This window comes from Pseudomonas sp. ADAK2 TE3594 (assembly GCF_053628675.1).
In genome coordinates, this window is the sequence record NZ_JBRJGV010000001.1 from 1,628,675 (window position 1) to 2,090,047 (window position 461,373).

General features: G+C 58.7%; 421 protein-coding genes and 8 pseudogenes (2 of these 429 only partly in view). 213 read left to right on the plus strand and 216 right to left on the minus strand.

Going from position 1 to position 461,373, the window contains the following annotated elements:
- The 16 genes from AB7M22_RS07495 to AB7M22_RS07570 form a co-directional block, all read left to right on the plus strand.
- On the plus strand, positions 1-94 hold the final stretch of the coding sequence (locus tag AB7M22_RS07495) for a glycoside hydrolase family 5 protein (RefSeq protein ID WP_454185748.1). The gene continues 965 nt to the left of window position 1, outside the view; 94 of the gene's 1,059 nt are visible here — the last part of the coding sequence; its start codon lies off the left edge, out of view; its stop codon occupies positions 92-94.
- A 20-nt stretch (positions 95-114) separates the two neighbouring features.
- Positions 115-1,290 carry an oligosaccharide flippase family protein gene (locus AB7M22_RS07500; RefSeq protein ID WP_454185749.1) on the plus strand — a complete coding sequence of 392 codons (1,176 nt, stop codon included), beginning with the start codon at positions 115-117 and terminating at the stop codon, positions 1,288-1,290.
- A complete protein-coding gene (locus AB7M22_RS07505) occupies positions 1,287-2,348 on the plus strand; it encodes a polysaccharide pyruvyl transferase family protein (protein WP_454185750.1) in 1,062 nt (353 codons plus the stop codon). The genes AB7M22_RS07500 and AB7M22_RS07505 overlap by 4 nt, the downstream gene beginning before the upstream one ends.
- Before the next feature lie 20 nt (positions 2,349-2,368).
- Positions 2,369-3,514 carry a glycosyltransferase family 4 protein gene (locus AB7M22_RS07510; RefSeq protein ID WP_454185751.1) on the plus strand — a complete coding sequence of 382 codons (1,146 nt, stop codon included), beginning with the start codon at positions 2,369-2,371 and terminating at the stop codon, positions 3,512-3,514.
- Positions 3,507-4,613 (plus strand): DUF1972 domain-containing protein, encoded by a 1,107-nt coding sequence (locus tag AB7M22_RS07515; protein ID WP_454185752.1) that lies wholly within the window; start codon positions 3,507-3,509, stop codon positions 4,611-4,613. Before AB7M22_RS07510 ends, AB7M22_RS07515 begins: the two co-directional genes overlap by 8 nt.
- Positions 4,614-4,666: 53 nt before the next feature.
- Entirely contained in the window at positions 4,667-6,070 is a 1,404-nt protein-coding gene (locus AB7M22_RS07520; protein WP_454185753.1) for a mannose-1-phosphate guanylyltransferase/mannose-6-phosphate isomerase, read from the plus strand.
- Positions 6,071-6,149: 79 nt separating this feature from the next.
- Positions 6,150-7,220, plus strand: coding sequence for a dTDP-glucose 4,6-dehydratase (gene rfbB, locus AB7M22_RS07525; protein ID WP_454185754.1), 1,071 nt, complete (start codon positions 6,150-6,152; stop codon positions 7,218-7,220).
- 44 nt (positions 7,221-7,264) lie between these two features.
- Positions 7,265-8,143, plus strand: coding sequence for a glucose-1-phosphate thymidylyltransferase RfbA (gene rfbA, locus AB7M22_RS07530; protein ID WP_454185755.1), 879 nt, complete (start codon positions 7,265-7,267; stop codon positions 8,141-8,143).
- Complete coding sequence (gene rfbC, locus AB7M22_RS07535; protein WP_454185756.1) at positions 8,140-8,679, plus strand: dTDP-4-dehydrorhamnose 3,5-epimerase; 540 nt, start codon at positions 8,140-8,142, stop codon at positions 8,677-8,679. The genes rfbA and rfbC overlap by 4 nt, the downstream gene beginning before the upstream one ends.
- A 2-nt stretch (positions 8,680-8,681) precedes the next feature.
- Positions 8,682-9,575: a dTDP-4-dehydrorhamnose reductase gene (gene rfbD / locus AB7M22_RS07540; RefSeq protein WP_454185757.1), complete on the plus strand. Its 894-nt coding sequence runs from the start codon at positions 8,682-8,684 to the stop codon at positions 9,573-9,575.
- A 452-nt stretch (positions 9,576-10,027) separates the two neighbouring features.
- Positions 10,028-10,300 (plus strand): hypothetical protein, encoded by a 273-nt coding sequence (locus tag AB7M22_RS07545; protein ID WP_454185758.1) that lies wholly within the window; start codon positions 10,028-10,030, stop codon positions 10,298-10,300.
- An 87-nt stretch (positions 10,301-10,387) separates the two neighbouring features.
- Entirely contained in the window at positions 10,388-11,500 is a 1,113-nt protein-coding gene (locus tag AB7M22_RS07550) for a polysaccharide biosynthesis/export family protein (protein ID WP_454185759.1), read from the plus strand.
- Between the two features lie 14 nt (positions 11,501-11,514).
- Positions 11,515-12,174: a YjbF family lipoprotein gene (locus tag AB7M22_RS07555; protein ID WP_454185760.1), complete on the plus strand. Its 660-nt coding sequence runs from the start codon at positions 11,515-11,517 to the stop codon at positions 12,172-12,174.
- Positions 12,171-12,938: a capsule biosynthesis GfcC family protein gene (locus AB7M22_RS07560; protein ID WP_454185761.1), complete on the plus strand. Its 768-nt coding sequence runs from the start codon at positions 12,171-12,173 to the stop codon at positions 12,936-12,938. The genes AB7M22_RS07555 and AB7M22_RS07560 overlap by 4 nt, the downstream gene beginning before the upstream one ends.
- Positions 12,939-12,946: 8 nt before the next feature.
- On the plus strand, positions 12,947-15,037 hold the full coding sequence (locus AB7M22_RS07565; RefSeq protein WP_454185762.1) for a YjbH domain-containing protein: 2,091 nt from the start codon (positions 12,947-12,949) through the stop codon (positions 15,035-15,037).
- Positions 15,034-15,393, plus strand: a complete 360-nt coding sequence (locus tag AB7M22_RS07570) for a VanZ family protein (protein ID WP_008013095.1) — start codon at positions 15,034-15,036, stop codon at positions 15,391-15,393. Before AB7M22_RS07565 ends, AB7M22_RS07570 begins: the two co-directional genes overlap by 4 nt.
- 25 nt (positions 15,394-15,418) lie before the next feature.
- Here AB7M22_RS07570 and AB7M22_RS07575 read toward each other — a convergent pair whose 3' ends face one another.
- The 7 genes from AB7M22_RS07575 to AB7M22_RS07605 form a co-directional block, all read right to left on the minus strand.
- Positions 15,419-16,312, minus strand: a complete 894-nt coding sequence (locus tag AB7M22_RS07575; RefSeq protein WP_454185763.1) for a hypothetical protein — start codon at positions 16,310-16,312, stop codon at positions 15,419-15,421.
- Positions 16,249-16,869 carry a hypothetical protein gene (locus AB7M22_RS07580; RefSeq protein ID WP_454185764.1) on the minus strand — a complete coding sequence of 207 codons (621 nt, stop codon included), beginning with the start codon at positions 16,867-16,869 and terminating at the stop codon, positions 16,249-16,251. The genes AB7M22_RS07575 and AB7M22_RS07580 overlap by 64 nt, the downstream gene beginning before the upstream one ends.
- A gap of 146 nt (positions 16,870-17,015) precedes the next feature.
- On the minus strand, positions 17,016-18,410 hold the full coding sequence (locus AB7M22_RS07585) for an undecaprenyl-phosphate glucose phosphotransferase (protein ID WP_454185765.1): 1,395 nt from the start codon (positions 18,408-18,410) through the stop codon (positions 17,016-17,018).
- Positions 18,411-18,901: 491 nt separating this feature from the next.
- Entirely contained in the window at positions 18,902-19,570 is a 669-nt protein-coding gene (locus AB7M22_RS07590) for a winged helix-turn-helix domain-containing protein (RefSeq protein ID WP_007900813.1), read from the minus strand.
- 38 nt (positions 19,571-19,608) lie between these two features.
- Complete coding sequence (locus AB7M22_RS07595) at positions 19,609-20,361, minus strand: EAL domain-containing protein (protein WP_454185766.1); 753 nt, start codon at positions 20,359-20,361, stop codon at positions 19,609-19,611.
- An 11-nt stretch (positions 20,362-20,372) separates the two neighbouring features.
- Positions 20,373-21,104 carry a winged helix-turn-helix domain-containing protein gene (locus AB7M22_RS07600; RefSeq protein ID WP_454185767.1) on the minus strand — a complete coding sequence of 244 codons (732 nt, stop codon included), beginning with the start codon at positions 21,102-21,104 and terminating at the stop codon, positions 20,373-20,375.
- Positions 21,105-21,699: 595 nt separating this feature from the next.
- Positions 21,700-22,113 (minus strand): VOC family protein, encoded by a 414-nt coding sequence (locus AB7M22_RS07605; RefSeq protein ID WP_454185768.1) that lies wholly within the window; start codon positions 22,111-22,113, stop codon positions 21,700-21,702.
- Between the two features lie 244 nt (positions 22,114-22,357).
- Between AB7M22_RS07605 and AB7M22_RS07610 the strand changes: the two genes are divergently transcribed.
- The 4 genes and pseudogenes from AB7M22_RS07610 to AB7M22_RS07625 form a co-directional block, all read left to right on the plus strand.
- Positions 22,358-24,169: an ABC transporter ATP-binding protein gene (locus AB7M22_RS07610; RefSeq protein ID WP_454185769.1), complete on the plus strand. Its 1,812-nt coding sequence runs from the start codon at positions 22,358-22,360 to the stop codon at positions 24,167-24,169.
- Positions 24,170-24,183: 14 nt separating this feature from the next.
- A pseudogene (locus tag AB7M22_RS07615) lies at positions 24,184-24,273 on the plus strand (metal ABC transporter ATP-binding protein); the annotation flags it as partial.
- A gap of 130 nt (positions 24,274-24,403) precedes the next feature.
- The gene (locus tag AB7M22_RS07620) at positions 24,404-25,168 is read left to right on the plus strand and encodes a hypothetical protein (protein WP_454185770.1); all 765 of its coding nucleotides are present in this window, start codon (positions 24,404-24,406) and stop codon (positions 25,166-25,168) included.
- A gap of 50 nt (positions 25,169-25,218) precedes the next feature.
- A pseudogene (locus tag AB7M22_RS07625) lies at positions 25,219-25,410 on the plus strand (DUF6124 family protein); the annotation flags it as partial.
- Between the two features lie 46 nt (positions 25,411-25,456).
- On the opposite strand, the gene AB7M22_RS07630 reads toward AB7M22_RS07625, so the two are convergent.
- Entirely contained in the window at positions 25,457-26,179 is a 723-nt protein-coding gene (locus AB7M22_RS07630; protein WP_454185771.1) for a pirin family protein, read from the minus strand.
- Between the two features lie 214 nt (positions 26,180-26,393).
- Between AB7M22_RS07630 and AB7M22_RS07635 the strand changes: the two genes are divergently transcribed.
- Complete coding sequence (locus tag AB7M22_RS07635) at positions 26,394-27,344, plus strand: GlxA family transcriptional regulator (protein WP_454185772.1); 951 nt, start codon at positions 26,394-26,396, stop codon at positions 27,342-27,344.
- 187 nt (positions 27,345-27,531) lie between these two features.
- Entirely contained in the window at positions 27,532-29,010 is a 1,479-nt protein-coding gene (locus AB7M22_RS07640) for an ATP-binding protein (protein ID WP_454185773.1), read from the plus strand.
- On the opposite strand, the gene AB7M22_RS07645 is transcribed toward AB7M22_RS07640, so the two are convergent.
- Positions 28,975-31,779, minus strand: coding sequence for an ATP-binding protein (locus tag AB7M22_RS07645; RefSeq protein WP_454185774.1), 2,805 nt, complete (start codon positions 31,777-31,779; stop codon positions 28,975-28,977). The genes AB7M22_RS07640 and AB7M22_RS07645 overlap by 36 nt on opposite strands.
- Before the next feature lie 323 nt (positions 31,780-32,102).
- Here AB7M22_RS07645 and AB7M22_RS07650 point away from each other — a divergent pair, with 323 nt between their 5' ends.
- Positions 32,103-32,678 carry a flavodoxin family protein gene (locus AB7M22_RS07650; RefSeq protein ID WP_454185775.1) on the plus strand — a complete coding sequence of 192 codons (576 nt, stop codon included), beginning with the start codon at positions 32,103-32,105 and terminating at the stop codon, positions 32,676-32,678.
- Positions 32,679-32,712: 34 nt separating this feature from the next.
- Entirely contained in the window at positions 32,713-33,537 is an 825-nt protein-coding gene (locus AB7M22_RS07655; protein WP_454185776.1) for an alpha/beta fold hydrolase, read from the plus strand.
- Positions 33,538-33,570: 33 nt separating this feature from the next.
- On the opposite strand, the gene AB7M22_RS07660 is transcribed toward AB7M22_RS07655, so the two are convergent.
- A complete protein-coding gene (locus AB7M22_RS07660) occupies positions 33,571-34,035 on the minus strand; it encodes a helix-turn-helix domain-containing protein (RefSeq protein WP_454185777.1) in 465 nt (154 codons plus the stop codon).
- 229 nt (positions 34,036-34,264) lie between these two features.
- On the opposite strand from AB7M22_RS07660, the pseudogene AB7M22_RS07665 reads away from it, so the two are divergent.
- The 9 genes and pseudogenes from AB7M22_RS07665 (at position 34,265) to AB7M22_RS07705 (ending at position 43,314) form a co-directional block, all read left to right on the plus strand.
- Positions 34,265-35,187 (plus strand): annotated as a pseudogene (locus AB7M22_RS07665) (LysR family transcriptional regulator).
- A gap of 500 nt (positions 35,188-35,687) precedes the next feature.
- Complete coding sequence (locus AB7M22_RS07670) at positions 35,688-36,068, plus strand: DUF6124 family protein (protein WP_454185778.1); 381 nt, start codon at positions 35,688-35,690, stop codon at positions 36,066-36,068.
- A gap of 493 nt (positions 36,069-36,561) precedes the next feature.
- The gene (locus AB7M22_RS07675) at positions 36,562-37,488 is read left to right on the plus strand and encodes a hypothetical protein (RefSeq protein ID WP_454185779.1); all 927 of its coding nucleotides are present in this window, start codon (positions 36,562-36,564) and stop codon (positions 37,486-37,488) included.
- Positions 37,489-37,735: 247 nt separating this feature from the next.
- Positions 37,736-38,152 (plus strand): DoxX family protein, encoded by a 417-nt coding sequence (locus AB7M22_RS07680; protein ID WP_454185780.1) that lies wholly within the window; start codon positions 37,736-37,738, stop codon positions 38,150-38,152.
- The gene (locus tag AB7M22_RS07685) at positions 38,145-38,747 is read left to right on the plus strand and encodes an antibiotic biosynthesis monooxygenase (protein WP_454185781.1); all 603 of its coding nucleotides are present in this window, start codon (positions 38,145-38,147) and stop codon (positions 38,745-38,747) included. Before AB7M22_RS07680 ends, AB7M22_RS07685 begins: the two co-directional genes overlap by 8 nt.
- Positions 38,744-40,582 carry an amidohydrolase gene (locus tag AB7M22_RS07690; RefSeq protein WP_454185782.1) on the plus strand — a complete coding sequence of 613 codons (1,839 nt, stop codon included), beginning with the start codon at positions 38,744-38,746 and terminating at the stop codon, positions 40,580-40,582. The genes AB7M22_RS07685 and AB7M22_RS07690 overlap by 4 nt, the downstream gene beginning before the upstream one ends.
- 69 nt (positions 40,583-40,651) lie before the next feature.
- On the plus strand, positions 40,652-41,278 hold the full coding sequence (gene ycaC / locus AB7M22_RS07695; protein WP_218399263.1) for an isochorismate family cysteine hydrolase YcaC: 627 nt from the start codon (positions 40,652-40,654) through the stop codon (positions 41,276-41,278).
- A 197-nt stretch (positions 41,279-41,475) separates the two neighbouring features.
- A complete protein-coding gene (locus tag AB7M22_RS07700) occupies positions 41,476-42,381 on the plus strand; it encodes a LysR family transcriptional regulator (RefSeq protein ID WP_454185783.1) in 906 nt (301 codons plus the stop codon).
- A gap of 93 nt (positions 42,382-42,474) precedes the next feature.
- Positions 42,475-43,314, plus strand: coding sequence for a class I SAM-dependent methyltransferase (locus tag AB7M22_RS07705; protein ID WP_454185784.1), 840 nt, complete (start codon positions 42,475-42,477; stop codon positions 43,312-43,314).
- Here AB7M22_RS07705 and AB7M22_RS07710 read toward each other — a convergent pair.
- From AB7M22_RS07710 to AB7M22_RS07795, 18 genes are all read right to left on the minus strand, one after another.
- Positions 43,303-43,611 (minus strand): addiction module antidote protein, encoded by a 309-nt coding sequence (locus tag AB7M22_RS07710; protein WP_454185785.1) that lies wholly within the window; start codon positions 43,609-43,611, stop codon positions 43,303-43,305. The genes AB7M22_RS07705 and AB7M22_RS07710 overlap by 12 nt on opposite strands.
- 221 nt (positions 43,612-43,832) lie before the next feature.
- Positions 43,833-44,522: an N-acetyltransferase gene (locus AB7M22_RS07715; protein WP_454185786.1), complete on the minus strand. Its 690-nt coding sequence runs from the start codon at positions 44,520-44,522 to the stop codon at positions 43,833-43,835.
- Positions 44,523-44,579: 57 nt separating this feature from the next.
- The gene (locus tag AB7M22_RS07720) at positions 44,580-45,392 is read right to left on the minus strand and encodes a ChbG/HpnK family deacetylase (RefSeq protein WP_454185787.1); all 813 of its coding nucleotides are present in this window, start codon (positions 45,390-45,392) and stop codon (positions 44,580-44,582) included.
- On the minus strand, positions 45,364-46,584 hold the full coding sequence (locus tag AB7M22_RS07725; protein ID WP_454185788.1) for a GNAT family N-acetyltransferase: 1,221 nt from the start codon (positions 46,582-46,584) through the stop codon (positions 45,364-45,366). Before AB7M22_RS07725 ends, AB7M22_RS07720 begins: the two co-directional genes overlap by 29 nt.
- Before the next feature lie 4 nt (positions 46,585-46,588).
- Positions 46,589-46,756: a hypothetical protein gene (locus AB7M22_RS07730; protein WP_454185789.1), complete on the minus strand. Its 168-nt coding sequence runs from the start codon at positions 46,754-46,756 to the stop codon at positions 46,589-46,591.
- The gene (locus tag AB7M22_RS07735) at positions 46,753-48,672 is read right to left on the minus strand and encodes a hypothetical protein (RefSeq protein ID WP_454185790.1); all 1,920 of its coding nucleotides are present in this window, start codon (positions 48,670-48,672) and stop codon (positions 46,753-46,755) included. The genes AB7M22_RS07730 and AB7M22_RS07735 overlap by 4 nt, the downstream gene beginning before the upstream one ends.
- Positions 48,669-49,973: a lipopolysaccharide biosynthesis protein gene (locus AB7M22_RS07740; protein WP_454185791.1), complete on the minus strand. Its 1,305-nt coding sequence runs from the start codon at positions 49,971-49,973 to the stop codon at positions 48,669-48,671. The genes AB7M22_RS07735 and AB7M22_RS07740 overlap by 4 nt, the downstream gene beginning before the upstream one ends.
- The gene (locus AB7M22_RS07745; RefSeq protein WP_454185792.1) at positions 49,970-50,971 is read right to left on the minus strand and encodes a polysaccharide deacetylase family protein; all 1,002 of its coding nucleotides are present in this window, start codon (positions 50,969-50,971) and stop codon (positions 49,970-49,972) included. Before AB7M22_RS07745 ends, AB7M22_RS07740 begins: the two co-directional genes overlap by 4 nt.
- Before the next feature lie 12 nt (positions 50,972-50,983).
- Positions 50,984-52,120, minus strand: coding sequence for a glycosyltransferase family 2 protein (locus AB7M22_RS07750; RefSeq protein WP_454185793.1), 1,137 nt, complete (start codon positions 52,118-52,120; stop codon positions 50,984-50,986).
- Positions 52,113-53,081: a glycosyltransferase gene (locus AB7M22_RS07755; protein ID WP_454185794.1), complete on the minus strand. Its 969-nt coding sequence runs from the start codon at positions 53,079-53,081 to the stop codon at positions 52,113-52,115. The genes AB7M22_RS07750 and AB7M22_RS07755 overlap by 8 nt, the downstream gene beginning before the upstream one ends.
- Positions 53,078-54,445 (minus strand): O-antigen ligase family protein, encoded by a 1,368-nt coding sequence (locus AB7M22_RS07760; RefSeq protein ID WP_454185795.1) that lies wholly within the window; start codon positions 54,443-54,445, stop codon positions 53,078-53,080. The genes AB7M22_RS07755 and AB7M22_RS07760 overlap by 4 nt, the downstream gene beginning before the upstream one ends.
- Positions 54,442-55,497: a glycosyltransferase family 4 protein gene (locus tag AB7M22_RS07765; RefSeq protein WP_454188768.1), complete on the minus strand. Its 1,056-nt coding sequence runs from the start codon at positions 55,495-55,497 to the stop codon at positions 54,442-54,444. The genes AB7M22_RS07760 and AB7M22_RS07765 overlap by 4 nt, the downstream gene beginning before the upstream one ends.
- A 32-nt stretch (positions 55,498-55,529) precedes the next feature.
- Entirely contained in the window at positions 55,530-57,125 is a 1,596-nt protein-coding gene (locus AB7M22_RS07770; RefSeq protein WP_454185796.1) for a GumC family protein, read from the minus strand.
- Between the two features lie 17 nt (positions 57,126-57,142).
- Complete coding sequence (locus AB7M22_RS07775) at positions 57,143-58,165, minus strand: polysaccharide biosynthesis/export family protein (protein ID WP_454185797.1); 1,023 nt, start codon at positions 58,163-58,165, stop codon at positions 57,143-57,145.
- Positions 58,166-58,188: 23 nt separating this feature from the next.
- Entirely contained in the window at positions 58,189-58,833 is a 645-nt protein-coding gene (locus AB7M22_RS07780) for a CpsD/CapB family tyrosine-protein kinase (protein WP_454185798.1), read from the minus strand.
- Positions 58,834-59,580 (minus strand): sugar transferase, encoded by a 747-nt coding sequence (locus AB7M22_RS07785; protein ID WP_454185799.1) that lies wholly within the window; start codon positions 59,578-59,580, stop codon positions 58,834-58,836.
- A complete protein-coding gene (locus tag AB7M22_RS07790; protein ID WP_454185800.1) occupies positions 59,577-60,635 on the minus strand; it encodes an NAD-dependent epimerase in 1,059 nt (352 codons plus the stop codon). Before AB7M22_RS07790 ends, AB7M22_RS07785 begins: the two co-directional genes overlap by 4 nt.
- On the minus strand, positions 60,632-61,984 hold the full coding sequence (locus AB7M22_RS07795; protein WP_454185801.1) for a UDP-glucose dehydrogenase family protein: 1,353 nt from the start codon (positions 61,982-61,984) through the stop codon (positions 60,632-60,634). Before AB7M22_RS07795 ends, AB7M22_RS07790 begins: the two co-directional genes overlap by 4 nt.
- Before the next feature lie 390 nt (positions 61,985-62,374).
- Here AB7M22_RS07795 and AB7M22_RS07800 point away from each other — a divergent pair, with 390 nt between their 5' ends.
- The 4 genes from AB7M22_RS07800 (at position 62,375) to AB7M22_RS07815 (ending at position 68,460) form a co-directional block, all read left to right on the plus strand.
- Entirely contained in the window at positions 62,375-64,072 is a 1,698-nt protein-coding gene (locus AB7M22_RS07800) for a sulfatase-like hydrolase/transferase (protein WP_454185802.1), read from the plus strand.
- A 183-nt stretch (positions 64,073-64,255) separates the two neighbouring features.
- Positions 64,256-64,924 carry an ABC transporter ATP-binding protein gene (locus AB7M22_RS07805; protein WP_454185803.1) on the plus strand — a complete coding sequence of 223 codons (669 nt, stop codon included), beginning with the start codon at positions 64,256-64,258 and terminating at the stop codon, positions 64,922-64,924.
- 1 nt (position 64,925) lies between these two features.
- Positions 64,926-67,397 (plus strand): ABC transporter permease, encoded by a 2,472-nt coding sequence (locus AB7M22_RS07810; protein WP_454188769.1) that lies wholly within the window; start codon positions 64,926-64,928, stop codon positions 67,395-67,397.
- On the plus strand, positions 67,387-68,460 hold the full coding sequence (locus AB7M22_RS07815) for a lipocalin-like domain-containing protein (protein ID WP_454185804.1): 1,074 nt from the start codon (positions 67,387-67,389) through the stop codon (positions 68,458-68,460). The genes AB7M22_RS07810 and AB7M22_RS07815 overlap by 11 nt, the downstream gene beginning before the upstream one ends.
- Before the next feature lie 542 nt (positions 68,461-69,002).
- Here the strand turns inward: AB7M22_RS07815 and AB7M22_RS07820 are convergent.
- From AB7M22_RS07820 to AB7M22_RS07875, 12 genes are all read right to left on the minus strand, one after another.
- Positions 69,003-70,871: an ATP-binding protein gene (locus AB7M22_RS07820; RefSeq protein WP_454185805.1), complete on the minus strand. Its 1,869-nt coding sequence runs from the start codon at positions 70,869-70,871 to the stop codon at positions 69,003-69,005.
- A gap of 286 nt (positions 70,872-71,157) precedes the next feature.
- Entirely contained in the window at positions 71,158-71,424 is a 267-nt protein-coding gene (locus tag AB7M22_RS07825) for a hypothetical protein (protein WP_454185806.1), read from the minus strand.
- Positions 71,421-71,768, minus strand: coding sequence for a DUF6124 family protein (locus AB7M22_RS07830; protein ID WP_454185807.1), 348 nt, complete (start codon positions 71,766-71,768; stop codon positions 71,421-71,423). Before AB7M22_RS07830 ends, AB7M22_RS07825 begins: the two co-directional genes overlap by 4 nt.
- A gap of 217 nt (positions 71,769-71,985) precedes the next feature.
- Positions 71,986-72,390 carry an Imm50 family immunity protein gene (locus AB7M22_RS07835; RefSeq protein ID WP_454185808.1) on the minus strand — a complete coding sequence of 135 codons (405 nt, stop codon included), beginning with the start codon at positions 72,388-72,390 and terminating at the stop codon, positions 71,986-71,988.
- 258 nt (positions 72,391-72,648) lie between these two features.
- Positions 72,649-73,038, minus strand: coding sequence for a hypothetical protein (locus AB7M22_RS07840; protein WP_454185809.1), 390 nt, complete (start codon positions 73,036-73,038; stop codon positions 72,649-72,651).
- A gap of 71 nt (positions 73,039-73,109) precedes the next feature.
- Complete coding sequence (locus tag AB7M22_RS07845; RefSeq protein WP_032836013.1) at positions 73,110-74,108, minus strand: hypothetical protein; 999 nt, start codon at positions 74,106-74,108, stop codon at positions 73,110-73,112.
- Positions 74,109-74,232: 124 nt separating this feature from the next.
- Complete coding sequence (locus AB7M22_RS07850) at positions 74,233-74,589, minus strand: hypothetical protein (protein WP_454185810.1); 357 nt, start codon at positions 74,587-74,589, stop codon at positions 74,233-74,235.
- A 3-nt stretch (positions 74,590-74,592) separates the two neighbouring features.
- Positions 74,593-79,527, minus strand: a complete 4,935-nt coding sequence (locus tag AB7M22_RS07855) for an RHS repeat-associated core domain-containing protein (RefSeq protein WP_454185811.1) — start codon at positions 79,525-79,527, stop codon at positions 74,593-74,595.
- Positions 79,524-80,267, minus strand: coding sequence for a DUF4123 domain-containing protein (locus AB7M22_RS07860; protein WP_454185812.1), 744 nt, complete (start codon positions 80,265-80,267; stop codon positions 79,524-79,526). Before AB7M22_RS07860 ends, AB7M22_RS07855 begins: the two co-directional genes overlap by 4 nt.
- Positions 80,257-82,299: a type VI secretion system tip protein TssI/VgrG gene (gene tssI / locus AB7M22_RS07865; RefSeq protein ID WP_454185813.1), complete on the minus strand. Its 2,043-nt coding sequence runs from the start codon at positions 82,297-82,299 to the stop codon at positions 80,257-80,259. The genes AB7M22_RS07860 and tssI (AB7M22_RS07865) overlap by 11 nt, the downstream gene beginning before the upstream one ends.
- Before the next feature lie 130 nt (positions 82,300-82,429).
- Entirely contained in the window at positions 82,430-82,945 is a 516-nt protein-coding gene (locus AB7M22_RS07870) for an Hcp family type VI secretion system effector (protein ID WP_007900657.1), read from the minus strand.
- Between the two features lie 105 nt (positions 82,946-83,050).
- Positions 83,051-83,245, minus strand: coding sequence for a hypothetical protein (locus AB7M22_RS07875; RefSeq protein ID WP_454185814.1), 195 nt, complete (start codon positions 83,243-83,245; stop codon positions 83,051-83,053).
- A 101-nt stretch (positions 83,246-83,346) separates the two neighbouring features.
- On the opposite strand from AB7M22_RS07875, the gene AB7M22_RS07880 reads away from it, so the two are divergent.
- Positions 83,347-84,024 carry a type 1 glutamine amidotransferase domain-containing protein gene (locus tag AB7M22_RS07880; protein ID WP_454185815.1) on the plus strand — a complete coding sequence of 226 codons (678 nt, stop codon included), beginning with the start codon at positions 83,347-83,349 and terminating at the stop codon, positions 84,022-84,024.
- 256 nt (positions 84,025-84,280) lie between these two features.
- Here the strand turns inward: AB7M22_RS07880 and hglS are convergent, their stop codons facing one another.
- The 5 genes from hglS to AB7M22_RS07905 all read right to left on the minus strand — a co-directional run bounded on the left by hglS (position 84,281) and on the right by AB7M22_RS07905 (position 90,817).
- Positions 84,281-85,672, minus strand: a complete 1,392-nt coding sequence (hglS, locus tag AB7M22_RS07885; RefSeq protein ID WP_454185816.1) for a 2-oxoadipate dioxygenase/decarboxylase HglS — start codon at positions 85,670-85,672, stop codon at positions 84,281-84,283.
- A gap of 129 nt (positions 85,673-85,801) precedes the next feature.
- Entirely contained in the window at positions 85,802-87,019 is a 1,218-nt protein-coding gene (gene glcF, locus AB7M22_RS07890) for a glycolate oxidase subunit GlcF (protein WP_454185817.1), read from the minus strand.
- A gap of 266 nt (positions 87,020-87,285) precedes the next feature.
- Positions 87,286-88,335, minus strand: a complete 1,050-nt coding sequence (gene glcE / locus AB7M22_RS07895) for a glycolate oxidase subunit GlcE (protein ID WP_454185818.1) — start codon at positions 88,333-88,335, stop codon at positions 87,286-87,288.
- Positions 88,335-89,834 (minus strand): glycolate oxidase subunit GlcD, encoded by a 1,500-nt coding sequence (gene glcD / locus AB7M22_RS07900; RefSeq protein ID WP_454185819.1) that lies wholly within the window; start codon positions 89,832-89,834, stop codon positions 88,335-88,337. Before glcD ends, glcE begins: the two co-directional genes overlap by 1 nt.
- Before the next feature lie 53 nt (positions 89,835-89,887).
- The gene (locus tag AB7M22_RS07905; RefSeq protein WP_454185820.1) at positions 89,888-90,817 is read right to left on the minus strand and encodes an alpha/beta fold hydrolase; all 930 of its coding nucleotides are present in this window, start codon (positions 90,815-90,817) and stop codon (positions 89,888-89,890) included.
- A 208-nt stretch (positions 90,818-91,025) separates the two neighbouring features.
- On the opposite strand from AB7M22_RS07905, the gene AB7M22_RS07910 reads away from it, so the two are divergent.
- Both AB7M22_RS07910 and AB7M22_RS07915 read left to right on the plus strand, forming a co-directional pair.
- Complete coding sequence (locus AB7M22_RS07910; protein WP_454185821.1) at positions 91,026-92,099, plus strand: diguanylate cyclase; 1,074 nt, start codon at positions 91,026-91,028, stop codon at positions 92,097-92,099.
- Between the two features lie 209 nt (positions 92,100-92,308).
- Positions 92,309-93,550: a M20/M25/M40 family metallo-hydrolase gene (locus AB7M22_RS07915; RefSeq protein WP_454185822.1), complete on the plus strand. Its 1,242-nt coding sequence runs from the start codon at positions 92,309-92,311 to the stop codon at positions 93,548-93,550.
- Between the two features lie 235 nt (positions 93,551-93,785).
- Here AB7M22_RS07915 and AB7M22_RS07920 read toward each other — a convergent pair whose 3' ends face one another.
- From AB7M22_RS07920 to AB7M22_RS07955, 8 genes are all read right to left on the minus strand, one after another.
- A complete protein-coding gene (locus AB7M22_RS07920) occupies positions 93,786-94,655 on the minus strand; it encodes an isocitrate lyase/PEP mutase family protein (RefSeq protein ID WP_123499689.1) in 870 nt (289 codons plus the stop codon).
- Positions 94,656-94,883: 228 nt separating this feature from the next.
- Entirely contained in the window at positions 94,884-95,918 is a 1,035-nt protein-coding gene (gene astA / locus AB7M22_RS07925; protein WP_007896054.1) for an arginine N-succinyltransferase, read from the minus strand.
- 61 nt (positions 95,919-95,979) lie between these two features.
- Complete coding sequence (locus tag AB7M22_RS07930) at positions 95,980-96,996, minus strand: arginine N-succinyltransferase (protein ID WP_454185823.1); 1,017 nt, start codon at positions 96,994-96,996, stop codon at positions 95,980-95,982.
- A 119-nt stretch (positions 96,997-97,115) separates the two neighbouring features.
- Complete coding sequence (locus AB7M22_RS07935; RefSeq protein ID WP_454185824.1) at positions 97,116-98,465, minus strand: APC family permease; 1,350 nt, start codon at positions 98,463-98,465, stop codon at positions 97,116-97,118.
- 57 nt (positions 98,466-98,522) lie between these two features.
- Entirely contained in the window at positions 98,523-99,275 is a 753-nt protein-coding gene (locus AB7M22_RS07940; RefSeq protein WP_454185825.1) for an N-formylglutamate amidohydrolase, read from the minus strand.
- Positions 99,259-100,590: a glutamine synthetase gene (locus AB7M22_RS07945; RefSeq protein WP_454185826.1), complete on the minus strand. Its 1,332-nt coding sequence runs from the start codon at positions 100,588-100,590 to the stop codon at positions 99,259-99,261. The genes AB7M22_RS07940 and AB7M22_RS07945 overlap by 17 nt, the downstream gene beginning before the upstream one ends.
- Complete coding sequence (locus AB7M22_RS07950; protein ID WP_007896044.1) at positions 100,587-101,231, minus strand: isochorismatase family cysteine hydrolase; 645 nt, start codon at positions 101,229-101,231, stop codon at positions 100,587-100,589. The genes AB7M22_RS07945 and AB7M22_RS07950 overlap by 4 nt, the downstream gene beginning before the upstream one ends.
- Before the next feature lie 2 nt (positions 101,232-101,233).
- The gene (locus tag AB7M22_RS07955) at positions 101,234-102,088 is read right to left on the minus strand and encodes a MurR/RpiR family transcriptional regulator (RefSeq protein WP_454185827.1); all 855 of its coding nucleotides are present in this window, start codon (positions 102,086-102,088) and stop codon (positions 101,234-101,236) included.
- Between the two features lie 333 nt (positions 102,089-102,421).
- Between AB7M22_RS07955 and AB7M22_RS07960 the strand changes: the two genes are divergently transcribed.
- Together AB7M22_RS07960 and cobF are read left to right on the plus strand one after the other, a co-directional pair.
- On the plus strand, positions 102,422-102,994 hold the full coding sequence (locus AB7M22_RS07960) for a histidine phosphatase family protein (protein ID WP_454185828.1): 573 nt from the start codon (positions 102,422-102,424) through the stop codon (positions 102,992-102,994).
- A complete protein-coding gene (gene cobF / locus AB7M22_RS07965) occupies positions 102,994-103,749 on the plus strand; it encodes a precorrin-6A synthase (deacetylating) (protein WP_454185829.1) in 756 nt (251 codons plus the stop codon). Before AB7M22_RS07960 ends, cobF begins: the two co-directional genes overlap by 1 nt.
- Positions 103,750-103,882: 133 nt before the next feature.
- Here cobF and ftrA read toward each other — a convergent pair whose 3' ends face one another.
- Complete coding sequence (gene ftrA, locus AB7M22_RS07970) at positions 103,883-104,857, minus strand: transcriptional regulator FtrA (protein WP_454185830.1); 975 nt, start codon at positions 104,855-104,857, stop codon at positions 103,883-103,885.
- 101 nt (positions 104,858-104,958) lie between these two features.
- On the opposite strand from ftrA, the gene AB7M22_RS07975 reads away from it, so the two are divergent.
- Positions 104,959-105,393 (plus strand): rhodanese-like domain-containing protein, encoded by a 435-nt coding sequence (locus AB7M22_RS07975; RefSeq protein ID WP_454185831.1) that lies wholly within the window; start codon positions 104,959-104,961, stop codon positions 105,391-105,393.
- Between the two features lie 117 nt (positions 105,394-105,510).
- Here AB7M22_RS07975 and AB7M22_RS07980 read toward each other — a convergent pair whose 3' ends face one another.
- Positions 105,511-106,152 carry a type 1 glutamine amidotransferase gene (locus tag AB7M22_RS07980; RefSeq protein ID WP_454185832.1) on the minus strand — a complete coding sequence of 214 codons (642 nt, stop codon included), beginning with the start codon at positions 106,150-106,152 and terminating at the stop codon, positions 105,511-105,513.
- 308 nt (positions 106,153-106,460) lie between these two features.
- Here AB7M22_RS07980 and AB7M22_RS07985 point away from each other — a divergent pair, with 308 nt between their 5' ends.
- The 3 genes from AB7M22_RS07985 to AB7M22_RS07995 all read left to right on the plus strand — a co-directional run bounded on the left by AB7M22_RS07985 (position 106,461) and on the right by AB7M22_RS07995 (position 109,379).
- The gene (locus AB7M22_RS07985) at positions 106,461-107,240 is read left to right on the plus strand and encodes an ABC transporter substrate-binding protein (protein WP_454185833.1); all 780 of its coding nucleotides are present in this window, start codon (positions 106,461-106,463) and stop codon (positions 107,238-107,240) included.
- A gap of 110 nt (positions 107,241-107,350) precedes the next feature.
- Positions 107,351-108,463, plus strand: coding sequence for a succinylglutamate desuccinylase/aspartoacylase family protein (locus AB7M22_RS07990; RefSeq protein ID WP_454185834.1), 1,113 nt, complete (start codon positions 107,351-107,353; stop codon positions 108,461-108,463).
- 199 nt (positions 108,464-108,662) lie between these two features.
- The gene (locus AB7M22_RS07995; protein ID WP_454185835.1) at positions 108,663-109,379 is read left to right on the plus strand and encodes an alpha/beta hydrolase; all 717 of its coding nucleotides are present in this window, start codon (positions 108,663-108,665) and stop codon (positions 109,377-109,379) included.
- A gap of 11 nt (positions 109,380-109,390) precedes the next feature.
- Here AB7M22_RS07995 and AB7M22_RS08000 read toward each other — a convergent pair whose 3' ends face one another.
- Positions 109,391-109,978: a hypothetical protein gene (locus tag AB7M22_RS08000; protein ID WP_454185836.1), complete on the minus strand. Its 588-nt coding sequence runs from the start codon at positions 109,976-109,978 to the stop codon at positions 109,391-109,393.
- Positions 109,979-110,179: 201 nt separating this feature from the next.
- Between AB7M22_RS08000 and AB7M22_RS08005 the strand changes: the two genes are divergently transcribed.
- Complete coding sequence (locus AB7M22_RS08005; RefSeq protein ID WP_454185837.1) at positions 110,180-110,443, plus strand: hypothetical protein; 264 nt, start codon at positions 110,180-110,182, stop codon at positions 110,441-110,443.
- Between the two features lie 101 nt (positions 110,444-110,544).
- On the opposite strand, the gene AB7M22_RS08010 is transcribed toward AB7M22_RS08005, so the two are convergent.
- Complete coding sequence (locus AB7M22_RS08010) at positions 110,545-111,342, minus strand: hypothetical protein (protein ID WP_454185838.1); 798 nt, start codon at positions 111,340-111,342, stop codon at positions 110,545-110,547.
- A gap of 148 nt (positions 111,343-111,490) precedes the next feature.
- Here AB7M22_RS08010 and AB7M22_RS08015 point away from each other — a divergent pair, with 148 nt between their 5' ends.
- A complete protein-coding gene (locus AB7M22_RS08015) occupies positions 111,491-112,810 on the plus strand; it encodes an Nramp family divalent metal transporter (protein WP_454185839.1) in 1,320 nt (439 codons plus the stop codon).
- A gap of 136 nt (positions 112,811-112,946) precedes the next feature.
- Here AB7M22_RS08015 and AB7M22_RS08020 read toward each other — a convergent pair whose 3' ends face one another.
- Entirely contained in the window at positions 112,947-113,840 is an 894-nt protein-coding gene (locus AB7M22_RS08020) for a LysR substrate-binding domain-containing protein (protein ID WP_454185840.1), read from the minus strand.
- A gap of 110 nt (positions 113,841-113,950) precedes the next feature.
- On the opposite strand from AB7M22_RS08020, the gene AB7M22_RS08025 reads away from it, so the two are divergent.
- Positions 113,951-114,553 (plus strand): NADPH-dependent F420 reductase, encoded by a 603-nt coding sequence (locus AB7M22_RS08025; RefSeq protein ID WP_454185841.1) that lies wholly within the window; start codon positions 113,951-113,953, stop codon positions 114,551-114,553.
- Positions 114,554-114,668: 115 nt separating this feature from the next.
- On the opposite strand, the gene AB7M22_RS08030 is transcribed toward AB7M22_RS08025, so the two are convergent.
- From AB7M22_RS08030 to AB7M22_RS08040, 3 genes are read right to left on the minus strand one after another with little or no spacing between them, the layout of a single operon-like run.
- Complete coding sequence (locus AB7M22_RS08030) at positions 114,669-115,847, minus strand: acetyl-CoA C-acetyltransferase (protein ID WP_454185842.1); 1,179 nt, start codon at positions 115,845-115,847, stop codon at positions 114,669-114,671.
- Positions 115,848-115,858: 11 nt separating this feature from the next.
- A complete protein-coding gene (locus AB7M22_RS08035) occupies positions 115,859-116,524 on the minus strand; it encodes a CoA transferase subunit B (protein WP_007896015.1) in 666 nt (221 codons plus the stop codon).
- Positions 116,525-116,560: 36 nt separating this feature from the next.
- On the minus strand, positions 116,561-117,259 hold the full coding sequence (locus tag AB7M22_RS08040; protein ID WP_007896014.1) for a CoA transferase subunit A: 699 nt from the start codon (positions 117,257-117,259) through the stop codon (positions 116,561-116,563).
- Positions 117,260-117,501: 242 nt separating this feature from the next.
- Between AB7M22_RS08040 and AB7M22_RS08045 the strand changes: the two genes are divergently transcribed.
- Positions 117,502-118,398, plus strand: coding sequence for a LysR substrate-binding domain-containing protein (locus AB7M22_RS08045; RefSeq protein ID WP_454185843.1), 897 nt, complete (start codon positions 117,502-117,504; stop codon positions 118,396-118,398).
- A 129-nt stretch (positions 118,399-118,527) separates the two neighbouring features.
- Here AB7M22_RS08045 and AB7M22_RS08050 read toward each other — a convergent pair whose 3' ends face one another.
- Positions 118,528-119,574: a class I SAM-dependent methyltransferase gene (locus AB7M22_RS08050; RefSeq protein ID WP_454185844.1), complete on the minus strand. Its 1,047-nt coding sequence runs from the start codon at positions 119,572-119,574 to the stop codon at positions 118,528-118,530.
- Positions 119,575-119,872: 298 nt separating this feature from the next.
- Between AB7M22_RS08050 and AB7M22_RS08055 the strand changes: the two genes are divergently transcribed.
- Both AB7M22_RS08055 and AB7M22_RS08060 read left to right on the plus strand, forming a co-directional pair.
- Positions 119,873-120,712 (plus strand): HvfB family MNIO-type RiPP peptide maturase, encoded by an 840-nt coding sequence (locus tag AB7M22_RS08055; protein ID WP_454185845.1) that lies wholly within the window; start codon positions 119,873-119,875, stop codon positions 120,710-120,712.
- Positions 120,705-121,463: an HvfC family RiPP maturation protein gene (locus AB7M22_RS08060; protein WP_454185846.1), complete on the plus strand. Its 759-nt coding sequence runs from the start codon at positions 120,705-120,707 to the stop codon at positions 121,461-121,463. Before AB7M22_RS08055 ends, AB7M22_RS08060 begins: the two co-directional genes overlap by 8 nt.
- Before the next feature lie 629 nt (positions 121,464-122,092).
- Here the strand turns inward: AB7M22_RS08060 and AB7M22_RS08065 are convergent.
- Both AB7M22_RS08065 and AB7M22_RS08070 read right to left on the minus strand, forming a co-directional pair.
- The gene (locus AB7M22_RS08065) at positions 122,093-123,403 is read right to left on the minus strand and encodes an ATP-binding protein (protein ID WP_454185847.1); all 1,311 of its coding nucleotides are present in this window, start codon (positions 123,401-123,403) and stop codon (positions 122,093-122,095) included.
- Entirely contained in the window at positions 123,400-124,140 is a 741-nt protein-coding gene (locus AB7M22_RS08070) for a response regulator (RefSeq protein ID WP_008011892.1), read from the minus strand. Before AB7M22_RS08070 ends, AB7M22_RS08065 begins: the two co-directional genes overlap by 4 nt.
- 305 nt (positions 124,141-124,445) lie before the next feature.
- On the opposite strand from AB7M22_RS08070, the gene AB7M22_RS08075 reads away from it, so the two are divergent.
- The 4 genes from AB7M22_RS08075 to AB7M22_RS08090 all read left to right on the plus strand — a co-directional run bounded on the left by AB7M22_RS08075 (position 124,446) and on the right by AB7M22_RS08090 (position 127,374).
- The gene (locus AB7M22_RS08075; RefSeq protein ID WP_454185848.1) at positions 124,446-124,709 is read left to right on the plus strand and encodes a DUF2790 domain-containing protein; all 264 of its coding nucleotides are present in this window, start codon (positions 124,446-124,448) and stop codon (positions 124,707-124,709) included.
- Positions 124,710-124,851: 142 nt separating this feature from the next.
- Positions 124,852-126,063, plus strand: a complete 1,212-nt coding sequence (locus tag AB7M22_RS08080; protein ID WP_454185849.1) for a cytochrome c biogenesis protein DipZ — start codon at positions 124,852-124,854, stop codon at positions 126,061-126,063.
- 188 nt (positions 126,064-126,251) lie between these two features.
- A complete protein-coding gene (locus AB7M22_RS08085; protein WP_007896003.1) occupies positions 126,252-126,524 on the plus strand; it encodes a DUF4242 domain-containing protein in 273 nt (90 codons plus the stop codon).
- A 37-nt stretch (positions 126,525-126,561) separates the two neighbouring features.
- Positions 126,562-127,374, plus strand: coding sequence for a class I SAM-dependent methyltransferase (locus tag AB7M22_RS08090; protein ID WP_454185850.1), 813 nt, complete (start codon positions 126,562-126,564; stop codon positions 127,372-127,374).
- A gap of 116 nt (positions 127,375-127,490) precedes the next feature.
- Here the strand turns inward: AB7M22_RS08090 and AB7M22_RS08095 are convergent, their stop codons facing one another.
- From AB7M22_RS08095 to AB7M22_RS08110, 4 genes are all read right to left on the minus strand, one after another.
- On the minus strand, positions 127,491-128,417 hold the full coding sequence (locus AB7M22_RS08095) for a universal stress protein (RefSeq protein WP_454185851.1): 927 nt from the start codon (positions 128,415-128,417) through the stop codon (positions 127,491-127,493).
- Positions 128,418-128,733: 316 nt separating this feature from the next.
- On the minus strand, positions 128,734-129,120 hold the full coding sequence (locus AB7M22_RS08100; RefSeq protein ID WP_007896000.1) for a DUF488 domain-containing protein: 387 nt from the start codon (positions 129,118-129,120) through the stop codon (positions 128,734-128,736).
- An 11-nt stretch (positions 129,121-129,131) separates the two neighbouring features.
- Entirely contained in the window at positions 129,132-129,854 is a 723-nt protein-coding gene (gene pcsA / locus AB7M22_RS08105) for a phosphatidylcholine synthase (protein ID WP_007895999.1), read from the minus strand.
- A 213-nt stretch (positions 129,855-130,067) separates the two neighbouring features.
- A complete protein-coding gene (locus AB7M22_RS08110) occupies positions 130,068-130,439 on the minus strand; it encodes a VOC family protein (protein WP_454185852.1) in 372 nt (123 codons plus the stop codon).
- A gap of 244 nt (positions 130,440-130,683) precedes the next feature.
- Here AB7M22_RS08110 and AB7M22_RS08115 point away from each other — a divergent pair, with 244 nt between their 5' ends.
- On the plus strand, positions 130,684-131,001 hold the full coding sequence (locus AB7M22_RS08115) for a hypothetical protein (RefSeq protein WP_454185853.1): 318 nt from the start codon (positions 130,684-130,686) through the stop codon (positions 130,999-131,001).
- Between the two features lie 223 nt (positions 131,002-131,224).
- Here the strand turns inward: AB7M22_RS08115 and AB7M22_RS08120 are convergent, their stop codons facing one another.
- On the minus strand, positions 131,225-131,635 hold the full coding sequence (locus AB7M22_RS08120; RefSeq protein ID WP_454185854.1) for a hypothetical protein: 411 nt from the start codon (positions 131,633-131,635) through the stop codon (positions 131,225-131,227).
- Between the two features lie 236 nt (positions 131,636-131,871).
- Here AB7M22_RS08120 and AB7M22_RS08125 point away from each other — a divergent pair, with 236 nt between their 5' ends.
- Positions 131,872-132,594 carry a tellurite resistance TerB family protein gene (locus AB7M22_RS08125; protein ID WP_454185855.1) on the plus strand — a complete coding sequence of 241 codons (723 nt, stop codon included), beginning with the start codon at positions 131,872-131,874 and terminating at the stop codon, positions 132,592-132,594.
- A gap of 8 nt (positions 132,595-132,602) precedes the next feature.
- On the opposite strand, the gene AB7M22_RS08130 is transcribed toward AB7M22_RS08125, so the two are convergent.
- Positions 132,603-133,055, minus strand: coding sequence for a cupin domain-containing protein (locus tag AB7M22_RS08130; protein WP_454185856.1), 453 nt, complete (start codon positions 133,053-133,055; stop codon positions 132,603-132,605).
- A 625-nt stretch (positions 133,056-133,680) separates the two neighbouring features.
- Between AB7M22_RS08130 and AB7M22_RS08135 the strand changes: the two genes are divergently transcribed.
- The 9 genes from AB7M22_RS08135 (at position 133,681) to ligD (ending at position 146,615) form a co-directional block, all read left to right on the plus strand.
- A complete protein-coding gene (locus AB7M22_RS08135; protein WP_454185857.1) occupies positions 133,681-134,730 on the plus strand; it encodes a hypothetical protein in 1,050 nt (349 codons plus the stop codon).
- A gap of 111 nt (positions 134,731-134,841) precedes the next feature.
- Positions 134,842-136,953: an iron-containing redox enzyme family protein gene (locus tag AB7M22_RS08140; protein WP_454185858.1), complete on the plus strand. Its 2,112-nt coding sequence runs from the start codon at positions 134,842-134,844 to the stop codon at positions 136,951-136,953.
- Positions 136,950-138,791 (plus strand): carbamoyltransferase family protein, encoded by a 1,842-nt coding sequence (locus tag AB7M22_RS08145; protein WP_454185859.1) that lies wholly within the window; start codon positions 136,950-136,952, stop codon positions 138,789-138,791. The genes AB7M22_RS08140 and AB7M22_RS08145 overlap by 4 nt, the downstream gene beginning before the upstream one ends.
- A 141-nt stretch (positions 138,792-138,932) precedes the next feature.
- Complete coding sequence (locus AB7M22_RS08150) at positions 138,933-139,889, plus strand: TauD/TfdA family dioxygenase (protein WP_454185860.1); 957 nt, start codon at positions 138,933-138,935, stop codon at positions 139,887-139,889.
- 57 nt (positions 139,890-139,946) lie between these two features.
- Positions 139,947-141,203 carry an ATP-grasp domain-containing protein gene (locus AB7M22_RS08155; protein WP_454185861.1) on the plus strand — a complete coding sequence of 419 codons (1,257 nt, stop codon included), beginning with the start codon at positions 139,947-139,949 and terminating at the stop codon, positions 141,201-141,203.
- Positions 141,200-142,396, plus strand: coding sequence for an ATP-grasp domain-containing protein (locus AB7M22_RS08160; RefSeq protein WP_454185862.1), 1,197 nt, complete (start codon positions 141,200-141,202; stop codon positions 142,394-142,396). Before AB7M22_RS08155 ends, AB7M22_RS08160 begins: the two co-directional genes overlap by 4 nt.
- Positions 142,393-143,175: an SDR family NAD(P)-dependent oxidoreductase gene (locus AB7M22_RS08165; RefSeq protein ID WP_454185863.1), complete on the plus strand. Its 783-nt coding sequence runs from the start codon at positions 142,393-142,395 to the stop codon at positions 143,173-143,175. The genes AB7M22_RS08160 and AB7M22_RS08165 overlap by 4 nt, the downstream gene beginning before the upstream one ends.
- The gene (locus AB7M22_RS08170; protein ID WP_454185864.1) at positions 143,175-143,810 is read left to right on the plus strand and encodes a LysE family translocator; all 636 of its coding nucleotides are present in this window, start codon (positions 143,175-143,177) and stop codon (positions 143,808-143,810) included. The genes AB7M22_RS08165 and AB7M22_RS08170 overlap by 1 nt, the downstream gene beginning before the upstream one ends.
- A gap of 174 nt (positions 143,811-143,984) precedes the next feature.
- Entirely contained in the window at positions 143,985-146,615 is a 2,631-nt protein-coding gene (gene ligD, locus AB7M22_RS08175) for a DNA ligase D (protein ID WP_454185865.1), read from the plus strand.
- A 164-nt stretch (positions 146,616-146,779) separates the two neighbouring features.
- Here the strand turns inward: ligD and AB7M22_RS08180 are convergent, their stop codons facing one another.
- Complete coding sequence (locus tag AB7M22_RS08180; RefSeq protein ID WP_454185866.1) at positions 146,780-147,061, minus strand: DUF3303 domain-containing protein; 282 nt, start codon at positions 147,059-147,061, stop codon at positions 146,780-146,782.
- Positions 147,062-147,272: 211 nt separating this feature from the next.
- Complete coding sequence (locus AB7M22_RS08185; RefSeq protein WP_008073195.1) at positions 147,273-147,674, minus strand: hypothetical protein; 402 nt, start codon at positions 147,672-147,674, stop codon at positions 147,273-147,275.
- Positions 147,675-148,012: 338 nt separating this feature from the next.
- On the opposite strand from AB7M22_RS08185, the gene AB7M22_RS08190 reads away from it, so the two are divergent.
- Entirely contained in the window at positions 148,013-148,885 is an 873-nt protein-coding gene (locus AB7M22_RS08190) for a DNA/RNA non-specific endonuclease (protein ID WP_454185867.1), read from the plus strand.
- Between the two features lie 111 nt (positions 148,886-148,996).
- A complete protein-coding gene (locus AB7M22_RS08195) occupies positions 148,997-149,158 on the plus strand; it encodes a DUF2986 domain-containing protein (protein ID WP_008011847.1) in 162 nt (53 codons plus the stop codon).
- Positions 149,159-149,329: 171 nt separating this feature from the next.
- On the opposite strand, the gene AB7M22_RS08200 is transcribed toward AB7M22_RS08195, so the two are convergent.
- From AB7M22_RS08200 to AB7M22_RS08220, 5 genes are all read right to left on the minus strand, one after another.
- On the minus strand, positions 149,330-152,425 hold the full coding sequence (locus tag AB7M22_RS08200; RefSeq protein WP_454185868.1) for an efflux RND transporter permease subunit: 3,096 nt from the start codon (positions 152,423-152,425) through the stop codon (positions 149,330-149,332).
- Positions 152,422-153,534: an efflux RND transporter periplasmic adaptor subunit gene (locus AB7M22_RS08205; RefSeq protein WP_454185869.1), complete on the minus strand. Its 1,113-nt coding sequence runs from the start codon at positions 153,532-153,534 to the stop codon at positions 152,422-152,424. The genes AB7M22_RS08200 and AB7M22_RS08205 overlap by 4 nt, the downstream gene beginning before the upstream one ends.
- 30 nt (positions 153,535-153,564) lie before the next feature.
- Positions 153,565-155,079 (minus strand): efflux transporter outer membrane subunit, encoded by a 1,515-nt coding sequence (locus AB7M22_RS08210; RefSeq protein ID WP_454185870.1) that lies wholly within the window; start codon positions 155,077-155,079, stop codon positions 153,565-153,567.
- A gap of 117 nt (positions 155,080-155,196) precedes the next feature.
- Positions 155,197-155,412, minus strand: a complete 216-nt coding sequence (locus tag AB7M22_RS08215; protein ID WP_123721185.1) for a hypothetical protein — start codon at positions 155,410-155,412, stop codon at positions 155,197-155,199.
- Between the two features lie 783 nt (positions 155,413-156,195).
- Positions 156,196-159,090, minus strand: coding sequence for an ATP-binding protein (locus tag AB7M22_RS08220; RefSeq protein WP_454185871.1), 2,895 nt, complete (start codon positions 159,088-159,090; stop codon positions 156,196-156,198).
- A 276-nt stretch (positions 159,091-159,366) separates the two neighbouring features.
- Here AB7M22_RS08220 and mhpA point away from each other — a divergent pair, with 276 nt between their 5' ends.
- The 7 genes from mhpA to AB7M22_RS08255 all read left to right on the plus strand — a co-directional run bounded on the left by mhpA (position 159,367) and on the right by AB7M22_RS08255 (position 168,307).
- Entirely contained in the window at positions 159,367-161,025 is a 1,659-nt protein-coding gene (mhpA, locus tag AB7M22_RS08225) for a bifunctional 3-(3-hydroxy-phenyl)propionate/3-hydroxycinnamic acid hydroxylase MhpA (protein ID WP_454185872.1), read from the plus strand.
- A gap of 2 nt (positions 161,026-161,027) precedes the next feature.
- Positions 161,028-161,672: a TetR/AcrR family transcriptional regulator gene (locus tag AB7M22_RS08230; RefSeq protein WP_454185873.1), complete on the plus strand. Its 645-nt coding sequence runs from the start codon at positions 161,028-161,030 to the stop codon at positions 161,670-161,672.
- Positions 161,673-162,001: 329 nt separating this feature from the next.
- Positions 162,002-162,616, plus strand: coding sequence for a TetR/AcrR family transcriptional regulator (locus AB7M22_RS08235; protein ID WP_454185874.1), 615 nt, complete (start codon positions 162,002-162,004; stop codon positions 162,614-162,616).
- 84 nt (positions 162,617-162,700) lie between these two features.
- Positions 162,701-163,792 (plus strand): VOC family protein, encoded by a 1,092-nt coding sequence (locus tag AB7M22_RS08240; RefSeq protein WP_454185875.1) that lies wholly within the window; start codon positions 162,701-162,703, stop codon positions 163,790-163,792.
- 175 nt (positions 163,793-163,967) lie between these two features.
- Complete coding sequence (locus AB7M22_RS08245; RefSeq protein WP_454185876.1) at positions 163,968-164,924, plus strand: fumarylacetoacetate hydrolase family protein; 957 nt, start codon at positions 163,968-163,970, stop codon at positions 164,922-164,924.
- Positions 164,924-166,825: an acyl-CoA synthetase gene (locus AB7M22_RS08250; RefSeq protein ID WP_454185877.1), complete on the plus strand. Its 1,902-nt coding sequence runs from the start codon at positions 164,924-164,926 to the stop codon at positions 166,823-166,825. Before AB7M22_RS08245 ends, AB7M22_RS08250 begins: the two co-directional genes overlap by 1 nt.
- Before the next feature lie 162 nt (positions 166,826-166,987).
- Positions 166,988-168,307 carry an outer membrane protein transport protein gene (locus tag AB7M22_RS08255; protein WP_454185878.1) on the plus strand — a complete coding sequence of 440 codons (1,320 nt, stop codon included), beginning with the start codon at positions 166,988-166,990 and terminating at the stop codon, positions 168,305-168,307.
- Between the two features lie 136 nt (positions 168,308-168,443).
- Here AB7M22_RS08255 and AB7M22_RS08260 read toward each other — a convergent pair whose 3' ends face one another.
- From AB7M22_RS08260 to AB7M22_RS08295, 8 genes are all read right to left on the minus strand, one after another.
- Positions 168,444-169,184: a Mut7-C RNAse domain-containing protein gene (locus AB7M22_RS08260; protein ID WP_454185879.1), complete on the minus strand. Its 741-nt coding sequence runs from the start codon at positions 169,182-169,184 to the stop codon at positions 168,444-168,446.
- Between the two features lie 150 nt (positions 169,185-169,334).
- Positions 169,335-170,075 (minus strand): NAD-dependent epimerase/dehydratase family protein, encoded by a 741-nt coding sequence (locus AB7M22_RS08265; RefSeq protein ID WP_008047277.1) that lies wholly within the window; start codon positions 170,073-170,075, stop codon positions 169,335-169,337.
- 248 nt (positions 170,076-170,323) lie between these two features.
- Positions 170,324-171,550, minus strand: coding sequence for a hypothetical protein (locus AB7M22_RS08270; protein ID WP_454185880.1), 1,227 nt, complete (start codon positions 171,548-171,550; stop codon positions 170,324-170,326).
- A gap of 573 nt (positions 171,551-172,123) precedes the next feature.
- Positions 172,124-172,891 (minus strand): phosphonate ABC transporter, permease protein PhnE, encoded by a 768-nt coding sequence (gene phnE / locus AB7M22_RS08275; RefSeq protein WP_454185881.1) that lies wholly within the window; start codon positions 172,889-172,891, stop codon positions 172,124-172,126.
- Entirely contained in the window at positions 172,888-173,715 is an 828-nt protein-coding gene (gene phnE, locus AB7M22_RS08280) for a phosphonate ABC transporter, permease protein PhnE (RefSeq protein ID WP_008011828.1), read from the minus strand. The genes phnE (AB7M22_RS08275) and phnE (AB7M22_RS08280) overlap by 4 nt, the downstream gene beginning before the upstream one ends.
- Complete coding sequence (locus AB7M22_RS08285) at positions 173,709-174,509, minus strand: phosphonate ABC transporter ATP-binding protein (protein ID WP_454185882.1); 801 nt, start codon at positions 174,507-174,509, stop codon at positions 173,709-173,711. Before AB7M22_RS08285 ends, phnE (AB7M22_RS08280) begins: the two co-directional genes overlap by 7 nt.
- The gene (locus tag AB7M22_RS08290) at positions 174,506-175,357 is read right to left on the minus strand and encodes a putative selenate ABC transporter substrate-binding protein (RefSeq protein WP_454185883.1); all 852 of its coding nucleotides are present in this window, start codon (positions 175,355-175,357) and stop codon (positions 174,506-174,508) included. The genes AB7M22_RS08285 and AB7M22_RS08290 overlap by 4 nt, the downstream gene beginning before the upstream one ends.
- Positions 175,358-175,515: 158 nt before the next feature.
- Positions 175,516-176,382 (minus strand): LysR family transcriptional regulator, encoded by an 867-nt coding sequence (locus tag AB7M22_RS08295; protein ID WP_454185884.1) that lies wholly within the window; start codon positions 176,380-176,382, stop codon positions 175,516-175,518.
- 134 nt (positions 176,383-176,516) lie between these two features.
- On the opposite strand from AB7M22_RS08295, the gene AB7M22_RS08300 reads away from it, so the two are divergent.
- The 4 genes and pseudogenes from AB7M22_RS08300 to AB7M22_RS08315 all read left to right on the plus strand — a co-directional run bounded on the left by AB7M22_RS08300 (position 176,517) and on the right by AB7M22_RS08315 (position 179,267).
- Complete coding sequence (locus AB7M22_RS08300) at positions 176,517-177,569, plus strand: agmatine deiminase family protein (RefSeq protein WP_454185885.1); 1,053 nt, start codon at positions 176,517-176,519, stop codon at positions 177,567-177,569.
- Positions 177,570-177,573: 4 nt separating this feature from the next.
- A pseudogene (locus AB7M22_RS08305) lies at positions 177,574-177,744 on the plus strand (nitrilase-related carbon-nitrogen hydrolase); the annotation flags it as partial.
- A pseudogene (locus AB7M22_RS08310) lies at positions 177,741-178,115 on the plus strand (extracellular solute-binding protein); the annotation flags it as partial. The pseudogenes AB7M22_RS08305 and AB7M22_RS08310, both read left to right, overlap by 4 nt.
- A 26-nt stretch (positions 178,116-178,141) precedes the next feature.
- Positions 178,142-179,267 (plus strand): annotated as a pseudogene (locus tag AB7M22_RS08315) (agmatine deiminase family protein).
- Between the two features lie 44 nt (positions 179,268-179,311).
- Here the strand turns inward: AB7M22_RS08315 and AB7M22_RS08320 are convergent.
- The 4 genes from AB7M22_RS08320 to AB7M22_RS08335 form a co-directional block, all read right to left on the minus strand.
- Positions 179,312-179,791 (minus strand): VOC family protein, encoded by a 480-nt coding sequence (locus AB7M22_RS08320; RefSeq protein WP_454185886.1) that lies wholly within the window; start codon positions 179,789-179,791, stop codon positions 179,312-179,314.
- Between the two features lie 1,000 nt (positions 179,792-180,791).
- Complete coding sequence (locus AB7M22_RS08325; protein WP_454185887.1) at positions 180,792-181,355, minus strand: NADAR family protein; 564 nt, start codon at positions 181,353-181,355, stop codon at positions 180,792-180,794.
- 352 nt (positions 181,356-181,707) lie between these two features.
- Positions 181,708-183,144 (minus strand): IS1182 family transposase, encoded by a 1,437-nt coding sequence (locus AB7M22_RS08330; protein ID WP_454185888.1) that lies wholly within the window; start codon positions 183,142-183,144, stop codon positions 181,708-181,710.
- Between the two features lie 138 nt (positions 183,145-183,282).
- Positions 183,283-183,594 carry a hypothetical protein gene (locus tag AB7M22_RS08335; RefSeq protein WP_454185889.1) on the minus strand — a complete coding sequence of 104 codons (312 nt, stop codon included), beginning with the start codon at positions 183,592-183,594 and terminating at the stop codon, positions 183,283-183,285.
- Between the two features lie 266 nt (positions 183,595-183,860).
- On the opposite strand from AB7M22_RS08335, the gene AB7M22_RS08340 reads away from it, so the two are divergent.
- Entirely contained in the window at positions 183,861-184,403 is a 543-nt protein-coding gene (locus AB7M22_RS08340; protein ID WP_454185890.1) for a 3-demethoxyubiquinol 3-hydroxylase, read from the plus strand.
- Positions 184,404-184,547: 144 nt separating this feature from the next.
- On the opposite strand, the gene AB7M22_RS08345 is transcribed toward AB7M22_RS08340, so the two are convergent.
- A complete protein-coding gene (locus tag AB7M22_RS08345) occupies positions 184,548-185,036 on the minus strand; it encodes a MaoC family dehydratase (protein ID WP_454188770.1) in 489 nt (162 codons plus the stop codon).
- A 53-nt stretch (positions 185,037-185,089) separates the two neighbouring features.
- Positions 185,090-185,311, minus strand: a complete 222-nt coding sequence (locus tag AB7M22_RS08350) for a hypothetical protein (protein ID WP_008011806.1) — start codon at positions 185,309-185,311, stop codon at positions 185,090-185,092.
- Between the two features lie 306 nt (positions 185,312-185,617).
- On the opposite strand from AB7M22_RS08350, the gene AB7M22_RS08355 reads away from it, so the two are divergent.
- Positions 185,618-186,631 (plus strand): GlxA family transcriptional regulator, encoded by a 1,014-nt coding sequence (locus tag AB7M22_RS08355; RefSeq protein WP_454185891.1) that lies wholly within the window; start codon positions 185,618-185,620, stop codon positions 186,629-186,631.
- 108 nt (positions 186,632-186,739) lie between these two features.
- Here AB7M22_RS08355 and AB7M22_RS08360 read toward each other — a convergent pair whose 3' ends face one another.
- Both AB7M22_RS08360 and AB7M22_RS08365 read right to left on the minus strand, forming a co-directional pair.
- A complete protein-coding gene (locus tag AB7M22_RS08360; RefSeq protein ID WP_008011788.1) occupies positions 186,740-187,120 on the minus strand; it encodes a RidA family protein in 381 nt (126 codons plus the stop codon).
- Between the two features lie 88 nt (positions 187,121-187,208).
- Positions 187,209-187,850 (minus strand): FMN-dependent NADH-azoreductase, encoded by a 642-nt coding sequence (locus AB7M22_RS08365; RefSeq protein ID WP_454185892.1) that lies wholly within the window; start codon positions 187,848-187,850, stop codon positions 187,209-187,211.
- Positions 187,851-187,944: 94 nt separating this feature from the next.
- On the opposite strand from AB7M22_RS08365, the gene AB7M22_RS08370 reads away from it, so the two are divergent.
- The 4 genes from AB7M22_RS08370 (at position 187,945) to AB7M22_RS08385 (ending at position 191,668) form a co-directional block, all read left to right on the plus strand.
- The gene (locus AB7M22_RS08370) at positions 187,945-188,799 is read left to right on the plus strand and encodes a LysR family transcriptional regulator (protein ID WP_454185893.1); all 855 of its coding nucleotides are present in this window, start codon (positions 187,945-187,947) and stop codon (positions 188,797-188,799) included.
- A gap of 154 nt (positions 188,800-188,953) precedes the next feature.
- Positions 188,954-190,174 (plus strand): helix-turn-helix domain-containing protein, encoded by a 1,221-nt coding sequence (locus AB7M22_RS08375; RefSeq protein WP_454185894.1) that lies wholly within the window; start codon positions 188,954-188,956, stop codon positions 190,172-190,174.
- Between the two features lie 50 nt (positions 190,175-190,224).
- Positions 190,225-190,854, plus strand: coding sequence for a Vgb family protein (locus AB7M22_RS08380; RefSeq protein WP_007895912.1), 630 nt, complete (start codon positions 190,225-190,227; stop codon positions 190,852-190,854).
- A gap of 103 nt (positions 190,855-190,957) precedes the next feature.
- Positions 190,958-191,668 (plus strand): DUF2238 domain-containing protein, encoded by a 711-nt coding sequence (locus AB7M22_RS08385; protein ID WP_454185895.1) that lies wholly within the window; start codon positions 190,958-190,960, stop codon positions 191,666-191,668.
- A gap of 116 nt (positions 191,669-191,784) precedes the next feature.
- On the opposite strand, the gene AB7M22_RS08390 is transcribed toward AB7M22_RS08385, so the two are convergent.
- Entirely contained in the window at positions 191,785-192,054 is a 270-nt protein-coding gene (locus AB7M22_RS08390) for a hypothetical protein (protein WP_008068154.1), read from the minus strand.
- A gap of 525 nt (positions 192,055-192,579) precedes the next feature.
- On the opposite strand from AB7M22_RS08390, the gene AB7M22_RS08395 reads away from it, so the two are divergent.
- Both AB7M22_RS08395 and AB7M22_RS08400 read left to right on the plus strand, forming a co-directional pair.
- On the plus strand, positions 192,580-193,641 hold the full coding sequence (locus AB7M22_RS08395; protein WP_454185896.1) for a hypothetical protein: 1,062 nt from the start codon (positions 192,580-192,582) through the stop codon (positions 193,639-193,641).
- A 16-nt stretch (positions 193,642-193,657) separates the two neighbouring features.
- Positions 193,658-194,011, plus strand: coding sequence for a DUF1428 domain-containing protein (locus AB7M22_RS08400; protein WP_008011747.1), 354 nt, complete (start codon positions 193,658-193,660; stop codon positions 194,009-194,011).
- A 14-nt stretch (positions 194,012-194,025) separates the two neighbouring features.
- Here AB7M22_RS08400 and AB7M22_RS08405 read toward each other — a convergent pair whose 3' ends face one another.
- Positions 194,026-194,220 (minus strand): hypothetical protein, encoded by a 195-nt coding sequence (locus AB7M22_RS08405; RefSeq protein WP_008011745.1) that lies wholly within the window; start codon positions 194,218-194,220, stop codon positions 194,026-194,028.
- 126 nt (positions 194,221-194,346) lie between these two features.
- Between AB7M22_RS08405 and thpR the strand changes: the two genes are divergently transcribed.
- A complete protein-coding gene (gene thpR, locus AB7M22_RS08410) occupies positions 194,347-194,886 on the plus strand; it encodes an RNA 2',3'-cyclic phosphodiesterase (protein ID WP_454185897.1) in 540 nt (179 codons plus the stop codon).
- Positions 194,887-195,136: 250 nt separating this feature from the next.
- Here thpR and AB7M22_RS08415 read toward each other — a convergent pair whose 3' ends face one another.
- From AB7M22_RS08415 to AB7M22_RS08445, 7 genes are all read right to left on the minus strand, one after another.
- Positions 195,137-195,394 (minus strand): immunity protein, encoded by a 258-nt coding sequence (locus tag AB7M22_RS08415; protein ID WP_454185898.1) that lies wholly within the window; start codon positions 195,392-195,394, stop codon positions 195,137-195,139.
- Positions 195,391-197,385, minus strand: a complete 1,995-nt coding sequence (locus AB7M22_RS08420) for an S-type pyocin domain-containing protein (RefSeq protein WP_454185899.1) — start codon at positions 197,383-197,385, stop codon at positions 195,391-195,393. The genes AB7M22_RS08415 and AB7M22_RS08420 overlap by 4 nt, the downstream gene beginning before the upstream one ends.
- A gap of 656 nt (positions 197,386-198,041) precedes the next feature.
- Positions 198,042-199,139, minus strand: a complete 1,098-nt coding sequence (locus AB7M22_RS08425) for a polyamine ABC transporter substrate-binding protein (RefSeq protein WP_454185900.1) — start codon at positions 199,137-199,139, stop codon at positions 198,042-198,044.
- A 262-nt stretch (positions 199,140-199,401) separates the two neighbouring features.
- A complete protein-coding gene (locus tag AB7M22_RS08430) occupies positions 199,402-200,286 on the minus strand; it encodes an ABC transporter permease subunit (RefSeq protein WP_454185901.1) in 885 nt (294 codons plus the stop codon).
- The gene (locus tag AB7M22_RS08435) at positions 200,283-201,164 is read right to left on the minus strand and encodes an ABC transporter permease subunit (protein ID WP_454188771.1); all 882 of its coding nucleotides are present in this window, start codon (positions 201,162-201,164) and stop codon (positions 200,283-200,285) included. The genes AB7M22_RS08430 and AB7M22_RS08435 overlap by 4 nt, the downstream gene beginning before the upstream one ends.
- 29 nt (positions 201,165-201,193) lie before the next feature.
- Complete coding sequence (potA, locus tag AB7M22_RS08440; protein WP_123499561.1) at positions 201,194-202,336, minus strand: polyamine ABC transporter ATP-binding protein; 1,143 nt, start codon at positions 202,334-202,336, stop codon at positions 201,194-201,196.
- 348 nt (positions 202,337-202,684) lie between these two features.
- Positions 202,685-203,446, minus strand: coding sequence for a gamma-glutamyl-gamma-aminobutyrate hydrolase family protein (locus AB7M22_RS08445; protein WP_454185902.1), 762 nt, complete (start codon positions 203,444-203,446; stop codon positions 202,685-202,687).
- Positions 203,447-203,726: 280 nt separating this feature from the next.
- Here AB7M22_RS08445 and AB7M22_RS08450 point away from each other — a divergent pair, with 280 nt between their 5' ends.
- The 9 genes from AB7M22_RS08450 (at position 203,727) to AB7M22_RS08490 (ending at position 214,456) form a co-directional block, all read left to right on the plus strand.
- Positions 203,727-205,103, plus strand: coding sequence for a glutamine synthetase family protein (locus AB7M22_RS08450; protein ID WP_454185903.1), 1,377 nt, complete (start codon positions 203,727-203,729; stop codon positions 205,101-205,103).
- 234 nt (positions 205,104-205,337) lie between these two features.
- Entirely contained in the window at positions 205,338-206,828 is a 1,491-nt protein-coding gene (locus tag AB7M22_RS08455) for an aldehyde dehydrogenase (protein ID WP_454185904.1), read from the plus strand.
- A gap of 52 nt (positions 206,829-206,880) precedes the next feature.
- The gene (locus AB7M22_RS08460) at positions 206,881-208,179 is read left to right on the plus strand and encodes an NAD(P)/FAD-dependent oxidoreductase (protein ID WP_454185905.1); all 1,299 of its coding nucleotides are present in this window, start codon (positions 206,881-206,883) and stop codon (positions 208,177-208,179) included.
- Between the two features lie 769 nt (positions 208,180-208,948).
- The gene (locus AB7M22_RS08465; RefSeq protein WP_008068184.1) at positions 208,949-209,497 is read left to right on the plus strand and encodes a cupin domain-containing protein; all 549 of its coding nucleotides are present in this window, start codon (positions 208,949-208,951) and stop codon (positions 209,495-209,497) included.
- A gap of 115 nt (positions 209,498-209,612) precedes the next feature.
- Positions 209,613-210,059 (plus strand): NUDIX hydrolase, encoded by a 447-nt coding sequence (locus AB7M22_RS08470; protein ID WP_454185906.1) that lies wholly within the window; start codon positions 209,613-209,615, stop codon positions 210,057-210,059.
- 251 nt (positions 210,060-210,310) lie between these two features.
- A complete protein-coding gene (locus AB7M22_RS08475) occupies positions 210,311-210,778 on the plus strand; it encodes a GNAT family N-acetyltransferase (RefSeq protein ID WP_454185907.1) in 468 nt (155 codons plus the stop codon).
- 181 nt (positions 210,779-210,959) lie between these two features.
- Positions 210,960-211,955, plus strand: a complete 996-nt coding sequence (locus AB7M22_RS08480) for an L-tyrosine/L-tryptophan isonitrile synthase family protein (protein WP_454185908.1) — start codon at positions 210,960-210,962, stop codon at positions 211,953-211,955.
- Positions 211,955-212,668 carry an HAD family hydrolase gene (locus tag AB7M22_RS08485; RefSeq protein ID WP_454185909.1) on the plus strand — a complete coding sequence of 238 codons (714 nt, stop codon included), beginning with the start codon at positions 211,955-211,957 and terminating at the stop codon, positions 212,666-212,668. Before AB7M22_RS08480 ends, AB7M22_RS08485 begins: the two co-directional genes overlap by 1 nt.
- A gap of 27 nt (positions 212,669-212,695) precedes the next feature.
- Positions 212,696-214,456, plus strand: a complete 1,761-nt coding sequence (locus tag AB7M22_RS08490) for an isocyanide synthase family protein (protein ID WP_454185910.1) — start codon at positions 212,696-212,698, stop codon at positions 214,454-214,456.
- A gap of 164 nt (positions 214,457-214,620) precedes the next feature.
- Here AB7M22_RS08490 and AB7M22_RS08495 read toward each other — a convergent pair whose 3' ends face one another.
- The gene (locus tag AB7M22_RS08495) at positions 214,621-214,902 is read right to left on the minus strand and encodes a fructose-bisphosphate aldolase (RefSeq protein ID WP_454185911.1); all 282 of its coding nucleotides are present in this window, start codon (positions 214,900-214,902) and stop codon (positions 214,621-214,623) included.
- A gap of 603 nt (positions 214,903-215,505) precedes the next feature.
- Between AB7M22_RS08495 and AB7M22_RS08500 the strand changes: the two genes are divergently transcribed.
- Complete coding sequence (locus AB7M22_RS08500; RefSeq protein WP_454185912.1) at positions 215,506-215,856, plus strand: hypothetical protein; 351 nt, start codon at positions 215,506-215,508, stop codon at positions 215,854-215,856.
- A gap of 15 nt (positions 215,857-215,871) precedes the next feature.
- Complete coding sequence (locus AB7M22_RS08505) at positions 215,872-216,294, plus strand: HD domain-containing protein (RefSeq protein WP_007895876.1); 423 nt, start codon at positions 215,872-215,874, stop codon at positions 216,292-216,294.
- 162 nt (positions 216,295-216,456) lie between these two features.
- On the opposite strand, the gene AB7M22_RS08510 is transcribed toward AB7M22_RS08505, so the two are convergent.
- The 4 genes from AB7M22_RS08510 to AB7M22_RS08525 form a co-directional block, all read right to left on the minus strand.
- Positions 216,457-216,963, minus strand: coding sequence for a hypothetical protein (locus tag AB7M22_RS08510; protein ID WP_454185913.1), 507 nt, complete (start codon positions 216,961-216,963; stop codon positions 216,457-216,459).
- Positions 216,964-217,175: 212 nt separating this feature from the next.
- The gene (locus tag AB7M22_RS08515; RefSeq protein ID WP_454185914.1) at positions 217,176-217,877 is read right to left on the minus strand and encodes a hypothetical protein; all 702 of its coding nucleotides are present in this window, start codon (positions 217,875-217,877) and stop codon (positions 217,176-217,178) included.
- A gap of 76 nt (positions 217,878-217,953) precedes the next feature.
- A complete protein-coding gene (locus AB7M22_RS08520) occupies positions 217,954-218,787 on the minus strand; it encodes a suppressor of fused domain protein (RefSeq protein ID WP_454185915.1) in 834 nt (277 codons plus the stop codon).
- Between the two features lie 96 nt (positions 218,788-218,883).
- Entirely contained in the window at positions 218,884-220,356 is a 1,473-nt protein-coding gene (locus AB7M22_RS08525) for a hypothetical protein (RefSeq protein WP_454185916.1), read from the minus strand.
- Positions 220,357-220,516: 160 nt separating this feature from the next.
- Between AB7M22_RS08525 and AB7M22_RS08530 the strand changes: the two genes are divergently transcribed.
- Positions 220,517-220,939 carry a hypothetical protein gene (locus AB7M22_RS08530; protein WP_454185917.1) on the plus strand — a complete coding sequence of 141 codons (423 nt, stop codon included), beginning with the start codon at positions 220,517-220,519 and terminating at the stop codon, positions 220,937-220,939.
- Between the two features lie 53 nt (positions 220,940-220,992).
- Here AB7M22_RS08530 and AB7M22_RS08535 read toward each other — a convergent pair whose 3' ends face one another.
- The 5 genes from AB7M22_RS08535 to AB7M22_RS08555 form a co-directional block, all read right to left on the minus strand.
- Complete coding sequence (locus AB7M22_RS08535; protein WP_454185918.1) at positions 220,993-221,286, minus strand: fructose-bisphosphate aldolase; 294 nt, start codon at positions 221,284-221,286, stop codon at positions 220,993-220,995.
- Between the two features lie 566 nt (positions 221,287-221,852).
- Positions 221,853-222,071: a PLD nuclease N-terminal domain-containing protein gene (locus tag AB7M22_RS08540; protein WP_454185919.1), complete on the minus strand. Its 219-nt coding sequence runs from the start codon at positions 222,069-222,071 to the stop codon at positions 221,853-221,855.
- A 50-nt stretch (positions 222,072-222,121) separates the two neighbouring features.
- The gene (locus tag AB7M22_RS08545) at positions 222,122-222,511 is read right to left on the minus strand and encodes a VOC family protein (protein WP_454185920.1); all 390 of its coding nucleotides are present in this window, start codon (positions 222,509-222,511) and stop codon (positions 222,122-222,124) included.
- 211 nt (positions 222,512-222,722) lie between these two features.
- Positions 222,723-223,244 carry a hypothetical protein gene (locus AB7M22_RS08550; RefSeq protein ID WP_454185921.1) on the minus strand — a complete coding sequence of 174 codons (522 nt, stop codon included), beginning with the start codon at positions 223,242-223,244 and terminating at the stop codon, positions 222,723-222,725.
- 187 nt (positions 223,245-223,431) lie between these two features.
- Positions 223,432-224,847 (minus strand): purine-cytosine permease family protein, encoded by a 1,416-nt coding sequence (locus AB7M22_RS08555; protein WP_454185922.1) that lies wholly within the window; start codon positions 224,845-224,847, stop codon positions 223,432-223,434.
- Positions 224,848-225,199: 352 nt separating this feature from the next.
- On the opposite strand from AB7M22_RS08555, the gene AB7M22_RS08560 reads away from it, so the two are divergent.
- Positions 225,200-226,111, plus strand: a complete 912-nt coding sequence (locus tag AB7M22_RS08560; protein WP_454185923.1) for a LysR family transcriptional regulator — start codon at positions 225,200-225,202, stop codon at positions 226,109-226,111.
- Positions 226,112-226,126: 15 nt separating this feature from the next.
- On the opposite strand, the gene argE is transcribed toward AB7M22_RS08560, so the two are convergent.
- The 4 genes from argE to AB7M22_RS08580 form a co-directional block, all read right to left on the minus strand.
- Positions 226,127-227,278: an acetylornithine deacetylase gene (gene argE / locus AB7M22_RS08565; protein WP_454185924.1), complete on the minus strand. Its 1,152-nt coding sequence runs from the start codon at positions 227,276-227,278 to the stop codon at positions 226,127-226,129.
- Positions 227,275-227,952: a DUF1028 domain-containing protein gene (locus AB7M22_RS08570; RefSeq protein ID WP_454185925.1), complete on the minus strand. Its 678-nt coding sequence runs from the start codon at positions 227,950-227,952 to the stop codon at positions 227,275-227,277. Before AB7M22_RS08570 ends, argE begins: the two co-directional genes overlap by 4 nt.
- A gap of 161 nt (positions 227,953-228,113) precedes the next feature.
- Positions 228,114-228,530, minus strand: coding sequence for a RidA family protein (locus AB7M22_RS08575; protein ID WP_071554911.1), 417 nt, complete (start codon positions 228,528-228,530; stop codon positions 228,114-228,116).
- A gap of 24 nt (positions 228,531-228,554) precedes the next feature.
- A complete protein-coding gene (locus tag AB7M22_RS08580) occupies positions 228,555-229,901 on the minus strand; it encodes a flavin-containing monooxygenase (RefSeq protein ID WP_454188772.1) in 1,347 nt (448 codons plus the stop codon).
- 187 nt (positions 229,902-230,088) lie between these two features.
- Here AB7M22_RS08580 and AB7M22_RS08585 point away from each other — a divergent pair, with 187 nt between their 5' ends.
- The 3 genes from AB7M22_RS08585 to AB7M22_RS08595 all read left to right on the plus strand — a co-directional run bounded on the left by AB7M22_RS08585 (position 230,089) and on the right by AB7M22_RS08595 (position 241,072).
- Positions 230,089-231,417 (plus strand): alkaline phosphatase D family protein, encoded by a 1,329-nt coding sequence (locus AB7M22_RS08585; protein WP_454185926.1) that lies wholly within the window; start codon positions 230,089-230,091, stop codon positions 231,415-231,417.
- 423 nt (positions 231,418-231,840) lie between these two features.
- The gene (locus AB7M22_RS08590) at positions 231,841-240,822 is read left to right on the plus strand and encodes a two-partner secretion domain-containing protein (RefSeq protein ID WP_454185927.1); all 8,982 of its coding nucleotides are present in this window, start codon (positions 231,841-231,843) and stop codon (positions 240,820-240,822) included.
- On the plus strand, positions 240,803-241,072 hold the full coding sequence (locus AB7M22_RS08595; RefSeq protein ID WP_111455433.1) for a hypothetical protein: 270 nt from the start codon (positions 240,803-240,805) through the stop codon (positions 241,070-241,072). Before AB7M22_RS08590 ends, AB7M22_RS08595 begins: the two co-directional genes overlap by 20 nt.
- Positions 241,073-241,225: 153 nt before the next feature.
- Here AB7M22_RS08595 and AB7M22_RS08600 read toward each other — a convergent pair whose 3' ends face one another.
- The gene (locus AB7M22_RS08600; RefSeq protein WP_454185928.1) at positions 241,226-241,498 is read right to left on the minus strand and encodes a hypothetical protein; all 273 of its coding nucleotides are present in this window, start codon (positions 241,496-241,498) and stop codon (positions 241,226-241,228) included.
- Between the two features lie 66 nt (positions 241,499-241,564).
- On the opposite strand from AB7M22_RS08600, the gene AB7M22_RS08605 reads away from it, so the two are divergent.
- From AB7M22_RS08605 to AB7M22_RS08635, 7 genes are all read left to right on the plus strand, one after another.
- Positions 241,565-242,005 (plus strand): hypothetical protein, encoded by a 441-nt coding sequence (locus AB7M22_RS08605; RefSeq protein WP_454185929.1) that lies wholly within the window; start codon positions 241,565-241,567, stop codon positions 242,003-242,005.
- 8 nt (positions 242,006-242,013) lie between these two features.
- On the plus strand, positions 242,014-242,382 hold the full coding sequence (locus AB7M22_RS08610; protein ID WP_454185930.1) for a hypothetical protein: 369 nt from the start codon (positions 242,014-242,016) through the stop codon (positions 242,380-242,382).
- A gap of 110 nt (positions 242,383-242,492) precedes the next feature.
- Positions 242,493-243,047 carry a hypothetical protein gene (locus AB7M22_RS08615; RefSeq protein WP_454185931.1) on the plus strand — a complete coding sequence of 185 codons (555 nt, stop codon included), beginning with the start codon at positions 242,493-242,495 and terminating at the stop codon, positions 243,045-243,047.
- Positions 243,048-243,398: 351 nt separating this feature from the next.
- Positions 243,399-244,193 (plus strand): PoNe immunity protein domain-containing protein, encoded by a 795-nt coding sequence (locus tag AB7M22_RS08620; protein WP_454185932.1) that lies wholly within the window; start codon positions 243,399-243,401, stop codon positions 244,191-244,193.
- 326 nt (positions 244,194-244,519) lie between these two features.
- Positions 244,520-244,762, plus strand: a complete 243-nt coding sequence (locus tag AB7M22_RS08625; RefSeq protein WP_454185933.1) for a TNT domain-containing protein — start codon at positions 244,520-244,522, stop codon at positions 244,760-244,762.
- Positions 244,763-245,000: 238 nt separating this feature from the next.
- Entirely contained in the window at positions 245,001-245,237 is a 237-nt protein-coding gene (locus AB7M22_RS08630; RefSeq protein ID WP_454185934.1) for a hypothetical protein, read from the plus strand.
- A gap of 172 nt (positions 245,238-245,409) precedes the next feature.
- A complete protein-coding gene (locus tag AB7M22_RS08635) occupies positions 245,410-245,817 on the plus strand; it encodes a hypothetical protein (RefSeq protein ID WP_033036779.1) in 408 nt (135 codons plus the stop codon).
- 478 nt (positions 245,818-246,295) lie between these two features.
- Here the strand turns inward: AB7M22_RS08635 and AB7M22_RS08640 are convergent, their stop codons facing one another.
- Positions 246,296-247,129: an NAD(P)H-dependent oxidoreductase gene (locus AB7M22_RS08640; protein ID WP_454185935.1), complete on the minus strand. Its 834-nt coding sequence runs from the start codon at positions 247,127-247,129 to the stop codon at positions 246,296-246,298.
- A gap of 85 nt (positions 247,130-247,214) precedes the next feature.
- Here AB7M22_RS08640 and AB7M22_RS08645 point away from each other — a divergent pair, with 85 nt between their 5' ends.
- From AB7M22_RS08645 to AB7M22_RS08665, 5 genes are all read left to right on the plus strand, one after another.
- Positions 247,215-248,108: a LysR family transcriptional regulator gene (locus tag AB7M22_RS08645; RefSeq protein WP_454185936.1), complete on the plus strand. Its 894-nt coding sequence runs from the start codon at positions 247,215-247,217 to the stop codon at positions 248,106-248,108.
- 192 nt (positions 248,109-248,300) lie between these two features.
- Positions 248,301-249,089, plus strand: coding sequence for a DeoR/GlpR family DNA-binding transcription regulator (locus tag AB7M22_RS08650; RefSeq protein WP_454185937.1), 789 nt, complete (start codon positions 248,301-248,303; stop codon positions 249,087-249,089).
- A 61-nt stretch (positions 249,090-249,150) separates the two neighbouring features.
- Positions 249,151-249,387 carry a hypothetical protein gene (locus AB7M22_RS08655; protein WP_007904583.1) on the plus strand — a complete coding sequence of 79 codons (237 nt, stop codon included), beginning with the start codon at positions 249,151-249,153 and terminating at the stop codon, positions 249,385-249,387.
- A gap of 124 nt (positions 249,388-249,511) precedes the next feature.
- Positions 249,512-249,748: a hypothetical protein gene (locus AB7M22_RS08660; RefSeq protein ID WP_008006269.1), complete on the plus strand. Its 237-nt coding sequence runs from the start codon at positions 249,512-249,514 to the stop codon at positions 249,746-249,748.
- Between the two features lie 69 nt (positions 249,749-249,817).
- A complete protein-coding gene (locus tag AB7M22_RS08665) occupies positions 249,818-250,216 on the plus strand; it encodes a DUF5329 domain-containing protein (protein ID WP_454185938.1) in 399 nt (132 codons plus the stop codon).
- A 15-nt stretch (positions 250,217-250,231) separates the two neighbouring features.
- On the opposite strand, the gene chrA is transcribed toward AB7M22_RS08665, so the two are convergent.
- A complete protein-coding gene (gene chrA, locus AB7M22_RS08670; RefSeq protein ID WP_454185939.1) occupies positions 250,232-251,590 on the minus strand; it encodes a chromate efflux transporter in 1,359 nt (452 codons plus the stop codon).
- A 35-nt stretch (positions 251,591-251,625) separates the two neighbouring features.
- Positions 251,626-252,477: a CAP domain-containing protein gene (locus AB7M22_RS08675; protein ID WP_427623484.1), complete on the minus strand. Its 852-nt coding sequence runs from the start codon at positions 252,475-252,477 to the stop codon at positions 251,626-251,628.
- A gap of 190 nt (positions 252,478-252,667) precedes the next feature.
- On the opposite strand from AB7M22_RS08675, the gene AB7M22_RS08680 reads away from it, so the two are divergent.
- Both AB7M22_RS08680 and AB7M22_RS08685 read left to right on the plus strand, forming a co-directional pair.
- Entirely contained in the window at positions 252,668-253,288 is a 621-nt protein-coding gene (locus tag AB7M22_RS08680) for a cell wall hydrolase (RefSeq protein WP_454185940.1), read from the plus strand.
- Positions 253,289-253,440: 152 nt separating this feature from the next.
- Positions 253,441-255,342: a potassium transporter Kup gene (locus AB7M22_RS08685; protein WP_454185941.1), complete on the plus strand. Its 1,902-nt coding sequence runs from the start codon at positions 253,441-253,443 to the stop codon at positions 255,340-255,342.
- 147 nt (positions 255,343-255,489) lie between these two features.
- On the opposite strand, the gene AB7M22_RS08690 is transcribed toward AB7M22_RS08685, so the two are convergent.
- Positions 255,490-256,074, minus strand: a complete 585-nt coding sequence (locus AB7M22_RS08690) for an isochorismatase family protein (RefSeq protein WP_454185942.1) — start codon at positions 256,072-256,074, stop codon at positions 255,490-255,492.
- 51 nt (positions 256,075-256,125) lie between these two features.
- The gene (locus AB7M22_RS08695) at positions 256,126-257,196 is read right to left on the minus strand and encodes an alkene reductase (protein WP_454185943.1); all 1,071 of its coding nucleotides are present in this window, start codon (positions 257,194-257,196) and stop codon (positions 256,126-256,128) included.
- Between the two features lie 102 nt (positions 257,197-257,298).
- Between AB7M22_RS08695 and AB7M22_RS08700 the strand changes: the two genes are divergently transcribed.
- The 7 genes from AB7M22_RS08700 to AB7M22_RS08730 all read left to right on the plus strand — a co-directional run bounded on the left by AB7M22_RS08700 (position 257,299) and on the right by AB7M22_RS08730 (position 263,455).
- The gene (locus tag AB7M22_RS08700) at positions 257,299-258,186 is read left to right on the plus strand and encodes a LysR family transcriptional regulator (protein ID WP_454185944.1); all 888 of its coding nucleotides are present in this window, start codon (positions 257,299-257,301) and stop codon (positions 258,184-258,186) included.
- 218 nt (positions 258,187-258,404) lie between these two features.
- Positions 258,405-260,120, plus strand: coding sequence for an amidase (locus AB7M22_RS08705; protein ID WP_454185945.1), 1,716 nt, complete (start codon positions 258,405-258,407; stop codon positions 260,118-260,120).
- Positions 260,121-260,193: 73 nt separating this feature from the next.
- Positions 260,194-260,682: a GNAT family N-acetyltransferase gene (locus AB7M22_RS08710; protein WP_454185946.1), complete on the plus strand. Its 489-nt coding sequence runs from the start codon at positions 260,194-260,196 to the stop codon at positions 260,680-260,682.
- A gap of 93 nt (positions 260,683-260,775) precedes the next feature.
- Positions 260,776-261,234 (plus strand): metallophosphoesterase family protein, encoded by a 459-nt coding sequence (locus AB7M22_RS08715; RefSeq protein ID WP_454185947.1) that lies wholly within the window; start codon positions 260,776-260,778, stop codon positions 261,232-261,234.
- A 73-nt stretch (positions 261,235-261,307) separates the two neighbouring features.
- Positions 261,308-261,979 (plus strand): hypothetical protein, encoded by a 672-nt coding sequence (locus AB7M22_RS08720; protein ID WP_454185948.1) that lies wholly within the window; start codon positions 261,308-261,310, stop codon positions 261,977-261,979.
- A 14-nt stretch (positions 261,980-261,993) separates the two neighbouring features.
- Positions 261,994-262,680, plus strand: a complete 687-nt coding sequence (locus tag AB7M22_RS08725) for a tetratricopeptide repeat protein (RefSeq protein ID WP_454185949.1) — start codon at positions 261,994-261,996, stop codon at positions 262,678-262,680.
- Between the two features lie 292 nt (positions 262,681-262,972).
- On the plus strand, positions 262,973-263,455 hold the full coding sequence (locus AB7M22_RS08730) for a GNAT family N-acetyltransferase (protein WP_454188773.1): 483 nt from the start codon (positions 262,973-262,975) through the stop codon (positions 263,453-263,455).
- Between the two features lie 156 nt (positions 263,456-263,611).
- Here the strand turns inward: AB7M22_RS08730 and AB7M22_RS08735 are convergent, their stop codons facing one another.
- Positions 263,612-263,989, minus strand: coding sequence for a c-type cytochrome (locus AB7M22_RS08735; RefSeq protein ID WP_454185950.1), 378 nt, complete (start codon positions 263,987-263,989; stop codon positions 263,612-263,614).
- Between the two features lie 353 nt (positions 263,990-264,342).
- Here AB7M22_RS08735 and AB7M22_RS08740 point away from each other — a divergent pair, with 353 nt between their 5' ends.
- A complete protein-coding gene (locus AB7M22_RS08740) occupies positions 264,343-265,107 on the plus strand; it encodes a tetratricopeptide repeat protein (RefSeq protein WP_454188774.1) in 765 nt (254 codons plus the stop codon).
- A 61-nt stretch (positions 265,108-265,168) separates the two neighbouring features.
- On the opposite strand, the gene AB7M22_RS08745 is transcribed toward AB7M22_RS08740, so the two are convergent.
- Together AB7M22_RS08745 and AB7M22_RS08750 are read right to left on the minus strand one after the other, a co-directional pair.
- The gene (locus AB7M22_RS08745; RefSeq protein WP_454185951.1) at positions 265,169-266,038 is read right to left on the minus strand and encodes an AraC family transcriptional regulator; all 870 of its coding nucleotides are present in this window, start codon (positions 266,036-266,038) and stop codon (positions 265,169-265,171) included.
- 198 nt (positions 266,039-266,236) lie between these two features.
- On the minus strand, positions 266,237-267,064 hold the full coding sequence (locus AB7M22_RS08750) for a helix-turn-helix transcriptional regulator (protein ID WP_454188775.1): 828 nt from the start codon (positions 267,062-267,064) through the stop codon (positions 266,237-266,239).
- Positions 267,065-267,160: 96 nt separating this feature from the next.
- Between AB7M22_RS08750 and AB7M22_RS08755 the strand changes: the two genes are divergently transcribed.
- Together AB7M22_RS08755 and AB7M22_RS08760 are read left to right on the plus strand one after the other, a co-directional pair.
- Entirely contained in the window at positions 267,161-268,117 is a 957-nt protein-coding gene (locus AB7M22_RS08755; RefSeq protein ID WP_454185952.1) for a threonine dehydratase, read from the plus strand.
- 176 nt (positions 268,118-268,293) lie between these two features.
- On the plus strand, positions 268,294-268,590 hold the full coding sequence (locus AB7M22_RS08760; RefSeq protein ID WP_454185953.1) for a hypothetical protein: 297 nt from the start codon (positions 268,294-268,296) through the stop codon (positions 268,588-268,590).
- Between the two features lie 77 nt (positions 268,591-268,667).
- On the opposite strand, the gene AB7M22_RS08765 is transcribed toward AB7M22_RS08760, so the two are convergent.
- Positions 268,668-269,735, minus strand: coding sequence for an alpha/beta fold hydrolase (locus AB7M22_RS08765; protein ID WP_454185954.1), 1,068 nt, complete (start codon positions 269,733-269,735; stop codon positions 268,668-268,670).
- 233 nt (positions 269,736-269,968) lie between these two features.
- On the opposite strand from AB7M22_RS08765, the gene AB7M22_RS08770 reads away from it, so the two are divergent.
- Positions 269,969-270,313: a cupin domain-containing protein gene (locus AB7M22_RS08770; RefSeq protein WP_454185955.1), complete on the plus strand. Its 345-nt coding sequence runs from the start codon at positions 269,969-269,971 to the stop codon at positions 270,311-270,313.
- A gap of 108 nt (positions 270,314-270,421) precedes the next feature.
- Here AB7M22_RS08770 and AB7M22_RS08775 read toward each other — a convergent pair whose 3' ends face one another.
- The gene (locus AB7M22_RS08775) at positions 270,422-270,940 is read right to left on the minus strand and encodes a cysteine hydrolase family protein (RefSeq protein WP_007904547.1); all 519 of its coding nucleotides are present in this window, start codon (positions 270,938-270,940) and stop codon (positions 270,422-270,424) included.
- Between the two features lie 234 nt (positions 270,941-271,174).
- The gene (locus AB7M22_RS08780) at positions 271,175-271,735 is read right to left on the minus strand and encodes a lipid-binding SYLF domain-containing protein (RefSeq protein WP_454185956.1); all 561 of its coding nucleotides are present in this window, start codon (positions 271,733-271,735) and stop codon (positions 271,175-271,177) included.
- Positions 271,736-272,042: 307 nt separating this feature from the next.
- Between AB7M22_RS08780 and AB7M22_RS08785 the strand changes: the two are divergent.
- A pseudogene (locus AB7M22_RS08785) lies at positions 272,043-272,366 on the plus strand (methyl-accepting chemotaxis protein); the annotation flags it as partial.
- A 108-nt stretch (positions 272,367-272,474) separates the two neighbouring features.
- Here AB7M22_RS08785 and AB7M22_RS08790 read toward each other — a convergent pair.
- Positions 272,475-276,866, minus strand: a complete 4,392-nt coding sequence (locus AB7M22_RS08790; protein WP_454185957.1) for a response regulator — start codon at positions 276,864-276,866, stop codon at positions 272,475-272,477.
- Between the two features lie 42 nt (positions 276,867-276,908).
- The gene (locus tag AB7M22_RS08795) at positions 276,909-278,066 is read right to left on the minus strand and encodes an HD-GYP domain-containing protein (protein ID WP_454185958.1); all 1,158 of its coding nucleotides are present in this window, start codon (positions 278,064-278,066) and stop codon (positions 276,909-276,911) included.
- A gap of 276 nt (positions 278,067-278,342) precedes the next feature.
- On the opposite strand from AB7M22_RS08795, the pseudogene AB7M22_RS08800 reads away from it, so the two are divergent.
- Positions 278,343-278,432, plus strand: a pseudogene (locus AB7M22_RS08800) (tetratricopeptide repeat protein); the annotation flags it as partial.
- Between the two features lie 284 nt (positions 278,433-278,716).
- On the opposite strand, the gene AB7M22_RS08805 reads toward AB7M22_RS08800, so the two are convergent.
- The 3 genes from AB7M22_RS08805 to AB7M22_RS08815 form a co-directional block, all read right to left on the minus strand.
- Positions 278,717-279,643 (minus strand): sugar ABC transporter substrate-binding protein, encoded by a 927-nt coding sequence (locus AB7M22_RS08805; protein ID WP_048394758.1) that lies wholly within the window; start codon positions 279,641-279,643, stop codon positions 278,717-278,719.
- A 100-nt stretch (positions 279,644-279,743) separates the two neighbouring features.
- Positions 279,744-280,532 (minus strand): TIM barrel protein, encoded by a 789-nt coding sequence (locus AB7M22_RS08810; RefSeq protein WP_454185959.1) that lies wholly within the window; start codon positions 280,530-280,532, stop codon positions 279,744-279,746.
- Complete coding sequence (locus AB7M22_RS08815) at positions 280,529-281,551, minus strand: Gfo/Idh/MocA family oxidoreductase (RefSeq protein WP_454185960.1); 1,023 nt, start codon at positions 281,549-281,551, stop codon at positions 280,529-280,531. The genes AB7M22_RS08810 and AB7M22_RS08815 overlap by 4 nt, the downstream gene beginning before the upstream one ends.
- 200 nt (positions 281,552-281,751) lie before the next feature.
- Between AB7M22_RS08815 and AB7M22_RS08820 the strand changes: the two genes are divergently transcribed.
- Complete coding sequence (locus AB7M22_RS08820; protein ID WP_454188776.1) at positions 281,752-283,797, plus strand: sigma-54 interaction domain-containing protein; 2,046 nt, start codon at positions 281,752-281,754, stop codon at positions 283,795-283,797.
- Here AB7M22_RS08820 and AB7M22_RS08825 read toward each other — a convergent pair.
- Positions 283,777-284,826, minus strand: a complete 1,050-nt coding sequence (locus AB7M22_RS08825) for a LacI family DNA-binding transcriptional regulator (RefSeq protein ID WP_454185961.1) — start codon at positions 284,824-284,826, stop codon at positions 283,777-283,779. The two genes, AB7M22_RS08820 and AB7M22_RS08825, sit on opposite strands and share 21 nt — an antisense overlap.
- Positions 284,827-285,006: 180 nt before the next feature.
- Here AB7M22_RS08825 and AB7M22_RS08830 point away from each other — a divergent pair, with 180 nt between their 5' ends.
- The 4 genes from AB7M22_RS08830 to AB7M22_RS08845 are packed head-to-tail and all read left to right on the plus strand — an operon-like array spanning position 285,007 to position 288,586.
- Positions 285,007-286,119: a fatty acid desaturase family protein gene (locus tag AB7M22_RS08830; RefSeq protein WP_454185962.1), complete on the plus strand. Its 1,113-nt coding sequence runs from the start codon at positions 285,007-285,009 to the stop codon at positions 286,117-286,119.
- A gap of 36 nt (positions 286,120-286,155) precedes the next feature.
- Positions 286,156-286,476, plus strand: a complete 321-nt coding sequence (locus AB7M22_RS08835) for a MocE family 2Fe-2S type ferredoxin (RefSeq protein WP_007904516.1) — start codon at positions 286,156-286,158, stop codon at positions 286,474-286,476.
- A gap of 18 nt (positions 286,477-286,494) precedes the next feature.
- On the plus strand, positions 286,495-287,736 hold the full coding sequence (locus AB7M22_RS08840) for an NAD(P)/FAD-dependent oxidoreductase (protein WP_454185963.1): 1,242 nt from the start codon (positions 286,495-286,497) through the stop codon (positions 287,734-287,736).
- A gap of 1 nt (position 287,737) precedes the next feature.
- Positions 287,738-288,586, plus strand: a complete 849-nt coding sequence (locus tag AB7M22_RS08845; RefSeq protein ID WP_454185964.1) for a sugar phosphate isomerase/epimerase family protein — start codon at positions 287,738-287,740, stop codon at positions 288,584-288,586.
- 261 nt (positions 288,587-288,847) lie between these two features.
- On the opposite strand, the gene AB7M22_RS08850 is transcribed toward AB7M22_RS08845, so the two are convergent.
- Both AB7M22_RS08850 and AB7M22_RS08855 read right to left on the minus strand, forming a co-directional pair.
- A complete protein-coding gene (locus AB7M22_RS08850) occupies positions 288,848-289,309 on the minus strand; it encodes a hypothetical protein (protein WP_454185965.1) in 462 nt (153 codons plus the stop codon).
- 243 nt (positions 289,310-289,552) lie between these two features.
- The gene (locus AB7M22_RS08855; protein WP_454185966.1) at positions 289,553-290,815 is read right to left on the minus strand and encodes a hypothetical protein; all 1,263 of its coding nucleotides are present in this window, start codon (positions 290,813-290,815) and stop codon (positions 289,553-289,555) included.
- A gap of 212 nt (positions 290,816-291,027) precedes the next feature.
- On the opposite strand from AB7M22_RS08855, the gene AB7M22_RS08860 reads away from it, so the two are divergent.
- Positions 291,028-292,155 (plus strand): saccharopine dehydrogenase NADP-binding domain-containing protein, encoded by a 1,128-nt coding sequence (locus AB7M22_RS08860; RefSeq protein WP_454185967.1) that lies wholly within the window; start codon positions 291,028-291,030, stop codon positions 292,153-292,155.
- 1 nt (position 292,156) lies between these two features.
- Positions 292,157-292,648, plus strand: a complete 492-nt coding sequence (locus tag AB7M22_RS08865) for a DUF2269 family protein (RefSeq protein ID WP_007904497.1) — start codon at positions 292,157-292,159, stop codon at positions 292,646-292,648.
- A gap of 14 nt (positions 292,649-292,662) precedes the next feature.
- Here AB7M22_RS08865 and AB7M22_RS08870 read toward each other — a convergent pair whose 3' ends face one another.
- The 12 genes from AB7M22_RS08870 to AB7M22_RS08925 form a co-directional block, all read right to left on the minus strand.
- Entirely contained in the window at positions 292,663-293,031 is a 369-nt protein-coding gene (locus AB7M22_RS08870) for a DoxX-like family protein (protein WP_454185968.1), read from the minus strand.
- Positions 293,028-293,480, minus strand: a complete 453-nt coding sequence (locus AB7M22_RS08875; RefSeq protein WP_454185969.1) for a thiol-disulfide oxidoreductase DCC family protein — start codon at positions 293,478-293,480, stop codon at positions 293,028-293,030. Before AB7M22_RS08875 ends, AB7M22_RS08870 begins: the two co-directional genes overlap by 4 nt.
- Before the next feature lie 154 nt (positions 293,481-293,634).
- The gene (locus AB7M22_RS08880; RefSeq protein ID WP_454185970.1) at positions 293,635-294,543 is read right to left on the minus strand and encodes a MurR/RpiR family transcriptional regulator; all 909 of its coding nucleotides are present in this window, start codon (positions 294,541-294,543) and stop codon (positions 293,635-293,637) included.
- A 132-nt stretch (positions 294,544-294,675) separates the two neighbouring features.
- Positions 294,676-295,440: an ABC transporter ATP-binding protein gene (locus AB7M22_RS08885; RefSeq protein WP_007904480.1), complete on the minus strand. Its 765-nt coding sequence runs from the start codon at positions 295,438-295,440 to the stop codon at positions 294,676-294,678.
- A gap of 18 nt (positions 295,441-295,458) precedes the next feature.
- Positions 295,459-296,571, minus strand: a complete 1,113-nt coding sequence (locus AB7M22_RS08890; RefSeq protein ID WP_454185971.1) for a succinylglutamate desuccinylase/aspartoacylase family protein — start codon at positions 296,569-296,571, stop codon at positions 295,459-295,461.
- Between the two features lie 9 nt (positions 296,572-296,580).
- Positions 296,581-297,279 (minus strand): ABC transporter permease, encoded by a 699-nt coding sequence (locus AB7M22_RS08895; protein ID WP_007904476.1) that lies wholly within the window; start codon positions 297,277-297,279, stop codon positions 296,581-296,583.
- A 12-nt stretch (positions 297,280-297,291) separates the two neighbouring features.
- Positions 297,292-297,981 (minus strand): ABC transporter permease, encoded by a 690-nt coding sequence (locus AB7M22_RS08900; RefSeq protein WP_032830789.1) that lies wholly within the window; start codon positions 297,979-297,981, stop codon positions 297,292-297,294.
- A 107-nt stretch (positions 297,982-298,088) separates the two neighbouring features.
- Positions 298,089-298,865, minus strand: coding sequence for an ABC transporter substrate-binding protein (locus AB7M22_RS08905; RefSeq protein ID WP_454185972.1), 777 nt, complete (start codon positions 298,863-298,865; stop codon positions 298,089-298,091).
- 381 nt (positions 298,866-299,246) lie between these two features.
- Positions 299,247-300,077 carry an alpha/beta fold hydrolase gene (locus tag AB7M22_RS08910; protein WP_008011081.1) on the minus strand — a complete coding sequence of 277 codons (831 nt, stop codon included), beginning with the start codon at positions 300,075-300,077 and terminating at the stop codon, positions 299,247-299,249.
- A 248-nt stretch (positions 300,078-300,325) separates the two neighbouring features.
- Positions 300,326-301,294: an MBL fold metallo-hydrolase gene (locus AB7M22_RS08915; RefSeq protein WP_454185973.1), complete on the minus strand. Its 969-nt coding sequence runs from the start codon at positions 301,292-301,294 to the stop codon at positions 300,326-300,328.
- A 50-nt stretch (positions 301,295-301,344) separates the two neighbouring features.
- On the minus strand, positions 301,345-302,547 hold the full coding sequence (locus tag AB7M22_RS08920; RefSeq protein WP_454185974.1) for an NAD(P)/FAD-dependent oxidoreductase: 1,203 nt from the start codon (positions 302,545-302,547) through the stop codon (positions 301,345-301,347).
- A 245-nt stretch (positions 302,548-302,792) separates the two neighbouring features.
- The gene (locus AB7M22_RS08925; protein ID WP_454185975.1) at positions 302,793-303,185 is read right to left on the minus strand and encodes a response regulator transcription factor; all 393 of its coding nucleotides are present in this window, start codon (positions 303,183-303,185) and stop codon (positions 302,793-302,795) included.
- Positions 303,186-303,480: 295 nt separating this feature from the next.
- Between AB7M22_RS08925 and AB7M22_RS08930 the strand changes: the two genes are divergently transcribed.
- The 4 genes from AB7M22_RS08930 (at position 303,481) to AB7M22_RS08945 (ending at position 311,636) form a co-directional block, all read left to right on the plus strand.
- Positions 303,481-304,416, plus strand: coding sequence for a LysR family transcriptional regulator (locus tag AB7M22_RS08930; RefSeq protein ID WP_454185976.1), 936 nt, complete (start codon positions 303,481-303,483; stop codon positions 304,414-304,416).
- A gap of 223 nt (positions 304,417-304,639) precedes the next feature.
- Positions 304,640-310,111 (plus strand): trifunctional serine/threonine-protein kinase/ATP-binding protein/sensor histidine kinase, encoded by a 5,472-nt coding sequence (locus AB7M22_RS08935; protein WP_454185977.1) that lies wholly within the window; start codon positions 304,640-304,642, stop codon positions 310,109-310,111.
- A 158-nt stretch (positions 310,112-310,269) separates the two neighbouring features.
- Complete coding sequence (locus tag AB7M22_RS08940) at positions 310,270-310,878, plus strand: lecithin retinol acyltransferase family protein (protein WP_454185978.1); 609 nt, start codon at positions 310,270-310,272, stop codon at positions 310,876-310,878.
- Between the two features lie 107 nt (positions 310,879-310,985).
- The gene (locus tag AB7M22_RS08945; RefSeq protein WP_454185979.1) at positions 310,986-311,636 is read left to right on the plus strand and encodes a response regulator transcription factor; all 651 of its coding nucleotides are present in this window, start codon (positions 310,986-310,988) and stop codon (positions 311,634-311,636) included.
- Positions 311,637-311,740: 104 nt separating this feature from the next.
- Here AB7M22_RS08945 and AB7M22_RS08950 read toward each other — a convergent pair whose 3' ends face one another.
- Both AB7M22_RS08950 and AB7M22_RS08955 read right to left on the minus strand, forming a co-directional pair.
- The gene (locus AB7M22_RS08950; RefSeq protein ID WP_454185980.1) at positions 311,741-312,793 is read right to left on the minus strand and encodes a YopT-type cysteine protease domain-containing protein; all 1,053 of its coding nucleotides are present in this window, start codon (positions 312,791-312,793) and stop codon (positions 311,741-311,743) included.
- Between the two features lie 9 nt (positions 312,794-312,802).
- Positions 312,803-313,294 carry a CesT family type III secretion system chaperone gene (locus AB7M22_RS08955; RefSeq protein ID WP_454185981.1) on the minus strand — a complete coding sequence of 164 codons (492 nt, stop codon included), beginning with the start codon at positions 313,292-313,294 and terminating at the stop codon, positions 312,803-312,805.
- 198 nt (positions 313,295-313,492) lie between these two features.
- Here AB7M22_RS08955 and AB7M22_RS08960 point away from each other — a divergent pair, with 198 nt between their 5' ends.
- The 3 genes from AB7M22_RS08960 to AB7M22_RS08970 all read left to right on the plus strand — a co-directional run bounded on the left by AB7M22_RS08960 (position 313,493) and on the right by AB7M22_RS08970 (position 315,779).
- The gene (locus AB7M22_RS08960) at positions 313,493-313,891 is read left to right on the plus strand and encodes a DUF1801 domain-containing protein (protein ID WP_454185982.1); all 399 of its coding nucleotides are present in this window, start codon (positions 313,493-313,495) and stop codon (positions 313,889-313,891) included.
- Between the two features lie 162 nt (positions 313,892-314,053).
- The gene (locus AB7M22_RS08965; RefSeq protein WP_454188777.1) at positions 314,054-314,965 is read left to right on the plus strand and encodes a bifunctional helix-turn-helix transcriptional regulator/GNAT family N-acetyltransferase; all 912 of its coding nucleotides are present in this window, start codon (positions 314,054-314,056) and stop codon (positions 314,963-314,965) included.
- Between the two features lie 286 nt (positions 314,966-315,251).
- Positions 315,252-315,779 (plus strand): hypothetical protein, encoded by a 528-nt coding sequence (locus AB7M22_RS08970; RefSeq protein ID WP_454185983.1) that lies wholly within the window; start codon positions 315,252-315,254, stop codon positions 315,777-315,779.
- Between the two features lie 1,392 nt (positions 315,780-317,171).
- Here the strand turns inward: AB7M22_RS08970 and AB7M22_RS08975 are convergent.
- On the minus strand, positions 317,172-317,819 hold the full coding sequence (locus tag AB7M22_RS08975) for a helix-turn-helix domain-containing protein (protein WP_007904465.1): 648 nt from the start codon (positions 317,817-317,819) through the stop codon (positions 317,172-317,174).
- Entirely contained in the window at positions 317,816-317,977 is a 162-nt protein-coding gene (locus tag AB7M22_RS08980; protein WP_008011108.1) for a hypothetical protein, read from the minus strand. The genes AB7M22_RS08975 and AB7M22_RS08980 overlap by 4 nt, the downstream gene beginning before the upstream one ends.
- A 232-nt stretch (positions 317,978-318,209) precedes the next feature.
- Here AB7M22_RS08980 and AB7M22_RS08985 point away from each other — a divergent pair, with 232 nt between their 5' ends.
- Positions 318,210-318,425, plus strand: coding sequence for a TOBE domain-containing protein (locus AB7M22_RS08985; protein ID WP_007904463.1), 216 nt, complete (start codon positions 318,210-318,212; stop codon positions 318,423-318,425).
- A gap of 153 nt (positions 318,426-318,578) precedes the next feature.
- A complete protein-coding gene (locus AB7M22_RS08990) occupies positions 318,579-319,598 on the plus strand; it encodes an ABC transporter substrate-binding protein (RefSeq protein ID WP_454185984.1) in 1,020 nt (339 codons plus the stop codon).
- A 5-nt stretch (positions 319,599-319,603) separates the two neighbouring features.
- On the opposite strand, the gene AB7M22_RS08995 is transcribed toward AB7M22_RS08990, so the two are convergent.
- Entirely contained in the window at positions 319,604-320,464 is an 861-nt protein-coding gene (locus AB7M22_RS08995) for a LysR substrate-binding domain-containing protein (protein ID WP_008011114.1), read from the minus strand.
- A 252-nt stretch (positions 320,465-320,716) separates the two neighbouring features.
- On the opposite strand from AB7M22_RS08995, the gene AB7M22_RS09000 reads away from it, so the two are divergent.
- The 9 genes from AB7M22_RS09000 to metC all read left to right on the plus strand — a co-directional run bounded on the left by AB7M22_RS09000 (position 320,717) and on the right by metC (position 330,818).
- Entirely contained in the window at positions 320,717-321,559 is an 843-nt protein-coding gene (locus AB7M22_RS09000) for a transporter substrate-binding domain-containing protein (RefSeq protein ID WP_454185985.1), read from the plus strand.
- A gap of 64 nt (positions 321,560-321,623) precedes the next feature.
- Positions 321,624-322,475, plus strand: coding sequence for a transporter substrate-binding domain-containing protein (locus tag AB7M22_RS09005; protein WP_454185986.1), 852 nt, complete (start codon positions 321,624-321,626; stop codon positions 322,473-322,475).
- Positions 322,472-323,896 carry an FAD-binding oxidoreductase gene (locus AB7M22_RS09010; RefSeq protein WP_454185987.1) on the plus strand — a complete coding sequence of 475 codons (1,425 nt, stop codon included), beginning with the start codon at positions 322,472-322,474 and terminating at the stop codon, positions 323,894-323,896. The genes AB7M22_RS09005 and AB7M22_RS09010 overlap by 4 nt, the downstream gene beginning before the upstream one ends.
- On the plus strand, positions 323,893-325,104 hold the full coding sequence (locus tag AB7M22_RS09015; protein WP_454185988.1) for an aminotransferase class I/II-fold pyridoxal phosphate-dependent enzyme: 1,212 nt from the start codon (positions 323,893-323,895) through the stop codon (positions 325,102-325,104). The genes AB7M22_RS09010 and AB7M22_RS09015 overlap by 4 nt, the downstream gene beginning before the upstream one ends.
- Positions 325,101-325,835, plus strand: a complete 735-nt coding sequence (locus AB7M22_RS09020) for an amino acid ABC transporter permease (RefSeq protein WP_454185989.1) — start codon at positions 325,101-325,103, stop codon at positions 325,833-325,835. The genes AB7M22_RS09015 and AB7M22_RS09020 overlap by 4 nt, the downstream gene beginning before the upstream one ends.
- Positions 325,825-326,613, plus strand: coding sequence for an amino acid ABC transporter permease (locus AB7M22_RS09025; RefSeq protein WP_454185990.1), 789 nt, complete (start codon positions 325,825-325,827; stop codon positions 326,611-326,613). Before AB7M22_RS09020 ends, AB7M22_RS09025 begins: the two co-directional genes overlap by 11 nt.
- Positions 326,600-327,436 (plus strand): amino acid ABC transporter ATP-binding protein, encoded by an 837-nt coding sequence (locus AB7M22_RS09030; protein ID WP_007904450.1) that lies wholly within the window; start codon positions 326,600-326,602, stop codon positions 327,434-327,436. The genes AB7M22_RS09025 and AB7M22_RS09030 overlap by 14 nt, the downstream gene beginning before the upstream one ends.
- A 17-nt stretch (positions 327,437-327,453) precedes the next feature.
- Positions 327,454-328,050 (plus strand): cysteine dioxygenase, encoded by a 597-nt coding sequence (locus tag AB7M22_RS09035; RefSeq protein ID WP_454185991.1) that lies wholly within the window; start codon positions 327,454-327,456, stop codon positions 328,048-328,050.
- Complete coding sequence (gene metC / locus AB7M22_RS09040; protein ID WP_454185992.1) at positions 328,047-330,818, plus strand: cystathionine beta-lyase; 2,772 nt, start codon at positions 328,047-328,049, stop codon at positions 330,816-330,818. Before AB7M22_RS09035 ends, metC begins: the two co-directional genes overlap by 4 nt.
- Here the strand turns inward: metC and AB7M22_RS09045 are convergent.
- From AB7M22_RS09045 to AB7M22_RS09060, 4 genes are all read right to left on the minus strand, one after another.
- Positions 330,815-332,002, minus strand: a complete 1,188-nt coding sequence (locus tag AB7M22_RS09045) for an MFS transporter (protein ID WP_454185993.1) — start codon at positions 332,000-332,002, stop codon at positions 330,815-330,817. The genes metC and AB7M22_RS09045 overlap by 4 nt on opposite strands.
- Before the next feature lie 61 nt (positions 332,003-332,063).
- A complete protein-coding gene (locus AB7M22_RS09050; RefSeq protein WP_454185994.1) occupies positions 332,064-332,762 on the minus strand; it encodes a dienelactone hydrolase family protein in 699 nt (232 codons plus the stop codon).
- A gap of 50 nt (positions 332,763-332,812) precedes the next feature.
- Positions 332,813-333,328, minus strand: a complete 516-nt coding sequence (locus tag AB7M22_RS09055) for an HvfX family Cu-binding RiPP maturation protein (protein WP_454185995.1) — start codon at positions 333,326-333,328, stop codon at positions 332,813-332,815.
- A 117-nt stretch (positions 333,329-333,445) separates the two neighbouring features.
- Positions 333,446-334,135: a ferric reductase-like transmembrane domain-containing protein gene (locus AB7M22_RS09060; RefSeq protein ID WP_454185996.1), complete on the minus strand. Its 690-nt coding sequence runs from the start codon at positions 334,133-334,135 to the stop codon at positions 333,446-333,448.
- Between the two features lie 231 nt (positions 334,136-334,366).
- On the opposite strand from AB7M22_RS09060, the gene glsB reads away from it, so the two are divergent.
- The 4 genes from glsB (at position 334,367) to AB7M22_RS09080 (ending at position 338,626) form a co-directional block, all read left to right on the plus strand.
- Entirely contained in the window at positions 334,367-335,275 is a 909-nt protein-coding gene (gene glsB, locus AB7M22_RS09065; protein WP_454185997.1) for a glutaminase B, read from the plus strand.
- A gap of 75 nt (positions 335,276-335,350) precedes the next feature.
- On the plus strand, positions 335,351-336,469 hold the full coding sequence (locus AB7M22_RS09070) for a DUF3616 domain-containing protein (RefSeq protein ID WP_454185998.1): 1,119 nt from the start codon (positions 335,351-335,353) through the stop codon (positions 336,467-336,469).
- An 83-nt stretch (positions 336,470-336,552) separates the two neighbouring features.
- A complete protein-coding gene (locus AB7M22_RS09075) occupies positions 336,553-338,055 on the plus strand; it encodes an aldehyde dehydrogenase family protein (RefSeq protein ID WP_454185999.1) in 1,503 nt (500 codons plus the stop codon).
- A gap of 229 nt (positions 338,056-338,284) precedes the next feature.
- Positions 338,285-338,626, plus strand: coding sequence for a BON domain-containing protein (locus tag AB7M22_RS09080; protein WP_454186000.1), 342 nt, complete (start codon positions 338,285-338,287; stop codon positions 338,624-338,626).
- A 90-nt stretch (positions 338,627-338,716) separates the two neighbouring features.
- Here the strand turns inward: AB7M22_RS09080 and AB7M22_RS09085 are convergent, their stop codons facing one another.
- Positions 338,717-339,376, minus strand: a complete 660-nt coding sequence (locus AB7M22_RS09085; protein WP_008006778.1) for a carbonic anhydrase — start codon at positions 339,374-339,376, stop codon at positions 338,717-338,719.
- Positions 339,377-339,516: 140 nt separating this feature from the next.
- A complete protein-coding gene (gene cynS / locus AB7M22_RS09090) occupies positions 339,517-339,984 on the minus strand; it encodes a cyanase (protein ID WP_030130783.1) in 468 nt (155 codons plus the stop codon).
- Between the two features lie 118 nt (positions 339,985-340,102).
- On the opposite strand from cynS, the gene cynR reads away from it, so the two are divergent.
- Positions 340,103-341,008: a transcriptional regulator CynR gene (cynR, locus tag AB7M22_RS09095; protein ID WP_454186001.1), complete on the plus strand. Its 906-nt coding sequence runs from the start codon at positions 340,103-340,105 to the stop codon at positions 341,006-341,008.
- Here the strand turns inward: cynR and AB7M22_RS09100 are convergent.
- The 5 genes from AB7M22_RS09100 to AB7M22_RS09120 form a co-directional block, all read right to left on the minus strand.
- Entirely contained in the window at positions 340,994-341,293 is a 300-nt protein-coding gene (locus AB7M22_RS09100; RefSeq protein WP_007904424.1) for a hypothetical protein, read from the minus strand. The genes cynR and AB7M22_RS09100 overlap by 15 nt on opposite strands.
- A gap of 125 nt (positions 341,294-341,418) precedes the next feature.
- Positions 341,419-341,748, minus strand: coding sequence for a hypothetical protein (locus AB7M22_RS09105; protein ID WP_007904423.1), 330 nt, complete (start codon positions 341,746-341,748; stop codon positions 341,419-341,421).
- Positions 341,749-342,344: 596 nt separating this feature from the next.
- On the minus strand, positions 342,345-342,884 hold the full coding sequence (locus AB7M22_RS09110; RefSeq protein WP_454188778.1) for a GNAT family N-acetyltransferase: 540 nt from the start codon (positions 342,882-342,884) through the stop codon (positions 342,345-342,347).
- Between the two features lie 164 nt (positions 342,885-343,048).
- Positions 343,049-344,998 carry a DNA topoisomerase III gene (locus AB7M22_RS09115; protein WP_454186002.1) on the minus strand — a complete coding sequence of 650 codons (1,950 nt, stop codon included), beginning with the start codon at positions 344,996-344,998 and terminating at the stop codon, positions 343,049-343,051.
- 115 nt (positions 344,999-345,113) lie between these two features.
- A complete protein-coding gene (locus tag AB7M22_RS09120) occupies positions 345,114-345,443 on the minus strand; it encodes a DHCW motif cupin fold protein (RefSeq protein ID WP_454186003.1) in 330 nt (109 codons plus the stop codon).
- Positions 345,444-345,594: 151 nt separating this feature from the next.
- On the opposite strand from AB7M22_RS09120, the gene AB7M22_RS09125 reads away from it, so the two are divergent.
- A complete protein-coding gene (locus AB7M22_RS09125; RefSeq protein WP_454186004.1) occupies positions 345,595-345,957 on the plus strand; it encodes a DUF427 domain-containing protein in 363 nt (120 codons plus the stop codon).
- Between the two features lie 138 nt (positions 345,958-346,095).
- Here AB7M22_RS09125 and AB7M22_RS09130 read toward each other — a convergent pair whose 3' ends face one another.
- Together AB7M22_RS09130 and AB7M22_RS09135 are read right to left on the minus strand one after the other, a co-directional pair.
- Complete coding sequence (locus tag AB7M22_RS09130; RefSeq protein WP_454186005.1) at positions 346,096-347,718, minus strand: MFS transporter; 1,623 nt, start codon at positions 347,716-347,718, stop codon at positions 346,096-346,098.
- Positions 347,719-347,868: 150 nt separating this feature from the next.
- On the minus strand, positions 347,869-349,548 hold the full coding sequence (locus tag AB7M22_RS09135) for a GMC family oxidoreductase (RefSeq protein WP_454186006.1): 1,680 nt from the start codon (positions 349,546-349,548) through the stop codon (positions 347,869-347,871).
- 133 nt (positions 349,549-349,681) lie between these two features.
- Between AB7M22_RS09135 and AB7M22_RS09140 the strand changes: the two genes are divergently transcribed.
- Complete coding sequence (locus AB7M22_RS09140; protein WP_454186007.1) at positions 349,682-350,566, plus strand: LysR family transcriptional regulator; 885 nt, start codon at positions 349,682-349,684, stop codon at positions 350,564-350,566.
- Between the two features lie 120 nt (positions 350,567-350,686).
- Here the strand turns inward: AB7M22_RS09140 and AB7M22_RS09145 are convergent, their stop codons facing one another.
- Positions 350,687-351,085 (minus strand): carbohydrate-binding module family 20 domain-containing protein, encoded by a 399-nt coding sequence (locus tag AB7M22_RS09145; protein ID WP_454186008.1) that lies wholly within the window; start codon positions 351,083-351,085, stop codon positions 350,687-350,689.
- A gap of 227 nt (positions 351,086-351,312) precedes the next feature.
- Between AB7M22_RS09145 and AB7M22_RS09150 the strand changes: the two genes are divergently transcribed.
- Both AB7M22_RS09150 and AB7M22_RS09155 read left to right on the plus strand, forming a co-directional pair.
- The gene (locus tag AB7M22_RS09150) at positions 351,313-351,528 is read left to right on the plus strand and encodes a DUF4287 domain-containing protein (RefSeq protein ID WP_454186009.1); all 216 of its coding nucleotides are present in this window, start codon (positions 351,313-351,315) and stop codon (positions 351,526-351,528) included.
- 453 nt (positions 351,529-351,981) lie between these two features.
- Positions 351,982-352,338, plus strand: coding sequence for a DUF6124 family protein (locus tag AB7M22_RS09155; protein ID WP_454186010.1), 357 nt, complete (start codon positions 351,982-351,984; stop codon positions 352,336-352,338).
- 143 nt (positions 352,339-352,481) lie between these two features.
- On the opposite strand, the gene AB7M22_RS09160 is transcribed toward AB7M22_RS09155, so the two are convergent.
- Both AB7M22_RS09160 and AB7M22_RS09165 read right to left on the minus strand, forming a co-directional pair.
- Positions 352,482-353,579 carry a DNA alkylation repair protein gene (locus AB7M22_RS09160; protein WP_454186011.1) on the minus strand — a complete coding sequence of 366 codons (1,098 nt, stop codon included), beginning with the start codon at positions 353,577-353,579 and terminating at the stop codon, positions 352,482-352,484.
- Positions 353,580-353,738: 159 nt separating this feature from the next.
- Positions 353,739-355,547 carry a monovalent cation:proton antiporter-2 (CPA2) family protein gene (locus AB7M22_RS09165; protein WP_454186012.1) on the minus strand — a complete coding sequence of 603 codons (1,809 nt, stop codon included), beginning with the start codon at positions 355,545-355,547 and terminating at the stop codon, positions 353,739-353,741.
- Positions 355,548-355,856: 309 nt separating this feature from the next.
- Here AB7M22_RS09165 and AB7M22_RS09170 point away from each other — a divergent pair, with 309 nt between their 5' ends.
- The 6 genes from AB7M22_RS09170 to AB7M22_RS09195 all read left to right on the plus strand — a co-directional run bounded on the left by AB7M22_RS09170 (position 355,857) and on the right by AB7M22_RS09195 (position 363,163).
- Positions 355,857-356,321 (plus strand): hypothetical protein, encoded by a 465-nt coding sequence (locus AB7M22_RS09170; RefSeq protein WP_454186013.1) that lies wholly within the window; start codon positions 355,857-355,859, stop codon positions 356,319-356,321.
- 162 nt (positions 356,322-356,483) lie between these two features.
- A complete protein-coding gene (locus tag AB7M22_RS09175) occupies positions 356,484-356,822 on the plus strand; it encodes an FKBP-type peptidyl-prolyl cis-trans isomerase (protein WP_007895103.1) in 339 nt (112 codons plus the stop codon).
- Positions 356,823-357,520: 698 nt separating this feature from the next.
- A complete protein-coding gene (locus AB7M22_RS09180) occupies positions 357,521-359,023 on the plus strand; it encodes an N-6 DNA methylase (protein WP_454186014.1) in 1,503 nt (500 codons plus the stop codon).
- Positions 359,020-360,690, plus strand: coding sequence for a restriction endonuclease subunit S (locus tag AB7M22_RS09185; RefSeq protein ID WP_454186015.1), 1,671 nt, complete (start codon positions 359,020-359,022; stop codon positions 360,688-360,690). Before AB7M22_RS09180 ends, AB7M22_RS09185 begins: the two co-directional genes overlap by 4 nt.
- Positions 360,687-362,285: an AAA family ATPase gene (locus AB7M22_RS09190; protein ID WP_454186016.1), complete on the plus strand. Its 1,599-nt coding sequence runs from the start codon at positions 360,687-360,689 to the stop codon at positions 362,283-362,285. The genes AB7M22_RS09185 and AB7M22_RS09190 overlap by 4 nt, the downstream gene beginning before the upstream one ends.
- A complete protein-coding gene (locus AB7M22_RS09195; RefSeq protein ID WP_454186017.1) occupies positions 362,285-363,163 on the plus strand; it encodes a hypothetical protein in 879 nt (292 codons plus the stop codon). The genes AB7M22_RS09190 and AB7M22_RS09195 overlap by 1 nt, the downstream gene beginning before the upstream one ends.
- Positions 363,164-363,824: 661 nt before the next feature.
- Here AB7M22_RS09195 and AB7M22_RS09200 read toward each other — a convergent pair.
- Positions 363,825-364,109 carry a DUF6124 family protein gene (locus AB7M22_RS09200; protein ID WP_454186018.1) on the minus strand — a complete coding sequence of 95 codons (285 nt, stop codon included), beginning with the start codon at positions 364,107-364,109 and terminating at the stop codon, positions 363,825-363,827.
- A gap of 465 nt (positions 364,110-364,574) precedes the next feature.
- Positions 364,575-365,696, minus strand: coding sequence for a cytochrome P450 (locus AB7M22_RS09205; RefSeq protein ID WP_454186019.1), 1,122 nt, complete (start codon positions 365,694-365,696; stop codon positions 364,575-364,577).
- An 81-nt stretch (positions 365,697-365,777) separates the two neighbouring features.
- Here AB7M22_RS09205 and AB7M22_RS09210 point away from each other — a divergent pair, with 81 nt between their 5' ends.
- On the plus strand, positions 365,778-366,542 hold the full coding sequence (locus AB7M22_RS09210; RefSeq protein WP_454186020.1) for an ArsR/SmtB family transcription factor: 765 nt from the start codon (positions 365,778-365,780) through the stop codon (positions 366,540-366,542).
- On the opposite strand, the gene AB7M22_RS09215 is transcribed toward AB7M22_RS09210, so the two are convergent.
- Complete coding sequence (locus AB7M22_RS09215; RefSeq protein ID WP_454186021.1) at positions 366,539-367,147, minus strand: LysE family translocator; 609 nt, start codon at positions 367,145-367,147, stop codon at positions 366,539-366,541. The two genes, AB7M22_RS09210 and AB7M22_RS09215, sit on opposite strands and share 4 nt — an antisense overlap.
- 104 nt (positions 367,148-367,251) lie before the next feature.
- On the opposite strand from AB7M22_RS09215, the gene AB7M22_RS09220 reads away from it, so the two are divergent.
- Positions 367,252-368,178: a LysR substrate-binding domain-containing protein gene (locus AB7M22_RS09220; RefSeq protein WP_454186022.1), complete on the plus strand. Its 927-nt coding sequence runs from the start codon at positions 367,252-367,254 to the stop codon at positions 368,176-368,178.
- Here AB7M22_RS09220 and AB7M22_RS09225 read toward each other — a convergent pair.
- The 6 genes from AB7M22_RS09225 to AB7M22_RS09250 all read right to left on the minus strand — a co-directional run bounded on the left by AB7M22_RS09225 (position 368,168) and on the right by AB7M22_RS09250 (position 374,872).
- On the minus strand, positions 368,168-368,509 hold the full coding sequence (locus AB7M22_RS09225; RefSeq protein ID WP_454186023.1) for a hypothetical protein: 342 nt from the start codon (positions 368,507-368,509) through the stop codon (positions 368,168-368,170). The two genes, AB7M22_RS09220 and AB7M22_RS09225, sit on opposite strands and share 11 nt — an antisense overlap.
- A gap of 135 nt (positions 368,510-368,644) precedes the next feature.
- Entirely contained in the window at positions 368,645-369,664 is a 1,020-nt protein-coding gene (locus tag AB7M22_RS09230) for a branched-chain amino acid aminotransferase (RefSeq protein ID WP_454186024.1), read from the minus strand.
- Between the two features lie 236 nt (positions 369,665-369,900).
- Positions 369,901-371,286 (minus strand): dihydrolipoyl dehydrogenase, encoded by a 1,386-nt coding sequence (lpdA, locus tag AB7M22_RS09235; protein ID WP_454186025.1) that lies wholly within the window; start codon positions 371,284-371,286, stop codon positions 369,901-369,903.
- A gap of 18 nt (positions 371,287-371,304) precedes the next feature.
- Positions 371,305-372,576: a dihydrolipoamide acetyltransferase family protein gene (locus AB7M22_RS09240; RefSeq protein ID WP_454186026.1), complete on the minus strand. Its 1,272-nt coding sequence runs from the start codon at positions 372,574-372,576 to the stop codon at positions 371,305-371,307.
- Positions 372,577-373,635 (minus strand): alpha-ketoacid dehydrogenase subunit beta, encoded by a 1,059-nt coding sequence (locus AB7M22_RS09245; RefSeq protein ID WP_007895121.1) that lies wholly within the window; start codon positions 373,633-373,635, stop codon positions 372,577-372,579.
- A 1-nt stretch (position 373,636) separates the two neighbouring features.
- On the minus strand, positions 373,637-374,872 hold the full coding sequence (locus AB7M22_RS09250) for a 3-methyl-2-oxobutanoate dehydrogenase (2-methylpropanoyl-transferring) subunit alpha (protein WP_008005369.1): 1,236 nt from the start codon (positions 374,870-374,872) through the stop codon (positions 373,637-373,639).
- A gap of 185 nt (positions 374,873-375,057) precedes the next feature.
- On the opposite strand from AB7M22_RS09250, the gene bkdR reads away from it, so the two are divergent.
- Positions 375,058-375,546 (plus strand): Bkd operon transcriptional regulator BkdR, encoded by a 489-nt coding sequence (bkdR, locus tag AB7M22_RS09255; RefSeq protein ID WP_007895124.1) that lies wholly within the window; start codon positions 375,058-375,060, stop codon positions 375,544-375,546.
- Between the two features lie 114 nt (positions 375,547-375,660).
- Here the strand turns inward: bkdR and AB7M22_RS09260 are convergent, their stop codons facing one another.
- The gene (locus tag AB7M22_RS09260; protein WP_454186027.1) at positions 375,661-376,524 is read right to left on the minus strand and encodes an MBL fold metallo-hydrolase; all 864 of its coding nucleotides are present in this window, start codon (positions 376,522-376,524) and stop codon (positions 375,661-375,663) included.
- A gap of 104 nt (positions 376,525-376,628) precedes the next feature.
- On the opposite strand from AB7M22_RS09260, the gene AB7M22_RS09265 reads away from it, so the two are divergent.
- From AB7M22_RS09265 to nahK, 6 genes are all read left to right on the plus strand, one after another.
- Entirely contained in the window at positions 376,629-376,964 is a 336-nt protein-coding gene (locus AB7M22_RS09265) for an ArsR/SmtB family transcription factor (RefSeq protein ID WP_032830345.1), read from the plus strand.
- A 132-nt stretch (positions 376,965-377,096) separates the two neighbouring features.
- Complete coding sequence (locus AB7M22_RS09270) at positions 377,097-378,341, plus strand: FAD-dependent oxidoreductase (RefSeq protein WP_454186028.1); 1,245 nt, start codon at positions 377,097-377,099, stop codon at positions 378,339-378,341.
- Positions 378,342-378,350: 9 nt separating this feature from the next.
- Positions 378,351-379,157, plus strand: a complete 807-nt coding sequence (locus tag AB7M22_RS09275; RefSeq protein WP_454186029.1) for a sulfite exporter TauE/SafE family protein — start codon at positions 378,351-378,353, stop codon at positions 379,155-379,157.
- A gap of 265 nt (positions 379,158-379,422) precedes the next feature.
- The gene (locus AB7M22_RS09280; protein WP_008005357.1) at positions 379,423-380,607 is read left to right on the plus strand and encodes a porin; all 1,185 of its coding nucleotides are present in this window, start codon (positions 379,423-379,425) and stop codon (positions 380,605-380,607) included.
- A gap of 241 nt (positions 380,608-380,848) precedes the next feature.
- Complete coding sequence (gene nosP, locus AB7M22_RS09285) at positions 380,849-382,012, plus strand: nitric oxide-sensing protein NosP (protein ID WP_454186030.1); 1,164 nt, start codon at positions 380,849-380,851, stop codon at positions 382,010-382,012.
- The gene (gene nahK / locus AB7M22_RS09290) at positions 381,942-384,575 is read left to right on the plus strand and encodes a hybrid sensor histidine kinase/response regulator NahK/ErcS' (RefSeq protein WP_454186031.1); all 2,634 of its coding nucleotides are present in this window, start codon (positions 381,942-381,944) and stop codon (positions 384,573-384,575) included. Before nosP ends, nahK begins: the two co-directional genes overlap by 71 nt.
- Positions 384,576-384,696: 121 nt before the next feature.
- Here nahK and AB7M22_RS09295 read toward each other — a convergent pair whose 3' ends face one another.
- The 6 genes from AB7M22_RS09295 to AB7M22_RS09320 form a co-directional block, all read right to left on the minus strand.
- On the minus strand, positions 384,697-385,362 hold the full coding sequence (locus tag AB7M22_RS09295; RefSeq protein WP_454186032.1) for a response regulator: 666 nt from the start codon (positions 385,360-385,362) through the stop codon (positions 384,697-384,699).
- Between the two features lie 59 nt (positions 385,363-385,421).
- Positions 385,422-385,979 (minus strand): PQQ-dependent catabolism-associated CXXCW motif protein, encoded by a 558-nt coding sequence (locus AB7M22_RS09300; RefSeq protein ID WP_454186033.1) that lies wholly within the window; start codon positions 385,977-385,979, stop codon positions 385,422-385,424.
- 948 nt (positions 385,980-386,927) lie between these two features.
- A complete protein-coding gene (locus AB7M22_RS09305) occupies positions 386,928-387,719 on the minus strand; it encodes an ABC transporter permease (RefSeq protein ID WP_454186034.1) in 792 nt (263 codons plus the stop codon).
- Entirely contained in the window at positions 387,716-388,447 is a 732-nt protein-coding gene (locus AB7M22_RS09310) for an ATP-binding cassette domain-containing protein (RefSeq protein WP_454186035.1), read from the minus strand. Before AB7M22_RS09310 ends, AB7M22_RS09305 begins: the two co-directional genes overlap by 4 nt.
- Positions 388,444-389,418 (minus strand): YVTN family beta-propeller repeat protein, encoded by a 975-nt coding sequence (locus AB7M22_RS09315; protein ID WP_454186036.1) that lies wholly within the window; start codon positions 389,416-389,418, stop codon positions 388,444-388,446. Before AB7M22_RS09315 ends, AB7M22_RS09310 begins: the two co-directional genes overlap by 4 nt.
- A 38-nt stretch (positions 389,419-389,456) precedes the next feature.
- A complete protein-coding gene (locus tag AB7M22_RS09320; RefSeq protein WP_454186037.1) occupies positions 389,457-390,641 on the minus strand; it encodes an ABC transporter substrate-binding protein in 1,185 nt (394 codons plus the stop codon).
- Positions 390,642-390,802: 161 nt separating this feature from the next.
- On the opposite strand from AB7M22_RS09320, the gene AB7M22_RS09325 reads away from it, so the two are divergent.
- The 13 genes from AB7M22_RS09325 (at position 390,803) to AB7M22_RS09385 (ending at position 404,264) form a co-directional block, all read left to right on the plus strand.
- Positions 390,803-390,931 (plus strand): hypothetical protein, encoded by a 129-nt coding sequence (locus AB7M22_RS09325; RefSeq protein WP_256348746.1) that lies wholly within the window; start codon positions 390,803-390,805, stop codon positions 390,929-390,931.
- A gap of 103 nt (positions 390,932-391,034) precedes the next feature.
- Positions 391,035-391,496: a cytochrome c-550 PedF gene (gene pedF / locus AB7M22_RS09330; RefSeq protein WP_454186038.1), complete on the plus strand. Its 462-nt coding sequence runs from the start codon at positions 391,035-391,037 to the stop codon at positions 391,494-391,496.
- A gap of 3 nt (positions 391,497-391,499) precedes the next feature.
- Positions 391,500-392,375: a substrate-binding periplasmic protein gene (locus tag AB7M22_RS09335; protein ID WP_454186039.1), complete on the plus strand. Its 876-nt coding sequence runs from the start codon at positions 391,500-391,502 to the stop codon at positions 392,373-392,375.
- Positions 392,375-393,124, plus strand: a complete 750-nt coding sequence (locus tag AB7M22_RS09340; protein WP_454186040.1) for a quinoprotein dehydrogenase-associated SoxYZ-like carrier — start codon at positions 392,375-392,377, stop codon at positions 393,122-393,124. Before AB7M22_RS09335 ends, AB7M22_RS09340 begins: the two co-directional genes overlap by 1 nt.
- A 15-nt stretch (positions 393,125-393,139) precedes the next feature.
- The gene (locus tag AB7M22_RS09345; RefSeq protein WP_454186041.1) at positions 393,140-394,078 is read left to right on the plus strand and encodes a quinoprotein relay system zinc metallohydrolase 1; all 939 of its coding nucleotides are present in this window, start codon (positions 393,140-393,142) and stop codon (positions 394,076-394,078) included.
- 263 nt (positions 394,079-394,341) lie between these two features.
- Positions 394,342-396,117, plus strand: coding sequence for a PQQ-dependent methanol/ethanol family dehydrogenase (locus AB7M22_RS09350; protein ID WP_454186042.1), 1,776 nt, complete (start codon positions 394,342-394,344; stop codon positions 396,115-396,117).
- A 250-nt stretch (positions 396,118-396,367) separates the two neighbouring features.
- Entirely contained in the window at positions 396,368-397,888 is a 1,521-nt protein-coding gene (gene exaC, locus AB7M22_RS09355) for an acetaldehyde dehydrogenase ExaC (RefSeq protein WP_454186043.1), read from the plus strand.
- A 256-nt stretch (positions 397,889-398,144) separates the two neighbouring features.
- A complete protein-coding gene (pqqA, locus tag AB7M22_RS09360; protein WP_010455123.1) occupies positions 398,145-398,216 on the plus strand; it encodes a pyrroloquinoline quinone precursor peptide PqqA in 72 nt (23 codons plus the stop codon).
- A gap of 54 nt (positions 398,217-398,270) precedes the next feature.
- Entirely contained in the window at positions 398,271-399,185 is a 915-nt protein-coding gene (gene pqqB, locus AB7M22_RS09365) for a pyrroloquinoline quinone biosynthesis protein PqqB (protein WP_454186044.1), read from the plus strand.
- A 125-nt stretch (positions 399,186-399,310) separates the two neighbouring features.
- On the plus strand, positions 399,311-400,063 hold the full coding sequence (pqqC, locus tag AB7M22_RS09370) for a pyrroloquinoline-quinone synthase PqqC (RefSeq protein WP_454186045.1): 753 nt from the start codon (positions 399,311-399,313) through the stop codon (positions 400,061-400,063).
- Positions 400,060-401,193, plus strand: coding sequence for a pyrroloquinoline quinone biosynthesis protein PqqE (gene pqqE, locus AB7M22_RS09375; RefSeq protein WP_454186046.1), 1,134 nt, complete (start codon positions 400,060-400,062; stop codon positions 401,191-401,193). The genes pqqC and pqqE overlap by 4 nt, the downstream gene beginning before the upstream one ends.
- 238 nt (positions 401,194-401,431) lie before the next feature.
- On the plus strand, positions 401,432-402,595 hold the full coding sequence (gene ercA, locus AB7M22_RS09380; protein WP_454186047.1) for an alcohol dehydrogenase-like regulatory protein ErcA: 1,164 nt from the start codon (positions 401,432-401,434) through the stop codon (positions 402,593-402,595).
- Entirely contained in the window at positions 402,579-404,264 is a 1,686-nt protein-coding gene (locus AB7M22_RS09385) for a PAS domain-containing hybrid sensor histidine kinase/response regulator (protein ID WP_454186048.1), read from the plus strand. The genes ercA and AB7M22_RS09385 overlap by 17 nt, the downstream gene beginning before the upstream one ends.
- Here AB7M22_RS09385 and AB7M22_RS09390 read toward each other — a convergent pair.
- The 7 genes from AB7M22_RS09390 to AB7M22_RS09420 all read right to left on the minus strand — a co-directional run bounded on the left by AB7M22_RS09390 (position 404,249) and on the right by AB7M22_RS09420 (position 410,500).
- A complete protein-coding gene (locus AB7M22_RS09390; protein ID WP_454186049.1) occupies positions 404,249-405,124 on the minus strand; it encodes an aldose 1-epimerase in 876 nt (291 codons plus the stop codon). The genes AB7M22_RS09385 and AB7M22_RS09390 overlap by 16 nt on opposite strands.
- A gap of 134 nt (positions 405,125-405,258) precedes the next feature.
- The gene (locus tag AB7M22_RS09395; protein WP_454186050.1) at positions 405,259-406,539 is read right to left on the minus strand and encodes a TRAP transporter large permease; all 1,281 of its coding nucleotides are present in this window, start codon (positions 406,537-406,539) and stop codon (positions 405,259-405,261) included.
- Entirely contained in the window at positions 406,540-407,067 is a 528-nt protein-coding gene (locus AB7M22_RS09400; protein ID WP_454186051.1) for a TRAP transporter small permease, read from the minus strand.
- Positions 407,068-407,143: 76 nt separating this feature from the next.
- Positions 407,144-408,133 (minus strand): TRAP transporter substrate-binding protein, encoded by a 990-nt coding sequence (locus AB7M22_RS09405; protein WP_454186052.1) that lies wholly within the window; start codon positions 408,131-408,133, stop codon positions 407,144-407,146.
- Positions 408,134-408,192: 59 nt separating this feature from the next.
- Entirely contained in the window at positions 408,193-409,086 is an 894-nt protein-coding gene (locus AB7M22_RS09410; protein ID WP_454186053.1) for an SMP-30/gluconolactonase/LRE family protein, read from the minus strand.
- A 45-nt stretch (positions 409,087-409,131) separates the two neighbouring features.
- Positions 409,132-409,956, minus strand: coding sequence for an NAD-dependent epimerase/dehydratase family protein (locus tag AB7M22_RS09415; protein WP_454186054.1), 825 nt, complete (start codon positions 409,954-409,956; stop codon positions 409,132-409,134).
- A gap of 316 nt (positions 409,957-410,272) precedes the next feature.
- Entirely contained in the window at positions 410,273-410,500 is a 228-nt protein-coding gene (locus AB7M22_RS09420) for a hypothetical protein (protein WP_454186055.1), read from the minus strand.
- A gap of 32 nt (positions 410,501-410,532) precedes the next feature.
- Here AB7M22_RS09420 and AB7M22_RS09425 point away from each other — a divergent pair, with 32 nt between their 5' ends.
- Positions 410,533-412,191, plus strand: coding sequence for an MFS transporter (locus AB7M22_RS09425; protein ID WP_454186056.1), 1,659 nt, complete (start codon positions 410,533-410,535; stop codon positions 412,189-412,191).
- On the plus strand, positions 412,188-413,324 hold the full coding sequence (locus AB7M22_RS09430; protein WP_454186057.1) for an HlyD family secretion protein: 1,137 nt from the start codon (positions 412,188-412,190) through the stop codon (positions 413,322-413,324). The genes AB7M22_RS09425 and AB7M22_RS09430 overlap by 4 nt, the downstream gene beginning before the upstream one ends.
- Before the next feature lie 114 nt (positions 413,325-413,438).
- Here AB7M22_RS09430 and copD read toward each other — a convergent pair whose 3' ends face one another.
- Together copD and copC are read right to left on the minus strand one after the other, a co-directional pair.
- On the minus strand, positions 413,439-414,299 hold the full coding sequence (copD, locus tag AB7M22_RS09435; RefSeq protein ID WP_454186058.1) for a copper homeostasis membrane protein CopD: 861 nt from the start codon (positions 414,297-414,299) through the stop codon (positions 413,439-413,441).
- Between the two features lie 3 nt (positions 414,300-414,302).
- A complete protein-coding gene (gene copC / locus AB7M22_RS09440; protein WP_454186059.1) occupies positions 414,303-414,668 on the minus strand; it encodes a copper homeostasis periplasmic binding protein CopC in 366 nt (121 codons plus the stop codon).
- A gap of 139 nt (positions 414,669-414,807) precedes the next feature.
- Between copC and AB7M22_RS09445 the strand changes: the two genes are divergently transcribed.
- Positions 414,808-415,428, plus strand: coding sequence for a TetR/AcrR family transcriptional regulator (locus AB7M22_RS09445; protein ID WP_007899508.1), 621 nt, complete (start codon positions 414,808-414,810; stop codon positions 415,426-415,428).
- Between the two features lie 139 nt (positions 415,429-415,567).
- Here the strand turns inward: AB7M22_RS09445 and preA are convergent, their stop codons facing one another.
- From preA to hydA, 3 genes are all read right to left on the minus strand, one after another.
- Positions 415,568-416,842, minus strand: a complete 1,275-nt coding sequence (gene preA / locus AB7M22_RS09450; RefSeq protein WP_454186060.1) for an NAD-dependent dihydropyrimidine dehydrogenase subunit PreA — start codon at positions 416,840-416,842, stop codon at positions 415,568-415,570.
- Complete coding sequence (locus AB7M22_RS09455; RefSeq protein ID WP_454188779.1) at positions 416,843-418,210, minus strand: NAD(P)-dependent oxidoreductase; 1,368 nt, start codon at positions 418,208-418,210, stop codon at positions 416,843-416,845.
- Positions 418,211-418,367: 157 nt separating this feature from the next.
- Positions 418,368-419,807 (minus strand): dihydropyrimidinase, encoded by a 1,440-nt coding sequence (gene hydA / locus AB7M22_RS09460; RefSeq protein WP_454186061.1) that lies wholly within the window; start codon positions 419,805-419,807, stop codon positions 418,368-418,370.
- A 622-nt stretch (positions 419,808-420,429) separates the two neighbouring features.
- On the opposite strand from hydA, the gene AB7M22_RS09465 reads away from it, so the two are divergent.
- The 6 genes from AB7M22_RS09465 (at position 420,430) to AB7M22_RS09490 (ending at position 426,909) form a co-directional block, all read left to right on the plus strand.
- Positions 420,430-421,914 (plus strand): NCS1 family nucleobase:cation symporter-1, encoded by a 1,485-nt coding sequence (locus AB7M22_RS09465; RefSeq protein WP_454186062.1) that lies wholly within the window; start codon positions 420,430-420,432, stop codon positions 421,912-421,914.
- Between the two features lie 129 nt (positions 421,915-422,043).
- Positions 422,044-423,327 (plus strand): Zn-dependent hydrolase, encoded by a 1,284-nt coding sequence (locus AB7M22_RS09470; protein WP_454186063.1) that lies wholly within the window; start codon positions 422,044-422,046, stop codon positions 423,325-423,327.
- A gap of 160 nt (positions 423,328-423,487) precedes the next feature.
- Entirely contained in the window at positions 423,488-423,922 is a 435-nt protein-coding gene (locus tag AB7M22_RS09475) for a carboxymuconolactone decarboxylase family protein (protein WP_063343432.1), read from the plus strand.
- A 3-nt stretch (positions 423,923-423,925) separates the two neighbouring features.
- Positions 423,926-424,819: an RNA polymerase sigma factor SigJ gene (gene sigJ, locus AB7M22_RS09480; protein WP_454186064.1), complete on the plus strand. Its 894-nt coding sequence runs from the start codon at positions 423,926-423,928 to the stop codon at positions 424,817-424,819.
- 215 nt (positions 424,820-425,034) lie between these two features.
- Complete coding sequence (locus AB7M22_RS09485) at positions 425,035-426,531, plus strand: PAS domain S-box protein (RefSeq protein WP_454186065.1); 1,497 nt, start codon at positions 425,035-425,037, stop codon at positions 426,529-426,531.
- A gap of 129 nt (positions 426,532-426,660) precedes the next feature.
- The gene (locus AB7M22_RS09490) at positions 426,661-426,909 is read left to right on the plus strand and encodes a DUF1652 domain-containing protein (protein WP_454186066.1); all 249 of its coding nucleotides are present in this window, start codon (positions 426,661-426,663) and stop codon (positions 426,907-426,909) included.
- Between the two features lie 415 nt (positions 426,910-427,324).
- Here AB7M22_RS09490 and AB7M22_RS09495 read toward each other — a convergent pair whose 3' ends face one another.
- The 3 genes from AB7M22_RS09495 to AB7M22_RS09505 all read right to left on the minus strand — a co-directional run bounded on the left by AB7M22_RS09495 (position 427,325) and on the right by AB7M22_RS09505 (position 430,677).
- The gene (locus AB7M22_RS09495; RefSeq protein ID WP_454186067.1) at positions 427,325-428,440 is read right to left on the minus strand and encodes a Gfo/Idh/MocA family protein; all 1,116 of its coding nucleotides are present in this window, start codon (positions 428,438-428,440) and stop codon (positions 427,325-427,327) included.
- Positions 428,441-428,817: 377 nt separating this feature from the next.
- Positions 428,818-429,585 (minus strand): SDR family oxidoreductase, encoded by a 768-nt coding sequence (locus AB7M22_RS09500; RefSeq protein ID WP_454186068.1) that lies wholly within the window; start codon positions 429,583-429,585, stop codon positions 428,818-428,820.
- A gap of 24 nt (positions 429,586-429,609) precedes the next feature.
- Positions 429,610-430,677, minus strand: a complete 1,068-nt coding sequence (locus tag AB7M22_RS09505; protein WP_454186069.1) for a phosphotransferase family protein — start codon at positions 430,675-430,677, stop codon at positions 429,610-429,612.
- Positions 430,678-430,867: 190 nt separating this feature from the next.
- On the opposite strand from AB7M22_RS09505, the gene AB7M22_RS09510 reads away from it, so the two are divergent.
- On the plus strand, positions 430,868-431,263 hold the full coding sequence (locus AB7M22_RS09510; RefSeq protein ID WP_007899527.1) for a DUF4280 domain-containing protein: 396 nt from the start codon (positions 430,868-430,870) through the stop codon (positions 431,261-431,263).
- 239 nt (positions 431,264-431,502) lie between these two features.
- Here AB7M22_RS09510 and AB7M22_RS09515 read toward each other — a convergent pair whose 3' ends face one another.
- From AB7M22_RS09515 to tssB, 13 genes are all read right to left on the minus strand, one after another.
- On the minus strand, positions 431,503-432,045 hold the full coding sequence (locus tag AB7M22_RS09515; protein WP_454186070.1) for a toxin-antitoxin system YwqK family antitoxin: 543 nt from the start codon (positions 432,043-432,045) through the stop codon (positions 431,503-431,505).
- A gap of 12 nt (positions 432,046-432,057) precedes the next feature.
- Complete coding sequence (gene tssI, locus AB7M22_RS09520) at positions 432,058-434,067, minus strand: type VI secretion system tip protein TssI/VgrG (RefSeq protein ID WP_454186071.1); 2,010 nt, start codon at positions 434,065-434,067, stop codon at positions 432,058-432,060.
- Positions 434,068-434,078: 11 nt separating this feature from the next.
- A complete protein-coding gene (locus tag AB7M22_RS09525; protein WP_454186072.1) occupies positions 434,079-434,645 on the minus strand; it encodes a hypothetical protein in 567 nt (188 codons plus the stop codon).
- A 32-nt stretch (positions 434,646-434,677) separates the two neighbouring features.
- Entirely contained in the window at positions 434,678-435,274 is a 597-nt protein-coding gene (locus AB7M22_RS09530; RefSeq protein WP_454186073.1) for a hypothetical protein, read from the minus strand.
- A gap of 132 nt (positions 435,275-435,406) precedes the next feature.
- Positions 435,407-435,928 carry a hypothetical protein gene (locus AB7M22_RS09535; protein ID WP_454186074.1) on the minus strand — a complete coding sequence of 174 codons (522 nt, stop codon included), beginning with the start codon at positions 435,926-435,928 and terminating at the stop codon, positions 435,407-435,409.
- A 62-nt stretch (positions 435,929-435,990) separates the two neighbouring features.
- Entirely contained in the window at positions 435,991-436,629 is a 639-nt protein-coding gene (locus AB7M22_RS09540; RefSeq protein ID WP_454186075.1) for a YopT-type cysteine protease domain-containing protein, read from the minus strand.
- Positions 436,630-436,686: 57 nt separating this feature from the next.
- On the minus strand, positions 436,687-439,230 hold the full coding sequence (tssH, locus tag AB7M22_RS09545; RefSeq protein ID WP_454186076.1) for a type VI secretion system ATPase TssH: 2,544 nt from the start codon (positions 439,228-439,230) through the stop codon (positions 436,687-436,689).
- 2 nt (positions 439,231-439,232) lie between these two features.
- On the minus strand, positions 439,233-440,258 hold the full coding sequence (gene tssG, locus AB7M22_RS09550; RefSeq protein ID WP_454186077.1) for a type VI secretion system baseplate subunit TssG: 1,026 nt from the start codon (positions 440,256-440,258) through the stop codon (positions 439,233-439,235).
- The gene (tssF, locus tag AB7M22_RS09555) at positions 440,222-442,015 is read right to left on the minus strand and encodes a type VI secretion system baseplate subunit TssF (protein WP_454186078.1); all 1,794 of its coding nucleotides are present in this window, start codon (positions 442,013-442,015) and stop codon (positions 440,222-440,224) included. Before tssF ends, tssG begins: the two co-directional genes overlap by 37 nt.
- Positions 441,999-442,442, minus strand: coding sequence for a type VI secretion system baseplate subunit TssE (gene tssE, locus AB7M22_RS09560; RefSeq protein WP_454186079.1), 444 nt, complete (start codon positions 442,440-442,442; stop codon positions 441,999-442,001). The genes tssF and tssE overlap by 17 nt, the downstream gene beginning before the upstream one ends.
- Before the next feature lie 15 nt (positions 442,443-442,457).
- On the minus strand, positions 442,458-442,961 hold the full coding sequence (locus tag AB7M22_RS09565) for an Hcp family type VI secretion system effector (RefSeq protein ID WP_038984147.1): 504 nt from the start codon (positions 442,959-442,961) through the stop codon (positions 442,458-442,460).
- A gap of 142 nt (positions 442,962-443,103) precedes the next feature.
- The gene (tssC, locus tag AB7M22_RS09570) at positions 443,104-444,591 is read right to left on the minus strand and encodes a type VI secretion system contractile sheath large subunit (protein ID WP_008067879.1); all 1,488 of its coding nucleotides are present in this window, start codon (positions 444,589-444,591) and stop codon (positions 443,104-443,106) included.
- A 28-nt stretch (positions 444,592-444,619) separates the two neighbouring features.
- Complete coding sequence (gene tssB / locus AB7M22_RS09575) at positions 444,620-445,162, minus strand: type VI secretion system contractile sheath small subunit (protein WP_401172153.1); 543 nt, start codon at positions 445,160-445,162, stop codon at positions 444,620-444,622.
- Positions 445,163-445,390: 228 nt separating this feature from the next.
- Between tssB and AB7M22_RS09580 the strand changes: the two genes are divergently transcribed.
- The 5 genes from AB7M22_RS09580 (at position 445,391) to tssA (ending at position 453,073) form a co-directional block, all read left to right on the plus strand.
- The gene (locus AB7M22_RS09580) at positions 445,391-445,840 is read left to right on the plus strand and encodes a type VI secretion protein (protein WP_454186080.1); all 450 of its coding nucleotides are present in this window, start codon (positions 445,391-445,393) and stop codon (positions 445,838-445,840) included.
- Positions 445,841-446,037: 197 nt separating this feature from the next.
- Positions 446,038-447,369: a type VI secretion system baseplate subunit TssK gene (gene tssK / locus AB7M22_RS09585; protein ID WP_454186081.1), complete on the plus strand. Its 1,332-nt coding sequence runs from the start codon at positions 446,038-446,040 to the stop codon at positions 447,367-447,369.
- An 18-nt stretch (positions 447,370-447,387) separates the two neighbouring features.
- Entirely contained in the window at positions 447,388-448,155 is a 768-nt protein-coding gene (locus AB7M22_RS09590; RefSeq protein ID WP_454186082.1) for a DotU family type IV/VI secretion system protein, read from the plus strand.
- A complete protein-coding gene (locus tag AB7M22_RS09595; protein WP_454186083.1) occupies positions 448,152-451,988 on the plus strand; it encodes a type VI secretion system protein in 3,837 nt (1,278 codons plus the stop codon). Before AB7M22_RS09590 ends, AB7M22_RS09595 begins: the two co-directional genes overlap by 4 nt.
- Complete coding sequence (gene tssA, locus AB7M22_RS09600) at positions 451,985-453,073, plus strand: type VI secretion system protein TssA (RefSeq protein ID WP_454186084.1); 1,089 nt, start codon at positions 451,985-451,987, stop codon at positions 453,071-453,073. Before AB7M22_RS09595 ends, tssA begins: the two co-directional genes overlap by 4 nt.
- On the opposite strand, the gene AB7M22_RS09605 is transcribed toward tssA, so the two are convergent.
- On the minus strand, positions 453,070-454,041 hold the full coding sequence (locus AB7M22_RS09605; RefSeq protein ID WP_454186085.1) for a 2-hydroxyacid dehydrogenase: 972 nt from the start codon (positions 454,039-454,041) through the stop codon (positions 453,070-453,072). The two genes, tssA and AB7M22_RS09605, sit on opposite strands and share 4 nt — an antisense overlap.
- A gap of 430 nt (positions 454,042-454,471) precedes the next feature.
- On the opposite strand from AB7M22_RS09605, the gene AB7M22_RS09610 reads away from it, so the two are divergent.
- Positions 454,472-455,752 (plus strand): serine/threonine transporter, encoded by a 1,281-nt coding sequence (locus tag AB7M22_RS09610; protein WP_008009659.1) that lies wholly within the window; start codon positions 454,472-454,474, stop codon positions 455,750-455,752.
- Positions 455,753-455,920: 168 nt separating this feature from the next.
- Here the strand turns inward: AB7M22_RS09610 and acnB are convergent, their stop codons facing one another.
- Entirely contained in the window at positions 455,921-458,521 is a 2,601-nt protein-coding gene (gene acnB / locus AB7M22_RS09615) for a bifunctional aconitate hydratase 2/2-methylisocitrate dehydratase (protein ID WP_032835413.1), read from the minus strand.
- A 407-nt stretch (positions 458,522-458,928) separates the two neighbouring features.
- Between acnB and AB7M22_RS09620 the strand changes: the two genes are divergently transcribed.
- The gene (locus tag AB7M22_RS09620; RefSeq protein WP_048394589.1) at positions 458,929-459,399 is read left to right on the plus strand and encodes a DUF1289 domain-containing protein; all 471 of its coding nucleotides are present in this window, start codon (positions 458,929-458,931) and stop codon (positions 459,397-459,399) included.
- A gap of 121 nt (positions 459,400-459,520) precedes the next feature.
- Here AB7M22_RS09620 and AB7M22_RS09625 read toward each other — a convergent pair whose 3' ends face one another.
- Positions 459,521-460,384, minus strand: a complete 864-nt coding sequence (locus AB7M22_RS09625; RefSeq protein WP_454186086.1) for a universal stress protein — start codon at positions 460,382-460,384, stop codon at positions 459,521-459,523.
- 161 nt (positions 460,385-460,545) lie between these two features.
- Here AB7M22_RS09625 and miaE point away from each other — a divergent pair, with 161 nt between their 5' ends.
- Both miaE and AB7M22_RS09635 read left to right on the plus strand, forming a co-directional pair.
- Entirely contained in the window at positions 460,546-461,154 is a 609-nt protein-coding gene (miaE, locus tag AB7M22_RS09630) for a tRNA-(ms[2]io[6]A)-hydroxylase (protein WP_007906324.1), read from the plus strand.
- A 212-nt stretch (positions 461,155-461,366) separates the two neighbouring features.
- A protein-coding gene (locus AB7M22_RS09635) for a winged helix-turn-helix domain-containing protein (RefSeq protein ID WP_454188780.1) crosses the window boundary here: on the plus strand, positions 461,367-461,373 show its 5' portion. 701 nt of this gene lie beyond the right edge of the window; the window shows 7 of its 708 coding nt (coding positions 1-7); its start codon is at positions 461,367-461,369; its stop codon lies off the right edge, out of view.

Genomic DNA, 461,373 nt, shown 5'->3' on the forward strand with positions numbered 1-461,373 from the left:
AAAAAGAGGTTTGGCTCCTGATACCGCGTCTAAAAAATACTTGTTGTTGAAGGCGCATTTTAAATTGAACGATCGATTTCAGGCCGCTGACTGACCGCGAGCAGGACATTTTCCTTGAAAGCAATTCAACTGTTGATCTCATCGTTTGGTGCCGCGGGTGCGACTTTTTTACTTCAAGTCATACTCAGCAGAACCTTGGACGCCGCCAGCTTTGGCCTTATATCATTTTCCAATGCAATCACGATAACGCTAGGAGCGTTGGCGTTCAGTGGCATAAACAGTTTGTTGTTGAGGCGTGTCAGCCGGTCTCCGTCGGAATATACCGAATACATGCAAGTCGCTTATGTTTGCCTTTTGCTCAATACGCTGGGTGCCTATGTCGTCAGCGCAATGCTGTTGTATGGAGCAGGAATAGATCTTTTGGAGTCGGTCTTGCTGGCGACAGGCGTTGTCGCACTGTCTTCTCAGGCGATTGTAATCACTCAGGGTCAACTCAGGAGCAGTCCTCTACGAATTTCGTTTGGCCAAGTGGTAGTGCCGCTTTCAAGGATACTATGGGTTGCGGCAGTTTTCTATTTGATGGTCGCAAACTTTACGACCGCCGCAGTAGCCTTGGGTGCAGCTAATATTATTTGCCTGGTGCTGTGTGTTGCCTTAATAACACGGCATGGAAAGAAAGCAGGTTTAAAGATTCGAGATTTTTTGAAAGATTCCATCAAGTACTCGTTGAATGGCGCCTTGAACATAGCTCAGTTGCAAATTCCCATTTCCTTGTTAGGCGTTATCTATGGCTCTACCTATTCTGGCTATCTGGCGATTTGTAATACATTGCTCACGGCGCTGTATATAGCCCCTAATACCGTATTTAATACCTATTTGATAAAAAAATACCATGCGCTTTCAAGGGCGGAAAAATTTCTACCTGTAAAGCATTCGTTGTATTCATTTGCGGTGGGAGTTGTTTTTGCTGGAGGCTTGAGCTTCTACGCCAGAGAGCTTATTCATCTGCTTTTTGGCGATGAATATGATTACGCGGCACAGGTGTTGCAAGTAGCGGCTTTGTCTATTCCCTTCCGGTTTTTTGCAACACCTTTGGGTGCTGCGTTGTTGAGCGAGGAGTGGGTGAGTAAAAAAATACTGGTCGCCAGTATCGGGATGGCCTTGCAGGTCGGTTTATTTGTTTTGTTAATGCGGTTTGAAGCAAAAGGTATTGGTGCAAGCATTTTGGCTAGTGAGTTCTTCATAGCCGTTTCGTACTATATTCTTTATCGAAAGAGCGTGCGTGTATGAATGTTTCTATTATCGGGTATTACGGAGATAACTTCGGTGATCTTCTGATGCTGAAGTCGCTCTTGTCCTTGAAAAAGCCAGGCTTGGTATTCACCGTTTTGACTTACGGGGATGCTGGGTCACTCAGGAAACAAAGTTTCATTAGCGATAATGCCGTGGGTGTGGTGGAGCTTAATAAAGCTAATACCATGGCCGCTTATAAAAATGTAATGAGCAGTTCCGCAATCATTTGGGGGGGGGGGACTTGCTTCATGGATGAAGGAGGGACCGGTGGGATCAAGTACATGGCGCTGGGTCGTCTGTTCGGTTCGAGTGTTATCTATGCAGGCATTGGGATAGATAATCATAAAAAAATTAAAACTCGGCTTATTTTGTTTCTTGCAACCTTAATAGCTAAGGCACTTTATATTAGAGATGCGACCTCGCTGCAGGCGATAAAAAAAATAAATCCCTGGATGCGCTCCGGAAAAATAAAGCAGTCTGTGGACCTGGCATATGCGCTGGATACAGGCGGAATAAAAGGGGCCGATGACATGGATGGCGATGATTACATCATCGTATGTTTGCGTGATCTTGAGGGTTATGGCGAACAATCCAGTAGCGATATATACAGGCAGCTATTAGGTGTTTCGATCAAGGTGTGCAGGGCCTTGGGTGTTAATAAGATTGGCGTACTGAATGCGGATGCCGAGGTTGATGCCGGCGTATCGTTGTACGCAGAGCGCGAGTTGGAAGACTGCGGATTTTCAGTATTTAAAATACCAGGCAGTGATATTGACCGATCCATAGATTGTATAAAGAAAGCCAGACATGTGGTCAGTGCCCGACTGCACCCAGCAGTGGTCGCCTACTCAGTAGACACTCCGTTCTCTTTATATAACTATTCGGATAAGAATAAAAAGTTCACTGCTGAGACGCACACTGATGAATGTTTGATTCACAGAGGGGCGATAAACAGATTTGTGCCTCAATACAAGGTCTGGTCTGTTGGTGAAAAAAGCAGGCATAGAGAATTGGCGCAATCGACTGTTAACGAAATATATCAGTTGTTAAATTGAGCTGAATAAGGAATTTTTTCATGGGACACTTGAATTATTTCATCATTGAACCGGTAGGAGGGCACGGTGGGATGAATTATTACAACACCGGCCTCGGACAAGGATTGGTTCAAAATAATACCAGTGTGCATCTCTATACTTGCCCTGAATCGCAGGAGCAAAGCTCAAAAAATTTTACGATCAATAAGTTTTTCAAAGGGGTCTACGGTAAGTCTAATAAAATTGTCCGTCTTGCCAGATTCGTCGTGGCGCTGACAAGGTCCATTATTGATATAAAGAAAAAAGGCGGAAAAATTTGCCATTTGCATTTTTTTCAGTACTCATTGCTTGAGTTGATAACATGCAGTCTGTTGAAGTTTAGCGGGATAAAGATAGTCGCAACGGTTCATGATGTTGAATCATTTTCGGGGGCCTCTTTGACCAGAACTCATACCTCCATATTGCGAGCGCCGGAGGAGTTTATTGTTCATAACGAGTTTTCTCGGCAAGAGTTGCAGGCGGTAATTTCTGCACAAGGTATCGATAAAAAAATCGCGATCATTCCTCACGGCAATTACCTTCCCTTTGTGAAAAGGCGGGAAACTATTTTGTCTCGCCAACACCTGTCATTGCCAGTCGATAAAAAGCTCATACTTTTTTTTGGTCAGATAAAAAAGGTCAAGGGGCTGGATGTTCTTTTGAATGCGATGGAGATTGTATCGAAACTCGAGCCTGATGCCATGTTGTTGGTCGCAGGCAAGGTATGGAAGGACTCTTTTCAGCATTATGAAGAATTAATAAAATCAAAAAACATATCCAGTGTGGTCATTCCACACATTCGTTATATCAATGATGAGGACGTCGATTTTTATTATTCGTCTGCCGATATCGTTGTTCTGCCCTATAAAAAGATCTATCAAAGTGGCGTGCTGCTGATGGCGATGTCATATGGCTGTATTACGGTGTCTTCACGTCTGCCCGCCATGGTAGAGGTCGTGGACGAACGCAAAAACGGCTTTTTGTTTGAAACGGATAATCCACAGGATTTGGCCAGACAAATATTGGCGGCCCTGGGCTCAAATGTTGCAGAGAGTATTTCGCATAACGCTCGTGCTGCGATGATAGAAAAACATGATTGGAAGCGCGTAGCGCGTCTGCACATAAAGGTATTTGAAACTTATGAATAGGCACTTATTGATTCTAGGGATAAGAGGCATTCCGGCACAACATGGCGGCTTCGAGACATTTGCCGAAAAATTGGCGGTCTATCTGAAAGAGAAAGGCTGGAGAATTACCGTTTACTGCCAGGAAAGCGGCAGTGGCGCAATAACGGAAACCGATTGGCGGGGTATTCGTCGTGTTCACATACCGGTTTCCAGAGAGGGCGCACTGGGCACTGTTATTTTTGATTTCAAGGCTGTGCGCCATGCGCTACGTGAGAAGGGTTTGTTTTTAACGTTGGGGTACAACACCGCCATTTTTAATCTTCTGCAACGTGCGAAAGGCCAAACCAATATAATCAATATGGACGGCATCGAATGGCGTAGAGAAAAGTGGGGGCCGATTGCTAAGACTTGGTTTTGGATGAATGAGCGACTGGGTTGCTGGATAGGCAATCATTTGGTCGCCGACCACCCGAAGATAAAAGACCACCTGGCAACACGTGTCAGTGCCGATAAGATCACCATGATTCCCTACGGTGGTGATGAGGTGAAGTCGGCGTCAGTCGAGGTATTGGCCGGTTTTTCTCTAGAACCTAAAAATTTCTCTATTATTATTGCAAGGCCGGAACCAGAGAACTCTTTTTTTGAGATGGTCGACGCATTTAGTTCATCCGTCAGGAATCATAAACTTGTGGTGCTTGGGAACTTTACACCAAACACGAATGAATACCATAAGAAGGTGATGGACGCGGCAAGTGACGAGGTGATATTTCCAGGTGCCATCTACGATGCGAACGTCGTTCAGGCACTTAGATATTTCAGTTGTTTCTATCTCCATGGTCATCGTGTTGGCGGAACTAACCCATCGTTGGTCGAAGCGCTTGGCGCTGGCTGCGCAATTATTGCTCATGATAACCCCTTTAACCGTTGGGTCGTGGGTGAGGGCGCAGCTTATTTTTCGGACAAGCAATCTCTTTCGCGTCTACTGGATGAATTACTGGTGGATGAAGAAAGAATTGCGGATATGAAGGAAGTAGGTGCGGCGAGGTTTGTTGAGCGTTTCAAGTGGGAAAAAGTGTTGAGTGCGTATGAGCAGCTTTTCCTTGAATGGCGACCTTCATAAGTCATCCATCACTTCGATCTAAACCAGGTTTTTATTTTTTGATGAGGTGCTAAATGATTCCGGTTATTTTATCTGGAGGCTCTGGTTCGCGCCTATGGCCGCTTTCGCGGCAACTGAACCCCAAGCAGTTTCTGTCGTTGATAGATGCCAATCTCTCTTTGCTACAGGCCACCATTCAGAGACTTGAAGGGCTGGATATACAGTCTCCCAGGCTCATCTGCAATGAAGAACACCGGTTTCTGGCCGCGGAGCAGTTGCGAAAACTGGGCATGGAAAGTGCCAATATCCTGCTTGAACCCATAGGTCGCAACACCGCGCCTGCGGTCGCATTGGCGGCGCTGCAGGCGACTGCCGAAGGTCAGGATCCGATGTTGCTGATTTTGCCAGCGGATCATTCCATCAAAGATACCGACGCTTTTCAGGAGAGCATCAGAGTTGCTATTCCTCTCGCGATGGAAGGGAAGTTAGTCACCTTCGCTATAGCGCCCACCTATCCTGAAACAGGATATGGCTATATCGAGAAGGGCGATGATATCGGCGGTGGTTTTAGAGTGAACCGTTTCGTCGAGAAACCCGACCTGGCGACAGCTAAAGAATACTTACTTACGAACAATTTTTTCTGGAATAGCGGGATGTTTTTGTTCCGTGCGAGCCGGTATCTGGAGGAGTTGCAAAAATTTCGGCCAGACATTTTGTCAGTTTGCGTTGAAGCCTTGAGCAATGGCTCGCAGGATTTGAATTTTACTCGGGTTGACCGGACTTTATTTTCCGCATGCCCCGAGGACTCTATCGATTATGCGGTAATGGAAAGGACCACTGATGCGGTAATGGTCGCCATGAGTGCCGGCTGGAGTGACATAGGCTCTTGGTCTGCACTCGCCGATACATTTGCAAAAGATGCAGACGGTAATGTGCTCAAGGGTGATGTTCTCGCTGAAAACACCTTCAATACCTATGTTCATGCAAGCAGCCGTTTGATTGCGACGATAGGCGTCGAAGGGTTGGTTATCGTTGAAACCAACGACGCCATTCTGGTTGCCCGCAAGGATCAAGTGCAAGACGTCAAGAAAGTGGTGGAACGACTCAAGCAATCCGATCGCCATGAACACTCGAACCACAGAGAAGTTTATCGTCCGTGGGGCATGTATGACTCGATAGATAAAGGCGCTCGGTATCAAGTGAAGCGAATCACGGTGCAACCGGGAGCGAAGTTGTCCGTGCAGATGCATCACCACCGCGCCGAGCATTGGATCGTTGTTAGCGGTACGGCCAAAGTGACCAACGGTGAACAGACTTATTTGGTCTCCGAGAATCAGTCTACTTACATTCCTATCGGTCAAGTGCATGCACTTGAGAACCCGGGTGTCATCCCTCTGGAACTGATTGAGGTTCAGTCGGGCTCCTATTTGGGCGAGAACGACATCGTGCGGTTTGAAGATAAATACGGCAGGGCGTGAACCGCAGCATCCATAGGGTCAGCCAACAGCGGTGCGGGCACCGATTTAATCTTTTATCTTGCCGTCAGGATTTCCACTCATGTTTAAAAAAATCCTCGTTACCGGTGGGTCCGGTTTCATAGGATCAGCCGTGGTGCGCCATCTGATAAGTGAAACCACCTGTAGGGTCGCGAACGTTGACAAACTGACGTACGCGGGCAATTCCGATTCCCTGTCCAGCATTGCCGAGTCGCCGCGTTATCACTTCTTCAACGTTGATATCTGTGACGCTCAGGCGCTGGACCAAGTATTCAAGATGTTCCAACCGGATGCAGTCATGCACCTGGCTGCGGAGTCCCATGTCGATCGTTCCATCGACGGTCCCGCGGATTTTATCCAGACCAATATTGTCGGAACCTATACCTTGCTTGAGGCGACCCGGCGTTATTGGAACGGGCTGGCAGAAGAGGCCAAACAGGCTTTTCGCTTCCACCATATCTCTACGGACGAGGTGTATGGCGACCTGGAGGGCACCGATAGCCTGTTCAGCGAAACCACACCTTATGCGCCAAGCTCGCCTTATTCGGCGTCCAAGGCCAGTTCGGATCACTTGGTTCGAGCCTGGCAACGCACTTACGGTCTACCGGTGTTGGTGACCAATTGTTCGAATAATTACGGTCCTTATCACTTCCCCGAGAAGTTGATTCCCCATGTGATTCTGAATGCAATCCACGGGCGGCCTTTGCCGGTCTACGGCGACGGCTTACAGATTCGCGACTGGCTGTTTGTGGAAGATCATGCACGCGCCTTATGCGAGGTCGTGTGCCGGGGCAAGGTCGGCGAAACCTACAACATCGGCGGCCATAACGAGAAAACCAATCTTGAGGTCGTGGAAACCTTGTGTGATCTGCTCGAAGAGTTGGCGCCCAACAAGCCCGCGGGTGTTGATCGTTATCGCGAGTTGATTACCTTCGTCAAGGATCGGCCGGGGCATGATCTTCGTTACGCCATCGATGCGGGCAAGATCGAGCGCGAACTCGGTTGGCGACCGCAGGAAACCTTTGAGAGCGGTATACGCAAAACGGTTCGGTGGTATCTGGACCATCAAGAGTGGTGGCAACGAGTCCTTAACGGTGAGTACCGCCCGGAGCGTCTAGGCCATATCGGTTGAACCATTAAAACTCTGCCTCTATTAAACTTTGAAGGAATCCTCATATGAAAGGCATCATTCTGGCGGGAGGCTCCGGCACTCGCTTGCATCCCATTACTCGCGGTGTATCCAAACAACTGCTGCCGGTCTATGACAAGCCGATGATTTATTATCCGCTGTCGGTATTAATGCTGGCGGGCATTCGCGAGATATTGATTATTTCCACGCCGCAGGACTTGCCCAACTTCCAGAACCTGTTGGGGGATGGTTCTTCTTTCGGCATTGAACTCAGTTATGCCGAACAACCTTCTCCCGATGGTCTGGCCCAGGCCTTTCTGATCGGCGAGGATTTTATCGGCGACAGTAATGTGGCGCTGATTCTGGGCGATAACATCTTCTATGGTTATGGCTTCAGCGCCTTGTTGCGCGAAGCGTCACAACGACAAGCCGGTGCCACCGTCTTTGGTTATCGAGTCAGCGATCCAGAGCGTTTTGGCGTTGTCGAGTTCGACAGTAACGGCAAAGCGATCTCGATCGAAGAGAAGCCTAAACATCCGAAGTCCGACTATGCCGTCACCGGCTTGTATTTCTACGACAAAGACGTGGTGCGCATTGCGAAGCAAGTCAAACCTTCGATCCGCGGCGAGCTTGAAATCACTGACGTGAACAACGCTTATCTGGAGCGCGGTGACCTGCACGTCAGCGTGCTCGGGCGTGGTTTTGCCTGGCTGGACACCGGGACCCATGATTCATTGATGGAGGCCGGGCATTTCGTCCAGACCATCGAAGCGCGGCAGGGCCTGAAAGTGGCCTGTCTGGAAGAGGTGGCGTACCACCAGGGTTGGTTGTCGGCTGCGCAATTGGATAAACAAGCCACCGCGCTATACAAAACCGGTTACGGGCAATACCTGGCACGGGTGCTGACAACGGAGCCTGCGAAATGAATGTCATCAACACCCGGTTGCCTGGTGTACTGATCATCGAGCCTAAAATCTTCGGCGATGCCCGCGGGTTCTTTCTCGAGAGCTATCACCAGCAGCGTTATCGCGACGCCGGTATCGAATTGCCTTTCGTCCAGGACAATCACTCGCGCTCGCAGTATGGCGTGTTGCGTGGTTTGCACTTCCAGCGGACCCGGCCGCAGGGCAAGTTGGTGCGGGTCACCCAAGGTGCGGTATATGACGTGGTAGTGGACATCAATCCCCAATCCCCCACTTGTGGTGAACATGTGGGCGTCAAGTTGACCGCTGACAACCATCTTCAGCTATGGGTGCCGCCGGGTTACGCCCACGGTTTCTGTGTGCTCAGCGATACCGCCGATTTTCAATACAAATGCACCGATCTGTATTACCCCGAGGACGAGGGTGGTTTGCTCTGGAATGACCCGGAGTTGGACATTGCCTGGCCGTTGGAGTCGCCTCTACTCTCGGAAAAAGACTTGCGCAACCCGCGCTTGCGCGCGGTGTTGAATGGAGAATGACCATGCGAGTTCTAGTGATCGGGGCACAAGGGCAGGTCGGATATGAGTTGCTGCAGAGGGTTCCGCGCGGGTTTAACGTCATAGGCTACAACTCGAGGGAGCTGGATATCAGCGACCGGGCACAGGTCCAGGAAGTCTTGGCCCGGGTCAAGCCGCAGTTGTTGATCAACGCGGCAGCTTATACCGCAGTAGACAAGGCTGAAAGCGAAGTAGAGCGCGCTTATAAGGTAAATCGCGACGGTGTTACGCACCTGGCCCTGGCGGCCGAGGCGTTGGGGATTCCTCTGCTGCATATATCTACTGACTATGTGTTCAGTGGCGACAATGACAGCGCTTATAAAACCGATGATGCGACTGCACCTTCTGGTGTGTATGGGTTGAGCAAACTGGCTGGCGAGCAGCAACTGCAACAACATTGTTCGCGCCATGTGATTTTGCGAACGAGTTGGGTTTTTGGTGCCCATGGCAATAACTTCGTTAAAACCATGCTTCGCCTTGGACGTGATCGGGACGAACTGGCTGTGGTGGCGGATCAGCGCGGTTGTCCGACTTCCGCCAGCAGTATTGCCGATGCCCTGTGGACCCTCGCGGCGATTTTTCAGCGCGACGGCGTGCTCAAGTGGGGTCTGTACCATTACTGCGGCGCTCCAGCCAGCACTTGGCACGACTTCGCCGATGAGATTTTCAGCCGGGCACTGGCGTTGGGCTTGCTGGAAAAACGTCCACGCTTGAAGGCCATCACCACCGCTGAGTATCCAACTCCAGCCAAGCGCCCGGCCTCGTCAGTGCTGGATTGCCAAACCCTTGAGCAGGCTCACGGATTGGTGCCGCGAAGCTGGGCAGAGGAGTTGCAACGGGTGCTTAAACAACTGGATAAAATAGCCTCTGATGCCTGACTCCTCGCGGCCCCGATACTTATGCCGCTACTCTGTATTTATTTATTAGTGGTCTATACTTAATATTGAAATACTGTCTGCGGTCGTTTTGGCTGGAACTTCCAATCACAATAAAACCGCCAAGACTCCAAGGCTTGGAGAATCCTGACTAATAATAACAATAAGCCTGTTCGGCGAATGATTCACGCTCGAAATTCTGCGTTGAAAATGCCTTGTTATGCGGCGAAAGTCGTAAAAAACGTCTACAACCTCTCGTCCAGTGCAAATGCTTTGTCCAAGGTGTGGAGAAGGAGAGGTCTATGGCGTGCAACACCTATAAGTGACATGCTCCAAAGGAGGCAGTGCGCATGAATTGGCTGGTTCAATCGGTCAGTTTCATTCGTTCTGCTGTTCCATTCCTGGTCCCTTAGTATCAAATCTTGTAGAGAGTTGATGTCGAGAAGGAGTCTGATATGAAGAAACTACTTACGGCCGGCTTGCTGGCTGTCATGAGTACCGCGGCGTTGGCAGCGGATGAACCGGTGAGCGATACGGTGAGCACAAGCGAACCACTGTCGTTGAACACCCCGCTGGTCGGGGAGGTGACTGTCGCCGAAACCGTGGTGATCGGCGCGGCTATCGCTGGCGCTGCAGTGGCTGCTTCAAACTCTGGGGGTAGTTCCAATGGCGGTACCTCTGGAACGGGCGGCACCACCGGTACGGGTGGTACTACTGGTACCAACTAATACCCCGCGAAGTGTGTTGTACAAGATCACTCAGAACTTTCTGGGTGATCTTGTTTTAGACTTGCCCTCGACTAGCGTAGTGCCATTATGATCCGTAGGTTTTCTGTTGTTATGCTGGCAAGTATCAGCTTGTCCGGCTGTATGTTTTCGCCTGGTCAACACATGGACACCAGTCAAATGGTGAGTGACGGCTCTCCGGAGAGTAGCCGGGTGGAACTTATTCCCATCACTCCTAAATTGATTGCCATGGATGCCGCCACGCAAGTTCGCGAATCGGTCCCCTCGGCGTTGTTGTCCTATGTTCCGGGCGGTTATCGCGTGGGCGCCAATGACTTGTTGTTTATCACGGTCTGGGATCACCCGGAGTTGACGGCGCCTTCCGGGCCACAACAGCAAATCGATGCCAACGGTCGTCTGGTGCGCCCGGACGGCACGCTGTTTTATCCCTATATCGGTAATATTCCGGCCGCTGGTAAAACCATCGAAGAGTTGCGAGCCTTTATCGCCGAGCGTTTGTCGCAATTCGTCGAAAGCCCTCAGGTCGACGTCAGCGTATTGCGCTTCGCCAGCCAGACCGTGGTGATTTCCGGTGCGGTGATCAAAGCCGGCCAGCAGCCGATCACTACCACCCCGTTGAGTGTGGTGGAGGCCATTGGCGCGGCCGGTGTGGACCCGACGAATGCAGACCTGTCAGGCCTGACGCTGACCCGCGACGGGCGCGAGTACAGGCTGGACCTGGACACCCTCAATCGCCAGGACTCACAGCTGCAGGGTGTCTACCTCAAGGGCGGCGATCGGCTGTACTTGCCTTATAACGATCTCAAGCGGATCTATGTCATGGGTGAGGTCAATCAGCCCCGCGCTCTGAGCTTCAAGAGCAAATCGATCAACCTGACCGATGCCTTGGGCACTGTAGGCGGTTTGAACCAGACCACCTCAAATGGCAACGCGGTGTACGTCATTCGCGGCGCGGACCACCTGGAAACCGAACCGGCCAAGGTGTACCAGCTTGATGCCGAATCCCCTTCGGCGTTGGTGTTGGCCACCCGTTTCGACTTGCAGCCGCAAGACATCGTCTATGTCGGCCCAGCCGGCGTGACGCGCTGGAACCGTCTGATCAGCCAGCTTCTGCCTACCGCCACTGTCCTCGGGACCGGTGCCAGCTCCCTCAATGACCTCAGCGAAGCCAACAGCAGATAAGGCTCTATCCCTCCGTGAAAATTTTGCCTACCTGCGCCGGTCTGACGATGGCGCTCTTGCTGTGCGGGTGTAACCCGTTGATGAGGGCTTCCTGGGACACTCTCGAATCCTCGGTCGCAGGACCTGCCTCCATCAACTTGACCCGCGCGCAGGTCGACGCCGTGCCGTATCCGCAGATCCTGGTCACCACCACCTCCAGCGAGGGGGTGATGGCCTTGGCTCGCTGGCGGGGCGACCTGCAATTCTGGGTCGCTTCTGGCAAGCAAGTACTGATGATGCGCGACGGTCTGGTGGTACGCACCGTCGGGCTCGGCGTTTCACTGGATGGCACTCGCTTCAATGATGAGTCGCCGTTCAAGCGCGGCCTTCAGCATTTACCCAACGGCTATACCAGCACGCGCTGGATCGACATCTATGACGGCAACCGTATCGGTATCGCCGTCAACAGCCGTTTCAGCACCCATGACATCGAGACCATTCGCATTCTGGACAAGGATTACGCCTTGCTGCGCATCGACGAGCAGGTGGATGTACCCACCCTGAATTTCCGCGCCACCAACCGCTACTGGGTCGACCCCCAGGACGGTTTCATCCTGCGTAGCGAGCAGCACCTGACGCCGCAGCTGTTCCTGAAAATCGTGCAGGTACGCCCTGATCGGGGGGCTGCCCGGTGAAGTGTTCGAACCTTGTGTTGCTGGGCTTGTTCTTGATGGGGCCGGGCGTGAGCCAGGCAGCCGTGACAGTCAGCGGTGATGTGCGCAGCCCCGGTCCCATCGACGTCAAGCCCGGTGCACGTTTGCTGGACGTCATTGGAGGCGCTCAACCCAACGCCGAAAGTTACTGGCTGGGTGCAGCGTGGCTGCACCGCTCATTGGAGGATAAGCAAGCGCGTTTGAAGGCAGGCGTCCTGTTCGATCTGAAACTGCTGCAACGGGGTGCCTTGCTGGATGGCAAGGGCACGCGAGCAGATTTGAGTGCGCGCCTGTATGAACAGATCGAGCGACTGCCGGTCACTGGGCGCCAGGTTGCAGTGCTCGACCCGATCGCCGTGGAAGTGGGCTTCGCCCGCAACGCATTGCTGGATGATGGTGACCGTCTTGTTTATCCCGCGCGGCCGTCCACCGTGGAAGTCCTCGGGGCAGTCGCGCAGCCCTGTCATGTGCCTTACCGCGCCCTGCAGGAAGTTCGTGCCTACGCGCGAGACTGCGCCATCCTCGACGACGCCGAGCGCGATTATTTGTGGCTGATCCAGCCCGACGGCCAGGTCAGGCGCGTAGGTGTGGCGGCATGGAATCGTGAGGATGGCATCGTGGCTGCTCCTGGCAGCAGGATCCTGGTGCCGATCAGGAACGACGACCTCGAGACGCCGACCCCAGAGCTCAATCAACAACTGGCCGAGTTTCTCGCCACTCAACCCTTGGCTGAGGTGGCCCCTTGAAGTGCCCGTTGACGTTACGTTTTGCTGCTGTATTGATCCTGCCCTGCGGAATGGTTCACGGTGAACCGCGTTATACCCAAAGTGATTTTGGTGGCGTCGGTCTGTTACAGACCCCCACCGCGCGCATGGCCCCCGCGGGGGAGTTGAGCGCCACGGCCAGTCGTACCGATCCTTACACCCGCTATGGTTTTTCCCTGCAGCCGCTCGATTGGCTAGAAGGCTCGTTTCGTTACACCGCGATCACCAACCGCAAGTACGGCACCGAAGAGTTGAGCGGCGATCAGAGCTTCAAAGACAAAGCCATCGATATCAAGGCGCGGCTTTGGGAAGAAAGTCACTGGGCACCGCAGGTCGCCGTCGGTGCACGGGACATCGGCGGTACCGGACTGTTTTCCAGCGAGTATTTCGTCGCCAACAAACGCTATGGCGACCTGGATTTCAGTCTCGGTATTGCTTGGGGGTATCTGGGTAATCGAGGAGACTTCAGTAACCCGCTCGCGGTCTTCGGCAGCGAGTTCAACGACCGGCCAGAGAGCACGGCGGCTATCGCCAGGGCAGGGGACGTGAACACCAACGCGTATTTCAGAGGCCATCCTTCATTGTTTGGCGGGGTTGCCTACCAAACGCCGTGGGCACCGCTGAGCCTGAAGATCGAGTACGAAGGCAACGATTACAAAAATGAGCCACTGGACAACTCGATCAAGCAAGACCTGCCGATCAACATCGGCGTGGTCTACAAGCTCGCGGACAGTGTCGATTTGAGTGCTGGCTGGGAGCGTGGCAATACGGCGATGTTCGGCATCACCCTGCACACCAACTTTATCAGCCGCAAGGCACCGGCCAAGACGTACGACCCTCCCGCCGAGCCGTTGCCGGTGCAGGAGCCGTCGACCCCGGCCGACCAGGTCAACTGGGCCGATGTCTCTGATCGGCTACAGCAAAATGCCGGCTACAAGGTGAAACGCATCGCCCAGCGCGGTTCGGAGCTGATGGTGTATGGCGAGCAGTCTCGCTATTTTTATTCGGCCAAGTCCGTCGGGCGAGCCAGTCGCATTCTCGATAACAGCGTCAATCAGGACATCGACTGGTTCACTCTGGTGAACCAGCGCTATGACATGTCCATCGAGGAAACCAGCGTACCGCGCGAAACGTTCCGCGCGGTCGTGAACAATGACCAGCCGCTTAAGGATCTGCACCGTACGACCGAGGTTAATCCAGCGACTGCGCACCGCGAAACCACGCTTTATACCCAGGCGCTGGAACCGTTCAGTTACGGCCTCGGCCTGGGCTACAAACAGAACATCGGCGGCCCCGACGGACTGATCTATCAGTTCACCGCCGATGCCGACGCGGAGTACCGTTTCACCCGCAATACCTGGTGGAGCGGCTTGCTCAGTGCCAACCTGCTGAACAACTACGACAAGTTCACCTACGACGCGCCGAGCGGGTTGCCGCGAGTGCGCACTGATCTGCGCCAATACATGACCACCTCCGATGTGATGATGCCGACGTTCCAGTTCAACCATGCGGTGCAGCTGGATCGGGATTGGTACGGCATGGCCTACGGCGGCTATCTGGAATCCATGTTCGCCGGCGTCGGCAGTGAAGTGTTGTATCGACCCACGGGGAAACGCTGGTCGGTGGGCGCAGACCTGAACTTCGTGCGTCAGCGGGACTATGATCAGGGTTTCGGCCTGCGTGACTACAAGACCGTGACGGGCCATGTCACCAGCTATACTGAACTGCCCAATGACATGCTTGCAGCGGTCAGTGTCGGGCGTTATCTGGCGCGGGACTGGGGCACCACCGTCGACTTGTCGCGGGAGTTCAAGAACGGCGTGAAGTTTGGCGCCTGGGTCACTCTGACCAGCGCGTCGAAGGAGGAGTATGGCGAGGGCAGCTTCGACAAAGGGATCTATATTTCCATCCCGTTCGACGAGTTGATGAGCACCTCCACCATGCGCCGGGCCAATATCGTCTGGGCGCCACTGACCCGCGATGGTGGTGCACGCCTGAGCCGCGCCTACTCGCTGCAGACCATGACCGACGGGCGTAACAGCGACCTGTTCTACAACAACTTCGAGAAAATTACCGAATGATCACGTGGTTCAAAGGCCTGGTCGAGTTGCCATTCTGGCTCCGGGGCCTGGTCTTTGCCACGGTGACCGTGATTCTGCTGTTCGCCGGATTGCGCCCCCAACCGATCCCGGAGCTGTTCGCCGAAGAGGACAAGCTCCATCACTGGATCGGCTTTCTGGTATTTGCGTGCAGCTGCCGCCTGGCCTTTCCCAATGTGAAATTCCGCTGGATAGCCTTGGGGTGTTTGCTCACCGGCGTGCTCATCGAAGCCGCGCAAGGTTTGATGCCGCTGCGTACGGCGTCGCCCTACGACATGCTGGCAAATACTATCGGCGTGTTGATGGGCCTGCTGGTTGCGAGGTACTGGTTGCGCTAGACGTCAGCGGACCGGATCTGCTACGTCACACCAGCCCGATGCATTGCCAGGCCGCGGCGCCGGGGGCGTCTGTTCGAATGAAGGTAATGCTGCTACCAGGAGCCAATATTTTATAAGGCCCCTGACTCCCGAGTGCGAGGTTGCCTCCCGTGGCGAATCTTACCGGGTTGGAACTGACCAGCAGGGTCAAGGTTTCGCCGGGCATGTGGTAGCCGTTGATCGTTTCTATCGTCAGCCCCGGGCCAAACTCGACGTTGACCAAGGCATGAGCTTTGACCTCAAGCCGGCGTCCGGCATTGAACGAAACAGTGGAATGAACACCACGAGTCTCGACGCCGTCCTTGGAGGGGGAGTCGAGCTGTACACCGGCATGGTCGCTACCGACTACCAGGTTTGACATTCTCCCCGCGACGATGGGGGAGCGAATCGATGCCCTGCAGTTCTTGCCGCAATCCAGGCCAGTGACGACATTGGCGAAGCGTGGCGCGATCAACTCCAGCCCGGCGGATGAGTTTTTTTGCACGATCGCGGTTTTAACCGTTTCAAACCAGGGGGCCATCATCACGATGTTTTCGCAACGGTCGATTTCGATGCCGATGTCTGCGCGCTGAAAACTGGGGTTGGTGAAAGTGATGTTGTTGGGCCTGATGTCGTAGGATGGATCGAACCTGCCGATAAAAGAGCCCGTGCCCACAGGTCCCAGGCCATACACGCCATCGAATCGGCACTCGTCAAATTCGATATGTTCGCACTGCCCCAGCAACACTAGGCTGCGTGCCGTGGCCACAGGTCGTTCAACGAGCACATGAGCGACATGGCCGAACTGCACGGGAGCCTGATAATCCTTATAGCCCCCTACCAGCCGCAAGCCGTCGCCGGCAAACCCTTTGATGAACAGGCGACGCAGCTCGAATCCCACAAGCCGCCGTCACGGCCCGACACCACTCCCTCCAGGCAGATGCCGTCCTGCAACGGGTTTTGCAGATGGTCACCGGCCAGCGTAAACCCCTCCAGCAAAACCCCCCTGATTTTGCCCGCGGGCATGCGGATGAGTTTTCGTTCGCTGGAGGGCAAGGCTCTGATAACTGTGCCGCTCCAGTTCTTGGTATCCATGCGACCGGCGATATGCCCCTTGCCGATGGCGCGAGTACCGTCGACCAGGTCGATGTATTGGGCATTGAGCACCCCGTCCGGTAGCTCGATTTCATACCCCGAGGCAAAAGCTCGATTGATCGCGGTTGTGTGGTCGAGCAGCGCGGCTCCCGAGGTCACATCGTCTCGCTGAGCTTGGCTCATGAAGTCGAGCAGGCTGTGACGTTCCTTGAGTTTGTCGCCGACAGTGCGCAATTCGGTGCCCGTTCCTGATTGCAGAAACCCCACCATGTTCGGATCCACATCCGGATCGGCGGCATTGGCCAGGCCGGCAGCCCCGCAGGCAGTGGCGGCGAGTAGCTGACGTCGGGTAATCGGGCGCATGGTTCAACCTGGAAAAAATGAGATGGGATGAAATGAGTCGGTGGGGGCGGGGTGTTCCGGGCAGTCAGAGGCCTGACTGCCCGGCTGCAGCCCTGTTTGCAATGAGCTGAAGAATAGACAGGTTATGAGCGCGAATATCTCAGCAGTTAATAGATGTCCTTGGAAAAGAGCGTGAAGGGGGTCTTGATCAGGATCTTGATGTCGAGCCACAACGACCAATTGTTGATGTAGTTGAGGTCGATCTCCACGCGCTTTTGCATCTTGTCGAGGGTCTCGGTTTCGCCGCGGCAGCCGCTGATCTGGGCCAGCCCGGTGATGCCCGGTTTGATTCGATGGCGGGCCATGTAAGCCTGAATCTTTCCGGTGTAGTAATCGTTATGGGCGATCGCATGGGGCCGCGGTCCGACCAGCGCCATATGACCTTGCAGCACGTTGAAGAACTGCGGCAGTTCATCGATGGAGGTGCGTCGTATGAAACGGCCGACCGAAGTAATGCGCGGGTCTTCACGACCGGCCTGGCGGACCTGATGATCGTCGTGCAGGCGCATGGAGCGGAACTTCCAGACCTTGATGATCTTGCCGTTCCAGCCATGGCGCTCTTGTTTGAAGATAATCGGACCCGGGGAGGAGATCTTCACCGCGACAGCGATTATCAGAAGTAGCGGACTGAAGCCGATCAGCGCCAGGGCGGCGAGGCTGCGGTCGAGCAGGGTCTTGCTCAGCGCCGCTGTCGGGTAACTGGTCAGCGGGCTTTCATTGAGGTGGATGGCGGGCAGGCCATCCAGTTCGCTGACGGAATGATTGAGCAAGGTCATGCTGCCCAGGTCGGGAACCCAGACCACATCGACATTGGAGTCGAGAAGGTCGATGTACAGCGCTTCGACCTGTTTGGCTTCGCTCAAGGGCAGTGCGATGTACAACCGCCGGACATCGTGCACCCGGATCAGCTCGCGCAGTTCCTGCAACTGACCCACGATTCTGTGGGCATTGACGTTGGTAGACAGTTCGTTGGGTTTTGAGCTGATCAGGCCGACCAGCGGTGGAAACTCGGTTTTGGCCAGTTTGTCCGCCAGATTCACCGCCAGTTGGTCGGTGCCGATAATCAGGGTGTTGTTTTGGCTGTGCAATTGCCGATGGTAGTACCTGGAAAAGCTGTGCAAAGGCAGGTACAGCAAGGCCTGTACGCAATAACCGGCCACAGCCCATACCAGGATGATCTCCCGGGAGAACAATTCGCTGGTTTTGCTGATAAAACCGATGCTAGTCAGTCCGGTCAGCGTCAGCAGCCACCCCAGTAGCAGTCGACCCAGGCCACTGAGGTAGCCATGCTGTTTGTGATAAACCAGCAGCAGGGAGTAGGAGGGGACCGAACCCAGGAGAGTCAGCACCGCTAACACACGATAATGGGCCTCTATTTCTCCTGTCTGATAGAGCGCCAGAGCAAATAACAGCGCGTTGACCGAAGTGATGGCAATTATCCATTGCCCCCAGAAAGTCAGTCCTTTGGATATGCTGTTTCGATTAATACGATTATGTACCATCGCGGTGTCCCTCGGGCCTGCGCCACGTTGTGTATCAGTCGACGGTTAATAAATGGCAGCCACGCACAAAGGCTGAGCGAACGCGGTTCAGTCAGAAGTTATTTTTATTATTAGAAGGGAATAACGCGGGCTTATGGCTGGCCATCCTGGCGTTGTTTTAAAGTCAGCTGATACGGTTGTCTCAGTGTCAGGTTTTTATACTAGTACCTAAATCTTCGTGTGTGTCTGACGAATTATAACGGCCACTCTTTCAGAGGCCTTGTTATAAAAGGTCGTGCTCTTTTGTTAGGAGGATATCGCTCAATCGTCTATATAATTGCAGCATTCGATAAACGTTTGTCGGGTAGGCGAGGGGTGAAGCGGAGCGAGCGCCATAGAAGAGTTTATGGCGATAGTCGAGATAGGCAGTGCAAGGAGGCAGGTGATGGGTGTGGGTATATCAAGTGGGGCGGAGAATCGCGTTTATTGTTATTGTTTTTGCGATTTCTCGCTCAGTAAGCGACTCTTATCCTTTGTGCAAGGCAGTAACCCCGGTTTCTAACCGAGCGGACCAGCCGTTCTCCATTGGCTGCCGTCTTGAACTTTTTCTGCAGTCGGCTCAGGCACATTTCAAGGCCGCTATATTGTTCCGGGTCTTTATCAATGCGTAGAATAAGATCGTTTTTGCTGAGTACCCGCCGATCGCTGAGGACCAGTTGTGTGAGCATTAACGATTCGGTACCGGTCAATGGGATAGTGATATCTTCTTTGACCAATGTTCGATCGTCAGCATTGAACCACCAGATATCAGGGTTGCCCTGAGACTCTTTAACCCGACTGACTGCCGAGATGAACTCTTCGTCAGCCACTGGTTTCTTGAGAAAGCCATCAACACCGAAGTGCGAAAAGTGATGGAGTTCCGAAGGTTCAGAGTTAGGTGTTATGAGGATGATTTCCGCATCTTTTTGATTTTTACGGATGAAACTGACATCGCTCAGCGATATGTCCGCCTGGTCGAGCAGGATGTGCGTGAATCGACTCTTTCGGATGCGTTCGCTACTGAGTTTACCTGACTCGATTTCAAAAGATAAATACAGGCGTTGTGCGAGAAGCGACTCTATCGCTTGTCGTGCCAGTTGGTCTCGGGTGAAAATCAGAAAGCTGTTATTCGGCGTATTCACAATAAGGTTCCTTCCTAGTCTGGTGAAATTTTCAAAACTTAAATAAGCTCGGTGGGTGAGTAGTACCTCCCCTGGAAAAAGTCGAAGGGCATGCTGCGGGCCAGTGTGTGTAGTGCTTTGTGCTCCACGCGGTCCGCCACGAATTTGATCTTGCTGTCATGGATCATGCCGCTCAGGCAGTCGTAAGATCTGTTGAAAAAGTCCTGGCTGTTTTCGACCATGATGTCGAAATTGGATTTGGTCAGGTCCACTTTTATGTAATCGAACAGCGCCAGGCTGATCAGTTTTTCGGTGCTGTCGTCGCTTAAATCATAGCCATCGAACGCGATCTCGATCCCATTGTCTTTTAATAGGTGAATGTGATTGATAATGGTTCTTTTTTCTTTCAGGTTAAACGACAGAAACGAACTGCTGTTAATGCTGGGAATAAGCTGTTGCTCATGCTTTTTGAGTATCGCTTGAGCATCGTTCATTTCCTTGATAAGCGCTTTATCCAATAAAGCGGATTGATTCATGGTCACGAACAGTTTGTTTGGCACCGGCGCATGGGAAGGCATGGCCTCAATCTGCGAGAGGGCATTCAATTGGATCCGAGTCAGGACTTCGTAATAAGTCGCCAGTGGATGATCGGAATGCAGTTGTTGATACCCCTTGTTCAGGGGTGTCTCCTGCTTGGTCGCCTTGGCATAAATTTCGCTGCCGAACAGTTCATCGTTTCGTTTCAGAATCGATTGCCTGAAGAATACCAATGCGAAGTTTTCGTGCACTATAGCTTGCCTGCTGGGCTCCATTGCCTAGTCCTTTAAGAGTGAAAATTTGTTTGATTGACTGATACGACTCCTCGAAGCAGTCGATAGCCATAACCACGAACACTGTGGATGATGTTAATGCCAAAGTGTTTTTTGATTTTATTTCGAAGCCGGCTTATGGACTTCTCCAGGACGCGTGAGTCGTAGAGTTTTATATTCAATCCCATGGATTCGGCCATGCTGTCATGGTGCAGGATATTGCCTTCTGCGTTAATAAGCGCATCCAGGGCTTTCATTTCCTGATAGGCCAGATCCAGTTTGTATTCATCGTTGTATAAGTGCAGGCATGTTTGGTCCAAGGTCAACTTTACACTGGGCTGCCATTCAGGAGTTTCGAGCAACTCTGAGAGTAACCTGGCTTTTTCATCCTGATCGTTAGGTACATTGATGCAGTGATCGGCTCCGGCCAGGTAGCATTCGATTTTAGCGTGCGGAGAGCGATAGTTGATTGCAACGATAATGGCCAGTTCTGTCGGATTCGTACGTAACTTCTTGATCAGCGCCAGGCAGTCATTGAGTATGGAGGGGCTTTCAATATCGATCAGTACAGTATCGAGTGTTTGCGTTTCGATATCCAGCCTTGGCGGATCTGGATAATCTAATGTATAAACATGTGTAAGATTCGGTACAAACAGTTGTCGAAGTTTCTCTGTTGAGCGCCAAGTGCGCCCAATAGCGAGAATACCCCTCTGGCTATTTTCGGTTTTGCTCTCAGGACTCATCATGTAAATTACTCATATGTGCTGGCGTTGCAATCTTAATACACAAAATACTGACGTTATCTGACTTTTTATAACATTTCCTGTCGCGAGCACACGTCACTCCATGCTCAGTAGTTTTAGCGGATTCAATGACATAGGCAAATGACGAGGCTTAAGCCCATTTGTTTTTGTGATATCGGGCTTAGTTGGTACGCCCCTTTCTGTCGGACTAGGCTCTTTAGGTTGACTTTTCTATGAGCAATACAGATGCGATGGCTAATTGCCCATCTGGCTGCAGAACGAAGCACAACTGAGGAGTCTTGCGTATGAACTGTGCGGGTGCCCGCATTCTTGAAAATTGGATTTGATTTATAAGGATATTCCACGGTGTTCTAGGGTGATGTAGGTGCACGTTGGGAGGCGATCAGTACAGCGACCGCCTCTTTTTAGGGCGAATGAGAGGGAAGACTATGTTAATTGAGTATTTTGGCATTATATCCGTAATATTTTTCTCAGGGGGTGGAATTTGTGAACGTTATTCTGTTTGGCTATTGAAAAAAAATCCAAGGTTGATATTAAAGCGCCAGCAACCTTTATGTACTAACCGGGGGGAGCCCGGTCACTGATCCTTTTCGCAATTAACCATCCACGCCACGCCAAACTGATCGACCAGCATCCCGAAACGTGCCGCCCAGAACGTCGCCTCCAGCGGCATTTGAATATTGCCGCCTTCCGCCAATGCAGAAAACACCCGCTCTGCCTCCGCCACACTGTCGACATTCAACGAAACCGAGCAACCGCTCATGCCTGTGGTGGGGCGATCAGGGGTGGTGTCCGATCCCATGATTGCCTGGTCTGCGACCAGCAGGCGCGTGTGAATGATCAGGTTATGGCAGTCCGTTGGAACATGGTCGCGAGCCGGAGTTTCGCCGAAGGTCATCATTACTTCTATCTGGCCTGGCAGGCTTTTGGCGTAGAACGTGAAAGCGGCCTTGCAGTCACCGTTGAAGATCAAGTACGGATTGATTTTCATGTTTTGCTCCCGGTTATGGAGAGGAGACATCGGCTGGACGTTCGGGTTTGTCCTCGATTCGCGATGGGCATTGACTCCACATAGCAAAGCGCTAAAACGTAGCGAGTGGTGGGGTTTTTTTAGATGTTTTTACTATCGGCGTGGTCAGCTTTATCGCGTCCTGTCCCGTAGAGTGGATGGCTCATTCCACGTACTGTAGAACCTGCCGCGCTCCTCTGACGTCCGCCACCGAGTCCATCGTCCTATGCCTGTCCTGACCCGTTTTGCCTCTTTGCTCGACCAGGCGAGACGAGCTTTGTTGCTGGTCTGGGGAACGTCCCGTGGGCTGTTTCTGGGGCTGGTACTGGCGACCCTGATTGCCGGTATGTTGCCAGCGCTCGCGGCCTGGTTGGGGCAGCGGATTGTCGATGCCGTAGTCACCGCCATGCAGTTGCACACCCAACAGGGCAGTGCGCCGTTATGGCCGGTTGTGCGGTATGTGTTGTTCGAAGCGGGCGTGCTCGCGTTGCTGTCTGGCACACAGCGCGCACTGTCGGTTCAGCAATCGCTGTTGCGGGTGCAGTTGGGGCAGAAGGTTAACACGATGATTCTGGAGAAGGCCCAGACGTTATCGTTGGTTCAGTTCGAGAATTCGGAGTTCTACGACAAGCTGGTGCGGGTGCGGCGCGAGGCATCGACCCGGCCGTTGGCGCTGGTGATGAAGTCGCTGGGGCTGATCCAGAACCTGATCGTGTTGATCAGCTTCGGTGTGTTGCTGGTGCATTTTTCGCCTTGGGCCCTGGTGTTGCTGGTAGTTGGGGCGTTGCCGGTGTTCTTTGCCGAGGCGCACTTTTCCGGGGATGCCTTTCGGCTGTTTACGCGCCGGGCGCCGGAGAGTCGGCAGCAGAATTACATCGAGACGCTGCTCTCCCATGAGGGCTACATCAAAGAGGTGAAACTGTTCGGTTTCGCGCCGCTGCTGTTGCAGCGTTATCGGGACACGTTTGCTCGTCTCTATGCCGAAGACCGGCGCCTGACGTTGCGTCGCGATGGTTGGGGTTTTGTATTGGGACTGCTGGGCACCGCTGCGTTTTATCTGGCCTATGCCTGGGTCGTGGTCGATACCGTTCACGGCAATATCAGCCTCGGGCAAATGACCATGTACCTGGTGCTGTTCAAGCAGGGGCAGACGGCCGTGAGCAGCAGCTTGAGCGCGATCAGCGGTCTCTACGAGGATGGCCTTTATCTGTCGAGCCTCTACGAGTATTTGGCCGAACCGGTTATTGCCGATAGCGGAAACCTTACCGTGGGCGCGGTGCCCGGCGATGGTTTGCGTTTCGAGAACGTCGGTTTCCGTTATCCGGGAGCGAGCCACGCCGCTTTGCAGGGCATCGATTTGCACCTGTTGCCCGGCCGCAGCGTCGCCCTGGTAGGGGAAAACGGTTCAGGCAAAACCACGCTGATCAAGTTGCTGACTCGGCTGTATCGCCCCGATCAGGGCCGTATTTTGCTGGATGGCAGCGATTTACAGTCCTGGAACGAAGAGACGCTGAGACGGCGCATTGGCGTGATCTTCCAGGATTACATTCGCTACCAGTTCTCCGTGGGCGAGAACATTGGCGTCGGCGATACCTTGGCGTTCAATGATGAAACGCGTTGGCAGCAAGCGGCCGCCGAGGGCATGGCCGCGCCCTTCATCGAGCGCCTGGATCGCGGCTACTCCACGCAGTTGGGCCGGTGGTTTGCCGGTGGGCAGGAATTGTCCGGTGGGCAATGGCAAAAAATCGCTTTGTCTCGCGCTTACATGCGCCGCGACGCCGATATTCTGATTCTGGATGAGCCGACCTCGGCCCTGGATCCGGCGGCGGAAGCGGCGGTGTTCGAGCATTTCAGTCAACACACCGAAGGCCGCATGACGTTGCTGATTTCTCACCGCTTTTCCAGCGTGCGCAATGCCGACCATATCATCGTGCTGGACCAGGGTTCGATCCTTGAGCGAGGCGATCACGACAGCCTGGTCGCGGCGGACGGACGCTATGCGCAGTTGTTCAATGTGCAGGCTCGTGGTTACCGGTAGCGCCTCAATTCCCTGTGGGAGCGGGCTTGCTCGCGAAGGCGTCGAGTCAGTCGGCATCAATGTTGAATGACACACCGCTTTCGCGAGCAAGCCCGCTTGCGCAAGGAAAACCTCACCACTCGTCGCTACTGTCAGATCTGACAGTAGCTCACTCATCAAATTTTGCTGTTCGATAGTGCCTGTCGAAGGGTTCATTCGAATCCGGGGTGGCGCACCTACGAAGGAGCGATTTTCATGAGTAAAGAAACAGCCAGCAATGACGCAGCGAGTAGTTTGACACTCCGTATCAGCGATGTCACAACCGCCGGTGGAACGCCAATTCCGCAAAACACCCAAACCACCTCTCGAGATATATGGGTGAGCGGTTACGGTCAACCCGGAGCTCTCCAGTTGCTTGTTAACGGTGTGTTTAAGCAAAACCTGACAGTTAATGCCAGTGGGGCCTTTATCGAGCAAGTGAACGGTTTACCCGTGGGCGCAATCAGTCTGACGGTTCGAGTCAATGCCAGTACATCCCCATCACAACCCTGGCGATTTACGATTACCGAGGCAGGGGGCGGGGTGATAAAAGAGGGTTTTGATAGTGTGCCTGTGTCAGCCGTACTTCCAAGTATTGACTCTAAAAAAACCATTGATCTTCCAACCATGGTGATTAGTCATGTCAGTGGCGGGATGACCTCTCCTAGCCAGTTCGGAGTTCACCGTAGCGGTACCATGGATGGGCAAAACCTTATGGCGCATGTGACGTTGCGTGAGTCAATGCGTTTCAGGCTGGCCCTCAAGTTTGTGGCTTCTTCCATGCGTTTCCAGTATGGACTGGATTATAAGGCGACAGTCTATGTTTATAACTCAGCCGGCCAGCTCGTTGAACAGCGGGACATTACCGGTCGGCAGACCTATCAGTCGGCTGCGACCAATATTGCTCGCATCGAGTTCCTGATGCATGTCCCAACGGTTGTTTTCAATTTGGTTGCGGATAACTTTGAATTTGGGACGTGACAGCGGGCGGATTGAGTGAACAACGGGGACTGATTTATTTATCGCCCATTACCGAAACCCTGCTGGCCAACGCCTGCGAGTCCCTGGCCATGGCAAGCGTGCTGGCCAGCGATTTCGCCGGTTTCCTCGGCGGTCCGCAGCGCAATACCATACTGGCGATTCAGCAAACGATCCTGCTGGGAGAGCTGGCGGTGAATCGAGCGCTGGATAATCTTGAGGTGGGAGACTCGGCGGCGGAATGAAAACGGTCTTTTTCAAGGCCGTTTTTTTCGCATTGAAACACCGGTTTCATGGCATCTGCGGCAATTCCTGAGGCCGTAAATCAAACACCAGCACCTCGGCATCCACGCCGTTGCTCAAGGTCAGCAGCTGTTCTGCCCGAACCCGCACACCGTCGCCTTCCTGCAACTGCATGCCGTTGAGCTCGACACTGCCGCGCGCCACATGCACATAGGCATAACGATCGGCGGCCAGTTCCAGGGTGGCGCTTTCCTTGCCGTCGATCAGGCCGGCATATACCCGCGCATCCTGCCTTACTTTCAGCGAACCGTTGGTGCCGTCCGGGGAGATGATCAGCTGCAAGCGCCCGCGTTTTTTCTGCGTGCTGAAGTGTTCTTGCTGGTAACGCGGTTTGGCGCCGCTAACCTCGGGCACGATCCAGATTTGCAGAAAGTGCACCGGTTTGTTCGTCGAATGGTTGAACTCGCTGTGAGCCACGCCGCTGCCGGCGCTCATCAATTGCACATCACCGGGGCGGATCACCGAACCGGTGCCCAACGTATCCTTGTGTTCCAGGGCACCTTCAAGCACATAGGAAAAAATCTCCATGTCGCGGTGAGGGTGCTGGCCAAAGCCTTTGCCGGCCGCCACGCGGTCGTCGTTGATCACCAACAGGTCGGAAAAACCTTGCTCCCGTGGGTTGCGGTAGTTGGCGAAAGAAAAGGTATGGAACGACTTCAACCAACCGTGATTGGCCGCGCCGCGATCCGAAGCTTTACGAAGGGTCAGCATGATGAAATCTCCTGTCAGGACGTGAATTCGTCCGAGTGAGGAGAAGGTTAATGTTTACCGATTGGTGCAATAAGTAGATGAAAATTGAAATACTGTCTCTTTCAAGTTGACAGTATTTGGTGCTGGTTCACGTATCCTTGTTGTTACATTTGGCCATAATGCTCGGTGCTGAGCCTATGTTCCCTCTTCCTCTGATATCAGTGATGTCCAATCCATGAAAACCGTGGCAATGGTGCTGTTCCCCGACTTTCTTCTGCTCGACATGGCAGGTCCCATGGAAGTGTTTTCCATCGCCAATCGCTATCTGGAACCGGCGGACCGTTATGAGCTGTCGACCATCGGCACTGAGCACGGCGCGTTGCGGGCCTCCAACGGTGTCAGCCTGCAAGCCGATCTGCACATCGATCAGGCGAACGAGTCCTATGACTTGTTGCTGGTGCCCGGTGGCCCGGGTGCCTACAACGAAAAACATCCACCGTTGCTCGCCTGGCTCCAGGGTGCTGTCAGCCGGGCGAACCGTTATGGGGCGATCTGCACCGGCGCGTTCGTGCTCGGGCATGCCGGGCTGCTGGATGGTTATCGCGTGACCACTCACTGGCATTACACCGAACGCCTGATCAAAGGCTTCCCCAAGGCCACCGTCGAGACCGATCAGATTTACGTGCAAGACCGCAATCTCATCACCTCTGGCGGTGTCACCGCTGGCATCGACCTGGCGCTCGCGGTGGTTGCCGAGGACCATGGCAAGAAGGTCGCTCAGGACGTTGCCAAGGTGTTGCTGGTGGTGATGAAACGCCAGGGCGGGCAGGCGCAGTTCAGTCCGTTGATGGCAGCGGTGGCCCCCCATGAAACGCCGATCACCCGGGTGCAGAACTACGTGCTCGAACATCTCGATGAGGCGTTCAGCATCGAACGCATGGCCAGTCTGGCGACCATGAGTGCGCGGCACTTCGCCAGGGTTTTCGCCCGGGAAGTGAACATGACGCCCATGGAGTTTCTGCAAAATGCGCGCATCGATTGCGCCAGGAACCTGCTGGAAACCAGTGACGTGCCACTCAAGACCGTGGCCTTCAAAAGTGGTTTCGGCAGCGTGCGGCACATGCGTTTTCTGTTCAGTGAAAAGCTCGGCCTGACACCCACCCAGTACCGCGAACAGTTCAGTTAGGGGGGGCGTTGTCCGTCACGCGCACCGTGATGGCCGTGATGCTCCTCCCGTGGCCGTTGTACCGTCACCCATGCCTGCCAAGATACCCATGAACTCTTTGCCATGGAGGTGCGGGAGCCTGGATGGACTGGTGCGATGGATTTTGCAGTACCTTGAGCCGAGCCAGGTTTTCAGCGCGTGAACGTGCATGAACAGCCTCAGAGATATAAACAGCGATGCGGTGCTGCGGTTCGGGCCCTACGCCTTTCACCTGCGTCAGCGATTGATCCTGGAGGGAGATCGCCCCCTGCGCATGGGCGGGCGAGCGCTGGATATTTTGCAGGTGCTGGTCGAACGCGCCGGCTCAGTGGTGAGCAAGGATGCCCTGATTGCCCACGTCTGGCCGACCTCGGTGGTTGAGGAAATCAACCTGCGCGTGCACATCGCCGCCCTGCGTCGGGCACTCGGCGACGGCCAGAACGAGCAGCGCTACATCGTCAATATTCCCCAGCGCGGCTACAGCTTCATCGCCCCGGTGCAGTGCGACCGGGCAGGCACGCCGGTGCCCGTCGAGACGGAGCACAAGCCTCAACACAATCTGCCTGCGCGGCTCACCCCGGTGACCGGTCGCGACTCGATCATCGGGAGTGTGGTCCGGCAGTTGCCGGTTCGACGCCTCATGACCCTGATTGGTCCCGCCGGCATTGGCAAATCTACCGTGGCGTTGCGCGTGGCCGAGCTGCTGTTGCAGCACTATCGCGACGGCGTCTGGAGGGTTGATCTTGCGGCTATCGATGACCCGGCGCAACTCGTCGAGCATCTGTCGCACACGCTGGAACTGGACATCGGCGGGGCGGTGCTGGAGCAGCGGCATGCCTTGGTGGTGCTCGACAATTGCGATCACCTGCTCGAATGCTGTCGGGCAGTGGTGGACAATCTGCTGGCCTCGGCGCCACGGCTGTCGATCCTGGCCACCAGCCGCGAACCCTTGCGAGCGGCGGGAGAAACGCTGCTGCATATACCGGCCCTGGCGGTGCCGCCGGCCTCAGCGATATACAACGTGGCCGAGGCCATGGGTTACTCGGCGGTGCAGCTGTTGGTCAGTCGCGCCCGAGCCCGTCAGCAAGGGTTTGTCCTGCGCCAACAGGACCTCAAGGCCGTGCGTGAAATCTGTCGGCGGCTCGACGGCCTGCCCTTGGCCATTGAACTGGCGGTGGCGCAGATCGATGCGTTGGCGCTGGTGGGGTTGCAAGCGCAACTCGGCAACTGCTTGCAGTTGTTGACTCAAGGCCGGCGCACCGCTCTGCCACGGCATCAGAGTCTGAAAGCCGCACTGAACTGGAGCTATGAACAGCTGAGCCCGATGGAGCAAACCGTATTGCAGCGGCTGGCGGTGTTCAAGATGGCGTTCACGCTGGACTCGGCGATTGGCGTGATCAGTTGCGCGGTGCTGCGGCCCAGCTGCCTGGTCGAAATCGTAGAGCGGCTGGCGAGCAAATCACTGCTGTCGGTGGAGCAGGGCAGCGGTGTGACCCGTTACCGTTTCCTCAACACCACCCGTATCTACGCCTTGGAGAAACTCGAACACAGCGGTCATTTGCGTGCCTTTGAACTGCGTCATGCCCGCTACATTAGCCGAGCACGCTGGACGTCAGCCGGGCAGGTGTCGCTGCAGCTCGTCGAGTAGCCGACGGACTTTCGTCAAGTCCGGTGTAGCAAAGCCTTCGGTGAAGCGCTGGTAAATCGGCGCCAGCAACTCATGGGCCTGTCGGCAGCGTCCCTGACGTTGCCACAGTTGGGCCAGTGACGTGGCGCTACGCAGTTCCCAGGCCAGCGCTCCCTGGGTTTTTGCCACGGCTAACGCCTTGAGCAGCACGGCCTCGGCTGCGTCGACCTGTGCCGGGCAATCCTCTGCCAGCAACGCATCGGCCCGGGCTCGCAGAATTTCCGCGGTGCTCCAGCCCGCCGCGCCGTTTTCGGCCCGTTCCAGCAGCGCGTCATCAATGAAGCGGCTGTCCAGCGTGACCATGATTTCCTTGATCAACCCGGTGTTCGCTCGCGATGACGAGGGCGCATCGGCCCCCTCGATCACCTGCGCGTAATGTTTGGCCCAGCTGTAGAACAGCAGCACCGAGTGTTTCTTCGCCTGTTCAAGCAGCAGCTTCAGGAGCTCGCGGGCGACCGGGGTGTCGCCGTTGTAGTGAGCGATCAGGCAACCGGCCAGCGCCAGGGTGTAGCAGATGGACGTGCCATGATTGATCTGCATCGCGATGTCGAGCGCCTGTCGTGCGGTGCGCCAGGCTTTTTCCGGGTGCCCTTGTAACCAGAGAATGCGCGCCAGAATCGTCAGGGCTGCGACGCTCTGATCGTAATGCACACCAAAACAGTAGGTGAAGCGGTTGAGGTGACCGCTCTGGGCCAGGCATTGAATGACCTGTTCGACATCCTCCCGTGCCAGAGCCTGATCCCCGGCAAAGTGCAGGGCCAGCACCCGCAAGCGTTGGGTGCTGAGGGCCAACACCGCATCACCGTGCAGCCCCAACCGCTCGAATTGTCGGCTCTGCTCCAGGGCCTGTTGGTAGTGGCCGCAACTGAGATCAACCGCCAAGTGCCCGGAAATCGCCTTGAGCTGACCGGCCACATCGTTGCAATGTTCGGCCAGGTATTTGGCGCTGACGAATGCTTCGACAGCTTCCGCGCTACTGCCCAACGTGTGGTAGCACGAACTGCCGAGGGCAAGCTTGAGGGTCATGGTCAAACGCGGGCAGGGCTGATGCGTTGCTTCGAGCAATGCCAAAGCTTTGCGCACATACACGCCGTGCTCCTTGAGCAGCGACAGTTCCTGCCACAGCGGCGTCGAGGTCGCGGCGAGGCGGATCGCCAAGGCCTGTGGCCCTTGAGCATTCAAGCCCCAGTCAAGTGCAGAACGGATGTCTTCCAGATTGCGGGCGTAACGCTCGGTCCAGCGATCGCTCGAGATCTGCTCCCAGTCGTTCTGGGCTTGCTGCATCAAGGCCAGGCAGCGTTCGGCGTGGCGCTCGCGGGTGTCCGGCAGTTCTTGGGCCTGGGCGAGTTTTTCCAGTGCATAGCCGCGCGTGGTGTCGAGCAAACGGTAGAACACTTCTTCGTCACCGACTTCCACGTTCAGCAATGACTTGGCGACCAATTGAGTGATCGAGGCGAACACCACGCCGGGCTCGAGGTGTTCACCGACGATCACTGCGGCCGCCGACTCCAGGGTGAAACCACCCCGGAATACGCCCAATCGGCGCAGGCAGGTTTGCTCGCAGGCATCGAGCAGTTCGAAGCTCCAGTCCAGTGTCGCGCGCAGGGTCTGATGGCGGCCCAAGGTTGTCTGGCAGCCCTGGGTGAGCAGACGAAAACTGCCTTGCAGTTGCGACAGCAACCCACTCAATCCCAGGCTGCCCACCTGCGCTGCCGCCAGTTCGATGGCCAGCGGTATGCCGTCAAGGCGCTGACAGATTTCAATCGCCAGCGGCAGTTCGGCTTCGCTCAGTTCAAAACTGTCGTGGCTGGCCATCGCCCGTTCGACAAACAATTGCAGCGCCGAAAATGTCAGGGCCTGAGCGCGATCGAGCACGGCGATGGGCGGCGGGCAGTCCAGCGATTCCAGGCGCTGCACGAACTCGCCTTCGGCCCGCAGGCTCTCGCGGCTGGTGGCCAGAATATGCACTTGGGGCGCCGCGCGCAGGATGCTTTCGCTGAGTAACGCAATGGCGTCGATCAGGTGTTCGCAGTTGTCGATGACCAGCAGCATCTGCCGTTCGCGCAGGAGCGTGGCAAGACCGTTCATGGGTTCGGCGTCGTGCAAGGACAAATTTAGCAGCGCTGCCAGGTGCGCGGTGATCATCAAAGGGTCGTTGATCGGTGCCAGGTCCAGCAGGCGAATGCCATCTCGGTAGCGGCCGATCAATTGCTCGGCGACGCGCAGCGCCACGGTCGTCTTGCCGATCCCGCCGGGGCCCACCAGGGTGATGAAACGCTGCCGCGCCAGTTGTGTCACCAAGCTGTCGACCAGAGCCTGACGACCGATCATGCGGGTCCGACGGATTGGCAGGTTATGCCGGCTCGGTTCATTCCCGTCGCTTTTCGGGCTTTGCTCGACTTTCTCCACAGAGAACGGCGCGACAAAACTGTAGCCGCGCTGGGCGACGGTGATGATGTAGCGCTGGCCGGCCTGACCGTCGCCGAGGGCTTTGCGCAGCGCCGCCATGTGCACCCGCAGGTTGATGTCTTCCACCACGCTTTTGGGCCAGACCCGGGCAATCAGTTGTTGCTTGCTCACCACCTGTCCGGCGTGTTCCAGCAGCATCAGCAGAATGTCCATGGCCCGTCGACCCAGGCGCAGGGGCTGGTCGGCCTCCATCACCAGGCGTTGTCCGGGGTAGATCCGGTAAGGGCCGAAATGGATGGCCTGTTCGGGGGAAAGGGTCAACGGGTCACTCCTGCTTGCATCCGCCTATCGCACGGTATCGGGGCATATTCCTCAGGTTTTTTCGGCAGTGCAATGCTCTGTCGAGCGCTTCGGCAGTGTGTGCATCGGCTGCTGGATTCCCGCCAGCGCTTGTCGATCCCGTATTTATTGGGTGCGGCGCTGGCCGGGTTCGTGGGTGCACCGTTGAAAATTAACAACGTTTAACTCGTCCTGTGTCCGGCCTACGCTCAAAAATCCATCCCTTCAAGTTCAACCGAAGGCACCGGCCTTCTTGCAACAAAAAGTATGCCGCAAAAAGGATGAACCCCTCTGGAGGAACCGGAATGAGCAACGTGGTGGTGGTCTATCACAGTGGCTACGGGCACACCCGGGTCATGGCCGAGGCCGTGGGCCAGGGTGTGGAACGGCACCTGGGTAGCACCTGTAGGCTGATTCCGGTCGAAGAAGTGGAGGATCACTGGGAACGTTTGCACCGTGCTGATGCAATCATCTTTGGCGCCCCGACCTACATGGGCAGTGCTTCGGCAGCCTTCAAGGGCTTCATGGACGCTACCGCCTCGTTCTACCTGGCCCAGCCCTGGCGCGACAAACTCGCCGCCGGCTTCACCAACTCCGGCTGCCTGTGCGGCGACAAACTCAACACCTTGCTGCAGATGGCAGTGTTCGCCGCCCAGCACTCGATGATCTGGGTCGGCCTCGACCTGCTGCCAGCACGCAGCAGCACGGGCCTGTTCGATGGGCAATTGAACCGACTCGGCAGTTCGCTGGGGGCGATGGCGCAGTCGAATGTCGAACAGTCCCCCGAGCTTGCACCACCCCTCGAAGACCGCCGCACCGCCGCGCATTTGGGCGAGCGGGTGGCGCGCCTGGCTGAACGAATGGTCCGCACCTCTTATTAACCGCCACAAAAACCATGCATGAGGAGACATCACCATGAGCACCTTTACCACCCGAGACGGCACCGAGATTTACTACAAGGACTGGGGCACCGGTCAGCCGATCGTCTTCAGCCACGGCTGGCCGTTGAACGCCGACAGCTGGGAGTCGCAGATGATCTTCCTGGCCTCCCAAGGCTATCGGGTCATCGCCCATGACCGCCGTGGTCACGGGCGTTCGAGCCAGCCGTGGTTCGGCAATGACATGGACACCTACGCCGATGACCTGGCGCAACTGATCGAACATCTGGATTTGCAGAACGCCGTGTTGTTCGGCTTCTCCACCGGTGGCGGCGAAGTGGCGCGCTACATCGGTCGCCACGGCACCGGCCGGGTGGCCAAGGCCGGGCTGATTTCCTCGGTGCCGCCGCAGATGCTCAAGACCGAGGCCAACCCAGGTGGCCTGCCGCTGGAGGTGTTCGACGGTATTCGTCAGGCGTCCCTGGTCGACCGTTCGCAGCTGTACAAGGATCTGGCCAGCGGTCCGTTCTTTGGCTTCAATCGCCCGGGTGCCAAACCGTCCCAAGGCATGATCGACTGGTTCTGGCTGCAGGGCATGATGTCCGGCCACAAGAACGCGTATGACTGCATCAAGGCGTTCTCTGAAACTGACTTTACCGAAGACCTGAAGAAGTTCGACGTGCCGACCCTGGTGGTGCATGGCGACGACGACCAGGTGGTGCCGATCGAAGCCGCCGGCATCGCCGCGGCGAATCTGGTCAAGGGCTCTACGTTGAAAGTCTATCCGGGAGCGCCCCACGGCCTGACCGACACCCATAAGGATCAACTCAACGAAGATCTGCTGGCGTTCATCAAGGGCTGATCAAGATTAAAAGATCGCAGCCTTCGGCAGCTCCTACGCGGTGATGTGAACACCTGTAGGCGCTGGCGCAGGCTGCGATCTTTTGATTGTGAGAGAGAGAAGAGAACGCACCGTTCGACAGCGCCAGGCAAACGGTGAAACGCCTTCGCTGCGGGTGAAAATATGAGAGAAATGCGCCTGGTCGCAGAAGCCGCATTCCAGGCTGATTTGTGTGAGGGTCAGGTCGGTGTCCTGGATCAACTGCTTGGCCCGGGCAATGCGTTGCTGACGAATCCAGTCTTGCGGCGAGAGGCCGGTGCTGCACTTGAACGCACGGGAAAAATGACTGCGCGACAGGGCGCACGCCCGTGCCAGTTCGGTCACTTCCAGGGTTTCACCGAGGTGGTCGAGGATCAACTGCTTGGCCAGGGTTTCACGCCAGGGGCTGAGCCCGCCCGTGGGTTTTTTCCGCGTTTCAGTGGAGGACGCGCTGATCGCGTTTTGCTGAAAGTGAGCCATGGCCAATGTCCGTGTCGGTGGGAGCGCGCTGGTGCACTGCACGGTGGGTCAGCACGTTCCCTTTTCTGAAAAAAACAGGTCTGCGCAGAGGGCTTCATTCTTGGTCGTGGGGGCTTTGGCTTGCGAGTTAAACGTTGTTAATTCCTCGATCCGGGCGGGCCGTCTCGAGTAAAGTCAGATGCGCTCATCAACCTTCGTGCCTGGCCGAAAACACCATGGGATTGTGCTTATGAACCGTAACGATCTGCGCCGCGTCGACATGAACCTGCTGGTGATTTTCGAGGCGTTGATGTTCGAAAAAAACCTGACCCGGGTCGCCGAAAAACTCTTCATGGGCCAACCGGCGGTGAGCGCTGCGTTGGCACGGCTGCGTGATTTGTTCGACGATCCGTTGTTGCTGCGCAACGGTCGCGGCATGGAACCGACGGCGCGGGCGCTGGCGATTCTCAAGGAGTTGCAACCGGCGATGGACACCATTTCCGGGGCGGTCAGCCGGGCCAAGGAGTTCGATCCGGCGAGCAGTTGCGATGTGTTTCGCATCGGCCTGTCGGACGATGCCGAGTTCGGACTGTTTCCGCCGTTGTTGCGCAAACTGCAAGAAGAAGCGCCGGGGATCGTGGTCGTGGTGCGTCGCGCCAACTATCTGCTGATGCCGGCGTTGCTCGCGTCCGGCGAGATTTCGGTGGGGTGAGTTACACCACTGACTTGCCGGCCAATGCCAAGCGCAAACGCCTGCGCGACATTCCCTGCAAAGTGCTGCGCGGTGACGATCGTCCAGGGCCGCTGACCCTCGACGAATATTGCGCACGGCCGCACGCGATGGTGTCGTTCTCCGGTGACCTGAGCGGCAACATCGACCTCGACCTGGCCAAGGTCGGCCGCTCTCGCCGCGTGGTGCTGGGCGTGCCGCAATTCAGTGGCTTGCGGGCGTTGTTGGCCGGTACCGAGATGATCGCCACGGTGCCGGATTACGCTGCGTGTGCGCTGGTCGAGGGATGTACCTTGCGCGCCGAAGATCCGCCGTTTCCTATCGACGCCGCGCAGTTGTCGATGGCGTGGAGCGGGGTGCATGACAACGATCCTGCCGAAAAATGGCTGCGATCGCGGATCAGTCAGTTCATGTCGGTGGCGCTGGATATTCCGGTGGTTTAAGGCTGCAAATACAGGTCTTCAAAACTCCTCAAAACCTGTGGGAGCGGGCTTGCCCGCGATGAGGTCGGCACATCCTGCATTGATGTCGACTGGCAGACCGCTATCGCGGGCAAGCCCGCTCCCACAAGAATCTGTGTCTGTCTGACAGATTTGTTGAATAGTGTTGAAGATGATTTCTGGGAAGCTACAGATCCTTGCGCCGTTGCCTACGACTGCGCCAGAATCCGCCGGCTTGTGTGCCTAATGGCCGGGCTCTATTGTTTCCCGGTCGCTGACGAATCAGCGATCGGGTTTAGCGACCCGAACCTTTGTAGGCGCAACAGCGCTCCAAACTCTCTTGCAGATTGTTCATGTCTGCGATTGATGTCATGGCGGCTGTGCGCGGGAGACCTTCGGGTCTGCCGGGCGCCTACACCCGGTTCGCTAACCTGCGTGCAGCCGCCACCCTTACCTGTTTAGCGACAGGTCTTGGTGGCTCCATTTCTTGTAGGAGATTCACCATGTTCAAAGCCACACCTAACCCGCCAGAAACCGACGACGTTTCCCCCTACGACCCCCTCGATCCCAAAAAACTCAACGAAGCCGCCGAGCGTGCTCTCGATCACTACCTCAAACCGTCCGACCCCGACTGCGCCAATCAGCCCCCGCGCAAACCGAGCACGATTTATACCGTCGCCCCCAACATCGACATCGAAGAGCTGCTGGCCAATGCCTGCGAATCCTTTGCCTCGGCCAGGGTGATCGCCAGTGACTGTGCCGGGTTTCTGGAGGGGGCGCAGCGCAATACGATACTGGGCGTCGCGCAGCTCATCATGTTCGGTGAGCTGGCGGTGAATCGGGCGTTGGATAGTCTGGAATTGAAAGCAGCCCCGGCCATCTGACCGGATTCAATACGAAACGGCCTTCGGGCCGTTTTTTGTGCCTGAGCAGTAGTGAGCACACACAAAACCCTGTGGGAGCGGGCTTGCTCGCGAAGGCGGCCTGACGGCCAACCAATCTCTCGCCCACCCCTTCAAGTCTAAACATACAAACAAGCTCGCTCCCGCAGCGCAACACGATGCTGGTGCTTCAGCAGATCATCATGCTCGGTGGAGCTGGTGGTGAATCGGGCGCTGGATAATTTCGATACGCAGGAATAATCGAAGTCACAACCGATCCCTCCCATGCAGGAGCGATGGAACGATCAGTGATTTAACGCCCTGCGGGATGTTTTTTGGAGGCGAGAAAACTGTTTGGACAACATGATGCTCGCCCATCCACTCGTCACTACTATCAGATCTGACAGTAGTCAGCTCAGTGTATTTTGCTGTTCGATAGTGCTTGCCGACTGGCTCATCCAGAGTCTGTGCGTCTATCTGCGAAGGAGTGTTTTTCATGAACATGCAAAGCTACGTCGATCAAGGTGACCATACTAGTACAACGACTAGTATCAGCGATGTGACAACTTTCGGTGGAACGTCTATCCCTCCCGGCAGCCAAACTCCATCCAGGGACGTGCAGGTAAGTGGTTATGGTCTGTCCGGGATGACCATCGAGTTGCTCGATAACAATGCTCTGTTGCGTAGAGTACTCGTGAATTCCAGTGGGGGCTTTATCGAGCGAATTGAGGGCTTATCAGTGGGCTACCACAGCTTAACTGTCAGAGAACATGCGAGTGCACCCATTTCGCCTCCGTGGAACTTTGAGGTGACTCAGGCGAGTTCGGAGCTCATTGTTGACACCTCCGATCTGTATTTGGGTGGGCGTAACTACTATCCTGTGCCCTCTTTAACTTGGACTCGTAAAGCATATTATCCTGGCAGCACCGGTCTGCGTTCAGTTAGCGGAGGACATGCACCCTACAGATTCATATCCTCGGCTCCTCACATTGCAACCGTCGACGGCGCGGGAAACGTAACGAGCACCGGGAACGGAACCGCGATCATTACCGTCACAGACTCATCCAGCCCAGCGCAGTCAAAGTCTTTTACGGTAAGAGCATCCAACGTATATGAGTTCCTTTTTAATCCCAACTTGTTAACTGCCGTGGAGGCAATTAACTGGGCAATTAGCGTTGGTGGAGGGCAACCGGTTTATCAGGATGTAATCGACAGGACATACGTCGGTCCGAGTGGACGTGTCTATTGGACGGGTGAAGAACAAAAAACAAACCAGGAATCATCGCAAGAGCAAAATCAACAACCGCGCTTCAGAATCGGAATCGCGTTCTCTTACGAAGCATCATTAAGTCGATGGAGGTTTATAGCTCAAGGGGATGATAATTCCCTCAGGTACCCGGCAGTTAGTCTCAAGCTTAAGTGAGGAAGGCGATTTGATTTAATCACTGGCGGACTCGGCGACTTGATCCGATCACTTTTGAAAACGGCCTGCGGGCCGTTTTTTGTGGCTGCTGAAATCCTTGTGTCAGGCGTTGATCCCTATGGTGTCGGTCACATTCAGAATTGACGTTGGCTGACCCAGCGCCCTCGCAAAGAGAGCACGTACATTCAATTTTTCCCTACCCCGTCGCTGCACTATTCAGGGCAATGATTGATCAAGGGTAGGGGCCATGAACGCTTCGCAACGGAATGAACGGGCTCAACATCTCGGGCTGCTGTTTCTACGGGTCAGTGGCGCACTGTTTCTGCTGGGCGTGCATGGCTTGCCGAAGCTGCTGAACTTCAGCGCCGAGTTGCAACGCATCGAAGACCCGTTCCACCTCGGCGCTCACCTCACATTAATCCTGGCGATCTTCGCCGAAGTGCTGTGCCCATTGCTGATCGTCGCCGGCGTATTTGTGCGTCTGGCGTGCCTGCCCATTTTGTTTGTGCTGCTGGTGGCGCTGTTGATCGTGCATCCGCAATGGAGTGTGGCCGAGGGGCAGTTCGGTTGGCTGCTGTTGATCCTCTTCACCAGCATTTTCATCGCCGGGCCGGGACGGCTGGCGCTCAATGTTCGTCTCACCGGAGCCCTCCGTTATGCCTGATTCCAATCGTATCGATGAGATCGTGACGCTGATCGTCAAACACCGGGTCAAGGCCGGTTTTGAAGCGGCCTATGAAGCCTGGCTGCGCAACATCGTCAGTGTGGCCGGGCAACGCGAAGGGCACTTGGGCGTGGATGTGATTCGCGGCAAGAGCGGTGGCCTCGCCCTGTTCACCTGCGTGCTGCGTTTTTGCTCGACCGAGGCGATGCAGCGCTGGCTCGATTCGCCGCAGCGCCAGACGCTGGTCGATGAAGCCGCGCCGATGCTGGCCGACGGCGATCAGACCGAGGTCAATCCGCTTAATGAATTCTGGTTCTCGCCGCTGGCTGACGCCGGTTCGCCACCGCCGCGCTGGAAGCAGGCCGTGGTGACGTTGCTGGTGATTCTGCCGCACACCTTGCTGGTGCCGCTGCTTTGGGGGCCGTTGCTGCAGCTCAATGCCTTTCTGTCCAACTACGTGGTCGCCACTTTCCTGATCACCCTGACCATCGTGCTGTCGGTGGTGTACGTCTTTATGCCGCTGGCCACGCGCCTGTTCGCACCGTGGCTGGAAGCCGGCCAGTCTCATTCCACTTTGCCTGAGGAAACGCGATGAACGCCGACCTGATTCTGTTCAATGGCCAGTTCCATACCGTTGACCGTGAGAAGCCCCTCGCCAGTGCCGTGGCGATCAGCGATGGTCGCTTCGTCGCGGTCGGCACCGATGCCGAAGCCATGGCCTCGCGCGGCTCGGGCACGCAGGTCATCGATCTTAAGGGCCGGTGCGTCATCCCCGGCCTCAACGACTCGCACTTGCACCTGATCCGCGGCGGCCTTAACTACAACCTCGAACTGCGCTGGGAAGGCGTGCCGTCCCTGGCCGATGCGTTGCGCATGCTCAAGGATCAAGCCGACCGCACGCCCACGCCGCAGTGGGTGCGGGTGGTCGGTGGCTGGAACGAATTCCAGTTCGCCGAAAAACGCATGCCGACGCTGGAGGAGCTCAACCAGGCCGCGCCCGATACACCGGTGTTCGTGCTGCACTTGTACGACCGCGCCTTGCTCAACCGCGCCGCGTTGCGAGTTGCCGGTTACACCCGCAACACGCCGAACCCGCCGGGTGGCGAGATTGTGCGTGATGCCAACGGCGAGCCGACCGGCATGCTGGTGGCGCGGCCCAACGCGATGATTCTTTACTCGACCCTGGCCAAGGGGCCGAAGCTGCCATTGGAATATCAGGTCAACTCGACCCGCCAGTTCATGCGTGAACTCAATCGCCTTGGCTTGACCAGTGCCATCGACGCCGGTGGTGGTTTCCAGAATTATCCGGACGACTATGCGGTGATCGAGCAGCTGGCCAAGGACCAGCAACTGACCGTGCGCATCGCCTACAACCTGTTCACGCAGAAGCCCAAGGAAGAACTGACCGACTTCAAGAACTGGACCGGCAGCGTCAAGTTGCATCAGGGCGACGACTTCCTGCGACACAACGGCGCCGGGGAAATGTTGGTGTTCTCGGCGGCGGATTTCGAGGACTTCCTCGAGCCGCGTCCGGATCTGCCGCAAACCATGGAAGACGAGCTGGAGCCAGTGGTCCGGCATTTGGTGGAGCAGCGCTGGCCGTTCCGTCTGCACGCCACTTACAACGAATCCATCAGCCGCATGCTCGACGTGTTCGAGAAGGTCAACCGCGACATTCCCTTCAATGGCTTGCCATGGTTCTTCGACCACGCCGAAACCATCACCCCACAGAACATCGAGCGGGTGAGGGCGCTGGGCGGCGGCATCGCGATCCAGGATCGCATGGCGTTTCAGGGCGAATATTTTGTCGAGCGTTACGGCGCCAAGGCCGCCGAAAACACGCCACCGATCAAACGCATGCTGGCTGAAGGTGTACCCGTCGGCGCCGGCACCGATGCGACGCGGGTGTCCAGCTACAACCCCTGGACTTCGTTGTACTGGATGGTCAGCGGTCGCACGGTGGGGGGGCTGGAATTGCACAGTGAAGGGTTGACCCGCCAGACCGCGCTGGAGCTGTTCACCCACGGCAGTGCCTGGTTCTCGTCGGAGCAGGGCAAGAAAGGCCAGATCAAAGTCGGGCAACTGGCCGACGTCGCCGCCCTGAGCGCCGACTTCTTCAGCGTCGAGGAAGAAGCGATCAAGTGGATCGAGTCGGTGTTGACCGTGGTTGGCGGCAAGGTGGTGTACGCCGCCGGGGATTTCGAAAAACTCGGGCCGGCCAGCGTGCCGGTGCTGCCGGACTGGTCGCCGGTGGTCAAGGTGCCGGGGCACTGGCGTCCGGCTTCGCCGCTGCAGGCGCAGGTCCATCACTGCAGCGGACCGTGCGCGGTGCATTCCCACAGCCATGAGCGGGCGCGTTTGTCGAACGCGCCGGTCAGCGATTTCCAGGGATTCTGGGGTGCCTTTGGCTGTTCGTGTTTTGCTTTCTAGTGATTAAAAAAAAACGCCGACCTGGTGTGTCGGCGGCCTGAGCAACGTCCATCCTCCGAGGAGTTTCACATGAGCAATGTTCCTTACAAACGACTGAACAAAGACGACGCCGTTGTGCTATTGGTCGACCACCAGACGGGGCTGATCTCGCTGGTGCAGGATTTCTCGCCTAACGAATTCAAGAACAACGTGCTGGCTCTGGGCGACATCGCCAAGTTCTTTAACCTGCCGACCGTCCTCACCACCAGCTTCGACAGCGGCCCGAACGGCCCGATCGTGCCGGAGCTCAAAGAGCAGTTCCCGGACGCTCCGTTCATTGCACGCCCGGGCCAGATCAACGCCTGGGACAACGAAGATTTCGTTAGAGCTGTGAAGGCCACCGGCCGCAAGCAGCTGATCATTGCCGGTGTTGTGACTGACGTATGTGTGGCGTTCCCGACGCTGTCGGCGCTGGCTGAAGGTTTTGAAGTGTTCGTGGTAACCGACGCTTCCGGCACCTTCAACACTACGGTGCAACAAGCGGCGTGGGCTCGCATGTCGGCTGCCGGTGCGCAACTGCTGAACTGGTTCTCCGTGGCCTGCGAGTTGCAGGGCGACTGGCGCAACGACATGGAAGGCCTGGCCAACCTGTTGTCCCAGCGCATCCCGAACTACCGCAACCTGATCAACAGCTACACGACGTTCACCGCGAAGTAAGTGGTATGGCTGCCGGCCTCGGCCGGCCGCTTGAAAAGATCGCAGGCTTCGCCAGCTCCTACATGATTGGGTACACCCGCCTGTCCTCAATTCCCGTAGGAGCTGGCGAAGCCTGCGATCTTTTGATCTTTAGATTTGGGGAGTCAGAAACGAAAAAAACGGCTATAAAGCGTTTGGCTGTCAACCAGGGCGCGACAATGAACCCGTTCGAAGATATGCGTATGTTTTGCCAGGTCATGGACTCCGGCAGCTTCACTGCGGCAGCCGATCAATTAGGGTTGTCCAAGCAGTTCGTCAGCCGCCGCCTGATGCAACTGGAAGAGCGCCTCGGCGTGCGCCTGCTCAACCGTTCGACCCGGCGGTTGGACGTTACGCCGCTGGGGCAGAGTTATTACGAATCAGCCCTGCGCCTGCTCAGCGAAGTCGAGCAAGTGGAGCAGGGCATCGCCGGCCAGACCACCGAACCTCGCGGCACTATTCGCTTGAGTGCGCCGTTGTCGTTTGCCGTGGCGCATCTGGGTTGTCTGTTACCGGAGTTTTTGCAGCGTTATCGCGATGTCACCGTGGAAGTCGACCTGAGTGATCGACCCGTGGATTTGCTCGGTGAGGGTTACGATTTGGCATTGCGCATCGGCGTGCTGGAAGACTCGACGCTGATTGCCCGACGCCTCGCCTCCATCGAGCGGCTGTACTGTGCCAGCCCGATGTATCTGGCCGAGCGTGGCACGCCGCTTAAACCTGAGGATTTGCACACCCACGATTGCCTGCCTTACGGCCACGGTCGTCAGGTGCAATGGCATTTTAACGGGCGGGGCAAACCGCAGAACGTCAACGTCACTGGGCGGATGCGGGTCAACAATGGTGAGTTACTCAAGGACGCGGCTATCGCCGGCATGGGCATCACGTACTTGCCGACCTTCATCGTCGGTTCGGCCCTGGAGGACGGCCGACTCGTGCCGGTGCTGGATGATTTGCGCCCCGAGCCGCTGACCTTGTCGGCGGTCTACCCGCAACATCGCCAGAGATCACGACCGGTGCAGGCGCTGATCGAGTTCTTGCGTGAGCGGTTGAGTCAACGCGAAAAGTTTTCGCCCCACCGGTGATTACAAGATCGCAACAAAGCTCGAATGGTAGTTTTGCTGATGCTGATCCAGACTCGTGCCGGCCAATCAAAGGCCCGAATTCTGGAGCGTGCAATGGAAATGCCGACAAAAGAAAAAGCCATCGCCAGCAATCGCGATGCGTGGAATGACTCCGCCCAACACCACAAAGACGCCCCTGAGTGGCAGGCCTGTTTGAGTGCCGTGAGCCATGGCGATTTTTCCTGCCTGGATGACACCCTCAGCGGGTTGCTTCAACAGGTTGGCGTCGACGGCAAGGAGGTGGTGCAACTGGGCTGCAACAACGGACGCGAAAGTCTTTCGCTGTTTGCGCTGGGAGCCCGCCGTGTGGAGGGAGTCGACCAGTCCGAGGCCTTTCTCGATCAGGCCCGGGAGCTGGCATCCCGTTCACCCCATGAGCCTGCATTCATCGAGGCGGACATCCATCACCTGCCGACTGAACTTCACCAGCGCTTCGACGTGGCGTTGATCACCATCGGCGTCTTGAACTGGATGCCCGACATCGCCGAATTCTTGCGCCATGCCGCGCAAACCCTCAAGCCCGGCGGTGCTCTGGTGGTGTACGAAACCCACCCGTTCCTGGAGATGTTCGACCCCGAGTCAGCCGATCCCTATCGCCCGGACAGCTCGTATTTTCGCAGCGAGCCTTTCGTCCAGAACCAGCCGATCGTCTACGAAGGCAAAGTCGAACAGCCGGCCTCAGCGTCCTACTGGTTCGTCCACACCCTGGGCGCCATCTTCACCGGTGTCGTCGGGGCGGGGTTGCAGATCAGCCACTTCAAGGAGTACCCGCATTCCAACCGCGAAGAACTCTATGATCGGTATCAGCAGCAAAAGGCGCAGTTGCCGTTGTGTTACACGTTGGTGGCGGTGAAGGCGAACAACATAGTGCCAAGGACACTCTCAGAGAGTTGAGTGATTTGCCGCATGTCCCGGTTGTGCGCAGAGATCAATGCCAAGGGCATGAATGACCTTTAGAACCGTATCAAAACGTGGTTTCGCGCCTGGCGCGAAGGCTTTGTACAGGCTTTCGCGGCCCATTCCGGAGTCTTTGGCAATTTGTGTCATGCCACGGGCCTTTACCACGTAGCCAATAGCCCGAAGAAATTCTTCGTTGTCGCCGTCTGCCAGTACCTGAGAGAGGTACTCGCTGATGGCTTCGTCACTGTCGAGCAGTGCTGTTATATCGAAATATGTGAGTTTGTGGCTCATGGTTTTGACTCCTCATTCCTGTTCGAATGTATAGGTTCGCGCAGGTATGAGAAGTCAGTCGGTTCCTTGAGTTTGGTGTATTTTTCGCTGAACTGTGTAGGCAACATGACGTCATCGCGGGCAAGCCCGCTCCCACAGGGAAATGCGGTCATGTGGGAGCGGGCTTGCCCGCGATGACGGCGATACTGTCTTCAGTCAAGCAACAACAATCGCTCCCCCCATCACGCCTGCGCCGCAGTCGCTGTCTGCTGTTCCGGTTTGCGCAGCGCAGTCAGCCGCGAGCCGCTGTAGTGGGTTTCGCGGAAGAAGCGAAAGCGGCCGAACAGGTCGTAGATGTGGGTGATGCGCCCTTGCTCCTGGTAGTCCATGCGCAGGTGCATTTTCATGGCCTGGATGTTGCGGGTATCGCAGACGTCCACGATCTTGTTGCAGCCTTTGGCCCGCATTGCATCCCAGAGTTTGAACTGGGCATCAACTGACAAGCTGGTGCCAAAGTATTGGGGGATCATTTCACCGCCGAACTCGAAGAATTCACCGGGATTGACCCGGAACCAGCAGCCGTAATAGTGCCGGTCAAAGTAGTCCCTGGCGCTGCCCCAGATAAATCCGATGGCATCACCTTGCTCGTCCACGTACATGTGCCCGGTATGGCCCTCGGCGGCGATTTCGGCCATGGCCTTGACGCGGTTACCGTAATACTTGGTGAAAGCCGTGGCGTTTTCCGGGGTGATGGTCACCAGACGCAAGCCCGTGTAGGGCCGCAGATTGTGCGGTGCCACCGGGGTAACCAGATCGCGCCCCAGCCATAACAGCTCCCGATGGAAAAACACATAACGCTTCCAGAGCGTCTGGAGCGTGTGGAGCAGGCCTTTTTGTTTGATGCGTTCGTGAAGCTTGTCGATGGCGCTCATGAAGTCCTCCGAGGCTGAAGCCAGGGTTGGGTGGGTAAGGTTTTAAATGGCGATAAATCAAGATTGCACGGTGTGAAGCTCAGTCGAGTACTGCGGTCCCTCTTTGAACGCCTTTGGCACAACGGCATAGGACACTCTCGGAATGCCCGGAAGACGCAGTTCCAGCATGTGAGCCAGAGACTCTCCGGGGTTTAAATAAATATCGCCAAAATCGGCGCCGATATGGGTCGGGTGGACGACGATTTCCAATAGGCCGTCGATCGGCATCGCCACGTTGCGCAGGTCCACCGGGGTGCACACGTACTGGGCAGTCGCTCCGGCCAGGCGGTTCAATCGATGATTGAGCAATGTCTTGAACACCCGCTTGGGCACACTCAGGTTGTTTCCCAGGTGGCGGGCCAGTCGCACGGGCACCCCTTGGTAGGCGGCAAAGCGCGCGACGATTTCGCCGATGGGCCAGATGTTGTGCACGTGCTGATGGGAATCGATGTGGCTTGGGAGAAGGCCGTTATCCAGGCAGCGTTGCCATTGAGCCTGGAGTTCCTCCAGCACCGCTTCGCGATCCAGGCGGTTGAGCCAGAGACTGTGGCGGGGCAGGTCGAGGTCGAACATGCCCTGGCTGTCACAGAACGTCGAACGCGCGAGAATCGACGGGCTCAGCGGCCGGCCATAGGTGAGGTTGAAGTGCAAGCCGATTCGCCCCTGGAGCAACGGCTGCTGGGCCAGGGCGCAGGCCTCCTCGAAGGCCGGCATGTTGGCCATGGCGGTTGCAGAACTGATGACCCCGGCCTGGAAGGCACCGAGGATCACCGCGTTTTCGCTCAGGCTGAGGCCGAAATCGTCAGCGTTGACTATGACTTGGCGAGGCATGTTCACCCTTCTTGTTTTTTTCAATGGGCGCAAGGCCTTTGTCGGCGGGCGCGGGAGTAGGAGTGGTAACAGGAACAACCAGCGCCGCTGCACGCCAGTCGCGCCATTTTTTCAGCCAGGGTTTTACCCGGTGCCAGAGCCGCATGGCCAACCCCAGAGCGAGGCCACTGGGGCGCCAGGAGTAGAAGCTCCAGCGCCAGTGCTCCAGTTGCCCGGTCATGCGCTCCTGGAGTTGATGGCTGGAGTTCATCAGGCTGACCCGCGAAGCGTCGATCCAGTGCCAGTTGTCGTCCAGCCCCCAGCGAATCCACTCTTCGAGCAGCACACGACCGCTGCCCAGATCGGCGTATTTGGGCAGGAACGCCAGGTTGTAGTCGTACAGCCGGCCCTCTTCCAGCAAGCCGAGCCGGTAGCTGATGCAGCGCCCGTCCACTTCCAGCAGCACCACCCGCAGCAGTCCCTGTTCGGCGAGGGCGGTGAAGGCCAGGTTGATCCATTGTCGGCTACTGTTGCTGGTGAAAATCCCGACGCCTTCGACACCTTTCCAGCTCTGCGCTTCGACTTCGCTGAGGGCCTGCAACAAAGGCCCGATGGTGGCCGCGTCAGGGGTTACGCGTCGGACCTGCGCACCATAGGCCAACATGCGTTTACGCGCCCGACGCAGTTTGTAGCGCGGGTCGCCGGAGACTTCCTGGCGGTCGGCCTCGCTGATCAAATGCACCGGCACCCGGCAACTGAGGCGACGCTCGCCGGTCGAGCTGTGGGCCATCCATGCGGTCAGCGCGCTTTCTTCGCCGATGGGTTCGGACAATTCATTGAGTTGCAGCATCGCATGGGGCACGCGACGGCGGATGATCACCAGCGCCTTGCGCATGCTGTCGGCATCGAGGCAGGTGAGCAGGGCCAGGCGATCGGTGAGGGGATAACCGAGGTGACGCAGGACCCGAAATGGCAGCTTTCCAAAGCGCTCCACGGACGCCACCAGCGGCAGGCACAAGGCTAATTCATCGCCTTGCCAGCCGAGTAGAACGTGCAAGTGTTCCTTGGCCGTCAGTGCCTGTTCCGCTGCGCGCAGCCAGGCGAGGGTGTTGAACGGCGTATGGTCCGTCACGCGCCCGCACAACCCCTCATAAGCGGCTGTCGGAAAGTCCGGGGCGCACAACGACGTGCGCCATTCGAATCGTGCCACCATAAGTTCAGCCCACCGCCTCAGGAACAGGTGAATGGGACGGTTTGTGTAGCTGGCTAAGTCTCCTCATGGCATTCATGTCAGTGCCTCCTGACAGGGACCGGTCGCGGATGATGTGCTGCAATGCGCAGTCGAGCGCGGCGCGGTCGTGGTGATGCAAGTTGATGGTGTTCATGAGGCGCTCCAGCTCAAGGCGAACAGGGTTTCGCCCGGCAGGTCGAAGCTGACGCGACCGTCGTGACAGTTGAATTGAGCGCTACGGCTGCGGCTGTCGGCACCGAAATACACCAGCGCGCCCTTGACCAGCGGGCACGTTGCCCCGGCCAGATCGACACGCTGCAAGCGCACTCCCTTGTTGACCCCCAGTAAACTTCGCTGGCGTTCGGTGGCCATGGCCAGCACGTCGACTTCGAAGGCGTCGTTGTCCAGGCGCATGACGTTTTTCAGCCAGTGTTGCTGGATGAATTGCTGGGCCAGGCCCACCGGTTTGAGTTCGAAACGATCACCGCCCAGCACCCGCACCATGCCTTTGGGGTAAGTCGGCTCGTCGGCGGCCTGGAACCAGTTGAGCATGTCCAGCAACCCGTCCTGGGCCGAGTTGATGACCACCGAGGTCCACCACAGCGAAGCGAAATGGGTTTCCTGATCGTAGGGGCTCAGGCTTGAGCCGCTGGACAGGTTGGTCTGATCCAGCAGCAAGGCCTTGCGTGGCCGGCCCTTGGCATCGAGGCCCACCAACTCGGCGGCACGGCGCACACTGTCGCGATAGACCCGAGTCGCCAGCAGGTCGCGAATCATCCATTCGTGCCAGGCGAGGGCGTCGATCTGCTCGCCGGATTCGGCCAGCAGGCGCCGCGCCCAATCGATACCGCGCTTGTCGACGGCGTTGTCGGCGAACGGGCCGTTGACGAAGCGCGAAGTGGCGGGCATGGCGATGCGCACACCGGCCTTGGCGTTGGCCGGATCGCTGCGCACTTGCCGGGCCATGCTGTTGAAGATCGCCTGGTAGTCGGCGTAGCTCGGGTAATTGAGGTTCGGCTCGTCGGCAAACGCGATGTAATGAGTACCGGTGCCGCCGAGGGCGCGAGTGGCGGCGAGCCACGCGTCGAGGCCGGCGTTGCTTTGGGTGTCGGCCCGCAGATCGGCCTGGCGCTGGCTGCCGGCCAACAGCGTGAGGTCCTGGGTGATGCCGAAGCGGTTCAGATAGAGCTGGCGGAACGCATCTTCGTGGTGCGGATTTTGCGCGGTGACGTCAACGAAACTGTAATAGGTGCCCGCCTGGGGCTTGAGGGCGTCGAGCGCTGCGAAGCTGGATTGAGGGGGCAGCACGTAGGGCAAGTAAATGCCCAGGTTCGGGGTTGGGCCGAGCATCTCTTGGTGCAGGGTCAAGCGGGTCTGACCATCGTCCTCGCGCAGCGGCTTGAGTTGCTGCGGGTTCTGGGCGAACAGGTTCGCCGTGCCATCGAGCCAGAACGCGACCTTGCCGCTGCCTTGCAGACGCAGGCGCCAGACCTGTTCGTCCGAAGTGACGGGCAATGCCAGCTGATCGAACTGCCAATAGGCGCGATAGGGTTTCAGCGCCAGGGACAGCTGTTTGTTGTCGCCCACGCGCTGGGCCAGCAGGGCGTTGATCCCACCGTGAAACTTGCCGGCCAGTACAGCGTGTTCCCCGGGTGCGACCTTGAAATACAGCTCATCGCCGCCACGGGTTTCGGCGCTGAAATGCACCTTGGCCGGGGCGAACAACGCCACGGTGTGTTCGTCGTGTTCAATCGTGTAGCGGCGGAAACTGTAGCCCGGAATTTCCAGTCGATAACTGGCGGCACTCGGTGCCAGCGGCCAGCTCTGCTTGCCTCGGGTTTCACTGGCGCCGATCAGGCGCTCGCCCTTCAGGTTGCCGTTGCCATCGAGCAGGTACAGGTGTTCTTCGTTGGCATCCGCCTGCCAGGCAGGGACCCAGCGAATAGTCAGCGTGTCGGGGCGATCCGTTTGCAGGTACAGGCTGCCGTCGCGAATATCAGCCCAGCGCATGGGCGCCGCCTGGGCGCTCAAACCGAGGCCCAGGCTCAACAGCAGCATGAGGCGTTTCATGCCGATTTCCGTTGCAGCATTTGCAGCATCGGGGCCACATCGCTGGGCAGGATGATCAGGGTTTGCCAGGCCGGTACGCCACTCAACCGGCAATACATCACCAGCAGCGCGAGGGTTACCGCCAGGTAGGCGATGGACGATGCCGTCGCGGCGCCGACGATGCCGTAAATCGGGATCAGCAACAGGTTCAGGGCCAGGTTCAGCAACGCGCCGAGCCCCATCAACAGCGAAATCGTGCCGGGGCGATTTTTGCCCAGCAAATCCAGGCGCAGGATGCTCGCATAACAAAGACCGAGCAGCCCCGGCAGCAGCGCCAGCAACGCCGGGTAAGCCGGCTGATAGGCAACGCCGAACAGCGTGACGATCAGCCATTCACCGATCACCGCCATGGTCAGGCAGGCACCGAGCATCACCGTGGCGGTCAGGCGCAGCGCCAACGGCGTCAGGCGATCCATGCCTTCGTCCTGTTGCAGCAGGCGTTTCATCAGCGGCGTAGTCACCGCTTCCGGGACGATCAGCAGCAATTCGGCGGCGGCGCTGGCCATGGCGTAATGCCCCAACGCCGTGCTGCCGAGCAGGGCGCCGATGAACAGGAAATCAGAGCGCAGAATCACTTGCTGGAACAACAGGTCCGGATGGCTGCGAGCGCTGTAGCGCAGCAGTTCATTCTGGCTGGCGCGGTCCCACTGCAACGCCAGGGGCTGAGCGCGCTTGAGCCAGAACCAACCGGCCAACACCACCAGGCTGAGGCCGGCCAGCCAACTGATCAGCGCCGCTTCCAGGGCTGCGTCTTTCCACATCCAGAACAACGCCAGAAACAGCAGCAATGGTGCCAGGGATTCCACCAGCCGCAAGGCGTTGAATGCCACCACACCGCCCGATGCATTGTGCAAGGTCAGCAGACCGCTCTTGAGCACGGTCAGCGGCACCGCCAGCAGTAACAGCCAGGCGAGCAATCCCAGTTGCGTGGTGATGTCGAGTTCATTGCCGAACTCTCGCACCAGTGCCACCACCAGCAACGTCAGCAAACCCGCCAGCAGGCAACCAAACACCAGCACCTGGCTCAGCAACAATCCCATGGGCCGTTGCTTGGCCGCCTGATACCCCACCGCCGAATTAAGCCCGCCGCTGGTGGCGGCGCTGATCAAATCGGGAAGGGTACTGAGCAACGCAAACAGGCCGCGCTCGCTGGGACCCAGAATTCGTGCCAGCAATACGTTGCGCAGCAGCCGCAGGCCGATCATCGCCAGTTTGGTGCCCATGCTCAGGGCCAGGTGTTTGAGATAGTGGCTGCGACTCATGGCCGGGCTCCGCGATAGATGCGCCAGGACAGCAACTCTGGATTACGCGCCGTGCGCTGGCTGATGCCGATGCGTGGCAAGGCCAATGGATCGCTGATACCACGATAAATCCCGGCGGCGGTGCCCAGGGCAAACGGGAAGTCGTGGTCTGCCACGTGTTCACGCACCCGCGCATCATGGTTGCCATTGGGGTAGCAGTAGACCGGCAGTGGCCGATTGCAACCGTTCAGCAGGGCATTGCGGCTGCGGCTCAGTTCCTCATCCAGACGTTGATCGTCCAGGTCGGTGAGGATCGCGTGGCTGGCGCCATGGGGGCCGAAGCGGATCAACCCGCTGGCTTCCAGCGCGCGTACCTGATGCCAGTCCAGAGCCTGGGGCAACGATTCCTCCGGGCATTGATCGGTAAGCCGGTTCAGTTCGCCCGCAGGCAAGGTTTTCAGACTTTGCAGAAAATGCAAAAGCGCCAGGCTACGGCGCTGCACATCCAGGTCATCGAGCAGCACCGGTAACGGTCGCCCTAGCTGTTGCAGGCACTCAATCAAATGCGTCCGGGCTTTTTCACCGTGGCTGTGCCACAGGGTTTCCCCCAGGCTTTCCCACCAGAAACGTTGCCGGCTGCCAATGAAATCGGTGGAGAGAAAAATGCTTGCCGGCACCTGATGCTTCTTTAGCAACGGGAAGGCATTCAGCGCGTTGTCGCGCCAGCCGTCGTCGAAGGTCAGCGTAACTTTTGGCCGATCGGTTCTGATGGCGCCGGGTTGCAAGATCTCCATCAGTGGCACGCAGTCGAAGTGTTTTTTCAACCAGAGCAGCAGATGTGCAAAGGCCTTAGGCCCGACGCACAATTCATTGCGATGGGGCAGCTCGGCGGCGCGGTCATTGGCCAGCACCCGGTGCAACATCAGGATCACCCCGGCACCGTGCAATTGGTGACGGCCTACCGGCGAGTTGAGATAGAGCCAGCCACTGGTGCGTTTTAATAATTGTTTGATCGCCATGGCGCGGTCCTTTCAACGATTTTGCTCGGGGTTCCATTGCGCGTACCGCTGGCCGCGCAAGAACTGCCAAAGACCGATACTCATCCCGGCAAGGGTCACCAGAACAAACGCGGCGAGGCGAAAGGGTTTGGGCAAACGGTGTTGCACATCCAGCAGGCCGACGATGGCCATCGCGTAACCGAGCAGTTGCGCGATCAGGCTCAGGCGATAGAAGCCATGTACATTCCACAGCCAGAGATTGCTCAGCAGCAATGGCAGCAACAGGATCGGTGCCAGGCGTCGAATCAGCTTGTGGCTGATCAGTGCAATCGCATACAGGCCATACTTCCAAGGGTTCAGCAGCTCCCGGCGCTGGGCCAGGCTTTGCAGGCCGCCGACGGTGACGCGCTGGCGACGACGCCATTGCTTGGCGATTTCGTCGACGCCCTGGTCGCTCACGTGTGCTTCGGGCACATAGACGATGCGCTTGAACGCCACCGGCGCGCAGGTGCTGATAAAAAAGTCGTCGTTGACCTCCGCCGGCACGTGCTGGAACAACTCGCGGCGCAGGGCAAGCAGGGCACCGTCGGCGGAGACCATGCAGCCGGTGCGGTTTTCCACCTTGCGCAACCAGCCTTCGTAATGCCGATAAAGGCTGTCGCCCAGGCTCAGGCCGTTGCCCGGCATCGGGATCCGCATGTGCCCGGCGCAAGCCCCGACCTCAGGGTCGGCCAGGGGCGCGAGCAACTGGCCGAGGGTGTCGGTCGCCCATTGGTTGTCGGCATCGGTGAACACCAGAATCTCGCCCGTGCTCAGGGCGACGCCGGCATTCAAGGTGGCCGCTTTGCCCTGGCGGGGCAGGTCGAGCACGCTGATGCGCGGGTCGATGACCTTGTGGGCGCAGGCCACGGTGTCGTCGGTGGAGCCGTCGCTAGCCAGAATGATGTGTAGCGAGCGTGCCTGATAATCCTGGGCGAGCAGGGTGCGCAACTTCTCTTCGATATGCGGGGCCTCGTTGTGCGCGGCGATGATGATGCTGACATTCATGGGGGGGGCTGGCGCATGACGCCGCGCACGGAACAACGGCGCGATCAGCGTCAGCAGCAGCGGGTAGCCGAGCCAGGCATACACCGGCAATAACAGGCACAACCAGAAAATGAATTCAGCCACGGGCCGGCCTCCTGGCATTCCAATGACACAGGCTCAAAATGAGCGCGGCACCGGCCAGGTGCAGACGCACCCAATGCAGGCCCCACAGTTGCAGCATCAGGCCAACGTCATGGTGTTTCAGGCTCTGGCGCAGGCTCTGGGCGAGCGCTGGCAGGCTGGTTATGAACAGCATCAATAGCGCCAGCAGGGGGGAACCGTTGAGCAGGGCGGACAGCGCCATGAAATCCAACACCCAGGCGATGATCGACAGCATCGGGAAACGCAGTAAACGCATATTCATGCCGTGGCTGCGCAGTAATTGCAGGTGACTTCCCTGACGCCAGAACTCCTTGCCCATCCATTCGCGCCAACTGCTCTCGTAACCCCAATGCAGGGCAACGCTCTGGTTGACGGACAGCAGGCGTGCGCCAGAGTGGGAAAGGCGCATGGTGAAATCTTTGTCTTCGCCGGTGCGCAGGTTTTCGTTGAAGCCGCGGACCTTGTCGAACCATGGACGACGCATCAACAGGTTGGAACTGGGCAGCCATCGCACTGTTTTCAACGTTTCATCGTTCGGGCGCAACGTGCGGCGTTGCCAGGCATTGGCATACCACGGGGCTTCGGCCGGGGTGTGCAGGTCCAGTCCCAGGACGTCGACCTGAACCGCAGGTTGGATGCTCAACAACAGCGTGAGCCAGTCCTCGGGCATTTCGATGTCGGCATCAATGAAGGCCAGCCATTCGCCTGTGGCAACGGCGGCGCCGCGATTGCGCAGCGCACCTATCAGCAGGCCCGGCAGAACCAGCACCTGCGCGCCCATTTGCCGCGCAATGTGCGGCCCTTGATCATTGGAACCGTTGTCGGCCACGATCAACTCGCATTCCAGCCCTGCGGCATTGGCGGCGCGTTGCGCAGCGAGCAGGGTCCGGCCGATGTGCCGGGCTTCGTTGTACATCGGAATGACGAGGCTGATGCGGCTCATGCCTTGGCCTCCGTCAGCGGACGTTCTTCAGCCTTGAGGCGTAGCACCCAGGACAGGGCGAGCATGATCCACAGGTACTTGTGATTCGGTGCGCTGAGGAACATCAAAAACAGTGTCAACGACAGATAACTTATGCCCAGGTGCGTGATCAGGTCGGCCTGCTCCCAATCCCGTCGCAGCAACCAGGCGTGACGGGCGCGGATCAGGTTGTACATCCCAAGGCCCAGCATGCCGACGAACAACAGCCCGGCGGGAATCCCCAGTTCACTGAAGATTTCCATGTAAGTGTTGTGAGCGCGACGGTACAGGTCGCCGGGCTTGCGGTTGGCGGAAAACACCTTGGCGTAACCGGAGGTGGCGTAGTGCAGCGGGAAAGTGCCAGGGCCAGAACCGAGCAACGGGTCCTCACGAATGATCTGGCTGCCGACCACAAGGTATGACGCACGGCGACCGAGGGACTCGTCCTGGCTTTTGGCGCCTTCTTTCAAGACGCTCAAGGACTGGATGCGCTTGAGGTAACCGGCCGGCATCGAATAAATCCCCACCGGGATCACGATCGCAAGGCCGAGCATGGCAAAACCCAAGTGGCGCGGCCGGATGCGTGGCAACTGCGCGCGGTAGTGCCAGGCGCCGATCATCAAGCTCAGGAACAGGACCACCAGCCCGGAACGGGAATCGGTTTTGGTCATGCCGCCCAGCAGCAAAATGCAGCAGCCGCCCCAGAACAATCGGTGCAACAGGTTCGGGCTGCGGATCACCAGCAACAGGGCCAACGGCACGGCGAAGGCGATCAGCAGGGCAAACGAGTTCGCGTCGTCCAGCAGCCCGGCGGCGCGGCCCTGGTCCTGATACTTGGTGGAGAACATGGCCAGGGCGCTGGTCGTGCTGACGCTGAGGGTCACCAGCCGGGCGAACAGATCGAGGTTCAACTCACGGCCGATCAGCAAGGTGATCACAAACAGAACCAGGCCGACGCTCAGATCCCGCAGATGGCTCTGGGACATGTCCAGGTTGTCGGTATTGATCATGCTCAACCCGTACAACACCATGAACCAGATCAGGTAGCGCCAGATGTTGCTGCGCAGGCGTTCGGATGGAATCTGGTGAAGGGCCAGCTGCAACATCAGGATCAGTGCCAGTGACGCACCGATGAATTTGGTGCCCGACAGTGCGTTGCCCTTGAAGAAACCTTCGAACGGCACCAGTGCCGCGATGCCCAACAAACCCCAGGCCGGTTTTCGGTAGAGCACCGCGACCGCCACCAGGCCCAGCACCGCGCCGGGCGCCAGATACGGATAAGGGCTGGCCAGCAAACCGAGGCAGACCAGGGCGAGCAGGCTGACGATCGAGAGCGGAAAGATCACGCGCGTGCCTCCCGTGCAGTACGGATATAAAGTTGCGACCAGCGTTCGGCCAAGGCCTTCAGGTCGTAACGGTCCAATTGCGTACGTCTAGCGTTGTCGATCAATTCGCGAGCCAGTGCCGGCTCACGGAGCAGCGTGTCGATCTGCCGGGCGAGGGCGGCGCTGTCGGTGGGTGTCGCCAGCAGGCCGTTGTGCCGGTCCTCCAGTACATCGGGAATCCCGCCGACGCTGAACGCCACCACCGGCACACCGGCCTGCATCGCTTCCAGCAAAATCATCGGCGTGCCCTCGGTGCGTGAACTGATCACCAGTGCATCGAGTTGCTGCCACCATCGGTTCATGTCGGTCTGGTAACCCGGCAAGGTGATGCGTTTGTGCAAGCCGGCAGCGGCAATCCGCGCCAGCAGGGGTTCCTGTTCCGGGCCGTCGCCGAGCATCACGGCGTCCAGTTGCGGGTGTTGCTGACAGAGCGGAATCAGCGCATCGAGAAACAGGTCCGGGCCTTTTTCATTGCTCAGCCGACCGACGTAACCCGCCAGCCAGCGCAGGTGTTTGGCAGGTGGGGGCAGCAGATCGCTAGCGGTTGGCAGACCATTGGGAATCACTTGCACTTTCTCCGTCCGGACACTGGCCTTGCGGTGCAGCACGGCGATGCTTTCGGCCACGCAAACCACGCGATGCACTGACGCCGTGCGACACAGTTGCAAACTCAGCCAGCCGTAGAGGCGTTGCTTGCGACTGCGTGGGGTGAAACCGTGTTGAGTAATCACCAACGGCAAGTCCAACAACGTCGCACTCACCCAACCAAATAACAGAGCCTTGAAATTGTGCGTGTTGATCAGCGGCTGTTCAGCCCGCCGCTGACGTAAATGACGCAGCAATTCCCTGAGTCCCGCACAATTACGGCAGTCAATCCCGGCCTCGCGAAATCGCGCGATCAGTGCTGGCGGCGCATCGAGAAACAGCACTTGGTGCCGCCCCGGCGTCGCCAGGCAATGGTCCAGCAGCATCCGCTCAGCCCCATAGAAGCCGCCGCTGCTGATCAAATGCATGATCGGCAGAGCGCTGGCGCTGAGCGGCCCGTTCAATGGCGCACCCAATGCACGAAGCTAGGCACGGTCCAGTTTTTGTGCGGGTTGTTCGGCAGGGCGTCCTGATCGTTGATCACCAACAGCACCGGCAAGCCCAGTTCATGGGTGATTTGCGCTGGGTGTTTGAAGCGGTGATCGAAGAACTCACGCACGTAGACGAAGGCAATCGCCAGCAGCAAACCTGTCAGCATTCCGAACGGAATGATCAGCAGCGGTTTGGGAAACGCCGCATCGGTCGGTTCGAACGGCGGGCTGAGTACCCGGGCGTTGGACAAATCGTTGTCCAACGCCCGGGAGGTGCTGCTTTCGGCAAAGCGCTGGGCGTAGGTGGAGAACGCCGCGTGCATCGCAGTGATCTCGGTGTCCATCTGCTGCAACTTGCTCTGAGCCACTTGCAACTGGTGGATGCGGTTTTTGAACTCGGCGATGCGCGCGGTTTTCAGGTTGATCACCGAGGTGATAATCGCCAGGTCGTTGGTCCGCTCCTGGATCCGGTTGCTGACGACTTTCAGGAATTGCTGACGGGTGCGGGAAATCTGCTCGCGGGTCAACAGCATCGGTTCACTGCCCGGCTGAAAGACCGCCAGGTCGTTCATGTAGCGGCTGACCTGAGTCGTCAGTTGCTCACCGAGCTGTCTGATCTCGCGGTCTTCGAAGGCAACGTTGTCCACCGTGGTGGTGAAAGTGAAGGGGAAGGTGTAATCGCTGAGCCGGGACGTATTGGTGGCTGACGTCAGGGCGGTTTTCAGGTAGTCGAGCCAGCGCTGGCTTTGCAGCAGGCGATCCTGATACAGGCTCAGGGCCTGTTCCTCGGTGTTGATGGCGTTGAGGCGGAAGGTGATTTCTTCCTTCGGATCGGATGAACCCACCCCTTCAAGCAACTTCAGTCGAGTGCCTTCCAGACCATCGAGACGCACTTGATATTGCTTTTTCTTGGTTTCGTAGAAGCTCTGCGGCAGGTCGATCGATTGCAGTTCCTGACGGCTGATCAGGTAGTTTTGCAGCAGCGCCGCGACAAACCGGGTGCCCTGGGCGGGATCGCCAAAGCTGTAGACAATGGAGATCACGTTGGAACCCGGCAGGGTATCGATTTTCAGGTTTTCGGTGGCCTGCTGGGTGAAGACATCCAGGTCGGTATCCCGCACGGGATCGGTCTCAAGCCCGAACGCATCGCGCACCGGATTGACCACGTATTCACGCAAGGGGTTGGTCACGAAACGCTGGAGCGGTTCGGTCACAAATTTGCTGATCACCCCGGTGTTGGGCGTGTACTCGTTTTTGGCCAGCAGGTCGCTGATGGTCTGACGGATCAGCGCTGGCGAGCGCAGGATATTGCTCTCGGTTTCCATGTCCGCCAGTGACGGTGGAATGAAAGAGGCGTCGCCCTGGGTCAGGGACGTGGTGGCATCTCCCTGAGAGAGTTTTTTGGACTGCACGATCACCTGGGCGGTGATGTCGAAGCTCTGTTTGAGCATCAGCGGCAACACCAGGGCAATGACTGCAAAGACCAGGAAGACTCGTTTCACCAGCTTTTTGTTGGCGAAGAAGATCCTGAAGAACTCATGCAGGTAGTTTTCCTTTGGGTTCATGGCCGGTCACCTGAGCGTTAGTTGTTACTGCCTTTGTTGTCGACGCGGTAGCCGAAGCTGAAGCCGACCCCCTGAAACAACACCACATCCGCCAGTTGCCGCGCGAGCTCACCGGCGCTGGCCAGTTTGGTCTTGGGCACGTAGAGCATGTCGTCAGGTTGCAGGTAAGCAATCTGCGACGCGTCACCGGACAAGGCTTTTTCCACGTCGTAGTGCACGGCATGCACCTGGTTGCCGGTGCGGCGCATGATCACCACCGAATCGAGTCGCGCCTTGACGCTAGTGCCACGAGCCAGGGTCAGCGCTTCAAGCACCGAGACCGGTCGGCGAATCGGGTAGGAGCCCGGTTGCGCGACTTCACCCAGCACATAGATTTCGTTGCCCGAGGTGGATTTGAGCATGACGTCGACGGTCATCCGTCCCGGCAATTGCGCGTAGCGTTGATTGAGGTACGTTTCCAGTTGGCTGACGGTCATGCCTTGCAGCGGTACGGAGCCGACTTCCGGGAAACTGGCATAGCCGTCGTTGCCCACGGTGATCTCCCGGCTCATGCCGGTGGCGGGGTGGTTCAGGGTGCTCTTGAGGTTCTGCTCGTTGCTCAGCGGGCTGGTGACCAGCACGGTCAGCTGGTTGCGATTGGGCTGGAACAGGGCTTTACGGTTATAGACACGCTGGATTTCCTCCCGGGCTTCGACCGACGTCATCCCGCCGATTTTCACCGCGGTGTTGGCTCCCGGCAGTTCGATGGTGCCGTCGGGCAGCACCAGTTGAGTGCCGTTGAGCTGGCTGGCCGCAGTGAAGTTCAGGGCGACCTGGTCACCGGGTTGAATCCGATAAGCCTGCGAACCGCTGGTGCTGATGTGGAATATCACGTCCAGCACATCCTTGGGCCGCAAGGTCTGTTCGACCTTGGGCATGTCGGTGGCCTGGGCATTGGCCGGCTCGGCCGTGAGGATTTGCACCGGCATACTCTGGGTTTCACTGGTGCTGGAGCAACCTGCAAGCGGCAGCAACAGCAGGACAAGCATTTTGGCGTTCATGGCGTCATCCTTTTTGCGGTTGCTTACAGGTTTTTGTAGAGCCATTTGGGCATGTAGTACTTGCGTCGGTTGAAGACGCTGCCCACCAGTTTTGCGCCAGCCTGGGTCAGGCGCTGGACCGCGGCCTGGGACACTTCCCAGCGCGTGTCTTCGGCGCGCACCACCATGATCACACCGTCCGCCAAGGTGCTGATGACCAGGGTGTCGGCGGCCGAATACACCGCGTCGCCGTCGATCACCACGAAGCGATACCGATCGCCCAATTGGTTGAGCAACGGGGCCAGCTGTTCGGTCGTCAGGTGCTCGGCGCCGCGGATGTGCCGTCCGTTCGGCAGGATGTGGAAGGGCAGGCTGGAGACGTTCACCAGGCAGTCCTGCAGCAGCGGCGGCGAGTCGTTGAACAGCAGGTCGCGAAAGCCGCGCTCTTTGCTCAGCCCCAGCTGTTGCGTGAGGTTGTCCTCCGACTGGCTGGCGTCGACCAGCAGCACTTGGCCGCTGCTCATTGACGCCAGTTGGCTGGCCAGCGCCAGGGCGCTGGTGGTGGTGCCGGCGCCTGGATTGGCAGCGGTCAGGAACAGGATCCGCAGATCCAGGTCGAGCACGGTCGAGGTCAGGTTGGACTCGCTCGGGCTGGCGATGGTCAGGCTTTTATTCGATGAACCGTCCATTTAACTCGCTCCGTGGCCGCTGAATACTTTGAAGGGGGTTTTCAACAGAATCTTCAGATCAAGCAACAGGCTCTGCTCGGCGATATAGCTGAGGTCCAACTCAACGCGCTGGTCGAAGTCGATATTGCTGCGTCCGGAGATCTGCCACAGGCCGGTCATGCCGGGGTAGATGCTCAGGCGTGCAAGGTGGCTGTCCTTGTAGCGATAGGCGTTGAACGAGGTCGGTCGCGGACCGACCAAGCGCATGTCGCCGCTGACTACATTGATCAGGTTGGGCAACTCATCGAGGCTGCTGCGCCGCAGGAAGCCGCCAATGGGGGTAATTCGCGGGTCGTCGTCGATCTTGAAATCGATGGCGTCGGCGCCGTGCTTGTTCAGGTGCCGCAGGGACTCCTTGAGCTCCTCGGCGTTGGCCACCATGGTGCGGAACTTGTACATGCCGAACAGGCGGCCGCGGTAGCCGGTGCGTTGTTGCACGAACATCACCGGCCCCGGGCTGCTGAACTTGATCACCAGCGCCAGGCCCAGCAGCACAGGGGAGAGCAGCAGCAGAATCACCAGCGCGCCAAGGCATGCAACCACCCGGTTGGTTCGCGACAGCGTCCAGGGCCGGCCACCGTCGCGGCCGGTCATCCAGCCGCGGCCCTGCATGTGAATTGCTGAGTCCAGGCGCATTCGGTGTTCGGGGTCCAGGCGTTTGTCACGCTGCATGTGATTGAGCAACACGCCTTTTTCATGTCCAGTCATAGAGTCCTCCGCTGAAGCCCTTCCGCGAGTGGCGAGTGGGCGTTGCGCAGTGGGTAGTAGTCACGGAACCAGGCGATGAATCGTCCGAGTCCTTCATCCAGCTCGATCCGTGGCTGGAAACCGGTGGCCTGGGCCAGATCGCTGGCATCGGCGCAGGTGTTGAGCACGTCGCCCGGTTGCAGGGGCAGCAACTCGACGAGGGCTTTTTGTCCGAGGTGTTTTTCCAGCAGCGCCAGGTAGTCCTTGAGCTCCACTGGCTGTTGTCCGCCAATGTTGTAAATGCGCCATGGCGCCATGCTGCTGGCCGGGTCCGGTTGTTCGCGGTTCCACTGCGGTGCTGCTTGGGGGGCGCGCTCGATCAGACGGGCGATGCTTTCGATGATGTCGTCGATGTAGGTGAAATCACGTTGGTGCTGGCCGTAGTTGAACAGCTTCAGCGGCTGACCTTCGGTAATCGCCCGGGCGAACTGGATCGGCGACATGTCCGGCCGGCCCCAAGGCCCGTACACGGTGAAAAAACGCAAACCGGTGCAGGGAATACCGAACAGATGGCTGTAGCTGTGGGCCATCAGCTCATTGGCTTTTTTGGTCGCGGCGTACAGCGACAACGGGTGATCGACGCAGTCCTTGACCGAGTAAGGCGTGTGCTGGTTGGCGCCATACACTGAACTGGACGAGGCATAGATCAAGTGTTTGACCGGGTGGTGGCGGCAGCTTTCGAGGATGTTCAGGAACCCGCTCAGATTGCTGTCGACGTAGGCCCGGGGATTTTCCAGGGAGTAACGCACCCCGGCCTGGGCCGCGAGGTGAATCACCGCCTCCGGTTGTTCACGAACAAACAATGCGTCGAGGGCCGTGGCGTCGGCCACATCGACTTTCGCGAGCTGGAAGTCGCCGACTTGTTTACGCACCCAATCCACGCGGTCGTGTTTGAGTTGCGGGTCGTAGAAATCGTTGAAATTATCCAGCCCGAAAACCTCATGCCCGTCGCGCAACAACCGCGACATGCAATGGGCTCCAATGAAACCGGCCGCTCCAGTGACGAGTATCTTCATGGCCGTGGCGCCTCGGGAGCGATGCGCCGAAGCCCGATGCCGCTGTAGTGCAAACCGGCCGCCGCTACGTGCTCCGGGTTGTAAAGATTGCGCCCGTCGACGATCACCCGTGCGCGCAATTTGCTCGCCAGCAGGTCGAAATCGACCACACGGAAATTCTTCCACTCGGTGCAGATCACCAGCGCGTCGGCATCTTCCAGGGTGTCGTCGCGGGTGGCGCACAGGTGCAGGTCATCGCGGTAGCCGTAAATGCGTCGGCACTCGGACATGGCTTCCGGATCATAAGCCTGCACGCTCGCACCTTCGGCCCACAGCGCCTCCATCAGATAACGGCTGGGGGCTTCGCGCATGTCATCGGTATTGGGCTTGAAGGCCAGGCCCCAAATCGCGATGGATTTGCCAGCCAGGCCATCGGGAAACAGCGCCTGCAGTTTGCTGAACAGAATGTGCCGCTGGCTGTCGTTCACTTCGGTGACGCTGCGCAGCAGACGCAATGGCATGCCGTTGTGTTCGGCGGTGTGCAACAGGGCACGCAGGTCTTTGGGAAAGCACGAGCCGCCGAAGCCACAGCCGGGGTAAATGAAGTGGTAACCGATGCGCGGGTCCGAGCCGATGCCTTTGCGCACCGCTTCGATGTCGGCCCCCAGCAACTCGGTGAGGTTGGCCAGTTCGTTCATGAAACTGATTCGGGTGGCGAGCATTGCGTTGGCGGCGTACTTGGTCAGCTCGGCGCTGCGGTTGTCCATGAACATGAGCTTTTCGCGGTTGCGGCAGAACGGCGCATAGAGTTCGCTCAATTGGTTGCGCGCTTCATCGTCATTGGTGCCGACGATGATCCGGTCCGGGCGCATGCAATCGGCCAGGGCGCTGCCTTCCTTGAGAAACTCCGGGTTGGACACCACCCGCACGTTCAACGCCTTTTTGCCACGGCGTTGCAGTTCTTCGTTGGCGGTGTTTGCCACCTGGTCCGCGGTGCCCACCGGCACGGTGGACTTGATGATCAGGGTGCGATCGGACTCCATGAAACTGGCGATCTGCCGAGCCACATTCAGCACATGGCTGAGGTCGGCGGAACCGTCTTCATCGGCGGGTGTACCCACCGCGATGAAAATCAGTTCGGCGTGTTCGACCGCGTCACTGGCCTGTGTGGAGAAGAGCAGTCGACCGGCCTTGATGTTGTCTTCCAGTGTGCTGGACAGTCCCGGTTCGCTGATCGGGGGCACGGCTTGCTGCAGTTGCCTGATCTTGTTGGGGTCGATATCGACGCACAAGACGCGATGTCCGACATCGGCCAATGCTGCTGCTTGAATGAGGCCTACATAGCCCGTACCAAATACGCTCACGTCCACATTGGCGTGCCTCGTAAGACGGTGGATGTAACTGAAATGAGACTGTCAAAAGGGGTATAGCCCAGCCATGGGAAAGAGAGTCAGCAAAATGACGGGTAACGCGACCGGGAAAACCCCGATTTCACGGGCTCTTTGCCATCAAGTGCTTGCCGCTGCTGGATTTGCCGCGGTTTTGAGGGGTTTCTGAGGATTTGAAGAAAACGATAAACGGTCGTAAGGCTTGAAACACAAGGGTTACAGACGTTTTGGAGTGTCAGATTTGAGGCAACGTTTTTTTGACGCTTTTGGCAAAAAACCGGCATTTCTTGCGCTTCGAGGGCTCGGTGCTAGTGTCAGAAAGTGGCCGACAAACTATTGGCCAACGCTGTTCGCGGAGTGATTCCAACTGCCATGATCCGATACCTCAAGGAACTGTTGCTGGTTCTGTATTTACTCAAAAACTACGACGACTACCTTGATCGCCTCACTGCACTGGGCATCGGTTACCCGGTGTTGCTGTATGGCGGGATGTTTGTTGCACTGACGGTAGCGCTGTTCATGACCGCGTACATCCGTCAGACGCTGATCCGTCATCTGTTCGCGTTGGCGATGTTTGGCTCGGCGGTGTTCTTTGACGTCTATACGCAAGTGACTGCCGGTTACATGACTTACAGCAGTTTTGTGTCGCTGGTGTATTCCGGTGGGTTCATTCAAGAGGCGGCGTACCAGTACCGCGATGCAATCATCAGCGCGATGGTCAGTGGTTTGTTGCTGCTGTTCGGTATCGGGCTCAAGCCGCGTCGACGAGCGCCATTAGCGGGTGCGCTGTTGGTGGCGGCGCCGGTGCTCGGGATACTACTGCTCAGCACCGTGCTGTTCGTGCGGGCCGGCGAGGGCGCCCGTGGCTTGCCGATCATGTACACACCGTTGGCCTATTTGAATCTGTTCACCTATGAAGCGCTGCACAACACCGTAGGCCCGCGTGAGCCGGTGAGCCTGGCACGCATCGATCAGCCGGTGGGGCACGACATCGTGCTGATCATCGACGAGAGCATTTCCGGCAACTACCTGGACATCAACACGCCGTTCGGTGTGCACAGCAACCTCAAGGAACCGCGCCCGGGCGTGGACATTTTCAATTACGGCTACGCGGCGTCCATCGCCAATTGCAGCGCCGACACCAATGTTACCCTGCGCTACGGCGGCACCCGCGCCGACTACACGCGGATCAACAGCACGCTGCCGTCGATTTGGCAGTACGCGAAAAAGGCCGGGCTGCGCACCGTTTACATCGACTCCCAGCGCACCGGCGGCAACTTGCAGAACCTGATGAATGCTGCCGAGAAAAAGGACATCGACGAGTTCGTGCAATTCGACCAGACCAGCGTGCGTGACCGCGACATGGCAGCCGCGGCCAAGCTGATCGATCTGCTCAATGACGGTAAGCCGCAGCTGGTAGTGATCAACAAGGTCGGCGCGCATTTCCCGGTGCACGACAAGTACCCGGACGCGTTTATGGCTTACCGCCCGACATTGCCCCGTGGGCAGTTCGTCGAAGTGGCGGACACGGGCACACGCGATGGTTTCAACGGTCAGCCGGATGATTGGTTGCTGTACCGCAACGCCTACAAAAATACTGTGTTGTGGAATGTCGGCGAGTTCTTCGCACGGGTGTTTGCTCAGGCGGATTTGAGCCATGCGCTGCTGATTTACACCTCGGATCACGGGCAGGATCTGCACGAGCGCGGTAACCCGGGGCTCAATACTCACTGCGGTGGTGATCCGGTGGAGGAGGAGGGCTTGGTGCCGTTGGTGGTGATCCAGGGCAGCGATTTGAAGACCCTGGACTGGCAGGCGCAGTTGCCGGCCAACAAGGATCGCTCCAGTCACTACAACATCTTCCCGACGTTGCTGCAGGTGATGGGTTATGACCTGGCGGAGATTGAGTCGGTATACGGCAAACCCTTGAGTGTGCCGACGGTGGACGATTTCACCTTTAACTATCGTTTCAATGCGCGGTTGGGGGCCAAGCCGGAGTGGAAGCACATTGACCTGAACAGCATTGTGACGCCGGGACAGGTGGTGCCGAGTGTGGCGGTGGGGCAGTGAGGTTTTCGATGGAATGACCCGGCCTCATCGCGGGCAAGCCCGCTCCCACATTTGATGGGTGTGAACACAGATTCTGCGAACACCGACGATCCCTGTGGGAGCGGGCTTGCCCGCGATTAACGATAACGCGGTCTCCCTGCCGTCCGCTATCCTAGGCCCACTGCCTTCAACGAGTCTCCCCTCATGCTTTCGGTCCAGGGCGTCTTCAAAAGCTACGCCACCCCCCAAGGCCCACTGCCGGTATTGCAAGGCGTCGACCTCACGTTGAAACCCGGCAGCAGCCTGGCGCTGATGGGTGAGTCGGGCAGTGGCAAGAGCACCTTGCTGCACCTGATCGCCGGGCTGGACAAGGTCGATCGCGGCAGCATCCGCAGCGGCGAGCATCGGCTGGAGCAGATGAACGAAAGCCAATTGGCGAACTGGCGGCGAACCGAAATCGGTCTGGTGTTTCAGCAGTTCAACCTGATCGGCAGTTTGCGCGTCGAGGATAATCTGGCGTTTCAGGCGCGCCTGGCCGGGCGCCACGATCCACGTTGGCAGGCGCATCTGGTGCAACGTCTTGGGTTGGGAGATTTGCTGCGGCGCTATCCGGAGCAACTGTCCGGCGGTCAACAGCAACGGGTCGCATTAGGTCGCGCCCTGGCATCGCAACCCAAACTGCTGCTGGCCGACGAGCCCACCGGCAGCCTCGATGAAGCCACCAGCGATGAGGTGTTGAAGTTGTTGCTGGAGCTGCTCGACGACAGCCCGACGACTTTGCTGATGGTCACTCACAGCCCAAGAGTCGCCGCGCGGTTGGCGGAAAAAGTGGTGCTGCACGGTGGCCGCCTGGCTGGCGCGGACGAGCGCTGAGGTGCGGGTTTTCCGCGAGACGCTGCGGGCGCTGCTCAGCCATTGGCGACAGCACCCGGTGCAATTTTTCAGTGTGCTGACCGGGCTCTGGCTCGCCACCAGCCTGCTGACCGGCGTGCAAGCGCTGAACAGCCAGGCGCGAGAAAGCTACGCCCGGGCCAGTCAACTGATCGGCGGCGAACCACAAGCCAGTCTCCGTGCGCCCGGCGGTGGGGTGTTTTCCCAGCAATTGTTTGTTGACCTGCGTCGTGTGGGTTGGCCGGTTTCACCCGTGTTGCGAGGCCGAGTGACGCTCAAGGGCCATGAAGACCAGAGCTTGCAGTTAATGGGGATTGAACCGGTATCGCTGCCGGCCGGTTCCGCAGTGGCCGGGCGGTCGTTGGCGATCGAGCAGGTTGTCGAGTTTTTCACCCCGCCGGGCAGCACCTGGATTTCGCCGCAGACCTTGCAGGCGTTGGGCTTGCACGAAGGTGAAACCCCGATAGCCCAGAGCGGCATCACCTTGCCGCCGCTACGGGCCCAGACCGACATGGCGCCCGGTGTGTTGCTGGTGGACATCGGCTTCGCCCAACAGATTCTGCAATTGCCGGATCAATTGTCACGGCTGCTGCTGCCCAAGGATTTCACCGCGACCCTGCCTGATGAGCTCAAGGGCCAACTCCAGTTCAAAAGCAGCGGCGAAGAAAACAATCTCGCGCGCCTGACCGAGAGCTTCCACCTGAACCTCGATGCCTTGGGCTTTCTGTCGTTCGTGGTCGGCCTGTTCATCGTTCACGCGGCGATCGGGTTGGCGCTGGAGCAACGCCGAGGCTTGCTCAGAACCCTGCGCGCCTGTGGGGTCAGTGCCCGCATGTTGATTGCCTGCCTTGCTGTGGAGCTAGGTGCTCTGGCGCTGATCGGTGGTATCGCCGGCGTCGTCAGCGGCTACCTGTTGGCCGGCGTGCTGTTGCCGGACGTCGCCGCCAGCCTGCGCGGCTTGTACGGTGCTGAAGTGCCTGGGCAGCTGAACCTCAGTCCGCTGTGGTGGTTCAGCGGTATCGGCTTGAGCCTGTTCGGCGCCTTGCTGGCCGGCGCCAACAGTTTGCTGCGGGCGGCGCGGTTGCCGTTGCTGGCGTTGGCCAATCCGCAAGCCTGGCATCAGGCCCACGCGCGCTGGTTGCGGCGCCAGGGTTGGGTCGCCGCCATGGCTGCGGTGATCGCGTTATTGGCATTAAGCTTCGGCGACAGCCTGAGCAGTGGCTTCGTGTTGATGGGCGCGTTATTGATCGGCGCTGCACTGGCCTTGCCGGTGGTGTTGAACAGCGTGCTCAACTGGGTGCTTGGGCGCAGTCGTTCGGTGCTCGGCCAATGGTTTCTCGCCGACTGCCGCCAGCAACTGCCGGCCCTGAGCCTGGCCTTGATGGCGCTGTTGTTGGCGCTGGCGGCGAACATCGGCGCCGGCAGCATGACCGCCGGTTTCCGTCAGACCTTCAGCAACTGGCTCGAACAACGCCTGACCGCCGAGCTTTACCTCAATCCGCAAAATCCCGCCCAGGCTCGAGAGCTGCACACCTGGCTTGACCAACAACCCCAAGTCAGCGCAGTGCTACCGAACTGGCAAGTGTCGATCCAGTTGCAGGGCTGGCCGGCGGAGGTTTTTGGCGTGATCGATCACCCGACTTATCGTCAGCATTGGCCGCTGCTGGAAGCCTTGGGTGACAACCCTTGGGAGCGACTGGCCAAGGACGACGCGCTGATGCTCAGCGAACAACTGGCTCGGCGGTTGAAGGTACGGCTCGGTGATCACCTGACAATCCCGACGCCGAATGGCCCATGGTCGCCGCGGATCGTCGGGATCTACGCCGACTACGGCAATCCCAAGGGTCACCTGCTGGTCAACATTAATCATCTGCTGCGCGGCTGGCCGCAGTTGACGCCCAACCGTTTCAACCTGCGCATCGAACCGGCATCGATCCCTGGGTTCCTGACCGCGCTGCAAGCACGCTTCGCCCTGGACGATAGCCGCATCGTCGATCAGGCTCGCCTCAAGGGTTGGTCCACACAAGTGTTCGAACACACCTTCGCCGCCACCGCGGCGCTCAACAGCCTGACGCTTTTTGTCGCGGGCGTGGCGCTGTTCATCAGCCTGCTGACCCAGAGCCAAAGCCGCCTCGGGCAACTTGCGCCACTGTGGGCGCTGGGTGTAACCCGTCGACAACTGATGCTGCTGAACCTCGGGCAAACCTGGCTGCTGGCGGTACTGACGCTGGTGCTGGCGTTGCCCTTGGGCATCGCATTGGCGTGGTGCCTGGACACGGTGATCAACGTTCAGGCCTTCGGCTGGCGTTTGCCGTTGCGGGTGTTTCCGCTGCAACTGTTGCAGTTGATGGGCCTGGCGTTGCTCGCGACATTGCTTGCGTCGGCGTGGCCGTTGTACTCGCTGTATCGCACGCAACCGGCGGATCTGCTGAGGACGTTTGCTCATGAAGATTAAGGTCGGTGTGTTGTTATTGGCCACGCTGTTGAACGGCTGCGACAACACGCCTGCGCCGGAAAAAGGCTTCGCCGGCCTCGGCCATCAGGCCGCCGCATTTACCCCAGTGGTGCCCGGGCGAGTATTCAGCTTCCCGGCGGATCACGGCCCCCACGATGGCTTTCGTATCGAATGGTGGTACGTCACCGCCAATCTCAAGGACGATCAAGGCCAGGAATTCGGCGCGCAATGGACGCTGTTTCGCAGCGCCTTGAAAGCGTCCCCCGAGCAACCCGGCTGGAGCAATCAGACCATCTGGCTGGGCCATGCGGCCGTGACTTCCGCCACGGCGCACCATGCCGCCGAACGCTACGCCCGAGGCGGCGTCGGCCAGGCCGGAGTGAGCCTGACGCCGTTCAATGCATGGATCGACGACTGGCGTTTCAGCAGTCAGGCAACCAATGCCGATGCCCTGTCGGACCTGCAACTCAGCGCTCGCGACAAGGCTTTCAGCTATCAGTTGCGACTGACTTCTACGAGGCCATTGGTGCTTCAAGGCGACAAAGGCTTCAGCCAGAAATCTGAACAGGGCCAGGCCTCGTACTACTACAGCCAGCCGTTTTTCCAGGCCAGCGGCACATTGGAAATCGATGGCAAAACCTACACCGTCAGCGGCCCGGCCTGGCTCGACCGCGAGTGGAGCAGCCAACCGCTGACTGCCAACCAGACCGGTTGGGACTGGTTCTCCCTGCACCTGGACAGCGGCGAACAGGTCATGCTCTACCGCATGCGGCAAAAGGACGGCGCGCCATACCTCACCGGCACCTGGATCGATGCACAAGGGCAGACGCAGTTATTGCATGCCGACGACATCAGCCTCACTCCTCAGGAGAAGGCCAAAATCGCTGGCCGTTCGATGCCGGTGAGCTGGTCGATCAAGATACCCGCCAAGTACCTCGATATCACCATCAGCGCCCTCAACCCCAAGGCCTGGATGGACTTGCGCATTCCTTATTGGGAAGGACCGGTGCGGCTGAGCGGCAGCCATGGCGGGCAGGGTTATCTGGAGATGACCGGGTACTAAGCGTATGCCGAAACCCGGCCGGCCAATCCAAAACCATCAACGTCGAAAAGCGAGTCCAGGCGAAATTGAAAGATCTGAAAGTGGGGCAGAGCGTTGTGGTGAGCTATACCGATGTGCTGAAAGTGACCAGCCAGCACCCAAGCTGATCATTACTTGTACAGATTAATTGTTCTTCTGCGGATAGTTGTATAAGAACAGTCAGTTTTAATGGTCGAACTGGTGAGTTTTAGAAGTTTGTATCCGGTTTTTTAGCAAAGACTTACGAAATGTTACGTGCATAAATTTCATGTTTATACCGAGGACATATCGGCCAAATTCTATTAAAATCCTTCCCGTTCGCCCGGTGTCAGGGCTCTTTACCGGTGCATGGATTGCCAGGCCATTACACTGGGCGAACACCTTCTTTGGGAGGTGCTGTTTAAAAGTTTCGGATATAAAAAATGGGCGACCCTGGGGTCGCCCATTTTTATTGGCTGGGTTAAAGCGGCGGCGCCGGACACCCTACCCGGGGGCTGTAATGGCGTTTGTAGCCGGAGTCCATTTCAACCCGAAACTGTATCCATTATCGGAGTGCTGGCCTGGAGCTGCTGCCGGTAGTTGGTTGCACGCTGTAGCACGCGGGTCAAGGCCTGAAAATTTGCCGGTTTGGTCAAAATATCATTGGCACCGGCGGCCCTGAAACGTTCTATCTCGCTCGAAAAAGCACTCGCGGTGAAAGCGACGATGTAGCAAGTATCGCCCAGTGCCAGTTTGCGGATTTTATGGATGGCCTCCAGCCCATCCATGACAGGCATGTTGATATCCATAAAAATGATATCTGGAGTCGAAGTCATGCACTGATTGACCGCCTCCAAGCCATTTGACGCAAGGTCGGGCGCATAACCCAACTCTTGCAACATCGCCATGGCAACTTTCTGACTCACGGGATGGTTTTCCACCAGCAGAATATCGAGCGGGTAATCCTCGGCAAAAGATGAGTCGAAACCAACCGATGCATGATCATCCCGGATGGGTAATTCCGAGACTGAAAAAAGCTCCATGGGGAGTGAGAAGGAGAACGTCGATCCGACGCCAGGCTGACTGGTAAAGGATAAAGTCCCCTGCTGCGCCTCGACCAGATTTTTGCAGATGGAAAGACCGAGCCCACTCCCGGTAAAGCGTTGACTGGCCGGTCCTTTAAACTGAGCAAAGGGCTTGAACAGGCTGTCTTGCCGTTCCATGGGGATACCTATGCCGGTATCGCGTATGGAGAACTCGAGTCGGGCTCGAGTGCCGTAACCACTAGTCGTGACCATGAGCGATACCTTTCCGGCCTCGGTGAATTTAACCGCATTGCCCAGCAAGTTGATCAATATCTGGCGCAGGCAATTGGTATCGGTTTTGACCAAGGGAGGTACGTCTGGTGAGACCTGGGCCTCAAGTACAATTGGCTTGTCCTGAATGTTTTGCCGGATCATTTCAATACTGGATGAAACCAGAGCTCTGACTTCGAAGACACGAGGCTTCAATTCAAGTTTGCCTGCTTCGATTTTTGCAAGATCGAGAATGTTGTCGATAAGAGACAGCAGGGTTCGTCCGCTTGTATTAATTGTTTGTAGCAGACTGCTTTGCTCGCGGTTCAGGGCGGACCTCGCCAGCAACTCGGTCGCGCCGATAACACCGTACATGGGCGTGCGAATTTCATGACTCATGGTGGCCAAAAACCTGGTTTTTGAACGATCAGCGTCCTCGGCGGCATTTTTTGCCTGATTCAATACCTCTTCGTTTATTTGCAATTGCTGGAGATGAGCGCGCATGCGTATAAGGCTGAAGACGAGAAATACCAGAATGGCCAGGATGATATGCTGCAGGGAGTCTTGATTAAGTTGCTGGTAGTAATCCGCCAACGTCATCTCCGCACCCGCAATATAAATCGTACCGTCCTGCGATTTCATCGGGACGAAGACGGCGCGAAAATCTCCCCAGTGATCCGAGTAGTCGATCCAGGTGGGTTCGGTGCGTTCAAAACTGTCGAGCAAAGCCTGACTGGCATCCGGGTAGGGATCGAAAAAGCGTACGAAATTCTTCTCCTGGATCTCCTTTTTCGATGCGCTGGAGCTGACCAGAAAAGCCTCGCCCGAGCGTTTGACCACACTGTAGACAAAAGCAGTCCCCATGGAATCATTGAAGCTGGAGAGCCGTTGAATGGCATTCCAGTCTTCCGTCTCGGATTTGGACTGTTTGTCGATCAGATTGTCATGGTAGCGATCGCCAAGGATGGCCGACGCCCCCAGCGCGGCATGCAGCAGCTTGTTATTAATATTCTCAGTGAGGATTCCTTGAGTCTCGACGTAGAGGTAGTAGATATAGCCACTGACACCTACTATGTAGACCAAGAGAAAAATCCACGTTTTCCGTTTGAGCTTGAACATAAATCACAGCCTCCATACTGTAGGCCCAAGCATAATTTGAAGGCTGGCTGAAAACCATTGTTTTGTTTTTTTGCTGTTTTCAGGTGAGGCGTTACTTGACCGAAGCGCCAGTTTTTTGGTTTTTTTGCTCACGATGTTGAGTCGAATTTTGGAATGATCAGAAATTTAAAGACAGTTTTTAACAAACTCTTGCGAAGTGCCGCGTGTATAAGTCTGTGCGGCGATGTTTAAATGTTTCGGGCATAAAAATGGGCGACCTTGAAGTCGCCCATTTTTATTGGGAAATTTAAAGCTGCGCCCGTAACCGCCGTCCGACCACATCCAGCAAATCGCAGCCATCGCGCAACGGGATGGCCAACACCCGCGCAAACTCTTGCAACAGCGCAGCATCACCACCAATCGCTTCGCCCAGGGAAAGCGTTTCCAACAGTTGAGTGACGCTGCGAATGCGATACGCCGCCGTGTCTTGCAACACGTCGACAGGCGCTTCGGTGTCGATCAGCAGGGAAGGGATCGTGCAGTCGATGCCGGTAATCGGCATGTATCGAGTCATGGCTGCACCTCCTGAGCATCGGACGTCCCACCGGGTGGATCGAGATTGTCCAGCGCCCGGTTTACCAATAACTCGCCCAGTACGGCCAATTGCTGAATCGATAGCGCCAGGCTGCGGTGCGAGCCTTCGAGCTCGCAGGCAAAGTCAGTGGTCAGCACGTTGAGCGAGGCGAGGGTTTCGCAGGCGTGGCTTAACAGGGTTTCGGTGTCGATGTTGGGGAGGAGGGTGAAAACGTGGCTGATGGGGTCGGGATTTTTTGGATCGCGGAGGCGGGCGCTGATGGTGCGTTGGGTTGCTTGGCTGAGTTGGAGGGGGTCGAGGGAATCGGGTGGAAATTTTTTCATGGTGAAGCTCCTGAACTAATGGAGCCGCAAAGCGGCATTTGCATGCCTTGATCGTGTTCGGTCTGTCAAAACCGGTCGCTGAGGTTGCAACGACTGGGGGAGGTTATCTGGGGAGGAGGGGGTGTACAAGTTCATGGATGGCGATAGAAGTTGCGGGAAATGTCCGATGCTTTTGTCAGACGTCCCGGTGGGTTGAAAAATTGAGTCAGATTTGGTTTTAAGTGAACTCGGGTTTTTTATCGTTCATATAAACCGAGGGACCACAAAGTAGTGGATGTTTCGTTGTGAATTCAATTATCGAGCTGTTGTTCGAAGCGTGAATCATGAAGAGATTTTCGCTCTGAGTGATTCTTATGCTAAGTTTTTCTTTTGTAGGTATATTTTTGATCGTCAGGTTGCTGATTTCGCTGCAGTTTAAACCGATGCGACATGTGTTGAATTCAGCCCTTTTCCATTTTGAGGGAGGGGCGTCAGGGAGTTCTTCGATGTCAAATTCCAGTATTATCGTTGGTCTGTTGTGGTCGATATTTATTGTGAAAAGTTCAATGAGTCCAATCGCTATGGGAGTTTTGAAAACCTGGTTGAAGAAGATGCTGCCATCGATATCGTTCCAGAACTTCATTCCTGCTCCTTGAAACCTAACTGAGGGGAGGGTAGACGCAGACAAAAGAGCAGTCAAAAGGGGGCAGATTGTCTGCGGGAATAAATTGTTGATACTCGACGGCGATGATGTGCTTACGGTCGTATCGCAAGAGCAGGGCGCGACCGGCGCCATTGTCGAGGCGTTTGATCCTGCCGTGGAGGTGCGTTCACCCGGTAGCAGTGGGGTTTCGGATAACCAGCCCCGTGGATTGATGTTCAGTCGTCCTTGATGGTGAAGCTAAAAACTCATATCCACTTCAATATTTTCTTCGTACGTCGAGAGCAACTTCACAATGCTTTCGTTTTCGGAGTATTTCTTTTTCAACTGCTTCAGTTTTTGATCTGTGCCCTTGCAGTATTTATTGATATCGCTGATGACACGGCTGAGGTTGTCCGGGGCGGCGGGGTCCGGCCCAGGAATATCTCCGCGCAGAGAGTCACAGTTGTCTCTGCTTGTTATGTAATCGGAGACATCGCCAGGTACTGAGCCATCGCTTTCGGCTGCACAAGAAAGCAGTGGGAGGGCCAGCGCGATAAGCAGGAAATAACGCATGATTGTGTACATTTTCATGCCTGTCATTTGGCCGGTGAGGTTTGAAAGACCATTGTTGATTTCGACATTGGGCAAAGGGCAGATTACCCGTCACGAAGATTTGAATAAGTCTGCCGAATTGCGTTCGATCATTTAGTTAAAGTGATTCAAACTTCTTTTCTCCACGCGGAAAAAGTGATGGCCGTTCCTTCTTCCTCATTATCCTTGATCTCGATTTTGTAGGTGCCGCCACCTGCAACACCTTCAATCAGTGCCTTTTCATCGTTCGCACTTAACTCGGCACCTTTAGCTCTCTGTTTGTAAAACTCGACGACATCAGAGAACTCTGTATAGGTTTTCAACATGACCTCGAAATCATGTCGTGGCCGGCCTGCCAATTCGTCGAAGTCACCGTAAATCGGTGCGCCTCTCATGCCGGGTGTGGTGTACACACCATCGACGCCAGCGCCCGCCAGATGGGCGTTCTTTGGAAGCAACGGGAGCATCGCCTTCGGGAAGTCGGAAGGTAATTGCGAGGCGTTCCAGGAGTCTTTTTTCGGGTCAGTAATGATGTATTCGACCGTGGCAATTTTTTGCGCTCGAGCACGTGTTTCGGGATCTTCACTTTCGGCCCAATAGGCAATCAATGGCGGCAACTGTTTGCTCCAGACAATGATTGGGTCAGCATCGCTCTTCTTGGCGCCTTTCGCCTGGAAGATAGTCAGCACGGTTTCGGGGCCGGGATTGCAGGACAACGACTCTGTGCGTGATTTGACGGTACAGTGCCCATTGACCAACCCAACGGCGATCAACTGACCCTTGTCGTCCAACAAAAGTGCGGCGCGCTCGTCGCCGTGGTTACCATCATCCATGGCCGTCAGCATTTTGCGTTCGGCAGGTACACCTTCCTCAAACGTCGAGAACTCTGAGTCGAGGGCGTCCAGTACTTGCGTGACGATCAACGAGCCATCGTTGGTGTAGCTGCCTGTCGCATAACCGATGAAGTCAATCAAGGCGGCGCGTATCGCCGGATCTTCGTTGAGCTGTGGTGGTCGTGCAGGGGCGGGGTCATTGGTGAGCAGCAACACAGTTGTACCGTCTGCGCGTTTTTCTGATCGAAGTGACAGCGCGGCAGCGTCAAGAGAAAGGGTCAATGCCAAAAGCATGGCGAATGGTCGTGCGATGGTAAACAAGGGTTCATTCCTTTGTTGAGTGGTGATCCGGTTTTTTTCAGAGCTAAAGGCTGTCCCCTTTGTCAATTTGTCCTTTTAGCCTGATTTACTTTGCTCGTTATTGGTTTTGAATGTTGCTCTCATATTTTGTTAGGCATTCTAGAAGTACTGTCATAAAGTGTTGGTGGTCTTCGATTTCATCGTCGAAATATGTACTTAGTTTGTCGAAGATTGCGTCGAAATTCTCATCTTTTTCCAAATAGAATTCTAAGGTTTTTATAAAGCGGTCACGTGCGCTCTTGGGGTAGGCGATGAACTCCGGTTGTAATATTTGATCAAACAGCTCTGATAATTCATTCCTGTTGTTCACATCTTTTGAAGCTATTATTTGCTCGCGTTCGTCATCGTCTGTGTAGTCAATGTCGAAGATGAAAAGTAAGTTGCGCAAGCTTGATAGTTCAGGGGTAGGCTTCATTGTTTAATAGTCCGGGTACGATGTAATAAGCTTTCCGTTAGCGTCTAGATGTGTCACTGCTTTGGTTTGTGTTCCATATTTAAGGGTTCCTTTTTTGTACCCTTCACCAATTTTTCGGCCCATTTCGATTGGTTTGCTCGCCAAGTCGGCATCGCCAGTTCTGTTGAAGATTTGTAGCGCTCGATTTATCGCGTTGAGCTGATCACGATGACTTGTGTAGCGTGTTGCAGCGCTAGGTAATTTTGCTTGCCCTGCTTTTTTACCTTTATTGTAGGTTTCAATAACTCCGGTCGTTGGGTTTCTGCCGGTGCTTGCTCTTTCGTATTGAGATTGTAGAGTCGTCTGCGCACCATGCTTTTCAAGGAAGTGAGCTCCAGGTGTAGCAGCTTCCATTTTTTGCAGTTCTTTGTGTGCATTCGCTTCCGCTAGCTCATTGATTCGAGCTTGCCTCTCTGCTCGCGTCATCTGTGGTAAAGGAGGCTCTCCCTCATCCACCGCTGCTTTGGCAGCCGGATTATCAACTCCCATCGAGGGAGTCCTGCCCCCGCTGCCAGGACACCCATTCAACCCCAACGGATCCACCCACCCCGTAGGGTTAGGCACGTACTGGTAGTTATTCAACCCACCCGCAAGCTTAATCGGATCCTGCGTCAGAAACCGTCCAGTCCCCGGATTGTAGTAGCGATGCCGGTTGTAATGTAACCCTGTCTCGGCATCGAAATATTGGCCCTGAAAGCGCAGCGGGTTGTCGATTTCGGCGACGTCCAGCGCAGCGAGGTTGCCATAGGCGCGGTACTTGGCCGACCACATGATCTCGCCGCTGTAGTCGGTGAGTTCCTGCGGTGTACCGAGGTGGTCGAGTTGGTAGTAGAACGGCGCGGCCTTCAGCGGGCCTTCGCCGTCGAGCATGGCCAACGGGCGGAAGCTGCCGGGTTCGTAGATGTAGCTGCGATAGCGGTTGTCGCCGCTTTCGGCGATGAGGCGTTCGCCTTGCCAGAGGAATTCGGTGGTATGGCTGTCGACGGTCTTTTCGATGCGACGGCCGAAGGCGTCGTATTTGTAGCTCGCGATGCTGCCACCGGGCAGGCTGACGCCGATCAAACGGTGCTGGCAGTCGTAGCGGTATTCGGTAACCAGTTTCTGCCCGGCGCCGCGGCGTTCGCGGATCAGGTTGCCGTAGGCGTCGTAGTCGTAATGACGGTCGCCCTGCATCAGCAGGCGGTTGCCCTTGACGTTGGCCAGGTTCGCGGTCGGCTCGTTGTTTTGGCCGAGGAGGTTGCCCGCCGGGTCGTGGGCGAAGCTTTCAGGCGTAGCGCCGCGTACGTTGATCAGGCGGTCAAGCGGGTCATAGTGATAGCTGCGGTGGCCTTTGCGGCTGTCGTCGATGCCAGCAAGGTTGCCGTTGGCGTCGTAGGTGTAGCGGCGCTGGAACAGATTCTTTTCGCGTTGGCTGACGCTATGGGCTTGCAACCGACCCTGTTCGTCGTACTGGTATTGGCTGAGCAGCAGGCCTTGTTGGCGCTGTTGTTCGCGACCTGCGCTGAACTGGTGGCTGGTCAGGCGCGAGCCGTTGAGGTCGATACTGCTCAGCTCGCCGCCAGGCTGGTGGCGGTAGTCGAGCTTGCTGCCGTCCGGCAGGCGGCAGTGTTTCAGTTGGCCGACGCTGTCGTACTCGTAACGCAGCGTGCCCCAGCCCTGGTGTTCGGTGATCAGGCGATCTTGCAGATCGTATTCGTAGGCGAGGGGCCAGTGGCTGTCGTCAACGTTAACGAGGCGACCGAGGGCGTCATAGCTGTAGTGAATTTCTTCACCGTCGGCCAGGGTTTTCACCAGCAGACGGCCAGCAGCGTCGCGCTGGTACTCGGTGATCAGCTCGCTGCCGTCGTCGCCGAATTCGGTTTTCTTCAGCAGTTGGCCATTGAGATCGTACTCGTAGGCGGTACGGCGACCGTCAAAACCGGTTTCCTGTTGGATCAGGCCGTTCGGGTAATAGTCAAGGTGGTAGTGCTCGCCACGTTCGTTTTCGATCTCGGTGAGCAGCAGTCGCGAGTTGTCGTAGCGGTAGCGTAATTGGCTGCCATCCGGATTGATGCGGCGGCTGACCAAGTGCAGGCCATCGGCGTATTCGTAGCGGGTGATGCGCCCGAGTTCATCCCGTTCGGCGGTGACGCGACCATACGGGTTATAGGTGAAGGCGCGGGTGGCACCGCCGGGCAGGGTGATTTGTGTCAGGCGATCAACGGCATCCCATTGGTAATGAGTGATGGCGCCGGTTTCATCCTGACGTGTGATTTGCCTACCTAGCGCGTCGTAGCGGTACTTGCGTTGGCCGCCGTCGGGCAGGCGTTCTTCCAACAGTTGACCGAGGTTGTTCCAACCCAGTTGATGACGACTACCATCGGGGTGACGAATCTCCAGCAGGCGACCCTGGCGGTCGTAGTTGTAGTGGGTTTCGGCGCCGTGAGGGTCTGTTTGCTGGGTGATATCGCCCTGGCGGTTGCGCTCGTATTGCCAGCGAGCTCTGCCACGTTTGACCTCAATGAGTTGACCATCGAAGTAGTTGTAATGTGTAGCCTCATCTTCGGCAGGCACAACGGACATCAAGCGTCCGGCGTCGTTGTAGTGGTACTCGGTGACGGCGCCGAGTGCGTCTTTTTCTGCGATCAGGCGACCTTCGTCGTTGTAGGCTTTTTGCGTTTCCGCGCCATCAGGGGTGGTCTCGCTGATCAGTCGTGCATTTTCATCATGCACGTACACCTGTTCGCTACCGTCGGCGTTGAGGACGGTAACCGTACCTTTGTCGTCCCAAACATAACGGGCTTCAAGTTGCGAGTAGCTTGCCCAGTGACGGACGCAACGGGAAAGCTTGCCTTCACGCTCCCATTCCCAGAAGAAGCTGGCGCCCCCGGCCAGTTGCCGTTCCAGAATGACATGCTGATCGTTGTAGCGGTAATACTCGGTTTCACCTGCTGCATTGGTCGAGGATACGAGCTGATTACGCGTGTTGTAGCGGTAGGAGACCAAGGTCTGAATGGTTAACCATGGATCCTGGCGCTCACCGCGATCGTTGTACTCGGAACGTTGTTGCTGATGATCCACCGCCGCAATATGGCGATCGTCGTAGCGCAAGAGCAAGGCACGGCCTGCGCCGTTGTCGATGCGCTGAATGCGGCCGACCAGGTCATAGCTGATGTGTATCCGGTTGTCATAGGCATCGCTGATGGTGATCAGACGCCCGGCGCGGAAGTGGTAAAAACGGTCGCCTTGCCCAGCCTGGTTGATGATCAGCTCACCGGGTGCGTCGCCCAGGTAGATTGCCGACTGCGCCAGACTGTTGATGATGGCCGGACGCTGTTCGCTCGGCATAGGAAAGCGGGTCTGTCGGTTTTCATTGTCGGTCCACAGCACGCCTTCATCGTCCAGTTGCAGATGATGGGACAGTGAATGGCTCCAGCCTTGGCCGAGACGACTGTCTATCTCGACCGCACTGCTGCGGTACAGACGTGTCCACTCCAGCCGTAACAATCCGCCTAATTCGCCGTCGGTAAGGGTCAGCAACTCCTCACCAGTTACCATCGAAACGGGTTCACCGTTGGTACAGGTGTTGTTAGCGCACTGTGCGGGTTGATCGGCTGGGTTCTTGGATTGGGCAGGTGCGTTATCGACTTTTTCCTGCTGTTCGATACGCGTGGTGTTTTCTTTCTTGCCGCGCGTATGGATCTGCGCGTCTGTTTCCACCTTTGCGCCTGTAACCGGTGGTTTTTTCTTCGGTGCTGTTGCCGTTACCGCGGGCTTGGGTGTGGCTATTTCAATGCTGGCCTTACGTGCCTGATTGACCGCCGAATTGCCGTTGAGCAGCAACGGCTGGGCTGCTTCGGTGTGGGCCTTAGCGTTCTTCTTGCTGATTTTCATCAGCATGGAGGTGAAGTCTTGGATCAGCTTCAGCACCTTGCCACCGTTTTGCGTAGCGCTGAGTGCCTTGGTACCGACACGTACTGCCAAGCCGAGGCCACCGGTCAAAACAACACCGACCAGGATATTCAGCAGCACTTCTGTGGTCAGTTCGGAAAGCACTTCCGTACAGGTCTGCGGTGGCAGCATCTTGACCCAGGCCATGATCGCAGCGACGTAGATCCACATCAACGGCTCGTCGCTGGCGATCAGCAGGGCGGTGTGAATTGCTTCCGCCGAGGCGTCGTAGATGCGTTTGATTTCTTCCTCGGTGAAGAACTTCTTGAGCTTTTCGTAGTTCTCCCGAGGATGCGCGACCAGGTTGTAGAGGCTTTTGATATCGCCCCACAAACCCATGATGGCCTTTAGAAAACCTTTCCAGGCAGCTTCCAGCTCTTGCAAGGCACGGCCAGGCATGGACGCGCTGTTATGCGCCTGCCAGAGTGGTAAAAAGTCAGTACTCCACTGAGTCTGCAGCCAGCCGCTCAGATCACCGATCACGCCCTGATAGGAATTGAACAGGGTGTCGATTTGCGCGGGTGTGGGGTTCGGGAAAAACGTGATTTTGTATTGCTGGTTAGGCGTAAGACCTTCGACTTCCAGAATCCCGCTGGGGCCTATGGTCTTGGTGATGGCTTGGCCTGCTTCATTTTTTCCGTACAGTTTGCCGTCAGTCACGGGCACCAAGCGAACTGGCGTATTGCCAATCGGGACAAAACGCGCAGATTCGAAGCTGTGAACCAGTTTGAGCTTGCCGTTGGCGGGACAGTTTGCGTAAAGGTCGACTTTTTCTTTGCTGTCTTTGTCCTGAGTACCGACTTCGTCACCGACCTGAAATTGTTGTTCCGCATCCAGCGCACCGCCATACCAGGCTTCGGCGTGGGCGCGGTAGTCAACAATACACTTCTTGAAATCACTGATGATGACCTGAGCGTCTGGTTGTTTTGCTGTCAGATTCCCAACAATCGAACCCATCAAAATACTCATACGGCCACCTCATTTTCCAAGTGGGCTTTCAGCAGCCCTGTGTAGTTTTCTTCCGTAAGTGGCGTGCGTTTTACGAAGCGCGCCACTTTTGTTCGCAGGTTGGATTCGGGGAACGAGAAGTAAAGTTCGGCGTGATCCTCCTTCAACCACTGCATCATGTTGCCGACTACGGTCGATGGGTTTTGCTTGGTCAGGCCATCAAGCAACGCCTTCGGCACCTCCCACCACGGCCAATCCTTAGCCGGCGGCACCACTCTCGGCCCCACCTCCAGGCTCTTGCCATTAATCAAATACCGATCAAACACCGGCAGCACTTCACCAGCGGCATCGCCGAGTCCTTCCAGAATCGGGTAGATATGCCGCCCATCCCAGAGCCGGAAAAACACTTCAGTCCCGTCCGGCATCCGAACCTGCGTGAGGCTACGCAGATGTTCGAACACCACGTTCGGTTCGCTGCTGGAAACGGCCAGCCACCCCCAATCGAGGGCGTCCGTTTCGGCAATCCATGACAGGAAGCTTGAGTTGGGTTTCAACTCGGTGAGGTAGGGCATCACCGGCTGCCAAGCCGCGTAGGGTGTACCGCCCCAGATCGGGATCGCCTGGGTTGTGGGTTCATTTTGGTAAAGTGTCTTGAGCGCTTCGGCATCGCTGGCCGCGCTAACGATCAAGTACAAACGCTCACCCGTTTGCAGCGGCCGTCCTGCAAGCCAAGCCTGCGGAGTCAACAGATCAGATCGCACAAGCACCTGCCTTGCATTTCTCGCACTCTTCACAGAATGGCGCGTTGCGCTTGAGAGTATTGATTTGCGCCGGACTCAGAACCGCGCCAGCCTTATCCGCATCAGCCTGTTTCAACGCCCCAGGCATCAACGGCGCCGCCCCGGTTCCGCTGCCCGGGCTACCTCCAGAGTTCATGTTGATCACCGGCCCGCTCAGCGTCACGCCGCTGGCGTCGATCTTGATGAAGCTGCCGCCGCCTTTGAGGGTGAGTTCGCTGCCGGCTTCGAGCACGACTTTCATGCCGCTGCTCAGGTGGATTTCCTGGCCGGCTTCGATGAACTGGCCGGTGCCGACTTTGATGTGCTGGTTCACGCCCACGGTCAGGTGGTCGTTGGCGCGGGCTTCGACTTTGCGGTCGGCATAGACGGTGTGGTGTTCTTCGGCCTTGAATTCGCTGTAGCTGTTTTTCTCCACGGTGTCGTGGCGTTCGTTGCCGACGCGGATTTTCTGGTCGTGCTCGACGTTTTCGTCCCAGTCGCGCTGGGCGTGCAGGAAGATTTGTTCCTGGCCTTTCTTGTCTTCGATGCGCAGTTCGTTGAATCCGCCGCCGCCCGGAGAGCTCAGGGTTTTGAAGGTGCTGCGGGTTTTGTTCGCCGGCAGGGCGTACGGGACGACGTTTTCCTTGTGGTACAGGCAGCCGCTGATCAGCGGTTGGTCGGGGTCGCCTTCGAGGAAGCTGACCAGCACTTCCATGCCGATGCGCGGGATGGCGATGCCACCGTAATGGGCGCCGGCCCAGGCGGAAGAGACGCGCAGCCAGCAGCTGGTTTTGTCGTCGGCCTGGCCTTCGCGGTCCCAGTGGAATTGCACTTTGACGCGGCCGTATTGGTCGCAGTGGATCTCTTCACCTTTGGGCCCGGTGACCACGGCGCTTTGGCTGCCGAGGATCCGTGGTTTGGGGTGGTTCAGCGGCGGGCGATTTGGCACGTCCCAGGGGGTGGCCTGGAAGCGGTTGCGGTAGCCCTGATGGAAATCGTCCTTGAGCTGGGTCGTGTTGCTGGTCACCGACTCTTCCAGCACTTGCGGCTGTTTGCCTTCGTGGAGGATTTCGGTCAGCAGCCACAGGTCGTTCCACTTGGCTTTCGGGTGTTGGGTCAGGGCCAGGAAGTGGCCGCTGACCAGCAACGGCTGATCGCTTTTGCCTTCGACGAGCTGGAAATCGCTACGGTGACGTTCGAGGGCGCGTTTGGCCAGGTGCTTGCCGCGTTCGCGGTCGATGAAGCGGCCGGGGTAGTCGTAGTCTTCGAGGTCGGGCAGGGCGTCGCCACGGTGTTCGCTTTCCAGGGTCAGGCGCGGCTTTTCGAAGTCGTAGTCGCGGCGGGTGGTGCGGCTGGTGCGGGTTTCCAGGCGCAGGTCGAAGCGCTTGATCACCGGGTCGTTGGCGACCATGCCGGAGTCTTGCTGGTAGGCCACGGGCGCGAGTTTCGGGAACACCGTCTGGTCATCGCCGAACACCAGTTTGTGGGCCGTGGCGCTGTGCTGGAAGTGGTAATGAATACCTTCTTCCTCGCACAGGCGCTGGATGAACTGCAGGTCCGATTCATCGTACTGAACGCAGTAAATGCGCTCGGGATAAATCGCCCCGACTTTGAATTGGTAGGCATTGCTCTGGATGCCGTGCTCTTCGAGGACCATGCCGATGATTTTCGGCACGCTGAGGTTCTGGAAGATGCGTTGGTTGATACGGTGCGCCAGGTAGGACAGCTGCGGACGCAGCGTCACGGCATAGCGGGTCAGGCGTTTGCCGGAATCGCCTTGGGCGGCGCGGTAGATCTGGCCATGGATGCCGCTGCCGTCAGGCGAGAGCTGCAAAAAGGCCGGTTTGTGCAATAGCGTTTCGAGGTCCAGGGACGGCTGTTCACTGACCAGCTCCACCTCAAACACAAAAGGCTGGCTGATGGCTTCCCGACCTTGCAGGGAAAGGACCTGGAGATCGTTTTCCAGACCTTCGATAGTCAGGGCAAAGTGAGTCTGATTGGCCGGCGCGAACATCCCTTGTTCCTCGTGCAGTGCTGCGGCGCACGCCGGCACCCAAACGGGCGCTGCGGACGCGAAAATTCCTGGAAGGCGCAAATGACATCGACCAGCAGAGCTGGCCGATGTTTGGAACCGTCAGCCGCGATTAAGCGACCGGAACGCGCCAGTCATCGGAACCCGAAGTACCGGATACTTCGTGGGTCCAGGTGATTTTGCGGTAGGTGAATTGCACTTCTTCCAGGTGCGTGAAGTGCGAGTTCGACGGATCCTGGCAGTTGTGCATTTTGTTGTTGATGGCGACGATGATCGCGTCTTCCAGTTTGGTGGTGTAGTAATGCTCTTGGGTACCTTGAGCCGAAGTGCGGTACCACTGGATAACGATTTCGCTCATGCGCTCGCCGGAGGTCAGCGCCGCTTGCAGCAGTGGCGAGGACTTGTCGTAGACCTTGGTGATCACGACTGGCTTGTGTACGCGCTGACCGGTTGGTTGGCCGGACTGTGGGTCACGCGGGATGATCACGTCGTGGCTGAAAGCCTGAACCATGACCTGGTCTTCGTGACCTTCCTGGTAGGTGTTGCCAACGGAGTCGGCGGTGAACGCGCCGGCAGTGATCAGGCCTTGTTTCTCGCCAGTAACGGACATGTACGCTGGTGTAGCCATGGATGTGCTCCTTGCTAAAAGTTAGGGTGCCCGGGAGGCGGTATCGCCCGGTGGGTGCCTGACTGTTATCAAGGTCCGTGCCAGAAATGATTAATGCTATATAAATCAGGTGGTTGAGGTTGTTTTTTCAGCGCCGAAGAGGTTTTTGGCAAGGATCCGCTGAAAAAGTGCGCAAGAAGTTGCGCACCACTGCGCAACTTCTTGCGCACTTGGCTGGAGGGCTTGATAAACCTGACGTCCAGCCTCGTTCGAGGACTTTTCACCGACACAGTTGCGCAACTTCTTGCGCATCAAGGCCATGAGCCGTCACCCCCGACAATGGGCGCAACGAACAACGCTGTCCGATGGTCAAACCCAGCGCCGAGATCATTGAATAACCCTGACATCGACTGGAGAACGACATGAAAATCCTGATGGTTTTAACGTCCCACGATCAATTGGGTAACACCGGTAAGAAAACCGGCTTCTGGCTCGAAGAATTTGCCGCACCGTATTACACCTTCAAGGACGCTGGCGCGCAGCTGACCCTGGTCTCACCCAAGGGCGGCCAGCCACCGCTGGACCCTAAAAGTGATGAGCCGGACGCGCAAACCGCGGCCACCGATCGCTTTCACAAGGATTCCGCTGCCCAGTCCGCATTGGCGTCTACCGGGGTGCTGAGCACCGTGAGGGCCGAAGACTATGACGCTGTTTTCTATCCAGGCGGGCATGGCCCGTTGTGGGATCTGGCTGAAGACACCTTTTCAATTGCGCTGATCGAGGCGTTCTACAACGCGGGCAAACCGGTGGCGGCGGTCTGTCATGCGCCAGGGGTATTGCGTCACGTCAAGGATGAGGATGGCCAGCCATTGGTCAAAGGCAAGCGGGTGACAGGCTTCACCAACTCCGAAGAGGCCGCTGTGCAGTTGACAGATGTCGTGCCGTTTCTGGTGGAGGATATGCTCAAGGCCAACGGTGGCCTTTACTCCAAGGCCGATGACTGGGCGAGTTACGTGATCGCGGATGGTCTGTTGCTGACTGGTCAGAACCCGGCGTCTTCGGAAGAGACCGCCAAGGTGTTGTTGGCGAAGCTGCAATAAGATCAAAAGATCGCAGCCTGCGGCAGCTCCTACCTCGACCGCGTGAAACCGCAATACAACGGGTGCACCCAACCCCCGTAGGAGCTGGCGAAGCCTGCGATCTTTTGATCTTGATTTGGTTGGTGGCCCGAACACAGCCAAAAGATCGCAGCCTGCGGCAGCTCCTACCTCGACCGCGTGCAACCGCAATGCAACGGGTGTACTCGATCCCCGTAGGAGCTGGCGAAGCCTGCGATCTTTTTTGCGGCCATCACGCCTATTCGGAAACGTTCAAACCCAGTGCCGCAAAACACTCCTCAACCGACCGCCGCTGCGTCTCGGCATACAGCCCCAATTCATCAATCGTCGACCTTCCCAGAGCTTTTTCGAACGCTTGCTGGTTCGAATGCACGCCATAGTGGGTTTGCGCGGCATCCCCCAGGTTCGACTGAAAAATCCCCGCCGCACTGACTGGCAGAAAGTCTTCGTACACCAGCGGTTCAACCCGCACATAACCGTCGCGAAGCAAATCCTCCAACGACAAACCTTTCAGCTCATCCGCCGCCAAGCCTTTTTCTGTCACGAAGTAGCGAAAGTACGCCAGTTCCTGTCGGCGCATGTCCTCGACGGTGTCAGGAAATTCGCCAAAGTGCTGCGCCATTAGCGCGTTGTAGCGTGCGGCGTTGGCTTCGTTGGGGAAGTCCTTCAGTTCATCCCGGGCAGCATTGAGCAAGCGGTCGTAAAGCGCCCGGCCTTTGGGGGTGAGCGCCGCGCCGCGTTGCTCGATTTCACCGAAACGGGCGCTGTGGCTGCCACGGGTTTCGGCCTGATCGGTAAAAGCAATCGGCTCATCCAGCGCCTTGAAGCTGGTTTGACGCAGCAGGATCGGGCATTGCCGGCGGGGTGGGCCTTCGATCACCGCTTTGGGGGTGATGCCATGGGCGGGCATTTGCGCCTGCACGATGTCGATGTCCAGGGTGCGTGGCGTCAGGTGGTTGATGTGCGGGCCTTTGAAGGCCACCACGTCGGCGATCAATCGATGCTGGGCGCTGAGTTGCTGGTATTGCGCGGCGGTGACGGTGGCGCTGTGGTGCCAGCGGAAGGTCTCCAGGGCTTGTGCGACGAAGTCCTGCGCCTCGTATTCGGTCAGGCCGCCCTGGGTTTCAGCGCGTTCAATGAGGGCCAATGCCGCTAGGGTGAAGATCGAGCGCGTATCCAGCACCGACTGGGCAAAGGTTCGCAGTTCGGTGTCTTCGATCAGTTCCAGGCGCAGCAGCGAGGTGAACACCCGGAATGGGCTGACCTGCAACGCCGACTCATGCACGGCACGGAACGCGGTGGAATGCACCGGCACGCCGGCCGGGGTCAGGTCGTAATAGCCCACCGGTTGCATGCCCATCACCGCAAACAGGCGGGCGAGGGTCGCCAGTTCCGCGGCGGTGCCCACGCGGATCGCACCATGGCGTTCCAGGTCCAGCCGCTGGATTTCGCGGGTGCTGTGCAGCTGTCGGGCGATCTGCGGGTCGCTGTCCAGCACGTGGCGGTTGGTCTGTTCCACCAGCTCCATCAGCGCGCCGTACAGCGGCACTTCTTCGCGGTACATGTCGGACATCGCTTTGGAGAAGCGTTGGCGGATCAGGTCAGGGCTGACGAAGTTCGGATGGCTCATGAAAAGTTTCCTGGCGCAGTGACGTAACGGATGCCGGAAAAGATCGCAGCCTTCGGCGGTGCCGACAAACGAAGTTTCTGACGAACTTCATTCTGCCAAGGACTGTTCTTGCAGCGCGGGAGTGTTCGGTTATCGCAGAACTTGGTCGACCAATTCGATCCAGTGCCTGACTGGCGTTCGTCCGGCGCTGTTGAGGTGGCTCTGACAGCCGATGTTGGCGGTGGCGATGACCTCGGGGTGGCCGCTTTCCAGGGCGTTGAGTTTGTTGTCGCGCAGTTGCCGGGCGAGTTCCGGTTGGGTGATCGAATAGGTGCCCGCCGAGCCGCAACACAAATGACTGTCGGGCACCGCCGTGAGATTGAAGCCCAACCGCGTCAGCACTGCTTCTACCGCTCCGCCTAGTTTTTGAGCGTGCTGCAAAGTGCAGGGGCAATGGAAGGCGATCCGCTGGTCAGTGGCGGTGCAGACCCGTTCCAAAGGTTCATCGGCCAGCACTTGCACCAAGTCCAGGGCCAGTTCGCTGACCCGCTGGGCTTTGGCCGCATAGACCGGGTCGCGCTCCAGCAGATGCCCGTAATCCTTGATGAACGCGCCGCAGCCGCTGGCGGTTTGCACGATGGCTTCGGCGCCGTTTTCCAGGTGCGGCCACCAGGCGTCGATGTTGCGTCGGGCGCGCTCCAGGCCCATGGCTTGGGCGTCGAGGTGATAGTCCAGCGCGCCACAACAGCCGGCATCTGGCGCCGGGATCACGCTGATCCCCAGTCGATCCAGCACCCGCGCCGTCGCAGCATTGGTGTTCGGCGACAGACCGGGCTGCACGCAGCCTTCGAGCATCAACACCCGACGCGCATGCCGAGGGGCAGGGCGCTCGCCTGCGGCGGGTAGGTCGAGGGGCAGCTTCGCCTCGATGCCCCGTGGCAGCAATGGCCGGAATGTGGCGCCGATTTGCAGCAAAGTCCTGAACAGATTCGGATTCGGCGCCAGTGCCCGCAACCCTTGGCGCAACAGCCGCTGACTGGCCGGGCGCGGCACCGCTTGATCGATCACGGCACGGCCAATGTCCAGCAGGTTGTGATAATCCACCCCGGACGGGCAGGTGGTTTCGCAATTGCGGCAGGTCAGGCAGCGATCCAGGTGCAACTGGGTTTTGGCCGTGGCGGGGGCGCCTTCGAGCACTTGCTTGATCAGGTAGATGCGCCCACGCGGCCCGTCCAGTTCATCGCCCAGCAGTTGATAGGTCGGGCACGTCGCGTTGCAGAACCCGCAATGCACGCAGGTGCGCAGAATCTTGTCTGCTTCTTCGGCGCGGGGCAGTAGTTTGGACTGTTCGCTGAGGTTGGTTTGCATAGGGGGCGCTCTCCATTAGTTTCCCCGCCGCGCCGGGTCTGCTGTTGTGCAGGGCAAGGCGCGAGAAGCGTGGTTTGGTCATTCCAAATAAGCTTCGAGCAACGCAGCCCTGCACAACAGCAGGCCCGGCCCTTCGGGTTGTGCCTTAAAGCGGGCCAGGCTGCGTTGCAGGCCTTGGAAAGGGAACAACCATTACCAGCGGCCTCCGCCTTGCCTGGCCCGCTTTAAGGCGACAACGCGGAGGGGAAACTAATGGAGAGCGCCCCCTAGAGTTCCGCGTACATCCGCCCAGGGTTGAACAGCCCTTGCGGGTCCAGTTGCGCCTTGAGTTGCCGGTGATAGCGCAGCAGCGCCGGGTTCAGCGGCTGGAATGGCGTTTCGCTGACGCCATGGCTGAAACAGGTGGCGTGGCCGCCGAGTTCAAGGGCTCGCGACTGAATGTTGTCGGCTGCGGATTTCAACCAGCGTTGTGCGCCGCCCCAGTCGATCAGTTGCTCACCGGGCAAGTCCAGAGTCCCGAGGTTGTTGGGCAATGACAAGCGCCACAGCGGCAGGCCCTCATTGAAAAAGTCTAGTCGTTGTTCGTTCAGGTCGGCCCAATAACCGGAGTCCAATGGTTCGCCGCCGAGTCGTTGATGGGCGGCCGTCACCGAACCTTCGCCGCCTTCGAGCCGCAGATACAGACGCTGACCATCGTGGCTGGCAGCGCTGATGGGCAGTGGTTGCTGACCCCATTGCGCCAGATTGGCCAAGGCGTGGGCGCAGTCGATGTCCAGGCTGATGCTCAAGCATTGCCGGGGTTTGGGCAGCACTTTGAGCGAGACTTCGGTCAGCACGCCGAGGCAGCCGTAACTGCCCACCATCAGGCGCGAGAGGTCGTAGCCGGCGACGTTTTTCATCACTTCGCCGCCGAAACGCAGGTGGGTGCCGAGGCCACTGATCACCCGCGTACCGAGGACAAAATCGCGCACCGAACCGGACCACGGGCGCCGAGGTCCAGACAGCCCCGCCGCGATCATCCCGCCGACGGTGGCGCCTTCACCGAACGACGGCGGCTCGCAGGGCAGCATTTGCCCCTTTGCATCCAGTGCGGCAAGCAGTTCGCTCAGCGGCGTGCCGGCGCGAACGCTGATCACCAGCTCCGTCGGGTCGTAGCTGACGATGCCGCGATGGGCGCGGGTATCGAGTATTTCTCCGGCCACTTCACGGCCAAGAAACGCCTTGGTATTGCCGCCCTGAATGCGCAGCGGCGTGGCGTTCTCCCGCGCCTGCCTGACCTGCTCCAGCAGGGTTTCACTGGCATCGAAGTCCGGCATCAGAAGCGCTCCAGCTCAGGAAACGGCAGTTGCCCGGCATGGATGTGCATCGCGCCGAATTCCGCGCAGCGGTGCAGGGTCGGGATGTTCTTGCCGGGGTTGAGCAGGCCCTTTGGATCGAACGCGGCTTTGACGGCGTGAAACAGCGTTAACTCGTCACTGTTGAACTGCGCGCACATCTGATTGATTTTCTCGCGGCCGACGCCGTGCTCGCCGGTGATGCTGCCGCCGACCCTCACGCACAGTTCGAGGATCTTGCCGCCGAGGGCTTCGGCCCGTTCCAGTTCACCGGGCTGGTTGGCGTCGAACAGGATCAACGGGTGCATGTTGCCGTCACCGGCATGGAACACGTTGGCCACGCGCAAGCCATATTCTTGCGCCAGGCTGGCGATGCCCTTGAGCACACCGGGCAGTTCGCAGCGGGGGATGGTGCCGTCCATGCAGTAGTAATCCGGCGAGAGGCGGCCAATTGCCGGGAAGGCGTTCTTGCGCCCGGCCCAGAACCGCACGCGTTCGGCTTCATCCCGAGCCAGGCGCACCTCACTGGCCCCGGCCTGTTGCAAGACCTCGCGGACCCGCTCGCAATCGTCGTGGACATCAGCTTCGACGCCGTCCAGTTCGCACAGCAGGATCGCTTCGGCGTCCACCGGGTAGCCGGCATGGATGAAATCCTCGGCGGCACGGATCGCCAGGTTGTCCATCATCTCCAGGCCTCCGGGGATGATCCCGGCGGCGATGATCTCAGCCACTGCGCGACCGGCCTTTTCCACGGAATCGAAACTCGCCAGCAGGACTTTGGCGACCTGGGGTTTGGGCAACAGTTTGACCGTGACTTCGGTGATGATCCCGAGCAAGCCTTCGGAGCCGGTGAACAGGGCCAGCAAGTCGAAGCCCGGTGCGTCCAGCGAATCGGCGCCGAGGGTCAGGTGTTCGCCTTCAAGGGTCAATACTTCGAGTTTCAGCAGATTGTGCACGGTCAGGCCGTATTTGAGGCAATGCACGCCACCGGCGTTCTCCGCGACGTTGCCGCCGATGGAGCAGGCGATTTGCGAGGACGGGTCCGGCGCGTAATACAAACCGAAGGGCGCCGCCGCCTGGGAAATCGCCAGGTTACGCACCCCCGGCTGGACCCGTGCGGTGCGGGCGGCGGGGTCGATGTGCAGGATGTTGTTGAACCGCACCATTACCAGCAGCACGCCTTTGTCCAACGGCAGGGCACCGCCGGACAACCCGGTGCCGGCCCCGCGCGCCACCACCGGCACGTTGCGGGCATGGCAGAGCTTGAGCAGCGCCTGCACCTGTTCCAGCTGCCGGGGCAGGGCGACCAGCATCGGCGTGGTGCGATAGGCCGAGAGACCGTCGCATTCGTAGGGTTTGAGTTCTTCTTCGCGCCAGAGAATGTCCAGGTCCGGCACCTCCTGCTGCAAGGCCTTGAGTAACGCGGCCTTGTCCACGTTCGGCAGAACACCGTCGATGCGTTCGTCGTAAAGAATGTTCATGATCGCGCCTCATATGAATCGCTGAACATCACCCCCGAATTATCCGCCGAATATCATGAGCGATGTGTCTCCAAAAACTCCCGGTACAACCGCGCCGTATGGGTCGGTTGCTCAACCATCGGCATATGACCGACACCGTCCCAGATTTCCACCCGCAAATCGGCGATGCCCTTGCTCCAGACCGGTACGCTGCTGACATCGATCAAACGGTCCTTGCGCCCCCACAGGAGCAGCGCCGGGCATTTGATGTCGGGCAGTTTTGGCTCCATCGGCGGGCTGGCGTGAAAATCCCTGAAGATTTCTTCCAGATCATCGCGCTGCTGTTCATAGCGCTGGGCGACGGCGTCCAGCACGATCCCCGGCACCCACGGCGGCGAGACCATGGTCATGGCGTAGAAATACTGGAATTCTTCCCGGGAATGAATCAAAAACGGGTTGTGGCCGCGGGCCAGGTGTCGCTCCATGTCACTGGGCTCCGGGGCGGTGACGCCGGCCGGGTCGAGCAGCGCCAGCGAGATAATGCGCTCCGGGTAGTTGGCCGCCAGCCATGCCGCGATGTAGCCGCCCATGGAGTTGCCGATCACGTGCACCTTTTCGACCCCACAGATATCGAGCAACTGGATCAACCGTTTGGCCTGGACTGGAATGTCATAGCCGCCGCCAGCCTTGAAGCCGGTTTCACCATGACCGGCGAGGTCAGGAATAATCACCCGGTAGTCATCGACAAAATGCCGGGCGAAGCGCAGCCAGATGTTCTTGTCGGCGCTGTAGCCGTGCAGCATCAGCACACTGCTGGAGGCTTCGTAAGGCCCGCCTTGCCAGGTCGAGACGGTCATTTCGGTGATCGGCACGACGATCTTGTGCAACCGATACAGCCGGGCCTCCAGCGCCATGTTCAAGTCATAGAGCCAGTAACCGATGGCCGGGTAGCTCAACCAGCTCCAAGCCACGAAGACGGCGATAGTGACAACCAACAAAAGCATCAGGCTATTCCTTTGCAGTGATCAGGGCAGGTTGTTTATCGATCCTTCCCTTCATGTATAGACCAAACATTGGGCACTCAGCTCATGGCGAGGTCATGCTATTGATACCGCCAACCGGTGATGGCTATTTGCCGTTGCCCTGATAGACTTCAAACACACTTTCAATCCCGTGTGTTGTCAGGCTCCGTTCAGTGGTACAGAGGCCGATATGGAAAATAAGGGAGGAAAGGGACTTTCACTGGCCAGGAGGCTTTACGCGTCGCGAATCCTGGGTTTGGCCCTGGGATTATTGTGCGTCGGCGCAGGGATGTATCCACTCGACCCGGCGCCTTGGGTCTGGGGGGTGATGCTGATCAACGGGCTGCTCTGGCCCCATGTGGCTTATCAATGGGCACGCCGGGCGAAAATTCCTTTTCACGCCGAACACCGCAATATCCTGATAGACGCGTTTCTCGGCGGTTTCTGGGTCGCCGCCATGCAGTTCAATCCGCTGCCCAGCGCAGCCACACTGTCCATGATGGCGATGCACAACGTGGCCATCGGCGGTTTGCGTTTTCTGTTGATGGGCGCCGTCGCGCAGGTGCTTGGGATAGGCCTCGGGCTGCTGGTGTTCATGCCGGCTTTTGTCCCGCAAACCAGTACGTTTCAGCTGTACGCCTGCTTGCCTTTGCTGTCGATTTATCCGCTGTCCTTTGGCTGGATCTGCTTCCGTCAGGCCGACACCCTCGGCCGACACAAGCGCGAACTATTGGCCCTGAGCCGCACCGACAGCCTGACCGGCCTGCTGAATCACGGTGCCTGGAAAGATCAGCTGGAAATCGAGTTTCAGCGCTGCCAACGCCAGCAGCAGGGCGGGGCGATTGCGCTGATCGACATCGACCATTTCAAAATCATCAACGACACCTACGGCCATGTCGCCGGGGACATCGTCCTGCGTCAGCTGAGCAAAATGCTCAAGCAGAACCTGCGCGCAGCGGATGTCGCCGGGCGCTATGGCGGCGACGAATTCTGCGTGCTGCTGCCGGACCTGCCTCTGGACCGCGCGGCCGTGGCGATGGATGCGCTACGTGATCGTTTCGCCACATTGGGGTACGAGCAGAACCCGGCGCTGAAAGTCAGTTTGAGCATCGGCCTGGCGGCCTTCAACCCGGCCCACGACGACGCGACCCTGTGGCTCAACGACGCCGACCAGGCGCTCTACGAAGCCAAGACCACCGGCCGCAACCGCGTCATTTGCCACAGTGATGGCAAACCGCATAAGGCGATGCTCGATTCGGTCTGACCGAATCAAATCCCTGTGGGAGCGGGCTTGCCCGCGATGACGGCGGCACATTCAACATCTCCGTGATTGTCAGACCGCTATCGCGGGCAAGCCCGCTCCCACAGGGGATGTGTGGTCAATCGGGTTTGTATGTGTCGCATCCGGTGTAGAGCCTTGCGTCGTAGTCAGGTAGGGTATTTTCGACCCCGACACGAAACAAGGATCGATTCATGACGTTCAAACTCTCTCGCTCCCTCCTGGCCACCAGCCTCGGCCTGACCCTGGCCCTCGGCGCCTTCACCCCCGCAGCCTTCGCCGAACCCCATAAACAAGTCCTCGCCGATGCCGAACAGTACAAGGGTGAAGCCCTGAAACTGCTGGAACGGTTGGTGAACATCGACTCCGGCTCCGGTTATGAGCCGGGCCTGACCCAGGTGAGTGACATCGCCATCGAGGAGTTGAAGAAGCTCGGTGCCACCATCGAACTCGTGCCCAACACCCCGGACAAGAGCAACCATGTGTTGGCCACCCTCAAAGGCACCGGCAAGGCGAAAATCCTGCTGATGGCGCACATGGACACCGTGTTCAAGGAAGGCTCCGCTGCTGCGCGCCCGTTCCAGATCAAGGACGGCCGCGCTTACGGGCCGGGTGTGATGGACGACAAGGGCGGCATCGTCGCCGGGATCTATGCGCTGAAAGTCCTGAAAAACCTCGATTTCAAGGACTATGCGCAGATCACTTTCTTGCTCGACGCCAGTGAAGAAACCGGCTCGAACGTCGCCACCGACCTGATCAAGAAAACCGCCAAGGCCCACGACGTGACCCTCAACCTCGAACCGGGTCGCCCGGCGGATGGTTTGGTTGTATGGCGCAAAGGCAGCGCCACCGCCGTGGTCGAGGTCAAAGGCAAGGCATCTCACGCCGGCGTCGCGCCGGAGCTGGGGCGTAATGCGGCCATGGAAGCCGCACACCAGATTCTGCAACTCGGCAAACTGGGGGATGCAGAGAAGAAAACCACCATCAACTTCACCGTGCTTAACGCTGGCGACCGCACCAACGTGATTCCGGATCAGGCCACCGCCAAGGCTGACGTGCGGGCAGCGGTGCCGGAAGAGTTCGACCGGATCGAAAAGGACCTGGCGCGGGTTTCCAAGGACAAGCTGATTTCCGAGACTGAAGTGACCACTACCCTTAAACGCGGCTTGCCACCGATGCCGCAAACGGCGGAGTCGGATCGCTTGATGGCCATGGCCCAGGGGATTTACGGCGAAATTGGCCGCAAGCTGACGGAAGAAGGCAGCGGCGGGGCGGCGGATGCCAGCCTCTCGGCCGGGGTGGGTACACCGACGCTGGATGGTTTCGGGATTGTCGGCGGCAATATCCATACTCCCGAGGAATACGCCGAGGTCGAGAGCGTGGCACCACGGATTTATCTGCTGTCGCGGATGATTATGGAATTGACCAAGAAGTAATCGGCCAGATCATTCCTTGATGTGGGGCAGGTTCTGTTGTGAGGGGGGAGTTGGCCCTGAGGAGGGAGGTTCAAGGTTGCGATTTTGTGGTGTCTCATCTGGCCCCTTCGCGAGCAAGCCCGCTCCCACATTTGATTGCGGGTGTGCACAAATAATGTGTCCACAGAAAATCCAGTGTGGGAGCGGGCTTGCTCGCGAAGGGGCCAGACGTCACACCATCATTTGCGCCGAACCCTCACTCCTTGACGCTCATATATTCCTTCGCCCAAACGATGTATTCCTCAGGCTGCGTGTACGTGTGCGTCAGTTCAGTCGCGCTCAGATCCGATGCCTGGGTGAAGATCTGGCGTTGTTCGCGCAGGCTGTCATAAGTCGCCTTGATCGCCGCGAAGTACGCACCATGCCCGTCGATGGTGACGCGCACACCCAGTTCGGCCAGGCGATCGTCGTCGCGCAGCAACGGGTTGCCATAGGTGACCAGCATCAGCGGTACGCTCAGGTGCTCGGCGATTTGTTCGAGGTGATCGAAGTCCCGCACGCCCACCATGCAAATCCCGTCCGCCCCGGCCTGTTGGTATTGCTTGGTGCGGCTGATGATCTCCTGAACCGGCAGGATCCCGGCATTGGTCCGCGCAATGATCGCCATTTCCGAGTCGACCCGGGCTTCCAGAGCCGCGCGAATCTTGCCGACGCCTTCCGCGACCCCGATCAGGTCGGTGGACTTGCGGCCGAATTGCGCCGGCAACAGGGTGTCTTCAATGGTCAGCGCGGCCACGCCGGCGCGTTCGAGTTCGACGATGGTGCGCATGACGTTGAGCGCGTTGCCATAGCCGTGGTCAGCGTCGGCGATGACCGGCAATTGGGCCACGCGGCCGATGCGGGTAGCCTGCTCGGCGAACTCGCTCAGGGTGATCAACGCAAAGTCCGGGGCGCCCAGCACCTGCAACGACGCGACCGAACCACCCAGGATCCCCACCTCGAAACCCAGATCGGCGGCAATGCGTGCCGACATGGGGTCGAAGACCGACGCCGTGTGGTAGCAGGCGTTGGAGGCGAACAGTTGGCGGAAATTACGGCGCAAATCTTGATGAGACAGCCTGGACATATGAGTTCCACCAATACAAAGGAATGGAAGGGCTTGAGCAAAAGTGTCAACGCCGAAGGAACAAAAGGCTATCACGGGGAAGGGTAAAGAATGATGACGAATTTGCTGGCCTTGGGATGCAAGATCAAAAGATCGCAGTCTGCGGCAGCTCCTACAGGATGTTCAACGATCGATGTGGACGGGTAAGGAATGATGTAGGAGCTGCCGAAGGCTGCGATTTTTTTCCGATCACGCCGCCACCGCCTGCTGCTGTTGATTGCGCAGCGGCACGGCGCGGACCGAGTTGCCGGGTTGCAGTTGCAGGCGTTTGGCGGTGAGCCGGTCGACGATCAGGCTGTTGCCGACCAGCCGCGCCTGGGCGGTGGTGATGCGGCAGTTTTCCAGGCGTCGATTGTGGATCAGCCACACTGGCGCCTGGTCGTCGGGCGTGCCAATGGCCAGCTCCAATCGTTGGCTGTCACGCACCGTGCGGATTCTCGACACCGGGGCTTCGATCACCGGGCCGGCGTCGAAGATGTCGATGTAACCCTTATGGGCAAACCCCTCGGCGGTGAGGATCTTCAGCGCAGGTTCGCTATTCGGGTGCGGCTTGCCGATTACCGCCTGGGCCTGTTCGGTGAGCAGGCAGGTGTAGAGCGGCTGGCGCGGCATCAGTTCGGCGATGAACGCTTTGCTGCCTAGCCCCGACAAGTGATCGGCATGGCTGAAGTCCATCTTGAAAAAGTGTCGGCCCAGGCTGTCCCAGAACGGTGAGCAGCCTTGTTCGTCGGCACTGCCGCGCAGTTCGGCAATGAGCTTGTCGCCGAACAGATGGGGAAATTCGGCAACGAACAGCAGGCGCCCCAGCGACAGCAGTCGACCATTATTGCCGTGACGTTGATCGTGTCGCAGAAACAGCGAACAGATTTCCGATTGGCCGGTCATTTCGTTGTTCAGGAACAACGTAGGAATCTGGCGCGCAATACCCAGGTCCGGCGACGAGCTGACCGTCAGTCCGACCCGGTAGTTGTACCAGGGCTCCCGCAGGCCGACAGCCCCCACCAGGGCACTGACGCCGACCACTTGTTGATCGTCGTCCTCGAGCACGAACAGGTAATCGGCATCCGCACGCTCGACTTGTTCGGCAAAGGTGCGCTGAGACCACCGCACTCGGTGGGTCAGGCGTTCTTCACTGGCCGGCAGGGTGGTGACCCCGGGGGCGGCCCGTTGCACCAAATCCAGCAGGGCGGGCAGGTCGGTGACTTGAACCGGGCGGACAATCATGATGCAGCTCCTTCTTCGCGCTTGTTCGAGCGCTGTCGTTGGGCACGGGGCCGGTGGCGGCTCACAGGGCGATCAACCGGATCGTGCTGGCGTCGGTCACATTCAGGGCCGCGCACATCTCGGCGCTCAAGGCCACGGGTTGCCCGGCGTGGTAGTCCAGCTCGGCAACAATTGCGCGGTAGTCCTTCAACGAATCGTTGCTCACCAAGTAGTTGCCGCGCGCATCGATGGCTGAGCCAGGGTGTACCGTGCCGGTCTGGCTTCGGGCGATAGAGCGAATGTTCGAGGTGCGTGCGTACAACGTCGGACCACCGTCGAACAGGTCGATGTAGCTGTTGGTCTCGAAGCCTTCGCGTTCAAGAATGTCGAAGGCCTCCTGACCGTCGGGATGAATCCGGCCGATACAGGCCTGTGCCTCCTTCGGCAGCATCGGCACGTAGATCGGGTAATGCGGCATCAATTCGGCGAGAAATGTCCGGCTCTGCAGACCGCAAAGCCGCTCGGCCTCGACGTACGGCAGGTCGAAGAAATGCTTGCCCAGCGCATCCCAGAACGGTGACTGGCCCTGTTCGTCGCTGTAGCCAACGATTTCGGTGATCACCGCTTCGGCAAAGCGCGCCGTGTGGGCGGCGATGAACAGCAGCCGCGCCCGGGACAGCAACTCGGAAAACCGCGTGCGTTCCAGTGCCGCGTCGATATGGAAACCGCGCAGCAACGTATGACCACTGAGGTCGTGGCACAACGACAGCGCCGGCACCCCGTGCTCGATGTTCAGCTCCCGTGAGGCGCTGGTGAAATGGCGGTTGCGCAAACTGTAGAACGGCTCGTTGAACCCTGCGGTGGCGAGGATTTCCGAGCAGCCCGCCAGACGACGGGTCGTCAGATTTTCCAGCACGAAGAAATAATTCTCCGGACCAGGACCCTGCACGGCTTTTTCGAACGAAGCGCAGGAATCGAGAATCTTCTCGCGCAGGCGTTCGGTGTCGTCCGGCAAGGACGTGACCCCCACCAGACTGTCGCGCGCCAGTTGCTGCAACTGGGGCAGGTCGGTTAACTCCACCGGGCGTAAGACCAGCATGGATGTACTCCTGTATCAAAGGGTTCGGCGATTTGCACCGAACCTGACTATCACTGTCGGTTTCCACGCTTGAAATCGGCAGTCGCCTGAATTCATGTCAGACGCTGCCCTTTTTCTTGTCAGCCATTGCTTGGGTCGAGCAGTGCTGTGCTGGCACCCAGTTTGTTGAGGAAGAATAGATAGACCAGCCCCAGGGCAATCCAGATCAGGCCGAGTTTCTGTGCATCGACGCCCATGTTGTACATGATGGCCGCGACGATGATGAAGCCGATCACCGGGCAGATCAGGTGACGTATCACCTGGCCGGACTTCTGCCGACGCCAGTAATAGTTGATGACGGTCAGGTGCAGCAACATGAAGCCGCTCAGGGCGCCGAAGTTCACCAGGGAGGTGAGGGTGTCCACCGAGTTGATGAACAGGTAGCAAATCACCAGCGACAGCACCGCCACCAGATAGATGCTCAAGTACGGCGTGTTGTGTTTCGGGTGCACCTTGGCCAGCACTTTCGGCAGTTTGCCGTCCCGGGCCATACCGAACAGCAGGCGCGAAACCGCCGCTTGCGAGGTGATCGCGACGGCGACGCCCCAGGCCAGGGCGGTGGCGACGGCGGTCAGGGTTGCCAGCCAGCTGCCGGCGGCGATTTCGGCGATTTCATAGAACGCAGTGTCGGCGGACTTGAAGCCCAGGCCGGCGGCCAGATCCGTGGCAATCCAGGTCTGCACGACGAAGATCACGCCCATCACCAGCAATGTGATCAGCGCAGCTTTGCCGACGCTGCGGCCGGGGTCGCCCTTGATTTCTTCGGCGAGGGTGGAAATGGCATCAAAGCCGAGGAACGACAACACCGCAATCGACACCGCTTGCATCAGCAGGGCGAAGTTGAACGTCTCGGCGTTGTACAGCGGCGCCAGGGTGAGTTGACCGTTACCGCCGCCGCTGTGCAGGGCATTCCAGGCATAGAACAGGAAGATCCCCAGCACCACCAGTTGCGCCAGTAGAAAAACGATGTTCATCCGCGCGGTGAAGGTGATACCCCGCAGGTTGACGAAGGTGGCGCTGACCAGAAAGGCCAGGATGAAGCCGACTTTCGGGATGTCCGGGTACAAATGATTCAGCGCCATCGCCGCGTAGACGTAGAGCAGAGGCGGAATCAGCAAATAATCGAGCAGCATCAGCCAACCGGCGATAAACCCGACATGCGGGTTGAGGCCGCGTTGTGCGTAGGAATACACGGAACCCGCAATCGGAAAGGCCCGGGCCATGCTGCCGTAACTGAGGGCAGTGAACAGCATCGCCACCATGCCGATGATGTAGGCCAGCGGCACCATCCCCGGCGCTTCGGCGTTGACGTAACCATATACGCCGAACGGGGCGATGGGGATCATGAAGATCATCCCGTACACCACCAGGTCCGTCAGTGACAGGCTACGTTTCAACTCTTGCTTGTAGCCGAATTCTTCTATTTCCATGAAGCCCTTCTCCTTGATTTGAAAGCAGCTGCACGCTGCGAGTTTGAAGCGATTGCTCTACAGCAGTGGCGCCAGATAATCGGTCCAGCGACCGACGTCCTCGGGCGTGCGCAGCAGATCGTTGCGTACCTCGATCAGTACCGAGTCCAGTCCTCGTGCATCGCCGTGAACCGGCACGGTCATGTCACCCAGCGGATCGACGTTGTACGGCTGATTACCTGCGACTTTCAAGGGGTGCCGACTCAACCCGTCAATCACTCGCTGGGCGTACTCCTCGGCCTGTCCGTACAACACGCCGACTTCCAGTGCTCGTGGCTGGCCGTAATATATCGGCGTGAAACTGTGAATCCCCACCACGCGAACCGATCGACCTTGCGCCACACGGGCGTCGATCAAGGTTTGCAGGCGTGTATGAAACGGCTTGAACAGGCAGTGTCGGCGGTATTCCCGAGTGGCCTCGTCCAGGTCCCGATTGCCTGGCACCTGATAAATCTCACTCTGCAACGCAATGCTGTCCGGCGCATGGCGCGGGCGGTTGAGATCGATCAACAGCCGTGAATAGTTGGCCGTCAACAGGGTGGCGCCCAGTGCTTGGGACAAGCCCTCGGCCAGCGCCAGGGCACCAATGTCCCAGGCGATGTGTTCGCGGGCGGCTTCATGGCTCAAGCCTAGGTCATTCAACCCGGCCGGGATAAAACGACTGGCGTGTTCACACACCAGAATCAGCGGGTGCCCGGAGGCTTCCCGGCTCAGGGTGTACGCAGGCTGGGTGTAGAACCCCAGTTCGGCGGACTCAGTACAGGCGCGCATAGTGCTCACAAAGATCGGCGGGCGAGAGCTGTTCCGTCAGCGTCAGTTCCTCGGTTTTAAGGGCGAAGTAGGTGTCCAGCAACGCGCTCGGCAGGGCTTCGATCAGCGCCTCGCTGTTGCGCAGGCATTCCAGGGCCCGGGACAGGGACGCGGGCAGGGCGACGATGCCGCGCGCCTGGCGTTGTTCTTCGTTCAGTGAATCGGGGACTTCATCGGTGATCGCGTTCAGGGCCAGGCGCTGCTCGATGCCCAGGCGTCCGGCGATCAGCAACACGGCCATGGCCAGATGCGGTGAGGCGGTGGCGTCCATGGCGCGAAATTCCAGGTTGTACTGCGCTGCCACGGCTTTGCCGCCCAGGCTCATGGTCGGGCAAATCCGCAGCGCCGCTTCGCGGTTGCGTTGGCCGAGGCAGGCGTAGGAAGCGCTCCAGTGATGGGGCTGCAAGCGCTCGTAGGAAACCGGTGTCGGCGCGGTAAAGGCGCAGAGCGCCGGCAAATAGTGCAGAACGCCGGCGGCCCAATGCTGGCCGAGGGTCGACAGGCCATTGACCGTGCCGGCGTCGTACATCACCGGGTGACCGGCCAGATCCTGCAGGCTCACGTGCAGATGCACGCCATTGCACACCGCCTGCTCGGAGGTCTTGGGCGCGAAACTCAGCTCCAGGCCCATTTGCCGGGCGATCTCACGGGTGATCTCACGCACGTTCACCGCACGGTCGGCGGCGGCGACGCCGAGGGCTGGGCGGCAGGTGATTTCGTATTGGTGCTTGCCGTATTCCGGCAGGAACATCTCCGGCTCCACACCGCCGGCACGCAGTGCGCTGAGCAACCAGCCGCCGAACTCGGCGCCCTGGCGTTGAGCCTCAAGAGAGAACGCCAGATGCTCAGCCGCGCCGCTGCCGAGGTTGAATTCATGTTCGAACGCGGCGTTGATCTGCAGTCCCAATTCGCTGCAATAACGCTCCACTTCGTTGCGCAACAGCGTGCGCGGGCAGGCGCCCCACGGGCGGCCATCGGTTTCGCGAATATCGCTGTGAATGAAGTCCAGCGCCGGGGCATTGGCGTCCGGGCCGTTGTTGACGGTCACACGGCTGCTCAAGTCGGGGATCAGGCGCAAGTCTCCATAAGCCCCCCATGGGTTGCTGGCGGCGATGATGTCTTGCGGGGTCAGGGCGCTGTTGGCCGGCACCCAGCCGCAACCCGCCGCTTGATAGGCATCGAGTTCGTCGGTAGGAAAGGAACGGCCGCGTGTCACGCCGATCAGGTCGGTGGTGACAATCGTGGTCATCGGCAGTGGTGACAGGCGAGCGCTCATGGCTGCATCTCCTGTAACCGTCCGAGCACGGTCTGGGTGTCGGTGATCCAGCAGTAGCCCTTGATGGCGTTCAGGCAGGCGTAATGCCGTTGTTCGGTGTAAGTGGCGCAGGCATCTTCGACCAGCGTCACCAGGTAACCGCGGTCGGCGGCGTCCCGCACGGCCATGTCGACGCACTGGTCGGTGACGATGCCGGCGATGATCAGGTGTCGGGTTTCAAGGTTGCGCAGCACGTAATCGATGTTGGTGGAATTGAATACCCCGGAAGAGGTCTTGGGCAGCACGATTTCGTTTTCGATTGGCGTCAGGTCATCGATGATTCGCGCTTGCGGGCTGCCCTTGGGCAGGTGCATGTCCGAGAGTTTGTGGTCCAGCGAGCGATCGCGACCATCGGCGGTGAGGCTTTCGATGAGCGTGTGCAGCACGTTTTGTCGTGCATTACGAAAGGCACTGAGCAACCGGCGTTGATTGGGCACCACTTGCATGTGGGCGCGGGTCAGAAAGTATTCGGCATCCGGCCCGTTGAGGTGCGCGTCGAACTGCGGCTCGAGCCAGGCACGCTGCATGTCCACCAGCAACAGCGCGGTGTGGTCGGCGGCAAACGGCAAATCCCGGGGCGAGTGGTGGGGGAGCGTGAACATCCTTATTTATCCTCCAGCAGGTGAGTGTCGAAGTCGGTCCGCAGGGCATCGATGCCTTCCAGGCGATCGGCCAGATCGGGGCTGCGCAAGGACAGGCAGGCTACCAGTGCTTCAACCTGGGCCAGCGACGGCACCATCGAGTCGAAGGCCGACGCCGATTCCACCGGTGCGCTGATGATCAGGTCAGCTAATTCCCTCAGTGGTGATGCGTAGATATCGGTGAACAGCACGACCCGCGCATGTCGACTCTTCGCGGCATTGGCGACCCGCAGAGCCTGGGACTGGTAGCGGCGATAATCGAACACCAGCACCACGTCCTGACGCTGCACGTCGAACAGCCGGTCCGGTAATTGCGCGTTGTCTTCCAGGGCAAAACAGCCGGGCCGCAACAGGCGCAGATGGTTGAGTAAATAGTTGGCGAGGAAACTGCTGAAGCGCCCGCCAAAGCAATGGACCTGATGGCGGGTGTCGAGCAGCCATTCCACCAGAATTCGTACATCTTCGGGTTGGGTCAGCGCCTGGGTGTCGACCAATGCCCGATGGCTGCTCGCCAGATAGTGGCTCCAGGGATCATCTTTTTTGAGATGGGCGCGGGGTTGCAACAGGGTACTGGGAGAGCGCAGGCGGTCATCCATGTCGCTGAGCAACGCTTCCTGAAAATCGGCATAACCGCCGAAACCAAGCTTTTTTACCAGCCGCACGATGGTCGGATCGCTGACACCGGCGTGTTCGGCCAGACGTGACATCGGGCCCAGTCCGTTACGCGGGTACTGATCCAGTAACGCACGTATGACTTTGCGTTCCGACGGCGTGAGTTCCAGGCCGGGATCGGTGATCAGGTCTCTGAGAGAGGGCATCCGGGCTCCTGCTGGATGAATGTGTCGGTTTCATTTCATAATTCGCTAAAACAGTATTTATGTAACGGGTGCTACATGTCTAGCGAATTTTTCCACGGATTTTCCAAGCTCCAAAATGGGGCGAAAACCCCGTGCGCCGTGGGCTACGCGGATGTCGACTGACTTTGTAGGACATCGCCCATGGTTGTGTGAGACATCGCCATTTCTTGGGGGGAATTGGAGACTGTAGGAGCTGTCGAGGAATGCGTTCAGAGTGCGCGCTTCTTGCGGCACAATGACCCGATTGTTCGCGGCGTCGTGCCGTTTTCCATCCTATCGACAGAGTGATCTTCCGTGCAGGCGACCCGCTTGACCCTGATGTGCCACGCTCGAACCGTCGCACAAAAATTGGCGCGTTTTCCTACGAATGAGCCGTTGGAAATGGATTGGCAATCGGCGAAGGGTTCGCGTTGCCGCCAGTTCAAGGGCACCCCCCGTTTGCTCTGTGGCCCGGAACTGCGGACCCGCCAAACCGCTGAGCTGTTTGGCGACGATGCGGAGATTGTCGCGGCACTGGCAGATTGCGATTTCGGACGCTGGAAAGGCACATCGATCGACGACCTGCAAACATCCGAACCCGAGACGCTCCAGGCCTGGCTCAATGACCCGACGTCGGCACCCCACGGTGGAGAATCGGTGGCACAACTCGGTGAACGGGTGGCTGCGTGGTTGAATACCCTTGAGGCGACGCCGGGTCATGTCGTTGCCATCACCCATCCTTTTGTCATCCGCGCCGCACTGATGCAGGTGCTGCAGGGCGCGGCGTTCAACCAGATCGACGTCGAACCGTTGTCGGCCATCGAATTGCGGTTCAACGGTCGCTGGCGACTACGCTTGATGGGCACGGACCCTGAGGGAACACATTGATGAAAAAACTTCTGGTCATCGGTGTCGGCGCCGGCAACCCCGACTACATCACGATGCAGGCGGTGAACGCGTTGAACCGCGTCGATGTGTTTTTCCTCATGGACAAGGGCCAGAGTAAAGACAAACTGATCGACCTGCGCCGCGAGATCTGTGAGCGCTACATTACCGATCGCGACTACCGCTTCGTTGAAGCCCACAGCCCGGAGCGGGAGCGCGGGGATGTGGACTACAAGGCCAGCGTCGAAGATCTGAACCGCGCCAAGCAGCAGACCTTCGAGCGGCTGATCAACGAGGAAATGACTGACGACCAGTGTGGCGGTTTTCTGGTGTGGGGCGATCCTGCGCTGTACGACAGCACCCTTCGGATTCTGCAGGCGATTCTGGCGTCAGGCCGGTGTGTGTTCGAGTTCGAGGTAATCCCCGGAATCACCAGCGTGCAGGCGTTGGCGGCGCAACATAAGGTGCCGCTGAATCGCATCGGTCGCTCGATTGAAATCACCACCGGCCGGCGGTTGGCGGCGGGGCAGGTGAGTGATGCCGACAGCCTGGTGGTGATGCTGGATGCGCAAGATGCCTACCATCAGGTGGCCGATCAGGAGACGGAGATTTACTGGGGGGCTTACCTGGGGACGCCGGATGAAATATTGATCAGCGGCAAACTCAAGGATGTCGCCGATGAGATTGAGCGAGTGCGCAAGGCGGCGCGGCTGGCGCATGGGTGGATCATGGATACCTATCTGTTGCGCAAGCCTTGAAATAATGGGTGTCTGGGGTGACGCCTTCGCGGGCAAGCCCGCTCCCACAGTGGATCTCTATTGAGCACAAAACTTGTGTACGACGCAGACTTTGTGGGAGCGGGCTTGCCCGCGATGAGGTCCTCAAACACACTCAAAGAATCGCCTTTACCTCACGCCCAAACCGCTCCCGATACACCGACGGCGGCACGCCGACCACGCTGCGAAACGCCACCCGGAAACTCTCCACCGAACGATAACCACAGTGCTGGGCAATCTGCTCAGTGCTCTGGCGGGTGCTCTCCAACAATTCGCGAGCACGGGCCAGGCGCTCATGCTGCAACCATGCTTTGGGCGACAGGCCGCTGGCTTCGGTGAACCGCCGCAGGAACGTGCGCTCACTCATGGCCGCCTCGCTGGCGAGGTCGCGAACTTCCAGCGGTTGGTGCAGGCGTTCCCGTGCCCATTGCATGACCCGCGACAGATCGCTGCGCGGCGTCGGGCTGACCGGTGACGGAATGAACTGCGCCTGGCCGCCGGTGCGTTGCGGCGACATCACCAACCGCCGCGCCACCGAGTTAGCCACCTGAGTGCCGAAATCCCGCGCGACCAGGTGCAGGCAGGCATCAATGCCCGCGGCACTGCCGGCCGAGGTGATCAACTGGCCCGAATCGACATAGAGCACGTCCGGGTCCACCTGAATGTTCGGAAAACGTTCGGCCAGTTCCGCGGTGTAGCGCCAATGCGTCGTGGCGCCGTGACCGTCCAGCAAACCGGTGGCCGCCAGTACGAACACCCCGGAACAGATCGACAGCAATCGCGCCCCCCGGGCATGGGCCTGGCGCAGGGCGGCGAGCAAAGGTTCAGGCACCGCCGCGCTGCGGGCGCGCCAGCCGGGGATGATAATGGTCCGGGCTTCTTCAAGCAGTTCCATCCCGCCGTCGGCCAGCACCTGAATGCCGCCCATGGCGCGCATCGGCCCTTGGTCGACGGCGACGATACGATGCTCATACCAAGGGAAATCGAACTCCGGCCGCGCCAGGCCGAAGATCTCCACGGCAATGCCGAATTCGAAAGTGCAGAGGCCGTCGTAGGCCAGAATCGCGACCAATCCAGGGGTGGGCTGCATTTGGCGGAAAATTCCCGGTGAGTGTCTTGTGCGCCACTGTAGCGACAAGCGTAGGGCAGATAAAGTCTTCCCACACCCACCGAGACTTTGGAGTACAGCCCATGCCCAGCCTGGTTCGCGAAATTTCCGCCGCCCCATCTGCCATTGCCCTGATGCATTTCAGCAACCGTCTGACCTTCGAGACCGATTGTTCCGACGTCTTTGGTAGCCAACAGGCCGGCGAGGTGGATTTTGTCCTGGTCGACGTGCGCGGACCGTTGGCGTTCGAACGCGGACATGTGCCGGGCGCGATCAACATCCCGGGGCGACTGATCACGGCTGACGGCCTGGCGGCTTATTCGAAATCCACGCTGTTCGTGGTTTATTGCGCAGGGCCCCACTGCAATGGCGCCAACAAGGCTGCGGTGAAACTGGCGGCGCTGGGTTACCCGGTCAAGGAGATGATTGGCGGGGTGACTGGGTGGCTGGATGAGGGGTTTGAATTGGGTGTTGCGGTGCAACGGCCGGTCAGTACCGTGATCGGCTGCGAATGTTGATGTAGCCGAAAAGATCGCAGGCTTCGCCAGCTCCTACATTGACCGAGTACACCGGCGAAATTACGGCAGTACGTCCTCTGTAGGAGCTGCCGAAGGCTGCGATCTTTTGATCTTGATTCAAACCGCTGTCCGCGCCGCCCACCATTGGTCGAGCGTCCCCTGCAACCAGTCATTGACGGCTGCATAGGCAGCACTGTCCTGTGGCCCCCGAGGCAACGGCGATTCCTCGGCAAAGTGCTCATTGAGGGTCGCCACCGATTCAGCATTCCACTCCGGGTGGAACTGCAACCCCACCCGCGTCGCCCCGACGCGGTACATCTGCTGCTCACACACGTCACTGCTGGCCAGCAATTGCGCATCCTCTGGCAGATCGATCGCGTCTTCGTGCCATTCCAGCACCTTCAGCGTCTGGCCATCCGCAAAGGTCACGGTCGTCCAGCCAGTTTCGGGGCGAGACATCCGCCGCACATTCCCACCCAGGCTCAACGCCAGCAGTTGCGCGCCCAGACAAATCGCAAACACCGCCGCGCCCTGATCCAGACTGCCCGCCAGCCACTGACGCTCCGCTTCCAGCCACGTCGGCCCGGCGTTGGATTCATAAGGCCCACCCAACAGGATCGCAGGTGCCGCGCTTACCGGCGGCAACTGGCCGAGGTCGGCGCGAAACACGTTCAGCGTAATGCCACGGGCCCGGGCCCATTCGGCAATGGCGCCAGGACCTTCGGCAGGATGGTGCTGGATCAGGTTCAATGCGGGCATCACGCTTCTCTTCCGGGGATGGGTTGGCGGGGGCAATGTGCCGCAAAAAAAGCTTCATCGCCAGCGCGACTGTTCAATCGGATCACGCCCGAAATCTTGTAGGTTTTGTCTGAAACAAAGAATTGTCCTACAGCCCCTGCACCACCTTGGCGCACGCTTCAAGTGCCTTGAATCCCGCGGCTGTTTTTCTATAAGTATTTGTCGCTTAAACACAATTTGCCCTCCTGAAGCCGCTCTAGACTGCCGGCCACTTCGGTCTTCACTAACCGAAAGTTGCCAATAAAAGCCTCCGCACACAGGAGTTATAAATGAAGAAGCGAGTGATGTTCGGTGCCCTGGCACTGTCGATGTTGTCCCTGACCGCCGTGGCCGATGACGCCAAGCCGATTCGCCTCGGTATCGAAGCCGGTTACCCGCCATTTTCGATGAAAACCCCTGACGGCAAACTCACCGGTTTCGACGTGGACATCGGCGATGCGTTGTGTGAGCAGATGAAAGTGAAGTGCACCTGGGTCGAGCAAGAGTTCGATGGTTTGATCCCGGCCCTGAAGGTCAAGAAAATCGACGCGATCCTGTCGTCCATGACCATCACTGACGATCGCAAGAAGAACGTCGATTTCACCATCAAGTACTACCACACCCCGGCGCGCTTCGTGATGAAGGAAGGCACCGACGTCAAGGACCCGCTGACCGAGCTCAAAGGCAAGAAAGTTGGTGTGCTGCGCGCCAGTACCCACGACCGCTTCGCCACTGAAGTGCTGGTGCCGGCCGGCATCAACTTGGTGCGTTACGGTTCCCAGCAGGAAGCCAACCTGGACATGGTCGCCGGTCGCCTCGACGCGATGCTGGCCGACTCGGTCAACCTGGACGACGGTTTCCTGAAAACCGACGCCGGTAAAGGCTTCGCCTTCGTAGGCCCGACCTATGAAGACGCCAAGTACTTCGGCGGCGGTGCCGGCATCGCTGTGCGCAAGGGCGATAAAGAACTGGCGGACAAATTCAATACCGCTATCACCGAAATCCGCGCCAACGGCAAGTACAAGCAAGTGCAGGACAAGTACTTCAATTTTGACGTTTACGGCCATTAATACGCCGTAGAAAAAAGTGGCCACTGTTGACGCGGTGGCCACTTTTTTATTACTTGAGAAACACACATTTCCCTACAAAAGCCCGGCGATCCGAGCCTACAGGAGTCCCCATGCAACGAATCGACCATCCATTGCCCTGGAGCCATCTGGGGACTGAACGCACGCTCAGCGTATTTCGTTATGGCGCGGGTACTCGCAAGGTTTACATCCAGGCCAGCCTGCACGCTGACGAGCTGCCGGGCATGCGTACCGCCTGGGAATTGAAGAAGCGTCTGAGCGAACTCGAAACTTCAGGCCAGCTTCAGGGCGTGATCGAACTGGTGCCGGTGGCCAATCCCATCGGCCTCGATCAGCACCTGCAAGGCAGCCACATGGGCCGCTTCGAACTGGGCAGCGGCAAGAACTTCAACCGGTCGTTCGTTGAACTCAGCGCGCCGGTGGCCGAGTTGATTGGCGACCAATTGGGTGATGACGCCCAGGCGAACATCGCGTTGATCCGCCAGACCATGGGCCAAGTGCTCGACGGTTTGCCGGCTGCGGCTTCTCAGCTGGAAGCGATGCACCGCTTGCTGTTGCGTCACGCTTGCGAGGCCGACATCACCCTCGATCTGCATTGCGATTTCGACGCGGTGATTCACCTTTACGCGTTGCCGCAGCACTGGCCGCAATGGCGCCCCCTGGCGGCTCGCTTGAAGGCCGGGGTGGCGTTGCTGTGTGAGGATTCCGGTGGCAGCTCTTTCGACGAGTCATGTTCTACGCCGTGGTTGCGTCTGGCGCGGGCCTTTCCTGACGCGGCGATTCCACCGGCCAACCTGGCGACGACGCTGGAGTTGGGCAGCATGGGCGATACCCGGGTCGATCAGGCTCAGGCCAATTGCGAGGCGATCCTGGGGTTCCTCGCCGAGCAGGGTTTCATCACCGGCACCTGGCCGGACGCGCCGAGCGAATGCTGTGAAGGCATGCCGTTCGAAGGCACTGAATACCTGTTTGCACCGCATCACGGGGTGGTCAGTTTCCTGCGTGATTCGGGTGAATGGGTGGAGCGCGGTGATGCGTTGTTTGAAGTGGTCGACCCGTTGAACGATCGCGTCACCACCGTGTGTGCCGGGACCAGCGGCGTGCTGTTTGCCATCGATCGCGGGCGTTACACGCAGCCGGGGACCTGGCAGGCGAAAGTCGCCGGGCGCGAGCCGATTCGGGTTGGGAAACTGGTTAACGACTGAAGTTTTGGCAGGAAAGTCTTCAGGGGAATTCAGGGCCTCATCGCGAGCAGGCTCGCTCCCACAGTTGATCGGCGTCGACTCGGTTAAATGTGGGAGCGAGCCTGCTCGCGATGGCGGCTTCAGCAACACCTGAAATGCCCCAGCATGCTTCACAGTGTTAGGCTTTGCCCCGAATCCTGCGCTCTGTGAAGGAAGGCTTATGTTGAAGTTGCTCGCTCTGCTCACGCTCTTGGCGTCCACCGCCGTCCACGCTCAAGCCCCGCTGCACACCGATCTGCCGCTCAAGTACCTGGAGCAGGCCGACTCTGAATCCCGCAACCAGCCCTTGGTGATTTTCCTGCACGGTTACGGCAGTAACGAGCAGGACCTGTTCGACATCAAGGATGAATTGCCGCCGCAGTACAACTACCTGTCGGTGCGGGCGCCGATGACGATGGAAGAGGGCAGTTACCAGTGGTTTCGCCAGAAGGGCGAGGGCGCCTATAACGGTGAGACGGATGACCTGAAGGCCAGCGGCCAGGTGCTGAGGGATTTTGTCGCACAAGCGGCGAAGAAATATCACACCGAAGCGGACAAGGTATTCCTGGTGGGTTTCAGCCAGGGCGCGATGATGTCCTACGAGGTCGCGTTGCGTCATCCCGACGCAGTGGGTGGAATTGCGGCACTGAGCGGGCGAATTCTGCCGGTGCTCGAATCCGAGCTCAAACCGGATGAAAAACGCCAGCAGCTGGCGATTTTCATCGGTCATGGCACTGCCGACAAACTCCTGCCCTACAACGACGGCACTGAGGCCAACAGCCTGTTGCAGCGCCTGTCACTCAAACCCGAGTTTCATGCTTATCCGGGCGTCGGTCACAGCATCAGCGCCACCGAGATGCAGGATTTGAGCGCCTGGTTGCAGCGCCTCAATCCTTGAAACGTTCGGGTTTATTTGCCGCTGACGATTTGTTTCACCAGCGTTTCGTGGCCGGTTTTGTCGTTGGGGCGGGAGATGATCTGAACAATGGCCATGCGCGTGCCGGAAGCGGCCATCAACGTGCTGTCCAGCGTCATGCCACCGCCCTGAGTGGCGGTGCTGTCGAGCTGCCGAAGGCCCAGGCCCGTGCCTTTCTGGGTCAGGCTTTTTTCGCTGGTTTTGTTGAAATCCGGCAAGGCGTTGCGTTGCTCGGTGGCAAACGCGGACACGGTGGCGTCAAGGAACTCACCGTCGTTGTCCTTGACGTTGGCGCCGCCAGGGATGGTGTTTTCAGCGGCGATCACCACGGTTTTGGTGGTCTGGTTGGTGTACATCGTGCCCGTCGCCCCGGCAGTGCCGGTGGCCGCATCGCCGGCTGGCAGCGGGTTGGCGATGAAACCCTTGGGCAGGGTGAAGGTGAACTTGCCGCCGAGCATCGAGACCTTCTGGGCCGGCGCTTTATCGCTGGCAGCGACCTTGGCCGCCTGCGCATTCATGGCGCCCAGGCTGGCAACCGCCGTCAGCAGCAGGACAACGGCTTTTTTACTCAACAATGACATTCAAACTCTCCAGGGGATGATCCGCGCTTTGACGGCGATCATCCCATGGATTGCGATTTGTAGCAGCTGCCGCCGGAAGGGCTCGATTTCGATAGCCGTTCGTCAGAACTGTTATTTCTAACAGCTTGGCGTGAGGCATATAGAACTGAAGAATCGCTCTGCACCTTATCGATTGTCGATAAGGCCAAGGAGGAGATGAATATGAAGATCATAATATTCAACAGTACCTATGAACGACCTGTGCTCAGGTTGACATTATCGATCGGGGAGTACGTACCCGATAACGAAGTCGTTGCCTACTACATGAAAGACGGCAAACCGTTAGAACTTGGCAGAGTTTCATATACTCCTTGGGATAATCCACCCTACCATGAGGATATTGTGGTGAGAGACCCGCCCAAGGAGATTCTGGACGATCCGAAAAAGATCCTGTTTGCGGGTGTTAACGATTACCCGCCAAAGTAATGAGGGTGCCACAGCACTTTCCCCGTTCAAGTTGTGCCTCACGTTGTTCGAAGTTGTTCTTCGGGCAACGTTTTGTTCTGCGTCAACCTGTTGAACGGCGATTAGCCATTCATTTTCTGCAACGTTGGTGAGTCTGTCTCGTTACTTTTATCCTGAGCAAGCAAGCGTTTCGTAACCAGCAACATCCCCAGCGACACCCCGACGCCCATCACAAACCCCCACCAACCCCACGCAGGCAACGCCAACGCCAGCACCAGACAAAACGCCGCAAACGAATACATCCCCGTCGCCGTAGCCCTGAGCAACGCCGCAGTAAACGCCGGCCCGCGAGTTTGCTGGGAGAACACCGCCATCACACTGCCCAGCACCGGGAATACCGCGAGCAGACCGCTCCAGCGTTCGCCCACAGTGCTGGCCAGCAGCGTCACCGCCAACGTGAGCAGGGCGCCGGCGATCATGCGCAGCAGCAGTTTGTCGGACTTCGGCACCGGGTCTGAAGCGATGGGCTGCACCGCGGGAAACAGGTACGGCGCGGACAGCAATGCGGTGGTGGCCGCGATTACCGAGAACACCAGCGACGGCGGGATCAGTGACAGCACAATTGCCGCCAGGGCCCAGACCAGCAGCGAAATCGTCAGCGTCCACGGCCAGCTCAAACGTTGTGCAACCTGGGCGTAGGTCACGCAGAAAGCAATCATTGCGAACATTGCCGATAACGCTGCCGTCGCCGCCTGAGCGGCGAACATCACGCCTTGCTCGATGGCGAGAAAAAACAGAATCGGCCCGACCACCACCGGCAACCCCGACAGCCAACCGGCCACGCTTGGCCCCCAGCGTTTACCGGCCAGGGAAATCAGCAACAGAAACCCCGGAATTACCAGCAGTTTGAGCATCAGCACGCACGCGTCTCCGATCGGTGTGAGCCGGCCACGTTAGCATTGCGGGCGATGGATTGCTCAGCGTGGTCTCTGCGCAAGCGCTGAGCGTCTACACCGCAATGCCCGAAACGTCTAAGCTGCGCGCTCCCACCTGTTAACGGATGCTTGCGTGAAATTCAGTTTGCCCAAAGTCGGCACTGCGCCGTTTTGCCCTCCGGAAGTGGCCGGCACTGTGGCCGTTGACCCGAGTGCATCCTTCTTCAAACGCGTCCTGCGCTTTGCCGGCCCCGGTTTGCTGGTGTCCATCGGCTACATGGACCCGGGCAACTGGGCCACGGCCATCGAAGCCGGTTCGCGGTTTGGCTACAGCCTGTTGTTCGTGGTGTTGCTGGCGAGCCTGGCGGGAATGGTGGTGCAGTGTTTGTGTTCGCGTCTGGGTATCGCCACCGGGCGTGACCTGGCGCAACTGTGCCGGCAACGCTACAGCACGCGGACCGCACGGACCCAGTGGCTGCTGGCGGAAGTTTCGATCATCGCCACCGACCTGGCCGAAGTGCTCGGCTGTGCGCTGGCGTTCCACTTGCTGCTGGGCTGTTCGCTGACGTTTGGCATCGCACTCACGGCATTCGACACGCTGCTGGTGTTGGCGCTGCAAAACCGCGGTTTTCGCCGGCTGGAGGCGATCATGCTGGTGCTGGTGGGCACCATCGGCGCGTGTTTCTTTGTCGAACTGTGGCTGATCAAACCCTTCTGGCCAGACGTCGCTCGCGGTTTTACACCGTCACTTTCAGCCATCGGCGATGCTGCGCCGTTGTACCTGGCCATTGGCATACTCGGGGCCACGGTGATGCCCCATAACTTGTACCTGCACACCTCAATTGTGCAGACCCGGATGATCGGCAAGGACCTGGCCAGCAAGCAGGACGCGGTGAAACTGGCGCGCATCGACACCATCGGCTCTCTGGCCTTGGCGCTGCTGGTCAACGCGGCGATCCTGATTCTCGCGGCGGCGGCCTTCCACAAGACCGGGTACACCGACGTGGTGGACATTCAGGATGCCTATCACTTGCTCGATCCATTGGTGGGCGGCGCGTTGGCCAGTGCGCTGTTCGGCGTGGCGTTGCTGGCATCAGGGCAGAGCTCGACCTTCACCGGCACCATTGCGGGCCAGGTGATCATGGAAGGCTATCTGAACTTGCGGCTGCCCTGCTGGCAACGGCGGTTGATCACTCGTGGGTTGGCGCTGATCCCGGCGTTCATCGGTGTCTGGCTGATGGGCGATGGGGCGATTGGCAAACTGCTGGTGTTAAGTCAGGTGGTGCTCAGCCTGCAACTGCCATTCGCGTTGTATCCGTTGATTCGCATGACCAACGATCGGAAGCTCATGGGGCCGTTTGTGAATCGACTGCCGACGCGGGTACTGGCGTGGGGATTGTTTGTCGTGATCAGTACGGCCAACAGCTGGTTGATTCTGCAGTTTGTGGTCTGACTCGGGAGGGAGGTTGCCTGAGTGGACCTCATCGCGAGCAGGCTCGCTCCCACAGTTGATCTGCGGTGAACACCAGACCTGAGTGGCCCCCAATCCAATGTGGGAGCGAGCCTGCTCGCGATGAACGATTACGCGGTTAGCGCTCAAACGCCTCGACCAGATAATCGATAAACACCCGGGTCTTGGCCGGCATCAACGTGCGGCTCGGGTAATACAACGAGATTGGCCCCGCGTCGGCATGCCAGTCAGGCAACAAGCGCACCAGTTCACCGCGCTGGATATTGGCGACGACATCGGGCAACACCAGCAATGTCACACCGAGGCCGAGCAAGGCCGCTTCGCGCATGGCGGCCGGGTCATTGAGCACGATGTTTTCACTCAGCTCGGCACTTGCTTCATTGCCCGCGCCATCCTGCATGACCCAATGACGCAACCGCCCGGTGCGGACGCCGCGCATCACAATCCCGTTGTATCGAGCCAGGTCCGCCGGGCTGTCGGGCGATGTGCGTCCGGCCATGTACGCCGGTGAGGCCACTGCCACCACATGCGCCGCCGCCAACGTCCGCGAGATGACCCCGGGCGTCAATTCAAAACCACCGCCGATGGCCGCGTCATACCCTTCGGCGATCAGGTCCACCTGGCGGTTTTCGAAGTGCCACTCGGGGCGAATCAGCGGATAGCGCGCCAGAAAATCCGGTAACAATGGCAACACATGGCCGATGCCAAAAGTCGGCGCCAGGCTGACCTTGAGCACGCCCGCCGGCTCCCCGCGATCACTGGACACCGCACTGATCGCCGCCTGCAACCCTTGCAGATTGCCGCTGATACTCGCCAGAAAACGCTCCCCGGCTTCGGTCAGCGACAACTTGCGGGTCGAGCGCTGGAATAGCCGCACTCCGATGTTGCGTTCGAGCATCGCCACGTTGCGGCTGACGGCGGCGGGTGTCAGTGCGAGCAGCCGCGCGGCGGCGGAGAAGCTGCCAGTTTCGGCGCTGCGCACGAAAGATTCGAGGTTGGCGAGGGTTTCCATCTCAGACACCTGATAGTAATGCTTGAAGATAATTCAAGTTATTACCGTCTAATCAAGTCGTAATGGCAAGTGCAGTATTCACTCCATCAACCCACCACGGAGTGAACACCATGAGCACAATCGGAATCATCGGCGCCGGCGCCATCGGCACAGCCTTCGCCAAAGCACTGTCCCGTCAGGGCATCGAAGTCGTTATCGCCAACAGCCGCGGCCCGCAAACCCTGGCCGCGCTGGTAGAAGAACTCGGGCCGACAGCGCGGGCCGGCACCCGTGAAGAGGCGGCTGCGCAGCCGATCGTTTTGGTCGCGGTAAATTGGTCGAAGTTACCGTCGGCACTGGCCGGGCTGCCAGATTTCGATGGGCGAATTGTGATCGATGCGAACAATTCGATCGAGGTGCCATCGTTCCAGGCGGTGGATTTGCAGGGGCGTCCGTCCAGCGAAGTGTTTGCCGAATGGGTGCCCGGTGCGCGGGTGGTGAAAGCGTTCAATCACCTACAGGCGCATCTGCTTGAGAGCGATCCGGCGGCGGAGGGGGGCCAGCGAGTGCTGTTTCTCTCTGGTGATGATGCCGAAGCCAAGGCGCAGGTGGCAGCGCTGATCGAGCGGCTGGGGTTCTTCGGGATTGATCTTGGAGAATTGAGCGTCGGGGCGCGGTTGACGCAGTTCCCGGGCGGACCGTTGCCGATCTGGAACCTTGTGAAATTTGCCTGAGGGCAGACCATAACCTGTAGGAGCGAGGCTTGCCCGCGAAGAACGATAACTCGGTGCAACAGATAAACTGCGTCATCGTTCTTCGCGGGCAAGCCTCGCTCCTACAAGGATGTGATTAGCGCTCGACCGCCAGTGCTACGCCTTGGCCGCCGCCGATGCATAACGTCGCCAGACCTTTCTTGGCATCGCGCTTGATCATTTCATGCAGCAAGGTCACCAGCACCCGGCAACCTGACGCACCGATCGGGTGGCCCAAGGCAATGGCGCCGCCGTTGACATTGACTTTGTTCAGGTCCCATTCCAGGTCCTTGGCCACGGCCAGAGATTGTGCGGCGAAGGCTTCGTTGGCTTCGATCAGGTCCAGTTGATCGATGGACCAGCCTGTCTTGTCCAGGCAGCGGCGAGTGGCCGACACAGGGCCGATGCCCATGATCGCCGGGTCGACGCCCGCGTTGGCATAAGCGGCGATTTTCGCCAGCACTGGCAGGCCGAGGGCCTTGGCTTTCTCGGCGCTCATCAGAATCACCGCAGCGGCGCCGTCGTTCAGCGAAGACGCGTTGCCGGCAGTCACCGAGCCGTCCTTCTTGAAGGCCGCTTTCAGTTTGCCCAGGGAATCGGCGGTGGTGCCGGCCCGAGGCTGTTCATCGGTGGCGAAGGACAGCGGATCGCCCTTGCGCTGCGGGATCAGGATCGGTGTGATTTCATCAACGAAACGTCCGGCCTCGATGGCGGCCACGGCTTTCTGCTGCGAGGCGGCAGCGAAGGCGTCCTGCTGCTCACGGGTCAGGCTGTATTTCTCCGCCAGATTCTCGGCGGTGATGCCCATGTGGTAATCGTTGAACGCATCCCACAAACCGTCGCTGATCATCGTGTCGACGATCTGTGCGTGACCCATGCGCAAACCGGTGCGGGCGCCCGGCATGACGTAATTGGCCAGGCTCATGTTTTCCTGGCCACCGGCGATGATCACTTCCGCATCGCCGCAGCGAATCGCCTGAGCCGCCAGATGCAGTGCTTTCAGACCCGAGCCGCAGACCTTGTTCAAGGTCATGGCCGGCACGGCGAAGGGCAGGCCGGCCTTGATCGCGGCCTGACGCGCAGGGTTCTGCCCGGCTCCGGCGGTCAATACCTGGCCCATGATCACTTCATCGACCTGCGCCGGGTCCAGCCCGGTTTGCGCCAGCAACTGGCGGATTACCGCAGCACCGAGATCAACCGCGGACACATTGGCCAACGAGCCCTGGAAGCTGCCGATGGCAGTGCGAGTGGCGGCAACAATCACGACTTCTTGCATGGAAAAATTCCTCACTGGGCAGCGAACTGCATTTCCGGGACGTGGTCAGGCACGATCAGTTTACCAGCGGTCTTGGCGACGATTTCCTCGACGCTGACGCCCGGCGCGCGCTCTTTGAGAATGAACGCACCGTCCTTGATTTCCAGGTAGGCCAGGTCGGTCAGCACGCGTTTGATGCAACCGGCGCCGGTCAGCGGCAGGCTGCAACGCGACAGCAGCTTCGACTCGCCGTCCTTGGAGGCGTGGGTCATGGTGACAATGATGTTGTCCGCGCCGGCCACCAGGTCCATCGCGCCGCCCATGCCCTTGACCAGTTTGCCGGGGATCATCCACGAGGCGATGTTGCCTTCGACGTCCACTTCAAACGCGCCCAGCACGGTCAGGTCGATGTGGCCACCGCGAATCATCGCGAACGATTCGGCGGACGAGAAAATCGAGGCGCCGATACGCGCGGTCACGGTTTGCTTGCCGGCGTTGATCATGTCGGCGTCGACTTCGGCGTCGGTCGGAAAGGCGCCCATGCCGAGCAGGCCGTTTTCCGATTGCAGCATGACTTCCATGCCTTCAGGGATGTAGTTGGCGACCAGGGTCGGGATGCCGATGCCGAGGTTCACGTAGTAGCCGTCCTGCATTTCGCGGGCGACGCGTTGAGCCATTTGTTCGCGGGAAAGTGCCATTGTTGTTATTCCTTCATTCGGTCCGGGGGCAGGGGATCACTTACGCACGGTGCGCTGTTCGATGCGCTTCTCGAACGTGCCGCAAATGACCCGGTCGACGTAGATGCCAGGGGTGTGGATCTGCGACGGGTCCAGCTCGCCGGGTTCGACGATTTCTTCGACTTCGACCACGGTGATCTTGCCGGCGGTGGCGGCCAGCGGGTTGAAGTTCTGGGCGGTGTGGCGATAGACCACGTTACCGAAATGGTCGGCTTTCCAGCCTTTGACGATGGCGAAGTCACCGGTGATGGATTCTTCCATCAGGTACTGGCGGCCCTTGAATTCACGCACTTCCTTGCCGTCGGCCACTGGAGTGCCGACGCCAGTCGCGGTGAAGAACGCCGGGATGCCGGCACCGCCTGCGCGCATTTTCTCGGCGAGGGTGCCTTGAGGGGTCAGGACGACTTCGATTTCGCCGCTCAGCAGCTGCTTCTCGAACAGCGCGTTTTCGCCGACGTAGGAGGCCACCACTTTGCGGATCTGCCGGTCCACCAGCAGCACACCGAGGCCGAAACCGTCGACGCCGCAGTTGTTGGAGACCACGGTGAGATCACGCGTGCCGCGGTGCTGGATCTCGGCGATGAGGTTTTCCGGAATCCCGCACAGGCCGAAGCCGCCGGAGATCACGGTCATGCCGTCTTCAAGACCTGCCATCGCTTCCTCGTAGGAATACACGCGCTTGTCGAACCCTGCCATATGCACCTCTTTTATTCTTTGTGGGCGGCTGGCTAGCCGGATGGGGAGGGAGTGTCTCGCTGGAGGATTTATTTGTTAAGTTGATTTTTAAGGTTGATTGATAGATAAAACTCACCAATCGGTAGGAGCTGCCGCAGGCTGCGATCTTTTGCTCTTCAGCATCTTCAAGGGCGCCGAAAATCAAAAGATCGCAGCCTTCGGCAGCTCCTACATTGAATGTGCTTACCGTGGAGACCGTGGCCATGACCGTCAAACAGATCCGCGCATTCCTGGCCGTGGCCCAGAGTTTGAGTTTTGCCGTGGCGTGCGAGCGGCTGCACCTGTCCCAGTCGGCGTTGAGCCTGACCATCAAGGCGCTGGAGGAAGGTTTGGGCGGGCGCTTGTTCACGCGCAATACCCGCAACGTCGCACTGACCGCCGAAGGCGAATCGCTGCTGCCACTGGCCCGTCGGTTGATCGCGGATTGGGACAACGCCGAGGATGAACTGCGTCAACGCTTCATCCTCCAGCGCGGTCGCGTGACCTTGGCGGCGATGCCGTCGTTTGCCGGCAACTTGCTGCCGCCGATCCTCAAGACCTTTCGCGCGCGCTACCCCAAGGTCAACGTCACGGTGAACGACGTGATCAACGAGCAGGTGCTGGAAATGGTTCGCGACCGTCAGGTGGAATTGGGCGTGGCGTTTGAACCGACCCAGAGCTCGTCGCTGGAATTTACCCCGTTGTACATCGACCGGTTTGTGGCGGTGGTGCCCCTCGACTCACCGCTGGCGGAGCTGGCCGACATCGATTGGCAGACCTTGCTCAAGGAACCGTTCATTACCTTGCAGCGACCATCGACGGTACGGGTGATGCTCGAAGAGCACTTGCAGGCGCGGGGCATGAAGTTGCCGGTGGAGTTTGAAAGTCATCAGTTGGCGACGGTCGGGCGGATGGTGGCCAGCGGATTGGGCGTCAGTGCGGTGCCGGCCTTGTGCGCCGGGCAGATGCGCGAGCTGGGCGCCCGTTGCATTACCCTGCGCGACCCGGTGGTGGAACGGGCGATCGGGGTGCTGACGACGGGGCATGAACTGTCGGCGGCGGCGCAGGCGTTGTTCGATATTCTCAAGGCCGAAAACCTTGGCGAACAACTTTCCCTCTGAAATCCAACACGGTCCCGTAGGAGCTGCCGAAGGCTGCGATCTTTTGATCTTCAGCGATTCCAACATCGCCAAATCAAGATCAAAAGATCGCAGCCTTCGGCAGCTCCTACGATGAGCAGTCAGCGGTGTTTATTTACGCGCCTCCAGTATCAGGTTGAACGGCGTTTCCGTGGCACGCCGGAACTGCGTGAACCCCGCCTCGGTGAAGACCTTGCGCAACCGTGCCTCGCCCGCCTGGGCGCCGAGCCCGAGGCCGACTTCCTGGGACAGTGAGTTGGGCGTGCAGATAAAGGTCGAGGCCGCGTAGAACAGTCGTCCCACCGGGGTGGTGTTGGCGTCGAGCGTGTCGTTGGCGAAGGGCTCTACCAGCAGCACCGAGCCGTCGGGTTTGAGCGATTCATAGGCATGCTTTGCAGCGCCGACCGGGTCACCCATATCGTGCAAACAGTCGAAGTAGCAGACCAGGTCATAGTCGTCGCCCGGATAACTCTTGGCGGTGCCCTGGAAGAACCGCGCCCGGCCGGACACGCCACCTTCTTCGGCGCGTTGGGTGGCGACGGTGACCGAAGGCGCGTGGTAATCGAAACCGACGAACCGTGAATTTGGATACGCCTGGGCCATGATCACGGTCGAGGCGCCGTGGCCGCAGCCGATGTCCGCTACCTTGGCGCCGGCCTCCAGTTTGGCGACCACTCCATCAAGGGCCGGCAGCCATTCGCTGACCAGATGCGCCTTGTACCCAGGGCGGAAAAACCGTTCGGTGCCGCTGAACATGCACGGATGGTGATCGCCCCAGGGCAGGGCGCCGTTGCCGCGCATGGCATTGACCAGTTTGTCCTTGTCATGGAAAAACGACGCGACCACTCCGATACCGCCGGCCACATAGACCGGTGAGTCTTCGATCGCCAGCGCCAGGGCTTGCTCTTCGGGCAGGCGGAACTGACCGTCGCGGTGTTCCATGTAACCAGAGGCGGCGTGGGCGCTGAGCCATTCACGCAGCAGGCGGGTGTTGCAGCCGGTCTTTTCGGCGAGTGCTTCGGGGGTGACTGGCTGACTGTCGGCCATGGCCCGGTACAGACCGAGCTCTTCGCCGAGGATGACGTTGGCGAGCATCGCCGCGCCGCCCATGTCGCTTACCAGTTTGCCCATGAAATCATTGAGTCTGGCCTCGTCCATCATGTGTGCTCCTTCAGCAGGATCACGGTCCAGAGGCATTGTTTGTCGAGGCATGCACCTTTGGGCGGTGATCGTGGGAATGAACAGGACGATAACCGCGTCCTGGCTCCCCTACGGGGGTAATCAATAAGTCTAGTTGGTGTATCCCACTGTATCTGACTGCCTGTCCGATACAGTGGCCTGAGAAGAGCGGCGTTGGTGAACACACACCCGACACACCACGGCGCTTGACTGGGCCTGCCGGCCGGCACTGAGTTTTCAGACGCTGGAGACCGGATCCCAGGATGAGATCGACACCATGCACACTCCCCTCATATCAGCGAAGGCGACCGTCGGGCTAGGCTTGCGTCGCGGTTTAATGAAGGACCTTCAAGCGGCCCCGCCGGGTGCTTTCGACTTCCTGGAAGTCGCGCCGGAAAACTGGATCGGCATCGGTGGCGCTCACGGCGCGGCGTTTCGCGCCCTGGCCGAGCGCTATCCGTTGTCCTGTCACGGCTTGTCCTTGTCTTTAGGCGGGCCGGCGCCGCTGGACGTCGGGTTCCTGCAGGAAGTGCGGGTTTTCCTCGATCACCACAAGGTGCCGCTGTACAGCGAACACCTGAGCTACTGCAGCGATGACGGGCATCTTTACGACCTGCTGCCGTTGCCGTTTACCGAAGAAGCGGTACACCACGTCGCCGCCCGAATCCGTCAGTCACAGGACATCCTCGGTCGGCGTCTGGCCGTGGAAAACGTCTCCTACTACGCCGCGCCACAGCAGGACATGGACGAACTGACGTTCACCAACGCGGTGCTGCGCGAAGCCGATTGCGACCTGCTGCTGGACGTCAACAATGTCTATGTCAACTCGATCAATCACGGCTTCGATCCGCAGACGTTTCTGGCCGGCATCGATGTGGGGAGGGTGGTCGCCATGCATGTGGCGGGGCATTTCGACGAGTCCGACACACTGAAGATCGACACCCATGGCGCCTCGGTCAAACCGGCTGTCTGGTCGTTGCTGGCCGAGGCGTATGCGCGGTTCGGAGTGCAGCCGACGCTGCTTGAGCGGGATTTCAACTTTCCGGCGTTCTCTGAGTTGGTGACTGAGTTGCAGACCATTCGCCGCCTGCAAAATGAGGAGATGAGCCGTGGATAAGCCGACGCTGTATCAGCAGCAAGACACATTGACCCGTTACCTGCGCGACCCCGATCACTGTGCGCCGCCCGCCGGGATGGACGTGGCACGGGCACAGGTTTATCGCGACCTGGTGTTCTCGAATCTATCGTCGTTGCTCAGCGGGACTTTTCCGGTGCTGGTGAAGATATTGGGTGACGGTGAGTGGAGTTCTCTGGTGCGGATCTTCCTGCGGGACTGCCGCGCTCAAACGCCGAAATTCGGCGAGATCGCCCAAGAGTTTGTCGAGTTTCTCGCCTCTGAGCCGCTGGCGCTGAGCGATGGATCGTGGCCGCCGTTCATGGTCGAGCTGGCGCATTACGAGTGGGTCGAAATGGCGCTGCAACAATCCGATGCCGAGCCGTTACCGGCCAGCGATGCCGGGTTGCTGCTGGATCGACCATTGCTGGTTTCGCCTCTGGCCTGGCCGTTGGCGTATGGCTGGCCGGTGCAGTTGGTGGGGCCGGATTACCGACCGGACTCGCCGCAGGCTCAGCCGACATTGTTGTTGGTTCGTCGGGATGAGGACTGGAATGTGCGCTTCTCCGAACTGAGCCCTTTGGCATGGCGGTTGTTGCAGCGGATCGGGGAATTTCCTCAGATCAATGGCCGAGCGCAGCTGGAAGGGTTGGCGGTGGAGGTGGGGATGGCTGGGGCGTCGGAATTCATGGACAGCGGACTGGCGTTGTTGCAGCAGCTGCAAGAGGAAGGAGTGATCGGCATAGCCGCCTGACCGCACGCAATCTCCCAAACACCCAATATCCCTGTGGGGGCTTGCCCGCGATGGCGGAGTGTCAGCCAACATCAATGTTGGATGTGCTGGCCTCATCGCGGGCAAGCCCGCTCCCACAATGGATGGTGGTGTTGCCGGTTTGTGGTTGGCATAGCTGCCTGGCCAAACACAGGTCCCCAAACACCCAATACCCCTGTGGGGGCTTGCCCGCGATGGCGGAGTGTCAGCCAACATCAATATTGGATGTGCTGGCCTCATCGCGGGCAAGCCCGCTCCCACAATGGATTTGTGGTGTTGCCGGTTTGTGGTTGGCATGGCTGGCTGGCCAAACACAGGTCCCCAAACACCCAATACCCCTGTGGGAGCGGGCTTGCCCGCGATGGCGGAGTGTCAGCCAACATCAATGTTGGATGTGCTGGCCTCATCGCGGGCAAGCCCGCTCCCACAATGGATTTGTGGTGTTGCCGGTTTGTGGTTGGCATAGCTGTCTGGCCAAACACAGGTCCCCAACCACCCAATACCCCTGTAGGAGCGAGGCTTGCCCGCGAAGACGGAGTGTCAGCCAACATCAATATTGGATGTGCTGGCCTCATCGCGGGCAAGCCCGCTCCCACAGGGTTTTGTGGCGGTTACTGGGTTGTCGGCAACCTGAGCTCCGCACACAACCCACCGCCCTCGCGATTGCTCAATTTCAATGACCCGCCAATCGCGATGGCCAACTGCTGGGCAATCGCCAAGCCCAAACCGGTCCCTCCCGTACTGCGATTGCGCGAATTCTCCACGCGGTAGAACGGCTCCATCACCTGGGCCAATTGCTCTTCGGCAATCCCCGGCCCACGGTCCATCACTTTCACCGACAAGCTGCCATCAGCCTGCTTTTCCACCCATAACTCTGCCGCGCCGGCGAATTTCAGCGCGTTGTCTATCAGGTTCACCAGCACCCGCCGCAAGGCATGCGGCCGGGTGTTGATCACGGCTGCGCTTTTGCCGTCGAGCCGGACGTCTTTGCCCATGTCCTGATAGTCGAACACCAGGCTGTCGAGGAACGAATCCAGATCGGTGCGACGACTCTCCTCGGTGGCCCCATGAATGCTGCGGGCATAGGCCACGCCTTCGCGCACCAGGTGTTCCATCTCGCCGAGGTCGTTCCACAGTTTGTCTTTCTCGCTGGAGTCATCCATGAACTCGGCGCGCAGTTTCATGCGGGTGATCGGAGTTTGCAGGTCGTGGGAAATCGCCGCCAACAGTTGCATGCGCTCCTTGAGATAAGCCGCAATGCGCGCCTGCATCGCATTGAAGGCTCTGGCGGCGTAGGCGACTTCGGTCGGGCCTTTTTCGTCCAGGTGCACGGCGTGGGTGTTGGGGTCGAGGGTTTCCACCGCTTGGGCGAGGCGGGTGAGCGGGCGGATGGCGATTCTCACGGCCAGCCAGGTGCAGGCGATCATCAATGTCAGTTGCCCCAGCAATACCGCCGGCAACCACGGTGACAATGGCACCATCGACGGCCGCACATCGATGGTGACAGGGCTGCCGTCCTTCAATTTCAGGTGGGCCTGGAAGTGTTTTTTCGGGCCGGGGATGTCGGTAAAGGTCAGCGGGTAATCATGGCCGATGGCGTCCTGAATCGAGATCGCTGCAATCGGCACATCGCTGGCTGCCATCGGCGTGCCCGGCGAGCCTTCATTCAACAGATAGCCATAGTTGGCACGTTCCAGACGCTGCAACCAGTTCGGGCGTTCGTCGGCGGGCAAACGGTCGAGGATGGCGAGGGAGGTCGAAACATCGGTTTCCAGATTGCCCAACATCGTATTTTTCGCACTTTCGTAACGCTCATAGTACTGAGCGCCAAAGGACAGCGCCTGGGCGAGAATCAGGCCGATCAGGAAAATCAGCGACAGCCGCGAGGCCAGTGTGCGGGGCCAATGCAGCGCAATATTCATGACGGCGCACCGAGCACTTCCACCGGCAGGGAAAACACATAGCCTTCACTGCGCACGGTCTTGATGTAGGCCGGTTCCCGGGCATCGTCCAGCAGACGCTGGCGCAAGCGGCTCACCAGCAAGTCGATGGAGCGGTCGAACAGATCGGCATCGCGGCCCTGGGTCAGGTTGAGCAACTGGTCGCGATTGAGCACCCGCTGAGGATGATCGAGGAACACCCGCAGCAAACGATATTCCGCGCCGCTGAGGGCGACCATGGTGCCGTCCTGATCCAGCAGATGCCGGGCCGAGGTGTCCAGGCGCCAGCGACCGAACGCCAGCAGACGACCGCTTTCGGTGATCACCAGGTTCGGCGGCAGCATCCGCGTGCGTCGTAGCACGGCGTTGATGCGGGCGAGCAATTCACGGGCGGCGAACGGTTTGACCAGGTAATCGTCGGCGCCCATTTCCAGGCCGATGATGCGGTCGGTTTCATCGTTGCGAGCGGTGAGCATCAGCACCGGCGTGGCCTTGTGTTTGCCCGCGCGCAACTCGCGGCAGAGGACCAGGCCATCGTCGCCCGGCATCATGATGTCGAGCACGATCAAGTCCACCGGCGTGGACTCCAGAAACGAACGCATCTGCCGTCCATCCGCGACCACGGTGGTGCGCAGGCCGTTCTTCTTCAGGTAGTTGCCTACCAGTTCCCGGATCTCGCGGTCATCGTCCACGATGAGAATGTGATCGACGTGTTCCATGGTGACCAAGCCTCTTGAATGGGAGTTGTCGCGCAGTCTATCGAGCCTTGGCCCGCTCGCCTGCCGCCGTTTGTATTGCAGTGTATCTGGCGTATCAGCAGATACACGGGGACGCAAAAACAGCCGATTTCAGGGGTTTTGTATCGCTGTGTATCTCCAGCCTGCGCTGATACACAGCGATTTACCCGCGTCTGTTCTCGACACAGACGGGATACCTCGCGGGTTTCAAATAGGTTCCATCGAGGCAAACCCAACCGCCTCGGCTCAATCAACGATTGACCTATTGAAGCCCTGAGGAAACCACCATGAATACCAAAGCCGTCTACGCCGCCTGCCTGTTTGCCGCCCTGAACATCTGCACCTTGTCGGCCCGGGCCGAAGCCGATGTCACCGCTCAAACCTACACCTACGGCACACACCTGGACATCCAGAAAGTGCTCTCGATGAAACAGGACGCCACCCCTACCTGCGGGATTGTGAATGCGCGGATGACCTACCTGGATTCCCAAGGCAAAACCCAGGTCCTGGATTACAGCAAATTCGCTGACGGCTGCAACGAAAACAACTGAGGTCTGTAGAACCTCCACCGTTCTCATGTGGGAGCGAGCCTGCTCGCGATGACGGCAGCACATTCAATATCCATGTGACTGCCAGACCGCTATCGCGAGCAGGCTCGCTCCCACATGGACTCGTATTTTCAAGGTGATCCCCATGTTCCTCATCGCATTCCTGGGCGGTATTTTGACCGTCCTCAGCCCCTGCATCCTCCCGGTCGTGCCGTTTCTGTTTGCCGGGGTTAAACGCACGCGTTCTTCGATCCTGCTCACCCTCGGCGGCATGGCCTTGACCTTCGCCCTGATCTCCAGCCTGGCTGTGGTCAGCAGCGATTGGGTGGTGCAAGCCAACAACACCGGTCGCCATGTGGCGTTGATCGTGATGGTGCTGTTTGCCCTGTCGCTGATCTCCGCCCGCATCGGTGGCTGGCTGGCGCGCCCGTTCGTGCTGCTGGGCAATCGCCTTGATCCCAACACTCGCAAAATGTCTGGCCCGTTAGGCTCGGTGATGATCGGCGTCGCCACCGGTCTGCTCTGGGCGCCGTGTGCCGGGCCGATCCTCGGGGTGATCCTCACCGGCGCGATGCTGCAAGATGCGAACGCTCAGACCAGTCTTTTGCTGGTGGCTTACGGCCTGGGCAGCGCGTTGTCCCTGGGCATTTTGATCTTCGCCGGTCGCGGCCTGGTCAATCGCTTGAAACCGTCGATTCCGCTCACTGGCTGGCTGCGTCGCGGCACGGGGGCGGCGGTGTTGGTTGCTGCAGCAGTCATCTCCACGGGTGCCGACAACAAATTGCTCGCCAGCACCTCATCCGAAGGCGTCACCACGGTTGAACAACGCGTGCTGGAAACCGTACCGAAAGTGGTCGATTACTTCATCAGCAAGGTCAAGGCCGACTCGACCATGGACACGGCCAAAGGCGCGATGCCGTCACTCTCTGGCGCGGTCGAATGGCTCAACTCGCCAGCGCTGAGCAACGATTCCCTGCGCGGCAAAGTGGTGCTGGTGGACTTCTGGACGTACGACTGCATCAACTGCCAGCACACCTTGCCCTACGTGAAGGACTGGGCGAAGAAATACGAGAAGGACGGCCTGGTGGTGATCGGCGTGCACACCCCGGAATACGGCTACGAGCGCATCATCGACAACGTCCGCGACCAGGTGAAAAAACTCGGCATCACCTACCCGGTGGCGATCGACAACAACTACGCGATCTGGCGCGCCTTCGACAACCAGTACTGGCCCGCTCATTACCTGATCGACGCCAAGGGGCAGGTGCGTTACACCCACTTTGGCGAAGGACGGTACGAGACTCAGGAACAGATGATTCGGCAATTGCTGGAAGAGGCCAAGACGCCCGCCGCATAAGCCGTTTTCGGCGACGCAAGCCAATCTGTTAATGCGGCGTTACAGATAGGTGACCATGCATCGGAGAATGTCATATTTCGTGAATTCTCCGGACGATCGGCAGGACGCCGGCGTATCCGGGAGCGATAGTTTGTGGACGACGGGATCATTGCCGACCCTGTCATCACCCACAAAAAAAGGAACTTGCCATGCCTAAATACATTATTGAACGCGAGCTTCCGGGTGCCGGCGGACTGCCGCAACAGGAGCTTAAAGCGATCTCGCAAAAATCCTGCGATGTGTTACGTGAGATGGGGCCGGAGGTGCAGTGGCTGGAGAGTTACATCACTGGCGACAAGATTTACTGCGTGTACATCGCGCCGAATGAGGGACTCATCAGGGAGCACGCCCAAAAGGGTGAATTTCCCATCACCAGCGTTTCCCGGGTCATGAACATCATCGATCCCACCACGGCGGAGTGAGCCGGGACGCGTTCCAACCCGCAACGGAGCAGACTCCATGAGTACCCCCATTGACCTCACTGCCCTGAAAAACCGTCAAATGGCCTCGTGGGCCAGCGGCGACTACGCCGTGATCGGTACCACCTTACAAATCGTCGGCGAACAACTGGCCGAAGCCTGCGACTTGCTCTGTGATGAGCGCGTGCTGGACGTCGCCGCCGGCAACGGTAATGCAACGCTCGCCGCCGCGCGCCGGGGCTGCAAGGTCACGTCCACTGACTATGTGGCCAAGTTGCTTGAACGCGGCGAAGACCGCGCACGGGCGGAACACCTGGACGTGACCTTTCAGGTGGCCGATGCCGAGGACTTGCCGTTCGAGGACGCCAGTTTCGATGCCGTGCTTTCGACCTTTGGTGTGATGTTTACGCCGGATCAAGCCAAGGCCGCCGCGGAACTGGCGCGGGTGTGCCGTCCTGGCGGGCGGATCGGCCTTGCCAACTGGACGCCTGAAGGCTACGTCGGCCAGATGTTCAAGACCCTGGGCCGCCACATGCCGCCACCGCCAGGCGCGCAATCCCCTTCGAACTGGGGCACCGAAGCCTGGTTGAGCTCGCACTTCGACCAGCGCGACTTCCAGCTCCAGGTGACACGGCGGTTGTTCAATTTCCGCTATCGCTCGGCCGCGCACTTTATCGACACCTTCCGTACCTGGTATGGCCCGGTTCACAAGGCCTTTGCGACCCTGCCACCCGAAGAGGGCACGGCCCTGGAAAACGACCTGACCGAACTGCTGAATCGCCTGAACCGAGCGGGGGAACGGTCTCTGGTGGTGCCCAGTGAATACCTGGAGGTGGTGATTACACGGCGTTGAACCTTTGAGGAGGGCAATGTAGGAGCTGCCGAAGGCTGCGATCTTTTGATTTTGGTCTTGAAGATCAAAAGATCGCAGCCTGCGGCAGCTCCTACAGGGGACCGCGTGCGGCGCAATTACTCATCCAGCCGCTCGGTGTAGACCACCCATACACTGCACGGCATTTTGTACAGCAGATGCTCCACCGTGCTGCCGATCAACCGGCCCATGCCGCGATGGCCGACCCGGCCCATGACAATCACGTCGACGTCATAAGTATCGGCATAGCGGGTCAGCACTTTGGTCGGGCTGCCCATGATCATGTGCCGTTGCTCCGGCGCGATGCCGTTGCGCGCGGCCAATTCGTTGAAGGCATCCTCCTGGAAGTCGAACAGGGTCTTGGCCTTGTCCGAAGCAAAAAACGCCGAACCGTTCTCGAAGCTGAACTCGTCCGAGCTGATGGACGAAAGGTCATAGGCGTAGACCACGTCGAGCTCGGCATCGCAGGCGCTCGCCAGTTTTGACGCTTCGTGCAGAATCCGGTCATTGAAGCTTTTGTAGTGATCATCACGATGGAACGGATCGACCGCGGCGACAATCTTGCGCGGCAACGCATGAATGGCATGGCTGACGAAGTGCAGCGGCACCGGGCATTCGCGCAGTAAATGCACGTCGAGAGGGGTAAACACCAGCCGCGACAGCCGTGATTGATGCTCCAGCGCCTTGATCAGCACATCCATCGGCTGCTCTTTGAGGTGAGTCAGGATTTCTTCCAGCGGATTTTCGACCCAAGTCACCTCCGTGGTGACGTGCACACCGATCTTGCGCAGGGGGCGGGCCTGTTCCTCAAGCCACTGGCGGTGGCGCTCGACATAGCCCAGACGCATCTGCTCCAAGGCCTTTTCGTTGACCAAGCCGGCGGTCGCCAGACCTTCTAGATAATCGAAGGCCACGATGTGCAAGGCCGCATCCTCAGCCTTGGCCAGCGCCGCGGCACGGTCGAAGGCGGGGCTGTGTTCCATCAGGGGCGAAGCGACCAGCATGAAACGAGCTTGACCAGACATGACAAACCTCCCGTGGGTAAACGAGCAGATGACGGTCCCCCAGGGCTGCGATGGGGAAGCGCCTGTGCGCCCGACGTGTGGTCATTCGATAGCCATTCAATCCTCTAAGTATTGACCATGATCAACCTCTCGTCCGCAAGGCAGCTGCGGGCTGAAGTTCGTGCTGCATTCAAGTGCAGAGGTGTCACACCGAAGATCAATTGTGGGAGCGAGCCTGCTCGCGATGGCGGTGTGTCAGGCAACATTGATGCTGAATGGGCTGGCCTCTTCGCGGGCAAGCCTCGCTCCTACAGGGGATTTGTGGTGTTTTCTTTATCTAGACAACCTTCGCGCCCCGTGCCTCCAGCAATTCCCGTAACACGGAGCGGTGGCAGTGTGCCTCGTCTTCGCAGTAACAGCCCACGGCCAGAGACGTTTGATGGGAGAGGGCGGCCAGCAAGTCGAGCAGCTGACTGGGTGCGGGATGGTTCATCTCGGCCTTGAACTTGCGCTTGAAAGCGTCCCAGGCTTTGGCATCTTCAGCTGCTTTGGCTTCAGCCACCAACTCGGGGCTGGGGGACAGCAGCGGCTGCCACACGTCGTAAAAATCCCGGCTGGCAAATTCGGCCTTCGGTACACCGCGGGGCGGGCGGCGCACCGTGCCCAGGCGCAGGCCTTCATTCGCGGTGCGGGGTGAGCCGAGTTGCACGATGTGGATCGGCATGATCGCAGTGCCTATTTGAGCCGCGAGCCGTCGAACCACTCAAGCGCCGTGCGCCAGAAGCAGATCCCCAGGAAGTACGCCGACATCAGCAGCCACAAGCCCATCACCAGCGGATTGATGACCGGGTGGTTGACCACCAGCGACAAGCTGCACAGCAGCCAGATGGCCGTTACGGCAATGTTGATCGGCATGAACCGGCGCACGCGGAACGGGTGCAGGAATTTCATTCGGGTCACGGTCAGCAGCGCCAGGCCAATGACGGTGAGCAAGGTGATCCATGGCGATGGGTCGATGATGTACAGGCACAACGCGACCACGTTCCACGCGGCGGGGAAGCCCTGGAAGTAGTTGTCTTTGCTCTTCATGTTGACGTTACAGAAGCAAAACAGCGACGACACCAGAATCAGCGACACGGTCAGCAGCAGGGTGTAGTCCGGCAACGGGATGTAACGGTAGATGAACAGTGCCGGGATAAACACGTAGGTCAAGTAGTCGATCACCAGATCGAGGATCGAACCGTCGAAACTCGGTAGCACCGACTGCACATTGACCTTGCGCGCCAGCGCGCCGTCCAGCCCGTCGACGATCAGCGCCACGCCCAGCCACAGCAGGCAATTGGTGGGCTGGTTCTCCAACAAGGCGAGGGTCGCGAGGAAGGCTGTGACCACGCCAGTGGCGGTAAAACCATGGGCGCCCCATGCTTTGAGCCTGGCAATGTGTACAGTGGATATCACGGGGGCGTTCTCCAGAAAGTGAAGCAAGCCAGTTATCACCCTCTTGTTGAGGGCGTCGGCAAACCGGGTCGGGTTGCAGGTATCGACCGGATTTTCGGGAATAAGGTTCACCACCTATGAATCTTAGCCGTCGGGCAAAAAAATACCCCGGAAATATCCGGGGCAAGAATTAAAGCACTGTACGCCTGTGCCCGGCCGATGCCGGGACGGACGTCAGCTCAGCGAGGGGTGGAACACGCGCAGCCGATGGTTATCCGGGTCAAGCGCGACGAAGGTGCGACCGAAGTCGAGTTCTGTCGGCGGTTGGGCCATGGTCAGCCCGAGCGCGCTCCAATCGGCAAACAGTGCATCGACCTGCTCGGCGGATTCCACCGGGAACGCCAGCTCGGTCCCGCCGCCCGTCGCTTGCGCTGCCGGTTCGGCGGTATGCCGTGACCAGAGCCCCAGTTTGTAGCCGCCCTCCAGGACAAATAGCGCGAAGGTTGGCGACTCTTCCACGGGCTTGCGCTCCAGCAGAAACTCATAGAACCGCGCACTGACGGCGGGGTTTTCCACGAAAAGCAAAATATAACGGGGAGTGATCATAGGGCTGCTCCATTCAAGGTGGGCGCAGCATAAAAGGAGGCGGTGTCAGTTTCTGTCAGGAGTGTGAATAGGCAGGCCATCAGAGATCATCGTGTTCGGCGGGCCTTGGCTGGACCGAACTCGCCTGATCCTCAGGCACACCCATAGGTGCACAAGCCAACCATAAGGCGCAGTGTGACGTACTCAAGCTTAAGCGGATCGTGCAGATACTACAGAAGTAGACATCTTCTGTAGGGGAATTGGCGTGGCACGTTATTTTAAGAATCCAGAAAGTAATGAGACAGAGGAAGTCGGTGCATTCCAGGTTTTAGCGATCTTTTTCCTTGGCCCTATCTATCTATTTTTTGCGCAACTCTGGCCCCATCTATTGATCTGGGTAATTGCAATTGGCTTGGGGGTCATGGCGGGCCCACCGTGGATGGGTATACCCGTCGTGTGCTTGCCCATTGGATATTGCTTTTTTATCCGGAAAATCGTCGCCGATGTCTATTTGAAGAAGGGCTGGAAAGAAGTACCGGATCCGAGCATTGCAGCCAGACAACCGACGTCAGAATCCAAATAGACTTGCCCGGAGGCGTTTCCTGCGCTTAGACGCACCCTGTCTAGTCCTGAAATAGGTTTACACCTGTTTCACCCTAACGCCCGATGCACCGCATCGGGCGTTTTGTATTTCAAAGACTGGTGCGGCTCATCGTGTTCGTCCTTTGAGTGGATGTTTTGATGAGCGATCCGTGCTCATCTTAGGCCCAGTCCAGTGGGCTTTGTTGTTTCAGGGCCCCCAATGCTTAACCGCGAATGCGGCGCTCAGTGAAGTCATAGTCTTCCTGGCAATCGCCGGAAGGGTCTGACGCCACATTTACGTAATGCACCGTGTCGGCATCGATCAACTTATAGGTGTAGACATCTGGCAAACGCACTCCATCGGTTCTCAATTCGTTCTTGCCATTGGCAGCAGACCAGGTGCCATGTTCAGTTTGAATCGGCTGGGTCTGCTGGGCATCCCGGAAAAAGGTGATGGTGAAGCTACCGTCGGATTTGAAGTTGTTGTTCCAGGACAGGAACTGGCATTTGCCGTTATCTGCCCGCAGGCCTTTCCATGAACCAATCAAGGATGGATCGTTGGTCGGCTTGTTGGCGGCGCAGCCTCCTAGAGTTGCAGCCAGGACGATAAGGGCCAGGGAGAAATTCCGTTGCACGTAGTGCTTCCTTCTTCAAATGAATTCAGTGCGTTGCGAACGCCCAGCGTTGACCCGAATTGTAACGGCTTCCGGCCAGGAATAGCTCACAGGGTGAGCTACCCCCTGGCTCAAATTTGAGCGATAGCGTTCATGGGGGATCCCGCGGCTGCACCGGTGAGTACTTATATGGCGCAGGTGTCCGGCGAGGGCTATCGTTGCCTGACTGAGTCTCTGCCATTGATGAGGACGTCGTCATGAACACCAGCGATCTGCTCGAACAATTACTGCGGGCCGGCCAGGGCTCGCAGTCGCAACAAAGTGGCGGTGCGGCGTCAGCTCAAGGAGGTTTGGGCGATCTTGGCGGGTTGCTGGGTGGTCTGTTAGGGCGTGGCGGGGGCGCCGGTGCGGGCGCCGGAGGCTTGGGTGGTTTGCTCGGTGGTCTGCTGGGCGGCGGATCACCCATGGGCGGTTCGACGCAAACGCGCTCGGGCGGCACCAACTACGCGGCATTGGCTTCTTTGGGGATGATGGCGTTCCAGGCATATCAGGCTTGGCAACGCAGCCAGGCCTCGGCACCGCAACAGGCACCGCGCACCGTTGACCTGTTGTCTGGCCCGGAAATCGAAGACCACAGCCACGCCATCCTTCGTGCCTTGATCGCCGCCGCCAAGGCCGATGGCCGCATCGATGATGCCGAGAAACAAATGATCAGCACCGAAATCGGCCGACACACCGACGACCCGCAACTGCAGCAATGGCTCGATGACGAAGTCGCCCGACCGCTGGATGCCGCCGATGTGGCGCAGTCGGCCCAAGACCCGGGCATGGCCGCCGAGATGTACCTGGCCAGCGTGATGTTGGTGGACGATCAGCAGGACGCCGAGCGCAACTATCTGGACGAACTGGCTGCGGCGTTGAAGATCGATCCAGAGTTGCAGCTGCACCTGGAGCAACAGGCCAAGGGTGGTGCTGCCTGAACGTTCCCCTACGCGTGTCCTGGTGATTTCGGCAGCAGAAACGTAACGCCGAAGCCTTCAGATATCTTCAGTATCCGAGGCAGGTCTTCGGGCACTTTGAGCTGATCCAGCGCTGCAAAGAGCTGACCTCCTCGTGGGTCGGAAACCACGCCAATGATTTTCGCGGTGGGGCTGATGTTCTTGTAGGCATGGATCGACCCGGCGGGGATGTGCACGTAGCCGCCGGTCGAGAGGGTGGTGGATTGACCCGCGACGGTCACTTCAACCTGTCCATCGATGACATAGAACGCTTCGTCCCAAGGGTGAAAGTGCAGCGGTGGCCCGCCACCTTGCACACCTTCCTGGATGTGCATTTCAAAGGGTTTGGTCAGATCGCCGCCAGCAAGAATAGTGATCGTCTCTCCAACAACTTTGACCGGAGCGGGCGTTCTCCCGGCTTCGATGACGTGAACCGTGCGCATGATGGCTCTCCGAGGCATGAGTCCCCCTCCGCTGAGTATATTCACTGCGCCGCCAGTAAGTGCCGCAACACCGGTCCGTCTGTCCGGGCAATTTCAATGTCAATATTAGTGCTGTCATTTAATTGGCATGAGTGACCGGGCATTCACGGGGTTTGTTGATTTGCTCGCCCTTTCATGAATGTTTTTTCCCATGGAAGAAATGCAGGTACTTTCATTTGACATTCTGGATCCAATGTCTAGACTCGATCGCATGACTCCTCCCTGAGGGGCTGAAAAGTATAAAAGGTAAAGGGACGATACAATGCATGGAAGCTCTCCGCGTCACCGTATTGCAGTATGCAATACCTTCATATTTCACCTCGCAACAGCCATCACTGAATTTCCCGCCCCGTCGCATCGCGATGTGAATTTTATCGCTCGCATACGATTTTAGTTAGTTTCGATCTTCATACATGTAATGGTTTTGGTTAGTAATAGCCAAAACTTATCGTGTATGGCTTGCCATGGGTCGATATTGGCAAATTCGCACTTTCGATAAGAATTCGAAAGGGGTGGAGTCGTTCGCCTCGAAAAAATTCGGCTGATCAAATGGAATTCTGATTCTCGCTAAAGGAGTGGCTTGGCCATGTTTAAAAGACGCAAGCGTATCGCGCTGGATGATCCCAGTCTGGAACGTGTGAAGTTGACACCTCAGATGCTCACCTACGATCAATTCGCCAGTCGCAGTCGTTCCCAATACCTGCCTTATGTGATGGGTTTCAATGCCGCCGACTACCGTTCGGAATCGATCAATACCGATCGGCTCGGATTTCGCCTGGCCCATGATGCACAAGGCCGGCCGATCAGTGTCGGCACCCTCGAGGGCAGCGCGCTGTCAGAGGTGAATTTGCTGGTCGGGGCCTCGTCAGCCTTGGGTTACGGGGCTTCCAGCGATGCTGCCTCGGTAGCGAGCCGCCTGTCCACGTATGATCCAGACGATACGCCATGGCTGAATTTTGCGGGTCATACCTTCAATGCGACCCAGGAATTGATGCTGTTCGTGCTGCATGCCCATCGACTGCCCAAAGTGCGACGCATCGTGATCATGGGCGGCTTCAACACTCTGGTCATGGCGCGTCTTCCTGAGTTCATTCGAGGTGATCTGCCGCCGTTCTACTTCTGCGGTGACTACTACGAAAAGTTTGATGAAATTGCTGAGGAGAATGGCGCAGAACTGCCGCCTGGCAAACTTCCAAAGTGGCCAGCCGAAACGACCGAGGTTCCGCCGATTTCGCAAACTCTGGTGCGCGCTCTAAAAGACACTATGAGTTGTCTGACTACTTGGAAGCAGCTCGCGGATTCGTTGGGTGCGGAACTTACATTCGTTCTCCAGCCTTTGGCGACTTGGACAAGAGCGCCGTGCGCCGAAGAGCAGAAATTGTTCGACGAACTTGATCGGATTTCCCGGTTTGGTACTTGGCAGCATTTGTATGGCGACATATCCGCGCCGGCTGTCGCGGAGTATTACGCTGATAGTTTGGCCAACAGCTGTCATGACTTGGGTATTCGATTTGCCAGTCTAATCGATGATTTCAGAGAACGTCCGGCCGATGAATGGTTATACGTTGATCGTGCGCACTTTACCGACCTTGGCAGTGATGTCGTAGCACACGCCATTCATCGATACCTGCAATGAAAGTTTAGGAGGCTCTATGTTCCAGCGAATTCGCAAGGCACTTGGTTCTTTGTTCAAGAAAAAGAAAAAAGCCAAGAAGAAAAACAATTCCTCCATCTATCCAATGCACTGATGAAGACTAATAGGCAAATCTTTTCCAGTTTCCTCGGGGCAGAGACCGGGGGAGAGGCCAGGCGCATGTTCACGCCGGTCACCCTGGGCGCTTGCCTGGGTGCGGTGCATGGCACGGAGCTGGCAGACGTCGACTTCACCAGCGCGCCGGCCTTGGCAGGGCTGGCGAGCGTTGCATGCGAACGGCTTGGGCCATTGCGTGACGGATTCCGACGGTTGGCACAGGCAGTCGAGACGAACGAAGCGGATGCCCAGGCGCTGGGCGCCAAGGCGGCGCTGGAGTCGGCTCCCTTTCTGATCGGCAGCCAGCACCTGATTCATGGGCTGTGTGGCAGTTGGAATAATGAAGCGCGCCATGCCATGGCCGCACTGAGTATCCATGCGGCGGATGTGGGTGCCGGTCAACCGGGGGCCAGTCGTATCCAGCGCTACCAGGAATTGCTGCGTCAGCATGCGCTGGCGGATGCTGGCGAAGATCTCCTGCGAGCGGTGGCCGACCCAAGGATCTCGGACGGGGCCTTCAACGTTGCCTCGACCCTGGTCGTACTGGGGCATTTCCCGGAGTCGCTGACGGCCCAGATCCTGGGGGTCAACCTTTACCTGCGCCATTGCGGGCTGCTGCCCGCGTTCGAGTTCATCGCCCGTAATGAGCCGTCCGCACGCCAGTTTCTCGATCTGCGTCGCGACCCCGCCGGTAGTACCGATGATCTCGCCGTGCTCGCTGAAGTGGCCGTCCGGGAATTTCTCGTGCACATGGGAGCGGCCGGAAACGATGGGGTGCGCCAAGGCTATCTGTGGGCGCGCCGGCAGGTCGAGGAGATGAACGAAGCGCTGCTCAATGTGCTTGAGCGCTGGCTCGATCCGAGAGAGGCGGCATGCCACCTGATCAGCCGACGTCGGCTGGATGCTTGCCAATACCATGACAAGACACGGCTGAATAAGGTGCCGATGAAGCCCTTGCTCGCGGTCGACGACTCCTTGACGTTCCTCGACCATCTTGCCGCCAGCGCCTACGTGCGGGCGGGCAAGCCGGAATCGAGTCCACTGCTCACCAACCTGATTTCACCGCGGGGCAAGATGTTCCGGATCTTCAGTCGCGACGATATCGCCATTCTTCACCGCTGGATCTCCAGCTTGCCTTACTCCGATGCGCCCATGCAGCCCCCGGCTTTCCAGGCATGGAAAGACGACGGCCGACTCGCCGGGAGTCTTCGCGAGAATGCTGAAACCCAAGCGTTGGTCGCCAGATTCAGTCCGCGAGAGGCTTACCCGCGCCTGTTGCGTATGGAGCTCACGCCGTCAGAGGAATCCTTTGCCGGTCACTACGTGAAGAGCTGGCTGGCCAGGGCCGCCCATGGCGTCGCCAAGGGGCATTGCTCGTTGCCAGAGCATTGGGCGCCCGGTGTCCTGCAGCAGTGGTTGCAGGGCCAGCATGAAGCGTCCAACCAGGCACTGGAACAGAACGAAGAGTTGCCGTCTCGCGATGAGGTGGTCGCCGATATCCTGTCCTTGGCGCCGCTGACAATGATCGACGGGGCTTGGCTGGCCGGGTTCGCCCATCCGGCGGTAGCCTCCACGGCGTACGGCAGCCGACTGTTTGAAACGCTTTACGATGAGTTGGGCAACGGAATCGAGGCGCAGAACCATCCCGTCATCTACCGCCATCTGCTCAAGGCAGTACATGGCGAGTTGCCGGCCACCGCCGACCCCGGATACGCCAACGCAGCTTGCTTCAACGACGAGGACTTCGAGCTGCCCGTGTTCTGGTTGTCCATCGGACGATATCCCCAAACCTACTGCCCGGAGATTCTCGGGTTGAACCTGGCGATGGAGCTATCCGGTGTAGGCGGCGGTTATCGGCGTACCCACAAGGCGTTGGTCGCCTACGGCTATCCGACGATGTTCGTCGATCTGCACAACTCCATCGACAACATCTCTACCGGGCATACCGCATGGGCTGCCGCGAGTCTGGATACCTACCTTTGCGCATTTTCTAGAAGTGACCGTGATGAACTTTGGGCGCGCGTGCGTAATGGATTCGTCGCGCTCAATCCACCCAGGGAGCAAACAATGCTGGATAAGTTTCGCGAAAAAGTGAGGTCGCTGCTATGACGATAACGCTTGGCATCTCTGCCTTTTATCATGACAGCGCGGCCACTCTGGTTGTGGACGGCAAGATCGTCGCCGCCGCCCAGGAAGAGCGTTTCAGTCGGATCCGACATGACCCGGGTTTTCCATGCAGGGCCATTGAGTACGTGCTGAAGTACGCAGGTATAAACCTGGCCGATGTCGACCATGTCGCCTATTACGAAGACCCGGCGCTCAAGTTCCGTCGGGTGCTCTCGACGGCAGCCGTGGCCGGGTTTTCGGCAGCGCGCACCTATGCACCGGTGCTTGGCGAATGGCTATCGAAAAAGCGCCGGATGGACCGTGAGGTCGTGCGTCATCTCGCAGCGATGGGAGACCGGGACGGTCGCCGAATCGAAGTGCATGGCCACCACGAGTCCCACGCTGCATCGGCGTTTTTCCCCAGTCCGTTCGAGAGCGCTGCGATCCTGTGTATCGACAGTGTCGGCGAATGGGCCACGACCACGCTCTGGCACGGTAAGCCAGACGGCATCAAGCTGGTCGCGGAGTTGTCCTTCCCCCATTCGCTGGGCCTGCTCTACTCGGCCTTCACCTATTTCTGCGGCTTCAAGGTGGACTCCGGCGAATACAAACTCATGGGACTTGCGCCTTATGGCAAGCCTCACTACGTCGACACGATCCTCTCGCATCTGATCGATGTGAAGCCCGATGGCAGCTTCAGGCTTGACTGGACCAAGTTCGAGTTCATCAAGGGCCAGGTAATGACGGGCGATGCCTTTGAGCAGCTATTCGGTGGCCCCCGGCGCTTGCCCGAGGCACCACTTACCGATCGCGAGTTCGATTTGGCGGCATCGGTGCAGAAAGTCACGGAGATAGTCGTTTCGCGCTTGGCCAAGACCGCCCGTGAGCTCACTGGCGAGACAGCGCTATGCATGGCCGGGGGCGTTGCCCTTAACTGCGTAGCCAACGGAGTGATCTCACGTGAGCGGACTTTCGACCGGCTGTGGGTGCAACCGGCGGCAGGCGATGCGGGTGGCTCGCTGGGCGCCGCGCTGCTGACCGACCGCAAATATCGCTGGGTAACAACCCGCGAACTACCGGCTGGCGTTCGTGATGGCATGAGCGGGGCATTGCTCGGGCCGGAGTACAGTGAGGAGCAGATCAGGGACGAACTGGAAGCCTGCGGCGCTGTTTTTCACAGGCTTTCGCAGGAAGAGCTCGACCAGCGGGTGAGCACCAGCATAGAGGCCGGCGGGGTCATCGGCTGGTTCCAGGGGCGAATGGAGTTCGGTCCACGATCACTTGGCAGCCGTTCGATCCTGGGTGATCCGCGTCGCTCGGACACCCAGTCAAACATGAACTTGCGCATCAAGTTTCGCGAGTCCTTCCGACCCTTCGCTCCCGTGGTGCTTGAGGAGAAAGCGGCAGACTACTTCGACATCGTCGAGGAAAGCCCCTACATGCTGGTGGTCTCGCCCATTGCAAAGCACATTCGCAAGGCAATCGCGCAGGAGAATGCGCGGCTTACCGGCATCGACTTGCTCAAGTTGGTGCGTAGCGATCTGCCGGCAATCACCCACGTGGATTTCTCGGCAAGGGTGCAGACCGTGGACCGGGAGCGCAACCCGCGGTTCCGGGCGCTGCTTGAACACTTCTACCAGCGTTCAGGGTGTCCTGTACTGGTCAACACCTCGTTCAACGTGCGCGGTGAGCCCATTGTGAACACGCCGTTCGAAGCTTATCGCTGCTTCATGCGTACCAACATGGATGTGTTGGCGATTGGCGATTTCTACCTCGATAAATCGGAGCAGCCTCAGTTTGAGGAAGCGGTCGACTGGCGCGAGACAGTACCGCTGGATTAACTATTTCATACACTAGGGAAGGTGCACTATGGATTATGTTCTGCTCTACCTGATCCTGCCGCTGGGGATATTCATCCGGCGGACCAAAGCGTTTGCCCATCGGCCGGACCCCACGGTCACCTCATACCTGAACCGCAAATCATGAGCGTCATGGCCTTGGATGTTCAGGAGGCGTCGTTGGTCCAGGAGATGATCGTCAATGATCCCGACCTGACCGGGCTGAAGGACTGTCGCGTGAGGTTGGCCGAAACGCCGCACTGCGCTGACAGTGTGGGAGCCGTCGGCGGGGACTGGCTCGGCAAAGTGTTGGGCCGGGATATCGTCGAGGCGATTCGCGCATTTCCTGCCAGCCCGCACAAAGCGTTGCTCATCAGAGGCATTTCGCTCTCTACGGACGTCGCGACGCCGCGCAATGGCTTCCTGCCCAATGCCGAGTGCGTGCTTGATTTTGATCTGCTGCACTTTGGCATGTTGCGGTTGCTGGATGTCAGGCCGCATGCCGTCGAGTATGAAAACTTCGGCAAGCTGGTCAGAAACGTCGTTCCGGTTCCAGAGGCCGCGGGGACCACGAGCTCTTGGGGCGCGGATGTGGAGTTTTTCTGGCACACCGACAACCCCAACTGGCCCTTCGCCGATCAAAGCCGAAATGTCGCGACCTCCGTGCCGAACTTCCTGGCCTTTACCGCCGTGCGCAACTTTGAAGGCGCCTCCACCGACATTGTTTGTGTGGATCATGTCCTTTCACAGCTGCCCACCTGGGCGATCGCCCAGTTGCAGAAGGCTGCCTACACCTTTGGTGCCCCGGCCTCCAACGAGGGCTTCGATGGCCAGCCGAGGGTGCTGCCGGTGCTGGAGCAGGACGATGGCGGTTATCGCCTGCGCTTTGACGACGGCATCGTGGCCGCGCTCGACCTGGACAGCGAAAAGGCGCTTGCGCTGCTGCGCCAGTGCCTGCGTGATGCCCAGGGTATAGAGGTGGTGCTGCAACCAGGCGACTTCTTCATTTTCAAAAATGCCCGCGTGCTGCATCGACGCAAGGCGTTCCAGCCTTTGCTCAACGGCAAGGCGCGCTGGCTGCGCAGGGTGTACGGCAGTTGAGCCTTTTCTTCAAAAACCATCACACAAGAACCATCCCAATAGACATGGAGTTTATGCATGAATAAGCGTATCGCAGTAGTCGGTGGCCGCCCCGCGCCCATTCACGGTGCCAAGGAACTGGGCATCGACGTGGTACTGGTGCATCAAGAGGGTGACTACGAGCAGGAGATCCTCGCCCATTGCGAGCAGGTGGTGCATGCCAGGCTTGACGACGCCGAGGCCATTATCAAGGTCCTCGAACCCCTGCACCGCGCACGTCCGTTCGATCGCATCATTACCACCACCGAAGTGGCGGGCGAGTCAACGGGCAAGGTGGTCGATCACTTTGGCCTCACCGGGGTTTCCTATAAGACTGCGCGCCTGCTCAAAGACAAAGTGGCCATGCGCGAGTTGCTGGTCGAGCACAACCTGAGCCCGGTCGCCTATCGCCATGTCACCTGTGCGCAGGATGCCGTCGCGTTCGTCAAAGCGCATGGCAAGTCGGTTCTCAAGCCAGCCGAAGGCGTCGCCAGCCTGCACATCCATCCCTGCGATGACGAAGCCTCCGCTTCCAAGGCCTGGCAAGCGCTTCAGGATGCCGACGTCAAGCACATCATCATCGAGGAGTACCTGGAGGGGCCGGTCGTCAGCGTCGATTCCTTCTCGTTCAAGGGGCGCCACCTTCCGATTGGTTACTCCCAGTACCGCATGAACGATAAATACGTTGAGTGGGAGGTGAGCACGCCGAGTACTGAGGCCAAGAAATGGCTGAGCGAACTGAAGGAAATGACCTGCCGCCTGCTCGACGCCGTAGAGCTGGAGGAGGGGCCTTCCCACAGCGAGTTCGTGCTGACCCCGAAAGGTCCTCGTGTACTCGAATCCCACGCTCGCCTGGCGGGCTCGGGTGCCCCGGAACTGGTACGGCGTGCGTTCGGCCTGGACCTGAACCGCATGTTCCTGACTGTGCCACTGGGTATCGACACCCTGCCGGATGTGTCGCCCGAGCCGATAGCGGGTGCAGCGATCCAGTTCTTCGTACCCACGCCGGGCAAGGTAAGAAAGGTCGAGCTCGATCTCAAGCCTGACGTCGATGTGCGCCATACCAAGCCAGGCGAGACTCCACTGGTGTTCCTGCCGTTCCTGTTCGAACTGGGCGCAGCCGAGCGTGCCGTAGTCATCCAGAAGCATGAGGGCGACAAGATTCCGCCGCTCGACACCGTTGCCGACTGCGTTTCAGGGTATGTCCTGGCAACAGGCTCTTCGCGCGAAGACGCCGTTCGTATCGGCGACGAACTGGTGGAAGCGGTCCACTTCATCGTGGACCCCACCGCATGAGATATGTCCTCTGCTTGCACCGTTGGGTCGGCTACCAAGCGCTCTACGACCGATACGAACTGCCTGCGGGAATGCAAATTCGGGCGATCTGCACGCCCGAATCCCTCGCGTCCCTGCCGAGCGAGCGTCTGGCGTCAAGCTCGACGCTCGCCTCGCTGGATGATGCCGAGGCGGTCATGGTCGAGGTTGAGCGCCTGGTCGAGCAACATGGCGTTCCAGCGCTGGTGGTTGCCCTTAACGAGGGCGACCTGCTCAATGCTGCTTCTATCCGCGAGCGATGGCAGATACCGGGAGATCTTGTCGCGTGGACCGAGCGGTTCCGCGACAAGCTCACCATGCTGGAGGTCGCTGGTCGGCAATCGTCGATCGGCGTGCTGCCTGCCTCGCCTGCCGATTCCCTCGAAGCAGTGGAGCGACTGGCGGCCGAACACGGCTATCCACTGGTGCTCAAGCCGCGCTATGGCACGGCGAGTCGCGGCGTAAAATTTCTTCGTGGCCCAAAGGATCTTGATCAGATCCGGCAGGCAACGGAGCCGATGATGGTCCAGGCTTACTGCGCGGCCCCCATCCTGCACGTAGACGGTTGGTGGGATGGGCAACGGATTGTGGTGGTCACGGCGTCGCGTTATGTGAATAGCTGTGCCGACTTCGGTCCAGACAGCCCGCTGGGTAGCATCGAGCTCGAGGAGGGCGATGACGAACAGCGGATTGCGGGGCGCGTCGAGCAACTGCTGGCAGTCTTCGCGCCTGAGCGAGAAATCGTCTTCCACCTCGAACTGTTCGACCTGGATGACAAATGGCTGTTCCTGGAAATCGGTGCCCGGGTCGGTGGCGCCGAAATCCCGTTCCTCTGGCGAGAGGTGAGGGATATCGACCTGCTGGGGATCGCTTGGGAACTCCAGACCGGGGCGTCTACCCGCTACAGGGACCTTGCGCGCAGCCTTAGCAAGGAGGGCAGGCCATTGCACCGCGAGCGGGGAGCATGGGTGATCGCCCGCCGCAACAGCTCGCCGCGCGATGGCTTGGGCACCCTGTACTGGGCGCAGCCGCAGAACCTGGATCGCCTCGCCAGTGGTGTTTATGAGGGCGCTGGCACCCGTCTTCGCCTGCGCAGCTTCGATCGTCCCGCGTTGGTACGCGACGTGGGGAAGATCTTCGAACAGTTATCCGAGTCATGGGGAGCTCAATCTTGAAAACAGCAGTGGTTACGGGTGCCAGCAGTGGCATTGGCGAGGCGTGCAGCCGTACCTTGGCCAGTCGTGGCTGGCGGGTATTCCTTGTGGCGCGCAGGGGTGAGCGGCTCGAGCAGATTGCCGGCGAAATCCGCGGACACGCCATTGTGCTGGACGTGACACAAGCGCGAGAGGAGGACTTGGTGCAGATTTCCGAGTGCGATCTTCTAGTGAACTGTGCGGGCGGTGCGATCGGCCTGGATGCGGTAGACAGGGCCAGTGCCGAGGATTGGACGAACATGTTCAACAGCAACGTACTGGGGACTTTGCTGATGACCCAACTGATGTTGCCTCGGCTCATCGCATCCCAAGGGGCCATCGTCAATATTACCTCTACGGCTGCGCTGGCCAGTTATGAGGGGGGCGGCGGCTATTGCGCGGCCAAGAGTGCTCAGCGCGCACTGACCCATTCCTTGCGGCTGGAGATGAAGGGCGTACCGGTGCGCATCACCGAGGTGCTCCCCGGCATGGTGCATACGCCAGAGTTTTCCTTGAAGCGTTTTCGCGGCGACGCCGAACGGGTCAACGCCATCTATGAGGATGTCGACCGGCCTTTGAGCGCGGACGATGTCGCCCAGGTAGTGGCTTGGGTTGCCGATCAGCCCGCACATGTCAATGTCGACGAAATCGTGGTTCGGCCAGTGGCACAGCGCGCTCAGCATGCGCTGTTCCGCGGCAGTCTCGGCTGGCTCGAGCAACAGCGGGCCGACAAATCCCCTTTGAACGAAGGAGCACGCTAATGATGGCGCTGGAAAACCTGGCCGGTGTGGCCATCATCTCCTTGGGCATGGTTCTGACACCGGGTCCCAACATGATCTACCTGACCTCGCGGGCGATTTCCCAAGGGCGGCTGGCGGGGATGATTTCGCTGGCGGGTGTGGCGCTAGGCTTCGTGTGCTACCTGCTGGCTGCTGGACTGGGACTGGCTGCCTTGTTCAAGGCGGTGCCAGTTGCCTACGATGTCGTCAGGATCGCAGGCGCATTCTATCTGGGCTACCTGGCCTGGAACATGCTGAAGCCCAGGGGCGCTTCCCCCTTCGAGGCGCGCGAACTGCCCCCTCACTCGCCGAGACGGCTGTTCACGATGGGGCTAGTGACGAACCTGCTGAATCCGAAGATTGCGCTGATGTATTCCGCGCTGATTCCCCAGTTCATCGACCCTTCCGCAGGGTCTACCTTCCAGCAATTCGTCCAGATGGGGCTGGTACAGATCGCCATTGCCGTCACAGTGAACGGCATGATCGTCCTCGCCGCCTCCAGGGTCAGTGGTTTCCTGGCCAAGCGACCCTCTGCCATGCGCACCCAACGCTGGGTGTCCGGGACTGTCCTGGGCGTTTTCGCGGTCGATATCCTGCTGCGCAAACCGCTCACCTGATAAAAGACCGAGTGTTTCGCAAGCCCTGCAATGACAAGGCCCGGCCAATAGCCGGGCCTTGTCGTTTGGCGGCTTCGGTACTCAAGTTTTGCAAGACTACTGAACCTTCGCGCACTCATCCGGGGTCTCATGACAATAACGGTTTGATTCAGTCATAAACCCGTGGAGGGCGCCATGGACAAGCCGCTCGAAAAGTACAACAACATGAGGGACTTCGAAAAAAGTCCCGAGCCTGCCGGTGTTTCCAAATCCGCAAAAGGCAGACGACAAGGCAACGCGCATGCGCTGCAGTTCTGCATTCAGAAGCATGACGCCTCGCACCTGCACTATGACTTTCGCCTGGAACTCGACGGCGCGCTGAAAAGTTGGGCCGTGCCCAAAGGGCCGTCGCTGGACCCCAAGATCAAACGCCTGGCCATCCACGTCGAAGACCATCCGCTGGATTACGCCACGTTCGAGGGCACCATTCCCGAAGGGCATTACGGTGCCGGTGATGTGATCGTCTGGGACCGTGGGGTGTGGATTCCCCAGGATGATCCGGCCAAGGCGTACACCAAGGGCCGGCTGAAATTCGAGCTGAAAGGAGAAAAGCTCGGCGGCCTGTGGAACCTCGTGCGCACGCACATGCCGGGCAAGCAGGAACAATGGTTTCTGATCAAGCATCAGGACAGCGCCGCCAGACCCGGCAGCGAATACGACGTGGTTGCCGCCGAGCCGGACAGCGTGCTCAGCGACCGCACCATTCTGGAAAAAAAGCACGGCGCTGAAAAAACCAAACCGATCAAAAACGCCCCGGCCAAGGCGCGCAAAGAAAAGTCGGCACAACTGACGGGCGCGCGCAAAGCCAGGCTGCCGGAGCTGCTCAAACCCGAACTGGCAACGCTGGTCGAATCCGCGCCGAGCGGCGAATGGAGCTATGAGATCAAGTTCGACGGCTACCGGGTCATGGCGCGCATCGATCACGACGAGGTCACACTCTTCACCCGCAATGGTCACGACTGGACCCATAAATTACCCGGGCAAGCCGAGGCACTGGCAGCGCTGGGCCTGGAGTCGGCCTGGCTCGACGGCGAAATGGTGGTGGCCAACGAGCAGGGCGTTCCGGATTTCCAGGCGCTGCAAAACGCGTTCGACTCCGGCAGTAGCGCCAGCATCGTTTACTACCTGTTCGATTTGCCCTACCTCAATGGCGTGGACCTGCGTGAAGTACCCGTCGAGGAGCGCAGGGCGGCGCTGGCGACTGTGCTCAAACTCAATGAAAACCCGCTGTTGCGATTCTCCGACGCCTTCGATGAATCCCCGGAGGCCTTGCTCAACAGTGCCTGCGAAATGCAGATGGAAGGGCTGATTGGCAAGCGCGTGGGGTCGCCTTACGTGTCTCGACGCACCCGTGACTGGATCAAACTCAAGTGCAAGCATCGGCAGGAATTCGTTGTGGTCGGCTTCACCGACCCCAAAGGCGCACGCAGTGCTTTTGGCGCTTTATTGCTGGGGTTGCACGATCGCGACAGCGGTGAATTGCGCTATGCCGGCAAGGTTGGCACCGGGTTCAACGAGGCGACTCTCAAGCGCATTTACGAACAGTTGAAACCGCTGCAGACGAAAAAACCGTCGGTGGTCAATCCGCCCAGCGGTTTCGAAGCCAAGGGTGTGCATTGGCTTAAACCCACTTTACTGGCGGAAGTGGCCTTCGCCGAAATGACCAAGGACGGCTCGGTACGCCACGCCGTGTTTCATGGTTTGCGCGATGACAAGCCTGCCGAAGAAATTACCGAGGAGCTGCCGAAAGCCGTGAACACTTCAGCCTCGAAAACCGCCGCGCCAAAATCCACAGCGAAGAACAAATCCACCGCTGAGAAACCTGACGCCACGGAGCCAAAAAACGCCCAATCGACTGTCGCGCCGTCGCAGATCGGCCTGGCCAGCGGCAAGGTGCGCATCACGCACCCGGACCGGGTGATCGATGCCAGCAGCGGCACCACCAAGATGCAACTCGCGCAGTACTACGCCAGCGTCGCCGAATGGATACTGCCGCAACTCAAGGACCGGCCGGTGGCGCTGGTGCGCGCGCCGGACGGCATCGCCGGCGAACTGTTCTTTCAGAAGAACGCCGAACGCCTGGCCATTCCGGGGATTATTACCCTGGACAAGGAACTGACAGGCCAACCGGTGATGATCATCAACAACGCCAAAGCGCTGATCGGCGCGGTGCAGATGAGCACGGTGGAACTGCATACCTGGAATGCCACGTCAGTCGATCTGGATAAACCCGATCGCTTCGTCCTCGATCTCGACCCGGATCCGGCGCTGCCCTGGAAAAGCATGATCGAAGCGACTCAGCTAACCCTCACGGTGCTGGATGAACTGGGGCTCAAGGCGTTTCTCAAAACCAGTGGCGGCAAGGGGATTCACCTGGTGGTACCGCTGACCCGCAAACACGGCTGGGACGAGGTCAAGGACTTCAGCCACGCGATCGTCAGCCACATGGCCAAATTACTCCCGGATCGTTTTTCCGCGGTGTCTGGACCGAAAAACCGCATCGGGCGTATCTTCATCGACTACCTGCGCAACGGTCTGGGCGCCACCACTATTTGCGCCTACGCCGTGCGCACCCGCGAAGGGCTGCCGGTGTCGGTGCCGATCTTTAGGGAAGAGGTGGCGCAGCTCAAGGGCGGCAATCAATGGAACGTGCACAACGTGCATGAGCGCCTGGCCGAAATCGGTGACGAACCCTGGGCCGACCTGAAGAAAACCCGACAGACGATTACTGCCGAAATGCGCCGGCGGGTGGGGATGAAAAAGTAGTGAACCGGAAGGAAGGTGGTGAGGGGGCTTGTCGGAACGCCGCATCGCCCCCGTTTGAGTGTGTAGCACTCACAAAACTTTGGTGTATCAGAGATTTTGGGGCTGCTTCGCAGCCCAACGGGGGCAAGCCCCCTCGCCACAGGCAAGCCCCCTCGCCACAACGACTATTGTTTGCCGAGCGCGGCAGCCAGCAGCGGCCCCGCCTGTTCATCGGTCAATGCGGCGTGGACCTCCATGCTCATGAGGTCGCTCCACTCCAGCACCCACTTCTGAATCGACACCGGATCGTCGGCTTCTGCAATGCCAAAACCACTCGAGCCACCGACGGCATGCCAGCGCCCCAGCATCTTGACGCCTGCGGGTGGCGCGCCACCGGTCTTGAGAAAACGTTCGATTGCGCTGTTACGATGTTGCGGACTGATGGACCAACGGACGATGAATAACATCTGCCACCTCCTGCTACGGATTGGCACCTTTATCTTCGCGCACCTGGCTGGCGCCGGGGCCACGGTCACGCTTGTGTTTCCAGCCCCATCCTGGCTGGCCTGAAAGCCTTTCTCCCATGAGAAGGCATAGCAGCGGCCCGCGTTTCGCGTACGACCGCCGATCCTCTTTCAGGCATTTGAAACGAACATATCGGGATAACAGTGCAAACCATCAGGCATCACGCAACAAGTCGTTGGCATTGAGCAGCTCGTAGGCAATTTCCGGGCGCTTCTCCAACCCTCGGCGAATCGCCGCCGGAATCGATTGACGGGTTTTGCGACACAGGCCCGGCAGTTCGCCGAGGGTGATGTTGATGCCGCGCATGGTGCGCACTTCATTGAAGCCCGGAACGATCTCAACACGCAGACCCAACTGCTCGTACATCCGGCGTTGCAGCCGCTCCAGATCGCCGAGGCTCTGGAGATTCTCCAGGCGCTCGACCAGGCGCTTTTCCTCCGACCGGGTCAGGCTCAGGATGCGCAGATCCGCGCCGGGGGTTTCCAGCAACGGCTCACGCTCGCAGATGCAGGCACCGGGCGGGCAGGGTTGGCGGATTGGAAGAGAGGTCGTCATGGGGTTCAATCATAGAGCGCTATGATCGGGTTTGCCCATGGGGTTTTTGTGCCGTTGAGCGCGATGTCTACATTCCTCTGCCGATAGCATCTTCGAAGAGCATCGGCGAGTCGAATGTAAACGCTACTCAGCACTAAAGTGACTTGTGATGGTCAATAAATCCCGCAACGACCATCAGTAGTCGTACTGCTCGGAACCGACCGGATCCGCATCGACATTTTGATCAAGGACAGTGAAAGCATGCTCGCCGCAATATAATCAGCAACCGCCTCCACCAGGTTCCGTTAATCGGGGCTCGCCGTACGTTTACCCCTCAATCCAATTCGAAGATTTAAAGCATGCACCTACGCAAAATTGCAGTTGGGCTGTCGGCCCTTGTTTTGCTCTCGACCGGGGCAGAAGCCCGCAGTCTGCTGGATCTCATCAAGCCGCCCACCCAGCATCAGGAACAAGTATCCCGCTCGGGCTCGATCAGCCAGAACGCGGCCCTGGGCCTCTATTCGAACAAACAGAAACAGGCATCGTTTGACGGCTGCGCAGAGCTATTCCCGGCGGCGAAACCGATCAATACGGCCACTGTGCCTGCAACCATGAAACCCTTGGCCCTGTGTTCCGACAACTTTGCGGTGCTGTACTCGCAAACCAGCAAGACGCCGTTGGTAGTCGTCGAACGCCTTAATGCCGCCCAACTGCTGGATGCCAAAGGCGAGGAGCGCACCAACCAGTTCTACCCGGACCCACGCATCCCCAAGAGTGGACGGGCAGAGTTGAGCGACTACCGTAGCCAACATCCGGCCGTGGACCGCGGCCATCAATCTCCGGCAGCCGATGCACCGAATCCCAATGCAATGGCCCAATCCTTTGCGCTGTCGAACATGGTGCCGCAAGACCCAACCAACAACCGGAAGATCTGGAGTAAGGTCGAGTCCGATGTCCGAAAGTTCGCCAAGCGAGCCGATGGCAATGTGTTTGTCTTTACCGGCCCGCTCTTTGATTCAGGCCACACCACCATCGGCGACAACAAGGTCTGGGTGCCCACACGCCTGTTCAAGCTGGTTTACGACGCATCGTCCAAGCGTGCCTGGGCCTACGTACTACCCAACGCCGAAACTCGTATCGAGCGACCGATGGACTATGACGCTTTCGTGAAGAGTACCGGGCTCAAATTACTGGGGAATCTACCGGTCACAGGTTCCGTAGGGCGCTCTTGATGGCTTGATGAGTTGCACCCCAAAGGCTGGAGGCAACCGATGGGGTGTTTCATTCTGGCCCAATATTTTAAGCTGATATCATTCAAGAGCTTACAAACCGAGTACAAAAATATGAATCGTCGTAAAAAAATACAGCAGTTATTAAAGGCTCACGCCAAAAAGGCCAGTGCCAAATTGGCACCGCCAAGCAAGTCTAAATACATTAGTAAAGCTGACCGATTGAAACTGGCCGCTGAGTCCAGTCAGGACTCAATCGTTTCTTCTGAGAGCTGATTTATGTAGCTCAGCAGCTCCTTTTGCCTTCAGGATTTCCTGTAAGCCGCGAGGGAGCGAAAGAAAGTAACGTTCGCAGAACCTCGCGGCTGACCTCGACGGTTTTCAGAAACAGCGCTGAGCAAGCCTTTCTAATAGCGGTGCAGTCGGGGCAAAGCGCCACGGCACGCCTCACTCAGAAGCGAACGCGCCGTCCCTTATCACCTGTTGGGTGTCGACTGCCGTCTGGCGACCCACCTTGAACCATGCGGCGTACAACGCCGGGACGAAGAAAATCGTCAGTAGCGTCGCCACGGTAAGACCGCCCATGATCGCAATTGCCATTGGCCCCCAGAACACACTGCGCGTTAGCGGGATCATTGCGAGCACGGTAGCCAGCGCCGTCAACATCACCGGACGGGCTCGGTGAATGGCGGCATCCAGCACAGCATTCCACGGGTCGCGCCCTTCGGCGATCTCGGTTTGTACCTGATCGATCAGGATCACCGAGTTGCGCATGATCATGCCACCCAGTGCGATGATGCCCAGGATTGCAACGAAGCCCAGCGGCGACTGGAACACCAGCAGCGCCGGCACTACACCGATCAAGCCCAGCGGTGCGGTCAGCACCACCATCCACATGCGAGAGAAACTCTGCAGTTGCAGCATAAGCAGTAGAAGGATACTGATCAGCATCAGCGGCGCCACCGCCAACAGCGCCTTGTTGGCCTTGTCACTTTCCTCCACCGCGCCGCCCACGTCGATGCGGTAGCCCGACGGCAGCTTCGCCTCGATATCTTTAAGCAACGGCTGGATCTCCTGCGTCACCGATACACCTTGTTCGCCATCCTTCACATCGGCACGCACCGTGATCGCCATGTCGCGGTTGCGGCGCCACAGCACCGGCTCTTCCAGCCCAGAGCGCACCTGTGCGACTTGCGACAGTGGCACCACCGTGCCCTGGCGCGTGTAGAGGTTGATGTCTTTCAGGGTGTCGAGGCTCAAGCGTTCCTCAGGCACGGCACGGGCCACGATGTCGATCAGGTCCTCGTGCTCACGCAGCTGCGACAGGGTTGCGCCGTTCATCACGGTCTGGGTCGCCAGCGACACGTCGGCGGGCGTTAGGCCAAGCGCGCTCGCCTTGTCCTGATCGAGCTCGACCTTCAGCGTGCGCACCGGGTCATTCCAGTCGAGCTGCAGGTCGCGCACCTTCGGGTTGGACGCAACCACCTTCTCCACGTCGCGGGCGATCTTGCGCACCACCTGGGTATCGGGGCCGACGACGCGAAACTGCACCGGGTAGCCGACAGGCGGCCCCAACTCGAGCCGGGTCACGCGCACCCACGCCTGCGGGAATTGTTGGTCGGCCGTGGTCACCAGCCGAGCACGGACCCGCTCGCGTGCATCCAGGTCCTTGGTCATGACAACGAACTGGGCGAATCCCGGATTCGGCAACTCGGGGTTGAGCGAGAGATAGAAACGCGGTGCGCCGGCGCCGGTGTAGGCGGTATAGAAACGCACGTCCTCGTCCTTCGCCAGGATCTCCTCCATGTGCTTGACCTGCTCGGTCGTCGCGGCGAACGAGGAGCCTTCCTTGACGCGCAGGTCAATGACCAGTTCAGGGCGCGAACTGTTGGGGAAGAATTGCTGCGGCACTAGCTTGATACAGGCCAGAGCCAGCACCAGAGCGCCAAACGTCGCACCGATGACCACCCAGCGACGCTCGATGGCGGTGTCGATCAGGCGGCGCAGGGTGCGGTAGAACTTCGTGTCATACATATCACCATGCTGGTGCTTGCCCAAATCGTTGGGCAGCATCTTGACCGCCAGGTACGGCGTGAAGATGCCGGAACAGATCCACGAGAACAGCACCGCGGCGCCGACGATCCAGAAAATGCCACCCGCGTACTCGCCGGTGGTGGACTTCGAGAGGCCGATCGGCAGGAAGCCCACGACGGTGATCAGCGCGCCGGTCAGGCGCGGCATGGCGGTGGACTGATAGGAGAAGGCGGCCGCCTTTACGCGGTCCATGCCGGTTTCCATCTTTGCCACCATCATCTCGATGGCGATGATGGCGTCATCCACCAGCAATCCCAACGCGATAATCAGCGAGCCGAGCGAAATACGCTCCAGGTTCCAGCCCATTGCCAGCATCACCAGCGCCACGCCGCCCAGCACCAGCGGCACCGTGGTCGCGACCACGAGGCCGGCGCGCCAGCCCAGGCTGGCGAGGCTCACCGCGATCACGATGATCAGCGCCTCGGCCAGCGCGTGCGCGAAGTCGTGGATAGCATCCTTCACCGTGGTGGGTTGGTCGGCCACGAGCTCAAGCTCCACGCCGTGAGCAAGTTCGGACTGGATCTTGGCGACGGCCGTGTCCATCGCCTTGCCAAGGTCCACGATGTTGCCGTCGCTGGTCATCGTGATGCCGAGCATCAGCACTGGCTGGCCGTTGTGGCGCACCGTGTAGGTTGGCGGATCCTCGAAGCCACGTGTAACGGTCGCGATGTCGCCGAGCTTGATCTGCCGGCCGCCTGCGGAGATGGGCACATTGCGAATAGCTTCATCGCTGGCGAACTGGCCGCTCATGCGCACCATGACGCGGTCGCCGCGGGTGTCGATCTGGCCTGCGGGCAACAGGGCGTTCTGGCTCTTGAGGCTTTCGGCGATGGCCAGCGGTGTAATGCCCAGCGCGGCCAGGCGCTCGTGCGAGAACTCGACGTAGACACGCTTGGCCTGCTTGCCGATGACGTCGATCTTCTTGACCATCGGCACTTTCAGCATCTGGCGCTTGATGTCCTCGGCCGCGTCCGACAGGTCCGCGTGGCCGATGCCGTCGCCCTTGACGGCGTACATCAGGCCATACACGTCGCCGTACTCGTCGTTTACGATCGGGCCGATCACACCATCTGGCAGCTCGCGGCTCAGGTCGTTGAGTTTCTTGCGCGCCTGATACCAGGCCTCGCGCTGGTCAGCCTTGGAGGTGCCGCCGCGCACAGTGAGCGTCATGCCGGCGTAGCCTTGCCGCGCGTAGGTGACCACCTTCTCGAAGTTGTCGATCTGCTCGAATTTCTTCTCCATGCGGTTAAGGACCTGGTCCTGCATCTGCTGGGCAGTGGCGCCCGGCCAGATGACCATGGCGGTCATGGAGGGCACGGAAAAGTTCGGATCCTCGAGCTGACCGAGCCTGGTGAAGCTGAAGGCGCCGGCGACTGCGACAATGAGGAGCATGAACAGGACGATGGCGCGATGGCGCAGCGCCCAGTCGGTGAGGTTCAGGTTGTTCATCGAGCGGCCTGCTGCGTGGTGTTCGCGTCAACAATCGCCGCTCCGGGAAGCGCGACCTTAAGTCCCGAGGCCATCTTCTGCACCCCGGCGGTGACGACCAATGCGCCGGCCGGCGGCCCGGAGACGAGCACCTCGTCGTTGCGGTAGCCCAGCACCGCCACCTGCACCAGTTCGACGACGCCTACCGGATCCTTGCCCACGGGCGTGACCACCCACAGCGCAGGCTGGCCAGCGCTTTGCGTCAGTGCCGTAGCTGGCACCGCGGCCACCGAGACACTGGTCATCACGCGCTCGGCCGTTACCGTGGCAGTGGCGCCCAGTGGCAGCGCCTGCGCCGGCTTAAGCCGCGCACGATAGGTGCGCGTTTGCGCCGCGGCCTGCGGCGACAATTCGCGAAGCGTGACATCGAAGGTTTCGTTCGGCGCACTGGCCAGCGAGGCCTTGAAACGCGCCTCTTTGAAGACGGGCAGCTGATCCTCGGGCACATCGACGACGATCTCGGATTCATCCGGATTCGCGATCGAGACAACCGGTTGGCCCTCCGGAACGACCTGCCCGGCCTCAAAGCGCACAGCCGTGACGACGCCGCTACGCGAGGCACGCAGCACGGTGTACTTGAGCCGGTTGCGCGCGAGCTCGAGCTTTCGCGCCTCGGCTTCAGCGGTTGCATGCGCGGTCTGGGCATTTGTATGCGCGCGCTCGTCGTCGGCCGCACTGACTGAGCCGTCAGCCTTCAGTGCGGTCAGGCGCTGGCGGTCCGAGTCGGCCTGGCGCGTCTGCTCGACGGCGACCGCCCATTGTTGTCGCGAGGCTTGCTCAGCGAGGCGGTAGTCGCTGTCATCCAGCACCGCCAGGATGTCGCCTTCGTGCACAAACTGGCCTACATCGACGTTGCGCTGGGCGACTTTGCCGCCTACGCGAAAGGCTTGGTCGACTTCATGTCGCGACTGTACGGTGCCCACGTAGCGGCTGATGTCGCGAGCATTGTCGTAGTTGATTTCAACGGTGCGTACCGGCCGTGGCGCCTGAACGGTCGGCTGGTCCGGGCTGCACGCGGACAGCATGACGGCTACGGCCAAAGCGCCGGCCGCAGTAAGGGAGGTTTTCAAGGCGGTTCCTCTTTGAAAAACGGCAGTTTCTTAAGAAAGTGGTGGCCGGTCGGCTTGGGTGGCGGCGGTGGGCGTGGCGGGTTGTTCGAACACCTGCCAGCCCCCGCCCAGTGCCTTATAGAGCTGCACACTATCGAGCAGCAGTCGGGTGTTGCTGTCGTTGGCGCTCAGGCGTACCGACAAGCGCGCCCGTTGCGCGTCCAGCAGCGGCAACAGGTCGATCTGCCCCCGGTCGTAGAGCGACTGCGCGTGGCTCAGCGCTGCTTGCGCAGACTCGGTGGCCGACTGCAACGACTGGGCGCGCTGACGCTCTTGCGTCTGCGTGACGAGGGCGTTCTCCACGTCCTCGAGCGCGCGCACAATGCCGTCCTCGGCGCGCAGTAGCGCCTCACGCTGGCCGCTCTCGGCGACCTCGTTGATCGCGCGCGTACGCCCGGCGTTGAAGATCGGCATCGCAAGCAGACCGGCCACATTGGTGAAGCGGGCGGCGCCCAGATCCAGACCGTTCAGCTCAAGGCCTTGGCGGCCGTAGGATGCACCGAGGAACAGACGCGGGAACCACTCAGCGGCGGCTTGTTTACGGCGCGCATTGGCGGCGTCGAGCTGCGCCATCAGCGCCAATACATCAGGCCGACGCTGTAGCAGGGTGGCGGGCTGGCCTTGGCGTGCCTCGGGCGCCACCGCGTTGCCACGGGAGGGCTGGATGCTCGTGGCATTAAAGGCCTGGTCACCGATCAGTACCGCGATGCGGTGTCGCGATACGGCTGCCAGCGTCTCCAGCGGCGGGATCTGCGCGCGCGCCGATGCGGCATCGGTTTGCGCTCGCTCGACGTCGAAAGAGGTCGCCAACCCTACACGGTGGCGCGCATTAACCAGGCGCAGTGTTTCGTCTTGCGCCGTCGAGATCGCGCGTAATGTTTCGGCCTGGCGCAGTGCGCCGACCAGCGTGAAGTAGTTACTGGCGATGTCGCTCATCACCAGCAGGCGCACGCCGCGCACGCCATCCTCCGCAGCCAGTGCTTCGGCATCGGCGGCTTGCGCGCCAGCACGCAGGCGTCCGCTCAGGTCAAGTTCCCACGAGACGTCCAGGCCCGCGCCCACGGTCTTGGTATCTGGATAAGCCTGCTTCTTGGCAGTGTCGTAGCCACTGCTACGGTCGGAGCCGAAGGCGGACATACCGACACTCGGAAAGAGCCAGGAGCGACTGATCGTCTCACCGGCGCGAGCGGTGCGCACACGCTCGGCGGCGATCTTGATGTCACGGTTCTCGCTCATCGCGCGGCGCACCAGATCCGTCAACACCGGGTCGTTGAACGTCTCCCACCACGCGGCTTCGGGTTCCATCTCGGAGGCCGTGCTTGCGGCAAACTTGGCCGGCAGGTCTACCGACGGCTTGGCGACCTCTGTGGAACAACCGGTCAAGACCAGAGCGAAAGACGCGGCAAGCGCCGCACCCACGACGACGCCGAGCAGGCGTTCGGCATGTTGCAGGGGCGTCCGCCCGGTGTAGCGGATCAGCGGATGGGAGGTTGGAAGTCGCGGCATCGGATTGGACTCGTGTAGATTCGAGATGGCGTCAGCGTAGGGCCCGGTGTGCGCGAAGTCGTCAGCGAAGCGTCGCCGTTCAGTCGCCATATCGAGCGCTCATTCATGTTGGAGGCGTCACTCGCCGTCGGTATCTGCCGCGTGCTCGCCGGCCGCCGACGTGAGGTCCGAGTCAATCGACTCCAGCAACTCATCGGCGGACGAAAACTCGCGCTGACGCCCGGTGACCAGGTTTTCGAGGCGGCCCACGAGGGCGCCGGGCGTGGCATCGCTGCGCAGCTTCAGGACGTATGAGCGACGATTGGGGTACTTGGATTCAGGGTTCAGACTCATCACAGACCAGGGGGCAAGAAAGTTCGACGACAGCGTAGGCCGTCCCCTGGGGCGAGTCGTAAGCGAAAGGTCAGATTTCGGTCGGGACAGCGCCGCTCCCAGATCGGTGTCGTTCACCAATCCCTTCGCCAAAGCAGATACCTGTGGGAGCGGGCTTGCCCGCGATGGCGCCAATCCACTCAACATTTCAGCGCCTGACACTCCGCTATCGCGGGCAAGCCGCGCTCCCACAGAGATCGGTGTCGTTCACCAATCCCTTGGCCAAAGCAGATACCTGTGGGAGCGGGCTTGCCCGCGATGGCGCCAGTCCACTCAACATCTCAGCGCCTGACCCTCCGCTATCGCGGGCAAGCCTCGCTCCCACAGAGATCGGTGTCGTTCACCAATCCCTTGGCCAAAGCAGATACCTGTGGGAGCGGGCTTGCCCGCGATGGCGCCAGTCCACTCAACATTTCAGCGCCTGACACTCCGCTATCGCGGGCAAGCCTCGCTCCCACAGAGATCGGTGTCGTTCACCAATCCTTTGGCCAAAGCAGATACCTGTGGGAGCGGGCTTGCCCGCGATGGCGCCAGTCCACTCAACATTTCAGCGCCTGACCCTCCGCTATCGCGGGCAAGCCGCGCTCCCACAGAGATCGGTGTCGTTCACCAATCCCTTGGCCAAAGCAGATACCTGTGGGAGCGGGCTTGCCCGCGATGGCGCCAATCCACTCAACATTTCAGCGCCTGACACTCCGCTATCGCGGGCAAGCCTCGCTCTCACAAGTTTGCGCCCTTGACTCATCAAGCCGACTCTGCGCCCTGAAGCAGCGAGCGCGCACGTTTCACCAGCTCGGTTCCATCTGTTTCGGGCAACTGGTCAAGCAGCGCCGCCAAGGCTTGGCGGTCCTCGGTTGTGGCGTCGTAGTGCCCACACAGTTCGACTAATGCCTGCAGTTCCAGCCACGGTGCTTCCTGGGTGTGTGCCTCCTCAACCGCATGCCGCACGGCGATGCTGCCGGCATCGAGCCGGCCCTGCATCCGCGCAATCGATGCCTCCAGCAGCAACAGTTGCGGCAGGTACACGCGCTCGCCCAGTTCTTCCCCCATCCGTAGGGCTTCCTGTAGCTCGACTTGCGCAGCGTCGCAATCACCCGCCAGCAGCAACGCTTCAGCGGCGTAGCCGAGCACCTCGCTGGCACCGGAGCGCATGCCGAGTCCGGTGTGTTCGTCGTAGGCTTCGCGGATGCTCCGGTAGCCATCGCGCGGCGCGCCGTTGCGCGCGTCGGCCCAGCCGCGCCACCAGCGGCAAGCCGTGCGCCCCAGTGCGAGCGAATACTCGTCGACCAATGTCTGCATGTCATCAGCCAGCGCTGCCACACGCACAGGGTTCCCCATCCGCACCTCGATCAACACCTCTTGCCAGGTGGCGACCAGCCAGGTCATAGGCTGGCGAAGCGTTTGTGCGCGGGTCCGCGCCAGTTGCATGTGAGCCCGGCCTTGCTCAACCAGGCCAGAGCGCACAAGTTCTATGGCCAACATACCGTGCAGCATGACCTGAGGATCGGCCGCAAAGATCTCGTTCGCCCCGATGTCCAGCAGCTCGGCGATTGCGAGTGCGCGCTCCAGCCATCGGCGGGTCGCCTGCGTGCGCCCCTGGAGATGATGCACCTCGCCCTGCACGATGCACGCCACCAGCATGAGCGCTGGATCGTTCGCCTCGGACGAGAGCGCTTCGGCGCGCTCCGCTACCGCCAGCGCCTGCGTATAGTCGCCGCGCAGACCGAGCAGATAGCCGAATCCGTGCAGCAGGCGACCGCGCATCGGATGCTCGGGTATATCCGCCAGCAGCGTGTATGCGCGTTCGAACGCGTTCCTGGCTTCGCTGCCGACACCGAGCGTATGGAACGCCGACACGCCTTGCAGCGTGGCCAAGGTAATTTCGAGCGTATCGCGCTCTATTCCTTCTGGCGCTTGGCGCAGCAGGACCAGCGCGCGCTCAGTGAGGCCGATGCACAAGGCCGGGCTGAAATGCAGCAGTGCGGCTTCCGCGGCCTCGGCGTAGTAGCGCAGCGCGGTCATCGGCTGCCGGGCCCGGTCGAAGTGCGTCGCCAGCTCCGAGGCAGCAACCGGAACGCCGGCCATGCGCTCGCGTTCGAGCGCAGCGCCAACCTGGCGATGAAGGTGGGTGCGCAATGAGCGCGGCGTGCGGTCGTACAGTACCTGGCGGAAGAGGGCATGCCGGAACGAGTAGGGTAGCTCCATCGTGTCTTCAAGTTCGGCGGCCCGCGACCGCGTCAGCCATACCTGCTCGCGTACCAGTTCCTCACAGGTGTCGGCCACAGAAGCGAGGTCGCGTTCGAGGGTAAGCGAAACCGTCTCGGCCCGGAATTCGACTCCGCATACCGCTGCCGCCGAGAGCAACGCACGCTGCTCCGTCCCGAGCTTGCTGATGTAGTGATCAATGATGGCCGCGAGGTTCTCGGGAACCGCCATTCCCGCCAGCCGGGCCTCGATGGTGGCGTCGTCGTCCGTGGTGTCCATCACCTCACTGATGACTGACGACACGAACAGCGGCACACCGTCGGTGCGCTCGTGCAGGGCACGCACAAAGGCTTCATCGCGGGCCAGAGAGGTCGAACGCAGCGCGACATAGTCAGCGACTTCGGTTTCCGAGAATGGATCGAGCACCACTTCCTCGCACAGACGTTGCAGGCGCAGTTCGTGGCGCAACGAGTTGAGCGGATGATCGAGTGCCACCACTTCGGCGACGCGAAAGCTCGCCAGCCACATAAGCCGAGTGCGGCCACGTCGCCGCGCCACATAGTCGATGAGCTGGACCGTCGCCCGATCACTCCAATGCAGGTCTTCGGTTATCAGCAACAGCGGCCGTTGCTCGGTGTAGCGGTCCAGCAGTTCACCCATTTCCCGCAGCATGCGATCCGGACCGATGCCAGCAAGCTCGCGCCGCAACGCGTCTCGCTCTTGCGCGGTGCTCAGCCACGGCAGTTGCAGCAGCCAGGTCGGCGCCACGGCGCGCATCAGCGTCGGCAGGGCGGGGTCGCTGCGGCACAGGTCGGCCAACGCCTCCAGCACCGGCAGGTACGGCTCGCCGATGCCGTAGTGCTCCACGCAATGGCCGCGTGCGCAGGCGATGCCGCCAAGGCTGGCGAGGAAATGCTCGATCAACGTGGTCTTGCCAATCCCCGGTTCTCCGGCAAGCCAGACCACTGCACGTTGCCCGCCGTAAGCCCGTTCCCACGCCCGCTGCAGTCTTGAGAGCTTGTCGGTGCGACCAATGAATGGCGACGATGGATATGCACCGGCCGCCGGCACCGTCGCGGATGCCGGCACCGAAGGCGCAGGGGAGGGCGCGGCGATAAAGCGATAGCCGCGCCGCGACACAGTCTCAATGAAGCGGGGTTGCCTGGGGTCGTCGCCCAGCACCTTGCGCAGATCGCTGATGGCCGTCTTCAGCACTGAATCGCTGACGAACCGATGCCCCCACACGGCATCAAGCAACGCATCTTTGGTCACCAGCGATCCCGGCTGGCGTGCAAGTACGCACAGCAGGGTGAAGGGCGTTGGCGCCAGCGCCACGGTTTCTCCGTTACGCAACAAGCAGGCGTTGGCCTCGTCGAGCTCGAACTCGACGAAGCAGAGCTGGACTGGGTTCGGATGGGGCTGCGGACGCGCCACGTTGGATTCCTGAAGACTAAAGCATGGGTGTGCCCTCGTGAGGCATGGCACGTGGTCACTCCAATAACAACGCTGATCGGCTCAGAAGCCAAGCCTCACCGGTCGGAAACTGGCCCTCGGCATAGCCCACATGACCTCATAACGGTGCGGTAATGCCTAAAAAATAGTAATGACGAAAACTTCAATATTGAAATATGTCTCAATTTTACATACCTTCACCTTGCCTGACGATGAGATCTCCACGTCTCACGACTTCAATCACAACAAGGGCTCGAGATGAACAACAACAAGAAAGGTACCGAACTGCCTCCCACCGCCGTCGATGTGCTGGTCGTCGGTAACGGTCCGGTAGGGGCGACAATCGCGGCGCTGCTCGGCCGCTATGGGGTAAAGACACTGGTATTGGACAAGACCCATGAGGTCCTGCTAATGCCTCGCGCCATCGCTCTGGACAACGAGGCGCTTCGCATCCTGCAACTCGCCGGATTGTCGGAAGATGCTTTCGAGAAGATCGTTATCCCTGAAGTGAAGATGCACTCGCCGGTCCTCGGGCAATTCAGTCGGGCTAACACCGCCGGGTGCATCGATGGCCATCACAAACTGGTGACTTTCTATCAACCTGACCTCGAACACGCGATGCGTAAACAGGTCTCTGGGCTGAAGTCAGTGACCAGCCTGGGTGGATTCGAGCTCGAGAACCTGGTTGAGGAACCGGATTGTGTCGTCGCCTCCGTGCGGGACCAGGACGGCCATCTGCATTCCATTCGCGCCCGATATCTGGTCGGTGCGGATGGTGCAAGCTCCAGGGTCAGGGCCTTGATTGGCCAGGAATTCGAAGGACAAACCTATGCGGAGGATTGGCTGATTGTCGATGCCAAAAACCGGCATAAGTCCGCCATTGATCACATTGAGTTTATCTGTGATCCGCAGCGCCCGACGCCGCACATGCCCGCTCCCGGCGGCAGGGAGCGTTGGGAGTTCATGCTACACCCAGGCGAATCCCGGGAAGAGCTGGAAAGCCCGGAAAGCATAGCCCGGCTGATCGCGCCATGGGTCAATCCGCAGGAACTGGAAATCGAGCGCAAGGCGGTGTATCGATTCCACGCACGTTGCTGCAACAGATTCAGCAAGGGGCGAACTTTTCTTGTCGGGGATGCAGCCCACATTACTCCGCCCTTTGTCGGGCAAGGTCTGGTAGCGGGGCTTCGAGATGGCGCCAACCTTGCCTGGAAACTGGCGTGGGTCCTTCAGGGCCAAGCGGCGCCTTCAATACTCGATACCTATGACGTAGAGCGCCGCCCCCATGCCCAGGCGATGATCAATCTGGCGAAACTCATGGGCCGTCTGGTGATGCCGAGAAACAAGGTCGCCGCTTTCTTCATCCACGGAATAATGCGCGCGTTGGCGTTGACTCCCGCTTCCAGAAAGTACTTCGAACAACTGGACATCAAACCGAAGAACATCTTCAAAGACGGTCTGTTCGTGCAGCATCGTCGTGGCGACAAGCTGGTTCGCGGCGGCCTGTTTCCCCAGGCCTGGGTTCGCAACATGCAACAGAAGATCCAACTGAGCGACGATGCTCTTGGACACAACCTGACCCTGGTTGGGTTCGGTGTTGACCCGTTGTCATTGCTGAGCGCTGCCGAGGTCTTTTCCTGGATAAAGATGGGCGGTGATTTCTTGCAGATCGGACCTTGCGGTCAGCGCTCCGGCAGCGCTTGCGATTTCATCGAAGACTTGAACCATGACATCCTGCCGCTGGCTGCCAAAGGCACGCTCGTCGCGATCCGCCCCGACCGTATCATCATGCACCACGCTCCCGGCGTAGAGGCAGGCAGTCTGGTTCGAGACTGCCTGATGCTGATGGGTAGCGCCGATTCCATTGCCGATAGCGTTTCCATTACCATCAATGAACCCCCTCGATTAAGAGCCTGAAGATGCCTTCCCCCACTTTTCCTTCAGAAGCAACTGAGCAAGAGCCTCTCACTCGGGGCCACAAGAAGCGTGAACGCACCCGTCGCGGCCTGGTGGATGCGGCATTGCGTCTTGTCGCACGAAAGGAGGTGGGGGAGATTGCACTGCTCGATGTCGCCTCGGAGGCCGCGGTATCCAACGGCACTATCTACAACTATTTTCGAACGCGCGACGAAGTACTCGAGGCGGTTGGCATCGCCATGGCGAGCGAGTTCTCCGATGCCATTTCCGCCCTGAGTTCGGACGTGCACTGCGGTGCACAACGGCTTTCGATTGGTGTGCGCATGTTCGTATGCCGGGCCGCGTACGACCATCAATGGGCCAACGCACTGCTGCGCATCATCCATTCCGATCAGGCCATGCGCTCGCGCCTGGCTGCCCATGTGCTGGGCGACCTGCGTGATGGTCTGCGCGCGGGGACTTTCGCTTACGAGGACGAAGGGATCGCCCTGGACATGGTCGTATCGTGCACAACCGGCGCCATGCGCTCGGTTGTCGAGGGGCGTACGGTGTCGGAGCACGACCAGCGGGTCGCCGAGATGATTCTCAAGGCTCTGGGCGTAACACCTGCCAAAGCCAAGAAAATCGCCGGTAAGCCGCTACCCTGATGTCATCCTCGACCCGCCAGGCCTCAATGCCGATAAGAAGGACTTTCTGGCTTCGTGCATTCCCCGTAGCAGCTGCCGAAGGCTGCGTTCGATCGCACGCGATCGCAAAATCAGGCGCTGCGGTGTTACAGGCTGTCCTGAACATACGTGTTCATTTTTGTCAGTTCTGAAGCGCCTTCATTGACTTTGATATCACTCGTGACGCCCAGAATTTATAAGGCATATAACGGTTTTTATCGAGGGATCGCTCTTTAATCAAAAAAACGTTGTTGACGGCGAATGAACACGCGTGTTCAATTGGGCCATAAGGTAATCCTGGAGAGAGAACCGTGGAATCCCTAAATCCAACACAGCGCCGCATTCATCAAGCCGCCTTTCGCCTGTTCGCTGAAAGAGGCACCTCACAAGTGAACATTCTCGACCTCGCACAAGAGGCAGGCGTGGCGCGCGGAACGGTCTATAGCAACATCGACAGCATGGAAAGCCTGTTCGAAGCGGTCGCCAGCCATCTCGCGAAAGAGATGCATGAGCGCGTCAACAAGAGCTTCAATTCCCTCATCGATCCGGCTCAGCGTCTTGCCAATGGCATTCGATTGTTTATTCGTCGAGCGCACGAGGACTCCCAGTGGGGGGCGTTCATACATAAGTTCGCCATGAGCAATGCTTCGTTGCGCGAAATGTTCAGCAGCCAAGCGACGACGGACCTTCTGAGCGGACTGTCCAGTGGGCGGTACACGTTTGAAAAAGAGCAATTGCTCTCGGTACTGACACTGATATCGAGCAGCGTCCTCGGCTCGATTTTCCTGGTGCTGGAAGGGCACAAAACGTGGCGCGAATCGGGCTCTGACACCGCCGAGCTAGTGCTGCGGGCATTGGGAGTGCCGCCAGAGGAGGCTCGTGCGCTGGCGACCACAGAGTTGCCAGCACTTCCTTCTATCGACTGAGTTAGTTAACCGACTCAACCAGACATCCCTGGATTTTCAGGGGTGCGGGGACGGCTTTACCCTGAAAACCGGAAAACAAGAACAATGACTAACAAAAATGAATTGCCCCGGCTAGCGACACCACAACCAGCCCGGCATCCGCAGCCGACGGTGAAGGCCCGGGATCTGACTCACCTGATCTTTCAGCGGCCGGACTTGAACGAGGCGGCGCGGTTCCTGACCGACTTTGGCCTGACGGTAAGTCAGCATGACGCCGATACGCTTTACCTGCGCGCCGCCGCCCCTACTTCATACTGTTACCGTGTCCATCGTGCAGAACAGGCACGTTTTGTCGGGTTCGGACTGGCCGTCCAGTCGCTCAAGGATCTGGAAAAACTGACGCGAATCCCGGGCGCGTCACCGGTCGAGAAATCGGAACATCCTGGTGGCGGGTATTACGTCAGGCTGACCGATCCTTCCGGTTTCATTGTGGAAGCTGTTTGCGACCAGACTGCAGGTATAACGCTGGGACACAGAGCGCCTCTTCCCTGGAATCTGGCGCAGGAGCAACCGCGAATCAACGCCACGCAGCGCCCGCCGATTGCTCCGCCTGAGGTACTAAAACTGGGCCACATCGTCATCGAAGTGGCCGACTACCAGGCGACGTGTGCCTGGTACACCAAGCATTTCGGGTTTATTCCCAGCGATGTGCAGGTACTCCCCGATGGCACGCCTATTGTCGCCTTCATGCGCCTTGACCTCGGTGATATTCCCGCGGCTCACCATACGCTCGCGATAGCGCAAGGGTTCATGGCGACCTATAGCCATAGCGCCTATGAGGTCGTCGATGCAGACGCTGTGGGCATGGGGCAGCGCGTCCTGCGCGAGCGCGGTTGGGAGCACTCTTGGGGGATCGGGCGACACATTCTGGGCAGTCAGATCTTCGATTACTGGCAAGACCCTTGGGGCGATAAGCACGAGCATTACTGCGACGGGGATATTTTCACGGCTGCACAGCCTACGGGCATTCATCCCGTGAGCCCCGAGGCAATGGCGCAGTGGGGGCAGCGCATGCCCAAGCGTTTTACAAAACCGAAGATGAGCTTGACCAATCTGCGTGCGCTATTTCGCAACCTGCGACGCAGCCCGGACTTGAGCATTCGCAAGTTGATAACACTCATGCGGATGTTCGGGTAGAGCTGCCGCCATGTCGGGTAATGCAACCAGGTATGGCCGTCGGGATGTGCTCAAAACCGGCGCCTTGATCGTCGGCGGCTCGTTGGTCTACAGCGTTGCCAGTCCCCCCTCAGAACAACACCACAGTTCTCGCGCCGCCGAGCACGGGACAAACGCCGCTCCAGGAGTACCTTCAATGTCTGCTGTACACGTAGTCCGCTTCGAATTTCAGAACGGTATCCACTGGGGCGTGCTGCGCCAAGGCCGTATCACGGTGGTGCCCGGTGCTTTTGAAACCACCGGTGATTTCATTCGCCAGAACAGTATCGACGACCTCGCTCAATTGAAAGGTACGGAGTTGGAAGAGGGCGAAGTGAAACTGCTGTCGCCGGTGACCCGTAACCAGCAGTTCGTCTGCCAGGGCGCCAATTATCGCCAGCACATGATTGAGTCGGGCATGGACCCGGATGCGAAGAAATTCAACATGATCTTCACCAAGGCGACGAGTTGCCTGGTGGCGGCTGACAGCGACCTGATCAAGCCGCGCACCGTGCGCTTCCTCGACTACGAGATCGAACTGGGGCTGGTGATGAAACGCGCGATCACCGGCGCTGTTGCTGTCACCGACGCCAATCTGCATGAGTTCATTGCAGGCGTCGTCATCGTCAATGACTACTCGGCTCGTGACATTCAGATTCCCCAGATGCAGTTCTACAAGGGCAAGAGCTTCCGCACTTTTGGCCCTGTCGGCCCGTACCTCTGCCTTCTGGATGCCACGAACATTCATTACCTCAAAGAGTTGCAGTTGCGCCTGACGGTCAACGACCAGGTGCGACAGAACGACAGCACGGCCAATCTGGTTTATGGCCCCGCTGAAACCCTGACTGAACTCTCTGCCTTGCAAGATCTCGCCGCTGGAGACCTGATCGCCACCGGTACGCCTGCTGGCTGTGCGCTCACGGTACCTTCGCCTGCCAAACAGCGTATTGCGGCCCTGATGCCGGAAGCCACCAAGTGGAAGCTGTTCCTCAAGGCGCAGGAAGGTCGGACGCAATACCTCAAGCCAGGTGACGTAGTCGAGGCGCGCATTCGCAGCGCCGATGGAGTGATTGACCTCGGCGTGCAACGCAACCGAGTCGTGGAGGAAGCCTGATGGTTGTGCAGACCCTGAGTGACATCGAAAGTCTCGAACAAGTCCCCCTGTCGGAACGTGGCCTGGCTTGCAGCACGTACGAAGCGCTGCGACAGGCGGCCCGGTGCTCCCCCCAGGCACCGGCGCTTAGCTTCTTCGCCGATGCCGCGGATTTCAGGCGCACCTACAAGTGGAACTACTCGCAGCTTTTCGCGGATATCACCCGCGCGGCGAATGCTTTCCATGACTTGGGTATAAAACCGGGCGAGGTAATTGCCTTTATCTTGCCCAATCTGCCGGAAACCCATTTCACGATATGGGGCGGGGAGGCGGCGGGCATCGTCATGGCGATCAATCCTCTGCTCGAGGCCAAGCAGATAGCTGGCTTGCTGAATGCCGCAAAGGCATCCGTGGTGGTGACGCTCGCGCCGACGGCGGGCAGCGATCTGTGGCCCAAACTGGCTTCGCAGCTGGATCAGTTGCCTACGGTCAGGTCTGTCGTGTGGGTCAGCATGGAGCCCTATGTCGCCGAACCAGTGCGTGGGGCCCTGAAAGCAGCGGCACTGAAGGAGCGCGACTTACACCGAGATATCGAGATCCACGATTGGCAATCGCTGATGAGTACTCAGTCGCACACACACCTGAAGAGCGGTCGACAAATCCGCCAGGATGAGTGCTCCTCCTACATCTGTACGGGCGGCACCACCGGGCTCCCGAAGATCGCCGCGCGTACCCATGGCTCGGAAGTATTCAATGCATGGGCCATGGCTGCTCATATGCAGCCACGCAATACTGGTCAGGTTATCTTTTGTGGTCTGCCGCTGTTTCATGTCAATGGACAACTGGTGACGGGGCTGATGCCTTGGACTCAAGGCGACCATGTGATCCTCGGGACGCCTCATGGGTATCGTGGCGAGGGGGTGATCCCGCGATTTTGGGAGATGGTCGAGCACTTCGGTATAAACTTCTTTTCCGGTGTGCCAACTGTCTATGCCGCACTTCTGCAAAATGAATGTGAGGGCCGCGACCTGTCCAGTCTTCGCTATGCAATGTGTGGCGCCGCTCCCCTGCCGGCTGAGCTTTTCCGGGAGTTCGAGCGCCGGACCGGGCTAAAGATCCTTGAAGGTTATGGTCTTACCGAGGGTGCCTGCGTTTCCTCGGTCAATCCGCCCCATGGCGAGCGCCGTATCGGCTCCATCGGGATACGGATCGCCTACCAGAATATGCGCGCGGTCGTGCTCAATGATGCTGGAGAGTACCTGCGCGACGCCAACGTGGATGAGATCGGCCTCATCACGATCAGTGGTCCGAACCTCTTCGATGGCTATCTGGAGGAGCGTCATAACCAGGGCCTTTGGATCGATATCGACGGTCAGCGCTGGCTGAATACGGGCGATCTGGGCCGTCAGGATGCGCAGGGTTACTTCTGGCTGACTGGACGCAAGAAGGAGTTGATCATTCGCGGCGGCCACAACATCGATCCCAAGCAAATCGAGGAGGCTCTGCAGGCGCATCCCGCCGTCGCCTTGGCCGCTGCAATCGGCAGCCCCAATGCCTACTCGGGCGAGGTGCCAGTCGCCTACGTTCAGCTGCGTCCCGGGCAAGCCTGCAACGCCGAAGAGCTTGAGGCATTCGCTCTTCTAAACATCAGCGAGCGAGCAGCAGTCCCCAAGCGCATTGAAATCCTCGAGGCGTTGCCACTGACTGCCGTGGGCAAGATATTCAAGCCGGCTTTGCTACAGCGGGAGATTGCCAAAGTAGTCCAGGAGGAAGTGGAACGCCTGGGGCTTTCGGACATTGCTGTTGAGGTCGTGCAGGACAATCGCCGTGGGCATGTCGCCTGCATCAAGGCCGGAACCGGCCAAGAAATTCTGGCTCCGCTCTTGGGGCGCTATAGCTTTCAAGTCGAGTGGCTTAATTGAGTTTCTGATTCACATCTGTAAGTCCGGCAGTCATGCCCTGGCGCTGTTCGACCAGGGCGTTTAACACAACTTCGATCAACTCCAACCGGCACTGAAAAGTGCACAGGAAGGCGAAGCCTTGCCTGCGTGCAATCAACAAAAACAATAATCAAGAGGTGGAAAATGAAACTGAATAGCCGTGTGATCCCGTGTCTCTCTGCTCAGCGAACGTGTGCTGTCTGGATTAAATTCACCAGTGCCATGGCACTACTCAGCGCCTCTACTATTGCAGGTGCCAATGGCATTGCACTGAACGAACAAAGTGCAAGCAGTGCGGGAACTGCTTATGCGGGACGGTCGTCTTCCGCGCTGGACGCCAGCACGATCTTTGGAAATCCTGCAGGCTTGACCAAGTTGAAACGTAGCGAGATTTCCGGCGGGGCAGCGGTGGTCTCGGTTAGCGACGACATCAGTGATGCGCAGAGCAGTGCCCCAGGCACGAATGAGGGGGACTCGGTACCTTTGGGGGCCGTTCCTTTCGCCTATATGTCGACACCGCTTGATGATCGTTTTTCGATAGGTCTGGGACTCTATGCTCCGAGTGGTCTGATCAATGATTACGAGGGCTCTTTTCAGGGCCGCTACCATGGCTCCTACAGCACGACCAAGGAAATAACCCTGCAGCCCACCATTGCCTATCGAATCAATGATTACGTATCCATTGGTGGCGGACCGACCCTGAACCGTTTCAATGCAAAGCTTCAGAATTACCTGGCCACCGGTGCCCTGAACAACGGCCAGGACACACTGGTGACCATCAAAGGCGATGACACGGCACTTGGCTACAACGTCGGTGTCTTGTTTGACTTGAGTGATGCGACCAGCTGGGGAATTAACTATCACTCGAAGGTGAGCTATGAACTCAAAGGGCACACTGAGGTTTCCGGCTCCCCGAGCGTTATCCCGCTGGATGGAAAGTATGACAACAAGATAGACCTCACGATGCCCGAATCCGTGGACACGTCCATCACCCATCATTTCAATAGTCGCTGGACGGGATACCTGGGGACCACCTGGAAACGTTGGAGCCGTATCCAGAAGGTCGAGGCAGTCAACAGCGGTCTTTCCCCCGTGGGCGAGGCGGCTGGCCTGGGAAGTGTGACCGAAGAAATGAACTGGCACGACACTTGGTCCACCGCAGTTGGCGCATCTTATCAATTGAACCAACAATGGCTGCTGCGAGCAGGCTACGCCTATGATCCTTCGCCCATCAGAAATGCCGATCGCAGCGTGCGCGTTCCGGTCGGGAATCGCCAGGCCGTGACCTTGGGCGGCGCTTACTCGCCGAATTCCGATCTGACGATAGACTTTGCTTATGGCTATCTGTGGGATTCAAAAGCCTCGGTAAAGCACTCGAACAACTCCGGTCTTCAACCGGAATACAGTGCCAATTACGAAAACAGTGCGAATGGAATCTCAGTGCAGGCGACCTATCGGTACTGATCGATACGTCTTCTACCTTTAATCGATAAGCAACTATCCCAACGGGGCGTGATGCAGTTCTGCCTGTCAATCAGCACCCACTGCCGCGAGTACTTTTGCGGTAGTGGGTGGGGTAGGTCGGCCCTATGCCGCTCGGCTATCGGTCCAGCAGAGGTGCCAGCAATGCACACATGCTGCGCCAGTGCGAACCCTCCCAGTAAACCCGTTGGCAGGCGTCGCAGCGCAGAAAGTGCGAATAGAGGGCGCCCACGCGCGGAGGCACATGCTGCCGGGCCAGTTCCGGGCTGATCTCGTGCAGCGGCAGGTTGCAATGAAGGCACAGGCTGAATGGCCGCGCGCTACGCGCCAGGTCGAGGCGCTCGTACAATTCGCGCAGCTGCAGCGACGGTTTCAGGGCATGCACGTAACAGCCGTGGCTGATGATCCGCCGCTTGAGCAATTCGCGATCGCGGGTAAGCACGATGCGTCCTTGCTGCGCTGCGATCTCGGCAATCTCGCCATCCTCGAAGCCATTGTCGTAGAGGGTGTCGAAGCCGCTCATGCGCAGCAGATTGGCCAGCCCGCCAAGGTGCGCATCAGCGACGAAGCGCAGCACCCGTAAAGGTTGCGCACGAACCTTGAGCAGAGGGCTGATGTCCAGCGCTTCGAACTTGGGATACACCGCCAGCCGGTCACCGTCGAAGATCACCCGCTCGAAGCCCACCGACTCGCCGTTGAGCAGCACCAGCTCGACCTCGGTGTGCGGTATTCCGAGCGCCTCGATCATATGCTTGACCGTCGCCCCTCGCGCGCACTCGCAGGTGAAGGACTGCCGCCGCCGATCGGCCGGCAGGAATTCGTTGAGCTCCTCGTAGAAGCGGAAGGTTGCACGGGTCATGTTGAACAGTATGGCAGGGCTGCGGGGTGAGTGAGTCTAGTGCGGGCATTTTCTCCGGCAGGCCCCAAACTACGCTCGTTAGTCGCACTACATGACCGACTGCATCGACCCAAAGCGGACAGTCGAAGGGACAGCAATTAATAAAGTAGTTCAGTCAGGTTGAGCGTGTCCTTCCAGAATCTCAAATCCATCATCAAAGGGAGCGTACCCCACAACTTTTCTGGTCTTTTCGATAGAAAGTCGCTTATATCTGTTATCTGAGACCCCGTGTATAACATGAAATCCGCTCAGCTCGGCCTCGACGCAATTACTAAGTAGTGCGACAACATCCCTGATACTAATAAAAGCAGCTACATCCCTGTGACTGTGGTTTTCCCCTTGGTGAAATATAGCTACGTTTGCAATACGGACTGCGATTGTTGTCATTTGACCATCGTTTGCATACATCGAAGCCAGAGCTTCCCCGAACGCTTTGCTGACCCCGTATAGATTGCCTGGCTTAGGTGCCATACATTCATGTACCTGGACATCCTCTGGATAACCTTCAATCGCCTGAGCGCTGCTCGCAAATATAAAGCGCTCGCAGCCTTGAGCCTTTGCGGCGAATAGCATGTTGTAGGTGCCCACAATATTCACAGGGAGCAGGGATGTCATGAAATCGGCGTCTGGGCGAGGGTCAGCAGCTAGATGAATCACTGTATGTATGCCTTCGCAAGCTTCAAGGCAACTGGCTTGAACGCTGATGTCGAGAGCGAAACGTTGTGCCGATTGCGGAAGTGTTGATACATCTATATCGGCTAAACGCAAATCTGACTTATCGTAATGCGCTTTCCAAAAAGCGCTGCCGATTCGGCCCGCAGCACCTGTGATTAAAATTTTTCGCGCGTTCATTTCAGCATGTCCTTATGGTAAACGTCACTGTAGCTTCCCAGCGTCGTGGTCGGTTGACAACCTCCAGTGAGAGTAACAAGCGTCAACACGTTCGCTTCTGGCCGATTCCTGTCTGTCACAAAGGGCTGCTATCGGCCGATTCTGTTGAAAAAGTCGGTTCTTCCGGGCTGCCCGCATACTGACCAGTGACTCCGATTTTCCGATCCGCACTCTTTGGCGTTGGCTGCGGAGTCTGCTTTATTGCCCTTTCATTCATCCATTGCTTTTTCTTGCTCTGCCTCTACCTTGTTTTGAGGTTGATAGAGTCTCGGTAGGGTTGTGTACCCGGTACGTGAAGCCGCATTGCCAGTCGCTCCCTGTAACCTTGCTTTTTCCTCTTTCAACCATTTGTCCATTGCTCTTTCTTGCTCTTCCGATACCTCGATTTGAGGTTGATTGAGTCCCGGTGCGGCTGTATATCCACTGCCGTCATAAGTGGGCTGGTCGTTTTTAACGGTGCCATCCTTCAAGCGCTCCGATGAACCAGCAATGCCTCCTAAACCTCTATCGTCATTTTTAGTTTCAGTCGCAGCCTGGCTTGAGTTCTGACTGACAGGGTTTTCACTCGATTTAACGGTGTTTGCGGTGGGTGTATCACTAACTGTGTCAGATTTCAGGGTGGGGGCAGCGGGAGCAGAGATGGTCTCTGCTCTAACTTTTGATTTGTTTTTACTCGTCAATTTATTTCTACTTTTTTGAACTTTCTTAGTCGTTGAAAAGGCAGCGTTCAGTTCCTTCTTGTTCTTGCGAATAAGGTTGTCAATTGGAACGTAGCTAATAATCTGGTTGGATTTTCTTTTGATGTTCGAGTTATAAAATTTCACTTGCTTCTGTGTTAACTGAATATCAGCAATAGGCGACAACCGAATGAGACCAATAATCGCCTCGCGAGCAATGGCGTATGTAAGTTGATCAAAGCTGTAAACAACACTGTTACTTGATTTTGGTAGGGTAGGGGAGAGTGTCATTATTTCAATAGCACTGTCATGCTTGGAGAGCGTTTTTCCGGCTACTGAATCTTTGTATGTGTAAATAACATTGCACTTCGATCGGATTCCACCCCGGACGTTGCTTACAGATACTGAAGAGACTTCTGCGCTTATTTCAATGCGCCCACTGTAATGTCCAAATTCGATAAAGCGATCACTGTTATGAATTTCTTTCTGGGTCGCATTCTTGATAGCATTCCCCCAGTTTGAAATCTGTAATTCACCTGAAAAGCTATTGTCAATACTTACATTTTCTTTGTTTTTTATTTCTGCGGGAAGCACAATGACATCTACATTGTATGCGAAGTCATAATAGTCAATATCAGAAACAACACTTTTGTCTCTTTCGCTTGAGATTTCTGAATAGTTTCTTATGTTGGCGCAACTTGTTACTCCGAAAAAGCTAAAAGCCAGCAAGAGTAAGGCCGTTCTTTTTTTTATCGACATGTTACTCTCCTGGCTTTGTCGCTAACGTATAACAGTGATTAGACCGAATTCGGCGATAACGAAATAATAGAAGTCTCTAGATAACTCTGCGCTACCGATTCCGACTTTTTTTAAAAGTCCCTATAAATCATAGGCCTATATTTCACACCCAACACCCAACACCTCAGCACCGCTAGCCGATGACAGACCGCGATCAATAGGTGGTCGAGGAGACTGAGTGCACCCCTTGGCTTTGAGAGGCCGGGCTGTCGTGACTGGCCGAAATCCCCCGGGCGGACGTTCAGGGAAAACGAATCCATCGCCCTTTTCCCCCGGCGTTAAACCAAGGTTTCGGTGAGAGCGAAGCCTCTGTGTGTTCCGAATGGAATTGCGCGCAAAGGTGCAGTACCTTGTATTTGTAGCACCCTCGTGTCGCAGTCTTGTCCAGGTTGAGAGGTGGCCTTCATGAACAACATCATCTACATCGTCGGGGTCGTTGTGATCGTCGTGGTTATCCTGTCGTTCCTCGGGTTTGCATAGCTTCGAAGACCCACTGAACGATTGCCGGGCACCTTGCAGATGCATCTGAAGCAGTCAGGCTTTGACCCACCGTTGACGGCTCCAGCTGCTCAATGTATCGACGGCGAATACCAGTAGCAGCATGGCCAGAATAACCGTGCTGGCTTGAGCTTCCTGGAACAGGCTGAGGCTGACATAGAGCATCTGTCCCAAACCACCGGCGCCGACGAAGCCGAGCACGCTGGCCATGCGGATATTGTTTTCCCAGCGGTACAGGATGTAGGCCAGTAGCTGGGGCAACAGGTTGGGCAGGGTGCCGTAACAGAAAGCCCATACGGCGTTGCCACCCTGCAAGCGGATGGCTTCGGCGGGTTCTGGTGGGGTGTTTTCCAGCGCTTCGGCGAACAGTCGGCCGAGCACGCCGGTGGTGTGCAGGGCTAATGCCAGGGTGCCGGCATTCGGGCCGAGACCGGCGGCAAGGACCATCAGCGCGGCCCACACCAGTTCCGGAACCGCGCGCAAGGCGTTGAGCACCAGGCGCGATGCGCTCTGCAATGGCCAGCCGAAGCGCCCGGCCGCAGGCAATGCCAATAGCAGACCGAATACCGCCGCGAGCAGGGTGCCAAGGGCAGACATGGCAATGGTTTCCAGAGCGCCGTGGCCGATGGCTTGCAGATGGCCGGGGCTCAGGTCGGGGTTGAGGAAGCGCTGCGCATAAGCGCCCATCTGCTTCAGGTTGCCGGTGCCGCCCAGCTCGCCGAGGTCGATGCCCAGGTAGATGAACGAGGCGACCACCGCCGCGCCGATGCAGAGCAGCAGTGCCAGGTTGATCAGGCGATTCATGCCAGCCTCCAGCGCAACAGGCGGCTGAGTTGATCGGCGAGCAGCACCAGCACGAGGAACGTCAGTAACAAACTGGCCACTTCACCGCCGGCGAACATGCGCAACGACAGATCCATTTGCTGGCCCAGACCGCCGGCACCGACGAAGCCCATCACCACTGAGGCGCGGATGGCGCATTCCCAGCGGTAAACCGTGTACGACAGCAGCTCCGCAGCGACATTGGGCAGGATCCCGTAGCAGAAGGCTGCGAGCCGACCGCTACCCGATTGCAGTAGCGCGTGGGCCGGGCGCTGGTCGACCGACTCGAAAATTTCCGCATAGACCTTGCCCAACATGCCGCTGTAGGTAATGGCAATGGCCAGCACCCCGGCCGTCGGGCCGAGGCCGACGGCGCGCACGAACAGCAGGGCCCAGACGATTTCCGGCACGCTGCGCAGGAAGATCAGTAAACCGCGTATCGGCCAACGCAGCAGTTGGCCCCAATAACTCGGGTGGCCGGCGCGGGAGGCAGCAGACAGCGACAGAGCACGACTGGCCAACAGGCTGGCGGGGACTGCCAACAGCAACGCCAGAGCCATGCCGGCCGTGGCGATGGCCAGCGTTTGCAGGGTGGCTTGCAACAACAGCTCAATGAACTCTTCGCCATGGGCCGGTGGCCAGAAGGCTGATACAAACCGGCCCATCTCGCTCTGACTGTCACTCGCCACCAGTACGCTGAGGTCCAACTCGCTGAAGTGGATGCCCGGCCACAGCAGGGCAAGGGCCAGTAAGGTGAGCAGCAGGCGCGGCCGGGTGGCCGGATCTCGGGTATCACGGGTCAGCATCGGGGAATCTGCACACTCAAGGGCGCCGGAGCAAAAATCGGTGGGGATAGCAGTTGTTCGTTGGCGTAGAGCTTGTCGAGCAACTCACGGTCGACTTCGCTGGCCTGAAGGTCGAACAGGATCTGTCCATCACGCAAGCCGATGATGCGCGAAAAGTGCGCCAGGGCCAGCTCCACCGCATGCAGGCTGGCGACCAGTGTGACGTTGTGCTGCCGGGCATGGCTGCAGAGCACCGAAAGCGTGTGCTGGGCCAACACGGGGTCCATGGCCGAAACCGGCTCATCGGCCAGCAACACCTCAGGCGCCTGGTACAACACGCGGGCAATGCCCACGCGTTGCAGCTGTCCACCGGACAATTGCTGGCATTGCGCGAACAACTTGTCACTCAGGTCCAGCCTGGCCAATGCCGCGCGTGCGCCCGGAATATCCAGTGGGTGCAGCAGGTTCAGCAGGCTCTTGCCCAGCCCCCACTGACCCAGCTTTCCGGCCAGAACCGCGGTGATCACACGCTGGCGCGGTGGCAGCGGGGGCGCTTGATGGATCAGGCCGATGCGCGCGCGCAGACGCTGACGCTGACGGGCAGAAAGCTGCCAGGCTCGCTCGCCGAGCACCTGCAGCTCGCCGTTGCCCGGTCGCAGGGCGGTGGCCAGCAGGTTGAGCAGGCTCGACTTGCCCGCGCCGGACGGGCCGATGATGGCGACCTGTTCGCTTGCACCGATGTGCAGGTCCACGCCACGCAGCGCCTGGACGCCGTTGGCGTGGGTAAGGCTGACCTGGGTCAGATGCAATGTCATTTGAGCAGGTCGGCGGCGCGTGCGGCTTCCTCGATGCCCTTGTAGTTCTCAGGCTTGGTTTCGATGAATCGGCTGGCGGCCTGCAGATCCAGAATCTCCTTGTCCGCAGGCTTCGCCGGATCGAGGGCCAGGAAGGCTGCCTTTATCTTGGCCGCCAGCGCTGGGTCAAGAGTCCCGCGCACCGTCCAGTTGTAGTCGAAGTAAGCCGGGGTGGTCGCAAACACTTTGACCTTGGTGGTATCGACCTTGCCGGCGGCGACCAGTTTTTCCCACACGCTGGCGTTCAGTACCCCGGCGTCCACTTTGCCGGCCTGAACCCAGGCGACGGTGGCGTCATGGGCGCCGGAGTAGCCGACGCGGCTGAAGTAGGTTTCAGGCTTGATGCCGTCCTTGAGCATAAAGAAGCGCGGCATAAGACTGCCCGATGTGGAGGACACCGAGCCGAAGGCAAAGGTCTTGCCCTTGAGATCGGCGAGGGACTTGACGGCAGGGTCGGCGGTGATGAATTTGCTGGTGAATTGGGCGTCCTGTTCGCGCTGTACCAGCGGAATCGCATTGCCGGTTTTCAGGCGTGCCTGCACGAACGTGAAGCCGCCCAGCCAGGCCAGGTCGATTCGGTCGGTGGCCAGCGCCTCGACCACGGCCGGATAGTCGCTCACGGGCACGAACTCGACCTTCATGCCCAATTGTTGTTCCAGATAGGCGCCAAGCGGCTTGAACTTGCGCAGCAGTTCGGTAGGGGCTTCATCGGGAATCGCGCTGACTTTCAGCGTATCGGCGGCCTGCGCCAACAGGGTGCAAAAAGGCAGGATCAAGCTGACGGCCAATGCCAGGGTACGCTTGAGCATGGAAAATCTCCGGTGTATTAACGAAAGAATGTCGAGGCGCCTGGCATACGCTTATCGCTGCCTGGCGCTTTGTGAGGGTAGACGAAAGGAGCGATATTGACCGGTTTTGGCCCAATTGCAATCGCTCATGAGCGGACGAAATATCTGGACCAAAATCGTTACGTTGTCGGGCTTGTTGCTTCCAGGTTACTGAGCAGCCACTCGCTGAAGTTTCGTGCATTGCTCTCACTGTCCCGATGGGTCAGCAAGGCCCAGTTCGGGCCGCGAATGGTTTGCTCCACCAAGGGTTGCAACAAGCCGTTGACGCGTGCCTGCCGACTCAGTAATTGGCTGACCAAGGCGATACCGAGCCCTGCACACGCAGCGTCCAGCAGCAGGCCGGGGTCGGAGAAATTCAGCCCCTGATCTTGCTGGCCTACATCGATGCCGGCCTCTACTGCCCAGTGACTCCAGTCCATTTCCCGCTCGCCATGAAGGGTTGTGCGTTGTTCCCGTGGCAGTGCCAACAGGTTCGGGTGACAGGCCGGGTAGAGGCGATCTGCGTGCAGCACCTTGAAGCTGCACTCGGCTCGGGAGCTGATGTCGTCACGCACAGCGAGGTCGATAGTCTGGCTGGCCATGTCCGGGACTTCATCGGTACTGAAAATCCACAGATCGACTTCCGGATGCTGACGGCGAAAATCCCCCAGGCGCGGCAGCAGCCAATGACGGGCGAACGCCGGAGTGGTGTTGAGCACCAGTTGGTTGGGTTTCTGATACTGCCCAAGGCGGCGAATGCCGACGGCCAGTTGTTGCAGCAGCGTCTGGGTGGTGCTGAGCAGGTCGTGACCCGCATCGGTCAGGCTGACGCTGCGTCCACTGCGAAAGAACAAGGGCTGTTCAAGGTACGCCTCGAGGCTGCGGATCTGCTGACTGATGGCGGACTGGGTAAGGTGCAACTCGTCGGCGGCCTTGTGGAAACTGCCCAGCCGGGCAGCGGCTTCAAAGCCGCGAAGGGTGCCGAGCGGTGGCCAGTGCTTGAGCATATTGATAAGTTCTCCTAATCAGTTTTCCGCAAAATCCATCGTTTGTTTGCCCTTTTTTACAGCCGTAGCATGCATGCCAAGACCGCCAGTGCAATTTTCGTTGAACACAATGGCTTAACTTAAAGGTGCTTGTCATGCAGCAGAATGAAATTCGAAACAGTGGTTGGGTGATGCCGGCAGAGTGGGTCAGGCACGCCGCGACCTGGATGGTTTGGCCACATAACAAGGCGCTCTGGGAATCGGGTTGGGGCGTCACGCTGGCGCTGGTCCAAGAGGACTTCGCCCGCGTGGCCAATGCCATTGCCCGTTTCGAACCGGTGAAGATGGTCGTCGATCCCTCGGCAGTCTCCAGTGCCCAGGCGCTGTGCGGCTCCAACATCGAATTGATCGAGCTGGCGGTGAACGACAGCTGGTGCCGGGACTCCGGCCCAAGCTTCGTTTATCACCCGCAACACGGCCTGGCCGGCGTGAGCTGGCGCTTCAATGCGTGGGGCGGCAAGTCGGCGCATGATCTGGACGAAAGCCTGGCGCGCCGCGCACTCAATCACCTGGGCGTGCAGTGTTTTGGTACACCGCTGAGTAACGAAGGTGGCGCCATCCATGTCGACGGCGAAGGCACGCTGATCACTACCGAGTCGGTGCTGCTCAATCCCAATCGCAACCTGGGCATGAGCAAGGCCGAGATGGAAGAAATCTTCACCCGTTTGCTGGGTGTGAAGAAAACCATCTGGCTACCGGGCGATCCGGACCATGTAACCGGCGACATGACCGACGGCCATGTCGATGGCGTGTGCGCATTCGCGCGTCCTGGCGTGTTGCTGGTGGACGCCACGCACGACAAGCACTCGGTGTATGCCGAGGTGGTACGGGAAAACCGTCGCGTTTTGGAGCTGGCAACAGATGCCCAAGGCCGCAAATTCGAGCTGATCGAGTTGTATGAAGCGAGCGATGCCGTGGACGCCGACGCTGAAGTGTTCTGTGCCTCCTACACCAACTTCTACATCGCCAACAACGCCATCATCATGCCGGCCTATGGCATCGATGCCGACCATGCGGCTGCGAAAGTGTTGGCTCAAGCCTTCCCCGACCACGAAGTGGTACCGGTGCGGATCAATCATCTGGCGCATGGCGGCGGCGGGGTGCATTGCATCACCCAGCAACAACCTGCCTGGCCAGTGGAGGGTTGATGCCATGACCCTGTTGACGATTGCCACTACCCAGATGCCCTGCACCTGGGACTTGCAACACAACCTCGATCAGGCTGAGCAGTTGGTGCGTGAGGCGGCTGCCAAGGGCGCCCAGGTCATCCTGCTGCAGGAGCTGTTCGCCACACCGTATTTCTGCATCGAGCAAAGCCGACGCAGGCGCAACGGACGGCGGACACCGCCGGCAAGAAGACCACGTTCCAGTACCGGATTCCCCGTGAGGGCACCACGGTGTGGATGGATACCATGGCGATTCCTGTCGACGCCAGACATCCGGAGTACGCCTATGCATTCATCAACTTCGTCATGCGCCCGCAGAACATGGCCGCGATCAGTAACTTCACCGGTTATCCCACCTCCAATGCCAAGGCACGTCCGAGCGTCGATGCGACCATGCGCAACAACCCGGATATTTACCTCGACGAGGCCACTTACGAACGGCTGATTCCTGGCAAGGACATTCCCCAGCCCGACATGCGGGCGCGCATGCGAACCTGGACCAAGTTCAAGACAGCCACCACGAAATGACTTCAGACAAACACTCAGGAATCATCATGTCGACTCGTCGAGAGTTCATCAAACACGTATCGGTAGTGGCCGGTTTGGGCGCTGCCGTGTCCATCGGACTTGGCCTGACGCCCTTGAGCGCACGAGCGGCCACACAAGGTGTCTGGCGCATGCCGGATGAGGGCGAACAAACACCGGCGAGCCTTCGTCGCATTTGGCGCGCAGGAGGCCATCTGGGAGGATTTCACCCCTGATGTGCAAGAGGCCATTGGTCTGATTGCTCGCACCATCGCCCACTATGAGCCGGTGACCGTGTTCTGTCGCAGTAACGAGCGGGGACTGGCCGAAGAACATTGCGGCACGACTAACATTACTTACGTCACCACCGAACTCGACGATGTCTGGATGCGTGATATCGGGGCCAATTTTGTCATCGATGGGGCAGGCGGGCTCGGCGCCGTGGATTTCAACTTCAACGGCTGGGGCAACAAGCAGCAGTACAGTAAGGATGCGCAGGTGGCCGCTTTGGTTGCCGACACCGTGGACGCCAGTCACATCCGCAGCGAATTGGTGGGCGAGGGCGGTGGTATTGAAGTCGATGGTCATGGCACGGCGATCATGACCGAAAGCAGCTGGATCAATAGCAACCGCAATCCCGACTGGAGCAAGGCCGAGGTCGAGCAAGAGCTGAAAGCCCGCTTGGGCTTGCGCAAAATCATCTGGCTGCCGGGCATCAAAGGCAAGGACATCACCGACGCCCACGTCGACTTCTACGCCCGTTTCGTCAAGCCAGGCGTAGTGATCGCCAACCTCGACAACGACCCTGAGTCCTACGACCGGAAAGTGACACTGGCCCACCTGGAGATTCTCAAACAGGCCACGGATGCCGACGGCCGCAAACTGCAGGTGCATACCGTGTCGCCACCGCTCAATCCACGCAAGAGCAAGTTCAGCCGCAACAACCCGGACTTTGCCGCCGGCTACATCAACTACTTCGTCATCAACGGGGCGATCATTGCGCCGGAGTTCGGCGACCGGGCGGCAGATACCAGAGCCTTTGATCTGTTGTCTGAACTCTACCCGGACCGTGAGGTGGTGCAGCTCAACATCGACGCGATCGCCGCCGGTGGTGGCGGAATCCACTGTGTGACCAGTCACCAACCGCAGGCTTAGCCTGAACCCGCGCGTCGGCATGCCCTCGCATCCGCGGGCGCTGGTTAACGCTCCAGAGCCGCTTCGATCGCTGCGATGTCGATCTTGCCCATCCCCATCATGGCGTCGAACGCGCGCTTGGCCGCCGCTTGATCAGGATTGGCTATCGCGGCGGTCAGGACCCGTGGCGTGATCTGCCACGACAGCCCCCACTTGTCCTGGCACCAGCCGCATACATTTTCCCGACCGCCGTTTCCGACGATCGCGTTCCACAAGCGGTCGGTTTCGGCCTGGTCGTCGGTCGCCACCTGGAACGAGAAAGCCTCGTTGTGCTTGACCCCCGGCCCGCCGTTCAGCCCGAGACAAGGGATACCCATCACCGTGAACTCCACCGTCAAGACATCGCCTTGTTTACCCGCCGGATAGTCGCCAGGCGCACGAAGGACAGTGCCCACGGCGCTGTCCGGGAACGTCTCGGCGTAGAACGTCGCAGCGTCCAGCGCGGTGCCGTCGTACCAGAGACAAATCGTGTTTTTGCTGATCATCTTGGTTCTCCAGAGTTGGGATAGGTACGTGGATTTTAGCAGTGCAGGCGACCGCATATTTCTGCCCTGCGCTACAGGGTAGAACCGAGTGGCATATCTATGAGGTTGGGTTATGTCTGAGGACGGTTGTGGGCGCAGCAGAACAGGTATCTTCTTTCCGATTTTCAGTATCGGGCAGGCAAAGCTGGTTGTTGTATTGCTTATCCTTTTACTGGTTGTGGTCAGGCTTTTTGAAGTGCTGCCCGGTAGTGATCAACGTTACTCATATCATGTGCTTAAGGTGATGTCGGGGAGTCGATTGTGAACTCTGCCATGGCCAAGCAACAAGTCGCTGACCGTTTACAGTTGATCGCAACTGGGAGCTTTTGGCCGATTACTGCGCACTGCGATAAATCATGCGCCGCGGATATTTATAATTATAAAAAGTGATGATGACAATACAAGAATGATTGTTGTTAATGCATAGCAAAAACCAAATCCTGCTTTTATGGGTAATATTTCATCGGTAGCGACTTGATACCCAAAATATCCATTGATCAATGCAGGTGTTACGACGCGGCTAGCTCGAATATGCCCCGCAGAATAGGGGAAGGCGCCCCTTTAGAAGAGCGTTTCGAAGCGCTTGTCGATTGGCCGCTATTGGCCGCTTTTTGCCCGTAGCGAAGGGCGGCAGTCGGCCGATTCTGTTGAAAAAGTCGGACTGCCCAAACTGCCTGATCATTGACTGGTGAAACGCCTTTTTCGTACGCGGCTACGTGAAACCCGAGTCCGGAAGCCTCTGCCAAAAGTAAAGATTTCAATCTCGGACGCGTACTTTTCGGATGCGCAAACCATGGCCGACTTTTTCAACACAATCGACCAAAAGCAGCCGCTCGAAGGTATCGACGAAAATTCGGTGACTCCGCTTTTGTTGATTGACGCGCTGTCTTAATAAGGCCGCACGCAAGAAGCCCTGGCGTTGGCCAAGGCTTCTGCGTTTTTCGTGAGTAAGGTCAGGTCACTACCTTGGGGCTGGCATACTGGCCCCGTCCCGCACCTGCATCAGCGCAAATCCCAGTAGATTCAAGCCTTTCCACAGATTTGGATTGTTCGCATCCGCGTTGTCCTGTGCGAGCCCTATACCCCAGATGTTATCAACCGGGCTGGCTTCGACAATAACGCGCGAACCGGTTTGTAGAAGATATTCGTTTAACTGCGGATTCTGAGAGAACTTGGCCTGGTTCGCTCGAACGACGATGTCGTATCGGTGTTGCAGCCAAACCTTATCATTAAATCCGCGCACGTTGCGGCCAAGTGCTTTGGCGGCATTAGGAGTAGGAGCGTGGAGCACCTGCGCACGAATTTCCTGATCGTCGAACAAGGCCGCTTTCTCGGCCATCATGAAGTGTTCGGCCGTCGGGTAATGTTGACCCTCAACAATAAACCCGGCCTCGAACCATTGGCTAAAGCACGAAGCCGTGACGACAATTTTGTTACGCTGGTGCCCCCAGAAAAACGTAAAGCTCAGATGTTCTCCTGAGTTGAAACGGGCGCACAGTTCTTTCAGATGTTCAGAGTCGTTCAATGAGATACCCTCGCTAACTGAAGATCGAAGTTACAGCTACAGTGCTGGCCAAGGCAACCACGAAGCTTGGTAGGTCTTCGGCTGACAAATTCAGTCTCGGGTTCTCGAATGTAAACCAAACAGCGATACGTTAGACCTATTCTGTCCGTTAGCAGCTCACAAAAGGCAGCTTTGGGTCCAGGCCGTGTGAAAACACGCTGGGCGCATTTAAAACTGAGTTTTGCTTGTGTTGCCTGTGCAACCAGCAAGCGGAAGCGCGAATTACTTCTAGTAGTAACATCGGCCCTCGTAATGCTGTTTGGGCCGCGTCAGCGGCCCAAACAGCCACTCACGGACGATCAAACGGCTGGACTCACGCCCTGATCGCCTCAAGCAGTCCTGCGATGCCGAAGATGCTCATCATCCGTTTGAGGTTGTAGGCGAGCACATGAAGGCTCATCTCTGTGCTTACCCTCGGAAGGGTTTTGGTCAGGAAGTGGGTACTTCCCATCCAGTATTTGAGCGTTCCAAAAGGATGTTCAACGGTCTGTCGGCGACGCCTCATCATCGTTGGATCATGTTCCAGCCGAGCCTGCATCGCGTCGATTACCGCCTCATGTTCCCAGCGCCTCACTCGGCGCTCCTTACCCGTCGTACATTGCTTTTGCATTGCGCAGGACTGGCAGCCCGAGAAGTAGTAACAGTGCAACAACATGCCGTCTTCCATCGACGAATGCCGCCGGGTCAGCAACTGTCCCGCAGGGCATCGATACGCGTCCGATGCAGCAACGTAGATGAAGTCCTGCTTACCAAATCGGCCTTCGGCTTTGCTGCCTGATGTCAGGGATTTTGGTACAAAGGTGGTGATGCCAGCCTGCTCGCAGGCAAGGATTTCCAGCCCTTTGTAGTAGCCTCGGTCAGCTACCACCGTCAGCGACTCAGCGCCGATCTCTTCACGCGCTTGGTTCGCCATATTGCTCAGTTGCGCCCGGTCATTACCAACGTTAGTCACCTCATGGGCAATGATCAGATGGTGTTTGTCGTCGACAGCTGTTTGTACGTTGTAGCCAACCGTTCCGGTGCCTCGGCCGCTCATGGCCATTGAGCGTGCATCTGGGTCTGTGAGGGAGATTTGCTGGTCTGGACTGTCGTGAAGCTGCGCCTCTATGTCCTTGAGTTTTTGCATCTGCTGTTTCAGCGTTTCGATTTTTTCTTTCAGCCGCTCGGCCTTGGCCCCGGCCACTTCGGGCGTTGCCCGATCCGCCGAATCCATCGCCGCCAGATATCGATCAATGCTCTGTTCGATCTGCTGCATGCGTGCCTTCACTTTGCCCTGGGTGAAGTTACGGTCGCGATTATTGACGGCTTTGAATTTGCTGCCATCGATGGCGATGATTGATTGGGAGAAGAGATTCAGGTTGCGGCAAAGCACTACGAATTGTCGGCAGACGCTGCGAATGGCTTTGCCGTTGTCTTTGCGAAAGTCGGCGATGGTTTTGAAGTCCGGGGCCAAACGTCCTGTCAGCCACATCAACTCGACGTTGCGCTCGGCCTCACGCTCTAGCCGGCGGCTGGACTGAATCCGATTCAGATAGCCGTAGATATAGATCTTTAGCAAGATCGCGGGATGGTAGGCCGGACGCCCCGTTGCAGCAGGATCAACACCGTCGAATCCAAGTGCCCCCAGGTCGAGTTCATCAACGAAAACGTCGACCACTCGCACTGGATTTTCTTCGGTAACGTAATCGTCCAGGCACTCCGGCAGCAGCGTCACCTGCGTCCGGGCCTCGCCTTCAATGAATCGCTTCATGATCGTCCCCGCTACGATCTCGACGATCAGAAGATTAGGCAATCGCAGGCGTTTTCACACAGCCTGGGTCGGAAGCTGCCCGTGACGAAAGGCCGCTATCGAGCAAAGCTGCCTCTCAGAGAGCCTAAACTGAGGTTGTCACTCGTCAAACAGAGTCCAGCCATGGCAAATGCCGTCAAAGTCTTTTGCCGTAAAAAATAATGTAAGTTCCTCCGGGTCAAATTTTGTGTACAGCCAGTGCCCAGGAATAGGGCCTCTCGTTATCACGTATTCCAAGCGGTACTTTTGAACAACTGCAGAACTGAAGGAGGCTGAATTCAACTTAAATCTGTCACCTTGGTTGAGCGTCCATAGCTTTCCAACAAGGCTATCATCAAGCACCACCTCTTCAGCTGTCTCCATCAGATGCCGTGTATGAAGTTTTTTTTGAAGCCTAACGCTTCTGGCCATGGGTTAACCTACCTATAAACAATCCGAGCATCGGCATAATAATACTGGAACGCGGAGATGACCGCTTTGGGTCGATTGCTGCCTGTGGCGGAGGGCCGCAGTCGACCCAAAGCGGTCTGTCAGCTGCTTAAAGATCGGCCAAATCGACGATGGTGAGAGGCCGCCCTGTGAACTCACTTGCTTATCTGCTTGGCGTTACAGCACGATGCTGGCTCAAGAGCAAGGACAGGCCCGATGACCAAGCCCCTCGAACAAGAAATCTCAATGTGAATTCACCAGACTACACGGCTAAGGGCGAAGACCTCGGCAACCGCATGATGAAGGTCGACCATGCGGGCGAGCATGGCGCGATCTGTATCTACAGTGGACAGTTGTTTATGGCCAGGCTTTTCGTCCCGGGCATGGTGAATGAACTCAAGGAGTTCCTCTCCCACGAGCGCCGCCATCGGACGGTTTTTCAGGAGGAGCTGCAACGTCGCAATTATCCCCGCTGCCGTAGTTATTGGTTGTGTGGCATCGGCGGTCTGGCGTTGGGTCTGGTTACTGGCATCTGTGGCCGCAAAGCCATTGTCGCTACTACCGTCGCGGTTGAAAGTGTGGTGCTCAAGCACCTGGCTCATCAACTTGATGTGCTGGGCGATATCGATCTCCACGCGGTGGCGGCCATTACTTCGATTGTGGAGGAGGAGCAGCACCATCATGACCACTCAGCAGCGCAGATTGATGTGCGCGATCCCTGGTTCAGGGTACTGACACCGATGGTGACTGCATGGACTGAAGCGGTAATCTGGATGGGTATGCGTTCTTAGAAAGCAGGTGTAATTATCCCGTTTCACTGCCGCAATCTTTTAGACAAATGACTGACCGCTTCTGGCCGGTTACTACCCGTGGCGAGAGGCAGAAACTGGCCGAAAACCCCCAGTTTAGTAAGGGCAGCTCTCAACCCATGGCGATCATCTATCAGAACGCGCCACCCCATTCGTGGGATCACTCTCGGCCAGCATCTGCCTCATGATTTCCCGCTCCTGCGGGCCAGGCAAAACGCCGCTGGTTTCTCCTTCCAGCACGGTAATGCCGTCCTCGTTGGTCATCGTGACAACCGCCGTCGCACGACCTTTTTCATCCGTGTCCTTGATGAGCCAATGGCAAGTGACGGTATCCCCTGGATAAACGGGGCGCTTGAGGTGGAACGTCATCGCTGAGGCCGGCCAGCCAATCTGGCCGCCGTTTTCAGTCATCAGGCTGGTCGTCAGCAGGCCATGAGAAACCGGCGCCTTGAAGCGGCGTGCTTCGGCGAAGCGCGCATCGCAATGCACCGGATTGTAGTCGCGGGAGATCTGCGCGAAACGCTGGATATCTTCCTGCGAGAAGCAGCGGGAGAGGGTGAAGAAGCTGTCACCGGTCTGAAGCCCTTCGGCTGCACGCTGTCTGAAGCTTTTCATTGCCTCTGTGAGCTTCATCGTCGACAGGCAATCCGAAGGGCCTCGGCCCTTCGCTAATTACCGTCCGCCACCTTGCGTTCTATCTCCGCTATTTTTCGCCTAAGCTCTTCAGCCTCCAGCTCCTGGGTGTGAGTTTGATTCACACCTTCGGCGTCACTGTCGCTGTCCTCAAGCTCTCTTTCGACCACATCGTCGGGTTTGCCAGACGTATCGGTAGGCGGGACGTTCGAGGTCGTTTCTGATTTGTCGTCATTAACACGGTCATCATTGTTCATTTCGCTCACCTCCATTGGCCTACACATTGGATTCAGCGGTAGGGAGGGAGTTCGGGTTTTTCAGCCTTTATGACGCGGCTCAATGCTTTCCGTTTTCAGTAACGCCTCTCCCTTGTCTCAATGGCATGTCGCACCCCGGCCACAACACCATTTTCGTCGATGATAAAGACCCGCTTCGTCACGGCTTTCAACTGGCCTGATCGGTCGCATAATGGTGCTAGGGGGTTTTGAGCTTTTACCGTTAGCATGACGCTTTATTAGCGCACCAAATGACAGGTTGGTTAACGTAACCGAGTGGGTCGAACATTGATCGAACGACGTCAATTCAGCGGAGGCATGAAGGGGAAAAACCTCCGCTATCTGAATGAAAACCCTGGTGAGCCTGCTCGAATGACTCGGACAGGCTTTTTGCTGCTCGAGCATTTCTCGCTGCCCGCGTTCACGCAAGCGCTGGATACGATTGTCACCGCGAATCTTCTGCGCCCCGGGTTGTTCTCTTCCCGAACGTTCGGCTTGAATGAGGGGGAGGTCATCAGCGACCTGGGCCTGGTCATTCGGCCGGATGCACGCATCGATTCTTCAGCCATTCACAACCTGGACCTGCTGGTCATTTGTGGCGGCTACCGGACAGAACTGAAGGCGACTGATGAGTTCATCAGCCTGTTGCGAGCGGCGGCGGATCAGGGCGTCAGTCTGGCCGGGTTGTGGAATGGTGCATGGTTCCTGGGCAGCGCAGGCTTGCTCGATGGATACCGTTGCGCCATTCACCCCGAACATCGTCCCGCACTCGCGGAAATCTCCAAGGCGACGCATGTCACCAGTGAACCCTTTGTGATCGATCGAGACCGGCTCACCGCGTCCAGTCCCTCTGGGGCATTCCATATGGCGTTGGACTGGATCAAGGAACTGCACGATAAAGCCCTGGTCGAGGGTATCGAGGACATTCTTGCTTTCGAGGAGTCTCGCTACCGGCGCATCAAACCGGCTGAAAATATTTGTGTGAGCGCGCCGCTGCGAGAGGTGGTCAAGCTGATGGATGCCAACCTCGAAGAGCCTCTGGAGTTGGAGCAACTGGCGGTTTACGCCGGCCGTTCCCGGCGACAACTCGAACGCTTGTTCAAGGAGCAACTCGGGACAACGCCGCAGCGATATTACATGGAGCTGCGCATCACCGAAGCGCGTCGACTCCTTCAGCACACAGAGCTGTCCCAGGTAGACGTGCTGGTGGCCTGTGGCTTTGTGTCACCCAGTCATTTCAGCAAGTGCTATAGCTCGTACTTCGGCTACAGGCCTTCCAAGGAAAAACGGCTGGTCAAATAGCCGCTTTTGAGTCCCGGTGAGGATCTCCCGACGGCGCAAAATCTGCCGTCGGGAATGGCACGGTGGCGGCCGCTCGCTGGAGCAGGGCCACCGGATCAGTCCGCAGACTCAGCGCTTGGCCGCCATTGCGGTGACTTCCACGCGCATCCCTTCGACCGCCAATGAGGCCACGCCAACGGCGGCGCGAACCGGCCAGGGTTTGGCGAAGAAGCGCTTGTAGACTTCGTTGAAGGCGGCGCGATCGGCCATGTCAGTGAGGTAGATGGTCAGATGCAGCACCCGGTCCATGGAACTGCCGGCTAGCTCCAACGCAACCTTGAGCGCTTGCAGAGTGCACTCGCTCTGCTCGGCGATGCCACCCAGCTCCAGACTGCCGTCGGCACGGGTGGGGATTTGAGTGGAGACCAACAGGCCACCGAAACCGGCGACATCGGAGGAGATGGATTCCGGGTCTGGGTCGGGGAGAAAGGTGATGTCGCGATTTGCCATGGGGGATCTCTTGTTTGAGGTGGTAAAGGGGCGGTCGTGTATGGGCGAACGCAGCGTTCGCATTACGACTTAAGGTATCGCGCTTAGTTTACAGCACGAGACTATCTGCCAGCCTCATGGCCTGCTGAGTCGCGACCTTGCGCGCAGTCAGGTCAACGTCTTCCCCCAGGATGGTTTTCTCGACAATCACCGAGTGCACATCGCTTACGCCGATAAATTGCAGCCAGGCTTCCACGTAGGGCTTCTGAAAGTCGAAGCGCTCCGCTGGCGTGATCGACTGCGCCGAAAAATCCAGGCCGCGGGCGTACATCACCACGGCGGTTTTGTTGTGCAGCATGCCTTCCAGACCGCGTTCCGGGTCGAAGCTGAACAAAATGTCTTTCTGCGACACCAGGTCGATGAAGTGTTTGAGCTTGTACGGGATGCTGAAATTCCACAGCGGTACGGATATCACCAGGACGTCGGCGCGGTGCAGGAACCCGGCCAGGTCTTTCAAGGTGTTCCAGGCGTTTTGCTGCGCCGGGGTCAAGGGCGTGCCATTGAGCCCGGCGTATTTGGCGTCCATTGCGAGCTCGTCGAATTCCGGCAAAACCATATTCCAAAGGTCGAGAGTGATGATTTCGGTGGCCGGGGTGTTTTCTTGATAGCGCGCAATGAAGCCGCGGGCGACTTCAAGGGAGGCTGACCGCTGTTTGCGCGGGGAACATTCGATATGCAGAAGGGTGGTCATGGCGTGTCTCGGGCGGGGAAGTTGGATCATTGCAACATAGTTTTATTTGGAATATAAATCGTGAATAAACAAGCCATTAATCACGAATAAAACTATGTTCGATGCGCTGTTGTTAAAAACATTCGTCACCGTCGTCGATGAAGAGGGTTTCAGTCGCGCAGCTGAAAAGCTGCACCTGACCCAGTCGGCGGTCAGCGGTCATTTGCGGCGACTGGAAGAACAGGTCGGCAAACCGCTGTTGAAGCGTACGACCCGTTCCCAGCAATTGACGCCCGATGGCGAGCGCCTGATCGCCTATGCGCGGACGATCCTCGCGCTGAACCGTGATGCCTGGGCGCAACTGACGCGTACGCCGTTTCACGGACGGGTGCGGATCGGGGTGTCGGAGGATTTTGTCGAACCGCGATTGCTGCGGGCTTTTCAGGATTTCGCGGCGCAGTACCCGGGCATGGAAATCGACGTGCAGGTGGGCATTCCTGGCACGTTGCTGAACCTGATGAAGCAAGGCGATCTTGAGTTGGTCATCGGTTCTCTGTGCGAAACCAGCGAAGCGGGGTTGCTACTGTGGCAAGAGCCGCTGGTGTGGGCCTGGTCGGCGCAGCCCGTCACCCAGTTACCGACACCGTTGCCGCTGGCGCTGTTTCCTGAGCCCTGTCCTTATCGTGAGATCGCGCTGAGGCGGCTGGCTCAGGCGGGGATCGCCCAACGTACGGCGATGTCATGCACCAGCACGTCCGGGTTGCGGGCGGCGGCGCTGGCTGGTTTCGCGGTAGCGCCCATGACGGTCAGTCAATTGGGGCAGGGACTGGCGGCTCTGGGTGAGGAGCAAGGATTGCCGGATTTGCCGGATGCGCAGTTTCGATTGTTTGCCTCTGCTGAAGCGGATCAGGCGATTGTGGCGGCGCTCTCTCAGCTCATTGTGGAGTATTGCTCCACGCGAAGGGCTTGACTGTCATTTTTGAGGCGACAATCGGCCCTGTAGGAGAGCTGTCGAGCCTGCGAAGTGCGATCGGCGCGCGGTCGATCAGCGTGCGGCCGGTCGGTCGTGAGATAGACTGATCAGCGGGCATCGAACGGTGGGGGTGGCAGGTGGCGCGCTTCAGATGGATTCGCTGATCACCGCTGCGGCGCGTGCGCTTGCGGCGGGTGATCCCCTCGGCGCGCTGAACCGCATCGCCTTGCGCGACGATGCGCCGGCGCTCGCGCTTCGCGGCATCGCAATGGCGCAGCTGGGTGACCTGGTGCGCGCGAAGGTGCTGGTGCGCAGCGCCGCACGTGCTTTCGGTCCGAAGGAGGCCCTGGCCCGGGCCCGGTGTGTCGTCGCCGAGGCCGAAATCGCGCTCGCCTCGCGGGACCTGAACTGGCCAACCAAGGCTCTCGACGCCGCGCGGGCGACGCTTCAGGCGCACGGCGACTGGGTCAACGCCGCCCATGCGCGGTACCTCGAGATCCGCCGCTTGCTGCTGATCGGGCACCTCGACGAGGCTGAGCACCGGCTCGCCGAGCTTGATCCAACGCCGCTACCACCCGCATCGAGGGCGGCCTACGAACTGGTCGTGGCAGGCATTGCGATGCGCCGCCTGCAAACAAAAGCGGCGCGCGCTGCACTCGAACGGGCCGGGCGTGCCGCACAACGTGCCGCTATCCCCGCGTTGACGGCCGAGGTCGAAAGCGCCGCGCGCATTCTCGACACGCCGGCGGCGCGGCTGATTGTCGGTGGCCAGGAACAGTCGCTGCTGCTCGATGAGATTGAAGCGTTATTGGCATCCCCTAAGCTGGTCGTCGACGCATGCCGGTATGTCGTGCGCGATGCAGGCTCGGCGGTTTCACTCGCCCGGCGGCCAGTGCTATTCGCGCTCGTCCGGGCGCTGGGCGAAGCGTGGCCCGCTGACGTGCCGAGGGAGACCCTGATTGCGCGCGCCTTTCGGATGAAGTTCGCGGATGACTCCCATCGCGCGCGGTTGCGCGTCGAACTCGGGCGGCTGCGCGCAGCGTTGCACCTGATCGCCGATGTCGTCGCGACCCCGCGCGGGTTTGCGCTGGTGCCGCACGATGCGCGTGACGTCGTGGTGCTGGCGCGGCCTGTCGAAGAGCAGCATGCGACGCTGCTCGCCTTCCTCGCTGACGGCGAATCATGGTCGAGTTCGGCCCTGGCGTTAGCGCTTGGCGCCAGTCAGCGCACCGTGCAACGAGCCCTCGACACGTTGGCGGTTGCCGGCAAGGTGCAGTCGTTCGGTCATGGCCGGGCCCGTCGCTGGATGACCCCGCAGGTTCCGGGATTCGCGACGGTATTGTTACTCACAGGGTTGCTGCCCAATGACTAGCATCCACTTCACCAACCCAGTGAATGCAGTCAGTGAACGAGGAGCAAGACATGAAACATTCAACAGCCGAAATCATCCGCGAATACGGGCCTTTTCCAGGCGTCGACAGCGTGCATGGCGTCACTCATGACGGCCGGCAGGTCTGGTTTGCCTCCGGCGACAAGCTCAACGCCCTGGACCCTGCGAGCGGCAAGACGCTGCGCTCGATCGATGTCGCCGCCCATGCCGGTACAGCCTTCGACGGTCAGCACCTGTTTCAGATCGCCGAGGATCGCATCCAGAAAATCGACCCACAGACCGGCCGTGTGCTCTCCACCATCCCCGCGCCCGGCGGCGGTGGTGACTCGGGGCTTGCATGGGCCGAAGGGACGCTCTGGGTGGGGGAGTATCGCGAGCGCAAGATTCATCAGGTCGACCCCCAGACCGGGGCAGTGCTGCGCACGCTCGAATCCAACCGCTTCGTCACCGGAGTAACCTGGGTCGAGGGCGATCTGTGGCACGGCACCTGGGAGGGTGACGAGAGCGAATTGCGGCGAGTCGATCCGGCCACGGGCGAAGTGTTGGAGAGCGTCCAGATGCCGGCTGGCGTCGGGGTGTCGGGACTTGAGTTCGATGGCCACGACCGGTTTTTCTGTGGCGGCGGCAACAGCGGGAAGGTGAGGGCGGTGCGCCGGCCTTGATAAGCGTTGGGGGCGGGTATCGGACCGAAATACCCGCCCAGAAAAAACGAACTTGCGAAGTGGCCGCGTCTCGAATTTAAAAGACTCGAGAAGAAGGCGCCCAATGAGCAAGTCGATCGGCGCAAAAGACCTGAGTAGTCACAGCAGACCTCTTCCGGTCATGGCGCCCAAGGAACATCCGCGATACGACCTGGCGCTGTTGATTGCATTTCTTCTTATCGTCGCAGCGCTGGGGATTTCACCCCATAGCCGAGTGGATTGGGTCTTGGAAAACCTGCTGGCCCTGCTGCTGGTGATGGTCCTGGTGGGCGTCTCCCGACGGTTCCGTCTGTCTGCCGTTTCCATCAGCTTGGTGTTCGTTTTTCTGTGTATTCATGAGCTGGGCTCGCATTACACCTATGCGCTGGTGCCCTACGACCGCTGGTGCTCAGCCTTGACCGGGGTCAGCCTGAACAAAACTCTTGGGTTGGAACGCAATCATTACGATCGGCTGGTGCATCTGACGTATGGACTCTTGCTGGTGTATCCGATTCGGGAAGTACTGGTGCGAATTACGCCGCTGCGCGGTTTCTGGGTTGGTTTTGTCGCGCTGAACATTGTGCTGTCGACCTCGGCAGTCTATGAAATCATCGAATGGATAGGCGGGCAGTACCTGGGAAAAGACACGGCGAAGGCGTTTGTCGCCGCACAAAATGACCCATGGGACTCTCAGGCCGACATGGCACTGGCCGTGGCAGGGGCGTTCTTTACGTTGCTGGTTGCCCGTTGGGGTTTGGAGCAGTTGCTCAGAAGTCTTGATGGCGATGCTCGGTGAGCACCCGGCTTTGTATCAGGATTTTTGCAGAGGCAGCGAGCATGACTGTCGCGGTTGGAGAAAGTTGGAGGCCGTGCCGGAGGGGGAGCGGCCATCACCGAGAGGCTCGCGCCCTGTCAGAAAGTGAACGCTTGTCCCGCCCGTGACGGATGCTGAGCCATTTCAGTCTCCAGCAGATGCTCAACCAGCACATCATTCAAAAAGCGGAACTGATCGTTGAGCCCGACCACTTCGTTACTGAAGTGGTTGGCCGCTGCCGGCATCAGCAAGGCCTCGAAGTGCTCGTCGAACACCAGCGCGACTGCTTTGCGAGACACGACCTGCTGCGAATAGTAGTTGCTGCCGAACACCGGGAAGCTCACGGCGAGGCTGACGGAATGAATCATGATTTTGGCTCCTCGGTTTGACCGATATCCAGCACCAAGCGGAAAAACAAGGTCAGGGTGACGGCCGTCAGGGCCAGGCAGGTCAGGAGATGGATCAACATGATTTGGCCCTCCGGTGCGGGGTTTCAACAGGGATGGGATTGATCCTGCACCTGATGGTTTTTTTGCGGAAGGCATTCGCGGCGATGGTGAATATTGACGTGAATGATGATGGCGATCTTCGGTGGTCTTGAGGGCCTATCGCGAGCAGGCTCGCTCCCACAGGGAGTGCATTCCCCTGTAGGAGCTGCCGAAGGCTGCGATCTTTTGATCTTGCTCTCCGATGGCCCCGAAAAGATCGCAGGCTGCGCCAGCTCCTACATTTGAAATGCATTCTCCTGTGGGAGCGAGCCTGCTCGCGAAGGCGTCCTTGAGGGCACCATCCATTCATCTGACGGACGGCCCCCGCCCCCGACCTATACTCAAATCAGTACGCTGTTTAGCGTCGGACACTCCGTTCGACGCAGTCTGTAGGACACCGCGATCTTGAACCTGCGTTCGCTGATCGTCGCTGTGTTGGTGATATTGGCGGGATGCGCCACGCCCACGCGTGCCCCGGTAATCGTGGTGCCAGTAGTGGTATCCCAGAGCACCTGGCAGCAGGTGGACCGGGAGATTGTCGCCGCTTCGCAACAAGCCACTGAACAAGCCAGGGTCTACGCCCGCGGGTCCATGGAGCACTGGCGCACGCGGGTTTATCAGCAAACCGAAGAAGTCTTCATTCCGTGGTTCAGCAGCTACTGGACCCAGGAATGGCTGTCGATGAAAGTCAGCTGGTACGCCATCAATGCCGGGGATGAGCAGGATGCGTCGGCCAAACGCCTGGCGGCCTATCTGCTGGAGCAGTATCACCAGCGCGTGCTGGAACCCGTGGCGGTGGAGATCGACCCCAACGCGATCCTCGGCCAGGCGACAGAGTTTTACGTGCAGTTGCTGGGGCAACAACTCGAGGCTATTTCCAAACGTCATGGCGTGCCGATGGCGCAGCTCAACGGTCGTATCCAGAAAATTCCGGCTATTTCACTGGGCCCGCCGCCCGTCCGTGACGCTTCGCTGTATCAGGTGGTGCATGCCGAGCTCAGCAAATTGCCGGCCTACCTGGCGCTGATCGAGAAGATCCACACGGCGGGCGGCGAGAAGGGTATTGCCTCGACGGACGCCGGCATGGCGCCGGTGGCCAAGCGTGCCAGTAAGCGAATGCAAGCCGAAATGGCCCCCCGAGGGGCGGCCGGCGCAGTGGCGGCAATGGCGGGGAAGGCGGCCGGTGCGCTGATCTCCGTGGGAGTGGCGGGGGTGCGCGCGATTATTCAGGCCAACGACCGGCCCGATAGCGAAGCGCTGATCCGCAGCAGCCTGGGCAATTCGTTCGACAAGGCATGGGTGAAACTGGTGGATAACCCCGCAACCGGCGTCATGGCCGGAACGCTGTACATGGCCAGGCAGATCGAGGGCAGCCTGGAGGAGACAGTCGAACCGTCGGTCGGTCTGGATGCAGGAACTGTCGATTTTAGCCACGTTGATTCGACTACCCAGCAGATCACCCCATAACCCGAGGAGAACGATCATGGCTTACGTTGATGGCTTCGTCGCTGCAGTACCCACCGCCAACCGCGAAAAATTCAAGCAACACGCACAATCCGCTGCCGAAATTTTCAAGGAAAGCGGCGCACTCAGCCTCGCCGAATGCTGGGGCGATGACGTGCCCGATGGCAAAGTGACCTCATTTCCCATGGCAGTAAAACTCAAGGAAGACGAAACCGTGGTGTTTTCCTGGATCGTCTGGCCCGACAAGGCCACCCGTGACGCCGGCATGGCGAAACTCATGAGCGATCCGCGGATGCAGCCGGACGTCAATCCGATGCCGTTCGACGGCCAGCGGGCGATTTTTGGCGGTTTCGAGATGCTCGTCAAAGCCTGAACATCGTCGCAGGATCACTCCGGCGTCGGGGTGGTCCTGCAACTCTTGCGGTTACGAATCTGGCTGTCCGTCGGCCGCTCCTTGATGAACTCGAAGCGCGGCTCGCCTTCGTTGTAGTGAACCAGCCAACCCCATTCCAGCTCGGACTCATCCTGGCCGGGCTTGGGTGGCACAGCCCACCATGGCTCTTTGCTGATGACCTGACGCATGGCGCCCTCCCGTCGATTCGGTTGCTTCAACTATAACGCGCATGCCGGGAGGTGCCAGAAATGCACTTGCTGGTGTGGTATCCCTTTGTAAAATCAAAGGGTCCCCGAAGCCTTGAGGTGCCAGACATGAGCGATGAGTCCCGTGAGCCGTTCAAACGGCTGTTCTTCGCCCTCAACTGCGCCCCCGAACAACGCCGGGCCATCGCCCAATGGCGCAGCGCGCTGGGGCTCAACATCGGGCGCCCGGTGCCGGCGGAAAACTTTCATCTGACGCTGCTGTTTCTCGGTACGGTGGGGATGGCGCAGATAGCGGGCGTCTGCGAGGCCGCCGCCAATGTCCAGATGCCCGGCGTGCCGTTGACGGTTGTGCTTGATCGCCTGGAAGTCTGGCGCCGCTCCGGGGTTCTGTTGCTGGCGCCCGAGCAGGCAGCACCTGAGTTGCTGCGGTTGGTGTATGCACTGGAGCAGGCCATGTTGCCGTTCGGCTTTGAAGACACCCGTCGGGAATTTCGTCCGCATTTGACCCTGATGCGCGACTACCGGGCACCGGTCCCCGAATCCGCTACACCGCCAGAGTTTTTCCTGCGTGCTGACCGCTTCACCTTGTTCGAATCCCATAAAGGCCGGTACCGGGCGCTGGCCGAATGGCCGCTGGTTTGTGCATAAGCCATCAAGTAGGAGGCGGATTCACATCCGCCGTCCTCTCACATACATGGACGCTTGTATCAAATAATCGTTTGTAAACTTCAAAGGCTCCCCATTTTTAAGGGCTTCAGGATTGTATCGCCCAATCATCCTGTCCACATGCGGAGCGGATTGAAAAAGTTCAAATACGGTTATGATGTCATAACCATCGCCCATAAAAAGGCCGCTGCAAAAAAAACAGCGGCCAGGTTGCGCGAATATTCCAATTGCATCAGATGTATTTTCTTTCTTTTACGAACTCCGGGTCTTTCCAGTTTGGACCTTTTACCGCAATAGGTCCTTCACCTCTAGCTAATATGCCGTCCTCGAAAAGTTTTGTGTAGATTCTCAATAAATCACCACTTGCTATACCTTCTTGTCTGTGGCGTCTAATCATCCTGTCAAGCGATGGTAGGGCTGAGTTGAGTGCGAAAACAGCAATCACATCTTCTATTGGTTCGTTTTTTACTATTTGCTCAACAGTGTTCATAGGTTGGTGCCTTTGAGATATTTTTTATAAAAAATTTCATCTTGTCTATTGGCTGCCTCGATCGCCTCAGGGCTGTACATTAACATTTCACTTTCTTGAAGTTTATAATCTTCCAGTGTCGCGGTATGGGCATTATTCCAATCGGGTGAGCCTTCTTCGGGAGAAAAATTATCAGCCAGTCCAATGGCTCGGAATCTTTCGAGCTCCCTGATTTCATGAGTGTAGTACCGTCGATCTGTATCGGTAATATCGACGATGCCACTCAGAATATTCTCAAGCCGCTCAATCATTACGTCATTCGCATCAGACTGGTCGAGCCGCGCGATATGCAGCTTCACTGCGTCAATCCCCTCCTGAGTAATCGTCGCTGTTCTCCAATCCAATTCAAGAATAGGCCCGCCAGCCTGCTCTGGATTGAAGTCACGCCCACTGTGTTCACCTTCGGTAGTCGCGCCCTCATAAGGACTGTTGAAGACGGTATAGATCGGCGGAATGCCCGACTCAATCGGGAACACCGTGACGAACCCACCAACAAAATCGTAGAGTTCCGGCTCCGGATTCGTCTCGATCCACGGGATTGCAGCCCACGGGCTCCCGCCGTTGTAGAGGACAATATTTGGCACGCTCGCCGGTAGCACCGTGGACGCGTCCCCCGGTTTTACGATGGGTGTCCAGGTCATCCCGATGGAGGAGGCGTCCGGACTGTAGGACCTGTAGACGTTACTCTGCGGATCCAGCGTGGCAAGCCGGATCGGCACGCTGGAGAGCACCAACGTTCCGTCGGTGCCCGCTACGACGAACTCCATTTCGTCGTCAGTGGTCATGGAACCCAAAACAACCGGGAGATCGATTTCTCCTCCCGATGCTGCGAGGGCCAGCAAGTCATCAGTGTTGGCCGGTGCAAGTTCCGACAGCGGGACACTTAGGGCATAACGTTCACTGTTGCCTAGCTCCGATGGATAAAGCAGTGCCGCAACCCCTGCGACAGCGGGTACCGCTGTCGCAGCAATTGTTTCGGTGATCGCCGAGACTGCGACGCGTAGTGCTGCCGTGATTGCCAAGGCGGTCCCCCGGTTGGCGGCGAGGGTTCCTCCAGCAATCGTAAACACTGGGCCGGCTGCTGCAGCGGAGCCTGATACGGGAAATGTGCGAGTAGCCAAGGCTGGTTTACGTGCCTTTTGAACTTCTGCTTGACGTCGGTTCTCAGCCGCATCCTCTGCTGCAATCCATGCCCACCTTTCGGCCTCTCGTAGGGCTTCGGCTTCCTTGCGGGCCTGTTCAGCGGCTACCGTCGCTGCAATCCGTGCACGTTCCTCGGCTACGCGTTTGGCTTCAGCCTGGGCTCTTGCCTGAGCCGCTGCCGCCGCTTTTGCGTTGGCCCCGGCAATGGCATTTTGTGTGGCTAAGCGAGCATCCAACAGCTTGATCTGCTCCGCCAGAAACTTTGCCTCGTAAGCTGCGGCATAAGAGACATTCCATTTGGTAATTGCGTTGGAATAAGCCCTTTGCCCTCCGCGACGACCAATGAGCTCGAAACCCTTATAATTAGAATCTGGAGCTTTGTGGGTCAGTGGGTCATGGCCATAATAAAGATTGGCTATTCCTATGTGTTCTTGATGATCTGTCCTTGCTTTGAAAAGTTGTAGCTTAAGCGTTCGTAACTCAATATCGAGAGCATCGGTTCCAGGGGGGAACGCTGCAGCGACGGCCGTTCTCGTTTTTGCGAGTTCGGCTTCGGTTATGTAAATGATGTTCTTGATATTTTCGTTGAAGAGCTCTTCGGTATAAGCATTGTTGTCAATCAGCCAATCAGTGGCGGAATCCATTAAGTCATATGCACGATCGGAGTGGTCGGGGCCTGACACGCCCCCAGCGCCAAATCCGAAGCCAGAAGACGAAGAAGGCGTGCGAGGTATACCTCTATTAACAAGGATGTTTTTTTTCCTGCGGCATATCGAATTCCTTTCGATCCCCAATACTGGAATGGCCATGCCGGCATTCAATGAGGACGGCCGTTCATGGTCCTGTGTGTCAGCGCCATCCAGGGCGCCGAGAAAGACTATAAGTTCCATCGTAAAAGCCGGGTAGGTGAGCGTTTCCGACGTTTATGTAGGAATAGAGAAGTTCTACTGGAGAAACATGCCCACATCGGCATGGAGGACTTTCACCTCCAAGTCGTCCGACTCACCACCATAGTGATCCGAACAGCGCCAGTCACGGCGTTAGCGCAATGCCTGGCGCACCACAAAAAAAGGCGCCCGAGGGCGCCCGAAATTCACCTTAACCGAGGAAGCCAGGTGAAGCCGTTCTTCTTCAGAGGAGTGCAGCGGTGGTAAGGCGCTGCGTGAACGGAAAAGGGGAAAGCACTTCGGTCCTGCATTGGTGCTCACATATTTTGTATACATCACCTCTATGGGAGCCGGATTCCATGTTGACTACACGACCGCTATCGCGGGCAAGCCCGCTCCCACAGTGATCAGTGTCGTTCACAAATCCTTTGATCGAAGCAGATACCTGTGGGAGCGGGCTTGCTCGCGAAAGCGGTGGGTCAGTCACCAATGATGTTGAATGTGATGGCCCCTTCGCGAGCAAGCCCGCTCCCACATTTTGGTCCGTGGTGGTCAGATATTTTGTGTTCGATTTTGAATCACTTGCCGAGCTTCACCCGCGTCCAGCCACGGGTCATCACCCGCTGAATACCGATCGGCATATCTGGAATCGCATACAACGTCGCCATCACTGCTTGCGGTGGATACGAACCCGGGTCATCGCGAATGGCTTCATCCACCAATGGCGTGGCCGCCGCATTGGCGTTGCTGTAGCCGATGTTGTTGGTGACTTCGGCGATGATGTCCGGGCGCATCAGGAAGTTCATGAACAGGTAGGCGTTGTCGACATTCGCTGCGTCCCGTGGGATGGCGACCATGTCGTAAAAGCTGCCGGCGCCTTCTTTCGGGATGCTGTATTCGATCTTCACCTTGTCGCCGGCTTCCTTGGCACGGGCCTTGGCTTGCAGCACGTCTCCGGAATACCCGACGGCGACGCAGATGTTGCCGTTGGCCAGGTCGGAGATGTACTTCGACGAATGGAAATACGCCACCGACGGGCGAATCTTCATGAACAGCGCTTCGGCTTCGGCGATCTGCGCCTTGTCCCGAGAGTTCACCGGGTAGCCCAGATAGTGCAGGGCGGCCGGGAGCATTTCTGTCGGTGAATCAAGGAAGCTGATGCCGCAGGCTTTCAGCTTCGCGGCGTTTTCCGGTTTGAACAGCAGGTCCCAGGAGTTCACCGGGGCATCGGTACCCAGCACTTCCTTGACCTTGGCCGGGTTGTAACCGATGCCGATCGAACCCCACATGTACGGGAAAGCGTGGCCATTGTCAGGGTCGCTGGCAGAGGCGTTTTTCAGCAGCACCGGGTTAAGGTTTTTCCAGTTCGGCAGCTTCGATTTGTCCAGCGGCTGATAGACGCCAGCCTTGATCTGCTTGGCCAGGAAACTGTTGGACGGCACCACAATGTCGTAGCCGGATTTACCGGCCAGCAAGCGTGCCTCAAGGGTTTCGTTACTGTCGAACACATCGTAGGTCACGCGAATGCCGGTCTCGTCTTCGAACTTCTTGACCGTGTCCGGGGCGATGTAATCCGACCAGTTGTAGACGCGCAATACCTTGTCATTGGCCTGGGCACCGGTAGCCATCGCGCCCAATAAGGACAGTGTCAGCAGAGTCCTGCCAAACATTTTCATCGGTACAACTCCATTTTCTTTTTTATTCAAATACGCAAAACAAAACAGTAAACACAAACCCTGTGGCGAGGGAGCTTGCTGTGGCGAGGGGGGTTACCCCCGTTGGGTCGCGAAGCGGCCCCCAAACCTGCAACCGAGGTGTATCAAGCACACCGAATTCTCTGGTTTTACGACTGCTTCGCAGCCGAACGGGGGCAAGCCCCCTCGCCACAACAAGCCCCTCGCCACAGTTTTTGTGTTCACGTCATTTAACTCAACAGCACTAAGCCGTCGCTTCGACTCGCTGTTTTTTCGGCTGCTGCCAGGATTCGCTGGCGGTCTGGTCCATGGCTTCCTGGATCGCCCGCTTGCGCGTGGCTTCGGCCTTGCGGCTGAAGTACCAGACCATGAACGTGACGATCGACACCGCCAGAAGAATCAGACTGGCCACGGCATTGATCTCAGGCTTCACACCCAGACGCACCGCCGAGAACACTTCCATCGGCAACGTCGTCGAGCCCGGGCCAGAGACGAAACTCGCCAACACCAGATCATCCAGCGACAAGGCAAACGACATCATGCCGCCCGCCGCCAGTGACGGCGCGATCATCGGGATGGTGATCAAAAAGAACACCTTGAACGGCCGCGCGCCCAGGTCCATGGCCGCTTCTTCAATCGACAGGTCCAGCTCACGCAAACGCGCCGAAACGACCACCGCCACATACGCTGCGCAGAACGTAGTGTGGGCGATCCAGATCGTCACCAAACCGCGCTCCTGCGGCCAGCCGATCAACTGCGCCATGGCCACGAACAGCAGCAACAGCGACAGACCGGTAATCACTTCCGGCATCACCAACGGCGCCGTCACCAGACCACCGAACAGCGTACGGCCCTTGAAACGCGTCACACGGGTGAGCACGAAAGCGGCGAGGGTGCCCAATGCCACGGCGGCAATCGCGGTGTAGCAGGCGATTTCCAGCGAGCGCACCACCGAACCCATCAGTTGCGTGTTGTCGAGCAGGCCGACATACCACTTCACCGACCAGCCGCCCCACACCGTCACCAGCTTCGAGGCGTTGAACGAGTAGATCACCAGAATCAGCATCGGCAGGTAGATAAACGACAGGCCGAAAATCAGCATGAACTTTGCAAACCCGAAGCGTTTCATCCCCGTCCCTCCATCTCTTTAGCCTGGCTGCGGTTGAACAGCAGAATTGGCACAATCAGGATCGCCAGCATCACCACCGCCAGCGCAGACGCCACCGGCCAGTCGCGGTTGTTGAAGAACTCTTGCCACAGCACCCGGCCGATCATCAGGGTCTCCGGGCCGCCCAACAGCTCCGGAATCACGAACTCACCGACCACTGGAATGAACACCAGCATGCAACCGGCAATGATGCCGTTCTTGGCCAGCGGCACGGTGATTTTCCAGAAGTTGTTGAAGTTGCTCGAACCCAGGTCCGACGCGGCTTCCAGCAAGCTCTGATCGTGTTTGACCAGGTTGGCGTACAGCGGCAACACCATGAATGGCAGGTACGCATAGACCACGCCGATGTACACCGCTGTGTTGGTATTGAGGATCTCGATCGGATGCGACGTGAGCCCGGTCCACATCAGGAACGCGTTGAGCAAACCGTTGTTGCTGAGAATGCCCATCCACGCATAGACGCGAATCAGGATCGCGGTCCAGGTCGGCATCATGATCAACAACAGCAGAACGTTCTGCGTTTCCTTGCTGGCTTTGGTGATCGCGTAGGCCATCGGAAAACCGATCACCAGGCACATCAACGTGCTTAAAAACGCGACCTTCAACGAGCCAAAGTAAGCCGAGATGTACAACTCATCTTCGGTCAGCAGCGAGTAGTTGCCGATGTTCAGCAGCAGCTGAAATTTCTGCTCGGCGAAGGTGTAAATCTCGGAGTAGGGAGGAATGGCCAGGGCCGCTTCCGAGAAGCTGATCTTCATCACCAGGAAGAACGGCAACAGGAAAAACAGGCACAGCCACAGGAACGGAATGCCGATGACCAGTTTGCGACCGCTGGGCACCAGGCGCAGGAACTGCTGATTGAAGGTTCTCATGAGCGCAGTACCACGCCGCTGTCGTCTTCCCACCACACGTAGACCTGATCGTCCCAGGTCGGGCGCGCGCCACGGCGTTCGGCGTTGGCCATGAACGACTGGACGATCTTGCCGCCGGGCAGTTCCACATAAAACACCGAGTGGCCGCCGAGGTAGGCGATGTCGTGCACCTTGCCTTCGGACCAGTTGTAGCGAGTCTCGGGCTTGAGGGTGCTGACCAGCATTTTTTCCGGGCGGATGGCGTAGGTGATCGACTTGTCTTGCACCGACGTGCTCACGCCGTGGCCGACGTAAATCTTCTGCTCAAGGTCCGGGCTGTGAATGATCGCGTGACCTTCCAGATCCTCGACCACCGTGCCGTCGAAGGCATTCACGTTGCCGATGAATTCGCAGACCATGCGGCTGACCGGCGCTTCATAAATGTCGACCGGGCTGCCGATCTGGGCGATCCAGCCCAGGTGCATGATTGCGATGCGCTCGGCCATGGTCATGGCCTCTTCCTGATCGTGGGTCACCATCACGCAGGTCACGCCGACGCGCTCGATGATCTCCACCAGCTCCAGTTGCATCTGCGAGCGCAGCTTTTTATCCAGCGCGCCCATCGGTTCGTCGAGCAACAACAGCTTCGGACGCTTGGCCAACGAGCGGGCCAACGCCACACGTTGACGTTGGCCGCCAGACAACTGATGCGGCTTGCGTTTGGCGTACTGGGTCATGTGCACCAGCCGCAGCATCTCTTCGACACGGGCGTCGATTTCGCTGGTGGGCAAACGGTCCTGCTTGAGGCCGAAGGCGATGTTCTGTGCCACTGTCATGTGCGGGAACAGGGCGTAGGACTGGAACATCATGTTGATCGGCCGTTCGTACGGCGGCATGTCGGTGATGTCGACACCGTCGAGCAGAATCCGCCCTTCGGTCGGGCGCTCGAAGCCGGCGAGCATGCGCAGCAGCGTCGATTTACCCGAGCCGGAACCGCCGAGCAGGGCGAAGATTTCCCCTTGATGGATCTCCAGGGACACATCGTCCACGGCGGTGGTTTCGTCGAATTTCTTAGTGACGCGGTCGACTTTCACCAACACCTTTTTCGGTGCCTGGTGACCTTCAAGAGCCTTCCTGTAGATGCTGGAGGCGTTTGCCATATGAAACTCCCAACAGGTTTCAGTCGTCGGGCCAACGCGGCCTGACTTAAGAGTGGATTGCAACCCGATGCCAGTCATAACGCGACCCCTTGTAGGAGCGAGGCTTGCCCGCGAAGGCGATGTATCAGTCGACATCATCGTTGCCTGATACACAGCCTTCGCGGGCAAGCCTCGCTCCTACAGGGACTTGCGTTTATCCGTACCGGCCGGGCTTATTCGGCACCGCCATCCTGGCTGCCTGGTCGTACTTGTTGTTATTGCGGTTCATCTATTACGTGAGCGACCGGCGCGCAAAGGCACGCCCGCCAGACTCACGGGGGCAGTTAAATCGTTGAATGCTTTTTGAAGTCAGCGCGTATTACGCAGCGCCGCCCGTTGCCGGCACGCGTCGCCAAACGCCTGGAAAATACTCAAATAGGGGGGATTGGAAAGCACCTGCCATTCCGGGTGCCATTGCACGCCGACGGCGAAGGCCTTGCTGTGCTCGACGGAAATTGCCTCGATCAAACCATCCGGTGCGACAGCCTCAGCGCGCAGGCCGGGAGCGAGTCGGTCGATGCCCTGGCTGTGAATCGAATTCACCTGGAACACCTGCGGCAGGTCCAGCGCTTCGAACACGCCACCCGGTTGCACACTAACCGCATGCGCCGGTGCGTACTGCACGGCCAAATCCGGATGATCCGCTTCCCGGTGATCGAGCATGCCGGGCAGTTCGTGCACCTTCTGATGCAGGCTGCCGCCGAACGCCACGTTCATTTCCTGAAAGCCCCGGCAGATGCCGAGCACCGGAACACCGGCGGCGATGGCTGCGCGCAATAAAGGAAGGGTGGTGGCGTCCCGTTGCGGATCGTGATCCGTACCGGGAGCGCTGGCCGGGCCTTGATAGTGGAAGGGTTCCACATTTGATGGCGAGCCGGTCAGCAACAGACCGTCGAGCTGCGCAAGCAGGTCATCGATTTCGGTCAGATCGCCTAAGGAAGGAATGACCACTGGCAGCCCCAAAGCCGCGACGCTGACAGCACGCAAATACTTGTCGCCGCTGACGTGGTAGGGGTGCAGGCCAATCTGTTTGATGCACGCAGTAACGCCGATCAATGGCTTGAATGCCATTTTTATCACCTCGAAGTTTCACACTTGAACGAGCTTTTCCGGAGCTTAGCCTTGTTGATTTTAATTAACAACTCTCATGTAAAAAATTCTAAACGCCGCACGTCCGATCTTCAGGATTTACGCGGTGCGCAAGACTGAGATGGCACTCTAGTGCCCAAAAAAGGCCTGAAAATAAAGGTTGAAAGGCCAAGTGTTCGCTATTGACTTCACTTTGCCTTTCGGATTGACTGGGCTCGTGAAAGGGTAGTGAACATAATAATTAACAGCTAATAGGTGCATCATGTCGGTCCCTCTGCGTGCCGTTCAACTCAACGAAGCAAACGCATTCCTTAAGAAATATCCTGAGGTTTTGTACGTCGACCTTCTGATTGCGGATATGAACGGTGTGGTGCGCGGCAAGCGCATCGAACGCACCAGTCTTCATAAGGTTTACGAAAAAGGCATTAACCTCCCGGCGTCGCTGTTTGCCCTGGACATCAACGGTTCTACGGTGGAAAGCACCGGCCTGGGTCTGGACATCGGCGACTCGGATCGAATCTGCTTCCCCATCCCCAATACCCTGAGCATCGAGCCTTGGCAGAAGCGCCCGACCGCGCAGCTGTTAATGACCATGCACGAACTCGAAGGCCAGCCGTTCTTCGCTGACCCTCGCGAAGTGCTGCGTCAGGTGGTGAGCAAGTTCGATGACATGGGCCTGACCATTTGCGCGGCGTTCGAACTGGAGTTCTATCTGATCGACCAGGACAACGTGAACGGTCGTCCGCAGTCGCCACGCTCGCCGGTGTCCGGCAAACGTCCGCACTCGACTCAGGTGTACCTGATCGACGATCTGGATGAATACGTCGACTGCCTGCAAGACATCCTCGAAGGCGCGAAAGAGCAGGGCATTCCTGCCGACGCCATCGTCAAGGAAAGCGCCCCGGCGCAATTCGAAGTGAACCTGCATCACGTCTCCGACCCTATAAAGGCCTGCGACTACGCGGTGTTGCTCAAGCGTCTGGTGAAGAACATCGCCTACGACCACGAGATGGACACCACCTTCATGGCCAAGCCGTATCCGGGCCAGGCGGGCAACGGTTTGCACGTGCACATTTCGATTCTCGACAAAGAAGGCAACAACATCTTCGCCAGCGAGGATCCCGAGCAGAACGCCACACTGCGTCACGCGATCGGCGGTGTGCTCGAGACCCTGCCGGCGCAGATGGCGTTCCTCTGCCCGAACGTCAACTCGTACCGCCGTTTTGGCGCGCAGTTCTACGTGCCGAACTCGCCAAGCTGGGGCATCGACAACCGTACCGTTGCGGTACGTGTGCCCACCGGTTCGGCGGATGCCGTGCGCATCGAGCACCGCGTTGCCGGCGCCGACGCCAACCCGTACTTGCTGATGGCCTCGGTACTGGCCGGTATTCACCATGGCCTGACCAACGAAATCGAACCGGGCCCACCGGTGGAAGGCAACAGCTACGAACAGAACGAGCAAAGCCTGCCGAACAACCTGCGCGATGCTTTGCGTGAGCTGGACGACAGCGAAGTCATGGCGCGCTACATCGACCCGCTGTACATCGACGTGTTCGTGGCGTGCAAGGAAAGCGAACTGGCCGAGTTCGAGAACTCCATCTCCGACCTTGAGTACAACTGGTACTTGCATACGGTTTGATGGGGCCACAACCCGTCAATCAAGGATAAGGGGGTGAACACAAAACCTGTGTGCACCACCAATCCCTGTGGGAGCGGGCTTGCCCGCGATGACGGCAGCACATTCAACATTGATGTCGCCTGACATACCGCCATCGCGGGCAAGCCCGCTCCCACAGGGAATTGCGGTGTTTTGATCCTTTGCTGGTTGGCTTCAATCCAACGACTACTTATTCCTCTGCGTAGAGTCACAACCATGACAAACACTCGCAGCGACTGGGAACAACGCTTCCAGTCCCTCACACTAGAAGGCCGCGCATTCATCGATGGCCAATACCGCCCGGCACTCAGCGGCGATACTTTTGAATGCATCAGCCCGGTCGACGGTCGCTTCCTGGCGAACATCGCCAGCACCGACGAAGCCGATGCAAATGCGGCAGTGCAGGTCGCACGCCGCACATTCGAGTCCGGCACCTGGGCCAAACTGCCCCCGGCCGAGCGCAAGCGCATCCTGATTCGTTTCGCCGATCTGATTCTGCAAAACCAGGAAGAACTGGCGCTGCTCGAAACCCTCGACATGGGCAAACCGATCAGCGATTCCATGAGCATCGACATCCCGGCGACCGCCAACGCGATCCGCTGGAGCGCCGAGGCCATCGACAAAATCTACGACGAAGTCGCCGCCACACCGCACGACCAACTCGGCCTCATCACCCGCGAACCAGCAGGCGTGGTCGCCGCCATCGTGCCGTGGAATTTCCCGCTGATCATGGCCAGCTGGAAGTTCGCCCCAGCGCTCGCGGCGGGCAACTCGTTCATCCTAAAACCTTCGGAGAAGTCACCGCTGACGGCGATCCGCATCGCGCAGCTTGCTCTGGAGGCGGGCATCCCCAAAGGCGTGTTCAACGTTCTGCCAGGCTTCGGTCACACCGTAGGCAAGGCTCTGGCGTTGCACATGGATGTCGACGTGCTGGCCTTCACCGGCTCCACCGCGATTGCCAAGCAACTGCTGATCTACGCCGGGCAAAGCAACATGAAACGCGTCTGGCTGGAGGCGGGCGGCAAGAGCCCGAACGTGGTATTCGCCGACGCACCGGACTTGCGCGCAGCCGCTCAGGCAGCGGTCAGCGCTATTGCCTTCAACCAGGGCGAAGTCTGCACCGCTGGCTCACGTCTGCTGGTGGAGCGCTCGATCCGCGAGCAGTTCATTCCACTGCTGCTGGAGGCGCTGCAAGCCTGGAAACCGGGGCATGCCCTGGACCCGGAAACCACCGTTGGCGCGGTCGTCGATCAGCGCCAACTGGAATCGATTTTGCGCTACATCGAAATCGGCAAAGAGCAGGGCGCTCAGCTGATCGCGGGTGGCAAATGCACTCTCGAAGCCACCGGTGGCCTGTACGTGGAACCGGCGATTTTCGACGGCGTGACCAACGCCATGACCATCGCCCGTGAAGAAATCTTCGGCCCGGTGCTGTCTCTGATCACCTTTGACACCGCTGAAGAAGCGCTGCAGATCGCCAACGACAGCATCTTCGGTCTGGCCGCCGGCGTGTGGACCAGCAACCTCAGCAAGGCCCATACCTTCGCCCGTGGTTTGCGCGCCGGCAGCGTCTGGGTCAACCAGTACGACGGCGGCGACATGACCGCGCCGTTCGGCGGGTTCAAGCAGTCGGGTAATGGTCGGGATAAATCGCTGCACGCGTTCGACAAATACACCGAACTCAAAGCGACCTGGATCAAGCTCTAACACTTTTACAGCGGCGGTCGCAGGCGAGAGTTTGCGGCCCTCGGAGAAATGTATGAAACAAGACTCTGTTAAACAAAAGCATGTAAACAGCTACTACGCCGCCACCCGCAATCAGACCGGTGATTACCCGATTCTTGAAGAACTGGTTGAATGCGACGTCTGTGTGATCGGCGCCGGCTACACCGGTTTGTCCTCGGCGTTGTTCCTCAGCGAAGCGGGCTACAGCGTGACCGTACTCGAAGCCGCCAAAGTCGGCTTCGGCGCCAGCGGTCGCAACGGCGGTCAACTGGTCAACTCCTACAGCCGCGACGTCGATGTGATCGAAGAACGCTATGGTGACAAAACCGCCGAAGTGCTCGGCAGCATGATCTTCGAAGGCGCCGACATTATCCGTTCGCGCATCAAAGAGTACGACATCCAATGCGACTACCGCCCCGGCGGCATCTTCGCGGCGCTGAACAAGAAACAACTCAACGGCCTGGCCGAGCAAAAGAGCAGTTGGGAGCGCTACGGCAACAAAAACCTCAGAATGCTCGACGCCGCTGACATCAAGCGCGAAGTGGGTTGCGACAACTATGTCGGCGGCCTGCTCGACATGCAGGGCGGCCACATCCACCCGCTGAACCTGGCCCTCGGCGAAGCCGCCGCGATCATCCGCCTGGGCGGGAAAATCTACGAGCAATCCGCCGCCGTGGAAATCACCTACGGCGAGCCGATCACCGTGCGCACCGCCAAAGGTGTGGTGCGGGCCAAGTACCTGCTGATCGCCGGCAACGCCTACCTGCCACAAGACCTCGACAACCGCGTCACCCGCAAAAGCATGCCTTGCGGCTCGCAAATCGTCGTCACCGAACCGCTGTCCGAAAAAGTCGCCCGCAGCTTGATCACCAACAACTACTGCGTCGAAGACTGCAACTACCTGCTCGACTACTACCGCCTCACCGCCGACAACCGCCTGCTGTACGGCGGCGGTGTGGTCTATGGTGCCCGCGAGCCCGACGACATCGAGCAACTGATCAAACCAAAAATTCTCAAGACCTTCCCGCAACTCAAGGGCGTGAAAATCGACTACCGCTGGACCGGCAACTTCCTGCTGACCATGTCCCGCATGCCGCAATTCGGCCGCATCGAGAAAAATGCCTACTACATGCAAGGCTACAGCGGCCACGGCGTCACCTGCTCGCACCTGGCCGGCAAACTCATCTCGGAAATGATCCGCGGCGACGCCGAACGCTTCGACGCCTTCGCCTCCCTGCCGCACATGCCCATGCTCGGCGGCCGCACCTTCCAGGCCCCACTCACTGCCATGGGCGCCGCGTATTACGCGCTGCGCGACCGTTTCGGTATCTAAGCCATACGCAACCCCTGTAGGAGCCGAGCTTGCTCGCGAAGGCGGCCGCACAGTCAACATCTGTCGACTGACACACCGCCATCGCGAGCAGGCTCGCTCCCACAAGGGAACTGGCGATGTACACCAAATTTTGCGAACAACACCGACCACTGTGGGAGCGGGCCAGGCCGAACACACCAAATTGGTGTGTCAACTCGGACCAAACTGTGGGAGCGAGCCTGCTCGCGATGAGGTCATATCAGCCGCCATCAATGCTGCCTGATACACCGCCATCGCGAGCAGGCTCGCTCCCACAAAGGAATTGGCGACGTACACCAAATTGGCGAACAACACCGACCACTGTGGGAGCGGGCTTGCCCGCGATGAGGGCGGCACAGTCAACATTGATGTCGCCTGACACACCGCCATCGCGGGCAAGCCCGCTCCCACAGGGGGCCAGGCCGAACACACCAAATTGGTGTGTCAACTCGGACCAAACTGTGGGAGCGAGCCTGCTCGCGATGAGGTCATATCAGTCGCCATCAATGCTGCCTGACACACCGCCATCGCGAGCAGGCCCGCTCCCACAATTCCCGCACCTGACCGACCGGCATCAGGGGCCCGCCGGCTTTTTTCATAGCCGTTTATCGAACCTGCTGAGCAACACCAGCAAACGTGATTTAATACCCGCCTTCCACGGTTCCGGGACGGGAAACGGCGTAATCCGCGGCCATCAGTCGCCCGCCACCCACCCCCATTACCCCTTAAGTATTCTTCGCATAAGGCTGTCATGGACACGGGCTCACGACTCAAATTAGTACGCGAAAGCTACAAACTGTCCCAGCGCGAGCTGGCCCGGCGTAGCGGCGTCACCAATGCCACCATCTCCCTGATCGAACAGAATCGCGTCAGTCCCTCCGTCAGCTCCCTCAAAAAACTGCTCGAAGGCATCCCCATGTCCTTGGCGGACTTCTTCACCTTCGACCAACCGCCGCGTGAGCATCAGTACGTGTTCCGCGCCAATGAACAGCCGGATCTCGGGCGTCATGGGCTGCGGTTGCTGTTGATTGGCGCTTCGGTGCCGAGTCGGCAGATGCGGCTTTTGCGCGAGCAGTACGCGCCTGGGGCGAGTTCGGGTGAAGAGCCCATCGTGCACGCTGAAGGGGAGGAGTGTGGGCTTGTCACCCGTGGCACGGTTGAACTCACTGTTGATGGTCAGATCAGTGTGCTGAATGCCGGGGATGGGTATTACTTTCCGACCACGTTGCCGCATCGGTTTCGCAATATCGGCCAGGATGAAGCTGAAATCATCAGCGCCAATACTCCAGCCAACTTCTGATATCAAAACGGACACTACCCTGTAGCAGCTGCCGAAGGCTGCGTCCGAGGCCACTACCCATACCAAATGGAAGCACCTGCTACAGGGTTTGATCAAAGCAAATGGACTTCACCTAATGACCGCACACCGCATCCGCCCTCTCGCGCTCTGCATCTTCCATCACGATGGCAAGATACTGGTCAACGAAGCGTACGACCCCGTTACTGGAAAGCCATTCATGCGCCCAATCGGTGGCGGAATCGAGTTTGGCGAGACCAGCGCCCAAGCCGTAATACGTGAAGTCGATGAAGAACTCGGTTTATCCATCACCGATGTTCGCCTGCTCGGCACGCTCGAAAACATCTTCACGTATGCCGGCACGCCCGGGCACGAAATAGTGCAGGTCTACGATGCAAAATTCGTGGATACCAGCGTCTATGAATGGCCCCACTTGAACGCTCAAGAAAGCGATGGTGCTGCCTTTATTGCGAAGTGGCTGCCGCTCGACAGTATTACTGGCGATACGCCGCTGGTTCCTGTTGGGCTGTACGAGCTACTGAAGAAGGTCGTGCTGCTGGACTGATTCCCGTCATCCAGTACGGCCGGATGACGCTCGCATTTATTTCCCCCTCAAAATTGACAACCCGGATCATCCAAAACACTATCGGCCCATGACCTACACACGCTGCATGAACATGATGTGCTCTTCCATGACCGCTTCTGGCGGGCCATGAGGTCATGCGTTCACAGGATTTGACGTAATCACCCAAGGCCCCGCCAGAAATGGACGGGGCTTTTTAGTTCTCCGTCTACCGATTGCTAATGGAGAATGAAATGTTCGAGATTAGACGCGCCACGCACAGCGATGCCCAAACGGCGTTCGACATTCGCCTTCAAGCGATACGGCATCAATGCGTCGGTGCCTATACCACGGAGCAAATGCTGGCCTGGACGGCAGGAGCGGCCAAGGACGGGTATAGCGACCTGATGGATAAACACTTTTATCTGGGCTGTATTCAGGGTGAACCGGTGGCGACAGGAATGCTTGATCTGGAGAAGAGTGAAATCGGCGCAATCTTTGTGCTCCCGAGCTTTATGCAACGTGGCATTGGCTTGAGAGTCTTGGACTACCTTGAACGCCTGGCGCGGGATTTGGGGATGAGGGAAGTCAATCTGGACGCCACTTTAAACGCCGCTGACTTTTACCGGCGCTGCGGTTTCGTGGGTGACGAACCAGCTATTTACCATTCTCCCTCCGGGCTTCAGCTGGCTTGTGTGCCGATGGTGAAAGCGCTTTTGTAGGCTTGGCATTGGTAGATAGCTTCACCGACGGCAGACCCGGAGGGGCTCGTGCAGCCTGCAATATTCCTGATTGCCACGATTGACAGCCCTAACGACTTGTAGGAATTTAGCCGCCCGCAGGTAAGGAGTATCTGCTAACGACCAAAAAAATGGCCGTTATTCACCTCACAAGGGATTGTCTATGCAGGGTTCAAACACCGTTGCTCAACAGGTGTGCGGTCAGCTGGTGCATGAGCATCAGAAAAACGCGCACATGAACATTGCCCGGCAAATCCTCGAATGCCTGTTTCGACGTCGTAGCCTTGCCCCGGGGCAGGATCACGAGCTTTCGTTGCAGGTGCTGGAACCCCATCTGACCAAGGTCATGCAGGCGGTCGAGAGCCGTCGCAAGGTCGAAATGGTCTTGCCAGCCTTTCCCGGTAAGTCGCCCAGCCGCAAGAAAACCCTCAGCCATCTGCCCGATCTTGCCGAACATCATGCCATCGACGAGTTACACCGCCTGTGCAATGAGATCCAGCAGATCTACGCACCAGGGGCGCTGATTCATATCTGCTCCGATGGCTATGTGTTCTCTGATTTAGTGCATGTTCCCGATGCGGACGTCAAGGCCTACACCGACGCTATCCAGGACTACGCCGAACAGCACTATCCCGGCACGTTCGCCCATTTCGACCTCAGAGATGCCTATCCTCCACTTGATTGTCTGGACGCCATGCGTGAGGAGATGATGATCGAGCACGGTCAGTCATTGGTCTTGTTGCAGCAGCGTTTCAAGGATGATCCGCACATGATGTTGATGTACTGCGGCATCCATCGCTTCCTTTCCGAAGATTACTCGGGGCTCAAAGTATTCGCCGGCATGAGCCTTAATGCGGTGAAGAAAGTCGCCAAGCCTGCCTCGCAGCGGGTGATCCAGCGCAGCGAAGCCTGGAGCGCTCTGTTACAGGCGCGCTACCCGCATTGCCTGCGCCTGTCGATTCACCCGCAACTGGCGGTGTCGACGAAGATCGGTATTCGACTGGTGCCAACCAGTGACCTGTGGCGTACGCCCTGGCATTCGGTGGCTATCAAGCGACGGGGTGTGGTCACCCTCGAAAAACGCAGCAATGTCGATGAACGCTACCACCGCTTGGTGTTCCGCAAGGGGCGTCCTTGTCACTACGCCAGTGCTCAATGATGGCGTCTCGGTTGCGGGTCGAAGCCGTACTCTTCGATTTGGATGGGACCCTGGTCGACACCTTGCCTGACATCACCTGGTGCCTGAACCAGGTGTTGCTCGAACACGGTTGCCCGGCGCAGACAGCGCAAACAGTGCGGGGTTATATCGGTGGCGGCAGCACTTCGATGATCGAGCGGGTTGCCACGCAGTTTGGCATCGCTGATGCGCTCGCGATGCACCAGCGCTATGTGACGCTCTACCAAAACAACCTGGTTCAATTTTCCCGGCCTTTCAGTGGTGTGCTTGCCTTGCTCGAAGGCTGTCGCCAGTTGCAAGTGCCGCTGGCTATCGTCACCAACAAGGCTGATGAAATGGCCCGGCAGATAGCCGATGCATTGCTGCCGAATACCTTTGGGACGATCCTGGGGCATCGCGCGGGCAGGGCGCTCAAACCTCAGCCGGATGTGGCATGGGAAGCCGCCCGACGGTTGTCGGTTGATCCGCAACGCTGCTTGTTCGTCGGCGACACAGAGATCGACCTGCAGACCGCCCGTGCCGCAGGCATGTACTCGGCGGCGGTCACCTGGGGCTATGGCCTGACACCTGACTTGCAGGCCCAGGCCCCGAACATCTGCTGTGAACACCCGGCCGGATTGCTGCGCATTCTGCAGCAAGTCTGCGGGACAGCGCATGCGTTCACCGAGCATGGCGACACCGTTAAATCCTATTGATACACAAAACCTCAAGGAAGTTGTTCTATGGAACATAGAGACGCCTGGATCGCTGCCGTCAGCGATTTGCTGGCTGGTTATTTGCTCAAAGGCACGAATGATTGTTTCGACACACAAGGCAGAGCGCATCTGGCGCTCCGCCTGGGGCACTGCTTCGATCAGAGCCTGCCGGTACGTCTGGTTTTGCCAGGCTTTCCCTGCAAGTCGCCAAACGCCAGCGACCAGACATTCGGCGTGCTGCCGGACTACGGCGAGGTCATGGCCATCGAGCGCCTCGACCAACTCGGCCAAGCCATCGCTGCCTTGCACGCACCGGGCTGCGTGGTGTCGATCCTCAGTGACGGCACGACCTTCAATGACATCGTCGGCGTGGCCGATGACGTTCGCGAGACCTACAACCGGGCGTTGCGTGAACTGTGCACCACCCACACGATTCAGTGGGTCAGCATGGAAGACCTGTTCCCACAGGCCCAAAGTGCCGAGTCGGTTCGCGCCAGCCTGATCAAGCAGGCCCGTCTTCCCTGGAAAAACCTTGGGGAGTTGATCGAGCAGAGCCGGCACGATGAGTCCCTCAGCCAGGCGCATGACCACCTCTGCAGTCACCTCTACAACGACCTGCGTCTGTGTCGTGAAGACGGGCAAAGCGAGGATGAGTACCTGCAACAAATCAACTTCAAAGCCTACCAAATGATGTTTCGCGGGCAGGCATTGAATGCGGCAGTGGACCGTTTCTTCGGCGATGACATTCGGTTGTCGGTCCATCAATACAGCAATGCCGGGCCAAAATTCACCTTCGGATTGGCTGAAGGACTGACCCGTGTCGACAGCCCCTGGCATGCCGTGCCGGTGTGCAACCTCGATGGCAGCCAGAGCCTTCGCGCACGCGCCCAGGTCGACCTCGACCACCATGTGCTGATCACCTGGCAAGGGCGGCCGTGGCTCTACCACCAAACAGAAAATCCGCAGGCCAAAGGCTTCGAATACGAACTGCAGAAACTTCCGCTCTTTGGCCTGGTGGTGCGAGACCCGTTGGGGCTGGGTTTCGAACGACTGTCCACGGGCCTGCTTGAGGCTCTGGTGGAAACCTTTGGTTTCGTCTGCCTCAGGGGCTGCCGCTTCGACGATCAAGACAGCTTTGCTCGCAGCTGCGAACGCTTCGGCACGCTATACGAATGGGCCTTCGGCGCCGTGCACGTGGTCAAACCTGCGGACAAACCCCAAGGCGTGGTGCACTCGCTGGAGAAAACGCCTTTGCACTGGGACCTGAACATGCTGCCCGACAGCGATGCACAAGTTCAGCGCAACCCGAAATTCTGCGCCAGCAAATTCATGCTGTATTGCAAGACCGCACCGCAGCCGGGCGAGGGCCAGACCACCATCGTCGACAGCCGAAACGTACTGCGCAAAGTCGGGCAGCAAGTCGCCCGACAATGGCAGTCGGTGAATATCACCTACTACACCAAGATGACCTACTTCGGTGGCTCACCGCGCATGTACAGCCTGGTGGATCATCACCCCCGCAGCGGCGAACTCATCCTGCGTTACCAAGAGGGCACCGACTCGACATTGCAGACCTTGAGCCAGTCTGTGCAGGACCATGATGAGGGCGCTCAACAGGCACTGCTTGAACAGGTCAACGCGCTGGTTTATGACCCGGAGTGTCTGATTGCTCATCAATGGAGTGAGGGGGATCTGGTGTTGATCGACAACTATCGGACGTTGCATGGGCGGTTGCCGATGTCGCCGGCTTCCTCGTCGCGGGAGTTGTGGCGGGTGCAAGTTTACTGACCGCTGTTGTCTGGGAGGCCCTGGGGACAGGGCCTTCTATGGTCGAACGGAGTCGCGTTGACGCGCCAGCAAACTGGGGAGAAGGGGATCACTGCAAGGTATTTAGCGAAGCCAAAGACTTGAAAACCCGCTGCAACGCGGGTTTCCTTACGGCTCAACTCTGATCACTGACTCTTAGGCGTATCAAACCCACGCTGCTCAATCACCCGAAACACATCGCTCACATCCTGGACCATGATCCGGGCGATGTTGGTAACGGTGTTGATGTCGTGCTCGGCGTAGTCGGGGAGGCTGGTGCAGGCCATGAGGTTGAGGTATTTGAGGACGGCGCTGAGGCAGTTGTGGAGTTCGCGCAGTGGGGCGTCGGCGTCGATGAGGAGGACGGGGTGGTCGGTGGCGAAGTGGGACATGGGGGTGTAGTGGCGGAGCGGGTTGTTCGTACTCATAAGTAAATCTTCCTCGTATTTGTAAGAAGAGCTACTGCCGTTCGCTGCGAATCGAAAGGGTGGTAGCTATGTGCGGGTTCGCAGACCGAGGATACGAGGAACCCGGCAGACCCGAAGATCTCCCACACACAGCCACCATAAAACGGAGTACGGGCGCGTTTGTGCGACCGTTGCTGGTTATGGGGTGCAAGGTTACTACACGTATCGTCAGGGCTGCGAAACCCTATCGCTGAATTCGCTCAGCGACAGACCCACTCTAGGCAGCGATTTCGATAGCCGCAACCGGGCTGTAGGACCGCACGCGCTCACTGTGGCGAGGGGGCTTGCCCCCGTTCGGTGGCGCAGCCGCCGCAAAACCGGGCATTGCGGTGTGTCTGAGGAAACGGGCTCGCAGGGTTTGGGGCTGCTTCGCAGCTCAACGGGGGCAAGCCCCCTCGCCACAAAGGGCAGATTCCTACATGTTTTGCAGACTTCAAAATCCTGGCCGTGCGCTCATCGAACGAGCAGGCGCGGGATTTTCGGTGGTGAGTACGCTTGCTTCCGTTCAGCGCCGCCACCGTCGTAGACTGAAAGCCAACGGTAATTCAAGGATGGAACGCGCCCATGATCGAAATCGGCAGCCGCAACAACGCCCCCACGCCGCAGCACAAAACCCAGGATATTTACCTCTTCCACATCGACCTTTCCCGGCCGGGCACGCCGTTTTGTTTCGAGCAGTCCATCGGTGGCGGTCATTGCGAGCAGGGTGGGGCAGCGTGGTTGGCGGTGTCGGAGTTTGAGGCTTGGCCGGGTGAGTGGCGTCAGCATTTGCAGAAGTCCGGTTGTGGCTGGGTCGCTGAGCTGGTGAAGGGGCATCCGGGCGTCGATCAGGCGACGCTGGTGTCGATGATTCTCGAACGCCACGCTGAGGGCGCCAAGCGCAACATTCATATCGCCGGCCGCTACGGCGTTTAACCCGAGGAGAATCCCATGAGCCAGACATTGGAACGCGCCATTGCCATCGCCGCTGCGGCGCATGAGGGGCAGGTGGACAAGGGCGGCGCGCCTTACATTTTGCATCCGCTGAAGGTCATGCTGCGGGTGAACACTCTGGAAGAGCGCATCGTCGCGGTATTGCATGACGTGGTCGAGGACTGCGGCATCAGCTTCGACGATCTGCGTAACGAAGGCTTCAGCGAAACGGTGCTGATGGCGATTGCGTCGGTGACCAAGGTGCCAGGCGAGTCCTATGAGGCGTTCGTCGAGCGCGCGGCGCAGAACCCGATCGGACGGGTGGTGAAGCTGGCGGACCTCGAAGAGAACAGCGACTTGTCGCGGATTGCCCAGCCGTCCTGGGAGGATCTGGAGCGCGTTGAGAAGTATCGGCGGGCGATTGGGGTGTTGCGTTCGTAGTGGGTGTTGGCAACGCGTTGCAGGCGTTGTGGACGTCAGAATCAAAAGATCGCAGCCTTCGGCAGCTCCTACGCCGATCGGGTAGGTGTTTGGATTTGGGGCAGTCCACGATTTTTCGCTCAACGGTTTTTGGAATCGTGGTCTTTCCCGGTATTTCACCCGTTATAGGGCCAGGTTCAGGGCCTCCATGAAACCGGGAGTTCTGGCTGCTGCGACTGCAGCTCGTCTTGCATCGAGCCACATTTCTTGCGCTCCAACTGCTGCCCCAACACCGGTCAAAGCAACTTGAATGTTGGTAATCGCCATCGTGGCAGCATCTTCAGGTCGGCGCAGGGATTGAAACGCGGCCATCGCTTGAGTTTGTTCAAGTCTAAGCCTGTCAGCGAGTACCTGGATGCGCTGGCCGTCGCCTTCGTAATAATCTCTTTGAGGATGGTCGTTCGCTGCAATCACAGGGACTGTAGCCGCCAGGTACGCGGTCACCTGTGCTCTCAGTTGACCAACACTCTGATCCAGTCGGGCAACAACAGGATCGAATCGCTCTCTGATTTGCGGAGTGGGGTCGTGTCGGGCGCGTCTTTCAGTGAGTTGCAATCTCGATCTGTCGGATGTGCTGAGAAAAGACCCGATGATTCCTAATGAGTTGTTATCTACAGTTCCCCACGGCATCGCTCAATCTCCATTTCGTAGATGTGGCTTATGAGTATAGTCAGTGATTGCGCGATGCTTGCAGGAGCCCTTATTGCGGGGGCTTTGGATCAAAAGATCGCAGCCTCGTGTTACTCGACAGCTCCTACGGGGAGGGGAAACGGCTTGCCGCGATGGCGTTTTTGAGGACGTCTTCGCAGTCACACGACTGCGTCTGAAGTCACACTGTCGCGTTACTCCGCAAGGTAAGCAGTCTGTGTGTCATGAAGTGGCTGCGCGATGTTGAGTGCATGTTTGACTGCCCGCCATTCCTCGCCTGTGAGGCGCTTTCTGCCAAAATCATAGGAGTCACCACCCGGATTCATGTGTAGCGAAAAGAGCCCGATGATCTCGTCGTCAGCCACTTTGAGGATCAATTCCATATAAGTCTCGCTCGAGGTGCTCGCCGTTAAATAGGTGAGGCCTTCAACCACTGCGCTGCCACACCAATGCAACTCATCCCAGGCCAGGAAGTTCCCGTTCGCGGTTCCAGTCTCTTGTAGATACCAAGACGTCGAATCTTCTTGGACTGCTTGCAGTGCTGGCAGAAATCGCTCGCAGGAGAGGATGTCGAGTGGGTACTTGAGCTTGCCGTGGTGAACGTTATGCAGGCGTTCTGCTGACTGCTCTGGTGCTTGAGCCGCGCCGACAACTTTCGCCTTCAGCAGGTGGCTTTGGGCAATTTCTGAAGGTTGTTCACTCCAGCCATTCAAGTCGGAAACGGGCGGGCACCAGATAAGCAGAAGGATCTCACCAACGTCTAAACGGTCATGGCTATCAAAGAACGCGAAGGTTCTTTTGCCAACGCTCGGCACGATGTCTTTGAGGTGGAGTATCGGCGCGCTGTAGTCGATGCCCTGATCCTGAGACCAGAACATCGGGCAGTAGGTTTTCATCTGTGAACACTCCTGGGGGACAGAGCACTGTACGGTGTCTTTCCTGATTGCTCACATGAAAGCGGCCGCTCGGTTTTCACACAACGCTAGTACGATTCAGATTGCTCATATGTCCGATGCCGGCTACCTTCAAACGGCTGACCAGATCTTCGCGTGCCGCTCGCCCACCCGATCGGACATATTCAAGCTCCGATGCGGTGATCAATACCATCGAAACCAACCTGACCGGAGACAACGGCATGTCATCCAGTCGCGTCGGGAAATCCGGTTCCAGGGCTCCCAGCAGGACGCCGGTACAATCGTCCTCGGTCACGAAGCTTTTGGGGAGTTGATCGCTCATGTGGTGCGACAGGCTGAACCCGGGAATTTCGAGAGATAGCGTACCGTACTGATCGAGCCGTTCGGTGACTCCTCCAGCGTCGGCCACCGTTTTGGCAACGTGCTCCAACAGTTCGAATGCCCAGCTGTTTTTTAATGGATCGACCTCACCAAGCGAACCACGTGCGTGCTCGGGTATGTCAGCCGTTTCCATGAACAACTCCATCTCGAAACCATTGCCCATCCCTTCAACTCCATCGAATGGATCCGAAAGGCCGTCGGTGGCAAGGAGTATCGAGTCACCACGGCGAACCACCCTGTAGGCCTGACGCGTCGAGGGCCAGTCAGGGCCACCCCTGAAACTCGGACTGATCATATAGGCAATGACATCCCGCTCGACGGTGCCGACAGAGTGCCAATGACGATCCAGGCACGCTTCGCCGGCGAGTCGCGCCGCCAGATTGGCCGCTTCAGCCTCGTTCAACTCACCGATATCAACCAGCTTCTGGAATGCCTGGATTTGCGGTTCGACCCGGAGGGATTGGGTGGCAGGGCTTTTAAGTGAGTCGAGAAGCTTTTTAAAGAAATTCATGTGCGTTCCTTGCCGGTTTTTGGCATTGATGTGAAAACGCGAAAGCAGATTGTGCGTCCACTTCAAGGGTTTTTTTGAGGTTAATGGCCAGGCAACTCAAGATTCCACCACCTCAATCGTCCAGTCGCCCTGCACGTTCCGTGTGACGTATTGGATCGGCACAAACATTCCATACGCTTCGAGGTAGACGTAAATGTCGGTGCTGTATTGGTAGGCATCTCTTGTGCAACTGAGTACCTTGGCAGTCCCGGTCAAACTCGGGTGATACGTGCTGGCGGGTTTCTGCGACTGCACCTCACAGCTGTATCTGTCGTCGACCGGCACCAAGGCTCTGGGACCTTTCCCGCCGTTGGTATAAAGAAGCTGCATTTCCTGCGTCGTGTATCGCAGGAGTGCACCGACCGGCATGTTCGCCCAATCGCCCTCGAAGCTGAGGTTTGTCAGCGCCTTATTCTCGATCGTTATCTCACCAGCATGATTGTTGAATTCACTTTCAGCCAGGTCAATCAGACCCCGGAAAGTGACTTTGGCCCACTGACTTCCTCTGCCTTTAAAACGCTCCGTCAGTTGTTTACTCGTCTCGTCAGAGAGGTATTTCGAGTCACGCCCGTTAAGCCGTACGCCTTCATCTGAATACTGTCTTGGCTCGGAGTTATCCTTGAACACCCGGCGCAGGTGCTGAATGCTTTTCTCCGGTTTGGGCATATTCAATGCCTCGATGGCTTTCAACACCGGGGCGGCAACGACGGGGGCCGGTACTTCGAAAGGCGACTGCTCACGCCCTTCAAAAGGTTTGTATTGATCCAGCGATTGCGGCTTGCCACAGGCCACCTGAAAAAGCTGACGCTCATCGGCGCCGAGGCTCTGCAGGCCGATGGTTTTAAGATCTGTCTGCATGTTTCCAGCGAGCACACGACTGTGAGCATCAAGGTAGAAATGGCTTAACGCAGTCAGTTGTTGCAGGGCGCAGTTGGCTGTCCATCGCTGGCGTACCTGCCCATACAAGACGTTTTTGCCGGGCATCAACATCTCGCCGGGCAGTACCCGAGCCGTCCAGAAAGTCACCTCATCACCTTTTACTTTCAGGCTGGCGCGGTCGATCATCTGCCAATCCTGAAGCTCGGGTGCCGAGAACACGCGCCATTGAGGAGGTGTTGTCTGGGCACACACTTGCTTCAACTGCGCACTTTGCAGGTACTGGCTCTTTTGTTCCGCAGGCAATTGCCAGGACTCCTCCGAATACCCCCGCGGTTTAACGGCGAATAGAGACATCCCCGCTTTGCTGCGGTAAGCCATTTGCGCATCGGGTTGGCCGCAGTTGGCGTCGAAGCGTGCCAGATAGTGGAGTTCCGGGCTGGGGGACGAAGTCACTAAATAGGTGATCCTGTCTCCCTCTCGCACAATCGAACTCGGCTCGGGGGTCTCCAACATCACACTGTTGAAAACCGTAAAACCCGGCTGGGCTTCAGGTGTTGTGATTTGAGCGGGTTTTGTTGCTTGGCATCCAGAGAGGATCACGGCAACGGTAAGCAGTGAAAAAAAGCTGGAAGGGCGGGACGTGGCATCCATGCGGTTGTACTTCATTGATAGGGTGATGGCATATTAACATGAGTGCTGGCTGCCAAATAGGACGCCGCTTGTGGCGACGATAGGGGGTTCGTGCAGTGCGCCCCGGACAAAACAGGCATCTGGATTTCAGGGCTGCTATTTAAACTATGGAAAGGCAAAGATGACTGGACAGATTTTGAAGTCAAAGTTGGTGAATTTTCTGGTGGCCGATGCCGAGGTGAATTACGACAACGTGGACGATTTATATTCCATTGCTGAGGCTGGCAATGTGGATGTGTTGGGCGACGTGCTAGAGGCCTTCAAGGAAGCATACGGAGGACTTTGGGTTGGCGGGAAGATGGTGCTGACCCAAACAATGGTTCGTCTGAGTGCCAATGCCATGAACCGCCTCGTTCAGGATGGGACGCTGGATATTGAACTCCCACTGGCATTAATCCGAAAGGTCACAATTGAAGGCGGGTTCATGACGAAGATCGTCCGTCTGGATACCGACGCTGGCAGCGTTAAATTTCGGTGTTACGGCGCGAAGGACGTCGCCGCGCTGATAGAGAAGACAATCCTCTCGCCAACTCGACAGGCCTGAACAAAACAAAAAACCCGCAACTCAGTGCGGGTTTTTTTACGACTCAATTCTGATCACTGACCCTTAGGGGTATCAAACCCACGCTGCTCAATCACCCGAAACACATCACTCACATCCTGAACCATGATCCGGGCGATGTTGGTGACGGTGTTGATGTCGTGCTCGGCGTAGTCGGGGAGGCTGGTGCAGGCCATGAGGTTGAGGTATTTGAGGACGGCGCTGAGGCGTTCGCTGAGGCAGTTGTGGAGTTCGCGTAGCGGGGCGTCGCTGTCGATGAGGAGGACGGGGTAGCCGGTGGCGAATTGGGACATGGGGGTGAAGCGGCGGGGCGGGTTGTTCGTGGTCATAGGTAGGTCTCTATTAAGGTAAATAGAAGCGCCACCTTTTCGCTGCGAAACAATTGGGTGGCAGCTGTACGCGGGTTCGCAGACCGAGAAATGACCTACACCCGGCAGACTCGAAAGTCTCCCACGCACAACCGCCATAAAATGAAACGCGGGCGAATTTTGCCAGAGTTCTCATTCGACGGTGTAGGTCATCTTCTGCAGGGCTGCGAAACCCAATCGCTAATAGTGGTCAGCGACGGGTCGAATATAGGCGCCCATTTTGGTGCTCACAACCGGGCTGTAGGACGGTTGGGCGTTTGTTGTGATAAGGCGGATTGCCACTGTTTACGGGCTTGTCGCGGTGATTCGGGCCGTGTGGAGTGCCTTGGGAAATGGGGTGCAGGTTTTGGGGCCGCTTCGCGACCCAACGGGGATAAATCCCCTCGCCACAAAGGGTACATTCCTACGAAATTTTCGGACGTCAGGTTTATAGAATCGGGTGGTCAGAAACAACAAAGCCCCGAATATTCGGGGCTTTGTTGTTTGAGTTTGCGTAGTTTCAAAATCCTTACCGCACAGCATCAACGTTATTGCCTGGCCTGCGGTGAATGCGGGTTGTGATTGGTGTGTTTCGGTCCCGCCAGTGCCCACGCTATCAGTCCGAACAGTGGCACAAACACGATTACCACTATCCACACCAGTTTGTTGCTCGATTTACCTTCGGCTTTACGCACTCTGTTGATTGCCCATAACTCGACCAGCAAAAGAGCTGCTGTCAGCACGATCCAGATTGTTTCGATTTGCATTAGCCACCTCCTGATAGTCATTCAGTTAGGTGGGCAGTGGTGGGCAGGGTTCATTTTATCGGTGTGCAAAGCTCCACCAGTGTCCCGTCCGGGCAGCGCACGTAGGAGACAGTTTGGCCCCAGGGTTTTAGGGCTGGGGCGGTTATTTCGGTGGCGCCTGCGTTCAGGGCTTTGGCGTGGGCGGTGGGGACGTCGTCGGTCACCAGGCCAACTTCGATGCCCAGCGGTTTGGCGGAAGAGTGAGCAGAGACGTGGCCGCTGCTGAAGTTCATGGCGGCGAGTTCGTCGGCGGCGAAGGCCAGGGCGGTTTCACCGGTTTCGAGTTCGCCGTAGGTGCCTGATTCGTGGAGGAAGCGAGTGGCGAGGCCGAAGGCGGAGGAGAAGAATTGGAGGGAGGCTGGGACGTCAGGGACGTAGATGATCAGGTAGCCGAATTTCATGTGCGAACATTCCTTGTTGTGCCATTGGGGTGGCAAATCTAGCAGAGGGCGGACGCAACACTCAGTTCCATACTGCAAATTTACCAGGCTGATGCGTGTATGGGGTCGCACATCGCAACGAGCGTCAGTAGCACACAGCGCGCTACTGGATTGTTTGAGAGCGGGCATTTCGATGTCCGGATTGGCCGGATGGGAGGATAGGACAAGTGCTCTATTTAACGAGCCTGAGGCAAGTTAAACCTGTCTTGAAGCGCAGCTGTTGAATGGGTTCGACGCTCTCCTGAGTCCCGATTTTTTTGACTACGTTAATTCCGCAGTGATTTTGGTCGTAGTTGAAGATGGGCAAGATGCCTGGCTTGGACTCACTCCAGGAGCCCGCCTGCACGGTGTAAATAGCCCCTGCCTGAGGTGTGAAGGAAAAAGGAATCCGACACATAGTCCCTGCGACGACATGCTCGTACGTCAATACCAGCTCTTTGCCCACTGCCACCTGCGATTCGATAAAGTCATCGGACAGGTAGATCAATGACGAGCCCCCCCCGTAGCAACCCTTTTCAGTGAAGGTTATGGCGTCCAGGCTGGTACCGCGTGTGTATTTAAGGCGAACCGTCGCCGAGGGTTCTCCCGGTTGGGGAAAGGCGTACGGCTTGCCCTGAAAAAATGAAGTGCAACCACTGAGCATCACTGCTCCAGCCAGTAGCGCGTACAGACCTGTCTTGTTATTCCCGTACATCAACCGATTCCTTGATACCTGCGACGGCACTGAGAAAACCTCAGAGTCCGAAGATTATTGAATAGTGGCTTTATGATACTGGATGTTGTGAAGGTCCAGTTAGCAGGGCAAAAACAGACCGCGTTTGAACAGAACAAAAAACCCGCATCAGCGTGCGGGTTTTTGTGTTTGAACGGGGCGCTATCCCTTACGCAGCGCTCGCCAGTCTCCCACCCGCCAACCGACGCTTGTAGGCGCTGTCGCGGCTGGCCAACCAGAAATACAACGGCGAAGTCACCAACAACCCCACCACCCAGGACAAATCCGCCCCATTGATGTGTTCCGAAATCGGCCCGACGTACAACGGCGTGTTCATGAACGGAATCTGCACCGCGATACCAATCGCATACGCCAACAACGCCTGCGGATTGTACCGGCCGTAAATCCCGCCATCGACCTGGAAGATCGAGTTGATGTCGTACTGACCTTTGTGAATGGCGTAGAAGTCGATCAGGTTGATCGCGGTCCATGGCACCAGTACCACGAGCAGCACCAGCACCATGTCGACGAAGTGGCCGATGAAGTCGGCCGAGGCGCCGACGGCGGCGAAGCAGCAACCGGCGAGGACGATGACCGAGATCACGGCGCGGCTTTTGGCGGTGGGGATCCAGCGGTAGGCGAAGGTTTGCACCAGGGTGATGATGGACAGCACGGCGCCGTAGAGGTTGAGGGCGTTGTGGCTGATGACGCTGAGCAGGAACAGCACGAGCATCAATGGGCCGATGGAGCCGGTGGCGAGTTTGACCGCGTCCATGGTGTCCATGCCGACGGGCGTGGCGAGTACGGCGACAGCGCCGAAGATGAACGACAGGCTGGAGCCGAGTGCCGAGCCGAGGTAGGTGGTCCAAAAGGTGGCGGCGACGGGCACGTCTTCCGGCAGGTAGCGCGAGTAGTCGGACACGTACGGTGCGAAGGCGATTTGCCAGAGCGCGGCCAACGATACGGTGGCGAGCCAGCCGGAGATGTTGAAGTTGCCTCGGGTGAGGAAGTCGGCGGTTTGCACGTGGGTGAGGATGTAGCCGAAGCCCAGCACGATGCCGATGCCCAGCACCCAGGTGCCGATGCGGTTGAGTACGTGGATGAAGCGGTAGCCGATGATGCCGATGATGCCCGAACCGAGGGCGCCGATGACGATGCCCACCGGCACTGGCACGCTGTCGACTACGCCGTGCAAGGACTTGCCGGCGAGGACGATGTTGGAGGCGAAGAAGCCGATGTACATGATACCGGCGATCAGCACCACCAGCAGTGCGCCGAGCGAGCCGAACTGAGCGCGGCTCTGGATCATTTGCGGAATGCCCATCTGCGGGCCTTGGGCCGAGTGCAAGGCCATCAGCACGCCGCCGACGAGGTGACCGACCAGAATGGCGACGATGCCCCACACCAGGTTCAGCTGGAACAGTTGCACGCCCAGAGCGCCGGTGACGATGGGCAACGGCGCAATGTTGCCGCCGAACCAGAGGGTGAACAGGTCTCTGACCTTTCCATGGCGATCTTCCGGGGGCACGTATCCAATCGTGTGTTTTTCGATAAGCGGAGCGGAGGTTGTTGCTGTGGTGACCATGGCGAACTCCAAGGCAAGGATGAGTACGTGGACGTACTTCGGTGAGCGCCGCGCGGGCGACGCTTTTCTTGTTGGAGCGATGATGTGCAATGCGTCGGGATAGATAAATTAGTAAGTTTGTTGCTTCAAACCTTAAAAAATATATGCCCGTGGTTTTGGTGGGTCCGGTATGTTCAGGCTTGATCGTGTGCCCGGTTTACGGCGGCTGCGCCGTCACAGAATCGCACGTTGCCCCGATACCTGTAGGCGTTATGTCGGCCGGTCGTTCGGGTACCGCCATGACGATGCGGCTGCACCCAATCAGGCTGCGATCTTTTGATTTTGATTTGATGTTTTGTGCCTGGAGGTCCGCATGGCCGCTTACAACCTGCGACAGCTCAAGTATTTCGTCACCACTGCCGATTGCGGCAGCGTGGCGGAGGCTTCGCGCAAGCTCTATATCGCTCAGCCGTCGGTGTCGACCGCGATCAAACACCTTGAAGAAAGTTTTGGCGTGCAGCTGTTTATCCGGCATCACGCCCAGGGTGTTTCGTTGACGCCGAGCGGGTCGCGTTTTTACCGTAAGGCGCAGGAGTTGCTGCGGGTCGCGCATGAGTTTGAGCAGAATGCGCTGGCGGACAATGACGTGGTGGCGGGGCAGATCGATATTGGTTGTTTTGAAACGGTGGCGCCGCTGTACCTGCCGCGTTTGATCGCCGGTTTCAAAGAGCGTTGGCCGGGTGTGGAGATCCGCATTCGCGATGGCGAGCAACAGGAGTTGGTGCAGGCACTGACCGCCGGCAGCATCGACCTGGCGATGTTGTTCGAACACGATTTGGACAGCACCATCGAGACAGTACCGTTGATGCCGCCGCAGCAGCCTTACGCGTTGCTGCCGGCGGATCACCGCTTCGCGCAGCAGGCGAAAGTGTCGCTGAATGACCTGGTGCTGGAGCCTATGATTTTGCTGGACGTGGTGCCGAGCCGCACCTATTTCGTGAGCATTTTTGAAGAGCGCGGATTGACGCCGCACATCGTGTTCAGCTCGCCTTCGATCGAGATGGTGCGGGGGATGGTCGGGCGCGGGTTTGGCTTTTCGATCCTGGTCACCAAGCCGTTTACTGAATACACCTATGACGGGCAGAAGGTTGTGTGTGTGCCGCTGGCCGAATCCGTGACCGGCTCCGGTTTATCGGCGGCATGGTTGAGAAGGGCGCAGTTGACCAAACCCGTGCAGCTGTTCGTGGATTACTGCCAGGAAGAACTGGCCCGCCTCTATACCTGAGCGTCGGGCCAATCATCAGCTGCTAATCGATAGCAGCATTCGTTGCAGCATTTCATCGCAGCCGTTCAATTGTTCCAGGCTGACAAACTCGTCCGGCTTATGGCCTTGGTCCATGCTGCCCGGACCGCACACCACCGTCGCAATACCCGCCGCATCAAACAGACCGCCTTCGGTGCCGAACGCCACCGTCCCGAATTCCCGCGAGCCGGAAAATGCAGCGATCAGCTCAGCAGCCTCGCTGTGTGCATCAGTCGCCAAACCGGGATAGGCCGACAACTCGCTGAAGCGGATTTCACTCTGATCACTCACGGCGCGCATGCGCGGTAACACTTGCTGCTCGGCGAAGGTCTGCAGTTCCTGCGCAACACGGCTTGGGTCGTATGAGGGCAGGGCGCGGATTTCAAAGTCGAAGCGGCAATCGGCGGGGACGATGTTCAAGGCTTTGCCGCCGGAAATCACGCCGGTTTGCACCGTGCTGAACGGCGGATCGAAGCGGGCGTCGTGGTGCTCTGGCGCTTTGAGCCGATGACCAATGCGCCCCAGTTCACCGATCAATTCGGCGGCGTATTCAATCGCATTGACCCCCAGCGGCGCGTAAGCGGAATGGCACGCTTCGCCGTGAATGTCGCAACGCATCGCCAGTTTGCCTTTATGACCCAGCACCGGTTTGAGCTCGGTCGGTTCGCCGATGATGCAGAGCATCGGTTTGACCGGGCGCTGTTCGAGCGCTTTGAGCAGAGAGCGAACCCCAAGGCAGCCGACTTCCTCATCGTAGGACAGCGCGATGTGTACCGGTAGCCGAAGAGAAGCCTTCACCAGCGACGGCACCAAGGCGAGTACGCAGGCGATGTAGCCTTTCATGTCTGCCGTGCCGCGACCGTACAGTTTGCCGTCGCGCTCGGTGAGCTGGAACGGCGCAACGGTCCACGGCTGGCCGTCGACGGGCACCACGTCGGTGTGCCCCGACAGCACGATGCCCGGCCGCTCCGCCGGGCCGATGGTCGCAAACAGATTGGCCTTGCTGCGCGGCTCGTTGTAGACCAGCTCGCAGGGCACATCGAAGCTGGCGAGGTAGTCGCGGACAAACTCGATGAGGTGCAGGTTTGATTCGCGGCTCGTGGTGTCGAACGCCACCAATTGCTTCAGCAAATCGAGACTGTTGCTCATCGGTCGTCTCCGGCGACACCGTAGCCAGGGGATTTGTCGGGGGCGAGGGCGCGGTCGATGTAGTCCTTGACCTGTGGGCGATAGGCGTCCCACAGCTTTTCCAACTCGGCGATCGGATCGTGATCCGCCCAATCGACCCGCAGGTTGATGATCGGCCAGGTCAGTTCGCCGACCACCACCATCGCCGCCGAATGCACCGGCCCGGCTTCACCGCCCGCTGCGATGGCGGCTTTCATCGCCGCGAGCAAGCGGTCGGCGAGTTGGCCCTCGCCATGCTCGAACGCCTTGACCATGGCCTCGATCACCTCTCGGTCCGCGAGCATGTTGCCGGCGGCCACGCATTGCTCGCCGGACACGGCGTTGTGGTTGCCCAGGGTTTCCGAGCCGCTGAAGTGCGCGGTACGGCCGAGGTGGTCAATCGCGGTGATTTGTCGATATTGGCTGTAGCCGTTGCGGGTCAAGACCTTGTCCAGCGCCTCGGCAGGCGCGAGGCCTTGTTCCATGAGGGCGAGGGTTTCCGGGCCGAGTGAGGGCAGGGTGATGTTTTGCGTGGAGACGGCGCCGACACCGGGCAGCAGCCAGGGGCAGCGGGCGCCGACGGCGATGCTTGAGGAGCTGATTGCAATGCCGAACTGACCGGTTTCGGGACAGCGGGCGGCGATGGAGAAGGTCATGGTTTGGTTCCTTGCTTAGCCTTGGCTGAGGGGGTGGCTGTGCTGGCCTCATCGCGGGCAAGCCCGCTCCCACAGGGATTTTCGGTGGTCACGGACTTGTGTACGACGCGGATCATGTGGGAGCTGGCTTGCCTGCGATGGCTGCGGCGCGATGTACCTGCTTACTCAGGAATCACAGCAATCACATCAATCTCCATCAGCCACTGCGGCTGCCCCAGTGCCGACACCACCAGCCCGGTCGAGATCGGGAACACGCCTTTAAGCCATTTGCCCACTTCCTGATAAACCGGCTCGCGGTAACGCGGGTCGATCAGGTAGGTGGTGGTTTTCACGATGTGGCTGAGGTCGCTGCCGGCTTCTTCCAGCAACTGTTTGACGTTGCGCATGGCTTGCTCGGTTTGCGCACGCGCATCACCAAGGCCCACCAGGTTGCCTTCGAAATCGGTACCGACCTGGCCGCGAACATAAACGGTGTTGCCGGCGCGGACGGCTTGGCACAGGTCATTGTCCAGGCTCTGGTTGGGGTAGGTTTCCTTGGTGTTGAACATGCGAATGCGGGTATGGGTTGGCGTGGACATCTGAAACTCCTGAAAGAAAAAGGCTTACGCGCTGACAGTGGTTTTGTGAGCGACCAGAACGGTTTCAGCCTGGCGCTGCGCGGCGTCGTGGTATTCAAGGTACGAACGCTGAATGGCGATGTGGTCCGCCACATACTTGGCATCGTGCCAAACACCCCAGATGAACGAAGACCCGCGACGGGACTGCCACGGCAGGCCGAGGAAATACACGCCAGGCTCGCTCGACACACCGCGCTGATGCTGCGGCTTGCCGTTGGCGTCGAAGGCGTCGACCTTCAGCCAGCTGTAATCCGTGGCAAAACCGGTGGCCCAGATGATCGAAGTCACGCCAGCCTTGGCCAGGTCGAGTTCAAGAATCGGGTGAGTGACGCATTCCGGATCCGGGAAGGTAATGCGCGCTTCAGGTTCTTGCGGCAGGTCCAGGCCATTGCGTTCGATGTAGGCGTCAGCGGCATTGAGCAGCGCCAGATAGTTCTCGTCGCCGCGCGCCAGATTGTCGGCAAGGTTCGGCTGGAAAGTCGCCACAGCGCCATTGAACGATTGGGTCAAGCCCACCAGCGTCATCCCGCGATGGGCGAGTTCACGGAAGTCCACCGTACGACCGCCATGCGCACCGCTGACGGCAATGGTCACGTGCTCCCGGCCGGGCTTCATCGCCGCTTGATCCCATTCGCCGAGCACGCCCAGCCACCAGCAGAAATCACGGTTGCGATAGGCGCGGGGAGGGCGATCGTGCGCGCCAACGGAGAGGTAAACCTGCTTGCCGGCACGCTGCAATTCATCGGCGATCTGCACCCCCGACGAACCGGCGCCGACGACCAGCACAGCACCTTCGGGCAGTTGTTGCGGGTTGCGGTATTCGGCGGAGTGGATTTGGGTGAATGGCGCATCTTTTGGCGCAATCGGCGGGATAACCGGGCGCTGGAAAGGTCCAGTGGCGGCCACCACGCGGTTGGCCTCAATTACGCCCTCGGAGGTTTCAATGGTGAAGCCTGGGCGACCGATATTGCGCTCGACTTTCTTCACGTCCACGCCAGTGCGAACAGGCGCGTTGAACTTCCTGGCATAGGCTTCGAAATAGTCCGCGACCCGCTCTTTCGGGGCAAAGCCGTCAGGGCTGAGATCGTCGAACTCAAGGCCCGGAAACCGATCGTGCCAGGCCGGACCGTTGGCCACCAGCGAATCCCAGCGGCCGGTGCGCCAGCGTTCGGCGATGCGGCTACGCTCCAGCACCAGGTGAGGCACGCCGAGTTTGCTCAGGTGTTCACTCATGGCCACGCCTGCCTGACCGGCGCCAACAATCAGCGTGTCTGTTTTTATTTTTTCAGTGGTCATCTCTATACCCTTCGAAGTGGGAGTCAGGTCGGTTATGGCCTGCCATCTCTTGGGTCCAGACTAGGGATCACCCCTGGATCGGTAAAATATTATTAAGCTGGCATTTGAATACAAATAACCGATGTAGAGCCTTTGAACCTGTCTGCGCGGCGGGTTTGATGTCTGAGTGGCGCGATGCTGATTTATCGACTGAACTGCTGCTCAGGTTTCAGGAGGAAATCAGATGGCACGGCTCATTCTCGGTCATACCACCGATACGTCGATTAAAGTGTGGGTACGCGCCAGCGAGCGTTGGCCGGTGGCCTTTGTTGATGTAGTGGATTGCGACAACAACGCGACAGGCCCCACCAAGGTGCTCGAAGCGCAGGCAGAGGAGTTTTATACCTGCGTTCTGGAGTGGAAAAAGCTCAATCCCGATACGCCCTATACCGTGAAGGTGGCCTTCGGCAAGACCCGCGGTGCGGCACCCGATGAGCGCGTTCGTGATGCCTATACCGAAGGGCGCTTTCGCACCTTTCCCGAGGTAGAGCTGACCGGATCATTCTCTTTCGTGCTCGGCTCCTGCAATTTGCATTCGCTCGGGATACTGGAGAGGCCCGACCGCGCCTGGGTCGAGATTTCTCGTGTGGCCAAAAACAACGACGCACGCTTCATGATTCATTGCGGCGACCAGATTTATTCGGACATCCCGCGCCAGCCTTCCATCGATGTGCAGTTCTTTCGTGACAAGTATCTGGATGCCTGGGAGGACTGTGTGCCCGCGCGCCGGACGCTGACAGAGTTGTCGCATTACATGATTCTTGACGACCATGAACTGATCAATAACTTCGACACGGCCACCGGTTCGTCCACGCAAGCGCTGGCGAACGCAGCCATCAAGGCGTATTGGGAGTTTCAGCATTCGCACAACCCTTCGAGCCGTCATGTCGAGCATCATTACCACTACGAGTTCAACTACGGCGCGGTGAAGTTCTTCGTCATGGACACCCGTTATTACCGCAGCACGGCGCAAAGGCGCCTGCTCGATGAAGTCCAGGAAGACGACCTGTTGCGCTGGCTGTCGCGTTACCGTGATGACCTGAAGTTCGTTGTCACCAGCGTGCCATTCGTGGGCGTGGTGAAAAACTCTGAAGGTGACAAATGGTCGGATCCTGCTTTCGAAGAACAGCGAAGCCGCATCCTTGAACATGTCCTCGAAAAAAACGTGTCACGCCTGACCTTCCTGACAGGCGACATGCACACCTCTTATCACGCCACGCTTGAGGTTTCGCGCGGTGAGAAAAGCACGGTGATCAATGAGTTGATGTCCAGCCCGATAAACCAGTACACCCCAAACATCAGGCCCGAGCAGATCTACAACATGAACCACTCGCACACCCTGCCCAATGGAATTTCCACGCTGTCGTGTATCGATCCGGATTCCTTTTACGGTAATCACTCGAATGTCATGGTTATCCATGTCGATATGACGTCAGCCAGGCAGACGGTGGGCTATAAGATTTTTCGCACAACCAAAACGAGTGCGGGGCCGACTGGGAAGTTCCTCCCTTAGACGGGAAGGGGGATTGCGAGGGATCCCCTCCAAATCTACTCCAACAAAAACATGCACCTGTTGACGTACGTCGTCTCGCCATACGTGCTCAAGTCTCTCGAAGGCCATCGCTACAGTCATCGCACGAAATGCCCGCGCAAATCGTAAGGGCAACAGCCCTGAACCTTCGCTGATCTTCCTGCCCGAATGCATCCACAATTTGACGCCTGAATAATGGCCATCTAATATCGCGCCACTATTGTGATATCAGTCTCCATTGCCACAGGTGAACATGCATTCACCTGCCTTCGTGACGAGCTTGTGCCCGATTTTGCTGTGCCTTTGTCCGCCAAATCGTCCCTGACGCGCTAGCCGAGCGCGAAGCGCCGATCTATTCCCGCGTGGATGTCTTCCTCTAAATTCTGCTTTAACGAGATTCAAATCATGGACGTTCGTCAACTGGCCTTCCTCGCTGGCCAGCCCGCTGCTGCGGTCAAAAACCGTGAGCACTTCTGGGGCATGCCCAAACGCGGGTTGGCGTTCCTGTTGGCCAACGTCATGTTCTGGCAACCGATGTGGGCCCAGGCCGACGGGATTGTGGTGGCCTCGCCGGGCACCAGCCTCGGTCAGGCCGGCAACGGGGTGCCGATCGTCAACATCGCTACGCCCAACGGCACGGGCCTGTCGCATAACCAGTTTCACGATTACAACGTCGGCACCCAGGGCGTGATCCTCAGCAACGTCGCCAACCAGACCGGCGCGACGCAATTGGGCGGGATCATCGTTGGTAACCCCAATCTGACCAACCGGATCGCCGCACAAACCATCCTCAACGAAGTGGTCGGCGGCAGCCCCAGCCAGTTGCGCGGTTACACCGAAGTGGCGGGGCAGTCGGCGCGGGTGATCGTCGCCAACCCCTACGGCATCAGCTGCAACGGCTGCGGCTTCATCAACACCCCGCGAGTCACGTTGACCACCGGCAAACCGGTGCTGGACAACGGTCGGCTCGATCGCTTCCAGGTCGATCAGGGCAGCGTCTCCATTGACGGCGCCGGGCTCAACGCCAACAACGTCGACCGCTTCGAAATCATCACCCGCAGCGCCAAGATCAACGCCGAGATTCAGGCGAACAACCTGACCATCGTCGCTGGTCGCAACGACGTCAACGCCGACAGCCTCAACGCTACCGCCCGTGCCGATGACGGCAGCGCCAAACCGCAATTGGCCATCGATTCCTCGGCCCTTGGCGGCATGTACGCCGGGGCGATCAAACTGGTGGGTACCGAGGCCGGAGTCGGGGTGAGACTCGATGGCAACCTGGCGGCCAGTGGCGGTGATATCCAGCTCGATGCCAATGGGCATCTCAGCCTCGCGCAGACTTCTGCCACGGGCGCCGTCAACGTCAAAGCCGTCAGTCTCGACACCCAGGGACCGGTTTACGCCGGCACCGCCGTCAACGTGCAAACCCAAGGCAACCTGACCAACCAGCAAACCCTCGCCGCGCGGGACAGCATCACGTTGAGTGCCGGCGGTGTGCTGAGCAACAACGGCGTCATCGAGGCCGGGGTCAACGCCGACACCAGCCGCAACGCCAACGGTGATGTGAGCCTGAGCGCGCAGAACCTCAACAACACCGGTAAAAGCGTGGTGGCCAGCCGCACCCTGACGGTCAACACCAGCCAGACCCTGAACAATCAGGCCGGCACGCTGAGCGCCGCGCAAACCGCCAACATCACCGCCGGGACCCTGGACAACCAGAGCAACGGGCGAGTGTCGAGCAGCGGCAACCTCAATCTCACGGCCAATCAGGTTCTCAACACTAAGGGGGTGATCACCAGTACCGGCAATCTCAACGCCACCCTTGGACACCTGAACAACCGCAATGGCGAAGTCTCAAGTCTGGCCACCGCAACTCTGCGCATGGCCACTCTGGATAACGTGGCGGGACTGGTGAACGCCGGTCAGGGCTTGAGCATCACCGCCACCGGGGCGGTGAACAACCAGGGCGGTGAAATTTCCAGTGCCCAGGCTTTCACGCTGACGGCCGACAGCGTCGACAACAGCAACGGCAAACTGCTCGGCAATCAGGCAGTGACCCTGCGCGTGCAGCAGGCACTGACCAGCGTCAAAGGCTTGATCGCCGCAGCAAGCGTCGATGCGCAGGCCGGCAGCCTGAACAACAACGGCGGCACCCTCACCAGTCGGGCCGACCTCGAGCTTCGGGTTAACGGCCAGCTCGACAATCAGGACCAAGGACTGATCAACGCCACCCACAACCTGCGCATCAACGCGGAGAGTTTGAACAACCAGAACGGCGGCTCGTTGCTCGGCAGCGCCATTGCCATCGATTTCAGCGGCGCCATGGGCGACCTGAACAACGCCAACGGCCTGATCACCACCACTGGCCAACTGAGCATCCGCAACCTGCGGGACTTGAACAACCGGGGTGGTGAACTCTCCAGCAGCCAAAGCTACACGCTGACCGGGCGCAACCTGGACAACAGCGATGGCAAACTCATCAGTCGTCAGCAACTGGACCTTACTGCCGACGCCACCACCAACCTCAATGGTCTGATCTCCGGTTGGCAAAGCCTGAGCCTTCTGGGCGGCAGCCTCGACAACCGCAATCACGGCACTTTGTCGAGCCGCGACGGTGAGGTGCTGGTCGACCTCACCGGCGCCGTGCGCAACAGCAATGCCGGAGCACTGGTCAGCAACAGCACGTTGAAGGTCACGGCCGCCAGCCTCGACAACAGCGATAACGGCATTCTTTCCAGCATCGGTGCGCAAACCTTCGTCATTACCGGAACACTCAACAATGCCCAGGGAGGTTTGATCGACAGTGGTGCCGCTCTGGATATCCAGGCCAAAGCGCTCGACAACACCAACGCAACCATCAACGCCCAACATGACATCTATTTCACCGGCACCGATCTGAACAACAGCGCCGGTACCCTGGCCGGCAATGGCGCGGTCACCCTTGATTTGCTCGGCACCCTGACCAATACCAATGGCAAACTGGCGAGCAACGGCCCGCTGGTGATTCAGCGCGCGGTACAGATCAACAACCAGGGCGGCCAACTGGCCAGCCAGGGTTTGCTGAGCCTGTTGACCGGTGGTCTCGATAACCGTAATGGCGGCACTGTCGCGGCCAACGATCTGTTGACGCTCACGGCCACTGGCGCGGTGCAGAACAGCGCGAACGGTCTGATCTTCAGCAGCAACGCTGGCTTGACGCTCAACGCCGCCAGCCTCGACAACGCCAAGGGCAGCCTGCAAAGCCAGGGCGACCTGACGGTAAAAACTGGCGGCGCCATCGATAACCAGAGCGGGCGCATCGTCGCCAAGGCCGGCAACCTCGACATCACCGCCGCCAGCCTCGACAGCCGCGGCGGGGTGCTCTCCAGCCTGCAAGGCGCCTTCAGCAGCCATATCACCGGCGTATTGCGCAACGGCTATGACCTGAACAACAACCGCCAGGGCGGGATCATTCAGGCCCAGAGCCTGGACCTCGAGGCACTGGCCGGCATCGACAACTACGGTGGCCGGATCACCGCGCAAACCGGTGATGCCATCGTCGACACCGGCACCAACGGCAGCTTCGACAACCGCAATGGCGGGCTCTATGCCAAGGGGTTGGTCAGCGTCACGGCTAAAGACTTCGACAACAGCGGTGACAACGACGGGCAGATCGGCGGGCAACAGATCGACCTGAGCCTGCGCGGCGCATTGAACAACCGTCTGGGCATCATCGAAAGCGAAAGCACCCTGACTATCACGGCGGCGAGCCTCGACAACCAGACCGGTCAACTGCGCGCACTAGGCAGCAATGGTAAAACCGCGTTCACCCTCGGCGGCCTGTTCGACAACCGCAATGGCACCGTGGAATCCGCCAACACTAACCTGACCCTCACTGCCAGTGGCTTGCTGAACGTCGGCGGCAACGTGCTGCACGTCGGCACCGGCCTCTTCGACATCGCCACCGGGCAACTGGGCAGCGCTGGCGGCAACTTCGTCACCCGTGGTGGCCTGACCCTGACCGCCGCCGGCTGGACCAACAGCAGCGTGATTCAGGCCGATAACCTGACCGTCAACATCAACAGCCTCAACCAGACGGCCAGCGGTCAACTGCTGGCCGTCAGCACACTGACCGGTAGCGGTGGCAATTGGAATAACGATGGCCTGATCGCCAGCGACGGCAACCTGAGTCTGAATCTCAGTGGCACGTACTCGGGCAATGGCCGGGTCAGCAGCCTGGGAACGTTTGGCCTCAGCGCTGCACAACTGAATCTCAATGCCTCATCGAGCCTCGGAGGGGGCGGCGACACCACCATTTCCGTGGGTGGACAACTCAGCAACGCGGGCCGCCTGACGTCGGCTGCCGACTTGACCCTGACGGCCGGCAGCGTAAACAACACCGGCACTGTGGGCGCCGGCAAAAACCTGACGTTGACCACAGGCGTGTTACTCAACGACCGTGGATTGATCTTCAGTGGCGCAGACATGCAGCTCCTGAGCCCCAGCTTCACTAACAGCTACGGGCAGGTCTACAGCCTGGGCAGCACGCTCATTGCCAGGGACAAAAACGGCACCAAGGCTGATCTGCTGGACAACAGGTCTGGCGGGATTGATAGCACGGGCGATCTGACGATCGCCGCCACGACGGTTAACAACGTCATGGATGTGTTGCAGTACACCGAGCATGAGAAAAGTGTCGTGACCATCACTCAATTGTCGTGCGCACTGATCGCCTATGGATGTGACAGCCGTGGCGGTGGCCGCATAAACGGTCTTTGGGAAATTGCAGAAACCGATCGCTTGAAGGTCACGCTTCATTCTGAAGCTGCCTCGATCAACAGCGGCGCGGACCTGTTGATTAATGCGGGAGAAGTGAACAACACCAGCAGTAGCATGACAGCTGCTGGCGATTTAGCTGTCCATGCGTCGACGATCAACAACAAGGGTGTGCAAGAGCAGGACATCGAAACCACTCGACGATTCGTAAGCTGGGTCAACGAAACCGCCTCGGCCATTAGAATGGCCGACCTCTTCACCCAACGAAACAACCCGACCCCTTCGGCCACCGTCGAACAGGACATGAGCAACTTTCTGGCCTGGATGGGTGAAACACTGCCGACCAGCAACCGCGTCATCAGCGGCGAATCCCTGGATGCCATCATCCAGGCGGGTGGAAACGTCACCCTCGATGCCACCCAGAACATCAACAACAGCGTGATTCGCCCGTACTACGCCTATGTGGCGGCGGGTCGTACCAAGGCTGACACCGGCGCGGGCAGTGGCTACTCGACACCGATCTCCATCAACGCGCAACTCGCCCCCGATCTGGCCCAGCAACAAGTCAACCCGATCACGCTGCCCGGCTTCAGCCTGCCCGCCAGCCAGAACGGCCTGTTCCGCCTGAGCCAGGAAGCCAGTAGCAACCCGACCGGTACCGGCCCGCAAAGCTGGACCCTCACCGGCGCCAGCGCGCCGGTCACCCTCAACCGTGTGCAAGGCCTGCCGAACAACACCGGCAAATCCCAGCCGCACAAATACCTGATCGAAACCAACCCGGTACTCACCGACCTCAAGCAATTCATGAGTTCGGACTACCTGCTGTCCGGTCTGGGCTACGACCCCGACCAGAGCGCCAAGCGCCTGGGTGACGGCCTCTACGAACAGCGCCTGATCCAGCAAGCCGTGGTCGCCCGCACCGGCCAACGCTTCATCGACGGCCAGACCTCGGACGAAGCGCTCTACAAATACCTGATGAACAACGCCATCGCCAGCAAGGAACAGCTCAACCTGAGCCTCGGAGTAACCCTCACTTCACAGCAAGTCGCGGCCCTGACCCACGACATCGTCTGGCTCGAAGAACACGAAGTGAACGGCGAAAAAGTCCTGGTGCCGGTGCTGTACCTGGCCAACGCCAACAATCGCCTGGCGGCCAACGGTGCGTTGATCCAGGGCAAAGACGTAACCCTGATCGCCGGCAAAGACCTGAACAACGCCGGCACCTTGCGCGCCAGCCAGAATCTGGATGCGACGGCCAAGAATGATCTGGTGAGCAGCGGGTTGGTGGAGGCGGGGGAACGGTTGGATTTGCTCGCCACCAATAATTTGACCAACAAGGCGGGGGGGATCATTGCGGGGCGGGATGTGACCCTCGAGACCACCAACGGCGACGTCGTCAACGAGCGCACGGTGACCTCCCACGACAGCAGCGTTGGCGACTACAGCCACGCACGGGACTTCGTCGACAACGCGGCACGGATAGAAGCCGCCAACAAACTGGTGATCAACGCCGGGCGCGACGTCCTCAACACCGGTGGTGTGCTGAAAAGCGGTGGCGACATGGCCATCGATGCCAAGCGCGACGTCAGCATCACCTCTGTGGAGGAGCGCAAGTCCGAAAGCCGTACCAACTTCCTCGACTCAACCCTCACCCAGCACGGCGCAGAGGTCAGTTCCGGTGCCGGCCTGACAATCGATGCCGGCCGCGATGTGGCAGCGGTCGCCAGCAAGATCGACGCCAAGGGCGACGTGGCCATTGAGGCCAAGCGCGATGTGTTCTTCGGTGCCGCTGCCGACGAAGAGCATTCCTACTTCAAGGACAAAAAGGAAACCCGACAGGAAGACCACGTCAGCCAGGTCGGCACCACACTGGAGGCCGGCGGCAAACTCACGCTCAAGTCCGGCAAGGACATGACCCTGATCGCCAGCGACATCAGCGCCGGCAAAGAAGCCTACCTGCACGCCGACGGCGACCTGCAACTGCTGGCCGCGCAAGACAGTGATTACTCGCTGTATGACATGAAAAAAAGCGGTGGTTGGGGCAGTAAAAAGACCCAGCGCGATGAGGTGACGCAGATCACCCACATCGGTACGCAGATCAAATCCGGTGGCGATCTGACGTTGTCCAGTGGTGGGAATCAGCGGTATCAGGTGGCGAAGCTTGAGAGTGGTAAAGACATCATCCTCGACAGTGGTGGCAGCATTACATTCGAAGCGGTGAAGGACTCGCACCAGGAGAGCCACAACAAGAGCAGCAATAGCTGGGCGTGGACCAGCATGGAGAACAAAGGCCAGGTTGATGAAACGCTGCGGCAAAGCCAGCTGGTCGCTAAAGGCCAGACGCTCATCAAAGCGGTTGATGGGTTACACATCGATATCAAAGACATCAACCAACAAAGCGTGAGCCAGGCGATCGATGCCATGGTGCAAGCTGACCCGAGCATGGCCTGGCTCAAAGACGTAGAAGCGCGGGGCGATGTGGATTGGCGCCGGGTTAAAGAGCTGCATGACAGCTGGGATGAAAGCCATTCCGGGCTGGGTGGCCCGGCGATGATCATTATCGTCATCCTCGTCACCTACTTCACGGCTGGTGCAGCCTCCGGTTTCGTGGCTTCGGCCGCGAACGCAGGGGCAAGCAGCGCATTCGCAGGCGGTGCTGCAGCGACCGCAACGACGCAAGCGGTCGCCGCTGGTTGGGCGAACGCCGCTCTCACCGCGATGATGACCTCCGCAGCCAGTACGGCTGCGGTCAGTACCATCAACAATAAAGGCAATCTTGGCGCCGCCATCAAAGAAACCTTCAGCGCCGACAGCATGAAAAACTACATCGTTGCCGGCGCCGTGGCGGGTCTTGCCACCGGTCTGTTCAACGATTGGACCAGCACCACCACAGAATCAGGTACCGCGTTGACTGATTCCACCAACGGGGCTTTGGCTAACACGGGCAAGGTCGTAGTTTCCAATTCCGGTGGATTGAGCAGCCTGGAAGGCATCGCCCAATTCACCGCGAACCAGGCGCTGCAAAACAGCACCTCTGCGCTGCTCAATAAAGCACTGGGTCGCGACGGCAGCCTTGGTGATGCCTTGCAAAGCAGTCTGGTGAATGCGTTTGCTGCCTATGGTTTCAACCTGGTGGGCGATCTCGGGAACTACTACCAACTGCCAGAAAGTGGCCTCGCCAAAATCGGCTTGCACGCGGTGATGGGCGGCTTGGCCTCGCTCGCTGCTGGCGGTGATTTCAAAACGGGCGCGTTGGCGGCAGGGGTCAATGAAGCCCTGGTCGACGGTTTGGCCTCGGTCTATGCCGGGATGCCGAAAGCGGACAGGGATCGACTGCTGGCCATGAACTCGCAACTGATTGGCGTGCTGACGACTGCTGTGCAAGATCCTGATGCCGATACCCAAAAGCTGCAAACGGGAGCGTGGGTTGCGCAGAACGGGACGTTATACAACCGACAGTTGCATCCCGATGAAATTGAGTTTGCTAGCGACGATGAGCGTGTTAAGCGCTTTGCTGGTGAGAATGGACTGACCATTGAGGAGGCCCAACAAGAACTCTTACGCACAGCAGCGGCAATGGTTGATCGCGGTTGGAACAGTGTCCTCAGTGAGGAGGATGGCAATACCGCTAAAGCGGCAAGCTTCCTCAGAACAGAGTTGGCTCAAGCCAAAAATGATCACCTGCTACAAGTTTCGTTGGCTGATTACAACAATGAGCGTGTGGGATTAGTGGAGTTGTTCAAGGATAGAGCCTCCTTGGATAAGGTCCTGAAAAACGTCGCCTTGGTCGATCCACTGGAGTACCGAACAGACGCTAAATACATGCGAGAAGTGTTGAATGCCAAAGGAGAGGGCAGCCAAGAAGGCTTCGTCTTGGCGCTGGAGGGAGCGGCTAGCGGTGCATCGAAAACCGCGCTGTGGGCAATGGGCGCGGCCAATTGCCCGAGCTGCGCTGCTGACGATATCGAAAACGCCTGGAATTCGATCCTGAGCTTGCCAGAAGAGTTGCGTTTAAAAGGGTATTTGGACAATCTACACATCATGCAGGGCGGTGGTGCGGATGTTATTAGAGGTAATGAATCTGCAGCCACAGCGATTGGCGTTGGCCTCGGGCTCGCGATAGATGGTGGTTTGGGTGGTGTAAAGTCCCCCGTCGATATCGGCACAAAAGGAGGATTGGGGAGCATTGAGCCACCCATTCCCAAAGTTGATGTCACAAATGACTTTATGATGAGTGTGTCCAACAACGGAGGCACCACCCTCAGGTATGGCAATCCTGATGGCGTAGCAGGATTGGTCGTGAATGTGGATAAAGCAGGAGTGCTTGGATTTGATATTCGTGCGGCGCAGAATCACCCTTTGTACGATGCATCGGGCACTGATATGTTCGCCAGCGCAATGCAACGCCTTGGCAATGAAGGCATCCAGGTCAATCAAATCCGTGGGGCTTGGGTGGCGGGTACTGACAGCGTTAACACTGCTCAATATCTGCAGAATATTGCCAATGGAATGTCAAAAGAAAATGCTGCTTTGAATACCTGGACAGGCCAGATATCCCAAAAATACGGATACACGAAGGTCGAGAAAATTGAAACCATCGGCGAAATTACCTATGTCACTTTCGGAAAGTAGATATTTGTTAGCGCAAATACTGGATGGAAAGTCGCCAAGCATCGTGTTGAACATGATGCTGGAGGTCGTTCATGATTTAGATAAGCATGCTTTAGCAGATATCTTTTTGGAGGAATATGATCGTTTGGATAGCAGAATCCTTCCTGTGATATGGCATTGGAAGAGTGCTAAATCGATTAGAGGTATATCTGATCAGGAATTTGATGAAGCGGTGCTTACGCAGATGAGATCTGCGGGTTACATGGTGTAAATAATAGGGGAGAAACCCTGAGGTCTTCCCTCCGTCCCGTCCTGAATAAGGTTTACACCTTCTGATCTATTTTCAGGAGGGCGTAATGGAAGCAGGTAAATAAATTTGTATACCCCATATGAAACAGGCGACCCATAGGTCGCCCATTTTCATTCACTCCGCAGCCTGCGCCCGCAACCGTCTACCAATCACATCCATCAAATCACAACCATCCCGCAACGGAATGGCCAGCAGTTTGGAAAAGTCAAAAAGCACCACCGTGTCGCAACCAATCTCGGCGCGAAAGGCGATGTTTTCCAGCACTTGGGTGACGGTGCGAATGCGGTAGTCGGCCATGGCTTGCAGGACGTCGAGTGGGGCTTGTGTGTCGATGAGCAGGGAGGCCGGGATCAGGTCGATTCCGGTTAAGGGCATGTATCTATCCATAGTTGAAGCCTCGTTTAGTTTGCTGAGACTGTGGGCCATGCGCTGAGTGTCGCTGAAAAGGCAGCGATGATCGCCAATTTTGGCAACACACTGGTGACCGAGGGATGGGGTGCCAAGGTTCGGGGTGGAAATTCTGGGGATAAAGGTGTAGGGACCTCGCCGGATGCGGATGGGTTTGGAGTTAATCCGAATTCTGTAAAGGGAGCAGGCGCAAAAGGCATTGATAAGATTTTTGAATCTGGTCGAACGCCAAAAGCTAGTGAGTTGAAGCAATATGCGGAGGCTCAAGGTTGGAAACTTGCTCAGACTGACGGTGGCCCTCTCAATTATATTGACGAGAATGGCATTCCTCGTGTAACAATCAAGCAAGGCAGTTCACGTGCACAAGGAAGTACTGATCCGCATGTTGAGTTTAAAAATGAAACAGGTCAAAGAACAGATGCTTTTGGTAATCAGGTAGCTAGAAAAAGCCCGGATAACCACGCGCTAATTGATTTTGATTTGTGAGAATGAATATGAATTATTATGAAAACCCCTCGCTTTCAAATATTTATCTCGAAGATAGCTATGTTTTATCAGTTCGCGAGGGGGAGGGCTCGCTAATCTTTGAATTGGAAGCGGTTCTTACTGAAAAACATCCGAAATATAAAAGGCCACAAGAGGGTGAGAAGTATTGCTATAGGAAGGTTTCGTTGCTTTTTCTAAATGCAGACTCTTTCGAATGGCTTGACCGGAGGTTTGTGGAATATGCAGATGCTTCAGGCGAGTTTGATTATGGAAATATAGACAGTTTTGTTGAGAGTGATGGTGGTTATGAGCTGACTGGCGACTGGGGGCGAGTCCTGATCAAGGGGCAAGCTATAGATATAATCGTCGAAGATTAGTTGGTGCAAAAAGAACTAGGGCTGTTGTAGGTGACGCGATCAAGGCGTTATCAGCTCCAAGACAAATAGATGCATCGTGGAGCGCGAGCACTTATAGCAAGGGCGGTCTGATGACAGGTATTGAGTATGTATTCTATCGCCATGGACCTGACTCAGGATTTGCGAATGTTAGTAGGTTTTCGCAAGGAACATCTGTTAAAGACGTCTCTAGTTATATTGATAATGCATTGAGATATGGGAAGGTAACTCCTAATGGCCCAGGTGGGCACGTTATTGAGTACAACGCAGGCAAGGTGATTGGAACAAGCGTCTCAGGCACTCCAACATCAACAATCAAAATAAATGTTCGGGATGGTGTAATTCAGATTGCATTCCCGTACTGGTTAGGAATGGTTATGAGCAGTGGCGGCACACTAATAGAACGATTTGTCGTCCAAGAGTTGGACGACAGCGTTCGCTCTATTTTGAAAAATGCCTTTGATGAGCGGATGCGCTCAGAGAGCGTTCTGCTCAGGGAGTTCGAGTTTAATTGCTTTGACGTTTCTTTGGATTTTGAAAAAGGCATCGTCACATTGCAAGATGTTCTTTCCGCTGGAGAGAGTAGCTTTCTTGATATACCAATACGTGATTTTATCTCTGCTTGCGGTTTGAACGTCTCTTGTTAGTTGTAGAAGCCTAGATATGATCTGGCACCGGCCTAGCGCCGGTGTTTTTGCACCCTATCTGCCCCTTTTTGTCACCTTCTTGCATCCCGTTAGCACCCAAGTTGCCCCCGTTCTGTAGTCTTTCTGTACCCCAGCCTGACGACCTTCGGTCTACCTCGAGCGGGTGAGACATGGGTTGTGAGGACAGGGTCAGATGGGGCCACTGAGATCCAGATGCTCGATTCTTTAGGTAAGCCAAAGCTCATTGATACGTCCAAAATATTAAGCACAAAAACAAATCTTTCAGGAGCACAGCCATGATCCGGGATTCATTGGGGGGGGAGGGATATTGGGACAAGTGGACAAAACATAGTGAAGAAAGTATCACTAAGAATCTTGAGCAAATTAAAACCCCGCCGGGTAATCCACTCTATCGGCCTCAGTTTGTTTGGGATACGTCCAGGGAGATTTTGCGCCTTATGCTTCGACGCTACCGAAGGTGATCCTATTTCCGAGATTGAGCAGTGGTTCCCCCAACTTCTCGATACCTGGGAATTGTCGAATGACCTGGCAGACGGAGTGTGTGCCGAACACAATCTGAAAACCTGCCGCGATTGGGTATTCGATTTATCCGATCTCAACCACTATATCTGGTGCTTCTGGCTGGTTGGGCTGGCGCTTGTCTTGCACATTCCTGACGATCAGTGGAACCGACTGCTGGCCCTCGTTGGTGGAGAAGGCAACGACATCTTGCTGGATCGAATAATCGCCAGTCGCCAGCCATCACGCGCCATTGGAGATGTTCTCCTGCATCAAAAACCCTATGCCCGATTGCTTAAAACCCTCGATGCACCCAAGGAGCAACAGGCCCTTCTTCTGCAAGCGTTTGTCGACAGTTGGTACCCGGAACTCAACCGACGCGGCAAGCAGCAACCGTGGTGGTATCACTACGGTGATCCTGAAAAGCACCCGCTGGAAACGGGCAGCTACTTTGGACGTTGGTGCATGGAGGCTGTAGCTGCCGTTGAGGTTTTTAGATTGGATGACAGCCAATGCTTGGGACATCCGCATTATCCAGGCGATTTACTGCGCACCAACGGCCCGAGCACACATTTGCATTCGCAAGAAACAAAGGCACGGAGTTGGCTCAGGTTCTTTGGTATTTAAAGTAAGCTAGAGGAGATGACTTGAGATAAGGAAAGGACAGATCCATTCGTCTCAGGAGGAGGGATTTCTGCCTCGGGTGCGGAGTGGTTACTATCCGCTTTGGTATTTGTCCAGTTGCAGCTATTGGTGAACGAGCGGGCTGGCCAACCTCGGCTACGACCCCGACCCCGACCCCGACCCCGACCCCGACCTCAAACGCCTCGGCGATGGTTTGTATGAATAACGCCTGATCCAGCAGGAAAAAACGGGGACATACCACGTTTTTGTCTGCCATTGGGCGGCTGTAAGCCATCGGTTTAATGGTGGTCTGCCCCCAGTTTCACTATATGAGACCAGTAAGCCGTATATTCCAATATGAAGTTATCCAGCCCCTTCCAGGTGTCACCAAGGTGAAAGTCTTACCATGGTTTGGGCAGCCGGGAATGGGGACGCAATTCCAACTGCCAAACTCTGTTCAATGGTATATAGATAATGGATATTTAAAGGGCGATTGTGTGTCGTTTTGGAGGGTGGCAAATGGAAGGTTTATTACGTGGAGCGTGATCTTTCGGATCAACTTGCGGTGCTAGACACCGAAGAGCAAGCTTATGACTATGTTTATGAAGCGTTTTGTAAGTGGCTTGGTCTGCACAGATCGCATTAGTTGGACTTTGCGCAGAAAAATAGAAAGTGGACGATTTGTTTATAGTGAGCGGGGGCAGAGTGCATTTTTCTATGACGTGAAAAAATATGGTCTTTTCCAATTTTGCTCATGACAAAAATACCGGTCCGAAACCCTCGTCCACTAGGTAGCTGAAAGGGATAGATATGGCATTTTATATAGAGATGGATAAGGTTGTAGAAACTGAAGAGTATGTTGAATACACGTTCGGCCGGAATTTGGAGGTTGGGATAATACGGCTGGGAAAAAAGGATGAAACTATTTGTGTGTTGAAGGAATGTCCTCTGGATGTAAATGGGGAATGGTCGAAAAGAGCTGCTATGAAGCTAATTCGTTTTTGGAAAAGTGGAGATTTTCCTGAGGAAACTCAGTGGGCTTCTTGACGAAATAGTGAAGAGAGGGGGGCGGATTTATTTATTGCTTGGTTGGTTTGGTGAGTTAAGATAAACGTGGTCTGCCCCCTATTTCCATGCATCGTATAAGAACGTTAACATACCCCCTATAATCCGCGATTGCGCTTAATCCTCCAGGAACAACTTCACTATGGAAGAAAACATGCCTCAGCCTTGGTACACCACACGTCCCGTCCCGGTCTTCATGACTGTCTTTTACTGCTTTATCGTCTTGATTCAAGCGGGTCTTTGGGTGGTCAACGAAGGATTTGAACAAACCCGACAAGGGGATATTTCGATCCTGGTATTGCTCAATGTTTGTACCGTAGCGCTTCTGATGTGCGTAGGCGGGTTGATGCTACTGGGCAGGAAAAAGAGCAGCTCGTTATGCTTTATTCTAGCGTTGGCATTGGGTGTGACTTTCTCCCTCAGCCAGATGCGCAGCGATTCTATCGTGCACCTGCTGACGCTCCCGATGTTTAAGGAGTACGCCCTGGTCTTCGGGATCTGGGTATACAGTCTGCAGCTGCGCGGGAGCAGCTATTTCTATCCCGCACCGTCTGCTAGCTAGTCCCACAACCAAGCGAGCTAGAATAAGCGAAAATCAGGATTGAACTCAGGGATGCTCTCAGGCGCGACGCCGCTGATGCGTTCTCTGCCGGCTAAAGTCATCCTGGTTCGACCCATAGGGCGCGCCATTATTATTTTTCAATCCTCCCACTGTTCCCTTGGAAAAGAATCGGTCTAAAAAGCCCGGCCCAGGCTTCGTATGATTTGCTATTCTGAAGCTGTAGGTGAAGACGCAGACTGATGCGCAAAGGGATAGCGAGGAAGCGTGGGGCGCGCTCCCAAGGGTACACGGTTAGAAAGATCTCCGCGCTGAGATCCAGCCCTTATGCCGTGTGAGGCAGAACAGCCTAAAGTTAAAAATCCTGTTCTGTGAGAGGCCCGATAAACCTTGTAAGCCAGAGACCAGCGCTGGCCACCTACATCGATTCCAAAGCCCGCCTTGTGCGGGCTTTTTCGTGTTTGCGGGTAGCCAGTCTGTTCTACACGGCGTTCACTTTTGCGAATGGCGCGCGCACGCCTGATTCATCACGCTCTACCTGTCTGACATGAGCCGCAAATCCAGTCTGATCCGAAGCAATCTCCGCGCGCAACGTGAGTTGCGGAATGTCATATGCCCCGGCATTCTGCGGTCGGAAAGGAATCGGTGCGGTCTTCCAGAGGTCATCAAGCCGTTGACCGAGCGCGTCGCAGGTTGTTGAAAATTTCGCTTCATCCATTCGGCTGGTCCGATAGATCACGAACGGTGGCAGCACGTCGAAGCCGGGGTAAAACAGTACGCCATGCTGAATGGGGAATAGCAGATCATCGATGGGCCCATTGATGCCCCGAGGGCTGTAATGAGACTCCCATCCACCCGCAGTGACGATCAGCATCGCCCGTTTGCCCGCCAGCGTACCTTCTCCATAGCGGTTACCCCAGCGCGCATCGGAATGTTCCCCTACGCCATAGGCAAAACCATAGGCATAGACGCGTTCCACCCAGCCTTTGAGGATCGCCGGCATCGAGAACCACCACAGCGGGAACTGCAGAATGACGGCATCGGCCCAAATCAGTTTTTCCTGTTCGAGGACGATGTCCTGGCTTTGCCGACCTTCTTCAAACGCACGCTTGGAGTCCTGCGAAGGGTTGAACCGTGAGTCGGCTGGCCGGCCGGGACTGTCATCGGCATCCAGTGAGGCTTTCCAGTCCATCGCGTATAGATCGGAGACCAGCACTTGGTGGCCGGCAGCCTCCAGGTGTTTGACGGCAAAGTCTTTGAGCGAGCCGTTCAATGATTTTGGTTCGGGATGGGCATAAACGAGCAGAACTTTCATGGCTGAGTCTCCGGTGTCAGGAGCCAGCAGAATCAGACTTTAGCCGGTATATTGGAAATGAATAACCAATATGCCAGGTATTACCATGAATAATCTGCGGCGCCTGGACATCAATCTGTTGCTGACTCTTGATGTCTTGCTCTCGGAACACAACGTGACCCGTGCGGCGCAACGCCTGAGTTTGTCTCAACCGTCGGTGAGTGTTCATCTCGCCAAATTGCGGGACATTTTCGGTGATCCGCTGTTGTTGCCAGGACCACGCGGCATGCGGCCCACCGCCCGGGCCGATGAGTTGCGCGAGCCGTTGCGCCAGGCACTGGAAGCCCTGGAGCGCGCCGTGTCGCCCGCCAGTCCTTTCAACCCGGTCGAGGCACGGCAGACGTGGAATGTCATGGCATCTGACTACGGTGAGTCGACCATCGTGTTGCCCGCGTTGGCCGGGCTGCGTTCGGCAGCACCGGGTACGCGTTTGGCGGTGTTTGACCTGGTCCCGTCTCAGATCGCCAGGCAAGCGGAGCAGGGGGCAATCGATCTGGCTTTTCACACCAGCGAGGACGCGCCCCTCGGCTTGCGGCGTCGAGCGTTGTTTACCGAGCAGTATGTTTTGGTAGGGCGTGCCGGCCATCCACAGTTGAAAAAGCGGCCGACACTGGCGCAATTCTGCGAACTCGACCACGTGATCGTGTCACGGGATGGCGGGAGTTTTCAGGGTGTCACCGACCAGGCGCTTTCGGCGGTGGGCATGACGCGTCGGGTGGTGCTGTCGGTCCCGCATTTCCTGTTTGTGCGGTCGGTAGTGGAGAGCACTGACATGGTGGCGATGCTGCCGTCGCGGCTGGTTCGCGATGCGGGGGCGTTGGAGGTGGTCGAGCCACCACTTGATGTCCCGGGTTACGAGATGTCGATGCTCTGGCCCGAGCGGGTTCATCGCGACCCTGCGCATCAATGGTTGCGCGAGTTCATTGTGAGTGCGTTGTGAGGGGCATCAGTTGACCACAATCCTGTGGGAGCGGGCTTGCCCGCGAAGGCGGCGTGTCAGGCGACATTAATGCTGTAAGTGCCGCCGCCATCGCGGGCAAGCCCGCTCCCACAGGTTCTGCGCTGCCATGCCGGTTGTGTTCACTCCAGTGTTTGGCTAATCTCGCACAAACACGCAAAAACAGGCATAACCATGCAAGCCGAGCATTCCAGCGCCGAACTCCCGCAGCTGCGCCGTCAGAAAATCCTGCTGATCCTTGAACGCGACGGCAAGGTCATGGCCTCTGAACTGAGCCAGCATTTCACCGTGTCCGAAGACACCATCCGCCGGGATCTGTCGGAGCTGGCCAGCGCCGGGCTGGTGCAGCGGGTGCACGGCGGGGCGTTGCCGCGTCCCAAGGACACGGGCAAGGATTACTTCACCCGGGTTGGCGAAACCGATGAAGTGAAAACCCGCCTGGCTCAACTCGCCGCACGCCGGGTCAAAAACGGCCAGATCGTGATTTTCGATTCCGGCAGCACCACGCTGCAGATCGCGCGCTCGCTGCCCGCTGACATCTCCATTACGGCTATTACCGCGTCGCCGATGATCGCGATCACCCTGGCCGAATACAAAGGCATCACGGTGATCGTCGCCGGTGGTCAGCTCAATCCCGCGACGATGTCTTCCGGCGGCCATGAAACCCTACGACTGATCGAGGGCATCAAGGCCGATCTGGTGTTCACCGGGGTCTGCGCCATTCATCCGGAAGTCGGCATCAGCTCGCTGCATTTCGATGAGGTGCCGGTGAAGCAGGCAATGCTCGCCAGCGCTTCCCACGTGATTGCGGTTACCACCGCAGACAAACTGGGGGCGGTGGAGCCCTTCGTTGTTGCGCCTTGCAACCGTGTGCATACGCTGATCACGGAACGTCACGTGGCCTCGGGCAATGTCGAGGATTATCAAAAGCTGGGGATCGAGGTGGTGCAGATAGACGCTTGAGCGTCATCGCGCTCAGTGCAGCATGGGTTACGCTGATAGCAACGACGGGAGGAATGCAGCCATGACTGAGCGCCATATGATCCACTCGGAAACGCTATCGAACGGATGCACGATCAAGGTTAAGGCCGAGATACTGAGAGACGGTTCGCTGGGGATGTTCATCGGTGTTTACTGGCCGGACGGTTCGGCCATCGTTGAGGACAACCATCCGTCACCGCATCTGCTGGACATGGAAGCCGCGCTGGACTGGGCCATCGAAAAAGCCAAAACCATCGGCAATAGCCAAAGAACGCTGTAAGGCCCTGCGATAACGGAATCATTGATTGGCTGGAAGGTCGTAGTTATGGGTTTGAACGCACTGCGATTTATTTCGCGGGAAGCGTCACCTCATCCCCGCAGCTCTGACCTTTTAGGACGTTCAAATGAAGCGCACCGCGATAATGACCCTGGCCATTGCAAGTACCCTCCTGCTGGGAGGCTGCTTTCCTCACTGGGAAGATGACGACAGGTATGATCGTGATCACCGCCGTGAATACCGTCGCGACCATGACCGAGGCTATGACCAACGTGATGATCGAGGGTATGACCGGGATTACGACCGTCGTGATGATCGCCGTCGTTATCGCGATCGGGACCGCGACGACCGCGACGACGATTGATACTTGCCCGCCAGCCTTCAGAGCGGGCATCACCGCTCTGATCTGCCGTCAGTCATGCGAGGTATCACCATGGGAATTCTGCCTGGACGTTTCACTCGGCATTTCAGCCACTGGCTGATCGCGGCGGGTATCGGCCTGACCGCCATAATGCCCGATGCGCAGGCGCAAACCCCACCTCAAGCCACTCAGGAAATAAACAGCTTGCTGGACTTTGTCGAGCACAGCGAGTGCCGGTTTGTGCGCAACGGGAGTGAATACCCAGGTGCTCAGGCCCGGGCGCATCTGGAGAAGAAGCTGGAGTACCTCGAAGAGAGGGACAAGGTGAACAGCGCAGAAGACTTCATTGAGCTTGCGGCCACCCAGAGCAGTATGAGTGGCCGCGCCTATGAAGTGCGCTGTCCGGCGGGGGTACAACCGGCCAGCCTCTGGCTGAAGACTGAGCTACAGAGGCAACGGCAACGTCATTGATTGCGTCTTGATGGGCTAGCGCAGTAGATGCACCGCCAGCCCGATCAGCCCGCACCCCATCAACACCTCAATCACACCCCGCTTGAAGCGGAACAAGGCAATGGCCGCTGCAATGGCGATCAGCGCCGAAGGCCAGTCGAGTTGACCGCCGAAGCCGTTGGGCCACAGCACGTGGTAGCCGAAGAAACACGCCAGATTAAGGATCACGCCGACCACTGCCGCAGTAATCGCGGTCAGCGGCGCGGTGAGCCTGAGTTCATTGTGCGTCGACTCCACCAGCGGTCCGCCGGCGAGGATGAACAGGAACGAAGGCAGGAAGGTGAACCAGGTCACCAGCGTGGCGGCGAGGGCGCCGGCCAGGAACACATGATCAGGGCCGAACACCTGCTGAACATAGGCGCCGACAAAACCGACGAAGGCCACCACCATGATCAGCGGCCCGGGGGTGGTTTCGCCGAGCGCCAGGCCATCGATCATCTGCGTGGGTGTCAGCCAGCCATAGTGGCCGACCGCGCCCTGATACACATAGGGCAGCACGGCATACGCGCCGCCGAACGTCAGCAACGCGGCTTTGGTAAAGAACCAGGCCATCTGGGTGAGGGTGCCTTCCCAGCCGAACAGTGCGGTGAGAATGCCCATCGGCAACACCCACAAAGCCGCGCCCACCAGCAACAGGCGCAACAATTTAAAACTGCTGAAGCGAGCGTGTTCGGGAGGCGGGGTGTCGTCGTCGATCAAGGCCGGGCCGAAGGATTTTTTCGCGGCGCTGTGGCCCCCGGTGCGAAACCTCTCAGGTGCCAGACGTCCGCCGACATAACCGATGAACGCGGCGCCCAGCACAATCAACGGGAAGGGCACATTGAACACGAAGATGGCCGTGAATGAAGCCGCGGCGATTCCCCAAAGCCAGTTGTTCTTCAATGCCCGCGAGCCGATTCGGTGGGCCGCCTGCACCACAATGGCGGTCACGGCAGGCTTGATCCCATAGAAAAGCCCGGCCACCACCGGCACTTCGCCAAAGGCGATGTACACCCACGACAACCCGATCAGGATGAACAGCGAAGGCAGCACAAACAGCGCGCCGGCAATCACGCCGCCCCACGTCCGATGCATCAGCCAGCCGATGTAGGTTGCCAGTTGCTGAGCCTCAGGCCCGGGCAGCAACATGCAGTAGTTGAGTGCATGCAGAAAACGCCGTTCCGAGATCCAGCGTCGGCGCTCCACCAACTCCTGGTGCATGATCGAAATCTGTCCGGCCGGCCCGCCGAAACTGATGAAACCGAGCTTCAGCCAGAACAGGAAGGCTTCTCGCAGGCTGATCGCCTCAGGCTTCGACAGCTCCTGTTCGACGGTCGAGGAGGGGGCTTTATTCAAATCACGATTCCTTTTTCAACTGTCGATTCAAGCCTTCACGGCGTACCAAACATCGCCGTCCAGTAAATGCCTGCGTCACTCTTCGGGTCCACCGCGTAAGCCGCACCCAGCTCGCGAAATTGAGGGTTCATCAGGTTGGCGCAATGGCCCGGGCTGGCCAGCCAGCCATCGACCACCTTGCGCACGGTGTCTTGCCCGGCGGCGATGTTCTCGCCGACCTGCTGACCCGCATAACCGGCCAGTTCAGCCCGATCACCCGGTGTGCGACCGTCGCGGTCCTTGTGATCGAAATAGTTATTGTTGGCCATGGCCCGGCTGTGGGTCTCGGCCGCGGAGCCCAATGTGGCGTTCCAGGCCAGCGGCGTTGTGGCGGTAAAGGCTTGGGTGCCGCACTGGCGCGTCTGGGCGCGGGCGCTGTTCATCGCTTCAAGCAGTTTCTGCCCCTCTGCCTGCCAATCACCCAACCGCCCGGTCAACAGCGGACGCGCCAGCACGATGCGCCACTCACGGCCATCGCGGCTGACGCCGATGTCGACGAATTGCGGGTCCAGCACCACTTGGCAGAAGCTCTCCTGAATCGCCTTCATGGCGGACGGCGCATCACGCGGGCCGGACAGGCTGATCGCCTGCACATTGACCATCGGATACGCCGCGCGGGCCAGTGCCTGCTGCAAGTCGCCGATGCTGTTGGCGGACAGGACCAGACGCGGGTCGCTCGCCAGTGGTGGCAACTCCGAAGACGCCTGGCCGCCGCAGCGCTGCGCCTGGCTGCGATAAATGTTGATCGACTCGACCAGCTGCGTTTCATCGGCCGCCGACGCGGCGACGCTGAACACCAGCCCGAATGACAACACGGCAAGATGCAAAACGGATGACAGGCTGCGCATGAAAATCTCCCTTGGACGGACTGCGCTCATGATGCGCGATTTCCCCCCTGCGAATGCAATGCCTTTTCGCATCGAGATGCAGATTATTGTCCGGCGGCTGGAATGACTTGCGACGACTACAATCACAGCAAGTCAGCGCTACAACATCGCCGTTTCATTGCTCAAGCCAGTGTCATCGGAAGGATCGATCATGCGATTAAAATGGGTACTCACCTGCTTCGCAATCATCCTCCTAGGCGGCCAGGTGTTGGCGACTGAGCAGGAGCTAAAACAGGAAGTGGCTGAAGACAAGGCGCAGGTCCTGGAAGAGAAAGCTGCCGAGAAGGACAGCGAACTTCCGGTGCCCAAGTCCGAGGTCATTACCCCGTCCGAAGTGCAGGCGGTCGATCCGGTAGGCGCAGCCCCTCTAGACGATGCAATCACCTGCCTTGCACGCAGCATCTATTGGGAATCCAAAGGTGTGGCCGGTGCGGACATGGAAGCCGTCGCCAGCGTGGTCATGAACCGGCTCGGCCATGAGGGTTTTCCCGATACGGTGTGCGCCGTGGTCAAGCAAGGTTCTGAAACGGGCGCCTGCCAGTTTTCGTGGTGGTGCGACGGACGTGCGGATCAGGTAAAGGAAGACGACGAGTATGTGATCGCCAAGGAGATCGCGCGCAAGGCGCTCAATAAGCAACTCACGGACCGAACCCATGGTGCTTTGTATTTCCACGACAGAACGGTGAAACCCGCCTGGGCGAAGAAATACACCAAGACGGCGGAGACCCGGAAGTTCCTGTTCTATAAACCTCGTGGCGGGACGGCGAAGTAGGAGTGAATCGCTTGATGATCATTGGCGGAGGGGGCTACCCGTACAATTTTACGGATTCTTTACGGTGGATGTTCTCCCTCGCGACGATACTTGCCGCGTTTTTTTGATCATGAAAATGCCTGCAATCCTTCCTCCTTATCGAGAAGCAACCCGTGAGCGAAACAGCGATCCCGGCCCATGAAGAATCCCATTCCAGAACCTCGGGAGTGGGGTTGCTCGTCGCCGCGGTTGGCGTGGTTTATGGGGATATCGGCACCAGCCCTCTTTACACCCTCAAGGAAGTGTTCGCCGGTCACTACGGAGTCCAGGCTAATCACGACGGTGTACTGGGCGTTCTGTCGCTGATCTTCTGGTCACTGATCTGGGTCGTCTCGATCAAGTACGTGCTGTTTATCCTTCGTGCCGACAACCAGGGCGAAGGGGGCATCATGGCCTTGACGGCACTGGCACGTCGAGCCGCTGCGCCGTATCCAAAAATGAGCAGGGTCCTGGTATTGCTTGGCCTGTTTGGCGCGGCACTTTTTTACGGCGACAGCATGATCACCCCGGCCATCTCGGTGCTCTCTGCGGTTGAAGGGCTACAGCTTGCGTTCGATGGCATTGAGCATTGGGTGGTTCCGCTGTCCGTGGTCGTCCTGGTTGCACTGTTCCTGATACAGAAACATGGCACGGCTCGTATCGGCATCCTGTTCGGCCCGGTCATGGTGCTGTGGTTTGTGGTGTTGGGGGCACTCGGCATTTACGGCATCTTGCAACGGCCGGAAGTTCTGCAAGCGCTGAATCCTGCGTGGGCGGTGCAGTTTTTCGTGGTGCATCCGGGCATTGGCGTCGCCATTCTGGGCGCCGTCGTGTTGGCATTGACCGGTGCCGAAGCACTGTATGCCGATATGGGCCATTTTGGTCGCAAACCCATTGCTCGTGCCTGGTTCATCCTGGTGCTCCCCGGCCTGGTACTCAACTACTTTGGCCAGGGCGCGCTGATCCTCGGGAACCCTGAAGCGGTACGTAATCCGTTCTATCTATTGGCACCTGACTGGGCGTTGCTGCCGATGGTCGCGCTCTCGACACTGGCCACCATCATCGCCTCCCAGGCCGTGATTTCCGGTGCGTTCTCACTGACTCGCCAGGCCATTCAGCTGGGTTACGTGCCGCGTATGTTTATCCAGCACACCTCCAGTCAGGAGCAGGGGCAGATTTACATCGGCATGGTGAACTGGACGCTGATGGTCGGCGTCGTGTTGCTGGTCATCGGTTTTGAATCGTCCAGTGCGCTGGCAGCGGCTTATGGCGTGGCGGTGACGGGGACCATGCTGATTACCACCATTCTGTCCTCGGCTGTTGTATTGCTGCTTTGGAAAACACCTCGCTGGCTGGCTATTCCGATGCTGTTGGGTTTTCTCTTGGTGGACAGCCTGTACTTCGCCGCCAATGCACCGAAGATCTTCCAGGGCGGTGCGTTCCCGGTGATCGCCGGTATTGCCCTGTTCATTTTGATGACCACCTGGAAACGGGGCCGAAAGATCATTGTCGAGCGACTGGACGAAACCTCGCTGCCGCTGCCGTTGTTCATCAGCAGCATCGGCTCGCAACCACCTCATCGTGTGCAGGGGACTGCGGTATTTCTGACGGCCAGGGCGGATGCGGTCCCTCATGCCCTGTTGCATAACCTGCTGCATAACCAGGTACTGCACGAGCAGGTGGTGTTGCTTACCGTGGTGTCTGAAGACAGCCCGCGCGTGGCGGCGGACCGGCGATTCGAGGTCGAGGCTTATGGTGAAGGGTTCTTTCGAGTGAGTCTGCACTTTGGTTTTATCGAGGAGCCTGATGTACCTCTGGCGTTGAGCCTATGCCATTTGAAAGAGCTGGATTTCAGCCCGATGCGCACCACTTACTTCCTCAGCCGGGAGACTGTTATCCCGACCAAACGTATCGGCATGGCCCGTTGGCGCGAAAGCCTGTTCGCGTTCTTGCTGAAGAACGCCAACAGCAACCTCAAATACTTCAAGTTGCCGCTCAATCGTGTGATAGAGCTGGGCACGCAGGTTGAGATGTAGACGGCAACAGTCAATCAAACGCACATCCCTGTGGGAGCGGGCTTGCCCGCGATAGCGGTGTGTCAGGCAACATCAATGTCGACTGACACTCCCTAATCGCGGGCAAGCCCGCTCCCACAGGTTCTGCGTTTGATGGCCTGGATATTTCTAGCCTTGAAGCGCTTCCATCAGCACTTGCACCAACTGCCCACCTTGCGGCGTAGCCCAGCTTCCGGCGAGTTCTGCAATCAGCTGGTTGGTGGTCGTCAGCGTCACGCCACCTTTATCCATCCGCCGCAGGGCGATGTCATCGGCCATGACACTCGGTGAGCCGCCACCATCGGCCACCACCTGAACGTCATACCCCTCACGCACCAGGCTCAGCGCCGGATACACCGTGCAGACGTCATTGGTGACACCGGCAATGATGAGTTTTTTTCGGCCCGTGGCTTTGACGGCGGCGGCGAAATTTTCATCGTCCATCGCGTTGACGATACCCAGGCGTTTGACGCGGGAAGCGAATTCGGTGGGCAGGATCTGCTCCAGTTCACTGAGCAGCGGTCCCTGAGCGTATTCCTCCATGCTGGAGGTCAAGACCACCGGAAGCTTCAGAATGCTGGCCGCTTTTGCGAGCATCAGCGCATTGCGTTTCAGCTCTTCGAACGGGATGGATTTCACCCACCCCATCGTCCCCACCTGGTGATCGATCAACAGCAGGGCAGCATTGTCGGCACTGAATTTTTCGTACGTCATGATGATTCTCCTGGCAGCAAGGTTGGGGCATGCATGGGAATGGCAGTTTCCTCAGGCGCTTTGAGCCGGGCTCATGGTCGGGTAATCGATATACCCCTGAGCGCCCGGTGCGTAGAACGTGTCTTTGTCCGGCACATTCAGCTCGGCGCCTGTGCGAAAACGCTCGGGCAGGTCGGGGTTGGCGAGGAATGCGTTGCCAAACACCACTGCGTCGGCCTGGCCCTTGGCGAGCAGGGACTGGGCGGCGTTTTGGTCGAGTCCGCCACCGATCAGGTAGCTGCCATCGAACAGTGGGCGCAACAAGGCGTGGTAGTCGACGCTGGCGCCGAACAGGGCAACGTGCAGATAAGCGAGATTCAGCCCGCGCAATTGCTCGACCAGCCAGGTGTAGGTTTCTTGCGGGTTGGCATCGACGATGTCGTTGAAGTTCATTTCAGGGGAGAGCTTGATGCCGACGCGATCACTGCCAATTTCCGTCGCCAGGGCGTTCAACACCTCCAGTACAAAGCGAGCACGGTTTTCAACCGATCCACCGTACTCATCCGTGCGCTGATTGCTGCTCGTCGAGAGAAACTGTTCAGGCAGATACCCCGAAGCGGCATGCAGCTCCACACCGTCGAAGCCGGCTTCGATGGCCAGGCGTGCGGCCTGACGGTAGCCCTCGATGACCGCGGCAATCTCGACCACGGTCAGCGCATGTGGGGTGACGAAGTCCTGAAGGCCCGTGGCTGTCCAGGTCTGGCCGGCGGGTTTGATCGCGGAGGGGGCCTGTGGCAGGGCGCCATTCGGCAGCAGCGAAGGGTGCGATATGCGTCCGCAGTGCATCAGCTGCATGAAGATCCGTCCGCCGCGAGCATGTACGGCATCGGAAACCTGCTTCCAGGCGGCCACTTGCTCGGCGGTATCGATACCGGGAGTGCGCACGTAACCCTTGCCAAGTGCCACAGGGAACACCCCTTCAGAGATGATCAACCCGGCACCGGCGCGCTGCGCGTAGTAGGTCGGAACCAGCTCGGTAGGCACTCCGAAATCATCGGAACGCGAACGGGTCATCGGGGCCATGACCATGCGGTTGGACAGTGTAAGGCGACCGATCTGGACTTGAGAAAAAAGCGAATGCATTGCGGTACTCCTCGGTAAACGATGTGGCTATCATTGATCAATCCGAATCCGGGATAAACCGGGTAAAACTGAAATGACTGATCCACTGATGGAGCAATGACATTGGAGTTTCTCAATGACATGGCGTTGTTCGTCGAGGTCGTGAAGGCGCGCAGTTTCCGCCGGGCGGCGGAGGCGATGGGGATGCCGAACTCGACGCTGTCGCGCCGGATAAGTGGCCTCGAGAAGGAAATCGGACTAAGACTTTTGCATCGCACCACGCGCAAGATCGAGCTGACCGAGGCGGGGCAGTTGTACTTCGATCGCTGCAAACGCATCGTCGACGAAGCCCGGCTCGCGCACGAGCAGCTTGGCGAAATGCTTGCCCGACCCAGCGGAGTGCTGCGGGCTTCGCTCCCGGTGGATTTCGCCAATATCTACCTGGCGCCACTGATCGCCGAGTTTGCTCAGTTGTATCCCGGTATCAGCTTCGAGCTTGATCTGACCCCGCGTCAGGTCGATCTGGTGAGTGAGCCGGTTGATGTGGTCATCCGCATGGGCGAGCCCGCGAGTTCGAATCTGATCGCCCGTAAGCTCGCCAGTTTGCGCCGCTGCCTGTACGCCTCACCCCGTTATCTCGAACTGCACGGTGATCCGACTCATCCCACGGACCTGACCCACCACGAATGCCTGCGTATGCGCGGCACGCGCGCCGACCGCTGGATACTCTCCAGCAGTGACGGGGAAGGGGAAATGGAGGTTGAGGTTGGCGGTCGATTCGAACTCAACAGTGTTGGAATGATCCGACGTCTGGCGACGCTGGATCTGGGTATCGCGTTATTGGGGGAAGGTATCGTTGCGCAAGACCTCGCCGATGGCACACTGCGCAGAGTCTTGCCGCAGTGGCAGGCTTCACCCGTCTCGGTTTACGCCCTCACCGAGACGCGGCTGTTGCCGGCTAAAACCCAGCGGTTTATCGAGTTTCTGCGTGAGCGGCTTCAGGATGCGTAGCAATCCGGGCTGTTCATGGAGTGGGCTCTTTCTCTAATCTTGTGCAAAATCACGGGTACAACGTACTCACCGCCTATTGATCGCATGTTAAGCACGTATTGTGAGTAATCGACCGCGCTAATGCAGTGCAACGAGAACCCATATGAAAACCCATTTTGAGATAAGTGATGTCTTTGAGCCCAAGTTCCAGTCACCCATCAGCAGCCGGCGGTAACAGCATGATTGAGGTCACCGAGGTTTCCATTGCCCAACTGCGTGCTGCGCTCGAATCGGGCCAGACGACGGCGGTTGAACTGGTCCAGGCCTATCTTGCCAGGATCGACGCCTACGACGGCCCTGACACGCCCACCGCCCTCAACGCAGTGGTGGTTCGCAACCCCGATGCGCTCAAGGAAGCGCAGGCGTCCGATGCCCGTCGGGCCAAGGGCGAATCGCTGGGTCCGCTCGATGGCATTCCCTATACGGCCAAAGACAGTTATCTGGTGAAGGGGCTCACCGCAGCCTCAGGAAGTCCCGCGTTCGCGAACCTGATCGCTTATCGCGATGCGTTCACCATCGAACGGCTTCGTGCCGCTGGCGCAATTTGCCTGGGCAAGACCAATATGCCGCCCATGGCCAACGGCGGCATGCAGCGCGGGGTGTATGGCCGGGCCGAGAGCCCGTACAACGCTGACTATCTCACCGCACCCTTCGCCTCGGGCTCATCGAATGGCGCCGGCACTGCAACCGCCGCCAGCTTCGCGGCATTCGGCCTCGCCGAAGAAACCTGGTCGAGCGGCCGGGGCCCGGCGTCGAACAATGGTTTGTGTGCCTATACGCCTTCGCGCGGAGTGATCTCGGTGCGTGGGAACTGGCCGTTGACACCGACCATGGACGTTGTCGTGCCGTTTGCCAGAACCATGGCGGACCTGCTCGAAGTGCTCGACGTGGTGGTGGCGGACGATCCCGACACACGAGGCGATCTGTGGCGGATGCAACCTTGGGTGCCCATCCCGAGTGTCGCTTCGGTACGTCCCGCTTCCTATGGGTCGCTTGCCGCGAATACCGATGCCCTCGCCGGAAAACGCTTCGGCGTTCCTCGTATGTACATCAACGCGGATCCCGAAGCGGGCACCAGCGATGTACCTGGCATCGGCGGTCCGACGGGCCAGCGAATCAACACCCGTGCTTCCGTGATCGGCCTTTGGGAAGAGGCTCGCAAAGCACTCGAAGCCTTTGGTGCCGAAGTGATCGAGGTCGATTTCCCGCTGGTCTCCAATTGCGAGGGCGATCGTCCTGGGGCACCGACGGTGTATAACCGCGGCCTGGTTTCCAAAGAGTTCCTTCACCATGAGTTGTGGGATCTGACGGCCTGGGCGTTCGACGATTTTCTGCGGGCCAACGGCGATCCAAAACTCAATCGCCTGGTCGATGTGAACGGGCCACTGATTTTTCCGCACGACCCGGGGACGCTGCCTAACCGTGAGGGCGACCTTGCCGCTGGCATGGATGAATATGTGCGGATGGCCGAGCGCGGCATCACCCCCTGGGACCAGATCACTACGGTACCTGACGGACTACGCGGCCTTGAGCAGACGCGCCGAATCGATCTTGAGGACTGGATGGATCGATTGGGGCTCGACGCGGTGATCTTCCCGACGGTGGCCGACGTTGGGCCGGCGAATGCCGATGTCGATCCGAAGTCTGCGGATATCGCATGGAGTAACGGTGTCTGGGTCGCCAACGGCAACCTCGCCATCCGCCACCTGGGTGTTCCCACGGTCACGGTGCCGATGGGCGTCATGCCGGACATCGGCATGCCCGTCGGGCTGACATTCGCCGGTCGTGCCTATGACGATTCGACGCTGCTGCGCCTGGCTTCGGCGTTTGAGTCGACGGGGATGAAGCGAATGATTCCGCCTCGAACGCCACCATTGTCCGCTGGCCAGAAATAAGAAGGGTGGGACTGGGGCAGGACACGCTCCAATCCCGCTTGGTAACGGTAAGCAAAGACCTCAAGGACGCGCGATGATATTGCAACACAGGCCAGTGAAGGCTGATGACATCAAAACTATCTGTAGCTTTCCCCTTGACGCTCGGGAACTGTTTTATATGTTCCCGAAAGCTCAATACCCTCTGACTGAAGCTCAGTTGTCTAACGCTATTACTCAACGATTCGACTCGACGGTTGTCGAGAGCGGGAATAGCGTCGTCGGCTTTGCTAACTTTTATCGGGCTGAAACGGGTGGGGTTTGCTGTATCGGCAATGTCATCGTTGCCCAAGAGGCACGAGGTAAAGGCGTGGCGACCTTCATCGTAGAGACGATGACAGCTCTGGCGTTCAATCGCTATGACGCTACAGAGGTACAGATCTCGTGCTTCAATGAAAATACAGCAGGCTTGCTGCTTTATCCAAAACTGGGCTTCTTGCCCTTTGCTGTCGAAGAGCGATCTTCTCTGGATAGTCGTAGAACAGCACTCATCCATATGACCCGCAGTAGAGCGGGCCGACCATAATATTCACCTTGAAAGCCCGGTTAATGCAGCTGCTTTCAGTCGGCTGCTTTGGTTCTGGTGAATTCCCATACTGAGCCCGGTCTGGAGCTTTGCATGAAAGTTGGCGTGATCTCCGATACCCATGGCTTACTGCGTGCCGAAGCCCTTGCTGCCCTGGAGGGGTGTGAACGGATCATTCACGCCGGCGACATCGGCAAGCTCGAAATCCTTGATCAACTGGCGTCAATTGCCCTGCTGCATGTAGTACGCGGGAACAATGATCTGGACGCCCCTTGGGCAGAAAATCTCGCCGACCGACTATGTTTCGACCTGAATGGATGGCAGACCTTGCTGGTACATGACATTGCCGATGTCCCAGCCGAGCTTGATGCAGGCATCAGGCTGGTGATCACCGGCCATTCGCATAAGCCACGCATGGAATGGCGTGGCGAACGACTATACCTCAACCCAGGCAGCGCTGGCCGGCGGCGCTTCAAACTACCGGTGACGCTGGCTCTACTCGAGGTGCTTACGTGTTCGATTGAGCCGCGCCTGGTCTCGCTACTGGAATGACATTTTTTGGAGGGGGTTAAAGTTCCCGACTCACCAGCCGACAGCCTTCGTTCCCCCTTCACGGATGATTTTAATGTTCCGTTCTCTTTTTTCCGGCGTTGCTTTGCTCGCCGTCGGCGCCGCCTGCACTGCCCAAGCCCAAACCGTCACCACGCCCGAACAACTGCTGACTGAGTTCTCTCGTTGCGATTCGCATTTCTTCGAGAGCCTGCGCGATGCTCGCCTGCCAGCAGGTACCTTGCGCCTGAGTGACTACGGCTCGGTCAAGGCACCGACCATCATGAGTCCGCTGCAGGAAGGTGGCACTTACCAACACTTCGAAACGCCCCTGATCGTTAACGGCGTGCGTATGGTCGGCTATTACAACCAGGCCCAAACCATCAAGAACGTCGGCAATTTTCTGTTCTGGGGTTTCGTAGCCGATGGCTTGCCGCAAGAGGTGGCCGCAAAACTCAAGCCGCTGATCGTTGACAATGCACGCTTTGTCAGTCAGGGCAAAGCCATTACCCGCGCCGAAATTCGCCGCGTCGGTGACCCGATTGGCCAATGGCGCACCGAAGAACTGACCGGCCCCGGTGTCGCCACGCCGTTTGGTTTCATAGACCGAGTGCTGATCGTCGACACGGGCGACACGACACCGCCACTCGCGGGACACACCACCGTGTTCTGCTCGCTACAAGGCACCGTGACCGCGCCGCTGCTGCAGGTCTATCGCCCTGACCTCAACGCTCATCTGCTCGACTGACAAGGATGCTTATCATGAATACTCGCTGGCCCGCACTGATCGCCTGCACCGTCATCCTCACAGGTTGTGCAGGGATGCAGAACCCGCAAAAAGCCAACATTGTCCACTGCACTAATCAGTTTAAGGCGTCCAAAGCCGAAAACTACCCTCTGGTGCTGCAGGAAGGTGATCTATGCCTGCAGAAAAATACGCTGCCCGCCTCGCTGCAAAGTTTGATTTACACGGTGCAGGCCGATGCCTACAGCAACCTCAAGCACTTTCCCGAAGCCGTGGCCGCCAAGGAAAAATCCATGCAACTGGCGGTCAAGCCTGATCCGCGCGCCAACCTGGACTTGAGCGCCATGTATCGCGACGCTGGCAACCCGAAAAAAGCCCTTGAACTCGTGCAGTACAACCTTGACAACGGGATGGGAGAAGCCGGAAAGGGGTCCGGCTTCCACATGCCGACCTACTATCATCTGGGCCTCGCGCTGACAGACTTGGGTCAGTACCGAGAGGCCGCTGAAGCATTCAGCACCGGCCTTCAGCGCCAGCCGGACTATGCCTGGGCCTATTATGCGCGCGGGATCGCGTACGACCATTTGGGAGGCAGGGACGACGCCAAGGCCGACTTCATGAAGTTCTCGCAGATCGCCAACAAGAAGTACTTGTTGGAGGAGCACAAGGCCAAGCTCGCCGAGTACAGGATTTCCATGCCGTAACAGGAGAGCCGGCTTAGTGGCGAATGCGGTGGGGCAGCGAGCGCGGAGTGACCGCTTGCGTCGCATCTCAGATGAGGGAACGATCACCTCGCGCAGCGCTGGCATTTCTAACTCCAGTAACGATGCAGCCTCAGGCATTTTTTCAACGTTGGAATAGCGCCAGATCAGCGCCTCTCCGGCCGGGCAAATGTATTGGTTTTTTTGCCGCGTCACCGATGGTGAAGCCATGCTGGGAACCACATATCAGGCTCTCTATACTGGCCATCCCAGGATGGTAGTTAGAGTGCAAAATATGCCCGTCATACCCAATCAAAACTCCCCAGTCATTTTGGTCCTGGCTCAACAAAGCGACTTGGACAATCTTGTAGCGATTCGAATTGAGGCTATGCGCGAAAGTCTGGAGCGTGTTGGGCGATTTGATCCAGTGCGCGCGCGCGAGCGGTTTCTTGGCGGTTTTGAAGCCCACAACACACACTACATCGAGGTATCTGGAGAGAGGGTTGGTTTTGTAGTGGTCAAGCATCACCACAATGAACTCTTGCTCGACCACTTGTATGTGAGACCGGGCGCGCAAGGATCAGGAATAGGCTCTGCTGTTCTCACTCAGATTTTCAAAGAGGCGGATGCAGCTGCGCTCCCTATTAAAGTTGGCGCTCTCAAAGAAAGCGCTTCGAATCGCTTTTATACTCGCCATGGCTTCCAATTCGTCGAAAGCAGTGAATTCGACAATTATTATGTTCGTCAGAGCGTTCCGCCGGTTGGCCCAGTTTACTAGCTGGATGTGATGCACCTCGACGTACGTTTTTACACACTCTGGGCCGTTACTTGCCCTGTGCCCGCGAGAGGTCGACTGGCTCACCGGCATTGCCCCCACAAGCCCTCAAACCTGAAATGGCTTTTAGATTTCTGTGCCTACCTCTCATCTCAAAAATCATCGATTTTTTGAAATCACACCACCCATGTATTGATTTAAATCGCGCAGATCTTTAATCCTCCATGAGTACGGCGATAGCTTTACACCATTCTCTCGCAAAGTTTTTGGAATCAAGTCTCCATTTGGACGAAGTATTATCGATGAGACAATTACGCCCGGATAATCATTTAATCGTTTTTTGAAAGCGGATGTTGTTAGGTCAGGTGTAGGAGGATTACTTTTATTAGCCAATGGTCCTGTTGCTTTGAGATCTATTCCGTGGCACATGGCGCATCGCTGTAAATAGAGATTTTTTCCATTAACATTATCCGCGAAGGATAGTGATGTTTGAATTAGCGATAAAATTCCTAGCGAAACGATGAATAATGTTTTCATTGCTTTTATCTTCCTTGATGGGATCTGCGTCGACTGGGCGCGATTTTTTGCGCGGGAAAGATATCAGCCATCGTGTCGGCATACACAGTCATTTCTGATGCCCATTGAATCAACTCGTTTTCCAGGCGCATCCCGGTGACCGTTTCTGGCCGTTTTCTGCTCTGCGCGAAGTGCAGCAATAGCTCATGTTCAGACGTTGGGATGGTAAAAAATGATGCTGGTTGCGACGGCCGTTGCCGCAGGAACTTCAGGGTATTGGCCAGGTCCATAGCGGCCCGGCATCGGAATTGCCGAGCAGCGTTGTGCTCTGTTTTACGGCAGTGCCATCCGAATTCAGTCGAGTCCGTCCCCTGATGCCAACCAAGAGTTTTCTGCCGGGTCTCATCCTGGTGTTCTGCGCCGTCACGTCGCTTTGTTCGTTTGCTGCCGAGCGAAGAGCGCCTGCGCAAAGCAACAGCGCATCAACGACCCTGATCGAAACCGCCTCGCGGCAGTATGGAAATGGCCAATTGGATCAGGCCGCCGCCACGCTGGAGCGTGCCCTGCATATCCAGCCGAACAATCCCGCGACGCTGCATTACCTCGGTGTGTTGCGTCTTCAGCAGGGGCAGTACCAGCAGGCTGAAACCTTGGCGGTGCGCTCGAACATGCGGGTGGGTCGCAACGTCGAGTTGCGCAACCGCAACTTCCAATTGATCCAGGCGGCGCAGCAGGCCCAGTCTTCGGGTACCTCACCCAATGCCAAAGAGGACCAGGTCGCAGTACAGAAGGGGTTGGCAGAGGAGACCCAAAGGCGCCGCGAAGCGGAAATGGCGGTTGTTGAGCAACCCACTCAGAACACTGGTCGCGACGCTGACAACTTCACTCGCGCAGAGGCAAATCGGGTTTCGGATGCACCGACGGCTGGCAGAACCGGGCCCGAAGGACAATTGCAAATGGTTAATGTCGAGCCAGAGCCTGCGTACGGTGAGGTTGAGATTCCCCGCGGCCATATGCCACCTCCGGGTAAATGCCGAATTTGGTTTCCTGATCGTCCGCCAGGGCATCAGCCTGCACCGGGCAAATGCAAAAAGCTGCGACATCGGGTTCCGTCAGGGGCCTACCTGGTGCACGGTTGAGTTTCTGGGTGTGCAACCAACCCTGAGCGCCTCAGCTCAGGGTTGAAAGCTGCTTGCTCCGCTATTGCAGCGGAACATACACATCAGTTTGCCATTGATCCTGCGGTGTCTCGGGATAGACGCTCAGGTAATGAAAGAACAGCGGCTGGTCACGAAGTTCTTCTCCACTGGCGGGAAGCCAATCGCGGTAAATCGGATAGATCGTTTCGCCGATGTGATCCGGTGACCCCGTGTGTCGCACCACGACGCAGCGACCGCCAGGAATGACGATCTCGTGCACGCCGAATTCATTCGGCGCCACGGCCTCGTGAATCTCGCCGCAAATGGCGAAGCGAAATGCTTGTGGAGGTGTCGTGTCGGGGTTGCCATAGGGAATGCCAAAGCTGCGACTCGATGCCACCGGCGACTGTCCGCTCTGCATACGCCACTCGATGAACTTGCGCACGCTCTCATTGACGAGCCCGGCTGGCCCGCAGTGCTCAAGCGTTGCTACCCTGACTTCAGGGAATTCCACGATTCGTACTTGCATGATGATAGTCCTGGAAAAGTGAGGGATTGCGAATACCGCATTCCAGATCTGCCAGTTCGGTTCCTTCCTGAATGCACTCGGCGTCATACCGAACGCCCGCCTGAACGCCCTGCAAAATGCCTCGGGACTTTCAAAGCCGGCACCGAGTGCTGCGTCCAGTACCGAGTGATCAGCGGGGGCGGCCAGGCGATGTGCTGCGCGTCGTAGCCGCATCAGTTGCACATAACGTGAGACGGGCACTCCTACGAACGCGGTGAATTGTCGATGGAAGTGAAACGCCGAAAAGTTCGCCACATGGCTCAACGTCTTCACCGACAGGTCACCTTCGAGATGGGCATCAATGTAGGCGAGTACGGTGTTGAAGCGTTTTGTGTAAGCGAAGTGGGTCGGCATGTCAGACACTGGGAGAAGGCTCCTGGAAGTAGGGTCGGCAATAGAGTCGACTATAGCGGCGTGAACGCGCCTAGCCGCATTTGCTCAAGGTACGTTTTGGGTTGGCCAATGCGATCTCTTCCGGGGCGATGTAAAGGTCGGGGCATTCCAGGTGTTCGCTGCTGGCCCGACTGCTACCCATTACCAAACAACAAAACGGCCAATAATCTAGCTTTGACCATACGTCGAGCGCCTTCGCAATTGCGCTGGACTGACTCCAAGGCGTTGCTTGAAAGCGGTCGTCATATGCGCCTGGGAGTTAAAGCCGCAGGTGAGTGCGATCTCCGACAGCCTGGCGGTCGAATCGCGCATCGATGCTCGGGCCTTGGCCAGGCGTCGGTCGATTAGATAGCTATGCGGGCTCTTGCCTGTCGCGTTCTTGAATGCGCGCATGAAGTAACCTTCGGACAATTCAAGCAACCCCGCCATTGCCTGTATACCCAGGGGGCCGTCGAGGCCAGCGTCAATGAATTCATCGAGCAGGCGCATCCGGCTGCCGGTTATAGAGCCTTGGGGCGGCGGCGCCGACGCTTCGATGCCCTCCGTTCGTTCAGCCAATGCGAGTGCCCAGGCTTCACAGTCGTCCTCCACGGAGGCCTGCAACAGCGCGCGACGCATTCGCAGGGCGAGGTTAACGGCTGGCTGATCAATGCGATTGTTGAATGCCCGGTCACCCACCAATGAAATACCGTCGGTGCGCATGACCCGCAGGTATTCACCGCCCTTGGGTGACTCGGACAACACATCACAGCCAGCGGGGACGAACGCCAGCCCATTGGGCATGGCATCGAAGGGGCGCACTCGGTCGCTGCCGATGGCGTGCAAGCCTCGTTGGCTGTCGAAGGCAAAACCGATCGCTGCCTGGGTCGCAACATAGCGGGTCGCGTAGGCGGCACCGGGTAACAATTCGATCGTCCACGGCCCGGCCTCGACACGACGAATCGGCTCAGGGACGAGCGAAGGCGGCAGACGGTTTCGAAGGCTCATGAACACCATAGTAGTGAAGAGGGGGCGCAAAAGTCAGGTCAGTTTTTTGAAAGCCGGCGTGACGTGCCCGTGCCTAGACTGGGGAAAGCCTCAGGAAGACAACTCATGCACAAACTGACTCGCGACGATATCGAACAAGCTGCCCGCCACGTATACCAAGTCATGCCTGCCACCGCCCAATACCCTTGGCCATTGCTGGCTGAGCGGTTAGGTTGCTCTGTCTGGGTCAAACACGAAAACCACACACCTACAGGCGCTTTCAAAGTGCGGGGTGGCATTACCTTCTTGCACTGGCTGCGGCGCGAGCACCCGGGGGTGAAGGGCATTGTCTCTGCTACGCGTGGCAACCATGGTCAGAGCCTGGCGTTGGCGGCTAGCACGCTGGGCTTGAGGGCCTTGATTGTCGTGCCGGAAGGTAATTCGCTGGAAAAGAACAATGCCATGCGCGGCTTTGGCGGCGAGGTGGTTGAGTGTGGTCGCGATTTCGACGAGGCCCGTGAAGAGGCCGCGCGTCTGGCGCAGGTGCATGACCTCTACCTGGTGCCGCCGTTCCACACCGAGTTGGTCAAAGGTGTGGCCACGTATGCGCTGGAGCTGTTCATCGCCGCGCCGGATCTGGATACCGTCTACGTGCCAATTGGCTGTGGATCGGGGATCTGCGGGGTGATCGCCGCCCGCGATGCGCTGGGCCTGAATACCCAAGTGGTGGGTGTGGTTTCCAAAGAAGCTGCGGCGGCGAAGTTATCGTTTGAAGCAGGGGCGATATGCGAGACCGCCTCGGCAAATACCTTTGCTGATGGCTTGGCCGTGCGTAAGCCAATTCCCGCTGCATTCGCCATCTACGGGGCCGCTTCGGCGCGAATCGTCTCTGTCAGCGAGGGCGAGATTGCCGAGGCCATGCGGGTGTATTACACCGATACCCACAACCTCGCTGAAGGGGCAGGTGCGGCAGCGCTGGCAGCACTCATTCAGGAGCGTGAAATGATGCTGGGCAAAAAGGTGGCTGTGATTCTGTCCGGCGGGAATGTTGACCGGGGGGTGTATGCGAACGTGATTGGATGACTGAGAGCCGATTACTCCAACACGCCAGACGCGCCGAGCGTCGAGAACAATCGCAATTGTCAGGGCCAGCGCAAATCAGTCCGCTGAACGGAGCCAAGGGCAGGCGCAACACCGTCTAATCTGAGTAATACGCGAGCACAAACATGCCTCACGCCTCTTGCTACAGGGGAAACGGGATGACCGGAACAACAGCGCAATGCTCGTCGTGGGGCCTACTCTCCCTGCTGGTCATCAACCTGGTGCTGACGGCGGGATGTGCAGGCAAAGCTGCCACGGCTCACTATTCGGCCTCAAACACAGGCTCAAACTGCTATGCAAAAGCGCTACCCACTTCCGGCGAGGGTGGCCTGGCTTGGGGCTCCACCTTGAACATCGCTCGCGAAAAATCCATGGCTAACTGCATACGCTATGCCGGCCGATCCGGTGGCACGCCGAGTACCTGTGAAGTGGTGATGGCGGAGTGCAAGAATTAGAAAACGGCTCGTTAAATGGAACGAGCCGTTGTTGTGACGGTGCTTATCGGGGGAAGTGCACGGATGTCAGACCGGATTCAAAGGTGGTCCGCATCAATCACAGCCTTGGCGAAAGCCTGCGGATCTTCCTGCGGCAGGTTGTGGCCGATGCCGCCGCTGATCAGCCGGAACTCATATTTGCCGGTGAAGCGCTTGGCGTAATCCTCGGGGGCAGGGTGCGGCGCGCCGTTGGCATCGCCTTCAAGGGTGATGGTCGGCGCGCTAATGGAAGGCGCCGTAGCCAGTTTCTGCTCTAGCGCTTCGTATTGGCTTTCACCTTGAACCAGCCCCAGGCGCCAGCGGTAGTTGAATACGGTGATGTCGACATGGTCGGGGTTCTCCAGAGCCTTGGCGCTGCGGTCGAAAGTGGCGTCATCGAACGCCCATTTCGGTGAAGCCAGTTGCCATATCAGCTTGGCAAAGTCGTGGGTATTTTTCTCGTACCCGGAGCGACCGCGGTCGGTGGCGAAGTAAAACTGATACCACCACTGCAACTCGGCCTTGGGTGGCAGCGGGTTTTTGCCGGCCGCCTGGTTGCCGATCAGATAGCCGCTGACCGAGACCAGCGCCTTGACCCGTTCCGGCCACAACGCCGAGACGATGTCGGCCGAACGCGCGCCCCAGTCATAGCCACCGAGCACCGCCTGTTTGATCTTCAGCGCATCCATAAAGTCGATGACGTCACTTGCCAGCGCGGCTGGTTGACCATTGCGAACAGTTTTCCCGGACAGAAAATGCGTATCACCGTAGCCACGCGCATACGGCATCAGCACTCGATAGCCCTTTGCTGCAAGCAATGGCGCGACCTCGTCATAGCTGTGAATGTCGTACGGCCAGCCGTGCAGAAGAATGACTACCGGCCCATCAGCCGGGCCTGTTTCGGCGTACGCCACGTTCAACAGTCCGGCGCTGACATGCTTCAGCGGGCCGAACGGGGAGGGTGCCGCATGAGTGGCGCCGGCGCTGATCGCGTCTGGCGCCACAGCTGCGGTCGTTTGTGCGTGGGCCGCCGCACCGAGAGCGCTGAACAGGGTAAATGCGAGGATCGACGAGCCGACCAGACGGCGGCGAGTTGTGCCGGTTTTGTTCTGCAGTGCCATCTTCATGGTGATGTCTCCGTTGCAAGCCGTTGGCCAGGGGTTCTGGCTGATCCCCTTCAAACCTGGCTTGCATTTGAACGCGGCGACGTATCTGGTTTGTGTCGAATCGCAGGCCAGATGAAAACTAATGTACCGGGATGTCATCCAGACACACTGAGATACAGCGCGCCAACGAGCTATCCCGCCATTTAGGGTGTTTACTTCTAGTCAGGCCCTGTATGCACAGAGAGGAAAGCACCATGAGCAACGAACAGGTGGCACCTGACACGAAAGGTGTTGCGGTGAAGTTACTTGCAACGGTTGACCTTGGACCTGAGATCGAGGGCATGGCAGGGCGCCAACTTAGAATGCGCATGGTGACCATCGAGCCTGGAGGTGTCTTCGGGCCGACTCACAACCATAAAGACAGACCAGGCACCGTCTACATACTGCAAGGAACGATCACTGACCATCGAAATGGAGTCGCCACGGACTATGGGCCTGGAGTGGGCTGGCCCGAGGACAGGAACACCACACACTGGCTTGAGAACCGAGGAACGGTTCCGGCGGTGGAGATCTCGGTGGATATTGTCAGGCAAGAGTAGGCTCAGACCCGACATCAAACATGATCGGGCCTGGCACGTGGCTCAGCCGGAAACGACGCCGACAGAAGGACAGATCGACCCAGTCTTGAGCCGATCTATCAATGCCGGTTAGAAGTGCCAATGCTCAGCGTGAACGACACGACAGAACGGGCCCGCCAGGGTTGCATTGTGATGAGCGACGATATTTTCGGCCTTCAAGGCAGGGGTGTCGGTGCAGGTATGTCCATCGGCGATCAACACGGCATCGAACCCAAGATCTCGTGCGGCGCGGCAGGTGCTGTCGACACAATACTGGGTCTTCATTCCGGCAATAACCACGCCTTGAGATCCACACGCTTTTAGCCGATCGGCCAGGTCAGTCATGGCGAAAGCGTTGGGTCGGATTTTTTCGAAGATCACTTCGTCTCCTTGTAGCCGCAGTTCCTGCACCAGTTGCGTCAACGGGCTTGCAGGTTCGATAGGCGAGCCCGGGGGACCTACGTGGCGAGCAAGAAAAACTGGCGCGCCTGCTTTCCGGGCTTTGCTCAACAGGCTATTCAAAGTGTCTAGCAACGCGTCGCCAGCCCATGGCTTATCCGGGCCATGAAACAATCCAACCTGCATATCGAGAATCAACAGTGCATACATAGTGCTTTTCCTTGCGTTTGGACCAGTGACACAAGGGCAAAAGAAAAGGCCCTATCCATCACTGGCGGGCCTTTTGAAGTTCGTGCGTTATTGGCTCACGGCACCTCTCACGACCCGCCTCGGGCGGTCGTGGTAGTGGTGGTCGAGGCAATGCGTGGCTGATTCATAGGGCTGACAGTATCTGCACGGTACCTGGTTGGCAAGAGGGCGCATCCGTGCGCCAAATGACTTGTTTTAGCGCTTGATCAGGGAAATCTTGGTTCCTTCAATGCTGATCCCGGCCATTAACCCCTGCTGGTCGAAAATGAACGCGTAGGCATCGTGCTTCACTGTCGTGCTGGACAGATTCTTCGCCACCCCTTCATCAACCATTACAACGGTGGGTCCTACGCCGATTTCCCAGCCCTTGGTTTTACGCACATAGTCCACGGCTTTGTCGGTCATCAGGAAAACCGCATAGCCATACGACTGGGCGCCTGCTTGCAGCCCCCAGGACCCGGTTACGGAGTTGTAATAATTCTCTACTGTCTTGCCCTTAAACAACACGCCTTCACCATAGCTGCCGCCAAACACAAGGCCCGCCTTGATGATTTTCGGGAAGACAAGAATCGCTTTGGCTTTGTGCGAAATGCTTTCGGCAGATGGCGTGGACTTGTAGAGAGTTTGTAACGCTTGCCGAGAGTCGACATTCAGATCCTCGGCGGTTGCCGCACCTGCAGTGTTCAGGAAGCTGGCCGATGCCAGCGAAGCTGTCGCAAGGACAATCGATAGGAAGAACCGCATTGACTGAGTCATTTTAGTACTCCGATACGGGAGCATTGGATGTGAGGCAGTCAGCACCTGCCCTCGGCAGAAATCCGAGCCTGCTGAAATTATCCAGCGCACCCTAAAGTGTGTGAGCTACTGGCTTCGCCCTTGAATGAAGCAGGCCAGAGGCCTTTGATCATTGGCGATGTCATCACTTGCTTTGACCTCTGTGTATTGGCCGGGTTCGTCGTCAGAGGCTGGGATGGCCGAAACAAAAGCTGTGGCATGAAGCTAGGCCTTTTGATTAGCGATAGCATTGAGAACAATTTTTACTTTTGTTGTGCACGAAGTGGCGGGCAACAAGACCCAGGAAGTTTCGCAGAAGATGGAAAGTTGCCTGGACCTGTCGCGTGCCAGTGTGTCCTCGATCGAGAGCGCACGTGACAGCTTTGAAGGCATCCAGTTGTCGGTCAATGAAATCAGGGATCAGAACCTGCAGATATCGACGGCGGCGGAAGAGCAGCACAGCGTGGCCGAAGAGATCAATCGGCATATCCAGCAGATCTACGACGAGGCGCGATTGGTCGAAAGCCTGGCCAACTCTGCGCAAGAAGACTCGGGCCGGCTTTCGCATCTCTCGAATGAACTGAACGGGCTGGTGGGGCGCTTCAAGTCGTAGAGGCAAGCCGATAGCCGCCTCTCGTGAGGGGCTGCTATCGACCTAGGCTGTGTAAAAACGTTGTCTCCAGTTGTCAGGAGAAGTCAGTAGCTCCTCTCCTGAAAAAACTCACCCGTCCTGCAACAGTTCCAAGGCACGATCAAAGTCGAACAGCTCCACCTGCTCCGCGACCAGAGCCAGGCGTTTGGCCAAGGCGCGATCGAGTGACAGATTGCGCAGTTCGGTAAGCGCTTCCATGGCCGCCGTGTCACTTTCGGCCAAAAGACCTTTGAGCCTGTTCAGTTGCTCGCTCAACTCGGGGCCATTCTGCAGGCCATCGCTCATCGATGCGGGGGCGTTTGCGGTCAGGTCAGCCAGGGCCGCCAAGGTCGGCAGCAGGCAACTCTCGACCTCCGTCGCCAGTGCTTGCACCCTCGTAACGGACTCGCCGTTCTGGCAGGCCTGTTCCAGCACAGCGGCAGCCTGCGCCACGGTTTTGGCGCCGATGTTGCCGGCCGTGCCGCGCAGGCTGTGAGCCACTCGTCTGGCCGCGCCAGCATCCGGGTCAGCCAGTGCCGCCTGGAAATGCTCGGCAAAGCCTGTCTGAGAGTCGCGAAATTTGCAGAGCAGGCGAAGATAGAGTTCTCGCCGGCCCATGCAGCTGGCTAGGCCGGCAACCATATCAATGTCCGCAAGACGGTCCGGCAACCCATCTGGCAGGCCTGCATTTGGCGATGATGGTGCTGCCTGGGCAGCGGTCTGTGGCCTGATCCATTTTGCCAGTGTGGCGAACATGTCTTCGACATCGAGTGGCTTGGATATATGGTCGTTCATGCCACTGCTCAGGGCTCGCTCGCGGTCGCCGTCCATGGCGTTGGCAGTCATGGCGATCACCGGCAAAGCGTTAAAGCGCGGCTGCTGGCGAATCTGCTGGGTGGCGGTGTAGCCGTCCATCACCGGCATTTGGCAATCCATCAGCACGCCGTCGAAGTTGCCATCCTCGGCCAGGATGTCCAGGGCCTCCTGGCCGTGCCTGGCCAGTCGCAGCCGTATTCCGACACTCTCCAGCAGCTCGCAGGCCAGTTCCTGATTCAGCTCGTTATCTTCCACCAGCAGCAGCCGGGCTCCATTCAGGCTGGCTACGGTGCTGGCATTCTGTTGGGAGCGTTCGCCGGCCCGAGTATCGCCCTGTGGGCCTCTACCCAGCACCACACCGATGGCTTCGAGCAAAGAGGACGGTGTAACTGGCTTGGTCAGCACCACTGGTAACTGGATGCCCTGGCGCTCGGCTTCCTCGCGTGCCTCTTCGCGGCCAAAAGCGGTGACCATGATGACCGCCGGCGTATGCATCAGGCTGGCGGAATGCATTCTGCTCACGGCTTCCATGCCATCCATGCCGGGCATCCGCCAATCCATCAGCACCAGATCGTAGGGCAGCGCCTTATGCTCGGCGTCGGCCAACATGCGCAGCGCCAGACTGCCGTTATGCGCGACATCCACCTCCAGGCCAAAGCTGCGCGCCATGCCCGAGAGGATTTCACGGGCACTGGCGTTATCGTCCACGACCAGCACCCGCATACCCAGCAGTTCGTCGGCCTTGAACATACGACGCGGCTGAACGCCTTGCTGCACGCCGAGACGCACCTGGAAATGGAACGTGGAGCCGGCTCCCGGCTCGCTCTCAACCCAAATGTGGCCGTCCATCAGCTCCACCAATTTCTTCGAGATGGACAAACCCAGCCCAGTGCCGCCGTATTTGCGCGTGGTCGAGCTGTCGGCCTGACTAAACGACTGAAACAGGCGTGAACATTGTTCGGCGGTCATGCCGATGCCCGTGTCGCGCACCCAGAAATGCAGTTGCACGCGGTCGTCCTGCAGCCCAACTTCTTCCATACCAACCACAATTTCGCCGCGTTCGGTGAACTTGGCAGCGTTATTACCCAAGTTGATCAGCACTTGCCCCAGGCGCAGGGGGTCTCCGAGCAATGCAGTGGGTAGATCGGGCGGGGTCTGGAACAACAATTCCAGGCCCTTGTCCTCGGTCTTCAGGCCAATCATGGCGGCGAAGCTGTCGAGTACGTCCTCCAGGCGGAAGGGGGTCTGTTCGAGGCTCATCCTGCCGGCCTCGATCTTGGAAAAATCGAGGATGTCGTTGATGATCCCCAGCAGGTTCTCCGCCGAGCGGTGCACCTTTTCAATGTAGTTGCGCTGGCGACTATCCAGATCGGTACGCAGCGCCAAGTGGCTCATGCCGATGATGGCGTTCATGGGCGTGCGGATCTCATGACTCATGTTGGCGAGGAACTCGCTCTTGGCCTGGGTCGCGTCCTCGGCCGCCGCCCTTGCCTCTGCCAGTGCAGTGACATCTATATTGATCCCGGTTGCGCGCAATGGCTTGCCGTCAGGTGTACGTGAGAAGCGGGTGAGCGATTTGAATGTGCGCACCAGCCCATCGTTTTGCCGCACGATGCGGAAGTCGAACTCGGCGCGATCATCGTCACTTTGGATTGCGCTCTCGAACGTGCTACTGGCACGCGCCATGTCATCCGGATGCACCAGCGCTTTCCAGTGCTCCAGAGTGCCACCGAATCCGCCAGGCTCAAGCCCGAACAGCGTTTCGAGCTGTGGCGTCCAATAGTTTTTGCCGCTGATCAGATCAACGTCGAACAAACCGATATCGCCGGCTTCCTGCGCCAGATTCAGGCGATCGCTGGCAATACGCAGCTTGGCCTCCATCGCCCTGCGCTCACTCACGTCGCGCACCGAGGCGCAAACGCAGACGCCACGTCCCTCCAGGCGGGGCAGATGGGACAGGCCAATTTCCACGGAGAACAGGCTGCCGTCCTTGCGCACGCCGCTCAGATCATCCAGGTCGCCGCCCATCTGCCGGGTGCCACCGCTGGCAATGAACCCGTCGCGTAACTTGCCATGCCGCTCGCGGGCAGCCTGCGGCACCAGATGCTCGATGCTGGCACCGATCAGTTCGCCCTGTTCATAGCCAAACAGAGTGTCCATTTGCGGATTGGTCATCAGGATATGGCCGTCGGCACCCAGCACCAGCATGCCGTCCGGTGCCGCCTCGATAATGCCGCGGTACCAGGCCTCGGTGGTGCGCAGTGCCACCTGCTGGGCCTCCAGTTCCCTGGCCTGGCGTTCCAGTTGCAAGGTTTGGGCACCCATCTCGTCAGCCTGGCGGCGAGTTTCCTGCAGTAGCGCCTGGGCCGCCTCGCTGCGTTCCATAATGGCCATGGCTCCGGCCAGCCTTGGTAGCACTTCCTGCAGCAGCAACGCCTCGTTCTCTTCCAGCGGGCGAAAGCCGGCCATTTCCATAACCCCGAGCAGACGCTCGCCACGCAGCACAGGCTGAACCAGAAGATGGCTGGCGGGGGCTTCACCTAACTGTGTGCGCACACGCCAGAACTGCTCAGGCAGATCCTTGAGCTGGCGGGGTTGGCGATCCAGTGCGCACTGGCCAAGTAGCCCTTCACCGAGCTCGAGCTCCGCGCGCAGTGGGTGCTCACTGTCCACCGCATAACCACCCAGCAATTGCAGGCGTGGCGCACCTTCATAGAGAACGTACAGCGCGCCTTGGCACATGCCCAGCTGTGGCGCGATGCGGCAAAAAAAAGCTTGGGCCAACTGCTGCGGCGTCTCTGCCTGTTGCAGATCCACTTGCAGGAGCGAGGAGTGGGCTTTGACCCAGCGCTGGCGCTCAAGTTGACAAGCCTCCAGTTGCAGCGTGGCGATGGCGCGTGCCAGGTCGCCGGTTTCGTTGCGAAGCTCGGTGTGAGGGATCTGACCGTCCAACTTGCCGGATGCCAGCTCGTCAACCGCCGCACGTACGCGGTTCAGCGGCACGCGGATGGAGTGGCTGACTAGCCAGGTCAACAGCAAGGCCAGCGTCGAACCGCCCAGCAGCAACACATAAGTGATCGTGCTGCTGCGCTGCGCATACTCGGCCAGATTCTTCGCCGTATCGTGGATGTCGGCTTCCTTGTTTTTCTCTATCTGGATGAGCAACCCATCGCTTTCCTGCTCCAGCGCGAGGAACTCCTTACTGTTGAGCAGCGTCAGGGCCTGCCCAAGGGAGCCCTTGCCGGCCAACTCCAACGCTTCATCGCCATTTTTTTGCAGGCGCTGCAATACCACCTCGAACTCCAGCAAGCTGTTGAGGCTGCTCTGTCGCCGCAGCGTTGGGCGAACCTGCTCCAGGGCCTCGTGCAGACGCTCCTGGGCGACATCCATCTGGGCCCTGGCGCTGATGCGGATGTCCGCGTTGCTGGTAGCGACGGCGCGTTGCAGTGCCAGCAACAGATGCGGCAGCTGCACCCGAACCTCCTGCACATGCTGGATACCGACCAGATCCTGCTGGTACAACTGCTGCATTTCGTACCTGAGTGAATACTGGGTGCGTAGGCTTTGCACGCCCAGCATCAGGATCAATATCAGCAACGCAGCGAAGCCGATGATCAATTTACTGCGCAGGGACAGGCGCTCGAGCAGCTCGAACAGTCTGTTCATATACCGCCTCGTTTAGCGTGGTGTGCAGAATGATGCAAGGGCTCAGGGCTGGTCAGCGATCTGCTCTAGTAAGGCTAACTGCTTGGCCATGTCCTGATCGCTGTCGGCGAACCGCTCGGCAATTTCCCTGAACCGTTCGGCATTGGCCAGAAAGGTATCGCAGATGTCTGGGTCGAAATGCGAACCCCGGCCTTCGCGAATAATTTCCACCGCCTGCTCATGGGGCATACCGGGCTTGTACACGCGGCGGCTGATCAGCGCATCGTAGACATCCGCCACGGCCATCAAACGGGCGCTGATGGGGATGTCGTCGGTGGCCACCCCTTGTGGATAGCCACTGCCATCCCATTTTTCCTGGTGGCCATAAGCGATTTCCTTGGCCAGATGAAGGAAGTCGACGCCTATCCCTAACTGATCCTCGGCGTGTTGGATGGCATCGCGCCCCAATGTAGTGTGGGTCTTCATGATCTCGAACTCTTCCAGAGTGAGACGTCCCGGCTTGAGCAGGATGCGATCGGGAATGCCGATCTTGCCGATATCGTGCAGCGGTGCCGACTTGAACAGCAGCTTGATGGTTTCCTCGTCGAGGAAGTGGCGGAAGCGAGGATGCTCGCGCAGGAGTTCGGCCAGCAGTTTGACGTAGTGCTGGGTACGGCGAATGTGGTTGCCGGTTTCGTTGTCGCGGGTTTCGGCCAGCGATGCCATGGCGTGGATGGTGACGTCCTGGATTGCAGTCACCTCGCGGGTGCGGCGCTGCACCTCCTGCTCCAGAAATTCGTTCTTGTCACGCAGGAAATCCGCAGCCGCCTTGACCTTGATCTGGGTCGCGACCCTGGCCATGAGCACCGGGGGGATGATCGGTTTGGTGATGTAGTCTGCGGCGCCCAGGCTCAAGCCGCGAATCTCGTCCTCTGTGGCAGCCATGGAGGTAAGGAAAATGATCGGAATGTGGCGAGTGCGGGTGTCAAGCTTGAGCTGCTCGGCAACGTCGTAGCCGGACAGGCCCGGCATCATGATGTCCAGCAGGATCAGGTCAGGAAGTGGGTCGCTCTGGAGAAGACGCAACGCTTTCTCGCCGCTGTTGGCTGCCTTGACCCGATAGCTGTCCTTGAGTAACTCGGCTATCAACATCAGGTTGTCGGGGGTGTCGTCGACCACCAGAACGGTGGCTGATGGATAAACGCGCTGCATGCTATCCATAGATGTTGGCTCCCTAGCCTAACAATTAAGGAGAGGCCGTACTTACGCCATTCCCTTGCTGGCAAGCGTAGCTAGGAAAATCTGCAATCGCTAGGAGAAAGTCGGAGGCTTGTGGGTGTCCGTTTCTGGCCGATTTCTGCCTGTTGCGACTGACCGAAATCGGACCCAAGGCGGACATCAGGCATCAGTCGTTTACCTGCCTCGCCTGGAAGGTATTTCGAGTCACGTCCCTTGAGCCGCAGGGCTTCCTCTCCAAACTGTTTTGGCTCGGGCGTATCCGCCTCGCGGCAGTATGAAAATGGCCAGTTGGACCAAGCTGCTGCCACGCTGGAGCGTGCCCTGTATGTCCAGCCGAACAATCCCGCGGCTGATCGCTCGCCCGGGCATCAGCCCGCACCCGGCAGCTGCAAAAAGCTGCGATATCGGGTTCCGTCAGGAGCCTACCTGGGGCACGGTTGAGTTTCTGAGTGTACTTCTGGCCGGTTAGCGACAGTCCAGCTTCGCAGACTCTGCAACGGTCGGCCAAAAGCGGCCAATACCCAAAGTACCAAAAGTCGCCGAGCAGCGATCAGGCAAGGCGACTTTTCGCATGAAAGCCTAAGACGAAGCGACGGCCAATTTGAATCACCTTCAAATTCTGCCGATTGACGCTATTTATAATGTTGCTCAAACACCGCTACCTGCTCCGGCGTGATCAGCTGAAAGGGCACCCAGACATCCGTCTCGACCGGCTCACCTTTGATCATCTTGATGGCTGCTTGCAGCGCGCTGGTCGCTTGCGCTTTAGGGTCTTGAAAGACGGAGGCTACGAGCATTCCGCGCTTGATGGCCGCCAGGCCGTCAGGCAAGCCGTCGATGCCGACAATTGCAATCTCGCCCTTGGCTTTGCCGGCTTGCTGCAGTGCCATGGCGGCGCCGATGGCCATCTCGTCGTTGTTGGCAACGATGGCATCAAAACCGGTGCCCGCCAGGAGCCAGTTGCTGGTCAGATCCATTCCTTTGTTGCGCTGCCACTCGGCACTTTGTTGTTCGACGATCTTGATCCCGGGATAGTCCTTGAGCACTTGTTTGACGCCTTCGGTGCGGTCGTGCGTGGAGTTTTGCGCGAGGTCGCCCATGATGATCGCGATGTTGCCTTTGCCCGCCATCTTGTCAGCCAGGTAGCGCATTTGCAGTTGCCCGGCCTCAACGTCGTTGGAGGCCACCGTGACCACGCCTTTGGGCAGGACGCGTTCGTCCGGATGGCGGTTGACGTAGACCAGCGGTATTTTCGCTTCGACGGCGGCGCGAGTCATGTTGGCGGTGGCAGCGGTGTCCACGGGCAGGACGATGACGGCATCCACTTTCTGGCCGAGAAAGCCCTGGATCTGATTGAGCTGGCGAACCACATCGCCCTGGGCATCCTCGAACTGGATCTGGACGTTCTCCTTCCTGGCGGCATCTTCCAGGCCACTGCGCACATAGGTCATGAAGTTGTCGTCAACCCTGGCAATGCTGACGCCGATGCGATAGTTGGCGGCGGCCCATTGGCTGAAGAGGAATAACAGCGTGGCAAAAAGAAGTGTGCAGCGACGCATGATGGTTTTTCCTTTTTTGTTATGAGTTGAAATTCATCAAGATCAAACGTGAGAGTTTCTGGCGCTCTCTGAATCAAACCCGCCGAGAGCGCCAGCGTCCTCAATCCAGCGTGAAGGCTAGCCGAAAGCGTTCAAGTGCTGCTTCACTGTCGCCGCTGGCCCAGCCCTCGAGCCCGACGACACCGGTGTATCCCATGCGGAACAAGGCTTTGGCAATGGCCGGATAATGGATTTCACCGGTGCCGGGTTCCATGCGGCCGGGGACATCGGCGACCTGGATTTCCCCGATGGCGCTGCCTGCGCGCTGGATCAGTTCGATCAGGTTTCCTTCGCCGATCTGGGCATGGTAAAGATCCAGGTTCATCTTCAGATGAGGGCTGCCCACGGCCTCGATCAGCGCCAGGGTATCGTCGGCGCGAGCGAAGGGAGTGCCGGGGTGGTCCACCTCGGTATTGAGGTTTTCCAGCAAGAATACCCGGCCTGCGTCTTCGCCCAGGCGAGCGATTTTTTCCAGGGTCTTGCAGGCGCTCAGCCACATGCGTCCGGTGGTGTGGGCCACGGGTTTGACCGGCAAGCCTTTGTCACCCAAACCGGTGCCATGCAGGTTGAGACTCGGGCAATTCAGTTGTGCGGCGACGGCCAGCGATTCTCGCGCGCTGTCGAGCAGGTGCTGGATGTCTTCGGGGGCGGTCAGGTTGCCCGAGATGTAGCCGGTCATCGAGGTGAAGTCAGCGCCCGTGGAGACAAGGGCCGCAATGTCTTTCTTCGTCCAGTCCCAGAGTTCCGCGCTGAATCCCAGCGCGTGAATACGTTTTACGCGCTCTGTGAACGGCAAGTCGAGGAAGACCATCTCGGCACTGATCGCCAGTTTGAACGGTGTGAAACTCATGAATGGGCTCCTTGCACGCGCACTGGTTTGCCCTGCTGGAAGGACTCGATACACGCGCGGGCAATGGCCAGTGCAGCTCGGGCGTCTTCGCCGCTGGCGAGCGGTTTTTCACCGGTGAGCAGGCAGTCGACAAAGTGATTCAGCTCGGCCACGTAGGCATCACGCAGCAGGTCGGTGTCCAGGCGCTGGGTATCGGCCTGGATGCCATTGGCCAGATAACGAACCAGGTCAGACTCATTGACGCTGCCCATGGTCAGCATGCCAGCGCTGCCGAACACTTCCCCTCGAACATCGTAGCCATACACGGCCTGGAAATTGGCCTCGGCCGTCGCGATGGCGCCGTTGTCGAAACGGATCGTGACCACGGCGGTGTCGAGGAAGCCCTTGGCTTTGTAGTCCGGTGCGATCAGGGCATCGGCCATGACAAAAACTTCGACCGCTTCGGCACCGGGATTGAGGTAGCGCAGGGTATCGAAGTCATGGATCAGGGTTTCGAGGAAAATCACCCACTGCGGCGAGGCAGCCGGATTGTTCAGCGCCGGGTCGCGGGTCAGTGAGCGCAGCAGTTGCGGCGTACCGATACGGCCGGCGACCACGTCCAGGTGGGCCGCGCGGAAGCTTTTGGCGAAGCGGCGGTTGAAGCCGACCTGCAGCGGCACGCGCGCATCGGCGGCTGCGGCGATGGCGCGGTCGGCCTCGTCGAGGGTGATGGCCATGGGTTTTTCACAAAACACGCCTTTGCCGGCCCGGGCCGCACTGATCACCAGTTCGGCATGGCTGCGGGCGGGGGCGGCAATCAAGACGGCGTCGATTTCCGGGTCATCGAGCAGTTGCTGTGGATCGGTGTAGACCCGTTGCACACCCAACTCTGCGGCCAGGCGGGCGGCTTGACCGGGGGTAGGGTCGGCGATGGCGGCCAGACAGGCGCCGGGAATGTGTCTGGCGGCAGTCAGGCCGTGAAAGCTGCCCATGCGGCCAGCACCGATGAGACCCAGGCGGATGATCTTGGACGTACTCATGAAATGACTCCCTTTTATTGTTGTTCAATGACTCGCAGCAGGAATGTCCTCGCTGGCGTAAATCAAGGGAGCAAGGGCTGTGCCAATATTTAAGTTGTTGATATTTAACAAATTAATTTATATTTATTGAAAAGAGTGTTCATTCGAATGACATGTCTACACTGACATGTCTAAAACGTGAACATAGAAGCGGATCGATGATGGTGAACCCACAGCTAACAGCCTTCAGCACGCAAGACCTCGATTACATCACCGCGCTCGGGCCTGCGTCGTTGAACGAAGGACCGATCGCCGAGCTGGATCAGGCTTGGCTGGCTTGCCTGAAAGGGCGCATCGATCGACCTGCGGGGGTCAGGCAGGTTATCTGGGATTCCTGGCTGCGCAGCGTCAGTGCCGGCCTCGATCCTGAGGATGGCGAATACCGGTTCGTCGCCCCGGCCGTTCTGGCTTCAACGCTGGCGGCCAATCGCGCCTTGATCGCGGCGGCGGCTGAGGTCATGAAGGGATTGCTGGCTTACAACCCCAGGGGCCATATCAATCTGACCGATGCCGCAGGCACGACCCTGTATTTCTGTGGCCTGGACCTCACGCCTGTGGGCAGTCGGCTGCTGGAGTCGGTGCAGGGCACCAACTGCACCGGGCTGGCGCTTGCCGAAGATCGCTTGGTGTATGTACTGGCCGAGGAGAACTTCGGGATCGGCCTGCGTCGGCGGCGCATGCATTGTGCTGCCGCGCCGATCAGGGATGCGCAGGGCAGGACGCTGGCCATGCTGACCTTGACCGCCGAGCCGGGCTGGTTTCATTTCCATACGCTGGGCACCGTCCAGGCAGCGGCCGAAGCGGTCTCGCGGCAGATGGCGCTTCAAGCTCTGTTGGAAGAACAGCAAACCGTCCTCGAAGTGCTCAACGAGGGTCTTGTGGTGCTGGATGAGCGGGGCTGCATCAAGGCGCTCAACCGTTATGCCCGCCAATTGTTTCGTGTGGGCCGGGACCTGCTAGGCAGCCCGTTCCAGCGTCTGGGCCAGAGCGAACTGACCGATGAGATTCTGCTGCGTGGCGGGGAAGGGCAGCAGTATGAAGGGATAAGGGACCTGGATTGCACGTTCGAATTGCACGATCGCAGCCACTTGGCGTGCCTGGTCTCGGTGTGCCCACTGGAGCAGGGCGGGCGTATTGTTTCGTTGCGCGAGAACCGGCGCATCCGGGAAATTACCCGGCGGATCATCGGCACTCAAGCCAGCTACACCTTCGACACCATTCTGGGCAGTTCGCGCGCCATCCAGGACGCGTTGCACCTGGGGCGGATTGCCAGTCGCAGTGATTCGACCACGCTGATCCTGGGTGAAAGCGGCACCGGCAAGGAGCTGTTCGCCCAGGCAATCCATAACGCCAGCGACCGTTGCAGTGGTCCGTTTGTGGCGGTCAATTGCGGGGCCATTCCGCGAGATCTGGTGCAGAGCGAACTGTTTGGTCATGTCGAGGGCGCCTTCACCGGATCGGCCCGTGGCGGCTCTGCCGGGAAGTTCGAATTGGCCGATGGCGGAACGATCTTCCTCGACGAAATCGGTGACATGTCTTTCGATGCCCAAGTCAGCCTGCTGCGCGTCTTGCAAGAAGGCGAGGTGACTCGCGTGGGCGCGAAAAAATCGCAGCAAGTGGATGTACGCATCATCGCCGCCACCCACCGCAACCTGAGCCAGGCGGTTGCCGATGGCGCCTTCCGTGAGGACCTTTACTACCGGCTCAATGTACTGAACCTGACGGTTCCGCCGCTACGAATGCGTCGGGAAGATGTTCCATTGCTGGCGCGGCATTTTCTCAATCGTTGCACCCGGTCGTTGCGCAAATCGGTGCAGGGCATCTCGCCCGAGGCGCTGGATATTCTTTCGGCCTACAGCTGGCCGGGTAATGTTCGCGAGTTGGAAAACACCATTGAACGCGCGACCAATCTGGCGGTGACCGAATTGATCCAGCCAGCTGATCTACCGCTTGAAATCAAGCAAAGACTACGTCAGCCGGCGCCAGGAAGTGTGCCCGAACCCCGGGCTGCCCTGGACCTCGGCACCCATGAAATGAATGCGATCATCGCGGCCCTCAGGGATACCCGCGGCAACATCCGCCTGGCCGCGAGGCAGCTGAATGTTTCTCGCGGCGGGCTGTACAACAAGATGAATCGGTTCGGGCTGAGTGCCGATGCTTTTCGTGAAGGAGCCAATGGGGAGAGTTCAGCCTCGAGCGTTCTCTGAGGTCACGATCTGCAACGGGATATGGATTCGATGCCGTATCGGATCGAAGTCCGGCGTGGTCTGCAGCTCGACCAGCAAGTCAACCAGCGCTGCCGCCAGCAATCGCGGCTGGGAGTCGATCACCAGGCTGATCAATCCCTGATTCAGCGCTTGTCGCGACAGCTCGGTCGACTCCTGCAGAATGCAGCACAGCGACGGCTGCTTCGGTAGTTGCGACAGGGCATTGATGACCCCGTCGCCGCCACCGCCGACCACGCACAACCCCCGCAAGTCGTCATGCCGCGCCAGCAGGTCCAGCGTCGCCTCTTCGGTGATGTCGCAATTGTCCAGATTGATCACCGCTTCCAGCAGCCGCAACCCTGGGGCGCGCTCCGCCAGGTAGCCGCGCAGCCCCTCGACCCGCGCCTGATGGCCAAGAAAACGGTGACCGCCGAGCAACACCCCGACGCTGCCTTTGCGGGCGCCACGCGTGTGCGCCATCAGCCAACCCATGGTACGTCCGACCTCGTGATTATCCTGTCCGACGTAAGGCTCATCCGCCGCCTCATGAATGTCCGACAGCATCGCGATCACCGGCACGCCGGCCTCTCTGATCTGCGCGATGGCGGCATTGATCAGCGGATGCGCGAAGCTGACCACCGCCAGACCGTCGCACTGCACCGCCAGTTGTTCGATCTGGGCAATGATCGCGCTGGGCGTGCGATCAAAGACGTACTCGAATTGAATGCTCAGGTTGGCGCCAGCCTGACGCTGCGCCGCCTCGGTGATGGCAGAGGCAACGTTGCCATAAAACGCCTGAGCGGTGCCGAGCAAGAGGATGCCGAAACGATAGGTGGGACGCCGTTCGCGGATCCGCTGACCGATCAGCCTGGCAGCAAAATAACCGACCGCTTCGGCGGCCTGGAAAACCTGCTCGGCGGTGTCCGGGTTGACCGGAGCCCTGGCGTTGAGCACCCGGTCCACGGTGGCGACACTCAAGCCTGCGTGTTCGGCAACGGTGGCGATGGTTGGGCGTTTAGTGTTGTTCATGGCAGGTCCCGCAAACGCTTTGATAGAAAACTATCAAGCTTCAATGGGCCTGGATGATAGCTTGATAGGGAATGTATTCAAGGGCTTGAGGGTGATTTCTGCGCTCTCTATATTTTCCCCAGCGATGTGATCCCGCGTCGAAAAGTGCCTAAAACAATCAAGCTTGCGGAGAACAATAAAATGCCTGAACAAAACGCAGCCTTTGAAAGCCCCGGTAAACCCAAGCCTCGGGATTATCGTTTGACCGGCCCCGAAGCCGCCCGAGCGGCGCAAAAAGGCCTGGTATCGGCAAGCTGGTACCAATCCCCCATTTCTCGTAAACGCATGAAGGAATTAATGCAGCGCCGCGATGGCCCGGCCTTGCTTGATACCGCGATCTGGCTGTCGGCGATGATCGTGACCGGCTTCGGTGGCTACTGGTTCTGGGGCTCCTGGGCCTGCGTTCCGTTCTTCTTCGTCTACGGGATGCTCTACGGCACGGCGTCCAATGCCCGTTGGCACGAAGCGGGTCACGGTACGGCGTTCAAGACCCGCTGGATGAATGATGCGATCTATCAGTTGTCGAGCTTCATGTTCATGTTCGAACCCCAAGTCTGGCGCTGGAGCCATGCACGGCACCACACCGACACCGTGATCGTCGGCCGCGACCCGGAGATCGTCGAACCACGTCCGCCAAGCCTGATTAATATGGTGCTGAGCCTGTTCAGAATGCCTTATGCGTTGAACACGATGTGGTCAGTCTGCAAGCACGCGGTAGGGCGGATGGGTGAAGAAGAGCAGACGTTCATCCCCGAATCCGAGTGGCCCAAGGTTGTGAGGGACGCACGCGTCTGGCTAGCGATTTATGCGCTCACCGTGGGTACTGCGGTTTATCTGCAGAGCTGGTTGCCGCTGATGTTTGTCGGCCTGCCGACCCTCTATGGCGGTTGGCTGTCCTACCTGTTCGGCCTTTCGCAGCATGTCGGCCTGGCTGAGGACGTACTCGATCACCGCAGCAACTGCCGCACGATTTATATGGGCCCGGTGCTGCGCTTCATGTACCTCAACATGAACTATCACCTTGAGCACCACATGTACCCGATGGTGCCGTTTCACGCGCTGGCACAACTTCACGAGGAGATCCGCCGTGACTGCCCGCCGCCTTACACCAGCCTGTTCGAGGCCTTCAAGGAAATCCTCCCGACCATCTGGAAGCAGCGCAAAGACCCGACGTATTTCGTCTCTCGTCCTTTGCCACAACGCGCAGCGCCGACCGCCAACGTCCAGGCAGAACCTGAAGTAACGCCGGCCTGACACCTTCCTGTCTGTACCACTACAAGAGAAAACGCCATGACCGATCAATGGATCGATGTATGTGCCGTGGACGATATCGACGATGAAGATGTCATTCGTTTCGACCATGGCCAGCACACCTATGCCGTCTACCGCTCCGCTAACAGCGAGTTTTTCGCCACCGCGGGCCTGTGCACCCACGAGTCCATCCACTTGGCGGATGGTTTGGTGATGGACCATGTCGTCGAGTGCCCCAAGCACAACGGGCGTTTCGACTACCGCTCCGGCAAAGCCCTTGGCGCACCGGTGTGCGTCAATCTCAAGACCTATGAAGTCCGGGTCGAGGCGGGGCGTGTGCTGCTCGCCATCACGGTTTAACTGCACGGAGTCTGTGCCATGAATCCTGCCAATGCTCCACTGGTCATCGTCGGCGCCGGGCATGCGGGTGGTCGCGCGGCCCTGACCCTGCGCGGCGAAGGTTATAGCGGTCGCCTGATTCTGATAGGCGACGAGTCCCACCCGCCCTATGAACGTCCACCGCTGTCCAAGGGGCTGTTGCAGGGCACGGTCGATTTGGCGGGTTACAGCCTGTGCGATACCGCTCTGCTCGCCGAACTGGACATCGAACACCTGGCCGGCAACCCGGTGAAATGCCTGGATCCGCAGCAGCATCGTCTGCAACTGGCCGACGGCAACTGGCTGCATTACGCGCGGCTGTTATTGGCGACGGGAGGGCGGTCGCGCAGACTCGCCTCGGTGCCCGAGCACCTGCTCAATGTGCTTTATCTGCGTACCCATGACGAGGCGCTGGCACTGCGCACTTCGTTGCAACCTGACGCGCGGGTGGTGATCATCGGTGGCGGCTTTATCGGACTCGAAGTCGCCGCTACCGCCCGTGCCTTGGGTTGCACCGTGACCTTGCTCGAGGCCGGTCCGCGCTTGGCGGGTCGGGTGTTGCCGGAGCAACTGTCCAGTGTCCTGCTGGACCTGCATCGCAGTCGGGGCGTGGATGTCCGGCTGAATGTGGCGATTGAGGCGGTGCAGGGCACGACTCACGTTGAGTCGGTGCAACTGGTCGACGGCCAGTTGCTGCCCTGCGACCTGGTGGTGGTGGGCATCGGCATGCAACCCAACATTGAACTGGCTGCAGCCGCAGGACTTGAGGTCGGCCAGGGCATTCGCGTCGATGCCCAACTGCGCACCAGCGCGCCGGACGTCTTTGCGGCGGGCGATGTCTGTGAATTTCGTCTGCACCCGCAAGGCGTTTTCCAGCGTCAGGAAACCTGGCGCAACGCCGAGACCCAAGGTCGTCACGCCGCCCTGAATCTGTTGGGCGGCGAGCTGCCCTTCGAGGTCATTCCCGGTTTTTGGTCCGATCAATACGACTGGGGATTGCAGACCGTGGGCGTGATCGCAAACACACAACCCACGGCGAGCCGGACAACCCCCGGTGGCGGTTTCCTGTTGTTCTACCTCGATGCCGAGCAACGTCTGCAAGGCGCTTGCGGCTGGGGGCAGGGGAACAGCATCGCCAAGGACATCAAGTTGTGCGAGCGGCTGATCGCTCACCATAACCCTCTCTCAGCGGACGCTCTGGCCGACGCCGATGTACCGCTCAAACAACTGCTGAGGAACTGACATGCGTGAATTCCTGGTCTTTCAGTCCCAGTGGGCCATGCAAGATCACCGCGGCCAATGCGACCTTCCCCTGGAAGCGCAAGTGGAGAAAATCGCCGCTGCCGGCTTCGACGGCATCACCGACCATTTCTGGATCGCGCCACATGCCGCTCGCCTGCATGCCGCCGCCAAGGCGCAAGGCCTGCAAATCGAAGGGCAGGTGTTCCCCCGCACCGTGGATGATCTGGCGGCAGCGATGGATGTCGCGGCCCGCTACGGCTGCCACCACCTCACGCTGCAAGCAGACGTGCGGCCGCGCACGTTGAAGCAAGCTATCGAACTGATCGAAGGCTGGCAGCGTCTGGCCGAGCAGGTGGACTTTCCCGTTCTGCTGGAAACCCACCGTTATCGCCTCACCAATGACCTGTTATTCACCCTCGACATTCTCGAGGAAATGCCCGATCTCAAACTGTTGGCCGACTTGTCCCATTATGTCGTGGGCCGCGAACTGTCAGAGCCGGCTGCCGCCGAGGACGACGAACAGATCCACACCATCCTGCGCCACAGTTGGGGTTTTCATGGTCGTGTCGCCAACGGCGAACAGGTCCAGGTGCCCCTGAGCTTCGCCCAGCATCGACCCTGGCTGGAACGTTTCCTGGGCTGGTGGCGCTATGGAATAGAGGATTGGCTGGCCCGACCGAACACACCCGACAGCCTGTCCTTCACCTGCGAACTCGGCCCGCCACCCTATGCCATCACCGGTGCCGATGGACGCGACATCACCGATCGCTGGGCCGAGGCGCTGATGCTTAAGGATGTGATACGCGAGGTTTGGAATGACTGCCGGGCGGGGTCAAATGATGGGGGCTGATTTAATGCAGGAGTGGTCGTAGGGTAGGCAGCTTTCAACCCCATAGCGGACGTTTAGCAAACTCGATCCTTTCGCCTGTCCTTGGTCAGGCGGGGACGGGTTTGGGCGGCACTACAAGTATCCCGGCCGATGCGCTGGCTTCATTTTCGGATCGCTGCATCCTGGCGACCTGAGGCGTATATCAGGACCACACAGGGCGTGTGAAACATGGAGGGCAATGAGGCCCTCCCTTTTTCGTTTGTGCGACGGTCGTGGGCGCTGTTAGTGCACCCGGGTGCTCACTACCTCACCGGTGGCTGCATCCTCCAGCCATACTTCCAGCCGATTGAGGCCCACGTACTTTGAGCGTGCCATTATTTTCTGGCCGGGTTTGCCGTCGAACTTCAGGTCCGCAAACAGGAAGTGACGGGGCAGCCGGTATTCCAGTTGGATGGTGTAGGTGCCCGGTTTCAGCACGGCTCGCTGCGGGGAGTCGTTCTTGTAGTAGTACGTGGAGAACGGGATGTTGCCGACTTTTTTATCGTTGATTTTTATGATGTTCAGGTCCGGCTGGAGATCGGCAAAGTGACGCTGGACCCTACCCGCATAAGTATCGGTTTCGACCACGGTATAACGCGACTCGTCCCCCACCGTGACGGGATCGACATTGGAGTACGCGGGCATTTCCGCACAACCGTGCAGGCACAGCAGTGCGATGACAAACGGCAGGAAGATCTTTCTCATCAATAGAACCTATTTTCATCCAAAAAAGTTAACGGCATTTGTCGTGTTCGGGTTTGGCCAACCGTTCAGACGTGATTGCCCAATACCCGGCTAAACCCGGGACGACGCGCATCTGCAAAATAGCCGCACAGCGCTGCCATACATTTGATTCAGAAGCGCTCGACAACGGGCTCTTGGTGCTGGCGGCCGCCCATGCAGTCGCTACATCCAGAAGCGTGTCCAGGCCTCAGTCTCGATGAGTGCTTAACGCACAACATCCACTGCTGTGAACGTGTACACGCTATTCGATTTGTTCCACGTCGACTCCAGCGTCAGGGAAACACCCAAATCCTCGATAAAGGCGTTGGAGGTTTTACTGGTGCCCTGTTCGCACTCAAGCGCGATGGCATCGCCGGTCAGTGAGGCGAATACTTGCCGGGCAGGGAAGCGCTGACCCACGGTGCAAGTCGTCGACAGCTTCATGGGTTTGTCGGTTGGCCGGGCAGGCACTTCTTCCATGACCAGGCGAGCGCTCAACGTCTGGCCGGGGCTCCAGCTCGTCGGAGCCTTAACCTCAAGTTCGCGGGTGAGCAACACGCGTCCATCGCCTACGCCGTTCATTTTCGACTTCAACTGAATCAGGCCCGCCTGGGTGAGACGCTCGACGTGGAAGGCTTCGCTGTAGATCTCGTTCTTCTTCAGCAAACCGCCGTCTGCGGTGTACTCAACCGTCACCGGACGATCCTTGATCGCATTGCCGGTCTTGGTGGCATAGGTGTAGCTCAACGTTTTGAATTTCGGCTTGAGCAGAGGCGAGTCGAGGCGCTTGAGCACGTCTTCCGGTACGGCGACACCGGCAATGCTCGTATCCGGTTGTGGCTGAGGATAATCAGCCGGCGTGATGTCCGGGCGCAGTTGGGTAAGCATCGCACCGTCAACGGCGCCTTGCAGGGAACAACTGACCCGCGACTGAGTGCCCTGTTTGCCTTGCGCCTCGACGATCAAGATGCGTTCCACACGTTTGTTACCCGGCGCCGTGCCTGGCTGCGGTTGGATGACTCGCCATTGGTCACCGACCTTGAGTTCACTGCGCACATAGGACGAGCCTACATTCTGCAGTTGCCCAGGTTGCTCCATCAGCGGCGCGAGGCGCTTAGCCACTTCGTCTATGCCGCCTTCAACAATGAAGCCCCAGAAATAGTAGTGACCCAGTTGGCCGAGGTCGTTACTCTCGTCGACATAGGACAACAGTTTCATACCGGCAACGATCGGCGTACCGCGCAGAGACACCGAATTTTCCGGGCTGCTGCCGCGGTTTTTAACGGTTATCCACGCCGCATCTTTTTCCTGCTTAAGCGGCGCAAACGCCCCCCAGGCATCACGGTGGGTGTTCAGGCTGGAGAAGAAACTGGCATCGCAGCGGGTGAAGGCCTTGAACGTTTCGGTCAGCGCAGAATCGCTGGCTTGGGCGACGATGGGTAGGAGCAGAGCGCAAGCGAGGAGCAGAGCAGAGGACGGCAACTTCATCGAACGGGATGTCCTTATCAGTGGGCTGTACGGATGAAGGCATATGGCCATTATCCAGAAACTGGAGGGTGAACTCCAGTCGTTCCTGTGCAAGTCACTATCGTCCACCGGGTTGTTTTACTTGCTTTACACTCCAATGTCGCTGTCGGGTAAAACTTGAAAACCACGTTCGTTATTGGCTGAAAGCAGCCTGTCAGTTAGGGAAGAGTTGAATGGTGTTCAGGGTGATGGTGGTCGGTGGCTACGGAAACTTCGGTAGCATCGTTTGCAGGCATTTGGCGACGATGCCAGAGGTGGAACTGGTGATCTCGGGCCGCGATCCACACAAGTTGCAGCGCAAAGTCGATGAGTTGAAAAGCCAATCGGGCACTGTCGCCGAAAGTTGGTGCGGCAATGCCATGGGCACTGAGTTCAAATCCGTTTTGAGCTCGATGAACATCCAGTTGGTCATCCATACCGGCGGCCCGTTTCAGGGGCAATCCTATGCCGTCGCCGAGAATTGCATCGACGCTGGCGTGAACTACTGCGACCTGTCTGACTGCCGAACCTTCGTCAACGGCGTTGGCGTACTCGATGCCCAGGCGAAACAGGCCGCAGTGGCGATCCTCAGTGGCTGCAGTTCAGTGCCGACGCTGTCGTCAGCCATCATCGATCAGCAGCGCTCTCGCTTCAGTCGTATCGACTCGATCGAGCATGGCATATCCTCTTCGGCGAAGATGCCGGGATTGTCGACCGTCGAAGGCGTACTCGCCTACGCAGGTAAACCGATCAAGCAATTCAAGAATGGCAAGGTGCATGAAGTGTTGGGTTGGCAGGATCTGACACTTCGCAAGATGCCGCACCTGGGCACTCGGGTGCTGGCCAACGTCGATGTGCCGGACATGGATATTTTCATCGGCCGCTATGGCGCGCAAACCCTGAGCTTCAAGGCCGGCGCAGGCTTGAAGCTTGGCGGTGTCGCCAACTACCTGCTGGCTCAGGCGCTGAGGATCGGGTTGGTTCGCGACCATGCCCCCTGGGCCGCAAGACTGCATCGGCTGGGGACCAGGTTTGAACGCTTCGGCGATGGCAAAAGCGCGATGTACATCGACGTTCAGGGCATGGGAGTTGACGGGAAACCGCTGGCCATGACCGTGCAACTGACAGCCATGAATGACAAAGGTCCGGAGATCCCAAGCTGCGCAGCTGTAGCCTTGGCCGCGAAAATGGCCCAGGGGTATGTGCCGCAACCCGGTGCCCGGGCTTGTGTGGGCGAAATTACTGTCGATGAATACATGGCAGCGATCAACGATCCGCACAATTTGAGCCTGTCCGTGCAGTTCTCTGACGAGCCGCGCTGACATGCTTTATTTATGCCTGAAGTACCTCCACGTCATCGCCGCGATTTTCCTGTTCGGATTTGGCATGGGCTCATACCTCTATCTGATCGCAGCCAGCCGCACGGCCAACCCTCAAGTAATTGCACATGTGGCCCGAATGGTCGTGCGCTTCGACACCTGGATTACCACGCCGGCAGGCTTTATTCAGATCATCACGGGCTACCTGCTGATGAGGCTCTCCGGACTTCCCATGACCACGGAATGGGTGCTGACCTCGTTGATCATCTTCTTCTGCGTAGGCTCGCTTTGGCTGCCGGTATTGGTGCTGCAGAAGCGGCTGTATCTGATGGCGTCGTGCGCGGTTGAGGCTGGAAACGGACTCGATGATGAATACCGATCCGTGTACAAAAAATGGTTGTGGATGGGGGTAGTCGGTTTTGTCGGGATGTTTGTGATTGTGCTGATGATGGTGACGAAGATGACGCCGGTGCAACTGGTCGAGCTATTGGGATAGCAGGATCGGCTGGCTCAAGACTTGGTGTTCCAGGCCACTGCGCACAGGGCAAGTCCCGCCACATTCAACGAGACCGGATTGAAGGCATCCTTGAGCATTGATGGATTGAAAATCGCCACATCCAGCAGCAGGCCCAATAGCGCTGTCGCGGCGACGGCAAGAGGCCAGCCACTGCGCGGCGCGAGCAGTATCCATAAGGCCAGTGCAATCTCTGCGACCCCGGCAATATTGGCGAACAGCTCAACCTGAGTGATCCCGTGAGACTGGATCATTGTCAGCTCGCCCGGGCTCAGCCACAGTAACTTGGGAATCAGACCGTGGTAGCCAAACATGAACGCCAGCCCCCCACGGGCGATCCAGTTAATGCGTGTGAGGGCGTTCATAGGGGCGCTTTCAAAAAGCGCTGTTCATGATCAGGATCCGGCAACAGGCACATGTCGTATTTCCCGAAGAGCCGATAACGATTAAGCGCAATGCGGTCGTATGCCCAATCTCGAAGCCTGCGAGGGAAGATGCGCAAGAGGTTCACGGGGCGCCAGAATGCGGGCAATTGGGCGATGACTTCGAAAAATGCGTCTGAGCGCTCCCAGTAATGTCGGTCGCGGATCACCGCCATGGTCTCGAATTGATCCACGGGCAAACCTGCCCACGCGAGCAGGGCCTGCCCCTCGGGTGACTGAACCGCCGCCAACCGCACGCGCCGCTGGCGGTCATGACGAATCAAGAACCTCGCCCAGCCATTGCACAATTTGCAGACTCCGTCGAACAAGACCACAGTTTCTCCTGGCTTGAGCAGGGGCGCGGGAGAGGGGCGGATTTGCGAGGCTGGCATAAGCAATGGGTCCGAGGGAGCCTGGTTATCCCGGATCATAACCGCGTACCAGCGTTAAAGTCTGCGTTTGGCCGGTTGCTCTCCGTCGCGAAGAGCCGTTAAGCATCTCCAGACCACTCCCGCGCGGGTCTATCAGGTAAAAACCAGAACGGAATCACTTTTTCGGTGGTTTACCGCTGGCAGGGATGTGCAGGTACGACATCACGCTTTCAGTCAGTTCGGTTGCCAGTTTGACCGCTTCTTTATTGCGCGCCATCACGCCGGCGACCAAGCCTTCGATCAAGGCCAGCACGGCGATGTTGGAACTGGTCAGCACCGGGTGATCGCAAGGCGCAAACAGCGTGTGCTCGGCAATGCCGGTGAGCGGCGAGGCGGGTGAGTCGGTAATGGCCAGCACCGATGCGCCACGTTCATTGGCGAAGCGTGCCAGTTGCAGGGTGTCGAGGGAGTAGCGCGGCAGGGAGATCGCCAGCAATACGTCCTGGTCGGTGATTGCGGCCAGACGGTAAGCGGCGTTTTCGTTGCCGCCTTCCATGCTGATGGCCGTGGCGTCCGCACAAAAGGGCATCAGGGTCGAGGCGGCAAGACCGGCGAAGTAAACACTGTTGCCGAACCCCAGAATGTAGATTTTGCGTGCCGTGGTCAGGCGAGTGACGAAGGCTTCAAAGGTGTCGGCGTGGTTGTTGGTCACCGCCGTGGCCAGGTTGCTGCTGGCGCTCTGCAGTTGTTCATGCAGGCCAAACGCACCACCGGGGCGATGGGCAAGTTCGTTGCGCAGTTTGTCGACCGGCGACACCATCTGCTGCAACGTTGCGATCAGCTCGGCCTTCATGCCGCTGTAGCCACCGAGGTCCAGCGCTTTGGCCAGACGGTTGACGGCGGCGGGTGAGGTCAATGTCTCGTGAGCCATCTCCTCGATGGTCAGCGTTGCGGCCTTGAGCGGGTGACGCAGGATAAAGTCCGCCACCTTGCGCAGTGACGGCGGCAGTTCGGAAACGATTTCCGTCAGTTTGCGCATGACCGGCGCGGCATAGACAGTGGTGTCTTTCGATGGGGTTGGCATATCCAGCTCAACATTTCCTGAAGGTGAAAGAAGGGCTGTGCCTGATGCCCTGACAAGGTTGGCTGGAGTGTATCCCAAGCCTGCCTTGTCAGGGCAGCGCCGAGCCGAGCCGTGGATGGGTGGGCGGCGGTCTTACTTCAAACTCCCGGACAGAAATTGCTGGAGGCGTTCGGACTGCGGGTTGACCAGCACCTCACTCGGGTCGCCACGCTCTTCGACAACGCCCTTGTGCAGGAACACCAGTTGGTTCGAAACCTCGCGGGCAAAACCCATTTCGTGAGTCACCACCACCATGGTGCGGCCTTCCTGCGCCAGATCCTGCATGACTTTAAGCACTTCGCCGACCAGTTCGGGGTCGAGCGCCGACGTCGGTTCATCAAACAGCATCACTTGCGGTTCCATCGCCAGTGCGCGGGCAATGGCCACGCGCTGCTGTTCGCCACCGGACATATGCGCCGGCCAGGCGTTCATGCGGTGGGCTACCCCGACTTTATCAAGGTAGTGCTCGGCCTTTTCCCGTGCCTCTTTCTTGCCCAGGCCCTGCACATGCACCGGGGCTTCCATGACGTTTTCCAGAGCGCTCATGTGTGACCAGAGGTTGAAGTGTTGAAACACCATCGATAGCTGTGAACGCATGCGTTGCAACTGCTTGGGTTCGGCCGCCTTCAGCCCGCCAAGCTTGTTGGCTACCAGCTTGAGCGGTTCGCCATTGAGTACGATATTGCCCGCATTGGGTTGCTCCAGCAGGTTGATGCAGCGCAGGAACGTACTTTTGCCAGAGCCGCTGGAACCGATGATGCTGATCACGTCACCGGCCTGTGCTTGCAGGGACACGCCCTTGAGCACCTGGTGCGCGCCGTAGCTTTTATGCAGGTCTTGAACTTCGAGTTTGTACATGGTTTTAACTCTCTGGCATCAGTCGCTGAGCAAGCGACCCTGGCGAATGGGGGTAGAACCGGCAACTTTGGCCAGCCACAATCCGGGCTGGGCATAGCGCAGCCGTTCGCGGGCATAGAGAATGCCGTCGGTGCTGGCGCTTACCACGCTATGGCGGTCGGTCAGCGGGTCGATGACCTCGAAGAGTGGATCGCCGACCTTGACCTGCGCGCCCAGCGGTTGCAGAAAACTCACCACACCCGGATGGGGTGCACAGGCGTACTGCGCGCCGGCGAATGGCATGGCCTGGCAATGGCTCGGCGGTGCCGCTGGCCAGTCACCGCTGATCAGGCCTTGTTCGGCCAGATACCCGAGAATGGCTTGTGCACTGTCGACGCATTGCTCGCGCTCGGTGTCTGCCATGCCACGCAATTCGATGGTGGTGGCCATGCACGCCAGGGGAATATTGGCTTCAGGAAACCGCTCAGCCAGGCGTAACCATGCAATGGCGCAGGCTTCGTCGAAGGCACTGCCGCCCGCATCTTCGGCCAGCAACGTGACCCCGGCGCCGAGGCGAGCGGCCAGTGACTGCAAGCGTGGCCAATGTTGCGGCATCGCATACAACAACATGATCGATTCGAAATCACAGTGCAGGTCCAGCACCACATCGGCGTCACAGGCATGCTGCAGCAACAAGCGACGCAGGCCGTCGAGTTCCGAGGTCGGTGCTGGCATGGCGGCGAGGGCATCGCCCATGGCGCGGCGGATGAGTGCGACGTTGGCGTCGGCATCGTCGCCCAATTGGCCTTCCAACAGGGGGGCGACGGCATCGACCAACTCCGGGAACTCGCGATTGAAGTTCTTGCCGCTGGAGAACTCAAAGCGCCCCTGATGGGTGGCCTGGAACATTTGGGCGATACCGATCGGATTGGCCATTGGCACCAACTCGATCACCCCGGTCAGGCGGCCTTGTGTTTCCAGTTCCAGAAGACGGCGCTTGAGCTCGGCGGCGACGCGCATCCCCGGCAACTCGTCGGCATGCAATGACGCCTGGATGTACGCTTTGCGTGGTCCACTGCCAAAACGAAACAGCGTCAGCGTGCGTTCGGTGCCCGATGCACTCCACGGCAAGCGGTATTGAATGTGCTCCATAACAGCTCCTTAGTACTTGCGCGGTGCCAGATACGCCAGCCAATGGCGCTCGGCCAACTTGAACAGGCGCACCAGAATGAAGGTCAGGGCGAGGTAGATGAGCCCGGCGGTGATAAACGCCTCGAACGGTAGATAGAACCGCGAGCTGACAGTCCGCGCGGCTCCGGTGATGTCGACGAGGGTGACGATGGAGGCCAGGCTGGTGGTTTGCAGCATCATCAACACTTCGTTGCTGTACTGCGGCAATGCCCGGCGCAAGGCCGACGGCATGAGAATGCGGCGATACAGGGTCAGGCGTGACATGCCCATGGCCTTGGCGGCTTCGATCTCGCCATGGGGGGTGGATTTCAGACTGCCGGCCAGCAACTCGGCGCTATAGGCACTGGTGTTGATTGCGAAGGCCAGACAGGCGCAAAAGGTGGCGCTGGAGAGGTAAGGCCAGAGCACGCTTTGGCGCACTGCTTCGAACTGCGCCAGGCCGTAATAGATCAGGAACAGTTGCACCAGCATCGGCGTGCCGCGAATCACGTAGGTATAGAGCCAGGCCGGGAAGTTGATCAGCGGCGATCGCGACACCCGCATCAGCGCCAGTGGAATGGCCAATACCAAACCCAGGGCCAGGGAAATGAACAGGACTTTGAGGGTCAACAAGGCGCCATTGAAGTACAGCGGCAGGTTTTCCCAGATCAGGTTGTAGTCGAGAATCATGGGCGGTTCCCCTCACAATTCGGCGGCTTTGATGCCGACCGAGTAGTGTTTTTCCAGATAGCGCAGCACCAGCAAGGACAGGCTGGTGAGCATCAGATACAGCGCGGCTACCGCGAGAAAAAACGTGAATGGCTCGTGTGTGGCATCCGCTGCGTTCTTGGCTTTGAACATCATGTCCTGCAAGCCGATCACCGAGATCAGCGCGGTGGATTTGGTCAGTACCAACCAATTGTTGGTGAACCCGGGAATGGCGAAACGAATCATCTGCGGTACCAGAATTCGCCAGAACACCTGCGCACCGCCCATGCCATAGGCCACGCCGGCCTCGGCCTGACCTTTGGGGATCGCCATGAAGGCGCCGCGAAAGGTTTCCGAGAGGTAGGCACCAAAAATGAAGCCCATGGTGCAGACGCCGGCGATAAAGGGGTTGATGTCGATATAGCGGGTGTAACCGAGCGCCAGGGCAATGCGGTTCACCAGATCCTGGCCACCGTAGAAAATCAGCAGGATCAGCACCAGGTCTGGAATACCGCGAATCAGGGTGGTGTAACTTTCCCCGAGCACGGCCAGCCATTTGAGTGGTGACAATCGGAATGCCGCGCCGATCAGCCCCAGGGCAATCGCCAGGGACATGGACGTCAAGGCCAGGTTTATGGTCAGCCAGGCGCCATCGAGAATGCTCGATCCGTAGCCGTGAAGCATCATGAAGTTCCTCAAGCGAGCGCCGCGAGGCGCGCAAGACAACCCCCTGACATACGCCTGCAATGGGCCGTCGCCGGGTCTTGGGTCAGGGGGGCAGGGGTAAGGGCTTACTCGCCGTAGATATCGAATGCGAAGTACTTGGCCATCACTTGCTGGTACTTGCCATTGGCGCGAATGGCGTCAATCGCGGCACTCAGGCGCGCAACGTTGGCACTGTCGCCTTTGCGCACGGCGATCCCGGCGCCCCTGCCAAAATATTTCGGGTCGTTGATGTCGGGCCCTGTCAGTGCGAAGCCCTGGCCAGCCGGTGTCTTGATGAAGCTCTCATCGGTGTTGACGATGTCGGCGAGGGTGGCGTCCAGACGACCCGAGGCGAGATCGAGGAAGGCTTCATTTTGTGAGGAGTAGCGCACCACGACGACGCCGGCTTTTTCCAGTTGCTCGGTGGCAAAACGATCGTAAGTCGAGGAGCGCTGCACGCCGACTTTCTTACCCTTGAGGTCCACCAAAGGGTCATTGATCAGGTTGCCGGCCTTCATCGCGAACTTGCCCGGTGTGTGGTAGTACTTTTTGCTGAAGTCCACGGACTTCATTCGGTCTTCGGTGATCGACATCGACGACAGCACGGCATCGATCTTGCGCACTTTGAGCGACGGGATCATGCCGTCGAACTCCTGAATGACCCACTCGCATTTGACCTTCATTTCTTCGCACAAGGCGTTGCCGATGTCGTAATCGAATCCGCTGACGTTGCCCTCTGGTGTCTTGAAGGAGAAGGGAGGGTAGGCGGCTTCGATACCGATACGCAGGCTGTCTTCGTCGGCATGTGCCAGGAAGCTGAAAGCGCATAGCACCAGAGCACCTAGAAGTTCTGTCTTGTTCATATTGTTGACTCCTTGGAGGGCATTTTGGGGGTACGGGTGCCCGCCATCCGGGTTGGCGCGGCGGATCAGTCCTGTGATCGGCGAGGCTATAAATGACACAATAAAAATCAATATGCAACTCATGTGAAAATAAACATGTCAGATTGGGGCGTGACAAAGCGCAACAGTGCCCGGTTGGTGCTGGCACTGGTGACCGGTTGTGCGGGGATCACAAAGATTGTTTCGGGGGGGGCGAATGACCGTTTTTTGCTGTGGATTCAACCGGTCGATGCAACAGATGGGCTAAATCTTTCAGGGAGGTGTTTCGTCGTTCAGGGTTTTCCAGCGCCAACCATTTCAGACGCCGCGACGGCGATCAGATCGCCGTCACGACGTTAGTGCTCAACCGCGAATGAACGCCAGCAAATCGGCGTTGATCTGATCCGCGTTGGTCGTCGGCATACCGTGGGGAAAGCCCGGGTACGTCTTGAGGGTGGAATGTTTCAATAGTTTGGCCGAAAGCGGCGCAGAGTCGGCAATCGGCACAATCTGATCATCCTCTCCGTGCATGACCAGTGTGGGCACCTGAATCGCCTTCAGGTCTTCGGTGAAGTCGGTCTCGGAAAACGCTTTGATGCAGTCGTAATGAGCTTTTGCACCGCCCATCATGCCTTGACGCCACCAGTTGTCGATTACGCCTTGTGAAACCTTCGCCCCGGGTCGATTGAAACCGTAGAACGGCCCCGACGGCACGTCCAGGTAAAACTGCGCGCGGCTGGCGGCCAGTGCGGAACGGAACCCGTCGAACACTTCCAGAGGTAAACCACCGGGGTTCTTCTCTGACTTAACCATGATGGGGGGAACCGCGCTGATCAGCACGGCCTTGGCAACGCGTCCCGGTTTGGCTCGAGCGGCGTAGCGCGCTACTTCACCCCCACCGGTCGAATGGCCGACATGGATCGCACCTTTAAGGTCGAGCGCATCGGTCAGCTCGATGACATCGGCGGTGTAGGTGTCCATTTCGTTACCCACCCAGGTTTGGGTCGAGCGGCCGTGACCGCGGCGGTCGTGCGCGATCACCCGATAACCTTTGAGCAAGAAAAACATCATCTGGTTGTCCCAGTCGTCCGCGCTCAATGGCCAGCCGTGGTGAAAGACGATGGGCGTCGCGTCTTTCGGACCCCAATCCTTGAAGAAAATCTCGGTGCCGTCTTTGGTCGTAATAGAGTTCATAGCGTGCATCTCCTTGTGATCTGGTTTGTGTTGGGTTGTAGAGGGCTTGTCAGCGGCCTGCGTCAACCCGGAAAAACTGGAAAGCGGAACCAACAAACTGGCGGCCACTACTGCTGAACTTGCCAATATGGCCCGACGCTGGAGATCTATCTCCCGATTGGAGTCTTTCATTGGCGGTCTCTCGATCATGTGTTGTTGCTCAGGGAGATTCGCGCCTCCGTGAACGCAGGCGCAAACCCGACAAGCGATCAGTAGTCCCAGAAACCCGCAACCCAGCGAAAGGCGTCGCCGTCCACTGCCACCCGGCCAACGGAGGGGAACGGCAGGTGAGTCGCCACGAACAGCTCACCGCTAGCCGCCGCCTCTTGCAACAGGCGGACACGAACACGAACCGACTCCTCAGGATCATGTTCAAAGCCGTTATGCCAGTCGGGGTGTTCGAAGGCGACCGGGAACAGGGCGTCGCCCGCGAAGGTCAACCGCTCGCCGCCGGATGTCACGTAGACCACGCTGTGCCCTGGTGTGTGGCCGCCGGTGAGCTTGACGACCACGCCTGGCGCCACTTCATACTCATCTTCGAACGTGCGCACCTTGCTGCGGTACTCGCTAATGAACTGATTGGCCGTTGCCCGCAGGACGTCCGGCACCGGCGACGGCATGGCGGTGAGGGAGAAATCGGGCGACTCCCAGAACGCGACCTCGGTGGCTGAAACGTGGATACGCAGATCCGGACGCAGTTGGCTCTTCACCTCATCGACCAGCAGCCCGCCGATATGGTCCATGTGCATATGGGTAATCACCACGTCGGTCACGGACGAAAGATCGATACCGGCGGCCTTCAGTCGTTTGGGGAACTGCCCGGCCCGCGGAAAGCCGGGGAACTGCCCTCCGAGTCCCGCGTCGACGAGGATGAGCTTGTCGCCACTGCGCACCACCAGTACGTTCAGCGCCCAATCGAACGCGTCCGGCCCCAGGAACATGTCTTTGAACCAGGCCGCGCGGGCGGCTGGGTCGGCATTGGTGGACATCGTCTCGGTCGGCAGGGGCAGCACTCCATCACTGACCACCAGCACGTCAATCTCGCCGATCCGCAGCGCATAGCGCGAAGGAACCAGCTCCTCGGACGCCGTGTTGTGCAAGCTCATGTTTGACTCCTGCTGAGCATTCCTTTTCTGTGCTCCATCCTTTTGGGAGGGGTGGTTCAACTGCATTGTCATGGTCCTTCTCCTATTGCTTGGGTCACGTCGGGTTCAGGTGGAGGGGGGCTTCAAGCCACAGGAATCATCGGGTCGGCTGCTGCCAGGGCGGCGGCCCGATCAGCTGCCGGCGGGTAGATCCACTGGGTGTTGATCTGCGTCTTGAGCTCCTTGGCCGTTTCCTTGACCAACTTGAGCTGACGATCCCAGCCTTCAGTAAACACCGCGCCCCAGGCGCCCAGATCGAGGCAGGTCACGTACTTGGGCTGACGGTAGGCGGTGGGCGCGACACCTAGCAGGTCCGCAGCGACGTTATTGCCGGCGTGACGGCCTAGAGAAATCGCGTGCTGGCAAGACATTGCGGCGAAGTTGCCGAGGTCGTCGGTGGCGGCATAGGCGACGTCTCCAGCGGCGTAGACATGCTCCTGGCCGAGCACCTTCAGGTTCTCATCGACGTGCAGGCGCCCCTGGGCATCGCGCACGCTGGAAATCTGTTCGGTCAGCGGACTGGCGCGAAAGCCGACGGTCCAGATCACTGTTTGGCTCTCGATGCGGCGACCATCGGCGAGGGTAACGCCGTTGGCGTCCACTGCTGTCACGCTGGCGTTGACCACCCATTCAATGCCCAGGTATTCGGACGCTTCGATGATTGATGGACGAATTCCCTCACCCATGGTCGCGCCAATCTGAGGCGCACGGTCGATGATGATCACGCGGATGTCCTGATCGTTACCGAGCAAGGACCGCAGGCGCGCCGGCATCTCGGTGCCGGTCTCGATACCGGTGAAACCGCCACCGGCGACCACCACCGTGTTGCGGGCAACGCTGGAGGGACGGTTCTTGAGGGATTTGAGGTGGTTCTCCAGACGCACCGCGGCTTCGATCTGATCAACGTCGAAGGCGTGGGCGTCAAGACCTGGCACCATAGGACGGGATAACTGGCTGCCAGCGGCAAGTACCAGGCGATCGTAGGTCAATGTGCTCCACCGGCCAGCCTCGTCGCGATAGCCAACGGTCCTTCCAAGGTCATCAATGTGCTCGGCGGTGCCTTTGATGAAACGCACACCTACCGAGTCGAACAACCCATCCAGGGGAGCGAACATTTTGTGCACGTCGCTCTCGTAGAAACGGGGACGAATGCGCAATTGCGCCTGGGGTGCCAGCAGCGTGATTTCCACGTCGCTACGGCTGTGCTTATCCAGTAGGCGGGCGGCGCTCAATGCACTCCACACGCCACCGAACCCCGCACCAATAACCAGAATATGCTGTTTCATTAGTTGTTCCTCAAAAAAGGTTTTCAATGTTCTTGAAGTTATTCTTCAAGTTTGGTGGAGCGATAAACAGGCGCCGAAAGTCAAGGCGTTTATGTTGAAAGCAGCAGGTCGCCCGCTGTGGATTCAGGTTATGGCTGGATTGTTTTCGGCGCACTTCTACATCGGTTCAGAAAAACTATACGTCAGGGGGGATGGGTCTATACGAAGGTTTGTATTGGATGTAAAAGAGAGCGTTCAGAGCGCACTCAGTTCTGCTGGAGGAGGGCTGTTTCGATGTAGTTCAGAAGCTTATTGGCGTCACAAGGTTTAGGCAGACAGGCAATCAGCGCAGGCGTATTGGTGCCAAGGGGGGGGAGGGCTTCAGGGTAAGCCGTGATGAATACAGTGGGGATGTGAAAGCCCATCGCGACGAGCTGCTTGTGAAGCTCCAAACCGCTCATTCCGGGCATCTGGATATCGGAAATGAGGCAATGTGTTTGAGCGGGGCCGTTCGTGTTGAGAAACTCCAGAGCGCTGCAATAAGTTTGAACTTTGTAACCGCTGGATCGCAGCAAGCTTTCAAGCGCTGTCCGGACCGAGTCATCATCATCGACGATGGCGATAATCATTGAGTTGCGTATGGGTGTGTCTTGCTTCATTTGGGACCCTCGTGACAGCTTTGGCCGTTATTACAACATACGCCGACTTATAAAGTGTTGAAGTATACCAATGTATAATCTGCTAAGACCAAAGTGTGGGGAAACTTTGAAGTTCGATGAAATCACCCGGGTTGGTCTTGTACTACTGGGTCGCGATTGCGGGCATACCCACGTACAAGGCTGCGCAACCAAGGGATACATCGGTTGAACCTAGATACAAGTGACGGCTTGCTATTGGGCTGCATAAGCTTGAACTCCCTTACTCATGCGGCCTTGTGCCCAGGCGGTGAACGTGATGAACAGAAATGATCTGCGGCGTGCCGACATCAATCTGTTGATTGTCTTTGAAACAGTGATGTGCGAACGCAACGTTACCCGGGCCGCAGAGAAACTTTTCCTGTGCCAGGCCACTATCAGCAGCGCCCTCGGGCGACTGCGTTCGATGTTCAATGATCCGCTGTTCATCCGCACTGGCAGGGTGATGGAGCCGACTGCGCGCGCAGAAGAAATTCATGCGCGGCTGACGCCAGCATTGGATGGCATCGCTGTCGCCTTGAGTTGTGCCCAGGCGTTCGACCCACTCACCAGTGACGAGACCTTTCATATCGGACTCTCTGACGATGTCGAGTACGCGCTGCTTCCACGTTTGATCAAGCATCTGCGGGATGAGGCGCCAAACATCACGCTGGTAGTGCGCAGAGTGGACCATCGGCAATTACCCCAATTGCTGACCTCGGGAGAGATTTCCGTGGGTATCAGCTTTGCCCAGGAGCTGCCGGCCAGTGCTCATTGCAAAAGCCTGCGAGCGATGCAGCCAATGCTATTGCGCGCCGATTCGGACCCTGGCGCCCTCGAGCTGGATGACTTTTGCAGACGGCCTCATGTGGTTGTCTCGTCGATGGGAAATGTCATCGACGATGCCGATCATGCCCTTAGCCTGGTCGGTCGGCAGCGCAGGGTCGTCCTGGCTGTTCCGCAGTTCAGTGCCTTGCCCGCTTTGCTCGCCGGCAGCGACATGATTGCGATCGTACCGGACTACGTCGCCCGGGCCATGGCGCGAATGGAAGGGATGCGCGCCGACTTTGCGCCGTTGGCGCTACCGGCGCCGGACTTGTCCATGGCCTGGCGCGGCGCAGCCCACAACGACCCTCGGGAACGCTGGTTGCGTTCGTGCTTCTGTCACTATCTCGGTCAACATCAAGAGCAGCCCGTGCCTCTGGCCGTAGCGTGACTTGAGGCTACGTTGTTCCGTGAAGCGTCCCCCGTTAGCTTTATCACTGGCATTGATCTTTGTGCTGACGGTGGGCTGGGTCAAATCCAGGTTCTAATGGTACTGGAAGCTGTTGTAGGCTATTGCGGCGGCATCGGCATGCGGCGCGACACTGGATACAGCGTGACGGCAATGTGCGGCAGTCAAGAACCTACTTATTGTTCCCGCTCCGACGGATAACAGCATGCAGATACTATGGAACGATGGCGAGCGTACCTTCTGTCGAGAGTTACGCTCGGGTGTGGAAGGCAGCCGCAATGTTCTGGTTGCACGACCTGCTGCTGAACAACCGCTTCCGGCTTGTCTTGGCCGTTTCGCCCACGAGTTTGGCCTGAAGGACGAACTGGATGGCTCTTGGGCTGTGCGTCCGCTTGAGATGGTGCGAGAAAGTGGGCAGATGTATCTGCTGCTGGAGGATACGGGTGGCACGCCGCTTGTGCAGCTGCTGGTCGCCCCCATGGAAACGCCAACTTTTCTGCGTCTTGCCATTAGCATCGCGCAGGCATTGGGAAAGCTCCACCAACGCGGACTCGTCCATAAAGATATCAAGCCCTCTCATATTTTGGTGAACTGCTCCGACGGTCAGGCCCGGCTTACAGGGTTCGGCCTCGCCTCGTGGTTACCGCGTGAGCGACAGGCGCCTGAGACCATCGCCGGCACGCTCGCCTACATGGCACCTGAGCAGACCGGCAGGATGAATCGCTCGATCGATTTGCGCAGCGACCTCTATTCCTTCGGCGTCACGCTTTACCAGATGCTCACGGGTTCGCTGCCGTTTACGGCATCTGACCCGATAGAGTGGGTGCACTGCCATATCGCCAAACAACCGCAGCCACCGAGCGTGCGGGTCGAAACCGTCCCCGATGTGCTTTCCCGGATTGTCATGAAGCTGCTCGCCAAGACTGCTGAGGAGCGCTACCAGACGGCTGCGAGTGTTGAACACGATCTGCGGCAATGCCTGGCAGACTGGGAGTCCTTGCGCCACATCAATGCCTTTGCGTTGGGTGAGCAAGGGACATCCGATCGGCTGATGATTCCCGAGAAACTCTACGGGCGCGAGCATGAGGTGAGTACCTTGATCGCCGCGTTCGATCGGATCATCGCCAGCAGCGCGCCGGAGCTCATGTTGGTCACCGGCTATTCCGGTATTGGCAAATCCTCTGTGGTCAATGAGCTGCACAAAGCGCTGGTTCCGCCGCGAGGACTTTTCGCAGCTGGCAAGTTCGATCAATACCGGCGCGATATTCCCTATTCGACGCTGGTGCAGGCCTTTCAAAGCCTGGTGCGCACACTGCTTGGCAAGAACGACACAGAACTGGCGCAATGGCGTGACGCATTACAGAACGCACTGGATGCCAACGCGGGGCTCATGACCGACCTCATTCCCGAACTGAAGCTCATCATTGGTGAGCCGCCACCGGTGCAGACACTTGAGCCTCAACAGGCGCAACGCCGTTTCCTCCTGGTGTTCCGGCGCTTTATCGGTGTATTTGCCCGGGCGGAGCATCCGCTTGCCCTGTTCCTGGACGATCTGCAGTGGATCGACGCGGCAACGCTCGACCTGCTGGAGGATCTGTTGACCAGCTCGGATGTGCGGCATCTGATGCTGGTGGGTGCCTACCGCAGCAATGAAGTGAGTGGCGCGCACCCTCTAACGGGAAAACTTCAGGCTATTCGGAACGCGGGGGGCAGGGTAGATGAAATCACGCTGGCGCCGCTCGCGAAGGGACACATTGAGCAGTTGATTGCGGATGCGCTGCATGACGAGCTTGCGCACATTGAGCCCCTGGCGCAGTTGGTGCTGGACAAAACCGCCGGCAACCCGTTCTTCGTGATCCAGTTTCTGCAAACGCTCGCTGACGAACAGCTGCTGACCTTCGATCATCAAACAAGGCAGTGGTGCTGGAGTCCGGATCGCATCCATGCCAAGGGTTACACCGACAACATCGTGGACCTGATGGTCGGCAAGCTGACCCGCTTGCCGGCTGAAACGCAACTGGCATTACAGCAGCTTGCCTGTCTGGGGAACGTTGCCGGGACCATGGCGCTTTCCACCGTTCTGGGCATCCCCCAGGCACAGATCCGCACGGTATTGTGGGAAGCCATACGCCAGGAGTTGGTCCAGCGGCTGGAAGGCGCTTATGGTTTTGTTCATGACCGTATTCATGAAGCGGCCTATTCGCTGATCCCCAAGGGGGCTCGCGCCGAGGCTCATCTGCGAATCGGCCGGCTGCTCGCGGCGCAGACGTCCCTGCAAGGGCGGGAGGAGGCGATCTTTGACATCGTCGGCCAGCTCAATAGCGGCGCTGTGCTGCTCACCGATCAGGCCGAGCGGGAGCAATTGGCAGAGCTCAACCTGATAGCCGGCCAGCGCGCCAAGGCGTCAACGGCCTATGCTTCGGCGCTCAACTATCTCACCACGGGCGCGCAGCTGTTGGACGACAACTGTTGGACGCGTCTCCATGGGTTGATCTTCGCGCTGGAGTTGAACCGGGCCGAATGCGAGCTGCTGACCGGGCAGTTATCGGTCGCGGACAAGCGCCTGGCGGCGCTGTCGGATCGCGCCACGACTACGATCGAACGAGCCAATGTCGTGTGTCTGCAAATGGATGTCTACCTGCTGATGGATCGCAGCGATGGCGCGGTCGCTGTCTGTCTCGCCTATCTGCGGCATGTGGGCATCGAGTGGTCGGCCCATCCGAGCGACGATGAAGTGCTCCAGGAGTACGACCATATCTGGTCGTTACTGGGCGATCGGCAAATCGAGGAACTCATCGATTTGCCGCTGATGGAGGATGCAGGCTCCCTCATGACCGTCAGCGCTCTGAGCAAGCTCTTCCCGCCTGCCTTGCAGACGGATGCGAACCTGACGGACCTGTTGATCTGCAAGGCGATCAGCCTGAGCCTCGAAGGGGGCAACTGCGATGCTTCATGTGTGCATTACGCCAATGCATTCAGGGTCGCCGGACGGCGTTTCGGCGACTACCAGGCAGGATTCCGATTCGGCCAACTCGGCTGCGAACTCGTTGAACAACGAGGCCTGACGCGATTCGAAGCCAGTACCTATCTTTGCTTCTCGAATTTTGCCGTGCGCTGGATGAAGCCCGTAGGGCAATGCCGCGATCTGCTGCACCGCTCATTTGTTGCGGCGAACCGGATCGGTGACCTGCCGTATGGTGCTTATGCGGGCAACAGCCTCACCTCCGACTCTCTCTTCGCCGGCGAGCCATTGTCCGAGGCACAAGACGAAGCCGAACGTGGCCTGGATTACGCCAGGAAAGTGCGTTTCGGGCTGGTCACCGATTTCATTGGCACACAACTGGCGCTGATTCGGATGCTCCGGGGTTCGACGTCAGTATTCAGTTGTTTTGATGATGGACAGTTTGACGAGAGAGGCACCGAAGCACACCTGTCCAGCAATCCGGACCTGGCATTGGCCGAGTGCTGGTACTGGGTCCGCAAATTACAGGCCTGCTACATGGCCGACGACCCCAAGGCGGCCATGCAAGCCGCCGCAAAGGCACAGCAGTTGCTATGGACGTCATATTTGTTCTTCGAGGAAGCTGAGTTTTACTTCTATGACGCACTGGCTCGTGCCCGATGGTGTGACAGTGTCCCGGTGGACGAGCGTGCGCAGCACTTGATCGCCATGGCGACGGATCACCGGCAACTCCAGATCTGGGCTCAACAGTGCCCAGAGAATTTCGCGAGCCGGGCAGCGCTGGTCGACGCCGAGATCGCCCGCGTCGAAGGGCGCTTGATCGAGGCCGAGTTGCTTTACGAACAAGCCGTGCACTCGGCGCAGAAGAGCGGCTTTGTCCATATCGAAGCACTTGCCAACGAACTGGCGTCTCGCTTCTACGCAGCCCGTGGTCTTGGGAAAGTAGCCCGCGTTTACTTGCAAGACGCCCGCTACGGCTACCTGCGTTGGGGCGCTGATGGCAAGGTGCGGCAGCTTGAGGCGCGGTATCCGTTGCTGAGGACCGAAGAACAAACGCTCGGCCCGACAACGACAATGGTCGCACCGGTCGAACACCTCGATCTGGCCACCGTGATAAAGGTCTCGCAGGCCGTTTCGGGAGAAATCGTCCTGGAAAAGCTCATCGACATGATCATGCGCACGGCCATCGAACAGGCCGGTGCCGAACGAGGCGTGTTGATTCTGTCGGACACGGGTGAGCACCGCATAGCCGCGCAAGTGACCACTGGCAGCCATTCGATGCAGTTGCGCGATGAGCCGATGACTTCGGCGCTGCTGCCGGAGTCACTGCTTTACCATGTCCTGCGCACGGGTGAGAGTGTTTTTCTTGATGATGCCCTGACCGAGGCCCCGTTTGCCGAAGACCCCTATATACGTCGGCACCACGTCCGATCGGTTCTCTGCCTGCCGTTGATGAACCAGGCCAAACTGACCGGTGCGCTCTACCTCGAAAACAATCTGACCGCCCGGGTGTTCAGCCCATCCCGGATTGCCGTGTTGAAACTGGTGGCCTCACAGGCTGCTATTTCGCTGGAAAATGCCCGTTTGTACCGCGAGGTCGCGGAGCGCGAAGGGAAGATTCGGCGTCTGGTAGACGCCAACATCATCGGGATCCTCGTCTGGAACGCCGACGGCGACATCGTCGAGGCCAATGATGCATTTCTTCGCATGGTGGGATACGAGCGAGAGGATCTTGTCTCGGGCTGTCTGCGCTGGAGAGATCTGACAACACCGGAATTTCGTGAAGTCAGCGAGCATTTTTTGGCGCAAGCGGTGCGGACCGGCTATGCCCAACCCCACGAGAAGGAATATTTCAGAAAGGATGGTAGTCGCCTGCCGGTGATTGTCGGTTTGGCGATGTTCGAAGCCAGCAGCAAGGAAGGAGTCGCTTTTGTGCTGGATCTGACCGAGCGCAAACAGGCGGAAGAAAAAATCCGCGAAAGCGAACGACGCTATCGCGAAGTGCAAACGGAGTTGGCCCACGCGAACCGCGTCGCGACCATGGGGCAGCTTGTTGCCTCGATTGCTCACGAAGTCAATCAACCGATTGCAGCGGCCATCCTCAATGCCAACGCCGCGCTACGCTGGCTGAACAGCCAGCCGCCGGAGATCGATGAGGTCCACAAAGTACTTGGCAGTCTGATCATGGATGCCAATCGGGCAGCCGATGTATTGGGTCGAATTCGTCGGCATATCCGCAAGGCACCACCGCAAAAGGGGGCGGTGGACATCAACGCGGCGATTCGCGAGATGATCGAGTTCACTCGTGGCCAGATCATGAAAAGTGGGACCTTGATTCGGACTCAACTCAAAGACGGTTTACCATTTATCGAAGGCGACCGCGTTGAACTGCAACAGGTGCTGCTCAACTTGATCATGAATGCACTCGAGGCCATGAATGGTGTGAGCGAGGGTGAACGCCAATTGCACATCAGCGCTCTGTTAAATGACGCCGGTTGTGTGCTCGTCAGTGTGAGCGATTCGGGGCCAGGGTTTGCCTCGGAAAACACCGAGCAGATTTTCGCTTCTTTCTACACCACCAAGCCCACCGGATTGGGAATGGGGTTATCAATCTGCCGCTCGATCATCGAGGCACATGGCGGCCACTTGTGGGCAAGCGTCAACCGACCCCGCGGCGCTACCGTTCAATTCACCCTTCCTGTCGAGCATGGTTGAATCGACTGCACTCTGGTCGCCTGCAACCAAGTGTTCTGTTTTTAATACTTAGGTTTAGCGGAGGTATATTAATGGTCGCTTAAATTAATCCTGTGTACAAATGAAGCTTCGCAGTCCTGGCGATATATTGCATATCAAGGGTCTGTGGAGAATGTGTCGTGAATACTCTGGCTATCAAGTTGATAAGTGGGGCTTCATCGCTTCGAACGGAAATTGTTTTGTGCTTGGCGATAATAGCAATAGACCTTGCCGGGTATATGAAGGCGCTGATGTTTGAAAGTTGTCTGTTTGTCGAGCGCTGCAGTAGTAGTAAGTCGCCAAGAAAAACCTTGATGTTTCCATTGGAGTTGGTGCGTGTCGAAAAGGATGCAGGTGATTTGCCAATAGGTTCGCACTTGGTTAGCCCGCGTAAATGTTATGCGCATCATGGCATATACCTTGGGCGTGGAGACGTAGCTCATTACTCTGGATTTAGCAGTTCACTCAAGCCAGGTCCCATCGAAGTGACTGACCTTGAAAGCTTCGCAAACGGCAAGCCAGTCTGGTTGATACGGGAATCGTGTGAATATTCAAGCGATGAAATTGTCCGTCGTGCGCGTTCTAGAATGGGTGAAAGTCAATACAGTATTCTGTCCAATAACTGCGAGCATTTTTGCAACTGGTGCATTAGTGGGGAAAGTTGTAGTGTCCAGGTCAGGGCGTTTCTCCATTGCCCACGTTATCTGCTTTCTTTTATTTCAGCGTTGGAACTGTATTTTATTGCGTGATTTTTCCCAGTGTTTTCGGGGGGTTATAACCATGTTTGTGTGCGCGCTTACGCAACGTAAAGTGTTGTGCTAGAATTTTTCCCTCAACCAACCAAAGAGGGCTGTGCATGAACGGAAATCCACCATCCAATGAGCAAGGCAGTAAAGGTTCTATGGTGTTCGTGGTGGATGACGACGCTTCCATGCGCAATGCATTAAGCAATCTTTTACGCTCTGCCGGTATACAAGTCGAGACGTTCGCATCCACTGCGGAGTTTCTTCAACAGCCAAAGACAGAGGGTGCAAGCTGTTTGATCCTTGATGTGCGACTTCAAGGTAACAGTGGTCTTGAGTTCCAAAGCCAGTTAGCCAAATCCAATGCCAATATTCCGATTATTTTCATCACCGGGCATGGGGACATCGAAATGTCTGTCAAGGCGATGAAAGCCGGCGCGGTGGATTTTTTGGCAAAACCGTTCCGTGAACAGGACCTTCTGGATGCGGTGTCTGCCGCACTGCAGGCAGATGTCAAACGCCGGCAATTTGAGCAGCAGTTTTCAGATCTGCATGCCCACTATCAGACGCTGACAGCTCGTGAAAAAGAGGTGATGGCCCTCGCAGTCAAAGGTCTGATGAATAAACAGATTGCAGGGCAGATGAATCTGAGCGAGATCACCGTGAAAATTCACCGCGGGCATGCAATGAAAAAAATGCACGCAAAGTCGTTTGCTGATTTGGTTCGAATGGCAGAGTCATTAGGGGAGCGTCTTGATCGTTGATCAGAGCCAGCCGCGTTAAGCCGTACTGCTACATAGATTGCGTCGCGGCTGAAATTGCTTAACTGACTGGTATCAGGGTAACGACCTCCATTCGTCCTCAGAGATCAACGCAGGTGAAATGCCGGCCCTGGCACCACTTCGCTGAGCTGCAGGCTGCGATTGTCCCCCCGCCAATGGTTGCCGGCGTCGCGTTTGAAGACGTCGCAGAGGAAGCTGCTCATGTTTTCTCGGTTGTCCGACTGGACCACGCCGAAGAGCGGGTCGAAGAAGTGCAGGCGGTTCTGGCTGTCCTGGTGCAGGGCCATGGCGTGGCTTTCGCTCAATAGCAGGAAGGTCTGGTTCGTGCCGGGTTTCAATACCGATTTCAGTTCGTGATCGATGGCATCCATCCTCATTCCATAGTGGGCAGGACGTACACCATCTGGAGCTTTGCCCAGCGTCATGCCCAGCTTTGGCAGCGTGTCCAGGAGCATGGGGCCGGCGTTCCGGATCTTGTCTCTGTAGGGCTGCTGTTCAATATGCTGGAAGCCCAGCACGCGAGGCAGCAATGCGTCTTCACGGTAATTCGCCAACTTGTCGAAAAAAACCTCGTCCGATTGACCCTTGGCGCGACTCTGGCACCAGTTGACAGACAGGCCGAAGCAGCCGTGCCCGCCACCTCCCGCCCGACTGTAGTCAGCGGCGAACTCGCTGTCGTCGACGGTCTTTTCGAAAAGAAACTTGCTCTGGTGGAACGGGGAGGCAAGGTGGCAGCCGTGCTCCTCGGCGATCTGCCGTTTGGCCTCGATGTTCGCCGTTCCCCCCATGCTGTTATCCGCCATTTCCTTGGTTTTGGTCTTGATGTAGTGCGTGGCTCCGTCACGTAGCGAGGCGAGGGACGTCATCAGGTCCGGCAGCAGGGTGCGCAGCGAGCGATGCTGCGCGTCCGCTTCTTCATGGTTGGGTAGATCGGCGGCGTCAACCGACGAGAACGAGGAATGTGCGTCGAAAAACACATCCTCACCGCCACCCAGCGGGACCAGGGCGCCCGCAGTGTGAGGGTGGAAATGGGCGAATGCCTCGGGCGACCCCGGTTGGACCCCGGCTGACGATGAGGTTTGGCCCTGTTCCGCCGCAGCGGTGGCAGCTGCCGAGTCTCCCAAGTGGTGAATTTGCATGCCGTGTCCTCATTGCATCCTGAATAGTCGGGCGCTCAAATGCAGCGCCGGTGAACGCAGAGGTCCTTTTTGCGCGCGCCGATTGGCTGTTTTCTGACGTCGATAGCTTTCGATGTAGCGCTTCAGCGAACCGCCCAAGGAGCCCATCTGCGTCATGATGCGGTCCAGACCGGGCTCGTCCAGATCGTTCATGGGATGCAGGCTGCGCAGCATGAGTTGCCTGGAGCCTGGGTTGTAACCGAGGGAGCCGCCGTGGGTTCGGGTCGGTTCGAGGTTCAGCGCCATGGCCAGGGCCAGAATGTCGTTGTCCTGGGGCATCGTCAGTTCGGTGACCAGGACGAAGATAAACAGCGTTGTGTCCTGTTCGGGCAGCCAGAGCAGGCACTCCTCGCCGTCAACGGTGCGCACGGCATGACGCTCACGCTGACCTTCCAGCGTGTCCACGATACTCCGCGTGCGCAGCCACTGACGCAGTTGCTCTTTCGCCTCGATTGGCCGCATGAACACTCCCTGGGTTTTGTTTTCGACGGTTCCTCTATCTGTGGCGCCGGGCGTGAAACGGTTCCATTGGTCGTGAGCATTCTTCACCAACGTTCAGGTGTCGATTGCATTGATCATGGCGGGCTCCTGCTATGGTTTATGTCGCTGGATTCATCTAGTGATGCAACTTGATGACCACCCCGAGGAGTGACAACCATCATGAAGAAGATCGACACAAAGGCAGGCGAGGCGGGAGGTTCTGCCTCTGAGCTGATAGAGGCAAAAATCCAGGCGCTGAGTGACTGGCGGGGTGAGACGCTCGCTCGGGTTCGGGCCCTTATCAAGCAGGCTGACCCCGACGTGGTCGAGGAGTTGAAGTGGAGAGGGGTTCCGGTGTGGTCGCACGCCGGCATCATCTGCACCGGCGAGACGTACAAGAGTGCCGTGAAGATGACCTTCGCCAAAGGTGCCTCGCTGGAGGACCCTTCCGGCCTGTTCAACGCCAGCCTCGACGGCAACACCCGGCGTGCCATCGATATCCATGAGGGCGAGAGGATTGATGAAGACGCATTGAAGACGCTGATTCGCGCCGCGGTGGCGCTCAATACATCGACGTAAACAAGCCCGTCGGTGAGGCCGGTTTCGATCAGTGGCAGCAAGCGTTCAATTGACGATTATTTAGTTGTGCTATACAACTAACTGAACATTTCGTTCGAGGTGCTTGCCGTGACCCATTACCCATCAGGCCTGATTAACCAAGTCCGTTCGGCTTCACGTCTCATGGTGCGAGAGTTGGGATTCATGCAAGCCACCCTGGCCGCGACGGACTATCCGCCTTCGTCGGTTCACACGATCGTGGAGATTGGGGAGCGGAGCTCGCTGACGGCAGGGGAGCTTGTGGAGCTTCTCGGCCTGGAGAAATCCAGCGTCAGCCGGATGGTGCGCAAACTCATCGAGGCCGGCGAGATCGAAGAAATTCCACACGAAGATGACGCGCGCTCCAAGAAGCTGCGACTCACGGCGCAGGGCAAGAACACCCTGCGAGCCATTGATTCGTTCGCCAGGGAACAGGTGAGCGCCGCCATGACTCATTTGACCAATGAGCAACAGCGGGTGGTGGGTGAGGGCATCGCCAACTATGCCGTTGCCCTGCAAACGCATCGACTCGGTACAGAGCCGCAGCCCCCGGCGCAGCTGGACATTGCGCGGGGCTACCGACCCGGAGTAATCGGTCGAATGGTGCAAATGCATGCTGACTACTACGCAAGGCATGCGAACTTCGGCCAGCCGTTCGAAAGCCTCGTTGCTTCAGACATGGCGGAGTTGATGGGGCGTTTGCACAATCCGCGCAACGAGGTTTGGGTGGCTCTGGACGGTCAGCGAATTGTCGGCTCCATCGCTATAGACGGCGAAGGAGAGGGCGGCGAAGCGATCCTGCGCTGTTTCATTCTTGATGACTCGGCGCGAGGCAAGGGCGCAGGTAAACGCTTGCTGGCTGAAGCGATCAAGTTCTGCGATGAATGGGGCTTTTGTGCAACACGGCTCTGGACGTTCAAGGGGCTTGATGCTGCTCGTAAGCTGTATGAAGACGTTGGTTTCACGTTAGAGCAGGAGCAAGAGGGGCAGCAATGGGGTGAGCGGGTCACCGAGCAATGTTTTGTGCGGCGTGGCCCGACCGCTGTGCGAACTTGAGCAGGATAAAAAATCGGCACTGTTTAGATCGATTATTTCTTTCGGTTCTTTATATAGCTCTGGGTCGAATATCCGTAACTGATAAAACCATGTCTTCGTTTTGATTCTGTCTGCGATGAAAACGCTTTAGCCGCTATCGCAGACGGCGCCGTGCCGACCGCGCCACTAAAGCGGTTTCAACATCAAAACCTGCTGCTCGGCCATCATCTTGTGGTCCCTTCGCCAGTCCTTAGAATCCGCCTCCATCAGCTTCGTCCAACTATCGAATCGCTTAGGGAGTTACACCATGATGAACGCCATGCAGATGCCAATGCCGATGATGAACGCCAACATGCCGATGATGCCAATGATGGGCATGCCGATGATGGGCATGCCGATGATGATGGCGACCATGAGCTGCGAAATGATGGACGACGGCATGATGTGCAAAATGATGCCGGCCACTGGCATGGACATGGCCATGTTCAAGAACAGCGCTGAAATGATGCAGATGATGATGAACTGCGGCATGCCGATGATGATGCACTGCGGCAACATGAGCATGATGTGCATGTCCCAGGCGAGCATGGCCATGCCGATGATGAACATGATGATGCCAATGCCGATGATGGGCATGCCGATGCCGTCGATGAAGTGCGTGATGGAATGCACGATGATGGCCGACGGCATGATGTGCAAAATCATGCCGATGGCCGGCATGAACATGGACATGATGAAAAGCTGCTGCGACTTGATGATGAAAATGATGAACGATTGCAGCATGCCGATGATGATGAGCTGCAATGGCATGCCGCTGATGTGCTGCACCTGCTGATCCCTGACAACACAAAAAAAGCCCCCGCGACCTTACGGTTACGGGGGCTTTTTCATTCCAGCAGACACCACATCCCCCGTAGGAGCGAGGCTTGCCCGCGAAGGCGGCGTGTCAGCCAATATCAATGTTGGATGTGCTGGCCCCTTCGCGGGCAAGCCCGCTCCCACAGGATTTGTGTCGTACAAAAATTTCGTTAATGACCGCTTCCCCTGTAGGAGTGAGGCTTGCCCGCGAAGGCAGCGTGTCAGCCAATATCAATGTTGGATGTGCTGGCCCCTTCGCGGGCAAGCCCGCTCCCACAGGATTTGTGTCGTACAAAAATTTCGTTAATGACCGCTTCCCCTGTAGGAGTGAGGCTTGCCCGCGAAGGCAGCGTGTCAGCCAATATCAATGTTGGATGTGCTGGCCCCTTCGCGGGCAAGCCCGCTCCCACAGGATTTGTGTCGTACAAAAATTTCGTTAATGACCGTTTCCCCCGTAGGAGCGAGGCTTGCCCGCGAAGGCGGCGTGTCAGCCAATATCAATGTTGGATGTGCTGGCCCCTTCGCGGGCAAGCCCGCTCCCACAGGATTTGTGTCGTACAAAAATTTCGTTAATGACCGTTTCCCCCGTAGGAGCGAGGCTTGCCCGCGAAGGCGGCGTGTCAGCCAATATCAATGTTGGATGTGCTGGCCCCTTCGCGGGCAAGCCCGCTCCCACAGGATTTGTGTCGTACAAAAATTTCGTTAATGACCGCTTCCCCTGTAGGAGCGAGGCTTGCCCGCGAAGGCGGCGTGTCAGCCAATATCAATGTTGGATGTGCTGGCCCCTTCGCGAGCAAGCCCGCTCCCACAGGATTTGTGTCGTACAAAAATTTCGTTAATGACCGTTTCCCCCGTAGGAGCGAGGCTTGCCCGCGAAGGCGGCGTGTCAGCCAATATCAATGTTGGATGTGCTGGCCCCTTCGCGGGCAAGCCCGCTCCCACAGGATTTGTGTCGTACAAAAATTTTGTTAATGACCGCTTCCCCTGTAGGAGCGAGGCTTGCCCGCGAAGGCGGCATGTCAGCCAATATCAATGTTGGATGTGCTGGCCCCTTCGCGGGCAAGCCCGCTCCCACAGGATTTGTGTCGTACAAAAATTTCGTTAATGACCGCTTCCCCTGTAGGAGCGAGGCTTGCCCGCGAAGGCGGCGTGTCAGCCAATATCAATGTTGGATGTGCTGGCCCCTTCGCGGGCAAGCCCGCTCCCACAGGATTTGTGTCGTACAAAAATTTCGTTAATGACCGCTTCCCCTGTAGGAGCGAGGCTTGCCCGCGAAGGCGGCGTGTCAGCCAATATCAATGTTGGATGTGCTGGCCTCATCGCGGGCAAGCCCGCTCCCACATTAGATGTTCATTGCTCTTACAGGTGTTTAATCCAGCCGTTCCGGGTAAGTCACCACCAGATAAGCCACGGCCTCACTGTCGGCGGGGTTGCGGTAGCGGTGGGGCTGGTCGGCGTAGAACAGGATCGAGTCTCCGGTAGACAGCAGGTAACGTTCATCGTTGACGCTGATTTCCAGCACGCCCTGCGACACCACCAGGTTCTCCTGGACACCGGGGCCATGCCCCTCGCTGTGGTCTTCGCCCAACGGGCTCAGGCGCAGTTCGTAAAACTCCGATTGGCGTGCCACGTCGAACGGGAACAGGGCGCGGCTGACGAAGGCTCCGCTGGCGCTGACCAAGCGTTTGCTCTCACGCGCCGACAGCACGGCCACACCTTCGAAGGCCCGATGCTCCAGAAAGGCGGCCACCGAGACCTTCAGGCCTTTGGCAATTTTGCACAGCACTTTGATGGACGGCACGCTGCGTCCGGACTCGATCTGCGCCAGCATTGCCCGACTCACACCGCATTGTCGGGCCAGCGCGTCGAGGGACAAGTGACGCTTGCCCCGCAGCCGTTGCAGGTTCTGTGCGACCCGCTCACAGATCGGGTCTTCTTCCAGTGGTTCCAGATTATTCAGGTCCGTCACGGGTTCGTCTGCACTCGCCAGAAAACGCGAGGGTTGTTGCGCGTTCATGCGTGACGGGTCTCGGTCGAATGAGCGGCCTGGACCCATTGATAGGCCTGTAGACCGGCGTTACGTGCATACATTTCCCACATGGCCCGCGCCCGTTGCTGAGCCTGTTTGCGTTTGCGGTAACTGGCGAAGTCGATGAGGTTGTCAGTCGGATTCATGGGGCACTTCACTGTGGTGATGAATGACGGGATGAGCTGAGAGTACGTGGATATTTTTATAACGATAAATACTGATTTTGTATTTATTAATTCGTTTTGGTTATTTGAATTTATATTCCATTAAGGAATAAATAGATAATTATATATTCCTTTTGTTGTCTGTTCAGGTGGTGCACTTTGAGGGCCTACACATCCATGTGGATGCGTCCGACACCAGACAGGAAGCCTCATCATGACCATCAAAGCGATCAACGTCCGCAACCAGTTCAAGGGTGTCATCAAGGAAATACTAGAGGGCGAAGTGGTATCCGAAATCGACGTGCAAACCGCTTCCGGGATCGTCACCTCGGTGATTACCACCCGTTCGGTGCGCGACCTTGAATTGAAGGTGGGGAGCGAGGTGATTGCCTTCGTCAAATCCACCGAGGTGTCGATTGCCAAGCTCTGAAATTGAAATTTGAGCGACGTAGCCCCTGTAGGAGCGAGGCTTGCCCGCGAAGAACGCTGACGCGTAATACCTGAAAAACTGCGGTGCATTCTTCGCGGGCAAGCCTCGCTCCTACAGGGTCTACGTCTTGACTTCCATAACGTTGAGGTTTTCATGGCGACTCCTTTCAAGCGCTCCGCATTGACACTGCTGGCAGCCTCCGTGGCTGCGGTGAGTGCGTTACTCAGCCCCGGCGCTCAGGCCGAAGGCAAAATCAGCATTGCCCAGCAATTTGGTATCGGTTACCTGATCCTGGACGTGGTGCGCGATCAGCAGCTCATCGAGAAACATGGCAAGGAGCAGGGCCTCGACATCAAGGTCGACTGGAGCAGCATCTCGGGTGCCACGGCGATGAACGAGGCGTTATTGGCCGGTGCGCTGGATGTGGTATCGGCCGGCGTGCCGCCGATGCTGACGATCTGGGACCGGACCAAAGGCAAACAAAACGTCAAGGCCATCGCCTCGCTGGGGTCGATGCCCAATTACCTGCTGACCAATAATCCGGACGTAAAAAGCCTCAAGGACTTCACCGAAAAGGACCGCATCGCGGTACCGGCAGCAGGGGTAGGTTTCCAGTCGCGCACTTTACAAATCGAAACGGCGAAACAGTTTGGTGCGCAAAACTTCAAGAAGTTTGACGACATCTCGATCAGCCTGGCCCACCCGGATGCGACGTCGGCGCTGATTGCCGGTGGTTCGGAGATCAACTCACATTTCTCCAGCCCACCGTTCCAGTACCAGGAGCTGCAGAGTCCCAACGTACACAAGGTGCTGAGTTCCTACGACGTATTGGGTGGCCAGGCCACGTTTAACGTGCTGTACACCACCGAGAAATTCCACGACGAAAACCCGAAAACCTACAAGGCGTTTTACGCGGCACTCGCCGAGGCCGAGAAAATAATCAAGGCCGATAAGCCCGCAGCCGCCCAGACCTATATCCGGGTGGAACAATCGAAGCTGGCGCTGCCACTGGTTGAGAAAATCGTCGCCGACCCTGAAATCGACTTCACCGTCGTGCCCCAGCGCACCTTCATTTACGCCGAGAAGCTCCAGGAACTCGGTGTGCTGAAAAACAAGGCTGCCAGCTGGAAGGATTACTTCTTTGAAGAAGCACACAGCAGCGAGGGAAGCTGAGCGGGTCAGAGCCCTCGGCTGCTTCTGATCAACTCATAGGCTCGACGTACCAGCGGATTCACGGTGTTGGGCCGAATCCACAAGTGGTAGGTCACGTCCGGCAGCCGTGGCAGGCCATCGGTCTCGCCGAGTACGCGCATGTCCGGGCCGAGCATTTCCATGCTTCTGGGCGTGACGCCCAGCCCGGCACGGGTCGCGGCTTTGATGCCGATCAGGTTCGACGCCAGGTACGCCTGGCGCCATGGAATATTGGCGCGCTCCAGCGCCTCAAGGGCGTACCGACGATAAATACTCGGCTCATCCACCAGGATCAGCGGCAAGGGCTCGCCGGGCGTATGGATGTACTGCGCCGAGCAGATCCACCACACCGGCGAGGTGCGCAAGGCAAAGCCTTCGAGCGTCGGGTCTTGGCGAGTGGAAATCACCATGTCGACCTTGCCTCTGTGCAGGTCATCCATCAGAAACGGACTGCGGCCGACATCGATCTCCAGGCGTAAGCGAGGGGCTGAGCGAGCGATGTGGCTGAGGATCGGCGGCAGGATGGTGTCGGCAATGTCATGGGGCGAGCCGATGCGCAATACGCCGCTCAAGTTGCTTTCGCGCAGCGAGTTCAATGCATCGTCGTTGAGCGAAAGCATCTGCCGTGCATGGCGCAGCAACTGCAAACCGGGTTCGGTGAGTTGCTTCTGTCGCCCGCGCTTCTCGAACAGGCTCACCCCGACTTGTTGTTCCAGGCGTTGCATGTGTTGGGTGACCGACGATTGCGTGCGAGCCAGTTGCGCGCCGGCCTCGGCAAAACTGTGGTGATCGACCACGGCAATGAAGGTGCGCAGTAATTCGAGATCGAGGGTAGATGAGGTCGACATGGCCATTCCCGAGGCTGTTTTTATATCAAGGCTGCAAACATAAACATTACATTTATTTATGTGTTTTTGGCGATATTTTATTGTGCAAGCAACAAATGCCAGTAATTGCTGGGATTTCGAAGATTGTCGTTTAGCGACAACACGGCAAGTTATAACGATATTAGATATTTGAATTTCCGTTACACCAACGCTGTACCTAGGATGCCCTCACATCAGGTCGGGGGACGCCGATCATTCCATGAGGGGAAATCCATGTTGCTTGAGCGCTCACCTGTAAAACGATTGTTGCCTGCCATGCTGGGCGCCTTGATCTCATTGGCCGCCAGTGCCGGTGCTCAGGCTGATGCAACGCTGGACAAAATCCAGCAACGCCATGTGCTGACAGTGGGGGTTGTACTGTCCGGCGGTCCTTTCGGCAGTATCGATCCGGGCACCCAGAAGCCACGGGGTTTGAACGTCGACCTCGCACAAGAGCTGGGCCGGCAATTGGGCGCCGAGGTGCAACTGGTGCCGGTACTGCCCGCCAACCGCGTGCAGTTTTTGCAGCAGGGCAAAGTTGATCTGCTGATCGCCAACATGGAATGGACGGCCGAGCGCGGCGAGATTCTCGGTTTTGTGCCGACACCGTTCTACCGCGTCGGCGGTTCCGCGGCGCTGCTCAAGGACAGCAAAATCACCCGTTGGGAAGACCTCAAAGGCCAGCCCGTTTGCACCTCCCAGGGCAGCAGCTACATCAAGCCGCTCACCGAGTTGGGCGTTGAGATCAAGGCCTTCAAGAGCTCGTCGGAATCCTTGCTCGCGCTGCGTGGCAACAACTGCGTCGCAGCGGTGCATGACGCCACGCTGATCAACCCGTTGATCGCCGACAACGCCGAATGGCAGGGCTATCGCGCGCTCAGCCCGGAACTCAACCCGGCCCCTTCAGTGATCTGGACCCGACCAGGCGAAAGCGATACCCAGGCTCGACTCGATCCCATCGTCAAGGAACTGCATCGCAGCGGTTGGCTGATCGAAGCCCAGACCCGCAACCGCATCACCCCCGCGTCACCGGCCTTGGTGGATTTACAGAAACAGTTCCAGGCCAACGGTGCCTGACCGGTTCACCTCATCGTTTCAATAAGCCGCCGACTGGCTCGGCGGTCGTTCAAGGAAGTCGTGCATGAACCGATATTTTTCCGCCAGAGGCCTGGCCACGTTGTGCCTGGCAGGATGCGCCGTGCTGGGCGCCAGCCTCGCTCAGGCCGACGCCACACTGGACAAGATCAAGCAACGCCACGCCATCAGCGTCGGGGTGATTCTCAGTGGCCCGCCATTCGGCACTCTCGACCCCAAGACCGGCGAGCACCTGGGCTACAACGTCGAACTGGCCAAGGGCATCGCCAAGGCGCTGGGCGTCGAGGCGCAAACGGTTTCGGTGTTGGCGCCCAACCGGGTGCAGTTCCTGCAACAGGGCAAGGTCGACATCCTGATCGCCAATATGCAGTTCACCGAAGAGCGTGCCGAGATTCTCGATTACGTGCCCACGCCTTATGAAGAAGTCGGCGGCGCCGCGTTGATTCGCAAAGGGGCGGGCATCACCCAGTGGGCTGACCTCAAGGACAAACCGGTGTGCGTGTCCCAGGGCAGCAACTTCATCAAGCCATTGCAGGAAACCTACGGCGCACAAATCAAGGCTTTCCGCAGCCAGTCCGAATCGCTGTTGTCGTTGCGCGGCAATGGCTGCGTGGCGGCGGTGCATGTCAGCCCGACCATGCATACCTTGTTGAGCGATGCCGAGTGGGCCGGGTATGAAATCCCGCTGCCGGGGGATTTGATCCCGTCGAACTCGGTGATCTGGATCCGCAAGGGCGAACACGATACCCAGGCGAAACTCGATGCCATCGTGCGCGACTGGCACCGCAGCGGCTGGTTGATCGAATTGGGCGAGCGCACCGGTATGGCGCCGTCGCAGGCCTTGCGTGACCTGCACGAGCAATACCGCAATGCGGCACCGCTGGCTGTGCGGCCATGAGTCGGCCGTTGTTCGTTGCCTTGCAGCAACTGCTCGGCGCCCGTCATGTGCAGAGCAACGAAGAGGCCGCCGCGTACCTGACCGACAAACAGGGCCGTTATGTGGGGCAGGTGCTGGCCGCGGTGCATCCGGCCAGCACCGAAGAAGTCGCGGCGGTGGTTCGTGCCTGTGTGGCTTGTGATACGCCGGTGGTGGTGCAGGGCGGCAACACCGGGCTGATGGGCGGCGCGACCCCGGACGCCAGTGGGCGCGCGGTGTTGTTGCTGCTCGACCGGATGAATCGCGTAAGGGCGGTGGACACCGACAACGACACCCTGACCGTCGAGGCGGGCTGCATTCTACAGACCATTCAGGATGTCGCCCGTGACGCCGGGCGTCTGTTCCCGCTGAGCCTGGGCGCCGAAGGCAGCTGCACCATCGGCGGTAATCTGGGCACCAATGCCGGCGGCACCGCGGTGCTGCGTTATGGCAATACCCGCGAATTGACTCTTGGCCTGGAAGTGGTCACCGCTCAGGGTGAAATCTGGAATGGCCTGCGCGGTTTGCGCAAGGACAACACCGGCTACGACTTGCGCGACCTGTTTATCGGCAGCGAAGGCACGCTCGGCATTATCACCGCCGCGACCCTGAAACTGTTTCCGCTGCCCAAAGCGCAAGCCACGGCGCTGCTGGCCTTCGACTCGTTGGCCCAGGCGGTGACGTTCCTGTCCCATGCCCGCGCCGGTTTCGGTGCCAGCCTCACGGCGTTCGAACTGCTCAGCGCCGAGTGCCTCGCGCTGCTGCGTGAGCAATTTCCCGAAGGCCCGCAACCCTTTCCTGGCGCCCGCCAGCCCTGGTTCGCGCTGTTGGAACTGTCCGATAACCACAGTGAAAGCCATGCCCGCGAAGCGTTTGAACAGGTACTGGGCGAAGCCTTCGAACAGCGCTTGCTGGCCGATGCGCTGATTGCCGAAAGCCTCGCCCAGAGCCAGGCGTTGTGGCTATTGCGCGAAAACATGAGCGAGGCGCAGAAGCGTGCCGGTCGCAACATGAAGCACGACATCTCGGTGCCGATTTCCCAGGTGGTGGCGTTTGTTGCCGATACCGATGCTTTGTTGCAGCGTCATTTTCCCGGTGTGCGGCATTACACCTTCGGCCATCTGGGCGACGGTAACCTGCACTACAACGTCGCCCATCCGCAGGATTCGACGGTCGAGGCGCACATGGTCCATTACGCGGCACTCAGCCAACTGGTGCACGACAGCGCCCACGCCCACGGCGGTTCAATCAGCGCTGAACACGGTATCGGCCAGCACAAACGGGAGATGCTCGGGCGCTATAAAAGTCCGGTAGAACTCAACCTGATGCGCCGGATCAAGCAGGCGCTGGACCCGAACAATCTGCTGAACCCTGGCAAGGTATTGGAGGCGATCGAGTCATGAATGTTCGCCTGTCCAAACGCGTGCAGCGCGTCTCGCTGTCGGCCAATGCCGCCGCCAAATCCCAAGCCACGGCCCTGCGCGAGGCCGGTCGCGACATCCTCGACCTGACCACCGGCGAGCCGGATTTCGACACCCCGGACCATATCAAGCAGGCCGCTTATGCCGCCATCGCTGGCGGTGCCACCAAGTACACGCCGACACCGGGCGTGAAGGCCTTGCGAATTGCGGTGCAACGCAAGCTCCGGCAGGAAAACCATCTGGACTACCCGCTGGAATCGATCGTGATTGCCAACGGTGCCAAACAGATCATCTTCAATGCCTTCGCCGCCACCCTCGATGACGGCGATCAAGTGCTGGTGCCGACGCCGTATTGGCCGTCGTTTCCGGACAGCGTGCGGTTCAATGGCGGCGAGCCGGTGTTCATCGAATGCGGGTTGGCGCAAGGCTGCAAGCTGACGGCCGAGCAGTTGGAGCAATACATCGGCGAGCGGACTCGCTGGCTGATCCTCAACGGCCCCGGCAACCCCAGCGGCGCGGTGTACAGCGCGGCCGAGTTGCAAGCCTTGGCCGAAGTGCTGCGGCGCCATCCCCAGGTGCTGATTCTGCTGGATGAGCTCTACGAACACATCCGCTTCGACGGTCGGCCGGCCCAGAGCCTGCTCAACGTCGCGCCGGATTTGCAGTCGCGCTGCCTGCTGGTGGGCGGCGTGTCCAAGACCTACGCCATGACCGGTTGGCGAATCGGTTTCGGTGCCGGACCGCAAGCGCTGGCCAATGCGATGACCGTCGTGCAATCGCAATCCACCTCGGGTGCTTCTTCGGTAGGGCAAGCCGCCGCGTTGGCAGCTTTCGAGGGCGGACTGGATTTCTTGCGGTCGCAGGTCGCGGCCTATCAGCAACGCCGGGATTTACTGGTGAGTGCTTTACGCAAAGTCGACGGCCTCGAAGTGCTCGAACCTCAAGGTGGTTTCTTCGTATTTATCCGCTGCTCCGGATTATTGGGCCGCTATCGCCCGGATGGTCAGCGTCTTGAAACCGATGCCGACGTCGTTGCGTATTTGCTGGAGGAGGGCGTGGCCGGCGTAGCGGGCAGCGCTTATGGCTTGTCGCCGTGGTTTCGCCTGTCCATTGCCACTGCAACTGAAACCGTCGCCGAGGCCGGACGACGCATCGCTCAAGCCTGCGGGCAATTGCGGGGCGAACCATGAATCACTGGCTGGAATTGTTCGTCCACTGGGCCGCCAGCTTCGGCCTGAACTACAGTTTTTTGCTGGACGCCTATCAGTGCGGAACCCTGGAGCAGGGCGCGCTGACCACGGTGTTGCTGTGCCTGTTCACCATCGTCGGCAGCCTGCTGGCGGGTCTCGGGTTGGCGGCGATGTTGACCTCGGGTAACCCCTGGCTGGCGAAACCTGCGCGGGTGTTTGTCGAAGTCACCCGCAACACGCCGACGCTGGTGCAGCTGTATTGCGCGTTCCTGGTGCTGAACATGCTGCTGACCCAGGCCGTCGGCGCGGCCAACCCGCTGACGCCGTTCGCTTGGGTGGTGATCGTGATTTCGCTGCACAAGGGCGCGTTCCATGCCGAAGCCTTGCGCGCCGGCATCGAAGCCGTGCCAGCGGTGACGATGGAGGCAGCCAGTTCGCTGGCGTTCAGCCGCCGCCAGTTGTTGTGGAATGTGCAACTGCCGCTGGCCCTGCGCTTCGCCTTGCCGTCGCTGATCAACAACCTGATCGACCTGGTGAAGATGACCGCCGTCGCCTCGGCGATTGCCGTCGGCGACATCACCTACGCGGCGATCATGATCTGGACCCAGAGCGATAACGTGCTGGAGTTGATGATTCTGATCCTGACGTTTTTCGGTCTGCTGAGTTTTACCGTCAATTGTGTGGGGCGCCTGCTCGAAGCGCGCCTGAGGATGCCCGGCTATGGCCATTGAATCGTCCGTCACCGCGCCAGTGGCCTGGCCACGGCGGCATGTCGGCAAGTTGCTATTGCTGGCGGTTGCCGTGCTCTGGCTGATGTATTTCGCCCCGCACAGCCCAGTGCTCAAGGCCTTGCTGCAATGGTCACCGGCGCTGGTCGTGGGCTTTGGCCAGAACATTCTGATCAGCCTGGTGGCGATCGGGCTGGGGTCGTTGCTGGGGCTGCTGGTGGGCGCCCTGGGGTTGTCGCCGTTGTGGTTGCTGCGCTTGCCGGCGCGGATCTGGGTGCAGGTTTTTCGCAATGCGCCGTGGCTGGTGCTGATCTATTTCACCACCTATGTGTTCCCGTTCGAGATCCACATCGGCAGCACCTATGTCTCGTTTCCGGACTGGGTCAAGGTCACCCTTGGCCTGGCGTTGCCGGCGAGCGCCAACGTCGCGGAGATCTTCCGTGGCGCGGTCGCCTCGATCCCCAGCACCCAATGGGAAGCTGCACGTTCCCTGGCGTTCACCCGAGGGCAGATTTTCCGCTCGATCATCCTGCCGCAGTGCTTCAAGCGCATGTTGCCGCCGTGGATGAACCTCTACGCGGTGATCACCATGGGCACCGCGCTGGCGTCATTGGTGGGCGTGCATGACGTGATCGACACCGCGCAAATCGCCAGCAACACGGTGAACCTGACCGGTTTTACCGTGGTGATTTACCTGAGCCTGCTGGTGCTGTTCTTTGTTTACTGCTACCCGATTTCCCGACTCACCCAACACCTGGAGCGACGTTATGCCTTCTACTGAAACCGTCGCTGAACCTCTGGTCAGCCTGCGTGACCTGCACTTGTCATTTGGCAGCAACCCGGTGCTCAAGGGCATCGACCTCGACGTGCACCGTGGGCAAGCCGTGTCGATCATCGGCCCGTCCGGTTCCGGCAAGTCGACGATCCTGCGTTGCATCACCGGCCTGTTGCAGCCTCAGCGCGGCAGTATTCGCGTCGGCACCACCGAGGTTCACACCCTGGCCCAGGAAGCCCAGCGCATCGAGTTGCGCAAGCGCGTTGGGTTTGTGTTCCAGCAGTACAACCTGTTCCCGCATTTGTCGGTGCTGGAGAACCTGGTGATCGCACCGCGCAAAGTGCTGGGGCGCAACCGCGCCGAGGCGGAGAAAGACGCCCGCGCCTTGCTGGCCAAAGTGCGCATGGAGCACAAGGCTGATGCTTATCCGGGACAACTTTCCGGCGGTCAGCAGCAGCGAGTGGCGATTGCTCGGGCGTTGGCCATGCGCCCGGAATTGATTCTGTTCGATGAGGTGACCTCGGCCCTCGACCCGGAAACCGTCGGCGAGGTGCTGACGGTGATTCGCGAGCTGACCGAAGAGGGCATGACCTGCGTGCTGGTGACCCACGAAATGCGTTTCGCCGAAGAGATCAGCGACATCGTCTACTTCACCGAAAACGGCGTGATCGTCGAGCACGGCAGCGCCGCGCAGATTTTCCAGCACCCCACCAGCGAACGCACTCAAGAGTTTCTGCGTCATGCCCTGGGCGATCCGGGACGCCGTCCCCGCGTCGCCAACGATCCGTATCTGTTGACCAACCTGAGCCGCTACAGCCTGTCTGTCTAATACCGAGGAGCCTGTTCATGAGTACCGATAACCGTGCCGCCGTCATCGAAGATTTCCTCAAGAAGATCCGCATCATCAATCAACGCGGCGTCGACCGTGCTGCATTGACGCAAATCATCGCCTTGCTCGAAACCCTGGCCGAGCGTCGCGATCTGTTCAATTTCGACGCGTTCCCGGCGCCAGTGCCAGGGCAGGGCAGCACCGCGTTCCGCTACCGTCTCAATGACGATGGCGACACGCCGACGTTGTACCTCAACTCGCTGTTGCCGGGCAAAAGCACCATCCCGCACAACCACGAAACCTGGGCGATCATCAGCGCCGTCGAAGGCCAGGAAATCAACTACGTCTACGCCCGTGATGACGACGGTCGCGAGCCTGGGTTCACCACCCTGCGCCTGGAAAAAGAAGTGATCGTGCAGCCTGGCACATCGATCTCGTTCCTCGGTGAAGACCTGCATGGCATCCGTGTCGAAGGCGAGCAGCCGACCTTGCATTTCCACCTGTACGGCTTGCCCCTGGAATCGCTCAATGGCCGTTATGGGGTCGAGGCCGACGGGCGCATTCTCAATTACAACGCCTCGCAGATGGCACCGTCGATCAAGGCCTATGCATGAGCCAGACCGTAACCCCAGGGCAACTGCAGCAATGGCTGTTCGACGGGCAGGAAATTGCCCTGTTTGACGTGCGTGAGCACGGCCAATATGGCGAAGCCCATCTGTTTCACGGGGTGAACCTGCCCTACAGTCGCCTGGAGCTGGAGGTCCGACGCCTGGCGCCGAATCCACAGGTGCGGTTGGTTATTTATGACCAGAACGGTGGGGACGTCGCGGCCCGCGCCGCTCAGCGTCTGCAGGTGTTGGGGTATGGCCGCGTGCATATTCTCGACGGTGGTGCCGATGGCTGGCAGGCGGCAGGCCTACAACTGTTTGCCGGCGTGCACGTGCCGTCCAAGGCCTTTGGCGAGTTGGTGGAAGAGGTCAGTCATACGCCGCACGTCACCGCCAGGCAGTTGGCCGAATGGCAAGCCCGGGGCGAACCGCTGGTGGTGCTGGACGGTCGGCCGTTCGACGAATACCGCAAGATGACCATCCCCGGCTCTGTCTGCTGCCCGAATGGTGAATTGGGCTATCGCGTATACGATCTGGTGCCGGACGACAGCACGCCGATCGTGGTCAATTGCGCCGGTCGTACCCGCAGCATTATTGGCGCCCAGACCCTGATCAATCTGGGTCTGAAGAACCCGGTCTACGCCCTCGAAAATGGGACCCAGGGCTGGTACCTGGAAGACCTTCAGCTGGAGCATGGCAGCACCCGTCGCTATGCCGATGAGGTGTCATCGAAGACCTTGCCGCAACAGCGCCTCGCGGCGGCACAATTGGCCGAACGAGCCGGGGTAAAAACCGTTGCGACCGCGCAGGTCGAGCAGTGGGCGGGGGAGGCCGCACGTAGCCTGTTTCTGTGTGACGTGCGCACCGCCGAGGAGTTTGCCGCTGGCAGCCTGCCGGGCGCGCAACACACGCCGGGTGGTCAGCTGATTCAATCCACCGATCTGTACATCGGCGTGCGCCAGGCGCGGGTGGTGTTGATTGACAGCGATGGCGTGCGGGCACCGATTATTGCCAGTTGGCTTCGGCAGTTGGGGCATGAGGCTTATGTTTTAGCGGATGGGGTGAACAGCGATCTGGCGTTGCCTGCGGTTGAGCCCCTCGCTCACGAAGCGTTGCCAGTGATCACGGCACAAGCCCTGAACGATGCGCTGAAGGATAACGCCGTGGCACTGATTGACCTGCGCCCGAGCATGAACCATCGCAAAGCCCATATCGCGGGCTCGCGCTGGTCAATCCGCTCGTTGCTGGCGAGTGACGTGGCCGGTGAACAGCGGCCTCTGGTGCTGCTGGCCGATGATCCGCTGCTGGCTGCGTTCGCGACGCTGGAGTTGCCCGACGCTCAGCGTGCACAAACCCGCCTGTTGGACGGCGGTGTCGAGGCCTGGCGTGCAGCGGGGTTTGTGCTGCAAGAGGATGCCAACACACCGCCCGATCACCAGTGCATCGATTTCCTGTTCTTTACTCATGATCGCCACTCCGGCAACAAGGAGGCGGCGCGCCAGTATCTGGCTTGGGAAATAGGCTTGTTGGCGCAAATGAGCGCAGACGAAATCGCCAGCCTCAAACCGTTGCGCGCACAGTCTCAAGCCACCCGTGATGCACGGGTTCGTACCCGTCTGGTGCATTCGGCGCGAACTGAAAAGGGCCGTGGTGGTCGGGCGGTCAACGTGCCGGTCACTCGTTTGAGCACGGTGCTGTTCGACAACCTTGCACAAATGCGCGACGCCCGTGCTCGTCGTGATAGCGAACGGGTTCTGAGCTATGGCGCCCGAGGCAATCCGACAGCCTTCGCCTTGGAAGATCTGGTGACGGAACTGGAGGGCGGTTACCGCACCCGCTTGTACGGCACCGGGCTGGCGGCGGTGGCGCAGACGTTTCTGGCGTACTTGCGGCCCGGCGATCATGTGCTGATCACCGACGCGGTGTACGCGCCCGTGCGGCGTCTGGCCCGGGAGCTGCTTGAGCCGTTCGGCATCCAGGTCAGCTACTTCGCGCCTGACGGCAGCGGGCTGCAATCTCAACTGCAAGCGCAACTGCAAGCCAACACCAAAATGGTCTACACCGAAGTGCCCGGCTCGCTGTTGTATGAACTCTGCGACCTGCCGGCCATTGCCGCCTTGTGCAAACCGCGCGGCATCCTGCTGGCCGTGGACAACACCTGGGGCTCGGGCTACCTGTACCGGCCGCTGACCCTGGGCGCGGACATCTCGATCATGGCGTTGACCAAGTACCTGTGCGGTCACAGCGATGTGGTCATGGGCAGCGTCTGTACCCGGCAAGAGGTCTGGCAGCCACTGGCATCCATGAGCGACACCTTTGGCATCACCGTCAGCCCCGACGATGCCTATCTCGTGCTGCGCGGTGCACGAACCCTGGCGCCGCGCCTCGACGTACACGAACGCCAGGCCCTGGAAATCGCTCAATGGCTACAGGCGCAACCGCAGGTGAAGCGGGTGTTCCATCCAGCGCTGCCCGATCATCCCCATCACGCACTGTGGCGACGGGACTTCAATGGCAGCAACGGTTTGCTCTCCTTCGAACTGCGCGAGGCCGACGCCACGTACGTCGAACGGTTTATCGATGCGCTGCAGGTGTTTGGTCTGGGCGCGTCCTGGGGCGGCTATGAAAGCCTGGTCACCGTCGCTGATACCAAGGATCGCAACAGCGCGGCAGATCGTGCATTGAACCCGGTGCTGCGGCTGCACATCGGCCTGGAAGATGTCGACGCGTTGATCGAGGATTTGCAACGCGGGTTCGCCGCCGCTGCGGACTAGGGCTTGCGCAGCACAAGCAACAACAGCGCCGCTGCCGCCAGCACCGCCCCGACGATGAAGGTGCTGGCCGAGCCCGAGGTCTCCCACAGCGCGCCAGCGAGCACGCTGGCGATCAACAGGCACACGCCGCTGATCAGATTGAACAGGCCGAATGCCGTGCCCCTGAGATGTTCGGGCGCGGTGTCGGCGATCAGCGTCGCGAGAATGCCTTGGCTGAAGCCCATGTGCAGACCCCACAGGGCCACGCCCGCCAGCATGGTCATGATCGAATCCGCTTGCGCCAATAACAGGTCCGCCAGGATCAGCAAGACGATGCCGACACACAGCACTTTGGTGCGGCTGATCCGGTCGGACAACCAGCCGGCAGGGTAGGCGGACACGGCATAGAGCAGCGACATGACCACCATCACCATCGGCACCCAAGTGGCTGTCAGGCCTGTTTGTTGCGCCTTCAAAACCAGAAAGGCTTCGCTGAAACGGGCCAGCGTGAAGAGCCCGCCGACGATCACCACCCACCAGTAACCACGGGAAAAATCCCGCAGAACCTTCCAGTGGATGGGCGAGCGAAAGGTGCGTTCGCCAGCGGCAGCGGTCGGTTCTTTTACCCCGCCGACAATCAGCGCCACCGATATCACCGCCGGGATCACCGCAAACCACAACACCAGATGGATCTGACCGAGCCAAAGCATCAGCACGATCGCCAGGATCGGACCCAGAATGGCGCCCACGGTGTCCATCGATTGGCGCATGCCAAAACAGGCACCACGTATTTCGGCGGGTGCCACATCGGCAACCAGCGCATCTCGCGGCGCGCCACGAATGCCTTTGCCGATGCGATCCAGAAAACGCGCGGTGAACACCACCTCCACCGAGTGTGCGAGGGGAAAGAGTGGCTTCGACAAGGCTGCCAGACCGTAGCCCATCAACAGCAGGCCTTTACGCCGGCCGATAAAATCGCTGATGGCGCCGGAGAAGATCTTGGTCAGCATCGCGGTCGCCTCGGCGATGCCCTCGATCACCCCGACGGTCAACGCGCTCGCGCCTAAGGTCGTGACCAGAAACACCGGCAGCAGGCTGTGCACCAGCTCTGAAGACAGGTCCATGAACAGGCTGACAAAACCCAGGGCCCAGACTGTGGAAGGGATTCGCAGTGAGGCCGGTCTGGGTTTTGAGAGGTTGTCCATGCTGGTTTCCGGGATTGAATGCTCACCGATTGTCTATGTCGCCAACCCCGACGATCAGGCCTTAAAGGTTCTGACTCAAGAAGAGCAGCGTATTGCCATGTGCCTCGACCGCCGCCCGCTGGTTGTAACTGTCACGGTGTGAGCAGTTGAAGCCATGTTCGGCCCCCGGATACACCTCGATATCGACGTCATCGTTGAACTCGAAACGCTCGGCGATTTGCTTCACGGCGTCGATGGGGATGTGGCTGTCCTGTTCGCCGAAGTGCATCAGCATCGGCACCTTGAGTTCACCGGCGCGATCCAGTTGGTTCTGAATGCCGCCGCCGTAGTAGGCGATCGCCACGTCGACGAAACCATTGGCCGCGGTGTTGTACGACAGCATGCCGCCGAAGCAGAAACCGATCGAAGCGATTCTGCCGTCCAGCCCCGGATGAGCCTTCAGGGCATCAATGGCCAGTTTGATGTCGGCCTGCGCTTTTTGGGTGTCGGTGGCGTTCATCAACTCGACGGCGCGTTTCCAGCCGGCTTCGTCGTAGCCCAGTTCGATACGGTGGCCGTTGCGCCAGAACAGATCCGGCGCGATGACCAGGTAGCCGTCGGCGGCGTATTGCTCGGCGACCGAGCGGATGTGCTCGTTGACGCCGAAGATTTCCTGAATCAGCACAATCCCCGGACCTTTACGGGTGTGAGGAATGGCCAGGTAAGCGCCGAACGTGCCCTCGGCGCTGGTGATCTCGATCCATTGGGTGGTTACGCTCATGACGGCTCCTTTTTACACAAGTTGGGTGGGGTTACCGAGACGCTGGCGTATCAGCGGTGACTGCGCCGCCAGAAGTATCGAGCCAACAGCGCGTCCACGCTGAGTTTGCCGGCCCCCGAGAGCAGCAACGGCATGAGGGCGGCGAGGTAGATCAGCGGCAGTTTGAAGTTGCCATGGCCTTTATTGCTGATGGCATAACCTTGGGCAAGTTCACTCAATGTAGACCAATCGGCGGGCCAGTGAACGGCGGCGGTCGCGACGATGGTAACCACGGTCAGAACAACCGCCGAAACCCGCGTTCCCAGGCCCGCCAGCAGGGCGAGGGCGCAGATCAATTCGGCCCACATCGCCAGTTCCCAGTTCAACGTGGCCGGAACGTGGTTGAAGGGAAACGGGAAGCGGTTCTGGATGTCGGCGAACCAGTTCTGGCCGTTCCATTTTTCCAGGCCGGATTCGAAAAACTCCCAGGCCAGAAACACCCGCAAGGTCAGGGGGGCGATCCAGCTGCCGGCACGGTCGAGGTTCAGGTGCAGGCCTTTGAGGGCCGATGAGAGAGAGGTATTCATGGGCTTGAGCTCCGGGATTTGATTCTGATACGACACAACTGCCAGGCAGCCCCCAACCCAATGTGGGAGCGAGCCTGCTCGCGATGACGGCCTGTCAGCCGACATCAATATTGAATGTCAGCCTGCTATCGCGAGCAGGCTCGCTCCCACAGGGGATTGTGGTGTTCCAGGGGGGGGGCATTCGGTCAATAGCGTGTTTCTGACCGACCGTTTGTACTTCAGCGCAATCTTGCCCAGCAGCCGAACGACGATTGCCGAGAACATCAAACCGAACGGCAGGACGTACCAGGCGCTCATGGGGATGCGTTTGAAGTTGGAGTAGGTGAACACCGCCGCGAGCACCCACATGCCGCTGACGTGCAGGGCTTTCCAGGGTTTGGGGCCGATCAGTCGCGCCGTGGTTTTGAATGAGGTCAACGCCATCAGCAGAATAAACAGGTAACCGACCGAGCCCGGGATGTTGCCGACCGTGGTGCGGCCGGGCCAGAACTCGGGGTTCAGTTGGCCATAGCTGTAGATCAGGATGGCGTGCACCAAGTGGGAAAACGCGAAGGCCAGGCCGATGAAGCGGCGTTCGCGCACCAACGAACGGGTGAAAGGCGAGGGCACCAGCACCGCGAAAGCGGAGGCGGTGAACGCGGCGAGAAACAGTGCAAACGAAGTGCGCGCGGTAGCGCGAATGGCGCTGCGGGTGGCTTCCACCAGATCCGGGTTCAGCAACAGAATCAGGCCGGTCATCACCAGCACCAACAAGGACAGCAGGCCAAACAACGACCAGCCGTGGTAACGGGGAACTTGGGTCATCATGACAACACTCCTGAGCAAAGGGCCGACCCGGTTTTTGCCGGTGGTCAGCGGACAGCAGGAGTTTTTCAACCAGGTGTGTGGGCGGTATGTCCGAAAGATCGCCGGGCGCAAGTTCATGTATCCCAGGGCGCATCAGATACATTCCCATACAAAACTGTGATTCAGCACCGACCAGCAGCGTCTAGCGACAGTGTCCCCGCAATCCCATGGGGCGAGACTTCGGAACCCGGCATGCAAGCGCTGTTGAACGAGATCCTTGACGCAGTCCGACCGTTGATCGGTCAGGGCAAAGTGGCTGACTACATTCCCGCCCTCGGCACCGTGCCGTCCAATCAGTTGGGCATTGCCGTGTATGGCAATGACGGCGAGTTGTTTTGTGCCGGAGACGCCGACACGCCGTTCTCGGTGCAGAGTATCTCCAAGGTATTCAGCCTGGTGCAGGCCATCGACCATTCCGGCGAAGCGATTTGGGAGCGTCTGGGCCATGAGCCGTCCGGGCAGCCGTTCAACTCGCTGGTGCAGCTGGAATTCGAACGCGGGCGCCCGCGCAATCCCTTCATCAACGCTGGTGCGCTGGTGATCTGCGACATCAACCAATCCCGCTTTGCCGCGCCGGCATTGTCGATGCGCGATTTTGTCCGGCGTTTGTCCGGCAACCCGAATGTCATGGTGGACGGCAAGGTCGCCGAGTCGGAATACCAGCACCGCGCACGCAACGCGGCGATGGCTTATCTGATGCAGTCGTTCGGCAACTTTCATAACGACGTCGAAGCCGTGCTGCGCAGCTACTTCAGCCATTGCTCGCTGCGCATGAGTTGCGTGGATCTGGCCCGCACGTTCTGCTTTCTGGCCAACGACGGTTTCTGCAAACACAGCGGCGCACAGATCCTCAGCGCCCGCCAGACCCAGCAAGTCAACTCGATCATGGCCACCAGCGGGCTGTACGACGAAGCGGGCAACTTTGCCTATCGCGTCGGTCTGCCGGGCAAAAGCGGCGTGGGCGGGGGCATTGTCGCAGTGGTGCCGGGGCAATTCACGGTGTGCGTCTGGTCTCCGGAATTGAACGCCGCCGGCAACTCCCTCGCCGGCATGGCCGCGCTGGAGTTGTTGAGTCAGCGGATCGGCTGGTCGGTGTTCTGATGGCATTTCTTGACTAGCGCTCGATGACCGCTACCGTGAAGCAGGCATTCTTTGACTCAAGGGGCGGGTGACTTCATGGTGAATTTCGGTTCCGCGCTTCTAGTCTTCAATGACCCGGACACTGATTTGCGCAAAGGGTTGTCTGCCGTGGTCCAGATAGGCGACACCCTGTGGGTCGCCAATGATGAATCCTTGAGCCTGGAGCGCTTCACCTTGCGTGAGCGCGTCGGTGCGGGCGAGTTTCTGTTTGACCAGCACAAACAATTCCCGTTGGCGTCCCTGTTGGCGCTGCCGGTCATCCCGACGATTGGCGAAGAATTCGTTGAGGCAGACCTGGAAGGCATGAGTTACGACCGCGACACGGGGTATCTCTGGATTGTGGGGTCTCACAGCCTGAAACGGAAAAAACCCGATAGCACCAAGTCCTGGAAGAAAAACGCCGAGCGTTTGGCAACGGTCAGTCGCGATGGCAATCGTTTTCTCCTGGCCCGGATTCCGGTGGTCGAAGAAAACGGGACGTTCACTTTGGTGAAGAGCACCGTTAGCGATGGTCGAGTCGCCGCCCAATTGGCGGGCAATCAACTGGGTAACGAATTGCTCGATGAACTCAAGGACGACGAGCATGTGGGGGCATTTCTGCACATCCCCGGCAAGGACAACGGGTTCGATACCGAAGGCCTTGAGGTCAACGGCAATCGTGTGTTTATCGGGCTGCGGGGGCCGGTGTTGCGTGGCTGGACAATTGTTCTGGAGGTCGAACCCGAGGACCATCCCGATGCTGCTCATACACTGACGCTGAAAAAAATCGGGCCCAAGGGGCGCAAATACCGAAAGCATTTTCTCCAGCTGGATGGACTCGGCGTCAGGGACTTATGCATCGATGGTGACGACATGTTGATCCTGGCCGGGCCGACAATGAACCTCGACGGGCCTGTCAGCTTGTTTCGATGGCTCAACGGCGCCAGACCAACAGACGAAAGTTTTGTCTTCAGCGAACAACTGACGCCGGCCCTGGAGGTTCCTTACGGGCAAGGCGAGGATAAAGGCTGCGATCATGCCGAAGGAATGACCTTTGTCAGCACCGCCGGCGTAGAAGAACCCTTGCTGCTGGTGGTCTATGACGCGAATGCCGCGTGGCGCAAACAGGGGAGCAATCGCCTGGAGCAAGATGTATTTCGACTGGCAAAAAAGTAACCGCCAGTGGGCCCCGGTGAATGACGCTTCATGGATTTTCCTATACATTTTCTGGCCGCTCCCCTGCATGGTGTAACTGTTTCATGTCTCTTGCGCTCGAACGTCTAGTCGCCGGCACGCCGATCCCTTTTGCCGGTAATCGTGTCACTGTCGTCAGCCCCGAACTGGCGGCGCGCTTTCAGCCCGGCGACCATCTGCTGGTGGAGCAGGTCAGCGGCGAGTTGTTGCTGATCCCGGTAGCGGACCAACAAGCGGCGGCGGTCGCCATCGAGCGCGCCGAAGCGGCGTTTACCGCCATGTCCAGCGTCTCGGATCAGGCCATCGGCGAGTTCTTCGATCGCTTTGCGCAACGCCTGGAAACCCCGGAATGCTGGGCCTTGATTGCGGCCGCCAACCTGGCTGACATCGAGCGGGCCAAGGCTCGCGGGCGTTCCACCACGCGGTTGCTCGCCGATGAGCGCATGCGCCGCGACATGATCGCCGGCCTGCGAGCCTGGCGCGATGCACCGGCCACTCGCGGCAAGGTCGTGAGCTGCGTCGAGCATGACGGCTGGAAAGTCGAGCAAGTGGTCTCTCCATTGGGCATCGTCGCCTTCGTGTTTGAAGGCCGGCCGAATGTCTTCGCCGACGCCGCCGGTGTGTTGCGCACCGGTAACACCGCAGTGCTGCGCATTGGCAGCGACGCGTTGGGCACCGCCCAGGCCATCGTCAGCCATGCATTGAATCCGGCATTGGCCGACGCCGGGTTACCGGCCGGAGCAGTTTCGCTGGTGGAAAGCGTCAATCACGCCGCCGGTTGGGCGATGTTCGCCGACCGGCGCTTGTCGCTGGCTGTGGCCCGTGGGTCGGGGCGTGCGGTCAGTCAGTTGGGCAGCATCGCGCAACAGGCCGGCACGGCCGTCAGCCTGCACGGCACCGGTGGCGCCTGGCTGATCGCCGACAAGGACGCCGATGCCCAGCGCTTTGCCGCCGTGGTGCGCAACTCGCTGGACCGAAAAGTCTGCAACACCCTGAACGTGTGCCTGATCCACCGCGATCGCGCCGCCGAACTGGTGCCGCTGTTTCTCGACGCACTGCAACAGGCCGGCACCGCTCGGGGCCAGGGCTGCAAGTTGCATATTGTCGAGGGCAGTGAGGCCTGTTTGCCGGCCGATTGGCAGACCGCGAGCGTCGAGGTGTACCGCGCCGAAGGCTATCAGACCGAAGCGTTGGCCGAACCGCTGCCCGAGGATCAATTGGGGCGCGAGTGGGAATGGGAAGAAACCCCGGAAGTCAGCCTGAAGATCGTCGACGACCTGGACCAGGCCATCACCTTGTTCAACCGCTACAGCCCGCAATTCACCGTGTCGCTGATCAGTGAAGATGCCCAGGCCCAGGAGCGTTTCTACAACGCGGTCAACGCGCCTTTTGTCGGCAACGGGATTACCCGTTGGGTCGATGGACAGTACGCGCTGAACAAGCCGGAACTGGGGCTTTCGAACTGGGAGAGCGGGCGTCTGTTTGCGCGCAGCGCGATTCTCTCGGGGGATGGTGTGTTCACGATCCGTAGCCGCATGACCCAGACGAGTCTGTCGGTCAAACGCTGAAACGGCATTCCAGAACGGTGAAAATCCTGTAGGAGCGAGGCTTGCCCGCGAAGAATGCACCGCGGTTTTCAGGTATTACGCGTTATCGTTCTTCGCGGGCAAGCCTCGCTCCTACAGGATCAGGGACAGCCCCCCCGACCGCAGGCAACGGCACGCACTATACTTAATGTGTGTCCGTGTCTGCGTGGGGACGGACAGCGCATCTGATTACGTCAGAGAGGGTTGCGCCATGAAACTTCATTCCTTTCAACATTATTCTCATGGTCTGGAAACGGTCGTTCACGACACTTGGACTACCGCCCGGGTGAAGTCGGCCCTGGCATTGGCCGAAACCACCCTCGGCCTGAATGTCCATGTCAAAACCCATGCGGGCACGGTGGCATTGAGCGGTCGCGTCAACACTCACAGGCAGTGTGAGCAGGCTGTTGCTCTGGCCCGTTCGGTGCATGGTGTCGTCAATATAGATGCCAGCGAATTGCTCACTCACGTGTTCACCCCAGGACATTCTCCAGAAGCACCGAATGCCGAAGAGACCACTGAGCGTCGGCCACCTTCGTCAGACGACAAATGACTATGGTGATCCAGTGAGTGTCATGCCTGTTCGCAGCCATGGACGGGCGCAGTCGCGCGCCTGCCCATTTTGTAACGCTGCGCCAAACCTTCAGGCGGCTTCGACCGCTTGGCCATAAACGGCACAGGTGTCTGGATGCTCGGCCAGCGATACGAAGTTGCGACGGCTGGCATCCAGCGCATCGACGGAGCCGGTCTCGATGTCATAAACCCAACCATGCAGGTTCAGCAGGCCTTTTTCCTGGGCCAGACGCACGCTCGGGTGAGTCTGGATGTTCGCCAGTTGGGCGATGACATTTTCCCGGACCATCGAACTCACCTTGGCTGCGTCGCTGGCGTGAGGGCGGGAGTCATTGATGACCTTGGCCGACTCGGCGTGTTGCAACCAGCCGCTGACGGCGGGCAGGTGATCCATGCATGTGCACTGGGCGATGGCGGTCATGGCGCCACAATCCGAATGCCCGCAGATCACGATGTCCGTCACGCCCAATACCGCGACGGCATATTCGACCGTGGCCGACACGCCGCCGGGGTGCGGACTGTAAGAGGGCACGATATTGCCGGCATTGCGCACCACGAACAGTTCGCCGGGTTCTTGCTGGGTCAACAATTCCGGCACCACACGGCTATCGGAACAGGTGATGAACAACGTGCCGGGATGCTGGGTGGTGGCCAGGTGTTTGAACAGGTCGGTACGTTGCGGGAAGGCTTCGTTCTGGAACTTCAATAAACCTTCGATAAGCGCTTTCATGGCGGACTTCCTTGCATGAGTGAGGGGGGAAGACGCACAAACCTGTAGGAGCGAGGCTTGCCCGCGAAGAATGCACTGCGGTTTTTCAGGTATTACGCGTCATCGTTCTTCGCGGGCAAGCCTCGCTCCTACAGGCTGTCTTAGAACGGACGCAATGGCAGGAACTTGCCGTCCAGGGTAATCACTGCGCGAGAACCACCTTCCGGGTCTTCAACTTTCTTCATGTCGAGTTTGAAGTTGATCGCGCTGATGATGCCGTCGCCGAATTGCTCGTGAACCAGGGCTTTGAGCGTGGTGCCGTAGATCTGGATCATTTCGTAGAAACGGTAGATGGTCGGGTCGGTCGGGACACCCGAGAGGCTGCCGCGCAGCGGAATGATCTGCAGGCGAGCCACGGCGTCGGCGTCCAGTTCGAGTTTCTCGCCAATCACCTTGGCGGCGGCTTCCGGCAGCGGATGCTGGCCGAGCAGGGCGGCGGTGACGTAGGCCAAACCCAGGCCGGTGCCGTCGGTCAGATCTTGCCAGGACAGATTCTTGCGCGCCTTGGCATCGAGGATCGAAGTGGTCAGGGCCAGACTCGGGTCCTGGTAAGCGTGGGACTGTTGCATGGTGTGACTCCTATCGGTTGTGGCTGGAAAGTGGAGCCATCTTCGGTCGATTGATTCATAGCGTCCAAGACCGATATACAATGCTTTGCATAAGTCCTGCCTATAGATGGTGTCCCCGATGCTGCTTCGACATTTGCGCTACTTGCTGGCAGTCGCCGACCATGGCGGCTTCACCCGCGCCGCCGAGGCGTTGCATGTATCCCAACCGACGCTGTCCCAGCAGATCCGGCAACTGGAGGAAACCCTCGGCGTCAGCCTGTTCGACCGCACCTCGCGCACGGTCAAGCCGACCGATGCGGGGCTGGCCTATATCGAAAGTGCCCGTCGGGTACTGGTGGAACTTGAAGCGGGGAAACGTGCGCTGCACGACGTGAAGGACTTGTCTCGCGGCACTTTGCGACTGGCCATGACGCCAACGTTCATGGCGTATCTGGTGGGGCCGCTGGTGCGTGACTATGTGGCGAAGTTTGCGAACATCCATCTGCAGATTTTCGAGTTATCGATGGATGACATCGAGGCCGGGTTGCTCGATGACTCGCTGGACATTGCCATTGCCTTTACCCCGGTGAGGAGCCCCGACATCGAGTGCCTGCCGGCATTTGTCGAGACCTTGGGCGTGATGGTCGGGCGCAGTCATCCGTTGTACGAGCGCCAGAACCCGCTATCGCCAAAGGAGGTGGCGCAACTGGAGTTCGCGTTGCTGACGCCGGACTTCATCACCCGATCCACCATCGACGAGTATTTTCGACAACAGAACATCACGCCCAAGGTGGCGATCGAGGTGAACTCGGTGAGTACGCTGTTGGAGGTCATTCGTCATGCGCCGATGGCCACCATCCTCCCGGAGCCTATCGCCACTGCGGAACGTGCATTGCGCAAAATTCCGCTGCTGGGGGAGGCGCCCAACCGAGGGGCCGCGCTGCTTCGGCGCAAAAACAACTATCACAGTGCGGCGTCGATGGCCTTTATGGACCTGGTGTTGGGCGCGGCTGCGGTCGAGTCGGCGAAGTCAGTCATCCACTGATTGGCACAGCCCATTGGGAGCCTTGCCGGTGGAGGTCACGGTCACTGAGTCGTCATCGGCGAGGATGATCGAGAGCGTAATGCCCGAACCCTTGGCTTCGAAGCGCCGATCGTTGATGGCTTTGGTTTCCGCCTCTTTACTGTTGATCAACACCGGGCCGTCCTGATCCGCATGGACGACGACTTTACCGGGGCAGTCCACATCGAATGAGGGAATGCCAGGGAGGGTGTTCGCGTGGGCAACATTGGCCATGGCCAACACTATGAATGTCAGGATTCTGTTCATCGCAAGCCTCCAGGGATCCAGCAGGGCATACGGTTAACCATAGCTTTATTTGGTGCGCACGAGACAAACGAAAAGGCCCCGCTCGATATTCCGAGCGGGGCCTTCTTTCTTACTGAGGGGGGGTATCAATACAACCGATCAATCACCCGAACTTCGTTCTGGTTCTGCATCGATGCCCACGCCTGTTTCAGCGTTTGCAGCACATTACCGATGAAGTCTTTGTCGGCCGCGGCCTTCTTGCCGACATAACCCTGGCCGCGACGGTACATCTTCAGTCGGGCGAGCAGGTTCTGGTTGTTCTGGTCGAACTCTGCTTCGTGGGCATGGGGCGACAGGCAGTCGATATGAACCTGGCCCGATTTGCTGATCCACAGAATATGGCTGTCCTGGCTGTCTTTTTGCGCAGCGAACAAGCGAGCCAGTTCATCGATAGTAGGTTGATTGTTCAGATTCATTGTAAGCCCCTTGACCATTTGGTGATCTTTCAAAGTTGATTCGCTAATACAAGTAGCCCATCGGTTAGTTGATCCCTGGCACCGAAACCAGGACGTCAGCGGTCGGCCGTCAATACGACGGGGTCCCGCGTCTGCTGCATGTAGTCGTGTTGAATAACTGCTACGCAATAGCGTCACAACGAAGAGAAGCGGCGAAAACCTGGAGGCCACTGCCGACGTTTTCAGGGTCGGCCACAAGCTTCATGAGGATTGATCGCCAGCGCTTCTCGTCCTTTGTACTGGACGTTCAGGCCAGGTCAGCTTCTTCAATCTGCCTTGTGGGCAGCGTGTATCCGGGAAAAACAGCTCGGCGGTCAGACGAGCTTGCTCAAACGTGTTGCCTTACTCCCGATCGGGGAGATGTCTGCATCATGCAAGGGCAAATCGGAGGCGTCAACGGTTTTGTAGTGATTATTTTCGTTCACTACATATTGTCGGACAAAGTGGTTTTGGAATTAAAAAGTCAGGCGTGGCTGGCTGTGGCGTCGCTGGAATCGGCCACTCACGCGGACAAACGGCAGGACCGCGTCATCGTTCTTCGCGGGCAAGTCTCGCTCCTACAGGGGCGGAGTAGGAGTTGCCGAAGGCTGCGATCTGTTAAAGCGGTAAACGGTGCATGGATAACCATCGATCGGCAGGTGATGCAGGGTGAACTCACCGCCCGTGAGATCAGGCATCACCCTGGCCCAGAACAGCCGCGCAGGCTGGTTGGCATCGATGTGGAAAATCTGCCATTGACCGGGGAACCGGTTCAAGAGGGCAGAGACGACAAACTTCGCGACGCCTTGGCCACGAAAACGTCGACTGACAAAAAAGTAGCCGATGTTGTGCTCCGCGCCGACGATATGGGTTTCGTTATCCACGGTCACGAAACCGGCAAGTTCGCCGTCAACCGTGATCAGAAACGGCCTGGTTGCGGGGTTGCGCCAGTAATCAAGCTTGGGCTGGATGTTGAAGAAGCCATGATCCCCGAGTTTCAGCGGCAGCCATTCGCTGAAATCGTAGATGTAGAACTGCATCAGGTTTTCGATGGTTTCCAGTTCGTCGCGCTGAGCGGCGTGCAGTTCTATCGAGGGCTGATTCCTGATTGTCTCCATGGTCGTACCTTCTGAAAAAGCAGGGCTGCTGCCTGATGCGCCGCAGAACCTGTAGGAGCGAGGCTTGCCCGCGAAGAACGATAACGCGTAATACCTGAAAAACCACGGTGAATTCTTCGCGGGCAAGCCACGCTCCTACAGGTTTCGATTCGTTGCAAGTGCCCTCAAGTCTTGCCCGTCGGTTTCGCCACGCGTTTGGCACCGGTCGAAGGCTTGCGTTTGGCGGGTTTGCGTTTGTTTTTCCACGGTGTGGCGCCACGCCCGGCCGGGCTTGCCGGCCCGCTGATGGTCAGGTTCAGGCCGGCGCAACGTGCCACCTGCTTGCTCATCCATGCAGCCTGTTTGGTGACGAATTCTTCCAGGCTCATTTCACCGCTCTGCACCATGTCCAGGGCCTGTTCCCAGATCGCCGTGGTGCCGGGATCGGCAATCGCGCGCGGCACGGCATCGATCAGGCTGAACGCTGCCGGCGTCGCCGCCAGGGCCTTGCCGTTCTTGATCAGGTAGCCGCGGTCCAGCAGGCCCTGGATGATCGAGGCGCGTGTGGCTTCGGTGCCGATGCCGGTGGTGTCCTTGAGCTTTTGCTTGAGCAGCGGATCTTCCACCAGTTTGGCGACGTTCTTCATCGCCTTGATCAGATCGCCTTCGGTGAACGGCTTGGGTGGCTGGGTCCAGAGGTCCTTGAGCTTCACATCGGCCACCGCGCAGTCACGCCCTTCGGCCAGTGTAGGCAGTGTTTGCGGCGCGGGTGCTTCGCGGCCCTTGGCTGGCGCGAGGGCCTCGGGCAGGGCGCGTTTCCAGCCGGGCTCGACAATCTGCTTGCCCACGGCGCGCAAGGCTTCACCGGCGCAGTCGAAGTCAGCCTGAGTCCGGTCGTACTCATGGTTGGGCAGGAACTGCGCCAGATAACGTGCACGAATCAGCGTGTAGACCGCCCGTTGTTTGCCCACCAGACGGTCGAGGTTTTTCGCCGCCGCCGTCGGGATGATGCCGTGGTGAGCGCTGACCTTGGCATCGTTCCAGGCCCGTGAGCGGCGCAGGGGCTCCAGGTGATCTTGCAAGGCGTTCAGGGCCGGGTCGGCCTGCCTCAGCGCAGCAAGAATACTTGGGGCTTCGCTGTGCTGACTCAGCGGCAGGTAGCCACAGTCGCTGCGCGGGTAGGTGATGACTTTGTGGGTTTCGTACAGCGCCTGGGCGATGTCGAGGGTTTCCTGGGCACCGAGCCCGAGTTTCTTCGAGCAGACTTCCTGCAAGGTGCCCAGATCGAACGGCAAAGGCGCGACTTCGCGCATGCGTTCGGTGCGCAGTTTGATTACCCGAGCGCTCGCCGCACCGCTAATGGCCGCAGCCGCTTTCTGAGCCAGCGCCTGATTCAGGCAGCGGTCCTGATCGTCGCAAGCGTCGGAGGCCGCACGCCACTGGGCGGTGAACGCGGTGCTGTCATGCAGCAGTTGCACATCGATCGCCCAATAAGCCACTGGGACGAAATCGGCAATGCTGCGGTCGCGATCCACCACCAGGCGCAAGGTTGGCGTCTGCACCCGACCGACCGGCAATACACCCTGATAGCCGGACTGACGCCCCAGCAGGGTGAACAGCCGACTCATGTTCATCCCGATCAGCCAGTCGGCCCGGGAGCGCCCCAATGCCGAATGATAAAGGCTGAATGTCTCGGCCCCCGGCTTGAGCGCCGCCAGTGCCTTGCGGATCGATGCATCGTCCAGCGCCGACAGCCACAATCGCCGGATCGGCCCGCGATAACGGCAATGCTCCACCAGTTCCCGGGCGATCATCTCGCCCTCACGGTCGGCGTCGGTCGCAATCACCAGTTCACTGGCCTCGCCGAGCAAACGCTTGACCGCCTTGTACTGGCTGGCCGTACGCGGTTTGACGGTCATCTTCCATTTTTCGGGAATGATCGGCAGATCTGCCAGCACCCAACGCTTGTAACGCGCGTCATAGGCATCCGGCGGTGCGGTTTCCAGCAGATGGCCGATGCACCAGGTCACCGTGACGCCCGTTCCCAGCCAGCAGCCGTCGCCCCGACGCTTGGCGCCGAGCACGGCCGCGATGTCTTTGGCCTGGGAAGGTTTTTCACAGAGGTACAGCTGCATAACCACCATCATCGATCAGTGTTCGAGAGGTGCACAGAATGGCGGCTGATGAGCGATGGAGCAATCTTTATCTGTATGGATGTACAGCTTAAGCTGTTGCGGTTGATGACAGCGGTCAATCCACCACAAACAACCGGGCGCCAATGGCGGTGGATGAACGATGCGCTTCGGCATTGTCCGCCACCTGATAGCTCATGCCTGGCGTGAGGACGAAGACTCGACCATCCTCCAGTTCGGTGTGCAGCTCCCCCTCAACACAAAACAGCACATGCCCCTTCGAGCACCAGTGATCGGCCAGATACCCGGGCGTGTATTCGACGATACGCGCGCGAATCGCGCGGAACTGCCGGGTGCGCCACAGGGCGCTGCCGGTCTCGCCCGGGTGTTCGGTGGGTTCGATTTGCGACCAGTCGGTGGTGCCGAAGGGGATGTTGGCAATGTCCATGCTGCTCTCCAAGTGCGGGGCATGCTTTTGTGAGGGCCTGCACTGCAGCTGAAGCAAGCTCCGTTCGGCTGTGAAGCAGTCGCGATACCGAAACATGAGGTATACCTGTCGGATCGCGATACAGCGCAGCAGCGACAGAGGATCCTACTCTATGAAAGCCCCTGGCCCCGGTAATCCCATCGCCATCAGCCCTCAACTCGGCTGCGTAGTGGTGAAGTTCCATGGCATTCAAGTGGCGTCGTCCACTCGGGCGCTGGTCATGCATGAGGCCAATTATCCTCCGGTGTACTACATCCCCCGTGAGGACATCGCCGAACAATATTTCGCCCGCACCGACCACACCAGCTATTGCCCGTACAAGGGCGATGCCAGCTATTTCAGCCTGCAAATCCCCGGGCATGAAGGTGCCAATGCGGTATGGAGTTATGAGCACCCGAAGGTGTCAGTCGCGCAGATTGGCGGGTATGTGGCGTTTTATCCTGAAGAAGTGACGTTTGAGGTGCTTGATACCTGAGGCGGCCTGAACGTAATCCATGTTGGAGCGGGCTTGCTCGCGAAGGCGGTGTGCCAGGCAACATTTATGTCGACTGACACTCCCTTTTCGCGAGCAAGCCCGCTCCCACAGGTAAGCCTGGGCTAGAGGTTCATGTCGTCAGTTCTTGTCCAGATCCACATTCTTGGTCTCACGCAAACAGATCATCCCCACCACCAGGCTCACCCCGGTAATCACCACCGGGTACCACAACCCATAGAAAATATCCCCGGTGTACACCACCAAGGCAAACGACACCGTCGGCAGGAAACCACCGAACCAGCCGTTGCCGATGTGGTAGGGCAGGGACATGGACGTGTAGCGGATGCGGGTCGGGAACAGTTCGACCATCAGCGCCGCCAGCGGGCCGTAGCACATGGCGGAGATAATGATCAGCGCGACGATCAGCGCCACGATCATCGGTTTGTTGATCAGCTGGGTGTCGGCTTGTGACGGATACCCGGCCAGGGTCACTGCACCGCGCAGGGCGGCTTCATCGTAGCCATCGATTTTCACCTCGCCGATGCTCACCTGCACGGCGCTGCCGGCAGGTGCCGCTTCGCTGTTGTAGGGCAGGCCCTGTTTGACCAGGAAGGTTTTGACCCTGTCGCACGGGCTATCAAATTTTGCCTTGCCCACCGGGTCGAACTGGAAGGTGCAGGTGGCCGGGTCGGCCAGCACGGTGATCGGTGCCTGGCGGCTGGCCTGGTCGATGGCTGGGTTGGCGTAGTGGGCCAGGGTCTTGAAGATCGGGAAGTACAGCGCGGTGGCCAGCAGCAGGCCGATCATCAGCACCGGTTTGCGCCCGACCTTGTCCGACAGCCAGCCAAAAAAGATGAAGAACGGTGCGCCGATGATCACGCTGACGATCAGCAGACTGTTGGCCAGCGCCGGGTCCATTTTCAGGAACTGGGTGAGGAAGAACAGCACATAGAACTGTGCCGCGTAGAAGGTCACCGCTTGCCCGGCGTTGATGCTGAACAGCGCAATCAGCACCACTTTGAGGTTGTCCCATTTGCCGAAGGAATCGCGCAGCGGCGACTTGCAGAGCTTGCCTTCTTCTTTCATTTTCACGAACGCAGGCGATTCATGCAGGCTCAGGCGAATCCAGGTCGAGATGCCCAGTAGCACGATAGAAAACAGAAACGGAATGCGCCAGCCCCAGACTTCGAACTGGTCGCCGGTGAAGTAGCGGCAGCCGAGCACCACCAGCAGCGACAGCAGCAAGCCGAGAGTGGCGGTGGACTGAATCCAGCTGGTGTGGAAACCGCGTTTGCCCATCGGTGCGTGTTCGGCGACGTAAGTGGCAGCGCCGCCATACTCACCGCCCAGTGCCAGGCCCTGGAGCATGCGCAGCACCACGAGGATGATCGGCGCGGCGATGCCGATGCTCGCGTAGGTCGGCAGCAAGCCGACGCAGAAGGTCGCCAGACCCATGAGGACGATGGTCGCGAGGAACGTGTATTTGCGCCCGATCATGTCTCCCAAGCGTCCGAACACCAGCGCACCGAACGGCCGCACGATGAAGCCGGCGGCAAACGCCATCAGCGCGAAGATGAACGCCGTGGTGTCGTTGACCCCGGCGAAGAACTGTTTGCTGATGACCGCCGCGAGGGCGCCATAGAGGAAAAAGTCGTACCACTCGAACACCGTCCCCAGGGACGAGGCGAAGATGACTTTCTGGGTTTCCTGACTGGTGCCGGCGCTGCGGACGGCTTCCAAGGGCTGAACATGTTCTGACATATCGGTATCCCTCACAGTGATTGTTTTTGTTGTTCCACTGTCGGCGCCAGCCTTGTGGGCGGGTGCCGCGTTTATCCATAAAGCGGGGTGTACGTCGATCTTTGTAGGAGCGAAGCTTGCTCGCGAAGGCGTCAGACCTGACACACCGCGTCATCGTTCTTCGCGGGCAAGTCGGATCGCCGCATCGCTCGCTCCTACAGTTGGCTTCTGCAGGTTGATGCTCCTTGTGTCGGGATTGAGGATCAACTGCGCGGCCTTCTCGGCGATCATCAGCGTAGGCGAACAGGTATTACCCGAAGTGATGCGCGGCATGATCGAGGCGTCGGCGATGCGCAGGCCAGGGATGCCGTGGACGCGCAACTCGGCGTCGACCACTGCGTGTGCGTCGTTGCCCATCCGGCAGGTGCCCACCGGGTGGAAAATCGTCGTGCCGATCCGGGCGGCGGCTTCATGCAATTGTTCTTCGCTCTGCAAGCTGTCACCGGGCAGGTACTCGACCGGTTTGAACGCTTGCAAGGCGGGCGCGGAGACGATGCGACGAGTCAGGCGGATGGCGTCCGCCGCCACTCGCAAGTCTTCGGGATGGCTCAGGTAGTTGGGCTGAATCAGCGGCGCTTCCCGTGGGTCGGCAGAGCGAATGTCGATTCGGCCACGGCTTTGCGGGCGCAGATCGCAGACCGATGCAGTGAACGCGGGGAAGGCGTGCAGCGGCTCGCCGAAACGCTCCAGCGACAACGGTTGCACGTGGTACTCGAGGTTCGCCGAGGTCTGTTCCGGTCCTGAACGGGCGAAGGCACCAAGTTGGCTCGGGGCCATGGACAGCGGGCCGCTGCGGTCATACAGATAACGCAGGCCCATGCCCATCTTGCCCCACAGCGTGCCGGCGATCTGGTTCAGGGTGCGAGCGTTTTCCAATTTGTAGATCAGCCGCAATTGCAGATGGTCCTGCAGGTTGCCGCCTACGCCGGGCAGTTCATGGGCAACGCCGATCCCCAGTTTTTGCAGCAGCGGGCGAGGGCCGATGCCGGAACGCTGGAGAATGCCCGGTGAACCGACGGCACCGGCACACAGGACGATTTCCTTACGCGCCTTGAAGGTTTTCGCCTGGTCTTGCCAACGTGCGTTGACCGCTGAGGCACGGCCGTTTTCCAGCAGTACGCGGTCCACTTCGACGTCAGTCAACACCGTCAGATTTGCACGCTGGCGGATCGGTTTGAGAAACGCCTTGGCCGCGTTCCAGCGGATCCCTGCTTTCTGATTGACCTGGAAGTAGCCGCAGCCTTCGTTGTCGCCCTGATTGAAGTCATCGATGCTGGCGATGCCGCTTTGCTCGGCTGCCGTACGAAACGCATCGAGGATCGGCCATGACAGCCGCTGGCGCTCGACCCGCCATTGCCCGGCAGCGCCGTGAAATTCCGAGTCACCGGCAAAATGGTTTTCGCTTTGCTTGAACAGTGACAGCACGTCTTGCCAGCTCCAGCCGGTATTGCCCTCGGCCGCCCAACCGTCGTAATCGCCAGCCTGACCACGCATGTAGATCATGCCGTTGATCGAGGAACAGCCGCCGAGCACCTTGCCGCGCGGGTAGCTCAGGGCGCGACCTTGCAGGCCCGGTTGCGCTTCGGTCTTGAAGCACCAGTCGGTGCGCGGGTTGCCGATGCAGAACAGGTAACCGACGGGGATGTGAATCCACGGGTAGTTGTCGCGGCCGCCGGCTTCGAGCAGCAGCACCCGGTGCTGCGGGTTGGCCGACAGTCGATTGGCCAGCAAACAACCGGCCGGCCCGGCGCCGACCACGATGTAGTCGTATTCATCAAGGGAAGTCTGCATCCCTGACCTCGTATTGTTGTTCTTGTTGTCGGTCATCCTAGTTGTTAGCTTTCGTTAAAAGAATGTTAGTTTTTGCGCAGCCGCTGTGCGTTTTTAAACAGCGTCATTAACGGCATAACGTCAAGGATGGTTCATGTTCGACTGGAATGACTTGCGGTTTTTTCTCGAATTGCAGCGCAGCGGCCGCTTGCTGACCGCCGCTCGCCGTTTGAACACCACCCACGCCACCGTGGCCCGGCACATCGAAGCCATCGAAAAAAGCCTCGGCACTGCGCTGTTCGTCCAGCATGCCCAAGGTTACGAATTGACCCCGGCCGGCGAAGCGCTGCTCAAACACGCCGAGGCCATGGAGAACGTCGCGCTGCTGGCTCAGGAAGAAATCACCCAATCCACCGCGCCGCTGGGCAAGATCCGCGTCGGGGTGACCGAGGGGCTGGGCATCATGTTCCTCGCCAGCCGCATGAACGGGCTGTTTGAACGCTATCCAGGGCTGGAAGTGGAGCTGGTGGCGGTGCCGCGCTTCGTCAGCATTCTCAACCGCGAAGCGGAGATCAGCATCCACCTCGAACGCCCGGCCGCCGACATGCTGGTCACCCGCAAACTCACCGATTACCGACTGGCGCTCTACGCCAGCCAAGCCTATCTGGACCGCTCGCCACCACTGCGCAGCCGCGAGGACCTCGGCCGTCATGCGTGGATCGGCTACGTCGACGACTTGCTGTTCAGCCAGGAACTGATGTTCCTCAACAGCTTCTGCCGCAACCCCCAGGTGGTCTTTCACAGCACCAGCGTCATCGCCCAGCAACAGGCCGCGCGCTCGGGCCTGGGGATCGCCGTGCTGCCGTGCTACATGGCCAGCGCCGATCCCCAACTGGTGCCGTTGTTGCCGGACGAAAGCATCCAGCGCAGTTATTGGATCAGTACACGGCGCGAACTGCACAAGTCCGTGCGGCTGCGGGTGTTGTGGGATTACGTGGTGGAGTTATGTGAGGCGGAGCAGGGGTTGTTGTTGGGATAACAAACATCAAAAGATCGCAGCCTTCGGCAGCTCCTACAGGGATAGGTGAGGTGCCGAAGGCTGCGATCTTTTGATCTTGGGAGAGTGACAGGTTCACTTTCCCATATATTCACTCACGTCTCAGAACGCGCCGACACTCGTTGTTCTGAAAGTCACCTTCACTTTGTTGTTGGGATCGCCTTGCCACATCCGCACGTCGTTCAGTATGGTCTCGTTGCGCACGATACACTTCCATTCCACATCTTTGCCGTCGTCCGCGCCTGGGAAAAGTACCTTGCCGGTCCATGCAGGGGCGGGAGTAGGATCGAGCTTTACGGCCTTGGCCGGATCCCAGTTCCCTAACTTCGGATGGTTGCCGACAACATACACGCTGTAGCCCGGCGTCGTGGCGCCGTTGTCGCATTGAAAGTTCACTTCGGATTGTAAGGGCGTCCACTGGCCACCTTGGGCATCGCGCAATACCGGCAGCATCGCCAACAAGAGAACGCCCAGCGGCAATAGGTAACGATTTCGGGACATGATGAACGCCTCAATTCACTCTAGTGGGGGCAGCTTAGTCCCGGCCAAACTAAAAGTGACCTGTTAGAACTGACAGTTCATTAGAACTCTTCGCGATAGCTTCAATCGTTGCTTTTTAACGGCGAGCTTGTTTGCGCTGGACTGCGCAGCGGTCCTGGACTTCAATTCGTGGGATGAAGACAAGGAGCGTCCACCGACACTCCGTCGTGAAAAAGGGAGCTTGCAGCATGACCGAAGATACAAAAGTGAAAGGGCCGGCGTCGTACTTCCCCTCGATTGAAAAAAAGTACGGCCAGCCCATCGACCATTGGCTGAATCTGCTCGGAACAGTGAGTGGCAAGAAGCATATGGAAATGGTGGCTTGGCTGAAGGCTGAACACGATATGGGGCATGGCCATGCCAATGCGTTGGTTGCGCATTATCTGGCGAGCGCTAAAAAGTGAGTGAGAAGGCTTTCGAGTAGGGCGGGAAGGGCACAGATTGCAATTCCTGGCCCATCCCAACCCAATCCACCAACAGTTCGCTCGCAGCCCATTTAAACAAGAAAAATCGCGATCGTTTAAATGAAGCTTGTCGTTACCATCCAAAGGCTACAACGCCTTGCGCCACCGCCTACACGTAAGACAGAATCCGCCGGCTTGTGCGCCTTGGGCCCGCTCGGTAACTTGATTTCCGTCGCTGCTCATCAGTGATCGGGTCTGCAAGCCCGCCGGAATACCAGTCGCATAGCCCTGCCAAAGGACGCTCGTTTATGTCCGCGAAATGGCGGCTTTGTGCGGGAGATCTTCGGATCTGCCGGGTTCCTGGTTTCCCGGTCTTGCAGACCCGCACATAGCTGCCACCCATCATCTGCAAGTGATGCCGGTAGCTCCTAATGAACAATCAGGAGTTTCAACATGATCAAACCTACGCCCAATCCGCCGGACACCGATCCGATATCCCCCTACGAACCCAATTCAAACAAACTCAACGAGGCCGCCGAACGCGCCCTCGACTTCCACTTCCCATCGAATGCCGACATCAAAGCCACCGCGCGTAAACCCAGCAAGCTGTTTGCCGTGGCCCCAGAGGCGACTACCGAAACCCTGGCGGTTTTTTTGGTCGAGACGCTGGCCTCGGTCGATGTGATGGTCCATCAGTTGGTGGATCATCTGGAGGGTGAGTCGCGTCACGCGCTGCTGGGCATTTCCAACAGCATCATGGTGGCGGAGATCACCGCGAATCGGGTTCTGGATCACATTAATACGCCTTAGAGGTGTGAGCTCCATTCCCTTGTAGGAGCTGTCGAAGGCTGCGATCTTTTGATCTTGATTTTCAGCGATCCCGAAACCGCCAAAAGATCGCAGGCTTCGCCAGCTCCTACAGGGACCGTATTTCATGCGAAGGCTGTGGTGCTTCAGGCGAGGATTTCGAACGCCGTGCTGGCCAGCCGTTCGCCGTTGACCAGAATGTGCACGGCGTGCAGGCCAAGATAATGCTTTCGGGTGGTGAGTTCTTTGATGTGCTGGCTACGTGCGATGGATTCGGTAGCCTTGCCGGGCAGAGTCATCGCCTTGAGCTTGAACACCTTCGCTGACGTGCTGCCATTGGCTTTGACGTAATCAATCGCATAGTCGATCACTAGTCGTTGACTCTCCGCCATCGTGGACTTCACCGTGAACGACAGGGTGATTTTCTCCCCCAGCTGAATCACCGCCGGTTCAACCTTCACGTCAATGATTCCAACTTCGGGCTTGCCGCCCGCGCCAATGATTGTCAGCGCCCGCTGGTTGCCCTGTTTGATCAAACTGCGCAGGGCATGTCTGGCGATCCACGCCGTGTGTTTGTTGTCCAGTGACCAACCCTCGATCAGCGCCAGCACCCACTCGGGATTATCCTTGGTGATGTCGTTGAGGTGGTTGGCCACGGATTTACGCACGTATAGGCTTTCGTCGGCCTTGAGGTTATCGAGGATTGCAGCCGCCAGTGTCGGGTCGGCCTGGATTTGTTCCAGCCGGAACGACCATGGGAGGCGCGGTCGGCTGCCTTCGCTGGCCAGGCGCCGGACGTGTTCGTTGTCATCCAGCGACCAGTCGTGCATCAGCTTGAGTGAGCGTTCGAGATCGCCGCGCAGAAAGTGCCGGATGGCAAATTCCGATGAGCCGAAGGCCGTGAAATATTTGAGCGCGTCCATCGACAGATCGAACGTGTGAGCGCCGTAGGTCGCGACGTAGTGCGGCAAAAACATACTGACGAAGGCGCTGTTCAGGCGCGGGGCGAGGGCGCGCAGGACGTCGAGGGATTCTTCATAACCGAGCGGTAATACCGCGTGCAGGCATTCGCTGACGCGGGCCATGCGTTGCATGACTGAGAGATCCGCCAGACCGATTTTGGCCAGCTTCAGGAAGGCCTTGGCATCGAACCCGGGATAGACCGCCGTCATTTCGGTGGCGATGTGTGCGAGGCGTTCGGCGTTGAAGATTTCCTTCAGGGCGGGGGAGGTCTGGTCAGCCATAGTGGATTCCTTGGTCGTTGTTATTTGTCCCATGCACCGCGTTATCGTTCATCGCGGGCAAGCCCGCTCCCACAGTGGGCTTGGGTGGATCACAAATTGTGAATCCACCCCGGAACCTGTGGGAGCGGGCTTGCCCGCGATGAGGCCCGCACAATCACCTCAAACCTTACCCGCTTCCTCTTCCAACTGATCCGACTCAAACAGTTTTGCCAGTTCCGCCCGCGCTTCCTGCGCCGTTTGCATCACCTTGGCCGCATCGTCATACACCGCATGCTGGGCCTCCAACACCTGTTCATCGTGATGGGTAAAGCGCTTGATCCGTGCATCCGCCTGGGCCTGTGTCAGCCCCAACCCGACCAGAGTTCGCCGGGTCATTTCCAGGCTGGAATAATAGGTTTCCCGCACCGCCTGCGCCCCGACATCCACCAACCGGTGCACATGCTGACGGTTACGGGCGCGGGCGATGATTTTGATGTGCGGATAGAGCCTGTGCACCACCTCGGCCGTCTTGATGTTGGTCTCCGGATCATCGGTGGCGATCACGAAAAATTCCGCTTGCTCGACCTTGGCCGCGCTGAGGATTTCCGGGCGCATCGGGTCGCCATAGAACACCGGCACGCCGCCGAAGCTGCGGGACAATTCGATGGTTTCCACTGACGTGTCGAGCGCCACGAACTTGATGTTCTGCGCCCGCAGAATCCGCGCCACGATCTGCCCCATCCGGCCCATGCCGGCGATCACCACACGTGGCGTGTCGGTGTCGATTTCGCGGAACTTCTCCGGCACCACCACGGGCTGAACCTTGGGGCTGACCAGTCGGGCGCACAACAGCAACAACAGCGGCGTCACGGCCATGGACAAGGTAATCGTCAGCACCAGCAGGTCGTACAGGCGCGGCTCGAACAGCCCCTGATCACGACCGATCTTGAACACCACAAATGCGAACTCACCACCGGCCGCCAGCACGATGCCGAGGCGAATCGCACTGACCTTGCCCAAACCTCCGGCCAGTCGACCGACAACAAACAGCAGCGGCAACTTGATGGCGATCAGCAACAGGGTCAGACCCAGCACCACGACCGGCGCGCTCAGCAGAAGACTCAAATTGGCGCCCATGCCGACGCTGATAAAAAACAGCCCCAGCAGCAGGCCCTTGAACGGCTCGATCTGTGCTTCCAGCTCGTGGCGGTATTCGGAATCCGCCAGCAGCAAACCGGCGAGGAACGCGCCGAGTGCCATGGACACGCCGACCAGGTCCATCAACCACGCCGTGCCGATCACCACCAGCAACGCGGTGGCGGTGGACACCTCCGGCAGACCGGTCTTGGCCACCACGCGAAACACCGGTCGCAGCAAGTACCTTCCGCCAATCACCACCACCGCGATACTGCCCAGCACCCGCAAGCCATGGTTCAAATCTTCGGCGGCAGTGGTGGTGTGATCGCCCCCGGCCAGCAGCGGAACCATCGCGATCAGCGGGATCGCGGCGATGTCCTGGAACAGCAAAATCGCGAACGCCAGCCGCCCATGGGGGCTGGTCAGTTCCTTGCGCTCGGCCAGGCTTTGCAAACCAAATGCAGTAGACGACAACGCCAGGCCCAGGCCCAACACGATGGCACTGTTCAAGGATTGGCCGAACACAAACAACGCCAGCACACCAATCACCGAACCGGTCAGCAACACCTGCGCCAAACCCACGCCAAACACCGATTTGCGCATCACCCACAAGCGTCGCGGCGACAGCTCAAGACCGATGATGAACAGCAGCAACACCACCCCGAGTTCGGAGATGTGGCTGACGCTTTGCGGGTTGCCGATCAAGCCCAGCACCGACGGCCCGATGATCACCCCGGCAAACAGATAGCCCAACACCGCCCCCAGTTGCAGGCGCTTGGCCAAGGGGACGGTGAGCACCGCCGCGAATAAAAAGACGACAGCGGCTTGCAACAGGTTGCCTTCGTGGGGCATGGCGAAACTCCATTAACTCGGTACGGCGGGGGCGCATAGGATAAAGGCTGGAGTCGCAGGCGTCAGCCATGTTATTGGCTGACACACCGCTATCGCGAGCAGGCTCGCTCCCACCCTGGATCTCGGGTGGTCACAATTCCTGTGCTCACCGCCAATCCAATGTGGGAGCGAGCCTGCTCGCGATAGCGATCTCACCTGTCACGCCGGTACCATCTCAAACCGTCTGAAACAATTGGCCACGGCGGGCTGATTGATATCGTCCACCGTTCGAGTAAAACGCATAGAGTGTCTGGACGTCAGGAGCTGCTAGTGGAAAAGAAATCCCTCTACCGCAAGATCAACACTCGTACCAGGGGTGTTCGGCTGAATGATTACTCGGGTGAGTACCGGCATCAGCGCCATACCAAAGCCGAAATCCACAATGAGTCGTCACGCGGTTCGATGCATGGAACCCGCCGCCACGGCCTGGATTACACACCGTTGTTCCGATTCCTGCTGTCCCGCGTTGGAGGACAGTGGGATGAGATTTTCAGCGAAGCGGTGGCTCGCCTCGATCGAACCGAACCGGTGTTCTGGATGGTTGCCCTTCATGAAAGCGAAAGGCAGGAGCAGGTGCGACTGGGAGAGTCGAGCTATTTCAGTGGCTTGTATGTCGATGATCAGGGGAGTCTGCGGGTCGTCAATCCTGAGCTGACGGCCGAGCACATGAGGCCTAACTGCCATTGCTGCACTCATACCTTCAACGGCATTCCCTTTGGTCAAGGCAAAGACTGAGCGCGCCATGCGACTTGGTATGGCTCAACGTCTGTTCGCCCAACCAATTTAGTTCACGGCCACTGCCCGATACAGAGCGAAACGGTTGCCAACAGTCCGCATTTCTGGGAAAACGGCGCCCATCAAGCCCGTTCGGGCAAGCGCACAGATAGAGTGAATGTAATGAATGATGAATTGCAGGTAATCGACCTTGAAGTGGGCGACGGCAAAGCCGCCGTCAAAGGCGCGCTGATCACCACCCAATATCGCGGCTGGCTGGAAGACGGCACTGAATTCGATTCTTCCTACAGCCGGGGTAAGCCTTTTCAATGCGTGATTGGCACGGGGCGGGTAATCAAGGGCTGGGATCAGGGAATCATGGGCATGCAGGTCGGCGGCAAACGCAAGCTGCTGGTGCCGGCGCATCTGGCTTATGGCGAGCGGACGATGGGCGCGATTACGCCGAATTCGAATCTGATTTTCGAGATTGAATTGCTGGAAGTGCTGACGCGGGATGATTGAGGCGCTGGTGTGGGGTTGAAACGAAAATTACCGCTTTTTTTGCCAACGGACTCCAAGCTGTGCCGCTGGAACAGGTCGCGGAATGGTTTATCATTCACCCCAGCTGGGATGAACTGCATTGGCGGCGCTGGATTTAAACCACTGGTGATGTTTCATGGCAGGAAGAGGAGGTCATCTTAAACACCACCGGTATGGTGAGGGCCAAAAACCGAGGGCTTCCCCAGCGCCTAAAAGACTTTATCAACGCCAATCGCCTGCCGGCAATCAACACTGGGATTCACAAGTCCTGCTCCTTAAGTCACCAAAGCTTGAAGGAGCTGGCGGTGGAGCTTGATCACGATCACGTTATCGAAAAAAGACTTGCAAACTATATGGCATAAAGTGAAACGGAGTGATCGTTGCCCGCATTATCGGTTTTACCCGACCAACGGCGCTAGGTGATGCCTTGGTGTTATGGGTGAAGAGGATTGAAACACTGTGGAAAAATCCTCCACCCTTGGGATCCTGGAAATAGAATGGATTCAATTGATTGTTGAGCAACTAAAGGCTACCACCATTGTGGGGGATGCGGCGCTGAATCGGAACATTCTTAACTAGGGCGGCAGACGCGCCAAAAAAACTATTTGAACAACCCATTGCCGCGGTGCTGAAGCAATTCAACCAGGCGGTGGCAATAAACCACACTGAGCATCAACCCTATGAGCACGCAAGATCTCGTCGCTAAACTCTGGAACCTGTGTAATTTGTTACGGGATGATGGCGTCACTTATCACGAATACATCAACGAATTGACTTTTCTTGTCTTCCTGAAAATGGTGGACGAAACCGGGCAGGATGAACATATTCCCGCAGGCTACCGCTGGGTCGACCTAGAGGCCCACAACGCTACCGTGCGTTTGGAAGAATACAAAAAACTGCTACTACACCTGGGCAGCCACGGCTCACAAATCACCCAGGCCATCTACAACAATGCAAGCACCGTGATCCGTAAACCTGCCACCCTCAACAAGCTGGTGACGGAAATCGACAAGCTGGACTGGTACAGCGCCAAAACCGAAGGCCTCGGCGATATGTACGAAGGGTTGCTGGAAATTAATGCTACCGAGAAGAAATCCGGCGCAGGTCAGTACTTTACCCCGCGTGTGTTGATTAACGCCATGGTCGATCTGATGAAGCCGACCCTTGAAGACGTGATTGTGGATCCCACCGCTGGCACTGGTGGCTTCCTAATCAGTGCGCACCACTACATCAACCAGCACAACGATATTCAGGCTCTCAACGAAGCTGCTTACGACAAATACCAGCATAAAACCTTTTTCGGCATGGAGTTGGTACCCGATACCCGGCGCCTGGCTATGATGAACCTGATGTTGCACGATCTTGCCATTGATGATCAGAACGCAGGCATTCTCTATGGCGACACCCTAAGCAATGAAGGCACACAGCTTCCGATGGCCACTTTGATACTCGCCAACCCACCCTTTGGCACCAAGCAGGGCGGTGGCATCCCAACGCGCGATGATTTGATTCACTACACTAGCAACAAACAACTGGCATTTTTGCATTTGATTTACCACGCCATGCTCAAACCGGGGGGGCGCGCTGCCGTTGTTTTGCCCGATAACGTGCTATTTGAAGGCTCAACCGGCAAAACCATTCGCCAAGACTTAATGGAAGCGTGCAATTTGCACACTATTTTGCGCTTACCCACCGGTATTTTTTATGCTGCGGGCGTAAAAACCAATGTGCTATTTTTTGATAAACCTAAAGCCTTCTCCAAAGACAATACCCAAAATGTTTGGGTTTACGATCTGCGTGCGAATATGCCGCAGTTTGGTAAACGCACAGCATTCACTCACAAACATCTGCAAGAGTTTTATGAAGCGGTGGGGCATGATTTAACCCAAGTAGATGAAGTGGCTCGGCATGCTTTTGTTAAAAAGCACCAAGATGGTAGCGATATCGGTAGCGTTGATACCTGCCGCCTACGTTGCTTTAGTCGTGAGGACATTCGCCAAAAAAGCGATTCGCTCGATCTAGCTTGGATTCGCGATGACAGCGTGGAGGACAGCGCCAACCTACCAGAACCGGATGTTTTGATTGTTGCAGCGCTGGAAGAAATGGCAGGGGCCATGCACCAGTTGCAGTCGATTTTGGTCGAGCTGGGTGCAGCGGAAGAAGGTGAAGGGGTGATTCAGTGACTAATGAGTTGCCGAATGGTTGGGCCGAAACCTCGTTAGGGCAGTTAGCGACCTACATAAATGGCAAGGGCTTCAAGAAAACAGAATGGCAAGAAAGTGGGCTTCCAATAATCAGGATTCAAAATCTGAATAATCCTAATTTACCATTCAATTATGCAGATGAGGATCATGAGGAAAAATATAAAGTACTAAGCGGTGATCTGCTTTTTGCATGGTCGGCTAGCTTGGGGGTATATATTTGGAATGGGGATGATGCGTGGCTAAATCAGCATATTTTTAGAGTTGAGCCAGACCTAAGATTAGTAAGTAAAAACTACCTTTATTATGCCATTAAAAACTCTATCGAAGAGCTCTACAAAAAGACTCACGGTATGGGAATGGTGCATCTAACCAAAGGTCAATTTGAAAGGCATGAAATCTGGCTGCCGCCCCTAAACGAACAAATTCGCATCACCAATAAGCTCGACAGCCTGTTCGCCAAAGTCGACGTTGCACAGACAAGTTTGAAAAATATCCCCAGCCTGCTCAAACGCTTTCGCCAAGCGGTCCTCGCTGCTGCCACTTCGGGGAGACTATCTGGTGATTCGGTGGCAGAGAGCATTGAATACTATGAGGCACTTGAAGAGCAAATTTTTTCTACACCTAAATCAGCAAAATTGGTGTCTCTTTCAGAAGACGAAATTGCAGACGCTAAAAATCTGTTCGGAGGTCCGGAATGGGGGCGCTGGAGACTATTTTCATTAGAACAATTAGTTGACCCTGAAAGAGGGATACCTTACGGAATAATTCAAACAGGTGAAGCTCAAGATGAGGGGGTCCCAACGGTTAGATGCGGAGACGTTAAGCCACTTATTGTTCTTGAGGAGAGTCTTAAAAAAGTTGCTCCAGAAATTGAGAGCAAATACAGTAGAACACGCTTGAAAGGCGGTGAAGTACTGCTAGCCATTCGAGGAACTGTAGGCAATGCTGCTGTAGCCAGTAAGGGGCTTGCGGGCAGGAATGCGAATATAAGTCGTGAAGTAGCGATGATTCCAATCATTCCAAATATTGATCCAAAATTTATTGCAATGCTCCTACAGTCGCCTGGCGGATTTAGGTGTCTTGCAGAAAAAGTAAGAGGTGTAGCTCAAAAAGGCATTAACCTTGCGGACGTTAAAAGGTTTGTCACCCCCCTCCCATCGCTGAACGAACAAAAAGAAATTGTCAATCGCGTCGAATCCCTATTTGCTCTAGCCGATGTAGTCGAAAAACAATATGGTGAGACCAAAAAACGTATTGATCGTTTAATGCCGTCGCTGCTAGCCAAAGCTTTTTGTGGTCAACTGGTATCACAAGACCCGAACGACGAATCGGCGAATCTTTTACTTGAGAGGATTAAGCAGCAACCTGCTGCGAAAAGCACATCCATAACTAGTCGTAATCAAAAAAAGACGAGCAAGTACTCGTCGGTAAAGGACGAATCTAGCCAAGTTGGTGGTCGAGTACTCAATCTTCTGCAATATAATAATAGTGAGTTAACTGCTCAGAAAATAATGGATAGTCTTTCAGAAAAAACCTTTGCGCAGGTCGATATTCTTTTTACGGAGCTAAAGCAATTGCTTGAGCGTCGGCAGATTATAAAAATTGGGGTTGGTGAATTTTGCGCATTTAAGGCTCGATATAAATGAAGCTGGATTATTTGATCGTGCGCTCAGGCTTTAAGAATATTGTAAATCTAAAGGTTGATTTTGATGAAGGGCAGTTGCTTACTGTTTTAGTAGGGCGTAATGGTTCAGGTAAATCCAATATCGTTGAAGCATTGGTAAAAATATTTCGCGCTCTGGACTTGGGCGATGTTGCTCCTTTTGATTATGAATTGGTCTATTCTTTAGGCGCTGAAAACACCACATGGGTAAAAATTGATGCTGACCCCGGTTATGGCAGTACACCTATTTCACAGCATCGTATCATGGTTACGGAACGTTCCGAAAAGCATATAATGCCGACATGGAGTGAGGTGTCTTTGTCGAAAGTGTCTCGAGATAAACATGGGCATTCTTCGTATTTACCTAAGCACTTGTTCGCATATTATTCTGGTCCGAGTGATAGATTGGAAGGCTTGTTTGTCAAGCATAGAGCCAGATTTTACGATAATCTATTAAATGATAGGGTTGATATTGAGGATGAAGTAAGGCCTTTATTTTATGCGAAGCCCTACCACAGTCAATTTGTCTTGTTGGCCTTTTTCTTAAGTGGGCAAAGCGATATCGGTCGTCAGTTTTTGGAGTCTCAATTAGGTATAAAGTCATTCCACTCCGCACACTTTGTATTTAGAAAACCATCATGGATGCTCGCCAAAAATAAAGAGGATACTTTCTGGGGGGCGAGGGGTGTGGTTCGGCAGTTTTTAGATCGATTATTACCACACTCTTATGGTGTGGTTAAGACTGTAGGTGAAGAGTCCACGTCATTAACGGGGGCGAGCATTTATAATGATTTTGTACATTTGTATTTGCCGAGCCTTGAAGCACTTAATAGTGCGGCAAAAGGTCTTGGGCCAAAGAATTTTTTTAAAATGCTTGAGAGTACTCTGCTGTCGGAGTTGATTTCCAGTGTGCATGTAAAGGTGGTGCTTAATAACGATGCCGTAGTGAGCTTTCGAGAACTAAGTGAGGGGGAGCAGCAGTTATTAACAATTTTTGGTTTGTTGCAATTTACCGCTGAGTCTGACTCGTTATTTTTACTCGATGAACCAGATACTCACTTAAATCCAGCATGGGCCGCAAAGTATCATGCATTTTTACGTCGTTTTATTCCTAATGAAAAACACTGCCATATAGTTATGGTAACTCATCATCCACTTACCATCGCCGAATTAGATCGAGATCAAATTCAAGTGATGCGAAGGGAGTCTAATGGGCTTTCTTATGCGGAAAAGCCAGCGGAAAGTCCGATTGGGATGGGTGTTAATGGAATATTGACCAGTGATATGTTTGGTATGGCTACGACACTTGATCAACACACCAGTAAGGTAATTGAAAGACGCCGCAAGATTTTAGAGAAAGGTGAGCTATCTGATAAGGAAAAAATCGAACTCAGAAAGTTGAACAGATCATTAGATAGACTCGGTTACGGCTACACGCACCCAGATGAAGATTATCGTCAGTTTCTAATGGCTAGATATAGGGCGTTAGAAGGTATGAAGGAAAAAGGATTCGATGAAACAGATTATCGGTTAGAGATGATTAATTGGATCTTAAAAGACAAGGGATTGTTAAAATAATGAGATATATAGATCCCGCTTTAATTGATGCGTGCAAGCCGGCAAACTGGGATGTGAACGCGGCGAGTTGGTTGGCATCCGTTGCTGCTGCGATTGACAAAAGCTCTGAGTTTAAAAAAATAGGAAGTGTTTGGAGTGATTTTAAACCTAACTTTATTGCTAGATTTGGTGATAAGTGTTGGTATACCGAAGTGCCTAGGATTGGTACGGATTTTAATGTTGATCACTTTAGGCCAAAAGGTGCGGTTAAAAAAGCAAAAAAAAGCTATGCAACTCGCATTGTTTTGGGCAGTACGGTAAACCACCCCGGGTACTGGTGGCTAGCATTTGAGGCAAGCAATTACCGGTATTCTTGTCAGTACTCTAATCAGCCAAGAGATAATGGAGGAAAACATGACTATTTTCCATTGATTGATGAGTCAACAAGGGTGTGGGCTTCATGTTCTTTACTTAATCATGCAGTCGAGCAGGTTCAGCTGCTTGATCCTTGTATTGCCGCCGATGTTCAGCTCGTTTCTTTTGAGAAGTCGCCGGGTATGGTTCATTCACGATTTGATGAAAAAACAGATCCAGAAAAATATGCTCGGGTAAAAGCCAGCTCTCTATATTTTAACTTGAATCATAAGACTATTAAGGGCGCACGTTTAGAAGCGATTAAGTCAGTTCAAGACGATTTAATGTTGCTAGAGAATATTTGGCAACTGCCAAAAAACTTTAGAAAAAATATGCAAAATAGTTTTGACTCTGCTGAAGACAGATTAGTCAATGCTTGCAATCGAAAAACGGCGTTTTCCGCCGCCGCTGTTGCCTTTGTAAGAACTAAAATAGCGGAACCTTGGATGGCAAACCTGCTCAATCGATTAGATTTAGCTCCTTAGGTATCTTTAATGCTGTTTTCGGGGAAAGGTCAAATTTGGGGGGTGCTTTTGCAATGCTTTTATAGATCTCAGGGTAAATCCAGAACTCGTCAGGTTAATGGCGAAATTTCATCAAGAGTTTGTGCAGCTGTCGCTTCAAGTGTGGGTATTTTTTCTTCAATTTATCTATGATGGCCGTGCGGCTTAGATCTAGGAAATCGTGTCTATGGACTAGGCGAAGTGCGGTGAGGGCAGCTGCTGCTACCGATCGGTTTCACTCTCAAGGTACGTCAAGCAGATGCTCTGAGCCCAGGTCTTGTCTTGCTCATTCGGACCGATAGAAACCAATGCGGCGGCAACTTAGTTTATACGTCGCTAACTAGAAACCTCGTCGCTTCCTCGTGGCTTATTGATGGATCTTGGTAGAGAAGGCTCACTTGTCGCTGCTCCGTGCGGTTAGAACAATAAAACCCGCCATCTCTTTCTCCAGATATGACGGGTTTCTCGTTGTCCGAGGCGAGGGGGTTTGTCCCCGTTGGGTTGCGAAGGCCCCCAAATCATCGCGGTTTTTCAGGAATGACCGCATGCGCTGACTTTACGACTGCTGCGCTGCCGAATGTGGGCAAGCCCCCTCGCCACAAATGTCCATTCCAACAACTATTTTTGCTAAAGGCTTGATCGGCTATTGCTGCGGATCGATGTTATCCAACGCCCGGTTCACGGCCAGTTCGCCGAGCATGATGACCTGCTGAATCCCCAACATTGTGTTGCGATGTGGGTCTTCCAGAAGGTTTGCAAAGTCACTGACCATGACACTGGCTGATGCCAGTGATTCGCAGGCATTGGCCAGCAAGCTTTCGGTATCGATGTCGGGGGCGACGACGAACATTGTGCTGGGTTTGCGTGGGGTCTTGGGTGAAACCGATTCGGCTTCTGAATCAGGGGGATTTGGAGTGTGTTTGAACATTGCTTAGGTACCTTTATTGATGCTGCAACCTCCTCGCGACTAAACGAAGGGGGTGGCAGCTGCAGGCAGGTTAGTCGACCGGGTACCAAAGCTTTACCGGCGCACCCGAAGGTGCCCTGCGCACAGCTGCCATTGAGCGCAGGCATGGTAATACCTGACTGAACGGAGTGCGTGCTGCTTTGGGAACTACCGAGCGACTAAACCCGATCACTGACCATTCAGTGACGGGAATCAAGTTACCGACGGGCCCCAAGGCGCACAAGCCGGCGGATTCTGGCGTAGTTGTAGGCAATGACGCAAGGCGATGTAGCCTGTTGCGCACGCCTCAAGTGATGCTTCGTTTGTCATGCCGTCTTCGCGAGCAAGCCCGCTCCCACAAGGGATTTGTGTCGATCACAAATGTTGTGAGCATCGACGATCCACTGTGGGAGCGAGCCTGCTCGCGAAGAACGATGACACGGTCTGTCAGGTGTTCGGCAGATCAATGAACAAAGGAATACGCCCGTTCAGGGAAGGGCGGTAGTGCCAGGTCAACCGGTCCAAAGCAGGTTGCATCGCCAGGATCTCAGCCAGCGTCGCGTGGGCAATGCTTAAGGCCAACACCTGCCCCGGACATTGATGCCGACCCGCCCCGAACGTGAAGCTGCGGCGGTTCGGGCGCTCGAGCAGGAACGCATCAGGATCATCATTAAGCTGCGGATCGCGATTCGCCGACGCCAGCAGCACCAGGATAACGTCGCCGGCGTTCAGGCTCACGCCGTCGATTTCACACGGCGCGGCGACGAAGCGGCGGGTGTTTTGCACCGATGGGTCGAAGCGCTGAACTTCAGCGATCAAGTCATCAACTTGAGCCGAATCCAGCTGTGGGTTTCGAATCAACGCCAATAGCGCATTGCCGATCAAGCCGGCCGTGGCTTCGTAAGTCTGGGAGAACAGGCCGATCAGGTTGGCAATCAACGTTTCAGAGTCGGTCGATGTCGCCGCGAAACGCTGCCGGATACCGGCGAGCAGGGCGCTTCGATTGTTCGGGTCGTCCAGAAGCTCGATGAAATAGCCCTTCAGCTGTTCCGTCGCGCCATGGGCGGCGTCCAGTTGTACCTGATTGCTGAGGGGCGACAGGCAGGCGACAAAGTCTGCGGTCAGCTCGCTGATAGCCCGGCCCTGAGCCGGAGAAAAGCCCAGCAACGCCGCCACTACGCAGACCGGTCCGCGATACATCGCCGCGTACAACCCGTCGGGGCCCGGGGTAATCAATCGAGCGCCGACCAACGCATTGACCTCGTTCACATCAATCAACGCCAACCCCGGCTCAATCGCCGCCCTCGGGCAACGCTGCCGCTCACCCTCATTCATCCGCATCAACTGACCGAACACCTTGCCGGCCATGCCTTGAGCAATCGCCTGGGGCACCGGCTCGTGGGTTGGCCGCACATGACAGTGCGGATGCGCCAACACGGCGGCAACGGCTCGGGCGCTGCTGGCCACCCACAGTTTCAGTCCCTGATGAAAAACCAGCCCACCCTCGGCGCGCAGTTGTGCGTAGTAGGGGTAGGGATCGGCATGAGTCGCAGCGATGATCGGGTCCATGGGTCGCAGCCTTATCGAGGGTGGGAAAGTGTTGCTACTATCTCCAGTCCGAAAGGGCCTTGATTCGTCCGGGAGCGAAATATGAACGCAGAACAACACGACATCGGCGTCTCTCAAGTGGCTGCCGCCATCGCGGAACCTGCCCGAACGAAAATCCTCTGCTCGCTGATGGACGGCCACGCCCGCACCAGCACCGAGCTGGCGACGATTGCCGAAGTCAGCGCCTCGACCGCCAGTGCTCACCTGGCCAAGCTCAAGGAGCTGGCGCTGGTGCGTTTGCACGTTCAGGGCCGCCACCGCTATTACAGTCTCGCGGACAGGCGCGTGGCCCAGGCGCTGGAAGCGCTGATGGTGATCGGCCAGAACGCCGCGCCGACGTTCAACCCGCGCACCCCGGATCGCCTGCAATTCGCCCGCACCTGCTACGACCACATGGCCGGCACGCTGGCGGTATTGCTGCATGACCGGATGATCGAATCGGGGTGGTTGCTGGAAACCGATGAGCAGGCTTATCGACTGAGCGCCAGCGGCGAAGCGTTGTTCGAAGGATTAGGTATCGATGTCAAAGACCTCGGCACTTTGCGCCGCCGTTTCGCCTGCCCGTGCCTGGACTGGAGCATGCGTCGGCCGCACCTGGGCGGTGCCTTGGGCGCGGCGTTGCTGCAAACGGCGATCAAACGCAAATGGGTGACACAGGATCTGGACAGTCGGGCGCTGGCGTTGACGGCGCTGGGGCGTAAGGAACTCAGTAGTCGGTTCGCCGTTGAGCTGCCGGTACAGGTGACCACAGCGCAACCCACGTCCACCGAGAACCGACGCCGCGCGCTCGCCAGTCCTGCGGCTTAGCGACTGGACGAGGCCATGAGCACGCCAAAGCCGGCGAAGGTCACGCCCGAGACTTTCGCCGCCAGCCAGGAGCCCTTCGGGCTCGACAACCAGCCTTTGGCGGCGTTGGCGAGCAAGGCATAGCTGCCATGCACCAGAATCACCAGTACGCCGTAGGAAGCGACTAGCTTGATGAACTGGGTGTAGAAGTGCGCCGAGGTGTCGATGAATTGCGGGAACACCGCCAGAAAGAAAAACACCGCCTTGGGGTTCAACAACTGCATCGAAGCCGCTTCAAGGAAGCGATAGCCAGGGCTTGAGGGGCGTGTTTCAAGCAGCGTACTGAAACGATCCGAGCGCCAGCTTTTGTAGCCCAGGTACAACAAATAGGCGGCCCCTGCGTATTTCAACGCGGTGAAGGCGTTCGCCGAGGTGCTGAGTATCAGGCCAACACTGGTGGCGCTGATGGCGGCGACGACAAATGCCCCCGACGCGACCCCCAGAATGCCCGGCACGGCCCCCGCCCAACCGTGTCGCACCGCGTTGGACAGGGTCAGGACCACGCCTGGTCCCGGGCTCAAAATGGTCAGGGTGGCGAAAAGTACAAAGAGTCCGTAGCTGTTCATGTCTTGCTCCGTCGGTGGCGCTGGCTGCGTGTTGGCAGATTGGCGTGACGAAACGAGCGTGACAAACGCTTTAATTAAAGCGCATAGGTGACTAAATTAGACACATGATCAATCAACTACCGCCGCTTAATGCCGTTCGCGCTTTTGCCGTTGCTGCTCGCCATCAGAGCTTCAGCCTGGCGGCCGAAGAGCTGCATGTCAGCCACAGTGCCGTCAGCCGGCATATCAAATTGCTTGAGGAGTACCTGGGCGTGCTGCTGTTCGAGCGGCGTATCCGTCAATCGGTGCTGACGCCGGCCGGCCAGCGCTTCTATGAGCAGGTCAGCGCCGGGCTGTCGCAGATTGCCAACGCCGCTGCTGCGCTCAAGCAACATGCCTCGCTGCCTACCGTGAAGATCAATGTACGTCCGTCCTTTGCCGTGCTTTGGTTGACGCCCAGGCTGGCGGATTTTGTTGCGCAGCACCCAAACATCAAGCCGCAGGTGATCACTCAAACCCAGGCACCCGATCAGGCACGCGACGGATTCGATGTCGTCATTCGCCGTGGCCGTGACGACTGGGCTCCGGCGATTGAAGCGCGACCGCTCTTCGAAGACGAACTATTGTTGGTCGCGGCGCCATCGCTGATCGAGCGTCTGCCACTTGAAGACCTCACTTCGCTGAATCGGCACACGTTACTGACCGTCAAGGCGCGTCGCGAAGACTGGCACAATTGGGCCATGCATTTTGGTCAAAGCCAGTCAGCCACTCAGGTAACCCGACAGTTTGATCACATGCACCTGGCGCTTCAGGCTGCCGTGGATGGAGAGGGCATTGCCCTGTGCCCGACCTCTTTGCTGGGCACTCACCTCTCGAGTGGACGCCTGATCTGCCCGTTACCCGAGTTGCGTCTGCCGTTGCCGCGTTATTACTACGGCGTTGCGCCGGACGTGACGGCGCAGACACGGGTGTTTGTGGAGTGGTTGTTTGCCCGGATTGCCCAGGATGAGCTGCGTTGGCAAACACCTCGTGCTGTGACCGCTACGCCCTGAAAACCCAAACAATCTCCACCACACGCACTGCCAAAATCAGGTAAATCAGAAACAAAATAATCTGAAACGCCGTGTGATAGGGCAACTTGGACAGTCGGCGCAGGCCGTCACTGACACTCAGCAACATCAGCACCGCTGACACCAGAATCAGCCCCCAACCCGCCAGATTCGACGCGAGCAACCCCATGAACAGCTGGTGCTCGCGACCCAGTACGTTGGTGCCCGCAGCGAACAGCAGGGCACACACCAGCAGGTTTTTGATGTTGTCGAACACCTGTGTGGTGAAGTCGGTGTCCAGCAAGGCCAGATACTTTCGCCAGAGTTTGCTCATGGTAGGGATGGCACCTGTTGATGGCTGTTGGACGTGGCAAGTTTAGTGACCTTTTCCACGATTCGCGGACGAAAAAAAGCCCGGCCTTCAAGATGATGGCCGGGCTTTTGTGTTCAAACGGACAGTCGCGTCAAATCAAACCTTGACGATCCAGCCCGCTGGCGCTTCGACGTCGCCGGTCTGTACACCGGTCAGCTCTTTGTAGAGCTTCTGGGTGACCGGGCCGACTTCGGTTTCGCTATGGAACACGTGCAGTTTGTCGTTGTAGCTGATGCCGCCGATCGGCGTGATCACCGCAGCAGTACCGCAAGCGCCGGCTTCCTTGAAGTCGGACAGCTTGTCGATGAACACGTCACCTTCGACCACTTCCAGGCCCAGACGGGTCTTGGCCAGCTCGATCAACGACAGACGAGTGATGCCCGGCAACACCGAAGGGGAATTCGGGGTGACGAACTTGTTGTCGTGGGTGATCCCGAAGAAGTTGGCCGAGCCGACTTCTTCGATTTTGGTGTGGGTCAGCGGGTCCAGGTAGATGCAGTCGGCAAAATGCGCCTTCTTGGCCTGGGAGCCTGGCATCAGGCTGGCGGCGTAGTTGCCACCGACCTTGGCCGCACCGGTGCCTTGTGGAGCGGCACGGTCGTAGCTGGAGATCAGGAAGTTGTGCGGGGTCAAACCGCCCTTGAAGTAAGCGCCGACCGGGATGCAGAAGATCGAGAAGATGAACTCGGGCGCGGTACGCACGCCGATGTTGTCACCCACGCCGATCACGAACGGGCGCAGGTACAGCGCGCCGCCAGTGCCGTAAGGCGGGATGAAACGCTCGTTGGCGCGGACCACTTCCTTGCACGCTTCGACGAACTGTTCGGTGGACACCTGCGGCATCAGCAGGCGCGCGCAGCTGCGTTGCATGCGTGCGGCGTTCTGGTCCGGGCGGAACAGGTTGATCGAACCGTCCTTGCAGCGGTAGGCCTTCAGGCCTTCGAAGCACTGCTGGCCATAGTGAAGGGCAGTGGAGCCTTCGCTGATGTGCAGCACGTTGTCAGAGGTTAAGGTGCCTTTGTCCCACTCGCCATTACGCCAGTGCGACAGATAGCGCTTGTCTGTCTTGATGTAGTCAAAACCCAGCTTGTCCCAATTGATGCTTTCGTTACCCATGACACCCTCTATCACTTAACAACCGCCGAAACGGTTCAAGGCTTCTGACATTTTTCTGGATGGGGACAACAATACTTCATTCCGGGCCTAAATCGCAGCCCGGAATGCGTTCCTTTGATCGTTCCCACGCTCTGCGTGGGAATGCCTCAATGGACGCTCTGCGTCCGCTTCTGGGACGCGGAGCGTCCCGGGCAGCATTCCCACGCAGAGCGTGGGAACGATCAGTGAGGTCCGGTTTATAGGTGTAGGGCATGGCCCAACGCACGCAACGCCGCTTCCTGCACCGCCTCACCGAGCGTCGGATGCGCGTGGATGGTGCCGGCGATGTCTTCCAGTCGAGCGCCCATTTCCAGGCTCTGGCCGAATGCCGTCGACAACTCCGACACGCCTACACCCACAGCTTGCCAACCAACAATCACATGATTGTCCCGACGAGCGACCACCCGCACGAAGCCGCTTTTCGACTCCAGCGTCATCGCCCGGCCATTGGCCGCGAACGGGAAGCTGGAAACGATGCAGTCCAGCCCCGCAGCCTTGGCCTCATCCGGGGTCTTGCCGACCACCACCAGTTCCGGGTCGGTGAAGCACACGGCGGCGATGGCGGTCGGGTTGAATTCGCGGTGTTTACCGCTGATCAGTTCGGCAACCATCTCGCCCTGAGCCATGGCCCGGTGAGCGAGCATCGGTTCGCCGCTCAGGTCGCCGATGGCGTAGACATTGCGCATGCTGGTCTGGCAACGGTTGTCGATCTTGATCGCCGAGCCGTTCATGTCCAGGTTCAAGGCTTCGAGGTTCCAGCCTTGAGTGTTGGGTTTGCGGCCGACGGCCACCAGGACCTGATCGGTTTCCAGGTTCAGGGTGTCGCCATTCGGGTCACGAACTTGCAACGTATTACCTTGTAAATCAAAGCCTTCAACGCTGTGCTTCAAGTAAAGCTTCACGCCGAGTTGCTTGAGCGCTTCGTGTACCGGGTGGGTCAGTTCGGCGTCGTAGGCCGGCAGGATGCGATCCTGCGCCTCGACCACACTGACCTCGGCGCCGAGCTTGCGATAGGCAATCCCCAGCTCCAGACCGATGTAACCGCCACCGACCACAACCAGCCGTTTCGGCACGGACGTCGGCGCGAGGGCTTCGGTAGAAGAGATGATTGGCCCGCCAATCGGCAGCATCGGCAGGTTCACGCTTTTCGAACCGGTGGCCAGCACCAGGTGCTCGCATTGAATGCGTGTGTCGCCGACTTCGACGGTTTTGCCGTCGATCACTTTGGCCCAGCCTTGAATGACCTGGACCTTGTGCTTCTTCAGCAGTGCCGAAACGCCGGTGGTCAGGCGATCAACAATGCCATCCTTCCACTCGACGCTCTTGCTGATGTCCAGGGTCGGCGCCGATACGCTGATACCCAGCGCCGAGTGTTGGCTGTGATGCTGCGTCTGGTGGAACTGTTCGGCGACGTGAATCAACGCCTTCGACGGAATGCAGCCGATGTTCAGGCAGGTGCCGCCCAACGATTCGCCTTCCACCAGAATGGTCGAAATGCCCAACTGACCGGCACGGATCGCCGTCACATAGCCGCCAGGCCCGCCGCCGATGATTAGCAGCGTGGTGTTCAAAGTCTGTTGCATGACCTTCTCCACAAATGCCTACTCAACAAAAAGCGTGGCGGGTTGTTCGAGCAAGCCACGAATGGCCTGGATGAATTGCGCCGCGTCCATGCCATCGACCACGCGGTGATCGAAGGAGCTGGAGAGGTTCATCATCTTGCGAATCACGATCTGGCCTTTGACGACCATTGGCCGTTCGACGATTTTGTTCACGCCGACGATCGCCACTTCCGGCAGGTTCAACACCGGGGTGCTGACGATGCCGCCCAGGGCGCCGAGGCTGGTCAGGGTGATGGTCGAGCCGGACAGCTCATCGCGGCTGGCCTTGCCAGTGCGCGCAGCGGTGGCCAAACGGGAGATTTCCGTGGCGCTGTCCCACAGGCTGCGGGTTTCGGCATGACGTACCACCGGCACCATCAAACCGATGTCGGCTTGGGTGGCGACGCCCACATGCACCGCGCCGAGGCGGGTGATGACCTGGGCTTCGTCGTCGTAACGGGCGTTGATCTGCGGGAAGTCGCGCAGGGCCACGACCAGCGCGCGGACCAGGAACGGCAGCAAGGTCAGCTTGCCGCGGGTTGCGCCGTGTTTTTCGTTCAGGTGTGCACGCAGTTCTTCCACGGCAGTGACGTCAATTTCCTCGACGTAGCTGAAGTGGGCGGCACGCTGGGTGGCGTCCTGCATGCGCTGGGCGATCTTGCGGCGCATGCCGATCACCGGGATTTGCTGTTCGTCGTTGCGCTGGGCGTAAGCGGAGGTGGCGGTCGATGCACTCGACTGACCCTGAGCCAGCCAGGCTTCGAGGTCTTCGTGCAGCACCCGACCGGCAGGGCCGCTGCCACGCACCAGACGCAATTGAATGCCGAGGTCCAGCGCGTGTTTGCGCACGGCCGGGGAGGCCAGTGGACGCTCATCGGCTTCACGGGCAACCATCGGCCCTTGGCATACGGCCGGACGCGGCGTTGCGGCAGCGACGGGTTTGCTTTCAACAACAGCTTCAACTTTAGGCGCTGCAATTGGCGCTTCTTTAACTGCGAGAGGCTGAGCCGACTCTTTAACGTTGCCCGCGCCTTCGACTTCAATGCTGATCAGGATGCTGCCAACCGCCATGACTTCGCCAGGCTGGCCACCCAAGGCAATCACCTTGCCATGCACCGGGGAAGGGATGTCGACCATCGCCTTGTCGGTCATGACATCGGCGAGCACCTGATCTTCGACGACCATGTCGCCGACCTTGACGTGCCACACCGACAATTCAACTTCTGCAATGCCTTCGCCAATGTCCGGCATCTTGATAACGTGCGTGCCCATTCAGACCTCCATAACCCGATGCAAAGCCGCGCCCACACGGGACGGACCAGGGAAATACGCCCACTCTTGCGCGTGCGGGTAGGGAGTGTCCCAACCGGTGACGCGTTCGATCGGCGCTTCCAGGTAGTGGAAGCAGTGCTCCTGCACCAAGGCGACCAGTTCGGCGCCGAAGCCGCAGGTGCGGGTCGCTTCGTGAACGATCACGCAACGGCCGGTTTTCTTCACCGACTTGACGATGGTATCCAGGTCCAGCGGCCACAGGCTGCGCAGGTCGATGACTTCGGCGTCGATACCGGTTTCTTCAGCGGCCACTTGCGACACATAAACCGTGGTGCCGTAGGTCAGGATGGTCACGTCTTTGCCCGGACGAGCGATGGCAGCGACGTCCAGCGGCACGGTGTAGTAACCGTCCGGCACTTGTGCGGCGGGGTGTTTCGACCATGGGGTTACCGGACGGTCGTGGTGGCCGTCGAACGGGCCGTTGTACAGGCGTTTTGGCTCGAGGAAGATCACCGGGTCATCGTTTTCGATGGAGGCGATCAGCAGGCCTTTGGCGTCGTAAGGGTTGGACGGCATGACGGTGCGCAAACCGCAGACCTGGGTGAACATCGCCTCGATGCTCTGGCTGTGGGTCTGGCCGCCGTAGATGCCGCCGCCGCAAGGCATGCGCAGGGTCATCGGCGCAGTGAATTCGCCGGCCGAGCGATAGCGCAAGCGTGCCGCTTCGGAAATGATCTGGTCCGACGCCGGGTAGACGTAATCGGCGAACTGGATCTCGGCCACCGGCCGCAAACCGTAGGCGCCCATGCCCACGGCGACGCCGACGATGCCGCTTTCGGAAATCGGTGCGTCGAATACGCGGGAGGTGCCGTACTTGTTCTGCAGGCCTTCGGTGCAACGGAATACGCCGCCGAAGTAGCCCACGTCCTGGCCGAACACCACGACATTGTCGTCACGCTCAAGCATCACATCCATGGCCGAGCGCAGGGCCTGGATCATGGTCATGGTGGTCGTGGTCATGGCGGTTTCCAACTCGATTTTATTGTTGTGATCGTTCATGTCAGATCCCCAACTCTTGACGCTGGCGCTTCAAGTGCTCCGGCATCTCTTTGTAGACGTCTTCGAACATGGTCGCGGCGCTCGGAATCTGGCCGCCGGCGAGGGTGCCGTACTGCTCGGCTTCTTTCTGCGCGGCGATGACTTCGGCTTCCAGCTCGGCGCTGACGGCGACGTGTTCCTCTTCGGACCACTGACCGATTTTGATCAGGTGCTGCTTAAGGCGCGCAATCGGATCGCCCAACGGAAAGTGGCTCCAGTCGTCGGCAGGACGGTATTTGGAAGGGTCATCGGACGTCGAGTGCGGGCCGGCGCGGTAGGTGACCCATTCGATCATGGTTGGGCCAAGGTTGCGGCGCGCGCGTTCGGCGGCCCAGGCAGAGGCGGCGTACACCGCGACGAAGTCGTTGCCATCAACCCGCAGGGAGGCGATGCCGCAACCGACGCCGCGTCCGGCGAAGGTAGTGGCTTCACCACCGGCAATCGCCTGGAACGTCGAGATCGCCCACTGGTTGTTGACCACGTTGAGGATCACCGGCGCACGGTAGACGTGGGCGAAGGTGAGGGCGGTGTGGAAGTCCGATTCAGCGGTAGCGCCGTCGCCGATCCAGGCCGAGGCGATTTTGGTGTCGCCCTTGATCGCCGAGGCCATGCCCCAGCCCACACCCTGGACGAATTGGGTGGCGAGGTTGCCGGAGATGGTGAAGAAGCCAGCGTCCTTGACCGAGTACATGATCGGCAACTGACGGCCCTTGAGCGGATCGCGCTCGTTGGACAGCAGTTGGCAGATCAGGTCGACCAGCGGCACTTCGCGGGCCATCAGAATGCTTTGCTGACGATAGGTGGGGAAGCACATGTCGTCGATGTTCAAGGCCAGGGCCTGGGCACTGCCGATGGCTTCTTCGCCAAGGCTTTGCATGTAGAACGACATTTTTTTCTGACGCTGGGCGACCACCATGCGGTTGTCGAAAATCCGCGTCTTGAGCATGGCGCGCATGCCTTTACGCAGGATCTCGACCGGTACGCCTTCGGCCCACGGGCCGAGGGCATTGCCCTGGTCGTCGAGCACGCGAATCAGGCCTTTGGCCAGATCAGCCGTGTCGGCCGGTTCAACGTCGATTGGGGGTTTGCGCACCAAGCCTGCGTCGGTCAGATGCAGGTAGGAGAAGTCGGTTTTGCAGCCGGGGCGGCCCGAAGGTTCGGGAACGTGCAGGCGCAGCGGTTCGTACGCTTGGTTCATGGCTTCTACGCTCGATCTTGTGAATTTCTTGTAGTGAGCTGGCAGTCATTCCTCGGTAGAAGAAATCTTGTCCTACAACAATCATAGGCCGGGCCCAGAAGAATATTTCTCTGTGTTTCGTTGCGCTTGAGGTTATTTAAGGATAAAAATTCTGCATAAACATAAAAAGCAGGTGGTTTTGTCTCATGCGCAAACTGGACCGTACCGACATCGGCATTCTCAATAGCCTTCAGGAGAACGCGCGCATCACCAACGCCGACCTCGCGCGCTCGGTGAACCTGTCGCCGACGCCGTGCTTCAACCGGGTCAAGGCGATGGAAGAATTAGGGCTGATTCGTGAGCAAGTGACCCTGCTCGATGCCGAACTGCTGGGGCTGCATGTGAATGTGTTCATTCACGTCAGCCTGGAGAAACAGGTGGAGGAGGCGTTGCAGCATTTCGAAGAGGCGATCTCGGATCGCCCGGAAGTGATGGAGTGCTACTTGATGGCCGGCGACCCGGACTACCTGATCCGCGTGCTGGTGCCGACCATTCAGTCGCTGGAGCGCTTCATGATGGACTTCCTCACCAAAGTGCCTGGGGTGGCGAATATCCGTTCGAGCTTTGCGCTCAAGCAGGTGCGGTATAAGACGGCGCTGCCGTTGCCGGCGAATGGGTTGACGTTGGCCAATTGAAGATCAAAAGATCGCAGGCTTCGCCAGCTCCTACATTGATCGCGTGCACCGTGATCTTGCGGATGCATCCGGTCCCGTAGGAGCTGCCGAAGGCTGCGATCTTTTGATCTTGATTTACAGCTTGTTAATCGGAATCTTCAGGTAAGTCACGCCATTCTCTTCCGCTGGCGGCAAATTCCCCGCCCGCACATTCACCTGAATCGCCGGCAGCAACAGCGTCGGCATGCACAACCCGGCATCGCGCCGGGTGCGCATGGCGACGAAGGTGGCCTCGTCAATACCGTCATGAATATGGATATTACTTTTGCGCTGCTCGCCAACCGTGCTCTGGCATTGCGGCGCGCGGCCCGTGGGCGGGTAGTCGTGGCAGACGTAGAGGCGAACGCTGGCGGGGAAGGCCAACAGTTTGTGGATCGAGGCAAACATCTGGTTGGCATTGCCGCCAGGGAAGTCGCAACGCGCGGTGCCGACGTCCGGCATGAACAACGTATCGCCCACCAGAATCACATCGCCGTCGATCAAATAGGCCATGTCCGCCGGGGTATGCCCGGGCACATGCAGGGCCGTGGCCTTGAGATTGCCGATCTGGAATGACTCGTCCGGCGCGAACAGGTGATCGAACTGTGAACCATCGACGCTAAATCCCGGTTCAAGGTTGAACAGCGTCTTGAACACCCCCTGAACCGTGCTGATCGACTGACCAATCGCAATTTTGCCCCCCAGTTCCCGACGCAGATACGGCGCGGCCGACAGGTGATCGGCGTGGGCGTGGGTTTCCAGCAGCCATTGCACCTGCAACTGGTGTTCGCGCACGAAGGCAATGATTTTGTCGGCCTGGACGGTCGCGGTGCGCCCGGCGGCGGGGTCGTAATCCAGCACCGGGTCGACAATCGCGCAGTGCCCGCCATCGTGTTCGTAGATCACGTAGCTGTAGGTCGACGAGGCGGGGTCGAGGAAGGCTTCAATCAACGCAGACATGGGGACGAACCTGTGGAAAGGGGCAGGAGGACAATAACCGGTTGCAACACTTTATGTTTAAACATAATGTCCGCAGCTTAAGTGACGTCGAAGGCATCCTGCAAATGCAATCCAGTCTGACCGAATGTGAAGTCGCCCAGCTCCGGGCCTCCGCCTCCAAGGCTTGCGCGCTGCTCAAGGCCCTGGCCAACGAGGACCGCTTGCTGATTCTCTGCCAATTGACCCAGGGCGAGCGCAACGTCGGCGAACTGGAGAAAATGACCGGCGTGCGCCAGCCCACACTGTCCCAACAGCTGGGCATCCTGCGCGACGAGGGATTGGTAGTCACCCGTCGTGAAGGCAAGTACATATTCTATGGTTTAGCCAGTCACGAAGTGATTCAGGTGATGAAGACCCTGTCCGGCCTGTACTGCGGAGCGGTGTTGAAAAGCTGGGGCTGAACCGCCTTTCGTAGGAGCCAGGCTTGCCGGCGAAGGCGCTCTTAAGGACGCCTTCGCCGGCAAGCCTGGCTCCTACAGGTCCGGCATTAGAGCTGAACCCGGCGCCATGCGTGCAATAACAAGGAATGAATGATGAACGATCAACACTGGGGCCCATCCATCAGTGCCGACATCGTGGTAATAGGCGGCGGGACCGCCGGCATTGGTTTGGTTGCCAGCCTGCTGAAACGCGATCCTGGTTTAAACATCACCGTCATCGAACCCGACAGCCAGCATTACTACCAACCGGCGTGGACGCTGGTGGGCGGCGGTGCTTATGCAGTGAAAAACACCGCGCGCCCGATGGCCTCGGTGATGCCGCGCCAAGCCACCTGGCTGCAGGCGTCCGTGACTGATATCGCCCCCGACAGCAAACAGCTGACCCTCGACGACGGCCGCACCGTCAGTTACCAGAACCTCGTCGTCTGCCCCGGTTTGCGCCTGGCCTGGGAGAAAATCGAAGGCTTGCAGAACACCCTCGGCCAGAACGGCGTGACCTCCAATTACAGCTATCGGCATGCGGCCTACACGTGGGAATTGGTCCAGGGATTGCGCGGCGGCAAAGCGATCTTCACCCAGCCAGCGATGCCGATCAAATGCGCCGGTGCGCCGCAGAAAGCCTTGTACTTGTCCTGCGATCACTGGCGCAAAACCGGAGTTCTGAGCAAGTTCGACGTCGAGTTCAATCTGGCCGGCGCTGCGTTGTTCGGCGTGGCGACATTCGTGCCGCCGCTCATGAAATACATCGAAAAGTACAACGCCCGGCTGGCCTTCAATTCCAATCTGGTCAAGGTTGACGGGCCATCGAAAACCGCGTGGTTCGAGGTCAAGGACGCTGCAGGTGTCGTGACCGTAGAAGAAAAAACCTTCGACCTGCTGCACGTCGTGCCGCCTCAGGTCTCGCCGGATTTCATCCGCCAAAGCCCGTTGGCCGACGCCGCTGGCTGGTGCGAAGTGAACCCGCACAGCCTGCAACACGTGCGCTATCCAGACGTGTTCGCCTTGGGCGATGTCTGTTCCACCAGCAACGCGAAAACTGCCGCCGCCGCGCGCAAGCAGATCGTCGTGGTGGCGCAAAACCTGCTGGCCCTGCGCAAGCAACAGCCGTTGCCACTCAAGTACGACGGCTACGGTTCCTGCCCGCTGACGGTGGAGAAGGGCAAGGTGATTCTCGCCGAGTTCGGTTACGCCGGTAAGTTGCTGCCGACCTTTCCCCTCGTCCCGATTGTGCCGCGCCGTTCAGCCTGGTTTCTCAAGGCGACCCTGCTGCCGTGGTTCTACTGGAATGGCCTGCTCAAGGGCCGTGAATGGCTGACCCATCTGTCCAAGGTTGACTGAGAGAACCCTATGTTGCTGGCCAGTTTTTTCGGTGTGGTCATGGGCCTGGTGCTTGGTTTGACCGGCGCTGGTGGCGGTATTCTTGCGGTGCCGGCCCTGGTGCTGGGGCTGGGTTTGACCATGACCCAAGCGGCGCCCGTCGCCTTGTTCGCGGTGGGCAGTGCGGCGGCGATCGGTGCGATCGACGGTCTGCGCCATGGCCTGGTGCGCTATCGCGCGGCGTTGTTGATTGCACTGCTGGGTGCGGTGTTTTCGCCGGTGGGCATCTACTTCGCCCATCAGTTGCCGGAAAGGGTCTTGATGATCCTGTTCAGTCTGCTGATGGTCATGGTGGCCTGGCGGATGCTGCGCCGGGAAAAGCACGACGACGGCCCGAGCGACCACGGGCATGCCAACTGGGGCCAGAAGAACTGCATGCTCGATCAGCAGACCGGGCGTTTTTCCTGGACCGCCAAATGCACCGCCACCCTGGCGGCACTCGGCGCGGTGACCGGTGTGGTTTCGGGGCTGCTCGGGGTCGGTGGCGGCTTTCTGATAGTGCCGGCGTTCAAGCAACTGACCGATGTGCAGATGCGCGGCATCGTCGCCACGTCGTTGATGGTGATCAGCCTGATCTCGGCTATCGGCGTGATCGGCGCGTTTCATGCCGGGGTGCGGATCGATGGTTTGGGCGGGTCGTTCATTGTTGCCAGCATCGTCGGAATGATCCTCGGTCGAAAACTCTGCGCGCGGGTGCCGGCCCGAGGGCTGCAGATGGGCTTTGCCAGCGTCTGCGTGGTGATCGCCGTTTACATGCTGTTCAGGGCGAGTTTCTGACCGATAGGCTCCGGGCTTGTCGGCGAGGGCGGACTGAAGGACGCCTTCGCCGGCAAGCCTGGCTCCTACAAAAAGCGGCCCCTGGGGTGCATAGGCCTACACCCTAAGTTCCGAGCCTGGCCGAGCAGCGGTCTTACGCCGTAATTGTCGCGCATTGCCGGCCATTCCAAAGCACTTCAAAACCGCCCCCAAGGCAGTGTATGACGCCGCCGGTCCGCTTTCGATAATCGCCTCCGACATCAAGTCCCCCGTTGCGGAGCGCGCCATGCACAACAATAAGAACTTCAAGCATCGTTTCTTGCCGGCCTTCATCGCCAGCCTGTCCTCCCTTGGCCTGAGCTCAATGGCCGAGGCCGAGATCATGCTCTACGACAAGGACCAGACCACGTTCTCCACCGACGGCTATATCAACGCCTTCTACGTGAACAGCGACGTGGACCGGGCCGGCGAGCAGTACGACCGGCGCCAGGCACGGGTGAAGATGGGATTCCTGCCCAACTACCTGGGCTTCAACATGGGCAAGCAGGTCGATGACCTCAAGCTCGGCGCCCGCGCCTCGTTCTGGGTGACCATCAACGACAGTGAAACCAACGGCACCGACACCGCCATCGACGTGCGGCAGTTCTACGGCACGGTGGCCAATCCAGAGTGGGGCGAGGTGCTGATCGGCAAGGACTTCGGCCTGTTTGCCCGCTCCAACATCCTGCTCGACGAACTGCTCGCCGGTTATGGTCAGGTCAGCGATACATTGGGCCTGGTGGACGGCGGAGGGGTGTCGTTCGGCAACATTGGCAGCGGTTATCCGTACCCGTTCCCGACGTCGCAGATTACCTATCGCACCCCGGTGATGGATGGCTTGCGGGTAGCGGTCGGGATCATGGACCCGGTCGACACCAACGACAGCAGCGCGACAGGCAAGGCGTATCAGGAGAACCCGCGCACCGAGAGCGAGATCACCTATCAGTTCGACGTCGGCGGGGCGAAGATTTACAGCTGGCTCAACGGCAGCTACCAGACTTCGGACAACACCGACTCCAGCGTCGAGTCCGTCACCTCCAAAGGCGTCGGCTACGGCGTGCAGGCGAAGATGGGCGGGCTGTCGCTGACCGGTTCCGGTTTCCAGGCCAAGGGCATCAACCCGTTCTTCACCAACAACGCCGGCGAACCGACCCTGCGCAATGTCGACAGCGACGGTTACCTGTTGCAGGGCTCCTACAAACTGGGCAAGAACCGCCTGGCCTTGTCCTACGGCAAGACCGAGGACGACGGCAACGGTGTGGTCGGCAGCGGCGCCGATTACGAGACCCGCGGCATTGCGCTGTTCCATGACGTCAACGACAACCTGAAGTTGGTGGCCGAGTACAACCAGTTCGAAATCAACGGCCACGACACCAGCGCCCAGAATGAAGACACCGATACGTTTGCGGTGGGGGCGGTGTTGACCTGGTAACGCAAATCCCTTGTAGGAGCGAGGCTTGCCCGCGAAAGCGGTGTGTCAGTCGACATTAATGTTGAATGTGACGGCCTCTTCGCGGGCAAACCTCGCTCCTACGGGGGAATGTGCTGTTTTGCAGATGCGGTCCGGCTCTCATCCCATCGAACCACCCCACCCACTACCCAAGTAGCATTCGCCGCCGCCCGCAAGCTTCGTACACTCGTGCCTCATACAGGCGCACCGGCGAGGGGCGAGGATGCAGCAGGTTCAGAACGACGGTGTGGTCAGTGCCATGTCCCAGGCCATCGATGCCCAGCAAGCGGCCCAGGATCTGGCGCGACAACTCTTGCACCCCCACTTGGGCTTCGTGCTGTTCTTCTGTTCCGCCGAGTACGACTTGCAGGCGTTGGGGCAGGCGTTGCAACAGAGCTTCGGCGGCATTCGCCTGGTGGGTTGCACCAGTGCCGGAGAAATCACTCCTCAAGGCTATGGCCGCAGCTGCGTGACGGCGGTGGGCTTCGATCATCGGCATTTTTCCATCTCCACCGAACTGATTGACGAAATGGAGCATTTCAGCCTGATCGATGCCCAGCAAATGGTCGAGCGACTGGTCAGTGGCTGTCGCAGCAACACCCTGGCGCCGATCAAGGGCAACAGCTTTGCCCTGACCCTGCTCGATGGCTTGTCCAGCCGTGAAGAAATGGTTCTAGCAGCCCTGAGTGCGGCGTTGGGCGACATTCCGCATTTCGGCGGATCGGCTGGCGACGACAACTACCTGACCCATACCCATGTGTATTTCGGCGGCGAGTTTCACAGCGGCGCGGCGGTGGTGGTGCTGGTCAATACCTGGCTGGACTTCGAAGTCTTCACCACCCACCACATCCTGCCCAGGGCCGAGAAACTGGTGGTCACCGCTGCCGACAGCGCTTCGCGCCGGGTGTTCGAGCTCAACGCCGAACCGGCCGCCGAGGAGTACGCCCGGCACATCGGCGTGCCGGTGGCCGAACTCGACTATCGGATCTTCGCCGCGCACCCGTTGGCGGTACGGATCAACGACCAGTATTACGTGCGGGCGATCCAGCAGGTTCATCCGGACTTGAGTCTGAGTTTTTACTGTGCGGTGGAAAACGGCATCGTCCTCACCGTCATGACCCCCGGCCCCATGCTGCCGAATCTACAAAACCTGTTCGATGGTTTGCAGGAGCGTCTCGGGGACCTGTTGCTGACCATCGGCTGCGACTGTTTTCTCAGGCGTCTGGAACTGGAAGACGGCGGCAATCTCGAGCAGATTGGCGCGTTTCTGCGGGAGCAGCGGGTGATGGGGTTCAACACCTACGGAGAACAGTTCAATGGCATGCACATCAACCAGACCTTCACCGGGGTTGCCATTGCCCGAGGCCGCTCCCCTGGACAGCGCTGACCTGCAGGCGCAGATCGCCAGCCTGCGCCACGAAAACCACAAACTGCAGCGCATCAATGGCGCGCTGATCGAGCGCATCGAATCCGGCATCACCCGCGGCAACGACCCGTATGCGGCTTTCCAGCATTCGGTGGTGCTGGCCGAACAGGTGCGTGAGCGCACCGACGCCCTGAACCAGGCCATGGCCGAACTCAAGGCCGGCAATCATTTGCTCAGCGAGGCGCGGCTGCGGGCCGAAACTGCCCATCAACACTTGATCGACGCCATCGAAAGCATTTCCGACGCCTTTGTGCTGTTCGATGCCGAGCAGCGGATCGTGCTGTTCAACAGCCGCTTCAAGGCGTTCTGGGGCAACAGTCGGGTGCGGATCAATGCCGGTATGCGCCTGCGCGAGGTCAAACGGTTGATGACCGCGACCGGACTGTTCAGTGAAGAACCCCGCGGGCATGCCGACGAAAACTTGCTCTATCGCCTGCACAACGGACGCTGGTTGCAAGTCAGCGAACGGCCGACTCAGGAAGGCGGGCGGGTGATCCTGTTCACCGACATTACCGACGTCAAACTCAGCGAAACCCTGCGCCGCGAGCAGGCGGTGGCGCAGAAATCGCACTTGTTGCAGCGGGCGGTCGACAACCTGTCCCAAGGGGTGGCGATGGTCAACGCCGAGGGCATTCTGGAACTGTGGAACCGGCGCTTCCTGGAACTCAGCGGCCTGGCCCCGGTGGCGGCTCATCGACCGTTCGCCGAAGTGATTGCCGACAGCGAACTGAACCTGCTGACCCCGGCCAGTCGCGATCCGAACGGGCGGCACGTGCAGGAATGCGAGCAGCGCCTCTACGATGGCCGGGTCCTGGAAATCCGCACCCATCCGTTGCCCACCGGCGGTTTCGTCAACACCTTCACCGACATCACCGAACGCTACCAGCACGCCGAAGCCCTCAGTGAAAGCGAGCGCTGGATTCGCCTGATCACCGACCATGTGCCGGCGCTGATCGCCTACCTGAATGCCGATCTGGTCTATGAATTCACTAACAAGGTCTATGAAGAATGGTACTGCTGGCCCCGGGGCGTGATGCTCGGGCAGAGTCTGCGCGAAGTCCACAGCGAGCAGCATTATCAGCGCCTGGAAGCCTACGTGGCCCGGGCCCTGGCTGGCGAGAGCGTGACGTTCGAGTTTGCCGAAACCAACATCAACAATCAGGAGCGCTACATGCTGCGCTCCTACGTGCCCAATCGCCTGGCCACCGGAGAAGTGGTGGGGATTTTCGTGTTGATCCGCGACATCACCGAGCGCCGCCGCACCGCTGAGGCGCTGCATCAGGCCTATCAGAACCTTGAGTTGCGGGTGCGCGAACGCACCACCGAACTGACCACCCTCAATGACCAATTGCTGCGCGAAATCGACGAGCGTCGCCGGGTGGAATCACGCTTGCGCGAGGCCAAACTCGAGGCCGAGCAGGCCAACCTGTCGAAGACCAAATTTCTCGCAGCGGTCAGCCACGATCTGCTGCAACCGCTGAATGCCGCGCGGCTGTTTACCAGCGCTTTGCTGGAGCGCCGGGAGCCGGTGGCCAACGAGACTCTGGTGCGCAACGTGAGCAATTCCCTGGAAGACGTGGAAAACCTGTTGGGCACGCTGGTGGACATTTCCAAACTTGATGCCGGGGTGATCAAGGCCGACATTGCGCCATTTGCCCTGAGCGAATTGCTGGAAAACCTCGCCGCCGAATACACCCAAGTGGCCCGCAGCGAAGGTCTCGAGCTGCATTTCATCCCGTGTTCGGCGCTGGTGCGCAGCGACATTCAGTTGCTCGCGCGGATCCTGCGTAATCTGCTGAGCAATGCCATTCGCTACACCTACAGCGGGCGCGTGGTGCTCGGCTGCCGGCGTCATCATCAGCGGCTGACCATTGAAGTCTGGGACAGCGGCATGGGCATTGCTGAAAACCGTCTGGAGGAGATTTTTCAGGAGTTCAAGCGCGGTGATGTGCAGCGTCCGGATCAGGATCGCGGCTTGGGGCTGGGGCTAGCGATCGTCGAGAAAATCGCCCGTATTCTTGGCCACCGGATTCATGTGCGTTCGTGGCCGGGCAAGGGCTCTATGTTTTCCGTCGAAGTGCCGTTGAGTGCCACGGCACCGAAGGCGTTGCCGAGCCTGCTGATGAGCGAACCGATGCTCGAGCGCCTGCGCGGTGCACGGGTGTGGGTGCTGGACAACGACGCGGCCATTTGCGCGGGGATGCGCACCTTGCTCGAAGGTTGGGGCTGCCGGGTGGTCACGGCGCTGTCGGAGGAGGACCTGGCGCGGCAGGTGGACAATTATCACGACGAAGCCGATCTGCTGATCGCGGACTATCACCTGGATGACGAGAAGAATGGTGTCGACGCCGTGGCCCGCATCAACGCCCGTCGCGCTTCAGCGATCCCGGCGATGATGATCACCGCCAACTACAGCAACGAACTCAAACAGCAGATCCGTGAACTGGGCCATACCCTGATGCACAAACCGGTGCGGCCGATGAAACTCAAGACGGCGATGAGTCATTTGCTTGGTCGGCCTTGAGTTTTCTGGTGTGTTCACTGGCCCTATCGCGGGCAAGCCCGCTCCCACAGGATCTCCACAAACCTGTGGGAGCGGGCTTGCCCGCGATGGGAGCGATTCGGTCTAACTGTTGCCCCCAGAATCAGCGCCGCAAATACGACCCGAAATCAATATCCCCGGCACTCAAAATCGCCTGCACCCGATTGTGCACATTGAGTTTGCGCAAAATCGCCGAGACGTGTGCCTTGACCGTGGTTTCGGCGATTTCCAGGGTGTAGGCGATCTGTTTGTTCGATTCGCCCTTGGTCATGCGCTCAAGCACCAGCAGTTGTTTGCGGGTCAGTGCCTGGAGCAATTCGGGCGGGAAGCTCGGGGTGTCATTCATCCGGCGATGAATGCCGCTTTTTTGCGTGCGGATGATGTCCGGCGGCAGGTACACATTGCCATTGAGAATCTGCTGGATGGCCTCGGTCATTTGCACCCGTGGCGACGATTTGGTGATGAAGCCCACCGCGCCATAGGTGATGGCTTGCAGCACGATTTGTTTGTCCTGCTCGGCCGAGACGATCACCACCGGAATGGTCGGCGCCTCGTTGCGCAGATTGATCAGGCCATTGAGGCCATGCATGCCGGGCATGTTCAGGTCGAGCAGGATCAGGTCCAGGTCATCGTGCTCCTGGGTCAGGGCCAGGGCGCTGTCGAGGTCGGCGGTTTCCATGACCTCGCTGCCGGGGAAACCGTCGCTGATGACGTTATGAATGGCTTCGCGAAACAGCGGGTGATCGTCGGCAATCAGAATTTTGTACATGGCCTTTCACCTCATTATTTTTTTGATCGGGGTGTGGCAACAACACGCAAGCGTTCACGTCAGGGAAAGGGCTCGGGCCGGGCGGGCGTCACGGGCAGATTTGCCGCTTGCCACGCATCCAGGCCGTCGCGGTACCAATACAGTGTCTTATAGCCCATGGACGCGGCGCGTTTTACCGCGTTCCAGCTCAACCAGCAATCGGATCGGCAGTAAAAGACCAACGGTCGCGTCAGGTCGCCCGCCGTCAATTGCTGCAGGTGGCGCGCGAAATATTCCTGCCACGGGGGCGTCAGGTCCCCGTCACCGGTATTGGCCAGCCAATGGCTGCCGGGCAGGTTTTCGTGGGGCTGGTCTTCGATGAAACGGCCCTGCAGCCATTGCCGGCGGTAGACGTCGATCAGCAGCGGAGGGGGCGTCTGCTGGAGCAGGTTTTGCAGGGCAGGCGTGTCGATGATACTCGCCCCCTGGAGCTGAGTCGGCGTCGGGTTACGGTACAGGCCGATGCGATAACCCTCGGCGGAGAACAGCGCTGTTTCAGCCTGCGCAACGCCCAGCAACAGGCTCAGCGACAGCGCGGCGAGAGAAGGGCACAGCAGAACACGTCGTGCACGCGGCATGGGGGTTCAGTCCTTATAGTTATGAACCCATTACATGCCAGTAGCGGTGCGTTGTGAATGCGACGATAGACAGGTAAACCAGTACTAAAGTAGTAATTTTGATCTGTTCAACACAAATCTCCTGTGGGAGCTGGCTTGCCTGCGATGAGGCCATCACATCCAGCATTGATGTCGACTGACACACCGCCATCGCGGGCAAGCCCGCTCCCACAGGGATTAGTGTTGTCAGCTGAATTTGCGCAAGGCTGCTTGCTCCCACACTGGATAGTGTGTGAGCACAAAATATGTGAACACCTCAGAACTGTGGGAGCTGGCTTGCCTGCGATGAGGCCCTTGCATTCAGCACTGATGTTGACTGACACACCGCCATCGCGGGCAAGCCCGCTCCCACAAGGATTAGTGTTGTCAGCTGGGTATGCGCAAGGCTGCTTGCTCCCACACTGGATAGTGTGTGAACACAAATATGTGAACACCTCAGAACTGTGGGAGCTGGCTTGCCTGCGATGAGGTCATCACATCCAGCATTGATGTTGACTGACACACTGCAATCGCGAGCAGGCTCGCTCCCACAGGGGAATTGTGTTGTCAGTTGGTTTTGCGCAAGGCTGCTTGCTCCCACACTGGGTAGTGTGTGAACACAAAATATGTGAACACCTCAGATCAACTGTGGGAGCGAGCCTGCTCGCGATGGGCCATTACATCCAGCATTGATGTTGACTGACACACTGTAATCGCGAGCAGGCTCGCTCCCACAGGGGAATTGTGTTGTCAGTTGGTTTTGCGCAAGGCTGCTTGCTCCCACACTGGATAGTGTGTGAACACAAAATATGTGAGCACCTCAGAACTGTGGGAGCTGGCTTGCCTGCGATGAGGCCCTTACATTCAGCACAGATGTTGACTGACACGCCGCCATCGCGGGCAAGCCCGCTCCCACAGGGATTAGTGTTGTCAGTTGTATTTGCGCAGGGCGGCGTGCTGCGGGTTGAAGGTGAGTACCGCGAGCAGAGTGAATATCAGTGTCAGCCCCGTACATACCGCCAGCGCCAACGGGTTGAAGCGCTCATACAGCGCAAACCGCACCAGTTCCACCGCATGAGTAAAGGGGTTCAAGGCACACAGCCAATACAACCACTCGCTGGACTCACGCATTTTCCACAGCGGATACAGTGCCGACGACAGGAAAAACAGCGGGAAGATCACGAAGTTCATCACCCCGGCAAAGTTCTCCAGTTGGCGGATGGCGTTGGACAGCAACAGCCCCAGCGCGCTGAGCATCAACGCCACCAGCAGCAATGCCGGCAAGGCCAGCAACAAACCCATGGCCGGCGGTTGCACACCGTACAGCCAGGCAATTGCCAGAAAGGCGTACACCTGCAACAGCGAAATCAGCGACGTCGCCAGCAATTTGCTGCACAGCAGAAAAGTCCGGGGCAGGGGGCTGGTCAGCAGCACGCGCATGCTGCCCATCTCCCGGTCGTAGACCATCGACAGCGAACCTTGCATGCCGTTGAACAACAGGATCATGCAGGCCAGGCCCGGGATGATGTAAACCTCATAGGGAATGTAAGTGTCGTAGGGCTCAATGATGGCGATGCCGAGTGCCGCGCGAAAGCCTGCAGCGAACACCAGCAGCCACAGCAACGGCCGCACCAGCGCGCTGAGAAACCGTGTGCGCTGCAATACAAAGCGCAGCCATTCGCGCAGTACGATACCGCTGAAACATTGCCAGTAGGCGTTCATTGGGCGGCTCCTGATGTCGTCAGTCGAGTGAAGGCCGAACCCAGGTCGCCACCGTGTTCCAGGCTCAACGCCTCAGCCTGTCCGCTGGCCACCAACCGCCCTTGGTGCAGGATCAGCAAGTCGTCCCTGGGCTGTACTTCGTCAAGTAAATGAGTGGTCCAGAGCACGCTGATATTGTGCTCGCGGCACAGGCTGCGGATGTGTTGGTTGAGCGCCAGTCGGCTGGCTGGATCAAGGCCGACGCTCGCTTCGTCGAGCAGCAACAGGCTTGGCTCATGCAGCAACGCACGGGCGATTTCCACCCGGCGGCGATGGCCGCCATTGAGCTCGCGTACCCGTTCGCGACGGCGCTCGGTCAGGGCCTGGCGCGCCAGTTCGGCGTCGACTCGCAGGTTGGTCTGGCGCCGGGACAAGCCATGCAACGCGGCGTGATAATGCAGGTTTTGCTCGACACTGAGGTCCAGATCCAGGGTGCTTTGCTGAAACACCACACCCAATTGTTTCAACGCTGGACGTGCCGAGGTGCGCAAGGAGCAGCCGCCGACCCGGATGTCTCCGCGCTGCAGATCATAGAGGCGGGTGAGCAGCGCAATCAGCGTCGACTTGCCGGCGCCGTTCGGTCCAAGCAGCGCGGCAAAACGCCCCGCTGCCAGATTGAAACTCACCTGACGCAAGGCCTCCCGCTGGCCATAAGCGAAACTCAGGTCGCTGACTTCAAGGGCGTTCATGGCGTCACCACCACGCCCCACGGATAGCGCCCGACTTTCACCGATTTAGTGACCTTGAGGCTGTCGACATTGATCACCGACACATCGCCGCTGACGCCATTGGTGGCCAGCAATTGGCGTTGATCCGGGGTGAACGACATCTGCCAGACCCGTCGGCCCACCAACAGGTAATCAACGATCTCGAAGGTCTTGGCGTCGATCACCGCCACATGGTTGGCCGGGCCGAGCGCGACGAAACCGTACTTGCCGTCGGCGCTGAGTTTGATCCCCACCGGTTGGACTTTGTCCGGGTGCACGCCTTTGATCTCGAAGGTCAGGGTCTTGAGGACCTTGCGGCTGGCGACGTCGAGAATCGTTACCGTGCCGCCGATTTCCGCCGAGGCCCAGAGCTGCGAGCCGTCGGGATTGAATTCGACGAAACGCGGCCGCTGATCGACCAGCGTGTTGTCGGCGAGGGTCTGGGTGCTGGTGTCGATCCAGTGCAGCATGTTGGTGGTTTCACTGGTGTTCACCGCCCACTTGCCGTCGGGGCTGACGGCCATGCCTTCGGGCTCGACGCCAACGTTGATCTGCCCGAGCACCTTGGAGGTTTCGGTGTCGATCACCGTCACCAGCGCATCGTCCTCGTTGGAGACATACAGCCAGCGATTGTTGGGGTGCAGGGCGAATTGCTCGGGGTCTTTGCCCGAGGGCAGCTCCTTGATGATCTTGCGCGTGGCGACATCCATCACCTGGACCCGATCCGCATCACTGGCGCAGATGTACAGCAGCGTATTGTCGTGGGACAACAACAGGCCACGCGGGCGCTGGCCGACGGGCAGGGTCTCGGTGACTTTCAGGGTCTGCATATCGATCAGGCTCAGGCTGTTGTCCTTTTCGTTGGAGACCCAGGCGGTGCTGGCAGCGGCGTGCCCGGCGGCGAGCAGTAGGGCCCAGGAAAGCAGGGCACAGGAAAGCAGGGTGCGGCGCATGGCAGATTCCTTATTGTTGTTGTCGTGAAAAAAAGGGATCAGAGAAAGCGGCAGCTGACCTCGGCTTTGTCGTAACCCAGGCTGTCCATTTCGTTGACGGGGTGCAGGAAACCGTCCTGCGGCGAGGTGCTGACCAGCGCCCGGGGTTGAACGATGGGGATCGGCTGGCGCAACTGACCGTTCCACGGCCGATAACTGAGCTTGCGACCCTTGAAGCCGTCCAGCGGCAATTGATCGCTGATTTCCAACTGACGAATCGCCATGGCATCGGCCTGACGCAGTTTGCCCACCGCACTGGCGATGCTGCGTACGGCAATCCACGCGGCGAAATCCCGATCATTCATCCAGCGTCCGGTCAGGGCTTCGAAGCGTTTCTGCAACTGCGCGGCGCCGTAGGTTTCCACGGTTTTGTGCCAGCCCACCGGGGTCAGGCCCTGGGTGCCGGCGACCGGCCGTGGGTACCAGGTCTGGTAGGGCACGTACTCGCCGAAGTCACCGCGTTCATCGGCCACCAGCACCACGTCGTACTCGGCGGTCTGGGTGAACAGCGGCATGTCGGCCTGGGCACTGCGCCGCTGATCGTTATCAAAGCTCCAGGCTTTCTCCGCCACCAGTTTCAGGCCGAAGCGTTTGGCCGCGCGACGCAGGGCGGCGGCATAGGCTTGATCGTCCGCGGTCGGGCCGACGATCAGCAGCGCCCGTTGCCATTTGCGCAGCACCAGAAATTGCGCCAGCGCATCGGCCAGCATCGCGCGGCTTGGCAGGCTGTGCAGCACGTTTGGCAGGCAGTCGGTACTGCGCAGGCTGTCATCCGGGCTGCCGGCATTGAACAGCAGACTGTCGGGTAGCACGGCGCTGAGTCGGCGCAGTGTTTCCACCGGTGCATTCACCACAAACAGGCGCAGGCCTTGTTCGTGTTGGGCCTTGGCCGCTTCGATCAGCGCGTCCGGATTGTCGACGCTGGCGCTGACCAGGCTGTAGCTGTGGTTGAGAAAGCGCCCGGTACTGTTGCTGTCGGTGATCGCCAGTTCGGCGCCGCGCAGGCCGGCATCGGTCGGTTCGGGGATGACGTTCGACAGCAACGGCCCGGGGTCGGGGCGATAACCGAGGTAGCCAATCTGCACTTGCAGCGGTGCATCCGCCGCCTGAACCTGGGTCGCCACCCCGGCGGCGCAGGCAATCGCCAACAGGTAGATCAAGGCATAAGGGGCGAGCTGGCGCATAAAGGCACTCCATCACAGGTAGCGTCAGCATAGGAACCCTGGGCGGGCGGGGAAATATGCAGAAAGTACCGATGGGCCAGTACCAAGGTAGTAACTCACCCCGTGCGGCGCGGTTTTAGCATGGATTACAACGGCCATCACTCAAGGGGGGGAGATTGACCATGCGTATTCTCAAGGCACTGCTCCTGCCGTTTTTGCTGATCCTGACCCTGATCGGCATCGACAAGCTTCACGGCGCCCGCCCCGTATTGGTTGGGCCTGCGCCACAAGCCCTACTACCAAGGGAGTAGGCCGCGGCCACCAAAGCAGCATGGGGTTGGCGCAAAGCCGTTCCTAAGATGGGTGCCATAGCCTCTTCAAAGAGGTTTTGCGTGCAATCTTGAGGGCAGAACAATGACAACAAAACGCAACGCCTTGCTCGTTGCCGGACTGCTGGCCGGTTTCATCAACGCAGGTTTCGTCTGGGCCCACGGCAACGTGGTACCCCAAGCCATCGAAACCCAGGGACTGACCCCGATCAAGGATGCCGGTGTGCAGGTCGATGCCGATGGTTGGGCGGCGGCGAACCCTTACCGTTCCTCCCCGGAACACGATAAAGCTTTGGAAATCGGCTCTTCGGCCTACAACCAGAACTGTGCGGCCTGTCATGGCCTGGAAGCCAAGTCCGGCGGCATCGCTCCCGACTTGCGCATGCTCGACGCCGGCGAGGCCGGTGATGAATGGTTCGTCGAACGCGTGCGCCATGGCGCCGTGCGTGACGGCCGGGTGTACATGCCGAAAATGGCCGACTACCTGAGTCAGGAAGCCTTGTGGGCGGTGCGTACCTACCTGGACAGCGTGCACGTCGAGGAGTGACCCATGCGTTTGTTCGCGGTGTTGATCAGCGCTGTGTGGCTGTGTTGCCAGGCAGCGCAGGCGCAGGTCCGTACCTATGACGAAATGATCGCCGCCGCCGAGCTGAAAGTCGCGGTGTACAAGGACTTCGCGCCCTACAGCTTTGAGAGCGCGGGCGAGGCTCGCGGGGTCGATGTCGAACTCGCCCAGGCCCTGGCCAAGGCTATGGGGGTACGCCTGAAACTGATCTGGGCACCCGCCGGGGAGAAGCTCGACGACGACCTGCGCGATTACATCTGGCGGGCCAGTCAGTTGCACAATCAGCAACTGGCCGACCTGATGATGCGCGTGCCGTACGATCGCGATTACTCACAGAAACGCAATGAACTGGGTGAACTGGAAAACGGCCATGTGGTGATGTTCGGGCCGTACCAGACCGAACAATGGCAAGTCGCTTACGACCGTCGTCGGTTGGACTCGGTGGCCAGCGTCGCGGTGTTCCAGCAGCACCCGATCGGCGTCGAAGTCGACAGCGTGCCGTCGTTTTACCTGACCTCGGTGTTCAACGGCATGCTCGCCGCCAAGACCCACCATTACCCAGGCGTGCCCCAGGCGTTTGCCGCGATGAAGGCTGGTGAAGTCGACGCGGTAATGGCCATGCGCGGTGAGATCGACTGGCAAGTCCATCAGGCTGCCGACCCGCAAGTGGCGTTGGCGGAAAACGCCTACCCGAACATGGGCAAACAGCTTTGGGAGATCGGCATGGCGGTGCATGAAAGCAATCGGCAACTGGCCTACGCCGTGGAAGAGGCGCTGGAAGCGTTGATTCGCGAGGGCTCGGTGAAAGCCATTTATGCCCGTTACGGCCTGCGGTATGACGTGCCCGAGATGTATCAATAGTGAACTGGCGAGCGAGTTGTCTGTTGGCCTGCTGGTTGCCCTTGGCCGCGCAGGCGGTTGAGGTCGATCCGGTGCCGTCGGTGATGTGGGCGTTCTATCACAAGCAGATGCTCGGCGACGCACCGTTCGTGTTCGACGAGCGGGTCAAGTTGCTCGCGCCGCCGTTTGCCGAAGACGCCCGGCAAGTGCCGCTGGAAATTGACGCCCGGGCGTTCAAGGGCGAAGTGGTGCGAATCCTCGCCTGGGCCGAACTCAATCCGCTGCCGAAAATCGTCGACTTCGAACCCTTGAGCGGTGTGCTGCCGTGGCTGTCGATCCGCATCCGCGTTGAACAAGCCACGCCGTTGCGTGCGGCGGTACTGACCCGCGACGGGCTGTGGCATGTCGGCTCTACCCTGATCGATGCGGCGGGAGGGGGGTGCACGGGGCCAAGCGTGGTGCGCACCCAGCCAGGTTGGGAAGAACACATCGGCGAAGTGCTGGGTGGCCGTTATCCCCGTGGTTCATTCAGTCGTGTGCGTTTGCAGGTGGCGCATCCGATGGACAACGGCATGGTCAGCGGCATCCCGGAATTTTTCATCAATCACGCCGAGCTGCGCGATCAAAAGAATCAATTGCTGGCGCGTCTGCAGTTGTTCCCGGCGGTCAGCGAAAACCCCAATTTGGCCTTCGACATTGAAGGAGCAGGGCAGACGCGCCTGGTGCTGCGCGACAACAGCGGCAATCAATTCGATGCGGCCATACCCTGACCCAAGGAGCGTGTGATGCGCTGGATGCTGCTGTTGTTCATCAGTGTGAGCCTGCCGGCCCTGGCCGATCCCGATTACACACTCAAGCCACGGCAGATCGCCGAAGACACCTGGCTGCTGGAAGGCAGCACCGACAACTTCGCCAAGAGCAACGGCGGCAACATCGTCAATACCGCGTTCATCGTTACCGAGCAGGGCGTGGTGGTCATCGACACCGGGCCGTCGAAACGCTATGGCGAAGCCCTGCGCAAAGCGATTGCGGCGACCACCGATAAACCGGTAATCCAGGTGCTGCTGACCCATCACCATCCTGATCATGTGTTGGGCAATCAGGCTTTCGCCGACGTGCCGATTGGCGCCTTGGCGGGTACCACTGAACTGTTGCGCCAACAGGGTGATGCCATGGCCGAAAACATGTATCGGCTGGTGGGCGACTGGATGCGCGGCACCGAGGTGGTGTTGCCGACGCAGACGCTGATGCCAGGTGTGAAAAGTTTTGGGAATCACGATTTGCGCCTACTGAGTCTGGGTGGGCACACCGGCGCGGATCTGGCTATTCTCGACCAGAAAACCGGCGTGCTGTTTGCCGGGGACCTGGTGTTTTATCAACGCGCCCTGACCACGCCCAACAGCCCGGGGCTGTCGGTGTGGCTGGCGGACATCGCGACCCTGCAGGGTTTGCCGTGGACGCTGATCGTTCCTGGCCATGGGCCGGTGGCCACGGATACAAAACCGTTCGAGCAGATGCGCGATTACCTGACCTGGCTGGACCAGCTGATGCGCGATGGCGCAACCCATGGCAGCGACATGGCCGAGATGATCCGCAGCCCCATCCCCGAACGTTTCGCCGGGATCAGCCTGAGTCGCTATGAACTGATCCGCAGCGTTAGCCATTTGTACCCGCATTACGAACGGGGGCAGATGAGGCGGGTGGATTCCGCCGCAAACAAGTGAGCAACACAAAACCCCTGTGGGAGCGAGCCTGCTCGCGATGGCGGTGTATCAGCCGACATCAATGCTGAATGTGAGGGCCTCATCGCGAGCAGGCTCGCTCCCACAGGGATCAATGTCGATCACAAAATCCGCGACCGACCCGGTACTAAGGAACTAGCAATCTCAGCACTGCGGGCAATTGTTGCAAGGGCGGCGGCGCCCAAGAATCTGCACCAGACCGGGAAAATTTCCCGGGTATAACAAAAACCGCAGAGGTAGCCGTCATGACCCAACCCGCACGTCGCCAACCCTTCGTCTTGAGCGTGCTGCTCAGTGCCATGCTGTTGTCCGGCCAGGCATTGGCCGCAGTCTCCGATCAAGACATCCTCCAGGACCCGAAGAACCCGGAGCAGGTCGTCACCAACGGCCTGGGTGTCCAGGGTCAGCGCTACAGCCCGCTGGACACCCTCAATGTCGACAACGTGAAGGATCTGCGACCGGTCTGGGCCTTTTCGTTCGGCGGGGAAAAACAGCGCGGTCAGCAGGCGCAGCCGATGATCAAGGACGGCGTGATGTACATGACCGGCTCCTACTCGCGGGTGTTCGCGGTGGATGCGCGTACCGGCAGGAAGCTCTGGCAATACGACGCGCGCCTGCCCGATGACATCCGCCCGTGCTGTGACGTGATCAACCGTGGGGTCGCGCTGTATGGCGATCTGGTGATTTTCGGCACCCTCGATGCCAAGCTCGTGGCCCTGAACAAAGACACCGGCAAAGTCGTCTGGAGCAAGAAAGTTGCCGACCACAAGGAAGGCTATTCGATCAGCGCCGCGCCGTTGGTAATCAACGGAAAATTGATCACAGGCGTGGCCGGTGGCGAGTTCGGGGTAGTGGGCAAAATCGAAGCCTACGATCCGAAAAACGGCGACCTGCTGTGGACTCGTCCCACCGTCGAAGGCCACATGGGTTATGTCTACAAGGACGGCAAAGCGGTAGAAAACGGTATCTCCGGCGGCGAAGCGGGCAAGACCTGGCCGGGCGATCTGTGGAAAACCGGCGGCGCGGCGCCTTGGCTGGGCGGCTACTACGACCCGGAAACCAATCTGCTGCTGTTCGGCACCGGTAACCCGGCGCCGTGGAACTCGCACCTGCGTCCTGGCGACAACCTCTACTCGTCCTCGCGCCTGGCGCTGAACCCGGACGATGGCACCATCAAATGGCACTTCCAGAGCACGCCCCACGACGGTTGGGACTATGACGGCGTGAACGAACTGGTGTCGTTCAACTACAACGAAGGCGGCAAGGAAATCAAAGCCGCGGCCACCGCGGACCGTAACGGTTTCTTCTACGTGCTCGATCGCACCAACGGCAAATTCATCCGTGGCTTCCCGTTCGTGGACAAGATCACCTGGGCCAGCGGCCTGGATAAAAACGGTCGGCCGATCTACAACGAAGCCAGCCGTCCGGGTGCGCCAGGCTCTGAGGCCAAAGGCAGTTCGGTATTCGTCGCGCCAGCGTTCCTGGGGGCAAAAAACTGGATGCCGATGGCCTACAACCGCGACACCGGCCTGTTCTATGTGCCGTCCAACGAGTGGGGCATGGACATCTGGAACGAAGGCATCGCCTACAAGAAAGGCGCGGCGTTCCTCGGTGCCGGTTTCACCATCAAACCGTTGAACGAAGACTACATCGGCGTGCTGCGCGCCATCGACCCGAAAACCGGCAAGGAAGTCTGGCGCCACAAGAACTTCGCACCGCTGTGGGGCGGAGTGCTGACCACCAAGGGCAACCTGGTGTTCACCGGTACGCCGGAAGGTTTCCTGCAAGCGTTCAACGCCAAGACTGGCGAGAAAGTCTGGGAGTTCCAGACTGGCTCCGGCGTACTCGGCTCGCCCATCACCTGGGAAATGGACGGCGAACAATACGTCTCGGTGCTGTCCGGTTGGGGCGGCGCGGTACCGCTGTGGGGCGGCGAAGTGGCCAAGCGCATCAAGGACTTCAACCAGGGCGGCATGCTCTGGACGTTCAAGCTGCCTAAAGATCTCGTTGCCAAGCACTGATCAACCTGACTCCACCGCATAACCCTGTGGGAGCGGGCTTGCCCGCGATGGCGGTCTAACAGTCGACATCAATGTTGAATGTTCTGGCCTCATCGCGGGCAAGCCCGCTCCCACATTAATTTGTGTGAAACCTACTACCAAATAACGAGAATCCCCCTGCCAACGGCGCATTCGTCTGGCAGGCGGGGCTCTCTACTATCGGTTCATCGCCTGTTGGCCTGACAGGCATCGACCCAGACAGAGGCCCACCATGATCTACGCACAACCCGGAACACCCGGCGCTATCGTTTCCTTCAAACCGCGCTACGGCAATTTCATCGGCGGCGAGTTCGTCGCTCCAATCAACGGCGAGTACTTCACCAACACCTCACCGGTCACCGGTGAAGTGATCGCCGAGTTCCCGCGTTCCAGCGCCGCCGACATCGAAAAAGCCCTCGACGCCGCCCATGCCGCCGCCGATGCCTGGGGCAAAACCTCGGCGCAGGATCGCTCGCGGGTGTTGCTGAAAATCGCCGACCGCATCGAGCAGAACCTGGAAATCCTCGCCGTCACCGAAACCTGGGACAACGGCAAGGCCGTGCGCGAAACCCTCAACGCCGACGTGCCTTTGGCTGCCGACCACTTCCGTTATTTCGCCGGTTGCATCCGCGCTCAGGAAGGCGGCGCCGCCGAGATCAACGAACTGACCACCGCCTATCATTTTCACGAACCGCTGGGCGTGGTCGGGCAGATCATCCCGTGGAACTTCCCGCTGCTGATGGCCGCCTGGAAACTTGCTCCGGCCCTGGCTGCCGGCAACTGCATCGTGCTCAAACCCGCCGAACAAACGCCGCTGTCGATCATGGTCTTCGCCGAGCTGATCGCCGACTTGCTGCCGGCGGGCGTGCTGAACATCGTCCAGGGTTTCGGTCGCGAAGCCGGTGAGGCGCTGGCCACCAGCAAGCGCATCGCCAAGATCGCTTTCACCGGTTCCACCCCGGTCGGCGCGCACATCATGCATTGCGCCGCCGAGAACATCATTCCGTCCACCGTCGAGCTGGGCGGCAAGTCGCCGAACATTTTCTTCGAAGACATCATGAACGCCGAGCCGCAGTTCATCGAGAAAGCTGCCGAAGGCCTGGTGCTGGCGTTCTTCAACCAGGGCGAAGTCTGCACCTGTCCATCACGAGCGCTGGTGCAGGAGTCGATCTACGACGACTTCATGAAAGTGGTGATGAAGAAGATCGTCAAGATCAAGCGCGGGAACCCGCTGGACACCGAAACCATGGTCGGCGCCCAGGCGTCCGAGCAGCAATACGACAAGATCCTCTCGTACCTGAAAATCGCCCAGGAGGAGGGCGCCGAACTGCTCACCGGCGGTGCGGCCGAGCGTCTTGAAGGCGACTTGTCGAGCGGCTATTACATCCAGCCGACCCTGCTCAAGGGCCACAACAAAATGCGTGTGTTCCAGGAAGAAATCTTCGGCCCGGTGGTGGGTATCACCACCTTCAAGGACGAAGCCGAAGCCCTGGCGATTGCCAACGACAGCGAGTTCGGCCTCGGTGCCGGCCTGTGGACCCGCGACATCAACCGCGCCTACCGCATGGGCCGGGCGATCAAGGCCGGGCGCGTCTGGACCAACTGCTACCACCTGTACCCGGCCCACGCCGCGTTCGGTGGCTACAAGAAGTCGGGTGTCGGCCGTGAGAACCACAAGATGATGCTCGACCATTACCAACAGACCAAAAACCTGCTGGTGAGTTACGACATCAATCCGATGGGGTTCTTCTAACCTGCAAGAACACCATTGAAACTTGTGGGAGCGGGCTTGCCCGCGATAGCGAATTGGCAGTCAACGAATGTGTTGAATGTGATGTCGCCATCGCGGGCAAGCCCGCTCCCACAGGGTTATGGGTGTACTTGAAGACTTTGCCCCACCCCCTACCAACGCACCCCACAACCTCCTTCGAAAGTAGCATTCGGTCCCTTCGCCCCCCGTGCATTAATGGTCTTACCGGAATTGACCGGCACAAGAAGAGGATTGACCCATGTGGAATAAACCCGCGTTTACCGATCTGCGCATTGGTTTCGAAGTGACCATGTATTTCGCCAACCGTTGATTGATCGCCCGGTCAGCCGTCGCGTTGGCCGGGCCTGCCTTCTGGAGCCATCCCATGCACATCCGCGTTCTCGGTTCCGCCGCCGGCGGTGGTTTTCCGCAATGGAACTGCAACTGCCGTCAATGCGCCGCTATGCGCAACGGCAATCTGCGTGCGCAACGCCGCACGCAGTCGTCGATTGCCCTGAGTGACGACGGTGTGGAGTGGGTGCTCTGCAATGCTTCACCGGACATTCGCGCGCAACTCGAAAGTTTCCCGGCGATGCAGCCAGCCCGACGCTTGCGTGACACGGCGATCGGCGGTGTCGTCCTGCTGGACAGTCAGATCGACCATTGCACCGGGCTGTTGAGCCTGCGCGAAGGCTGCCCGCATGCGGTCTGGTGCACCGAGCGGGTTCACGAAGACCTGAGCAGCGGCTTTCCCCTGTTCACCATGCTCAAACACTGGAACGGTGGTTTGCAGTGGCAACCCATCGATCTGGATCGCGAGTCGTTCCGCATCGCGGCCTGCCCACACCTGCAATTTCGCGCAATTGCGTTGGTTAGCAATGCACCGCCGTACTCGCCCAATCGTGGCAATCCGCAGCCGGGCGATACCATCGGCCTGTTCATCGAAGACCTGCGCAGCGGGGCATCGGTTTTCTATGCGCCGGGGCTGGGGCAGGTCGACGCCGAAGTATTGAGCTGGATGCAGCGCGCCGACTGCCTGCTGCTGGACGGCACGCTGTGGCGCGACGATGAAATGCGCGTGTGCGAAGTTGGCCAGAGCCTGGGCAGCGAAATGGGCCACCTGCCGCAAAGCGGCCCCGGCGGCATGCTCGAGGTGCTGGAGGGTTTCAATCGCCAGCGCAAGGTGCTGATCCACATCAACAACACCAACCCGATCCTCGATGAAGACTCGGCCGAGCGGGCGTTGCTGGAACGGCGCGGGATTGAAGTGGCCTATGACGGCATGAGTATTGAGCTGTAGCGGATGGCCTCTTCGCGGGCAAGCCTCGCTCCTACAGGGCTTTGTGCACACCGCAGAACCCTTGTAGGAGCGAGGCTTGCCCGCGAAGGCGCCAGACCAGACACCGCGAAATCCGGAGAACCGCAATGACCGACACCCCCATGACCCCTGCCGAATTCGAACAGGCGTTGCGCGCCAAAGGCGCCTGTTACCACATCCACCACCCATTTCACCAAGCCATGTACGCCGGGCGCGCCACCCGCGAGCAGATCCAGGGCTGGGTCGCCAATCGCTTCTATTACCAGGTGAACATCCCGCTCAAGGATGCCGCCATCCTCGCCAATTGCCCGGACCGCGACGTGCGCCGGGAATGGTTGCAACGGATCGTCGACCATGACGGCGTCCCCGGCAGTGAAGGCGGCATCGAAGCGTGGCTACGATTGGGCGAAGCCGTGGGGCTGGACCGCGAACAAATCCTTTCGCAAGAACGGGTGCTGCCCGGCGTGCGTTTTGCCGTGGACGCCTACGTCAATTTCGCCCGTCGCGCGTGCTGGCAAGAAGCGGCCAGCAGCTCGCTGACCGAATTGTTCGCGCCACAAATCCACCAGTCCCGGCTCGACGCCTGGCCCACCCATTACCCATGGATCGACCCGGCCGGCTACGACTATTTCCGTACGCGTCTGAGCCAGGCGCGGCGCGATGTCGAGCATGGTTTGCGCATCACCCTGGCGCACTACGTCACGGTCGAAGGCCAGCAACGGATGCTGGAGATTCTGCAGTTCAAGCTCGATGTGCTGTGGAGCATGCTTGATGCGATGAGCATGGCCTATGAACTGGGTCGCCCGCCGTATCACACCGTTACCACCGAGCGGGTCTGGCACCGGGGGATCTCCTTGTGAGCCTGATCGAACAGCAACCCGGCCCACCGCTGTGGTTGCTGGCGGAGCTGACCTATCGCTGCCCGCTGCAATGCCCGTATTGCTCCAACCCGCTGGACTTCGCCCAACAGGGCGAGGAGTTGAGCACAGAAGAGTGGATTCGGGTGTTCCGCGAGGCGCGGGAGATGGGCGCTGCGCAATTGGGTTTTTCCGGTGGCGAGCCGTTGGTGCGCCAAGACCTCGCCGAGTTGATCAAGGCCGCGCGGGACATGGGTTACTACACCAACCTGATCACCTCGGGTATCGGCCTGACCGAACAGAAGGTCCGCGACTTCAAAGTCGCCGGGCTGGACCACATCCAGATCAGTTTTCAGGCCGCCGACGAAGCGGTCAACAATATGCTCGCCGGTTCGCGCAAGGCCTTCGCCCAGAAACTGGCCATGGCCCGGGCGGTGAAAGCCCAGGGCTACCCGATGGTGCTGAACTTCGTCACCCATCGGCACAACATCGATCAGATCGCGCAAATCATCGACCTCTGCCTGGAGCTGGAGGCGGATTTCGTCGAGTTGGCGACGTGTCAGTTCTACGGTTGGGCCGAACTCAACCGCGTCGGCCTGTTGCCGACCTGCGAACAGTTGCAGCGCGCCGAGCGCATCACCAATGAATACCGCCAGCGGCTTGAAGCGCAGGGCCACCCGTGCAAACTGATTTTCGTCACCCCGGATTACTACGAAGAGCGCCCCAAGACCTGCATGAATGGCTGGGCCAACCTGTTTCTCGACATCACCCCGGACGGCACGGCGTTGCCTTGTCATAGCGCCCGCCAGTTACCGGTGCAGTTTCCCAACGTGCGTGAGCACAGCATCGCGCACATCTGGAACGACTCCTTCGGCTTCAACCGTTTTCGTGGCGATGACTGGATGAAGGAGCCATGCCGTTCCTGCGATGAAAAGCACAAGGACCTCGGCGGCTGCCGCTGCCAGGCGTTCATGCTCACGGGGGACGCCAGCAACGCCGACCCGGTGTGCAGCAAGTCGGCGCACCACAGCGTCATTCTCAAGGCCCGGGACGAAGCCGACGCGCCGGGGCCGGGCATGGAGCATCTGACCTTGCGAAACGAGAAAGCCTCGCGGCTGATTTATCGTGGATGAATTGCAAACGCAAATCCTTGTGGGAGCGGGCTTGCCCGCGATGAGACCAGCACATTCAACATCGATGTCGACTGTCAGACCGATATCGCGGGCAAGCCCGCTCCCACAGGGATTTTCAGTGAATACAAAATTGGAGGAGTGCACCCCGGGCGGCGGCTATCCATTGGTCTGATTGCATTCGCAGCCGGATGCTTTAGTGTGGGCTTTACCTTCCAAAACAATAAAAACAGGCTTTCCAATGAGCCAGAATCTCAGCCAGCTGCGTAAATTCGTTTCGCCTGAAATCATCTTCGGTGCCGGCTGTCGGCACAACGTCGGCAACTATGCCAAGACCTTCGGCGCCCGCAAGGTGCTGGTGGTCAGCGACCCCGGGGTGATTGCCGCCGGTTGGGTCGCCGATGTCGAGGCCAGCCTGCAAGCCCTGGGCATTGATTACTTTTTGTATAGCGACGTTTCGCCCAACCCGCGGATCGAAGAGGTCATGCTCGGCGCCGAGCTGTACCGGGAGAATCACTGCGATGTGATCGTGGCGATCGGCGGTGGCAGCCCGATGGACTGCGGCAAAGGCATCGGCATCGTCGTCGCCCACGGGCGCAACATCCTCGAATTCGAGGGCGTGGACATGTTGCGCATGCCCAGCCCGCCGCTGATCCTGATTCCGACCACCGCTGGCACTTCGGCCGACGTGTCGCAATTCGTGATCATCTCCAATCAGCAAGAACGCATGAAATTCTCCATCGTCAGCAAGGCCGCAGTGCCGGACGTGTCGCTGATCGATCCGGAAACCACCCTGAGCATGGACCCGTTCCTGTCGGCCTGTACCGGCATCGACGCGTTGGTCCATGCCATCGAAGCCTTCGTCTCCACCGGTCACGGGCCGCTCACCGACCCTCATGCGCTGGAAGCGATGCGGCTGATCAACGGCAATCTGGTGCAAATGATCGCCAACCCTGGCGACATCGCCCTGCGTGAGAAAATCATGCTCGGCAGCATGCAGGCCGGGTTGGCGTTTTCCAACGCGATCCTTGGCGCGGTGCATGCCATGTCCCACAGCCTGGGCGGCTTTCTCGATCTGCCTCATGGTTTGTGCAATGCGGTGCTGGTGGAGCATGTGGTGGCGTTCAACTACAGCTCGGCGCCGGAGCGCTTCAAGGTGATCGCCGAGACCTTCGGTATTGATTGCCGTGGCCTCAATCACCGGCAGATTTGCGGGCGGCTGGTCGAACACTTGATCGCCCTCAAGCACGCCATCGGCTTCCACGAAACCCTGGGCCTGCACGGGGTGAGTACGGCGGACATTCCGTTCCTGTCGCAACACGCCATGCACGACCCGTGCATTCTTACCAACCCGCGCGAATCCAGTCAGCGCGACGTCGAGGTCGTCTATGGCGAAGCCCTCTGACGAGCAACAACGGGCGCTGGCCGGGTTACTCGGTTTAGGCAACCATTCGGCGCGCAAGAGTCATTACCCGGAACTGGCCGCGCGCCTGGATGAACTGGAAACCGAACGCAACCGCTACAAATGGCTGTTCGAAAACGCGGTGCAAGGGATCTTCCAGGCCAGCCTGCTGGAAGGCATGCGCGCCGCCAACCCGGCGCTGGCGCGGATGCTCGGCTATCAGAACCCGCAGGAGGTGCTGTTTTCCCTGACGGACCTGGCTGGCACGCTGTTCGTCGGCGGGGCGCAAGAACTGGAAAGCATCGGCGAAATCCTCCAGCGCGAGCGCAGCCTGCTGGGCTATGAAACTCAGCTGCGGCGCAAGGACGGCAGCGTCCTCGACGTATTGATGAATTTGCTGCTCAAACCGGATCAGGAAGGCCTGGTGGAGGGCTTTGTCGCCGACATCACCGAGCGAAAACTGGCTCAGCAGCGCCTGCAACAACTCAATGACGAACTGGAGCAGCGGGTCACCGCGCGCACCAACGAGTTGATGGACGCCGCCGAAGCCTTGCGCGATGCCCGTGACGCCGCCGAAGCGGCCAATCGCAGCAAGGACAAATACCTCGCCGCCGCCAGTCACGACTTGCTGCAACCGCTCAACGCCGCGCGTTTGCTGATCTCGACCTTGCGCGAGCGCAAACTGCCCGACGTCGAACAGGTGTTGGTGGAGCGCACGCATCAAGCGCTGGAAGGTGCGGAAGATTTGCTCACCGATCTGCTGGATATTTCCCGGCTCGATCAGGCCGCGGTGAAGCCGGATATTGCCCTGTACCGCCTCGACGAATTGCTCGCGCCACTGGTCTCGGAGTTTCAGTCGGTGGCCGCGGCAGCCGGGTTGAACCTGCGGGTGCACATGGGCGATTACGCCATTCATACCGACTTGCGCTTGATGACGCGGATTTTGCGCAACTTCCTCAGCAATGCCTGCCGCTACACCGACGAAGGCTGCATTCTGCTGGGGGCAAGACGCCGGGGCGATGCGCTGCGTATCGAAGTCTGGGACACCGGGCGCGGGATTCCGGCGGATCGTCTTGACTCGATCTTCCTCGAATTCAACCAACTGGACGTCGGGCGCGCCGCCGATCGCAAGGGCGTGGGCCTGGGACTGGCAATTGTCGAACGCATCGCCAAGATCCTCGACTACAAGATTCAGGTGCATTCGCTGCCGGGGCACGGTTCGATGTTCAGCATCGAGGTGCCGATTTCCCATGAAATCCCACTGCCGATCAGTCAGGTCGCGCCGCAGCCAAGCACCGGCAACCCATTGCCGGGCCGGCGTCTGTTGGTGCTGGACAACGAGGTCAGCATTCTTGAAAGCATGAGCGCGCTGCTCGGCCAGTGGGGTTGCGAGGTGGTCACCGCCACCGACGAGGCCACCGCGCTGGTGGCTTTGCAGGGACAGGCGCCGGAACTGATCCTGGCGGACTATCACCTGGATCACGGCGTGGTTGGCTGTGAAGTGGTTCGGCATTTGCGCGAGCATTTCAGCCAGGCGATTCCAGCGGTGATCATCACCGCCGACCGCACCGACCAATGTCGGCGCTCACTGCAGCGACTCGACGCGCCGCTGCTGAATAAACCAGTGAAGCCCGGCAAGTTGCGCGCGGTGCTGACTCAGCTGTTGGCGTAGTGATAGCGCAGGCTGAAACCGAGCTCGGCAGATTGGCCGTGCTCCAGCAAACGCAACCCTGGCCGACCCGGCAAGTGATGGGCATTGACCGGGTGGCTTACCGGTTCGATGCAGAAAAATTCCAGGCCTACGGGGCAGTAGAGCAGGTAGTAGTCGCTGCCGGTGGCCTGGCATTCCAGTTCATAACCCAGCTCGGGTTGCTGGATCAGGCAGTGGCCGTCCCATTCGCAAAAGCCGTTGTCCACCAGCGTTTCGGGTAATGCCCGGGGCTGGCTGAAGTCCCAATCCTTGGGTATCGAAGTGAGTTGTGTTGGCAGTTTTGTGCTGTCACACAACCAGACCTGTCGCGCCTGCGTCTGCAACCGAGTGCCTGCAGTGCGCGGGAAGTAGGGGTGTAAACCGAGCCCATGCCAGGCGGCGTGTTCGGCCAGATGGGTGACCTGCAAATCGATGCTCAACTTGCCCTCACTCAGATGGAAACGTTGCCTTGCGCGATAAGCGAAGGGCGTGGTGCTGTCGAGTTGCAGGACGATTTCATCGCGGGTGTGCGAGACGATCTGCCACGGCTGTTGCCAGGCACTGCCGTGAATCGGCAGGGGATCGGTGAGGCTGTTGGGCGCCAGCGCGAGCCAGCCATCCGGGCAATCGAAACCACCCTCCGAGATTCGGTTCGACCACGGCGCCAAGGGATAGCAGGCGAGTTTGCCGGGCAGGCCGGTGTTCAAGGCGTGCTGATCGCTGTGGCGCAACAGCGGTTGGCCGGTGCTGCGGACCGTCCAGTTGACGATGCTCGCACCGAGTTCGGGGGCGAGGGTGAGGCGGGTGAGTTCGTCTTCGAGTTCGAGGGTGTTGAGGGTCATGATTTTCGCCCTGCGTTGAATGGTTGAAAAGATCGCAGCCTGCGGCAGCTCCTACATTGAAATCGCGCACGCCCGTGAAATATCGGACGAACACAAATCCTGTAGGAGCTGCCGAAGGCTGCGATCTTTTGAGGTCACAACACCAAATGCGGCAACCACAACGACAGCGCTGGAATGTAGGTCACGGCCATCAGCACCAGGAACAGCACGCCATAGAACGGCAGCAGCGCTTTTACGGTGCTTTCGATACTGACCTTGCCCACCGCCGAGCCGACAAACAGCACCGCGCCCACTGGCGGCGTGATCAATCCGATCCCCAGGTTCACCAGCATGATCATGCCGAACTGCACCGGGTCCACACCAATGCCCAGAATCACCGGCATCAGAATTGGCGTGAGGATCAGGATCAGCGGCGCCATGTCCATCACCGTGCCGAGCAACAGCAGCATCACGTTGATGCACATCAGGATCACGTAACGGTTGTCCGACAGGGTCAGGAACATCGTGGTGATCTTCGCCGGGATCTGCATCAGCGTCATGATGTAGCCGAAGCTGGCGGCGAAGCCGATCAGGATCATCACGATCGAGATAGTGCGCACCGTGCGGTGCATCAACTTGGGCAGCTCACTCCACTTGTAGTCGCGGTAAATGAACATGGTGACGAAGAACGACCACAGCACCGCGATCGCCGCCGATTCGGTGGCGGTGAAGATGCCCGAGAGAATGCCGCCGAGAATGATGACCATCGCCATCATGCCCCACATGGCTTCACCGCAGATTTTCAGCGCCTCCTTGAGGGGAATGACTTCGCCCTTGGGGTAGTTGCGTTTTCTGGCGAAGATCAGGCACAGCACCATCAGGCACGCGCTCATCAGCAGGCCCGGCACCACGCCGGCCATGAACAGCGAAGCGATCGAAACGGTCCCGCCAGCGGCCAGCGAGTAGAGCACCGAGTTATGGCTGGGTGGCGTCAACAGGGCTTGCACCGAACCGCTGACCGTCACCGCGGTGGAGAAATCCCGCGGGTAGCCGCGACGTTCCATTTCCGGAATCAGCACCGAACCGACCGACGCCGTGTCCGCCACCGAAGAGCCGGAAATCGCCCCGAAGAAGGTCGAGGCCATGATGTTCACCAGCGACAACCCGCCGCGCACGAACCCCACCAGCACTCCGGCAAAAGCCACCAGTCGCCGGGACATGCCGCCCTCGGCCATGATCGCCCCGGCGAGCACGAAGAACGGAATCGCCAGCAACGAGAATTTGTTCACGCCACCGGCGACCTGAATCATCAGCGCCTGGAGCGGGATGTCGATCCACCACGCACCGATCAGGGCAGAAAGCCCCAGGGCGTAGGCGACCGGCATGCCGATCAGGATCAAAGCGATAAAACTGCCGAGCAGAATCAGAGCGTCCATTTATGCGGCACCTTCGCTTTCTTCAACCAGGTCGAAACGCACGACCCGACGGTTGCTCTGGTCACCGAGCAAGAGTTTTTCCAGCACGAAAATCAGCGTCAGCCCACCGCCCACGGGAATCGGCATGTAGGTGATGCCCACGCGCAGAGTGGGCAGAGAGCTCATGAACTGGTTCCATGTGGACATACAGAGCTTGGTGCCCCAGATGGCCATGAACAGGCAAATGGTCGCCATCAGCAGCTGCGAAACGATGCTCATGGTCTTGCGCAGTTCGGGGGGCATGCGGTCGGTGAGCATGGCCACGGCCATGTGCGCTCCGGCGCGATAACTGGCAGCGGCGCCGATGAAGGTGAAGACCATCATCAGCAAAATCGCGGTGGGCTCCGGCCAACTGGAACCGGTGCCAAGGACGTAACGGGCGAAGACGCCCCAGGGAATGATCAGGGAAATAGCCAGGACCGACAGGCCGGCAATCCAGATGCAGGTCATGTAAATCCTGTCGTTGATGCGCAGCAGCAGATTCTTCATCGGGTTTCACCGTAACCGGGCGCCGCTGACGATTCACTCGTCAACGGTGCCGGGCCTTTCATGAATGCAGGGAGGGTTACTGAACGGCTTCGATGCGCTTGATCAGGTCGGCGTAAGGCGCGCCGTATTTTTCCCGGACCGACGCCGTGGCTTCATAGAAAGGTTTTTTGTCGACGGTGATGAACTCGACGCCGGCAGCCTTGAGTTTTTCTTCGCTGCTGGCCGACTTCGCATCCCACAGTGTGCGTTCCTGGGCCTGTGCGGCTTTGGCGGCTTTCTTCACCAGCACCTGCTGGTCGGGGCTGAGTTTTTCCCAGGTGATTTTCGACATCACGATTGGCTCGGGCAGGATCAGGTGCCCGGTCAGGCTGTAGAACTTGGCGTTCTGGTAGTGGTTGTGTTCGAGCAGGGTCGGCGGGTTGTTTTCCGCGCCGTCGATCACCCCGGTCTGCAATGCACTGAAGATCTCGCCGGTGTCCATGCCAATACCGTTGCCGCCCATGGCGTTGATGGTATCGATGAACATCGGGTTGCCTTGCACGCGGATCTTCATGCCTTTGAGGTCGGCGAGGCTGCGTACCGGTTTCTTGGTGTAGATATTGCGCGTGCCGCCGTCCATCCAGGCCAGGGCGACCAGGTTGAATTCGGAGTTGGTGATCTTGTCGAGGATCTCATCGCCGACCTCACCGTCGATGACTTTGCGCATGTGCGCCTGGTCGCGGAATACGAATGGCATGTTGAACACGTTCACGTCCGGCACCACCGGCCCGACGATGCCGAGGCTGACCCGGGCCATCTGAATGGCGCCAACCTGGGCCTGCTCGATGACTTCTTTTTCCGAACCGAGCACACCGCCGGCGAACATCTTGAAAGTCAGTTTGCCGTTGCTGTCGGCCACCAGGGTTTTACCCAACTGTTCCTCGGCGACCACGGTCGGGTAACCGGCGGGGTGAATGTCGGCGAATTTGATTTCCAGTGCCTGTGCGGCGCTGCTGAGGGTGAAGGTGAAGGTGAGTGCTGCAGTGATGGGAAGTGCGGCGGCGAGCAAGGTGCGTTTGAAGTCCATGGGGTGTGTCTCCAGTCTTGTTGTTTTTTTATTCAAGGCACAGCAATGCAGCAGAGGGGTTAAAGCAATTCGTTGAACACCGGTTCCGGCAAGCCTTTGACGCCGGGGTTGAGGGCGAAGACGCTGCCGGCCAGCGACTGTTCGTCATGGTCGTCAGCGGGGCGAATCGAGGTCACAAACAGGGTGTCGAGCTGGCTGCCACCGAAGGCGCACATGGTCGGTTTTTTCACCGGCACGGGGAGCGAACGATCCAGTCGGCCATCGGGGGTGAAACGGTGAATCAGCCCGGCGTCGTTGGCGCAGATCCAGTAGCAACCTTCGGCATCCACTGCCGCGCCATCCGGGCGGCCAAGGAAGTGATGCATGTCGACGAACAGCCGACGGTTGGACGGCGTGCCACTGTCGATGTCGTAATCGAAGGCCCAGATATGCTGCACGTTCGGGTGCGAGTCCGAGAGGTACATCGTCTTGCCGTCCGGGCTGAAGCCCAGGCCATTGGGCACGATGAAACCGCTGAGTCGGGCGTCGAGCGGCCCGGGTTGTCCGGCACTGTAGCGATAGAGCCTGCCGTCGGCGGCGTTGGCGCCCATGTTCAGCACCATGCTGCCGGCCCAGAAACGGCCCTGGCGATCACAGCGGCCATCGTTCAGGCGCATGTCGGGGCGGGGGTGATCGACGTGGGCCAGCAGTTCGCTGTCGAGGCGGCCATCGTTGTGCGGGTGCAGGTGAAAGAATCCGCTTTCCATGCCGGCGACCCAGCCACCCGCGCTGTGACGAGCGATACAGGCGAGCATTTGCGGGGCTTTCCAGGCGTGAACGTGCCCGCTGTCGGCATTCCAACGCTGTAATCCACCGCTCGGAATATCGACCCAGTACAGGGCGTTTTCCTCGGGGACCCACACCGGGCTTTCACCGACCGCATTGCGGGCATCGACAATCAATTCGGCTTGCATGGCAACGCATTCCCTTGGCTTTGTTATGTGGGGATTGGCGAGGGCTCAGTCGCCGAACGGCCCGGCCGCGACAAAGGCACCACCCTGATAAACCCTGGCCGGATCATCTTCGGCGGGCATTGGCTGGGCTTCGACTTTTTCGCGGAAGACTTCGGACGTGTCCTGTGGCGCATAACCCAGGTGCGCGGCAAAACGGTTGTCCCACCAGATGCTCTTGTTGTCGGACATGCCATACACCACGGTGTGGCCGACATTCGGGGTGTACAACGCGCGTTCGAGCAGTTGGATCATGTCGTCGAAGCTCAGCCAGGTGCTCATCATTCGGCGGTTCTGTGGTTCCGGGAACGAGGAGCCGATGCGGATGCTGACCGTCTCGATGCCATGGCGATCAAAGTAGAAACTGGCCATGTCTTCGCCGTAGGACTTGGACAAGCCGTAATAGCCATCCGGGCGGCGAGGGGAGTGGGCGTCGAGGGTTTTGTCCTGCTTGTAAAAGCCGATGACGTGGTTGGAACTGGCAAAAATCACCCGTTTCACGCCATGGCGACGGGCCGCTTCGTAGATATGGAACACCCCGCAGATGTTGGCGCCGAGAATCTCTTCGAACGGACGCTCCACTGATACGCCGCCGAAATGCAGGATCGCGTCCACGTCTTCGACCAACTGATGCACTGCTTGCTTGTCGGCGAGGTCGCACGGCACGACTTCTTCGCGGTCATCGATTGCCGGTGTCATGGCGGCGATGTCCGACAGACGGATCACGTTGGCGTAAGGTCGCAGGCGTTCGCGCAGGACTTTACCGAGGCCACCGGCGGCGCCGGTCAGGAGCAGGCGATTGAAAGGCGCACGGACTGGGGGAGTGGTCATCATGAAAGTCCCTGTACATGAAGTTGTTGTTATTGGTTTGTTGTAGGTTGTCGTATGACTAGACGAAGTATTGGTAGGCTTTCCGGTGCTTGTCAACGACAGGCTCATGGAAATTGACGGAGGGTCATTCCATATTGCAGGCGACCGAATGCTGAAATAGATCGTCGTGATGATGATCTATCAGTGAGCCGGATAAACGTCCAGCCAAGGGTGGGTTATACGATGACTTGGCGAAGGATGCAGCCCGGCGAGGGCTGCATTCACCTGAGTCAATGGTTGTACGCTGCCTCGGTGTTATCGATCAGAGGGTTCTTTTCGGTCAGCACGATCTGGGCTGATCCTTGCGCATGAAACTGACTTTCGGATGGGACTTGGCGTAACGGATGAAGCGCTCCACCGCCTCGACGCCGTCGCCGATGAAGGCCTTCTCTTGCTCGTAGCTCATGTTGTAAGAGTCGGCCCAGCGCATGCCATGGGCGGCGACTTCATGGGCAAGCCCCCTCGCCACAGGTAGTGCCACAAGGGATTTGTGTTTCAGCTGTGGCAAACTGACAACATTCCTTGAACCAAGGTCTTTGAATGGATCACTACGCCCCGCGCAACTGGCAGCCCCACGAACGGCCCAGCCTGCCCGGTTCACCCTCGACGCCATTGCACGCCAACCCCAAGCGGCTGGCTTATGCGCTGGTGGGTTTGCTGGTGGCATTGACCGGCGGCCTCGGCAACTCGCTGGTGATCGCCAACCTGCCTTACCTGCAAGGCGCGCTGGGGGCGACCACCGCGGAGATGGCCTGGTTGCCGGCGGCCTATGTGATGACCAACGTGTCGATGAACCTGCTGCTGGTGAAGTTTCGTCAGCAGTTCGGCTTGCGGGCGTTCACCGAAGTGTTCCTGATGCTCTATGCGCTGGTGACCTTCGGCCATTTGTTCGTCAATGACCTGAGTTCGGCGATCGCCGTGCGCGCGGCCCACGGCATGGTCGGTGCGGCGCTGAGTTCGTTGGGCCTGTATTACATGATCCAGGCCTTCCCGGCGAAATGGCGGATGAAGGCGTTGGTGTTGGGCCTCGGCACCTCGCAACTGGCGTTGCCCATGGCGCGGTTGTTCTCCGAAGACCTGCTGCAGATCGCCGAGTGGCGCGGGCTGTATCTGTTCGAATTGGGCATGGCGCTGTTGTCCCTTGGCTGCGTGTTCCTGCTGAAACTGCCACCAGGTGATCGCTTCAAGACCTTCGAAAAACTCGACTTCCTGACCTTCGCCATCCTCGCCAGCGGCGTGGCTTTGCTTTGCGCGGTGTTGTCCCTGGGGCGGATCGACTGGTGGCTCGAAGCGCAGTGGATCGGTGTGGCCTCGGCGGCCTCGATCGTGTTGATCCTCACGGGCCTGGCCATCGAGCACAACCGCAGCAACCCGATGCTGATGACCCGCTGGCTCGGCAGCGGCGCAATGGTTCGCCTGGCCTTGGCGGTGATCCTGATCCGCATGGTGACCTCGGAACAATCCACCGGCGCGGTGGGGTTCATGCAGGCGCTGAACATGAGCAGTCAGCAACTGCACAGTCTGTATGTGGTGATGTTGATCGGCAGTATTGCCGGTTTGGCCACCAGCGCCCTGACCATCGATCCCAAACACTTGATCATGCCGCTGATCATCTCTCTCGCGCTGATGGCGGTCGGGTCGGTGATGGACAGTTATTCGAACAACCTGACCCGCCCGGAAAACCTGTATTTCAGCCAGTTCCTGTTGGCCTTCGGCGGGACGTTCTTTCTCGGGCCTACCATGGTCTTCGGCATGCGCAACGTGCTGAGCAGCCCGCGCAATCTGGTGAGTTTCTCGGTGCTGTTCGGTATCTGCCAGAACCTGGGTGGCTTGATCGGCGCGGCATTGCTGGGGACGTTCCAGATCGTGCGCGAGAAATTCCACTCCAGCCACATCGTCGAGCAATTGACCCTGCTCGACCCGCGGGTGGCGGCGCGGGTACAGAGCGGCGGTAACGCGGTCGCCTCGATGATCGCTGACCCGAGCCAGCGCAACCTGCAAGGCATTCGCAGCCTGGCCACCGCCGCCACCCGCGAGGCCAATGTATTGGCCTACAACGATGTGTTCATGCTGATTGCCGTGATCGCGGTGTTGACCATGATCTGGATTTCCATTCGCGCCCTGTGGCTGATGAGCACCACCGTCGCCCCGGCGCCTGCCACTCCAACCGTACAACCCAGCGGTGCCACTTCTTCATGACCGAACCGACCACGACCACCAACGCCATCGCCGCCACCCCGGAAGACCAGACGCCGCCGTCCTCGCCGGCCAGCGAGCCCCGTTCGCTGCGGGTGCGAGTTATCTCGTCCCTGGGCTTTGCAGCGATTGCCATCGTCGGCGTGCTGATCGTGTTGTACGCCTGGCAACTGCCGCCGTTCAGCAGTGCGGTCGAGACCACGGAAAACGCGCTGGTGCGAGGCCAGGTGACGATCATCGGCCCGCAGCTCAGCGGTTACGTGTACGAAGTGCCGGTGCAGGACTTCCAGTTTGTGAAGGCCGGGGATTTGCTGGTGCGCCTCGACGACCGCATCTACAAGCAGCGCCTCGATCAATCCCTGGCGCAATTGGCGGTGGAGAAAGCCGCGCTGGCCAACGTGGTGCAGCAACGCAACAGCGCCGAAGCGACCATCAAGTTGCGTCAGGCTGCCGTGGCCGACGCCCAGGCACAGTTGCGCAAAAGTGAAGCGGATTTGCGCCGTAACAAGGAGCTGATCAGCGATGGCTCGGTGTCGAAACGCGAACTGGACGTGACCCTGGCCGCCAATGCACAGACCATTGCCGCCGTGGCGCAGGCCCAGGCCAATCTGGAAATCTCCCGGCAGGATCTGCAAACGGTGATCGTCAATCGCGGCTCCCTGGAAGCCGCGGTGGCCAACGCTGAAGCGGCGGTGCAACTGGCACGGATCGACCTGTCGAACACCCGCGTGCTGGCGCCACGCGATGGTCAACTCGGGCAGATCGGCGTGCGCCTCGGCGCCTACGTGAACTCCGGGGCGCAACTGATGGCGCTGGTGCCGAACCAGTTGTGGGTGATCGCCAACATGAAGGAAACCCAGATGGACAACGTACGGGTCGGCCAGCCGGTGAGCTTCACGGTCGATGCGCTGAACCACCGTGAATTCCACGGGCGTGTACAGCGGATTTCGCCGGCCACGGGGTCCGAGTTCAGCCTGTTGCAGGCCGACAACGCCACCGGCAACTTCGTCAAGATTGCCCAGCGGGTGCCGGTGCGGATCACCGTCGATGCCGATCAGGAACAGAGCGAGCGGTTGCGACCGGGGATGTCGGTGGTGGTGAGTATCGATACCGCCGCCGCGATCACCCCTGATTAACACGGTCCTTGTAGGAGCGAGGCTTGCCCGCGAAAGCGGTCTGTCATTCAGCATTGATGTCGGCTGACAGTCCCTCTTCGCGGGCAAGCCTCGCTCCTACGGGGGCTGTGTGTTTCAGGCAGTAATCATTGGGGGCATGGTGCCCAGTAGCGAAACCGCTGCCACCGCGCCAATCCCCAGCAACCACTCGAGCATGACGCTGGCACGCAACAGGTCCGGGCGCTGCTGGCAATCCTTGACCCGCAGCCGATTGAACAGTGCCAACCCCAACATCCCGATCACCAGCACAACCTTGATCAACAGGATCAGCGCAAACCCGGACAGTAACGGCGTCGGCCAGAACGCGCCGGTCAATACCCGCACGTTGATCAGCCCGGTCATCACCAGTCCCGCCACCAAGGCGTAACCGATCCCGCTGAAGCGTTGCAATATCGCGCTCAAGGGATGATCGGCCGGTTGGCGCAAGATCATCACCAACAGCATCAACCCACCCAGCCAGGCGCCGACGCAGGCCAGGTGAATGATCTGGTTAAGGATCAGCAACTGGCCTTGCAGGCCATCGAGCATGGCGCCATGACCGACCGGGGCCAGGGTCGCAAGCAGCAGGCAGGAAAGGCTGATGCGCCAAGTCACGCTGGAACGCCAGGGCGTCAGCAGCAGGGCCATGAGCAGTAGATTGAGCAGCAGATGCCAGCGCCAGACCTGACCGAAAAAAGTATTGCTCAGCACCAACCCTAGCGTCGCCGGATCGAATGCCGCCTCCGGGGCACCGGCCATACTGGCGGTGATCAGCAGCAACCAGCCGACGCCACTGATCAACGCTATCGCGGTAAGCCCGCGGGTCACTCGCGCCTGGGACGGATCCAGCCGCGCGGTTTCACGGCCCAACAGCAGGGGCCTGAACACCCAGGCCCCGAACAGCATCAGCACCACGGTGAAATGCACAAAGCGGCACAGCACCAGCGCCTCGGTCATGAATTACTGACCCACCTTGAAGCGGTAGGCGCCTTCGCTTTTATGGGTGTCGACCGACACGGCGTGCCATTCGACTTTGTAATCGCCAGCGGCTAACGGCGCGTTCGGGGTGACGATCAGGGTTTTCTTGTCGCTGCCTTCGGTGGCGAGGCTTTTTACCGGGACGTCGGCGCCGTCCTTGCTGATCGTCACTTTGGTGAACGTCGCTTCAACCCCTTCGGAAAACTTCAGGCGCAGCTCCGAGGGTGCGCTCACGGTGCTGTCGGCCGCCGGGGTCTGGCTTTTCAGGTGCGCATGGGCAAACACCGACGAGGCGGCGAGCATTGAGCCGAGGAGGGCGGTGGCGGTCAGGGCGTTTTTGAGCAACATCGTGAAGACCTCAGCGGCAGGTTCAAAGAGGCGGCCAGTTTACCTGCCACAAGACCACCGTACGAAGTTTCGTTTTCCCTTGTCGCCCCGATCCAGAGCGGATGCTAGTCTTGATCAACGTTGTTGTCAGGGAGCCCTCATGGGCAATCACAAGATCGAGATTCGTCGCAGTAACGTCGAAAAGATTCTGCTGGGGGCCGAAAAAGTCTTCGCCGAAAAAGGTTTCGGCAGCACCGCCATGGCCGACATCGCCGCCGAAGTGCAACTGCCGCGTTCCAACCTGCATTACTACTTCAGCACCAAGAGCGAGCTGTACAGCGCGGTGCTCCTGGGTTTGCTGGAGGTCTGGAAGCAGGACGCCTTGTGCTTCGAGATGTTCGATGACCCGCGAGTGGTGCTCAGCAGCTACATCCGCGCCAAGATGAACCATTCCCGCAGCCGGCCGTACGGTTCGAAAGTCTGGGCCAACGAAATCATCCACGGTGCGCCGACATTGGGTGAGAAACTCGACGCCAGCCTGTACGACTGGGCCAAGATGAAAGAAGCGAAAATTCGCCAGTGGGTGGAGGACAAACGCATCCTGCCAGTGGAGCCGTCCAGCCTGCTGTACATGATCTGGGCTTCGACCCAGCATTACGCGGACTTCGATCACCAGGTGAATATCCTTAACGATCACCAGCCGTTGTCGGACATGCAGTTCGAGCGGGCGGTGCAGACGGTGACCAGTGTGATCTTGCGCGGGATCGGGTTGGAGCCTTGAGATTTTCGTTGTTGCGGCTGGCCTCATCGCGGGCAAGCCCGCTCCCACAGTGTTTATGTCGTACACAAATTCCGTGTACACCGAGAACCCTGTGGGAGCGGGCTTGCCCGCGATGGCGTCAGTTCAGGCGCCGCTGAGTTCAGACCGCGACATGGTACGGATTCCTCGGATCATGGTTCCAATCCAGAAACGGCTTGCCCGTATCCATAGGCACCATCTCAATACAATCCTGCACCGGACACGTGATCTGACACAGATTGCACCCCACGCACTCATCATCGATCACTTCATATTTATGCGTCCCGTCCGCCTGCTTAAGGCTCGCAATCGCCTGGTGCGAGGTATCTTCGCAAGCGATGTGGCAGCGACCGCAACCGATACACGCCGCCTGATCAATCTTCGCAATCACCTGGTAGTTGATGTCCAGGTACTTCCAGTCCGTGGTATTGCCCACCGCACGCCCGGAAAACTCCGACACGCTGGCGTAGCCCTGACTGTCCATCCAGCGCGACAAACCGTCCTTCATCTCCTCGACAATCCGGAAGCCATGCAGCATCGCCGCCGTGCATACCTGCACCGAACCACTGCCCAGGGCAATGAATTCCGCCGCATCGCGCCAGCTGCCGATGCCGCCAATGCCGCTGATCGGCAAGCCTTGGGTCTGTGGGTCGCGGGCGATCTCGGCGACCATGTTCAACGCAATCGGCTTCACTGCCGAACCGCAATAACCGCCGTGGGTGCTTTGGCTGCCGACGGCGGGATTGGCGACCATGCGTTCCAGGTTGACGCTGGTGATCGAGTTGATGGTGTTGATCAACGACACCGCATCGGCCCCGCCACGGTGCGCGGCACGGGCGGCGACACGGATGTCGGTGATGTTCGGTGTGAGCTTGACGATCACCGGCAGCGAGCAATACGTCTTGCACCAGCGGGTGACCTGCTCGACATACTCCGGCACTTGGCCGACCGCCGCGCCCATGCCCCGTTCCGGCATGCCGTGGGGGCAGCCGAAATTCAGTTCGATGCCATCGGCCCCGGTGGCTTCCACCAGCGGCAGGATCTGTTTCCACGACTCTTCGACGCAGGGCACCATCAGCGACACGATCAGCGCGCGGTCCGGCCAGTCCTTTTTGACCTGGGTGATTTCCCGCAGGTTGATTTCCAGAGAACGGTCGGTGATCAGCTCGATATTGTTAAAGCCCAGCACCTCCCGATTAGCCCCGAAGTGCGCCGAGTAACGTGACGACACGTTGACCGCTGCCGGGTCTTCACCCAGGGTTTTCCAGACCACGCCGCCCCAACCGGCCTCGAACGCGCGAACCACGTTGTAGGCTTTGTCGGTCGGCGGAGCGGAGGCCAGCCAGAACGGATTGGGGGCTTTGATACCGGCGAAAACAATCGAGAGATCGGCCATTTACGCAGCCTCCACGTTGAGCATGAGTTGAGCGTTGATGGCCTCGGCGGCCAGCTTGCCGTGCTGCACGGCCTGCACGGTGAGGTCCTGATCGAGGCTGGTGCAGTCGCCGCCGGCATACACGCCGGGGATGCTGGTGCGCAGCTGTTCGTCGACGAGGATGCGGTCGCCCTGACGCTTGAGTTCACGGGCCAGCGGATCGGCGAGAGCGCTGTTGTCGAAGGTTTGGCCGATGGCTTTGAAGATCGCATCAGCGGCCAGTTCGAAGGTTTCGCCGGTGGTTTGTAGGCGACCCTCCGCCAACCGGGTGCGGGCGAAGCGCATGCCGCGCACGTTGCCTTGATCATCGAGTAGCACTTCTTCAGGTTGAGCCCACGTCAACAGCCGCACCTGATTGGCCTTGGCGATGTCCTGTTCGTGACCGGTGGCGCCCATGTCCGGGGCGCCACGGCGGTACACCAGATTGACGTCGCGGGCACCGAGACGAGCCATCTGCACGGCCATGTCGATGGCGGTGTTGCCGGCACCAAGGACAATGCAGTGCTCGGCCAGCGGCAGTTGCGTCAGGTCATCGGCCTGGCGCAGTTCGCGGATGTAGTCGGTGGCGGCGAGCAGGCCGGGGGCATCTTCGTGGGCCAGTCCTAGCTGTTTGCTGGCGGCCAGGCCGAGGCCGAGGAATACCGCATCGAATTGCTGATGCAGTTCGCTTAAGGTCAGGTTCTCTCCAAGTTTCTGCCCGTGGCGAATCTCGATTCCGCCAATCCCCATCAGGAACTCAAGCTCTTTCTGCGCGTAATCGTCCACCAGCTTGTACTTGGCGATCCCGTATTCGTTGAGCCCACCAGCCTTCTCCCGCGCCTCGAAAATCACCACGTCATGGCCGTGCATGGCGCTGCGGTGCGCGCAGGACAAACCGGCCGGGCCGGCACCGACCACGGCGATGCGCTTGCCGGTCGGGGCGGCGCGTTGGAACGGGTGTTCGCTGAAGTGTGCGTTGTCCACGGCATAGCGTTGCAACAGGCCGATCAACACCGGCGCGCATTCCTGGGCGTTGTTGCGCACGCAGGCTTGCTGGCACAGGATCTCCGTCGGGCAGACCCGGGCGCAACTGCCACCGAGGATGTTGGCCGAGAGGATTTTTTGCGCCGCACCCTGAACGTTTTCCTGATGGATATTGCGGATGAACGACGGAATATCGATGTCGCTCGGGCAGGCATTCACGCAGGGCGCGTCGTAGCAATACAGACAACGCGAGGCTTCCAGATGCGCCTGACGGTCGTTGAGTGGCGGCGCCAGATCGGTGAAATGGCCGGCGAGGGCGGCCGCGTCCTCATGGGGATGCGGGAGGTGGTTCAGGGTCTTGATCACGGTGTTGGCCTCACGGTTATTTGAGGTATTGCCTCTGGTGGGCATTGGTTTTTTTGTTGTCTGGGCGGGCCTCTTCGCGGGCAAGCCTCGCTCCTACAGGGGTATGCATTCCAAATGTAGGAGCGAGGCTTGCCCGCGAAGGCCGAAGGCCTCGATCTCAGCGTTTCACAGCAACCGGCCTGTGCAGCTCAGCCCGCTTGCTCAGCAAATCGAACACCGCCGGATACGCCGGCCGTTCGACATACCGACCGGCACCACGCTCGGCCCGCAAATCACCATCGGCCCACACCACTCGGCCCTGGCTGACGGTGTGGCTCGGCACGCCGCGCACGGTCTTGCCTTCAAAGATGTTGAAGTCGACTTGCTGGTGATGGGTCTTGGCTGAAATCGTCCGCGTACCTTCCGGGTCCCACAGCACCAGATCCGCATCGGCGCCCACGCGGATCGCACCCTTGCGCGGATAGAGGTTGAAGATTTTCGCGGTGTTGGTGGAGGTGAGGGCAACGAAGTGCTGCATCGACAAACGCCCGGTATTCACCCCTTCATCCCAGAGCACCGCCATGCGGTCTTCGATGCCGGCGGTGCCGTTCGGAATTTTGCTGAAGTCGTCACGGCCGGCGGCTTTTTGTTCGGCGCAGAAGCAGCAGTGGTCGGTGGCGGTGGTGTGCAGGTTGCCCGCTTGCAGGCCATGCCAAAGCGCCTCTTGATGGCCGCGAGGACGGAAGGGTGGGCTCATCACGTAACCGGCGGCGGTCTGCCAGTCCGGGTGTTGGTAAACGCTGTCGTCCAGCAGCAGATGCCCGGCCAGCACTTCGCCGTAGACCGGTTGGCCCTTGCTGCGGGCGTAGGTGATTTCGTCGAGGGCTTCCTTGGTCGAGACGTGGACCAGGTACAGCGGCGTGCCGAGGGTTTCGGCGATGCGGATCGCCCGGCTCGCGGCCTCACCTTCCACCTGCGAAGGCCGCGACAGCGGGTGCGCTTCCGGCCCGGTCATGCCCTGGGCCATCAATTTACGTTGCAGGTGATAGACCAGTTCGCCGTTTTCCGCATGCACGGTCGGCACCGCGCCCAACTCCAGGCAGCGCTCGAAACTCGCTACCAGCGTATCGTCGGCGGCCATGATCGCGTTCTTGTAGGCCATGAAATGCTTGAAGCTGTTGACCCCGTGATGGCTGACCAGCTCGGCCATTTCTTCGCGGACCTGCTCGCTCCACCAGGTAATGGCGACATGGAAACCGTAGTCCGACGCCGATTTCTCGGCCCAGCCGCGCCATTGATGAAACGCCTCCATCAACGATTGCTGCGGGTTGGGAATCACGAAGTCGATGATCGAGGTGGTGCCGCCGGCAAGCCCTGCCGCGGTGCCGCTGAAGAAGTCCTCGCTGGCGACCGTGCCCATGAAGGGCAGCTGCATATGAGTGTGCGGGTCGATGCCGCCGGGCATCAGGTATTGGCCGCTGCCGTCTAGCACTTGCGCATCGGCGGGAACATCGAGGTTTTCACCGATGGCTTTGATCACGCCGTCGGCGCAATAGACGTCGGCGCGATAACTTTCATCATGGGTAATAACGGTGGCGCCACGGATCAACAGAGACATTCCGAGTTCCTCGCAGGCATTGACCGACTGATGCCGGTTCTAAATGTTTTATATGAAGCAGACGCCAATCGGTGTATTCCTGTCAGCGCTGTCAAGAATAGACGCTAGCTGCAGTTTGTGGATTGAGCAAGAATATTTTTTATAAGCTTATTACTTATTTAACTAATTGAAATATAAAGATAAAAACTGAAAATCACCAAAATGGTGAGGCCTCTCACCATTTTGACGCACTTGACAGGTTCAAAAAATAGACGAGATTTTCTATGTGAAATCAGCTGCTTGAGGATGGTCTATGGTTGATGCGCAATCTTTCAAAAAAGATCGACGCACCAGATTGAGTCCTGACTGTTCGGACAACTTGCCTGACATTCGGCCTGAGTGGCATGGCAACTCACCACGGATTCAATAGTTGGATAAATAAAGCTGATTAACATCAGTTGGTTAACGAAATTTTATGGCACTGCCCGATGCGCTAGCGGGGCACCCGGCACGTTTATTGATGCCGCCGCTGACACCTTGGCCGGTCCATGAAAGTTGTCAGTTTCTCCGGCCATCGTCCGGCTGACGCACCGCGCGCCAGCCCCTGATGAGCAAAAATAATCAAAAGAACAGTGGAGCGGCCATGCAACAGATCAGATCGCAAGTGACCGAGCGCGACGGCTTGTTTGAGCTCGAAGCCGGCAGCGACGTCCTCGACAGTCCCCGTTACAACCACGACATGGCACCGACCAAGGTGCGCGAACGAACCTGGAACAAATGGCACATCACCGCGTTATGGGTCGGCATGGCGATCTGCGTGCCGACCTACACCCTTGGCGGCGTGCTCACCGCCTATTTCGGCCTGACCGTGGGCGAAGCCCTGCTGGCGATTCTGTTCGCCAACATCATCGTGCTGATCCCGCTGACCCTGAACGCATTTCCCGGCACCAAGTACGGCATTCCGTTTCCGGTGTTGCTGCGCTCATCCTTCGGCATCCTCGGTTCCAACATACCGTGCCTCATTCGTGCCCTGGTGGCGTGTGGCTGGTTCGGCATCCAGACCATGTTCGGCGGGCTGGCGATTCACCTGTTTCTCGGTTCGGTGTTCGATGACTGGAAAGCCCTCGGCGGCACCGGTGAGGTGATCGGCTTCATGGTGTTCTGGGCCTTGAACCTGTGGGTGGTGATTCGCGGCGCGGACTCGATCAAATGGCTGGAAACCCTCTCGGCGCCGTTGTTGGTGCTGGTGGGCGTGGGGCTGCTGGTGTGGGCGATGCCGAACGTGTCGATGACCGAGTTGCTGGCGATCCCGGCCAAGCGTCCGGAAGGGGCCGGCGTGGTCAGTTATTTTGCCGCCGGGCTGACCGCCATGGTCGGGTTCTGGGCCACTTTGTCGCTGAACATTCCGGACTTCAGCCGCTACGCGAAAAGCCAGAAGGATCAGATCGTCGGGCAGATTATCGGCTTGCCCCTGACCATGTTCCTGTTCGCCTCCCTTGGTGTGGTGATGACGGCCGCTTCGGTAAAACTGGTGGGCGTCACTGTCTCTGATCCGGTCACTCTTATCGGCCATATCCAGAGCCCGGTCTGGGTCGCCTTGGCCATGGCGCTGATCATTATCGCCACGTTATCGACCAACACCGCAGCCAACATCGTGTCGCCGACCAACGATTTCCAGAACGTCGCGCCCAAGTACATCAACCGCACCACAGCGGTGATGCTCACGGGGCTGGTCGGGTTGGCGCTGATGGCCCATGAGTTGCTGAAAAAGCTTGGACTGATCGTTTCGGATTTAAGCCTGGAGACGGTGTATTCCAACTGGTTGCTGGGCTATTCGAGCCTGCTGGGGCCGATCGCCGGGATCATGGTGGTGGACTATTTCCTGATCAAGAAACAGGAACTGGATTTGGCCGGACTTTACCGCGATGACGTTTATCCGGCGTGGAACTGGTTCGGCTTTATCGCGTTCGGCGTGCCGGTGGCGTTGACGCTGTTGTCGCTGGGCAGCGATGCGTTCAGCTGGTTCTACGACTATGGCTGGTTCACCGGCTCGGTGCTGGGTGGGCTGATTTATTACGGGTTGTGCTCGATGCGCCCCAGCCCATCAATCGCGAAATCCACGGTTTGATCGTTCCCACGCTCTGCGTGGGAATGCAGCCCGGGACGCTCCGCGTCCCAGAAGCGGACGCAGAGCGTCCATGGATGAATTCCCACGCAGAGCGTGGGAACTATCAGAAGAAGAACTGAGGAGATCATCATGAACGCTGCCATAGACGTTCTGCAGTCCACCCATCAGCACATCAACCGCGACCGTCTGTGGCAGTCGCTCATGGACCTGGCCAAACTCGGTGCCACGGTCAAGGGCGGCGTCTGCCGGCTGGCCCTGACCGACCTCGACCGCCAGGCCCGGGACATCTTCGTGAACTGGTGTGAAGAAGCCGGCTGCACCGTCAGCATCGACGCTGTCGGCAACATCTTCGCCCGCCGTCCGGGGCGCAACCCGAACCTGCCACCGGTGATGACCGGCAGCCACATCGACACTCAACCCACCGGCGGCAAGTTCGACGGCTGCTTCGGCGTGCTGGCCGGGGTCGAAGTCTTGCGCACCCTCAATGACCTGAAGGTGGAAACCGAAGCGCCGCTGGAAGTGGTGGTCTGGACCAACGAAGAAGGCTCGCGCTTCGCCCCGTGCATGATGGGCTCCGGCGTGTTCGCGGAAAAATTCACCCTCGAAGAAACCCTGGCCAAGGTCGATGCCGAGGGCGTGACCGTCGGCGAAGCCCTGAACGCCATCGGCTATGCCGGACCGCGCAAGGTCAGCGGCCATGCCGTTGGCGCGTATTTCGAGGCCCACATCGAGCAAGGCCCGATTCTTGAGGATGAGCGCAAAACCATCGGCGTGGTGATGGGCGCCCTCGGGCAGAAATGGTTCGACCTGAAACTGCGCGGCGTCGAAGCCCATGCCGGCCCGACACCGATGCACCTGCGCAAGGACGCTCTGGTCGGCGCCTCGGTAATCGTCGGCGCGGTCAATCGCGCCGCCCTCGGCCATCAACCCCACGCCTGCGGCACCGTCGGCTGCCTGCAAGCCTACCCCGGCTCGCGCAACGTGATTCCTGGCGAAGTGCGCATGACCCTGGACTTCCGGCATCTGGAGCCGGCGCGACTCGATTCAATGATCGCCGAAGTCCGCGAGGTCATCGAAACCACCTGCGAGGAACACGGCCTGACCTTCGAACTGACGCCCACCGCTGACTTCCCGCCGCTGTACTTCGACAAAGGCTGCGTCGAAGCGGTACGCGGCGCGGCACAAGGGTTGGGGCTGTCGCACATGGACATCGTCAGCGGTGCAGGGCACGACGCAATCTTCCTCGCCGAACTCGGCCCGGCGGGGATGATTTTCGTGCCTTGCGAAGGCGGCATCAGCCACAACGAAATCGAAAACGCGGCGCCGGATGACCTGGCTGCCGGCTGTGCGGTGTTGTTGCGGGCGATGTTGGCGGCGTCGGATGCGATTGCCAGCGGTGAATTGGCGGCTTGAAGATCAAAAGATCGCAGCCTTCGGCAGCGCCCACAGGCGCGTAGGAGCTGCCGAAGGCTGCGATCTTTTGCTTCTACGCGTTAAAAAAACGTCCCCCACGTCACAAACCCGAATCCTCAATCGTCATCCTGTTGAACCCCTCAATTAGCGGAGCAACACGATGTCGTCCAACACCCAACCGGTCAATCTGCTGCAATCCATCCCTCAGGTTTTCGAAAGCCTGACCCAGGTCCATGTCACCCTCGACAGCCATGACCTGGACCCGACCCTCAAACATCTGCTGCACCTGCGTGCCTCGCAGATCAACCAATGCGGTTTCTGCGTGAAGATGCACACCCGTGAGGCGCGGGAGGCCAATGAAACCAACGAGCGTCTGGATCGCCTGATCGTCTGGCGCCATGTCAGCGATTTCAGCGCCGCCGAACGCGCCGCCCTGGCCTGGACCGAAGCCCTGACCGTGCTCGATGAAAAGACCGATTACGCCAGCCTGCGCGGCGACTTGCGCGAGCATTTCAACGATGCTCAGATCGGTGCCTTGACGGCCGAGATCGGCATGATCAACCTGTGGAACCGTTTGCAGGTGTCGAGGCACTGATCGATGAACTCCGCTGAAAACGCCGCCGCTGTATTCGAGCAGCGCCGGCCCTTTTTGCTCGGTCTGGCGTATCGCATTCTCGGCTCGCGCACCGAAGCCGAGGATGTGGTGCAAGAGCTGTTCATCAAATGGCTGGAGGCCGACCGGGCCTCCATCGCCACGCCAGCCGCCTGGCTCACCACGGCGTGCACCCGGCACTGCATCGACTTGCTGCGCTCGGCTCACACGTCGCGGGTTGATTACGTCGGTACCTGGCTGCCGGAACCGATTCATACCACCCACCAGCATTCACCCGAACACATGCATGAACTGGCCTCGTCATTGTCCACCGCGTTCCTGCTCTTGCTGGAACGACTGACTCCCAAGGAACGCGCCGCGTACCTGCTCTACGAAATTTTCGACATGGATTACGCGCAAGTCGCCGAGGCGATCGGGGTCCAGGAAGCGGCTTGCCGCAAATTGGTATCCCGGGCCAAGGCCGGTCTGGGTAGCGGGCAAATCCGCTATCAGCCGGAGCCGGCGCGTCAGGACCAATTGCTGAGCGCCTTCCACAGCGCCATCGCCAGCGGCTCAACCGCGTCCCTGACCACGCTGCTGGCCGAAGACGTCGAACTCTGCGCCGACGGCGGCGGCAAGGCCTCGGCCATCCGCGAAACCCTGTTCGGTATCAACAGCGTGCTGGAATTCATTGGTCAGTCGCTGCATGTCTATTGGCAGACTTGTGAATGGCTGCCCAGCGAAATCAATGGGACACAAGGCGTGATTATCAAGGCGGACGGGGTCATTACTGCGTCGATGACGTTTGGTTTTGATGAAGCGGGGCGGGTGAGCCGGATTTTTATCATGCGCAATCCGGATAAGTTGGCGGGGTTGGATGCATCGTTGCAAGTGCAATAGTTGATCGTTCCCACGCTCTGCGTGGGAATGCAGCCTGGGGCGCTCCGCGTCCCTTTCGAGAGCTGGAACGCGGAGCGTCCCTAGAGGCATTCCCACGCAGAGCGTGGGAACGATCATCAGCCCGGCGGATGAGTCCTCTGCACTATCCCAACCCCCCGCGGTCGTAATCTTCACAGGGCGGCGCATGAATGCGCCGCCGTACGCGTGGAGACCCAATGAGCCAGGACGTCCTGACCACCGAAACCAATCGCCGTCAGTTGCAGCAGATCATCGCCGGCCTGTCCGATGGGGTGATTCTGCTGGAGCTCGACCAGACCCTTCTCTGGGCCAATGACGCCGCGTTGGCCATGCACGGCGTTGGGCAACTCAGCGAGCTCGGGGCGAATGCCAAGGAGTACGCCAAGCGCTTCGCCTTGCGTTATCGCAATAATCACCCGGTTCAGACCGACAATTATCCGATCAACCGCGTCGCCCGAGGCGAGACCTTCAGCGATGTGTTGGTTGAAGTGACGCTTGCCGACGACGAAGAGCGCACCTGGGTTCACAGCGTGCGCAGCATGGTGTTGGCCGACAGCGCTGGCAAGCCGGAGTCGCTGGTGCTGATCATGAACGATGTCACGGAGTGGGCCAGCGCCGAACAGCGTTTCGAAAAAACCTTCAACGCCAACCCGGCCCCGGCGGTGATCTGTCGCCTCAGCGATTTGCGTTACATCAAAGTCAACCCGGGCTTCCTGGAGATGACCGGCTATACCCGTGATCAGGTGATCGGCCGTTCGACCTATGAACTGGACGTGCTGGAAGGGGCCGAAAACAAAGACCTGGCCAAGCAGCGGCTGCGCGAAGGAGTGACCATTCCGCAAATGCAGGCGCAACTGCAGTTAGCCGAAGGTGGCAGCAAACAGGTGATCGTCGCCGGCCAGCCCCTTGAGCTGAACGACGAAGCCTGCATGCTCTTTTCCTTCGTCGACATCGAGCCTCGGCATAAGGCCGAAGTCGCCCTGCGCCAGAGCGAGGAACGTTTTGCCAAGGCTTTTCGACTGACCCCGGTGCCGATCCTGGTGTGCAACGCCGGCGATCAGGTGGTGATGGACGTCAATGAAGCCTTCCTCGATACGCTCGCGTATTCCAGTGAAGAAGTGCTTGGAAAATCGGTGACGCAGATCGATTTTATCGATGACACAGGCGCACGCGCGCGACTGTTTACGGCACTGGAAAAAAACGGAAGCGTGGATCGTGTCGATGTCCGGGTACGCAAAAAAGGCGCCGGATTGATCGATTGTGCGGTTTCTGCCGACACCGTGAACATTCAAGACAGGCCCTGCTACCTGCTGGTGTTCATGGACATCACCGAACGTAAACGCACGGAGCTGGAGTTGGTGTCGGCGATCGAAGAGGTCATGAAAGACGCCTCCTGGTTCAGTCGCACACTCATCGAGAAACTCGCTAACGTGAAAAACGTCAACTCGCCGCAGTTGCCCAGTGTGTCTTTCACCGACCTGACCGCCCGTGAGCGCGATGTGCTCGGCCTGATCTGCGAAGGCCTGGCCGACAAGGAAATCGCCGCGCGGCTCAAACTTGCGCCAAACACGGTGCGCAACCATGTCTCGACGGTGTATTCCAAGCTCGACGTTCACAGTCGTAGCGAGGCGATTGTCTGGGCTCGCGAGCGCGGTTTGTTCTCCAGTGAGTGGCGGCCCAAGGCCCAGCGTTAGGTGCAAATGCACTACTCGATGGGGTGCAAATTGATGTTCTGGAGGGGGGCGGCGGTTCTTAGGCTGTAAAGGTGCGATACAGGTCTTCGGATATCGCGTCCCTTTCAAAACAGCGACAGGAACTGCCGGATGATTTATGTGGCGCAATTGCGTATGCAACTGGAGCGGAGCTTTTCGCCGTTGGCCTGTGAGTGCAAGGTTACGGGTGAACATTCACTGACGGTGAAGCTCTATCATCCGGTGTCGGGGCGGGTGGATCTGGTGGTCAGCGGGTTGAGCGTGGCCAATCTCAGAACGCCGGAGGCGGTGGCAGCGTTGATCGAAGAGCTGCGTTATGAACTTGAGAGCAACACGTTGCATTGTCGCGAGACGTCTTAGGAACTGTCAGGTTTTGCCGGCGGTCGTATAAAGAATACGAGAGTATTTTTTCTGTGACCGGTCCGCGGGTACGCGGTGAGCGTGTTGGGTCGCGGAAATATGTCGATCACTTACCGCGGGTCAACCTATGAAAAGTCTTGGGAAACGCACTTTTACAACACTGTCGTTCGCACTCTGGATAGCGATTTTGGGTGGTTGTGCCAGTCCTCCACCGCCACCTCCCGCTGCGCCGCCTCCACCCCCTGTGCGCACCTGCCAAACCACTGAAAACACCGATGTACAAGGCGATGTGAGGGCTGAGGGGCAGGTGACCCGGGAAACGACGATTACTCGTTGCGTCACGCAATAATCATCCATCGGCTCACGTTGAACCGCCAGCAGCGCTGTGCTGCTGGCGGGTATCCGCGCGCATCGCTCAGACTTCCTCGATCCTGACCCAACGCGACTCCCGCGCTGCCAACCGGATCGCCGTCGCCAGGCGTTCGACTTCCCACGCCTGTTCGAAATCCGTTCCACCCTGAGATAAGCCTGCCAGCGCCATCACCAGATCATGGACTTCCAGCGTCTTGAGTTCGTTGTATCCGAGTTGATGCCCTGCCGCCGGACTGAACGCCGCATAACCCGGCAAATTCGGCCCTGCCAGCAAGCGCTGGAAACCGTCCTGACCGGCACGAAACAGACGCAGTTCATTCAAGCGTTCCTGATCGAATACCAACGTCCCACGAGTGCCGCTGATTTCAAAACTCAGGTGATTCTTGTAGCCGTGCTTGAGCCAACTGCTGCTGAACGTGCCACGGGCGCCGTTGGCAAACCGCAACAAGGCATGGACCTGATCATCGACGGCGATGCTGCGTTGTTCCGGACTGCCAACCGTGGCGGGACGTTGCCGGTGCACGGTCTGGGTATCGGCGCTCACTGCCTCGACATCGCCCACCAGATAACGGGCCATGGCCAACAAGTGACTGCCCAGGTCGGCCAGTGCGCCACCGGCATGATCGGCCTCGCAACGCCACGACCAGGGCGACGCGGGGTCGGCCATGAAGTCTTCGCTGAATTCACCCTGGAAACTGATGATCTGACCCAAGTCGCCGTTTTCAATCAGCTCCCGGGCCAGCCCGATCATCGGGTTGTGCTGATAGTTGTAACCGACCCGCGTCACCACGCCTGCGGCTTTGGCGGCAAGACGCATCGCGCTGGCCTGTTCGAGGTTCACAGCCAGCGGTTTTTCGCAGTACACCGGTTTGCCGGCGGCGAGGGCGGCCATGGCCATGGGGTAGTGCAGATGGTTAGGGGTGGTGATGGCGATCAGGTTGACCTTGGGGTCATTGATCAGCTGTTGCCAGTCGCTGTGAGCGGTATCGAAGCCCCAGGCGTCGGCGCAGTGCCGGGCGCGCTGCGGATCGGCGTCGGCGAGGGCCGCGAGTTTGAGCTTCAGCGGCAATTCAAAAACGGCGCTGACGTTGCGAAAGGCCAAGGCGTGGGCGCGGCCCATGAAACCTGTGCCGATGAGTCCGATACCGAGTTCGCGCATAGCCGGGGTCCTTTGGATTTTATTTTCAGGAGGGCTATTTATGGAATAAAAATTCCCAACATGCAAATGGTGGAATAAATATTCTTATGCTGGATCCGATACGGCTGCGATTTGATCGTTCCTACGCTCCGCGTGGGAACGATCAGTGGTGAGTACTGAAAATTAAAAAGGCAGCCCTGAGGCTAATGCCGGTAAGTTAAGAAACTTGAGCGACGAAAATCCTGTGGGAGCGTGGCTTGCCCGCGAAGAACGATGACGCGTAGTATCTGAAAAACCGCGGTGCATTCTTCGCGGGCAAGCCACGCTCCCACAGGTTCTGCGTCTTAACTTACCGGCATTAGCCCTGAGGCTGCCTTTTGTGTATCTGGTGAGTCGAATCAGGACAAGAACCCACCATCCACATTCAACGAAACCCCAGTGGTGTAACTCGACGCATCACTCGCCAGATACAACACCGCTCCCGCCATCTCACTCGGATCCGCCACGCGCTTGAGCGGAATCTGCTGCAGCGCGGTTTTCAGAATGGCGTCGTTTTTCACCAGCGCCGAAGCAAACTTGGTATCGGTCAGACCCGGCAGCAGGGCGTTGCAGCGGATGCCGAATTGCGCGCATTCCTTGGCGAAGACTTTGGTCATGTTGATCACCGCTGCCTTGGTCACCGAGTAGATGCCCTGGAAGATCCCCGGCGAGATGCCGTTGATCGAGGCGACGTTGATGATGCTGCCGCCACCGTGTTCGCGCATCAGCTTGCCGGCTTCCACCGACATGAAGAAGTAGCCGCGAATATTCACGTCGACGGTTTTCTGGAAGGCGCTGAGGTCGGTGTCCAGGACGTTGCAGAACTGCGGGTTGGTCGCCGCGTTGTTGACCAGAATATCCAGGCGCCCGAACTGTTCGCGGATGCCGGCGAAGACTTGGGTGATCTGCTCCATCTCACCGATGTGGCAGGCGACTGCGGTGGCCTTGCCGCCATCGGCGATGATCGCGTCGGCGACGTGCTGGCAGCCGTCGAGTTTGCGGCTCGAAACGATGACGTGTGCACCTTGCTGCGCCAGCAGTTTGGCGATGGCTTCACCAATGCCGCGGCTGGCGCCGGAGACGAAAGCGATCTTGCCGTCGAGGTCGAACAACTGAGTCTTGGACATGATTTTTCCTTGTTATGGGCGCGATCAGAGGCTGGATTTCTGGATGACTTGCAGGCTCATCTGCTCCAGCAGTTTGTTCATGTGAATGAACTGTGCGAAGCGCTTGTCCTGGGTCTGACCATGGAAGAAGCGGTAGTAGATCTGCTGCACGATGCCGGCCAGACGGAACAGGCCATAGGTGTAGTAGAAGTCGAAATTGTCGATCTGGATGCCGGCGCGTTCGGCGTAGTAATCGACGAACTCACGGCGGGTCAGCATGCCGGGAGCGTGGCTTGGCTGGCGCCGCATCAGTTGCACCGGCGCCGGGTCGTCGGCTTCGATCCAGTAGGCGAGGGTGTTGCCCAAGTCCATCAGCGGGTCGCCGAGGGTGGTCAGTTCCCAATCCAGCACGCCGATGATCTGCATCGGGTTGTCGGGGTCGAGGATCACGTTGTCGAAGCGGTAATCGTTGTGGACGATGCTCGACGTTGGATGATCGGCCGGCATCTTGTCGTTGAGCCAGGCTTTGACCGCTTCCCACTTGGGCGCGTCCGGGGTCAGGGCTTTTTCGTAGCGCTCGCTCCAACCTTTGATTTGCCGTGCCACATAGCCTTCGGGTTTGCCGAGGTCGCCCAGGCCATAGGCCTTGTAGTCGACCCGGTGCAGTTCCACGAACTTGTCGATGAAGCTCTTGCACAGGGTTTCGGTCTTCGCTGAATCAAGCCCCAGTTCTGGTGGCAGTTCGGAGCGCAGAATGATGCCCTTGACCCGTTCCATCACATAAAACTCGGCGCCGATCACTGATTCGTCGGTGCAGTGCACATAGGCTTTGGGGCAATAGGGGAAGCCGTCCCGCAGCTGATTGAGAATGCGAAATTCGCGGCCCATGTCATGGGCGGATTTGGCCTTGTGGCCGAACGGTGGCCGACGCAGGACGAATTCCTGTTCGGGGTATTCCAGCAGGTAAGTCAGGTTCGACGCACCGCCCGGAAACTGGCTGATTTTCGGTAAGCCGCTCAGGCCCGGAATGTGCGCCTTGAGGTACGGATCGATCAGGCTGGCATCGAGTTCTTCGCCGGAGCGGATACGGGTGGACTGGTCAGTAAGCGCCATGCTTATCCCTTCTGCTTATTTTGGAGGCCAGACATCATTGGCTAATCTAATGGTGCGCCGGGGTCGCCACAAGCGCGGCACGGTCTTATAGGTTAGCGTGTTGCCGGATAATCAGCGTTCCTGATGTGCACGAACAGGCTCGGCGGGCTATGGTTTCAGGGAAGCGCCGCTTCCAGGAAGGAGATTCGACATGGGCTGTCCGCAAGTTTGCGCCACCGCGACCCTGCAATGCAGTTTCGGCGCGGCACCAGCGGTACTCAACGTGCTGCCGGTGAATCGCACACTGACCGGGGGCATGCCAGCGGCGAACATCATGGATCACATTCCGCTGGTCAACGTCATGCCGTTCGGCACGTGCATGAGCATGGCCAACCCGATGGTCGCGGCCGCCACCGCCGCAGCGCTTGGCGTATTGACGCCGATGCCCTGCATTCCGGCCACCGCCACCCCCTGGATTCCCGGCGGCGCGCCGACCCTGCTGCTGGGCGGCATGCCGGCCATCGATGCCAACAGCACCCTGATGTGCAATTGGGCCGGGGTGATCAAGATTGTGATGCCGGGGCAGATGCAGATGCTGATTCCCTGACTCACACAAGGGATCTTCTGTGAATGCAGTATTTGTGAATAACAGTGATCCCTGTGGGAGCGGGCTTGCCCGCGAAGGCGGCGTGTCAGGCGATATCGATATTGGATGCGCGGGCCTCATCGCGAGCAGGCTCGCTCCCACAAGGGATCTTCTGTGGATGCAGTATCTGTGTACGGCGCGGATCAAATTGTGGGAGCGAGCCTGCTCGCGATGAGGCCATGACATTCACCACAACAGGCTCAGGCCTCGGCGGGATCGCTCCAGCGCCTGAACCACCAGCGCACCCTCGAAATCGGCTTGCCCTCGGCATCCAGCGGTCGCCCATCGCTGGCAAAACCCTGTTCCGGCTCCATCAGTTGACCGTTGAGATAACGGGCCTCGACGGCAGTTTTACCGTTGGCATGAAAGCGCTGATACCGCCCCTCGCGCACGCCATCGCGGTAGAACTCCGCCTCCGCCAGTTGCCCGTCGGGAAAGTAATTGAACGCCTCGCCATGCAGCAGCCCTCGACGGTAAGTCGCCTTGCGCTGTAGCCAGCCTTGCGGCGCATAGAAACTGGCGATCCCCTGTAGCTTGTCACGAACAAACGGCAGTTGCGCCGAGACCTTGCCGTTGGGGTGATAGAGCAGGGTAGTGCCTTGCAGCTCGCCCTGGCTGTAGTGCAAATCAGCCTGCGCGCGTCCGTCATCCTTGATGTGCAACGCACCGTCGAGCTGGCCATCGAGCAAGCGACCTTTGAGCTGTTTATCGTTCTGCTGCAAGTCCAGCGGCGTGATGGCCATGGGTTCTCCTTGTCAGTTGACCTGCACCAGACCACCCTTGATGGTCAGCATGCCGCCGCCATCCACGGTCTGCGAAGCGGCGCCCTTGTTGGTCAGGCTGATCCCGGCATCGTTGGTCATTGTCGTGCCGGCCTTGTTTTCCAACGAGGTACCGGCCTGATTGCTCAGGGAGGTGCCGGCCTTCTGGCTGATCGAGGTGCTGGCCTCGGCCGCCAGATCGGCGCCGCTTTTTATCGTGAAACTGCCGCCGCTCTGCAGGGTCAGGGTACCGGTCACTTTGATGGTCAGGTTGCCATCCACCGTCAGGCTGTAGTCGCCGGTGACCTTGTGCGTGTAATTGCCACCGGTGCTGTGGGTCTGGTCAGCGCCCACGGTCACTGTGCGACTGTCCTTCACATCCAGATTGTCGCTCCCCGTCTGGATGGTCACGCTGCGTTTGCCTTTCTCCAGGGTCACGGTCTCGTCACCTTCTTTCACCGTGCGCGTGCGAGCGTTCTGTACGGTCAGGGTTTCGTCGTGGCCGACAGTGGCGGTGGTGTCGTTGAGCACATTGATCTTGAAATCCTTTTGCGCCTGCAAAAACACCTCTTCGGCATCCTTCTTGTCCTCGAAGCGCAACTCGTTGAAACCGCCACCGCCCTTGGACGATTGGGTCTTGATCCCGGATTGGGTCTGATTGGCCGGCAGCGCATAGGGCAGGGCGTTGTCGCCGTTGTAGACGCAACCGGTCACCAGCGGCCGATCCGGGTCGCCATCGATAAAGGTCACGATGACTTCCTGGCCGATGCGCGGCACGAACTGCATGCCGAAGCCCTTACCGCTCCAAGGCAGCACCACACGGACCCAGCAGGAACTGGCTTCGTCGTTCTTGCCGTCGCGATCCCACGGGAACTGCAACTTGATGCGGCCGTATTCGTCGGTCCAGATTTCTTCGCCTGACTTGCCGACGACGATGGCTGTCTGTGTGTGCATTCGCGGCTTCGGTGTGGTTCTCACCGGGCGAAAAGGCGTGGCTTTGGGGATGGCTTCGAAGCGATTGCGATAGCTGTCGTGGCTGGCTTCATGAGTCACCGCCGTCACCACCCAATCGATATTCAACGTCGAATCATCGTGCCCTGTCAGCGTGAACCAGTTCCCCGGCACCAGCCAGCGGCAATCGCTTTCACCGACAAAACGCTTCTCCTGACTGCGCAATCCATCGACGCGCTGCTTGGTCAGCGCATCGCCGCGCGCTTTGGCGTTGTAGCTGCCCGGGTGCTCATACATCGACCGCGGTCCGGCCACCGCTTCGGCCTGGCTGTAGAGCGATGTGGTCGGCGTGGTGAACTCGTAATCCGTCGCCCGATACACCCCGGCCACCGCTTGCACGCAGACCTGTCCGGAGCGGATGCCATGCAGTTCGCGTTCGCCCAACTGCTGACCGAGATAGCTCACCTTGGGGCCATTGGGGATCGGCACGAAAGCATCGTTGCTGTCCCCCAGCACCAGCGTGTGCTTGCCATCCTCGTGGGTGAAAAACCAGAAAATCCCTTCTTCTTCCAGCAACCGCGAAACGAACGCGAAATCGGTTTCGCCGTACTGCACGCAGTATTCGCGTGGGGTGTAGCTGCCGCTGAGCTTCAGCAGAAAGTCAGTAAAACCGTGAGCCTTGAAAATCGTGGTGACGATGTCAGAGGTGCTGAGGTTCTGGAATACGCGGTTGTTGCTGGCCAGGGTCAGCCACCAGAGCCATGGCCTTAAAACAAGCTGATAGCGCTCGGCGGTGGCGTCGGCCGGGAGTTGGCGGATTTCGGCGACCAGGGCGTCCATTGGACGGGTCAGGGCGTCGTTGTGCAGGGTGGTCGTGACGTGGGTGGCGACGGCCGTGGTCAGGGTTAGCGAGGTGCCGTCGTTGAGGCCGTTGAGGGTTAGCGTGCCCAGCGAATTGAGGGTTTCTTCGCCGGACAATGACTCAGGGTATAGCGCCGACAGCGAGGCGGCGGTGAGGGAAAGGCTGGTGTTGCTGTCGGTGGTGCGGGGCATTGAATGACCTGCTATTGATAGTTCAATTCATGAATGACGGCGTCGCCGTTGCCGTTTTGATAGTAGAAGTGCCACTTTGAGGTGAAAGGCCAATATCGGGCAACGTATTCCCCCCAAAGAACGGCTTCGGCCCATGGTCCCGAATGAGTGTACGGCTCTGCCCTGTTGATGGCAGGCACGTTGTATTTGTCGGAGGGCAGCAGCCAGGAAATATTGGTCCCATACCTGGCAAGATCGTCGTGGGAAAAAACCGGGTTGTGGTTGCCACTCGTATACAGGTTGTAATGACGAACCCTGATGAACCCTCCGAAGTTCTGGATGCCCACGCAGCAACCAGACAGATTTGCGGTAAGAAAAAGAAGAGGGTTGCCGCCGGTTGGTGTGGCCGGGAGATCAATATAAAGGCCGCTGTCTTCTTTCCACGGTAAATAGTAGGCGCTATAGGTGGTGCCAGACACTATTGCAATCAGTGCTTTGCTCATGTCCAGATCAAGATCGAAGTTAACGACTCCAGCATGGGCGTTGGGTATGGTTACTTGAAGATGTCTGTGTTCTTGCTCAAGTCGCGCCTTTAGCATGAGAAAGATCCTCGGTACCCGTTTTTTGCGTATCAATATGGAGTGTAGCGGTATGACTTGCGTGGCTCTTGTATTCTGCCGAATGTCTTTTTCCTGTCGTCTTTCTTTAGTTTTTTTAGCGGTGTTTGATTGTTTAACTCGGCAAAATAGTGCACGTGCCAGTTTTCGTTTCTGGCTTGTAGCCATGGCTCACAGTTGTTGCAAGGTGTCAGGTCGATGTAAATGTGATTATTGTTGTTGTAGGTGAAAAAAGGCCCGTTTGCATTGGCGATTCTTTCGGCCGTCAAGATGGCTGATTGCTCCGCGTGCTCTTCAGCCAGTGAGTTTGAGAAAGGTCGTGTTGATGAGAGATGTCCGTGGAAAGCGTTAAAATCAGGATCCATGCCTTGGTACAATCTCGAAGAGCCAAAGCTAACGCTAAAATTCAGGTTGCCTATATTGACCGGGACGTACATGGCATTGTGGTTTATTGCCACCGCTGCGTTGCATGAATCGTAGCTAAGCCCCAATCCGGATTGACCAAGAACTTGCGTGAAGTGCGTAAGGCATTGAAGAAAAAGAGCATGGCCAATTCGTTCTTCAGTGGTGGTCGGGAATAAACTGACGCGGTTCAAGCTAATGATTGGCATAGCGAGTACGTCCTTGTCGGTGATGAGACAAAAGAGGACAGATTTATTTTTGGGATGCGGTGAAAATAGATCTGTCCCCTTTCTTTGTTTCTTTCTTCCTGTATTTGCCTTTCTTTTCTTATAAAAAAGGACTCAAGCGTGGGGCGGTGGTGCAGACAGATCAATCCATGGAAGAGCGTTGCCCAACAACATATTGATGGAGGTTTCCTCGGCACCAAAATGACTGACACCAAACAGAACGACGCAGCCAACAGCGCTTGTAACGGGGAGAGGGCCGGGAAATCGGGCCCTGAAGGCGGTGACGACCGTTAAATTGCGATTGGCAACGTTCTGCGGCATCGATACCCCGGGTCGATCTCCGGGATCCCAGGCATAGATAGCTATATTCAGCGACCTTGCCAGCCTCATCAGATGCGTAAAAGGAATCTGGTTGCCCGGCCATCGATTATCGACATACCCAACCATCTGGTCGTTTTCGTCCTCGGTGAGATCGTCAAACAGAATGATTTCCAGGACCAGGCTAGTGACGAGTCCAGAAACCATCCATTCATAGATGTAATGCCTGGCACTGTCGGAGTCGTGATGCTCACCCACTCCCAAAGCTCCATGTTGCAGCGCCGCCCTGGCGCCGTTGATGAAGTGTATTTCCGGCATGTCCTGCTCCCCCGAAGATAAATCTCATTTCAGCGTCATCAACAAAGCAAAAAGGCCGGGGGTTAGCTGAATCCCCAGAGGCGATAACCTTTTGATAACCCCTGACGGTAAGCAGTTGCTACCGCGCTCAGGCAAAGTGCTATGCCGTCACTTCCCTCTAATTTGAACTCGCCGAAGTTTGGGTCGAAAAAGGTACAGCTACTGCTTTTTCCGAAGAAAACCCAGGGTCTGTAAAAGGCCACGGAATGCCCGCCCAGTGTGCCTTTGATGGATAAAATGAAATATCGATAGCCCGAAGTCAGAACTAGTTGGCCAATGGGTTTTCCATCATCGGCAAAGCCTTGATAGGTTTGTGATTTCTTTTCTCCCAACGATCCCAATCCACCAGCTCTTAGCGCTGACAGTGTTGCGACAGAGGGCGAGTCAGGCGAGTCGCCGCTGATGTCCAGATAGGACGTCTGGAAGTCTGAAGCCTGTCGTGCGGTCCGCTGTTCATGCAGCAGGCTTGTGCTGGCAGTCGGTGCCACAATTTCTTTAAGGTAGTCGTTACCGTTTTTCTTTGCGATCAGCCATGCGGTACAAACACCGCGACATATACCGTCTCGGTTGTCACCGACGAGGTTAAGAAAACTGGACTGGCCGAAATTGTAGATGCCTTCACCATGCCCATTGATGGCCTTGCATATAGCGCCGTAGCTCATGATGCCTCCTTGGTTCGACTGTGCTCTGCCACCGGGTGCGCTCAGGTACGTGACGTCCTATTCCAACACCCACTCCGCCAACTTCCCCGTCACCTGCGTCATCAACACATTCTCAACATCTCTTGCACCCGCCGCACTGCACTTGGCCAACACCGCCTGCACAATCCCGGCATCAAATTCAAACTGTTTCCCGGTGGCAGCCTTATACCGCCCGCGCAATTTCTCCAGCTTCGCCAACACAATCCCTTCCAGCGTCACCTCATCCAGCGGCCGATACGCCACCACCGTCATGCGCGCCAGAAACGCTGGCCGAAACGCTTTCAGCAGCACTTTATGCAGCGCTTCGTTGAAGGCATCGGTGCCCAGTTGCGCGACCGGTGTATCGAGCAGTAACTCAGCTCCAACGTTGCTGGTGGCGAGCATCACGGTGTTTTTGAAGTCCACCACCAGCCCGGTGCCGTCTTCCATGACGCCTTTGTCGAAGACGTTGTAGAACGCCTCCAGCACATCCGGGTGGGCCTTTTCGATTTCGTCCAGCAGCACCACCGAATAGGGCTTGCGCCGTACCGCTTCGGTGAGCACGCCACCGCTGCCATAGCCGACGTAGCCGGGCGGGGCGCCTTTGAGTTGGCTGACGGTATGGGCCTCCTGGTATTCGGAAAGGTTGATGCTGATCAGGTTGCGTTCGCCGCCGTAGAGCGCGTCGGCCAACGCATAAGCGGTTTCGGTTTTGCCCACGCCCGTGGGGCCGACCAGCAGGAACACGCCGACCGGTTTCTGTGGGTCGGTGAGGCCGGCGCGGTAGGCTTGCAGGCGTTGGGCGATGGTGTTCAGCGCGGTGCTTTGGCCCATGACCCGCAGGCCCATGCGCTGGCCGAGGGTACGTACGGCGTGGGCTTCGTCGGCGAGCATTTTGCCCACCGGGATGCCGGTCCAGCCGGCGATCACGGCGGCCACGGTTTTCGCGTCGACCTGTTCCGGCACCAGCGGATCGTCCTGGCGAATGGCGTCCAGACCAGCCTCGAGTCGTACCAGTTCGGCGGCGAGATGATCGATGCGGCTGTCGGTTGCTTCGTCCGGTTTTTCGTTGTCGGCGCGCTCGCTCAAGGTGAGTAACTCGCGGCGGGTTTCCAGCAGTTCGCGCACGGCGATCCGTTCTTCGTTCCAACGGATTTCCAGGTCGCGAATGGCTTGCACGTTACCGACGGATTCGGTTTCCAGCAGGGTGATGCGTTCACGATGATCGAGCCCGGTGGCTTGTTCGCGACGCAGGCGTTCGACTTCGTCTTTGAGGCTTTGCTGGCGATGGCGCAGGCTTTCCAGCGGTGGCGGCACGTCGTGCTGGCCGAGGGCGACCCGCGCGCAGGCGGTGTCGAGCACGCTGATGGCTTTGTCCGGCAACTGGCGCCCGGAGATGTAGCGGTGGGACAGCTTCACTGCTTCGTGGATCGCCGCGTCGAGCACCTGCACGCCATGATGCTGTTCCAGCTTCGCGGCCACGCCACGGAGCATTTCCACGGCGGTGGTTTCGTCCGGTTCCTCGACTTGCACTAACTGAAAGCGCCGGGCGAGGGCCGGGTCTTTCTCGAAGTATTTTTTGTACTCAAGCCAGGTCGTGGCGGCGAGGGTGCGCAACTCGCCACGGGCCAGCGCCGGTTTGAGCAGGTTGGCCGCGTCGCTGCCGCCTTCCGCGCCGCCAGCGCCAATCAGGGTGTGGGCTTCGTCGATGAATAGAATGATCGGTTTATCGGCGCTGCGCACCGCGTCAATCACGCCTTTGAGCCGCTGTTCGAACTCGCCTTTGACTCCGGCCCCGGCCTGCAACAAACCGAGGTCGAGTACTCGCAGGCTGACTTCCTGCAGCGACGGCGGTACATCGCCGGCGGCAATGCGCAGGGCCAGGCCTTCGACCACTGCCGTTTTGCCCACGCCCGGCGCGCCGACCAGGATCGGGTTGTTCTGCCGACGCCTGAGCAGAATGTCGATGCACTGGCGAATTTCGCCGTCGCGCCCGACGATGGGGTCGATGCGCCCGGCGTGGGCGTCGGCGGTCAGGTCTTGGGTGAACTGATCGAGCACCGAATCCTGTTTCGGCTGCGGCTTGCCGGCATTGGCAGGTCGCGTGCCGCCGACGTGTTCGCGAGAGTTTTCGGTCCACTCCAGCAGGTTGCTGCGCAAGGCTTCCCGCGGAATTTTCAACAGCGACGAGGCGCTATTGAGCAGCAGGCTGCGGCGTTCATCGCGGTCGAGCAAGGCCAGCAGCAGCAAGCCGGAACGGATGCTGTCGAGGCCGAGCACACTGGCCTGAACCACCGCGTCTTCGAGCAGGCCGATGGTTTGCGCCGACAGCGCCGGGGTGCGGGTGCTGCCGGATTTGAACAGTTCCAGAGCCTTGTTGATTTCCGCCGTCAGGGCATCGCGCTCCAGGCCGAAGCGCGGCAGCAGGTAGGCGAAGTCACCGCCCTCAATGTCCAGCAACTCAAGCAGCAGGTGTTCGATTTCGACGTAATGATGACCCCGTTGCAGGCAGCGTTGCGCGGCCCGTTCGAGGGCGCGGCGGTTGTCCGGGTTGAGGCGTCCGATCAGGCTGGCCAGTTCCATGTTCAGGTGATCTCCAGCTGACGAAGACGGGTTTCGATCTGTTGCACGGCGAGGCTGGTCTGGCGCTGCAGGCCGCCGTTCCAACTGAGCAAGGGCGGGGCCTGGCGACCGAGTTTTATCGGGCTGGCACCGCGCACCAACAGCACCAGGGTGCAATCCAGATCGGGGCCGAAATACAGCGCGCTGAGGCTGGCCAGTGCTGGATGGGATTCACCGTCCGGCAGAAACCGCGCCGCCTGCGCCGAGGTCAGCGGGCCGAGCGTCAGGCGGATGCCGGCGTGTTCATCCCAGACCCGGGTGCCGGCCACAGCGCTGCGGCCCAGTTGCAGGTTGCGGCCTCCCGGTTGCAGGCGGCTGCGACTGGCGGGCGGGATTTCCCGCCAGGCACCTTCATAGGCGCTGAGTGCGACCGGCAGTTCGAAGTGCTCGCGCACGATCGCGGCGAAGCCAGCGAGGGAGCGACGACCGTCGGCAAACAGCGCGCTGCATGCCAGTACGGCGGAATCGGGAACGGCCTGGCGTTCCTGCAAGGCTTTGGGCAACAACCCGGTCAGCGCGCGAAGTTGCGCCTGCACCGGGGACGCGCCGGGAGCCGTAAAGCCGACGGCAATCCGGTGTTTGCGCATCACTTTGTACAGCAGGCTCAGCAAGCGATGCTGGAACAGGTCGAGGAACTCGGCCGGTGCATGGTCCTTGGCGCGGGCCCGTTGCTGCAGCCATTCCTGATAAGCGTAGGGCAGGGGACCGTCGGGCCCGCCGAGGCCAAACACCGGAGTACTGAGCGTCGGTTGCTGACCGGGTTCCTGGGTCAGGCTTTCGATTTCGCTGGCGGAAAAAAGCGCCGTTAACGGCCCGCGCAGGCGCAGGGTTTCCGCTTGAGGCGCGGTGCCGCTGCCCAGGGATTCGGCTTGTGGGTGTTCGCGTTCCAGCAGCAGCAACGCCTGCAACAACTCGAACGCCTGCGGATCGCGCCGCAGCTTCTGACTCAGGCTCAGAGGGAGAGTGGCATGCCGGCTTGGGGTTGCCATGTCTTGACCTCCTTGTCTGACTGGACCAGGACCGTGCGCACAAAGCGATTGGCCGTGGCATAGAGTGAAAAGAATTGCGCCAGCACTGCTGAGAACAACACGGCGCTGCTGCCGACGAAATGCTGCGGATCGAGTTGCAGCTGAACTTCCAGCCCATTGCGCCAGCCGCGCCACGCATCTTCGCCGACATGGGCGATCACTCGTTCGCAGCCAAGACTTAGCAAACCTTCGATTTGCCGCAGGGCGCTGGCCTCGTCACGCAGGTTGTGCAGTTGGAGGATTTCCTTGAGGGCATCCAGCGCCTGCGGCCCCTCGACCAGCGACAAATGATTGAGGGTCAGTTGCGATACCAGCCGCCAACGGGATTCGCCATCCAGTCGCGGCAAGCTCTGCGGGCTGGGTGGATTGCGCAGGCGTGCCCAAGCCACTGGCCCCGGTCGTTCAAAACCCAGTGGCGTCCCGGCCGGAAGGCTCTGGGCCAAGTGTCGGTTGGTGCACAGCAGTTCGGCGGTGAGGCTGTATTCGGTGGTCTCGGACAATGGATCGAGTCGGGTGTCCACCAGGCTCACCATCAGGTCGGTGCCCAGACGATTCGGGGTCATGCCGCTGACCCGTCGCGCGTGCCAGTAGCATTGCTTTTCACCGCCAATATGCTGGCTGCCATAATAAGCAGGAACACGCAGCACGCCTTGACTGGAACTGGCGCGCATCGCCCGGATGCTGTGGATCTCGACGCTGTTTTCCCGGTGGCTGTCGGCGACCAGGCGGTACTCGCTGCGGGTACCGTCCGGGCGCAGGGGCTCCGAGGTTCGCGGAAACAGGTTGATCACCGGCGCACAGCCCAAGGCGAAGTCGCTGGCCTGAAGGTGCAGGCGGTTGGCCGGGGCGCGGTCGAAGACGATGTACAGGTACAGCGTCTGGCTGTCGCTGGTGGCACCGGCCAACGGGATATCGAAGAAATTGAATTTGTCCGGGAAGGCAAAGTATTCGGCGAGCAGGCGCATGCCCGGATGCACGCCGTCCTCGTCCGGCAACAGCACTTCGTCGCTGGCGAAACCGACGATGTCCGGCAGCCCCGCCAGCGCTTTCGGCACGCTGCCGACGGGGCCGGCCAGCACCTTCACGGCGTGGGCGCCGAGCAGGTCATACAGGCAGGCGTTGATCACCGGGGAGGCGGCGAGGTGCACGCGCAACTGTTTGATCGCCAACTCCGCCCACTGGCTTTCACCTAGGCAACGCAGGCTCAGACGCAGGGCCGAGCGCGCTTGCGTAACACCGGTCAGAGCCTGCGCTTCGTCGCTGCCCAGCAACAGCGCTTCATTGATTTCCAGCGGCCACAAGCGAACCGCGGCGCTGGTGCGAAAATGGATGCTTTCACCTTTGCTGGTGGTGACGAACAGCGGCGTGTCTCGTGGCAGCGGGTAACCGCCGGCGAGGTTGCCTTTGCTCGGGTCCGGCTCGAATTGCACGATCGCGCAGGACGGTAATGGCCGCATGGCCAGCGGGTAAAGCTGTTCGAGCAAGGCGTCGCTGAATTCGGCGTAGTCGTCATCAAGCCGCCGTTGCAGGCGTGCCGCGAGCAAGGCAAAACCTTCGAGCAGTCGTTCGACATGCGGGTCGGGGCATTCTCCGGGGGACAATTCCAGGCGCCTGGCGACCTTGGGATAACGCTCGGCGAAAATGCTCCCGGCGTGCCGCAGCCAGGTCAGTTCGCGCTGGTAGTAATCGAGCAGTTGCGGGTCAATCGAGTCGCTCATGACGCACCTCAAGGCCATTGCCGGCCTTCTCGATGACAAATGCCACGGGCCAGTGCTGCTGGCCGCTGCGCAACTCGCCCAGTAGCCGAATGCTCAGTTGCTGCGGATGGCCGGGGACCGGATTGACCTGGACCTCGCCCAGTTGCAGACGCGGTTCGAAATGGGTAATGGCCTCGCGAATTTCCCGTGCCAACTGACGACGGTCATCGCTGCGCTGCTGTTGCAAGGCGGTCCAGTCAGCGATGCCGTAGTCGAGAATGCTCGGCGGGGAGGTCAGTGGACGTTGGCCGCGTCGGGTGTTGAACAGGCGCAGCAACTCCGTGTGTACCGAGCCGAGCAGCCCCTGGCGATCGAACACCTGCGCGGTGTCGACCTCGCTTGAAGCGAGGCGCTCGAACAACGGTGGGAGGATGCCGGTGCCAGCCATGACCGACGCGTCCGCTTACTTGGCTTTGATGAGTTTGTTGGCGGCCATGTCCCAGGTCGAGGCGGCCGTGCCTTCCTTGGTGCCGTCGTCTTTCTGGGCGGTAAGTTCCCACTTGATCTTGGTGAAGTTCAGCGACAGGGTTTCCACCGGTTTGCCACCTGTGCCACCGCTGACGCTGACGTTGGACAGCACCACGTTGGTCAGGGTGTAGATGATGAATGGCATCAGCTGACCGCTGCCTTCGGCGGCGTTGCGGCCGATGGTGATTTTGGCTTCCGGGATTGGTTTGCCGGCGCAGCAATACTCGTTGAGAGAGGGCGTCGAGCTGTCGACGAATTTGGTCAGGGTGAACTCGCCGATGTGCGGCTTGCCGGAGGTCCGCTCCGAGTTGCTGACGTCGTTGGTCACCTGCATCGCCACGTTGTGGCTGTAGGACATGACTTCGATCTTGTCCTTGTAACCCTCGAGCAGGCTATCGCCTTTGATGTCGCCGCCGAGGTCGAGAATGATTGCATCCATCGCATGAAACTCCTGAAGAAATTCAATTTAGACCTGTGGCGAGGGGGCTAGCCCCCGTTGGGCTGCGCAGCAGACCTAAAAGCAAGGGCCGCTGCGCGCCCCAACGGGGGCAAGCCCCCTCGCCACAGAGGTTTCACCGACTTTAGGCGGCTACCGGTGGCGGCAGGGTCGCGACCAGGCGGATCGATGCGGTCAGCTCTTCGAGCTGGAAGTGTGGCCGCAGGAACACCGTGGCCTTGTAGGCGCCAGGTTTGCCGGCCACCTCGGTCACATCCACCCGGGCTTCACGCAACGGGTACTGCGCCTTGATCTCTTGCGGCGCGTTGTCGTTGATCAGCACGTAGTCGGCGATCCAGTTGTTGAGGTAGGTCTGCACGTTGTCGCGGGTCATGAAACTGCCGACCTTGTCGCGCATGATCACCTTCAGGTAGTGGGCGAAACGCGAGGCCGCGAGCACGTACGGCAGCATCGCCGAAATCCGCGCGTTGGCGTTCGCCTCATTGGTGTTGTAGAGCTTGGACTTGTTGGTGGTCTGGCCGCCGAAGAACACTGCCACGTCGCTGTTTTTCTTGTGGCACAGGGCGATGAAGCCGAGGTCGTTGAGCTCTTTCTCGCGTCGGTCGGTGATCGCCACTTCGGTCGGGCATTTGAGCGACAGGTCGCCAGAGGTTGTGCGGAAGGTATGGGCCGGCAGGCCTTCCACCGCACCACCGCCTTCGGCACCGCGAATCGCCGCGCACCAGCCGTACTTGGCGAAAGCTTCGGTGATTCGTTGCGACAAGGCCCACGCAGCATTGCCCCACAGATATTTGCCGTGGTCGCTGCCGTTGACGTCTTCGACGTAGTTGATGCCTTCCACCGGCGACGTGTCAGGGCCGTAGGGCAGACGCAGCAAGAAGTGCGGCAGCACCAGCGACACATAACGCGAATCTTCGCTTTCGCGGAACGAGCGCCACTTGATCAGCTCCTGGCTTTCGAAGACTTTCGACAGGTCACGCGGCACGGCCAGTTCGGTGAAGCTGTTCATGTCGAACAGCCGGGGGCTGGCGGCAGCGATGAACGGCGCGTGAGCGGCCGCGGCGACGTTCGAGAGTTTCTCCAGCAGGCCGATGTCCTGCGGGTGCCGGCCGAAGGTGTAGTCACCCACCAGCAGGCTGAACGGGTGGCCGCCGAAGGTGCCGTATTCTTCTTCGTAGATCTTCTTGAACAGCGCGCTCTGGTCGAACTCGACGGCTTTTTCCAGATCGTTCTGCAGCTCTTTCTGGGTCACATTTAGCAGACGCAGTTTCAGCCGGGAACTGGTCTCGGTGTTTTTCACCAGCAGGTGCAGGCCACGCCAGGAGGCTTCGAGTTTCTGCAGGTCCGGGTGGTGCAATACTTCGTTGAGCTGAGCGCTGATCAGCTCATCGATCTGGCTGATGCGGTCGTTGATCATCGCCACGGTGTCCTTGTCGATGGCCATGCCTTCGTCGAGTACCTGGGTGGCGAATTCCGCGAGCATGTCGCGGGCGTAATCTTGCTGGCTGTCGTCATGGGCCATGCGGCCTTTGGCGATGATTTCATCAAGCAGGGACAAGGTCTGGGCGGTACTGTCGCTGGCTTGGCTCTGGGCGGCGGATGAGGCGGGCATGGCAAATTCTCCCTAAGTGGATGAACGATCAGGCTTGCGGTTCGGCCGGTACTTCTGCATCGCCTGCGGGGGCAGCGGTTTCCGGGCGGGCAGACTTGATCTCTTGCAGTCCCTCGGTGTTGGCGATGACGTCACGCAACAGCTTGTCCAGATCATCGTTGCCATCGAGCTTGGTCAGCAGATCGCGCAGACGCTGACGGGCTTCGAACAGACGCCGCAGCGGGGTCACTTGCTCAACCACCTTGACCGGATCGAAGTCGTCGATGTGTTTGAAGTTGAGCTCGATGTTGAGTTTGCTGTCGTCGCCGCTGAGGGTGTTGGTGACCTGCAAGGTGGCGCGCGGGCCGATCGAGGCGAGCACTTCGTTGAAGTTGTCGCGGTCGATTTCGGTGAAGCGCCGTTCATTCAATTTCGGGAGTGGCTCGAGAGGTTTGCCGGAGAGGTCGGCAAGAATGCCGACCACCAATGGCAATTCTTTCTTCTCGATTGCGTTGCCGATTTCGACGTCGTAGGTGATTTGCACCCGGGGCGGGCGAACCCTGTCGAGCTTGTGCTGAGTACTTTCTGCCATGGTGGCTGACTCCGATGCATGAGGCGGGCGCAATGCATCGGGAGGCCCGTTTCATCGCATTCCCTTACTGGACCGTAGGTTAGAAAGGGAGGGCAGAGGACCTGTCATTCCTTTGACGAACCTTCCACATTCGTCGTGCCGACCGAACTACCCAAGACGCTAGAACAGGTCTATAAAAAAGCAAACAAAAAGCTTTTTTGGACTGTATCGAGAAAAGGAAAATTCATTTTGTACGTACGTTTTTTTTCTTTGGTTCTGCTCCTGTCACTCACCGGGTGTTCGTTGTTCGGACCTCGTGTCGACCTCGATAACCTGACGCTGGACGTCGCGCCCCGCGCCAACGATGACACGCCGATCGCGGTGGACTTCATTGCGGTGAACGACCCGGATCTGCTCAAGCAGTTGTCGGGCATTACCGCCCGCCAGTGGTTCGCCGAACGCGAGCAGTTTCAGCGTGACTACCGACAGCTGATGACGGTCTGGGGTCTGGAGCTGGTGCCCGGTCAATTCATCGACAAACAACCCTTCCCGCTGGGGGGCCAGCGGGCGGCTGGACTTTTAGTCTTCGCCAGCTATAACACTCCCGGAGCACACCGGTTACGGCTGGACGATCAGAACAGCGCCTGGCTCAAGTTCGACAGTCGCGAGATGACGCTGGTCAGCGACCACCCGAACTGAACACAGAGGTTAAGGGCACATCGGACCTGTAGGAGCCAGGCTTGCCGGCGAAGGGGTCCGTAAGAGCGCCTTCGCCGGCAAGCCTGGCTCCTACAAAAAGCGGTAAGGGGCAAGCCCCCTCGCCACAAGGGCTGCGGTGTTCAAGTAGGGCCAGGCCGCCGATTTGCGCGGCGCCACGAGATGTCGAAAGGAGTCGTATGAGTCTGCTACCTGACGCGGTTTGCTGGCATGAGGGCATGCAGTTGTTGCCCCAGCATTTTCAGTTGCAAGGGCTGCGGGCCGAGGCGCTGGTGGCGCATTTCGCCCAGGCCTGTAATCCGTGGTTCTGGGGCGTGACGCGAGTCGAGTTCGATCCTTCGGCATTGAGCGCCGGGCTCGTCCGGCTGATCAATTTGCAGGCGACCTTGCCGGACGGTTTGCCAGTCAATCTGCAGGCCGGTGTGGGGCCGATGCTGGAGCTCGACGTCAGTGAAGCGATCGACGCCACCGATAACGCCACCGTCACCGTGTACCTGGCAATCAGTCCGCTGTGGCGCGCCGGGCAGTTGCTGCCGCTCAAGGGGCGACTGCAATCGGTGATCGGCGATGCGTTGCCGGACCTCACGAGCGGCGAGTACCCCGAATCGATCACGGTCTGGCGTCCGAACCCGCGCTTATGCACGCAACTGAACAAGGCGGATTCCGTCTGCCTGCCACTGCTGAGAATTCGCAAGGAGGGCGGCGGTTTTCTTTCGTTGCCCTACACACCGCCAACGCCATGCCTGTTGCCCGACTCGGTGTTGGGTCGTCGAGTGGTGGGGCTGTGCGCCAGGGCGCGTGAAAAATGCATGTTCCTCGCCGGTCGTTTGCGCCAGGCGCAGCAGGCCGGCAATCAGGACGACGCGCTGGAAATTCGTCGCCAGTTGACGGCGCTCTGGGCGCGGCTGCCGGAAGTCGAAGGCCTGCTGAACAGTCGAGTGGCGACGCCTCAAGCGCTGTATGGCTTGCTGCTCGGGTTGGCCGGCGCGTGGTCGGCGCTCGATCCATTGGCGGGCGTTCCGGCGTTCGCGCCGCTGGACTTTCTTGAGCTGCAGCGCGGCTATGAAGCGGTGCTCGACTGGCTTGAAAAGACCCTCGAACTGATCCGCGCCGGTTATCGCAGCCTGGCGTTCGAACGCAACGAACAGACCTTCTCGATTCAATTGCCCGACGATCAGCCGAGCCAACGGCTGGTCATCGGTTTGCGCATGCCCAACGGCGCCAGCGAGCAGGCCGCCAGCGAATGGTTGCGCGGGGCGATCATTGCGTCGCAGCCGCACATCGCGCTGCTCAGTCGCCAGCGCATGAGCGGTTTGTCCCATCAGGCCATGAGTCGCAATGAACAAGTGGCTTATAGCGTTGGCGACGATACGCGGTTGTTTGTGGTGACGGCCGAAGGCCAATGGTTCGACGGGCAGTTGCCGTTGCTGATTGCCGCACCGGCTTCCAGGCTGGCCAGCAGTCCATGGCAAGTGGTGTTGTTTGTGGCCCAGGCGAGTGAAAGTGCTTGATCAAGGAAGGAACGTCCTATGTCTGAGGGGAATGCCGGGTCGGGTACACGAGGCCTCCACGAAGCACCGCTGAGCAGTGCTTTTCGCCAGGCCTGGCAGCAATGGTCCCAGGACTGGAACCAGTTGCCCAAGGACAGCGAGGACGAAGCGCTGGTGGAGGCGGTGGTCGAACTGTCTACGCAAATCTCCCAACGACTGTGGCGAACGGCATTCGCCAAAGTTGGTGACGCCGCCACCGAGCAAGTCAAGGCGCTGGTTTATGCCTTCGTCGCGTTGGTCGATGAAACCTTGCTGTTCACGCCGTGGCCGGGCCAGTCGGCCTGGCAGGAAAAACCGCTGGAATCGCGCTTGTACACCAGCCGTCAGGCCGGTGAGCGGATACCGCTGGCGATCAAGGAACTGCTGGACGAGCAGATCCCCACCACTCGCGATCTGGCCAATGTCTATTTGCAGTGTCTGGTGCTGGGGTTTCAGGGCCGTCTGCGCGGCGAACAGAATCAGACTCAACATGAAAAATGGCGCCTGGCGCTGTTCACCTTTGCCTGGCAGCACGAGGCGGATTATGCCGACGTCAGTGCCCGGCTCGAACAACCTTCGGCCGTGCCGCCGCTGCAATTGCCGGTGCGCCTTTCGTTGCCCGACGGTTTTCGCCTGGGCCTGGGGATTCTCGCCATGGTCCTGCTGCTGACCGGGTTGGGGCAGCTGTTCTGGCGTGACATTCGTCTGGAGCTCGAGCCGGTGTTGCAGATGACCGATTCCGTGGCCGCCTCGGAGCAAGACTCATGAGCACGCTGGGGATTATCGGCCTCGTCATTGCCGTGCTGTTGCTGCTGGCGATTGTCGGGGTAGCGGTCTGGTGGTTGCGCACGCAAAGCGGCGCGGCGATTCGCAGTTTTTATCTGGCGGTGCGGCACATGGAGCAGGAGCAGGGCGCCCAGGACCGATACCAGATTCCATGGCTGCTGATGCTCGGCAACGAAACCCAGGGCACGCAGTTATGTACTCAGTGGCGCTTGCAGCCCACCGACAAACCAGCCTGGTTCGGTCGCTGGTGGTCGGACCCTGAAGGTGCAGTGTTGGTGGTGCCACAGGCGCTGTTTTTGCCGGACGAAGGCATGCACTTGCAACGCGGCGGCTGGTGGCGCTTGCTGGGATTGATCCTGCGCTTGCGCAGTCAACGTCCGCTGGACGGAGTGATCTGGACAGTGCCGGTCAGTCGACTGGGCAACGTCGAGCAAGCCGCGACCCTCGGGTTGGCGGCGCGTCGACGCTTCATCGATGTGTTGCAACGGTTCGGGCTGAGCCTGCCGGTGTACGTGGTGATTACCGGCATGGAAGAGTTGCCGGGCTTTCAGGAGTTGATCACCGCGCTGCCGGTCGAGGCCCGCGAACGCACGCTGGGCTGGTCGTCGCCCCACGGACCCGATGCGGTCTGGCAGGCGCAGTGGAGCGATCAGGCGCTGGATCAGGTGACTCGGGCCCTGGCGGAATCGATCATCGAAATCGGCGCCTTGTCCGGGCAACTGAGCACTGCGCTGTATGGTTTGCCGGAACGCTTCGAAGCCTTGCGGCGCCATCTGCAATCCTTGTTGGAGCCGGTTTTCCAAGGCAATGCTCAAGGTGAGGCGCCACGCTTTCGCGGTATTTATTTCACTGCCAATCAGCCCTCGGAAGACAGCGCTGACGGATTTTCGGCTTATGACACCGGGTTGCAGCAGAGCGCCTTTGCCCGGCAATTGTGGCAGCGGCGGGTGGTCGCCGAGCGAGGTCTGGCCCAGGTGGTGCCGCGTCTGTTACGCCTGCGTCAACGCTGGCAGCGCGTGACCGGTGGGGTGGCGCTAGTGGTCGCGGTGGTTTGGGGCGTGGGCATGCTGTGGGTCTGGCAGGATTCGGTCAAAGAGGCCCATGAACTCTCGCGCCTGCTGCAAGGGGCGCAGAAAAACTACGCGGCGGTCACCGATGAATCTCATCGGCTGGAGTCGACCCGGCGCAATGTCCAGAGCTTCTGGCGGGTGCTGGAAAAGGCGCCGGGCTGGAGCTTCTCTTCAGTGGTATTTCCGACCTCCTGGTTCTCTTCGCTGGATGCGCAGTTGGCGAGCGAGTTGCGCCTGACCGCCCAGAGCCATTTGATGTTGCCGTTACGCGACCTGTTGAGCGCGGAGCTGGCGCAACTCAAGACCATCCGCAACACCGAACGACGAGGCAATGTCGAAAGCGAAGATCCGGCCCAATGGCAAAACTACGTCAAGGCCAAGGATCTGGTGGAGCGTGCGGTGAATCTGGAACAGCAGAACCAGTGGTTCAGTCAGGCGCTGAACAACCCCAAGGCTCCCCTCGAAGACCTGGTGTTGTTGAGCAACAACGCATTGTCGCTGAACCTCAACGTCGGTACTTTGCACCGCGCCGGTTTTTACAACCGTGCGTTGTTTGATGCTGATGGCAGCGATTTGCGACCGCTGGACCTGACCGTCGAGCGCCCGGTGATCGAGGAAAATTTCCTCGGGCTCATGGAGCGCTGGCTGGACCAGTATTTCCTGGCCGACAATTTCGTGCGCCAGGCCGGTTATCTCAAGCTGCATCTGGAGCGGCTGGAGGCCGGCAGTGGCAACTCCCTCACCGAGCTCGAGGATTTGCGAGCACTGGTCGATGACCTGCAAACCGTGATCGGTTTGACGAATTCGGCGTGGGGGCGCGGCAAGGGGCAGGACCTGGTGCCTGGCTATCGCGAGTTGCTGGACAACGTGCGCAAAAGCGCCTTGCTCGGACCGCAACTGGAGCAACAGTTGGAAATGCAGGCGGCCAAGCTGCAACAGAGTTTTCGCGATCAATGGATCGTCCAGGCCGGCTCCCGGGACAATTTATTGATTCAGCAAGGCAGCGGGCAACTGGTCTTGCAGGAACATGTGGTGCAGCTCAACAACGCGGTGCAGGCGCTGTTCAAGCGTGACTTTGTGGCCATCGCCTTACAGGCGGATCGCTCCGAAGCCCCGGATGGGCAAGGGCAAGGCGTTGATGGCGACGACCTCGACAGTGCGCTGAACTATTTCGCCAGCTACAAGAGTTACGCCGCCGAAGAGTTGCCACGCATTCCCCCGGCGTATCGCGGCGCGTTGTTGCAAGCGGCCGAAGGCGCGGTGGTCAAGGCCATGTTGTCGAGCCTGCGTGAACACAATGCACAGGCCAACAGGGGCGTCTTCAATGTGCAGGCCTCCCAGGCGATTGCCTTGCAGAAAGCCTTTATCGAGGTGCGTCGCAGCGATCTGGCCACGCGTTTGCAAACTGCCTTGAACCGCCGCGCCCTGGCCGAAGTCGTCAGCGGCCTCGACGAAATCGTCGCCCAGCCGCTGTTCAGCGGGCGCACCGAAATCAGCCAGTGGGACGGCTCGAAAAACCTCGGCCTGCAACTGTATGGCGCCAGCGACGTGCAGGATCTGAAACTGAGCCTCAAGCAGCAATTCAACACCATGCTCGGCATCACCGAACGCCGCACCTCGGCGCTGGAATGGCTGAAAGTCCAGCAACAGAACCTCTCGGCGCTGGATTATGAACGCGTGACGCAGTTCAGTGCGCTCAACGACGAACTGCTCAAGTACAAGGAACAGAATCCCGCCAGTTCGCCGGCGCAGATCGAGCAATTGGTGAGCCGCGACTTCATCGAAATGGACGCCACGTCCTGTGGCCAGATCCTGCAAACCGCCAACCTGTCTGGCGGGCGCGGAACACTGGCGCTGCGGGCGGTGGATCTGCAACAAACCGCCATGCAACGCTGCCAGTTCCTGCAACAGCAACAGGCTGCGGCAGCGTGGAACGACCTGGCCAACTATTTCAATCAGTACCTGGCGGAGCGCTTTCCGTTTGCCAATGGCCTCCAGGCCGCCGACGCCGATCCGGCCAGGGTTCAGCATTTGCTGGAGCTGATCGACAAGCGTTTGCCGGTGGCGCAGGCCGGATTGTTGCTGAGCCAGACCCCGGAACGCCTGGCCGCCGAGGACTTTCTCAATCGTCTGAAGCAAGCCAGCACGTGGCTGGGCCCGATGTTTGTACGCGACAAAAGCGGTGTGTTGGGGCTGGAGATGGACGTGCGCTGGCGCACCGATCGAGAGGAAGAGCGCGGTGCCGATCAGGTGATTGCCTGGGGCTTGAATGCCGGCAATCAACAGCTCAGCTATCCCGGTGAGGCTCAGCAGAACCTGCGCTGGATGGTCGGCCAACCGATCCGGCTGACCTTGCGTTGGGCCCGAAATGGCTACCAGCGCCCGGCCAACGATCCGTTGCAGCCGAGCCTGGTGGTGCGGGATCTGGAAGCGGGCTGGGAGTACAGCGGGCCGTGGTCGTTATTACGCTTGATGCGTTCGCACGTGTCGGTGCAACGCCAGCCGAACATGGACTACACGGACTTTCCGTTGACCTTGCGCCTGCCCGTGACGACGCTGGCCAACACCACCACCGCCGAGCAAACCCTGATGTTTGTGCGCCTGTCGTTGATGACCCAGGGCTCGAAATTGCCGCTGTCCATTCAGCCCTTGCCAACCCGGGCCCCACGCTCACCGTTCATGGTGACGAGATCGACCGCGGGCATTGAGGCCCATGACATCGAATCCGATAAGGAGGGCCTGTGAATCAACCTTCAACGCCGTTGCCGGAACTGATTACCCAGTTGCTCGAACCTATCAGCGTGGAGGCGCCCTGTGGTCAGGACCTGCGTTATGAGCCCGAGTTCGACCGGTTGCGCGAACTGCGCCGCGAGGATGACACCAGTTTGCCCACGGGGGTGTGGCAGTCGTCGATCAAACGCGCCCAATGGCCAGAACTGGAAAAGCTGACCACCAGCCTGCTGCTCGAACGCAGCAAGGATTTGATGCTCAGCGCCTGGCTGGGTGAGGCCTGGCTGCATCAGGATGGGCTCGAAGGTTTGCCGGGCAGCCTGGCGCTGGTGGCCGGGTTATGCGAACGCTATCCCGAGCACCTGCACCCACGGGCTGAGGACGGCGATCAGTCATGGCGGGTGATTCCGCTCGAATGGCTGGCTCGACGCTACGCTGAAGTGTTGCTCACCCGAGTGCCGGTGTTCGAGCCGCGCAACAACGAGTTCGATGGCTTCTGTCTGGATGCCTGGCGTCGGTTGCAGCTGCAACAGGTACAGGCCAGCGACAGTAAAACGGCCAAGACCTCGGCGGAGAACGCGCGTAACGAACAGAAGAAACTGACGGAGCAGATTCGCGCCACCCCGTTATCATTCTGGTTGCGCAGCCAGGGCACGCTGCTGCTCAGCCAGCAGCACCTGCAACGCCTGGAGGTATGGAGCGATGCTTATCTCGGCAATCAGGCCCCAGGCTTCAAAGCGCTGCAGGATGTGATCGAAGCATTGTTGACGCTGGTTCAGGAGTTCATCGCCATGCATCCACGAAAACCGACCCCGGCGCCTGTCGAAACTCCAGCGGTGGTTGCATCGAGCCCGGCCGACGTGCCGCCCGTCATTGCGGCGCCTCAGGTGTTCAGCGAGCCGGCGAATCGTGAAGAGGCGTACCGGCAATTGCTGTTGATCGCCGAGTACCTGGCGCGCACCGAACCCCACAGCCCGGTTCCCTATTTGATCAAACGAGGCGTGGAATGGGGCAACAAGCCCCTGAGTGAGCTGCTTGGAGAATTGATCAGCGCCGATGCCGAATCCCGGCGACTCTGGACGCTGTTGGGCGTCCTTTAATGAGTGTTCCGGGCGGCTGCCGACGGCGGCGGTAAAGCAATGGGGGTGAGTACCGGTTGACCGGAAAAAAACGCCGTCAGGTTTTTGCCGACCAGTTCCACGGTGCCTTGGGTGGCCTCCGGGGACAATCCAGCGACATGCGGGGTCAGAATCACGTTGGCCAGTCCCTTGAGGGCGTCCGGCACCTGGGGTTCGTTATCGAAGACATCCAGTGCGGCGCCGGCGATCCGTCGCTGTTCCAGCGCGCTGATCAGGTCTGCCGTGACGATCACGCTGGCCCGCGCGATGTTGACGATAAATCCGTTGGGCCCTAAAGCGTCGAGTACCTGCCTGTTGATCAAGTGTTGGGTGCCGAGCCCGCCGGGTGCGGCAATGATCAGAAAGTCCGAGTGGCGTGCCAGGTCGGCCGGCGTGGAGCAGAAGCTGTAGGGCACGTCGCTGCGATGCTGGCGGTTGTGGTAACTCACGCTCATGTCGAAGCCGTTGGCGGCACGTTTGGCGATAGCGATGCCAACGGCCCCAAGGCCGAGGATGCCCAGGCGTTTGCCGGCCAGGGAAGGGCGCATGATTTTCGGCCATTCGCCCCGACGCACAGCGGCATCGGCCCGAGGAATATCGCGCACCAGTGCCAGCAGCAATGCCATGGCGTGGTCGGCGACGGAAGAGGCATTGACGCCGGCCCCGTTGGTGACGGTGATACCGCGGTCGGCGGCGGCTTGCAGGTCGACGTGTTCGTAGCCGGCGCCGATCACGCAGATGATCTTGAGGTTGGGCAGGGCGGCAATTTCATTGGCGTGCAGGCCCAATGGACCGCGTGTCAGCACTGCATCGATCTGACTGCCCTGTCGGGCAATGGCAGCGGCGCGCTCGGCCGGGGTCGGGGCCAGAATCAGATGAAACCCCTGGCGTTCGAGGATCGGCAGGTATTCATTGATGGTTTCAACCAGTACCAGAACAGTTGCGGTCATGCTGGGCTCCTGCGGGCAGCGGAATGTCGGGCTCGAACGTCGCTTCAGATTGCTGACTCCAGAGCGGTTTGGCAATGGCCAGGGTTTTTGGCTCCCGGTATCGGAGCTGGCGAAGCCTGCGATCCTTCTAATGACAACACTAGATCATTTGTCCGCGATTCGTAGGAGCGAGGCTTGCCCGCGAAGAACGATTACTCGGTATTCCTGATGGACCGAGGCGACTGGTTCGCGGGCAAGCCTCGCTCCTACGGGAGAACGCGTGTTTCGCCACCTGCATCTGATCCGTATAACCATTCCTCAGCTAAGTCTTTGCTTCTGCTCATTAATCCCGGACAATCGCGCCCCTGTTTCGGCCAGGGCGCTGCCTGTCGGGTTTTTCCGACTCGTCCTGACCGGGTAGCAAGTGACCGGAAAGCGGAGATCCGAGCGGATGAATGATCAGGCCAATAGCGTCGACGAACGCTATGTAGCGGCGACACCAGCGACTCTCGAAAGCTGGAATCGCCATGACACCACCTGGATGTTGGGCCTGTTTGGCACGGCAATCGGGGCCGGTACCCTGTTTTTGCCGATCAACGCGGGGCTGGGCGGCTTCTGGCCGCTGTTGATCCTGGCAGTGCTGGCGTTCCCCATGACGTTTTACGCACACCGTGGCCTGACCCGCTTTGTGTTGTCCGGTCGTGAAGGCGCCGACATCACCGAAGTGGTGGAAGAACACTTCGGCATCAAGGCCGGCGCGTTGATCACGTTGCTGTACTTCTTCGCGATCTTCCCGATCCTGCTGATCTATAGCGTGGCCCTGACCAACACCGTGGGCAGTTTCCTCGAGCATCAACTGCACATCATGCCGCCGCCGCGCGCCGTGCTGTCATTCGTGCTGATTCTTGGCCTGTTGGCAGTGGTGCGTTGCGGTGAACAGGTGATCGTCAAGGCCATGAGCCTGATGGTGTATCCGTTCATCGTCGCGCTGCTGTTTTTGGCGGTGTTCCTGGTGCCGCACTGGAATGGCGGCATCCTCAGCACCGCGACCACGCTGCCTGAGTCGTCGGCGCTGCTGCACACCTTGTGGCTGGCGATTCCGGTGATGGTGTTCTCGTTCAACCATTCGCCAATTATCTCGGCGTTCGCGGTGGACCAGAAGCGTCGCTACGGTGGTCACGCCGAAGAGCGCAGCTCGCAGATCCTGTCCCGCGCCCACCTCTTGATGGTGGTGATGGTGCTGTTCTTCGTCTTCAGCTGCGTGCTGACACTGTCGCCGGCGCAACTGGCGGAAGCCAAGGCGCAGAACCTGTCGATCCTGTCGTACCTGGCCAACCACTTCAGCAACCCGACCATCGCCTTCGCGGCGCCGTTGATTGCCTTCGTGGCCATTTCCAAGTCTTTCCTGGGCCACTACATCGGCGCCAGCGAAGGCTTGAAGGGCCTGATCGTCAAGAGCGGCAAACGCCCGGCACCGAAGACGCTGGACCGCATGACGGCGGCGTTCATGTTGGTGGTCTGCTGGATCGTTGCCACGCTGAACCCGAGCATTCTCGGCATGATCGAAACCCTCGGTGGCCCGATCATCGCGGCGATCCTGTTCCTGATGCCGATGTACGCGATCCGCAAGGTTCCGGCGATGGCGCGCTTTCGTGGTCAAGCCTCTAACGTCTTCGTGACGGCGGTAGGCCTGGTGGCGATTTCGGCGTTGATCTACTCCCTGACAGCCTGACATATCCCCCGTAGGAGCGAGGCTTGCCCGCGAAGAACGATTACGCGGTCCGGCAGTGTGTCCGTGTGATGGCTTTCGCGGGCAAGCCTCGCTCCTACAGGTTTTTGTGGGGCATAAAAAAACGCCGCTCATCTCACGATGGGCGGCGTTTTTTATTGCTTTGTAGCGTTAGGCTTGAACGACCGGGATGTTGGCGTTCGCAGCAGCTTCACGGAACTCGGCGATCTGGTCGAAGGACAGGTAGCGGTAAACGTCGGCCGCCATGCTGTCGATCTTGCCAGCGTATTCCATGTACTCCTCGACGGTCGGCAGGCGACCCAGGATGGACGCAACGGACGCCAGCTCGGCCGAAGCCAGGTAGACGTTCGCGCCGTCGCCCAGACGGTTCGGGAAGTTACGGGTCGACGTCGACACAACAGTCGAGTTCGGCTCTACACGTGCCTGGTTACCCATGCACAGCGAGCAGCCTGGCATTTCCATGCGTGCGCCGGCCTTGCCGTAGATGCCGTAGTAGCCTTCTTCGGTCAGCTGGTGAGCGTCCATTTTGGTCGGCGGCGACAGCCACAGACGGGTTGGCAGCTGACCCTTGACCTGTTCCAGCAACTTGCCGGCAGCGCGGAAGTGACCGATGTTGGTCATGCACGAACCGATGAACACTTCGTCGATCTTCTCGCCAGCAACGCTGGACAGCAGACGGGCGTCGTCCGGATCGTTTGGCGCGCAGAGCACAGGCTCCTTGATGTCGGCCAGGTCGATTTCGATGACTTCAGCGTATTCGGCGTCAGCATCGGCAACCATCAACTCAGGGTTGGCGATCCAGGCTTCCATCGCTTGAGCACGACGTTCCAGGGTACGTACATCACCGTAGCCTTCACCGATCATCCAGCGCAGCAGGGTGATGTTCGATTGCAGGTACTCGGTGATCGACTCTTTCGACAGCTTGATGGTGCAACCGGCAGCCGAACGTTCGGCCGAGGCGTCGGACAGCTCGAAAGCCTGTTCGATGCTCAGGTTGTCCAGGCCTTCGATTTCCAGGATGCGGCCGGAGAAGGCGTTCTTCTTGCCTTTCTTCTCGACGGTCAGCAGGCCAGCCTGAATCGCGAAGTAAGGAATGGCATGAACCAGGTCACGCAGGGTGACGCCCGGTTGCATTTCGCCTTTGAAGCGCACCAGGATCGATTCCGGCATGTCCAGCGGCATTACGCCGGTGGCAGCGGCGAATGCGACCAGACCGGAACCGGCCGGGAACGAAATGCCCATCGGGAAACGGGTGTGCGAGTCACCACCGGTACCGACGGTGTCCGGCAGCAGCATGCGGTTCAGCCAGCTGTGGATGATGCCGTCGCCCGGACGCAGGGAAACGCCGCCGCGGGTCATGATGAAGTCAGGCAGGGTGTGGTGGGTGGTCACGTCGATCGGCTTTGGATAAGCCGCGGTGTGGCAGAACGACTGCATCACCAGATCAGCGGAGAAGCCCAGGCACGCCAGGTCTTTCAGTTCGTCACGGGTCATTGGACCGGTGGTGTCCTGGGAACCCACGGTGGTCATCTTCGGTTCGCAGTAGGTGCCTGGACGTACACCGGCTACGCCGCATGCCTTGCCGACCATTTTCTGCGCCAGGGTGAAACCCTTGGTGCTTTCGATCGGGGCATCCGGTTTCTTGAACAGGTCGAACGCTGGCAGACCCAGTTCGGCGCGAGCCTTGTCGGTCAGGCCACGGCCGATGATCAGCGGAATACGACCGCCGGCACGGACTTCGTCCAACAGCACAGGGGTCTTCATTTCGAAGGTGGTGATGACTTCGTCGGTACCGTGCTTGCAGACTTTGCCAGCGTGCGGGTACAGGTCGATCACGTCGCCCATGTTGATGTTGGTCACATCGAATTCGATTGGCAGTGCGCCGGCATCTTCCATGGTGTTGTAGAAGATCGGAGCGATCTTGCTGCCGAAGCAGAAACCGCCAGCACGCTTGTTCGGCACGAAAGGAACGTCGTCGCCGAAGAACCACAGCACCGAGTTGGTGGCCGATTTACGCGACGAACCGGTACCGACCACGTCACCGACGTAGGCGATCGGGAAGCCGCTGTTGCGCATTTCTTCGATCTGCTTCATCGGACCGATGGAGCCTTGCACGTCCGGCACGATGCCGTCGCGAGCCATTTTCAGCATGGCCAGGGCGTGCAGCGGGATGTCCGGGCGGGACCAGGCATCAGGAGCAGGGGACAGGTCGTCGGTGTTGGTTTCGCCAGTCACCTTGAACACGCGCAGGCTGATCTTGTCGGCCAGCACAGGGCGATTCTTGAACCACTCGCCGTCGGCCCAGGATTGCAGAACGCCTTTGGCGTGAACGTTGCCGTTCTTGGCGCGTTCAGCAACATCGTGGAAAGCATCGAACATCAGCAGGGTGTGCTTGAGTTCTTCGGCAGCTACTGGTGCCAGTTCGGCGTCGTCCAGCAGATTGACCAGCGTCACGATGTTGTAGCCGCCTTGCATGGTGCCGAGCAGTTCAACAGCGCGTTTCTTGTCGATCAGAGGGGATTTGGCTTCGCCTTTGGCGAGGGCAGAGAGGAAACCGGCCTTTACATAGGCCGCTTCGTCCACGCCTGGCGGAACGCGATTGGTGATCAGGTCAACGAGGAAAGCTTCTTCGCCAGCCGGGGGATTCTTCAGCAGCTCGACCAGGCCTGCAGTTTGTTCGGCGTTAAGCGGCTGGGGAACGATACCCAGTGCTGCACGCTCTTCGATATGTTTGCGGTAGGCTTCAAGCACAGTTATTACCCTCATCAGTGGTCCCAAATGGGTGTCCGGGACGCTCATCCCGAAATTGCCGTACTCATGCGCTGCGTGGCGTTGTGGGCCGCTTAGCCAGAATTACCGGCAATTCCTTACAGAAGCTGCTTTCAAAGTTTTACGCCTGCAGAACGGGGAGCTGATGAGGGTTGGCGTCAGGTTTTTCACCGCTGAAAAACCCTTCGCCAACACCGCTCTGAAGGAACGACTGTGCTCGTGACGCTTTGAAAACAGCTTCTAACGGACATTGGCGCCTTAAAAGGCTGGCTGATTCTACGGCAAAAAAAATTTAAAGGTAAGTTAGCCCTCGAATTTTGAGGGGTGATGAATGTTAGACAAAGGGCTAACATGCCGACCTGTTCTGCTTTCCCGTGTTTTGCCTACCTATGCCCAATCAGACCATCAAGACCCCCTGCGTCGGCCTCTGCTCCACTGTTTACGGTGATCTGGTGTGCCGTGGCTGCAAGCGTTTCCACCATGAAGTGATTCACTGGAACGGTTACAACGAGGAAGAAAAACGCGCGGTGTGGCTGCGTCTTGAGCAACTGTTGTCGCAAGTGATGGCCAGCAAGGTGGAAATTTTCGATCCCGCGTTGCTGCGTCTGCAGCTGGAGCAGCGCAAGATCCGCTTTGTGCCGCATCAGTCGGAATATTGCTGGGCTTATCAGCTGATCGCCCGGGGTGCGCGGGTCATCAACAATTTGGAAGCCTACGGGATGGTGCTGCTGCCGGAGTTTCGCGACTGGAACCTGCCGGAATTGCGCGATGCCATTGATCGGGAATTTTTTCTGCTCTCGGAAGCGCATTATCAGCGCTACATTGCGCCTGGTTTCCTCAAAGACGCCTTCGGCGGCTGAAAAGCATCGCGGGCAAGCCACGCTCCCACAGGGTTTGTGTCGTGCACAATGGTTGTGATCGACACAAACCCTGTGGGAGCGTGGCTTGCCCGCGAAGGCGTCCTTATTGGCGCTGCCTATATCAATGCTGGGTCACGATCTCTTCCAGATGATCCATGACTGTATCCGGCTTGAGCACCAGCACATCGCTTTCCAGCGCATCCAGCACCACTTCCGCCGTATTGCCGATCAACGCCCCTGACAACCCGGTCCGCGCCACGGTGCCGATCACCGTCACGGAGGCCCCCAGCTTATGGGCCATAAACGGAATCAACACATCCGCCGGACCTTCCTCGATATGCAGATGGTCATCATCAATGTCGAACTCGGCCTGGAACGCCTTGCATTGCTCGCGGTAACTGGCCTCGATGGTTTCTTTTAGCTGAAACGTCGGGTCGGCCGCCGACAGCATGGGCGACGGGTGAGCGCTGATCACGTGCAAATGGGCCTTGGCCAGGCTGGAGATGTCGTAGCCATGATCGATGATACTGGCGTGCAAGGTGCGGTGTTCGCCGTCGAGGTTGCCGACATCGATGGCCGCCAGGATCACGCCGCCGGTCCAGGGTTTCGAGGTTTTCACCAGCAGCACCGGAGTAGGGCAGTAGCGCAGCAGTTTCCAGTCCGCCGGGGTCAACAGGGCTTTTTTCAGCGGGCTGTCAGCGAAATGCTGCTTGACCACCAGCCCGCAGCCTTCGGCTTGCTGCACATCGACGATGGTTTCGTGCAGGCTGTCGTTCCAGGCTTGTTCGGTGGTGACGCTATAGCCGTCCTCCAACAGCGCTGCCTTGAGCACGCCGAGCATGCCAGCGTGATCGTGCTTTTTATCGCAGACCAGCAGGTGCAGATGGGCCTGGGTCACGCCAGCGATCAGTTTGGCCCGTTTGAGCGCCAGGCTTTCCGAGTGTTCGGGTTCGATGACCACCAGGATGCTGCGAATGGCTTGCATGATCGGGATCTCCATGAAGATAAAAAACACTGCGTTGGACAACTATAGTTGCTGGTCGGCATTCGGCGACTTGATGCATATCAACGGTTGGCGTCTGGTGGTCTGTCGGCAGGCCGGTATAATCGGCGCCCTTCGTTCTGTACCTTTTATCCGTGAGCCCCATGATCCTTCCCGAAATTCACGAATTCCTTGGCTGCCGCACGCCCGATGGCTGGGTCCAGGCGGCGCTGGCCGATCAGGAAACCCTGCTGATCGACCACAAAAACTGCGAATTCAAGGCGGCCAGCACGGCGTTGAGCCTGATTGCCAAATATCACTCTCACGTCGATCTGATCAACCTGATGTCGCGCCTGGCCCGGGAAGAGCTGGTGCACCACGAACAGGTCATGCGCCTGATGAAGAAGCGCAAGATCGAGCTGCGTCAGCTGTCCGCCGGGCGTTACGCCTCGGGGCTGCGCAAAGTGGTGCGCAGCCATGAACCGGTGAAGCTGGTGGACACGCTGGTGGTCGGCGCCTTCATCGAAGCCCGCAGCTGCGAGCGTTTCGAGGCGTTGGTGCCGCATCTGGATGAAGAACTGGGCAAGTTCTACTTCGGTCTGCTGAAAAGCGAGGCGCGGCATTTCCAGGGTTACCTGAAGCTGGCCTATCAGTACGGTGACGCCAAGGACATTGCCCAGGTGATCGACAAGGTTCGTGACGCCGAGCAGGCGTTGATCGAGTCGCCGGATGTGGAGTTTCGTTTTCACAGTGGTGTGCCCGCCGCCGCATAACCTTGTAGGAGCGAGGCTTGCCCGCGAAGGCGATCTCAAGGACGATTTTGCCGGCAAGCCGTGCTCCTGCAATTGTTAAAAACTCTTAAAAGAATGAAACATCGCCAAAAACCGGCCCTCATGGCCGGTTTTTGCTGCCTGCGATAACTGTCCTGCCACTGATTGGCGCCATAATGCCTACCACTTCACTCAAGGGTTGGCAAACGGTCGTTATGGATA

Coding starts and splice junctions, on each gene's coding strand:
- AB7M22_RS09155 (WP_454186010.1), top strand. CDS start 351,982: ATGATCAAACCTACGCCCAATCCGCCGGACACCGATCCGATATCCCCC.
- AB7M22_RS08075 (WP_454185848.1), top strand. CDS start 124,446: ATGAATACCAAAGCCGTCTACGCCGCCTGCCTGTTTGCCGCCCTGAAC.
- AB7M22_RS08665 (WP_454185938.1), top strand. CDS start 249,818: ATGGGAATTCTGCCTGGACGTTTCACTCGGCATTTCAGCCACTGGCTG.
- AB7M22_RS09415 (WP_454186054.1), bottom strand. CDS start 409,956: ATGATGACCACTCCCCCAGTCCGTGCGCCTTTCAATCGCCTGCTCCTG.
- AB7M22_RS08210 (WP_454185870.1), bottom strand. CDS start 155,079: ATGCCGCGACTTCCAACCTCCCATCCGCTGATCCGCTACACCGGGCGG.
- AB7M22_RS09105 (WP_007904423.1), bottom strand. CDS start 341,748: ATGAATCTGAACAATCAACCTACTATCGATGAACTGGCTCGCTTGTTC.
- AB7M22_RS08425 (WP_454185900.1), bottom strand. CDS start 199,139: ATGAAAATGTTTGGCAGGACTCTGCTGACACTGTCCTTATTGGGCGCG.
- AB7M22_RS08270 (WP_454185880.1), bottom strand. CDS start 171,550: ATGTCGATAAAAAAAAGAACGGCCTTACTCTTGCTGGCTTTTAGCTTT.
- AB7M22_RS08590 (WP_454185927.1), top strand. CDS start 231,841: ATGGACGTTCGTCAACTGGCCTTCCTCGCTGGCCAGCCCGCTGCTGCG.
- AB7M22_RS07595 (WP_454185766.1), bottom strand. CDS start 20,361: ATGGAGCCCAGCAGGCAAGCTATAGTGCACGAAAACTTCGCATTGGTA.
- AB7M22_RS09610 (WP_008009659.1), top strand. CDS start 454,472: ATGAATGATCAGGCCAATAGCGTCGACGAACGCTATGTAGCGGCGACA.
- pedF (WP_454186038.1), top strand. CDS start 391,035: ATGACAACAAAACGCAACGCCTTGCTCGTTGCCGGACTGCTGGCCGGT.
- AB7M22_RS09070 (WP_454185998.1), top strand. CDS start 335,351: ATGGTGAATTTCGGTTCCGCGCTTCTAGTCTTCAATGACCCGGACACT.
- AB7M22_RS09270 (WP_454186028.1), top strand. CDS start 377,097: ATGAACGATCAACACTGGGGCCCATCCATCAGTGCCGACATCGTGGTA.
- AB7M22_RS09485 (WP_454186065.1), top strand. CDS start 425,035: ATGAGCCAGGACGTCCTGACCACCGAAACCAATCGCCGTCAGTTGCAG.
- AB7M22_RS07830 (WP_454185807.1), bottom strand. CDS start 71,768: ATGAAAAAATTTCCACCCGATTCCCTCGACCCCCTCCAACTCAGCCAA.
- AB7M22_RS08400 (WP_008011747.1), top strand. CDS start 193,658: ATGGCTTACGTTGATGGCTTCGTCGCTGCAGTACCCACCGCCAACCGC.
- tssI (WP_454185813.1), bottom strand. CDS start 82,299: ATGTTCGCGCCGGCCAATCAGACTCACTTTGCCCTGACTATCGAAGGT.
- AB7M22_RS09190 (WP_454186016.1), top strand. CDS start 360,687: ATGAAGCTGGATTATTTGATCGTGCGCTCAGGCTTTAAGAATATTGTA.
- AB7M22_RS08895 (WP_007904476.1), bottom strand. CDS start 297,279: ATGATTCTCGACTACAACCTGATCTGGGAAAACCTGCCGCTGTACTTC.
- AB7M22_RS09175 (WP_007895103.1), top strand. CDS start 356,484: ATGAATGATGAATTGCAGGTAATCGACCTTGAAGTGGGCGACGGCAAA.
- AB7M22_RS08245 (WP_454185876.1), top strand. CDS start 163,968: ATGTCTGCTGTACACGTAGTCCGCTTCGAATTTCAGAACGGTATCCAC.
- AB7M22_RS07570 (WP_008013095.1), top strand. CDS start 15,034: ATGATCACGTGGTTCAAAGGCCTGGTCGAGTTGCCATTCTGGCTCCGG.
- AB7M22_RS09510 (WP_007899527.1), top strand. CDS start 430,868: ATGGGCTGTCCGCAAGTTTGCGCCACCGCGACCCTGCAATGCAGTTTC.
- AB7M22_RS09280 (WP_008005357.1), top strand. CDS start 379,423: ATGCACAACAATAAGAACTTCAAGCATCGTTTCTTGCCGGCCTTCATC.
- AB7M22_RS08145 (WP_454185859.1), top strand. CDS start 136,950: ATGACGATAACGCTTGGCATCTCTGCCTTTTATCATGACAGCGCGGCC.
- tssC (WP_008067879.1), bottom strand. CDS start 444,591: ATGCCCGCCTCATCCGCCGCCCAGAGCCAAGCCAGCGACAGTACCGCC.
- AB7M22_RS08660 (WP_008006269.1), top strand. CDS start 249,512: ATGAAGCGCACCGCGATAATGACCCTGGCCATTGCAAGTACCCTCCTG.
- AB7M22_RS08650 (WP_454185937.1), top strand. CDS start 248,301: ATGCAAGCCGAGCATTCCAGCGCCGAACTCCCGCAGCTGCGCCGTCAG.
- AB7M22_RS08710 (WP_454185946.1), top strand. CDS start 260,194: ATGATATTGCAACACAGGCCAGTGAAGGCTGATGACATCAAAACTATC.
- AB7M22_RS08040 (WP_007896014.1), bottom strand. CDS start 117,259: ATGGCAGGGTTCGACAAGCGCGTGTATTCCTACGAGGAAGCGATGGCA.
- AB7M22_RS08490 (WP_454185910.1), top strand. CDS start 212,696: ATGGAACATAGAGACGCCTGGATCGCTGCCGTCAGCGATTTGCTGGCT.
- AB7M22_RS09135 (WP_454186006.1), bottom strand. CDS start 349,548: ATGCAGACTTCCCTTGATGAATACGACTACATCGTGGTCGGCGCCGGG.
- AB7M22_RS08500 (WP_454185912.1), top strand. CDS start 215,506: ATGATCGAAATCGGCAGCCGCAACAACGCCCCCACGCCGCAGCACAAA.
- AB7M22_RS08000 (WP_454185836.1), bottom strand. CDS start 109,978: ATGTCATTGTTGAGTAAAAAAGCCGTTGTCCTGCTGCTGACGGCGGTT.
- glcF (WP_454185817.1), bottom strand. CDS start 87,019: ATGCAAACCAACCTCAGCGAACAGTCCAAACTACTGCCCCGCGCCGAA.
- AB7M22_RS09120 (WP_454186003.1), bottom strand. CDS start 345,443: ATGGACATTGCCAACATCCCCTTCGGCACCACCGACTGGTCGCAAATC.
- mhpA (WP_454185872.1), top strand. CDS start 159,367: ATGAACAACAACAAGAAAGGTACCGAACTGCCTCCCACCGCCGTCGAT.
- AB7M22_RS08090 (WP_454185850.1), top strand. CDS start 126,562: ATGAGTACCCCCATTGACCTCACTGCCCTGAAAAACCGTCAAATGGCC.
- AB7M22_RS07740 (WP_454185791.1), bottom strand. CDS start 49,973: ATGAGTCGCAGCCACTATCTCAAACACCTGGCCCTGAGCATGGGCACC.
- AB7M22_RS07930 (WP_454185823.1), bottom strand. CDS start 96,996: ATGCTGGTCTTACGCCCGGTGGAGTTAACCGACCTGCCCCAGTTGCAG.
- AB7M22_RS09475 (WP_063343432.1), top strand. CDS start 423,488: ATGTCGTCCAACACCCAACCGGTCAATCTGCTGCAATCCATCCCTCAG.
- AB7M22_RS07945 (WP_454185826.1), bottom strand. CDS start 100,590: ATGAGCGCTCGCCTGTCACCACTGCCGATGACCACGATTGTCACCACC.
- ercA (WP_454186047.1), top strand. CDS start 401,432: ATGAGCCAGAATCTCAGCCAGCTGCGTAAATTCGTTTCGCCTGAAATC.
- AB7M22_RS09085 (WP_008006778.1), bottom strand. CDS start 339,376: ATGAAAGCGCTTATCGAAGGTTTATTGAAGTTCCAGAACGAAGCCTTC.
- AB7M22_RS08085 (WP_007896003.1), top strand. CDS start 126,252: ATGCCTAAATACATTATTGAACGCGAGCTTCCGGGTGCCGGCGGACTG.
- AB7M22_RS07670 (WP_454185778.1), top strand. CDS start 35,688: ATGTTCAAAGCCACACCTAACCCGCCAGAAACCGACGACGTTTCCCCC.
- AB7M22_RS08945 (WP_454185979.1), top strand. CDS start 310,986: ATGAACGGAAATCCACCATCCAATGAGCAAGGCAGTAAAGGTTCTATG.
- AB7M22_RS08780 (WP_454185956.1), bottom strand. CDS start 271,735: ATGACTCAGTCAATGCGGTTCTTCCTATCGATTGTCCTTGCGACAGCT.
- AB7M22_RS08335 (WP_454185889.1), bottom strand. CDS start 183,594: ATGGCCAGAAGCGTTAGGCTTCAAAAAAAACTTCATACACGGCATCTG.
- tssK (WP_454186081.1), top strand. CDS start 446,038: ATGAGTCTGCTACCTGACGCGGTTTGCTGGCATGAGGGCATGCAGTTG.
- tssH (WP_454186076.1), bottom strand. CDS start 439,230: ATGGAACTGGCCAGCCTGATCGGACGCCTCAACCCGGACAACCGCCGC.
- AB7M22_RS09295 (WP_454186032.1), bottom strand. CDS start 385,362: ATGTACAAAATTCTGATTGCCGACGATCACCCGCTGTTTCGCGAAGCC.
- AB7M22_RS09245 (WP_007895121.1), bottom strand. CDS start 373,635: ATGAACGATCACAACAATAAAATCGAGTTGGAAACCGCCATGACCACG.
- AB7M22_RS07745 (WP_454185792.1), bottom strand. CDS start 50,971: ATGGCGATCAAACAATTATTAAAACGCACCAGTGGCTGGCTCTATCTC.
- AB7M22_RS08170 (WP_454185864.1), top strand. CDS start 143,175: ATGATGGCGCTGGAAAACCTGGCCGGTGTGGCCATCATCTCCTTGGGC.
- AB7M22_RS07955 (WP_454185827.1), bottom strand. CDS start 102,088: ATGCCCTCTCTCAGAGACCTGATCACCGATCCCGGCCTGGAACTCACG.
- AB7M22_RS08720 (WP_454185948.1), top strand. CDS start 261,308: ATGTTCCGTTCTCTTTTTTCCGGCGTTGCTTTGCTCGCCGTCGGCGCC.
- AB7M22_RS09300 (WP_454186033.1), bottom strand. CDS start 385,979: ATGCCGCGTGCACGACGTGTTCTGCTGTGCCCTTCTCTCGCCGCGCTG.
- AB7M22_RS07950 (WP_007896044.1), bottom strand. CDS start 101,231: ATGTTCACGCTCCCCCACCACTCGCCCCGGGATTTGCCGTTTGCCGCC.
- AB7M22_RS09535 (WP_454186074.1), bottom strand. CDS start 435,928: ATGCCGGAAATACACTTCATCAACGGCGCCAGGGCGGCGCTGCAACAT.
- AB7M22_RS07990 (WP_454185834.1), top strand. CDS start 107,351: ATGCAACGAATCGACCATCCATTGCCCTGGAGCCATCTGGGGACTGAA.
- AB7M22_RS09115 (WP_454186002.1), bottom strand. CDS start 344,998: ATGCAGCTGTACCTCTGTGAAAAACCTTCCCAGGCCAAAGACATCGCG.
- AB7M22_RS08475 (WP_454185907.1), top strand. CDS start 210,311: ATGTTCGAGATTAGACGCGCCACGCACAGCGATGCCCAAACGGCGTTC.
- AB7M22_RS08675 (WP_427623484.1), bottom strand. CDS start 252,477: ATGCGCAGCCTGTCATCCGTTTTGCATCTTGCCGTGTTGTCATTCGGG.
- AB7M22_RS08055 (WP_454185845.1), top strand. CDS start 119,873: ATGCACACTCCCCTCATATCAGCGAAGGCGACCGTCGGGCTAGGCTTG.
- ftrA (WP_454185830.1), bottom strand. CDS start 104,857: ATGCAGCCCACCCCTGGATTGGTCGCGATTCTGGCCTACGACGGCCTC.
- AB7M22_RS07985 (WP_454185833.1), top strand. CDS start 106,461: ATGAAGAAGCGAGTGATGTTCGGTGCCCTGGCACTGTCGATGTTGTCC.
- AB7M22_RS08195 (WP_008011847.1), top strand. CDS start 148,997: ATGAATCGTCGTAAAAAAATACAGCAGTTATTAAAGGCTCACGCCAAA.
- AB7M22_RS08935 (WP_454185977.1), top strand. CDS start 304,640: ATGCAGATACTATGGAACGATGGCGAGCGTACCTTCTGTCGAGAGTTA.
- AB7M22_RS09075 (WP_454185999.1), top strand. CDS start 336,553: ATGTCTCTTGCGCTCGAACGTCTAGTCGCCGGCACGCCGATCCCTTTT.
- AB7M22_RS07735 (WP_454185790.1), bottom strand. CDS start 48,672: ATGAAACGCCTCATGCTGCTGTTGAGCCTGGGCCTCGGTTTGAGCGCC.
- AB7M22_RS09470 (WP_454186063.1), top strand. CDS start 422,044: ATGAACGCTGCCATAGACGTTCTGCAGTCCACCCATCAGCACATCAAC.
- AB7M22_RS07690 (WP_454185782.1), top strand. CDS start 38,744: ATGAACGCCGACCTGATTCTGTTCAATGGCCAGTTCCATACCGTTGAC.
- miaE (WP_007906324.1), top strand. CDS start 460,546: ATGATCCTTCCCGAAATTCACGAATTCCTTGGCTGCCGCACGCCCGAT.
- metC (WP_454185992.1), top strand. CDS start 328,047: ATGAGCCAGACCGTAACCCCAGGGCAACTGCAGCAATGGCTGTTCGAC.
- AB7M22_RS09490 (WP_454186066.1), top strand. CDS start 426,661: ATGATTTATGTGGCGCAATTGCGTATGCAACTGGAGCGGAGCTTTTCG.
- AB7M22_RS07870 (WP_007900657.1), bottom strand. CDS start 82,945: ATGGCTACACCAGCGTACATGTCCGTTACTGGCGAGAAACAAGGCCTG.
- AB7M22_RS09315 (WP_454186036.1), bottom strand. CDS start 389,418: ATGCGCCGCACCCTGCTTTCCTGTGCCCTGCTTTCCTGGGCCCTACTG.
- AB7M22_RS09430 (WP_454186057.1), top strand. CDS start 412,188: ATGACCGAACCGACCACGACCACCAACGCCATCGCCGCCACCCCGGAA.
- AB7M22_RS08185 (WP_008073195.1), bottom strand. CDS start 147,674: ATGACGACCTCTCTTCCAATCCGCCAACCCTGCCCGCCCGGTGCCTGC.
- AB7M22_RS08255 (WP_454185878.1), top strand. CDS start 166,988: ATGAAACTGAATAGCCGTGTGATCCCGTGTCTCTCTGCTCAGCGAACG.
- AB7M22_RS09530 (WP_454186073.1), bottom strand. CDS start 435,274: ATGCCAATCATTAGCTTGAACCGCGTCAGTTTATTCCCGACCACCACT.
- AB7M22_RS08140 (WP_454185858.1), top strand. CDS start 134,842: ATGAAGACTAATAGGCAAATCTTTTCCAGTTTCCTCGGGGCAGAGACC.
- AB7M22_RS08150 (WP_454185860.1), top strand. CDS start 138,933: ATGAGCGTCATGGCCTTGGATGTTCAGGAGGCGTCGTTGGTCCAGGAG.
- AB7M22_RS09620 (WP_048394589.1), top strand. CDS start 458,929: ATGCCCAATCAGACCATCAAGACCCCCTGCGTCGGCCTCTGCTCCACT.
- AB7M22_RS09345 (WP_454186041.1), top strand. CDS start 393,140: ATGCGCTGGATGCTGCTGTTGTTCATCAGTGTGAGCCTGCCGGCCCTG.
- AB7M22_RS08160 (WP_454185862.1), top strand. CDS start 141,200: ATGAGATATGTCCTCTGCTTGCACCGTTGGGTCGGCTACCAAGCGCTC.
- AB7M22_RS08975 (WP_007904465.1), bottom strand. CDS start 317,819: ATGAACGCGCAACAACCCTCGCGTTTTCTGGCGAGTGCAGACGAACCC.
- AB7M22_RS08130 (WP_454185856.1), bottom strand. CDS start 133,055: ATGCGCACGGTTCACGTCATCGAAGCCGGGAGAACGCCCGCTCCGGTC.
- AB7M22_RS08345 (WP_454188770.1), bottom strand. CDS start 185,036: ATGAAAAGCTTCAGACAGCGTGCAGCCGAAGGGCTTCAGACCGGTGAC.
- AB7M22_RS09195 (WP_454186017.1), top strand. CDS start 362,285: ATGAGATATATAGATCCCGCTTTAATTGATGCGTGCAAGCCGGCAAAC.
- AB7M22_RS08820 (WP_454188776.1), top strand. CDS start 281,752: ATGGTGAACCCACAGCTAACAGCCTTCAGCACGCAAGACCTCGATTAC.
- AB7M22_RS07765 (WP_454188768.1), bottom strand. CDS start 55,497: ATGCATTTGATCAGCAGCGGCGGCTTCTATGGGGCTGAGCGGATGCTG.
- AB7M22_RS08070 (WP_008011892.1), bottom strand. CDS start 124,140: ATGGAACACGTCGATCACATTCTCATCGTGGACGATGACCGCGAGATC.
- AB7M22_RS08095 (WP_454185851.1), bottom strand. CDS start 128,417: ATGTCTGGTCAAGCTCGTTTCATGCTGGTCGCTTCGCCCCTGATGGAA.
- rfbD (WP_454185757.1), top strand. CDS start 8,682: ATGCGAGTTCTAGTGATCGGGGCACAAGGGCAGGTCGGATATGAGTTG.
- AB7M22_RS09060 (WP_454185996.1), bottom strand. CDS start 334,135: ATGATGACCCAAGTTCCCCGTTACCACGGCTGGTCGTTGTTTGGCCTG.
- AB7M22_RS08865 (WP_007904497.1), top strand. CDS start 292,157: ATGCTTTATTTATGCCTGAAGTACCTCCACGTCATCGCCGCGATTTTC.
- AB7M22_RS09605 (WP_454186085.1), bottom strand. CDS start 454,041: ATGACCGCAACTGTTCTGGTACTGGTTGAAACCATCAATGAATACCTG.
- AB7M22_RS08930 (WP_454185976.1), top strand. CDS start 303,481: ATGAACAGAAATGATCTGCGGCGTGCCGACATCAATCTGTTGATTGTC.
- AB7M22_RS08805 (WP_048394758.1), bottom strand. CDS start 279,643: ATGCGTCGCTGCACACTTCTTTTTGCCACGCTGTTATTCCTCTTCAGC.
- exaC (WP_454186043.1), top strand. CDS start 396,368: ATGATCTACGCACAACCCGGAACACCCGGCGCTATCGTTTCCTTCAAA.
- AB7M22_RS08775 (WP_007904547.1), bottom strand. CDS start 270,940: ATGTATGCACTGTTGATTCTCGATATGCAGGTTGGATTGTTTCATGGC.
- AB7M22_RS09030 (WP_007904450.1), top strand. CDS start 326,600: ATGCCTTCTACTGAAACCGTCGCTGAACCTCTGGTCAGCCTGCGTGAC.
- AB7M22_RS07675 (WP_454185779.1), top strand. CDS start 36,562: ATGAACATGCAAAGCTACGTCGATCAAGGTGACCATACTAGTACAACG.
- AB7M22_RS08755 (WP_454185952.1), top strand. CDS start 267,161: ATGCACAAACTGACTCGCGACGATATCGAACAAGCTGCCCGCCACGTA.
- AB7M22_RS07710 (WP_454185785.1), bottom strand. CDS start 43,611: ATGAGCCACAAACTCACATATTTCGATATAACAGCACTGCTCGACAGT.
- AB7M22_RS08890 (WP_454185971.1), bottom strand. CDS start 296,571: ATGGAGCACATTCAATACCGCTTGCCGTGGAGTGCATCGGGCACCGAA.
- AB7M22_RS08455 (WP_454185904.1), top strand. CDS start 205,338: ATGACAAACACTCGCAGCGACTGGGAACAACGCTTCCAGTCCCTCACA.
- AB7M22_RS09275 (WP_454186029.1), top strand. CDS start 378,351: ATGTTGCTGGCCAGTTTTTTCGGTGTGGTCATGGGCCTGGTGCTTGGT.
- AB7M22_RS09505 (WP_454186069.1), bottom strand. CDS start 430,677: ATGGCGCTTACTGACCAGTCCACCCGTATCCGCTCCGGCGAAGAACTC.
- AB7M22_RS07610 (WP_454185769.1), top strand. CDS start 22,358: ATGCCTGTCCTGACCCGTTTTGCCTCTTTGCTCGACCAGGCGAGACGA.
- astA (WP_007896054.1), bottom strand. CDS start 95,918: ATGATTGTCCGCCCGGTTCAAGTCACCGACCTGCCCGCCCTGCTGGAT.
- AB7M22_RS07850 (WP_454185810.1), bottom strand. CDS start 74,589: ATGAAGCCTACCCCTGAACTATCAAGCTTGCGCAACTTACTTTTCATC.
- AB7M22_RS08955 (WP_454185981.1), bottom strand. CDS start 313,294: ATGCGGCCAATCGAGGCGAAAGAGCAACTGCGTCAGTGGCTGCGCACG.
- AB7M22_RS08735 (WP_454185950.1), bottom strand. CDS start 263,989: ATGAAAACATTATTCATCGTTTCGCTAGGAATTTTATCGCTAATTCAA.
- AB7M22_RS08810 (WP_454185959.1), bottom strand. CDS start 280,532: ATGAGTTTCACACCGTTCAAACTGGCGATCAGTGCCGAGATGGTCTTC.
- AB7M22_RS08265 (WP_008047277.1), bottom strand. CDS start 170,075: ATGAACGCGCGAAAAATTTTAATCACAGGTGCTGCGGGCCGAATCGGC.
- lpdA (WP_454186025.1), bottom strand. CDS start 371,286: ATGCAACAGACTTTGAACACCACGCTGCTAATCATCGGCGGCGGGCCT.
- AB7M22_RS08900 (WP_032830789.1), bottom strand. CDS start 297,981: ATGCTTCACGGCTACGGATCGAGCATTCTCGATGGCGCCTGGCTGACC.
- AB7M22_RS09405 (WP_454186052.1), bottom strand. CDS start 408,133: ATGGACTTCAAACGCACCTTGCTCGCCGCCGCACTTCCCATCACTGCA.
- glsB (WP_454185997.1), top strand. CDS start 334,367: ATGCAAGCGCTGTTGAACGAGATCCTTGACGCAGTCCGACCGTTGATC.
- AB7M22_RS08595 (WP_111455433.1), top strand. CDS start 240,803: ATGTCACTTTCGGAAAGTAGATATTTGTTAGCGCAAATACTGGATGGA.
- AB7M22_RS08615 (WP_454185931.1), top strand. CDS start 242,493: ATGACAGGTATTGAGTATGTATTCTATCGCCATGGACCTGACTCAGGA.
- AB7M22_RS07680 (WP_454185780.1), top strand. CDS start 37,736: ATGAACGCTTCGCAACGGAATGAACGGGCTCAACATCTCGGGCTGCTG.
- AB7M22_RS08365 (WP_454185892.1), bottom strand. CDS start 187,850: ATGACCACCCTTCTGCATATCGAATGTTCCCCGCGCAAACAGCGGTCA.
- AB7M22_RS08030 (WP_454185842.1), bottom strand. CDS start 115,847: ATGCAAGAAGTCGTGATTGTTGCCGCCACTCGCACTGCCATCGGCAGC.
- AB7M22_RS08645 (WP_454185936.1), top strand. CDS start 247,215: ATGAATAATCTGCGGCGCCTGGACATCAATCTGTTGCTGACTCTTGAT.
- AB7M22_RS08285 (WP_454185882.1), bottom strand. CDS start 174,509: ATGACATTGCATCTGACCCAGGTCAGCCTTACCCACGCCAACGGCGTC.
- AB7M22_RS09110 (WP_454188778.1), bottom strand. CDS start 342,884: ATGGAGACAATCAGGAATCAGCCCTCGATAGAACTGCACGCCGCTCAG.
- AB7M22_RS07505 (WP_454185750.1), top strand. CDS start 1,287: ATGAATGTTTCTATTATCGGGTATTACGGAGATAACTTCGGTGATCTT.
- AB7M22_RS08880 (WP_454185970.1), bottom strand. CDS start 294,543: ATGCCAACCCCATCGAAAGACACCACTGTCTATGCCGCGCCGGTCATG.
- AB7M22_RS09325 (WP_256348746.1), top strand. CDS start 390,803: ATGCGTATTCTCAAGGCACTGCTCCTGCCGTTTTTGCTGATCCTGACC.
- AB7M22_RS08035 (WP_007896015.1), bottom strand. CDS start 116,524: ATGGCACTTTCCCGCGAACAAATGGCTCAACGCGTCGCCCGCGAAATG.
- AB7M22_RS07620 (WP_454185770.1), top strand. CDS start 24,404: ATGAGTAAAGAAACAGCCAGCAATGACGCAGCGAGTAGTTTGACACTC.
- AB7M22_RS08480 (WP_454185908.1), top strand. CDS start 210,960: ATGCAGGGTTCAAACACCGTTGCTCAACAGGTGTGCGGTCAGCTGGTG.
- AB7M22_RS08110 (WP_454185852.1), bottom strand. CDS start 130,439: ATGATCACTCCCCGTTATATTTTGCTTTTCGTGGAAAACCCCGCCGTC.
- AB7M22_RS08240 (WP_454185875.1), top strand. CDS start 162,701: ATGACTAACAAAAATGAATTGCCCCGGCTAGCGACACCACAACCAGCC.
- AB7M22_RS08445 (WP_454185902.1), bottom strand. CDS start 203,446: ATGGCATTCAAGCCATTGATCGGCGTTACTGCGTGCATCAAACAGATT.
- phnE (WP_454185881.1), bottom strand. CDS start 172,891: ATGAATCGCCTGATCAACCTGGCACTGCTGCTCTGCATCGGCGCGGCG.
- AB7M22_RS08905 (WP_454185972.1), bottom strand. CDS start 298,865: ATGAACAAGACAGAACTTCTAGGTGCTCTGGTGCTATGCGCTTTCAGC.
- AB7M22_RS09625 (WP_454186086.1), bottom strand. CDS start 460,384: ATGCAAGCCATTCGCAGCATCCTGGTGGTCATCGAACCCGAACACTCG.
- AB7M22_RS07910 (WP_454185821.1), top strand. CDS start 91,026: ATGGAAAATAAGGGAGGAAAGGGACTTTCACTGGCCAGGAGGCTTTAC.
- AB7M22_RS09565 (WP_038984147.1), bottom strand. CDS start 442,961: ATGGATGCAATCATTCTCGACCTCGGCGGCGACATCAAAGGCGATAGC.
- cynS (WP_030130783.1), bottom strand. CDS start 339,984: ATGCAACAGTCCCACGCTTACCAGGACCCGAGTCTGGCCCTGACCACT.
- AB7M22_RS08065 (WP_454185847.1), bottom strand. CDS start 123,403: ATGAATATTGCGCTGCATTGGCCCCGCACACTGGCCTCGCGGCTGTCG.
- AB7M22_RS08910 (WP_008011081.1), bottom strand. CDS start 300,077: ATGAACTCTATTACGACCAAAGACGGCACCGAGATTTTCTTCAAGGAT.
- AB7M22_RS07705 (WP_454185784.1), top strand. CDS start 42,475: ATGGAAATGCCGACAAAAGAAAAAGCCATCGCCAGCAATCGCGATGCG.
- AB7M22_RS09210 (WP_454186020.1), top strand. CDS start 365,778: ATGAACGCAGAACAACACGACATCGGCGTCTCTCAAGTGGCTGCCGCC.
- AB7M22_RS08760 (WP_454185953.1), top strand. CDS start 268,294: ATGACCGGAACAACAGCGCAATGCTCGTCGTGGGGCCTACTCTCCCTG.
- AB7M22_RS07915 (WP_454185822.1), top strand. CDS start 92,309: ATGACGTTCAAACTCTCTCGCTCCCTCCTGGCCACCAGCCTCGGCCTG.
- AB7M22_RS08985 (WP_007904463.1), top strand. CDS start 318,210: ATGACCATCAAAGCGATCAACGTCCGCAACCAGTTCAAGGGTGTCATC.
- AB7M22_RS09220 (WP_454186022.1), top strand. CDS start 367,252: ATGATCAATCAACTACCGCCGCTTAATGCCGTTCGCGCTTTTGCCGTT.
- AB7M22_RS08430 (WP_454185901.1), bottom strand. CDS start 200,286: ATGAAACGCTTCGGGTTTGCAAAGTTCATGCTGATTTTCGGCCTGTCG.
- AB7M22_RS08635 (WP_033036779.1), top strand. CDS start 245,410: ATGCCTCAGCCTTGGTACACCACACGTCCCGTCCCGGTCTTCATGACT.
- AB7M22_RS08840 (WP_454185963.1), top strand. CDS start 286,495: ATGAATCCTGCCAATGCTCCACTGGTCATCGTCGGCGCCGGGCATGCG.
- AB7M22_RS09140 (WP_454186007.1), top strand. CDS start 349,682: ATGTTCGACTGGAATGACTTGCGGTTTTTTCTCGAATTGCAGCGCAGC.
- AB7M22_RS07605 (WP_454185768.1), bottom strand. CDS start 22,113: ATGAAAATCAATCCGTACTTGATCTTCAACGGTGACTGCAAGGCCGCT.
- AB7M22_RS08190 (WP_454185867.1), top strand. CDS start 148,013: ATGCACCTACGCAAAATTGCAGTTGGGCTGTCGGCCCTTGTTTTGCTC.
- AB7M22_RS08795 (WP_454185958.1), bottom strand. CDS start 278,066: ATGGATAGCATGCAGCGCGTTTATCCATCAGCCACCGTTCTGGTGGTC.
- AB7M22_RS09145 (WP_454186008.1), bottom strand. CDS start 351,085: ATGTCCCGAAATCGTTACCTATTGCCGCTGGGCGTTCTCTTGTTGGCG.
- tssI (WP_454186071.1), bottom strand. CDS start 434,067: ATGCCCCGCACCACCGACAGCAACACCAGCCTTTCCCTCACCGCCGCC.
- AB7M22_RS08980 (WP_008011108.1), bottom strand. CDS start 317,977: ATGAATCCGACTGACAACCTCATCGACTTCGCCAGTTACCGCAAACGC.
- AB7M22_RS08375 (WP_454185894.1), top strand. CDS start 188,954: ATGGATTCGCTGATCACCGCTGCGGCGCGTGCGCTTGCGGCGGGTGAT.
- AB7M22_RS09250 (WP_008005369.1), bottom strand. CDS start 374,872: ATGAACCAAGCGTACGAACCGCTGCGCCTGCACGTTCCCGAACCTTCG.
- AB7M22_RS09320 (WP_454186037.1), bottom strand. CDS start 390,641: ATGCGCCAGCTCGCCCCTTATGCCTTGATCTACCTGTTGGCGATTGCC.
- AB7M22_RS09200 (WP_454186018.1), bottom strand. CDS start 364,109: ATGTTCAAACACACTCCAAATCCCCCTGATTCAGAAGCCGAATCGGTT.
- AB7M22_RS07980 (WP_454185832.1), bottom strand. CDS start 106,152: ATGCCCGCATTGAACCTGATCCAGCACCATCCTGCCGAAGGTCCTGGC.
- AB7M22_RS09410 (WP_454186053.1), bottom strand. CDS start 409,086: ATGCAAGCCGAATTGATTGTCGATGCCCGCAATGCGGTCGGTGAAAGC.
- glcD (WP_454185819.1), bottom strand. CDS start 89,834: ATGAACATTCTTTACGACGAACGCATCGACGGTGTTCTGCCGAACGTG.
- AB7M22_RS09130 (WP_454186005.1), bottom strand. CDS start 347,718: ATGTCAGAACATGTTCAGCCCTTGGAAGCCGTCCGCAGCGCCGGCACC.
- AB7M22_RS08705 (WP_454185945.1), top strand. CDS start 258,405: ATGATTGAGGTCACCGAGGTTTCCATTGCCCAACTGCGTGCTGCGCTC.
- AB7M22_RS09390 (WP_454186049.1), bottom strand. CDS start 405,124: ATGACCCTCAACACCCTCGAACTCGAAGACGAACTCACCCGCCTCACC.
- ycaC (WP_218399263.1), top strand. CDS start 40,652: ATGAGCAATGTTCCTTACAAACGACTGAACAAAGACGACGCCGTTGTG.
- AB7M22_RS07920 (WP_123499689.1), bottom strand. CDS start 94,655: ATGTCCAGGCTGTCTCATCAAGATTTGCGCCGTAATTTCCGCCAACTG.
- AB7M22_RS08740 (WP_454188774.1), top strand. CDS start 264,343: ATGCCAACCAAGAGTTTTCTGCCGGGTCTCATCCTGGTGTTCTGCGCC.
- AB7M22_RS09515 (WP_454186070.1), bottom strand. CDS start 432,045: ATGGCCATCACGCCGCTGGACTTGCAGCAGAACGATAAACAGCTCAAA.
- AB7M22_RS09025 (WP_454185990.1), top strand. CDS start 325,825: ATGGCCATTGAATCGTCCGTCACCGCGCCAGTGGCCTGGCCACGGCGG.
- AB7M22_RS09045 (WP_454185993.1), bottom strand. CDS start 332,002: ATGGACAACCTCTCAAAACCCAGACCGGCCTCACTGCGAATCCCTTCC.
- AB7M22_RS08875 (WP_454185969.1), bottom strand. CDS start 293,480: ATGCCAGCCTCGCAAATCCGCCCCTCTCCCGCGCCCCTGCTCAAGCCA.
- glcE (WP_454185818.1), bottom strand. CDS start 88,335: ATGCCGGACTTCGATGCCAGTGAAACCCTGCTGGAGCAGGTCAGGCAG.
- cynR (WP_454186001.1), top strand. CDS start 340,103: ATGCTGCTTCGACATTTGCGCTACTTGCTGGCAGTCGCCGACCATGGC.
- AB7M22_RS08555 (WP_454185922.1), bottom strand. CDS start 224,847: ATGGTCACCACAGCAACAACCTCCGCTCCGCTTATCGAAAAACACACG.
- AB7M22_RS08380 (WP_007895912.1), top strand. CDS start 190,225: ATGAAACATTCAACAGCCGAAATCATCCGCGAATACGGGCCTTTTCCA.
- AB7M22_RS09310 (WP_454186035.1), bottom strand. CDS start 388,447: ATGAACGCCCTTGAAGTCAGCGACCTGAGTTTCGCTTATGGCCAGCGG.
- AB7M22_RS08125 (WP_454185855.1), top strand. CDS start 131,872: ATGAACACCAGCGATCTGCTCGAACAATTACTGCGGGCCGGCCAGGGC.
- AB7M22_RS07775 (WP_454185797.1), bottom strand. CDS start 58,165: ATGAACGCCAAAATGCTTGTCCTGCTGTTGCTGCCGCTTGCAGGTTGC.
- AB7M22_RS09590 (WP_454186082.1), top strand. CDS start 447,388: ATGTCTGAGGGGAATGCCGGGTCGGGTACACGAGGCCTCCACGAAGCA.
- pqqC (WP_454186045.1), top strand. CDS start 399,311: ATGACCGACACCCCCATGACCCCTGCCGAATTCGAACAGGCGTTGCGC.
- AB7M22_RS07655 (WP_454185776.1), top strand. CDS start 32,713: ATGAGCACCTTTACCACCCGAGACGGCACCGAGATTTACTACAAGGAC.
- AB7M22_RS09165 (WP_454186012.1), bottom strand. CDS start 355,547: ATGCCCCACGAAGGCAACCTGTTGCAAGCCGCTGTCGTCTTTTTATTC.
- AB7M22_RS09400 (WP_454186051.1), bottom strand. CDS start 407,067: ATGAAGAATCTGCTGCTGCGCATCAACGACAGGATTTACATGACCTGC.
- phnE (WP_008011828.1), bottom strand. CDS start 173,715: ATGCTGACCCGTGATACCCGAGATCCGGCCACCCGGCCGCGCCTGCTG.
- AB7M22_RS07585 (WP_454185765.1), bottom strand. CDS start 18,410: ATGGTACATAATCGTATTAATCGAAACAGCATATCCAAAGGACTGACT.
- AB7M22_RS07545 (WP_454185758.1), top strand. CDS start 10,028: ATGAAGAAACTACTTACGGCCGGCTTGCTGGCTGTCATGAGTACCGCG.
- AB7M22_RS08505 (WP_007895876.1), top strand. CDS start 215,872: ATGAGCCAGACATTGGAACGCGCCATTGCCATCGCCGCTGCGGCGCAT.
- AB7M22_RS09425 (WP_454186056.1), top strand. CDS start 410,533: ATGGATCACTACGCCCCGCGCAACTGGCAGCCCCACGAACGGCCCAGC.
- AB7M22_RS08415 (WP_454185898.1), bottom strand. CDS start 195,394: ATGAACACTGTTGAGCAAATAGTAAAAAACGAACCAATAGAAGATGTG.
- hglS (WP_454185816.1), bottom strand. CDS start 85,672: ATGAGCCATCCGAACTTCGTCAGCCCTGACCTGATCCGCCAACGCTTC.
- AB7M22_RS08915 (WP_454185973.1), bottom strand. CDS start 301,294: ATGACAATGCAGTTGAACCACCCCTCCCAAAAGGATGGAGCACAGAAA.
- AB7M22_RS07825 (WP_454185806.1), bottom strand. CDS start 71,424: ATGACTCGATACATGCCGATTACCGGCATCGACTGCACGATCCCTTCC.
- AB7M22_RS09240 (WP_454186026.1), bottom strand. CDS start 372,576: ATGGGCACGCACGTTATCAAGATGCCGGACATTGGCGAAGGCATTGCA.
- AB7M22_RS08860 (WP_454185967.1), top strand. CDS start 291,028: ATGGTGTTCAGGGTGATGGTGGTCGGTGGCTACGGAAACTTCGGTAGC.
- AB7M22_RS08420 (WP_454185899.1), bottom strand. CDS start 197,385: ATGGCCATTCCAGTATTGGGGATCGAAAGGAATTCGATATGCCGCAGG.
- AB7M22_RS07790 (WP_454185800.1), bottom strand. CDS start 60,635: ATGAAGATACTCGTCACTGGAGCGGCCGGTTTCATTGGAGCCCATTGC.
- AB7M22_RS09055 (WP_454185995.1), bottom strand. CDS start 333,328: ATGAATACCTCTCTCTCATCGGCCCTCAAAGGCCTGCACCTGAACCTC.
- AB7M22_RS09385 (WP_454186048.1), top strand. CDS start 402,579: ATGGCGAAGCCCTCTGACGAGCAACAACGGGCGCTGGCCGGGTTACTC.
- AB7M22_RS08640 (WP_454185935.1), bottom strand. CDS start 247,129: ATGAAAGTTCTGCTCGTTTATGCCCATCCCGAACCAAAATCATTGAAC.
- AB7M22_RS08260 (WP_454185879.1), bottom strand. CDS start 169,184: ATGACCCGTGCAACCTTCCGCTTCTACGAGGAGCTCAACGAATTCCTG.
- tssE (WP_454186079.1), bottom strand. CDS start 442,442: ATGGCTGGCACCGGCATCCTCCCACCGTTGTTCGAGCGCCTCGCTTCA.
- AB7M22_RS08370 (WP_454185893.1), top strand. CDS start 187,945: ATGTTCGATGCGCTGTTGTTAAAAACATTCGTCACCGTCGTCGATGAA.
- AB7M22_RS09265 (WP_032830345.1), top strand. CDS start 376,629: ATGCAATCCAGTCTGACCGAATGTGAAGTCGCCCAGCTCCGGGCCTCC.
- AB7M22_RS08405 (WP_008011745.1), bottom strand. CDS start 194,220: ATGCGTCAGGTCATCAGCAAAGAGCCATGGTGGGCTGTGCCACCCAAG.
- AB7M22_RS08995 (WP_008011114.1), bottom strand. CDS start 320,464: ATGTCGACCTCATCTACCCTCGATCTCGAATTACTGCGCACCTTCATT.
- AB7M22_RS07635 (WP_454185772.1), top strand. CDS start 26,394: ATGAAAACCGTGGCAATGGTGCTGTTCCCCGACTTTCTTCTGCTCGAC.
- AB7M22_RS07515 (WP_454185752.1), top strand. CDS start 3,507: ATGAATAGGCACTTATTGATTCTAGGGATAAGAGGCATTCCGGCACAA.
- cobF (WP_454185829.1), top strand. CDS start 102,994: ATGAAAAAACTTCTGGTCATCGGTGTCGGCGCCGGCAACCCCGACTAC.
- AB7M22_RS08135 (WP_454185857.1), top strand. CDS start 133,681: ATGTTTAAAAGACGCAAGCGTATCGCGCTGGATGATCCCAGTCTGGAA.
- sigJ (WP_454186064.1), top strand. CDS start 423,926: ATGAACTCCGCTGAAAACGCCGCCGCTGTATTCGAGCAGCGCCGGCCC.
- AB7M22_RS07845 (WP_032836013.1), bottom strand. CDS start 74,108: ATGCTTTTGGCATTGACCCTTTCTCTTGACGCTGCCGCGCTGTCACTT.
- rfbC (WP_454185756.1), top strand. CDS start 8,140: ATGAATGTCATCAACACCCGGTTGCCTGGTGTACTGATCATCGAGCCT.
- AB7M22_RS09100 (WP_007904424.1), bottom strand. CDS start 341,293: ATGAACAGAATCCTGACATTCATAGTGTTGGCCATGGCCAATGTTGCC.
- AB7M22_RS08025 (WP_454185841.1), top strand. CDS start 113,951: ATGAGCACAATCGGAATCATCGGCGCCGGCGCCATCGGCACAGCCTTC.
- AB7M22_RS08045 (WP_454185843.1), top strand. CDS start 117,502: ATGACCGTCAAACAGATCCGCGCATTCCTGGCCGTGGCCCAGAGTTTG.
- AB7M22_RS09465 (WP_454186062.1), top strand. CDS start 420,430: ATGCAACAGATCAGATCGCAAGTGACCGAGCGCGACGGCTTGTTTGAG.
- AB7M22_RS08825 (WP_454185961.1), bottom strand. CDS start 284,826: ATGAACAACACTAAACGCCCAACCATCGCCACCGTTGCCGAACACGCA.
- AB7M22_RS07935 (WP_454185824.1), bottom strand. CDS start 98,465: ATGGAAATAGAAGAATTCGGCTACAAGCAAGAGTTGAAACGTAGCCTG.
- AB7M22_RS08005 (WP_454185837.1), top strand. CDS start 110,180: ATGAAGATCATAATATTCAACAGTACCTATGAACGACCTGTGCTCAGG.
- AB7M22_RS07600 (WP_454185767.1), bottom strand. CDS start 21,104: ATGATGAGTCCTGAGAGCAAAACCGAAAATAGCCAGAGGGGTATTCTC.
- AB7M22_RS08180 (WP_454185866.1), bottom strand. CDS start 147,061: ATGTTATTCATCGTCCGTTGGTCCATCAGTCCGCAACATCGTAACAGC.
- AB7M22_RS09000 (WP_454185985.1), top strand. CDS start 320,717: ATGTTGCTTGAGCGCTCACCTGTAAAACGATTGTTGCCTGCCATGCTG.
- AB7M22_RS08815 (WP_454185960.1), bottom strand. CDS start 281,551: ATGAGTACGTCCAAGATCATCCGCCTGGGTCTCATCGGTGCTGGCCGC.
- AB7M22_RS07805 (WP_454185803.1), top strand. CDS start 64,256: ATGCTTTCGGTCCAGGGCGTCTTCAAAAGCTACGCCACCCCCCAAGGC.
- AB7M22_RS08695 (WP_454185943.1), bottom strand. CDS start 257,196: ATGCATTCGCTTTTTTCTCAAGTCCAGATCGGTCGCCTTACACTGTCC.
- AB7M22_RS09180 (WP_454186014.1), top strand. CDS start 357,521: ATGAGCACGCAAGATCTCGTCGCTAAACTCTGGAACCTGTGTAATTTG.
- AB7M22_RS08870 (WP_454185968.1), bottom strand. CDS start 293,031: ATGAACGCCCTCACACGCATTAACTGGATCGCCCGTGGGGGGCTGGCG.
- AB7M22_RS07630 (WP_454185771.1), bottom strand. CDS start 26,179: ATGCTGACCCTTCGTAAAGCTTCGGATCGCGGCGCGGCCAATCACGGT.
- pqqB (WP_454186044.1), top strand. CDS start 398,271: ATGCACATCCGCGTTCTCGGTTCCGCCGCCGGCGGTGGTTTTCCGCAA.
- AB7M22_RS09260 (WP_454186027.1), bottom strand. CDS start 376,524: ATGTCTGCGTTGATTGAAGCCTTCCTCGACCCCGCCTCGTCGACCTAC.
- AB7M22_RS08855 (WP_454185966.1), bottom strand. CDS start 290,815: ATGAAGTTGCCGTCCTCTGCTCTGCTCCTCGCTTGCGCTCTGCTCCTA.
- AB7M22_RS09540 (WP_454186075.1), bottom strand. CDS start 436,629: ATGAGCTACGGCGCTATATGCAAGGCCATCAATGGGCATGGTGAAGGC.
- AB7M22_RS09015 (WP_454185988.1), top strand. CDS start 323,893: ATGAATGTTCGCCTGTCCAAACGCGTGCAGCGCGTCTCGCTGTCGGCC.
- AB7M22_RS07580 (WP_454185764.1), bottom strand. CDS start 16,869: ATGCGCCCGATTACCCGACGTCAGCTACTCGCCGCCACTGCCTGCGGG.
- AB7M22_RS08300 (WP_454185885.1), top strand. CDS start 176,517: ATGCAGCAGAATGAAATTCGAAACAGTGGTTGGGTGATGCCGGCAGAG.
- AB7M22_RS08845 (WP_454185964.1), top strand. CDS start 287,738: ATGCGTGAATTCCTGGTCTTTCAGTCCCAGTGGGCCATGCAAGATCAC.
- AB7M22_RS08925 (WP_454185975.1), bottom strand. CDS start 303,185: ATGAAGCAAGACACACCCATACGCAACTCAATGATTATCGCCATCGTC.
- AB7M22_RS09150 (WP_454186009.1), top strand. CDS start 351,313: ATGACCGAAGATACAAAAGTGAAAGGGCCGGCGTCGTACTTCCCCTCG.
- AB7M22_RS08835 (WP_007904516.1), top strand. CDS start 286,156: ATGACCGATCAATGGATCGATGTATGTGCCGTGGACGATATCGACGAT.
- AB7M22_RS08100 (WP_007896000.1), bottom strand. CDS start 129,120: ATGCCGATCCACATCGTGCAACTCGGCTCACCCCGCACCGCGAATGAA.
- AB7M22_RS08965 (WP_454188777.1), top strand. CDS start 314,054: ATGGTGCGAGAGTTGGGATTCATGCAAGCCACCCTGGCCGCGACGGAC.
- AB7M22_RS08560 (WP_454185923.1), top strand. CDS start 225,200: ATGGCCGCTTACAACCTGCGACAGCTCAAGTATTTCGTCACCACTGCC.
- AB7M22_RS08605 (WP_454185929.1), top strand. CDS start 241,565: ATGATCGCCAATTTTGGCAACACACTGGTGACCGAGGGATGGGGTGCC.
- AB7M22_RS08050 (WP_454185844.1), bottom strand. CDS start 119,574: ATGGACGAGGCCAGACTCAATGATTTCATGGGCAAACTGGTAAGCGAC.
- potA (WP_123499561.1), bottom strand. CDS start 202,336: ATGGCAAACGCCTCCAGCATCTACAGGAAGGCTCTTGAAGGTCACCAG.
- AB7M22_RS09305 (WP_454186034.1), bottom strand. CDS start 387,719: ATGAACGCCTACTGGCAATGTTTCAGCGGTATCGTACTGCGCGAATGG.
- AB7M22_RS08515 (WP_454185914.1), bottom strand. CDS start 217,877: ATGAAAACCTACTGCCCGATGTTCTGGTCTCAGGATCAGGGCATCGAC.
- AB7M22_RS08830 (WP_454185962.1), top strand. CDS start 285,007: ATGCCTGAACAAAACGCAGCCTTTGAAAGCCCCGGTAAACCCAAGCCT.
- AB7M22_RS08525 (WP_454185916.1), bottom strand. CDS start 220,356: ATGGATGCCACGTCCCGCCCTTCCAGCTTTTTTTCACTGCTTACCGTT.
- AB7M22_RS08460 (WP_454185905.1), top strand. CDS start 206,881: ATGAAACAAGACTCTGTTAAACAAAAGCATGTAAACAGCTACTACGCC.
- AB7M22_RS08570 (WP_454185925.1), bottom strand. CDS start 227,952: ATGACCTTCTCCATCGCCGCCCGCTGTCCCGAAACCGGTCAGTTCGGC.
- AB7M22_RS08770 (WP_454185955.1), top strand. CDS start 269,969: ATGAGCAACGAACAGGTGGCACCTGACACGAAAGGTGTTGCGGTGAAG.
- AB7M22_RS07700 (WP_454185783.1), top strand. CDS start 41,476: ATGAACCCGTTCGAAGATATGCGTATGTTTTGCCAGGTCATGGACTCC.
- AB7M22_RS08530 (WP_454185917.1), top strand. CDS start 220,517: ATGACTGGACAGATTTTGAAGTCAAAGTTGGTGAATTTTCTGGTGGCC.
- argE (WP_454185924.1), bottom strand. CDS start 227,278: ATGAGCAACAGTCTCGATTTGCTGAAGCAATTGGTGGCGTTCGACACC.
- AB7M22_RS07785 (WP_454185799.1), bottom strand. CDS start 59,580: ATGACTGGACATGAAAAAGGCGTGTTGCTCAATCACATGCAGCGTGAC.
- AB7M22_RS09050 (WP_454185994.1), bottom strand. CDS start 332,762: ATGAGCGTAACCACCCAATGGATCGAGATCACCAGCGCCGAGGGCACG.
- AB7M22_RS08545 (WP_454185920.1), bottom strand. CDS start 222,511: ATGAAATTCGGCTACCTGATCATCTACGTCCCTGACGTCCCAGCCTCC.
- AB7M22_RS08575 (WP_071554911.1), bottom strand. CDS start 228,530: ATGTCCACGCCAACCCATACCCGCATTCGCATGTTCAACACCAAGGAA.
- preA (WP_454186060.1), bottom strand. CDS start 416,842: ATGGCCGATCTCTCGATTGTTTTCGCCGGTATCAAAGCCCCCAATCCG.
- AB7M22_RS08495 (WP_454185911.1), bottom strand. CDS start 214,902: ATGAGTACGAACAACCCGCTCCGCCACTACACCCCCATGTCCCACTTC.
- AB7M22_RS08470 (WP_454185906.1), top strand. CDS start 209,613: ATGACCGCACACCGCATCCGCCCTCTCGCGCTCTGCATCTTCCATCAC.
- AB7M22_RS08485 (WP_454185909.1), top strand. CDS start 211,955: ATGGCGTCTCGGTTGCGGGTCGAAGCCGTACTCTTCGATTTGGATGGG.
- AB7M22_RS08630 (WP_454185934.1), top strand. CDS start 245,001: ATGGCATTTTATATAGAGATGGATAAGGTTGTAGAAACTGAAGAGTAT.
- thpR (WP_454185897.1), top strand. CDS start 194,347: ATGAGCGATGAGTCCCGTGAGCCGTTCAAACGGCTGTTCTTCGCCCTC.
- AB7M22_RS08080 (WP_454185849.1), top strand. CDS start 124,852: ATGTTCCTCATCGCATTCCTGGGCGGTATTTTGACCGTCCTCAGCCCC.
- AB7M22_RS09020 (WP_454185989.1), top strand. CDS start 325,101: ATGAATCACTGGCTGGAATTGTTCGTCCACTGGGCCGCCAGCTTCGGC.
- AB7M22_RS09445 (WP_007899508.1), top strand. CDS start 414,808: ATGGGCAATCACAAGATCGAGATTCGTCGCAGTAACGTCGAAAAGATT.
- AB7M22_RS09230 (WP_454186024.1), bottom strand. CDS start 369,664: ATGGGTAACGAAAGCATCAATTGGGACAAGCTGGGTTTTGACTACATC.
- AB7M22_RS08885 (WP_007904480.1), bottom strand. CDS start 295,440: ATGTACAAACTCGAAGTTCAAGACCTGCATAAAAGCTACGGCGCGCAC.
- AB7M22_RS08520 (WP_454185915.1), bottom strand. CDS start 218,787: ATGAATTTCTTTAAAAAGCTTCTCGACTCACTTAAAAGCCCTGCCACC.
- AB7M22_RS08950 (WP_454185980.1), bottom strand. CDS start 312,793: ATGCAAATTCACCACTTGGGAGACTCGGCAGCTGCCACCGCTGCGGCG.
- AB7M22_RS07510 (WP_454185751.1), top strand. CDS start 2,369: ATGGGACACTTGAATTATTTCATCATTGAACCGGTAGGAGGGCACGGT.
- AB7M22_RS09205 (WP_454186019.1), bottom strand. CDS start 365,696: ATGGACCCGATCATCGCTGCGACTCATGCCGATCCCTACCCCTACTAC.
- AB7M22_RS08610 (WP_454185930.1), top strand. CDS start 242,014: ATGAATTATTATGAAAACCCCTCGCTTTCAAATATTTATCTCGAAGAT.
- copC (WP_454186059.1), bottom strand. CDS start 414,668: ATGTTGCTCAAAAACGCCCTGACCGCCACCGCCCTCCTCGGCTCAATG.
- AB7M22_RS07995 (WP_454185835.1), top strand. CDS start 108,663: ATGTTGAAGTTGCTCGCTCTGCTCACGCTCTTGGCGTCCACCGCCGTC.
- AB7M22_RS08970 (WP_454185983.1), top strand. CDS start 315,252: ATGATGAACGCCATGCAGATGCCAATGCCGATGATGAACGCCAACATG.
- AB7M22_RS08200 (WP_454185868.1), bottom strand. CDS start 152,425: ATGAACAACCTGAACCTCACCGACTGGGCGCTGCGCCATCGCGCCATC.
- AB7M22_RS08540 (WP_454185919.1), bottom strand. CDS start 222,071: ATGCAAATCGAAACAATCTGGATCGTGCTGACAGCAGCTCTTTTGCTG.
- AB7M22_RS09500 (WP_454186068.1), bottom strand. CDS start 429,585: ATGTCCAAGACTCAGTTGTTCGACCTCGACGGCAAGATCGCTTTCGTC.
- AB7M22_RS07520 (WP_454185753.1), top strand. CDS start 4,667: ATGATTCCGGTTATTTTATCTGGAGGCTCTGGTTCGCGCCTATGGCCG.
- AB7M22_RS07800 (WP_454185802.1), top strand. CDS start 62,375: ATGATCCGATACCTCAAGGAACTGTTGCTGGTTCTGTATTTACTCAAA.
- copD (WP_454186058.1), bottom strand. CDS start 414,299: ATGACCGAGGCGCTGGTGCTGTGCCGCTTTGTGCATTTCACCGTGGTG.
- AB7M22_RS09215 (WP_454186021.1), bottom strand. CDS start 367,147: ATGAACAGCTACGGACTCTTTGTACTTTTCGCCACCCTGACCATTTTG.
- AB7M22_RS08655 (WP_007904583.1), top strand. CDS start 249,151: ATGACTGAGCGCCATATGATCCACTCGGAAACGCTATCGAACGGATGC.
- AB7M22_RS08385 (WP_454185895.1), top strand. CDS start 190,958: ATGAGCAAGTCGATCGGCGCAAAAGACCTGAGTAGTCACAGCAGACCT.
- nosP (WP_454186030.1), top strand. CDS start 380,849: ATGCAGCAGGTTCAGAACGACGGTGTGGTCAGTGCCATGTCCCAGGCC.
- AB7M22_RS07715 (WP_454185786.1), bottom strand. CDS start 44,522: ATGAGCGCCATCGACAAGCTTCACGAACGCATCAAACAAAAAGGCCTG.
- bkdR (WP_007895124.1), top strand. CDS start 375,058: ATGCGCAAACTGGACCGTACCGACATCGGCATTCTCAATAGCCTTCAG.
- AB7M22_RS08450 (WP_454185903.1), top strand. CDS start 203,727: ATGTCGGTCCCTCTGCGTGCCGTTCAACTCAACGAAGCAAACGCATTC.
- AB7M22_RS08790 (WP_454185957.1), bottom strand. CDS start 276,866: ATGAACAGACTGTTCGAGCTGCTCGAGCGCCTGTCCCTGCGCAGTAAA.
- AB7M22_RS07685 (WP_454185781.1), top strand. CDS start 38,145: ATGCCTGATTCCAATCGTATCGATGAGATCGTGACGCTGATCGTCAAA.
- AB7M22_RS07650 (WP_454185775.1), top strand. CDS start 32,103: ATGAGCAACGTGGTGGTGGTCTATCACAGTGGCTACGGGCACACCCGG.
- AB7M22_RS08550 (WP_454185921.1), bottom strand. CDS start 223,244: ATGTACGGGAATAACAAGACAGGTCTGTACGCGCTACTGGCTGGAGCA.
- tssB (WP_401172153.1), bottom strand. CDS start 445,162: ATGGCAGAAAGTACTCAGCACAAGCTCGACAGGGTTCGCCCGCCCCGG.
- AB7M22_RS07730 (WP_454185789.1), bottom strand. CDS start 46,756: ATGAACACCATCAACTTGCATCACCACGACCGCGCCGCGCTCGACTGC.
- AB7M22_RS08215 (WP_123721185.1), bottom strand. CDS start 155,412: ATGAGTCTGAACCCTGAATCCAAGTACCCCAATCGTCGCTCATACGTC.
- AB7M22_RS08155 (WP_454185861.1), top strand. CDS start 139,947: ATGAATAAGCGTATCGCAGTAGTCGGTGGCCGCCCCGCGCCCATTCAC.
- AB7M22_RS09395 (WP_454186050.1), bottom strand. CDS start 406,539: ATGGACGCTCTGATTCTGCTCGGCAGTTTTATCGCTTTGATCCTGATC.
- AB7M22_RS09010 (WP_454185987.1), top strand. CDS start 322,472: ATGAGTCGGCCGTTGTTCGTTGCCTTGCAGCAACTGCTCGGCGCCCGT.
- AB7M22_RS08725 (WP_454185949.1), top strand. CDS start 261,994: ATGAATACTCGCTGGCCCGCACTGATCGCCTGCACCGTCATCCTCACA.
- AB7M22_RS07755 (WP_454185794.1), bottom strand. CDS start 53,081: ATGAGCCGCATCAGCCTCGTCATTCCGATGTACAACGAAGCCCGGCAC.
- AB7M22_RS08330 (WP_454185888.1), bottom strand. CDS start 183,144: ATGAAGCGATTCATTGAAGGCGAGGCCCGGACGCAGGTGACGCTGCTG.
- AB7M22_RS08920 (WP_454185974.1), bottom strand. CDS start 302,547: ATGAAACAGCATATTCTGGTTATTGGTGCGGGGTTCGGTGGCGTGTGG.
- AB7M22_RS08250 (WP_454185877.1), top strand. CDS start 164,924: ATGGTTGTGCAGACCCTGAGTGACATCGAAAGTCTCGAACAAGTCCCC.
- AB7M22_RS07770 (WP_454185796.1), bottom strand. CDS start 57,125: ATGAACCCAAAGGAAAACTACCTGCATGAGTTCTTCAGGATCTTCTTC.
- AB7M22_RS08585 (WP_454185926.1), top strand. CDS start 230,089: ATGGCACGGCTCATTCTCGGTCATACCACCGATACGTCGATTAAAGTG.
- AB7M22_RS08535 (WP_454185918.1), bottom strand. CDS start 221,286: ATGACCACGAACAACCCGCCCCGCCGCTTCACCCCCATGTCCCAATTC.
- AB7M22_RS08290 (WP_454185883.1), bottom strand. CDS start 175,357: ATGCTCAAGCGTACCCTGGCATTGGCCGTCAGCTTGATCCTGCCTTTT.
- AB7M22_RS09160 (WP_454186011.1), bottom strand. CDS start 353,579: ATGGCTGACCAGACCTCCCCCGCCCTGAAGGAAATCTTCAACGCCGAA.
- AB7M22_RS09495 (WP_454186067.1), bottom strand. CDS start 428,440: ATGCGCGAACTCGGTATCGGACTCATCGGCACAGGTTTCATGGGCCGC.
- AB7M22_RS08390 (WP_008068154.1), bottom strand. CDS start 192,054: ATGATTCATTCCGTCAGCCTCGCCGTGAGCTTCCCGGTGTTCGGCAGC.
- AB7M22_RS09080 (WP_454186000.1), top strand. CDS start 338,285: ATGAAACTTCATTCCTTTCAACATTATTCTCATGGTCTGGAAACGGTC.
- AB7M22_RS07660 (WP_454185777.1), bottom strand. CDS start 34,035: ATGGCTCACTTTCAGCAAAACGCGATCAGCGCGTCCTCCACTGAAACG.
- AB7M22_RS07780 (WP_454185798.1), bottom strand. CDS start 58,833: ATGGACGGTTCATCGAATAAAAGCCTGACCATCGCCAGCCCGAGCGAG.
- AB7M22_RS09125 (WP_454186004.1), top strand. CDS start 345,595: ATGAAAGCCCCTGGCCCCGGTAATCCCATCGCCATCAGCCCTCAACTC.
- AB7M22_RS08465 (WP_008068184.1), top strand. CDS start 208,949: ATGGACACGGGCTCACGACTCAAATTAGTACGCGAAAGCTACAAACTG.
- AB7M22_RS07880 (WP_454185815.1), top strand. CDS start 83,347: ATGAAAATCCTGATGGTTTTAACGTCCCACGATCAATTGGGTAACACC.
- AB7M22_RS09595 (WP_454186083.1), top strand. CDS start 448,152: ATGAGCACGCTGGGGATTATCGGCCTCGTCATTGCCGTGCTGTTGCTG.
- AB7M22_RS09525 (WP_454186072.1), bottom strand. CDS start 434,645: ATGCTAAAGGCGCGACTTGAGCAAGAACACAGACATCTTCAAGTAACC.
- ligD (WP_454185865.1), top strand. CDS start 143,985: ATGGACAAGCCGCTCGAAAAGTACAACAACATGAGGGACTTCGAAAAA.
- AB7M22_RS08730 (WP_454188773.1), top strand. CDS start 262,973: ATGCCCGTCATACCCAATCAAAACTCCCCAGTCATTTTGGTCCTGGCT.
- AB7M22_RS09005 (WP_454185986.1), top strand. CDS start 321,624: ATGAACCGATATTTTTCCGCCAGAGGCCTGGCCACGTTGTGCCTGGCA.
- AB7M22_RS08680 (WP_454185940.1), top strand. CDS start 252,668: ATGCGATTAAAATGGGTACTCACCTGCTTCGCAATCATCCTCCTAGGC.
- AB7M22_RS08020 (WP_454185840.1), bottom strand. CDS start 113,840: ATGGAAACCCTCGCCAACCTCGAATCTTTCGTGCGCAGCGCCGAAACT.
- AB7M22_RS08750 (WP_454188775.1), bottom strand. CDS start 267,064: ATGGTGTTCATGAGCCTTCGAAACCGTCTGCCGCCTTCGCTCGTCCCT.
- AB7M22_RS09335 (WP_454186039.1), top strand. CDS start 391,500: ATGCGTTTGTTCGCGGTGTTGATCAGCGCTGTGTGGCTGTGTTGCCAG.
- AB7M22_RS08600 (WP_454185928.1), bottom strand. CDS start 241,498: ATGGATAGATACATGCCCTTAACCGGAATCGACCTGATCCCGGCCTCC.
- AB7M22_RS08765 (WP_454185954.1), bottom strand. CDS start 269,735: ATGAAGATGGCACTGCAGAACAAAACCGGCACAACTCGCCGCCGTCTG.
- AB7M22_RS07820 (WP_454185805.1), bottom strand. CDS start 70,871: ATGTTCAAGCTCAAACGGAAAACGTGGATTTTTCTCTTGGTCTACATA.
- AB7M22_RS07975 (WP_454185831.1), top strand. CDS start 104,959: ATGCCCAGCCTGGTTCGCGAAATTTCCGCCGCCCCATCTGCCATTGCC.
- AB7M22_RS09225 (WP_454186023.1), bottom strand. CDS start 368,509: ATGAGCAAACTCTGGCGAAAGTATCTGGCCTTGCTGGACACCGACTTC.
- AB7M22_RS08320 (WP_454185886.1), bottom strand. CDS start 179,791: ATGATCAGCAAAAACACGATTTGTCTCTGGTACGACGGCACCGCGCTG.
- AB7M22_RS08510 (WP_454185913.1), bottom strand. CDS start 216,963: ATGCCGTGGGGAACTGTAGATAACAACTCATTAGGAATCATCGGGTCT.
- rfbB (WP_454185754.1), top strand. CDS start 6,150: ATGTTTAAAAAAATCCTCGTTACCGGTGGGTCCGGTTTCATAGGATCA.
- AB7M22_RS08295 (WP_454185884.1), bottom strand. CDS start 176,382: ATGCTCAAGCACTGGCCACCGCTCGGCACCCTTCGCGGCTTTGAAGCC.
- AB7M22_RS08625 (WP_454185933.1), top strand. CDS start 244,520: ATGAGACCAGTAAGCCGTATATTCCAATATGAAGTTATCCAGCCCCTT.
- AB7M22_RS07875 (WP_454185814.1), bottom strand. CDS start 83,245: ATGGCCTTGATGCGCAAGAAGTTGCGCAACTGTGTCGGTGAAAAGTCC.
- AB7M22_RS08715 (WP_454185947.1), top strand. CDS start 260,776: ATGAAAGTTGGCGTGATCTCCGATACCCATGGCTTACTGCGTGCCGAA.
- AB7M22_RS08360 (WP_008011788.1), bottom strand. CDS start 187,120: ATGGCAAATCGCGACATCACCTTTCTCCCCGACCCAGACCCGGAATCC.
- AB7M22_RS07640 (WP_454185773.1), top strand. CDS start 27,532: ATGAACAGCCTCAGAGATATAAACAGCGATGCGGTGCTGCGGTTCGGG.
- tssF (WP_454186078.1), bottom strand. CDS start 442,015: ATGAGCGACTCGATTGACCCGCAACTGCTCGATTACTACCAGCGCGAA.
- AB7M22_RS07815 (WP_454185804.1), top strand. CDS start 67,387: ATGAAGATTAAGGTCGGTGTGTTGTTATTGGCCACGCTGTTGAACGGC.
- AB7M22_RS07940 (WP_454185825.1), bottom strand. CDS start 99,275: ATGCGCGCCTGTACTGAGTCCGCCGAACTGGGGTTCTACACCCAGCCT.
- AB7M22_RS07720 (WP_454185787.1), bottom strand. CDS start 45,392: ATGCCTCGCCAAGTCATAGTCAACGCTGACGATTTCGGCCTCAGCCTG.
- AB7M22_RS08230 (WP_454185873.1), top strand. CDS start 161,028: ATGCCTTCCCCCACTTTTCCTTCAGAAGCAACTGAGCAAGAGCCTCTC.
- nahK (WP_454186031.1), top strand. CDS start 381,942: ATGGCATGCACATCAACCAGACCTTCACCGGGGTTGCCATTGCCCGAG.
- AB7M22_RS08850 (WP_454185965.1), bottom strand. CDS start 289,309: ATGAGAAAGATCTTCCTGCCGTTTGTCATCGCACTGCTGTGCCTGCAC.
- hydA (WP_454186061.1), bottom strand. CDS start 419,807: ATGTCTCTGTTGATCCGTGGCGCCACCGTTATTACCCATGATGAAAGT.
- tssG (WP_454186077.1), bottom strand. CDS start 440,258: ATGGCAACCCCAAGCCGGCATGCCACTCTCCCTCTGAGCCTGAGTCAG.
- rfbA (WP_454185755.1), top strand. CDS start 7,265: ATGAAAGGCATCATTCTGGCGGGAGGCTCCGGCACTCGCTTGCATCCC.
- AB7M22_RS07835 (WP_454185808.1), bottom strand. CDS start 72,390: ATGAAGTTCTGGAACGATATCGATGGCAGCATCTTCTTCAACCAGGTT.
- AB7M22_RS07550 (WP_454185759.1), top strand. CDS start 10,388: ATGATCCGTAGGTTTTCTGTTGTTATGCTGGCAAGTATCAGCTTGTCC.
- AB7M22_RS08960 (WP_454185982.1), top strand. CDS start 313,493: ATGAAGAAGATCGACACAAAGGCAGGCGAGGCGGGAGGTTCTGCCTCT.
- AB7M22_RS08350 (WP_008011806.1), bottom strand. CDS start 185,311: ATGAACAATGATGACCGTGTTAATGACGACAAATCAGAAACGACCTCG.
- AB7M22_RS07855 (WP_454185811.1), bottom strand. CDS start 79,527: ATGAGTATTTTGATGGGTTCGATTGTTGGGAATCTGACAGCAAAACAA.
- AB7M22_RS09035 (WP_454185991.1), top strand. CDS start 327,454: ATGAGTACCGATAACCGTGCCGCCGTCATCGAAGATTTCCTCAAGAAG.
- AB7M22_RS07905 (WP_454185820.1), bottom strand. CDS start 90,817: ATGCTTTTGTTGGTTGTCACTATCGCCGTCTTCGTGGCTTGGAGCTGG.
- AB7M22_RS09350 (WP_454186042.1), top strand. CDS start 394,342: ATGACCCAACCCGCACGTCGCCAACCCTTCGTCTTGAGCGTGCTGCTC.
- AB7M22_RS07725 (WP_454185788.1), bottom strand. CDS start 46,584: ATGGTGGCACGATTCGAATGGCGCACGTCGTTGTGCGCCCCGGACTTT.
- AB7M22_RS08990 (WP_454185984.1), top strand. CDS start 318,579: ATGGCGACTCCTTTCAAGCGCTCCGCATTGACACTGCTGGCAGCCTCC.
- AB7M22_RS08690 (WP_454185942.1), bottom strand. CDS start 256,074: ATGACGTACGAAAAATTCAGTGCCGACAATGCTGCCCTGCTGTTGATC.